The sequence below is a fragment of the Bacillus sp. AFS088145 genome (assembly GCF_002564465.1).
In the GTDB taxonomy this organism is placed as follows: Bacteria; Bacillota; Bacilli; order Bacillales; family Bacillaceae_G; genus Gottfriedia.
On sequence record NZ_NUUX01000013.1, the window covers coordinates 230,686 to 568,106 of the forward strand.

General features: G+C 32.8%; 333 protein-coding genes, 1 tRNA gene, 8 pseudogenes, 1 riboswitch and 1 other annotated feature (1 of these 344 running past the window's edge). Of the genes and pseudogenes, 99 read left to right on the forward strand and 243 right to left on the reverse strand.

Features of this window, described 5'->3' with window-relative positions:
- A protein-coding gene (locus COI44_RS09240; RefSeq protein ID WP_098427675.1) for a 3-ketoacyl-ACP reductase crosses the window boundary here: on the forward strand, positions 1–391 show its 3' portion. It extends 329 nt beyond the left edge of the window; only the last 391 of its 720 coding nucleotides appear in the window; the start codon falls outside the window, past its left edge; the stop codon is at positions 389–391.
- Positions 392–1,071: 680 nt separating this feature from the next.
- Here COI44_RS09240 and COI44_RS09250 read toward each other — a convergent pair.
- From COI44_RS09250 to COI44_RS09275, 6 genes are all read right to left on the reverse strand, one after another.
- Positions 1,072–1,434 carry a phage integrase SAM-like domain-containing protein gene (locus COI44_RS09250; protein WP_098427676.1) on the reverse strand — a complete coding sequence of 121 codons (363 nt, stop codon included), beginning with the start codon at positions 1,432–1,434 and terminating at the stop codon, positions 1,072–1,074.
- Between the two features lie 695 nt (positions 1,435–2,129).
- A complete protein-coding gene (locus COI44_RS09255; protein ID WP_098427677.1) occupies positions 2,130–2,501 on the reverse strand; it encodes a hypothetical protein in 372 nt (123 codons plus the stop codon).
- A gap of 15 nt (positions 2,502–2,516) precedes the next feature.
- Complete coding sequence (locus COI44_RS09260) at positions 2,517–3,035, reverse strand: acyl-CoA thioesterase (RefSeq protein ID WP_098427678.1); 519 nt, start codon at positions 3,033–3,035, stop codon at positions 2,517–2,519.
- Positions 3,036–3,286: 251 nt separating this feature from the next.
- Entirely contained in the window at positions 3,287–4,183 is an 897-nt protein-coding gene (cidR, locus tag COI44_RS09265; protein WP_098427679.1) for a cidABC operon transcriptional activator CidR, read from the reverse strand.
- A 157-nt stretch (positions 4,184–4,340) separates the two neighbouring features.
- On the reverse strand, positions 4,341–4,424 hold the full coding sequence (locus COI44_RS24835) for a DUF2750 domain-containing protein (RefSeq protein WP_218926921.1): 84 nt from the start codon (positions 4,422–4,424) through the stop codon (positions 4,341–4,343).
- Positions 4,425–4,857: 433 nt separating this feature from the next.
- Complete coding sequence (locus COI44_RS09275) at positions 4,858–6,120, reverse strand: benzoate/H(+) symporter BenE family transporter (protein WP_179887060.1); 1,263 nt, start codon at positions 6,118–6,120, stop codon at positions 4,858–4,860.
- Positions 6,121–6,242: 122 nt separating this feature from the next.
- Here COI44_RS09275 and COI44_RS09280 point away from each other — a divergent pair, with 122 nt between their 5' ends.
- Entirely contained in the window at positions 6,243–7,112 is an 870-nt protein-coding gene (locus COI44_RS09280; protein ID WP_098427681.1) for a LysR family transcriptional regulator, read from the forward strand.
- Between the two features lie 314 nt (positions 7,113–7,426).
- On the opposite strand, the gene COI44_RS09285 is transcribed toward COI44_RS09280, so the two are convergent.
- Entirely contained in the window at positions 7,427–7,759 is a 333-nt protein-coding gene (locus COI44_RS09285; RefSeq protein ID WP_098427682.1) for a metallophosphoesterase, read from the reverse strand.
- Positions 7,760–8,899: 1,140 nt separating this feature from the next.
- On the opposite strand from COI44_RS09285, the pseudogene COI44_RS09290 reads away from it, so the two are divergent.
- Positions 8,900–9,112, forward strand: a pseudogene (locus tag COI44_RS09290) (IS110 family transposase); the annotation flags it as partial.
- A gap of 668 nt (positions 9,113–9,780) precedes the next feature.
- Here COI44_RS09290 and COI44_RS09295 read toward each other — a convergent pair.
- From COI44_RS09295 to COI44_RS09410, 26 genes and pseudogenes are all read right to left on the reverse strand, one after another.
- The gene (locus COI44_RS09295; protein WP_098427683.1) at positions 9,781–10,980 is read right to left on the reverse strand and encodes a cytochrome P450; all 1,200 of its coding nucleotides are present in this window, start codon (positions 10,978–10,980) and stop codon (positions 9,781–9,783) included.
- A 92-nt stretch (positions 10,981–11,072) separates the two neighbouring features.
- Positions 11,073–11,293: pseudogene (locus COI44_RS09300) on the reverse strand (biotin synthase BioB); the annotation flags it as partial.
- Between the two features lie 71 nt (positions 11,294–11,364).
- Positions 11,365–12,537 (reverse strand): 8-amino-7-oxononanoate synthase, encoded by a 1,173-nt coding sequence (bioF, locus tag COI44_RS09305; RefSeq protein WP_098427684.1) that lies wholly within the window; start codon positions 12,535–12,537, stop codon positions 11,365–11,367.
- 25 nt (positions 12,538–12,562) lie between these two features.
- Positions 12,563–12,652, reverse strand: a pseudogene (locus tag COI44_RS24590) (hypothetical protein); the annotation flags it as partial.
- Positions 12,642–13,418 carry a 6-carboxyhexanoate--CoA ligase gene (gene bioW / locus COI44_RS09310; RefSeq protein ID WP_098427685.1) on the reverse strand — a complete coding sequence of 259 codons (777 nt, stop codon included), beginning with the start codon at positions 13,416–13,418 and terminating at the stop codon, positions 12,642–12,644. The pseudogene COI44_RS24590 and the gene bioW, both read right to left, overlap by 11 nt.
- A 644-nt stretch (positions 13,419–14,062) precedes the next feature.
- Entirely contained in the window at positions 14,063–14,257 is a 195-nt protein-coding gene (locus tag COI44_RS09315) for a hypothetical protein (protein WP_098427686.1), read from the reverse strand.
- A gap of 656 nt (positions 14,258–14,913) precedes the next feature.
- Positions 14,914–16,317, reverse strand: a complete 1,404-nt coding sequence (locus tag COI44_RS09320; protein WP_286163843.1) for an aldehyde dehydrogenase — start codon at positions 16,315–16,317, stop codon at positions 14,914–14,916.
- A gap of 90 nt (positions 16,318–16,407) precedes the next feature.
- Positions 16,408–16,797: a YidH family protein gene (locus COI44_RS09325; protein WP_098427687.1), complete on the reverse strand. Its 390-nt coding sequence runs from the start codon at positions 16,795–16,797 to the stop codon at positions 16,408–16,410.
- Between the two features lie 134 nt (positions 16,798–16,931).
- Complete coding sequence (locus COI44_RS09330; protein WP_098427688.1) at positions 16,932–18,203, reverse strand: MFS transporter; 1,272 nt, start codon at positions 18,201–18,203, stop codon at positions 16,932–16,934.
- A 228-nt stretch (positions 18,204–18,431) separates the two neighbouring features.
- A complete protein-coding gene (locus tag COI44_RS09335) occupies positions 18,432–19,949 on the reverse strand; it encodes an acyl-CoA carboxylase subunit beta (RefSeq protein ID WP_098427953.1) in 1,518 nt (505 codons plus the stop codon).
- A 97-nt stretch (positions 19,950–20,046) separates the two neighbouring features.
- Positions 20,047–20,340 (reverse strand): annotated as a pseudogene (locus tag COI44_RS09340) (cobalamin-dependent protein); the annotation flags it as partial.
- Positions 20,341–20,426: 86 nt separating this feature from the next.
- Positions 20,427–20,954 carry an acetyl-CoA carboxylase biotin carboxyl carrier protein gene (accB, locus tag COI44_RS09345; RefSeq protein WP_098427689.1) on the reverse strand — a complete coding sequence of 176 codons (528 nt, stop codon included), beginning with the start codon at positions 20,952–20,954 and terminating at the stop codon, positions 20,427–20,429.
- A 36-nt stretch (positions 20,955–20,990) separates the two neighbouring features.
- Positions 20,991–22,343 carry an acetyl-CoA carboxylase biotin carboxylase subunit gene (gene accC, locus COI44_RS09350; protein WP_098427690.1) on the reverse strand — a complete coding sequence of 451 codons (1,353 nt, stop codon included), beginning with the start codon at positions 22,341–22,343 and terminating at the stop codon, positions 20,991–20,993.
- The gene (locus COI44_RS09355) at positions 22,343–22,789 is read right to left on the reverse strand and encodes an acetyl-CoA carboxylase biotin carboxyl carrier protein (RefSeq protein ID WP_097976126.1); all 447 of its coding nucleotides are present in this window, start codon (positions 22,787–22,789) and stop codon (positions 22,343–22,345) included. Before COI44_RS09355 ends, accC begins: the two co-directional genes overlap by 1 nt.
- 67 nt (positions 22,790–22,856) lie before the next feature.
- On the reverse strand, positions 22,857–23,009 hold the full coding sequence (locus COI44_RS24095) for a hypothetical protein (RefSeq protein WP_176522528.1): 153 nt from the start codon (positions 23,007–23,009) through the stop codon (positions 22,857–22,859).
- Positions 23,010–23,248: 239 nt separating this feature from the next.
- The gene (locus COI44_RS09360) at positions 23,249–24,388 is read right to left on the reverse strand and encodes a CaiB/BaiF CoA transferase family protein (protein WP_098427691.1); all 1,140 of its coding nucleotides are present in this window, start codon (positions 24,386–24,388) and stop codon (positions 23,249–23,251) included.
- Between the two features lie 98 nt (positions 24,389–24,486).
- Positions 24,487–24,894: a MaoC/PaaZ C-terminal domain-containing protein gene (locus COI44_RS09365; protein WP_097976130.1), complete on the reverse strand. Its 408-nt coding sequence runs from the start codon at positions 24,892–24,894 to the stop codon at positions 24,487–24,489.
- 20 nt (positions 24,895–24,914) lie between these two features.
- Positions 24,915–25,370 carry an FAS1-like dehydratase domain-containing protein gene (locus COI44_RS09370; RefSeq protein WP_097976132.1) on the reverse strand — a complete coding sequence of 152 codons (456 nt, stop codon included), beginning with the start codon at positions 25,368–25,370 and terminating at the stop codon, positions 24,915–24,917.
- Between the two features lie 55 nt (positions 25,371–25,425).
- A complete protein-coding gene (locus COI44_RS09375) occupies positions 25,426–26,607 on the reverse strand; it encodes a lipid-transfer protein (protein ID WP_097976134.1) in 1,182 nt (393 codons plus the stop codon).
- Positions 26,608–26,762: 155 nt separating this feature from the next.
- The gene (locus COI44_RS09380) at positions 26,763–27,575 is read right to left on the reverse strand and encodes an SDR family NAD(P)-dependent oxidoreductase (protein WP_098427692.1); all 813 of its coding nucleotides are present in this window, start codon (positions 27,573–27,575) and stop codon (positions 26,763–26,765) included.
- A 186-nt stretch (positions 27,576–27,761) separates the two neighbouring features.
- Positions 27,762–27,947: a hypothetical protein gene (locus tag COI44_RS09385; RefSeq protein WP_098427693.1), complete on the reverse strand. Its 186-nt coding sequence runs from the start codon at positions 27,945–27,947 to the stop codon at positions 27,762–27,764.
- 159 nt (positions 27,948–28,106) lie between these two features.
- Positions 28,107–29,675 (reverse strand): long-chain-fatty-acid--CoA ligase, encoded by a 1,569-nt coding sequence (locus COI44_RS09390; RefSeq protein WP_098427694.1) that lies wholly within the window; start codon positions 29,673–29,675, stop codon positions 28,107–28,109.
- Between the two features lie 93 nt (positions 29,676–29,768).
- Entirely contained in the window at positions 29,769–30,947 is a 1,179-nt protein-coding gene (locus COI44_RS09395; protein ID WP_098427695.1) for an acyl-CoA dehydrogenase family protein, read from the reverse strand.
- 215 nt (positions 30,948–31,162) lie between these two features.
- Complete coding sequence (locus COI44_RS09400) at positions 31,163–31,717, reverse strand: adenine nucleotide alpha hydrolase family protein (RefSeq protein ID WP_179887061.1); 555 nt, start codon at positions 31,715–31,717, stop codon at positions 31,163–31,165.
- A 112-nt stretch (positions 31,718–31,829) separates the two neighbouring features.
- Positions 31,830–33,950 (reverse strand): arylsulfatase, encoded by a 2,121-nt coding sequence (locus COI44_RS09405; RefSeq protein WP_097976144.1) that lies wholly within the window; start codon positions 33,948–33,950, stop codon positions 31,830–31,832.
- 132 nt (positions 33,951–34,082) lie between these two features.
- Positions 34,083–35,066 (reverse strand): formylglycine-generating enzyme family protein, encoded by a 984-nt coding sequence (locus COI44_RS09410; protein WP_098427697.1) that lies wholly within the window; start codon positions 35,064–35,066, stop codon positions 34,083–34,085.
- Positions 35,067–35,199: 133 nt separating this feature from the next.
- On the opposite strand from COI44_RS09410, the gene COI44_RS09415 reads away from it, so the two are divergent.
- From COI44_RS09415 to COI44_RS09430, 4 genes are all read left to right on the forward strand, one after another.
- Positions 35,200–36,096 (forward strand): LysR family transcriptional regulator, encoded by an 897-nt coding sequence (locus COI44_RS09415; RefSeq protein WP_098427698.1) that lies wholly within the window; start codon positions 35,200–35,202, stop codon positions 36,094–36,096.
- A gap of 629 nt (positions 36,097–36,725) precedes the next feature.
- Positions 36,726–37,028, forward strand: coding sequence for a spore germination protein (locus COI44_RS09420; RefSeq protein ID WP_098427699.1), 303 nt, complete (start codon positions 36,726–36,728; stop codon positions 37,026–37,028).
- Positions 37,029–37,057: 29 nt separating this feature from the next.
- Positions 37,058–37,237, forward strand: a complete 180-nt coding sequence (locus COI44_RS09425) for a spore germination protein (protein WP_098427700.1) — start codon at positions 37,058–37,060, stop codon at positions 37,235–37,237.
- 646 nt (positions 37,238–37,883) lie between these two features.
- The gene (locus tag COI44_RS09430; RefSeq protein ID WP_098427701.1) at positions 37,884–38,303 is read left to right on the forward strand and encodes a site-specific integrase; all 420 of its coding nucleotides are present in this window, start codon (positions 37,884–37,886) and stop codon (positions 38,301–38,303) included.
- 133 nt (positions 38,304–38,436) lie between these two features.
- On the opposite strand, the gene COI44_RS09435 is transcribed toward COI44_RS09430, so the two are convergent.
- The 6 genes from COI44_RS09435 to COI44_RS09460 all read right to left on the reverse strand — a co-directional run bounded on the left by COI44_RS09435 (position 38,437) and on the right by COI44_RS09460 (position 43,502).
- A tRNA-Val gene (locus tag COI44_RS09435) sits at positions 38,437–38,509 on the reverse strand.
- Positions 38,510–38,641: 132 nt separating this feature from the next.
- On the reverse strand, positions 38,642–38,836 hold the full coding sequence (locus COI44_RS09440; RefSeq protein ID WP_098427702.1) for a hypothetical protein: 195 nt from the start codon (positions 38,834–38,836) through the stop codon (positions 38,642–38,644).
- Positions 38,837–39,118: 282 nt separating this feature from the next.
- The gene (locus tag COI44_RS09445) at positions 39,119–40,333 is read right to left on the reverse strand and encodes a DUF6944 family repetitive protein (protein WP_098427703.1); all 1,215 of its coding nucleotides are present in this window, start codon (positions 40,331–40,333) and stop codon (positions 39,119–39,121) included.
- Between the two features lie 100 nt (positions 40,334–40,433).
- Positions 40,434–41,090: a potassium channel family protein gene (locus COI44_RS09450; RefSeq protein ID WP_098427704.1), complete on the reverse strand. Its 657-nt coding sequence runs from the start codon at positions 41,088–41,090 to the stop codon at positions 40,434–40,436.
- A gap of 14 nt (positions 41,091–41,104) precedes the next feature.
- Positions 41,105–42,421 carry a TrkH family potassium uptake protein gene (locus COI44_RS09455; RefSeq protein WP_353616012.1) on the reverse strand — a complete coding sequence of 439 codons (1,317 nt, stop codon included), beginning with the start codon at positions 42,419–42,421 and terminating at the stop codon, positions 41,105–41,107.
- 166 nt (positions 42,422–42,587) lie between these two features.
- Positions 42,588–43,502 carry a DMT family transporter gene (locus COI44_RS09460; protein ID WP_098427706.1) on the reverse strand — a complete coding sequence of 305 codons (915 nt, stop codon included), beginning with the start codon at positions 43,500–43,502 and terminating at the stop codon, positions 42,588–42,590.
- A gap of 117 nt (positions 43,503–43,619) precedes the next feature.
- Here COI44_RS09460 and COI44_RS09465 point away from each other — a divergent pair, with 117 nt between their 5' ends.
- From COI44_RS09465 to COI44_RS09480, 4 genes are all read left to right on the forward strand, one after another.
- Positions 43,620–44,348, forward strand: coding sequence for an alpha/beta hydrolase (locus tag COI44_RS09465; RefSeq protein WP_098427707.1), 729 nt, complete (start codon positions 43,620–43,622; stop codon positions 44,346–44,348).
- A 113-nt stretch (positions 44,349–44,461) separates the two neighbouring features.
- Entirely contained in the window at positions 44,462–44,977 is a 516-nt protein-coding gene (locus tag COI44_RS09470) for a YjcG family protein (RefSeq protein ID WP_098427708.1), read from the forward strand.
- The gene (locus tag COI44_RS09475; RefSeq protein WP_098427709.1) at positions 44,974–45,405 is read left to right on the forward strand and encodes a GNAT family N-acetyltransferase; all 432 of its coding nucleotides are present in this window, start codon (positions 44,974–44,976) and stop codon (positions 45,403–45,405) included. Before COI44_RS09470 ends, COI44_RS09475 begins: the two co-directional genes overlap by 4 nt.
- Positions 45,406–45,616: 211 nt before the next feature.
- A complete protein-coding gene (locus tag COI44_RS09480) occupies positions 45,617–47,911 on the forward strand; it encodes an ATP-dependent helicase (RefSeq protein ID WP_179887063.1) in 2,295 nt (764 codons plus the stop codon).
- A gap of 69 nt (positions 47,912–47,980) precedes the next feature.
- Here COI44_RS09480 and COI44_RS09485 read toward each other — a convergent pair whose 3' ends face one another.
- Positions 47,981–48,178, reverse strand: coding sequence for a hypothetical protein (locus tag COI44_RS09485; protein WP_069033002.1), 198 nt, complete (start codon positions 48,176–48,178; stop codon positions 47,981–47,983).
- 68 nt (positions 48,179–48,246) lie between these two features.
- Positions 48,247–48,597: a DUF1360 domain-containing protein gene (locus COI44_RS09490; protein ID WP_098427711.1), complete on the reverse strand. Its 351-nt coding sequence runs from the start codon at positions 48,595–48,597 to the stop codon at positions 48,247–48,249.
- 289 nt (positions 48,598–48,886) lie between these two features.
- Between COI44_RS09490 and COI44_RS09495 the strand changes: the two genes are divergently transcribed.
- Positions 48,887–49,435, forward strand: a complete 549-nt coding sequence (locus COI44_RS09495) for a CotY/CotZ family spore coat protein (RefSeq protein ID WP_098427712.1) — start codon at positions 48,887–48,889, stop codon at positions 49,433–49,435.
- A 61-nt stretch (positions 49,436–49,496) separates the two neighbouring features.
- Here COI44_RS09495 and COI44_RS09500 read toward each other — a convergent pair whose 3' ends face one another.
- Positions 49,497–50,015 (reverse strand): CotO family spore coat protein, encoded by a 519-nt coding sequence (locus tag COI44_RS09500; protein ID WP_098427713.1) that lies wholly within the window; start codon positions 50,013–50,015, stop codon positions 49,497–49,499.
- Between the two features lie 242 nt (positions 50,016–50,257).
- On the opposite strand from COI44_RS09500, the gene COI44_RS09505 reads away from it, so the two are divergent.
- Together COI44_RS09505 and COI44_RS09510 are read left to right on the forward strand one after the other, a co-directional pair.
- Positions 50,258–50,731, forward strand: coding sequence for a spore coat protein (locus tag COI44_RS09505; RefSeq protein WP_098427714.1), 474 nt, complete (start codon positions 50,258–50,260; stop codon positions 50,729–50,731).
- Between the two features lie 373 nt (positions 50,732–51,104).
- The gene (locus COI44_RS09510) at positions 51,105–51,770 is read left to right on the forward strand and encodes a DUF2642 domain-containing protein (protein ID WP_098427715.1); all 666 of its coding nucleotides are present in this window, start codon (positions 51,105–51,107) and stop codon (positions 51,768–51,770) included.
- A 380-nt stretch (positions 51,771–52,150) separates the two neighbouring features.
- Here the strand turns inward: COI44_RS09510 and fabI are convergent, their stop codons facing one another.
- Positions 52,151–52,921 carry an enoyl-ACP reductase FabI gene (gene fabI / locus COI44_RS09515; RefSeq protein WP_098427716.1) on the reverse strand — a complete coding sequence of 257 codons (771 nt, stop codon included), beginning with the start codon at positions 52,919–52,921 and terminating at the stop codon, positions 52,151–52,153.
- A 379-nt stretch (positions 52,922–53,300) separates the two neighbouring features.
- Between fabI and COI44_RS09520 the strand changes: the two genes are divergently transcribed.
- Positions 53,301–54,464, forward strand: a complete 1,164-nt coding sequence (locus COI44_RS09520) for an FtsW/RodA/SpoVE family cell cycle protein (RefSeq protein WP_098427717.1) — start codon at positions 53,301–53,303, stop codon at positions 54,462–54,464.
- 166 nt (positions 54,465–54,630) lie between these two features.
- Complete coding sequence (gene prpE, locus COI44_RS09525) at positions 54,631–55,398, forward strand: bis(5'-nucleosyl)-tetraphosphatase PrpE (RefSeq protein ID WP_098427718.1); 768 nt, start codon at positions 54,631–54,633, stop codon at positions 55,396–55,398.
- 184 nt (positions 55,399–55,582) lie between these two features.
- On the opposite strand, the gene COI44_RS09530 is transcribed toward prpE, so the two are convergent.
- Genes COI44_RS09530 through COI44_RS09545 form a run of 4 tightly spaced genes read right to left on the reverse strand, consistent with a single transcriptional unit; the run spans position 55,583 to position 58,310 of the window.
- Positions 55,583–56,470, reverse strand: a complete 888-nt coding sequence (locus COI44_RS09530; RefSeq protein ID WP_098427954.1) for an RluA family pseudouridine synthase — start codon at positions 56,468–56,470, stop codon at positions 55,583–55,585.
- Positions 56,471–56,483: 13 nt separating this feature from the next.
- Positions 56,484–57,275 (reverse strand): NAD kinase, encoded by a 792-nt coding sequence (locus COI44_RS09535; RefSeq protein WP_097973651.1) that lies wholly within the window; start codon positions 57,273–57,275, stop codon positions 56,484–56,486.
- A gap of 15 nt (positions 57,276–57,290) precedes the next feature.
- The gene (yjbM, locus tag COI44_RS09540) at positions 57,291–57,914 is read right to left on the reverse strand and encodes a GTP diphosphokinase (protein ID WP_098427719.1); all 624 of its coding nucleotides are present in this window, start codon (positions 57,912–57,914) and stop codon (positions 57,291–57,293) included.
- Between the two features lie 15 nt (positions 57,915–57,929).
- Positions 57,930–58,310, reverse strand: coding sequence for a UPF0738 family protein (locus tag COI44_RS09545; RefSeq protein ID WP_098427720.1), 381 nt, complete (start codon positions 58,308–58,310; stop codon positions 57,930–57,932).
- 135 nt (positions 58,311–58,445) lie between these two features.
- Between COI44_RS09545 and COI44_RS09550 the strand changes: the two genes are divergently transcribed.
- On the forward strand, positions 58,446–59,036 hold the full coding sequence (locus tag COI44_RS09550; RefSeq protein WP_098427721.1) for a CYTH domain-containing protein: 591 nt from the start codon (positions 58,446–58,448) through the stop codon (positions 59,034–59,036).
- Positions 59,037–59,684: 648 nt separating this feature from the next.
- Positions 59,685–60,557, forward strand: coding sequence for a DsbA family protein (locus tag COI44_RS09555; RefSeq protein ID WP_098427722.1), 873 nt, complete (start codon positions 59,685–59,687; stop codon positions 60,555–60,557).
- 272 nt (positions 60,558–60,829) lie between these two features.
- Here COI44_RS09555 and pepF read toward each other — a convergent pair whose 3' ends face one another.
- The 4 genes from pepF to mecA form a co-directional block, all read right to left on the reverse strand.
- Entirely contained in the window at positions 60,830–62,650 is a 1,821-nt protein-coding gene (gene pepF, locus COI44_RS09560) for an oligoendopeptidase F (protein ID WP_098427723.1), read from the reverse strand.
- A 53-nt stretch (positions 62,651–62,703) separates the two neighbouring features.
- Positions 62,704–63,909: a competence protein CoiA gene (locus COI44_RS09565; protein WP_098427724.1), complete on the reverse strand. Its 1,206-nt coding sequence runs from the start codon at positions 63,907–63,909 to the stop codon at positions 62,704–62,706.
- Between the two features lie 176 nt (positions 63,910–64,085).
- The gene (gene cls, locus COI44_RS09570) at positions 64,086–65,633 is read right to left on the reverse strand and encodes a cardiolipin synthase (RefSeq protein ID WP_098427725.1); all 1,548 of its coding nucleotides are present in this window, start codon (positions 65,631–65,633) and stop codon (positions 64,086–64,088) included.
- Between the two features lie 50 nt (positions 65,634–65,683).
- Positions 65,684–66,355, reverse strand: coding sequence for an adaptor protein MecA (mecA, locus tag COI44_RS09575; protein WP_098427726.1), 672 nt, complete (start codon positions 66,353–66,355; stop codon positions 65,684–65,686).
- 319 nt (positions 66,356–66,674) lie between these two features.
- On the opposite strand from mecA, the gene COI44_RS09580 reads away from it, so the two are divergent.
- Positions 66,675–67,346: a TerC family protein gene (locus tag COI44_RS09580; RefSeq protein WP_098427955.1), complete on the forward strand. Its 672-nt coding sequence runs from the start codon at positions 66,675–66,677 to the stop codon at positions 67,344–67,346.
- 137 nt (positions 67,347–67,483) lie between these two features.
- Here the strand turns inward: COI44_RS09580 and spxA are convergent, their stop codons facing one another.
- The gene (spxA, locus tag COI44_RS09585) at positions 67,484–67,882 is read right to left on the reverse strand and encodes a transcriptional regulator SpxA (protein ID WP_056473638.1); all 399 of its coding nucleotides are present in this window, start codon (positions 67,880–67,882) and stop codon (positions 67,484–67,486) included.
- 528 nt (positions 67,883–68,410) lie between these two features.
- On the opposite strand from spxA, the gene COI44_RS09590 reads away from it, so the two are divergent.
- Positions 68,411–68,614 carry a hypothetical protein gene (locus COI44_RS09590; RefSeq protein WP_069032985.1) on the forward strand — a complete coding sequence of 68 codons (204 nt, stop codon included), beginning with the start codon at positions 68,411–68,413 and terminating at the stop codon, positions 68,612–68,614.
- Between the two features lie 525 nt (positions 68,615–69,139).
- Here COI44_RS09590 and COI44_RS09595 read toward each other — a convergent pair.
- From COI44_RS09595 to opp3b, 4 genes are read right to left on the reverse strand one after another with little or no spacing between them, the layout of a single operon-like run.
- Positions 69,140–70,075: an ABC transporter ATP-binding protein gene (locus COI44_RS09595; protein WP_098427727.1), complete on the reverse strand. Its 936-nt coding sequence runs from the start codon at positions 70,073–70,075 to the stop codon at positions 69,140–69,142.
- On the reverse strand, positions 70,065–71,114 hold the full coding sequence (locus COI44_RS09600; protein WP_098427728.1) for an ABC transporter ATP-binding protein: 1,050 nt from the start codon (positions 71,112–71,114) through the stop codon (positions 70,065–70,067). Before COI44_RS09600 ends, COI44_RS09595 begins: the two co-directional genes overlap by 11 nt.
- A 20-nt stretch (positions 71,115–71,134) precedes the next feature.
- Positions 71,135–72,157 (reverse strand): oligopeptide ABC transporter permease, encoded by a 1,023-nt coding sequence (gene opp3C, locus COI44_RS09605; protein ID WP_098427729.1) that lies wholly within the window; start codon positions 72,155–72,157, stop codon positions 71,135–71,137.
- A gap of 3 nt (positions 72,158–72,160) precedes the next feature.
- A complete protein-coding gene (opp3b, locus tag COI44_RS09610) occupies positions 72,161–73,087 on the reverse strand; it encodes an oligopeptide ABC transporter permease (protein ID WP_098427730.1) in 927 nt (308 codons plus the stop codon).
- Between the two features lie 845 nt (positions 73,088–73,932).
- Here opp3b and COI44_RS09615 point away from each other — a divergent pair.
- A complete protein-coding gene (locus COI44_RS09615) occupies positions 73,933–74,307 on the forward strand; it encodes a DUF3899 domain-containing protein (RefSeq protein ID WP_098427731.1) in 375 nt (124 codons plus the stop codon).
- Between the two features lie 58 nt (positions 74,308–74,365).
- Positions 74,366–74,594 (forward strand) — a binding site (T-box leader).
- A gap of 59 nt (positions 74,595–74,653) precedes the next feature.
- Positions 74,654–75,652 carry a tryptophan--tRNA ligase gene (gene trpS / locus COI44_RS09620; RefSeq protein WP_098427732.1) on the forward strand — a complete coding sequence of 333 codons (999 nt, stop codon included), beginning with the start codon at positions 74,654–74,656 and terminating at the stop codon, positions 75,650–75,652.
- 181 nt (positions 75,653–75,833) lie between these two features.
- On the opposite strand, the gene COI44_RS09625 is transcribed toward trpS, so the two are convergent.
- The 6 genes from COI44_RS09625 to COI44_RS09650 form a co-directional block, all read right to left on the reverse strand.
- The gene (locus COI44_RS09625; RefSeq protein ID WP_098427733.1) at positions 75,834–76,586 is read right to left on the reverse strand and encodes a YjbA family protein; all 753 of its coding nucleotides are present in this window, start codon (positions 76,584–76,586) and stop codon (positions 75,834–75,836) included.
- A 213-nt stretch (positions 76,587–76,799) separates the two neighbouring features.
- Positions 76,800–77,441 (reverse strand): DUF2268 domain-containing putative Zn-dependent protease, encoded by a 642-nt coding sequence (locus tag COI44_RS09630; RefSeq protein ID WP_179887064.1) that lies wholly within the window; start codon positions 77,439–77,441, stop codon positions 76,800–76,802.
- Positions 77,442–77,718: 277 nt separating this feature from the next.
- Positions 77,719–78,957 carry a beta-ketoacyl-ACP synthase II gene (gene fabF / locus COI44_RS09635; protein WP_098427735.1) on the reverse strand — a complete coding sequence of 413 codons (1,239 nt, stop codon included), beginning with the start codon at positions 78,955–78,957 and terminating at the stop codon, positions 77,719–77,721.
- Between the two features lie 25 nt (positions 78,958–78,982).
- The gene (locus COI44_RS09640; RefSeq protein ID WP_098233230.1) at positions 78,983–79,918 is read right to left on the reverse strand and encodes a beta-ketoacyl-ACP synthase III; all 936 of its coding nucleotides are present in this window, start codon (positions 79,916–79,918) and stop codon (positions 78,983–78,985) included.
- 257 nt (positions 79,919–80,175) lie between these two features.
- Complete coding sequence (locus COI44_RS09645) at positions 80,176–80,982, reverse strand: hypothetical protein (RefSeq protein WP_098427736.1); 807 nt, start codon at positions 80,980–80,982, stop codon at positions 80,176–80,178.
- A gap of 47 nt (positions 80,983–81,029) precedes the next feature.
- A complete protein-coding gene (locus tag COI44_RS09650) occupies positions 81,030–81,755 on the reverse strand; it encodes an alpha/beta fold hydrolase (RefSeq protein ID WP_098233228.1) in 726 nt (241 codons plus the stop codon).
- 165 nt (positions 81,756–81,920) lie between these two features.
- Between COI44_RS09650 and COI44_RS09655 the strand changes: the two genes are divergently transcribed.
- Positions 81,921–82,109 carry a YjzD family protein gene (locus COI44_RS09655; RefSeq protein WP_098427737.1) on the forward strand — a complete coding sequence of 63 codons (189 nt, stop codon included), beginning with the start codon at positions 81,921–81,923 and terminating at the stop codon, positions 82,107–82,109.
- Between the two features lie 230 nt (positions 82,110–82,339).
- Here the strand turns inward: COI44_RS09655 and COI44_RS09660 are convergent, their stop codons facing one another.
- The gene (locus COI44_RS09660) at positions 82,340–82,522 is read right to left on the reverse strand and encodes a YjzC family protein (RefSeq protein ID WP_056473610.1); all 183 of its coding nucleotides are present in this window, start codon (positions 82,520–82,522) and stop codon (positions 82,340–82,342) included.
- A 152-nt stretch (positions 82,523–82,674) separates the two neighbouring features.
- On the opposite strand from COI44_RS09660, the gene COI44_RS09665 reads away from it, so the two are divergent.
- Positions 82,675–83,490, forward strand: a complete 816-nt coding sequence (locus COI44_RS09665) for a Cof-type HAD-IIB family hydrolase (protein ID WP_098427738.1) — start codon at positions 82,675–82,677, stop codon at positions 83,488–83,490.
- 181 nt (positions 83,491–83,671) lie between these two features.
- The gene (locus tag COI44_RS24100) at positions 83,672–83,815 is read left to right on the forward strand and encodes a hypothetical protein (protein ID WP_179887066.1); all 144 of its coding nucleotides are present in this window, start codon (positions 83,672–83,674) and stop codon (positions 83,813–83,815) included.
- A gap of 82 nt (positions 83,816–83,897) precedes the next feature.
- On the opposite strand, the gene COI44_RS09670 is transcribed toward COI44_RS24100, so the two are convergent.
- Entirely contained in the window at positions 83,898–84,404 is a 507-nt protein-coding gene (locus COI44_RS09670; RefSeq protein ID WP_098427739.1) for a BsuPI-related putative proteinase inhibitor, read from the reverse strand.
- 223 nt (positions 84,405–84,627) lie between these two features.
- On the opposite strand from COI44_RS09670, the gene COI44_RS09675 reads away from it, so the two are divergent.
- The gene (locus tag COI44_RS09675; RefSeq protein WP_098427956.1) at positions 84,628–85,218 is read left to right on the forward strand and encodes a DUF421 domain-containing protein; all 591 of its coding nucleotides are present in this window, start codon (positions 84,628–84,630) and stop codon (positions 85,216–85,218) included.
- A gap of 48 nt (positions 85,219–85,266) precedes the next feature.
- Here COI44_RS09675 and COI44_RS09680 read toward each other — a convergent pair whose 3' ends face one another.
- Entirely contained in the window at positions 85,267–86,076 is an 810-nt protein-coding gene (locus COI44_RS09680; RefSeq protein ID WP_286163868.1) for a YitT family protein, read from the reverse strand.
- A 215-nt stretch (positions 86,077–86,291) separates the two neighbouring features.
- Between COI44_RS09680 and COI44_RS09685 the strand changes: the two genes are divergently transcribed.
- Positions 86,292–86,420 (forward strand): DUF3941 domain-containing protein, encoded by a 129-nt coding sequence (locus COI44_RS09685; RefSeq protein ID WP_082459548.1) that lies wholly within the window; start codon positions 86,292–86,294, stop codon positions 86,418–86,420.
- 612 nt (positions 86,421–87,032) lie between these two features.
- On the opposite strand, the gene COI44_RS09690 is transcribed toward COI44_RS09685, so the two are convergent.
- Entirely contained in the window at positions 87,033–87,884 is an 852-nt protein-coding gene (locus COI44_RS09690) for a YitT family protein (protein WP_286163848.1), read from the reverse strand.
- A 98-nt stretch (positions 87,885–87,982) separates the two neighbouring features.
- A complete protein-coding gene (locus tag COI44_RS09695; protein ID WP_098427740.1) occupies positions 87,983–88,858 on the reverse strand; it encodes a CvfB family protein in 876 nt (291 codons plus the stop codon).
- Between the two features lie 123 nt (positions 88,859–88,981).
- On the opposite strand from COI44_RS09695, the gene COI44_RS09700 reads away from it, so the two are divergent.
- The gene (locus COI44_RS09700) at positions 88,982–89,473 is read left to right on the forward strand and encodes a YajQ family cyclic di-GMP-binding protein (protein ID WP_097973692.1); all 492 of its coding nucleotides are present in this window, start codon (positions 88,982–88,984) and stop codon (positions 89,471–89,473) included.
- A 65-nt stretch (positions 89,474–89,538) separates the two neighbouring features.
- Here the strand turns inward: COI44_RS09700 and COI44_RS09705 are convergent, their stop codons facing one another.
- Both COI44_RS09705 and COI44_RS09710 read right to left on the reverse strand, forming a co-directional pair.
- A complete protein-coding gene (locus COI44_RS09705; protein WP_098427741.1) occupies positions 89,539–90,582 on the reverse strand; it encodes a LacI family DNA-binding transcriptional regulator in 1,044 nt (347 codons plus the stop codon).
- Positions 90,583–90,801: 219 nt separating this feature from the next.
- Positions 90,802–92,304, reverse strand: coding sequence for an alpha-amylase family glycosyl hydrolase (locus COI44_RS09710; RefSeq protein ID WP_098427742.1), 1,503 nt, complete (start codon positions 92,302–92,304; stop codon positions 90,802–90,804).
- Positions 92,305–92,511: 207 nt separating this feature from the next.
- Here COI44_RS09710 and COI44_RS09715 point away from each other — a divergent pair, with 207 nt between their 5' ends.
- The 3 genes from COI44_RS09715 to COI44_RS09725 all read left to right on the forward strand — a co-directional run bounded on the left by COI44_RS09715 (position 92,512) and on the right by COI44_RS09725 (position 96,269).
- On the forward strand, positions 92,512–94,284 hold the full coding sequence (locus COI44_RS09715) for a glycoside hydrolase family 13 protein (RefSeq protein ID WP_098427743.1): 1,773 nt from the start codon (positions 92,512–92,514) through the stop codon (positions 94,282–94,284).
- A gap of 383 nt (positions 94,285–94,667) precedes the next feature.
- Positions 94,668–95,894: an ammonium transporter gene (locus COI44_RS09720; RefSeq protein WP_098427958.1), complete on the forward strand. Its 1,227-nt coding sequence runs from the start codon at positions 94,668–94,670 to the stop codon at positions 95,892–95,894.
- A gap of 12 nt (positions 95,895–95,906) precedes the next feature.
- Entirely contained in the window at positions 95,907–96,269 is a 363-nt protein-coding gene (locus COI44_RS09725) for a P-II family nitrogen regulator (RefSeq protein ID WP_069032963.1), read from the forward strand.
- A 417-nt stretch (positions 96,270–96,686) separates the two neighbouring features.
- Here the strand turns inward: COI44_RS09725 and asnB are convergent, their stop codons facing one another.
- The gene (asnB, locus tag COI44_RS09730; RefSeq protein ID WP_098427744.1) at positions 96,687–98,534 is read right to left on the reverse strand and encodes an asparagine synthase (glutamine-hydrolyzing); all 1,848 of its coding nucleotides are present in this window, start codon (positions 98,532–98,534) and stop codon (positions 96,687–96,689) included.
- Positions 98,535–98,971: 437 nt separating this feature from the next.
- Here asnB and COI44_RS09735 point away from each other — a divergent pair, with 437 nt between their 5' ends.
- Complete coding sequence (locus tag COI44_RS09735) at positions 98,972–99,535, forward strand: DUF2777 family protein (protein WP_176526030.1); 564 nt, start codon at positions 98,972–98,974, stop codon at positions 99,533–99,535.
- Positions 99,536–99,575: 40 nt separating this feature from the next.
- Here the strand turns inward: COI44_RS09735 and COI44_RS09740 are convergent, their stop codons facing one another.
- A complete protein-coding gene (locus tag COI44_RS09740; RefSeq protein ID WP_098427745.1) occupies positions 99,576–99,950 on the reverse strand; it encodes a DUF1516 family protein in 375 nt (124 codons plus the stop codon).
- Positions 99,951–100,414: 464 nt separating this feature from the next.
- Here COI44_RS09740 and COI44_RS09745 point away from each other — a divergent pair, with 464 nt between their 5' ends.
- The 7 genes from COI44_RS09745 (at position 100,415) to COI44_RS09775 (ending at position 102,909) form a co-directional block, all read left to right on the forward strand.
- A complete protein-coding gene (locus COI44_RS09745) occupies positions 100,415–100,570 on the forward strand; it encodes an aspartyl-phosphate phosphatase Spo0E family protein (RefSeq protein WP_088012099.1) in 156 nt (51 codons plus the stop codon).
- A gap of 205 nt (positions 100,571–100,775) precedes the next feature.
- Entirely contained in the window at positions 100,776–100,997 is a 222-nt protein-coding gene (locus tag COI44_RS09750; RefSeq protein ID WP_098427746.1) for a spore germination protein, read from the forward strand.
- A gap of 13 nt (positions 100,998–101,010) precedes the next feature.
- Entirely contained in the window at positions 101,011–101,208 is a 198-nt protein-coding gene (locus tag COI44_RS09755; RefSeq protein ID WP_098427747.1) for a spore germination protein GerPB, read from the forward strand.
- Positions 101,209–101,245: 37 nt separating this feature from the next.
- Positions 101,246–101,857, forward strand: a complete 612-nt coding sequence (gene gerPC / locus COI44_RS09760; protein ID WP_098427748.1) for a spore germination protein GerPC — start codon at positions 101,246–101,248, stop codon at positions 101,855–101,857.
- The gene (locus COI44_RS09765) at positions 101,854–102,030 is read left to right on the forward strand and encodes a spore gernimation protein GerPD (protein WP_069032956.1); all 177 of its coding nucleotides are present in this window, start codon (positions 101,854–101,856) and stop codon (positions 102,028–102,030) included. The genes gerPC and COI44_RS09765 overlap by 4 nt, the downstream gene beginning before the upstream one ends.
- Positions 102,030–102,677, forward strand: a complete 648-nt coding sequence (locus COI44_RS09770; RefSeq protein ID WP_098427749.1) for a spore germination protein GerPE — start codon at positions 102,030–102,032, stop codon at positions 102,675–102,677. Before COI44_RS09765 ends, COI44_RS09770 begins: the two co-directional genes overlap by 1 nt.
- A 16-nt stretch (positions 102,678–102,693) precedes the next feature.
- Positions 102,694–102,909: a spore germination protein gene (locus COI44_RS09775; protein WP_098427750.1), complete on the forward strand. Its 216-nt coding sequence runs from the start codon at positions 102,694–102,696 to the stop codon at positions 102,907–102,909.
- 35 nt (positions 102,910–102,944) lie between these two features.
- On the opposite strand, the gene addA is transcribed toward COI44_RS09775, so the two are convergent.
- The 14 genes from addA to COI44_RS09850 form a co-directional block, all read right to left on the reverse strand.
- A complete protein-coding gene (addA, locus tag COI44_RS09780; RefSeq protein ID WP_098427751.1) occupies positions 102,945–106,691 on the reverse strand; it encodes a helicase-exonuclease AddAB subunit AddA in 3,747 nt (1,248 codons plus the stop codon).
- Positions 106,684–110,190, reverse strand: coding sequence for a helicase-exonuclease AddAB subunit AddB (gene addB, locus COI44_RS09785; RefSeq protein WP_098427752.1), 3,507 nt, complete (start codon positions 110,188–110,190; stop codon positions 106,684–106,686). Before addB ends, addA begins: the two co-directional genes overlap by 8 nt.
- A 96-nt stretch (positions 110,191–110,286) precedes the next feature.
- Positions 110,287–110,838, reverse strand: a complete 552-nt coding sequence (gene lepB, locus COI44_RS09790; protein WP_098427753.1) for a signal peptidase I — start codon at positions 110,836–110,838, stop codon at positions 110,287–110,289.
- A gap of 33 nt (positions 110,839–110,871) precedes the next feature.
- Positions 110,872–111,513: a TVP38/TMEM64 family protein gene (locus COI44_RS09795; protein ID WP_098427754.1), complete on the reverse strand. Its 642-nt coding sequence runs from the start codon at positions 111,511–111,513 to the stop codon at positions 110,872–110,874.
- A gap of 880 nt (positions 111,514–112,393) precedes the next feature.
- Positions 112,394–113,545, reverse strand: a complete 1,152-nt coding sequence (locus COI44_RS09800) for an SLC13 family permease (protein ID WP_098427755.1) — start codon at positions 113,543–113,545, stop codon at positions 112,394–112,396.
- A gap of 324 nt (positions 113,546–113,869) precedes the next feature.
- Positions 113,870–115,213, reverse strand: a complete 1,344-nt coding sequence (locus COI44_RS09805; protein ID WP_098427756.1) for an FAD-binding oxidoreductase — start codon at positions 115,211–115,213, stop codon at positions 113,870–113,872.
- Positions 115,214–115,778: 565 nt separating this feature from the next.
- A complete protein-coding gene (locus COI44_RS09815) occupies positions 115,779–116,354 on the reverse strand; it encodes a competence protein ComK (RefSeq protein ID WP_098427758.1) in 576 nt (191 codons plus the stop codon).
- A 290-nt stretch (positions 116,355–116,644) separates the two neighbouring features.
- Positions 116,645–117,934, reverse strand: a complete 1,290-nt coding sequence (gene aceA, locus COI44_RS09820) for an isocitrate lyase (RefSeq protein ID WP_098427759.1) — start codon at positions 117,932–117,934, stop codon at positions 116,645–116,647.
- 19 nt (positions 117,935–117,953) lie between these two features.
- Complete coding sequence (gene aceB / locus COI44_RS09825; RefSeq protein WP_098427760.1) at positions 117,954–119,540, reverse strand: malate synthase A; 1,587 nt, start codon at positions 119,538–119,540, stop codon at positions 117,954–117,956.
- A 162-nt stretch (positions 119,541–119,702) separates the two neighbouring features.
- Complete coding sequence (locus tag COI44_RS09830; RefSeq protein ID WP_098427761.1) at positions 119,703–120,077, reverse strand: hypothetical protein; 375 nt, start codon at positions 120,075–120,077, stop codon at positions 119,703–119,705.
- 439 nt (positions 120,078–120,516) lie between these two features.
- Positions 120,517–121,794 carry a M48 family metallopeptidase gene (locus tag COI44_RS09835; protein ID WP_098427762.1) on the reverse strand — a complete coding sequence of 426 codons (1,278 nt, stop codon included), beginning with the start codon at positions 121,792–121,794 and terminating at the stop codon, positions 120,517–120,519.
- Between the two features lie 687 nt (positions 121,795–122,481).
- Entirely contained in the window at positions 122,482–124,014 is a 1,533-nt protein-coding gene (locus tag COI44_RS09840) for a fatty acid--CoA ligase family protein (RefSeq protein WP_098427763.1), read from the reverse strand.
- Between the two features lie 148 nt (positions 124,015–124,162).
- The gene (gene lplA / locus COI44_RS09845) at positions 124,163–125,152 is read right to left on the reverse strand and encodes a lipoate--protein ligase (RefSeq protein ID WP_098427764.1); all 990 of its coding nucleotides are present in this window, start codon (positions 125,150–125,152) and stop codon (positions 124,163–124,165) included.
- A gap of 10 nt (positions 125,153–125,162) precedes the next feature.
- A complete protein-coding gene (locus COI44_RS09850; protein WP_098427765.1) occupies positions 125,163–125,897 on the reverse strand; it encodes an MBL fold metallo-hydrolase in 735 nt (244 codons plus the stop codon).
- Between the two features lie 192 nt (positions 125,898–126,089).
- On the opposite strand from COI44_RS09850, the gene yhfH reads away from it, so the two are divergent.
- The gene (gene yhfH, locus COI44_RS09855) at positions 126,090–126,209 is read left to right on the forward strand and encodes a protein YhfH (protein ID WP_407920504.1); all 120 of its coding nucleotides are present in this window, start codon (positions 126,090–126,092) and stop codon (positions 126,207–126,209) included.
- Positions 126,210–126,351: 142 nt separating this feature from the next.
- On the opposite strand, the gene hemY is transcribed toward yhfH, so the two are convergent.
- From hemY to COI44_RS09875, 4 genes are all read right to left on the reverse strand, one after another.
- Positions 126,352–127,773, reverse strand: coding sequence for a protoporphyrinogen oxidase (hemY, locus tag COI44_RS09860; RefSeq protein ID WP_098427766.1), 1,422 nt, complete (start codon positions 127,771–127,773; stop codon positions 126,352–126,354).
- A 27-nt stretch (positions 127,774–127,800) separates the two neighbouring features.
- On the reverse strand, positions 127,801–128,733 hold the full coding sequence (gene hemH, locus COI44_RS09865; RefSeq protein ID WP_098427767.1) for a ferrochelatase: 933 nt from the start codon (positions 128,731–128,733) through the stop codon (positions 127,801–127,803).
- Between the two features lie 23 nt (positions 128,734–128,756).
- Entirely contained in the window at positions 128,757–129,800 is a 1,044-nt protein-coding gene (gene hemE, locus COI44_RS09870; protein WP_098427768.1) for a uroporphyrinogen decarboxylase, read from the reverse strand.
- A gap of 404 nt (positions 129,801–130,204) precedes the next feature.
- Complete coding sequence (locus COI44_RS09875) at positions 130,205–132,340, reverse strand: transglycosylase domain-containing protein (RefSeq protein ID WP_098427769.1); 2,136 nt, start codon at positions 132,338–132,340, stop codon at positions 130,205–130,207.
- A gap of 197 nt (positions 132,341–132,537) precedes the next feature.
- On the opposite strand from COI44_RS09875, the gene COI44_RS09880 reads away from it, so the two are divergent.
- Positions 132,538–133,737, forward strand: a complete 1,200-nt coding sequence (locus COI44_RS09880) for a M20 family metallopeptidase (RefSeq protein ID WP_286163869.1) — start codon at positions 132,538–132,540, stop codon at positions 133,735–133,737.
- Between the two features lie 43 nt (positions 133,738–133,780).
- On the opposite strand, the gene COI44_RS09885 is transcribed toward COI44_RS09880, so the two are convergent.
- Genes COI44_RS09885 through COI44_RS09895 form a run of 3 tightly spaced genes read right to left on the reverse strand, consistent with a single transcriptional unit; the run spans position 133,781 to position 136,476 of the window.
- Positions 133,781–134,509 (reverse strand): EcsC family protein, encoded by a 729-nt coding sequence (locus COI44_RS09885; protein WP_098427771.1) that lies wholly within the window; start codon positions 134,507–134,509, stop codon positions 133,781–133,783.
- A 12-nt stretch (positions 134,510–134,521) separates the two neighbouring features.
- Positions 134,522–135,742, reverse strand: a complete 1,221-nt coding sequence (locus tag COI44_RS09890) for an ABC transporter permease (protein WP_098427772.1) — start codon at positions 135,740–135,742, stop codon at positions 134,522–134,524.
- Entirely contained in the window at positions 135,739–136,476 is a 738-nt protein-coding gene (locus COI44_RS09895; RefSeq protein WP_098427773.1) for an ABC transporter ATP-binding protein, read from the reverse strand. Before COI44_RS09895 ends, COI44_RS09890 begins: the two co-directional genes overlap by 4 nt.
- A gap of 1,875 nt (positions 136,477–138,351) precedes the next feature.
- Here COI44_RS09895 and COI44_RS09900 point away from each other — a divergent pair.
- The gene (locus COI44_RS09900) at positions 138,352–138,789 is read left to right on the forward strand and encodes an HIT family protein (protein ID WP_098427774.1); all 438 of its coding nucleotides are present in this window, start codon (positions 138,352–138,354) and stop codon (positions 138,787–138,789) included.
- 353 nt (positions 138,790–139,142) lie between these two features.
- Positions 139,143–139,703: an HTH-type transcriptional regulator Hpr gene (locus tag COI44_RS09905; protein ID WP_097973757.1), complete on the forward strand. Its 561-nt coding sequence runs from the start codon at positions 139,143–139,145 to the stop codon at positions 139,701–139,703.
- A gap of 281 nt (positions 139,704–139,984) precedes the next feature.
- Here COI44_RS09905 and COI44_RS09910 read toward each other — a convergent pair whose 3' ends face one another.
- Both COI44_RS09910 and COI44_RS09915 read right to left on the reverse strand, forming a co-directional pair.
- Entirely contained in the window at positions 139,985–140,074 is a 90-nt protein-coding gene (locus COI44_RS09910) for a YjcZ family sporulation protein (protein WP_097973758.1), read from the reverse strand.
- 98 nt (positions 140,075–140,172) lie between these two features.
- Positions 140,173–140,256: a YjcZ family sporulation protein gene (locus COI44_RS09915; RefSeq protein ID WP_098427775.1), complete on the reverse strand. Its 84-nt coding sequence runs from the start codon at positions 140,254–140,256 to the stop codon at positions 140,173–140,175.
- Positions 140,257–140,686: 430 nt separating this feature from the next.
- On the opposite strand from COI44_RS09915, the gene COI44_RS09920 reads away from it, so the two are divergent.
- A complete protein-coding gene (locus tag COI44_RS09920) occupies positions 140,687–141,508 on the forward strand; it encodes a peptidylprolyl isomerase (protein ID WP_098427776.1) in 822 nt (273 codons plus the stop codon).
- A 29-nt stretch (positions 141,509–141,537) separates the two neighbouring features.
- On the opposite strand, the gene COI44_RS09925 is transcribed toward COI44_RS09920, so the two are convergent.
- Together COI44_RS09925 and yhaM are read right to left on the reverse strand one after the other, a co-directional pair.
- On the reverse strand, positions 141,538–141,741 hold the full coding sequence (locus tag COI44_RS09925; protein WP_056472082.1) for a sporulation YhaL family protein: 204 nt from the start codon (positions 141,739–141,741) through the stop codon (positions 141,538–141,540).
- A 68-nt stretch (positions 141,742–141,809) separates the two neighbouring features.
- On the reverse strand, positions 141,810–142,748 hold the full coding sequence (gene yhaM / locus COI44_RS09930; protein ID WP_098427777.1) for a 3'-5' exoribonuclease YhaM: 939 nt from the start codon (positions 142,746–142,748) through the stop codon (positions 141,810–141,812).
- A gap of 339 nt (positions 142,749–143,087) precedes the next feature.
- On the opposite strand from yhaM, the gene COI44_RS09935 reads away from it, so the two are divergent.
- The gene (locus tag COI44_RS09935; RefSeq protein WP_098427778.1) at positions 143,088–143,273 is read left to right on the forward strand and encodes a YhzD family protein; all 186 of its coding nucleotides are present in this window, start codon (positions 143,088–143,090) and stop codon (positions 143,271–143,273) included.
- 189 nt (positions 143,274–143,462) lie between these two features.
- On the opposite strand, the gene COI44_RS09940 is transcribed toward COI44_RS09935, so the two are convergent.
- The 5 genes from COI44_RS09940 to COI44_RS09960 all read right to left on the reverse strand — a co-directional run bounded on the left by COI44_RS09940 (position 143,463) and on the right by COI44_RS09960 (position 148,275).
- A complete protein-coding gene (locus COI44_RS09940; protein ID WP_179887068.1) occupies positions 143,463–144,011 on the reverse strand; it encodes a DUF1510 family protein in 549 nt (182 codons plus the stop codon).
- Positions 144,012–144,366: 355 nt separating this feature from the next.
- Positions 144,367–145,155: an enoyl-CoA hydratase gene (locus COI44_RS09945; protein ID WP_098427780.1), complete on the reverse strand. Its 789-nt coding sequence runs from the start codon at positions 145,153–145,155 to the stop codon at positions 144,367–144,369.
- Between the two features lie 71 nt (positions 145,156–145,226).
- Positions 145,227–146,714 carry a coproporphyrinogen III oxidase gene (locus COI44_RS09950; RefSeq protein WP_098427781.1) on the reverse strand — a complete coding sequence of 496 codons (1,488 nt, stop codon included), beginning with the start codon at positions 146,712–146,714 and terminating at the stop codon, positions 145,227–145,229.
- Between the two features lie 124 nt (positions 146,715–146,838).
- Positions 146,839–147,708, reverse strand: a complete 870-nt coding sequence (locus COI44_RS09955) for a Cof-type HAD-IIB family hydrolase (RefSeq protein ID WP_098234676.1) — start codon at positions 147,706–147,708, stop codon at positions 146,839–146,841.
- Positions 147,709–147,918: 210 nt separating this feature from the next.
- Complete coding sequence (locus COI44_RS09960; protein ID WP_056472063.1) at positions 147,919–148,275, reverse strand: YlbF/YmcA family competence regulator; 357 nt, start codon at positions 148,273–148,275, stop codon at positions 147,919–147,921.
- Between the two features lie 173 nt (positions 148,276–148,448).
- Here COI44_RS09960 and COI44_RS09965 point away from each other — a divergent pair, with 173 nt between their 5' ends.
- The 6 genes from COI44_RS09965 to COI44_RS09990 all read left to right on the forward strand — a co-directional run bounded on the left by COI44_RS09965 (position 148,449) and on the right by COI44_RS09990 (position 155,557).
- On the forward strand, positions 148,449–149,543 hold the full coding sequence (locus COI44_RS09965) for a YheC/YheD family endospore coat-associated protein (RefSeq protein WP_098427782.1): 1,095 nt from the start codon (positions 148,449–148,451) through the stop codon (positions 149,541–149,543).
- A gap of 18 nt (positions 149,544–149,561) precedes the next feature.
- Positions 149,562–150,647 (forward strand): YheC/YheD family endospore coat-associated protein, encoded by a 1,086-nt coding sequence (locus COI44_RS09970; protein WP_098427783.1) that lies wholly within the window; start codon positions 149,562–149,564, stop codon positions 150,645–150,647.
- A complete protein-coding gene (locus tag COI44_RS09975; RefSeq protein ID WP_286163851.1) occupies positions 150,647–152,002 on the forward strand; it encodes a YheC/YheD family endospore coat-associated protein in 1,356 nt (451 codons plus the stop codon). The genes COI44_RS09970 and COI44_RS09975 overlap by 1 nt, the downstream gene beginning before the upstream one ends.
- Positions 151,999–153,174 (forward strand): YheC/YheD family protein, encoded by a 1,176-nt coding sequence (locus COI44_RS09980; RefSeq protein WP_098427784.1) that lies wholly within the window; start codon positions 151,999–152,001, stop codon positions 153,172–153,174. Before COI44_RS09975 ends, COI44_RS09980 begins: the two co-directional genes overlap by 4 nt.
- A gap of 230 nt (positions 153,175–153,404) precedes the next feature.
- Entirely contained in the window at positions 153,405–154,328 is a 924-nt protein-coding gene (locus COI44_RS09985; protein ID WP_179887069.1) for a PucR family transcriptional regulator, read from the forward strand.
- A 131-nt stretch (positions 154,329–154,459) separates the two neighbouring features.
- Positions 154,460–155,557, forward strand: a complete 1,098-nt coding sequence (locus tag COI44_RS09990) for an ABC transporter ATP-binding protein (RefSeq protein ID WP_098427786.1) — start codon at positions 154,460–154,462, stop codon at positions 155,555–155,557.
- A 54-nt stretch (positions 155,558–155,611) separates the two neighbouring features.
- On the opposite strand, the gene COI44_RS09995 is transcribed toward COI44_RS09990, so the two are convergent.
- The 8 genes from COI44_RS09995 to COI44_RS10030 all read right to left on the reverse strand — a co-directional run bounded on the left by COI44_RS09995 (position 155,612) and on the right by COI44_RS10030 (position 162,063).
- Entirely contained in the window at positions 155,612–155,863 is a 252-nt protein-coding gene (locus COI44_RS09995; protein WP_098427787.1) for a hypothetical protein, read from the reverse strand.
- 77 nt (positions 155,864–155,940) lie between these two features.
- Complete coding sequence (locus COI44_RS10000) at positions 155,941–156,150, reverse strand: alpha/beta-type small acid-soluble spore protein (RefSeq protein WP_025672148.1); 210 nt, start codon at positions 156,148–156,150, stop codon at positions 155,941–155,943.
- Between the two features lie 188 nt (positions 156,151–156,338).
- Positions 156,339–157,073, reverse strand: a complete 735-nt coding sequence (locus COI44_RS10005) for an amino acid ABC transporter ATP-binding protein (protein ID WP_098427788.1) — start codon at positions 157,071–157,073, stop codon at positions 156,339–156,341.
- A gap of 14 nt (positions 157,074–157,087) precedes the next feature.
- On the reverse strand, positions 157,088–157,783 hold the full coding sequence (locus COI44_RS10010; protein WP_098427789.1) for an amino acid ABC transporter permease: 696 nt from the start codon (positions 157,781–157,783) through the stop codon (positions 157,088–157,090).
- Entirely contained in the window at positions 157,770–158,567 is a 798-nt protein-coding gene (locus tag COI44_RS10015) for an amino acid ABC transporter substrate-binding protein (protein ID WP_483295479.1), read from the reverse strand. The genes COI44_RS10010 and COI44_RS10015 overlap by 14 nt, the downstream gene beginning before the upstream one ends.
- Before the next feature lie 314 nt (positions 158,568–158,881).
- A complete protein-coding gene (locus COI44_RS10020; protein ID WP_142329248.1) occupies positions 158,882–159,763 on the reverse strand; it encodes a hemolysin family protein in 882 nt (293 codons plus the stop codon).
- A gap of 403 nt (positions 159,764–160,166) precedes the next feature.
- Positions 160,167–161,483: a hemolysin family protein gene (locus COI44_RS10025; RefSeq protein WP_098427792.1), complete on the reverse strand. Its 1,317-nt coding sequence runs from the start codon at positions 161,481–161,483 to the stop codon at positions 160,167–160,169.
- A 163-nt stretch (positions 161,484–161,646) separates the two neighbouring features.
- On the reverse strand, positions 161,647–162,063 hold the full coding sequence (locus COI44_RS10030; protein WP_097973794.1) for a MerR family transcriptional regulator: 417 nt from the start codon (positions 162,061–162,063) through the stop codon (positions 161,647–161,649).
- Between the two features lie 253 nt (positions 162,064–162,316).
- On the opposite strand from COI44_RS10030, the gene COI44_RS24105 reads away from it, so the two are divergent.
- On the forward strand, positions 162,317–162,469 hold the full coding sequence (locus COI44_RS24105; protein ID WP_179887070.1) for a hypothetical protein: 153 nt from the start codon (positions 162,317–162,319) through the stop codon (positions 162,467–162,469).
- A 425-nt stretch (positions 162,470–162,894) separates the two neighbouring features.
- Here the strand turns inward: COI44_RS24105 and COI44_RS10035 are convergent, their stop codons facing one another.
- On the reverse strand, positions 162,895–163,779 hold the full coding sequence (locus COI44_RS10035) for an HD-GYP domain-containing protein (protein ID WP_098427794.1): 885 nt from the start codon (positions 163,777–163,779) through the stop codon (positions 162,895–162,897).
- Positions 163,780–164,046: 267 nt separating this feature from the next.
- Here COI44_RS10035 and serC point away from each other — a divergent pair, with 267 nt between their 5' ends.
- Positions 164,047–165,141 carry a 3-phosphoserine/phosphohydroxythreonine transaminase gene (serC, locus tag COI44_RS10040; RefSeq protein ID WP_098427795.1) on the forward strand — a complete coding sequence of 365 codons (1,095 nt, stop codon included), beginning with the start codon at positions 164,047–164,049 and terminating at the stop codon, positions 165,139–165,141.
- Positions 165,138–166,298, forward strand: a complete 1,161-nt coding sequence (locus tag COI44_RS10045) for a phosphoglycerate dehydrogenase (RefSeq protein WP_098427796.1) — start codon at positions 165,138–165,140, stop codon at positions 166,296–166,298. Before serC ends, COI44_RS10045 begins: the two co-directional genes overlap by 4 nt.
- A 95-nt stretch (positions 166,299–166,393) precedes the next feature.
- Here the strand turns inward: COI44_RS10045 and COI44_RS10050 are convergent, their stop codons facing one another.
- The 10 genes from COI44_RS10050 to COI44_RS10095 form a co-directional block, all read right to left on the reverse strand.
- Entirely contained in the window at positions 166,394–167,584 is a 1,191-nt protein-coding gene (locus tag COI44_RS10050) for an acetyl-CoA C-acetyltransferase (protein WP_098427797.1), read from the reverse strand.
- Positions 167,585–167,636: 52 nt separating this feature from the next.
- On the reverse strand, positions 167,637–169,055 hold the full coding sequence (locus COI44_RS10055) for a sigma-54 interaction domain-containing protein (protein ID WP_098427798.1): 1,419 nt from the start codon (positions 169,053–169,055) through the stop codon (positions 167,637–167,639).
- 85 nt (positions 169,056–169,140) lie between these two features.
- Positions 169,141–169,917, reverse strand: a complete 777-nt coding sequence (locus COI44_RS10060) for a 3-hydroxybutyrate dehydrogenase (protein WP_098427960.1) — start codon at positions 169,915–169,917, stop codon at positions 169,141–169,143.
- Positions 169,918–169,947: 30 nt separating this feature from the next.
- On the reverse strand, positions 169,948–170,604 hold the full coding sequence (locus tag COI44_RS10065) for a 3-oxoacid CoA-transferase subunit B (RefSeq protein WP_098427799.1): 657 nt from the start codon (positions 170,602–170,604) through the stop codon (positions 169,948–169,950).
- Positions 170,605–170,616: 12 nt separating this feature from the next.
- Complete coding sequence (locus COI44_RS10070) at positions 170,617–171,318, reverse strand: CoA transferase subunit A (protein ID WP_025568519.1); 702 nt, start codon at positions 171,316–171,318, stop codon at positions 170,617–170,619.
- Positions 171,319–171,360: 42 nt separating this feature from the next.
- Positions 171,361–172,791 carry a GntP family permease gene (locus tag COI44_RS10075; protein ID WP_098427800.1) on the reverse strand — a complete coding sequence of 477 codons (1,431 nt, stop codon included), beginning with the start codon at positions 172,789–172,791 and terminating at the stop codon, positions 171,361–171,363.
- A 370-nt stretch (positions 172,792–173,161) separates the two neighbouring features.
- Complete coding sequence (locus COI44_RS10080; RefSeq protein ID WP_098427801.1) at positions 173,162–174,037, reverse strand: NAD-dependent epimerase/dehydratase family protein; 876 nt, start codon at positions 174,035–174,037, stop codon at positions 173,162–173,164.
- A 169-nt stretch (positions 174,038–174,206) separates the two neighbouring features.
- Entirely contained in the window at positions 174,207–179,399 is a 5,193-nt protein-coding gene (locus COI44_RS10085) for a S8 family serine peptidase (protein WP_098427802.1), read from the reverse strand.
- A 383-nt stretch (positions 179,400–179,782) separates the two neighbouring features.
- The gene (locus COI44_RS10090; protein WP_179887071.1) at positions 179,783–180,541 is read right to left on the reverse strand and encodes a metallophosphoesterase; all 759 of its coding nucleotides are present in this window, start codon (positions 180,539–180,541) and stop codon (positions 179,783–179,785) included.
- Positions 180,542–180,614: 73 nt separating this feature from the next.
- The gene (locus COI44_RS10095) at positions 180,615–181,151 is read right to left on the reverse strand and encodes a maltose acetyltransferase domain-containing protein (RefSeq protein WP_098427961.1); all 537 of its coding nucleotides are present in this window, start codon (positions 181,149–181,151) and stop codon (positions 180,615–180,617) included.
- Positions 181,152–181,278: 127 nt separating this feature from the next.
- On the opposite strand from COI44_RS10095, the gene COI44_RS10100 reads away from it, so the two are divergent.
- Positions 181,279–181,902: a LysE family translocator gene (locus COI44_RS10100; protein ID WP_098427804.1), complete on the forward strand. Its 624-nt coding sequence runs from the start codon at positions 181,279–181,281 to the stop codon at positions 181,900–181,902.
- A 357-nt stretch (positions 181,903–182,259) separates the two neighbouring features.
- Here COI44_RS10100 and COI44_RS10105 read toward each other — a convergent pair whose 3' ends face one another.
- The 6 genes from COI44_RS10105 to COI44_RS10130 all read right to left on the reverse strand — a co-directional run bounded on the left by COI44_RS10105 (position 182,260) and on the right by COI44_RS10130 (position 188,819).
- Entirely contained in the window at positions 182,260–183,267 is a 1,008-nt protein-coding gene (locus COI44_RS10105; protein ID WP_098427805.1) for a PTS sugar transporter subunit IIC, read from the reverse strand.
- Positions 183,268–183,567: 300 nt separating this feature from the next.
- On the reverse strand, positions 183,568–184,959 hold the full coding sequence (argH, locus tag COI44_RS10110; RefSeq protein WP_098427806.1) for an argininosuccinate lyase: 1,392 nt from the start codon (positions 184,957–184,959) through the stop codon (positions 183,568–183,570).
- Positions 184,960–184,986: 27 nt separating this feature from the next.
- Positions 184,987–186,201, reverse strand: coding sequence for an argininosuccinate synthase (locus COI44_RS10115; RefSeq protein ID WP_098427807.1), 1,215 nt, complete (start codon positions 186,199–186,201; stop codon positions 184,987–184,989).
- Between the two features lie 48 nt (positions 186,202–186,249).
- Complete coding sequence (gene argF / locus COI44_RS10120; protein WP_098427808.1) at positions 186,250–187,287, reverse strand: ornithine carbamoyltransferase; 1,038 nt, start codon at positions 187,285–187,287, stop codon at positions 186,250–186,252.
- 252 nt (positions 187,288–187,539) lie between these two features.
- On the reverse strand, positions 187,540–187,983 hold the full coding sequence (locus tag COI44_RS10125; RefSeq protein ID WP_098427809.1) for a Dps family protein: 444 nt from the start codon (positions 187,981–187,983) through the stop codon (positions 187,540–187,542).
- A 62-nt stretch (positions 187,984–188,045) separates the two neighbouring features.
- Complete coding sequence (locus tag COI44_RS10130; RefSeq protein WP_098427810.1) at positions 188,046–188,819, reverse strand: nucleotidyltransferase domain-containing protein; 774 nt, start codon at positions 188,817–188,819, stop codon at positions 188,046–188,048.
- Positions 188,820–188,890: 71 nt separating this feature from the next.
- On the opposite strand from COI44_RS10130, the gene COI44_RS10135 reads away from it, so the two are divergent.
- Entirely contained in the window at positions 188,891–189,175 is a 285-nt protein-coding gene (locus COI44_RS10135) for a YciI family protein (protein WP_179887072.1), read from the forward strand.
- A gap of 62 nt (positions 189,176–189,237) precedes the next feature.
- Here the strand turns inward: COI44_RS10135 and COI44_RS10140 are convergent, their stop codons facing one another.
- The 4 genes from COI44_RS10140 to COI44_RS10155 form a co-directional block, all read right to left on the reverse strand.
- Positions 189,238–190,185 (reverse strand): aminoglycoside phosphotransferase family protein, encoded by a 948-nt coding sequence (locus tag COI44_RS10140; RefSeq protein WP_098427812.1) that lies wholly within the window; start codon positions 190,183–190,185, stop codon positions 189,238–189,240.
- 43 nt (positions 190,186–190,228) lie between these two features.
- The gene (locus COI44_RS10145; protein WP_098427813.1) at positions 190,229–191,491 is read right to left on the reverse strand and encodes an MFS transporter; all 1,263 of its coding nucleotides are present in this window, start codon (positions 191,489–191,491) and stop codon (positions 190,229–190,231) included.
- Positions 191,492–191,510: 19 nt separating this feature from the next.
- Positions 191,511–192,179 carry an HAD family hydrolase gene (locus COI44_RS10150; protein WP_098427814.1) on the reverse strand — a complete coding sequence of 223 codons (669 nt, stop codon included), beginning with the start codon at positions 192,177–192,179 and terminating at the stop codon, positions 191,511–191,513.
- 71 nt (positions 192,180–192,250) lie between these two features.
- On the reverse strand, positions 192,251–192,796 hold the full coding sequence (locus tag COI44_RS10155) for a GNAT family N-acetyltransferase (protein WP_098427815.1): 546 nt from the start codon (positions 192,794–192,796) through the stop codon (positions 192,251–192,253).
- A 338-nt stretch (positions 192,797–193,134) separates the two neighbouring features.
- Here COI44_RS10155 and COI44_RS10160 point away from each other — a divergent pair, with 338 nt between their 5' ends.
- On the forward strand, positions 193,135–193,746 hold the full coding sequence (locus COI44_RS10160; RefSeq protein WP_098427816.1) for a DedA family protein: 612 nt from the start codon (positions 193,135–193,137) through the stop codon (positions 193,744–193,746).
- A 239-nt stretch (positions 193,747–193,985) separates the two neighbouring features.
- Here COI44_RS10160 and COI44_RS10165 read toward each other — a convergent pair whose 3' ends face one another.
- Together COI44_RS10165 and COI44_RS10170 are read right to left on the reverse strand one after the other, a co-directional pair.
- On the reverse strand, positions 193,986–196,112 hold the full coding sequence (locus COI44_RS10165) for a heavy metal translocating P-type ATPase (RefSeq protein ID WP_098427817.1): 2,127 nt from the start codon (positions 196,110–196,112) through the stop codon (positions 193,986–193,988).
- A gap of 34 nt (positions 196,113–196,146) precedes the next feature.
- Complete coding sequence (locus COI44_RS10170) at positions 196,147–196,530, reverse strand: ArsR/SmtB family transcription factor (protein WP_098427818.1); 384 nt, start codon at positions 196,528–196,530, stop codon at positions 196,147–196,149.
- Positions 196,531–196,693: 163 nt separating this feature from the next.
- On the opposite strand from COI44_RS10170, the gene COI44_RS24110 reads away from it, so the two are divergent.
- Entirely contained in the window at positions 196,694–196,855 is a 162-nt protein-coding gene (locus COI44_RS24110; protein WP_179887073.1) for a hypothetical protein, read from the forward strand.
- Positions 196,856–196,931: 76 nt separating this feature from the next.
- On the opposite strand, the gene COI44_RS10175 is transcribed toward COI44_RS24110, so the two are convergent.
- From COI44_RS10175 to COI44_RS10190, 4 genes are all read right to left on the reverse strand, one after another.
- Positions 196,932–197,447, reverse strand: coding sequence for a PCYCGC motif-containing (lipo)protein (locus tag COI44_RS10175; protein ID WP_098427819.1), 516 nt, complete (start codon positions 197,445–197,447; stop codon positions 196,932–196,934).
- Positions 197,448–197,517: 70 nt separating this feature from the next.
- Positions 197,518–197,901, reverse strand: a complete 384-nt coding sequence (locus tag COI44_RS10180) for a hypothetical protein (protein WP_098427820.1) — start codon at positions 197,899–197,901, stop codon at positions 197,518–197,520.
- A 31-nt stretch (positions 197,902–197,932) separates the two neighbouring features.
- A complete protein-coding gene (locus COI44_RS10185) occupies positions 197,933–198,439 on the reverse strand; it encodes a GNAT family N-acetyltransferase (protein WP_179887074.1) in 507 nt (168 codons plus the stop codon).
- A gap of 109 nt (positions 198,440–198,548) precedes the next feature.
- Complete coding sequence (locus COI44_RS10190) at positions 198,549–199,256, reverse strand: DNA alkylation repair protein (protein ID WP_098427822.1); 708 nt, start codon at positions 199,254–199,256, stop codon at positions 198,549–198,551.
- 88 nt (positions 199,257–199,344) lie between these two features.
- Between COI44_RS10190 and COI44_RS10195 the strand changes: the two genes are divergently transcribed.
- A complete protein-coding gene (locus COI44_RS10195; RefSeq protein ID WP_179887075.1) occupies positions 199,345–200,130 on the forward strand; it encodes a carbonic anhydrase in 786 nt (261 codons plus the stop codon).
- Positions 200,131–200,297: 167 nt separating this feature from the next.
- Here the strand turns inward: COI44_RS10195 and COI44_RS10200 are convergent, their stop codons facing one another.
- On the reverse strand, positions 200,298–200,861 hold the full coding sequence (locus COI44_RS10200) for a beta-class carbonic anhydrase (RefSeq protein ID WP_098427824.1): 564 nt from the start codon (positions 200,859–200,861) through the stop codon (positions 200,298–200,300).
- A 282-nt stretch (positions 200,862–201,143) separates the two neighbouring features.
- On the opposite strand from COI44_RS10200, the gene COI44_RS10205 reads away from it, so the two are divergent.
- On the forward strand, positions 201,144–201,968 hold the full coding sequence (locus tag COI44_RS10205; RefSeq protein ID WP_098427825.1) for an aldo/keto reductase: 825 nt from the start codon (positions 201,144–201,146) through the stop codon (positions 201,966–201,968).
- Between the two features lie 156 nt (positions 201,969–202,124).
- Here the strand turns inward: COI44_RS10205 and COI44_RS10210 are convergent, their stop codons facing one another.
- The 8 genes from COI44_RS10210 to COI44_RS10245 all read right to left on the reverse strand — a co-directional run bounded on the left by COI44_RS10210 (position 202,125) and on the right by COI44_RS10245 (position 208,770).
- On the reverse strand, positions 202,125–202,766 hold the full coding sequence (locus COI44_RS10210) for an alanyl-tRNA editing protein (protein ID WP_098427826.1): 642 nt from the start codon (positions 202,764–202,766) through the stop codon (positions 202,125–202,127).
- 123 nt (positions 202,767–202,889) lie between these two features.
- Positions 202,890–203,351 (reverse strand): hypothetical protein, encoded by a 462-nt coding sequence (locus tag COI44_RS10215; protein ID WP_098427827.1) that lies wholly within the window; start codon positions 203,349–203,351, stop codon positions 202,890–202,892.
- Positions 203,352–203,550: 199 nt separating this feature from the next.
- A complete protein-coding gene (locus COI44_RS10220) occupies positions 203,551–204,939 on the reverse strand; it encodes a HAMP domain-containing sensor histidine kinase (protein ID WP_098427828.1) in 1,389 nt (462 codons plus the stop codon).
- A 14-nt stretch (positions 204,940–204,953) separates the two neighbouring features.
- Positions 204,954–205,622 carry a response regulator transcription factor gene (locus tag COI44_RS10225; protein WP_056471929.1) on the reverse strand — a complete coding sequence of 223 codons (669 nt, stop codon included), beginning with the start codon at positions 205,620–205,622 and terminating at the stop codon, positions 204,954–204,956.
- Positions 205,623–206,056: 434 nt separating this feature from the next.
- Positions 206,057–206,620: a Gmad2 immunoglobulin-like domain-containing protein gene (locus COI44_RS10230; protein ID WP_098427829.1), complete on the reverse strand. Its 564-nt coding sequence runs from the start codon at positions 206,618–206,620 to the stop codon at positions 206,057–206,059.
- A 137-nt stretch (positions 206,621–206,757) separates the two neighbouring features.
- Positions 206,758–207,669 (reverse strand): AEC family transporter, encoded by a 912-nt coding sequence (locus COI44_RS10235; protein WP_098427830.1) that lies wholly within the window; start codon positions 207,667–207,669, stop codon positions 206,758–206,760.
- Positions 207,670–207,711: 42 nt separating this feature from the next.
- A complete protein-coding gene (locus COI44_RS10240) occupies positions 207,712–208,056 on the reverse strand; it encodes an SHOCT domain-containing protein (protein WP_098427831.1) in 345 nt (114 codons plus the stop codon).
- A gap of 261 nt (positions 208,057–208,317) precedes the next feature.
- Positions 208,318–208,770, reverse strand: coding sequence for a VOC family protein (locus COI44_RS10245; protein ID WP_098427832.1), 453 nt, complete (start codon positions 208,768–208,770; stop codon positions 208,318–208,320).
- A gap of 161 nt (positions 208,771–208,931) precedes the next feature.
- Between COI44_RS10245 and COI44_RS10250 the strand changes: the two genes are divergently transcribed.
- Positions 208,932–209,480 (forward strand): GNAT family N-acetyltransferase, encoded by a 549-nt coding sequence (locus COI44_RS10250; RefSeq protein WP_098427833.1) that lies wholly within the window; start codon positions 208,932–208,934, stop codon positions 209,478–209,480.
- 92 nt (positions 209,481–209,572) lie between these two features.
- Here the strand turns inward: COI44_RS10250 and COI44_RS10255 are convergent, their stop codons facing one another.
- A complete protein-coding gene (locus COI44_RS10255; protein WP_098427834.1) occupies positions 209,573–211,111 on the reverse strand; it encodes an FAD-dependent oxidoreductase in 1,539 nt (512 codons plus the stop codon).
- A gap of 172 nt (positions 211,112–211,283) precedes the next feature.
- Between COI44_RS10255 and hpt the strand changes: the two genes are divergently transcribed.
- Positions 211,284–211,811 (forward strand): hypoxanthine phosphoribosyltransferase, encoded by a 528-nt coding sequence (gene hpt, locus COI44_RS10260; RefSeq protein WP_098427835.1) that lies wholly within the window; start codon positions 211,284–211,286, stop codon positions 211,809–211,811.
- A 225-nt stretch (positions 211,812–212,036) separates the two neighbouring features.
- Here hpt and COI44_RS10265 read toward each other — a convergent pair whose 3' ends face one another.
- Positions 212,037–212,453 (reverse strand): NUDIX hydrolase, encoded by a 417-nt coding sequence (locus tag COI44_RS10265; protein ID WP_098427836.1) that lies wholly within the window; start codon positions 212,451–212,453, stop codon positions 212,037–212,039.
- A gap of 139 nt (positions 212,454–212,592) precedes the next feature.
- Here COI44_RS10265 and COI44_RS10270 point away from each other — a divergent pair, with 139 nt between their 5' ends.
- The gene (locus COI44_RS10270; RefSeq protein WP_098427837.1) at positions 212,593–213,852 is read left to right on the forward strand and encodes a TolB-like translocation protein; all 1,260 of its coding nucleotides are present in this window, start codon (positions 212,593–212,595) and stop codon (positions 213,850–213,852) included.
- A 218-nt stretch (positions 213,853–214,070) separates the two neighbouring features.
- Here COI44_RS10270 and COI44_RS10275 read toward each other — a convergent pair whose 3' ends face one another.
- The 3 genes from COI44_RS10275 to COI44_RS10285 form a co-directional block, all read right to left on the reverse strand.
- Positions 214,071–214,820 carry a 2-phosphosulfolactate phosphatase gene (locus COI44_RS10275; protein ID WP_098427838.1) on the reverse strand — a complete coding sequence of 250 codons (750 nt, stop codon included), beginning with the start codon at positions 214,818–214,820 and terminating at the stop codon, positions 214,071–214,073.
- Between the two features lie 139 nt (positions 214,821–214,959).
- Complete coding sequence (locus tag COI44_RS10280; protein ID WP_098427839.1) at positions 214,960–215,481, reverse strand: hypothetical protein; 522 nt, start codon at positions 215,479–215,481, stop codon at positions 214,960–214,962.
- 29 nt (positions 215,482–215,510) lie between these two features.
- A complete protein-coding gene (locus tag COI44_RS10285) occupies positions 215,511–215,873 on the reverse strand; it encodes a VOC family protein (RefSeq protein WP_098427840.1) in 363 nt (120 codons plus the stop codon).
- 145 nt (positions 215,874–216,018) lie between these two features.
- Between COI44_RS10285 and COI44_RS10290 the strand changes: the two genes are divergently transcribed.
- A complete protein-coding gene (locus COI44_RS10290; RefSeq protein ID WP_098427841.1) occupies positions 216,019–216,507 on the forward strand; it encodes a GNAT family N-acetyltransferase in 489 nt (162 codons plus the stop codon).
- A gap of 52 nt (positions 216,508–216,559) precedes the next feature.
- Here the strand turns inward: COI44_RS10290 and COI44_RS10295 are convergent, their stop codons facing one another.
- The 3 genes and pseudogenes from COI44_RS10295 to COI44_RS10305 all read right to left on the reverse strand — a co-directional run bounded on the left by COI44_RS10295 (position 216,560) and on the right by COI44_RS10305 (position 218,587).
- On the reverse strand, positions 216,560–217,519 hold the full coding sequence (locus COI44_RS10295; protein WP_098427842.1) for an RtcB family protein: 960 nt from the start codon (positions 217,517–217,519) through the stop codon (positions 216,560–216,562).
- A 284-nt stretch (positions 217,520–217,803) separates the two neighbouring features.
- Positions 217,804–218,019 (reverse strand): annotated as a pseudogene (locus COI44_RS10300) (RtcB family protein); the annotation flags it as partial.
- Between the two features lie 115 nt (positions 218,020–218,134).
- A complete protein-coding gene (locus tag COI44_RS10305; protein ID WP_098427843.1) occupies positions 218,135–218,587 on the reverse strand; it encodes a GNAT family N-acetyltransferase in 453 nt (150 codons plus the stop codon).
- A gap of 266 nt (positions 218,588–218,853) precedes the next feature.
- Here COI44_RS10305 and COI44_RS10310 point away from each other — a divergent pair, with 266 nt between their 5' ends.
- The 6 genes from COI44_RS10310 (at position 218,854) to COI44_RS10330 (ending at position 224,233) form a co-directional block, all read left to right on the forward strand.
- Positions 218,854–219,405 (forward strand): cysteine hydrolase family protein, encoded by a 552-nt coding sequence (locus COI44_RS10310; protein WP_098427844.1) that lies wholly within the window; start codon positions 218,854–218,856, stop codon positions 219,403–219,405.
- Positions 219,402–220,871, forward strand: coding sequence for a nicotinate phosphoribosyltransferase (locus COI44_RS10315; RefSeq protein ID WP_098427845.1), 1,470 nt, complete (start codon positions 219,402–219,404; stop codon positions 220,869–220,871). The genes COI44_RS10310 and COI44_RS10315 overlap by 4 nt, the downstream gene beginning before the upstream one ends.
- Positions 220,864–221,493 (forward strand): nicotinate (nicotinamide) nucleotide adenylyltransferase, encoded by a 630-nt coding sequence (gene nadD / locus COI44_RS10320; protein WP_098427846.1) that lies wholly within the window; start codon positions 220,864–220,866, stop codon positions 221,491–221,493. The genes COI44_RS10315 and nadD overlap by 8 nt, the downstream gene beginning before the upstream one ends.
- The gene (gene nadE / locus COI44_RS10325) at positions 221,490–222,311 is read left to right on the forward strand and encodes an ammonia-dependent NAD(+) synthetase (protein WP_098427847.1); all 822 of its coding nucleotides are present in this window, start codon (positions 221,490–221,492) and stop codon (positions 222,309–222,311) included. Before nadD ends, nadE begins: the two co-directional genes overlap by 4 nt.
- 115 nt (positions 222,312–222,426) lie before the next feature.
- On the forward strand, positions 222,427–222,567 hold the full coding sequence (locus COI44_RS23875; RefSeq protein ID WP_170927396.1) for a lmo0937 family membrane protein: 141 nt from the start codon (positions 222,427–222,429) through the stop codon (positions 222,565–222,567).
- A gap of 157 nt (positions 222,568–222,724) precedes the next feature.
- The gene (locus COI44_RS10330; protein ID WP_098427848.1) at positions 222,725–224,233 is read left to right on the forward strand and encodes a flavin monoamine oxidase family protein; all 1,509 of its coding nucleotides are present in this window, start codon (positions 222,725–222,727) and stop codon (positions 224,231–224,233) included.
- Between the two features lie 145 nt (positions 224,234–224,378).
- Here COI44_RS10330 and COI44_RS10335 read toward each other — a convergent pair whose 3' ends face one another.
- The 8 genes and pseudogenes from COI44_RS10335 to COI44_RS10370 form a co-directional block, all read right to left on the reverse strand.
- Positions 224,379–224,792, reverse strand: a complete 414-nt coding sequence (locus COI44_RS10335) for a hypothetical protein (RefSeq protein ID WP_098427849.1) — start codon at positions 224,790–224,792, stop codon at positions 224,379–224,381.
- Positions 224,793–225,106: 314 nt separating this feature from the next.
- Entirely contained in the window at positions 225,107–225,361 is a 255-nt protein-coding gene (locus COI44_RS10340; RefSeq protein WP_098427962.1) for an excalibur calcium-binding domain-containing protein, read from the reverse strand.
- A 147-nt stretch (positions 225,362–225,508) separates the two neighbouring features.
- Positions 225,509–226,641: pseudogene (gene tnpB / locus COI44_RS10345) on the reverse strand (IS200/IS605 family element RNA-guided endonuclease TnpB).
- Between the two features lie 381 nt (positions 226,642–227,022).
- Positions 227,023–227,955 carry a DNA-3-methyladenine glycosylase family protein gene (locus tag COI44_RS10350; protein ID WP_098427850.1) on the reverse strand — a complete coding sequence of 311 codons (933 nt, stop codon included), beginning with the start codon at positions 227,953–227,955 and terminating at the stop codon, positions 227,023–227,025.
- Positions 227,956–227,977: 22 nt separating this feature from the next.
- A complete protein-coding gene (locus tag COI44_RS10355) occupies positions 227,978–228,952 on the reverse strand; it encodes a DMT family transporter (protein ID WP_098427851.1) in 975 nt (324 codons plus the stop codon).
- A gap of 21 nt (positions 228,953–228,973) precedes the next feature.
- Complete coding sequence (locus COI44_RS10360; protein ID WP_098427852.1) at positions 228,974–229,360, reverse strand: NUDIX hydrolase; 387 nt, start codon at positions 229,358–229,360, stop codon at positions 228,974–228,976.
- 95 nt (positions 229,361–229,455) lie between these two features.
- Complete coding sequence (locus COI44_RS10365) at positions 229,456–230,391, reverse strand: DUF1835 domain-containing protein (protein ID WP_098427853.1); 936 nt, start codon at positions 230,389–230,391, stop codon at positions 229,456–229,458.
- Between the two features lie 200 nt (positions 230,392–230,591).
- A complete protein-coding gene (locus tag COI44_RS10370; RefSeq protein WP_082459488.1) occupies positions 230,592–230,726 on the reverse strand; it encodes a YuzL family protein in 135 nt (44 codons plus the stop codon).
- A 103-nt stretch (positions 230,727–230,829) separates the two neighbouring features.
- On the opposite strand from COI44_RS10370, the gene COI44_RS10375 reads away from it, so the two are divergent.
- A complete protein-coding gene (locus COI44_RS10375; protein WP_098427854.1) occupies positions 230,830–231,072 on the forward strand; it encodes a YkuS family protein in 243 nt (80 codons plus the stop codon).
- A gap of 195 nt (positions 231,073–231,267) precedes the next feature.
- Here COI44_RS10375 and COI44_RS10380 read toward each other — a convergent pair whose 3' ends face one another.
- The 3 genes from COI44_RS10380 to COI44_RS10395 form a co-directional block, all read right to left on the reverse strand.
- Positions 231,268–231,792: a chromate transporter gene (locus tag COI44_RS10380; protein ID WP_098427855.1), complete on the reverse strand. Its 525-nt coding sequence runs from the start codon at positions 231,790–231,792 to the stop codon at positions 231,268–231,270.
- Complete coding sequence (locus COI44_RS10385) at positions 231,792–232,361, reverse strand: chromate transporter (protein ID WP_098427856.1); 570 nt, start codon at positions 232,359–232,361, stop codon at positions 231,792–231,794. The genes COI44_RS10380 and COI44_RS10385 overlap by 1 nt, the downstream gene beginning before the upstream one ends.
- 262 nt (positions 232,362–232,623) lie before the next feature.
- Entirely contained in the window at positions 232,624–232,968 is a 345-nt protein-coding gene (locus COI44_RS10395) for a 2Fe-2S iron-sulfur cluster-binding protein (protein ID WP_098427858.1), read from the reverse strand.
- Between the two features lie 184 nt (positions 232,969–233,152).
- On the opposite strand from COI44_RS10395, the gene COI44_RS10400 reads away from it, so the two are divergent.
- Entirely contained in the window at positions 233,153–233,959 is an 807-nt protein-coding gene (locus tag COI44_RS10400; protein WP_286163856.1) for an aspartate dehydrogenase, read from the forward strand.
- 147 nt (positions 233,960–234,106) lie between these two features.
- Here the strand turns inward: COI44_RS10400 and COI44_RS10405 are convergent, their stop codons facing one another.
- The 7 genes from COI44_RS10405 to COI44_RS10435 all read right to left on the reverse strand — a co-directional run bounded on the left by COI44_RS10405 (position 234,107) and on the right by COI44_RS10435 (position 240,770).
- Positions 234,107–234,775 (reverse strand): GntR family transcriptional regulator, encoded by a 669-nt coding sequence (locus COI44_RS10405; protein ID WP_098232970.1) that lies wholly within the window; start codon positions 234,773–234,775, stop codon positions 234,107–234,109.
- A 324-nt stretch (positions 234,776–235,099) separates the two neighbouring features.
- On the reverse strand, positions 235,100–235,579 hold the full coding sequence (locus COI44_RS10410; RefSeq protein ID WP_098427860.1) for a GlcG/HbpS family heme-binding protein: 480 nt from the start codon (positions 235,577–235,579) through the stop codon (positions 235,100–235,102).
- Positions 235,580–235,591: 12 nt separating this feature from the next.
- Positions 235,592–237,064: an aldehyde dehydrogenase family protein gene (locus COI44_RS10415; protein ID WP_098427861.1), complete on the reverse strand. Its 1,473-nt coding sequence runs from the start codon at positions 237,062–237,064 to the stop codon at positions 235,592–235,594.
- 58 nt (positions 237,065–237,122) lie between these two features.
- The gene (locus COI44_RS10420) at positions 237,123–237,851 is read right to left on the reverse strand and encodes an iron-containing redox enzyme family protein (RefSeq protein WP_056471818.1); all 729 of its coding nucleotides are present in this window, start codon (positions 237,849–237,851) and stop codon (positions 237,123–237,125) included.
- A gap of 221 nt (positions 237,852–238,072) precedes the next feature.
- Positions 238,073–239,527: a hypothetical protein gene (locus COI44_RS10425; protein WP_098427862.1), complete on the reverse strand. Its 1,455-nt coding sequence runs from the start codon at positions 239,525–239,527 to the stop codon at positions 238,073–238,075.
- A gap of 27 nt (positions 239,528–239,554) precedes the next feature.
- Complete coding sequence (locus tag COI44_RS10430) at positions 239,555–240,325, reverse strand: creatininase family protein (protein WP_098427863.1); 771 nt, start codon at positions 240,323–240,325, stop codon at positions 239,555–239,557.
- A gap of 112 nt (positions 240,326–240,437) precedes the next feature.
- Positions 240,438–240,770, reverse strand: coding sequence for a 2Fe-2S iron-sulfur cluster-binding protein (locus COI44_RS10435; RefSeq protein WP_098427864.1), 333 nt, complete (start codon positions 240,768–240,770; stop codon positions 240,438–240,440).
- Positions 240,771–241,050: 280 nt separating this feature from the next.
- Here COI44_RS10435 and COI44_RS10440 point away from each other — a divergent pair, with 280 nt between their 5' ends.
- Positions 241,051–241,386, forward strand: coding sequence for a hypothetical protein (locus tag COI44_RS10440; protein WP_088012221.1), 336 nt, complete (start codon positions 241,051–241,053; stop codon positions 241,384–241,386).
- Positions 241,387–241,475: 89 nt separating this feature from the next.
- Here the strand turns inward: COI44_RS10440 and COI44_RS10445 are convergent, their stop codons facing one another.
- The gene (locus COI44_RS10445) at positions 241,476–242,657 is read right to left on the reverse strand and encodes a hypothetical protein (RefSeq protein WP_286163857.1); all 1,182 of its coding nucleotides are present in this window, start codon (positions 242,655–242,657) and stop codon (positions 241,476–241,478) included.
- Between the two features lie 578 nt (positions 242,658–243,235).
- Between COI44_RS10445 and COI44_RS10450 the strand changes: the two genes are divergently transcribed.
- Complete coding sequence (locus tag COI44_RS10450; RefSeq protein ID WP_069033300.1) at positions 243,236–243,391, forward strand: DUF1540 domain-containing protein; 156 nt, start codon at positions 243,236–243,238, stop codon at positions 243,389–243,391.
- A gap of 150 nt (positions 243,392–243,541) precedes the next feature.
- Here the strand turns inward: COI44_RS10450 and COI44_RS10455 are convergent, their stop codons facing one another.
- The 5 genes from COI44_RS10455 to COI44_RS10470 all read right to left on the reverse strand — a co-directional run bounded on the left by COI44_RS10455 (position 243,542) and on the right by COI44_RS10470 (position 246,814).
- Positions 243,542–243,868, reverse strand: coding sequence for an antibiotic biosynthesis monooxygenase family protein (locus COI44_RS10455; protein ID WP_098427866.1), 327 nt, complete (start codon positions 243,866–243,868; stop codon positions 243,542–243,544).
- Positions 243,869–244,472: 604 nt separating this feature from the next.
- Complete coding sequence (locus tag COI44_RS24115; protein ID WP_179887076.1) at positions 244,473–244,613, reverse strand: hypothetical protein; 141 nt, start codon at positions 244,611–244,613, stop codon at positions 244,473–244,475.
- A gap of 115 nt (positions 244,614–244,728) precedes the next feature.
- Positions 244,729–245,892, reverse strand: a complete 1,164-nt coding sequence (locus COI44_RS10460) for an MFS transporter (RefSeq protein WP_098427867.1) — start codon at positions 245,890–245,892, stop codon at positions 244,729–244,731.
- Between the two features lie 125 nt (positions 245,893–246,017).
- Positions 246,018–246,389, reverse strand: coding sequence for an ArsR/SmtB family transcription factor (locus tag COI44_RS10465; RefSeq protein WP_098427868.1), 372 nt, complete (start codon positions 246,387–246,389; stop codon positions 246,018–246,020).
- A complete protein-coding gene (locus COI44_RS10470; protein WP_069033304.1) occupies positions 246,389–246,814 on the reverse strand; it encodes an SRPBCC family protein in 426 nt (141 codons plus the stop codon). The genes COI44_RS10465 and COI44_RS10470 overlap by 1 nt, the downstream gene beginning before the upstream one ends.
- A 412-nt stretch (positions 246,815–247,226) precedes the next feature.
- Here COI44_RS10470 and COI44_RS10475 point away from each other — a divergent pair, with 412 nt between their 5' ends.
- The gene (locus COI44_RS10475) at positions 247,227–249,326 is read left to right on the forward strand and encodes a TerD family protein (RefSeq protein ID WP_098427869.1); all 2,100 of its coding nucleotides are present in this window, start codon (positions 247,227–247,229) and stop codon (positions 249,324–249,326) included.
- 41 nt (positions 249,327–249,367) lie between these two features.
- Here the strand turns inward: COI44_RS10475 and COI44_RS10480 are convergent, their stop codons facing one another.
- The 6 genes from COI44_RS10480 to COI44_RS10505 all read right to left on the reverse strand — a co-directional run bounded on the left by COI44_RS10480 (position 249,368) and on the right by COI44_RS10505 (position 255,750).
- Complete coding sequence (locus COI44_RS10480; protein ID WP_098427870.1) at positions 249,368–249,841, reverse strand: GNAT family N-acetyltransferase; 474 nt, start codon at positions 249,839–249,841, stop codon at positions 249,368–249,370.
- 128 nt (positions 249,842–249,969) lie between these two features.
- Positions 249,970–250,260 (reverse strand): hypothetical protein, encoded by a 291-nt coding sequence (locus COI44_RS10485; protein WP_098427871.1) that lies wholly within the window; start codon positions 250,258–250,260, stop codon positions 249,970–249,972.
- A 693-nt stretch (positions 250,261–250,953) separates the two neighbouring features.
- Positions 250,954–252,150 (reverse strand): CapA family protein, encoded by a 1,197-nt coding sequence (locus tag COI44_RS10490; RefSeq protein WP_098427872.1) that lies wholly within the window; start codon positions 252,148–252,150, stop codon positions 250,954–250,956.
- A 330-nt stretch (positions 252,151–252,480) separates the two neighbouring features.
- Positions 252,481–253,518: a hypothetical protein gene (locus tag COI44_RS10495; protein WP_098427873.1), complete on the reverse strand. Its 1,038-nt coding sequence runs from the start codon at positions 253,516–253,518 to the stop codon at positions 252,481–252,483.
- Between the two features lie 88 nt (positions 253,519–253,606).
- Entirely contained in the window at positions 253,607–255,064 is a 1,458-nt protein-coding gene (locus tag COI44_RS10500) for a sensor histidine kinase (RefSeq protein ID WP_098427874.1), read from the reverse strand.
- Positions 255,061–255,750 (reverse strand): response regulator transcription factor, encoded by a 690-nt coding sequence (locus COI44_RS10505; protein WP_098427875.1) that lies wholly within the window; start codon positions 255,748–255,750, stop codon positions 255,061–255,063. The genes COI44_RS10500 and COI44_RS10505 overlap by 4 nt, the downstream gene beginning before the upstream one ends.
- A 535-nt stretch (positions 255,751–256,285) precedes the next feature.
- Here COI44_RS10505 and COI44_RS10510 point away from each other — a divergent pair.
- Positions 256,286–256,618 (forward strand): hypothetical protein, encoded by a 333-nt coding sequence (locus COI44_RS10510; RefSeq protein ID WP_098427876.1) that lies wholly within the window; start codon positions 256,286–256,288, stop codon positions 256,616–256,618.
- Positions 256,619–256,669: 51 nt separating this feature from the next.
- On the opposite strand, the gene COI44_RS10515 is transcribed toward COI44_RS10510, so the two are convergent.
- Positions 256,670–257,515 carry a class I SAM-dependent methyltransferase gene (locus COI44_RS10515; protein ID WP_098427877.1) on the reverse strand — a complete coding sequence of 282 codons (846 nt, stop codon included), beginning with the start codon at positions 257,513–257,515 and terminating at the stop codon, positions 256,670–256,672.
- Between the two features lie 68 nt (positions 257,516–257,583).
- Entirely contained in the window at positions 257,584–258,303 is a 720-nt protein-coding gene (locus COI44_RS10520; RefSeq protein ID WP_098427878.1) for a toast rack family protein, read from the reverse strand.
- A gap of 290 nt (positions 258,304–258,593) precedes the next feature.
- Here COI44_RS10520 and COI44_RS10525 point away from each other — a divergent pair, with 290 nt between their 5' ends.
- Positions 258,594–260,036 (forward strand): flavin monoamine oxidase family protein, encoded by a 1,443-nt coding sequence (locus COI44_RS10525; RefSeq protein WP_286163858.1) that lies wholly within the window; start codon positions 258,594–258,596, stop codon positions 260,034–260,036.
- Between the two features lie 171 nt (positions 260,037–260,207).
- On the opposite strand, the gene COI44_RS10530 is transcribed toward COI44_RS10525, so the two are convergent.
- Genes COI44_RS10530 through COI44_RS10545 form a run of 4 tightly spaced genes read right to left on the reverse strand, consistent with a single transcriptional unit; the run spans position 260,208 to position 262,878 of the window.
- Complete coding sequence (locus tag COI44_RS10530) at positions 260,208–260,711, reverse strand: GNAT family N-acetyltransferase (RefSeq protein WP_098427879.1); 504 nt, start codon at positions 260,709–260,711, stop codon at positions 260,208–260,210.
- Positions 260,712–260,734: 23 nt separating this feature from the next.
- The gene (locus COI44_RS10535) at positions 260,735–261,304 is read right to left on the reverse strand and encodes a nucleotidyltransferase domain-containing protein (protein WP_098427880.1); all 570 of its coding nucleotides are present in this window, start codon (positions 261,302–261,304) and stop codon (positions 260,735–260,737) included.
- 58 nt (positions 261,305–261,362) lie between these two features.
- Positions 261,363–261,626: a hypothetical protein gene (locus tag COI44_RS10540; RefSeq protein ID WP_098427881.1), complete on the reverse strand. Its 264-nt coding sequence runs from the start codon at positions 261,624–261,626 to the stop codon at positions 261,363–261,365.
- A 1-nt stretch (position 261,627) separates the two neighbouring features.
- Positions 261,628–262,878, reverse strand: coding sequence for a helix-turn-helix domain-containing protein (locus COI44_RS10545; protein ID WP_098427882.1), 1,251 nt, complete (start codon positions 262,876–262,878; stop codon positions 261,628–261,630).
- A 452-nt stretch (positions 262,879–263,330) separates the two neighbouring features.
- Between COI44_RS10545 and COI44_RS10550 the strand changes: the two genes are divergently transcribed.
- Positions 263,331–263,828 carry a hypothetical protein gene (locus COI44_RS10550; protein WP_098427883.1) on the forward strand — a complete coding sequence of 166 codons (498 nt, stop codon included), beginning with the start codon at positions 263,331–263,333 and terminating at the stop codon, positions 263,826–263,828.
- A 238-nt stretch (positions 263,829–264,066) separates the two neighbouring features.
- Here the strand turns inward: COI44_RS10550 and COI44_RS10555 are convergent, their stop codons facing one another.
- From COI44_RS10555 to COI44_RS10570, 4 genes are all read right to left on the reverse strand, one after another.
- Positions 264,067–264,528: a hypothetical protein gene (locus COI44_RS10555; protein ID WP_098427884.1), complete on the reverse strand. Its 462-nt coding sequence runs from the start codon at positions 264,526–264,528 to the stop codon at positions 264,067–264,069.
- A gap of 59 nt (positions 264,529–264,587) precedes the next feature.
- Positions 264,588–264,875, reverse strand: a complete 288-nt coding sequence (locus COI44_RS10560; RefSeq protein WP_098427885.1) for a hypothetical protein — start codon at positions 264,873–264,875, stop codon at positions 264,588–264,590.
- A 244-nt stretch (positions 264,876–265,119) separates the two neighbouring features.
- The gene (locus tag COI44_RS10565; protein WP_098427886.1) at positions 265,120–265,839 is read right to left on the reverse strand and encodes a YebC/PmpR family DNA-binding transcriptional regulator; all 720 of its coding nucleotides are present in this window, start codon (positions 265,837–265,839) and stop codon (positions 265,120–265,122) included.
- A 180-nt stretch (positions 265,840–266,019) separates the two neighbouring features.
- On the reverse strand, positions 266,020–266,472 hold the full coding sequence (locus COI44_RS10570) for a hypothetical protein (RefSeq protein ID WP_098427887.1): 453 nt from the start codon (positions 266,470–266,472) through the stop codon (positions 266,020–266,022).
- 219 nt (positions 266,473–266,691) lie between these two features.
- On the opposite strand from COI44_RS10570, the gene COI44_RS10575 reads away from it, so the two are divergent.
- The gene (locus COI44_RS10575; protein WP_098427888.1) at positions 266,692–267,213 is read left to right on the forward strand and encodes a cupin domain-containing protein; all 522 of its coding nucleotides are present in this window, start codon (positions 266,692–266,694) and stop codon (positions 267,211–267,213) included.
- Between the two features lie 146 nt (positions 267,214–267,359).
- Here COI44_RS10575 and COI44_RS10580 read toward each other — a convergent pair whose 3' ends face one another.
- Positions 267,360–267,887, reverse strand: coding sequence for an SH3 domain-containing protein (locus tag COI44_RS10580; RefSeq protein ID WP_286133922.1), 528 nt, complete (start codon positions 267,885–267,887; stop codon positions 267,360–267,362).
- Positions 267,888–268,093: 206 nt separating this feature from the next.
- On the opposite strand from COI44_RS10580, the pseudogene COI44_RS10585 reads away from it, so the two are divergent.
- Positions 268,094–269,647: pseudogene (locus tag COI44_RS10585) on the forward strand (catalase); the annotation flags it as partial.
- 191 nt (positions 269,648–269,838) lie between these two features.
- Positions 269,839–270,273: an SRPBCC domain-containing protein gene (locus COI44_RS10590; protein WP_098427890.1), complete on the forward strand. Its 435-nt coding sequence runs from the start codon at positions 269,839–269,841 to the stop codon at positions 270,271–270,273.
- A gap of 382 nt (positions 270,274–270,655) precedes the next feature.
- On the opposite strand, the gene COI44_RS24380 is transcribed toward COI44_RS10590, so the two are convergent.
- From COI44_RS24380 to COI44_RS10620, 7 genes are read right to left on the reverse strand one after another with little or no spacing between them, the layout of a single operon-like run.
- Positions 270,656–271,435, reverse strand: coding sequence for an aminotransferase class III-fold pyridoxal phosphate-dependent enzyme (locus COI44_RS24380; protein WP_218926916.1), 780 nt, complete (start codon positions 271,433–271,435; stop codon positions 270,656–270,658).
- Positions 271,377–271,880 carry an aminotransferase class III-fold pyridoxal phosphate-dependent enzyme gene (locus COI44_RS24385; RefSeq protein WP_218926917.1) on the reverse strand — a complete coding sequence of 168 codons (504 nt, stop codon included), beginning with the start codon at positions 271,878–271,880 and terminating at the stop codon, positions 271,377–271,379. Before COI44_RS24385 ends, COI44_RS24380 begins: the two co-directional genes overlap by 59 nt.
- 48 nt (positions 271,881–271,928) lie before the next feature.
- Positions 271,929–272,741: a phosphonoacetaldehyde hydrolase gene (gene phnX, locus COI44_RS10600; RefSeq protein WP_098427891.1), complete on the reverse strand. Its 813-nt coding sequence runs from the start codon at positions 272,739–272,741 to the stop codon at positions 271,929–271,931.
- Complete coding sequence (locus COI44_RS10605; protein ID WP_098427892.1) at positions 272,738–273,832, reverse strand: 2-aminoethylphosphonate--pyruvate transaminase; 1,095 nt, start codon at positions 273,830–273,832, stop codon at positions 272,738–272,740. Before COI44_RS10605 ends, phnX begins: the two co-directional genes overlap by 4 nt.
- A gap of 21 nt (positions 273,833–273,853) precedes the next feature.
- Positions 273,854–274,846 (reverse strand): extracellular solute-binding protein, encoded by a 993-nt coding sequence (locus COI44_RS10610; RefSeq protein ID WP_098427893.1) that lies wholly within the window; start codon positions 274,844–274,846, stop codon positions 273,854–273,856.
- A gap of 40 nt (positions 274,847–274,886) precedes the next feature.
- Positions 274,887–276,512: an ABC transporter permease subunit gene (locus COI44_RS10615; protein ID WP_098427894.1), complete on the reverse strand. Its 1,626-nt coding sequence runs from the start codon at positions 276,510–276,512 to the stop codon at positions 274,887–274,889.
- Positions 276,505–277,257 carry an ABC transporter ATP-binding protein gene (locus tag COI44_RS10620; protein WP_098427895.1) on the reverse strand — a complete coding sequence of 251 codons (753 nt, stop codon included), beginning with the start codon at positions 277,255–277,257 and terminating at the stop codon, positions 276,505–276,507. The genes COI44_RS10615 and COI44_RS10620 overlap by 8 nt, the downstream gene beginning before the upstream one ends.
- A gap of 217 nt (positions 277,258–277,474) precedes the next feature.
- Here COI44_RS10620 and COI44_RS10625 point away from each other — a divergent pair, with 217 nt between their 5' ends.
- Positions 277,475–278,236, forward strand: a complete 762-nt coding sequence (locus tag COI44_RS10625) for a DeoR/GlpR family DNA-binding transcription regulator (RefSeq protein ID WP_098427896.1) — start codon at positions 277,475–277,477, stop codon at positions 278,234–278,236.
- Positions 278,237–278,983: 747 nt separating this feature from the next.
- Here the strand turns inward: COI44_RS10625 and COI44_RS10630 are convergent.
- Together COI44_RS10630 and COI44_RS24120 are read right to left on the reverse strand one after the other, a co-directional pair.
- Positions 278,984–279,178: a hypothetical protein gene (locus COI44_RS10630; RefSeq protein ID WP_098427897.1), complete on the reverse strand. Its 195-nt coding sequence runs from the start codon at positions 279,176–279,178 to the stop codon at positions 278,984–278,986.
- A gap of 164 nt (positions 279,179–279,342) precedes the next feature.
- Positions 279,343–279,480, reverse strand: a complete 138-nt coding sequence (locus tag COI44_RS24120) for a hypothetical protein (RefSeq protein ID WP_179887077.1) — start codon at positions 279,478–279,480, stop codon at positions 279,343–279,345.
- 338 nt (positions 279,481–279,818) lie between these two features.
- Between COI44_RS24120 and COI44_RS10640 the strand changes: the two genes are divergently transcribed.
- Positions 279,819–280,061, forward strand: coding sequence for a DUF2584 family protein (locus COI44_RS10640; protein WP_098427899.1), 243 nt, complete (start codon positions 279,819–279,821; stop codon positions 280,059–280,061).
- Between the two features lie 94 nt (positions 280,062–280,155).
- Here COI44_RS10640 and COI44_RS10645 read toward each other — a convergent pair whose 3' ends face one another.
- The 4 genes from COI44_RS10645 to COI44_RS10660 form a co-directional block, all read right to left on the reverse strand.
- The gene (locus COI44_RS10645) at positions 280,156–281,142 is read right to left on the reverse strand and encodes an autotransporter-associated beta strand repeat-containing protein (RefSeq protein ID WP_286163872.1); all 987 of its coding nucleotides are present in this window, start codon (positions 281,140–281,142) and stop codon (positions 280,156–280,158) included.
- A 319-nt stretch (positions 281,143–281,461) separates the two neighbouring features.
- A complete protein-coding gene (locus tag COI44_RS10650; protein WP_098427901.1) occupies positions 281,462–282,055 on the reverse strand; it encodes a GDSL-type esterase/lipase family protein in 594 nt (197 codons plus the stop codon).
- Between the two features lie 5 nt (positions 282,056–282,060).
- A complete protein-coding gene (locus tag COI44_RS10655; RefSeq protein ID WP_098427902.1) occupies positions 282,061–283,536 on the reverse strand; it encodes a sodium:solute symporter family protein in 1,476 nt (491 codons plus the stop codon).
- A complete protein-coding gene (locus COI44_RS10660; RefSeq protein WP_056471680.1) occupies positions 283,533–283,721 on the reverse strand; it encodes a DUF3311 domain-containing protein in 189 nt (62 codons plus the stop codon). The genes COI44_RS10655 and COI44_RS10660 overlap by 4 nt, the downstream gene beginning before the upstream one ends.
- A 138-nt stretch (positions 283,722–283,859) precedes the next feature.
- Between COI44_RS10660 and COI44_RS10665 the strand changes: the two genes are divergently transcribed.
- On the forward strand, positions 283,860–285,221 hold the full coding sequence (locus COI44_RS10665) for a sigma-54 interaction domain-containing protein (protein WP_098427903.1): 1,362 nt from the start codon (positions 283,860–283,862) through the stop codon (positions 285,219–285,221).
- 75 nt (positions 285,222–285,296) lie between these two features.
- On the opposite strand, the gene COI44_RS10670 is transcribed toward COI44_RS10665, so the two are convergent.
- From COI44_RS10670 to COI44_RS10700, 7 genes are all read right to left on the reverse strand, one after another.
- Entirely contained in the window at positions 285,297–286,391 is a 1,095-nt protein-coding gene (locus tag COI44_RS10670) for a tartrate dehydrogenase (RefSeq protein WP_098427904.1), read from the reverse strand.
- An 18-nt stretch (positions 286,392–286,409) separates the two neighbouring features.
- Complete coding sequence (locus tag COI44_RS10675; RefSeq protein ID WP_098427905.1) at positions 286,410–287,858, reverse strand: aldehyde dehydrogenase family protein; 1,449 nt, start codon at positions 287,856–287,858, stop codon at positions 286,410–286,412.
- Positions 287,858–288,943 (reverse strand): aromatic ring-hydroxylating oxygenase subunit alpha, encoded by a 1,086-nt coding sequence (locus COI44_RS10680; RefSeq protein ID WP_098427906.1) that lies wholly within the window; start codon positions 288,941–288,943, stop codon positions 287,858–287,860. Before COI44_RS10680 ends, COI44_RS10675 begins: the two co-directional genes overlap by 1 nt.
- A gap of 393 nt (positions 288,944–289,336) precedes the next feature.
- A complete protein-coding gene (locus tag COI44_RS10685) occupies positions 289,337–289,882 on the reverse strand; it encodes a 2'-5' RNA ligase family protein (RefSeq protein ID WP_098427907.1) in 546 nt (181 codons plus the stop codon).
- Between the two features lie 21 nt (positions 289,883–289,903).
- Positions 289,904–290,404: a GNAT family N-acetyltransferase gene (locus COI44_RS10690; protein WP_098427908.1), complete on the reverse strand. Its 501-nt coding sequence runs from the start codon at positions 290,402–290,404 to the stop codon at positions 289,904–289,906.
- Positions 290,405–290,596: 192 nt separating this feature from the next.
- Entirely contained in the window at positions 290,597–290,899 is a 303-nt protein-coding gene (locus COI44_RS10695) for a hypothetical protein (protein WP_098427909.1), read from the reverse strand.
- A 182-nt stretch (positions 290,900–291,081) separates the two neighbouring features.
- Entirely contained in the window at positions 291,082–291,375 is a 294-nt protein-coding gene (locus COI44_RS10700) for a hypothetical protein (RefSeq protein WP_098427910.1), read from the reverse strand.
- Positions 291,376–291,810: 435 nt separating this feature from the next.
- Here COI44_RS10700 and COI44_RS10705 point away from each other — a divergent pair, with 435 nt between their 5' ends.
- Positions 291,811–293,106: a C40 family peptidase gene (locus COI44_RS10705; RefSeq protein WP_098427911.1), complete on the forward strand. Its 1,296-nt coding sequence runs from the start codon at positions 291,811–291,813 to the stop codon at positions 293,104–293,106.
- A 221-nt stretch (positions 293,107–293,327) separates the two neighbouring features.
- Here COI44_RS10705 and COI44_RS10710 read toward each other — a convergent pair whose 3' ends face one another.
- The 4 genes from COI44_RS10710 to COI44_RS10725 form a co-directional block, all read right to left on the reverse strand.
- The gene (locus COI44_RS10710) at positions 293,328–293,894 is read right to left on the reverse strand and encodes a 5' nucleotidase, NT5C type (RefSeq protein ID WP_098427912.1); all 567 of its coding nucleotides are present in this window, start codon (positions 293,892–293,894) and stop codon (positions 293,328–293,330) included.
- A gap of 15 nt (positions 293,895–293,909) precedes the next feature.
- Positions 293,910–295,007, reverse strand: coding sequence for a bifunctional diaminohydroxyphosphoribosylaminopyrimidine deaminase/5-amino-6-(5-phosphoribosylamino)uracil reductase RibD (ribD, locus tag COI44_RS10715; RefSeq protein ID WP_098427913.1), 1,098 nt, complete (start codon positions 295,005–295,007; stop codon positions 293,910–293,912).
- Positions 295,000–295,761, reverse strand: coding sequence for a GTP cyclohydrolase II (locus COI44_RS10720; RefSeq protein ID WP_098427914.1), 762 nt, complete (start codon positions 295,759–295,761; stop codon positions 295,000–295,002). The genes ribD and COI44_RS10720 overlap by 8 nt, the downstream gene beginning before the upstream one ends.
- 90 nt (positions 295,762–295,851) lie before the next feature.
- Entirely contained in the window at positions 295,852–296,946 is a 1,095-nt protein-coding gene (locus COI44_RS10725; RefSeq protein WP_098427915.1) for an FAD-dependent monooxygenase, read from the reverse strand.
- 177 nt (positions 296,947–297,123) lie between these two features.
- Here COI44_RS10725 and COI44_RS10730 point away from each other — a divergent pair, with 177 nt between their 5' ends.
- Positions 297,124–297,438: a winged helix-turn-helix transcriptional regulator gene (locus tag COI44_RS10730; protein ID WP_025671317.1), complete on the forward strand. Its 315-nt coding sequence runs from the start codon at positions 297,124–297,126 to the stop codon at positions 297,436–297,438.
- A gap of 204 nt (positions 297,439–297,642) precedes the next feature.
- On the opposite strand, the gene COI44_RS10735 is transcribed toward COI44_RS10730, so the two are convergent.
- From COI44_RS10735 to COI44_RS10745, 3 genes are all read right to left on the reverse strand, one after another.
- Positions 297,643–298,356, reverse strand: coding sequence for a dockerin type I domain-containing protein (locus COI44_RS10735; protein WP_098427916.1), 714 nt, complete (start codon positions 298,354–298,356; stop codon positions 297,643–297,645).
- 88 nt (positions 298,357–298,444) lie between these two features.
- A complete protein-coding gene (locus tag COI44_RS10740) occupies positions 298,445–299,488 on the reverse strand; it encodes a WxLIP family cell surface protein (protein ID WP_218926918.1) in 1,044 nt (347 codons plus the stop codon).
- A gap of 125 nt (positions 299,489–299,613) precedes the next feature.
- Positions 299,614–300,327, reverse strand: a complete 714-nt coding sequence (locus COI44_RS10745) for a WxL domain-containing protein (protein WP_098427917.1) — start codon at positions 300,325–300,327, stop codon at positions 299,614–299,616.
- A 255-nt stretch (positions 300,328–300,582) separates the two neighbouring features.
- Between COI44_RS10745 and COI44_RS10750 the strand changes: the two genes are divergently transcribed.
- Positions 300,583–302,040 carry a BglG family transcription antiterminator gene (locus COI44_RS10750; protein ID WP_098427918.1) on the forward strand — a complete coding sequence of 486 codons (1,458 nt, stop codon included), beginning with the start codon at positions 300,583–300,585 and terminating at the stop codon, positions 302,038–302,040.
- Between the two features lie 47 nt (positions 302,041–302,087).
- On the opposite strand, the gene COI44_RS10755 is transcribed toward COI44_RS10750, so the two are convergent.
- From COI44_RS10755 to COI44_RS10770, 4 genes are all read right to left on the reverse strand, one after another.
- Complete coding sequence (locus COI44_RS10755; protein WP_098427919.1) at positions 302,088–303,101, reverse strand: alpha/beta hydrolase; 1,014 nt, start codon at positions 303,099–303,101, stop codon at positions 302,088–302,090.
- 120 nt (positions 303,102–303,221) lie between these two features.
- Entirely contained in the window at positions 303,222–303,503 is a 282-nt protein-coding gene (locus COI44_RS10760; RefSeq protein WP_069032911.1) for a DUF3892 domain-containing protein, read from the reverse strand.
- A gap of 486 nt (positions 303,504–303,989) precedes the next feature.
- Positions 303,990–304,979 (reverse strand): DNA/RNA non-specific endonuclease, encoded by a 990-nt coding sequence (locus COI44_RS10765; protein ID WP_286163860.1) that lies wholly within the window; start codon positions 304,977–304,979, stop codon positions 303,990–303,992.
- Between the two features lie 208 nt (positions 304,980–305,187).
- Complete coding sequence (locus COI44_RS10770; RefSeq protein WP_098427920.1) at positions 305,188–307,167, reverse strand: acetoacetate--CoA ligase; 1,980 nt, start codon at positions 307,165–307,167, stop codon at positions 305,188–305,190.
- A gap of 371 nt (positions 307,168–307,538) precedes the next feature.
- A riboswitch (purine riboswitch) is annotated at positions 307,539–307,640 on the forward strand.
- A 267-nt stretch (positions 307,641–307,907) separates the two neighbouring features.
- Here COI44_RS10770 and COI44_RS10775 point away from each other — a divergent pair.
- The 6 genes from COI44_RS10775 (at position 307,908) to COI44_RS10800 (ending at position 313,377) form a co-directional block, all read left to right on the forward strand.
- Positions 307,908–309,140 carry an HD domain-containing protein gene (locus tag COI44_RS10775; protein ID WP_098427921.1) on the forward strand — a complete coding sequence of 411 codons (1,233 nt, stop codon included), beginning with the start codon at positions 307,908–307,910 and terminating at the stop codon, positions 309,138–309,140.
- Between the two features lie 14 nt (positions 309,141–309,154).
- Complete coding sequence (locus COI44_RS10780; protein WP_098427922.1) at positions 309,155–310,411, forward strand: cytochrome P450; 1,257 nt, start codon at positions 309,155–309,157, stop codon at positions 310,409–310,411.
- 73 nt (positions 310,412–310,484) lie between these two features.
- Positions 310,485–311,114: a dienelactone hydrolase family protein gene (locus tag COI44_RS10785; protein WP_098427923.1), complete on the forward strand. Its 630-nt coding sequence runs from the start codon at positions 310,485–310,487 to the stop codon at positions 311,112–311,114.
- Positions 311,111–312,307, forward strand: a complete 1,197-nt coding sequence (locus tag COI44_RS10790; protein ID WP_098427924.1) for an MFS transporter — start codon at positions 311,111–311,113, stop codon at positions 312,305–312,307. The genes COI44_RS10785 and COI44_RS10790 overlap by 4 nt, the downstream gene beginning before the upstream one ends.
- Positions 312,273–312,707, forward strand: a complete 435-nt coding sequence (locus COI44_RS10795) for a hypothetical protein (RefSeq protein ID WP_142329249.1) — start codon at positions 312,273–312,275, stop codon at positions 312,705–312,707. The genes COI44_RS10790 and COI44_RS10795 overlap by 35 nt, the downstream gene beginning before the upstream one ends.
- Before the next feature lie 205 nt (positions 312,708–312,912).
- Positions 312,913–313,377, forward strand: coding sequence for a hypothetical protein (locus COI44_RS10800; protein ID WP_098427926.1), 465 nt, complete (start codon positions 312,913–312,915; stop codon positions 313,375–313,377).
- A gap of 306 nt (positions 313,378–313,683) precedes the next feature.
- Here the strand turns inward: COI44_RS10800 and modA are convergent, their stop codons facing one another.
- A complete protein-coding gene (gene modA / locus COI44_RS10805; RefSeq protein WP_098427927.1) occupies positions 313,684–314,496 on the reverse strand; it encodes a molybdate ABC transporter substrate-binding protein in 813 nt (270 codons plus the stop codon).
- Between the two features lie 156 nt (positions 314,497–314,652).
- On the opposite strand from modA, the gene COI44_RS10810 reads away from it, so the two are divergent.
- Positions 314,653–315,588: a substrate-binding domain-containing protein gene (locus COI44_RS10810; RefSeq protein ID WP_098427928.1), complete on the forward strand. Its 936-nt coding sequence runs from the start codon at positions 314,653–314,655 to the stop codon at positions 315,586–315,588.
- A 114-nt stretch (positions 315,589–315,702) separates the two neighbouring features.
- Here COI44_RS10810 and COI44_RS10815 read toward each other — a convergent pair whose 3' ends face one another.
- The gene (locus COI44_RS10815) at positions 315,703–316,008 is read right to left on the reverse strand and encodes a LysR family transcriptional regulator (protein ID WP_098427929.1); all 306 of its coding nucleotides are present in this window, start codon (positions 316,006–316,008) and stop codon (positions 315,703–315,705) included.
- Between the two features lie 594 nt (positions 316,009–316,602).
- On the opposite strand from COI44_RS10815, the gene COI44_RS24125 reads away from it, so the two are divergent.
- Together COI44_RS24125 and COI44_RS10820 are read left to right on the forward strand one after the other, a co-directional pair.
- Complete coding sequence (locus COI44_RS24125; RefSeq protein ID WP_179887080.1) at positions 316,603–316,752, forward strand: hypothetical protein; 150 nt, start codon at positions 316,603–316,605, stop codon at positions 316,750–316,752.
- Positions 316,749–317,567 carry an SPFH domain-containing protein gene (locus COI44_RS10820; protein WP_098427930.1) on the forward strand — a complete coding sequence of 273 codons (819 nt, stop codon included), beginning with the start codon at positions 316,749–316,751 and terminating at the stop codon, positions 317,565–317,567. The genes COI44_RS24125 and COI44_RS10820 overlap by 4 nt, the downstream gene beginning before the upstream one ends.
- A gap of 485 nt (positions 317,568–318,052) precedes the next feature.
- Here COI44_RS10820 and COI44_RS10825 read toward each other — a convergent pair whose 3' ends face one another.
- From COI44_RS10825 to COI44_RS10875, 11 genes are all read right to left on the reverse strand, one after another.
- Positions 318,053–319,525: a sodium:solute symporter family protein gene (locus COI44_RS10825; RefSeq protein ID WP_098427931.1), complete on the reverse strand. Its 1,473-nt coding sequence runs from the start codon at positions 319,523–319,525 to the stop codon at positions 318,053–318,055.
- Position 319,526: 1 nt separating this feature from the next.
- The gene (locus COI44_RS10830) at positions 319,527–319,721 is read right to left on the reverse strand and encodes a DUF3311 domain-containing protein (RefSeq protein ID WP_098427932.1); all 195 of its coding nucleotides are present in this window, start codon (positions 319,719–319,721) and stop codon (positions 319,527–319,529) included.
- A gap of 112 nt (positions 319,722–319,833) precedes the next feature.
- Complete coding sequence (locus COI44_RS10835) at positions 319,834–321,009, reverse strand: M20 family metallopeptidase (protein WP_098427933.1); 1,176 nt, start codon at positions 321,007–321,009, stop codon at positions 319,834–319,836.
- Positions 321,010–321,023: 14 nt separating this feature from the next.
- Positions 321,024–322,253, reverse strand: coding sequence for a Zn-dependent hydrolase (locus COI44_RS10840; protein ID WP_098427934.1), 1,230 nt, complete (start codon positions 322,251–322,253; stop codon positions 321,024–321,026).
- Between the two features lie 125 nt (positions 322,254–322,378).
- Complete coding sequence (locus COI44_RS10845; protein WP_098427935.1) at positions 322,379–323,680, reverse strand: helix-turn-helix domain-containing protein; 1,302 nt, start codon at positions 323,678–323,680, stop codon at positions 322,379–322,381.
- Positions 323,681–323,691: 11 nt separating this feature from the next.
- Positions 323,692–324,525: a DMT family transporter gene (locus tag COI44_RS10850; RefSeq protein ID WP_098427936.1), complete on the reverse strand. Its 834-nt coding sequence runs from the start codon at positions 324,523–324,525 to the stop codon at positions 323,692–323,694.
- 27 nt (positions 324,526–324,552) lie between these two features.
- A complete protein-coding gene (locus COI44_RS10855; protein WP_218926919.1) occupies positions 324,553–325,854 on the reverse strand; it encodes an amidohydrolase in 1,302 nt (433 codons plus the stop codon).
- A gap of 278 nt (positions 325,855–326,132) precedes the next feature.
- Entirely contained in the window at positions 326,133–327,287 is a 1,155-nt protein-coding gene (locus COI44_RS10860; protein WP_483295392.1) for an ABC transporter permease, read from the reverse strand.
- On the reverse strand, positions 327,262–327,981 hold the full coding sequence (locus COI44_RS10865; RefSeq protein WP_098427938.1) for an ABC transporter ATP-binding protein: 720 nt from the start codon (positions 327,979–327,981) through the stop codon (positions 327,262–327,264). Before COI44_RS10865 ends, COI44_RS10860 begins: the two co-directional genes overlap by 26 nt.
- Complete coding sequence (locus tag COI44_RS10870) at positions 327,981–329,234, reverse strand: efflux RND transporter periplasmic adaptor subunit (protein ID WP_098427939.1); 1,254 nt, start codon at positions 329,232–329,234, stop codon at positions 327,981–327,983. Before COI44_RS10870 ends, COI44_RS10865 begins: the two co-directional genes overlap by 1 nt.
- A gap of 519 nt (positions 329,235–329,753) precedes the next feature.
- The gene (locus COI44_RS10875; RefSeq protein ID WP_098427940.1) at positions 329,754–331,163 is read right to left on the reverse strand and encodes a SpoVR family protein; all 1,410 of its coding nucleotides are present in this window, start codon (positions 331,161–331,163) and stop codon (positions 329,754–329,756) included.
- A gap of 165 nt (positions 331,164–331,328) precedes the next feature.
- Here COI44_RS10875 and COI44_RS10880 point away from each other — a divergent pair, with 165 nt between their 5' ends.
- The gene (locus COI44_RS10880; RefSeq protein WP_056474812.1) at positions 331,329–331,541 is read left to right on the forward strand and encodes a hypothetical protein; all 213 of its coding nucleotides are present in this window, start codon (positions 331,329–331,331) and stop codon (positions 331,539–331,541) included.
- A 310-nt stretch (positions 331,542–331,851) separates the two neighbouring features.
- Complete coding sequence (locus COI44_RS10885; protein ID WP_056474809.1) at positions 331,852–332,052, forward strand: cold-shock protein; 201 nt, start codon at positions 331,852–331,854, stop codon at positions 332,050–332,052.
- 350 nt (positions 332,053–332,402) lie between these two features.
- Here the strand turns inward: COI44_RS10885 and COI44_RS10890 are convergent.
- From COI44_RS10890 to COI44_RS24130, 5 genes and pseudogenes are all read right to left on the reverse strand, one after another.
- Positions 332,403–333,034 (reverse strand): annotated as a pseudogene (locus tag COI44_RS10890) (SpoVR family protein); the annotation flags it as partial.
- A 68-nt stretch (positions 333,035–333,102) separates the two neighbouring features.
- Positions 333,103–333,237 carry a hypothetical protein gene (locus COI44_RS24840; protein ID WP_353616013.1) on the reverse strand — a complete coding sequence of 45 codons (135 nt, stop codon included), beginning with the start codon at positions 333,235–333,237 and terminating at the stop codon, positions 333,103–333,105.
- Positions 333,238–333,404: 167 nt separating this feature from the next.
- Positions 333,405–333,902, reverse strand: coding sequence for a DinB family protein (locus COI44_RS10900; RefSeq protein ID WP_098427941.1), 498 nt, complete (start codon positions 333,900–333,902; stop codon positions 333,405–333,407).
- A 404-nt stretch (positions 333,903–334,306) separates the two neighbouring features.
- Positions 334,307–335,209: a DMT family transporter gene (locus COI44_RS10905; protein ID WP_098427942.1), complete on the reverse strand. Its 903-nt coding sequence runs from the start codon at positions 335,207–335,209 to the stop codon at positions 334,307–334,309.
- A gap of 169 nt (positions 335,210–335,378) precedes the next feature.
- The gene (locus COI44_RS24130) at positions 335,379–335,552 is read right to left on the reverse strand and encodes a hypothetical protein (RefSeq protein WP_176522477.1); all 174 of its coding nucleotides are present in this window, start codon (positions 335,550–335,552) and stop codon (positions 335,379–335,381) included.
- 527 nt (positions 335,553–336,079) lie between these two features.
- On the opposite strand from COI44_RS24130, the gene COI44_RS10915 reads away from it, so the two are divergent.
- Positions 336,080–337,297 carry an IS110 family RNA-guided transposase gene (locus tag COI44_RS10915; RefSeq protein WP_098427943.1) on the forward strand — a complete coding sequence of 406 codons (1,218 nt, stop codon included), beginning with the start codon at positions 336,080–336,082 and terminating at the stop codon, positions 337,295–337,297.
- The last annotated feature ends 124 nt before the right edge of the window (positions 337,298–337,421 follow it).

The following is a 337,421-nucleotide window of genomic DNA, read 5'->3' on the forward strand; positions in this document are numbered from 1 at the left end:
CATCCAAGTCAATTTAATGGGTGTGTATAATGTAACAAGAACAGTATTACCAGGAATGATCGAAAGAAAATCAGGAGATATCATCAATATCTCTTCATCTGCTGGCCAAAAAGGTGCTCCTGTTACAAGTGCTTACAGTGCTTCTAAATTCGCTGTTTTAGGGCTCTCAGAATCACTTATGCTAGAAGTAAGAAAACATAATGTTCGTGTTACTGCTTTAACACCAAGTACGGTCGTTACTGATTTAGCCATTGATACAAATCTTGTTAAAGGCAATGAAGAAAACGTTATGCACCCAGAAGACCTTGCAGAATTAGTCGTGGCTAGTTTAAAATTTAATCCAAGAGTTTTCATTAAAACAGCTGGATTATGGTCAACAAATCCATCATAAAACGAAGCAGACCCATGGGGTCTGCTTCTTTAGTTCGAACAAAATACTCTTATATGTATCAGTAATACAAGGACATTTCTTTATCTATATCAACAATTAACTGGTTAACTTCATTCTGTGCTAAGCGTACAAGCATTTGATCGTATAAAGTAATAATTTGCCCATCCTCTCCATGCTGATGTTTTTTTAAAATAATGATAAATAGTATTTAACTGGTATTCATTAAGGACCGACTCTGTTTCGAAATTCTTAACTTTCTGTAAGGAAAATTCATTGATAGTAGAATCAAATTCACCTGCAATAATGTTCCCTTTCACGAACATCTTCTCTCAAAGTCAGTATAGGATAGTTTTCCTACATAATATGTTAAATAAATCAATACTAAATAGAAGCAGCATAGTTCTGTTCACATGATTAATATCTGTCGGTGCAATCAATAAAGCTTCGGTTATACGAAACATGCCATCAACTAATAAATGTAATAACACATAATCACGAAAATGCTCGTACGATTTTTTCGAGTAATTTTTAACCACCTTCAATAAATTATCAATTTCATCTCATGAAAGAATATCAATCTCATGTGCATTTTGTTTAAAACCTTCAAATTTATTAAACGGATTCACTTTTATCCGTTCTTCCTTCAAACACCAATTAATGAATGTTTTTAGTCGTTTAATTCAACTTTGAATTGATGCATCTGCTAATCCTTTTGTTTTCGCATATTTTGGAACATATTTATTTCCATCGAATTTGACACACTCATGTTTTAGCCAATACACATAATCAGATATGAAATTGGTTGTAATGTTTGATAGATTAAATGTTCTGTCGCTTCTAGTAGCATGAAATGACTCAATACTATTGAATACAAAAATAAATTGATTCAATGATTGTGGTCTTAAATTCTGCTTTTTCTTTACCTCGAGAAATTTTTCAAATACCACTTTGGCAGTATCACTTTTCTTAACTTTTGTATCTTTTCGGATATGTGGCTGACGTTTGCCGACTTTTACTTTTTCATCGAATAATTTTAAAGACAACAAAAACACCTCGCTCATTCTAAAGTTTAGAAAGTACGGGGTGTTTCGGTCCGAACTTGATCGGAATTCTACATGCAATTTGTTCTGACAAATTATTGTGCCAACGCTGTTGTGGCAAGGTATGATCCCAACTGGACTTGAACCAGCGGACCCCTACCCTGTCAATTACAGCGTGTGAGGATTATACAGTATTACTGATTATTTTAGATCTATTAAGTCTATTATATCAAGGGTGCAATGTAATTTTATGCATTGAAAATCTGTTATTTCTATTGTTTCTAGTAAGTCTGTGCAATTTTTGTGCAATAAAAATGTAAATGATTAATCATGAGGCAGGGTGAATGTTTTCCATATTCCACTTGTATGGACTGCTCTTGACAATACGTGAGTTAATGGTGAGTTTAACGATAAGTTAAAGTAAAAAGTTGATATTTTTTATTCTAAAAAAAGACTGTCCAGTTTGATATTATCCCCTTATAGTAGACACTCAAAAAAGCCTATAAAGTCCTTTTTTAAACTTAAGATAGAAAAGAAGGTAAGTCAAAGATGCCTTAAATCGATTTTCATATTATTAAAGCAAGAAAAAAGAAGCAAAAATCATGAAAATGATTTCTACTTCATTAAATAGGAGAGATGCAAAATTTATTTTAAAATACAACATAATAGTTGTATTGTAAAAGCTTAGAAGTCTAAATTTATTTAATGCTGGAAGAACCTAATAATGATTCAGGTTTCATATCCAGTGCTAAAAGGCTAATTTTTGAGTAACCTGTATTTTTATTTTCAGAAAAAGTACGTTTCAATTCTTGGAAATCAGGATCATTTAATAAGTTTTTTAATTCTTTTTTATACAATTTTAGAACTGAATCTTCCACGAATTTTGGCGTATATTGACTAGGATCTTCATCCATAATTAAACATCCTAGAAAATGGTATTTAAATTGAAATGCACGAGTAAGATTAACCATATATAACAGTTTTTCAAAAAGGTTAGGGTATTCAAATTTTAATTTTTCAAGGGTTTCTTTAGTGGTTTTTAATTGATCTATACTAGATAAAGTAATCATTAATTGTTCCTCCTCTTATTTGTCCCAAGGTTTATCTAAAGAAATATACTCAGCTAATTCTTTACTTTTATGTCTTCTTAATTTACGCATTTCTGCTCTTTCTTTACCTGTTTTGTAGAGGAATTTTTCTTCTTCTGTCTCTGGAATAATACTTGGAACTTCAACCGGTCGTTTATTTTCATCTAAAGCTACAAAAGTCAGAAATGCAGTAGCAGCAATTATTCTCTCACCATTTATCATATCTTCTGCGATAACTTTACAAAAAATTTCCATTGAGCTTTTACCTGTATATGTTACAAACGATTCGACACAAACTGAGTCAGTTTGATGAATTGGGCACAAGAAATCGATATGGTCAGTAGAAGCAGTGACACATTCTTTAACACGAGAATGTCTACGGGCAGATAGAGTTGCCGCGTCATCAAGCTTTTTCATTAAAACTCCACCGAACAGAGTATTATAGTTATTTAAATCGCATGATAATACTTGTGCAGTATTAATAATACGACTTTCTTTCACTTTTTTTGCTTCCATTTTTTACTTCCTTTCATGTTTGGAATCTAAATGTAAAAATACCTTCCACATCATTAAAAGGTTGTTGTTCCATATACAAAGTTTACGTCTGGATGCAGTGGAAGTAAAATGGTTAGTTTTCATCAGTATTATAACTTTTATCTATGTAAATGCTTTCAATTATGCCGTTTATAAATAATTGAATAGTTAGAAAAAAAAAAAAAAACGGTTCAATTAAAATGAACCGTCTTTTTGAGTATGGGTCATATAAATTAGTTTTTTAAAATTCCTTTTTTGAGTTGTTCAATCGTGAACTTCAACCATTCTTTTGCAGCATAGGAGAAATACTGATTATTCCCCCAAATAATTCCTAAGTTCCAACTAATTGAAGGATTAGTTACTTTAACAGATTTAACATTTTCGTTTAAATTATGGCAAATACTTTCAGGCAAAAGTGAAATTCCAAGTTTGGAAGCCACCATTTCTTCAATAAAAGATTGCTGAGAACTTTCAGATATTATGTGTGGATTAAAACCTACGTTGTTACAAGAAAGTATAATTCGATCATTTAAAACAAAGTCCTTATTAAACAAGATAAAAGATTCATTAGCTAATTCTGATAATTCAACTTCATCTCTTATTGCTAATGGGTGTGATGGGTGAAGGATAAGCTTTAGGTCCTCTTCCATAAAAGAAAAATGGTCGAAAATGTCGTTTTTAGTAGGAAGAACAATGATACCAACATCAAGTAACTTGTTGCCTACATCTTCTTCTATTTTCTTTGAACCATCTTCTACTAATTGAAACGTAATCCCTGGATACTTTTCATGAAAATTCCCAACAATCTTTAGAAAAAAATGAGCATTAAAAATTGGTGGCAACCCAATACGAATATGTCCCTTTTTTAATCCTGTAAGATTGTCCAATTCCGTTTTTAAATTATTAAATGCTTTGTCAATTAATGTTGCTTGCTCTAATATAATTTGCCCTGCATCGGTCAATGTTAATTGCTTACTAGAGCGATCAATTAAAGCAACTCCTAACTCTGTCTCAAGGTTCTTAATCATTTTACTAATTGTCGGTTGAGTAATAAATAAATGGTCTGCCGCTCGGGAAAAACTATTAAATTTAGACACCTCAATAAAATATTGTAAATGTTTGATATCCAATTTTGTACACCTGCTTGTGGCTATATTTAGGTAATTTCTTTAACTCTATTTTAATTGATAAAAGTAAATCCTTTTTTAATAAAATGACCCTTTATACAATGATTGAAGGCCATGAAGCCAATGTTTCAACCATATAGCCAATTACTCATAAACACATCTAAAGGTATTGAGAGGGTTTGTTATAAGACCATTCATTAATTGCACATTGACGTGCATATGCTTCATCTGACCAAAATGGCATTACATCTGTGTCTTCATATTCATTTTACTCGCATACCTCCCAACCATTTTACTCTCAGAAACTCTTTCTATAAATTTTTCATATCTTCTTTTAGAATTTATTTTTAAATCAAATGACATTACCCTTCTCCTTACTAACTAGTACTTTAATAATATCATTAAATTATTCATATTGAGTTATACCCATAATAAAAAAATAGAGCCGAGAATTGCCCCCCAAGCGTAATAGTAGTATGAATTAGCGTCTTAGTGCTAAATGAATTTTCTTCACTTTACGAATATTTATGTACCATTTCCTTTTAAAAAAGCTATAACAAGAAAAACCAGCCAAAATACAATATCCTATACAAAGAAATAAATGACACCTAGACTGCACTATGTCTAGGTGTCATTTATTGTGTCATGAGATGTATCCGAGGTCTAAAGAAACGGTGTTAGGAAATTTTGTCCTTGCAAAGAGCTTCACTCAAGTTAGTTTCATTGTTTTGGTCACTTGATTCGGATTTATAAAAATCTTGTTTATCCAAGAATATGGTGGCCAAGGTACCCCCAACTAGACCCCAGAATGGCGCTCCTATATGGAGAATAGAGATCCCAGAGATTGTGATTATAAATGAAAAGAGGGCGCCTGATTTGAATGAACCAGAGAAACTCATTTTCAAAGAGTCAACCAGTACACTAATCATGGCGACGCCACCTAGTAATTGAATTAATGAGGCAGGTATGACATGTGGAATTTGCGAAGCTATTGGAGAGAATAGGGCTAATAGACAGGATAATACTCCTAATACAATAGCAGCGACATACCTATGTTCAAGTTTGCCTGAATCTTTATTAACAAGTAAGCCCGTCATGGGACCTGCAATACAGGCTGGGTGGCCCCCAAAAAAAGCATTTATAATGGTACCGATTCCGCTCCAATTGGTCATGGCATTGATCGGTGGTCGATAGCCATGGGTCTCTAACATAGCAATCCCTTGGGCATTTTGAATGGCAATAACCGTTAAGAGTAATGGAATGACAAGCTCCCCTACAACGGAAAAACTAAATGATGGGATGACAAAATGGGGAATGCCCATTTTTATATGGAGAGGCTGTACTGAAACGTTCGGCAAAAATTTAAGACAAAGAATTGCTGCAATGATCGCCCCTAATATAGGCGGAAACTTTTTTGAAAATCGTAAGAAAAAAGAAAGAGCAAGAAAGACAAGTAACGGGATTCCGTTGAGTAAAGGATTTTTTACAACCGAGCCGATCATTTCAGTTCCGAAAGGGAGTAAGACTCCTGACACCATCCCCATCATAACTGGCATAGGCAAAACCTTCATCAATTTTGTAACAAGGCCAGATAATCCTAAAAGAAAAATAAGGATCCCGGTTATAATATAGGCACCAACCACTTGGTTGAAAGAATAATGGGTTAAGCTTGAGCCGACAAGAATGGCTCCAGGTATTGAAAAGGCATAGCCTATGGGTTGCCCATAATATAAGGAGACCATGAGCGTTAGGAGTCCCCCCATTCCATAAATGGCGAAAATCCATGAGCTGGTTATGCTACCAGACAAATGACCTTTTGCAGCAGCTTGTAAAACAATTAATAATGGTCCTGCTGAACCAAAAAGCCAGGCCACAAATCCATTCGATATATTCCCAACCGATAAAAGCTTTGGAAATTGTATGGTATTTTTTTTGAACAACAAAGTCACACTCCTTCAACTTATGAATTACACTACATCTTAGTGTATACTTAATTTATCAATACTTAAAATATCTGTTTTATCTTTTTACTATATCATTTGGGTATGATGGAGGTTTCATCTTGGATATTCGACAGTTAAAATACTTTGTCACTATAGCAGAAGAAGGTAATATCACGACCGCTGCAAAGAAATTAAATATTGCTCAACCCCCTTTGAGCAGACAACTCAAACAAATGGAAGAAGAGCTAGGCGTCATTTTATTTGATCGAGATAACAAAAGTCTTAATTTAACCTTGGAGGGGGAAAGATTACTTCTTCGAGCAAAAGAACTTTTAATTAAGCTTGATGAAACAATGGTTGAAGTTCAAGAATTGAGGAAAGACGCCAGTGGGATTTTATCTGTTGGATCTAATCTTTATTGTGCATCTTTAATTCTTTCTAAGGTGGTAGATATTCGTGAGAAAAATCCTGGTCTTACTTTCAAAGTATGGGAAGGTGAAACGATTCATCTCATAAAAATGTTATCTAAACGTCAGATTGAGATTGCGATAACAAATAGTCCAATAACAGAAAAAAGTATCTCTCAAATGACATTGGAAAGTGACCCATATGTGCTTGTTTTGCCTGAAAACTGGACGTGGAGTGGATCAGAACAATGTAGGTTAGAGGAAATCATCGATTTGCCATTGATTCTTCTGCGACCAAACTATGGTTTAGGCGCGTATGGACAAATTGTCAATGAATTTCAACGGTTAGATTTAGAACCAAATATACTGTGCGAATGTCAGGATTTAATTATGTTACTTGGTCTCGTTTCATCGGGGTTTGGTGCAACGATCTTACCGCTCTCTTTATTATCCCTCCATTCATTGGGAGGATTGAGAGTCATTCAACTAAAGGATCAGACCTTAATATCTGAACCCAAAGTAATTTGGAGGAAGAATAGTTACTTATCAAAAGCAGCAAAAGAATTTTTAAAACTTTTTTAGACACCTAAATTATTTACTCAAAAGTAAAAGAATTCAACGTTGAAAAATGGCAAATAAAATGTAACAGGTATTAGTTTTGACTCTGGTAAAGTAGATCTTTAAATGAAAAATAAAATATATTCATGGTTTTATAACCTCATTTAGATTCGTTACGGAGAACCGTACCATAAGTAACTGAGGTATATTTGAAGTTGTCGTATGGGAAATAATAAATTATAAAACCCATAATGGAATCGAATAAATATTAAATAACCTTACGAAAATATTCTTTTATTTTCGCAAGGTCTTTTATTTTGATTTCTTAATATTTTAGATCAATGATTAGAAACGAGATTATTCGCACATCCCCCCTTAGCAGCAAATGGAAGTACCCTCTTCATTCCATCTTCTTCTCCACTATCAATAAATGAATTTACTTTTTCAGAATTCTTCAATATGTTAAGTAATCCGATTTCCTGCATTTCTTTATCGAGTTTACGATCAACATCGTGATTTCCAGGAACAAAGAAAAAATTATAACGAGACAATTCTAGCGCATCCAAGATTGGTTCAATTACTTCATCTTGAAAAGTATAAAACGCTAATTCAATGTCATTATTGAAACTTAATCCACCTTTATCTACTAAGTCTCCCGAAAATGCGATCATATCACTTTATTTGCTTTTACTAAATCTGCAATTAAAGGTTTAATTACGTAGTTTCTTAAATCCTCTAATTTATTTCCATCTATATGAAAGTCTGAAATATGTATAATTCTCATATGTCCACCACCTTTATAAAATATAAATGTTACAATATTGTAAATATTCCTAAAACTAATATATCATTTTTTTCATCATTTTCCTTCTAATTAAATATAAAGAAACTTATTTAGAAAATATGTACTATTAAATATCTGCATAAAAAAGTATTATGGTCATTTAAGTAAGAAAATGAAGGACAGATTCAATTAATTTATGAATCAGTTTATAGTTTTATTTATTTTCAATTTCCGGATATTTTTATCAAAAAATTATAATAACCTTAAAAAATAATAACCTTGTGAACAAAATGTGAACATTACTTAATTTTCAATTAAATAAAACCAAAAAATTAAACAAGAAAAAAGCCCAAACCGTTGATACTCTAAGGTTTGAGCTTACTCATTTGTATGATCCCAACTGGACTTGAACCAGCGACCCCTACCCTGTCAATTACAGAGTGCCGAAAGCATTCAGTATTATTGAATATTTTATGTCAAGAGAGTCCAGTAAATCAAGCAGTCGATGAAATTTTATTCATTGTTATTCTTTTATTCCTATTGTTTCTATTAAGTCTGTGCAATTTTTGTGTAATCGAAAATGTAATGGTTTATTGTGAGATAGGGTGCATTATAAAATTTGAAACTGAATAGCAACAAAATAAACAAATGTGTACTTGAAAAAATATAAATATCATGATCATATGCTTAGAATAAGGGAAGAGCTAGAAGTCCCAATAAAATAGACGCGACGAGCCTACATATGATAATTTCGTAAAAATAACTCAACATTAGCTTCACATTAATTTAGATTAATCGAATTGTTCACGATTACTTAGAACAAGACTAGCTGATTTCACTGGTCTATAATCTCTTACACCTCGCTTATGGTGTATAAAAAAATTAATATGATATTTTAAGAGAGTCAACGGACTTATTTTTCGTTTCTACTAGATTGAAGAGCAAACTGGAAAGAGTAAAAACAACTTATTAATTCATCTAATTCATTTTTAGCTTTCTCCAAAATTTCTTCATCTTTATATATCGATTCATGGCGGTTCGGTGTGCAATTCGTGATAATCGTAAGACCAAGACAAGAGACGAAATCGTCCCACGAAATAAACGAATGCGACAATTTTATGATAAAAAGCGTGAAGAAGGAAAACCATTTAGAGCAACAGTTATAGCTTGTGTAAACAAACTATTACATTGGATTTATGCCCTGTTAAAAAGCAAAACAACTTTCCAAGATCTGGCTTAAAATCTGAACCACTTACATTTACCATAATCCCCCATTTTTTTCAGTAAGTGGAAGATTATTTAGGATGTCAAAAATAGTATAACATGAGTCACATATTTTTTTATTGAAAAATTATTGACAAACTATTAGCTGGTTTAGTTCAACAAGAAATAGATTGTTATTTTAAGTATTTTTATCTTCAAACTTTAATAAAAATGGCTCATTTAGAGTTCTATTTTTATTTCTTTTAAATCTCCAACTAATTTCGGTGCTATTCCGTATGGAAAATTCTCTACAAATATATAAGGTAGATTCTTTGATCCCTAGTATTCAATTGCTGTATTATTCAGTCAAAAACATTTTTAATTTTCAATTAATTCTTTAATCCACCAACTGGATTGTTAATTAATACTATTTTACATCTATCCGCCCAGCTGCGTTCCTCTTGTGTTTCATCAGTTTTAATTATGAAACCGTCATTAACACACAGAGTTAAATTTGAAGTTACTAAAGCAGAATGTGAGGAGTCATATCTCCAGCATCTACTACTAAAACCTCTTTTTCTTTGTCTCCTCGGTGCATAAGAAAAAATTGTCTGACACTAACATCACCAATAGCTATATTCCTTCTGCATATACCCTTGTTTCCCATCTTTCAGAGGTCACCAAACCAATTATGTAAGTTCTTGCTCAGTCAAATATTATTCGGAGTTCTTTTAAGGACCTAAACCCAATAAGTCTTCGCCACTGCAACTCAGTAGAATCTAACAGATGAACTTCTTTCCAATTAAGGAGTGTTTTAATCGCAATTTGTGCTTCTAAACGTGCCAAGGAGGAACCTAAACAAAAATGAGTACCATATCCAAATGCTAGATGTTGACAAGGACTCCTGGTAATGTCGAATAGATGAGGATCATGAAATTTATGCGGATCACGATTGGCCGCTCCTATTAGGACATAAATCTGATCCCCTTTTTTTATAGATGCATTATCAATTTCAATATCTTCGGTAGCTACCCGAGCGATCATCTGTGTTGGACTCTCATAACGCAAACACTCTTCAACAGCTTGTTCAATTAAAACTGGGTTTTCCTTGAGCTCTATCATTTGATTCGGATGTTTTAATAAAGTAAAAACCGAATTGCTTATAAGATTAACTGTTGTCTCGTGGCCGGCAATAACAAGTAGAATGCAGGTTGCTAATAATTCCTCATCTGATAAACTGTCCCCTTGCTGATCTTCCATAGTTAACCTGCTGATAAGATCATCTTCAGGGCTATGTTTTCGTTTTTTAATCAATTCATTAAAATAATCTCTTAAGACTATTGTAATAGCATTCCCGCTTTCTAACGTCTTTCCTGAACGGGTAAAATCAATACTTTGAATTAAGACTTCCGCCCACTTTTTAAATTGATATATATCCTGTTGAGGTATCCCTATTATTCTCGCAATAATGAGACTTGCTAAAGGAAATGCTAAATCGGATACTATATCCAATGTTTTCTGATTTTGAAACTGTTGCAATAAATCGTATACCGTTTCTTCAATATAAGGACGAAGATGTTCCACCATCCTAGGTGTAAATACGTTACTAACTAGGAAACGCAGCCGCTTATGGTCTGATTGATTCTTAAAAAGCATCATGTCATTTTGAATGTTTTTTAAAAAATCATATTTTTTTGAGGTCGCTGGCAACGGGATGCGATTTTTAAATCGAGAATCTTTGAGAATGGTTATTGCTTCTTCATATCCTGTCACATACCAGCCTGGATACTTTAAAAGATTTCCCCGATAGATTGAATTCATGGATCGAAGATTCTCATAAAATGGATAAGGGTTTTGAAAAAACTCATTAGTAATAAAAGAAAATGCTTGGTATTCCGTTTTCATGTTAGCCTCCCTAAAAAGAATTACTATCAATTTTGATTGCTGCATAATTGAATAATCTATCAAACTTTTTAATTTTCTAATGCTAAACTGGCTTACATTTCTTCTACTGATTCCACTACAAATCCTAAGTCACGTAACATTTTGTAATCCTCATTTTCTTCTTGCCCAGCAGTTGTTAACTAATCGCCAACGAAGATAGAGTGGCTGCATATAGACCTAGTGGCTATAAGGAACGGAGTTTAACTTCGCGTCCTCCTGAAATTCGAATTTCTTTGGTTTGATTGATAGAGCGAAATAATGTTTTCTCTTTTAAAACCGATGCAAATCCGCTAAATATAGTCGTTTTGCCAACATTTGTATCAGTTCTTGTTACAAATAAACCGTTCATTTTATCATGTTTACCTCTTTTCCTATTCTGTAGAAACAATCCAACAGATAATTTATTTCTTCCGAGGAATGTTCGGAGGTGACAGTTAGCCTGATACGGCTTTCCCCAATTGGTACAGTTGGCGGACGAATCGCAGGAGCAAAAATTCCATTTTCCAGTAGCTTTTCTGCAAAAATTAGCGCCTCTTTGGCATCTCCTATAATTACTGGAATAATCGGTGTCAAATCTCCCTTCACGATATATCCCATTTCTATTAATCTAGCTTTTATTTTTTTTACATTGGAAAATAACAGCTGGCGTTTTGAATAACTTTCCTCAATTATTTCCAATGCGGCATAAGAAGCTGCACAGACTGCCGGCGGTAAAGCGGTTTGAAAAATAAAGGTTCTTGCATGGTTTATGAGAAAATCAATTAAAACTGGTGAACCAGCTACGAATCCGCCTTCGGTCCCAATAGCTTTACTTAAAGTTCCGATGACCACATCTGGATGGATTCCGAAATATTCACTCGTTCCTCTACCATTTTCCCCTAAAACACCTGTTGCGTGCGCATCATCAACAATGACGAAGGCATGATATTTTTTTGCAAGTGGAATGATCTGATCAAGAGGGGCAATTGTCCCATCCATACTAAAAACACCATCTGTTATGATAAAACGTCGCTGACAGGAAGAACTCCCTTTCAATTTTTCCTCAAGATCACTCATATCGATATGGTTATAAACAATAGTAGTCGCATTTGATAGACGGCATCCATCAATAATACTTGCATGGTTTAATTGATCACTTAAAATAATATCCCCTTTTTCTGGTATAGATGATAACACACCAACGTTTGCCAAATAACCACTTGAAAAAAGCAGAGCCTTTTCCGTTTGCTTAAAAGAGGCAAGTTTCTCCTCAAGCCTTTGATGCCAATCCGTATTGCCTGTCGTTAATCTTGATCCACTACTCCCTACTCCAAAATCATGAAGGTTCGTTTCTATGGCATGAACTAAGCTGGGATTATTCGACAGGCCTAAATAGTTATTAGATGAAAATACAATTTGCCTTTGACCACCAATCAACATATTAGAAAGTGGGGTCGAATTCATAGTTCGTAATATTCGATATAAACCAGACTCTTTTGTATTAACTATTCGTTTGTTTAGCCATTCATCAAGCTCCAACCTTTGTCACCTCATTTGTGACCACAATGATGGAAGGATTTTCGTCATAATCTTTCATTTGTGTGAACGGTAACCAAGTATGTTTTTTATTTTTATCAATTAACTCATGTTGCATTTTCTTCCTCCCATTGAACGATGATTGGCTTTTTTTCTAAGTAGTCTATGTATGATTGTAGATGGCTTGAACCATCCACAAAAAAGATTCGGCATCCGCGTTCATCACCATATTTTTTTAACATCGTAATTCTCTGATAGCCCAGCTTTTTACTTGCAACATAACCTGTTATGTATTCAGGATCATCTGACCAACATAATTCTGCGATAGTTGAGTGATGCCTATTCACCTTTGTTGCAAGAACAAGCGCCTCCTTCACTCTTTGACTTCGAGGTATTGTGTAGAAGTCAGCCCACTTTTCAAAATCCATGGTTCCCCAGTCCATTCTTGAAACCCGAACACCTTTTTCATTCAAATCATCAATTCGTTTTCCAGTTCGGATATCAAACAAGATTGCCCCTCTAAGATTCATATATTCATATATTTGTTGGTATGCTTTTTTAATGCTCTCTTTTGGAACACCTGCTTGTTCTAAAAGACTCTGAGCGATTATTTGTCCTTCTTCTACGGAGCCCACTTCATTTGTCTTAATATGTAATGGCCTCAATTTTGTGATAGGTTCATCAATTAATTCAAACTGAATCTGAAAAAAGTCCGGTTTGCCTCTTGAATGTGTTAAAGCTTTCTCTAATAGGACAATTACTGCATTTTTTAAATTGTCGTAAGTTGAAATTAGTTCGCCACCAGATATATGTTTACCACCATTTTCATGTGCCCCATTCTTGGAAGCTCTCATTCTAACACTAAATAAGTTTTCATCAATCATACACATTACTCTCCAAACCTTGGTATCGTTTAATAATCTTATAAATTTAATGCGGGGGTTTTTTATAAATCTTTCTTTTGTTATTTGCATCATGAGCAAACTATAGAACACTTTCTAATAGAGCTTTCGTAAAGCATAAAGATTCAATTTTTGATTATCATTTTTTGTTAACCAATTATTATTATATGGTTAACAAATGTAATGTTAAAATTACATACATAGTTTGTCAATAATATTATTTCAATCCTTTCTGAAAAATCATATTTCCTTTGATTACTTAAACAGCTATGCAATTTCAAAGCTGCCGTAAAATTGATAGATTAACAATACATTCCTTGAGATTATGAAAAAAGGAACGGATTTCTTAATTTAAAATACGTTCCTTTTTTATATTTCCTTATTCATAATGTTTTTAATATTTTACTTGTTCAATTATCTAGCTCAGTTCAATGCGCAGCATCCGGATCAATAGAATCAAGTTCATTTGCCCATTTAGCGATATTTGCTGCAGGATTGCTTCTGTCGGCAGGATAGTCCGTAATATGATACCAGTTTAGTACGTTTTTCGCCGCTTTCATGCTAGCATCAAACGATGCTCCGAAGATATATCCAAAGGCACTTAATCCTGATGGCTAGTCCTTTGTCTAAGCAATTCCATGAGCAGGGCTGGAGATGGCAGCTTTCGGACCGTCATATATATAATTTCCAATCCATCCTGAAGTCAAAAAACCGGGATTTGTATTCGTAATTCCTCGAACAAAAGCTGTATCATCTGCACTGTCTGGATCAAGCAGGTATTGGAAATAACCATTGAAATCCTTCTCACCCGTATTCTCCAATTCGAGCGTAAACTTTACCACCGGTGCTTTTGGAAGTGCGCGATACGTAACAGAAGTTTTAATAGAAGGATATATTTGTGCCTAATGGATCCTTTCACCGACAATGAATGATCCAAAACGTCCTTGCAACCGTGATGGAGAGTGGCTGTCATTATCGAATGTCGAAACGGTGGGCGATACCATCCATGCATCCGGACTCAGTATTTGTGCAATGAATATTATTCATTACAAAAAATGGAAGTAACTGAAAACAAAGAAAAAGCCCAAACCCTTAATACACCTAGGTTTGAGCCTTCTAATTCGTATGATCCCAACTGGACTTGAACCAGCGAACCCTACCCTGTCAATTACAGGATGAGCGGATTATTCAGTATTACTGAATATTTTAGGTCAATTACGTCCATTAAATCAAGGGGCAAATGTAATTTTATGCAATTATTGTCTGTTAATTACATTGATTCTAGTAAGTCTGTGCAATTTCTGTGCAATGAATTAGTAATTGGTTAATCAAGAGGTAGGGTGCTTTTTTTAATAAGAAAATATAAAAAAGCATGGAAATTATTATAATTCATGCTTTTTACATTTTCTTATTGGCTTTTTTGCTCAAATAATCACTACTAATATTTGAATAATAATCTTATACTAACGGCTTTTTTCTATTTAAATAGTTTTCGAATAACTTTTAGTGCTCCTTTAGTAATATGATATCTAACACTTAAGTCAAATTTAGTTGTTTGGTCTAGAACACTTTTGTCATGTGTGAAACATTTAAATGAATGGATTCCATGGTATGATCCATGTCCACTATGTCCAACTCCTCCGAATGGCAAATAAGGTGAAGTAATATGAATTAACGTATCATTTATACATCCCCCACCAAATGAGACACTATTTATAATTAGCTCTTTTACCGAACTATTTTCGGTAAAAAGATAAAGTGCTAATGGTTTAGGTTTATTGTTAATTTCACTTATTACTTCACGGATTGATTCAAACGATAATACTGGTAAAATAGGGCCGAAAATTTCTTCATTCATTACAGGATGATCGAATGATACATTTGTCAGGATGGTAGGTTCAAAGGCTAATGTATTTTCATCTGTTTTTCCTCCATGGTAGACTGTAGGGCCTTCTAATATTTTTTTCAATCTTGCGAAATGGCGATTATTAACTACATGTGTATATTCACTATAAGTTAGAGGATTTTTTGTATATAATCTTTCAACCTCTTCTTTTAAGGCTTCAAGAAATTTTTCTTCAATTGTTTTGTGCACGTAGATATAATCAGGTGCAATACATGTCTGACCGGCGTTTAAAAATTTCCCCCAAGCAATCCTACGAGCAGCACTCTTAATGTTCGCACTTGAATCGACAATGGTTGGACTCTTTCCACCAAGTTCAAGAGTCACAGGCGTTAAATGTTTACTTGCAGATTGCATAACAATTCTTCCAACCTGAACACTACCTGTAAAGAATATGTGGTCAAATCTCTCATTTAAAAGAGCTGTACTTTCTTCAACCCCACCTTCTATACAAGTAATATAATCACTTGAAAATGTCTCTCTTATTAATCTAGTAATAAGAGCAGACGAGTTTGGTGTAAGTTCTGAAGGCTTTACAACTGCTGTGTTCCCTCCAGCTATTGCACCAATAAGTGGTATAAAAGTTAATTGGAATGGATAATTCCACGGTGAAATGATTAAGTTTACACCATAAGCTTCATGATAAATTTTACCTTTACTTCCAAAGTGAGTTATTGGCGTTCGAACACTTGAAGGCTTCATCCACTTTTTTAAATGCTTCTTAACAAAAGAGATTTCGCTAAGTATTAATGCAATATCCCCGAAATAGCCTTCAAATACGCTCTTATTTAAATCCTTTTTAACTGCTTCTAAAATAAGTTTTTCATTTTCAGATATTACTTTGTATAGTTTATTTAATTGCGTCATTCGAAATTCATAAGATCTTGTTTTACCAGTTTGAAAATAAGCTTGCTGTGATGAAACGATTGAAGCATATCGTAATGAAATATCCAATGGATTTCCTACTAATTGTTCCAAATTATAACTCTCCTTTTATCGCATTGAAATATTTAAGACACTATGTTTTCAACACAATTTGATTCAAAGCCTTCATAAAGATTTAGAAGTTTAAAACAATCCCCAAACATCTAAATAATAAGCACCAAAAATAATAAAGATTAGAATTGTGGCCACCGATAAATAAACAACCAATATCCTTGAGTATTTAAACGTTTGATTATTAATATCATTTCCCTTGATAAAATAACTGATCGTTGAAATGATTAAAGCAAATATTCCAACAATTATTGAAGATAATCCTATTATCTTTGATAATGTATCTCCAAATTTTGCATTAGAAGCTAGAGTAGTAAAATGAAGATTAGTGATTAAAAAGCCTACTCCCAAAATTGTTATACTTGTTCTTACCCAAGCAAGATAAGTTCTTTCATTTGCTAAATGCTGTTGTATATATTTAGAATCAATTGTTTCTTTCTGCTTTTCTAACGCATTATTCATACTCATACCTCTGTATTTAAATCTTTCATCAAAGTAACCTTTCATACCCTGAACAATTTAAAATAGTAAACTAGTAAAAACAGCTTATTGTAATCCCTTTTAGAGATACCATGGATTCTTCTTTTCGACTTTCATTAAAGCTTCACTAGTTTATTACTATTGACTGTTGAAACTTGTTGATTTCGACGTCCGAAAAGGAATATTAACATCGCAGTAATTACCAGTGAAATTGCAATCCCATAAATTGCTATTTTATATCCACCTGCTGGATTTGCATTAGAATCTTGGATAAGTTTTCCAAAAATAATTGGCGTAATAATACCCGATGAAGTCATTATTCCAAAATAAGTTCCTGCCATAACTCCTCTTCGCTGTGGGAGTAAGCTAACTACTACAGCAGGATTTAGTGTGTTTACAGTGACAACTAGTGTATTTACTAAAGAAAGTACGATGATTATTGAACCCACTCCGCTCAAAAGTGGATAAAGTGAGTACAAAATCCCTGCTAGTAAAACACAAATGCCAGTAAATAGGGTCCGTGCCTTCCATAAGCTTTCTGTTTTTTTGTATAAACGATCTGAAATTACGGATAATACAATTGCTAAAATAGCTCCAATTAATCCAGAAATAGCAATAACTGTTGCTGACTGTTGTTCAGATAACCCCTTTACTTTTATTAGATACGAAGGATTAAAAGTAAGTCCAAAGACAATGAACGAATAGGCAATAAATGCAATTAAAGTTGTAAAAATAAAAATAGGAGATCGTAAAGCTTTCCAAATATCTTTCCGATTATTCCCTCTTTTGTTTTCCATCTCACTAACTTCTTCTTCAAACGAAACAGTTGGTTTCATTCTTCCTAACCAAAGCCAACAGATGAACCAGACAAAGCTAAAAATACCAGTAATAAAAAATGCTTGTCTCCAACCAAAATTTGATATTAGTAAAACGATTATAGGAGCTGTAACAGCTATCCCAACAACATTTCCAAAATTAATGATTGATATTGCAAATCCACGTGATTCTGGTTTAAACCATTTACTTATATGACTAATTGCGGTTGCAAGAAATGCGCTTTCTCCTGCACCTAATAAAACTCTACTCAATATAAGAAGAGGTAGACTTGATGCAAACAATGCCATAGATTGCGCGACTGTCCAAACAATTGCCATAATAGCCAGTGATTTTCCAGTACCAAAACGATCCGATAAAGAACCACCTATTATTCCAAATATTGAAAATAACCAAAAGAAACTGCTACCTACAATACCAAACTCGGTGGAGGTTAAGTTCAAATCCTTGGTAATATTTATTCCAGCTAAACCTACAATTGATTTATCAGCAAAATTAATAATAGCCATAATAAAAAGTGAAAATAAAATAATCCATTTCGCCCAACTTTTCATCCAAACTCCTGCCTCTCATCAAATCTATCTCTTCATTAAGATAAAAATTTAGCAAACTTACCCTTGGAAAAGACACCTGCACAATCCTTTTTTGTACCGAATTACAATATTTGGATAAGGATCAAATCCATCTAAAACCATGCTTACGAGTAAGTACCTTAAAGCCTTTTGTTTGTACATTCATCGTATTTTCTCCTATAAATTTTTATTTCTTTTAATCTATAACTCTTATAAAGGCATATTTCCGTGCTTTTTCTTTGGTCTTATTTCATCTTTTGTACTAAGCATTTCTAAAGTTTGTTTAAGGACTTTCCGTGTATCTCTAGGATCAATAATGTCATCAACCATACCATGTGAAGCAGCAACATAAGGATTTGCAAACATATCACGATATTCTGAAATCTTCTCCGATCTTGTAGACGTTGGATCACTACTTTGATTAATTTCTTTCGCAAATATAATATTAGCTGCACCCTCTGGTCCCATTACAGCAATCTCTGCATTTGGCCAAGCGTATACAACGTCTGCACCAATCGACTTCGAATTCATCGCTACATATGCTCCTCCATAAGCTTTTCGAAGAATAACTGTTATTTTTGGTACAGTAGCTTCCGAATAAGCATATAAAATTTTAGCTCCATGACGAATGATTCCACCGTGTTCTTGATTAACTCCAGGAAAAAATCCAGTAACATCTTCAAATGTAATGAGAGGTATATTAAAAGAATCACAGAATCGAATGAATCTTGATAGCTTATCAGAAGAGTTAATATCAAGACCTCCTGCCATAACCTTTGGTTGATTCGCGATTACTCCTACACTATTTCCAGCAATTCGCCCAAAACCAATAACGATATTTTTTGCGAAATTTGATTGTACTTCCATAAAATCGCCATGATCAAGCACTTGCTCTAAAACTTTACGAACATCATAAACTTTCGTTGTTTGAAGTGGCACTAAATCTATTAAAGCTTCACGCCAATCATCATGCTCAAAAAAAGGCACCCTTTCTGGTTTTTCATTACTATTTTGAGGTAAGAAACTAATTAATCTTCGTACTTGTTCAAGTATTTCTGGCTCTGATTCATCAGTAAAATGTGCACAACCACTAATGGCTGAATGAACTGTAGCACCTCCAAGATTTTCAGTCGAAATTTTTTCCCCTGTTATTGTTTCGATCACTTTAGGTCCAGTTATAAACATTTGACTTGTTTTTTCGACCATAAAAACAAAATCAGTAATCGCAGGTGAATAAACTGCACCGCCCGCACATGGTCCCATGATGACTGAAATTTGTGGGATTACTCCAGAATAAATAGAATTTCGATAAAAAATATGTCCATAACCGTCTAACGATACGACACCTTCTTGTATTCTAGCTCCTCCTGAATCATTTAACCCGATAATTGGAGCACCGACTTTTGCAGCTAAATCCATAATTTTTGCTATTTTAATAGCGTGCATTTCGCCTAAGGCTCCTCCAAAAACTGTAAAGTCCTGCGCAAAAACATAGATAAGCCGTCCATGGATTTTCCCGTAACCCGTCACAACCCCCTCACCAGGACTTTCAACTTTGTCCATACCAAAGTTTGTTGCTCGATGTTTAATAAATGGATTTAATTCAACAAATGTATCCTCATCTAAAAGTAAATTTATTCGCTCTCTTGCAGTTAATTTACCGCGGTTATGTTGAGAGCTTATTCGTTCATCTCCCCCGCCTAGTTCAATTTTCCTTTTTCGATCCATTAAATCATTTATTTTCTCATACGCAGTAGTCACTAATTATTCAACCCCTATTCTTGAAACGTTAGATGCTGGCTCAATTCGGTTAAAACTTGCTTTATTAATTCGCATCCTCAAGCCGTCGATTAATCTCTTCAATTACTTTTTGGGCAGCGACTGGAATCACTGTACCTGGTCCAAAGATGGCTGCAGCTCCGTTATTCAATAAAAACTCATAGTCCCCGGCAGGGATATCTCCTCCAACAATAATGACAATATCTTCATGACCTAATTTTCTTAACTCTTCCATTAATTGTGGAAGCAGCGTTTTATATCCCCCAGCTAAAGAACTCATTCCGATAACATGTACATCATTTTCCATAGCTTGAAGTGCAGTTTCCTCAGTTTTTGAAAAGTCACTAAACAACTAGATGTTATAATCTTTTTTATTTTCTGATAATTTAATTGACATCTCTTCCAATTTCACCTTTTTCCCTTCAACTATGAAGTTTGTTTCACTAAAAAGAGGGGTTGCCCAAATTCAACTAATTGACCATTTTTAACAAGTATTTCTACAATTTCACCTTTTATTTCTGCTTCGATTTCATTAAACAATTTCATTGCCTCTAATATACAAACAACAGTTGATTCATCAACTTGATCACCTTTATGAACATATGATGGTTCACCTTCAGCTGGTGCTGCATAAAACGTCCCTACCATCGGAGAAATGATTTTCGTATGGTTTTCTGAAGATACTTCGTTTGGCAAAACCTTTTTTTCAACACTTTCAACTTCACCTTTATGAAATTGTATAGTTGGTTTGTGGTCATTACTTCCTTCTCTTTCAGGTAGTACTTCTATTTTTGAATTGATAGATTGAGATGATAGACTACGATCATTCCCTAGAATTAAGCTATTATTTCTTTTTATAGATACCTTAGATTCACCATTCTCTATTTCTATATGTTGGATTGATGATTCATCAACAAGCTTGATGATTTCTCTAATTTCATGAATTTTATACATATTTCTCTCTCACTCCTCTTCTACTGATTTTCGGATTTATTTTGATAATAATTCTGGATTCGTTTCAAGGAATTTTGTGTTAAATTCGCCATTTACAAATAATTCATTCTCAAATAATCTTTGATGGAAAGGTACCGTAGTATGCACACCTGTTATAACCATCTCATCTAATGCTCTTTTCATTCGTTGAATTGCTTCATCTCGATCTTTTCCCCATACAATAATTTTCGCAACCATTGAATCATAAAATGGAGAAATTTCATAACCAGGATATACTGCACTGTCTACCCTTACGCCGTAACCTCCTGGTGGAAGATACATTTCAATTTTCCCTGCTGAAGGCATGAAATTCTTTGAAGGATTTTCGGCATTAATTCGGCATTCAATTGACCAGCCATTGATCGTTACATCACTTTGATCAAATGATAAAGAATATCCTGCTGCTACCATAATTTGTTCCTTTATTAGATCGATACCTGTAATCATTTCTGTGACAGGATGTTCTACCTGAATGCGAGTATTCATTTCCATAAAAAAGAATTGACCGTGTTTATCTAATAAAAACTCTACTGTTCCTACCCCATGGTATCGAACCGCTTTTGCTGCAGTAATAGCTGCATTTCCCATTTCTTGACGCAGGTCTTCTTTTAATGCAGGTGAAGGCGCTTCTTCTACTAATTTTTGATGACGCCTTTGAATCGAACAATCTCGTTCTCCTAAATAAACGACTTTTCCCATCTTATCCCCAATTATCTGGATTTCCACATGACGTGGTTCTTCAATATATTTTTCGATATATACATCAGAGTTTCCAAATGAAGTTTCAGCCTCATTTTGAGCTTGTTGGATCGCTTTGCTTAAATGACTACTATCTTCAACGACTCTCATTCCTTTGCCACCGCCTCCAGCACTTGCTTTTACAATGACCGGAAAACCAATTTCACTTGCAATTTTATGGGCTTCTTCAATATCATGTATAACTCCATCTGATCCAGGAACAGTTGGTACACTAGCGTCCTTCATCGTATCTCGAGCTACGGATTTAGCCCCCATTTTATTGATTGCTTCTGGATTAGGTCCAATAAACGTTAGATTACATGCGGAGCATATTTCCGCAAAATTTGCATTCTCAGCCAAAAAGCCGTATCCAGGGTGAATCGCATCTGCATTTGTTAGTAATGCGATACTTAATATATTTGTTATATTTAAGTAGCTCTCACTAGATGCAGTTGGGCCTATACAGTAGGCTTCATCGGCGATATGAACATGTAAAGCTTCACGGTCAGCATCAGAAAATACAGCAACAGTTGCAATCCCCATCTCTTTACAGGCTCTGATTACTCGTACAGCTATTTCTCCTCGATTAGCAATCAATATTTTTTTAAACATTACATATCCCCCTTTTTGCCAGAAATCTTAAATAGAGGTTGTCCATAATCAATTAGATCCCCAATATCATAAAGGACTTCAACAATTTCACCATTAATATCTGAATAGATATCATGAGATATATTCAGTCCACCAACTCTACATTGGGCTATCAATTTATTTTCATTTACTAGATCACCAACTTTAACATTCGGTTGAAATGTACCAATAAATTGCGATTGGATAATATGTAGCTCTGTACTTTCCACATCTTCTGTTACGAATACATTGGGTAATGAACTAGTGGGGTCAGTTTGTATTGGAAGTCTTTCCACTGGTTCACTATGTAAGTTTGACATTGAATCTTTTTTTATTAAAATTCTGTGATCCTTATTTTTTATCTCAAGTTCATTTAGTGTAGATTGATCAATTAATCTCAAAATTTCTCTAATTTCTAATATCTTCATATCTGAATGCACTCCAGTATAGATTTGGTTTTATCGTTTTAAATAGAAAGTAATGCTGAGAACAAGATTAAACAATTTCATTTTTTTCAAAGTCATCATCGTGCATTTTTAAATTTGGATCTTCTAATGCAAAATCAATAAAATCTTTAATATTCTCACCTGAATATAGTATGTTGATGTTCTGATTTTTTACCATTTCAATCACTCTTCTCAATATCATTAGATCACCCCACTTTTCACATTTTTTTTAGTGATAGGCCAGACGCTTTCTTGTAATATTTTTGGTTAGCCCGAAAACTTTTGTAATACTGAAATAAAGTTTTAAATTGTCGCTATATGTTATTAAGATTTTGTATGTTCACAACATGGTAAGAAGTTGGTTAGTTTAAAAAGAACTGTCCATTTATTTACACATGTTGAGTGAAAAATGGACAGTTTATTTTTTCCGAGAATAATTTTCTATTTTACTAGATTTAGATTATTAATTGTTTCCTTTGTATGAACACCTAGCGGAACTCCAACATGCTTATAAATAGGTGTAAAAACAGTTGATTTTATTGGGCAAGCAATCTGTTTCTGATACCCTCCATTCGGTCTTGGAACATCTACGATCATTTTTCGATCAATAATCTGTAGATGTTCACTTGCTTCTTTAACTGAAAGAACTGGTTCAACACAGGCATCTAAATCTTCAAAAATTGCCTTCCATTCGTTAAAAGTTTTTGTGAGAAAGGCGGCCCTTACTTCTTCCTTAAACGCAATGATATCCTCTGATTTCAAACTGAAACTTAGCTCAATCAAATCTTCTCTTTCAATTCCTTCACAAAGTAGTTTCCTAAATTGCGGTTCGATACTACCTACCGAAAAATAGCGACCATCATTCGTCTCATAGTAATCATAAAACATTCCGCCATTAAGTATCGTACTTTCTAATTTAGGAGTAATTCCACCCATTAAACAATCAGCACCAGCTAACGCATTTAATGCAAAGCTGCAATCTGTCATACTAATATCTAGCCATTGTCCTTCACCTGTTCGATTTCGATAAATAACAGCAGATAATATGCCAATAATACTGTGTAATGATCCTCCAGCAACATCTGCTATTTGTACCCCTGCAGGCGTTGGTCCTATATTTCGACGACCAGAATAGCTTGCAATCCCGGAAATGGATAAATAATTATTATCGTGCCCAGCACGATTTCGATAAGGACCTGTTTGTCCAAATCCGGTAATAGAACAGTATATTAATTTGGGATTAATCCTCTTTAATTCTTCATATCCCAAACCTAGTCGCTCCATTACACCTGGACGGAATTGCTCCATAACGATGTCATATTCTTCTATTAATTTTTTTACGGTTTCAATGGATTCTTCCTTTTTCAAATCCAAAGCAACTGACTTCTTAGAGCGATTTAAATAGCCATGTGCCACCGAATCATTACCGTCTCGAGGAAACCCTTCACGTACTAAATCTGGCCTCGTAGGTGATTCCACACGTAAAACCTCTGCGCCAAGGTCAGCCAGCATCATCGTCGCATATGGTCCGGGAAGTAAAGTGGAAAAATCCAATATTTTTAATCCATTTAATAGGCTCATATGTAGTCTCCTTTTCTTACACATTTGCTAAAAATGAGTGTTTTCTATGTAAAAAATACTGATTGACAATACAATCAGTATTTTATTAAATCTTGCTACTAATCTCTAGAAGGGAGCGTTGCTTCAAAAATACCAGAAACTTTTACCTCGCCTACTGAATTCGTCGCAAGTACTTCTCCTATTACCCTATTATTCTCTTTTTTTTCAATGATTTTTCCAAACACTTGAATTTCTTCACCAGGAAATGTCATTTTCCGAAAACGAACAGACACTTTATTCACATATTTTCTTGGAATCCAAGTTGTTATTCCTTGTGAAGTCATACCCATGACTAACATACCGTGGGCAATAATTCCAGTTCCTGCTTGCTTTCCTACTTCTTCAACAGTATGAAGTGGGTTAAAGTCCCCTGAAGCTCCTGCAAACTTTACTAATTGAACACGTGAAATCGGAGCTTTATTTACCGTTTCAAAAGTGTATCCTTCATATAGATCTTCAAAAAACATTTTCTTTACCTCCTTTGTATTTAATGTCGATGAACTAATTTAGCCCTTGAAATGGCAACTAGCTCTCCTCTTTGATTTTTAAATTGGTTTTCCATCGTTACAAAATCCATTCCACCTGAAGTTCCAATTTTAGTTTCTGCATGAACAACTTTACCTGTAACTGTTAGTTGGTCTCCCGCATATATTTCACCAAAATATTCATATTCTTGTTCACCATGTAAAATTTTTACTGGATTAAATTTTAATTTAGCAATTTGTTCTTCAAATCCAGCTTCATTCCCAAATGATTCGATTACCTGTAAATATGTAAGCGGTACAGGAATCCCGTCATATCCAGCATTTTGTGCCACATCTAAACTTCGGAAAATTGGATTATCATCCCCAATCGCATTGACCAATTCAAGGATCTTTCCTTTCTCCACCCCGAAGCTAAATGTACTTAAATCCATTCCTACTAATTCTTTAACCTTTGTCAAAATAATCACCTCATTTTATAAAATCTTCTTCAAATTACAATTACTTTATTTTGTTTTATGCTTTCTTATACATTGTTACGACTACAGCTCCCCCAAGCCCTAGGTTATGTTGCAATGCGACTCTAGCATTATCGACTTGCCTCTTATCTGCTTGACCACGTAATTGCCATACTAACTCCGTACTTTGTGCCAAACCTGTTGCTCCAAGTGGATGGCCTTTTGACATTAATCCTCCTGATGGATTTACGACATATTTACCACCATACGTATTATCACCGTTATTGATAAACGTTTCTGCTTCCCCTTCACCACAAAGCTTTAAACCTTCATAAGTAATGACTTCGTTTGGAGTAAAACAATCGTGTAATTCAACTACATCGACATCCCCAGGTCCAATTCCTGATTTTTCATATACCTCGTTAGCAGCTCTACGTGTCATATCAGCTCCAACGATTTGAAGTTCATCCTCAAATGATTTTAATGTGTCAGTAGCCATTGCTTGAGCGACGATTTCAACTGCATCTTGTTTCCCTTGCTTTCTAGCAAATTCTTCACTACAAACGATAACTGCGGCTGCTCCACAAGATGGAGGACAGGCCATAAATCTTGTTAAATAAGGTGGATGAATCACTGGTGAGTTCATTACTTCTTCAACCGTTAAAGGTGTATGAAACATTGAATACGGATTATTAATTGCATGATTTCTAGTCTTAACAGCAACTTTTGCAAAAATATCTGGATTTGCTCCATATTTTTGCACATATGCTGTTCCAGCTGCACCAAAAATTCTTGCTGGACCAGTATTTCCAACAGCACCAGGTTCTAATTCATCTAAACGTTCCAAAAATGTTTGTAACGGATTTGTACGGTCTCCCCATACATTTCCTAATGCGCCTGGCTTCATTTCTTCAAAACCAAAAGCAAGTGCACAGTCCACTACTCCAGAAGCAACTGCTTGACGAGCTAAAAATAATGCTGTTGATCCAGACGAGCAGTTATTATTTACATTAATGACTGGAATACCAGTCATACCTACTTTATAAAGAGCAGCTTGACCAGATGTACTATCTCCATAAACATAACTTGCAAATGCCTGTTTAATTTCTTTAAAATCAATCCCTGCATCCTTTATTGCTCCACTAATTGCCTTTGAAGCCATCAATTCATAAGGCTCTTGTTTTCCAGGCTTAACAAATTTGACCATATCTACGCCGATTACTTTTACGTTCTTACTCAATGTATATCCCCCTTTTTAGTCATTTGACATTCTATTCATTAATGAAAGACACAAATTGTGTACCTTTAAAATTTATTGTTAATTAGAAATATTCAGTCAAATAAACATAAACTAATTACTACTAATCTATTAGCTTGAATAACAATTAACTAAAATCAAGTATATAATCCACCGTTAACATGAACGAGTTGACCATTTACATAGTTTGATAGTGGTGATGCAAGGTAAAAAATAGCTTCTGCAGCTTCGCGAGCTGATCCAATACGTTTTTGTGGAATTGTTTGTATAAACATATTACGCACTTTATCTGGAATACCGACTGTTACTCCATCAACAACTTCCCCTTCTTCTTTTGGACGAGTAAGGCGTGTATCAATGAATCCATAAGCAACTGAGTTCGCATTAATATTAAATTGTCCCCATTCCTTTGCAACAGTTTTTGTTAGACCAATAATTCCTGCCTTTGCTGATGAATAATTTGCTTGTCCTACATTTCCAGTTGATGCAACTGAAGATACATTAACAATCTTTCGATGATTAATGATACCTTGTTCCATTTCCTTTTTAGCCACGTCTCTCATATATGGTGCTGCTGCGCGAATTAGACGAAATGGTGCAATCAAATGAATATCCAGCATCGCCTGGAATTGATCGTCAGTCATTTTATGAATTAATCCATCTGATGTATATCCAGCATTGTTCACTAATATATCCAATTTACCAAAATTATTAATAGCAGCAGCAACAATATTCGTTGCAAATTCTTTCGCTGTAATATCACCACAATAGACAGCTGCTTCTCCTCCATTTTCACGAATAATTGCTGCAACTTCTTCAGCTGGAGTTAGATCCTTATCTGAAACGACTACTTTTGCTCCTTGTTCAGCAAATAGTAACGCTACTTCTCGTCCAATTCCTCGACCTGAACCTGTAATAATTGCAACTTGGTTTTTTAAAAATTTACTCATGATTTTCCTCCTAAAAAATAATTATTAAAAATCTATTTCAACTTTTATGTGGTAAATGTGTTCTTACATCAATACAATTGTATTTGTCATATATTTATTTAATTAAACATCAAAATTCCTCTATAGAAATAGGATTCTTGTTATTTAAATGAAGAATCGTTCTTAAAGCTTCTTGATATTCCTTACTTAAATACGCTTCATCCATTGTTCTAATTCAGCTGTTGTTCGAGCGTTTAATGCTGGAAAAGAACCAATGACGCCTACTTTACAGCTTTCAATAACTGTTTCTGGATTTGATATTAGAAACATTGGTGATACGAAAACTGGGAAACTTAATTGTTCAAGAATGTATTTTGGTAATTTCTTTTTCATATGTTTCATCCCCAAAACTAATTTTTCTCTACCTAAAGTATTTGACATTCCATAGAGTTCAACATTTTTAAGAATAGAGCTAACGATCAATTTTAATTGTTTTTGTTTCCAGTACGTTTTCTATTTAAACAACCCTCATCTATGTTTTCAATTAATCAATTAGTTTACTTGTCTCGTAGTATCTTTCCAAAATTGCTCACGTAAATTACGTTTTAATATTTTTCCAGCCGCTGTTTTAGGGATTTCATCAGTAAATAATATTGATTTAGGTACTTTATAATTAGCTAAATAGTTTTTTGTAAACTGAATTAATTCGTTTTCTGTAATGCTACTTTTAGGTTCTTTGACAACTACTGCCAAAACAGCTTCGCCCCATCTCTCATCTGGAACACCAATTACAGACGCTTCGATTACATCTTGATGTTTATAAAGCACATTTTCTACTTCATTTGAATAGACATTTTCTCCGCCAGTAATAATCATGTCCTTTTTTCGATCGACGATATAAATATAATTATCTTCATCTATAGTTGCCATATCTCCAGAATGGTACCATCCATCTTTTAATGACTCTGTTGTTTCAACTGGTAGATTCCAATAACCCTTCATAATATTTTGACCACGAGCGATAATCTCGCCCGTTTCACCTGGTTTTACATCTACTCCATGTTCATCAACAACTCGTAAATCAACTCCAAAAACAACTCGACCAGCTGATTTGAGCCTTCTTTCACTCTGCTCAGTACCATCTGTTATATGATCTTCTGCAGTTAAATAAGTTAAACATGGTGAAGCTTCGGTCATTCCATATGCCTGTTCAAATTGTAATTTTGGAAAGGAGTGTTGAATTTTTTTCAATAGTTCAAAAGGCATTGGAGAAGCTCCATATAATATCTTCTTTAAAGATTTTAAATGCTCCCTATTAAAATCAGGATCATTTACTACCATATTTAGCATCGTTGGCACAAGTACACTATCCGTCACGTTATTTTTTTGGACCTTATCTATAAATAATTTAGGTGTAAACATTCTTAAAAAAGTATGAGTGCATCCTACCATTATTGCATTAATCATAAAGGTAGCATCTGCTAAGTGAAACATAGGGGCACTATGTAAATAGGTTGAAGTATGATCTAAACCGGTAAACTGAATAGTTTGGTAAAAATTACTAACCATATTACGATGAGTCAGCATAACCCCCTTTGAACGGCCTGTTGTACCACCTGTATAGAACAACCCTGCAACATTATTCTCATCAGTTACATCATATTCAAGTTCCGTATCTGGTTCATTTTTAATAATATTTTCATAGGAGAGCAATTCTGAATCCTTCATTTCCTCATCTGCCAAAATATATTGTTCGATTGAAGGAGTATTTATTTGTAAAAAAGGTACTACTTTTTCGAATTCTTTATGAATAAAGAGTAGTAAAGCTCCTGAATCATTTAAAGTAAATTTTAGTTCCTCTGGAGATAAACGATAATTTAATGGAACAATAATCGCTCCAATCGCAGTACAAGCATAGAATAGCTCTATGTATCGGAAATCATTGAGCATTAATACACCGACACGATCACCTTTTTTAACATTGTTCTTTTTTAACCAATTTTTTAATTTTGCTGTCCGATTTGCTAACTGTTTATACGTGAATTGATAATCATCATCTAAAATCGCAAGCTTATTTGGCCAAATGATTGAAGAACGTATTAGCGCTTTTGTAATAATCATTTATACTTCTCCTTTTATTTTATTTGTTAAATAAAAATGAACAGTAGTAATTTGATTCAAACAGTTTCAAAAAGATTTTAAATAATTTCTAACTTATAATCCCATGTTGTCGGCAATAATTACCTTCATTATTTCATTTGTCCCTGCAAATATAGGTAAAACTGCTACATCTCTATACCATCTAGCTATCTCATATTCTTCCATAAAACCATATCCTCCGTGCAATTGTAGACATTCAGAAGCTGCTTTCTTTGCTAATGCTGTCGTCCACCATTTTGCCATGGATACTTCAGTAACAACATTCTCTTTTGCAATATGTTTTACAATTAAATCATCTAGAAAAGTCTTTCCAATCGTAATTTCAGTTGCAAGCTCTGCAAGTTTAAATTGTGTATTTTGGAATGATCCAACTGGTTTGCCAAATACTTTACGTTCTTTTACATAGTCCATCGTAATATCTAGAATTCGTTTAGAACTGTATACAGCAGTTATCGAGCACATCAATCTTTCCTGCTGAAGTTTTTCCATTAAATAATAAAATCCTTTATTCTCTTCCCCTAGAAGATTTTCTACTGGAACTATGGCATCTTCGAAAATAAGTTCTGCGGTATCTTGAGAATGTAAACCAACCTTATTTAATTTTTTTCCTCTTTTAAATCCAGGGGTACCTTCCTCTACAACAATTAGACTAATCCCTTTATGACCAGGTACTGCCTTAGGGTCTGTCTTAACTGCTACAACAATAAGATTTGTTAATATCCCACTTGAAATGAATGTTTTTTCTCCATTAATCACAAAGTGATCACCTTTTCGTACAGCTGTTGTCTTAATAGCTGAAAGGTCTGAACCTGTACCTGGCTCTGTCATTGCAACTGAAGACATGTATTCGCCGGTAACAGCACCTGGTAACCATCGTTTCTTCTGCTCTTCATTCCCGTAACTTTGAATATATGGCATAACAATATCATTATGAAGACCTATTGCAGTTGAAGCCCCAAGTCCAATTTTAATCAACTCTTCAGCCATTACGATACTGTAGCCAAAATCCGCATTCAAGCCACCGTATTTTTCATCTACCCAAGGACATAAAAAACCATTTTCTCCTGCTTTTCTCCAAAATGATAGAGGTACAAGATGATTTTCTTCCCACAGATCTACAAAAGGGATTGCTTCTTTTTCTAAAAATTTCGCGAATGCTTGTCTAAAAATATGGTGCTCCTCATTCAAAAAACTTCTTGATGAATTCTTACTTTCTGATAATACTTTAGCCATAATGTCCCCTCCTAAAAAAAATTCCAAGCTATATTTAGCTATAAATCAAGAAGTATGCCAATTATAGAAACTATCAAATATTGAATTCTTCGTTGGAAACTTCTAAGAGTTGTCTTCCTTTTTTAACAAAATAAGTATTTCATGTCTCTAAATGATGTCTATTTTTTAATACACAAAAACTTCTAATTATATTTAGCTTAAAATAAAGAAAAATATTAAATTGTTAGTTGTAAATCCTTAATGTTGACGGCAAAATCAACAATTTCAACTGTTCCTCCTACTTCTTTAGGAGAAAAACTATCTTTATGCACAACTACTAATGGAATTCCACACTCAACTTTTTTTAACTCATGTAGAAGAGATAAAGTTGTAGATCTAGTAAAATATAAATCACCTTCACTAAAATTAATATCAGTCACATTTGTAACAAGCTCTACTTCTTTGTTCATTTCGATTTGTAACGCTAAATCTACCCCTATTACTGTATTAGGAACAAGAATTATATCTGGTTGAACAGAATCACAAACTTGTAGAAAAGCTTGTGTGTAGTTATTTACCTTATAGATGTTTAGCTTTTTATTCTTCAATAAATACAATTTATTAGCACCATGCTTTGCTAATAATTTTGCAAATTGAGGTAAGTTACGATCAAATCCAATTACATTCAATTCACAATAATCACTTATCTTTTTTGCGGCTGCTAAAACTTCTAAGGAAATTTTAAGTAATTTTTCAGTTTTTGTTTCAACTAAAATAAGAACTTTTCTCATTTTCATCCTCCTCTACTTCACTTGAATAAAGAATTTTAGTATTCCAATTAAATCTTTCATTTCAATTGAGTCAAGAAAGTATGGACTAGCTATCTTTTCCTTTTATTTCAACCTAATCATTTTGCAAAACAAAGTCGATTTTTTGAATTTTCCCTGTAAACGCGAAGTCTCCTATTTCTGCATAGTTTTTGCTTACAGGTAAATATGCATCTCTTCCAACAGTTAATCCATCCATTGAAATTATAAATGGTAAGGTCCTTGGCATATCAACCTCTCCAACATGGTGATCATCGATAAATAGGCTTCCTTTTCCTTGAAATTGACTTGTTTTCGAAAATTCAAAACGTACGGTTGATTTTCCAACCGGTATTTCTTGATTAGATTCAATGATATAGACAGTCTCCACATTATTATACTCATAGTATAAACGGTTATTTTGAATATACATTGTATATCCGCTGTATTGATTTCCGTGCGCAATCAATACACCCTTACTGTCTTTACTCGGACAATCTATCGGTACTGTAATTTTATAGGATCGATTAAGTATAGATGGCATTGCATGAGTATGGCCCATTTTTGGATAGTAAGTAAACTCTGTTCGATATCTTACTTTATCATCAGGAAAAACATAAGAAAATAATTCAACTGTTTTATCAATCATTGGGAGTGCATTATATTTTTCAGCTTCGCCAAACCAGATCTCCTTTAATTCATTCAGTTTCTCTGGAAACTTTTCAGCTAAATTATTTGTTTGAGAAAAATCTTCAATCGTGTTATACAATTCCCATCGATCATCTTCAAAAGGTGTTCCTTTCGTATGAAAAGAAGTCGCCTTCCAGCCGTCATGCCAAATCGCTCGCTGTGCTGCCATAAGGAAGTATTGAGTTTCACGGATCGTTTGAACTTTCTGATCATCAAATGTATACTGCATGCTCTTTCCATGCAACGGCATTTGTTTAACTCCTTTCATTTCTTTAGGTGCACTTATTCCAGCCAAGTCTAAAATTGTCGGAGTGATATCAATGACATGATGGAACTGATTACGAACAGTTCCAATATCCTTGATTCGATTTGGGAAATGATAAATCAATGGAACATGAATTCCTCCGTCAAATGTTGTTTGTTTATAGTACTTAAACGGTGTATTGCTTGCCTGAGCCCAGCCACGAGGATAGTTTGCCTGTGTATTTGGTCCACCAATTTCATCGATGTGATCGAACATTTTTTCAGCCGTCGGTGAAATTCCGCTATAAAAAGAATTTGGTTCCAAAAACCCATCAAATTCCCCCTCCTGACTAGCCCCATTATCAGATAGAAATACGATCATCGTATTGTCTAATTGTCCAATAGTTTCGAGAAACTCAATGAATCTACCTATCTGTTCATCTGTGTGAGTTAGGAATCCTGCATATGTTTCTTGAAATCTTTCGAAGAGACGTTTTTCTTCAGATCTAAGTTTATCCCATTCCTTCACACCAGGATTACGTTCCGCAAGCACTGTATCTTGTGGTACGATTCCTAATAATTTTTGACGTTCCAATCTTTCTTCTCGTATTTGATCCCATCCTTTTGAATATTTTCCTTTGTACATATCAATATAACTTTGTGAGACTTGATGAGGATAATGCTGCGCGCCAAATGCAAGATACATAAAGAATGGTTTTTCTGGGAAAATTGAAGCGTGATCAGAAAGAAATTGTATTCCATGATCAACAAGATCCTCAGAAAGATGATAGTCGGGCCTTTTTGGAGGCTCCACATTATGATTATCGTAAACTAAAGTAGGTGTATATTGATCTGCACAAGCATCTAAAAATCCGTAATACCGTTCAAAACCTTTTCCTAACGGCCAGTTATGAAAAGGACCAGCCGGTGTTTCTTCATATATTGGTGCTAAATGCCATTTTCCTACAGCATAGGTACTATAATCATTTTCCTTTAGAATTTCCGCTATTGTTCCTGCTGAAGAGCTAATTTTACCGCGGGAGTTAGGAACATCAGGACCTAAATCGAAATTTGCTAGAAGCCCCATACCTACAGAATGATGATTTCGTCCAGTCAATAAACTTGCTCTCGTCGGAGAACAAAGAGGCGTAACATGGAAATTATTATAACTCAATCCATTTTGTGCTAAACGATCAATATTAGGCGTCTTAATTTCCGAACCATAGCATCCAAGGTCAGAAAAACCCATATCATCAAGTACTATGTATACAATATTGTTTTTCATTTTTTATGGTCTCCTTTAAATGTAAAAATAATTAATCTGTTAATCTAGCTTTCATTAAGCATCTTAAATCTTGTCAATTACTTTCAATTGCATTTGTATTGAACACTCATTAAATGAAGTCAAAAAACACTATTAAAATTCCTTACGAGTGATTAATTTCGCATCCATAGCACAACGAAATCCCATATTTCCTGTAGAACTGTCAGGTGTATTGGAACTACGGGCAGCTACTCGATAACGATTACAGTAAGATTCGTGACAAAGATAAGAGCCTCCACGTATTACCTTTGATGTTCCGTTTGGTATACCTTTGGGATTTTCTTTTGTGTCATATACATGATAGGTTGGACTGAACCAATCAGAACACCATTCCCAGACATTTCCGGAAACATTATATAGGCCATAATTATTAGGTGGAAATGAACGAGCTGGGGCAGTTCCTTTATAACCATCTAATTCGTGATTTTCATTTGGGAATTTCCCCTGCCAAATATTTGCATAATGTTGACCATTCGGATGTAATTTGTCACCCCAAGCATATTTTTTCTGTACTAAACCTCCCCGAGCAGCAAATTCCCATTCTGCTTCGGTGGGAAGTCTTTTCCCAGCCCAGTTGCAATATGCTATAGCATCATTCCATGATACATGAACTACTGGATGATCATATCTATCTTCAAATGTTGAATCCGGTCCTTCAGGATGTCTCCAGTTCGCTCCATCAACAACTAGCCACCAAGGAGTTTGTTGAACAAATTGAGTAACCTTTTTTCGAGTTTCATATGACACTAGCGAATGAAAAACAAATGACCAGCCGTAAATTTCTGCCTCAGTATTGTAACCTGTATCAGATATAAATTCTTCAAACTGAGAATTAGTTACAGTACAAGCGTCTATGTAGAAAGGATTAACCTTTACTTTACGTACTGGTCCTTCACCATCTTCCTTGTACCCTTCAGGATCATTGGTTCCCATTAAAAATGCACCACCTGGAATGTAAATTGCATTTTTGTCGAAATCTTTATTACATCTTTTAACAACACTTGACCCTGAGTATTGAGACACATTTGATTTTTGTTTACTTGGAGAACAACATCCTGATTTTTTTTCTAATTCCATTCATATCACTCATTTTATATTTTAAATTTTCAAACATCTTTGAATTTAATATACTTTCTCTTTAAGTTAATTTAAAGTGTTAATTAGTGAAGCTTGGTTGAATTTTTTTCTACAAATCAAAAAGGAGGGCAAAATGAATCTATTACAAATGGAGTACTTAATTGAGGTTGCAAAAACAAAATCATTAATTAGAGCAGCTGAGAATCTTCATCTTTCCCGGTCAGCAATTAGTAAAGCCATAACCAATCTAGAAATGGAACTTCAAATAAAAATTTTTACTCGTTCAAGATTGGGTGTTGAGCTTACAGAAGATGGAAAGTTTATTGTAAGTAAAGCGCAGGAAATTATTCTTAAATTCAACGATATTTCCATTTTTGCATATCAGAAGCTTTATCCAGAAAAAGTCAATTTAACATTATCTGTCAGTCCTAACGCAATGTTAATTATCCCTAGTACGCTTGTTACATTTAAAAAAAACTATCCCAATAGCGAAGTAGAAGTTTTTGAAAAAAAACCTAATTCTATTTTGTCCGACATTAAAACGGATAAGATTGATTTCGGTATTACAATATTTACCGACGAAATGGTAGCTTCTAATCCCGAATTGGAATTTGAAACGATTCTCGAAGGTGGCACAGTAATATGTGCCAGTAAAAATTCTCCACTTGCCTATTTAGAAAAAGTACAAGTTGAGGACCTTGCTAATCAATCTTTGATTCTTACGGAGGATCCTATTTTGGCGGGGTATGCAAATGAACTTATTAACTATGTTCCTGAAATGAATATATTATTTACAACAAACAACGTGAATGTTATTTCTGAAGCACTATTAGAGGGATTGGGTATTATTATCACAATGAATTTATTTTTGAACAAAATAAGCAGTATTCAAAATGGTAGTATTATTACAATTCCATTTGTGTTTCCTCGTTCATTACGCTTTTGCGTTGGAATAGTTCGATTGAGAAGCAAAAAATTATCCGAACATAGTAAACAATTTATTAAAGCCTTTAAACAAAATCTCACTTAAATAAAAACTAGGTTTTCAATATTATTCATTCTTGTTACAATTTAATAATAATTTCGAAAAACAAACAATTTGTCTGGATAACATTGCTTCAACTGAACAATAGTAATTAAAAATAAGCAGCGCTCTAATTGAGTCGCTGCTTATTTCTATTTTAAAATACAATTTCTTTAAACACTACAGAGCTTGTTTTTTATAAGAAGCAAGATCATGCGTTGAAAATCCTATTAACTCTACTTATGTATATGAACATCCAACTTTCAATCTATTATTATTTTAAATCTAAAATTGTACATGCCTTCCTTGCCCAACAGTAAATTATTTCATTTCTTATTGAAAATATACTGCAAAATAGTGAAACAGGAGTTAATTGAAAGATCAACCTCCCACGAGTAATGTAACTAACGCATGAGTTAGCAATCCATGAACCACAGATTCTCCGCGTTGAATGGAAGTTTATTTCGTTCTTCCATATTAGTTCAATATGGAATCCTATCAAATGTTAATGGAAATATGTAATCCCTATTTTACATAAGTATAATCCCTTACCTTAATTGTGAATGTTTAAATCATCTTAGCACATACTAAATATTGGTAATTATTAACATTGAATGCTTAGAGGTGAATAGAATTTGAATAATGTACATGCTGATATTACAAATAGTTTTCATAAAAACATTGAAATAATTAAAGAACAATTACATCATACAGCGGAGTTAATTGTTCGAACGATTCGTATCGGTGAAACCGAGTCATTTGACGTAGCACTCCTCTACCTTGATGATCTCGTGAATGCTGATGTGATTCGGGACTTTATCATTACCCCGTTATTTTTATTTCAGAATATCAAAAAAAACGATTCCGGACCATTTATCGACAACTTAGCCTCAAGACATATTCGAGCTTCTTCAGTTGAAATTGTTTCATATTTTTAATCATAGGGAATTTCTTTGGTTTAACAGCGATGGGAATCGGATTCCTCTTGTTGATACTATATATGGCTCTCTTACGCTCGGTTGGTGTTCCGTACTTAGCGCCAATCATTCCGTTTCGACCGCAAGAGTTTAAAGATGTTTTTTATCGTGGAGACTTAAAGAAATTGATTAACAGTGAACACAAGTATCCACATGACGATAAAGAATAATTAATAGTTTTCAAAAAAAGGATCTTAATAAAAGATCCTTTTTGAACGGCTATTGAATTACACTATTTCGCACACGGAATTTAATATTTTTTAAGTTTAAATTCATAAATAATCCCCCTCATTTTGCCTCATAAGTTTAAAATTCCAAACGAACGTCACTACATAAACTGTACTTGCAGTTTAAAAAAATACATATCAAAAAAACACTAAAGTAAACCCCTTCTTTATATGCTGACGAGGTTAGTTGTCGGATTCGGAATTAAAGCATACTTTGATACGACTAGGATAATTTTCTAAATTTATATCTTATTCAACTATTTTTTGAGAAACGAAACATTATGTTTAAAATTGATCAAATTAATGTATTTTTTCATATCATTTCTATTTTCATAAATATAAATATGCTCGATCCAGATGCTATCTTTTATATTTTGAAAACATTTAATTGTACAAGGATAGTTATTATAAAAGCAACATTAATTGAATTCGATTTTTAGTAAATAGTTTAAATAAATTCGGTAATAAGTAAAGTTCAGGATATTTACTAGAATGCGACGCGGTGAAATTTCAGCTCTAAGATGGCGCAATGTAAGACCTTGTAAAAGGTGCAATTTATGTTGAAGAAAGCCTTGTACGATCGAAAAATATGGGACTTCATGTAAAAGAACTCAAAACGGATCATTCACTCCGTGAGATCTTTATACCAGAAAGTGTAATTACTTCATTAAAAAAGCATAAATCCTTTCAGTATCAGTTGAAGTCAAATATAAAAAACTTTAAAGATCTTGATTTAGTTGTTTGTGCAATGAACGGAAATTACTTGGAGCCTAGAAATTTAATTCGTAAATTTAAACAGCTCATTCGAAAAGCTAATGTGCCTGTTATTCCTTTTCATAATTTGCGCCACACTCATGCCACAATTTTAATGAGAATGGGTGAGAATCCTAAAATTGTGAGTGAGAGATTGGGTCACTCAAGAGTTGAAACAACACTTGGTATTTACTCACATTCAAATGAGGAAATGCAGAAAATTCAGCTAATCGATTTGATGAAAAATTTGGTTTAAATTAATATGTACGTGAAGTTTCTGTGCAGTTTTTGTGCAATGAATAATATTCATTACAAAAAATGGAAATAATTGAACACAAAGAAAAAGCCCAAACCCTTGATACACTTAGGTTTGAACTTCCTTAATTGTATGATCCCAACTGGACTTGAACCAGCGACCCCTACCCTGTCAAGGTAGTGCTCTCCCAGCTGAGCTATGGAATCGTAATATATGGAGAGACACTTCTCTCTAATTAAGTCTATTATACTGTTTTGTCTAACACTCTTCAACCAATATTTAACAAAAAAATTTTAATATAAGTCCACTAGAATGTAGTTTTCAATCTTGAAAAATGCTCATCTATTCGACTTTGCTTCTATTTCGTTAATTGTATGCATTAAATCTTTCCATCTTAAATCTTTGTCTCTTGGTACATTGCTTAAAAGAATACTACCAACCACAATTGTTAAGAACAAAAGTAAAACACCCACCCCAAACACAAATGTCTGAACTTTATAGTTTTTAACGATTTTAATCATTTTACTTTTCATAGGCCATCACTCCAAAAATTAAATATTAATATTCCTTAACCAAAAATGGTGAAGGTAACTCCCTTTACTATTAATATTTTCCTGTTTGCCTATTATGTAAACAAAAATTCTGAAATCGTTTACGGTTGAGTATTTTGTTGCCTTTGTAAAATGTGCAATCACCACTAAATAATATTAACACTCTTACTATTTCCACAAGATTATTTTAAACTCATTAAATGACATGCTTTTTTCTACAATCTATGTATCTAGAACTAACATCCACACTATATCTTATTTTTGTTAGCTCTTTTTCTTTATCTCTGTATATTCCGAAGTTTTGCTTTTCTCTTGATTTGATTCGATCTTATTTTCCACCGATTTTTTCTTTCTATTTCTTCTTCTAGGGTTTTTATTCACTTCTAGTGCCTTTTTCTCTTGCTCTTTTTGTTCAGCATTCGACTTAAATAACTCTTTTTGTTCAGAGTAAACGGATACGATTGAACCGCCAGCTTGAATCCAACTTCCACTATATTTTAATAGTAATGCTAATTCCTCGTATTCCTTCACTAATGGATTTGTTTCAGTTTCTTCGTCATATTGTTGGAGTACATCAAAAATCACCCCATCTGACAGATCACTAGGCAAGCCTTGTTCACTAGAAATTGATCCATCCTGTTGACTTGGAATCGGTTCGTCTTGTATTTCAATCGGTTCGTAATCTGGTATTCTACCAAAAAGATATTCTATTTCATTCAATATTTCTTCATTAGAAGATTCACTTGATAGTTCTGATATTTTTTCATTATGATGTTCAATTTCATTTGTAAGTTCAACGGTATCATCCTCTGGCAATCTTCCAGTATATTCTTGTACTTCATTGAAAATAATTCCATCTGAAAGGTCACTAGACTCCAGTACAGGCGCACTGCCATGAGATTCTTGAAGTACGTCAAATATGACTCCATCTGATAAATCGCTAGGTTGTTCTACTTGCCCAGTTTCTTCTAAATAGTCTTTTAAATCCTCTATTTCTAGCTCTACCAAACCAGCTAATACTTGTAATGTATTTCCAATCGCTTGTAAAAAGTTCCCCATAAAACCAGATACATCAAAATCCTCTGAACTAACTTCTTCTAGGGCTGCGATTAATCCTCCAAAAGCTTGTTGGGCATTCCCAGTCATATTTAACTTTATCGCTCGATCTGCATCTTTTTCTCCTTCTTCTTTTTCTTCCTCTGCTTCTGCAGCTAATAAACTAAATAATACAGTGACATTACCTGAAGCTTGGATAATTTCACCTGCATCTTCTATTACACTAGGTTCGCCTAAAAAAGCTTCTATTATATTACCAATCGCTTGAAAGGTATTTCCACCGAAATCTAGATGAAAACTTAAATCTTCCCAACTTTTTCGGTTTTCTCCTTTTAATCCTCTCATGGGTGTACTACTAATTGCTGAACTGAGTGTTCCGATTGCATTCACCCATGCCCCAATAACTTCCATAACTTGGCTCATTATAAAACACCAATCCTTGATTAGTCATTTAGGATTAGTATATTCAACTATAACGTTTAAACGTTCCAAATAGGTAATTGTGATTGAGCCCTAATTATATTTATCCAACTTTCTTCTTAAACAATTCTATTTTTGATTTTTCTCCTACTATAAAAATTAAATCCCCACTTTGAAAAACTACGTCTCCAATTTGCGATACCATTGGCTCACCGTCACGGATGATTAGAACAACCGTTATGCCATATTTCATTGAAAAACTCATTTCTCTTAATGTTTTGCCAACCAATTTCGCAGGGATGACCGTTTCAACACCTGCAACGTTCTTTGTAATTTCAATGTATTCGATTATGCCACTCATCGCTTCCATACGTGCTGCTTTATGTCCAGCTTCTTCTTCTGGATAGATTACTAAATCCGCTCCAATACTTTCTAAAATCCCACCAACTTCACGATTATTTGCTTTACAAATAATTCTTTTTACTTTTCTCTCTTTCAATCTATTCGTAATTAAGATAGAGGCTAAAGAATCCGTTCCAATCGCTACAAATACTGCATCAAATTGACTCACATTTAAGTCTTCAAGAATAGACTCTTCACGCAAATCACCAATTACTGCATATTCTGTGTACTCTTCTAATTGCTCTAATGTCTTTTTATCTTTATCACAAACAACAACTTCGTGACCTAATCGATCAAACTCTTTTACAATTCCTCGCCCAAAACGTCCGGCACCTATTACCAAATATTGCTTTGGCATTTATACTCTCCTCCTTACCCAACTGCTAAATCTTTTTCAACATATTTTAATTTCTGATTATCTACACGGAGTACGAAATAAATCAGTGTGAAGATCCCAATTCTTCCGATAAACATTAGTAAGATTAATATTATTTTTGACTCACTATGAATATTTGTTGTAATCCCTAAAGATAATCCGGTATTTGTTATTGCCGAAATGGCCTCTAGTAAAATTAAATCTAACTGAAACGGTTCAAAAATCGAAATCATGATCGTTGCAACGGTGATTAATATGATAAAGCTCATCGCAATAACAAATGCACGGTCAACAACCTCTTTCTTTACACTTGTTCTAAAAATAATTGTATCGTCCTGTGACTTAATGACTGAAAACATTTTTGCGGCTAAAACCGAAACTGTGGTTAACCGAATCCCGCCTGCTGCACTCGATGAAGCTCCACCGATATACATCAGCACTAAAAGGATTAAGATTGCAGGCAATGTTAGTTCTGCAATATCAAGAGGTGCATATCCACCATTTCGACTCGTCACTGATAAAAAAAATGAATTTGTTAGTTGATCAAAAAAATTTAAATGTTTAAACGCGTGGCCTCTTTCTAAAAGCCAAAATACAATTGTTCCAAGAATCATAAACGAAAAATGCAGTCGCATATTAATCCTTGTAAATAATGATTTTTTCTTGTTGTATTTATAGATGTACTCCATAATAGTCGGATATCCTAATCCACCGATAAAAATTAACGCGGCTGTTACAATTAAAACTAAATTATTTTTTTGAAATGAAATTAAACTATTCCCAAATAAATCAAAACCCGTGTTTGTAAAACTTGCAATTGAATGGAAAGCAGTAACTAATAATGTTTCTAATGCAGTATCATATTTCTCTCTAAATTGACTATAAAAAAAGAGTCCACCGATAAATTGAAAAAATAATGATGTATATAAAACTGACAAACTTAATCTTTTTATTGATTTAATGCTACTTTGATTTTGATCCTTTGATACGACTAGTAGATTCGAAATCGTAATTTGAATGCCGAGTATCATAAAACCATAACTAATAAATACAACAATTCCGATTGCCCCAATTTCCATTTGGATCATTAATAGTATTTTTCCCCACACATTAAAGGTTTCAACTAAGTTTACAGTTGTTAACCCAGTTACACTGATCGCACTCGTTGAAACAAATAAACTATCTATATAACTTATATTCGAAATTCGCGTAAATGGAAGATAGTATAAGAATGAAAATATAAATGTAATGATGATATAAGAAATAAATATGTAATGGAGAGGATTTTTGGCTTTTTTCTTCTTCTTTTTCATAGGTAGCTCTTTTTTCTCCTTTATTTTGCTGGATAAAAGTTTATGGAATATTTTTCTAATAGCTATTATCTATTCTACCTATTTTTAGTTAAAAAACAAAAAAACTTTCAAACCATAGGAAAGATTTGAAAGCCTTTTGAAATAATTTTTATATTAATTAGTTGATCTAAGCTGATGAAGAATTATCTGTTTTGACTTGAATTGATGTAACTTCTTTTTGTTGTTGATATAAGTACAAGAATACACTCACAATTACGATTGTGCCTCCAATTAGCTGAAATGATGATAACATTTCGTGAAGAAGGAAAACTGCTAAAATAGATGCACCAACTGGTTCCCCTAGTATACTCATTGATATTGTCGTAGCATTTACGTAATTTAATAAATAGTTATTTATGATATGTGCTAATGAAGGAATAATGGCAGATGCAATAAATATGATCCAATCTTTTGATTGGTAATCAAAGAAATTATCCATCGTTACAATATTATAGATTGTTAAAAATGCTGCTGAAAATGCGAATACCCAGAAACTATACACCCAATGAGATGTATTTTTTACGGTTGTTTGTCCAACCATTAAATAGAGTACTGCAGCAATTACACTTAAAAACGAAAGAATATCACCTTTAAACGCTGACATACTTAAGCCGATATCACCGAATCCTATTAGACATACACCAATAATCGCGATAACCATACATATTTTAGATTGCATAGACGTTCGCTCTTTAAATACAAAGAATCCAAGAATCATTGCTACTAATGGCTGAAGAGCTAATATAATAGTTGAGCTCGCCACTGAAGTGAAAACTAATGAACCATACCATAAAATAAAATGGACAGCTAACATTAATCCACCTAAAGCGAATGATTTATAATGCGATTTTTTTAAAGCTTTTAACTCATTTTTTCGCTTCAATACAAACGGTAGCATCCATATACATGTAAACCAGAGGCGATACATGCTTAAAACAGATGGAGAAGCTTTCGTCCATTTAGCTAATATAGCTGAAGTTGAAATCGCAATAATGGACAAAATTAATAAAGACATCATTGCATTAGGTTGTTTTTTACTCATGTTTCACCTCTTTTCGACTTATTTTTGTAAGCGTTTAATACATTTTACTTTTCTAAATTTTTTGTATGAAGTAACATCTAATTATATCATCCTAGGGAAAAGAAGAGGAGACATTTTATGATTCAAACAAATGGTACTAGAGAAGAACATACACTATATAGTGAACACATTAAAAAAGAAATTACATTTACAATATACTATTCAAGCATGTACACCCCGTTAATAAAACATCACTTATTAATTGCTCAAGATGGACAAGACTATTTTAATTTAGGAAAAGTTCATCGAGTCATTGAAAAATTAACAAAAGAAGGTTCAATTCAACCTACAATCATTGTAGGAATACCATATTCTTCACCAGAGGAGCGCTTTAAGCTATACCACCCTTCTCAAGTGGGACAAAAAAATTATATTCGTTTTTTAGCTGAAGAATTACTTCCATATTTAGATGATCATTTACCTTTACTTGGATTAGCCCATAGCAGAACATTAATCGGCGATTCATTAGGTGGTACTGTTTCATTACAAGCTGCATTTACCTATCCTAATACATTTGGACAAGTCATTATGCAATCCCCATTTGTGAACGATGATGTTCTAGAATTTTTAGAGAATACAAAATTAAATTCAATTCTTTCTATTGTTCAAACTGTTGGAAAACAAGAAGATAATGTTTTTACACCAAGTAAGCAATGGGTTAATTTTGTCAAAGGTGGACTACAATTAAAAGATATTTTATCTAACTTCCCTGTAGAATTACATTATGCAGAATATGAAGGGGACCATACTTGGACAAACTGGGAAAAGCAACTTGAAGAGGTATTAAAAATTAGTTTAGCAAAATAATTCGTGAAACTTAGCGATTTTCAAAAAATTTGGTATAATTAAAATTAGTTATTTTTCTTTCGTTAATTTTTTCAAATTAAAATATAAAGTATTGTAAACAGGAGGTAATTTTTATGAAATGTGGCGTTGTTATTTTCCCATCTAATTTAGTTCAAGATAAGGCTAATGAGTATAGAAAACGTTTTGATCCAGCTTATACGTTAATCTCTCCTCATGTAACAGTAAGAAGTGGATTCGAATTAAGTGAAGATCAACTTCCAAATATTATTTCACAATTAAATGAAATTGCGAGTCAAATTGAACCATTTGAATTGGAAATTAATAAGGTAAGTTCTTTTGCACCAGTTAATAATGTCATTTATTTAAAAGTTACACCTGTTGAAGCATTAAAAGAGCTTCATGAAAAAATGCACACTGGCACTTTCCCAGAAATAAAAGATTATGCATTCGTACCGCATATTACAATTGGTCAGCAATTACAAGATGCTGAATTTGCTGATATTCTAGGCCAGTTACGCATGATTCAATTTAGTTACAATGAAGTAGTAGATAACTTTAAATTAGTTTACCAATTAGAAAACGGTGCTTGGGAAGTGTATGAAACATTTAAATTAGGAGCAAAAAAATGAGCATTCGCACTATAGTAGCAGCAACAGACGCAAGTATACAAGACGCTCTTAAAGTACGAGTAGAAGTTTTTGTAGAGGAACAACAAATTTCAAGAGAATTAGAGTTTGATGGCCTTGACGAAGAATGTATACATTTTGTATCATACGACGGAGAACAACCGATTGCTGCAGGTCGACTTAGATTAATCGAATCGACTGGAAAAGTTCAGCGAATCTGCGTTTTAAGTAGCTATCGAGGAAAAAAAATTGGAAATGAAATTATGTACCTAATTCATAAAACTTCAAAGGAAAAAGGCTTAAATCAATTAGTCCTACATGCACAAGAATCCGCCATTCCTTTTTATGAAAAATTAGGTTATAAAATCTCTTCCGAAATATTTTTTGAAGCTGGCATTCCACATGCAGAAATGAAACTAAAATTAAATTAAACACACTTAAAACTATGATTCAATTGAATCATAGTTTTTTCATTGGGATTTAAAAAACTATACACAAGACTATGTAACAAACAACGGTCTTACTAAAGTATTTAGTTCGATACAGATGAAAAGATACTTTTTTCCCATTAAAATTAACTTTTCGTACACAAATCTTTTTGGTAACATAGATGAGTCTGCTTTAATTTTAAGGGGGAAAATAATGAAAATTGCAAACTATCAAAATCAATCAATCTATTTACCAGAATTCCCTCGATCAAGATATGAGGAAATATATCAAGCCAGTATTCGCGGGGAAGTTAAATGTGTTAATTGCCATCAAAACTTAAGTTTCACTTTAACTATTTATGATATTCCTCATTTTTATCATATAAACAAAGAACAAAATCTAGCATGTATGAATCATAACGTAGAGTTGGAGCAAGAAATTGTTGCTAGATTTGAAAATACTCATTCTACTACCGAAAATACTAACGATCGTATTATTAAACTACCTACTAAGCGATCGATCTCAACTACAGCTACAATTGAAAAAACAGATGAAAATCAATTTATTAACAGACTACCTTTTTACAATATCCCACCATATAAAAAAAATGAAAAAAAGACGGATGAATTTGTGATCAATCAAATTTCATTAGATTCACAACAATGGAACGCTGTTACACATATCGGTTCACCATTACTTGTACTTGCTGGAGCCGGAAGTGGTAAAACACGAGTCATTACAACTCGAGCAATGCATTTAATGAATAGCGGTATACTTCCTCATGAAATGATGCTCGTAACATTCACGTCAAAAGCATCTGCTGAAATGAAAGAAAGAATGAAAGGTCTAGGTTACCCTATTCAACAGATGGAAATTGGTACCTTTCATAGTATTTTCTATAAAATGCTTTTACGATATGATCGTGCAAAATGGGATTCAAGTCGATTAATTAAATCAGATTTTCAAAAGGAGATCATGTTAAAGCAAATTGGTCGACGACTTGAAATTGATGAAAAGTCATTTGCATACGACCAAGCTATTCAACAAATCGGCTTATGGAAGAACTCTTGTGTTTATCCTCATGAAATTAGAACAAAAGATGCCTGGGAAGAACAGGTCGCTTCTCTTTATGAAGGCTATGAATCATTAAAAAAGCAAAATGGGCAATTTGATTTTGACGATATGTTACTCGGTTGCTTTGAAATGTTAAATGAAAATAATGAATTACTTTTACATTATCAAAACCGATTTAAATGTTTATTAGTCGATGAGTTCCAAGATATTAATAAAATCCAATTCAATATTCTAAAAATCCTTTTTCAACATACAGAAAATATTACGGCTGTTGGTGATGATGACCAGTCAATTTACGCATTTAGAGGAAGTGACCCCAGGTTTATCTTAGACTTTAAAGAGCATTTCCAAGGATCTACAATTTATCATTTAAGTGAAAACTATCGTTCCACCCACGGGATAGTATCATTGGCAAACGAAGTCATTAAGCCTAATAAAAACCGTTTTGAAAAATCAATGCATGCTCAATATGACTACGATCAAGTACCTTCTTTCTTCTTTCCATACGATGAAGAAGAAGAAGCAACGATGATTATTAATGATATGAAAGAAAAAATTAATAACGGTGCAAATCCAGGACAATTTGCAATTTTATATCGCACTAATACTGCATCAAGGGCTGTTTTTGAGCGATTAATTGGAACAAGCCTACCATTTACAATCGATCAAGATGGCGACTCATTTTATGATCGACCTATTATTCGTAAAATGATCTCGTTCTTACTATTAATAGGAGATGAGGACCATCAAGCAGCATTGAAAGAAATATTACCTGTCTTTTTCTTAAAACAACAAGCATTTCAAGATGCAAAAATGAATAGTGTTTTGCAAAATCTATCTTTCTTAGAAGCATTCACCACTATTAAAAGTGCAGCACCATTTCAAATTAAAAAAATTGAAAACCTGATAAAGATTTTACGTTATTTAAAACACGCATCACCTTTAGAAGCAATTGAGCGAATTGAAGAAAGTCCAGCATTTATGGACTATATTAAAAAGCGTGGAAATGAGTCTAATAAAATCGAACGACCATCTGATGATTTGAGAGATTTAAAGGTTGTAAGCAAAAATTTCAAATCAATTAGAGAGTTTATTGAACACGCATTTCATATTTCTGCTAAATTTAAAGAATATAAGCAGAAAAAAAATCAGTCATCACAATGTAATATTTCGCTTTTAACAGCTCACCGTTCAAAGGGATTAGAGTATGATTATGTCTATATTCTAGGTGTTGTAGACGGAGGATTCCCTCATGATTATGCTTTAGAATCTTTAAAAAATGGTAACTTAGATCAACTAGAAGAAGAACGTCGCCTTCTTTATGTGGCATGTACAAGAGCTAGAAAGCTATTATACTTATCAATTCTTCAAAAAAGAAGAGGCAAAAAAGCTAATTCTTCAAGACTAATTCGACGCTTTATTAATAAGAAATGAGATTGAACTAACTAATTTTAAATATTGGACAAAAATAAAGGTGAGCAAATATGCTCACCTTTTTATAATTTATCGTCTAGTTGTTCTACTGCCACAGCCACAACCTGATTTTTTCACATAGCCGGCCGGAGCGCCTTGATAATATGGATTATAGTTCGCTTGATTCATTTGTTGCTGCATTTGTTGTTGTTGCATTTGATACTGCTGTTGTTGTTGGAGTTGTTGCCATTGAAAAGGAGTCATTTGACCCTGACCTTGATTATACATATCTTCCCTCCTAAATAAATCTATTCACATTAGTATATGAAAGGAATTTTCAATCGTTCTACCTAAAATTACGAATTCAGTCTATTCACAATCGTTTCTATTACGCCAGCTGCCCCTGCAATAGCTAACAAAATGATGATGAACTCTCCCACATGTGGAAAGAACACATATATTAATATTAAAAACGCTGTACACCAAATTCCGCTACACCAAGTACAACTTAATAACTCACCAAAAAAGTATTGGATTCCACTTCCTTTAATCTTTGTATAAGTAACAGGCATCCCATTCTCTTCAAGCGTTATTTCATCAATAAAAGGTCTTCTTAGAAAAGCTGTTATTTTATCGTGAACAACTAAACGAGTCAATCGAAAGCTTGCCAAAATTAAGATAAATAGCAACAACCAACTTATATCCATGTTAAGTATGGGGACAAGGGATATGGATGCAAGGGGTAAATAACCTCACTTCCTTACCCTACATTTATGCTCCTTTAATCCCTTCCAACCCTTCTCCTCCCCTTTTCTTTTTTACTCTCCCTATTCCCCTATTACAGATCTAAGCTCTTCTTTGTCTTTCCTGCTTTAACTGTACTATTTGCACCTAAGCCCATTTATCTAAAAAAGCAAAAATCTTCAGTAACCGTTTTTCGCCTGCTTAATATCATAGTAATGTAATATCCATCTAAAGTGATAAGGAGTGAAAATGATGAGTTGCAAAGACAACCACGACAAAAAAAGAAACCATTGTGTATGTGACGTTGTAAAATTCATAAACGATCTACAAGATTGCGCAACAAACACTTGCCCAACAGGTTGTGACGTTCCATTCTTAGGTGCTAACCCTAATGTACCACTTGCAAATACTCGCCCTTTCCTATTGTATTTAGCGAACGGTGAATTATTTAGAGTACCAGCGTTTAATCATAATAATATGATGCAAATGATGGCACAAAATCGTGATGGCAATGGCAATGACAATCAAAATAACAACAAAAACGGTCAAATGAACAATTGCCAAGATACAGTTGTTTTCCGTGTTGAAAGTGTAGATGAAGATTGTTGTGCAGTGTTAAGAGCATTAGTCCCTGTTAAAACTGGTGACGGCAAAGACAACAACAAAAATAACAACCAAAACACTTTCTGTGAACTAGTAGACGGTGACATGTTTGTTGCTTCAAACACTTGTGTAACTGTTGACTTAGATTGCTTCTGTGCAATCCAATGCTTACGTGACGTACACGTTACAAATCTGTAAGTTTAATGTAAACTAAAAAACTATGGGTGGTAGATCATGTATCTACCACCTTTTTAACGCCTTAAATACCTACCATTTGAATACTTACAATACTTTGAATATCCAATTGGACGTCATTAATTTTTGAAGAAACCTTAATTGAAACCTTCCCTTCGTTGTAACCCATAATATAGCCAATATATAAATCTTTATCTGTTCGAATTCGGCACTCAACTTTTGGAATATAATGAGGCTTATTTATCATAAATAATACTTTTTCTTCATTCGTCATAGCTTTAAATGGTTTTTTCATCCAAGTATTGTCTGCTTCGACTTGTTCTTCTTCTTCTTGTTGTTCTTCTTGTTCATCTAAATTCACAACATCTTCAAATTCTTCTAATTCATCTAGTTCTTCTAGTTCTTCTAGTTCTTCAACTTCTACGTATTTAGAAGCTACATATTCTTTGTCCTTTTGTTTTTGATCCTGATTATTTACTTTGACCACATATGAGTGTTGTACATTCAACTTGGCTTCTTGAAAATCTGGCTGCGCAATATATAATAATGGCTTTACACCCTCTTTAGACTCTTTTCGTGCCATTGTTGTTCCTCCCTCGTAAGTGTGCTCTCATAAATTATATGAACGGACAATATTTATCATGTTACTTTTTTCTCAATCAAGTAACCTACAAATTTAATGGAAATACGAAATAATTGCCTATCAACACTTGACTAATTTTATACATATTCATATAAATTGGACAAATATCCTAGTACAAACAATTGACAGGGCACATATAATTACATTGTAACCGCACAGAAAAAACAAGGAGCGATGAAAAAGTGAATAAAGAGTTATTCTCAGTATTCGTAGGTAAAGGAGTTAGAATTGGTCGAGGAGGTCATGAATCTAAAGAAGGTTTATTACTTGGTGCATATGGAACACATATTGCTCTTTTTACAGAGGCTGAAGGTGTAATTTACTACCCATATACTCATATTAAAAGCGTAACTTCATTTGCTAAAGGTAAATTATCTTATGATGAAATGTACAATACGATTGAATTATTACCAAATGAGAGTTTTGTAGACTTATTAAATTCTCAAGTTAGACAATGGGTAAAAATTAATCGCGGTGGCCACGACAAAGTTGAAGGCATTCTTCTTGATGCAAACCATGATTATGTAGAAATTTCTTTTAACGATGAACTAGTGTATCTTGCTACTTATCATGTAAAAAGTGTAAGTTTCGGAGAAAAATTTGAAGTTTACGAAAGAAGTAATACGACAAGCCAAACATTAAGAAGAAGAAAATAATGTTTAGAAAGGTCGTTTTATGAAATAAAACGACCCTTTTTTTATAAAACTTTGACCCTCGATGCCATTCTAATTATGTTAACCCATTATAAAGTAATTTGAAACTATACTTAATTTTGAGTGGTAATCTATAAATCATTGGAAGTATGCTGTTATGAACTAACTGATCCAACTATAAAATTTAATAATCTTTTTTCATTCATATAAGACAGGCACTATCTACCTTGCCAACCTTTAAATGAAATGATTGATTTTATTTAGACAAACTATCTTCCTAATCGATATGCCCATATTAATAAAAATTGAAAATCCTTTTTCAGAAATAAACATGTCTGAATAATAATGATTTATCTTTTTAAGAAAGGAGAAAATCATGGCAAGTTTCAAAAATTTTCTCAACAAACAAGTTACAATTGAAATATCCGGTAACAGTAATGTTGATGGAATCTTAATTGAAGTTGGAAATGATTTATTAGTTGTTTTCAATGGTGAAAATTTCCTTTATATTCCACTACTTCATATTCATAACCTTAGTGAAATTACACTCGAAGAATCCTTTGGTATGGTTCCTTCCCTCCAAGAATTAGAACACGAAAAAGATGAGTTATCTTTACGTAAAGTATTAACTGCTGCCAAAGGGATTTTTGTAGAAATTAGTCTATCAAATAATCGTTCTTTTCATGGCTTTATTACAACCATCATGAATAATTATTTTGTATTCTATTCACCGATTTATAAAATCATGTATATATCCCTCCAGCATTTAAAGTGGTTAACCCCTTATCTCACAGAAAAAACCCCTTATATGTTAAGTAATAATTTATTACCTGTTAATCCTTCTAATATCCCTCTAGCGCGCACGTTAGACGTTCAATTAAATAAGTTGATTGGTGAATTAGTCGTAATGAACAGTGGAGAAAATTACGAATATATAGGTAAGTTGAGTTCTATTGACTCAAATTTCATAGAGTTGACTACATCTAGAGGAGAAAGTAAATTAGTAGGTCTTCGTCACTTAAAATCAATTTTTATTCCGTAAGAATTAATAAAATTAAAATGCCACATTTACAATAAAAAAGTGCCTATTTATGATAAAAGAAGGCACTTTTTTTATTTGATATGTCAGGATGATTTCCCTAACAGAATGTTTACCCATATAAAGAAGAACGCTTATTTCCACTTAATTCTGTTTTCCCTATAGACCGTTTTATATTTTAATACTCTGTACTTACTCATGAACCTTTTGTGAGTTGTTTTTTTCATCTTCTCGCTGTTTTAATTACTCATGAACCCCTTATGATTATCTATTTTTCGTCTTCTGGCTGTTTTAATTACTCATGAACCTTATTTAAAGTATGTTTACTTAAAAACACGAAAAAAAAATAGAAGCCATTTAGACTTCTATTATTTTTACTCTTCTTATCCCATTATATGGTATCCTGAATCAACATGAATGTTTTCTCCAGTAATACCTCTTGCTAAGTCACTAAATAAGAATAAAGCAGAATCTCCTACTTCTTCTTGTGTTACGTTTCTACGTAACGGTGCTTTTTCTTCGATCTCTTTTAAGATTGTATTAAAGTCGCCTACTCCTTTTGCAGAAAGCGTACGGATTGGTCCTGCAGAGATTGAGTTAACGCGAATATTGTATCTCCCTAAATCGTTCGCTAAATAGCGTACAGAAGCTTCTAGAGCTGCTTTAGATACACCCATTAGGTTATAGTTTTGCATCACACGCTCCCCACCTAAGTAAGTTAGCGTAACAATGCTTCCGCCTTCAACCATTAATGGTTTTGCTTCACGAGCTACACCTACTAAAGAGTAAGCACTAATGTTTTGTGATAATAAGTACCCATCACGGCTTGTGTCTACAAAATCACCTTTTAGATCCTCTTTATTTGCAAAAGCGATACAGTGTGCTACACCATGAATTGTGCCAACTTGCTCTTTAATTGATGCAAAGCATTTTGCTAAATCTTCATCACTAGTTACATCACATTGAACTAAAAAATTGTTAGGATTTTCTAGTGAGTCAGCTAATTCACGAACACCTTTTTCTAATCTTTCATTTGCGTATGTAAAAATTAAATTTGCTCCCGCGCTATGTAATGATTGTGCAATACCCCAAGCGATACTACGGAAGTTTGCAACACCCATAACAACAAAAGTTTTTCCTTGCAATGAAATCATATCATTCATCTCCTTTATTATTAGTTATTAGTACTAGATACTAAAATAGTAGCACAAATACGATGAATTGAAAATAGTAAAGTTATATATAGCTTTATCCACATAAAGAAAACTCGTCGACTGACGAGCCTTTTAGGCGAAGTCAGAGGCGTAGTTGCACTTATACTTTATTCCTAGAATTGGCTAGCACGTCGTGTACTATTCTTAGCTGCCAATTTATATTTTAAAGTGAAAAATATAAATATAATAGTTTATTTAAAAAGAGTTTATAGTTTTGAATTCCTTTAAGGACGAAAATAAATTATAATGATGATTGTCGTACATTAAAAGTGCCTATTTAAAAGCATACTAATAAAACTTATTATAGAGAGGTGAGGACATGAAGGAAGACCGTACATCTCCCTTTCAAATTGATTTCAAATTACTTTTTATCCTTTTTTGTATTGCCGTTGTTAGTTATCTTGCAATTACTAGTGCAATGCCAAGCCTTCCTGCAAATCTAAGAAACATCAATTTCGCTGGACAACAAATTAAATGGTATATCATTGGACTTGTTGGTATTGCCTTTATTATGATTATTGATTTTGATCGATATAAAAATGTTATTTGGTATATGTATGGTTTTGGACTACTCCTACTACTTGGATTAGAACTGCATATTCCAGGTGCTAAAACCATCAAAGGTGCAACGGCATGGTACACATTACCTGGTATTGGTAACTTCCAACCATCTGAATTAATGAAAATTTTTATGATCATTATATTAGGAACGATTATTTCAAGACATAATGAAATGTACGCTGTCCGTGGAAAGAGAGAAGATATTTTACTTTTAGGTAAAATATTCGGTATTTCATTGCCTCCTCTACTACTGATTGCGAAAGAGCCAGACTTAGGAAATACAATGGTTATGTGTGCAATTATCGCAACAATGATTTTAATTTCTGGAATTCGTTGGCGCTATATTCTTGGACTAGTTGTATTAACGATTGGCCTTGGTGCTTTCATGGTTTATCTATACTTTTATCATTTTGAATTTTTCACATCACATGTGCTCGAGGAATACCAGTTAAATCGTTTTTACGGCTGGTTAGCACCGTATGAATACCCTTCTCAAGGTTATCAGCTTACTCAGGCATTAATGGCAGCTGGTTCTGGTTTACTTACAGGTAAAGGGTTCCATAACGGTGAAGCATACTTCCCTGAACCACATACAGATTTTATTTTCACAGTAATCTGCGAACAATACGGGTTCATAGGAGCAAGTGTAGTAATTTCATTATTCTTCTTATTAATTTATCGAATGATTCATATTGCTTTAGAAAGTAACGACAAATTTGGTAGCTATCTTTGTGCTGGTGTAGTCGGAATGTTTACTTTCCAGATTTTCCAAAATATTGGTATGACGATCGGTCTATTACCGATTACAGGGATTACTCTACCATTCGTTAGTTACGGAGGAAGTTCTCTAGCAACTAATCTTCTAGCAATTGGATTCATCCTTAATGTAAGATCTAGAACAAATAAGTATATGTTTGACTGATAGAGTAGAAATACAAAAAAAGGACAGGGGTAAAGATCTAATGAAGATCTTTACCCCTTCTTTTTTTATATTAGCAATCCACTTCTTGCAAAATTCTTTTACGCTGCTTTTTTGGGCATACTACGATTATTACTAGTTTAAATAACAGACTAAAAGGATTGATAGGATGAAATACGACATTATAGGCGATATTCATGGTTGTTATAATGAATTTGTTGAATTAACTAAAAAACTTGGTTATTCGTGGGAGAATAATATACCCGTTCACCCTGAAAATCGAAAGTTAGTTTTTGTTGGTGATTTAACGGATCGTGGACCTAATTCGCTTGCGGTTATAAAAGTAGTATATGAACTTGTGATGAAGCATAAGAAAGCACATTATTCACCAGGGAATCATTGTAATAAACTTTATCGTTATTTTCTTGGTCGCAATGTAAAAATTCAACATGGACTTGAAACAACAGTTGCTGAATTAGAATCAGTTAGTGGTAAAGAGAGGAGCCATTACCTGGCATCGTTTAAAAAACTTTATGAAGGCTCCCCACTTTATAATGTTTTAGACAATGGGAAATTAGTTGTTAGTCATGCTGGTATACGTGAGGACATGATTGGTAAACATTCAAATAATGTTAAAACATTCGTTTTATATGGAGATATTAATGGAGAAGTGCTCCCAAATGGGATGCCTGTAAGAAAAGATTGGGCTAAAGAGTATAAGGGTAGAGCATTAATTGTTTATGGTCATACTCCAATTAAGGAGCCAAGAGAATTAAATAATACAATTAATATTGATACTGGCGCTGTCTTTGGTGGTAAACTAACAGCATTTTCATATCCAGAACATCAATATACCCAAGTACAATCTTCAATGCCATACATTGAAGAAAAATTTAGTTTTTACGAAGAAAAAAATGAGCAGAGTTTAGGAAAATAGATACAAAAAAAGTAGGTTTCTGATCGGAACCTACTTTTTTGCTGATAATGTAAGCGCTCACTTATCAGCTTAATATATTAGTCTCTTCCATCCCCATGGAGAAACACTACATACTAAAAATAATCTATTATTCATATATTGTCAATAAATTATACAAAATTTAGACAAATTTATTACTTGACATTCACGATTCCAATAACCTCTCTAAATCAGCAGGTAAAGCGGTTTCAAAGTTTTTTTCCGTATGATCAATTGGATGAACAAATGACAATTGATAACTATGCAACGCCTGCCTTTTTAATCGATCAGTATTACCTCCATATAAGTCATCCCCGATTAATGGATGTCCAATCGAAGACATATGCACCCGGATTTGATGTGTTCGACCCGTTTCTAATTCTAATTCAACAACTGAGTAGTCCCTATTTACTAAAAGGACCTTATAATGTGTGATTGCTTCTTGTCCCTCTTCAGAAACAATTCTCTCGATAATACTATCACTTTTCCTAGCAATCTTTGCTCGTATTACACCTTCTGTATCATTCATTTGCCCATGAACAATTGCTAAATATTTTCTTTTTACATTTTTTAATTCATTTTTCGAAAACAAATAATGAATATAACGATTTTTGGCAACTAGCATTAAACCCGAAGTATCTTTGTCTAATCGAGTTACAATATGGATGGTCGATTGGAGCCCAATTGTTTGATAATAAAATAATAATCCATTTGCAAGGGTACCCTTAGGATGCTCCCTAGAAGGTATACTTGGTATTCCAAAAGGTTTATTGATGACTAATACAGCATCATCTTCATAAACAATTTCAAAAGGAATATCTTCAGCTATAAGATCCTCACTTGGTATCTCGATTGGAAAATAGATTTGTACAAGATCTAATTCTTTTAGCATCGTACGGACAGTTTTTTCTTCACCGTTAACTGTAATTTTTCCACCTTGAAATTTTATATCTGTGAGAGCACGTTTAGAGAGCTCCATTAATTTAAGAAACTCTCTAAGTAAAATTCCATTATGCTCTTTTTTTACTTCCCATGATAAACTAAATTGCTTCATATTCTCCACCATTTTATTTAACAAAAGAATCAACGACACGCTTCCAAAATGGAAAAGGTCTAAAACGTGCAAATCGTACTTTTTCATGAGCTACTCGACATTGAATCGATTTAACATCTTGGTGTACGATTGTTTTATGATCTAATGTAATTTGAAAATTTGCGTTTCTTACAGGTTTAAGTAAGCAAGTATGATGTTTAGGTAAAACAAGAGGTGAACCAATTGTACGAAAAACTCGATTATTAATTGAAGCCATCTCAGCAATTTGAATCGCTTCAATTGATGGATGAATAATTGCTCCACCAAGTGCTTTATTATACGCTGTACTACCTGAAGGTGTAGAAATACAAAGACCGTCACCTCTAAATGTCTCAAAATGCTGACCTTTTATTTCAACATCAATCACTAATGTACCTTCAAGACCTTTTATCGTACATTCATTTAAAGCTAATGTTTGCATTTCTTTTCTTCCATCCTTATAACGGATGATAACTTCCAATAAAGGATATTCAACTACTTGAAATGGAGTCTTAGCAATTGCAATAACAAGCTTTTCTACCTCACTTGGTACCCAATCAGCGTAAAACCCTAAATGCCCAGTATGAACCCCTACGAAAGATACTTTATCGAGAAGATGAGTGTAATTATGAAAAGCATGAAGTAAGGTTCCGTCACCACCTACAGATATAGCAATTTCAGGCTCTTCTTCATCAAATTTAAAATTAAAACTCTCTAAATAATCTCTCATTCGTTTCGTCAGTTCATTGGACTCTTGATCGCCCTTAGACATAATTACGAATTTCATTTTCTCGCCCTTTCCTTATTGGTCGTTTTTTTTCGAAAACTCTGCTTGCGCTTCTTGAATCTCTCCTCTAATAAGGGACATTTCTTCATCTAATAGAAACGCTGCTTCAGCCGCTCTTTGTAATCGTTCATGAATATTTTCAGGATATTTCCCTTTATACTTATAATTTAAAGAATGCTCTATTGTTGCCCAAAAATTCATTGCAAGAGTTCTTATTTGAATTTCAACTAAAACTTTTCGTTCACCTTCAATTGTTTGAACTGGATATTCAACAACTACATGATAAGAACGATACCCGCTATTCTTTTTATTTGTAATATAATCTCGCTCTTCGACAATTGTAAAATCTTTACGTTTACGAAGAAACTCCACTACATTTTTAATATCCTCTACAAATTGGCACATCATTCTAAGACCGGCAATATCCTGTAATTCAGTTTCTAAATTTGCTAAAGGAATTCCTTTTCTTATTGTCTTATTAACAATACTGTGAATAGGCTTAACTCTCCCAGTTACAAACTCAATTGGGGAATGCTGATTAGTTTCTTCAAACTGTTTTCTAATCCCTTTTAACTTTACTTTCAATTCACTTACTGCTTGTTCATAAGGTGCTAAAAAACTTTCCCATTGACCATTCATCCAATCACCACCAACTTACTTCTCTTCTAAAAATGCAATTTGAACTTGCTTAACAAATTCTTCTCCATAGTTAAAATTACCTTCAACATTTTGGATTAAATAAGTTAACTCTTCATTCCAATTATTTAGTGAAAGACTCTTTTCACCGACCTTTAAAAATACGTTTAAATTTTGATCATTTGCTTTTTTCAAGTCCGACCAATACTTGTAAGGCACTGTAACATATACAAATTCTTCATTTTCTTCTAATATATACAATAGTGAACCTTGGTCTGAGTCTGCAATCATTGTTCCTACTTCATGACACTGTTCTAAATTCATTTTTGTATCGTCTATTAACAGAAACAAACCATCTTCATTTATATTTATTCCATTTATTTCCAACATTTTTCTCATCACTAAAACCTCAACCTTTTTAATGTATGTAATTTATTTAAATTTGACCATTTCTATTGTAACATATCAAATAGAAAATAGACGAAGACAAGCACATTCAATAACAAAAATATTACTAAAAATAAGGAGCTAATTATGGCTAAAGAAATTGAAATTGAATTTAAGAACTTATTAACAAAAGAGGAATTTGAAAAGCTTAAATCATATTTCCAAGTTAGCGAGTCAAGTTTCCAATCACAAACTAATTATTATTTTGAGACACCTGATTTTACAATTAAAGAACATGGTGGAGCGTTAAGAATCCGAAAAAAGTCACTAACTTCATTTACATTAACTTTAAAAATAAAACAAGCAGTCGGACATTTAGAAATTAATCAAAATATTAGTGAAACTGAAGCATCAACTATGCTAAAAACATTCATTCTTCCAGATGGAGAAGTAAAAGATTATATCAACGAAGTAAAATTAAACTTAAATGCCCTAGAATTAATAGGTGATTTAACAACAAACAGAGCAGAATTTCCATATGAAAATGGACTCTTAGTTTTAGACCATAGTACATATTTAAACTACGAGGATTATGAGTTAGAATTCGAAGTTTCGGACGAGAACATTGGTAAACAGCAGTTTATCAATCTGTTAGAGAATCTTCAAATTCCTCAACGTAAAACATTAAATAAAATTAGACGTTTTTTTAATGTTAAACAAGGAAATCAAGCTAACTGACATATGAGCAAATAGTTACTTTCAAACGCCGGAGAAACCTAAAGGGTATATTTCGGCGTATTTTAGTATGTAGCCGATTTTATCAATCTATTTATTGAAAGATAGCAGATTTCACTCATCTTTTTAACCGATTAACTAAAGTTAAAGCTACTTTGCTAGTTTGCCATTTGAAAATAACTACTTTTGTCCAATTTTTTCGTCAACATGCCTTAACCGGTATGGGTTATTAATTTCTTTTATTTGCTATTCCTGGGGTTTTGATTGCAGTATTGTTATTTTTTTTTGCGATTCTCTAATTTTATTTGCAGTTCTGACAATTTTTTTTTTGAAAACGAATCCTCATTTATTTGCACAGATGATCTCCTTATTTGCAGTTCTCTAATCCATATTTGCAGACCAGACTTTTTCCTCGGTTCCGTTTCACAAATTTATAATGTGATCCGCTCAGACTTCTGGCCCCCCTTTTTACTTCCTTACTCAAATGAATTAAGGAAATATTAATAGATTAATGAAAAATAGTGCATCATATTTGAAATATTAACTATCCGTTGCTACAATACCATTAGAGATTAAACGTGTTATATCTTACAAATTAATTTTCAAGTCTGTTATAGTACGGACTTATGAATTGCATTAAGGGTGAAATATATGAATGACAAACAATATAAAAATGAATCAATCACGCTTCCCGAGCAGTATTGTACAAAAAAATCGATTGAATTGTATGTATTCATAGATCCACTTTGTAGAAATTGTTGGGATTTTAGTACAATTTTAAAAAAGTTTCACTTAGAATATGGCCAATATTTTTCATCTACTTATATTCCAGTTAATCGATATTACACAACTAAAAAACTATTAGAAAAACGACCTTCTCAGCTTGCATTCGTATGGGAGAAGACAGCTAGCAGATCGGATATCCTTTGCGACGATCACTTATGGATTGATAATAAAGAACTTTACCCATACTACTCTGCAATCGCATTAAAAGCAGCTGAGCTTCAAGGTAGAGTAGCTGGCGTTAACTACTTAAAGAAGTTACAAGAATATTATTTCTTGAAGGATTTAGACATTACAGATCAAGATGTTCTTATCGAATGTGCTAAAGATATAAATATTGATGTAAAAGAGTTTATGGAAGATTTACACAGTACCCACTCTATTAAAGCTTTGCAATGTGATATTAAAGTTACGAAAGAAATGCATGTAACTGAAATTCCAAGCGTTGTATTTTTTAATGAAAATATTGAAGAAGAAGGTTTGAAAGTTTCTGGTTTTGAAAGCTATCAGACTTATGTAAAAATATTAGAACTAATGACTAATACAAAGTTAGAAAAACGAGAACTACCTGATTTAGCTGAATTTATTAAATTCCAACCATTTGTTACGATTAAAGAATTATGTATGATTTACGAACAATCTACTCAATGTATGGAGCTAGAATTAAAAAAATTAATCCTACGTAGAAAAGTTAAGAAAATTGTTCAAAAAGATCAAATTTATTATCAGTATGTTGTGTAAGAAACAAAAAAAGACCTAGCTTCCGCTAGGTCTCTTTTTTGATGTAATATTTTACATCAAGGGGATGGGAGAAATTTTCACGTTCAACAAAGGGGTATTTGTGTTTGTGAAGTAATTCACACCCTTATAATACAATTTATTTTAGAGTTTGGCAACCATTTGAGAAAAATTTCACATTTTAGACACAAAATAATAGGTATAAAGATATAGAAAAAGTTAGGATAAAAACAAACACATATAGGTATGATGCTACATGTGTTTGTTTAAATAAGTTATTCGTTAAATAAAAGTTCTTCCATTTCGTTTAACATTTCTTCAAATACTTTCAATGCTTCTACGATTGGTTGTGAAGAAGTCATATCAACGCCAGCTTTTTTCAATACTTCAATTGGATAATCAGAGCTTCCTGCTTTTAAGAATCCTAAGTATCTTTCAACTGCTGGCTCGCCTTCTTCTAGAATTTGTTTTGAAAGTGCTGTTGCTGCACTGAAACCTGTTGCATATTGATAAACATAATAATTGTAATAGAAATGAGGAATTCTACTCCATTCTAAACCAATTAACTCGTCTATTACGATCTCGTCACCAAAATATTTTTGGTTAAGCTCGTAATATGTTTTCGTTAATAAATCTGGCGTTAATGCTTCACCGTTTTGAGCTAATACGTGAATCTGATGTTCAAACTCCGCAAACATTGTTTGACGGAATACAGTTCCTCTAAAAGTCTCTAAATAATGATTTAGTAAATAAAGTCTTTGCTTAGGATCTTCAGTATTTTTTAGTAAATAATCATTTAAAATCGCTTCATTACAAGTAGAAGCAACTTCAGCTACGAAGATTGAGTAATCTCCGTAAACATAAGGTTGATTTTTACGAGTATGATAACTATGCACTGAATGACCAAATTCATGTGCTAATGTAAATAAGTTATTTACATTGTCCTGCCAGTTCATTAGGATATATGGATTTGTACCATACGCACCAGAAGAGTATGCTCCGCTACGTTTTCCTTTGTTTTCTACAACATCTACCCAACGGCTTTCATATGCCTCTTTTAGAATTTCAACATATTCATCACCTAATGGTTTTAATGCTTTTAATAAAATTTCTTTTGCTTCTTCATACTTAACTTCCATTTTTACTTCTTCTACTAATGGAGTAAATAAGTCATACATATGAATTTCATCAAGCTTTAACGCTTTTTTACGAATAGCAATATAACGATGTAATAAATTTAAATTATCATTTACAGTAGAAACTAATTGATCATAAACAATTTCAGGAATTTCGTTATTACTTAATGCTGCATGACGGGCATTATCATATTTTCTAACTTTCGCTTTGAAATTATCTTTCTTTACAGCGCCACTTAAAGTACTTGCAAAAGTGTTTTTATACGCATCATACGTATGATAAACTGCTTCAAAAGCATCTTTTCGAACACGACGATTTGAGCTTTCTAAGTAGTGAATATAACGACCATGTGTGATTTCTACTTCTTCACCATTCTCGTCTTCAATCGTCGGAAATTTTAAATCCGCATTATTTAACATACCAAACGTATTACTAGAAGAAGATAACACTTCAGAAGCTTGTGCCATAATTTCCTCTTCAGCTGCTGAAAGAACATGTGGTTTTTGCTTTAAAATTTCTTCTAAAGAGTGCTCGTACAATTTCAGTTCATTATTTTCATCAATAAATTTTTTCAATGTATCTTCTGAAATTGTTAATAATTCAGGCACGAAGTATGACATTGCACTTCCAGCCTTAGTGTATAGATTTTTCGCACGATCATCTAAAGCTTGATATGTAGAATTTGTTGTATCTTGATCGTAACGCATATGAGAGTATGTATACAATTTCCCTAATAAAAACGAAATTTCATCCTGTTTTTTCAATGCATTTAAAAGTGTTTGAGATGACTCACCTAATTTACCTTTAAACTCTGAAAACGATGGGATTAATTCAAGTACTTTTTTATACTCTGCTTCCCATTTTGCATCCGTTTCATAAATATCTTCCAACTTCCAAGTTAATTCTTCTTGAACTTCACTTCTAGTCGGTAATTTTTTAACAGCTTTTTGTTCTAGCATGTCTGATCCCCCTAAAATTATTATTAGTATTAATAACATTCCGGTGTCTGATATTAATAATCATTTGAATCAGTTCTTGCATTAAACAACAAATCAAATGCTGTATTAGTGCTCAGACAGTCTTCATCCAATGCTTGTTGGAATGATGATGGAATAATAGCATTAGCTATCTTCATTATTTTACCATTTTTAATACGTTTTACGATTCTAATTTTTACTAAAAAGTCAATATACTTTTCTACACATTTCTCCAAATTATCAATTTCATTATCTTGAAATTGATTAACTCTCCATTTACCATTCTGTACTTCCATTTTTACAGACTGATTTATTTTATCTATAAAGATTAGTTGTCCCATTTCTACTTCATGAAAAAATTGAAAATATATTTGCCCCTGCCAAAATATACAATGTTCTTTAATTATGCAGTTACTTTCTAAAGGGACTCCAATTACTGCCGGAAAATAATTAATATTTGCATTGTATAAATACTGTTTAAAAACCATTAAATTACCTTTCGTATGCAAATGTTGATATAGTCTAAAATCCTTTTTTAAACGGTTCCATTTTGATACAAATACCTTTTTATCAATTCTATTTGGTGATAAAAATTCCTTAAGACTGAAATTATTTATTGGAAATACGTCCTTTTGACCAATATATTGGACTGGAGAAAATGCTATTAATGAGGAAAGCACTGTAAATGACTTTAATGTAGGATTATAGAAGAGAAGTGAAAAAACGTTAATTCTAACAAGTGAATAAATAGAAAGGGAATTAATGTAGAAAGATGACCATCTTTTTTGATTTAATAGTTTGTCATTTAGGATCCACAAAACTTTCATTCCACTATCTTTAAAAGAGTTTGTCCTTTTTTTCATAATATCTAAAGGAATAACTGAACATTGATATTCAACACATATTTGAAGAGTATTTAATCTAATAAATAAATCAGGTCTTTGATTTAATTCAGGTATATATTTTTCAACCTCAACATTTACATTAAATCTTTTAAAAAATTGATACAAAGCAAACTTCCCTTTATAATGGTCAATACTCTCTTTTTTCTCATTATCACATTCAGTCAAATCTATATGCGCAAAATGAGTTACCCTCTTAACTCCAATTTTGAGCCTCACTTGCTTTTTACAAATTGGGCAAAAGTATGGTCCGTTTTGCTTTAATCTTACTAAATCCTCCGTCGTTTTAACTTCAAATAAATTGATAGTATGCCTTTCTGTATTTAATGCTACGATCATGTTTATCCTACCTCCTTTCCAAATTTACTTCACTATCCATTTCGTATTTTCCTTCAAAAAAATTAAAAACGATTTTTCAAATAAAAAACCTACCAAATTAAATTTTCTATTTGGTAGGTGACTATATGAAATATTATAAAAATGTTCTATCAATGTTCTATCAATTAGATAGCTCATTATAAAAGTGGTGCCATTAATCTCGATAATGATTCAAATATCCTTTTGTATATTGGTCTCTTTTTAAAATCATTAAAAATAATTGCTTCAGAATCACGGATATCATTATTAAAATCATTAACTAACTGATTAATACTTTCTTCTAAATATAAAAATGCAGTGACCTCGAAGTTTAAACGAAAACTTCTCATATCCATATTTGCCGTTCCAACAGATGCGATTTCATCATCTACAATCAATATTTTACTGTGTAAGAATCCTTGTCTATATTCATAGATTTCGACACCAGCTTCTAATAACTCAGGAAAATATGAACGCGAGGCATAAAATACGATTTTCTTATCGGGACGATCAGGCATTAGAATTTTTACTTTGACCCCACCATTTGCTGCAACTTTAAGAGCAGTTAAAATATCTTCATCAGGAACAAAATATGGTGAAGCAATGTAGATACTTTTCCTTGCACTTGTAATCATCGCAAAAAACAACTCTTTTATCACTTCATGCTTTCGGTCTGGTCCACCAGAAACAAGTTGAATTGCTCCTTTGGATGAATAACTACTAGCATTAATGTCAAAGTACTCTTTGTCATCAATTAACTCATTCGTCATATAATACCAATCTTGCAAGAATATGAATTGTAGTGTTCGTACACCTTCTCCATTTAGGTATAGATGGGTATCTCGCCACTTTCCAAAATATTGGTCTTTCCCTAAATACTCATCTCCAATATTTAAGCCGCCAACAAATCCTACATTCGAATCTATGACGATAATTTTCCGATGGTTTCGGTAATTTATCGTATCGTTTAAAACTGGAATTTTAACTGGAGAAAATGGAAGTATTTCTACACCAGCTTTTCGTAAGTCTTTTACAAAATTTCTTGATAATTTCCAACTACCTACAGCGTCATAGAGAAATCGAACCTTTACACCATTTTGTGCCTTTTCAATTAGAATATCTTTTAGTTGATTCCCAATCTCATCATTTCTTACGATATAGAATTCGATATGAATATGGTGCATTGCTTTTTTTAGTTCCTCAATTATTTTTGGAAATGTTTCACTTCCGTTTGTAAGAACTTTTGTAAAAGTATTCATCGTGACTGGTGTATTACTCTGTTTAGCTGCGATATTTATTAGATACTCTAACTTTTGATTTTGTGCTATAAATTCTTTCACTTCTACATCTTCTGATCCACTAATTAAACCATTTGCATTTTGATCATTAATTGCCTTTTTTCGATAGACCATTTTCTTTTTGTAATTTTGTCCAAAAATTAAATAAAAAACAAAACCGAATAACGGGAAAATAGCTAAAAGTATAATCCATGTTAAAGTTCTAGCAGGATTTCTATTTTCTAGGAAAATAATAATCGATACACCTATAGCCGTTATCGAGAACATTATACTTATTAATCTAAAAATAGTAGATTTTTCAAAAAATGCAAAATTCATTAACCAAATGAATTTTATAGTTGGAGAAGCAAAATATAAAATGCATACAACAATTGATAAAAATATTAAAATCTTTAATCGAAATTGCATCAATATTCTCCTTTATAAAGAAAAGAAACCGATCCCTAAGGCATCGGCTATTACAGTAATGGAAAAATTGATTTAAAATGAGGTAAAGCTGTTTTTTCATAAATCAATTTTCCGTATTCCTCTAAAACATGTATAGTTACTTTTGAACGATGACCATATTCAAGTAACATTGATGATAAGTAATCGACTTGAACTTCATCAAGCAATTCTTCTTCAAATTTAACATAAAGATAGTAATAATCTTGGAAGGAATAAAGTGTAGTTTCAAATGATTCTTGATTAACAGCATGCGATAAAGAAATAATGTCTTCAAAATTTTTAAAGGATAGAATAAGTTCAGTTTCCTCTTCATCCATCGCTTCAAAAATATCGTCATCATCATCTTCATCTGAATCATCGTCATCATCTACAGAGATAAATGGAATTTCTAAATTCTTTTCTCCTTCACCTAAATTCACTTCTACTTTTTTGCCGTCTTTAGAAATCACAGCTTTTGTTACAACAACTTCTAACCCCTTGTCTAGTGCCTGTACCTGAATCCATAGGGGGCCACCAGCAATGAATTCCTCAGTCAAATGCGCTTCATCAATTAATTCCCAGAAAAGCTCTTCACTTCTTTCTCGATCTAACCATACTTCATCTTTAGAGAAACCTCTCTCCTCGATGTCTAAGTAGGATATGGAGAACTTAAACGTATTTTCATTAATTCTTTCTATTTCCATTTGTTTTCCCCCTCCTTTAATGAACAACAAGTAATTGCGTTAGACGAAATAGAATAAATAAAGTAAAAGAAATTTATGTTAAATATAAAATTCTGAAATAGTAAATTAGAAAAATAATCTTAAAAATTTAGCTTTAATAAGTAAATTTTTATCTATCTTACCATGAAAATTTATTAAATGCGAATAGTAACTACATTTATATTTTATGATACAATTTAAAATTTTGGAAATAAAATTCACCTATTTTTTAAAAATCATCATATACCTATTAATATTAGGACAATCATTTAAAGCTTTTAATAAGAGAGGTGAATTCATGATAGATCTTCATTATATATGGTCCTTTTTAATGATTGTAATTATAGACATTGTTTTAGGTGGAGATAATGCTATTGTCATTGCTTTAGCATGTAGAAAATTACCATACAAGCAACGTAACATAGCGATAATTTTCGGTAGTATTACCGCAATTGTTTTACGAATTATCCTAACTATAGGTGCAATTTACGTCCTTAAAGTCCCATTCTTGCATTTAATCGGCGGAATATTACTTTTGTACATAGCTTGCAAATTAATTATTCAGGAGGATGATAACCCTTCTATAAAGGAGAACTACACAGTTTTCCATGCAATTCGTACAATTGTGTTTGCTGATTTAGTTATGGGGATTGATAATGTATTAGCAATAGCTGGGGCATCAAACGGAAAGCCATCATTAGTCATTTTAGGTCTTTCCATCTCAATTCCAATTATTATTTGGGGAAGTAAAATCGTTTTATGGTTTTTAGAAAGATATCCAATATTGAGTTTTGTAGGGGCTTCGGTTCTTTCAATAACAGCTAGCAAAATGTTAATAGACGAGCCATTTATCAGTCAATATATAAACGGGCGGAACGATATGGAATTAATTGTTGGTTCATCTTGTATAATCTTCACTATTGTTATAGGTTATTATTTTAATAATATTCGGTACCGTAAGCGAACATCCTAATAGTTGTTAAAAAAAGCTGTAAAAAGTATGCATTTAACTTTTTACAGCTTTTTATATAATATGAATAAGTATTTGTTCAATATGATTGAGAATCTTAATCAAGAATTGTAATTTTTTTCACAATTCAAAACGTAGATTTACTCATTAACTAAACGTTGCGCTTCACGTAATTGATATGTGCGAACTGAACGCGGTAAAAATCTTCTAATTTCATCTTCATTATAACCAACTTGTAAACGTTTCTCATCAATAATAATCGGTCTTCTAAGTAAACCAGGATATTTCTGAATGATTTCATATAAGTCTTGTAAAGGAAGACTTTCTAAGTCTACATTTAATTCTTGGAAAATTTTTGATCTTGTTGATATAATTTCATCAGTACCACTTTCAGTCATACGTAAAATTTGTTTAATCTCATTAATTGATAATGGTTCTGAAAAAATATTTCTTTCTTTATAAGGAATATTATTATCTTCTAGCCACATTTTTGCTTTTCGACAAGACGTACAACTTGGTGAATTATACAAAATTACCATTTTGCTCTCCCCCTAACTACTCTTTTAAATAAAAGTAATATAGTTATGTGTATTAATTTATAAGAATTGGTTATTTATAATTAGTTTAATCTACCACCATATGTTCACATTATACAATATTGTGCAAAATAAATATATACAAATTTGTAAAAAAATTTAAAAAAACCTATACAAAAGGTGTACAATTTTCAGTAAATTTATAAGTAAAATATAGGCTAATTTCTTTATACATTTTTCGTATGTGAAAACTGCTTTTCACACCATAAACCTCACTATCCGTAAATGAAACCTGCTTCCTAGTTTCAATCCGAACTTGCAGTCTTTTACCTTCCCGCGGCATTTCCTAAAGTAGTCAACTACTCCTTTCGTTTCACACAACTTTAGTCCTAAAAGTTACAATACTAAAAGCCAGATTACTTTATAAAAAGCCCTAAAATAATTATTCGGAAAAAGCTTATTTATTCTTTCTATTTCCCAAAATTTTTAATACAATAATAGTAACGCTTACATTCCTAGGAGGCTAATCTTATGGCAGCTTACATAACTGATCTATTGATAGTTGCAGTGTTAGTAATTGGAATTACTGCACTTAATGGTGTGTTTACAAACGCGATTGGCGAAAAAATATTTGGTAGAAGTAAAAAAAGTCAATTTGTTGATATGTCTGACAGAATGTCTGCAAACTTCAAACAAGTTGGTGGCCAAGGCAAGTTCCGTAAAAAAACTTATTAAGAACAGTATTATAAGAAATTTTACGATTAAAAAAAGGGCAAATGCCCTTTCTTTTTTTTGCCTTGATAAGGTTTAGTGTATAACCAATGTAGAATGATTAAGGTCACTAGTTCGTCATACGGTACAGTACATTGAAATATTAAATTCAGGGGCTTTGAATTAAAATTCGGTTATCATTGTACACTCTGGATTAATTTTCTTCTAAGCTTGTCCTACCATTATTATACCTTGCCTTATCTACACTTATCATCATAAAACCTCCACCTTAATTTCCCCTTAACTTGTATGAATACTTAATGGTTAAGATAATTTCGGCTTCTGTTTTTTTACTTGCCACTTGAACTTTTTTTGATACTTACTCATAGACCTCTCATGAGGAAGCATTTTGCTTCTTTTGCTGTTTTACTTCCCCATGAACCTCTCATGGGGAACCTTTTGCCTTTCTCCTTACTCATGACCCCAGTAGCCTAATCTCTACTTAATCCAATAAAAAATCCTAGTGATAACCTCACTAGGATTGATTTATTATTTATACATTTGTTGATAATTCTTAAATTCTGCTTCTGAGCAAAGTACGAAATGTCCAGGACGAACTTCACGTAATTTTGGTTGTTCGTTTGAATAATCGTGTTGTTTTGGATCATAAACGATACGTTTACGATTGCGCTCATAATCAGGATCTGGAAGCGGAATTGCTGATAATAATGATTTTGTGTAAGGATGCATTGGGTAATCATATAATTCATTACTATCTGCAAGCTCAACAATTTTACCGTGGTACATTACAGCGATACGGTCACTAATGTACTTAACCATTGATAAGTCATGGGCGATAAATAGATATGTTAAACCTTTTTCCTTTTGAAGCTTTCTCATTAAGTTTACAACCTGAGCTTGAATTGACACGTCAAGAGCTGAGATTGGCTCATCGGCGATAATAAATTCTGGTTGAACAGCAAGTGCTCTAGCAATACCGATACGTTGACGTTGTCCACCTGAGAATTCATGTGGGAAACGGTTAGCGTGCTCTTTATTTAAACCAACTGTTTCAAGTAAGTCATAAACCATTTTCATGCGCTCTTCTTTGTTACGAGCTAAGCCATGAATATCAATACCTTCTGCAATGATATCTGCAACTTTCATACGCGGGTTTAATGAAGCGTATGGATCTTGGAAAATCATTTGCATACGACGGTTAAATTGCTTAAGTTCTTTACGACTTTTCTTTCCATGTACATCTTTACCATCGAAAATTACTTGTCCATCAGTCGCATCATATAATCGAATGATTGAACGTCCAGTTGTAGATTTACCAGAACCTGATTCACCTACTAAACCGAAAGTTTCTCCACGGAAAATGTCAAATGTAACATCGTCGATTGCTTTAACAGTTGTTTTACCTGTATTAAAGTATTGTTTTAAATTTTTAACTTCAACTAATTTTTCTGCTTTATTTGACATTTACTTCACCTTCCTTCATTCGTTGAATACGCTTCATAACGGCTTCAGGTGGGTCAACTTTTGGAGCATCCTCATGTAATAGCCATGTTGCAGCGTAGTGTGTATCAGACACCTTAAACATAGGAGGTTCCATTTCATAGTCAATTTTTAAAGCATTTGGATTACGTGGTGCAAACGCATCACCTTTTGGAGGATTTAATAGATCCGGTGGTGTACCAGGAATTGCTACTAATTCTGCTCCTTGTTCGTTATCTAAATCCGGCATTGAAGCTAAAAGTCCCCAAGTGTAAGGATGTTTTGGATTGTAGAAAATATCGTCTACAGTTCCCATTTCAACTACTCTACCTGCATACATAACTGCAACTTTATCTGCAACGTTCGCTACTACACCTAAATCATGTGTAATAAAGATAATTGCTGAATCAGTTTTTCTTTGAATTTCTTTCATTAACTCAAGAATCTGAGCTTGAATTGTAACGTCAAGAGCTGTTGTTGGCTCATCGGCGATTAATAATTTTGGATTACATGCTAACGCCATTGCAATAACAACACGTTGTCTCATACCGCCTGAGAATTGGTGTGGATATTGTTTAAAACGAGCTTCAGCATTTGGAATACCTACAAGATTTATTAATTCTATAGCAATTTTCTTTGCTTCAGTTTTACTCATTTTTTGATGCTTTATTAGACCTTCTGTTATTTGGTACCCAATCGTTAATACTGGATTTAAAGAAGTCATAGGATCTTGGAAAATCATTGAGATTTCTTTTCCACGAATATTTTGCATTTCTTTATCGCTTAATTTAGCTAAATCTTTTCCATCGAATAAGATTTCACCGCTTTTAATTTTACCTGGAGGATTTGGAATTAACCCCATTAATGCTTTAGAGGTAACTGATTTACCTGAACCAGATTCACCTACAATTGCTAATGTCTCACCTTTTTTAAGATCAAATGAAACTCCGCGTACTGCTTGAACTTCACCAGCATGAGTATAAAAGGAGACACACAGATCTTTTACTTCTAATATTTTACTCATAGTTCATTCTCCCTTCAAAATTACTTACTCATTTTTGGATCTAAAGCGTCGCGTAATCCGTCAGCAATTAAGTTGAAACTTAAAATTAATAAGCTGATTACAACCGCTGGAATAATCATCATATGAGGGAAAGTTTGTAATGATTTGAAGCCATCACTTACTAACGAACCTAATGATGCTTTTGGTGGTGCAATACCTAAACCAATGAAGCTTAAGAACGCTTCAGAGAAGATCGCACTTGGAATCGTGAACATCATCATTACGATGATTGGACCCATAATATTTGGAATTAAGTGTTTTGCAATTAATTGAGTATTTGTTGCACCTAAAGTTCTTGATGCTAATACGAATTCTTGATTTTTTAGTTTTAGCATTTGACCACGTACGATACGGGACATACCTACCCAACCTGTAATTACCATCGCTAATGCGATAGAAAGAATACCTGGGTTTTTAAATACTAAAATGAATAAGATTACTACGATTAGATATGGAACACCCATTAGGACTTCAGCAATACGTTGCATGATTGTATCTGTCCGACCACCAAAGAAGCCTGAAATACCACCGAAAGCTACACCAATTACCATATCAATTACTGCTGCTAATAAACCGATTAAGATTGATACTCGAGCACCAGCCCATGTTCTTGTGAAAAGGTCACGACCTAAATCATCTGTACCAAACCAATAGTTTTCTTTAATATTTTTGTTTTTATAAACATCATTCCCATATTGATCAATACCGTCAAATGGTAAGAATTTTACGTTTTCTAATACACCAATTTTTGGTGGTAATTTTGATCTTTTTAAGTCTTGGTCTTTATATGAGTGACCACTCATCATTGGACCAAACAATGTAAAGAATAATAAGATACCAAGGATAATAAATCCTAACATTGCACCTTTATTTTTTTTGAAACGTCTTCTTGCATCTTTCCAGAAAGAATCCGAAGGTCTTGAAATTTTATCTGCATTATTCAAATCTACGTTTGCAGGTTGGAATAAATCTGATGAAATTTTTTGAGCTGTGTTGTTGTTCATTATTTATTTACCTCCTGCTAAACGGATACGTGGATCAATTACACCGTATAAAATATCTACAAAGAAGATTACGATTAGTAATAATGCACTATAGAAAATTGTTGTGCCCATAATTACTGAGTAGTCATTTGTTACAATTGAGTTAACGAATTGAGAACCTAGTCCAGGTACAGCAAACATATTTTCAATAACTAATGTACCAGTCATTAAGTTTACAGCCATTGGACCTAAAATTGTAACTACTGGGATTAATGCATTTCGTAGTGCATGCTTAATGATTACGCCTACTTGAGAGATACCTTTTGCTTTTGCTGTTACGATATACTCTGAGTTCATAACTTCGATTAACTCAGTTCTTGAGAAACGAGCTACAGTTGCTGTTACGAATACTGACAATGCAATTGTCGGTAGAATCGTGTATTTAAAGCTTTCCCAATATGCTACCGGGAACCAATGTAATTTTACTGCTAAGTAGTACTGTAAGATTGCCCCGAAAACGAAAGACGGGATGGAAATACCTAGGACTGCTAGAACAGTAGAACCATAGTCAAAAATTGTATTATTTTTTAGTGCTGCTACGATACCGAAGATTAATCCGATAAATGTTCCTAATAATAGTGCTTGAGCACCTAATTGAGCTGATGGACCAATACGAGTTGAAATCATATCAGTTACTTTACGATTATCGTATTTATATGAATCTCCTAAATCACCTTTAGCAAGATTCTTCATGTAATTTGCATATTGTACAGGAACTGGCTTATCTAACCCATATTTCACAAAAATAATTTGTTTTTGTTCAGGTGTTAATTTCTCTGGGTTTTTTAATGGAGAACCTGGTAACAACTTCATTAAGAAAAATGTAACAGTACAAATCAAAAATAGTGTGACAAACATGTAAATAAATCTCTGTAGCACGTAACGTCCCACAACTGCACCCCCCTATTAATTTAAAAAATATTTTTTTTATTTTTTTTTATTTTTTGATAATTCTTTTGTAAAAATGAGAGCATTTGGATTTTTCCCTATTTGGATCTACTCCACATACTCTTTCGTACCAATTATAATTCTGTAATTTTTTTCGGTAATTTTTTCGATCGATTTAACTTCTTGTCCATATTATTCTCAAACATGGGATTAATCATTTAATCCTTTTTTTTCATTTGTTGTAAAATGGTGTAAATTTTTGCTTAAGCTTTTTTCCCCAACAATGTAAGCGTATTCGCAATGACGCTTTTGGTCAATATTTTTTTACCGGAAAATTCTAAATTATTATTCTAAACAGATTATTTCTTACAAATTTCTCCTTATTAATTGAGCTAGGATCCTTATAAAAAACAGCTTAATTAGATATTTATTCATAAATTTGGTAAAAAAATGAATGCTTTTTCAAAAATTCAAATTGCAATTTTAGTATAACAAATTTATCTATCGTAACATATCTCACAATCCATGATGTATACCCCCTAAGATGCTAATGCAATGTAGGCTAAAATACAGAAAGTTAATATACAATTCTGAATTTTTATAGTAGAATTTTCGATAAGTATCGATTTTTTTCTACAAATTTTATTATACATTTTTATTAGAGTTTTACAACAATTTTGACAAATAAAATTAAATAATTTGTTAAAATAAAGAGAATTGTCTTAAAAATGCTAACAATTTAAAAATATTTTGTAACGATTTGTTGAAACTGTTTACAATATTATTATAGTATAGCATTATTAAGTCTACAATATATAATTCTTTCCAATAGGAGGATCACAAATTAAATGTCGAAACACTATATTATTGTCGTATTATCTGCGATATTACTAGCAGCAATCATTTCTTTTATCCAAGGAACATTAAACTTTTTCCTTCATTTCACGAACACAATATTCTATATTGGACTAACATTATTTGTTTTTAGTGGTTTTTTATTTATCGTACAAAGTGGATTTTTTAATATCACTCGCTTTGGAATGCGTAAAGTATTCGGAACGAGAGACCAACAGATGGCAGAAATGACTGGTGATGAATCACTTACTGTTAAAAAGGATATGATCTATAGAAGATATAGATTTTCAATTACAAAACCATTACTTATGGCTTCAATCACTTTAGTGATCCTTTCTTTTTTATTCAGTTTTATCATTATTTACTAAATGATGTATCAACATCTTGAAAGTTGAATATAATTAAGATATTATCTATAGAAAGTATATATAAGCGATGAAGAAGAGTAGTACACAGATTTAGCATGTTAAGAGAGCTTGTGGATGGTGAAAACAAGTCATGCTCCCTGTCGAATGGACTTCTGAGCTTCGGACCGAACAGATAGTATAAGTAGGCTTCGACGTAACTCAAACGATAGATGAGAGCATGATTTCATGCATGAGTGATTCCTTATTTGGAATAACTAGAGTGGTACCGCGGTTTAATCGTCTCTATGTAATAGAGAGATTATGCCGCTTTTTTTATTTTATTTAGCTTTTTTAGGAGGATTTTAAGATGCAAACTATTTTTAGTGGAATTCAACCAACATCATCTGGAGGAATTACTTTAGGTAACTATTTAGGTGCGGTAAAACAATTCATTGAATTACAAAATGATTATAACTGTTATTTCTGTATTGTTGATCAACATGCAATAACAGTACCGCAAGACAGACTAGCTTTACGTAAAAACATTCAAAGTCTATCTGCAATCTATGTTGCTGCAGGTTTAGACCCAGAAAAATCAACTATTTTTATCCAATCTGAAGTACCTGCACACGCACAAGCAGGATGGATGATGCAATGTATATCGTATATCGGTGAATTAGAGCGTATGACACAGTTTAAAGATAAATCATCTGGTAAAGATGGTGTATCAGCAGCTTTATTAACATATCCACCTTTAATGGCCGCGGATATACTTTTATACGGTACTCACTTAGTTCCAGTTGGCGATGACCAAAAGCAACATTTAGAGCTTACTCGTGACTTAGCAGAGCGTTTTAATAAGAAATATAATGATATCTTTACGATTCCTGAAGTTAGAATTAGTAAAGACGCTGCTAGAATTATGAGTTTAGCTGATCCAACTAAAAAAATGAGTAAATCCGATGAAAATCAAAAAGCTACAATTTTTGTTTTAGATGAACCGAAAGTAATTGAAAAGAAAATTAAAAGTGCTGTAACTGACTCTGAAGGCATTGTTAAGTATGATAAAGAAAATAAGCCTGGTATTTCAAATTTATTAAGCATTTACTCAGCATTTACTGGTGAAACAATTCAAGAATTGGAAAATAAATATGCTGGTAAAAATTATGGAGAATTCAAGCAAGATACTGCAGATGTAGTAGTAAACGGTTTACGTCCATTACAAGAACGCTATAAAGAAATTATTTCATCGACTGAATTAGATGATATTTTAGATGCAGGAGCTGCAAAAGCTAATGCCGTTGCGAATAAAATGATTAAAAAAATGGAAAATGCTATGGGATTAGGTCGCAAGAGAAAAAAATAATTCTGTTTTTCGTAAAAATTAAAATAGTAATGGGTGTCTTAAAAGTCAAAGAACTTTAGAGACACCTTTTTCTTTACTATAAGGAAAAGACGAAATATCAAGAAATGACTAAAAGACCCACAAGGCACTTTATCACCTTGTGGGTCTTTTTCGTTTTGAGGCCATTTTAAATAACCTCTTTTTAGTTTACTTTTTGTTCGTGTTCCATTTCCCATAGTTTTTCAAAGAAAGGTTGACCTTTAACGATTCTTCCACATAATTGCTCATGTCGATCTGACCAACCACTCTTTATTTCGTCATATAATTGGGACCAAATGTCCTCAAATGACAAATCCTGAATATGTTGATACGATCTTGGATTCCACTCAGTGTACCAATATCGAATCTCCGAAGGATTTTTGGATGAATGGAGTTGATCTAGCGCCATAAATAATAACTGCTTTAGTTGTCTTTCTTTTCTAGTTAGTCCGCTCATAATAATTGGCGACGGTGACAGTATATGATGTTCTTTTGTTTCATCATTTACTAAATTTTGAAGACTATAGTGACTTTCTTCAATCTCGGCTGTCATATCATACACCATTTGTTCTTGCCTTGGTATAAGACGACTTTTTCGAATTGGAATATTATACCCAATTGTGTCAACCGCAATAATACCATTACCGTCAGTTACTACAAAGCAATAATCTAGCTGAATACGCTCATGATTCTTTCTTACATAAGACTTTTGAAACACTTCAGTTAATAGACCGGAAGGAAGCTCTAATAGTTCATTTTCAATATACTGATATAACTCTGGAGTAACTTTAATGACTGGAACTTGGTCTAATAATTCAACACTATCATCTTTTCTCCATTCAAAAAAATGACAGACATTGTAACCATTTTCTTCACCTTCAAACCAATTGACCCATACATCATGTAAATACAACATTTACTACCCCTCACTTCACAACTGTATGTAACTTTCAGTATGGTCAGTGATTCACTAATTTATTCCATTTTCCACTGAATTACAAAAAGTGTTTAACAAACTGAATGAAATATAGTCAATAAATCATTAAATATCATAGATTAAAGCTTCTCTGATACATTAATGCTAGCAATACATTATATACGCTCTGATATGCTCTGGAATCGTTTGCATTCAAATTGAAATATAATGTATTGCATTTTCCTTAATCTTTTTACTTGGCGTTCGTAAAAGGATATCAGTTGACCATTCTGTCTGCTCTGTACAACTTTTAACAATGTCATATCCAACACTGTAACCCAATAATTTTGGAATTCCGTTCCCACCATACAAGTATTTTGAAAAATTATCATCATTACTTGTTATCTCAAGTTTATCTATTAAATATTTTTTATAATATAATTCACATTGCTTGGAAGAATACTGATTTGTCCATGGTGCCTGAACTGCTTCTCCATATTTATCTAAAACTGCAGTTTCGGCTAAACCTTCTAAAATCATTGCATCAAGTAATGTGACCTTTTTGTTTTTATATAACTTTGTCAATCTTACAATATGATGATACTCATGTAATAATACTGCTTTATGTTGCAAAATTCCTTCTAAAGGGGACAAAAATAAACAAATACATTTTTTATGTGCGATTCCACCCCTTTGATAAGTCGTGTTTTTAAACATACTTCCCGTTCTATGACAAGGTAAAATAAATATAGGTAAGTCAGGTCCATTAAATTCTCTTTTTAACTTCTCAAACTCTTCAGAAAGGCTTTTCCATATACTTTTTTCATCTAGTTGTTTTAGATCATCTTTACTCAAGGTTGACAGCCTCGATAAACCGTGGGAAAGAAGATATTTATATAAACTCTCCTCATTATATTTCGGAAAATATGGTAAAAGTTTTTTCATTACCATTTGTTTATCTTCAATAAAATCAACCCATTTATAAGTTGGTATTATCCCAAGTTAATCACCTCATTTTACTATTAAAGTATGATAATTAACTAGTGAAAGTTACTTTTTTTACACTCTGATTCCTAATAAAAAAAAGCTTAGGTAAAGACCTAAGCTTTCGTGTCCAAACTACATTTTAAACTTATTTAGTGAATTCTTTAAATGCTAAAGTGACATTATGTCCACCAAATCCTAATGAATTAGAAATTGCTGCTTTTACATTAAATGGTCTAGCAACATTTGGTACATAATCTAAATCACATTCGCTATCAGTTTCTTGGTGATTAATCGTTGGAGCAATTACTTTATTATGGATTGTTAATGCTGTAATAATTGCTTCAATTCCACCAGCTGCTCCTAGCATATGACCAGTCATAGATTTTGTTGAACTAATTGGTACATTGTATGCATGTTCGCCAAATACTTCTTTAATTGCCATCGTTTCGAATTTATCATTTAATTCAGTACTTGTTCCATGTGCATTAATGTAATGAATATCTTCAACTGATAAACCAGCATCATCAAGTGCCATTCTCATTGCACGTGCGCCACCTTCTCCTCCTGGAGCTGGTGCTGTAATATGGTGTGCATCACCAGTTGTTCCGTATCCAACGATTTCAGCATAAATCTTTGCTCCACGAGCTAATGCGTGTTCTAATTCCTCAAGGAATACGATACCAGCACCTTCACCAATGATAAAGCCATCACGAGCATTATCAAATGGACGACAAGCTTTTTCTGGATCTGGATTTAATGATAATGCTCTTGCAGCACAGAACCCAGCAAGACCCATATCAGTAATTGGTGCTTCTGCACCACCAGTAATCATTGCAACTGCATCGCCACGTTGAATAATTTTGAAAGCATCACCAATCGAACTTGCACCAGAAGCACAAGCTGTAACTGTACAACCATTTGGACCTTTAGCACCTGTTAAAATAGATACTTGTCCAGATGCCATATCAGGGATTAGCATCGGAATAAAGAACGGGCTTACTCGACGTGCGCCTTTTGTTTGGAATGTATTAAACTGTTCTTCATATGTTTCCATACCACCGATACCAGAACCAATCCAAACACCAACTTTTGGCGCAATTTCTTCGTCAATCGTAAAGTTTGCATCTTCTATAGCCATTTTTGAAGCTGCAATCGCATAGTGAGTAAAACGGTCCATGCGTTTTACTTCTTTTTTATCAATATATTTTTCAGGATCAAAGTCTTTTACTTCTCCCGCAACTTTAACAGGGAAATTATCAGGATTTTTTCGAGTCAGAGCACCAATTCCACTCTTTCCATTCATTAAACTTTCCCATACTGTATTTATATCATTACCAATAGGTGATACTGCACCTAAACCTGTAATAACAACTCGTTTTTTCATTCCAAAAAATCCTCCTTCAATTAGATTATCTTCCGAATCGAAGTGCAATTGCACCCCAAGTTAATCCGCCGCCAAATCCAACTAATACTAATACATCGTCTTCTTTAACATTTCCTTTTTTATATTCTTCAACTAATGCAATTGGAATTGAAGATGAAGATGTATTACCATGACGATCAATAATTACACTCATTTTTTCTTTAGGTAGCTGTAATCTTTCTCTTGCAGCGTCCATTATACGAGTATTCGCTTGGTGTGGAATTAAGAAATCCACTTCTTCTTTCGTTAATCCTGCTAATTTTAATACAGATTCACAAGAATCTCCCATTTGACGAACTGCAAATTTAAACACTTCTCGTCCGTTCATTACTAAGTGATCCCCACCTTTATAAAGATGTTTACCACCAGTACCGTCCGCACCTAATTCATAAGAAAGAATCCCTCTGCCTTCACTTACTGGTCCGATAACGGCAGCACCTGCACCGTCACCAAATAAAACTGCCGTGTTTCGATCTTCCCAGTTAACAATTTTAGTTAACTTTTCAGCTCCGATTACAAGAATTCTACTGTATGTACCAGTATTAACAAACTGAGCTGCAGTAACAACACCATAAATAAATCCAGCACAAGCAGCACTAATATCCATTGCAGCAGCATTTTTAGCTCCAAGTTTTTCTTGAATTACACATGCAACTGATGGAAACGACTTATCTGGAGTAACAGTTCCAACTAAAATTAAATCAAGTTCTTCTGCTTTTACATTTGCATCTTTTAAAGCTTCTACCGCAGCTTCATATGCTAAATCAGAAGTGTCTTGTTCGTCACTAGCAATTCTTCTCTCTTTAATTCCAGTACGACTAACAATCCACTCATCTGAAGTATCCATCATTTGTTCTAAATCATAATTAGTTAACTTTTTTTCGGGTACGTATGAGCCAATACCTAAAATTCCAGCATTCATTAATATCCCCGCCTTACTTTATTATTTTTATGTCTTCTTATTATTACCTGGTACTAATTTTATGAAATAATATGTACTTTGTCTACATTTTTATCTTTTAAAATCTAGGCTATGTAAAAAAGTTTGTTCATTTCTTAAAAAGAATACCACTTTGGACGAACTTTAAATCCAAAACGAATTTTTAAACTAATGTATTCTACTACAAAAAAGGAAATAGTTCAAAATGAACCATTTCCCTATTTGAGTAATGTATTTCATTAGTAAAGATGAAAATGCTGTTGAATTTGCTGTTTTTGCTTTTGTATACCGTCCTCAAATGAAGTTGTATTAATAATAACAAAAGGAGTTGCATCTATATAGTTTCTCATTTGAGCGTACTTTATTCCGTCGATCATATTTTGTAATCCGGTGAAATTCCCGTCCTCTGGTAAGTACATACATTGTTTAGCTGTAATGATATATTTATGTTCTTTTAATTCCTTCTCAGAAATTATCCGAATTGCTTTACCTACATCTTCTACAAATAGAATTTCATTAGAACCGTATACATTCTTTATGGAAACATTTCTTTTTCCTAGGTCTTGAACAATCAATTCATGTACTAAGCCTGCGGATGGCTCCCAAGGTCCATATATAGATGGAATTTCAATGTAAGTAATATTGCAATCTATATTTTTACTCAATTCATTAACAGTTCTTTCTAAATCTGCTAATTCTTTTTTTGTAGATAATAAAAAGATTATATCCTTACTTTTGCCAATGATTTTGTTAAATAGTTTTTCTGTAAACTCTATACTATTTATTGAGCCTTTTAACTTTAGTTCGTCATAAAAATGAGAAATAAAAATAGTATCATATTGCTCATTCTCTAATAAAAATTGCTCTTCATCTAAAAAGACTACTCTTGCATTTCTTCCGATTGAAAAGATTTTTTCTTCACTTATTAAATTACTTTCATTTCCATTTTCCATCACAACGGCTGAAACATCATTATATTCCATTAGTTGGCAAACTAACTCATAACCCATAAATCCACTGGATCCAATGACAGCACACTTTTTCATTATTAACCTCCTTCTTTTGGGAAATTTATTCAAAAAAAATATAGAGACTATAAAACATCCTGATATTTTTTTAAAAACCTTATTAAGTTTTTTCCACAGTCAAATTTTTTCTCTTCTAATGAAATCAATATCGAAATCGGCAAATTATTTTTATGTCGTTCTTCTTCTAAAAGTCTAATATCGCTTTTCCATTTATAATGATTTCTTGTTGTGGTGTAAATTTTAATTGGTGAGATTGTTTCATAAAAAAAACATTCTCTATCTATAACCATATATATATCCGACGCTTTATATGCTTTTAAAATTTCATGAACTGTTCTTTTATAGAACAATTTATTTTCTCTTTCTAAATCTAATTCATTTTTTAAATTTAACGAAGGATTTAATAATGAAATACTTCTGACTTTTCCCTTTAAGAGGCCAAGTAATTTACAAACAACTAATGCACCAGTACCTTCCCCAATTATATGAATTGATGGATTCAAAGTTTCTTTTCTCATAACTGAATGATATAAGCTTTCTGCTAAATCGACAGCGTCATCAGAACCCCAGTTTTTTCCATATAAATTTGAAGTGAATACTGTGTACCCTTCTTCTGTTAATGTTGATAATAACTTTCTTTTATCAAAATGCTGCAATAAGGAACTATGTGCATTATCTACGTAATGAGTATTCCCACCGACATAGAGTACTCCGAAACCATTCGGTCTAATAGGTAGATGAATAACTGCATATTGATCCTCTTGTTTAAAAAATCTCTCAGTTACAGGCATTCCTATCACCTTATTATTAATGTAGTATTTTTGGGGAATTATAAAATGGGTGTTAAAAAAATTCTTAAGTTACTTTTTTTAATTAAAACTTTTTAATTATAACTTCAATTATCAAATTTCTAGGTATATAATATGATAAGAACTAACTAGATAGGAGTGATTAGAGTGCGTTTTATTATGACATTGTTCTGGAGCTTTGTTTTATGCCAAATGGGATCTTACGTTTTAAGTTCAATGACTGGCGGAGAGTATAATTTCACAACTGCTTCAATTATGGCTGTAATATTAACTTTAGCGATTTCAGTTCTTAGCGAAGCAATAATTCCTAATGAACCTGTTGCAAAACACCACTAAAATCTATATATAACATATGTTGTAGCACCCAAAAACGTTCAACTTGGTATATACATATGTCATCTATTATAGATTTAGATAATTTATAAAATACTAAAATTTTGATAAATACATTCAATATTTTGTATATTGTAAACGTATAAAAGAGCGCCCTCGATCAATTAATCGAAAGCGCTTTTTTTATACCTCTTTTAAGTTACTAATGTTGCTTACTCTTCTGCGATCCACAATTATTTAAATTTGGATTTATATGTCCATTTTCTGTTATGGTTCTGAGTATCTGGAAAAACTTCTCCTGCCTGAAGTTTAATTTGTTTTGGGCGAGTTACATTACTTCCTGTTTCTCCGATTTCCACGTATACCCCATTATTTGGTGCTTTGTCGCCTGGTCTAAATTGATGTGCTTGTCCCATAATCCATTCCTCCTTCTTTTTAGGTTCTTATTGTTCCTCTAAAAAGAAAGTTTTTTCTTTTAAAAAGATGGTATTATTAGTAATTATTGGCTTTTTATCCAATAATATTTTTTCTTAAAAAGATTAACATTAAAAAATAAAAGGTGATGAATATGAAAACAAAACACTTAATTGCACTAGATTTAGACGGCACCTTATTAACGGATGAAAAAACAATATCCGAACGTACTTTAAAAGTGATCCACCAGTTAAAGAATCAGGGTCACGAAGTATGCATTTCCACTGGTAGACCTTTTAGAGCTAGTAAAATGTATTATGACCAATTAAAACTTACAACTCCAATTGTAAACTTTAATGGGGCTTATGTTCATCACCCTCTAGATGATTCATGGGGAGTTTATCACGAATCATTACCTTTAGAAGTTGCAAAAGAGGTAATTAGTTCTTGTAGAGAGTATGAATTAAAAAATATGTATGCTGAAGTAATGGATGATGTATACGCGGATAAACACGAAGAGGAGATCCTCCCACTTTTTCACTACTTAAAAGAAGATATAATCCACGGAGATTTAGTTTTAAATCTTACTCAAGCTCCAACATGTCTTCTAATCGATAGTGAAGAGTCTCATGTTGCAAGTATTCGTCAGCACCTATCAAATGTCCACGCTGAAGTAATTGATCACCGTCGCTGGGCAGCACCTCATCATATAATCGAAATTGTTAAAGCAGGAATGAATAAGGCAATAGGTCTACAAAAAGTAGCATCTTTCTATAATATTCCTCGAAAAAACATTATAGCTTTTGGGGATGAAGACAATGATTTGGAAATGATTGAATATGCGGGTCATGGTGTTGCTATGGATAACGCAATTCATCAATTAAAGAATATTGCAAACCACACAACATTATCTAATCAAGATGATGGAATCGCAATTTTCCTAGAAGATTTTTTCAACTTAAAACAATAATTCTTCTTTGTCATTAATTTCAAAGATAACTAATAATAACCACTTATAACAATTTACGAAATGTACAATCTAATAAGGACTTCACCAAAGGGATTATCCACTTTTTGATTTTGATCAATTACTATTGGAAATTCTTAAGAAGTCAAAAACAAAAAGCTTTCCTATTTAGGAGGGAATCATAATGGGCAAAAGTAATAAGTCTAAGCGCTTTATTCAACAAAGTTCTGATTCTGTTACAAAGTACTCTGAAAAATTCCCTTACCACTTTACATTAGCTGAAGCAGAAGAGCGAAAAGCTAATAATAGTCAAAGCATTAATGCTTAACTTCAAGCATTAAAAACAAAAAACAACCATTGGAATACTCCTTTGGTTGTTTTTTTATTTCTTTCTTTATTTACTGAAGAAGTTACTGGTAAGAAACTGTTTGGGTAACTGGTTTAATTTCTCCATTAAGATTTTTCTCATTCACCTTTGATGCAACGATATTTGCAGTTATTTCATAATTACCATATGGAAGGTTTTTATTTACAAAACTAACTTTCTCTTCCCAAACTTGTGTTTTTCCGCCAGGTACCGCAACATTTGTAATGACTTGTGCATATACCATTTCTCGAGATGATTGATAAACCACTCGTCCTCTCTCATCTTTAATTGTAAAATCAACTGTTTGTGATGAAGGGAATGTAAAATTTGCAGGGATTTTATTATCATTACGTAATGAATATTTCATTTTTACAAGGCCGTTAGCTTCTGTAATTTCAAGTGTTGGTGAAAGCTTTTCAACGTCAATCTCATTGATTTGTCCTACAGTTTGATTTGTACTTGGTGTTGGTTTTATTTCCTTGTCACTCTTTGCACCACAACCAGAAAGAAGTAGTGAACAAGCTAGTAAGAGAATCGATCCCTTTTTCAAAATAATCTCCACCTTTTTAGTTTCCTTCCTAAATTATACCAAAAAGCTAAGAAATTACTTTAACAATTAAGTGAAATATTAGTGATAGTATTAGCTAGCATTGATGATTTAGTAACCAATGCATAAATCTTAAAATTAAAAGAAAAATTAATTAAGAATTTATCTAACTATTAATTGTCTACATATGTACTCCTTACCCATATATGAAAGGGGAATTAACATGATGCATACTATTTTCCATTCATTCATACTAATTTTAGCTGGCATTTTACTATTAAGAATAGCTGGAAGAAAATCAATTTCACAAATGACATTGCCCCAAACGATTGTTATGATTTCGATTGGTACAATTATCGTTACTCCAATTATTGAAAAAGGCTTAACTAAAACAATTGTTGCTGCCACAGTTTTTGTATTAACTCTACTTGCATTAGAATATTTGCAGATGAAGTCGAATACTCTTGAAAAATTTTTTACAGGAAAATCAAAAATTGTAGTAGAAAACGGCAAGTTAAATATTAAAAATTTAAAAAAGTTACGTTTAACGGTTGATCAATTAGAAATGCGCATTCGAAATGAAGGAATTAATAAATTTGATGATATTAAGTTTGCTACAATTGAACCAAATGGCTTATTAGGATTCGAATTAGCTGCGGATGCGAAACCATTAACAATTAGAGAGTTTAAAACACTAATGGAGTCTTACGGATTTCAACTTAATAATAATCATTTAAGCGAGAATACTCAAAGTTCTGCTTCAATTTTTAATGAAATAAAAGGAAAACAAAAACCCGAAAATCCTAAATTGAAATAAATCATAAAAAGACTAGCAAATTTAAACTTTTGGCTAGTCTTTATCTATTTAAATCTTTCTAAATTCCCCTAAAACATCAACAGTTTGTACCACATTCGTAAAAGCTTTAGGATCTACTCTTTTTATAATTCTTTCCAAATCATATAATTCATAACGAGATAAAACAATCATTAAAATATCTTTATCTTGTTTAGTAAATGCGCCAGTAGCATTCATTTGTGTAATTCCTCGGACAAGTTTCGCATGAATTTCTTTTCTAAGCTCTTCACCTTTTGTAGTGACAATCATTGCCGTTAGCTTAACATGACTTGTATGAACACTATCGATCACACGAGTAGTAACATATAAATTGATTAAAGTATAAAGAGCTTTTTCCATTCCATATAGCTGGCCAGCTGTAATGATAATAATTGCATTAAACAAAAAGAAATAGGTTCCAACCGGTTTCCCTTTTGATTTTGAAAGAACTAAGGCGATAATATCCAACCCACCTGTAGATCCACCGAATTTTAATGTCATTCCAATTCCGATCGCAGCAATTAAACCACCAAAAACTGCATTAAGAAGAATATCATCAGAAAAAATCGGTTTAATAGGTAAAATTTCCAAAAATAACGTCATTATTCCTACACTAAAGAAACTAAAATACGTAAAGGAACGTCCAACTTTTTTCCATGCTAAAACGATAACAGGAATATTTAATAACGCTAAAAGAATCCCCGTCGTTGCTGTAAACGGAGTGTAGTCAGTAATAATATTTGAAAGTAACTGAGCTAGACCTGCAAAACCACTTGAATATACATTAGCAGGGATTAAAAAACAATTCATTGCAAACGCATTTAAGAAACCACCAATCATTACTACAACCAGCTTAAATAAAAGCTCTTTATTTCTTTCCACCAACTCTGCTTCCTCCTCAAAAAAAATAAAACTTCTCTCTATAATAAAAAATCTACCTCTGTAGAACATCATAGTTGTTTAACAAAAGCTAAAATGTAAAAACGAACACACATACATAATTAAGGTGATAAAGGCAAACCTAACATTATCATTTCTTATAAAGGAGCTTAATTATGCCTACTAGTGATAATGACAAAAAAGCAAAAGATAATAACGCTGTAAGAGAAAAGAAAAATGCACAAGAAAGTAAAAATGCACAAGCTGGTAAGAAATCTTTTTCTAAAAGTGTCGATCATCTTTAATATTTTAAAAACGTTTAAATTGATTAAAAAACATGTAAAATTTCATCTAATAGTTTAAGTATATTTAAATCTTTCTGAAAGACAATAAGAACTTTCTAAACTTGAAAAAGCCTTATTATTAAGAATATTTAACCGATGTAAATATTTTTAAACAACCTCTAGAAACACTATTATATAAGTGTTTTTAGAGGTTTTAACAAATTTAAAATTTTGCCAAACAAAAGCCCACTACCCTCCACAAATTAGGTGAGGTTTTTGGGGAATTTTTTTTTGCATAATGATAGTGAACAGACACTTTTTAAAACAATACAAAATCTAAGCAAATGAAAAAAAGGACCATTTCCAGCATTACTGGAAAGGTCCTTTTACTTGGATTTTTATTGAATCATTTAAAAAAGCCTCTGCAACAACACATTAATAATATCAAGTTTTAATCAACATGTACTGTCCTTATTTGAAATGCAATATATCAAATAAGGACTTAACATTAACTAAATTTATTACCAGATCCCAAATCTACTCACCAACAACAAAAACTATTCCGCATTTCTTTTTGTAGTGCTTTAAATGCTGCTAATATTTAATCTCCAAAGCTCTTATCATCATTAATAACTAGAACTTCCTAAATTCTCCAAACACATCAATTGTTTGCACGATATTTGTAAACGCCTTTTCATCAACTGATTTAATGACTTTCGATAGATGATATAGCTCATAACGTGATAGCACCATCATTAAAATTTGTTTATCTTGATTCGTAAAGGCACCTTTTGCATTAATTGCAGTAATTCCTCGCACTAGCTTCGAATGGATTTCTTTACGTAACTCGTCACCTTTTGTTGTGACAATAAAGGCAGTTACTTTAATATGACTAGTATGAATTGCATCAATGAATCTAGAAGTTACGTATAGGTTAATTAGTGTATAAAGTGCTTTCTCCATTCCATAAATATAACCCGCCGTTAAAATAATTAACGCATTAAACAGGAAGAAGTATGTACCAACAGGTTTTCCTTTCGAACGTGATAATACTAGTGCAACAATATCTAATCCACCTGTTGAAGCACCAAACTTTAATGTATATCCAATTCCTACTGCAACAATTAATCCACCAAATACAGCGTTTAGTAAAATATCTTTTGAGAATAGAGGCGTTACTGGAATTACTTCTAAAAATAACGTCGTGATTCCAACGCTTAAAATCGTAAAATACGTAAAAGATGGGCCTATTTTTTTCCATGCTAAAATGATGACAGGAATATTTAATATCGCAAGTAAAATACCCGTAGAAGCCGAAAAAGGTGTAAAATCATTTAATAAATTAGTAAGTAACTGAGCTAAACCAGAAAAACCACTTGAATAAACACTGACAGGAATTAAAAAACAATTCATAGCAAATGCATTCATAAATGCACCGAATATTACTACAAGAACTTTTATTAACAATTCTTTTTTGTCATCCACCTACAAGCCTCCTATACATTCATAAGTTTAGTATGCCTGTAAATTGTAAAAAAATAGCAAAAAACCACTTCACCTAGTGAAATGGTTTCAAAACCTAATTATTGCTCTTTCTTCTCAAACAGTTCTTTTGCGTATGTCCAACCGTCTTCTTGATAGATTTTATTTTCTTTTAATAATCTACCCATCGCTCGTTTAAATGAAGCTTTACTAATATTAAATCTTACTTTAATATCCTCTGCGTCACTCTTATCCCAGTAAGGCATTGCCCCACCACGACTCATCATATATTCATAAATCTCATTTGCTTCTTGATCTAATCCTTCATGAACCCTTGGTAAAAGTGATACGTTAATACTACCATCATCTTTCACATCAATAATGCGTCCACTTACTCTTTCACCAATGCGAGGTTCAGTTTTTCTCTGTGATTCATGGATAAAACCTATGAATCGTTCATCAGTTAAAATATAAGACCCCACTCTTAAAGTACGATAAATGATTCCTGTAACATTTTTATTAAGCATACTAGGTTCAGCCGGCACAGAGAACTCTTTCATGACTGGTTCAGTAGCAATTTTAATTAGTAGTCTACCTTTGTTTGTTTGCTTTAACGTACAAAAAATTTCATCGCCTTCTTCAGGCCAAACTTCTTGAAGAGGCGGAAGGTCACCTTTTTCTAAAAGAATATCTTTTGATATGCCGATGTTTACAAAAACACCCACTCCATCAAGTTTATCGACTACTTTTGCAAATCCATAACCTTCTGTTGTAATGAACGGCATTTCCATCGTTGCAGAAAGTCTACCTTTAGAATCATGATATAAAAATACAGTTACTTCTTGATCTATTTCAATTTCTCCAGATGCTTCATTATTATGTAAAAAAACTTCTTCTTGATCTTGGACAAGCATATACCCAATATCCGTTTCTCGACTGCAAACTAAAGTTACAATCTCTCCTGCTTGTAAACTCATTTTTTGTTACATCCTCTCTTAACTTTCAAACTAAAAATTATTATATCATGCATAATGAAAGTTTGTTACTTCGTCTATCATACACTATAATACAAGTATTAACGAATTGGAGGGATTCTATCTATGTCAAAAGAAAGTTCATTTGATATTGTTTCAAAAGTAGACTTACCAGAAGTCTCTAATGCGATTCAACTTGCTACAAAAGAAATCGCAACTCGCTATGACTTTAAAGGAAGCAAAAGCTCAATCACTTTAGAAAAAGAAGAACTAGTTTTAGTTTCTGATGACGATTATAAGTTAGAGCAATTAAAAGACGTATTAATTAATAAATTAATTAAACGCAATGTTCCTATTAAAAATCTAGACTACAGTAAAGTTGAAGGTGCTTCAGGTGGTACTGTAAGACAAAGAGCTAAATTAGTTCAAGGTATAGATAAAGATAATGCAAAAAAGATCAATACAATCATTAAAAATAGTGGATTAAAAGTAAAATCACAAATTCAAGATGATCAAATCCGTGTAACTGCAAAAAGTAGAGATGATTTACAAGCAATTATCGCTGCTGTAAAAGGTGCAGATTTATCAGTTGATGTTCAATTTTTGAATTACCGATAAACTTATACATACTTAAAAAAGAGGATGAAATCAGTCATCCTCTTTTTTAACTTTTATAAATTTAATTAGCTACTAACTAAAGTTAATCTCTCATTTTTTACACATGTATCACGGATTACTATTTTATATGGTACGATAATACTTTTTTCAGTACCATCCGGTTCTTCAATTTTTGAAATAATATTTTTTGCTGCTTCATTGCCTAATTGATAAATATTAATATCTACAGATGTTAATGGTGGATTTGCTAATTCTGCAAAAATTGCATTATTAAAGCTAATAATTGAAATATTATTCGGGACTGAAATGTTATGTTCGCTTAATACACTTATAATTCCTAATGCTAATACATCATCAGTTACAACAATTGCAGTCGGAAGATCCTTTAGTTCTAGCAATTGATTTACTGCTTTTCTTCCACCGTCTCTCGTAAATGATGTAAATATAATTTCCTCTTCATTTACTGGAAGTCCGTTTAATTGCATTGTATCTTGGAAACCACGTAAACGGTTTTGAGTTACTAGAAGACTACTTTCTCCTCCAACAAACGCAATTTGGCGATGTCCATAATCAATTAAATAATTCGTAACATCTCTAGCAGCTGCATAATTATCGTTATCAATATATGTTATATCATCAATTGAATGATATGGCTTCCCTACTAAAACAAAAGGAAAATTATTTTCGTCCAAATAATCAATAATCTTATCATTTTCCTTAGAGTAAAGAAGAATAATTCCATCGACTCTTCTACCTCTAATTGTTTTAATCACAGTTTGTTCGACTTCATCCTCGTTGTTTCCTGTAATAAAATAAAGAGAGTAGTCTTTTTGATTCGAATACGCTGTCACACCCCTAATTACTTCTGCAAAAAAAGGATTATGAAATGATGTATCTAATGCTGGTGGTAAAACTAATCCAATTGATTTCGTAGATCGATTAGCCAATGACCTTGCATTTAAATTTGGATGATAATTTAATTCATCCATTACTTTTCTAACTTTTCTTTTTGTTTTTTCACTAATTCTTGGGTTGTTTGAGATAACTCGAGACACCGTTGAAGGCGCTACATTCGCTTTCTTCGCAACATCCTTAATTGTAATAGTCATTTTAATTCCCCTTATTTACGAATGAATGTAAACGTTATCAATTTTTCTTTAGATGTAGACTCTATTTAAAAGATTATTGATACAATCCACATCTTCCCTCACAAGTCGATGTCCCGTTTATTATACTGGAATCTAGTGGATTTAATCTTTTACTAATTTGCTTAGAATACTAAAAAGATAGCCATCTTTTCAAGTATTCTAAGCTCAACTAACTAGTATTTATTTCTCTTCATTATTACGTCTTCTTGCAAACCATAAAAAGATGATAAACGCCACAAAAATAGATGGAATTGCAATAATCACTCCAATGTTTAAACTAGTTTTAGGTGCAACTGCATAAACATTTGAAGATTCTCTTTTAAGGACTATATCAAATCCTTTATTATTTGGACGAACCAAATCATCAGCTAACATCCCTCTTAATTCATTCGATTTTTTAACGACATCAAAATCTAAATGAACCTTTTGATCAAGAGAAGTATTATTTATTGCAACGATCGTAGTTTCATCATTATAATGCCTCTTAATTAAAGTCATACCTTTAGAATCATCATAAAGCACTTCAAAATCCCCTTCAGAAAGAGACGGTAAAGTTCTTCTTAATTCAGTCAGTTTTTTAATATATTTTGAAAAATCTTCATCAGTACGGAAATCCATTCCTTTTCGATTATCAGGGATGTTTCCACCATTTAGTGCAATTTCTGTCCCGTAATACGTCAACGGAATCCCTGGTGTTGTAAATAAATATGCAAGTGCTAACTTTAATCTTGAAGGTGGATACTGCCCTTTTGATACAGCTATTGAAACAAAGCGGTTAGTCATTTCATCGTCTAAATAGTTAATCATTAATGTCGAGCCTAACTGCTTACTTAAATCCGCTTGTTGCTTCATTATGTCAGTTAATGATTGATTTTGTGAAGAAAATGTATTTGCTAAATCAGCTACTGAATCAACATTATAAATTCCATTAAAACCTAAATTTTTATATTTATTTAGATCTATATCACTTGAAGCATTTAAATCAGCAAATAAAATGAAATTTGGATTTTTCTTTTTTATCTCTTTGTTAAATGATTCCCAAAATGAAACAGGTACATTATTTACTTCTTGTAAATTATATCCGTCAAAATTAGCTTGATCCATCCAATACTTAGCTGTTTCGATTAAGTAATTGGCTACTTCATTGTTTTCTTGATTAAAGTCAGGTAATCCATTTATCCATTTCTTTTCTGAACTTGTACTATTTTCAGGATTAAACCAATTCGTTTTTTTAGCAAGTTCACTATTTGGCGAAGCATTATTTGTAACAAAATCAATATATACTTTTATATTACGTTTATGCGCTTCTTTAACTAACTTCTTAAGTTCTTTATTTGTTCCGAACCTTGGATCAATTTTTCTAAAATTAACGACTGAGAATCCATCATATGAATTTTCGTCATTCTCAAAAATAGGTGAAATAGAAATAGCATTATATCCAAAATCCTTAAGATAATCTAATTTTTGGGTAATACCATCTAAATCCCCACCCTGAGATTTATTTAAATCTTTCGGGTCTGTATTTTTATCATTCATAGGATTACCATCAAAAAAACGATCAACTAATATTCGATAAATCATTTCTTTTCTTAGATCAGTTGTATTTTTTTCTGCAAAACCTATACTTGGTAACGTACTAAAAAATAGTACAGACACTAGTATTAAAAAACCAAATCGCCTCATTTTTTCTCCCCCTGCAAGACACTCGCATGTACAAAAATTTCACTCTCTACATTATTTTGCAAAATATTACAATGAAATTCAAATGTTAAATTAAATTTCATAAAAATGGAAGCGATTGCACACACTATTTAATTATACTGTTACTAAATTAGATAGCAAGTTAATTCCTTACAGACATTAATAATACTAAAAATAAAGGGTGGGATCATGCAAATTGAATCAATATATCATCAGCCATATGATCAATATGCTTTTTCAATAGATGATAAAACCTATCGTTTAAGAATTCGAACAAAAAAAGGTGATTGTACAGAAATTATTTTTTATTTCGGAGATCCATTCAAATTTAATGATTCAGGTTGGCAAATTGAATCATCACTCTCCATGTATCTTGCATTTTCCACAGAACTATTTGACTACTGGGAAGTAAATGTAATCCCTCCAAATAAACGAATGAAATATCAATTTCTTTTAAAAAATGAGCAAGATTCTCTCTTTTATGGTGAGGGCGGATTTTCAAATAATTTTAACCCAAATGATCAGTCAAACTGTTTTACATTGCCATTTCTTCATAAAAATAATTTAATATCACCTCCTAGTTGGATTAATGATACGATTTGGTATCAAATTTTCCCAGATCGATTTGCTAGTGGAAATAACAAGAATAATCCTATCAATTCGACTCCGTGGGGTTCTACTCTACCAACGAGTTCAAGCTATTTTGGTGGTGATTTAGAAGGTGTTATTCAAAAAATAGATTATCTTAAAAATTTAGGAATATCCGGAATTTATTTAACTCCTATTTTTGAAGCAAATTCAAACCATAAATATAATACAATCAATTATTTTAGAATAGATCCTACTTTTGGAGATGAAAAAGTCTTAAAAACATTAATCGAAAAATGTCATGAAAATAACATTCGAGTAATGCTTGATGCAGTATTTAACCATACAAGTGCATCCTTCCCCCCATTTCAGGACGCATTGCAAAACGGAAGGATGTCCGCCTTTTTTGAGTGGTTTCACTTTTTTAAAGATGAACAAAACAATGTAGCTTATGAAACTTTTTCTTTTGTAAAGGAAATGCCAAAACTAAATACAGAACATAAAGAAGTACAGAATTTTTTATTAGAAATAGGTTCTTATTGGATAAAAGAATTTAATATAGATGGTTGGCGTTTAGATGTAGCAAACGAAATCGATCATTATTTTTGGAAACTATTTAATAAAAAAATGAAGGAACTAAAAAATGATTTGTTTATTGTAGGTGAGATTTGGCATCATGCAATGCCATGGCTAAGAGGTGATGAATTCGATTCTGTTATGAACTATCCTCTAATGAAATCACTTTTTGCTTATTTCGGTTACCAATCAATTTCAAAGATCCAATTTCAATATTCGATTAACGATTTAATAGCCCAATATCCATTACCTGTAATCAAAGCGCTCTTCAATGTATTAGGTTCACATGATACACCAAGAATACTGACACAATGTAATCAAAATGAAAAAAGAGTGATACTATTATATGTCTTTTTATTTACTTTCTTTGGAACTCCATGTATCTACTACGGAGATGAAATTGGTCTACAAGGTGGAAATGACCCCGAATGCCGAAGCTGTATGCTTTGGGACAAATCACAATATAATTTACGTATCTTTAATTCAATAAAAAAATTGATTTCGCTAAGAAAAAAATACTCAGTTTTAGAAAATGACGGTGAGTTTAATTGGGTACAAACTGACCAACCTGACATTGTTATGTATGAAAGGAAGAATAATCAATTTCATTTTTTTATCATCATTAGTAACTCAAGTGAAAAACAGTCAGTTAAAGTACCAATAAATTTAGGTAAGAAAAGAATTACAAATGTATGGAATGGCGAACAGTTTGCAACTGAATCTGATTCAATTGGTGTTGATCTACTAGAGACCGACTTTTTAATTTTACAAATAGAAGATACAGACTCATTTACGTGAGTCTGTATTTTTATGTTGGTAAAAACAACCTTGTCAAAAAAAATTTCAGTTTATTAATTTGTTTAATGGTCAATTAAAATACCAACTACTTCTAGAATTAGTTGGTATATCAAAACTACTCATACATAAGAAACATTTAAATCATCAATAGAGATACAGACTCATTTAATTTGGGTCTGTATTTTTATTCACTCATTTACGTTATGTTAGATTTTCTAACAAACCAGATATTTGTTAGCGTTTTCATTTTAATTTTATATATTTTTTTGGAATTTTTGTGAAATTATTATTGAATTTTGCATATATTCTGAATATGATAACTTATATAACATTTAATGTTATAAAAACTAACATTAAAGAAATGGGGAATGAAGATGAATGGTATTCAAGCTGCGGATAGTGTATTTCTTTTTATTTCAACTGTTTTAGTCATGATTATGACACCTGGTTTAGCACTTTTTTACGGCGGTATGGTTAAAAGTAAAAACGTATTAAGTACTACAATGCATAGCTATTCTGCTATGGCAATCGTATCAATCCAGTGGGTGTTAATTGGCTACTCTTTAGCATTCGGTCCAGATTTTAATCATTTGATTGGTAACTTTTCTTGGGCAGCATTAAAGGATGTTGGTTTTACTCCAAATGATAACTACAGCGCAACAGTCCCTCATAATCTTTTCATGATGTTCCAGCTAATGTTTGCAATTTTAACTCCTGCTCTTATATCAGGTGCCTTCGCTGAGCGCATGAAATTTTCAGCATTTCTATTATTTACTCTTCTATGGACAACATTTGTTTACGATCCATTAGCTCACTGGGTTTGGGGCGTGGATGGTTGGCTTCGTAATCTAGGTGCTTTAGACTTCGCTGGCGGAACAGTTGTCCATATTTCCTCCGGTGTCTCAGGTTTAGTTCTGGCTCTTCTTCTTGGCAAAAGACGAGATTTCGGATCTACATCACCTCATCATTTACCACTAACTGTATTAGGAGCTGGATTATTATGGTTTGGGTGGTTCGGATTTAATGTTGGTAGTGCCTTAACATTAAATGATGTGGCATTAACTGCATTCATTAATACAAATACTGCAGCTGCTGCAGCTTCAGTTGCTTGGGTTCTAGTGGAATGGTACGTAAATAAAAAACCTACTATTTTGGGTGGAGTTAGTGGTGCCGTAGCTGGATTAGTTGCAATTACACCTGCTTGCGGATTCGTCACACCTCTCTCATCAATTGTGATTGGATTTTCAGGTGGAGTCATATGCTTTTTAGCAGTAACATACTTAAAATACAAATTTGGATATGACGATGCTTTAGACGCATTCGGTTGTCACGGAATCGGTGGAACATGGGGAGCTATTGCAACAGGATTATTCGCCACAAAATCAGTAAATAGTGCTGGTGCAAACGGACTTTTTTACGGTGACATATCACTTCTTTGGAAACAACTACTCGCAATCGGAGCAACCTATCTTTTTGCAGGAGTAATCACCTTTTTAATTGTGAAAGTTATAGGCTTTTTCATCCGCATTCGAGTTGATCAAGAGGAAGAAAACCTCGGCCTTGACTTAAGCATACACGGAGAAAAAGCATATCACGACGCAAGTATATAAGGAGGGATAAATATGACTGCAAAATTAACGAAAATTGAAATCATTACTCGGCCAGATAAATTTGACGTTTTAAAAGATGCACTTTCAAAGGTGGGAATCACAGGAATGACCGTAACGAACGTTTTAGGATGCGGAATGCAATCAGGCTATACGGAAGTGTATCGAGGAAAAAAACGAACGATCAATTTACATGAAAAAATAAAAGTTGAAATAGTCGTATGTGATGTACCTGTTCAAGCTGTAATCGATGAAGCAAAAAGAGTGTTAAAAACAGGAAAACCTGGAGATGGAAAAATATTTGTGTACCCTATTGAAAACGCGATTAAAATCCGCACTGGGGAGGAAGGAAGAGACGCATTACAAAACGATTATTAAATTTTTAAAACCTAGTCATTTTATATGACTAGGTTTTTAGTTAGTTCACGGTTTTCATTTGAGTAAACGTAACTCCAATGATTTAGTAGATGTGTTTGGTGGCGTGAATTTATTGAATAATAAAGCTGTTTGATTCCAATCGGTTTCTTGCTGTATTCCATGGAAATCTTATAAAAACTAAAGGAAATTAATGCTTATTTGCAGTTACGGGCATTTTAATTACAATTATCAAGTTTTTAATTGCACTTTCTAACTTTTTATTTGCAGCTCTCCCCTTTTATTTGCACTTTCAAGCTTTTTATTTGCAGTTATCATGTTTTTAATTGCACTTTCCGACTTTTTATTTGCAGTTCCACCCTGATCTAGCTTCTTTATTTAAACATACAAAAAAGAGGTGAAAAAGATCACCCCTATAATTTAAGCTTTCACATTAATATTGAATTTTTTAAACCAAACATGAATTTGATATAAATGAGCTAGTAACTGAGGTCCAGACATTAATTGTCCGTACCATGGAACTTGAAATGCTTTTCCTTCACTTTCAACTAAACTATTTAATTGCTCTTTATCAAGAAACTCGTATAGAGCTGAGCTTTTATCTTTTAAAGCTTCTTTTAATTTTTGAACAACTAATTTTGTATATACGGGGTTATGCGTCTTTGGATATGGGCTTTTTTTGCGGTATAAGATATCATCTGGTAACAGACCTTCAAGAGACTTTCTTAAAATGCCTTTTTCACGGTTGCCATACATTTTAAGCTCCCACGGGATATTCCATACATATTCGACAAGTCTGTGGTCTGCAAAAGGAACACGAACTTCAAGGCTCGCTCCCATACTCATCCGATCTTTTCGATCTAATAATTGTGACATAAACCATTGACGATTTAAATAAAACAGTTGTCTTCTTTTAGCTTCTAATGGACTTTCCCCTTCAAGCATTGGCGTTTCTTTTACAGTCTCGTTGTATCGATCTTGAACGTACTGAGCTAGATTCAGTTTCTTACTCCATTCGTCTTTTAAAAGCTTTTGACGGAGCTCAGTTGATCTCATCCAAGGAAATGCTGGTCTGTTTAAATCATCTTCTCGGTGAAACCAAGGATACCCACCAAAAATTTCATCCGCACATTCTCCTGATAAACCTACTACAAAGTTCTGTTTAATTTTTTGACAAAACCATAATAATGAAGAATCGACATCCGCCATTCCTGGAAGATCACGACACTCAGTAGCCTCGTCTAAATATTGAACCAGTTCTTCGTTTGTAATGACACATCTTTGATGATTTGTATTAAATGTTGAAGACATTAACTCAATCCAAGGTGCATCTGAATTTGGTTGGAAAACACTTGAAGTAAAATATTTATCATTTTCCTCATAATCGATTGAATATGTGGTTAATTGTCCTTTTCCTTCTTTAGCGTAATGATTTGCAGCGATTGCTGTAATCGTACTAGAATCCACTCCACCTGATAAAAACGTGCATAAAGGCACATCGGAAACCAATTGTCTTACGATCGCATCTTCAACATAAAAACGTACTTTTTCAATCGTTTCATCAACTGAATCTGTGTGTATATCGCTTTTAACATCCCAATATTTCCATATTTTAAGTCCATTTCTTGAGAATGTCATAGCATGACCACCACGGAGTTCTTTAATTCCATCAAAAACACCATTTCCAGGCGTACGAGATGGACCAAGTCCAAATACTTCTGAGAGCCCTTCTTCAGTTAATTCAGCCTTTACCCCAGGGTTTGCTAAAATTGCCTTTACTTCTGAAGCGAATAATAATCTTTTATAGTCCTCTTTATAAAATAGAGGTTTAACACCTAAACGGTCTCTTGCAATAAATAGACTTTCCTTTTCTTCATCCCAGATTGCAAAAGCAAATATTCCATTAAATTTGTCTACACATGCTTCCTTCCACTCAATATAGCTTGTAAGTAGAACCTCTGTATCTGAATGCCCTTGAAATGTGTAGCCTCTTTTTAAAAGTTCTTTTCTAATATCCTCTGTATTATACAACTCACCATTGTAGCAAAGGGTATAAGTGAAGTTACCTTTCGTCTTACGCATCGGTTGTCTTCCACCTATTGGATCAACTACAACTAATCTTTTGTGGCCAAAACTACAATGATTCGAAGTCCAAATATTCGTATCATCTGGACCTCGTTTAGACAATGTTTCAGCCATTTTTTTTGTCACTGAATTTACATTGGATAAATCCTTTTGAAAATCTGCCCACCCAGTTATACCGCACATGTTTTTTTCTCCTTTCTGGGCTATTTCCCTATAAAACTAAAGTTAATTCTATATCGTATTATTGTTTTTAAAAATAGGTGCGTTAATCCTCAAAAAAAGTTTGTAACTTATCATTATTTGTCCATACGTTTTTTTAATTTTTGCATAGTTATAAAATAGTTAAGTTATGTCAATAAATGAAAAAAGTAGCAGCTTTATTAATAATGAAATAAACGCAGCTATTAAGATTTATAAATCCTAATACCGGTCGGAAAATAGAGTAAAATTTTTAATCCATTTAAACAATATTCGAGATTCAAAAAAAGGTTCGAACGAAAAAAAGATTCTAGTAGATACTTAATTTTATGATTCGATAAAATGTCCGAATCACTACTTTTTACTTGAACCTATGTAATTAAACAATGAACAGCAGAACGCTTGTAACTGGAGGTTACTTAATGCAATTTAAGCACCGATCACAATTATTTCAAAAGCAACCTCGCGCTTTTACTATTGGAGCAATTGAAGAAATAAATGATGAATGGGTCTTTTTCGATGATGAAACTGATGAGGCATTTTTACTTGAGGATCTTATCGATGAAGATTTTGAAGTTTCTATAAATGAAGAGTGGGTTCCTGCTTCTTTAAAAAATGGTAATTTTCTTATTCAGTATTCCAAAAAGAAAAAATTACAAAATGGCGATATCCTTCGTATTCAAAGAAAGCTTTTATATAGCTTCGATTCACTATTGAAAAATTTGACCGATGAATCATTTTATACTTTAGCGTACCTACTAAATACGCATAGTTTTTCACTATACGATTGCTTGTACTGTCACAACTTCCTTTCATTTCAGCCTGAAGGTTCACCTTCAGAAGGAGTAAATTTCATCGTATTTGATAATGGAGAACTTGTTTGTTCAGTATATCACCAATTTAGAATTTCATCTGAAGAACAAAACCACCGATTTGAACTTACGAAAGCAACAGGTAACCGCTACCTATTAACTCAACTTTCATAAATAAAAAAACTGTCACAAGAAATTTGTGACAGTTTTTTTATTAAGCAAAGAAGTGAAAACCTTGTGGTAATCTAAATCCTAAATATAATAAGGCTAAAATAAATACTGTAAAAATAGTTGCAGGAACAACCATTTTACGGTGTTTCTTAGAAGACACTGTGAAATATTCAAACACACCTAACATAAGAATACCAAGTGTCATTTTTACGTTATAAAGCATCATCATATTAGATGGCATATTTTCTTTATTTGAAATATGAATAAATAAATACAGTCCAGTTCCTAAAATAACGAAGTATAAAAGACGTAAAATCATATGGGCAACTTTCACATTCCAACCATTTTTGTATCCGTGCCCAACAATTAAAGCTAAAATAATAGCGATTACCCACGATGTAATATGTAAGTGAATCATTTCATTTCCTCCCAAATATATATTCTAAATAATCATAACATAAGAGATCCAATAAGGAAAAATGTAGAGGAGATGGAAATGGAAAAGATTTTAAAAAATTCACAAATTGTTCAAAATATAAGCTATGAATTTATACCTATTAACCGTTATGAAAAGCATGACTTAATGTTCATTTTTAAAAATCATAAATTATATTAATCTAGGATTGTAATCTACTGTCGAAAATAAATTCAATATCATCTAAAGCTCCTTACAATTCGACACTCCGTATAGTTTATCCTACAAAAACCTTTCAATTTCCACTATCCCAAGATGGAATGCAGATGAATATTGTAGTATTTTGTAAGTTTTACACTTCTTTTAGCGAATGTCTTCTCATATGAAAATGATTTTGTATAATAGCATTACATACATCGTGAGACCTAGACATAATTCCCTATTCTTGAACAAAGTTGGTGACTAAATTGCTGCTTCATGTTATAGAGAAAAAACGGGCCCGAATGGTATATTATGCGGGACGATATGGCTTTACGAACAAGAAAACAGTTTTATGTAGCCAGGAATTGGACAGGCTAATGAATATGATCTCGACCTTTACCTCTTCTAAAAGGAGAGCCTAATAGCTAGCTTGCGATTAGTTTATTCTAATTGCAGCTAGTATTTTTTTTGTAATAGAATAAGAAATCTCATCTCTTTTTATTTTCCCCTTCACCCTTTTCTTCCTATTAAAAATTAATACTTCTTAACAATACATAGTCTACAATCACGTTTTAGGTTAAATGGCCATATAATACATAATCATAAAAGAACAAAGGGTGTACAGTCATGCCTGCTTATGTTGGAGTAATAAATATCGTCAGTATCGGTAGTAGCGCTGTAGTTAACGTGGGTGATGCATATAATATCATACCTAAAAGTAATGCTCAAACGTATGCCGGTGCTGGTTCGTTTAATACAGGTGATAATGTAACAGTTTATAACAATAAAAGTATTTCGACCGTATATGATCAAGACCAAGTTGATCAACCAATGGTTGGCAACATGTAAAGGAGGATGTCGTTTGAATATATATATACATCAAACAATTATTATTAATCAGCTAAAAACCGGTGGGATCGTAAACTCATCTGTTTTTCAAATTGGAACAACAGGACATATAAATGCAAAAACGATAACGAATAATACTGGTGATTATTTAGAAGCAGCACCACCACTTACTGAACCAGGTCAAATCGTTCAAACTTCGCAAGCAACATAATTTTATTCCTGTAGCAAATTGAAAGCGAGGGAATTCTATGAATCAACTAGAATTAAGACAGACTCAAATTGAGCAATTACTATATGAGCAGTCCCAAATCATTGAACAATTAAAAGCTAAAGTAGTTCAGCTTGAGGCTACTGTTCTTGAACTTTCTCTAAGACCTGAGACAAAAATTGATAAAATTGAATATAAATTTGACCAATTAAAAGTAGAAAATTTAAATGGTACGTTAACAATAGGGTTGAATCCACTTCAAGCTCCTACATTTGATGATTTAACAGTGGAAAACCAACAAATTGATATTAAACCTGACAATAATATGAAAGCCTTGAAATCATATATAGAAGATCGAATTCACTTCCATTTAAAGGAAGAAGCATTAGAAACCATCCTCCAGTTAGAATCAGAGCTTAGAGTTGCTGTAGATGATTATTATCGTCAAATGATGATCGATGATATTCGAAATCAAATGGATATTAGGATTCCTTACTATATTGATTTATATAAAAATAAACCAAACTTCGCTGATAATCCACTCCGATACTCTGAAGAAGTCGTTTTACACATGTTAGGAGATATTCGAACTGCCTATAGTGCCTTTTTACAAAACTTACCACATAATATTGGAAAGGAGAATAAAGGATGAATTTAAATGTAACGAATTGCAATTTACAGGTAGACGAAATAAAATTTACAGCCATTTCTTCATCTTCATTATTTTTAGTTGGAGATGCTCATAATATTTCACTATCCTCTATCTTTGACACGCCACCAGAATCATTAATTATTGGACCATTTGTACCTTTATCTGTAAGTTAATGTTTAAAATAGATCCAAGATTTCGTTTAGCCGCTGTAGGAAGATATGATGTAAATACAGTACTATTTTCGAGCATTTTACAGTTTGGGGATGTATATTCAATGAATGCGGAGTCAAATGCTCTCGCGCTTCAAGAGGAAGGAAATGTGTTTGCAGATACAAACAGAGATATTTTTGAAATATATCCACTTTTTAAAATTATTCCAAAACATCTTCCATATGTTCCTAATGTAAATTTAAATCGAGTAAATCTTAATCCGACAATCCAAGTTGGTTCAATAAATTATAATGGTATAAGCTCAGCCAGCGCTTCCATTATCGGCTCAGTTCATGATGCCAAAATGTTAGCCCGAGTACATCAAATACGACATTTTATCACAACACCTACAATACATTACCAAACTCCAGGCCATCATGCTCAACCTACTTTTTCACAACTAATGCAGCCAATGATGACACAGACTATGCAACCCTATCATTCAGATGTACTTGTTCAACCAACATTCCAAGTTTCGCCAGTTGCAACGCCACATACTGTAGTTCCAGTAGCACCTGTAGTTCCAGTACACACCGTAGTACCAACCGTACCTACAGTACCTGTAGTTACACGAAAAAAAGAAACATCAGAAACAAAATCAACCGATTAAGAAAGGAGGTTATTTCATGCCAACATTTCTTGGTGCAATTGTCATCACAAGCAATGAAGGAAATATAAATACAGGAGATTTGAATAATATCTCACCAAAAACACAAACAAAATCATATTTCGGCTCAGGTTCAGGTAATACTGGGTTTCTACCCGCAACAATAAGCGGTGCAAGTGCAACTAATACTTTAGATGCTGATTTAGTAGATCAAAATGAAGTAGCGACTCTATAATACGCAAAAAAGCGATGCTGATGCATCGCTTTTTTCTATAATTCTACAATATGACCACCATCGAAAAAGTAAAGATATTTAGCTTTAACTAGTTTATCCATACCCGCTTCAATTGCCTTTGAATAAAGATCGAGTTGAACACCATATCTTCTAATTGCTTCTTGCTTCAAGGCATCGCTTGTTGCAAATGCTCCAGTTCGATCGGTTTTATAATCAATTAATATAACCTCGTCACCATCAATTAAAAGTAAATCAATGATCCCTTGGATTAATACAACTTCCTCTTCATCTTCATCTTCCCAATCTTTATAAATTTCATTTGTTGAAACACCATAACTAAATGGTACTTCGCGCAGATTTTGATTTGAGTTTGCCACTATTTGACCAAGTTGTGATTGACAGAATTCAAAAATCTCCAAGCTATTTACTGCTTTCCCTTGCTCTTGGGTAATTAATTCTTTTAAAACCATACTATCTATCTGATCAATGATGTCTTCATGAGATGAAACAAATTGATAATTTAGATTTTGCATAACAGCATGGGTAGCAGTTCCTTTTTCAGCTGGGTTCATTTTTTGTTCTGACATAAACTTCGGTCTTTCGAGTGGAAAATCTTTTGTTTTAGTCGCTGTAAAACTTTGATTATACGGGTCTTCCTCTTGCATTTTTCTTTTTAATTCTGTAACAGATTGTTTTGGTCGATATAGAGTTGATTGTCTATGTTGATATTGCCAGTTTAATTGATTCTCTAGTTTTTCATGAAGCTCATCATTGTTAATTTGAATCGGTTCTTTTGACTGGAAAGCTTGAAATACTTCGACTTTATTATTTTCTACTTCCTCAGCTTCCAATGATTGAATTGTAGAAGCATCTACAATTAAATAATTCCAGCGACATGGGTAAAACTGAATTTCATTTTCTGTATGCCACAAATCATCTTCGAGTCTAATTGCATTACTAGAATCGTGCCGAATGATCGAAGGACCAATCCAATCAAGATAACTTTTAGCACCACTAATAATGTTTAATGGCAGTAGCCATTCTTTATGGTTTTCAACTTCCTTCCAACTTTCAATCATTTTTTGTGCATCTTTTACTTTACCTACTAAAATAATCTTTTCTCTTGCACGAGTTAATGCAACATAAAGAATTCGTAACTCCTCGGAAATTAACTCTTCATGTTCCTTGCGCTTGATTGTTTCCTTCAAAAGAGTTGTATTAGTCGTACGATACGCAGGATGTACAAAATTCATACCTAAACCTAATTCCTTTTGTAAAATGAATTTTGCTCTTAAATCCTGCATATTAAATTGCTTAGATGTATTCACGACAAACACAACAGGAAACTCTAATCCCTTACTTTTATGGATTGTCATCATTTGGACGACATTTTCTTGATCACTTAAAATACGAACTTCATCTAGCTTTTCATCTCTTTCTTGCATACGATCTAAAAATCTTAAAAACTGAAATAGACTTCTATAATTTGATTCTTCTAATGCTTTTGCACGATCAAATATCGTAATTAAATTTGCTTGCCTTTGTTTACCACCTGGTAACCCTCCAACAAAGTCATAGTATGTAGATTCCTTTAATACCTTCCAAATAAAGATTGAAAGTGTCTCCCTTTTAACGAGTCGTTTCCATTCCTTTATTTGTGAAAAGAAATTTACTAATTTAATCGAAAGCTGTTTATGACGGTTTTCATAATTATTTAGATAATCTTGACATGCATCGTAAAACGATCCATTTTTATGATTAAGTCTAATCATCGTTAATTCCGGTTCCGAAAGCCCTACAATTGGAGAACGTAGGACAGATGCAAGTGGAATATCTTGAATGGTGTTATCGATTAGCTTTAATAAATTTAAAAAGACAGCCACTTCAATTGTTTGAAATAAGTCCTTTGATTTCTCTGCATAAAGCGGTATACCTAGCGCTTTGCATTCTTCTATATACAAATCTGCATTCGATAGTGAACGGCCTAAAATAGCAATATCATTATATTTTACTGGTCTCATTTCTCCAGTCTTTTCCGTTACTAAATATCCACTTTCAACTAAATCCTTTATCCTTCTTGCTACATACCTTGCCTCAATTTGTTCAAGCTTTTCTTCAACAAGATCATCATCTTCTTGTTCACTGTACTCAGGCTCATTTTCTTCTTCATCCGAATTCGTTAATAAGATTAATTCAGCAGCGCAATCTGAGTATTCAGGATAGCTCGCACCTAGCTTTAACATCGCATCTTCATCATACTCAATTCCACCAATTTCTCTTCCCATAATTTGTTGAAAAATAAAATTGGTTGCATCTAATACTTCCGCTCTACTTCTAAAGTTCTTAGATAAATCGATTCTCAAGCCAGTTCTTTCATTTTTCTCTTTTTCATATAAATTGTATTTATTTATAAATAGCTGTGGTTCTGCTAATCGAAAGCGATAGATTGACTGCTTAACATCTCCAACCATAAAAAGATTACCAGAAGCTCCTGTACCTTTTGTGATTAACCTTAAAATCGATTCTTGTACATAGTTCGTATCTTGGTATTCATCAACTAACACTTCGTTAAACTTTTCTTGATAAACTCTTGCAACTGATGAAGGTACTAATAAATCTTTTTCGTCTTTTTGCTTTAAAATTTCAAGTGCATAGTGTTCTAAATCATTGAAATCTAAAATTCCATTTTCTAATTTTGCTTCTTTAAATAACACGATGAAACGATTAACAAGTTCAAGTAACTTTTCAACTAAAGGCTTTAATTCACTTATTTGTTTTAATTGAATGTCAATACTTCGACTAAAATACTTATCTCTTATATCATCAATCTTCTTTTTAACATCTTTTCGGAAATGCGCTACTAATTCCTTTTTCTGTTGATCTCCCTCTGTCTTTTTAATAGTGGGCAATCGATTAAATACTATTTTTTGTAGACCAACATGTATTTCTTCCCATGATTTTTCTGAAGCATGGAATAAACATTCTAAATTACCATACTCCTCTTTAAACACTTCAGCATACTTGATTGGTCCATCAGGACTTTCTATTATTTCCAATGCTTGTTTATAAGTGTTTATACAAGCAAACATATCATCTTGAATAAATTTCTTAAGCTCTTGAATAAAAGGGATCTCATCAACAGGTTTACCGACTACATTATATTGATGAATGAATGCATTTAAAAACTCACTTGGGTTTGGGTTAGAAATTGCATGACGATATAGTTTTAATATTAATTTTGGTAAATCATTATCATCTCGATCACTAGTATATCGATCAACTAAATCAAAGAAGACTACATTAGATTCATCACTGTATTCTGACTCCATCAATTCTTCTAACACTTCATCCATCAGTAATTGAATCTCAATTTCTTCTGCAGTACGGAAGTTTGGATCTAATTCTACCATATAGTAATTTGATCGAATGACTTCAGTACAAAAAGAGTGAATAGTTGAGATTGAAGCTTTATTTAACAAAGAAGCTTGTTTCCTTAAATGATCAGATTCAGGATTATTTACAAGTTGTTTCTCTAATGCAATCCCGATTCTTTCTTTCATTTCCTGGGCACTTGCTTTTGTAAAAGTAACAACAAGTAATTCATCAACATTTATTGGATTTTCATCACGAATGATTTTTTGAATAATTCGTTCAACAAGAACAGCCGTCTTTCCAGAACCAGCAGCAGCTGCTACAAGAATATCTGACCCTTCGAAATCAATCGCTTTTTGCTGGTCGACTGTCCATGTTGTTTTACTTGCGTTATTTTCTTCTTTACTCATCTTTATTCACCACCTCGATCATTTTTTGTAATGCTTCGCTATCTTCTAAAGGAGGTAGAACACGATATTCATTTCCTTTTACATTCGCATCAAATTGACATACTGATTGGTATGAGCAATATGTACATGGTATTTTATCCTTTTGCTGATATGGATTTGCTTCTACAAAACCTTTGTATATTTGCTGACCAGCTTCAGTAAATTTTTGCTTTATATAATTCGTCATCATTGGGTATTGTTCAGGCTTTACCGTTTTTGAATATTTTGCCATGTACTCTCCGGTTTTTTTAAGCCTAATCGGTACAATTTTTGAAGAGCTTCCGTCTTGAATTAATGCTTCATCCATTAACGTATTGCTTTCACGATCTTCTAAAAGTAATCCATTCATTTTAAACTTTTTAAAGATCTCATCCTGAATTTCATCGAGTTCGATATTATTTTTAACTTTAACAATCGGATTTTGAACATGGAAATAAAGAATACCAGCAGGGTCCGCGTGTTTTCCAAGTAATGTTGTTGAATTTGCTACAGCTATATCTAAATATGTTAGTAACTGTAAAGCAAGTCCGTAGTAAACATCTGATAATTTTAATTCCTTTTTCGTTGATTTATAATCCAAAATTCGTAAGTAATCGCCTTTTTCACTTGTTGCTTTATCAATTCGGTCAATACGGCCATTTAATACCATTCTTCTCTTCCCATCAATCGGAAGTTCATAAGAATTTAACGGTTTACCCATACCAAATGGTACTTCTAAAGCAACAGGAACGAATTTACCTGCATGCTCTTGTTGACTTAAAATTGAGGATACTTTAGCAATAACATCCTTCATTTTTTTCTTTAAAAACATATATCGATTCGTACTTAACAAAATCTCACGTTGAAACTTTGGAGAGATTTCATCTACTACTTTTGCTGCTAATTCATCACATTCTGAATTCGTTAAACTACTCCAGCTTTTCCCGGTCTGTAAAAGATTCTCTCCAATAATTGTTAAAGCACTATGGAATAATTGCCCCATATCAAATGATTCAAACTTATAAATTTCACGTTCTTGTAGTTTTAAACCGTAACGTGCAAAATGGGCATATGCGCATTGATGGAAAAGCTCGATACGTGATACCGATCCACTCAATTCTTCCCCATATAATTCTGTACTTAAATCTTCTCCAAGATCTTTCGCGACATTGTTATACATTACACTACTTATTACTTTATACAGTTTATCTTTTGAATCAGAATTTTCTCGTAAGACATTATAAAGCGTCCACCATAAATCCATATTCGTTTCAGTTTCCCTAGTCGACCAAACTTGAAGCTGAGATACTAAATTCGTAAACGCTGTACCATAATTTGTAATAGCTGTTAACTGTTCTTCTACGGAACTAAATGTTAGGTCTCCACTTTCAAATCGTTGATGTATATTTGGAAAAATCGATTTTATCCTTTGAATGAGACTTGATGGGGCAAGACTTTTCCCATCATCACTTGCTAACGGATAACTAATGATTAACTCATGACTTGCTCGATTAATTCCAGTATAGATATTAAAATTTTCTACAAATAATTGGTGCTTACTTGTTGGTGCTACTTCTACACCAAATGATTGTAAAAACTCTCGGGCAGTATCGCCTAATAATCCGTCTTCATTAGCCTTCCTTGGAATAACCCCTTCATTTACACCAATGATATAAGCACACTTTACATTTTGTAATCTTGAATGATCAAAATTAGCTATGTTTACTTGATCTAATGATGCAGGAACATTCGCAAATTCAAGTGATTGAAAACCAGTTTGAAGAATCTCAAAAAATGTTTTACGTGACAGTTTTTCTTCTCCAATTAATTCAACGCATTCATCTAAAAGTTGAATAAACCCTTTCCAAACTTGCTCATGATCCTTACTTTCAATTAAATTTGATCGATTTTCAGCATCATCCTTTAAACGTTGAAGCTTCCTTGAAATATCTAGTGATTCAACAAATTCATACAATGCTACACACATTTCTCTCGCATTTTTTGCTTGCTTTAGATTGCTTTGAAATGTCAGAATTGGCTTTACTAATAAATCTCTTACTGAATTGATTAATGCCTCGAATTCTAACTCTTCATTTGTTATCCCTCTATCAATACCTTCAGTTGAGCGATACTTTCGATACTTCCATGGCTCTTCGATCGTCCACCTTTTTCCTTGCTTACCATACGCTATGCAATAATTCTCAAATAACTCGAGCTGTTCACGATTCTTATCACGATTACTTTCGAATGGATAAACCAATTCCGTTTTATACGCATTGAAAACTGATTCATATCGCCAATTTTTTTGAATGATATCAAAAGTAGCTTGTAAAAACGTAAATAATGGATGCGTTAGCATTGAACGCTTTTCTTCTATGAAAATGGGTATTTCGTACGCATGAAAAATAGTTGAGATCAAGTGTGAATAAGAATCTCCATTTCTTAAGAAAATGGCTATATCACGATAACGATATCCTTGATCTCGTACCTTATTAATAATATCTTTCGCAATCCCATTTACTTCGGCTCGACGATTAGATGCCGACATAATCTTAATTCCATCTGATTCAAACGAAGGCTTAACTGGTCTATTATCAAAATTCGTTTCGAAATACTTCAAATCATTCGATTGATTTCTAAAGTTATAATGACAAATAACAGGTTGCTCTATTGTTTGCTTTGTATTTAAAGCAATCTCTTTAATTTGTTGATATAGAAGCGCTGGTTTATAAAATAAATTTAATTCATGTGGTAAAAAATCATCATACGGCCGGTCGATTGTTAGAGAGAAATTTACCTCACTACAATATCTCATTAGCTCCTCAACTACATTTCGCTCTTGAGGTGCCAAGTCATAATATCCATCTATATAAATAATACTGTCTTTTATATAATCACTTTTAGGTAATTCTTGAATCAACAAATTTAAATAGTCTTCTGAATCAAGATACTTATCTTTCATATATGTATTAAAAGCCTCAAACACTATTTGAATATCATTTATCTTTTGTTGAATAAAGAGATGATCCTTTGATGAATCTTGCTCCATTTGTAAAATAACGGAAGATAATTCATCTGAAGAAACTTGAAAACCTTTAAACTCAGCAATAAGACCCGTTAGTTCCTTATAAAATCCTTGTCGATCAGCAACGTGATGAAAAACGTTCAGTTCTTCTTTCTTTTCTTCAATAATCTTTCGAAGAATCATAGAAATTCCAATTTCACCAATATGAATCCGACTGATTCCTCCTGTTTCTTGTAAAACCTTCCAAGCTAATCGAGTAAAACTAAAAACTTGGGAATTAATAATTGCCTTCTTTTCCTGCCTTTTAACTAATTCATATTCCATCTGAAAGGTCATTTGGTCAGGTACAATAAAGATGATATTTTTTGTTTCATTCTTTAATCTATTTGTTATTTCTTTTAAAATGTGATGCGTTTTTCCACTTCCTGCACGTCCTAATATAAATTGAAACGACATAAAAATCCCCTCCTTAATGTATTAGAATAATGGTTGTTGTTTAGTAAAAAAGTGTGTTTAAATGTCTACCTAATAAGAAAAGCCCCCATAAGGAGCTTATTTGTTAAAATTCGTATTCAAACTTGAAAGTGGCCAATAAAGTAGGTCGACCTTCCCTACAATTTTATCAATTTTTACAAATCCAAACAAACGACTGTCATAACTTTTTGGTCGATTGTCCCCTTCAACAAAAACATAGCCTGGTGGAACTTTCGTTTTACCTGTAACTTCATTTAAATTAAAATCAGGTGTAAAAGCTGTTCCTTTTAAAGAACTCTTGTAATCATTTAAATATGGTTCATTCCATTTTTTATTATTTACATAAAGCTGATCATTTTTATATTCAATTGAATCACCAGGTAATCCAATCACACGTTTAACATAATCTTCTTGCTTATTTGCATGAAATACAATTACGTCAAATCTGTTAATATCACCAATTTCATATCCAAATTTATTTATAACTAGTAAGTTTCCATCCTTTAAGGTTGGCATCATAGATTCTCCATCAACTACATATGTAGAAAATAAGAACGTTCTTACAATAAAAGCAATTGCAATCCCAATAATGATCGCTTTTCCCCAGTCAAATACTTCTTTTCTTAGCATAAAGTTGCTCTCTCCCTTTTGAGTAATAATGCTTTATTGCTCATCAGATGATCGAGGCGCACTCCTTTTCTCTGTTGTTTTTCCTTTGATGTCCATACGTTTCTCAATCACTTTTCCAACTATCCATAATACGAATATAAAAATTCCTATGTACAATGCTTTAATCGGTTTTTGAAACACTGAAGTTAAATCTTTCCCTAAATAACTAATCATCGCAATCATAGTAAACTTTCCAAGTACTAATGCAATTAGAAATTGCGATATTTTAATACGTGACAAACCGGCTACTATATTTATTAAAAAAGATGGTGAAAACGGAAATGCAAACATAATAAAAATTGGACCAAATCCCCTTTTTTCAATCCACCCTATTGATGATTCTACTTTCTTATGCTTACTTACAAATGAAAAAAATCGTTTCTGACCAAATTTTCTAACAACATAGAATAGTAAAATGGAACCTAAGCAAGAACCAATCCATGAATATAAAAAACCTAATAAAGGACCAAATGCTGCTGCATTAGCAAATACAAAAATGACCAAAGGTAAAACTGGACAAATTGCTTCAATAAAAGGGATTGATATTCCAACTAATGGACCATAGTCTTTGTATTGTTGAATGAGATGTAAAAAATGTTCTTCTGTAAAAAAAGCCTTTAAGTCAAAAACGTTCATTTAAATATGAATCTCTCCTTAAGCCGTATTTCTAAATAGATATCCTTACTGTTAACATTATCACATATAACTATTTATTCAATAATAATAAATGATTCTAACTAGTATTTTTTGTAATAATTTGACTGATTATCTTATAAATATTTTCTTACTAATTTTTTCCTAATGATGCTTAATGTAATTCTAATAAACTATCTTTGAATAAATAAAAAAACTACTTCACTGAATGGAAAAGTAGTTTCGTGTATAGACAAAGTCCTAATAACTTGATTTTCAGACTGAAATTGTCAATTAAATAAGTCATGTCTTGTTGATTTCCACTACGGGATACTCGCTTTTCGTGGGGAGAGAGGTGAGCCTCCTCGTACCTGCGGGGTCTCACCCTTCCTGCAATCTCCCATAGGAGTCGAGCATCCTTTCGTTCCAATCAATTCATCTAAAAAAGTAATTCCTTAAAAGATTTAGAAGAAGATTCAAAAATTGCAAATAAAAAGCACTACATAAAAAGCAGTAAAGCTGTAAATAAAGCCACGAATACTGAAGAAAAAAAAAACTAAAAATAGAGAAATAATATTAAAAATCAACAAACAAAAACAACTCTATACCTAGGAAGTATTAAAACTTCAATCCTAGAATCAACTACGAAAACGTTAAAGATAAATATAGATGAAAACAAAATCTATGTTAAATTATATTATTTTTCTTATTGGCTCTGTTAATTTAAAATGTTGATTTTTGAAATAAAAAAGAGGCTGTCAAATTAGACAGCCTATAGGAATTCTTATCTATATCGATTTTCTGCTTTACCTTTGTCTCTCCATTAATTCCAACTATCATTGTTTAAAATAGCTCCTACATTAGAAGCAATTAAATCTCTGTATTAAAAGAAATTTTGATATTTCATCGTAAAATAATAAACAATAGTTAAAAGAGCTAAAATCGAAAAGTTATAAAAGCTAAACCTTATAAGGTATATTTTACTTTTTTGTGGATCCCTCTTAATAAAAAGTTTAAATGAAATTACACTTGCGAGGGAAGCAACAATCGTACCAAGTCCACCTAAATTCACACCTACTAATAAAGGCTGCCAATTCGCGGAGAATTTTGATAAAAAGATCGCAGCTGGTACATTACTTATCAGTTGGCTTAAAAATATGGAACTGAAGAAGATTGATGTGGGACTTTTGAGATTTTCGCTGGCAAATGTGTGTACTACCTTTAATTCGGATATGTTTCCTATAAATATAAAAAAACATATAAAAGTAATAAGCAATAAATAATCAATTTTCTTCAATAATTTTATATCAAGTATACACGCGGTTCCAAATGCGATGATAAACGCTAGTTTGTAGTTTAAAACCCCTAGTATGGATGCAGATATGATGCCAAATAATATTCCCCATACTGTTGCCTTTTTTTTATTTTTTATAAGAATATATGGAAGTTCCATTTCCAATGTTTTACTTTTTAATCTTTGATTAAAAAAGAATAACAGAACAATTCCCAGAACCACTAATAGAAGAATTGTTGTGAAAAATTGGATAGGCCTTATACCGTAATAAGTAAATATGAAAAGATTTTGTGGATTTCCCATTGGAGTTAGGCTGCTTCCAATGTTAGCCGCAATTGTCTCTAGTATAATAGTATCTAACATAGAAGCTTGTATTATCTTACTAATTATAAGTGTTAATGGTACAAATGTTATTAATGCCACATCATTTGTTACAAGCATGGAACTAAAAAAGCATAATAAAATTAGGATTGCAGAAACACTTTTACTAGTATGACATTTACTCAGTATAGCAATGGCGAACTTATCCAATAGTTTAAGATCTTCCAGAGCCTTAACTACCAGCATAAGATTAAATAAACTGACTAATACTTTAAAATTTATATAATCTAGTTTTGGTGCATGGAACAAACAGCTTCCGATTGCTAACAAGAATGATATGGTAAATACAATGTCTTTTTTTAAAATTCCAAATTTCAATTTAAATTTTTTTTCGTTTTCCACATAAATATATTCTTTCATCAATCCCCCTCCAGTATTTTCTATTCTACTACACCCCCCTATTTCTTGCATTTAAAACCTGGATACACTTAAAAAATGCCATATTTCCCATTAAATTACAGGGAAAATGGCATTTTTCGTTATAGGGGTAATGATTTATTTTGACTTGATGGGTATGTGTCGTTGCCCCTTATTCAACTAAAGCATGCGTTGGTTGAATAAAATTACAATAAATACTCATTCTTATTTAATAATGGCATTTTCTAAAATCCTCTATTTCTTCATTCATTTCCCATTAATCTACACATTGCTTTAACTATAAAACTAGTTAATCTCCCCCTTTAGCTATGAAGAAGGTGGAATACTTTGTGGGAAATGAAAAATATTCTTAGGATCATATTTGGCTTTCACCCGGGTCAATTGATCGAAGTTGCTACCAAAGTATTCTCTGCGCCAGTTCTTTATTGAGAGGTCTATTGTATTGACGTAAACTCCTTTTGTATATGGGAGCATCGCCCTACGAAAAAGCTCGACCCAGCGAATACCTGTGGCAGCCCCTTCTGGTTTGCTCCATGTAGCAAACAATGACATGTTTGATAGTGCCTTACGGAAGAAATAGGCCGTAGCCTGATTCGGTATATCAGCAACTGCCCCGTTTAATCCATGGAATAAAACGGAGGTAGTAGTATTAGGAGGCTGTTCGTTGATGAAACGTTCGATGATATTTAGAGCCTTTTCTGGTAACAGGTCATATACATAGGGACCTACACTCTTGAAAGGTATCGGAGTCGATGGGTTACGTGCATATACCAGGGGTGCAACTTCAACCCAAGGCAATTCTTTTATGGTTACTTTCAACGGATAACCAGCTCCAAGTAACGGTTCCAACAGTCTTCGAAATTCTCTTAATGAACCAAGAAAGACCCCTTGCATTAATAGGCTGGGTTCCACTCCTTTAGACATAAATAGGGTAGTTGTAAGCCTATTGTCAGCATCAGGGAGTGTATAGTCCTGCCATACTCTGAGCACAGATTTTAGATCCTTCAACTCCCAGTTTATTTCAGCAAATCCGACTGTCTTAATTCGGTGTGTCCGAAAACGAAAAGAAGTACAGATGCCGAAATTCCCCCCACCTCCTCCACGAGATGCCCAAAACAGATCTGGATGTTCGTTAGCGTTTGCACGGATTACACTTCCATTTGCATCAACCATTTCAAGCTCGAGTAAGTGATCTTGTGTAAGCCCCCAAGTTCTGGACAGAATACTATGTCCACCGCCCAAAGTAAGACCTGCTATTGCTGGGGTAGCACATATACCTGTTGGTACCACCAATCCTTCAGATCCAAGTGTCTCGGTTAATGCAACGTTCTTCCAACCTGTTCCCAACGTAACAATCCCACTTCTGCGATCCACATCCAACTGTGTCATTTCGCTAACATCTATAACAATACCAGCATTTTCGACTGACAAAGCCTCGTAACTATGGCGTCCGGATCGCATACGGATTGGTACTTTCTTTTTTCTTGCCCAGCGTATAGCGTTTATTACGTCTTGAGTATTTTGAGCAAAGACAATTACCAAAGGAAACTTATTAAAAAAGGTGTTGAACTCATGACGGGCTGAATCGTATTGAGTATCCCCCGGTATCACAATACGTCCTGTAAGTTCAATTTTTTTATCATTGGTCATAGTTAATTTACTCCTCATTTCAAAATTCTGTTTTCAATTGTTCTTTAACGAAATATTCTTCAAATATAAATGATAATATGAAAACATATTTTGATTTATGTTTGTTTGTTTCTATATCAAAGAAGGTGTAATCACTACTTCACTAATTTCCTTTTTATACATAAAAATCAAATTAAAGTTGTTTATTCAATTATCTTTCTTGATTGTTGGGAAACGTCTATATGCAATTAATGTTTTTAATAGTTGATTACACAGAAAACGTTTTCATCGAAAAAATCATTTATTCTATCTATCAGACTTTCCTTTTGATTTTCATTGTCATTTAAATGATTATTATTAAAAAAACTACTTATAGTAAGAATTGCCTGTTTTTTGTATCTAGCAATAAAGTAAAGAGAAATAACAATTATAATCAGAACAATTAAAATTAATATTGCTATTGCACTCTTGTTCAAAATGTAAACAACCCCTTACTTGTCCCTTATTCTATAGATTTTTTCAAATAATGCCCATAAAAAAACTACTTTACTAAATGTTAAGTAGTCAAAATTTTAATCTTTCACATTTATTTTTCGTGTATTGATATTCCTTTTATATATGAAGTAATTTCGTTATCAGGGATTAATTTGTAAGTTTTTTGTTGGGTATTCTCAGGGTTGAGCCGATCTTCATAAATAGCCCTTAAATGTGCAGTTCGATATAATTGGTTTTCAAATGAACCACGAGATATTTCTAATGGAAGTTCAACACCATTGAAAAATTCAACAACTGATCGATTGTATTTACCGCCTCTGAAATTTGCAACATGATTGTAGGAGATCCAAGAACATTCTACTTTTAAAGAAGATGAAGTGGGGAAAAAGAAAATTTGATTCATTGAGCTGATCGCTATTGGTGGTTTGTGAGTGATGGAAATCATTTGTTTAGTTCCTTCACGCCTACCCCGGTAACTACTCCCAAAGTAAGCACAACTTCTTTCAATAATTTCAATCGGTTTCATTAAAACATAAAAACTATCATCTGTTTCATAAACCTTTGAAATTACAACTAAATCGACCGTAAATTCTGGAATGATTGCCATTGTCGACTTATTAATCTCGTACTCATTTAATACTTTAACTTGTCCTTTCACATGATTCATCCTTACAACTCCTTCTGTTATTAGAATTGAAATGTTAAATTTTGTTGGCTTCAAGACAGTCTCTTAAATAAATTGATTGCCAACAATTAAATTTAACAAGATCAGATAAAAAATTTTTAACATGAAGTATAGTAGCTACATTGATGTTAGAGAAATAATATCACAAATCTTTATTTGTAAAATCATTTTTTAAATACTTTAACAAAAGTGTCACTGTTTACTAAATTTTAGGATAATAGCCAATAGAAAAACCACCTTTCTCACAATTGAAAAAAGTGGTTTTTTACTAATTAGTTAGATGAAAATTGCTGTTCTTCAGTAGAGCCTTTAAGAGCTGTTGTTGAAGAAGTTCCTCCAGTAATTATTTGAGCTACTTGATCAAAATATCCTGTTCCAACTTCGCGTTGATGTCTTGTTGCAGTATAACCATATTGTTCACTTGCAAATTCGGCTTGTTGAAGTTCTGAATATGCTCCCATTCCACGATCTTTGTAATTTCTAGCTAATTCAAACATTCCAAAGTTTAATGAATGGAAACCAGCAAGGGTAACGAATTGGAATTTATAACCCATTGCTGCAATTTGTTGTTGGAATGTCTCGATTGTTTCGTCATCTAGTTTCTTCTTCCAGTTAAATGAAGGTGAGCAGTTATAAGCTAGTAATTTACCTGGGAATTTAGCATGAATAGCATCTGCAAAACGTTTTGCATCTTCTAGGTTTGGCTCTGATGTCTCACACCAAACTAAGTCTGCATACGGTGCATAAGCAAGACCACGAGCAATTGCTTGATCTAACCCCGCTTTCGTACGATAAAAACCTTCAGGTGTTCTTTCACCTGTAATAAATTGTTTGTCGACTGGATCAATATCACTAGTAATTAAATCTGCTGCATCTGCATCAGTTCGTGCAACAATAAGAGTAGGAACTCCCATTACATCCGCTGCTAAACGAGCAGAGATTAAGTTACGAACCGCCGTTTGTGTTGGTAATAATACTTTCCCACCTAAATGGCCACATTTTTTCTCCGAAGACAATTGATCTTCAAAATGTACACCTGCCGCTCCTGCTTCGATCATACTTTTCATTAGTTCAAATACATTTAATTGTCCACCGAAGCCAGCCTCTGCATCTGCCATAATCGGTGCGAAGTAGTCGATTTCTTCTCCACCTTCAACATATTGAATTTGATCTGCGCGTTGGAAAGCCTGATTAATTCGTTTTACAACTGCTGGTACAGAATTTGCCGGATATAAGCTTTGATCTGGGTACATTTGTCCAGAAAGATTCGCATCAGCAGCTACTTGCCAACCACTTAAATAAATAGCCTTCAAACCTGCTTTTACTTGTTGAATTGCTTGATTTCCAGTTAATGCTCCTAGTGCATTAACATAGTTTTCTTCATTTAAAAGCTTCCATAATTTTTCCGCGCCTTTTTTTGCCAATGTTTGTTCAATATCGATTGATCCTCTTAATTTAATTACATCTTCAGCAGTATATGTTCTAGTAATGCCATTCCATCTAGAATCAAGCTCCCAGCTTTCTTGTAATTCAGCAATACGCTTTTCACGATTTTTCGTCATATTCAATTCCTCCTAGTTTTTATAAAAAGTTATATCCTTTTAAAGTCAGAAAGTCAGCAAATTCATCGTTGCTAATTAACTCATCAAATAATCCAACTGCTTCATTAAATCGTTTTGCTTCAAACAGTTCTTTCCCAATTTCTAGTTGAAGCTTCATCATTTCTTCATTTTTTAATGAATCCACTAATTGTAAAGTAATGTTTGTACCATCCTCTAAAACACCTTTTTCATGACGCACCCATTGCCAAATTTGCGCGCGCGAAATTTCAGCAGTCGCAGCATCTTCCATTAAATTGTATAGCGGCACCGCACCTCGACCACTTATCCATGCTTCAATATATTGAATCGCAACTGTTATATTTGTTCTGAGACCTTGTTCAGTAATAACACCACTAGGAATCTCTAAAAGGTCCGCCTCAGTTACATTAACATCCTCACGTTTTCTATGAATCTGGTTTGGTGTAGGCATAAATCGATTAAACTGTTCAAGAGCAACAGCTACTAAACCAGGATGAGCTACCCAAGTTCCATCGTGTCCATCCTTTGCTTCACGCTCTTTATCTTTTCTTACCTTTTCAAACGCAACTTCATTTCGCTCTTTATCATCTTTAATTGGAATTTGAGCTGCCATTCCTCCAATTGCCGGAGCATTTCGACGATGACAAGTTTGAATAACTTTTTGAGAATATGAACGCATAAAAGGTACTTCCATCGTCACAACAGATCGATCAGGTAAAATAATTGATTTGTCGTATCGCATCATTTTTATAAAACTAAAAATATAATCCCATCTGCCGCAATTAAATCCTGCAGAATGATCCTTTAATTCATAAAGTATTTCATCCATTTCAAATGAAGCAGCAATTGTTTCGATTAATACAGTTGCTTTAATCGTTCCAACCGGTATATTCAATTCATTTTGAGCAAATAAAAAAACATCATTCCATAATCTTGCTTCCAAATAACTTTCCATTTTTGGTAAATAAAAATAAGGTCCTGAGCCATTTTTTATTGCTTGTTTTGCATTATGAAAGAAATAAAGTCCAAAATCTACTAAGCTACCTGACATATTTTCACCATTTACAGTGATATGTTTTTCTTCTAAATGCCAGCCCCTTGGTCGAACTAATAGTACAGCTGGCTTCTCTTTTAACTTATATGTTTTTCCATTTGAATGAAGTGAAATTGTTCGGTTCACAGCATCTTTTAAATTAACCTGACCCGAAATGATATTTTCCCATGTTGGAGAAGTAGCATCTTCAAAATCAGCCATGAAAACAAACGCATCAGAATTCAATGCATTGATAATCATTTTTCGATCAACTGGTCCTGTTATCTCTACTCTTCGATCTTGTAAATCCTCTGGAATAGGTGCTATTGTCCATTCACTTTCACGAATGTGTTTTGTTTCCTCTAAAAATTGGAGCTTTCCACCATTCTGTAAAAAACACATTCTTTCTTTTCTGTTTAATAACAGCTGTTGTCTACGCTGATCAAATTTCAGATGTAATTGCTCTAAAAAACTTAATGCTTCGGTCGTAAGAATGTCAGTTGAACCTTCTACATGATTACCTAGAACTTTGATTTTTGAAAGCTCAGTTGTCATATGATCCCTCCATTCAGTTATATAACAGATATCGTTTACTTATGTTATTATATAACAGTATATTCAGATTTGATATTAAATTCTGAAAATATTTCCGAAAGAATTTTCGACAGTTTTACTTTTTAAAGTGTGGAGGTTTATTTCAATTAAATAAAAAACACCCTATACGGATGTTTTTAGACCAGTATCCATCTTTTGCAAATGGAGGAACAGTAAAATACGAAAATCAGCATTTTCTTTATAAAACTTACCTTTAGAATTACTTAAAATTATATTTTTTTTCTTAATTACTTTATCATTTTTATAAAGTTCAACTTTGAATTGACCTTTGTAAAGTCTAGTCCGATCTAACGAGAAACTAGTTCCAGATGTATCTTGTTCTTCTGTCCATATTTTTTGGAACAGTACTTGATTTTTATCATTATTTATTACTAATTCTCTTATATTCTTGTTAACTTTCCCTAATTGCGTATCTTGGTAGTCCACTGATACCCCAATTATTTTATTTAGATCGAGAGGTCCCTCATATTTTTCCATTTTCTGAGATTCTGCGTTAATTACAACCTAAGTGAAAATCTTCAATTTGTGCTCCATTGTCTTTAATAAAGTTTAGTAAAAGTATACTAAAAGGAACACACGAAATAATTAGTATACATATAAAAAGTATTCTTCCTTCAATAAGATCACCTCAGTAAAAGTTGTTATAGAGAATTAGATTTAATTTTCGTTCCTCATTTTTTTTGAATAAAAAGTTATTTTTTCTAAATTTAACTACCGAAGCTAATTAAACTCAATAGAATAAATGTGAAACTTTCAACAGATTTTATAACTTTTGATAATATGACACATTTAAAGTTGTTGATCCTATGTACAATTAAGACATTTAAATGGCGTTTCCATAATACAAAAAAAAGCTTGTAGATATTGGTACAAAGCCAATCAATCTACAAGCTAAACATTCAACAAAGAATTTACTCTATTTATTATTGATTCTTTTTTCAGCTGCCTCTAAATACTTCATTCTTTCCAACATTGTCGGATGATCATATCTAAATAATTTCACTAAAAATGGTGGATTTACTTGAGACAAACTGTTTTTGGATAACTTTTGAAACGCTATAATTCCTGCCTCCGGATCATGTGTTAGTTTAACTGCATATAAATCCGCTCTTTTCTCGGCACTTCTTGAAAATGCATTTGATATCGGATCAGAAATAAAGCCTACAATTCCACTAATGATCAAAAATAAGGTTAGGATGACGGCCATTTTTTCGGTTGAATGACTGCTCCTATTCTTTGATCGTACATACTTCATTAATAAATGTATGATATACAGACCGACTAAACTACCTGCTAACATACCAAACATTGATTTATAGATGTCTTTATGGACGTAATGTGACATTTCATGAGCCATGATGAACATAATTTCATCTTCAGTCAGCCCTTTAAGAGTTGTATCCCATAATACAATCCTAGCGTTTTTACCTATTCCAGTAACATATGCATTATAAGTAGTTGTCTTAGTAGACATATTTACTTCATATACTCGATGTGCTGGAATATTTGCTTCTTTAGCAAGGGTAATAATTTTCTTTTCTAAATTTTTATCTTTTAATGGGTAAAAATCATTATATAAGGGATCTATTACTACAGGCTGAATAAATGTCAAGAAAATAGTAAAAGGAATACTTAATAGCCATGCAGTTAGCCACCATTTCTTTGGTTGTTTTTTGATTAATAAATACACAACATACATCACAAAAAACATCATGGCAAAATTTATCCAAAAACCAATCATTTCATCCTTCATCCACGCATTAAATGATTGAACAGACAATCCGTATTTCGTCGATAATTTAAATCGATAGAAATCAAATGGAAATGAAACGATATATGTAGCGACCGAGACAAAGAAGAAATATAAAAAGACTTGTATAAACTTAAATCTAGTCAACTTAGATAATGAGTCACCTAATCTTTCAATTGAGCCACTTAATAATAAAAGTGATAATACAATCCAATCAATTGGTAAGGTAATAAAGTAAAGAACATTTTTTAAAGTGCTATAGCTAGAACTTAGATTAGCTTCCTTATGATTCATGAATGTATGTGGATCAACAAATGTTCCTTTATATTTTGAAGGTAGGTCAGAAGTCGTAAAAACATAAAAATATAACAGGACTAAAATGATATAAACGAGATAGCCTAGACAAATGAATTTCGTTAATTTAGATTTAGTTGCTTTTTTCATAAAATCTCCCCCCATTCTATATTATCAACTTTGTCCAATTTTTTAGAACTTCAACCTGTTATATTTTTATTTACTTTTTTCTATTTTAAAGAGATTTTTAGGAAAATAAAGATACAACCTTTATCAAACGTAAAAAATTCCGTCCAACACTTTTAGAATAAAATGGGGAAGATCTTAAACAGTTTTTATAAATACCAGGAATTAGTAATCTATTTTAATGGAGAGAAATTAAAATGTGAGATGGGTATATCGGAGGTTATTTTTCATTTCTAGTATAAATTCAACTTTATTTTATAGATAATTAGCAGACTAGAATCATTTTTTTATTTAAATTTGAAAGAATTAGAATAGTTTTGCATGTTTTCCATTTGAAAGGACCAACTACTGTCCATTTTTTAGTGTGCAATACCTTAACTGGTATGGGTAATCATACATCTTATTTGCAGATTTGTTATTTTTATTTGCAGTTTTAATATTTTTAATTGCAGTTTTAATATTTTTAATTGCAGATTTACTATTTTTATTTGCAGTTTGCCTTTAATTGTAGCTTGTCCTCGTTTATTTGCACAGTTGTGTCTCTTATTTGCAGTGCTCAAGGACTTCTTTGCAGATCAGACTTTAACTACACTTTCAGTTTTTATATCCAAAATAAAAAAGGAGAGATCCCCTCTCCTCTATTACCACGATTTATAGTCTAACTGAATCTTTCAACGCTCTTCTAAGTATTTTTCCAGTTGCATTTTTTGGTAACTCCGGAATGAACTCTATTGATCTTGGTACTTTATATTTCGCTAAGTGCGCCTTGCAATATTCTGTCAAAGTCTCCACACTTAATGAAGGATTTTTTGAAACAACATAGGCTTTTACACTTTCTCCAAAATTATCGTCTGGTAATCCAATCACCGCACATTCAACAACGTCTGGATGATTATAAATTACCTCTTCTACCTCACGAGGGTATACATTATAGCCGCCAACAAGAATCAATTCTTTTTTCCGATCGACTATATAGAAATAACCATCTTCGTCAATTCTTGCTAGGTCACCAGTATATAACCAGCCATCACGTATCGTCATTGCTGTTTCTTCTGGCATATTATAATAGCCTTTCATTATATTTGGTCCGCGGACGATTAATTCACCTACTTCACCAACTGCTGCTTCTTCACCAAGAGCATTTACAACTTTATTTTCTACATTGCTAATATTTGTCCCAATAGATCCTGCTTTTCTCGGACGGTCTAATGGATTAAACGTCGTAACAGGTGAAGCTTCTGATAATCCATAACCTTCTGAAATAATAACTTTAAATTTTTTCTCAAAATTCTCTAAAAGTGCAACAGGCAATGAAGAACCACCTGAAATGCATAGACGAATTGACTCAAAGTCTTCTGTCTTTCCTTCTGGGAATTGATATAAGAAATTATACATTGTTGGCACACCAGCAAATACGGTTGCTTTGTATGTACGAATAATATCAAATATTTCTTTTGGGCTAAATTTAGGCACTAAAATAACAGTAGCTCCATACATTAAAGGTGCGTTTAAAGCTACAGTTAAACAAAATACATGGAAAGCAGGTAAAGTTGCAATTACCTTTTCTGTATTTGAAAAGCTTAAGAAGTGTCCTGCATCCATAGCATTCGAATAAAGGTTTTTATGCGTTAACATAGCTCCTTTTGGTTTTCCTGTGGTACCAGAAGTATATAAAATGACTGCTAAATCATCATCATGTAATTCAGGTCCTTTGAAATCTATATCTCCAAGTCCAACTACATTTGTAAACGATTTCAATTTATTGTTTTTAAATTCATAAGGATTTTCTTGTTTAGTTTCACAAATAATGAAGTGATCGATATTAGGAAGAATCGGTGAAGCTTTTTCTACAAGTGGAAGAAATAAGTCTAAGGTGATAACTGCTTTTGCGTCGCCGTTTGTTAATATGTATACTAATTCATCGGGTGCATATAAAGGATTAACCGGTATTACAGCCGCTCCAACCTTCAATGCACCATATAGCGCTATAATAAAATGAGGAGAATTACCAACAACTAGAGCTACTTTATCTCCTTTTTCAATCCCTAATTTTGAGAGGCCACTCGCAAATTTTGTAATATAAGTCTCTAGTGTTGAGTATGAAAATGTCTGCCCTTCAAAGATAATAGCAGAATGTTCAGGATGCCTCAAAGCTGATTGTGACAGTGTTTCAACTAAATTCAAGAAAAACTACCCCCTTTAAATATAAAAATTTAAAATATTCTAAATATATTATATTGCTAGAAAACAATTCTGACAAGTGAGAAAACTAGCACTTTTTAGACTTCTTCTTTTTTAACAAACAAAAAAAGAGTAGTTTCCTACTCTTTTTTTAAAATAATAAACTCATAAATTCTTCTTTCGTTACATTACCAAAATAATGGGTAAAATTAATTTCATTTAGCTTATTTTCAATCTCTTGTTGATCAAATTTACTACCAATCAGAAGCTGTTCTATATCAGATACATCCCCTACCCCAAAGAAGTCACCATAAATTTTAACATTCTCAATGATTCCTTTGTTTACATCTAAACGAAGATCAATTGAACCAGCAGAGAATCTTTTACTTTGTTGAATATTGCATTTAGGAGATTTTCCAAAATTCCAATCCCAATTTCGGTACCTCCTCTCAGCAAGTTCTTTAATATTTTTTATATCCTCATCTGTCCATTCATATCGTTCTATTCTTCCATGTTCTTTAAAAATAGATTGTAAAATTAAATCTTTAAACTCTAGGATTGTTAAATCGTCTTTTAAAAATTCCTTAATATTTGCAACTCTACTTCGGACTGATTTAATTCCTTTAGATTGAATTTTTTCTAGCTTTACGTTTAATGCATTTACAACTTCATCTATATCACTATCAAACAATAATGTACCGTGGCTAAACATTCTACCTTTAGTAGAAAATTGTGCATTACCCGAGATTTTTCTGCCTTCTGCTAATATATCATTTCTTCCACTAAGTTCAGCATTCACACCGAGTTCTTTTAACGCCTCGATTACTGGCTCAGTAAACTTTCTAAAATTATGAAAGCTGTCACCATCATCTTTTGTAATAAAACTAAAGTTAAGATTTCCTAAATCATGATATACCGCTCCACCGCCAGATAATCTACGAACTACATGGATATTATGATCATTTACATATGAAGCATTAATCTCCTCGGCAGTATTTTGATTTTTACCAATGATGATTGATGGTTCATTAATATAAAATAAAAAATATGTATTTTCAGGATCTAGATTTTTTAGCGCATATTCTTCCATTGCTAAATTTAATGTTGGATCCGTTATTCCCCTATTATCTAAAAAAAGCATATGTATCCTCCTATAATTTCGATTTCCATTCAAATCCTGTATAAGCTAAATGAACAAGTCCATTATAATACTTTTGGGCTTCACTTATTAAATCTTTTGTATTTTCACTATGAGGAAGATGTGATAATAATAATTCTTTTACATTCGCCTCATTTGCAATTGTTGCAGCATCTTTGCTGCTCATATGCCCCACTTTAGCTCCATCTTGATGTTCATACATATTACAGTCACTTATAAGTAAATCCGCGTTGGAAGAAAACGGTATGAACTCTTCCGTAAAGCTTGAATCCGCTGTATATACAACCGAATGATTTGCAGTTTCAATTCGCATCGCGAAACAATCAACCGGATGAAGAGTTTTAAGAAAACGTATTGTAAATGGACCTAGATCGAGAGCCTCATTTGGATTATATTCATATCCCTTTGTTGCTTCTTTATATGTTAATGAATTAAATTTTTCGTGATCAAAGTTATGTCCATAAATAGGTAAAGCAAACTTAAGCTTACCTGAGTTTACAAGTTGGAAGTATTGTAGCACTCCTATATCTGCAATATGATCATGATGATAATGTGAAAGGATTACAGCATTTAGGCAATTAGGATCTATGTAATATTGTAATGAAGCTAATGCACCAGAACCACAATCAACCAATAGATTAAAATTTTTTGATTTAAATAAATAACATGAAGTTGCTTCACCTTTACCTGGATAGCCGCCCCAATAACCAATAACGGTTACTTTCATAAAACAAACACACTCCTTTATACTTATTATTTCTATGAAAATTTAAATTTATAAGCTTGTCCTTACTGTTTAGTAAAAATAGGCGTTTAGATTATTTTTTAAAAATTGTACTAATACAGATTGACACAAAATAAGTTGTAGTAATACAATACTAATAAGTTAACTAAAGGAGAGGGTAACATGCTTGTAAAAATGTCCGAATTTTTGAAACTATTACCAAAGAAATTATGTAAACATTGTAATTCAACGATTGAAGAACAACATGATTGCTACAGTAACACTTGTTCAAATTGCTTAAAAGATAGTTTTTAACTGAAGTCTCTTTGGAACATCAATTTTCTTAACGAAATTATTAAACATATTATTAGTACAAAGACAGAATAAAAAGAGCAACCTAAAAGTATCAATCTACTTTTTTGGTTGCTCTATTCTTTACTAGTTGTTTTTAAAAGCCTTAATAATTTCGAACAGCTTGTTTTTCATGTGAGAACAAGTATTCAATTGTATCTGAAACTGCTTTTTCACCTTGATCTATGCAGTCTGGTAAGCCGGACCCATAAAACGAGCAACCGATTACCGATACACCAGGCATTTCTTTTTGTAAATATTGTTCCATATTTTTCGTACGCTCTTTATGATTAATCGTATATTGAGGCATAGCATCTTTCCATCTTGAAACTATATAAAACTCTGGTTTTTCAGTTATATCCATCGTTTTTCTTAAATCTTCTAAAACAATTTCAACAAGTTCTTCATCCGTTTTATCGACTATTTCCTTATTGTAAGGTCGTCCAACATAACAACGTAATAAAACTTTACCTTTTGGACATGCATGTGCCCATTTTTTATGAGTCCAAGTACACGCTGTTATATTATAGTCATTATTACGTGAAACAACAAAGCCTGTACCATTTATATCCTTCTTAATTGCATGCTCTGGAAATGCAAGTGCAACATTCGCAACAGATGTAGAAGGAACTTTTTTGAAAGGCTCAAATACAGGTTTATTATTAAATAGTTGTGGAATGAAACGATGAGGTACAGTAACGATAATTGAATCTGATTCTATCTTTTCATTATTACTAAGTAAAATCTCATATTTTTTTCCAATTTTATTTATATTAACTACTTGTACACCTTTTAAAACTTCCTCTTGATCTAACTCTTCTTCAATTCGTTCAACGATTGTTTGAAGACCAGTACTTACAGTCTGGAAAATTCCTTTTCTCGGACCTTTTGATTTCTTCACAGGCATCTCTTTTTTCATTCCTAGAACAATACTTTGATGTTTTTGTTCAATTTGGAAGAATTGAGGGAACGTTGCCATTAAACTCATTTGGTCAATGTCGCCTGAATAAATACCTGATAAAAGGGGTTCAATTAGATTCTCAACTACTTCATTACCAAGTCTTCTTCTAAAAAATTTACCTAATGACATATCCCCTTGGACATGTGTTTTTGGTAAAACAAAATCTAAACCTGCACGAATTTTTCCTGCTGGTGAAAATAGACCTGAAAAAATAAAAGGCTTGATTTGTGTAGGAATCCCCATGTTTGAACCTTCTGGCATACCATGTAATTTATTATGGGCTAATACATACGATTTTCCAGAAGAATTAAAAACGATTTGATCTTGGATACCTAAGTTTTCAGCTAATCGATATGCACTCTTTTTCCTTGCCAAAAATGAGTCAGGACCACGCTCAATAACAAACCCATCTTTTCTAATTGTTTGGATTTTTCCTCCAAGCCTTGATGAACCTTCAATTAATTGAATATCAATTGGAAGATTATTTTTTAATTTTTCTTGTTTTAAATAGTAGGCAGATGTCAATCCAGTAATACCGCCACCAATAATGACAACCTTCTTATTCACTTCTTTACCTCCTATTTCAAAACCATATTATTGTTCGTTTAATTTTCTTAATACAACCGTACTAAGCCCACTAATAAATAATGGATCCGTATTAGGCATCGGTGGACGAACATATGCTTTTTGAATTTCATCCGTTACGTGTTTGCATTCTATATCATTATCATACAGTACTTCTAAATGCTCACTTACAAATCCTAATGGTAAGTATACATAAGTTTCAAAATCATAGTTTTCATCTAACTCACGTGTTAAATCTTGTACATCAGGTCCAAGCCAAGGATCTGGTGTATTACCAGCACTTTGCCATCCTAGAAAATAATGACGAATATCAGATTGCTGAACGACTAACTCGGCAGTTTCCTTAAGTTGCTCTGGGTATGGATCTCCAAGGTTAAGAATTTTTTCAGGTAAACTATGCGCTGAAAAAATAAACGCCGTTTTCACACGTTGCTCTTCATTCATTGGCTCCAAAATTGCTTCCACTTCACGAACCCAATATTGAATAAATCGTTCTTCTTTATACCAATCATCTACATGGATAATTTTTGGTCCGTCAATTTTTTCTGAATGACCTGTAGCACGTTCGTTATATGACTTTACACTAAACGTAGAATAATGTGGTGCAAGTACGATACTAACTGCTTTTGTTATACCATCTTTTTTCATTTCATCTACTGCATCTTCAATGAATGGTTCAATATGCTTCAGTCCAATATACATTTTGAATTCTACTTTGTCTTGGATCTTATTTAAATCTTCTTCTAATGCTTTTGCTTGTTCAATTGTTATTTTTGCTAAAGGAGAGATTCCTCCAATTGCACGATATCGTTCAGTCAGTTCTTCCAGTGCCTCTTGTGAAGGCTTTCTACCTCTACGAATATCTGTATAATAACGCTCAATATCTGATTCTTTATATGGCGTGCCGTAAGCCATAACTAATAAACCGATTTTTTCTTTCATGTCATCACCATAGTCCTTTTATATTAAGCTTTAACCCTTGATGAATACTCATGGACAAAACTTGTTAATCGTTTAAGAGTATCAGGATTTACTTCAGGGAATACCCCATGACCTAAGTTGAAAATATGACCTGGATTTGCCATACCCTCATCTAATATTTCCTTTGCACGTTTCTCAATTTGTTCCCATGGTGCTAATAAAAACGCAGGATCTAAATTACCTTGAAGCGTTTTCGTAATCCCTAAAGAGCGAGCTTCAGAAATAGAAGTTCTCCAATCTAGACCAATTACATCTACAGGCAGTTCATTCCATTCATGAATTAAATGGCTTGCTCCAATTCCAAACATAGTTGTTGGAATATGGTCTGCTTTAAGTGCTGTAAAAATCTTTTCCATGCATGGTTTAATATAAATACGATAATCATTAGCATTCAATGCACCAACCCATGAATCAAATAATTGAATTGCACTTGCCCCTGCTTTAACTTGTGCCTTTACGTATTTGATTGTCATGTCTGCTAAATGATCCATTAAAGCAAACCATGCTTCTGGCTCTGCGTACATAAATGATTTTGTTTTATTATAGTTTCTAGAAGGTCTACCTTCGATCATATAGCTAGCAACTGTAAAAGGTGCACCTGCAAATCCAATTAATGGAACAGAAAGAACCTCTGTTGTTAATAATTTAATCGTCTCATAGATATAAGGTAGTTGCTCTTCTGGATGAATATCAGTTAACTTTTTTACATCTGCTAATGAACGAATAGGATTGCTGATTACCGGTCCTACCCCTGATTGAATTTCTACGTCTACTCCAATTGCAGGAAGTGGAGACATAATATCTTTATATAAAATAGCTGCATCAACATTATATTGGTCTACTGGTAGCGCTGTTACGTAAGCGCATAATTCAGGTTGATGAGTAATTTCAAATAATGAATATTTTTCTTTTATTTTTCGGTATTCTGGCTGAGAACGCCCTGCTTGTCTCATATACCAAACTGGTGTATGCGTTACTTCTTCTCCTCTGATCGCTTTAAGAAATGTATCGTTAAAATCTTTTTTCATCCTTCAAAGTCTCCCTTTCACTTTTCCAAACTCTACTATTAAATATACTGATTGAACCATTAATTGTATAGAAAACTCGAATTTTGACACATAATGTTCACTGATTTTACAATTTTTCTCAATTAATAGGCCTATTTTACTACCAGACTTTTTCCCATTAAAAATTATATCAAAATATGTCTGAAATATCGAACTAATAATCTTTATTTATTAATACTTTTTATAAAATAAAGGGGTTTTATAATTCTTTTTTTAATGTTCGGTTAATCGTTATCTCATCACTCAAACTTCTTAATCTCTTTACTATTCTTTTTTAAGAGATACAGTTTTTACAATCATAGATTTAATAGGAAATAAAAAACTCCCCTTCAAATCATTTGATAAGAAGGAGAGCCTTAAAATGTCTATTCCTTATTTCTTATGTTGGGTTTGACAAGTTTAGACCTGTCACCTTCTTCTTTTGTTTGAGGATTGTACGGTACTACATAATAAGAAGGGACATTAAATACATTTACAAAGGAATCCTTGTACTCATCTAAACCAGTAACAGTATCTATTAATTTCTCTTTTCCATTCTTCACTCGATAGATTCGATATTGCTGTCTGTGGTCAGTTGGTGCATTCCAATTAATGACGACAGTGAATAATCCAAATGGAGAGAATGATACTTTTGATTGAACATTAGAAATAGGCTCTAAATTTATCGGTGATTCTAGATCGTCTATATTTTTTGGTTTTTTAAATTTGGTAGATGGTTCTCTTCCTGCTTCACTTAAAATCTTTTTAAATAAAATGGTTGGATATGTACTACCATTTCTTAAAAAATGTTTTGAATCTGTTTTATCATATCCCATCCAAATTGCGCCTACAACATCTGGTGTATAGCCTACAAACCAAGCATCTTTGTTTCCATTTGTTTGGCCAGGTATATTTGTAGATCCCGTTTTACCAGCTAAATCGCCAGTAAAACTTCCTCTACTAGCTGTACCTTCATTTACAACACCTTTAAGCATTTTTGTCATATACCAAGAGGTTTGTGATGAAAACACTTTATATTCCTTAATTTTCGCTTCGCCAACTAATTCATTGTTCCGATCATAAATTGCATTAATAACAAAAGGCTCTAATGCATCTCCATCATGATCAAAGGCACTATATGCTTTTACTAGCTCTAATGGTGTTAAACCAATCTTTAGTCCTCCAAGCGCCATACTTAAACCTTGATCGGGGATATTCAAATCCATTTTTTCTAGATACTCTTTTGCATGATCAATTCCTATATCATTTAATAACCAAACTGCTGGTACATTTGCTGACTCTATCAATGCATTAAACATCGAAATCGTTTTCGTATAAACTCCATTATAATTTTTCGGTTTATAGTCTCCTAACGCACTTTGTTCATTTGGTAATAAAGAATACGGATTGTAGTTTCCCGTTTCAAGCGCTGGCGAATAGACAAGTAAAGGCTTCATTGTTGAACCAGGTTGTCTTTTCACGTTAATACGATTTAAACCTTGAAAATAGTAATTTCTGCCTCCAATAGCCGCCTCTACACCACCTGTTTCGGAGTTTATTAATACGAAGGCTCCTTCAGCATTTTGATCAGTTCCCGGAAAATAGTTTCCATTTTTGAAATATTTATAGGCCGTTAATTGTGTTTTTTTATGGATTGGAACGACAACTTTGTATCCACCATTTAACAGTTTGTCATAAGAAATGCCATATTTCTCTTTTGCTTCTTTTATAACCATATCAATATATGTAGCATATCCGTTTTCAAATTTTTGTTCCGTAATATGTAATACTGTTGGTTTGCTTTTGGCTTTCTGATATTCAGTTTCAGTTATATAATGCGTATCTAGCATTTTATAAAGAACAAGATTCCTACGTTCTAAAGATCGCTCCGGTTGTGTGACTGGATCATAATGTGATGGTGCTTTTAATAAGGCTGCTAACGAAGCACTTTCCTCAATAGTCAAATTTTTAACATCTTTCCCGAAATAATATTTCGCAGCCCCACCTATGCCATATACTCCGTGACCGAAATAAACCTGATTTAAATACATTTCTAGTATTTGATCTTTTGTATACTTTCTTTCTAGATTAATTGCTATAATTACTTCCTTTGTTTTTCTCATAAATGTTTTGTCGTTCGTCAAAAAAACATTCTTTGCAAGTTGTTGAGTAAGTGTACTCGCACCTTGTACTTTACTAAATGCTTTTATATCATTTACTATAGCCCGAAAGATTGATTGTGTATCAATTCCATGGTGCTTATAGAAACGTTCATCTTCAATTGAAACTACTGCTTGTTTAGTATAATTAGGTATATCATTAATTGAAACGATTTGATGATTTTCATTATATAGCTTCGAGATAAAATTCCCCTCTAAATCTACCATTTCCGATGATGAATGGACGACTAACTTATCTTCATCTATAACATAATTACCTAAGAAAACGATTAGTAAAAATCCAACAAAGCTAATTAACAGGACACTTAACAGTCCTATTGCTAAATATCCCCATTTTTTCAATTATTTCACCTTCATTTCTCTTACCATATAAGAAATAGTATATCCATTTATTCCCTTGAATAAGTCATTATTTCCTTTTTTTCGATGTATATTTCCTTGGAAATACATTTTTCGCCATTTCTTAACTGAAGATAATTTTGAAGGATATCAATTACATTTCTTGAATAGGTTATATAGATAGTAAGTAGGAGGGTGAAATAATGTCAGATTTATTTTCTTTATTAGATTCATATTATCCAGAAATGGTATCTACACGTAGATACTTACATGAAAATCCTGAGCTTTCATTTAAAGAATACGAGACAGCAAAATTCATTCAAAACTTTTATCAACAATTAAATATTCCATTCAAATCAAATGTCGGTGGAAATGGTGTTGTTGCTACAATTAATGGTCGTAACCCTGGAAAAACAATCGCTTTACGAGCTGATTTTGACGCTCTACCTATTCAAGATGAGAAAAATGTTCCTTATTCCTCAAAAGTACCTGGCGTTATGCATGCATGTGGTCATGATGGTCACACTGCTACACTATTATATTTAGCAAAGGCACTTCATGAGCAAAGAGATTTATGGGACGGTAAAGTTGTGTTCCTTCACCAACATGCAGAAGAATATGCACCAGGTGGAGCAATTTCTATGATTGCCGATGGCTGTTTAGACGGTGTTGATGAGGTTTATGGAACCCATTTGTGGGCAATTGAAGAATTAGGAACAATTGGTTATCGAAAAGGACCAATCATGGCAGCAGCTGATCGTTTTTCAATCACAATCCAAGGCCAAGGCGGTCACGGTGCGGAACCCCATCGAACAAAAGACAGTATTGTAATTGCCAGCCAACTTGTTATGGCACTTCAACAAGTTGTTAGTCGAGAAACAAATCCAATTGACACCGTAGTGTTATCGATTGGAAGTTTCGAGGCAAAAAATGCTTTTAATGTAATCGCCGATCGAGCAACTTTAATAGGGACGGTTCGTACGTTCAAAAAGGAAACACAGGAAAAAGTAAAAAAACAAATTGCTAGAATCATTAAAGGAATTTGTCTAGCAAATGATGTTACATACGAATATAAGTACGATGATGGATATCCTCCAGTAGTAAATCATGAAAAAGAAACTGATTTATTAGTTAATTTAGCCGAATCAATTGAAGAAGTTAATCAATTAAAAGAAATGGACCCTAAAATGGGCGGAGAAGATTTCGCATACTACTTACAAAAAATACCAGGAACATTCTTCTTCACAGGAGCTAAACCTCCTCACGTTACAGAAGCATACCCTCATCACCATCCAAAATTTGATTTTGACGAAAAAGCAATGCTAATTGCGGCAAAAACACTAGGGTCTGTGACATTAACTTCATTAAAACAATCACAAAAATTAGTTGAGCAAAAATAAAAAGAAGGAGAACTTTTTAGTTCTCCTTTTAGTATGTAACTCTTTAAATAAAGTCTTCCTTCTTCTTCATATACCTTAATCGATAAGCATTTTTAGCCGTTTCACCTAATTGTTCAAGAAGTTGATAATTTACATAAGCTCCAACCGGTGCCCCAATAATAGGGACTAATTGCAGAAGTTTTGCTAAATCGATATGATCTCGATATTCTAGTTGTAATTGCTCCCAATTGACTTGGGGATTTTCATCTACTTTATCTTCCCACTTTTCAATAACTTGAAAAACTTTTTTCCGATGGCTATCACTTGAAAAAGCAAGTTGAAAAATATACAGCATAAATTGTCTTTCAAGTTCATCTTTAGGTGAGTAACCATATATTTTTGCTGCCTCAACTAAAAACCTAATTTTTATCCCTAGCAATAACGGAAAATCGGCAAGACCGAGCAATATTCCACCCGCTCCTGTACCCGCACCTTCTACAGCTGAAATCTTTTTGTACTCATTTAACTTTTTATCTAAGATTAAATCTCTTTCTCTAAGTGTTAATGCTTCATACTCTTCGCCACTGCCATTAAAAACTGTAGACCCTCCCATAAATAAAACCATCATATTTTTAACGGTTTTTGTAAGCAGATCTTGGATTTGTTCTGGTAATAATGATTGAAGCTTTAACTGAACTTTTTTTGCAGAAGTTTGAAAAATATTTGAATCGGCCATTACTTTTTGTTTCCATCTAGATAGTTCGTACTCAATACGAAGTTCATAAGAATCCATTTTGTCCACCCTTTACAATTTTTGTGGCTGACTTAACCTTTTATGCACATAAAATTTAATTAACCACATTGAAAATAAAGTATACACAACGATTGCAATAATAAAGTTTAAAATTGACAAGCCCTTTATTAAACCAATAATACTAAAAACTAGACAACATATTATCAGTAGTATATACAAAAGTGTCGAAATAGATTTTTTATTTTCTTCATTTGTATAAGGATAAATTTTCCACAACAAATGATAATTATACTGTTTTAATATTGACATATTCTGTAGAGAAATTACGTAAAGAAATAAAATCCCCATCAATATTTCCCCAATTGTAGTTGGCACCAAGTAAACTACAAACCCACCTACGAAAAGTTGTCTTAAAAACATACTTAAATAGTTACCATTTCGGATAAATGTACGAACTAGTAAATAATTCGCAGCATTTCTCATTTTAATTTTATTTATGATTGGATCCGCCCATTTTCTTCGCTTAACTTGCTGTTGAATAGACGGCACATCGGTAAACATATTCGCAAATCGATAAAAAGTCGCTATTCTTGAAGTATCAAGTTTAACATTTCTTTCCCATTGTACTCTTTTATTTTTACTACCTATTTGAATAAATAATGCATAAACAGCTAAAATTACGATCATTATTACAAGGAAAAAACTGCTCCATTTACTTAATAAACCAAAAATAAATAGGAAAGTACCTAGCAACCTTAAACAATAATCAAAAGCTCGGTTTAAAACACCACTATTTGTAAGATGTAAGAATGAAACAAAAAGATTGTATCCTTTTAATAAGAAAATTATTGCCATAAAGACGATAAAACTAGTTGTTTGACCTAGTGAAAATTTCTTATAAATTGGATAAATCACACCTAACATCATTAACATTAAATAGACTTGAACGATGTACGTAATTAAAAAGGAGCGGATAAAGTAACTTTTCAGCTTTTTTTCTAAAGGTAGTAAATAATGTAAATCAGGTCCTTTAAAAAAAGTAGTTACTTGACCTGTTACAACAAGAAAACTAAAAAGAATAGCGATTAGTAAAATAGCCGGAAAGTCTGGAGATATTGTTTTTAGCATTTGTTGATAATAATATGCTGCTCCCCCAAAGCCAAAAACAATTACAAATTTTATATGATCATTAAAAATATAACGACCATATTTACTCATTTCTTTTATAAAGCTCCTAAACCGTGCTAACCATAATTCTTTTATCGTACTCATATTTCTTTTTCCTTCGTTGCAAAAATATAAATTTCATCTAATGAAGCATTTGGCATATTATATTGAGTTTGTAATTCATTTAATGTACCTTTTGCAATAATTACTCCTTCATGCAAAATAATAAATGAATCACAATAAATTTGAGCAGTCGATAAAATATGAGTAGACATTAAAATGCCTGCTCCTTTTTCTTTTTCATTGTTCAAAATCTCAAGTAAATCATTTATCGCGATTGGATCAAGTCCTAAAAATGGTTCATCTATTATGTATAATTGAGGTTGGACAATAAGGGCACAAATGATCATTACTTTTTGTTTCATCCCTTTAGAGAATGTCGAAGGAAAATATTTTCTTTTATCATATAATCTAAATGTTTTTAATAGCTCATCACTACGTTTTTTAAAATCCTTTTCAGGAATATTATATGCCAAGGCTGTAATTTCAAGATGTTCCTGTAAAGTTAATTCATCATAAATCATCGGTGTTTCAGGAACGTATGATATGCTAGCACGATATGCAGTTGGATCTTTATCAAATGATTCACCATTAATTACTATGTCACCTTTAGAAGGCTTCAAAAGTCCCAAAATATGTTTTATTGTCGTACTCTTACCGGCTCCATTTAACCCGATTAACCCAACAAGCTCATTCCTATTAATCGTAAATGTGACATCTTTAATGACAGGCTGTCTAGTGTATCCACCTGTGACATTTTTTACATGCAATAAAGTCATTCTTTACAAATCCTTTCAAATGTACTTTTCCTATAAATTATATTGTATCAAATAATAATCTTAACTGCCTTATTATCATATTTTATGGAATACTAAAAAAAAATCCTTCTTTTTTTGAATACTATTTTAGGTTAAGGGTATTATAATTCATGAAGGGAAAGCAACACACTGTCTTAGTTCAAAATTTGAAATGAGGTGTGTGTTAAAGGAAATTTAATTTGCGTTCAAACCTAAGTCAGATCAATGTTTAAGTGAAATGAGGTATCTCCAAAGATTAACATAGTTGTCATACACAGCAATGCAAAAATCTAAGGAGATGGTGCGCTTGAACATAATCTATAAAAACAAAGGTCATTAGTATACCAATTTGTAAATGAGGTGTCTCGAGCAGAACATATAATTTATTTATAGGTGTACCAATTTATTGAACATTAAAGCAAATGAGGTGTCTGTTAAAGACAATTTAACTTATTAACCTAAAATCTTTTCTAAAAATCTTTCCCCTTCATCAAGGAGCAACTATTGGTTGCTCCTTGTTTTATTTTGCTGAAAAAGATCCTTGTCAATTAATTATCAAATGTTCGTAAAAGGAGTATAGTGATGTTGATTTCCACTACAGCCTGCTCGCTTTCTAATGACTTCTTGCATTTCCCATGGAGTAGAATATTCTTTCGTTCCAATCAACTTATCATATAAAGATGTTTACCTTAAAGCTACTTCCTTCTATTATCTATACTTTTTTTATCCAATTAACCAATAATGAACTCATTTCTTACAATGATGTCTTCTTTTCAAAAATTTTCTTCTGCTTAAGAATATTTTCTTTACCGCAGGGCATCATAATTCTTGAAGGGAAAGCAACACACTTTCTAATTCAAAAATTTGAAATGAGGTGTGTGTTAAAGGTAATTTAATTTGCGTTCAAACCAGTGCAAGGTAACTGTTAAAGTGAAATGTCTCCCAAGATAAAGCATCGTTGTAAAAACAGCAGTGAAAACATCCAAGGAGATGGTTAGCTTGAACATTATCACTTAAAACAAAGGTTTTAGTATACCAATTTGTAAATGAGGTGTCTCGAGCAGAGCATATAAATTTATTTTAAGGTGTACCAATTTATTGAACTTTAAAGCAAATGAGGTGTCTGTTAAAGACAATTTATAATTACTCCAATAATCTTTCCCCTTCATCAAGAAGCAACATAGGTTGCTTCTTGTTTTATGTTGTTGAAAAGAGTCCTTCCCGCACTCCCTTTTAATCTTTTTTGATCCAAATTAACAATTATTAATTTTCTTAACTTCCACTTAAATCTCATTACTAAGTCTTTTTGTTTTCTTGCTTTCCTGATTTTTACTATTCTCTCTTTGCTTTCACTGTTTTTAAAAGTTTTTTCTTGTTTTGCATACTTTCTTTAATACGGGGCATCATAATTCTTGAAGGGAAAGCAACACACTTTCCAGTTCAAAATTTGAAATGAGGTGTGTGTTAAAGGTAATTTAATTTGCGTTCAAACCGATGCAAGGGTAGTTGTTGAAGTGAAATTTCTCCATAGATAAAACATCGTTGTATAAAACAGCAGTGAAAACATCCAAGGAGATGGTTAGCTTGAACATCATCACTTATAAACAAAGGTTTTAGTATACCAATTTGTAAATGAGGTGTCTCGACCAGAGCATATAAACTTCTTATAAGGTGTACCAATTTATTGAACATTAAAGCAAATGAGGTGTCTGTTAAAGACAATTTATAATTACTCCAAAATCTTTCCCCTTCATCAAGAAGCAACATAGGTTGCTTCTTGTTTTTTTCCTGACCCTATTTCCACTATAACCTACGCCTATGTTAAAATAAGGAAAAAAGTGAAAGGAAGTATAAAAAATGGCACATGACGCTAATTGTATTTTCTGTAAAATTGTTGAAGGTAGCATTCCGGCTTCAAAAGTATACGAGGATGATGATATTTTAGCTTTTTTAGATCTAAGTCAAGTAACAAAAGGACACACATTAGTCATTCCAAAGAATCATGTAGAAAACATATTCGAAATGAATGAAGAGACAGCTAGTACATACTTCCGAAAAGTACCTGACATTGCTAATGCAATGAAAGAAACTTTTAATGTCCAAGGTGTAAATATTTTAAATAATAGTGGTGAAGTTTCAGGTCAAACTGTATTTCATTATCATATGCATATTTTACCACGATACGGAAATAATGATGGCTTTGATGTAAAATGGCTTTCAAACCAAAATCAATACACAAATGAAACGCTACAAGAGATTGCAAAATCTATCGAAAATAACATTATTAAAAAATAATAAAATCATCCCATTTAAATACGAAAACAGGAGAGTGAATATCTCCTGTTTTTGTTTTTTTTATGTACATCCCATCTAATTTCTGCATTTTATACTATATTTTTATAGATTTATATTATATATTTACTATATTACCAATAATATTTTATCGACAATCACTCTATAGTTTCGTTAAAATTATTATATAAGCATAACTTCCACAACCCACAACACTTAATTATAATATAAAAATGTAGAATTTTATCAACTACTTTGTGAAAATTTTTAAAAATTCTAACTAAAAGTTCTTTATTTCTTCACATATTATTGGCATAATAATAAATAGATAGTTAAATAGAAAAGAAGGTGAATTGATGAAAACTGAACAAAAATTATACACAATGAAAGAAGCTTTGATTTTTAGTCAAAGAATTGCCCAAATTTCTAAAGCATTATGGAAGTCAGTTGAAAAGGACTGGCAACAATGGATTAAGCCCTATGATTTAAATATCAATGAACATCATATTTTAATGATCGCCTTCCACTTAAAGGGTGCGTCTATTTCTGAAATTGCTAAATTTGGTGTAATGCACGTATCAACTGCTTTTAACTTCTCTAAAAAGCTAGAAGAACGTGGTTTATTAGTGTTTTCTAAAAAAGTAGAAGATAAACGTAATACGTATATTGAATTAACAGAAAAAGGTAAAGATATGCTATTAGAGATCTTAGGTGAATTTGATCCAGAGACAAATTCAGTTTTTCAAGGTACTTTACCATTAAAAGAATTTTATGGTAAATTTCCAGAAAATATGGAAATTATGGCTATTTTACGTAATATTTATGGAAAAGATTTTATGGATATATTTGAAACAACGTTAGGTAACATAGATAAAGAATTCATTGAAGAAGATAATCGTTTAATTAAGAAACCTTAATATCTTCTTTAAAGTTACAATTTCAGTTTATATGTCCTTGAAATTGTACAAATAAATAGAAGCGGGGCAAGATTAATTAAATCCTTCCGCTTTTTATTTCGGCCACTTTTGTTCAAAATTTCACATAAATGCCTCTTTGAAACCCTCAGACTCATTTCCTTTTCATTTATTTCTAAATTTCAATTAACAAAGCATATGTACATCATTAACTAGTTTAATCTAGAATAAAAACTCAACCGGAGGTACAATACCTCCGGTTGAATATTTGTCTTATTTACAAATTAGATGCAAGCTGCTCCTACGATAATTAATAAGATGAACAATACAACGATTAACGCAAATCCTCCACCATGGAATCCTACGCCCATCATCCACACCTCCTTTTGCTACATATCTTATCTTATGCGTGTAGTAAAAAATGGTCTGGGCAAATGTATAAATAACCTTCATTTTTGAAGATTCATACTACTTATAAAAATGAACACCCAATAATGATTAGCAAAATAAACAGGATCACGATTAATATAAATTCATTCGATGCTTTCCCCTCCATTTTTCCACCCTCCTAACAGTAATCCATAATAATATATAGACGAATGCCTTAAATGATTGGGCGAATGTCACGATTGACAAGTTTTTAATTTGCAAGATAAGCATGATTTTTAGGCAAAGTTAGGAGTTAAAATAAAAAAATAGAAATCTGCATTCATTTATTACGCTACTCTCATAGTGCCTACATTTCATTTAAAATTAGTTCAAGTTTCCTTGAAATTAATTAGTTTTTAAATAAAAAGCATACCAAATTATTCTTTTTTTGGATAAACTTTGTCACATTGAAGAAAAATATGTTATATTAAGTGAAGTAATTTCCAGTAAAAGGTATGTCTAAATACAGGAAAAATTAAGATTTAAGCTCCATACTTTAATAAGTAAAATTTTTCTTTTTAAGAAATCATTTTAAATTTTTATTAGGAGATGTTTAAATGAAAAAGTTAATCGTATCTGCAGTTTTAGCTACCTCAGTATTCGGACTAGCAGCATGTGGATCTGCTGGTATTAGTAACGATGTTGTTGCTACATCTAATGCGGGAGATATCACATCTAAAGATTTATATAACAAGATGAAGGATACAGCAGGATTAGCAATGCTTAAGCAAATGGCTATTGAAGATTATTTAAAGAAAAACTACAAAGTTAGTGATAAAGATGTTGACGCTAAATTCAATGAGTATAAAACACAAAATGGTGACCAATTTAAAGCTTTCTTAGCTCAGTACGGATTTAAAGATGAAGCAGCATTTAAAGATCGTGTTAAAATCGATTTATTAACTGAAAAAGCTGCTGAAGCTTCAGTAACAAAAGCTGACCTTGCAAAATATAAACCAGAAATTAGAGCTAGTCATATCTTAGTAAAAGACGAAGCTACAGCTAAAAAAGTTGAAGATGAATTAGCTAAAGGTGCAGATTTTGCAGCAGAAGCAAAAAAATATTCTACTGACACTGGTTCAAAAGAAAAAGGTGGAGATTTAGGCTATTTCGGAGAAGGTGCTATGGTACCTGAATTTGAAGCAGCTGCTTATAAATTAAAAGTTGGAGAAATTAGCCAACCAGTTAAATCGCAATTTGGATACCATGTTATTAAATTAACTGGTAAAAAGACTGCTAACGAAAAAGATGCTCGCAAAAAAATTGCTGAGTCTAAGCTAAGCCAAGAAAACTTCCAAGCATTCTCTGATGAACTTCTTAAAAAAGCTAAATTTAAAGTAAAAGATAAAGACTTAGAAAGCCAAGAGAAAAAATCATAAAAAAAAACCTGCCTAATTGGCAGGTTTTTTTAATTAGATGAAATCTCAGAGTTAATTAGTAATTGCTCTCTTCGTTCTCTTTCTTCTTTAATTCTTTGTAAGTAAATTTCTCCCTCTTTTTCAATGAAAGCTTCATCTGCATCTCTTTCTTGTTTCGAAGTGTAAAGCACCATAAATCCACTTACAAAAATTCCTAAAATCACGATATACATCCAAAATGGTAATATTGGCATTGATTTTCCTCCTTAGTAGACAAGCATTTGCTTCATTATATGGCTAATAAAGAGGAAGTATGATTAATTTAAAATTTTGGTTTGTAAAAACTACGATTTTCTAATGGGAAAATTCGCTCTGTATATTCTCCTGGTTCAACTCTTTCAAGTGCGCGGTCTAACATATTCATTTTTGCATCAATATTATCAATATAATGTAAAATTTCCGCTTCTTTTATTAAAGGTAGTTTTGGACTACCGTACTCATACTTACCATGATGACTTAAAATAAGATGTTGTAGAACAGTAACCTCTTCTCCCTCAATCCCTAGTTCGATTGAGGCATTTCCAATTTCAATTGCCATAAGCGAGATATGGCCTAACAAATTACCTTCGACAGTATACTTTGTTGAAACTGGACCAGATAATTCTCTTACTTTTCCTAAATCATGTAGTATGATTCCAGCATATAGTAAATCCTTATTGATCGAAGGGTATAAATTCGCAATTGATTCACCTAATTTCAGCATACAAAAAACATGGTATGCTAAACCAGAAACAAATTCATGGTGATTCTTAGTTGCCGCTGGAAAATCAAGAAAATCCTCTTGATTTTTTAATACTAGATACTCAGTAATCTTTTTAAGTTTTTCATTGCTCATATTATTAATATATGAAGTAATTTTCTCATATAATTCTTCTTTAGAAACTGGTGCTCTTGCAAAAAAATCTTCCGGATTAACTTCGTCTGTATCTTTAGTTGGACGAATTTGGCGTAATTTAAGTTGAAGTTTTCCTCTATAATCGTGTAGCTCCCCTTCAACTTTTACAATAGTTCCTTCTACATACGATTCTTCTTGCTCTGTAGAAATATCCCAAAGCTTCGCCTCAATATCTCCACTTTGATCTTGTAAAGTTAAAGATAAGAATGTTTTTTGATTACTTGCTACACCTTTAGTAACAGCTTTGACAAATAAAAATGTTACAAAACGTTCGCCAACTTCATGATCATATACTTTTTTATCCATAAGTACCTCCATTTTGTATATGCTTACTTAAGCTCTGCTTAAGTAAATAGCTTAAAATATTTTGGAAAATCAATTTCACAAAATAAAAAAAAGGAAAATCAAATTATGTATTAGTCGTTTCACTTATCCTATTATACGTTAAAATAGATACTTAGCCCAACAATGTTCATACAAAAAATTAAGACATAATCTAACAATTCTTAAAATCTCTTATAACCTCCAAATGTCAAAATTTTAAATTTGCACTGAATTTTTTTATAATTCAAATTATAACTTTACACAGCTTTTCAATCTATGCCAAAATAGTAATATCGCAACTACTATAGGGAGGTCTATGACATGGCAACATATCGAATTACTGCTTTTGAAAAAAGTGGCGAATCAATAGTCGATGAACAATTTGAAGCTAATTCTGACTTAGAAGCAAAAAAGATTGGAACAGAAAAACTTACTACACTAGATGCACTTGATAAAACACACCGTTGCATTAGCCAAACTGGTAAACTTCTTTTATTTCATCCATAATTAAACAAGCTGCGAAAATTTATCGCAGCTTGTTTGTTTTTGATCTAAATTAGTGTTTAAAGGTACCAATCAAAGTTTCAACCTTTTCCAACTCCTGCTGGTTGGCTTGGAACTATCCTTTTAATAAAATAGCTGTCGAGAATTTCTCGACAGCCATAGAATTACCTTTAAGTGCATCCTATTTACATTCTATGAAGCAGGTTCAACTTTTGTAGCTTTATAGCCAGAGCCATCCCATATGAGGTATACTCGATACTTTTGCGAGCCTTTTGTCTTTGCTGATACAGTCCCGACTGATCCACCTGGGTTACTTTTGTCACTGCCTAAAAACCATACAGTCATATTGCTTGGATCTGTTCCAACAGCAGAAGAGATTGTCTGTAGCATTGCCTGCCAGTCTTGAGAATTTCTATTATAGCTTGTAACATGCTTCGTACCAGTTTGTGCACCCGTTTGTTCTGGTGTTTCTAGTGCCGTGCCATCTGAATCGTCATCATCAATTGTTTGAACCGTTGTTGATGTCTCTTTTACACCATTTTCATCATTCTTTTTACTGTCTTTGGCTGAGGCATAAGCACTTTTATTAGATCCTGCCTTATTATCTTTCGGCGAAAAAATGGAATACGAAACAAATGCTATTAGTATTAGTACGATTCCAATTGATCCAAATAAAATGAGTTTTGTTTTTTTTCTTTTCGCTCTTGACGTTGTACGTGAATTGCTTTGAATCTTTTTCAATCTAACCACTCTCCCAAAACTGAGAATGTCAACATTCTACCATGAGTGGAGAAAAACTTATAGTCTTGTATTTTAAAATTAACCATTTCGTAAAACAACTGTTAAGTTTTTTTCATTGTCAGACACAATTTAACTAACAAAGACTAGTGCATAATAGAATATAGACAATCTAATTTTTAATGATTTATTCTTTTATATATTAAAAACATAGGATTACAGCAAGAAAATAGTTTGTAATAAATATTATATTTACTATTTCAGGTTATTTAATTGTACTTTTGTTAATTTTATTTGTACATCTTTTCTTTTCTTCTAATCAAAAAAATCGACCGAATCCAGTCGATTTTCACGATCTTTATTTACCAGTAAAAACCGGCAGTCTCTTTTGTAAAAAGGCCTGTACACCTTCCTGATGATCGGCTGTTCTTCTCATTGCACTTTGTCCTTCTTTTTCAAATAAAAGTACATTTTTTAAGGACTCTAAGTTACCATTACTATAGATTTGTTTTGTTTGGATCATCGCACTTACTGGTTTTTGAAGAATAGACTTCACTCGTTCATTAATTTTTTGTTCAAAGTCCCCACTGATTACTTCATCAATTAAACCGATTTCTAGCGCTTGCGTTGCAGTTAGTTTTTTACCTTCCCAGATCAGTTGTTTAGCTTTTGTTTCACCTAGTCTTTTTTCTAAGAAATAATGTGCACCACCATCAGGAATTAAGCCAATTCCGATAAAATTCATTGCCAATACACCTGATTCGTGAGCAAAAACGAAGTCACTAGCAAGAGCAAAACTTAGTCCTATTCCAGCAGCTGGCCCATGAATCGCACTAATAACGATTTTAGGTAAAGTATATAATTTAACTGCTACATCTGTAATTAAATCCATTACTGGACCAAAAGCAGCCTCATCTGTATTACTTAGCATTGATTTTAAATCTCCACCTGAAGAGAAACCTTTGCCATTTCCACATAGAACGACTACATCAACGTCTGAGCTAGCAATTTCATCCAGTACATCTCGAAATTGTCTGAATGTATCTTCATTCATTGCATTCAATACTTCAGGTCGATTAAATACAACAGTGGCAACTCGTCCCTCTTTTCTTAATAAAACATGTTCTGCCGTGTTCGAAATAGACATAAAAAATCCCCCTTGTTTTCATGGTTAATTTAAACATTAAACATCGCAAGGGGAATTTCCTTTATTTTTCATTAATTTGATTGATTACTTTTCGAAAATAACTCATCTAAAATCTTAATTTTTGCATTTGTATAATGCTCATAACCTTCATTATATGATTTAGGATCTTTCGCATTAGCAAAACGAGTTATTTGACGAGTTTCTGGATTTACAAACTTACTAGATGCACCACAACCTAGACCAATAATTGTTTGTTCTTCTTCCATAATTAATATATTATACAAGCTTTCTTGACCATCAACAGAGTATCCAATGTTCTCAAGATTACCTAATATATTTTTTTGACGATATAAATAATATGGATGATAGTTATGATTTTTTGTCCATACCGTTGCTTCATCCATCATTTGCTGCACTTCATCTCGATCTGCAACTTTATATTTTTGTTTGTTTTGCGTCATTTCTGAGGCTCTTTTAAATGAAAGTGTATGAACAGTCAATGATTCAGGCATCAACTTTTCAGTTTCATCTAATGTATACTGAAATTCTTTTAAACCTTCTCCAGGTAAACCAATAATCAAATCCATATTTATATTATTCATACCCATTTCACGGGCTAAATGGTACTTTGTTATTGTTTCATCTACAGTGTGATGTCTACCAATTGCTTTTAAAGTTTCTTGAATATAGGATTGTGGATTTATACTAATTCGATCAATATTCCATTTATTTAAAACATCTAATTTTTCAGGGGTAATTGTATCAGGTCTACCAGCCTCTACCGTAATTTCACGAACCTGTTTCATATTTGGAAATGATTCGTGCATCTTAGCATACAGTAAGTCCATTTCTTCTGCTGTAATACTAGTAGGTGTCCCTCCGCCATAATAAATCGTAGTAATGTTAATTCCACGTTCCTTTAGAAATTCGCCGATTTTTTCCATTTCGTAATGTAATCCATATAAGAATGAATCGACTGCACCTTGTTTTCCTTGAATAGCATAAGCTGGGAATGTACAATAAGCACACTTAGTAGGGCAATAAGGGATACCAATATAAAGACTAACTTCATTTTGCAAGTTATATAAATCTGGTATTACTTTTAATTGACGATCGACGATTGATTGCATTAATTCAATTTTTTCGTCATGGATTAAATAGTCGTTTCGTAGCTCTTCATGCGCCATTTCCTTTGACATACCAGATTTAAGTTTTGAATGAAGGAGCTTAGTTGGTCGTATACCAGTTAAGATTCCCCACTTTTGCTGAATTCCAGTATGCTCTTGTAGTAATGATAAAAAGACAAAGTTAACTGCTTTCTTTTTAAATTTAAATGATTCTCGATCATCTTTACCATCTACATAGCTTGTATTTGCTTCGAAATTCGTACCTAACTTACCTAATACTTGTTTATTAATTTCATCTAGCACAAAACCTACTTCTATATCTGCATCTATTTTTTCTAACGATACATCACAGTCTTCAAAAAATAGTTGAGCTAATAGCTCTAACGGTCTTTGAAAACGAATATCCTCTAAGCCTTTAATATATATTTTCATTTTATTATCACCTTTTTAAGTTATCACTTAAGTATAAAATTAAAGAGTAACGAGGTCAATTATTTAAAATTCAATGAAAAAGCCTGGTTTTCGAAGAGGATTCTCTTGAAAGCCAGGCTATTATTTATTTTTCGATTTTTAAATGTGTTTTTAAGAATGGCAGTGGGAATTGTTTCCTGAAATGCTCCTTGATCATATATGGAACACCATTTTGATCATTCGACCTTGTAATCCAGTCTGCAACTTTTTTAATCTCTACAGGAGCATTTGACATAGCAACTCCTAAACCTGCATGCTCGATTAATGGTAAATCACTATAGTTATCTCCGATTACAACCATTTCGTGATAAGAAATTCCTAAATGTTCACCTAATCGTTTTAGTCCTGAATATTTTGAAATTCCTTTTCGGACGATTTCAATTTTGCGATCTTCATCACATAAGCAATCAAGATGTGGATACTTTGCATTCAGTTCTTTTTTCACTTTATTTTTCTCTACTTCATCTGAGAAATAACATTCAATTTTTAACGGTGATATTGAATTTTCCAGAATGCTATCTGAAAGTGATTCAACAAATTGGATTGGATAAAAGACAGGATCAGCATTTGATAAAACTGCTTTTGCCACTAAATTAGATTGTAATTTTTTTCGATTTCCAATTGAAAAATGTTCATGTGACAACCGAATATTACAATCATATTTTTCTAGTTTTTTAACGATGTCATAAGCTTCTTCCTCTTCAATTCTCTTTTCAAATAATGGTTCATCAAGCTTTGAAGAGATAAAGGCACCTGAGTGAGAGACCAAAAGGTTATTAACCTTAAGAGCTTTTGCGATTTTTTTTGTAGCTTGGAAATTCCTACTTGTATATAAGGTTACATAAATCCCTTTGTCTTGAACATATTCAACAGCTTCTTTCGATTCTTTTGAGAGTTTTCCATTGGATTGCAATAAAGTACCATCTATATTAATTGCAAGTAACTTATAAATCACTTAATCTCCCCCATTTCGCGAAGAAATACCTTACTAGAATATATGACATGCTTCATTTAATTAGAACAATGTAGGTTTCTTATTATATCCATTCGTATACTAAAAAAGACTCCATCAATGAAGTCTCTCCTATGTATAACAAGGATTTTAAGAAAGGCAGGAAAAAGAAAAAGAATTAAAAGATCCTCTTCTTATCCTGCCTTTTAAATATTAAAGTTCTAGTAAAGATTTATAAAATTCTTCTAATGGACTCATGACAATTTTATTTACATCTTGGATGACTAAATTTAGTCTTTGTTCCACTTGCATTAGGTTTGCAATTAAAGGGTTTTGAGACACTCTTGCAACAATTTCTTGTCCTTTAGCATTTTCTTCAGGTGTAACCGCTTCACCTTGATACATTTTTTGTTGCATCGCCTTTTGGAAATTTTGAAATTCCATAAATAATGGTTTTGCATTTGGATCAGCTAATACTTGTGAGTATAGTGATTGTAAGTTTTTAAATTCTGGTTGCTCCTTAAAAGCGTTTTGTAGTGAGTATGCAATATCATAAATATTTACAGACATGTTACTACCTCCTATAAACTTTTGTATCTCCACTATAGCAAACATTCTATTATATGTCAGTCTTTCTAAAACAAATCAAACTTTCTTCCCTAAAAATTTCCTAAAGACATTCACCAACTAGGCGAATATCACATAGTATACAACGACAATTATTTTGGAAAGGAGGAGAATCATTGCAATCTTTTCCTAAAAATCAAGAAACCCAATCTTTTGTTGTAGTAACTGATTCGATCAATGAGGAGTCATTAAATCCGCTCGGTTCAATAACGACACTTTGTGAGGAACTATCAGAGTTATGCGGAGACTCTGATATTGATTTCTATGTAACTACATTTAAAAAACTACTAACGAATGAATTAAAAGGATATAAGCGTTCAGAAAATGGCTGGACTTTAATGAATGTACCTGCCCCTTCAATCATTCATAATCGAATTCATTCGAGAAGGCTTGAACGAACGAAAGAGTTTAAATTACTTAATTCTTCGCTAACAAGTCTACAAATACCTTTTTTTAATGCTCGCTTCTTAAATAAGCTTGAAGTTTTTAAAGCTCTGATTGATACAGCCTATATAAAGCCATACGTTCCGTACACTGAGGAATGCTGCTCAGTCGAACAATTAGAGAATTTTATTCAAAAATATGAAACGGTTTTTATAAAACCAATTCACGGTAGCCAAGGGAGAAACATTTTTAAAGTTACAAAAGATAAAGATTTGTATCGCTTAAAAAATAGCCAAAATTCTGAAGTAGAAGTTGAATATAAATCAATTTCTCAATTATTTCATCCAATTAAACAGCAACTAAGTAAGCGGACATTTATCATCCAAGAAGGCTTATCTTTAATCAGTAAGGATGATCGACTTGTTGATTTTAGATTTTTATGTCATAAAAATAAATTTAATAAATGGGAAGTAACTTCAACTGTAGCAAGGATTGGTCACCCTACGCAGTTTGTAAGCAATTTGGCCCGAGGGGGAGACCTTCAAAAAATCGATGAATTTTTAAGTCAATATTTACCAAAGAAAGAGCGAATTCACTTTAAAAAGTTATTGATTGAATTAGCCATCGAATGCTGTAAATGTATAGACTCCTCCTTTGATGGATTATTCGTAGAGTTTGGTGTGGATCTCGCTATAGACAATCAATTTAACCCTTGGGTTATCGAAATTAATTCAAAGCCATCTAAGGATTTACAAGTTTCAGACCCAATTCAAAAAATTAGACCTTCAACAAAGGCTATTTTTTCTCTTGTTCAATCATATTTATAAGTACAAGGAGTGAAAAGAATGAGAATAGGTTATTTATCTCTTAAAGAAAGACAAGAAGGTGAATACGTTCAGCATATGGCGAAAGAAGCAAGTAAACTAGGTTATGAATTCGTTCAATTTACCCCTTTTAATATTCAACCAGCTTCAGAAGAAATTATGGGCTGGAAGTATATAGCAGAAACAGAACAATGGGAGAAAACAACATTTGAAATACCAAATTATATTTATGATCGTTGCTTTTATTCCCCAAGCATTAAAAGTAAACAGGCAAAGCCTATTGTTGACTGGCTAAAAAAACGTAAAGACATCACTTTTTTAGGATATGGACTGCCAGGAAAATGGGAAACTTATCAAGCAATAGCAACTGATGAAAGTTTAAATCCATATATCCCTAAAACAAAGAAACTATTACACTTAGCTGTATTTTTTGAAGAACTTAGAAAAACGCGTAAGCTCGTCATTAAACCGATCCATGGTTCTAGAGGAATCAATATTTATTTTATTACGTTAAGTGCCTATTCAATTAGTGTTTCAACACAAAAACAAAAGGAAGTAATTGAAACTGTTTACGAAACACGGGATGAATTTTTTGAGTGGCTACAACCGATTGTTGAATCAAAAGGATATGTTTATCAAAATTATCTAGACCTCCAAACAAAATCACGTGAAGCATTTGATTTAAGGATCCTTTTACAAAAAAATGAAAAAGGTGAGTGGCAAGCAGTTGGAAAAGGTGTTCGCATCGGTCAGCCTAATTCAATTGTTGCAAATTTAAGTGCAGGAAGTAATGCAGTTCCATTTGAAGAATGGATTACTCAATTTAATCAAAGAACTGCTTTAATATTACAGCAAGATATCGAGACAATTTGTAAACAATTACCAGTCACCCTTGAAAAGAATTTTCTTCCTTTATTTGAAATAGGTTTAGATTTAGGAATCGATTCAAATCAAGCCATCTGGATTTTAGATGTTAATTCAAAGCCTGGTAGAAAAGTTTTACTTCAAACCGACCCTTCTATCCAACAAAAACTTTACTCAGCACCAATTCAGTATTGTTTACATTTACAATCGAAATCTAAAAGTGAAAGAAGTGAAATTAAATAATGAATGAAGTTTATAAAATCGTTACTCATCGACAGAGTAAGAATCTAGTATGTATACCTGAAGAGCTTACTACTTCTAGAAATATTGAATATATTGCTTTTGGTCAAAAAAAATACCCTTGTCAACTAGTTACGATGAATACACTTCACAATATTATTTCGATATCAGAGCATTTAGTCGAAATGCTCTGTATACCTTTTGAAGGTTCTATTGAGCCAATTATTATCGGAAATACTTTACAGCTTGGACCACTAGTCGGAATTTTCACCGCCGGCTTTACTGAGTCACTACTTCGACCTATCGGTGATCGTAGCTTTATGTTTGCAAACTTAATTGCTGAAAATAATCATAAAAATAGCTTTATATTTGTATTTGGTACTCACGGAATCGATTGGGAATCTGAAACTATTCAAGGTTATTTCTTTACGAATAAAAGATGGACCAAAGAAGTTGTCCCTTTTCCTACGGTTATTTATAATCGGTTACCTAATCGAAAAGTTGAAGTTCATAAATCAATTAAACGCGTACGTCAAAAACTAGAAAAAGAATACAAAATCCCATGGTTTAATCCTGGATTCTTCAATAAATGGGACTTATATTTAAAATTAAAAAATGAAGATTCAGTTGCACACTATCTCCCGAAAACAGTAAAGTTCCATAATTTTGACACGATTGAAGAATTATTATCCCAATACCAATTTGTATATGTTAAACCTGAAAATGGAAGCCTCGGTTCAAAAGTCATTTTAATTCGTTACCACCGAGAAGAAGGAATTTATTATTGTAGATATCGTGATTTTGAAACAAATAAACTTCAAAAATTCTCATCACTCCAATCTTTAATTAATCATGTTTTTCGTAGCACCAAGTTATATGACTTCATTGTACAACAAGGTATTTCACTAATTCGTTACGAGCATCAGCCTGTCGATTTTCGAGTTCATACAAACAAGGATGCTCTAGGAAAGTGGCATGTAACGGTTATTGCCGCAAAAGTAGCAGGAAAAGGTAGCACAACTACTCACTTAAATAACGGTGGTCGAGTGAAAACGCTTGAAGAATTATTTGATCAGGAAAAAGCGAAAAGAATACATGATAAATTATCTACAGCAGCATTAAAAATTAGTGAATCTTTAGATCGTCAAGTAGATGGACATATCGGAGAAATTGGATTTGATATAGGTGTTGATAAGGATGAAAAAATTTGGCTTTTCGAAGCGAATTCTAAACCTGGAAGATCAATCTTTTCAAATCCTAGTTTCCAAGAAAATGACAAACAGATTAAAAAACTATTTTTGGAATATGCTACTCATCTTTCCAAAAAGGGTAATGAACTAGAGGTTTCAATGAAATGATCTCTGTTTTTTATCATCTTGATAAAAATACTTGGTCGCATGACCATAGTGGATCAAGATATTCCATAGGCCATAATCGACTTACTATATTACCATCCCACGACGATCGTTCAACTTCCATACAATTTCAGGTGAAAAAAAACGGAACACATTTAGGCCCTATTATCGGTATTTTAACAAACGAAGATCGGCTACCTTTTAGTGGAAATATTAAGACCTTTAAAAGAATTTGTAAAAAGGTATTAACTGATGGCGGTATACCTATAATATTAACCCCTACCGCCCTCTCTGGTAATTCAGTTCAATGTTATACGTTTTGTTTTAAAACAAAAAAATGGATTAAACTATTTTCCCCTTTACCAGACGTAATTTATAATCGCATCCCATCTGTACAGTACGAATCGAATGATGATTATAAAAATTTTCGAGTAAAAATATCAGAATTAAACATTCCTTTTTTTAACGAATCATATCTCTCAAAAATACAAACAACTACAATATTATCTTCAAACGACTTTTTAAAAAGTTATATACCAAAAACAATCGATTTAACTAGCGAAAAAGATTTATATTTCTATTTAAAAAAATGGAAATTTCTATATATAAAGAAACATATTTCTTCAAAAGGATTTGGTGTGTTTAAGCTCTCCTTGAAAAGTGACAAAGAAGTCATAATCCGTAATGCATTTCATGTAGAATTGGTGAAATCAATTAGTGATTGTTGGAAATTTCTATGTTCATTAAGCGAGGATTTTATTTGTCAACAAGGAATCGTGAGCGAATTACAAGATGGAAGAAAGTTTGATCTACGAATTCTTGCACATAAAAATGAAAATAATTATATTCTTTCCGGTATCGGTGTAAGAGTAGGAACATTTAATGCTATTACAACTCATGTACCTAGAGGTGGTACCATTATCACTATTGAAGAACTACCGATTGAATTAAATTTTTCTTTATTACAAGAAATAGTCAGACAAACAGGAATTGCATTAAATATGGACGATGCACACTTTTATGAATTCTCTATGGATATCGGAATTCAAAACAATCATTACTATATTTTTGAAATTAACTCTAAACCAATGGTCTTTGACGAGATTGCAATAAAAGAACAAGGTCTTGAAAACTTAATTCGACTATTTTATCAACTTTCGAATTTTAAACAGTAGTTAAAAGATTACTGTACCAATGAACAAAAAACTTGAGTCTCAGACTGATTGCAAGCGTTTGTTTTTCGAGGCGTGAAGGCTGGTGAGGAGCGGAGTTACCTTTGACGGTAATGAGCAGCGGAGTCAGTCGAAGCAACGAAGAAAGCGAACGTTTGTCAACAGTCTGAGCTTTTTTATTTTAAATATCAATGATAAACTAAAATCAAATAATGCATCGGAAGGTAATTTATATGATTGATAAAATTAAGACATTATTTGGGAGTGAGTCTGTTTCAGTCACGCCTGATGAAAGTACATATATGGATTATTCTTGGTTTTCTACTGAGAATCAAGAAATTTTCGGGATTAAAAAGATTTCAATTTCAGAAGAACAAAATAACCTACTGGAATGTCTTTTTACAAAATTAGAATCAGATGCAATTTTGATGCCATCTGTACAAAGCGAATGGTTTCAATATTTATTTTTTAGTAAAGGACATAATCCTTTCACTTTCGAAACCGAGGTTTCTCTCCCTACTTCAATTCGTTTTATTCATTTTTATAGCAATCAGTTATTCTCTAGTAAAACTGAGTTTGAAGAAGCAATCAATGCATTCTTTCATAAAGAAGTAATAGTGGTTTGGAATTCTGCTAAGGAAGGCGTCATTATTGAAAAAATAATCGATCAACCATTTAACAAAGAATTTTTAGAGCATATGCAAGAAATCATTGCAGCTGACCTGTATCATGATGTTACCTTTTTTGTAGGAAAACGCTACTCACCATTAGCTAATCTTAGCCTTTATTTTGATATTGAACAGCAATGTTTTAAAAAAGCACTATCCGTAAAAAGGCAAAAAAATATACTATGGTTTTCAAAAGAAATGCTTTATTATCTCCTTTCCTTTTTACCAGATAATTTACAAAAGGAATTGCCTAAATTATTTTTGAATGATATGAAAATTGATGATCCAATTCTTTCAACGGTAAAAATCTTTCTTCAACAAAATTTAAATGTAACTGCTACTTCAAAAAAAGCTTTTTTACATCGAAATACTGTTCAATATCGTCTTGATAAGTTTTCGGAACAAACTGGAATAGATTTAAAGCATTTTGAGGATGGACTAGTTATATTTTTAGCAATTCATCTACTTGAGATTGTGAATGAAAATTAATTAAAGCCTACTTTGTGCACCTTGTACAAAGTAGGCTATTTTTTTTGTGAACCTTTGCCATTGTTTATAAACGCTTAAATGTTTACAATTTAATCAATGAAACCGATTACAAATAGTTGGAGGTAATACTAATGGCAGAATTAAAATTAGATCACATTTATAAAATTTATGATAATAATGTAACAGCTGTAAAAGATTTTAATCTTCACATTGAAGACAAAGAATTTATCGTATTCGTTGGTCCTTCTGGATGTGGTAAATCAACAACACTTCGAATGATCGCTGGTTTAGAAGATATTTCAAAAGGTGACTTCTTTATTGACGGCAAGCGTGTAAATGATGTTCAACCAAAAGATCGTGACATCGCAATGGTATTCCAAAACTACGCACTTTACCCACATATGACCGTATATGATAACATGGCTTTCGGATTAAAATTACGTAAGTTTGACAAAGCAGAAATTGATCGTCGTGTAAAAGATGCTGCACGTATTTTAGGACTTGAGGAATATTTAAGTCGTAAACCAAAAGCTTTATCTGGTGGACAACGTCAACGTGTAGCTCTTGGTCGTGCTATTGTACGTGATGCAAAAGTATTCTTAATGGATGAGCCATTATCAAACTTAGATGCTAAATTACGTGTTGCAATGCGTTCTGAGATTTCAAAATTACATCAACGTCTTCAAACGACAACTATTTATGTAACACACGATCAAACAGAAGCAATGACAATGGCTACACGTTTAGTAGTAATGAAAGATGGTATTATTCAACAAGTAGGTACACCAAAGGAAGTTTATGATCGCCCTGAAAACGTATTCGTTGGTGGATTTATAGGTTCACCTGCAATGAACTTTGTTTCTGGTAAGGTGGAAGATGGTCACTTTAACTTAGGCAGCAAAAAAGTTGCTATACCTGAAGGAAAAATGAAAACATTACGCGATAATGGATATGTTGGAAAAGAAGTTATTTTAGGTATACGTCCTGAAGATTTACATGACGAACCAGTATTTATCGAGGCATCTCAAGGTACAGTTCTTGATTTAAAAATTGAAGTAGCTGAGCTTTTAGGAGCAGAATCAATGCTTTACACTAACTTTGAAGGAAATACATTAGTAGCAAGATTAGATGCACGTTCAACGTTTACACATGGTCAAATAATTAAATTAGCAGTAGATATGAACAAAGTTCATTTCTTTGATAAAGAAACTGAATCTCGTATTCGATAATTCAATCATGAATTAAACATAAAATAACGCGGTACCATTTTTATTGGTACTGCGTTATTTTAATTTCTCAATAATTTTAAGAAAACCTTCATTACAATCTGGACAATTAAACATATGAGTACAATACTGATTTGAATTATGCTCAGTTAATCCATCAGCTTTTGCTGAAATGTCATAATCTAAATATGGACTATATTTATCTTCGTAATCAACAGCTCTGCCTTTATCTTCACAATGATTTTCACAAATAGGACATTTTAGTTTATAATGCTCAATTCCATTGCACAGTGGACAAATACCATCCATAAAAAGCTCACTCCAAATTCATTTATTTCATTAAGAAAGGATGGAGATTAATCTCCATCCCTTATTAGCCATAGTTATTATTTTGTATAACCACCTAAGCTTTGTTCAGCCATTTGAACTAAACGTTTAGTGATCTCACCACCTACAGAACCGTTAGCACGAGCTGTAGTATCAGGACCTAAGTTTACTCCAAACTCAGAAGCGATTTCATACTTCATTGCATCTAATGCTGATTGAGCACCAGGTACTACTAAGTTGTTGCTGTTTCCGCTGTTGTTGTTTGCCATGTTGTCTCACCTCCTTAAGTAGTGTAATGATAGTATGACTCTAATCGATTAACATATGTATGTTTAGCTAATGTAAATTTTGGAAAAAACAATTTGTTTGATTTTCCGCGTTTTTCACATAAAAAAAGCACTAGATCAACATCTAGTACTAGTTTTCTACACTACTTTGTAAAATATTTTACTTAAAATTACTGTATTAATTGTAAAAATTGTTTCGTTCTTGCATGTTTAGGATGCTCTAAAACATCTCTAGGATGACCTTGTTCAACAATATAACCACCGTCCATAAAAATGACTTCATCCGCTACATCTCGAGCAAATTTCATTTCATGTGTAACGACAATCATTGTCATTCCCTCTTCTGCTAACTCCTTCATTACCTTTAGAACTTCTTGTACAAGCTCTGGATCTAATGCTGAAGTTGGTTCATCAAATAAAATGACTGTTGGTTCTAAGGCTAATGCTCTAGCAATCCCCACACGTTGTTGCTGACCACCTGAAAGTTGATGTGGTAATAAATTTATTTTCTCTTCTAATCCTACTTTAGTAAGTAAGTCAATTGCTTTCTTTTTTGCAACATCTTTTTTTATTTTTTGAACAGTTACTAAGCCTTCCATTACATTTTCTAACGCTGTTAAGTGAGGAAATAAATGATGTTGTTGAAACACCATACCTGTTTTACTTCTTAAAGAAATAATTTCTTTTTTACTAACTTTATTAGAGAAATCTAATGTCTGTTCATCAATTGTTATTTTTCCATCTGTCGGATGCTCTAAAACATTAATACATCTTAAAAATGTAGTTTTCCCAGAACCAGAAGGGCCGATAATAGCAGTAACAGTACCTTTTTCTACATTTAAGCTAACATCTTTTAATACTTCTAATTCCCCAAAACTTTTTTTAATCTTTTCTAGTTTTATCATATGTTCTTCCTCCATTACTTAGCAACATAGCGTTCAACTCGAGCTTCTAATCGACCTTGAATGACTGAAAGGAAGAAGCAAATTATCCAATAGATGAATGCAGCTTCTATATAAACAACTAAAAATTTATAGTTCGTAGCAGCTATTTCCTGGGCTGTTCTAAACATTTCAGTTACTAAAATTAATGAAGCCAAAGAAGTGTCCTTTACTAAACTAATAAAAGTATTTGATAATGGCGGTAATGAAACTCTCGCCGCTTGAGGAATAATAATTCGTTTTAATGTTTGATTATATGTCATACCGATCGAATAAGCAGCTTCCCATTGCCCCTTATCAATTGACTGGATTGATCCTCTAATAATTTCAGATGCGTAAGCACCCACACTTAATGAAAAACCAATAATAGCAGAAATATAAGGTGAAATCGTTACATGAATTGAAGGTAAACCATAAAAAATAATAAATAATTGTACTAAAAGAGGTGTCCCTCTAATGATTGAAACATAAAATTTGGCTACACCATTTAAGAATTTATTACCTGACAGACGGAAAAGTGCGGTAATAAATGCTAATACAATACCTACTACAAATGTAATAATTGTTAATGGAATAGTACCTATTAAAGCAGTTTTAACCATTGGAAGGAAAGAATCCTTCGCAATGGTTAAATTGTCACTCCACTCTGGGCTGAGTATATTATTTAAGTCCATCTTTACCGAACCATTTTTGTACTATTTCATCATACTTCCCGTCTTTTTTCATATCTGCAAGTGCTTTGTTCACTGCTTTTACTAATGAATCATCATCTTTACGGAACATAAATCCACTGTTAGAAGCATCATTTTCTAAAGCTGCAATTTTAACTTTATTGTCGCCAGTTTCATTTAAATAGTTTTGAATTGATAATTTATCGTTAATTGTAACATCAGCACGGCCAGTTTCAATTAATTGAATTGCTTGGCTAAAACCTTCTACCCCAACTAATTTAGCTCCATATTTCTTAGCTAAATCACCATAATTACTTGTTAAAGATTGAGCAGCATCTAAGCCCTTAATTCCATCAAATGAGTTAACTTTTGAATCAGATTTTACTACTAATGCACCTGATGAAGTGATATATGGATCAGAGAAATAGTATTTTTTCTCACGATCTGGTCTAATACCAACTTCATTAGCAATGATGTCAAAACGTTTTGCATCTAAACCTGCAAACATTGCATCCCATTGAGTTTCAAAATATTTTGGTTTTACTCCTAAACGTTTTGCAACTTCATTTGATAAATCAACATCATAACCTGTTAATTTACCAGATTTATCATGGAACGTGAAAGGTGCATATGTACCTTCAGTACCAATTTTTAACTCTCCGCTATCCTTCACTTGAGTTAATAAATCTTTTCCTTTTGCAGTTTCTTCTTTTTTATTTGTATTGCAGCCTGCCATAACACCTGTTGCTAAAAATAACGAACCTAATGTTAAACCAATTTTCTTAATATTCATTCTATAATCTCCCTTAACCTTATCGGAATTGTTTGTTTTGAATTGTGTGTCTTAAATATATTGCATGTATTAAAAAATTACAACAAAAAAATCTCATATATTTATTATTTTTCTTTTTGTCTATTTAATTCTATTTTTATGATTGAAAAAGAAAGACTGAAAAACCATCTTAGGATATAACAATTTACAAATAACCTAAAATTACCAAAACAAGAAAGTAAAAAACGTAGTCATAAGTAATTATTGTCATATTAATTTCTTTAAGATCCAAACTGCATCATCAACACAAACATAAAAAAACTCAGCTCCTAAGAACCGAGTTTACTTTGCAAATTTTGATGGTTTATTTTTACAATTACACTTTGTATTCTTCTATTTTGAACTTCTTTAATGATGAAGGTTAAATTTTTATATTGTAATAATTCTCCATTTTTAGGTATATGTTTAAAACTTTCGAATAACCATCCACCTAATGTTAAATACCTACTACTAGGTTTTTTTATGTTAAATCGATTAAAAAAACTCGATAAGTCAATTGCGGCTTGGAATTGGTACTCATTCTCATTTATTTGGAAAAAATCATCCTCTTGCTCGTCAAATTCATCTCTAATTTCGCCAACGAGCTCTTCTATTATGTCTTCAAGCGTGATGATACCGGAAGTTCCTCCAAATTCATCCATAACAATAGCTAGATGTGCATTCTGTTTTTGAAGAATTTTTAGCACTGTAGAAATTTTCATTGTTTCCATTACAAAAATCGGCTCTCTAATCAATTCATGAATATTAACTGTTTGTTTTTGGATTAGTTGGGTTAAAAATTCCCTTTCAGAAATTACACCAATTATATGATCAATATCCTGCTCATAAACTGGGATTCTAGAATACCGTTCTTGTAAAAATAAATTACATATATAGTCCACAGATTCATTTATATCAATCGCTACCACATTTGTTCGGGGTGTTAAAATGTCATTTACTTTTTTTTCTTTAAAAATGATTGTTCTTAAAAATAATTCATCTTCGTACAAGTTAAATTGTTCTTCGTCAACAACATCAAATAAATAATTATGAGTTAAAAGATATTTTTCTTTTGACTCTACATTTTTTCGATCATTAGATTCCTTTAAAAAAAGTCGGTTAATAAAGTTTAAAAAATTTTTTATACCATTACCCGAGGGAGCATCTGACAAGCACTTCACACCCCTATAACAAATTTTTAAATTATTAACTATCGACAATCCTTTACAAATATTTAATTTATATGTATTCAATAAAGGTAAAATTATGCAAAAAAAAGCCTCTTACTTTAGAAAAGTAGAGGGGGGAAAAATGAGGTATTGTACGAAACGATTAAAAAATAAGCTGATTGAAAAAGTTAATAATATAACTAGTAGAAGAAAGTAGAACTTCTGCTCAAATCAACCTTACATCCTTATTTTATAATAAAAGAAATTGAATTGGAGCTGTTAGTTGTTAACTTTTTGTGAATTATTGTACAAAGTAAAACACTATAGTGTTAGCGTACATTATTTTAAGATACAAAAAAAGAAGGTATAAAGAACTATGCCTTTATCCTTCTTTTTCATCTTATCTTTATGATTTTACTGCCTCAATAAACTCATTTTTTTTTATTTCAACTAATTTAACTTGATGTGAATCTAATTCAACAACTTTGAATTCAAAGTCCTCAAATATGACAGATTCACCTTGTTGGATGTCGTGATTTTGAGTTAAAATCCACCCACCAATAGTATCAACATCATCTTCTTCAACATATAGACCGAATAAATCATTAATTTCAGTAATTAATACTTTTCCGTCTACAATCTTATGTGATTCTGAAATATGTTGAACAGCTGGTTTTTCATCGTCATCATACTCGTCACGTATTTCCCCAACAATCTCCTCAAGAATATCTTCCATTGTTAATAATCCCGCTGTTCCACCATATTCATCATACAATATTGCTAGTGGAATACGTTTCTTTTGCATTAACAATAATAAATCATGGATGGCGATTGTTTCAATTACCTGAATAACTGGGCGAGTAAAGTTTGCGAAATCGTATGTTTTTTCAACTTTTCCATCAAGATAACGAATAAAAAAGTCTTTTACATTTACCATACCTAAAATATCATCTTTATCTTCCCCAAAAACTGGGTAACGTGTATATTTTTCATTTTTAATTATTTCAATTTGTTCTTCAACTGGGTCTTCTGCATATAAACCGATAATTTCAGTACGAGGGACCATAATTTCTTTTGCAAGTCGGTTATCGAATTCAAAAATATTATTTAAATATTTATATTCAGCCTGATTAATTTCTCCGCTTTCAAAGCTTTCTGATAAAATAATTCTCAATTCTTCCTCAGTATGAACTTCTTCTGATTCAGATGCTGGCTTAACTCCAAATAATCCTGTAAAAAATCTTGCAGAACTATTTAATGCCCAAATAAATGGATAAGCTATTTTATAGAATACAATAAGTGGAGTAGCAAGTATTAGTGTGATCGATTCAGCTTTTTGAATAGCAACCGTTTTAGGTGCTAGCTCACCAATTACAACGTGAATAAATGTCATAACTGAGAAAGCTAAAATAAACGAAATAGTTTTAGCAATTGTTCCGTTTAATCCAAGAAATTCTACGACTGGGTGTATAAGATGCTCAAATGTTGGCTCACCTAAAAAACCTAATCCTAAAGCTGTAACCGTAATACCTAATTGACAAGCTGATAAATATTCATCCAAACTCGTCGTAACCTTTTTAGCAGCTACTGCACCTCGCTTTTTTTCGGCTACTAGTTGATCAATTCTACTTGATCTAACTTTCACTATCGCAAATTCTGCTGCTACGAAAAAAGCTGTAAGTGCGATTAAAACTGCAATCAAAAACAAGTTAACTATGTCCAATGACGAACTCGAGTATATTACTCGAGTATTCACCTCCTGAGAATTTCAATCTACAAAAATATAAAATTATTATTTTACTTACTTAATAGATTACCATAATTTAGTAAAACATACTTATTTTATAGCTTTAATAAATTGTTAAGTTTTAAAATTAATTTTGTCATTATTTTACAAAATGTTTCAATGTTTCAAATAAAGGAAATGTATGATGTGACAATGAATCTACTAAAGCATTTTTTTCACAATCATTCATACCCGATATTACTGGTACTAATTGAGCTAATTTAGCTTCAAGCTCAATAATTTGATTTGATATTTGTTGAATTTGTTCAAATACACAATTTTTTTGATTATAATTAGTTTGCAATAAATCTTTTATCTCTTCTAAGGATATTCTCATTTTTTTACAATGTTCAATAAATCTGAGAGTCTCAATTGCCTCTGTGGAATAATATCGATAGTTTGATTCTGATCGTTTTGCTTCTAGTAACCCTAATTTTGTATAATAATCAATTGTTCTTTTTGAAACTTGAGCTATTTCAGCTAACTCACCAATGCGATACTCGATCCCAAGCGACAACCCCCCCATTTTAAATAGTATTACTATTATATAATTTAGAAAGTATACAGTCAAACGTTACAGTTCTACATAATTTTCGTTATATGTAAATTTCTGCTAACTCCTATAAAAGTCCTAGCTTCATATAAGTAATCCATATAATTATTGAAAATGAATGGAAGTGTAGTTTTGAAATTAAATGATAAAATTACTCAAAAAGTTTCATTTTTACAGTCAGCTTTTTCTATTTCGCAAGTAAAAAAGGGTTTTTCATTTGAAGAGAAATGGTCTTGAACACTTTTATGAAACAGGGTCAATTGTTCCTAAACCTGTAGATTTAGTAGAAATTCCAGAAGTAGGGGTGACCATACATGCTGTCGAGTCTGTAGATGGAATTGATGGTGAGGAATACTTGCATACGATGTAAGCAAATTTTTATAAAATTATTATTCCAATAAGAGGCATATTTGTTATTTCCATTTGAAGGTATCTACTAATGGACAATTCTAGCTTATAATCCCCTAACTGGTATGGGTAATTTATTATTTTATTTGCGATTCTTTGGATTTTAATTGCAGTTTTGCTAATTTTATTTGCGGTTTTCCAATTTTAATTGCAGTTTTCCTAATTTTAATTGTGATTCTCAAATTTTAATTGCAGTCCCCTGTTCTTATGTAGCTTGTCATCATTTATTTGCACATATGAACTCATTATTTGCCACTCTACAAGACTTAATTGCAGCCCAGTCTTTAATTCGTACGATTCCTTCCTAAAATTTTATTCAAATCTTAATTAACATACAAAAAAGAGGGTCTCCATAAATCTTTTGGAATACCCTCTATTTAAAATTTTTCATTCTCTAAAATCAAATAAACTAAGGAAAACATCCGTAATTTCAGGATCAAATTGGGTTCCTTTATTCTTTTCTATTTCCTTTAAGCAGTCTTCTAAGGACCTCCCCTTACGATATAATCGATTTGAGATCATCGCATCATAGCTATCGGCTATTGCTACTATTCTAGCAGTTAAAGGAATTTGATCACCCTTTAGTCCTTTTGGATATCCTTTACCATCGTATCGTTCATGATGGTATAAAACGATATCAAGGATGCCATTTTCATTAAAAATAGCAATATGCTTAATAATGTCATATCCAATTACCGGATGTTTTTTAATTGTAGTGTATTCATCATCAGTCAATTTCTCATGCTTCAGTAAAATATGCTCCGGAATTCCAATTTTACCTATATCATGTAATAGTCCTCCCTGATGGATGACTGCACATAGATTTTTAGATAATTTCATTTTCTTTGCAATTTTATAAGCAATATTGGCAACACATTCTGAGTGATGTGCAGTGTAGTTGTCCCTGGAATCTAACGCCTTTGAAAGAGCTAATATTAACTCGATCGATCCAGTTTTAACTCTTTGATAGTGTTTCATTAAACCGACTGATATGTAAGTGATTAAGTAATATGTAATTAGGTAGCTAATTATATGCCCAGCCTGGGGAACTAAATAGTATCTAGAAAGCACTATAATTGTAGAAACTAAAATGATAAACCAATTAGGACGGTTGTAAAAACCAAGACCAAATATTACTGTATCAAGCATGTAGAGAAAGTAAAAGCTATCACTTTTTTCAGAACAAATCAGATTAAATACTACACTAACCACAAAAGAAATGTAAAAAACATAACGAAAATAAACTGGATTGTTAAACCATATAGAAAACATTTAAACTCCCTTAAATACAATATAACCATTAAATTTTCCATTATCTTCTAAAGCTATGCATGTTATTTAACAATTAAAATATTAACCGACTTATATTTTAAAATTTACTAATTTAAATACTACAATCAATAATATTCCCTTTTCATTAGTTCGAAAATTAAAATTTTTTGTGAAATTTTTATGATTTTATTTCATCTTTTATTGACCAACGTATATCGGTGGTTTAAAGTAAGAATATTAAAAAATTAACAAGTGAGGATGATTATTATGGAACGCGTCTTTAATTTCTCCGCTGGTCCATCTGTCTTGCCTGTTCCAGTATTGGAAAAAGTACAAAAAGAACTTGTTTCTTACGGTACTTCTGGTATGTCAGTTATGGAAATGAGTCATCGTTCGGCTGAATTTGAAGGAATTATTAAGAAAAGTGAAAGCTTATTACGTGAACTTTTAGAAATTCCATCAAATTATAAAGTGTTATTTTTACAAGGTGGAGCATCAACTCAGTTTTCAATGATTCCATTTAACTTATTATGTAAGTATAAAAAAGCTGCTTATATTAATACAGGAACTTGGTCAAAGAAAGCAATCTCTGAGGCAAAAAAATATGGAGATGTTGATGTTATTGCTTCTTCTGCGGATGAAAATTTTTCATATATTCCTAATTTAGAAGATTTAGCCCTATTTGAACCTTACGATTATTTACATATTACAACGAATAACACGATTGAGGGGACAAAATACTCTACTTACCCTAAAACAAATTCTCCATTAGTTGCAGACTTTTCATCAAATATTCTTTCTGAACCAATTGATGTCTCACAATTCGGTTTAATTTACGCTGGAGCTCAAAAAAACATCGGTCCAGCAGGGTTAACAATTGTCATCATTAGAGATGATCTTATTGGAAGTGCAGATAAAAACTGCCCAACAATGCTCGACTACAAAACACATGTAGAAGCTTCTTCACTTTATAATACACCTCCTACCTTTAGCATTTATGTAGCGATGCTAGTTTTAGAATGGATTAAAGAATCAGGTGGTTTAAATAGTATTTATCAAACGAATCTTTTAAAAGCTCAATTATTATATGATTTTATCGATCAATCTGACTTGTTCTCTTCACCAGTTAAAAAAGAGAATAGATCACTTATGAATATTCCATTCACATCAACTTCTGATGAATTAAATAAACAATTTCTTGCTCAGGCAAATTCAGCTGGCTTGGTGAATCTTGAGGGTCATCGATCTGTTGGGGGAATGCGCGCTAGTATTTATAATGCGATGCCATTAGAAGGTGTTGAGAAATTAGTTCATTTTATGAGTCAATTTGAAAAGAAAATATTAGAGGAGATTGTAAGATGATAAAAATTCAAACATTAAATAATATTTCTGAGCACGGAATGAAAGAATTTCCTTTGGAAAACTATAAGATTAACAATGAATTAAATGAACCGGATGGAATTCTTTTAAGAAGCCATAGTATGCATGAAATGAGCATACCTAGCAGTGTTAAAGCAATCGCAAGAGCTGGTGCTGGTGTAAATAATATTCCAATTGATGAATGTACTTCAAGAGGTATTGTTGTATTTAATACGCCTGGTGCAAATGCAAATGCAGTTAAAGAACTAGTTCTGACAAGTTTATTCCTTTCTTCACGTCGAATTATTGAAGGAATTGAGTGGACTCGTTCTTTATTTGGTGAAGAAAATGTATCCAAAATTGTAGAAGCTGGTAAAAAAGAATTTGCAGGAGCAGAGATCGCAGGAAAGAAATTAGGTATTATTGGTTTAGGAGCAATTGGTGCACTCGTAGCAAATGATGCACTTGCCTTAGATATGGAAGTTTATGGGTATGATCCTTATATTTCAGTCGAAACTGCATGGCGATTATCTAGGAATGTGCAACGAATCGATAATTTGGAACAGATTTTTTCAACATGCGATTATATAACAATCCATGTGCCTTTAACACCTGAAACGAAAGGATTTGTGAATGAAAAACTTTTATCAGGAATGAAAAAGGGATCAAGATTACTTAATTTTTCACGCTCTGAATTAGTAGATGATGTTGCGCTTGAATATGCGCTGAATAACGGGACAGTAGGAGTTTATGTGACAGATTTCCCAAATGAAAAAGTGATTGGAATGAAGAATGTCATTCCAATACCTCATTTAGGAGCGTCAACAACTGAATCAGAAGAAAACTGTGCCCGAATGGCTGCTAAACAATTAAAAAATTATTTGGAGACAGGTAATATAAAGAACTCCGTTAATTTTCCAAATGTAGAATTACCTTATACAGGGAAAAAACGTATTACGATTGCACATAAAAACATTCCAAATATGGTCGGTCAAATTACAGGATTATTAGCAAAATATCAAGTAAATATTGCTGACATGCTTAACCGAAGTAAAGGTGCTTTTGCTTATACAATGATTGACCTTGATGAAACGATCAATGGTCCAGTTGAACAGTTGTTAAAAGATATTGAGGGTGTTATTTCAGTAAGAATTATCTAACACCTTCAGATTTTTTGGTTTTGTTTTTTGGGTTTTATCTACACAATGAAGCGGTAGGTCTCATAATAAGAGTCCTACCGCTTTTTACTTATTATTTATTCAAAACAATTTTCAATAATTGTTGCAACGCCTTCTCCGCCACCAATACATAGTGTTGCAAGACCGTACTGTGTCTCTCTTCTCTTCATTTCATGAATCAAGGTAACTAGTATTCTAGTGCCACTCGCACCAATTGGATGTCCAAGTGCAATCGAACCTCCATTTACATTGACAATATTTTCATCAAAACCGCATTCCTTCATGACAGAAAGCGATTGCACAGCAAATGCTTCGTTCGCTTCAATCAAGCCTATTTCACTTAATTCAATCGATGATTTTTCAAGTGCTTTTTTAGCTGCAAATGCTGCTCCAATTCCCATTATGCTCGGATCAACGCCTGCACTACTATTTGCATTAATTTTTACTAATGGTTTAATACCTAGTTCTCTTGCTTTACTTTCACTCATTAATACAACTGCTGCTGCGCCATCATTTATACCTGAGGCATTTGCTGCTGTAACTGTTCCATTTTTTTCAAAGGCTGGTCTTAGTGACGAAATTTTCTCTACTGTAGCACCAAATTTCGGATACTCATCATCTTTAAAAATGATTGGATCCTTTTTTCGTTGTGGAATTTCAATCGCAACAATTTCATCTTCATATTTACCAACCTTAATTGCATTCTCAGCTTTTTGTTGGCTATTTACTGCAAACTCATCTTGTTTTTCTCTAGAAACTTCATAACGCACTGCTAAGTTTTCAGCTGTGTTTCCCATGTGATAATCATTAAACGCACACCATAGTCCGTCTGCAACCATACTATCAACAATCTTTTGATCGCCCATTCTATATCCATCTCTTGCGCCTTTAAGTAAATAAGGAGCTTGACTCATATTTTCCATACCGCCAGCAACTATAATGTCAGCATCTCCTGCTATAATTGCTTGAGTCGCTAAATGGACTGATTTTAATCCAGAACCACAAACTTTATTTATTGTCATTGCTGAAACAGTATTTGGAAGTCCTGCCTTTAATGCTGATTGTCTAGCTGGATTTTGACCTAAACCAGCCTGAAGTACATTTCCCATTATGACTTCATCAACCTGACTTTCTTGAATACCGGCTCTATTAATCGCTTCTTTAATAACTTTAGCGCCTAATTCTACTGCACTTACATCTTTCAATGTCCCACTGAAACTTCCGATTGCAGTTCTAACAGCACTAACAATTACAACGTTCTCACTCATTTTATTTCCCCCTTTTTATTTCATCCTAATTAACCAAACTACATGAAATTCTTTAATTTTTTATGTTATAAGCTTTACATTTTTCATAAAAAGTTGACTTGCTTATTTCTAATAATTTAGCAGCTTCAATTTTATTACCTTGAGTTTCAATTAGAGCTCTCTTAATTGCTTCCTGTTCGGTCTCTTCAATCATTTCTTTTAACGATTTTAAGGAATTTTGATTGCTTAATTGAGAAGCATTTTTTTCGAATTCGACTGTATTTTTTTGATTGGTTGGATTTTCATATAAATAAAGAGGTAATTGCTTTGGTGTAATCACTTTACCATTTAGGACATTTATGCATCTCTCTAGTACGTTTTCTAGTTCTCGAATATTTCCTGGCCAATGATGTGACTTAAGAATTTGAAAAACTTCATTTGAAATTTGAATTCCGTTTCGATGAAATTTCCTTTCGAGTTTTTTTATTAATGAATCTGCTATGAGAGGTAAATCATTTATCCTTGATCTAAGTGGAGGAATGTCTATTTTAATTACATTTAAGCGGTAATACAGATCCTGGCGGAATTCTTTTAATACTACCATCTTCTCAAGATTTCGATGCGTAGCGGCAATGACTCTTACATCAATGGAAATAGGAGAACTTCCACCAACTCTTTCAATCTCTCTTTCTTGAAGTACTCGCAGTAATTTACTTTGCATATGCAAAGACATATCACCAATCTCATCTAAGAAAATCGTTCCTCGGTTCGCAATCTCAAATTTCCCTTTTTTCCCGCCTCTTTTTGCACCTGTAAAAGCACCTTCTTCATAACCAAAAAGCTCTGATTCTAGTAAATGCTCTGGAATTGAAGCACAATTTACTCGTACAAATGGAAAGTTCCTTCTTGGACTAGCATCGTGTATTGCATGTGCAAATAATTCTTTACCTGTACCAGATTCCCCAAAAAGTAAGATTGCAGATGAACTTGCAGATACTTGCTCTGCCAAATTTTTTGCAGCGTTAAAGACCGGCGTATCACCAATTATTTGATTGAATTTATATTTACTATTTAATTCTTTCTCAAATTTCCTTTTATAATAGTTTAATTCTTCTACTAGAGGTTCTACTTTTTTAGAATACTCAATCCAATCTTGCGCATTTCGGAACATTACCGTTCCGACAGCACCTACTAATTCTTCACCTATATACAGTGGATAACGATTTGCGACCATTTCTGTATTTTTTATTGGATGGATCTCCGCTACCTCTGCCTGACCGGTTTTAGCGACTATATGCATTCTAGAATTTTCAATAACATCTTCTACAGGCATACCAATCACTTCATCAGCAGAACGCCCAACAAACTCACAATACGATTCATTCATATACAAAACTTTTCCTTCACGGTTAACGACAACAATCCACTCAGTTGCAAGATTAATAATCTCGGAAATCCATTCAAAAGGAAGACTCTCTAACATACTATTCATACCATACCTCACTTAAAGTAGTAGGAACTAGAAAGGATAAGAGCAGGAATCTCCCCCTGCTCAAAACAACCCTTTCGCACTTATCCTACTGAACTGTATATCCTGCATCTATTACATTCGCTTGGCCTGTAACCCCACCAGTATATTCACTAGCAAGAAATACTGTATAATTTGCAATTTCTTTTACTGTAAGTAATCTTTTTTGAGGTACTAATGGATAAATTACTTCTTCAATTACACTTTCAATTGGTACATTTCTTGATTTTGCTAAGTCAGCCAACTGGTTTTGAACTAAAGGTGTATCCACATAGCCCGGGCAGATTGCATTGACTGTAATACCATCACTTGCCCCTTCTAATGCAGCAACCTTTGTTAAACCAATAACGCCATGCTTCGCAGAATTATAAGCAGCTTTACCAGCGAATCCTATTAACCCATTGATCGAAGCCATATTAATAATGCGACCATATTTTTGCTTTTTCATAATTGGAAATACATGTTTGATACTAATAAAAGGTGCAGTTAACATGACCTTAATAAGTAATTCAAATTTTTCAGTAGGGAAATCTTCAATTGATGAAACGTATTGTAACCCAGCATTGTTTATTAAAATATGTAATTCACCAAATTGATCGATTACTTTATGAAACGTGTCAACTACTTGTTCTTCATTTGTAACATCACATGCATAACCGATCGCATTAAACCCTAGCTCTTGTAATGAAGTAGCTGACTTTTGAACATTTTCCTCATTTAAGTCGGTTAAGACAACTGTTGCTCCTTGCTCTGCAAAGGTTTTAGCAATTTCAAAACCAATTCCACTACCGGCACCAGTTATCAGTGCAACCTTCTCAGAAAGCATTTGCTGCATTTGTTTGCCTCCTTTTAAAGATTAGTTCACGTTATTTAATAACTTCGGACTAATTGTAAATGTAGCCTCTGTTTTTTCAGTAATTTCTTGAATGGTTGCTCCACCAACGCATTCTACTAAAACCATTCCATTTTCTGTAAAATCAAATACTGCTAATTCAGTAATTAGCCTATGGACTACGCTTTTTCCAGTTAACGGTAAAGTACATGCTTTTTTAACTTTACTTTCACCATATTTATTTGCATGTTCCATGACAACGACAATTTTCTTAGCACCATTTACTAAGTCCATCGCACCGCCCATACCTTTTACCATTTTTCCTGGAATCATCCAGTTTGCCAGATCGCCAGTTTCAGAGACTTCCATACCACCTAAAATAGCTAAATCGATATGACCTCCTCTAATCATCGCAAAAGATTCAGCGCTATCAAAATATGAAGCTCCTCTAGCCGCAGTTACTGTTTCTTTACCTGCGTTGATTAAGTCAGCATCTATTTCAGTTTCTGATGGGTATGGTCCAATACCTAGCAAACCATTTTCAGATTGTAGCATTACTTCAATTCCTTCTGGAAGATAGTTTGCTAATAAAGTAGGTAGTCCAATTCCAAGGTTTACATACATACCATCTTGAATTTCTTTAACCGCAGTTTGAATAATTAATTGACGAATATCTTTCATGTTATTAGCCTCCTATACTCCTGTAGTCATTCTACGTTCAATTCGTTTTTCGTATGTTTCACCGTGGAATACGTGTTGTACATAAATGCTTGGCGTATGAATTGCATCAGCATCAAGTTCTCCAACTTCTACTACCTCTTCAACTTCTGCAATTGTAATTTTTCCAGCCATCGCTGCAAGTGGATTAAAGTTACGAGCAGTTTTTCTAAAAATTAGATTGCCTTGTTTATCAGCTTTCCACGCTTTTACAAATGCAAAGTCTCCTACGATCCCTTCTTCTAATAAATACGTTCTTCCATTAAATACTTTATGCTCTTTTCCTTCAGCGATTGGTGTACCTACACCTGTTGCTGTGTAGAATCCTGGGATTCCAGCACCGCCTGCACGAATACGTTCAGCTAAAGTACCTTGAGGAACTAGCTCTACTTCAAGTTCTCCACTTAAGAACTGCTTTTCAAAAATTTTATTTTCTCCAACATATGAAGAAACCATCTTTTTAATTTGTTTATTTGCTAATAAAAGACCAAGACCCCAATCGTCTACTCCACAGTTATTACTTACGATTGTTAAATCCTTTGTCCCTTTATCTCGTAATGCTAAAATCATTTTTTCAGGAATACCGCAAAGACCAAAGCCACCGACAATAATCGTAGCTCCATCATGAATTTGTGAAACAACCTCTTCAACTGAAGTAATTACCTTATTCTTGCCCATTATTTTGCTCCCTTCAAAAGTAAGATTAGTAGTTTAACATTCTTAAACAAGTCCTGTAAGTTTAAATACTGCAATGATTAAGAATACTGCAACTGTTTTAATGATTGTTATTGCAAAAATATCTTTATATGACTGGCGATGAGTTAATCCAGTTACAGCTAATAATGTGATGACTGCACCATTATGAGGCAAAGTATCCATACCACCTGATGCCATCGAAATAACACGATGCATTACTTCCGGCGGGATATTATATTTATTAATTGCCTCGATATACTTATCTGACATTGCACTGAGTGCAATACCCATACCACCTGATGCAGAACCTGTAATTCCTGCTAAAGTTGTAGTTGTCACAGCTCCATTTACTAATGGATCCGTAAATGTATGAGAGATTCCTTTACTTACCATTCCAAATCCAGGTAAAGCAGAGATTACTCCACCAAAACCATACTCAGCACCAGTATTCATAGAAGCAAGAAGTGCTCCACCAATGCTTGCATTTATACCTGTCTTTAGATTTGTACGCATATTCTTAAAGCCATAGATCAACGCTGAAAGGATCCCAATAACTAAAGCACATTCAACTGACCAAATACCAACAACTGCAGGAATTTGAACTACCCCAAAAGCTTCTAGTCCGATTGATTTAAAGTCAAATCCATTCGGATACCATTTAGGGAATGAAACAACAAAAAATTTATTTGAAAATCCAACTAATAATAGTGGAACAAATGCTAGAATCTGTTTTAAAACTGGTGTAGGAGTATTTGTTGTTAATGAAGGAACTTCTGTTTGAGTTTCATTTGCAGCAGCTAGTTCTTCATTAAATCCTAAATAACCTTCACCTGCTTTTTCTGCTTTTTTACGTCTTGATTCTAAGTACCAAAGACCAACTGCAAGTACAAAAACAGCAGCTAAAATACCTAGAAATGGTGCAGCATAAATATCTGTTTTAAAAAATGTAGTTGGAATAACATTTTGAATTTGTGGTGTACCTGGCAAGGCATCCATCGTAAATGTAAACGCACCAAGTGCGATTGTTCCAGGAATCAATCGTTTTGGAATATTCCCTTCTCGGAATAAGTTTGCAGCAAATGGATAAATAGCAAATACAACAACAAACAAGCTTACTCCACTATATGTTAAAATTGCCCCCATTAATACAATCGCTAAAATCGCTCTTTTTGCTCCAACTAATTGAATAATTGTTTTTGCGATTGATTCTGCAATTCCAGACATTTCAACGATCTTACCAAAAATTGCACCAAGTAAAAATACAGGGAAATATAGCTTAATGAAACCAACCATTTTTTCCATAAAAATATTACTAAAGAATGGAAGAATATAACTTGGCTCAGTTAAAAGTACTGCAAATAAAGCACAAATTGGTGCAAATAAAATAACAGAAAACCCACGATAAGCAACAAACATTAAAAGTCCTAATGCTAATAAAATAATTAAGATTTCCATAATAACCTCCTTGTTATCTTTACGTATTGGCACTTTTTGATAACGCTTTCATTCAAATTCATTTTTCAATTTGAACTCCACTATTTACTGTATTTAGCTCCTTTCACAGAATGTCCTTCTGCTTTTATATAAGCAAATAGTGTGCCAAGTTATTAATGGATCGTACTAAAACCGATTGTGTATATTTTTAGGACAGTGCCTTCACACAAAATATTTATTTTATAATTCTAATAATATTAAGTTAATTTATAATTTTCAATATTTTTAATGTGTTTTTTCCGAAATTCCGGAATTTCACTTCAATAAAATTCCGAAAACCTGGAAATTCCAGAAATTCGGAATTTTATTCTTTGAACATTTTATGAATTTTTTATAGTGAACTATAATGATGAATTAATTTTTTCATCCAATCATGTACTTCTAAAAATTGAAACCCTTCTTTTTTAGCTTTCTCATTACTCAATGATTGATCGCTATAAGCATCAAAAGGTGATTGATGTTCGACTGCACCATTAGAGTTAATAATAGCCTTTTTTCCCGTTTCCTTTTCACACATGTTTATTATTTCTTGAAATGTTATTTCACCATTAGCGCACGCATTAAAAGGACCACTTTTAATCAATTCATTTTCCCCTAACCAAAGTAAAAACTCTGCAGTTTCATCAGAATCGATAAAGGTCATCTCTTTGTTTAAATCAGATATGATTAATTCTTCATTTTTTGAAATTTTATTAATATGGAAGAGTAATCTCTTAGTATAATCATCCGGTCCTAATACGATTGGGAATCTAGCCGCATACACTGGGAAATTTGCTTCTTGATATAAAACAGCCTCACAAAGACGCTTTCCTTCCGCATAAGAATATTCATTATCATTGTTATACTTAATAGGATAATTGTAAGGATCGAAATCAGTTTCAACATGGTTTAATCCCGTTTCATAAACCGCTAAAGACGAAGTGAAAATATATCTTCCAACATGATTCGTTAATAGTTTAGAAATTTCCTTCGCTTCATTTGGAGTATAACAAATATTATCATAAACAAGGTCCCATTTTAGATTACTTAAACTAGCTAATGTTTCAGGATTTCGTCGGTCGATTATAAATCTACTTACTCGATCTCCGAAGTCATCCTCTGTTAGTCCTCTTGTTGCGATTGAAACATTATAGCCTTTATCGATTAATTTATGAACAAGTCGTTTTCCGAAAAATCTTGTCCCACCTAATACTAAAACCTTTTTCATTTTTTAACCTCCAAACAAAAAAATACCCAATATTAATAATTCGCCATAAAACTGCAAAATACCTTTTTTATATAGGAAACTTCTTTTACCAAGTTTGTTTTTCTAGTAGTCTATTTATGAGATTTGGACGAAAAAAGAGAGCCTCATTCACAGAGGCTCCCCGTTTTTATTATTTGTTTAAAATGACTGTTTCAGTTGCAGCACTCACATTTCCTGCAGCATCTTTTGCAGTTACAGAGATTACCAATCCAATGTAATCGCCATAGTTTTTATGAGGTATGTCTAAACTGAAGTTCCCATTTTGATCTGCTTGTACTTCAGTCACTACATTGTTGAATTTTATAGCAACCGTCGCATTTGCTTCTGTTTTACCTGTGATTTTTTGATCTTTTTTCGTAACTGTATTAATAATTGGTGCGTCTGGTGCTGTACGATCTAATACAACAATCGATGCTTGTTCACTTTGATTTCCAGATGCATCACTAGCACTAACTGTTAATACACTGTCTGCTTTTTGTGGTTTAATTTGAATACTATAGTTTCCGCTTGCATCCGTTTTTCCTGTACCTACTACAGTACTATTATTTTTCACAACAATATTGACATTCGTATTTGCTTTACCAGTAATCGTTGTATCATTATCATCAATTACGTCAATAGTTGGTGTTAATAGTAATGTTGTCATCTGAATAACGTTTGAATATCCACTGTTAAGTGTTCCATTCAATCCACCCATTACAACCAATCTAAAACGGTAGTACGTACTATCACTTAATCCTGTCACTTTCGCACTAGTTGAGCTAACTGTGATTGGTGTATCCAGTTTTGCATCTGTCCAAGTAGTTGGCCACGTGATACCATCATTGCTTGATTGCTGTTGAATTTTCAATCCACCCCAATTGCCGGCAGGATCTACAGCTAACCAATTAAGTGTAACTGAATTAGCTTTTTTCGAATCAACTTTGAACGTATTTACATTACTATAAACCTTAGCCTTATTGAAGATTTCTGTAGCATACAAGTCTTTACCGTCAACTTTCATAACTTCTTTTGGTAAAATCGTTGCTTCTGGATTTGTTTTACCGAAGTTAGTCGCGACAAACTGCATGTCGTTACTATCAACAATACCGTCTTTATTTAAATCTTCTATTGGGTAGTTTACACTATCTTGTTGACCCATTTTATCAGATACTCGCTTCGCATCAAGAACGTCAATCACACCGTCGCCGTTTATATCACCAGCTGCTCCGTACGGTTGAGCTCCTCCGATGTATTTATACACTCCAAGATCATCACCCCATGGCGATTTTTTACCAAGTGTGATAGACTGTATGCTCTTTAAGTGTCCTGGTCCTTCCACAATGAACTTGATTGGATCTTTTGAAAGTGGAATGCCTTTGATATCAATGTAGCCATAACTATCAATTGTACCTGGTATTTTCGTTCCGTCCGGTAGTTGTGCGTACCCTTTTGCGCCAATGCTATCCAACTTCGCTGTGAAGTTATTTTTAAGCCCTTGAAGTTTCACGTACGTTTGCACTTGTGAATGCGTCGGAACGATTTGGAATTGATTTAATCGGCTAAATGCTGTAATTTCTTTTGTTTCATCTGTGCCGTATTGTGTCATGCTAAATTTTGTCATGTCATCATCTGGTGTCAATTTCGAATACATAATATCCCACATGTCATCTGTCACTTTGAATGTCACATCTAAAAATGGACTATCGCCATTGAATCCTTTAAAGTCTGATCCACCTGTTAAATGTGCCCCAACATTGATGTCTGTCACGTGACCAGGGTAAACCTCATCTGCTGTTTTCACTGGTGTATCTACATTCACCTTTACACCGTTTTGGTCTGCCCACTTTTGGAATGCTGGGTTGACTGTTACGCCTTGTAGCTCAAGATAATTATGGTAGTATGCTGATTTAAAAGTACCTGACATCATATCTTTCACGTTGTTTAAGTTTAACGTCATCGTGATTGTATCGTTTAAGGTAACTTTTTGTTTGTCATACGTCGGCACCATATACGGTGATCCTTTTTTGATAAACCCGTACTCATGGAAATCATTGAGAAGCTCCACGTTATGTGCTGCATCCATTGGCATTAACGTAATTGTTGCTGGTCCATTTTCGATATCGGATTTTTCAATTCCGAATTTTGCATCGCCATTTGCTTCAACTGGGAAATCGCCTTCTGGTTCCCCGACACTATTGTGATAGTACCATAAAATATTTGCTGACTGCGTTAACCCAAGTGGAGCAAGTTTCGCTGTCCCTTCATCCGATAGGTTTGTGTGTACCCAGAATGCGTTGTACATGTTGCCATTTTGTTGTTCATCGGTAAAATCTTTGTCTTCTAACTCGTACACGCCAGGTGCATGGTCTTTATAGGTTAACGTCGGTAGCGTGTTGTCCACCACAAACAGTTGTGATTTTTCATACGTTTTTGCATACATGTTAGTCGTATCAGTTGTACGCATTTTTAACGTATATTGCCCTTCCGGTAATGCTGCTTTTGTGAACATATTTGTTTTTTCGAGTTTTGGATCTCCAATAAACGGATAGTATGTGCTTGGGTCAAAGCCTACAACATAATCAATATCGGTTTGAACACTACTCACATTTAATGGGGAATCCGTTGTTGCACCAACTGGATTTCCGTCTTTGTCATAAATCACAATCCAGAAATACTTCATTGGACTGTTGAATCGGAACTTTAGTTGACGACCTGGGTTTCCGTTGAAGTCCGAATAGATTACCGGTTGTCGAGTCGGGGCTGCCGGAACATCCATTAGTAAATTGCCAAGTCCTTTTTCTACCGAGCGAACAGCCAATGGCATGCGATACGTCTCACTTGGGTCGTCATGATTAACAATGTTCAAATAACCTTCGTATCGGCCATATTCCGCCGTATCTGGCAGATTCAAAGTTACTGTAAAGTTCGTTGTTTCACCTGCTTTTACTGTTAGTGATGGTGAACTAGTTGTCACCGTAATGCCGTTTTTAGTTGCGTCACTAACTGTTGCATTTGGTTTAATGAAAGTTGTAGAGATATCAAACGTTTTGTCAGAGTTTCCTCGATTTTTTACTTTCACTGTTCGATTACTCGTATTGACCGCACCGTCTTTTTTATACACTGCGCCAAACGTTAATGAACCTTTTTCGTAATTCAAGTTCACACTATTACCGTTACTATCAATGTTTGCAGTTGTGTCTTGTGCTTTAAAACTCACATCACGTTTTACTGCTTTCACTACATTGACTAAACCAGCACCTTGTTCGTATACAGAATAATTGCCGTCTAGATTTCCAGCAGTGTTTGTTAACGCTGCTTTCACATCAGCAGGTGTATAATCGGGATGGGCTTGTAAGATTAGTGCAGCAATACCTGCCACATGTGGCGACGCCATCGATGTACCTGAAATACGAGAATACGCGTTACTATAATCTACTTTATCTGGGCTATGAACGAAAAATGGATAAGTTGAGTATACCGATACACCTGGTGCAACAACATCTGGTTTAATGTCATATGTTGCAGCGACTGGTCCTCTTGAACTAAAACTTGCCAAGTGGTTCCCTTCTGTATTTGTTGTACTTACATTCGTAAAGGTGATTGTATTTGTGCCTTCTACACTACGTAAACGTTCACCGTCAGCTTTTGTCATACGGAATGTTGGTATAAAGCCATCATTACTTGCTAAGTAAGCATCAATGTCCCCATCAATATTATTACTCATAATTGCTGCAACTGCGCCTGCTTTCGCTGCGTTTGTAATTTTTTCAGCTAACGCGATTGTACCTCGTGTAATAAGTGCAACTTTTCCAGTTAAATCGATTGGATTGCCGTTCGCATCTTTAAAATCAGCTGCTTGTGCTAAACCAACATCCACGATTGGATACGATTTGTTCTCTAAATCTGCCACATGATCATTGTATCCTTTTCCAAGTAACTTGAAGTCAGTAAATGTTTCATTTCCAACTTTTGCTGACGCAATTGGAATACTAACTGGGAAATCACTTGCTCCAACTGTAATGGCAAGTGCTGATGCACCTGGTGTACCTAGTGTCCCTTCACCTGGACCAGAGTTTCCTGCTGAAATAACACATGTTACACCTGCAAGGGTTGCGTTATTAATTGCCACAGCTTCAGCTGATAACGGATTATTAACTGGTGCTCCAAGAGATAAGTTGATCACTTTCATACCATCTTTTATTGCTTTATCAATTCCACCTACAATCCCATCTGTATACCCTGTACCGTAAGGACCAAGTACACGATAGTCATACAAGTTCACGCCTGGTGCAACCCCTTGAGCTGGGAATTCTACATTATTTTTCGCTTGAGCAGCAATCGTACCTGATACGTGTGTTCCGTGGTACGTGTAATACGGTTCATCACTTTCAGGTTTGCCAGCTTTTATCCAATCATCGATTGTAGTTTCCATAGGATCGGCATCATTATCAACAAAATCCCAACCTTTAACTGTCGTTGGATCGATTTTGCTTGCATCTTCACCACTTTTTGCACGGTAGCCTTTATATACGTCTGTTAAATCTGGGTGATTGTAGTCAACTCCTGTATCGATAACTCCTACATTGATTCCTTTTCCAGTAGTGCCCTCTTTATGCAAATCTTCAATTCCTGGTAATGGAATATAATTTTCTGCTAAATTATTCCCACCTTGTTCACTTTCAGCAGCAGCTTTCAGTTCACTTGGGTCAAGCTTTACTAAGTCATCGTTTAATACACGATTTACTACACCAGAATCAAATAATTTTTCAACTAAGTTACCTGGTAGTGTCATTGCCACCCCGTTTAATGCATGTGTGTATTCACGCGTAATTTGAGCGGTTGCATCCCCAGATTGGTCGGATGTTTCGTTAGATACTTCGTTTGGTGAAACAGATAATGCAGATACTGCATTTACTGCATTCGTTTTACTTGCACTATTATTTAACCCTTTTATAAATGATTTGAATGTAGCGTGTGACGAGTTAACTGCGCTAGTTTCTGCGCTTAATGTCGTTTTTTCGCCCTCCACTGCTTTTTGCAGTACACTTATTTTTGCTGGCGCTTGTGCAAATTCGACAATAACCTTAACTGGTTTTGAGCTTGTCGTATCAATTTTTGGCGAAATCTTTACACCACTTTCTGGTGACACGTTCTTTAACGCGGCAATTTGCTCAGCTGTTAAGTCTGGTGTGCTTGTGTTTTGTGCCAGTGAACCCATGACCGTTTTTTCTGTGCTCGCATTTGGTGTAGCTGCTAGTACGTTAAATGGAATCATCGAGCCCACAACCAGCGCACTGATCGTTGTTTTAGCTAAACTCATTTTAAAGTTTCTTTTACTCACCTGTTCTCCCCCATTTTTTTATTTTTTTGACTTTTGACAATTCTCTTTCTTTTTTTTTATTTTATCGCTAGTAATCGACATCGTAAATTGGGGTAATTCATCAAATAAACTATAAAAAAAAGCAGATAATTGATCCTATTTATAGAACTTTTCATTAAAAAGCTTTATAAAACGTCATTTTCAGACAATTTTTATTTGGGCGAATTTTGCATTTTTTAATAAAAAAAAAGAAAAGATTAGAAATAATTACTAATAATTATTACAACCCTCTAATTTAACTAAATTTTCATATTTATTTGTCGTTCATATTTTTTTACAAAGAAAAATATGAAAAAAGTTCTAATAAAAAAAAGAAGATACGAATGTATCTCCTCCTAATGACTTTATATACTCTTAATAACAATATAATGCGTTTCCGGCCTAGCACTTAATCTAAGTGGTATAGTCGTAGTACCATATCCATTACTTATTATTTGAGTTATCCCCTTATACACATGCGTTTTACCTTTTTCATAAGGACCATATCCGAAAATCCTTATTTGGCCTCCATGTGTATGACCACTTAAAACAAGAGAAACTCCTTGTTCTTTCTTTAGTAACTTTAAGGCTCTTGGATTATGACTAACTAAAATCTTAAATACATTTTGTATAACATCTTGAAATGCAAGATCAAGATCCACCTTCCCAGTTTTCAAATCATCTACTCCAATCAGTGACCATTCTATTTGTAAATGATTAACCGTAACAGATGAATTTTTCAATACAACTACATTCCATTTTTTAAATATTTTCTCTATATCCTTCTTTTCGACTTCGATATCATTATTTCCCCAAACAAAGAAGACCTTTCCGAGACTACTTAGTTTTTGAATATTTTGTTCAATTCTTTTTAGAGGCACTCCTTTTTCTAAAAGATCACCACCAATTATGACAAGATCAACTTGATTAGACATTTTATTTATAATAGAAGAATTAATTTTTCTTCTATGAATATCTGAAATAAAAAATAGTCTAATTGGCTTTTCAAGTGGCGTATTTGAGAAAGAAAATTCATGTTTTCTTACTATATTTTGATGCGCCTCTATGAACATATAAACTAACAGTAAAAAACCTAGTAATATACAAATGAAAAAATAAATCATGTAGCCCTCCATTTCCAGCATTAAAAGAAATACCTACTCGCTTAAGCTTTTATAAAAAGGACTTTTGCTTCTCTTATTTAATATCCTTAATAATTCTCGCAGGATTACCTCCAACGACTACATTGTCAGGAACATCTTTTGTTACAACAGTACCAGATGCGATGACAACATTATGTCCAATCTTTACTCCTGGATTTATAATCGCTCTTCCACCAATCCAAACATTATCACCAATCGTAACTGGTTTACCAAATTCCGCTCCACTAGCCCTCACAACTGGATCAAGTGGATGTGTAGCGGTATAAATATGTACACCGGATGCCATAAAACAATTTATGCCAATATAAACCGGGCAAACATCCAAGATGACACAATCAAAGTTGGCATAAAAATTTTCACCTACATGAATATTGTATCCATAATCACATCTAAAGGTAGGTTCAATATTTATAGATTCACCCGTCGAACCAAATAATTGTTTTAATAGACTTTCTCTTTTACTGTTTTCGGTTTCTAGCGTTAAATTATATTCACGTGTCAAACGTCGAGCATTAATTCTTTCTTCAACTAATTGATCATCCCACGCCAAATACATCTCACCATTTATCATTTTTTCCTTCTCGCTCACATTAACCTCTCCTTTAAAATCATTTTTTACCTATCTTTACCGACTTTTCCTGTCTTTTTCATGTTAAAGTATTATAAAAATAAACAATAAATGGATAGGAGGTATTTCATTGGATTTAACGATTTACTTGTCATATATAGGTGTGTCCTTATTATTAATTATAGCACCTGGACCAGATAATATTTTTGTTATGGCTCAAAGTATCTCATATGGAAAAAAAGAAGGAATTGCAACTGCATGTGGTCTTTGTTCAGGAGTTACAATCCATACACTAGCTGCTTCAATCGGATTATCTGCCATCTTGTATAAATCAGATATCGCTTTTTCCATTTTAAAATACTTAGGTGCTTTTTATTTACTTTATTTAGCTTACCAAGCGTTCCGTTCAAGTAATGAAGTTGGCTCATTCACAAAACCAAAAAAACAAACATTACCAACCTTATATCGTCGTGGATTTTTAATGAATGTACTGAATCCAAAGGTTTCGTTATTCTTTCTAGCGTTTTTACCTCAATTTATAGAAAAAGACGGTATTTCAGTTCCTCTACAGCTGATCGTTTTAGGTTTAACTTTTATGGTATTAACTCTCCTTGCATTTTCAATTATAGCTGTTTTTGCAGGTAGCTTAGGTGAAAAACTGTTACAAAATGATAAATCATCTAAAATTATCAATCTAGCACAAGGCGCTATTTTTACAGGAATTGGATTGAAGTTATTTTTTATGGATCGATAAAAGTGTAATTTAATAAGTAGTCAATGAACAACAAAAATGAGTACTGTTAATAGTACTCATTTTCTTTTTTGGAGAAGTAACTGTTTCAAGGTTTTTTATTGTATTCGTTTTGTTTTAGTCGATTCACAATCAATGTATCGTTATCTTTTGAATTTAGTAGGTTTCACTCTAATTACTCATGATTAGGGAGCCCTTATTTGCAGTTTTCCCTATTATATTTGCAGTTTGGGATTTTTTAATTGCAGATGTGCCAGTCTTAATTGCTCTTTCTCAGTTTTATTTGCAGTTTTCGTATTATTAATTGCACATCATCAATCATTAACAACATCTTGATTCAGCAGAGATATTGTTCTATTTTTATAATATTTTCAACTCTCCAGCTTTAATCATATTCGCTTGTTTTAAGAATATGTACACAATATACGAAACGATTCCTGGGACTAATACATAGGTAACAATCATTGGTATAATAACTGCACTTCCATAAGAAGCTAATAAATTCATTGGTGCAACAAATGCACATAACCCTAACCCAGCGATTTCTTTTGGTGCTTCAATATGAAATAAAAAAGCTGATACTGGTCCTGCCACAGCACTTGCAACTATGGTCGGTATGAGTATCCTAATATTCCTTGTTACATTTGGTAGCTGTAATTTAGGGGTAATGATTAATAAACCAAGAATACTTCCTGGATCATTCTCCCTTGCTGAGATAACAGCTAAACCAACAAATTGTGCTGCACATCCTGCTAAGGCAGCCCCGCCAGCAAGTCCATCTAAATTCAATGCAATTGCTAATGCAGCTGAGGAAGCAGGAGAAACAATTAAAATCCCCCAAACGACTGCTAATACAATTGAAGCTATAATTGGTGAACCTTCTGTTGAACCTTTAATAAAATTCCCAACCGCTATTAAGAGTGGAGAAATCCATTTTGATAAATATAATCCAACTAAACCTGAAATTAAGATGGCAAATAAAGGCACTACCATTAAATCTAGTTTTGTTTTACCTTGAACAGCTTTTCCAATCAAGATTGCAACTAAAGCTGATAATAACGCTCCTACTGGTTCACCCATTTTAATGGTCATTGCCGTATCTACCATTAATAAAGCCCCGGAACCGATTATTGCAGCAGACATTGCAGAAAAAATGATTAATGTACTTGATCCTAATAAAACGGCTATACCTGCACCAATAGCTGGTGCCATTAATAACTTAGTTGATAATCCGATCGTCATTAAAGATTCAAAATGAAAAATTTTCCCAATACTCTCAAGCAAAGACCCGATACCGATCATTACAAAAACAGCATGTGCTATACCTTCTGATGCTCTAAATACCCTACTTTTTTCTTGCTTACTCATATCATACCTACCTTTTTATAGTAACTACTTCTAGTATTTGCATAATGAATAGAAAATTATTAATAATTAGAAGCACAAAAAAGCGTCCAAAGAAATTGGACGCTCAGACTGTTGACAAACGCTCGCTTTCTTCGTTGCTTCGCCTTTCTGCGGTGCTCATTACCGTCTAAGGTAACTCCGCTCCTCACCAGACTTCGCGCCTCGAAAGACAAACGCTTGCAATCAGTCTGAAACTCAAGTTTTTTGTATTTTGTCTACACACTAAGCGTCCAAAGAAATTGGACGCTTTCAATAGGGAAATTATACCATATTCGTTGTAACGCTGAAACACTCTTCCGCTTTCATTATTTGTTTCCAAACTTCATTTGTAGAAGTTCCACCTTCACTAATTCTTGCTTCCATAACCGTTTTTGGATTTAATGTATGATAAATATCTTCTTCAAACACTTCATTAATCATCTTAAATTCCTCAAGCTTTAATTCCCCAAGAAATTTATGATTTTCTATAGCATATAGAACCGTTTTTCCAACGATTTCATGAGCTTGTCGGAATGGTATTTTTTTTCGAACTAAGTAATCAGCAAGATCAGTAGCGTTTGAATAATCATTTTTAACTGCTTCATACATACGATTTTCGTTTACTTTCATCGTATCAATAATTCCCGAAAGTAATCGCAGTGCTCCTACAACAGTATAAACAGTATCAAACATACCTTCTTTATCTTCTTGCATGTCCTTGTTATATGCTAAAGGCAGTCCTTTTAAAACAGTTAATAATCCGATTAAGTTGCCATAAACTCTCCCTGTTTTACCTCGAAGTAATTCTGGAACATCTGGATTTTTTTTCTGTGGCATAATACTAGAGCCGGTACAAAAAGCATCGTCTAATTCAATAAACTGAAATTCTTGACTAGACCAAATGACAAATTCCTCTGATAGTCTAGAAATATGTGTCATAAGTAATGAAGAATCAGAAAGGAACTCCACGATAAAATCACGGTCGCTTACTGCATCTAAACTATTATGATAGATATCACTAAAACCAAGTAATTCAGCGGTACGTTGACGGTTAATTGGGAATGTTGTTCCAGCTAATGCACCTGCACCTAATGGTGAAATATCCACTCGTTTTAAACTATCTTTGAATCTGCTTTTGTCACGCTCAAGCATCCAAAAATACGCAAGTAAATGATGTGCAAATGATACAGGCTGAGCTCTTTGTAAGTGTGTATATCCAGGCATTATTGTATTTACATGCTTTTTTGCTTGCATAACGATTTTATTTTGAACTTCTTCAATTAAATCAATAATGGAGGACGTATTATTTTTTAAAAATAGATGCATATCCGTTGCAACTTGATCATTTCGACTACGACCTGTATGTAATTTTCCACCTACAGGACCGATTTCTTCAATTAACATACTTTCGATATTCATATGAATATCTTCATTTTCAATGCTAAATTGAACCTCATTTTTCTCAACTTTTTTTAATATAGTATTTAAACCTTCTATTATAAGTTCAGCTTCATTGATTTCAATTATGCCACATTCTCCAAGCATGGTTGCATGTGCGATACTACCCGCTATATCTTCTTTAGCCATTATTTGATCAAATTCAATTGATGCCGTAAATTCTTCTACTAATTGGTTTGTCTCCTTCGTAAAACGTCCACCCCAAAGTTTTGACATAACTGCCTCCTTCATCCACCCTATATTTTATTTACTTAAAACTGTATTTTTCTGTGTAACTTCGCTATATACCTTTGTTGGTAATCCCCATAGTTTAATAAAGCCTACCGCTGCATTATGATCAAATAAATCACCTTTTGAATAGGTTGCAAGCTCTTCATTATATAGACTAGTTTCCGATTTTCTACCGACTACTGTATGAGTGCCTTTAAATAATTTCACACGAACAATACCACTTACTGTTTCTTGTGTAGTATTTACAAACGCATCCAAAGCACCCATTAAAGGTGAATACCACAATCCATCGTAAAGCATTTTTGAAAATTGTTGTTCAATACTTACTTTAAAATTTGTTACCTCACGAGGTAATGTAAGGAACTCTAATTCTTTATGCGCATTGATTAAGATTAGCGCTGCTGGATTTTCATATACTTCACGTGATTTTATGCCTACTAATCTATTTTCAATATGGTCGATTCTTCCAACACCGTGCTTTCCACCAATACCGTTTAATTGTTCAATTAGTTGAACTAGCTCAATAGGCTGGCCATTCAAACTTACAGGTACACCTTTTGAAAATTCAATTTCAATATATTCAGGAACATCCGGAGTATTTTTAATGGCATTCGTCCAATCAAAAGCTTCTTCCGGTGCTTCATTCCACGGATTCTCTAATACACCTGCTTCACAAGCTCTTCCCCAAATATTCGCATCAATTGAAAATGGATTATCTAAATCGACCGGAATTGGAACACCATTTTCATGTGCGTACTCAATTTCCTCATCACGTGTCATGCCCCATTCACGAACAGGCGCCACTACTTTAAGATTCGGATTCAAGGCCATTACTGAAACTTCGAAACGAACTTGATCATTTCCTTTTCCAGTACAACCATGTGCAACTGCAACTGCACCTTCTTGCTTTGCTACATCGACTAATAGTTTTGCGATTAAAGGTCTTGATAGCGCAGATGATAGTGGATACTTTCCTTCATATAATGCATTCGCTTTTAGAGCCGGTACAATATAGTCTTTTGCAAATAAGTCCTTTACATTGATCATATATGACTTAATTGCTCCTAAATTTAACGCCTTTTGACGAACCGCTTCAACATCTTTCCCTTCACCTAGATCTAGGCAAAGTGCAATCACATCGTAGTTATATTTTTCTTGTAACCATTTAATACAAACTGAAGTATCTAAACCACCTGAATATGCTAAAACAATTTTTTCATTTCCCATGTTATTACCCCCGATTAGATTTTTTAAAAATATAATAGATTTTTAGAATTATAAATTACCCATTAATGCAACTAAGATTGCTTTTTGAGCGTGAAGTCGATTTTCAGCTTCATCAAATACTACCGAATGCTTACCATCAATTACCGAAGCTGTTACTTCTTCCCCTCTATGTGCAGGTAAGCAGTGCATGAATAAATAATCGTCTTTTGCATTTTCTAATAAATGATCATTTACTTGATACGGGCTAAAATCTTTTAAGCGAATTTCAGTCTCTTCCTCTTGCCCCATACTGGTCCAAACATCCGTTATCACAACATCAGCTCTACTTACACCATCTACAGGATTATTCACTACTTCAATAACACTTCCAGTTGTTTTTGCAACATGCTTCATCGATTGAAGTACAACTTTATTCGGTTCATACCCAACGGGACATGCAATTGTTAAATAAACACCAAGCTTAGCTGCACCTTCAATTAAAGAATGACAGATGTTATTATTTCCATCTCCTACATAAGCAATCTTCAAACCTTTTAATCTACCTTTATGCTCAAGAATCGTTAAGAAATCAGCCATGATTTGAGCAGGATGGTGCAGATTTGTTAAACCATTAATAACTGGAATTGACGAGTGCTCAGCAAACTCGGTCAACATCTCATGAGTATTTGCTCGAATCATGACCCCATCTACATAACGAGAAAATACTTTCGATGTATCATGAACAGTTTCGCCTCTACCAAGTTGTAAATCTTTACTACTCATAAAGATTGCATGACCACCTAATTGCATCATGGCAATTTCAAATGAAAGTCTCGTTCTAGTAGAATTCTTTTCAAAAATCATCCCTAGCACTTTATTTTTTAAATAAGGATGTGCCTCTCCCGCCTTTTGCATATTTTTCATCTCTAAAGATTTTTCAAGTAAGAATAATAATTCACTTGATGAAAACTCACTGATCGAAAGAAAATTTTTCCCTTTAAAATCCGACCATTTTACAGAGCTAAAATTCCCTTTTGTAACATTCCCTTTTGTCTTTTGAATATAACCATTTTTCTTTACATGGTTTTCTTTCAATACTTTACTCATAAATCCATCCCCTTTTTTTAGAAGTTCAGATTCTTATATAATGAATGATTATACACAAGTATAAATAATTATACAATCTGTTTTTTAGTTTTTTTTTGTAATTTTTCATGAGAAATTTCAACGCATCACCAAAACCCTTATAAACACTCGTTTTACACTAGAAAAAAAGATGAATAAAAGGGGTGAAATAAAAAAAGATGAACTAACCAATCATATGGAATGATAGGTTAATCCACCTTTTTTAATATTTATTCATTTACCAAGAAATGACTTTAACATCCAAAGCATCTTTTCAATTTCAGCAATCTTACCTAGAAATAAGTCCGCTGTTTCTTGATCATCACTTTCTTCTGCAATTGAGATTACATCACGCGATTCTTGTACAACTTTTTCATAGTCTTTAATGAGATCAGATACCATTTCTTCTGCAGAAAACGTATGATTACCTTCTTTAATCGTAGCCATTTCTAAGTATTCACGCAGTGTAGCAATTGGTTTTGCACCAATTGTTAAAATACGTTCTCCTAAATCGTCTACCATTACTTTTGCATCGTCATAATACAATTCAAATTTTTCATGTAGAGTAAAGAAATTCGGTCCTTTTACATACCAATGATAGTTATGTAATTTTACATATAACACATTCCAATTCGCAAGTTGTTGATTTAATAGACTTTCTAAATTTGCCAACTTCATTCACACTCCAATTTCTTTGTTAACATACAAAGAAATTTTTCCCAAAAAGTGTGTAGTCTATTCTATTTTTCCCATGAATGTTCAATTGTAGTTCGAAATAATTCGTTTAAGCTCTCTATATTCACCTTGTTTGATTCAGTAATCCACTTAACAAACTCTTCAAAAAACTGAATTTTATTTTCAATAAAATCATTTAATACTTTTTTTCTAGGCTCTAAATCTAATTCTTCACCTTGTTTTTTTCGGATTAATAATTTGTCTACTTCTTCTAAAAATTCCTTTTCTAACCCTTCCATCTCTAAAAGTTCTTCAAACAAAATTGGAGGAATTTCATTATATTTTTGGATCCATATACATGCTAAAATTGGTCTTAAAACATAAAAATACTTTTTAATCTTAACTTCTTCCCCTTGTAAATAATCACGGTAATTCCCTTTGGCCATATGGAGATAATGGTAAATACACGCCTTTTTAGAAAGAATTTCATTACCGATTTTTCTTAATTCTACTGAAATCGTTAAATCATCATGATAAACAATTGGAGACCTTAACCATTCTAATAAGGCCGGGTTTGATTTTGCAAAAAGATTAAGTGCCTTTTTTAAGTCCCACCCACTAAAGTCGAGTAAATCATTGATTGGATATTCAATTACATCACGTTTTTGGTCAATGCTTAAATACCAATCTTTGCGATGTACATAAACAAAACGCACATCATAATCACTGTCTTTAGATGGAAATCCCCACGCTCTACTACCGGACTCAACTGCAAATAGTATTTTTACATCATGTTCGGCTTCTATTTGTTTTAGTTTTTCTATAATGATTTCTTTCATATTGATCCCCCTTACAATTAGTGATTACATGCTATAGTATAATTAGTATAATCGATAGGATGTGGCTTTTAGTGGAAAACTTTATTTATGTTTTAAAACCAGTTCGAACAACTTTTTTACAAGATTCTACGGAAGAAGAACGAAATATTGTATCAGAGCATTTTCATTATCTACAAAACTTAAATAAAGAAAAGACAGTATCTTTAGCAGGAAGAACCGAACAAGCTGAATTTGGTATTGTCATCTTAAAAACAGAAAGCTTACAGCATGCAAAGGAATTCATGCAAAATGATCCGGCTGTTAAAAAGAATGTAATGACAGCTGAATTATATCCATTTTTAATTGCATTAAATTAAATACAAAAAGAGCATCGAAATTGACTACTTCAAGCCATTCGCGATGCTCTTTTTATTGTTAATTACTTAAAATTAAAAAATATATTTTCTAATTCTTTTAACGTTGTGGCTTTCTTAGCTACTTCAGACTTTTCTTGATAGAAACGAATATTACTAAAACGATGTAGTAATAAATAGATCATTAATTCATTTTGTAAGCTTTCGTTTAATTCGTTATTCGTATAGCCATAGCTCTCTAGAAAAATTTTATTTAGTCCTTCAAAAGGATAAAACATAAACGCTATTGGCCCAAGTAAATCATATTTTGAGTTTCCTACAAAGCAATCAGCAAAATCAATTAGACCAGTAAACCTCCACATGCCATCAACATTATTCATGATTAAATTAAATGGTGTGTATTCTCCAGTTAATAACACGATTTGTTCTTTTCCTTGCAATGTTTTATCTTCTACATAGCTTTTTAATTGGGTAAATAATTCATCATTCATTCCGTTGTTTTTATGATGATTCTCTACTTGCTCTAATTGATTCGTAATAAAATGCTTCCAATGATCATAATCATCCTGTTTTGTGGAGGTCGTTGCGTCATGGATTTCTCTTATTATTTTTCCTAAATCAAACGCGATTTGCTTTTTCTCCTCAAAAGTCAGTACATCAAAGACATCAATTAAAAGAGTCCCTTTTAGTTCACTCATTACTAAATAGCTCCAGCCTTCAAATTGACCAGTTGAAATTAATTTAGGAACATCTACGGATAGAGTTCTCCTGTTTAGAAACTCAAGAACCTGCTTCTCTTTTACGAACTCGCCATTCACATAAGAAGGATATAATTTAACTACAATTTCACCATCTATACTAAAAACAATATTTCCACCGTACGAAAATCGAGTAAGCTTCTCATAATCTATCTTTTCTAACTCACAAATTTTACGAATCTTACCTTCCCAAAAACAATTTTTTTCGCGCATTATTTTATATTTATCTTTTGTTATTTTATAAAGATAGGTCATCACTTTACCTCAATTATTAAATTATTATTTTATTAATTTTCTTCTAAGCAGAAAGATTTTGATTTAATACCGCTCTTTTTTTAATATTAAGTACAAATAAAGTTGCGACTAAACAAAAGATACCTGCTGCAATAAAGATTGATTGGTAGGCATTTAACCAAGAATAAACTAAACCTCCACCATATGCTGCTGCTCCAGCACCTAATTGATGAGCAGTATAAATCCATCCATAGATTACCCCTACCTTCTCTTTACCAAAATGATCCGTCGCTAGTTTAATAGTTGGCGGAACTGTAGCAATCCAATCCATCCCATAGAAAATGGCAAAAGCACTTAAATAAATAATTGAATTAGTAGATAAAGCAAAAGGTAGAATAAGTAATGATAAGCCTCTTAAACCATAATACCAAAATAACAACCAACGATTATCAAAACGATCAGAAATATAGCCGGATAAAGTCGTTCCGATAATATTAAATATTCCCATGAATGCTAAAATACTAGCAGCAGTCACCTCTTTATATCCATAATCGATACAAAGTGAGATAAAATGAGTACCGATCAAACCACTAGTAGAAAAGCCACAAACGAAGAAACTTCCCGCTAATAACCAAAAAACTTTCGATTTAGCACCTAATTTTAACCCATCAAAAGCTGCCTTCACTGGATTAATATTGTTCGCTTGCTTTTTATTACTTTTTTCAGCCCCTAAAGGTAAAACCCCAACATCTGCTGGATCATTCTTCATAAAAATCCAAAGTAATACATAAATGAAAACACCAAATGAAAATATGGTTAAAACGGCATTTCTCCATGAATAATTTTCAACAATATATGCCATAAGCGGCAAGAAAACAAGTTGACCGGCTGCTGAACTAGAGGTTAAAAGACCTAGTGCTAAACCACGCTTTTTTTCAAACCATGTTGTTGCAACATAAGCATTTAAAACCGTCAAAAATGCCCCTGCACTTAATCCAATAATGATTCCCCAAATGATAAATAAATGCCAAATTTTCGACATAATCGTTGTTAGTAAAATAGCCGTTAATAATGTTCCCATACCTATTAGCAATACTTTTCTAACACTAAACTTTTGATATAATCCAGCAATAAATGGACCAGAGAATCCAACAAGAGTTATACAAATCGCAAACGCACCAGAAATTGATGCTCTACTCCAACCGAATTCCTTTTCAAAAGGAATCATCATCACTCCAGACATCGTATTTGTTACTGCAGCAATAATGACAGATAAGAAAGTAACAACTAAAATAATCCAAGCATAATGTATTTTTCCTCTCTTCAATTAAACTCCTCCTTCATAATTAGACCATTATCTTTCTCTCATTTAATAACATTTTTTTAAGTTGATCTACATTATTAACAATTGCATTCGCTCCTGCATCAGTTAATTCTAATTCACTTCCATATCCGTAAGTTACTCCAATCGAGTCAATTTTAGCGGTTTTTGCACCAATTATATCGTGAAATCGATCCCCAACCATAACCGAATCTCCCTTAGAAAGATCATTATTCTTTTCAAATATATACTCAATTATCTCGCCTTTATCGATTCTTGTGCCGTCTAGTTCACTTCCAACAATTTGAATAAAAAACTCATCGAGTTGGAAATGGCTCAATATCTCCCTTGCGAAAATAGTAGGTTTTGAAGTTGCTACATATAATCTTTTTTTCTCTTTTTTCAATTCCCTTAAAAGTTCACGTATCCCAACATATACATTATTTTCAATCATACCACCCTGTGAAAAGTATTCGCGATAAAAACGAACTGCGTTTACTAATTCTTTTTCACTAAATTGACAAACTTCAAAAAATGATCGCTGAATCGGGGGTCCAATAAATTTTAAAAGCTCTGATTCTAATGGAATAGCTTTATTCATATTCTGTAATGCATACTTTACCGAGTTCAAAATCCCTACCTTTGGATCCGTCAATGTACCATCTAAATCGAACAAGATTGTATTATAAGTCATTATTTTCTTCCTCCATCATTATTCCTCCACAAAAAAGCGTTAGCATTTTTAGCTAACGCAAATTGATTCTTTTAAATTTTCCATTCTTTTTTCAACATACTATAAACAGCTATATCATAATACTTTTCTCTAATTTGCTGTGCTTCTCTTTGGACACCTTCTTGTTTAAAATTTAAACGTTCTGGAATTGCCCTACTCTTCCCATTTTCAACAGCTGCTCTAATCACAACTCGATTAAGATTAAGCTCATCATAGCAATATGAAACTAAACCTTCTACAGCACGAGTCATTATTCCTTTACCTTGTACATGTTCACTTAACCAATAGCCGATTTCAGTTGTTTGATTCGACCAGTCTATATAATGTAATCCTAACATACCTACTAGTTCATTTTTATAAAAAATACCCGCTTCAAAACCATTATTATCTGCAAATTTTTGTAGCCACATAGGTATAATCGATTTTTGATAATCCTCAATTAATGGAATATTTTCAGCCCAAATCAACCATTCTTTTAAGGAGTTTTGATTTTCCTTCAGTGCCTCTACTAATGTTACTGCATATTTTGGTGTTAATAAATTGATTGATAAATCCTCACTTATTTGAACCTTAAACATGTCCATCCTCCTTTTTTTACTAAGACATTGTTCCTAATTAGCTAATTACATTTCTTTAGATTTAGGAGAAGTATTTTAACCAAATCTAATTTCTGCTTTTATATTAATCTACTTAAATTCTCTATTAACCGTTCTAAATCCTTTGATTTTCAAAAAAATCCCCCTAAAATGATAATCCATTGCTCAAAAGACATAAAATCTACATTTTATTAGTTGTTTATTTGGAACAAGTTTTACAATCACTTGCCTAATTACTAGTTACATAGTATATTTTTTCACAAGGAATATTAAAAACTTCTAATTATTTCTTAAAAAAAAATCAAACTTGAGGTATTTTCATGCAAAACTGGATTATTGAAACAATGGATACATTTGGCTATTTAGGTATCTTTTTATTAATTGCATTAGAAAACATATTTCCTCCAATTCCTTCCGAAGTAATTTTAACGTTTGGTGGGTTTATGACTACAGAATCTTCACTATCTAAATTAGGCGTTATTTTCTTTTCCACTTTAGGTTCAATAATCGGAGCAATCATACTTTTTTGGATTGGTACTTTACTAGATATAAAAACGTTAGAAAAAATCGTAGAACGCTGGGGGCATTTTTTACGTTTAACTAAAAAGGATGTCCATAAAGCGGACGAATGGTTTTCAAAATACGGTGTTTGGACTGTCTTTTTCTGTAGACTAATTCCATTAATACGTAGTTTAATTTCTATACCAGCTGGAATGGCACGAATGAATTTTTGGATCTTTTTGTTATTTACAACTTTAGGCTCATTAATATGGAATACAATTTTAGTTTTAGTTGGTGCATCGGTCGGTGCATCCTGGGAAAAGATTGTTGAGTATATGGATTTGTATTCAAGTATTATTTATGGAATATTAGCGATTGGACTGGTTGTTTTTATCTTCCTTTTTATCAAAAAAAGAAAACGCTCTGCTTAAATAAGAAGAAAAAAACTCAGACTAATTTCGTTTAGTCTGAGTCAGTGTGTAGACAAATTTCTAAAAATCTGATTATCAGACTGATTGCAAGCGCTTGTCTTTCGAGGCGCGAAGCATGGTGAGGAGCGGAGTTACCTTTTTACGGTAATGAGCACCGCAGACAGGCGAAGCAACGAAGAAAACGAGCGTTTGTCAACAGTCTGACTCAGACTAATTTCGTTTAGTCTGAGTTTTTATATTTATTTATGTCTAAGAACTCTCATCGAATTCAATACTGCCAAAACAGTAACTCCAACATCTGAAATGACTGCTTCCCACATTGTAGCTATTCCGATTACACCTAGTAATAAGAAAAATCCTTTCACTGCTAAAGCAAAAAATATGTTTTGCCATACAATTTGTCTTGTACGTTTAGCGATTTTAATTGCATCTACAATTTTTGAAGGTTCATCTGACATTAATACAACATCAGCAGCTTCGATTGCTGCATCGGAACCAATTCCTCCCATTGCAATACCTATATCTGCTTGTGCTAAAACTGGTGCATCATTAATACCGTCGCCAACAAATGCAATTTTTTCTTTCGATGATTTTATCTTTTCAATTAATTCAAGCTTTTCTACTTTTTGATGTGGAAGCAGCTCTGAATAAATATCATCTATACCTAATTCTTTACCAATACTTTTCGCAACTGAGTTAGAATCACCGGTTAACATGACAGTTTTTTTAATGCCAACTTTTTTAAGTTCAAGTATCGCTTTTTTTGCATCATCTTTTAGTTGATCTGCAATGACAATTGATCCTATAAAATGATTATTTTTTGCTAAATAAACTGTTGTGCCTACTTCTCTAGTTGGTTCATATAAAATTGAATGACTTTCCATTAGTCTTGAATTCCCTACTAACAGAGCATCTCCATTAATCGTAACCCTAATTCCATGTCCCGCAATTTCAGTATAGTTAGATAGCTTTGCTTCAACAATATCTTTACCATACTTTTGACGAATTGATAATGCGATTGGGTGAGTAGAATAAAACTCTCCATAAGCCGCTAATTCCAATAAATCCTCTTTCGAATGACCACGTGTAGGCATAATCGAACTTACTTGGAACTGCCCTTTCGTCAACGTTCCAGTTTTATCAAACACAATATATTTCAAATCATTTAATGCTTCTAAATAATTACTTCCTTTTACTAATACTCCCGATTTCGAAGCTGCTCCGATTCCTCCAAAAAATCCTAAAGGAATTGAAACAACTAGAGCACAAGGACATGAAATAACTAGGAAAATTAATGCTCGATATATCCAATCATAAAGTGTTTCACCTGGAATAATAATCGGTGGAATGATTGTAATAATGGCTGCTGTGATCACAACTATGGGTGTATAAACCTTTGCAAATTTTGTAATAAAATTTTCAGTAGGAGCCTTTTTATTAGTTGCATTTTGAACAAGTTCTAATATTTTTGATACTGTCGATTCATTAAATTCCTTCGTGACTTCAATTTCGAGTAAACCTTGAACATTTATAAATCCACTTAATACTTCATCGCCCTCAAATATTTCTCTTGGTAATGACTCACCTGTTAATGCAGATGTATCAACACTTGAAAATCCACTTCTTACAATTCCATCTAACGGGACCCTTTCCCCAGGTTTAACGATGATTATTTCACCAATTTGAATCTTTTCAGGAGATACTTGTTCAGTTTTGTCACCATTTTTTAAATTAGCATAATCAGGACGTATATCCATTAATTTCGAAATCGAATTCCGTGAACGATTTACTGCAATACTTTGGAACAATTCACCTAGCTGATAAAATAGCATTACCGCAACAGCTTCAGGATACTCACCAATAATAAATGCACCAATAGTAGCTACTCCCATTAAAAAATTCTCATCAAATACTTGCCCTCTAAAAATATTTCGAATAGCTTTTAAAACAACGTCAGCACCCGCTATTAAATAGGCAGCTATAAAAATAATCAATTGATAGAGCATAGGTACATTAAGTAATTGAGCTAAAATTAATAAAGCAGTACCGCTTCCTAATTTAACAATAAGTTTTTTTGTTTCAGCATTCATACCCTGTTGCTTCTCTTGCCCAAGTTTTGAATCCATTTTTGAAACAGGATTAATATGCGGTTCTAATACACGGATCTTATCTTTAGCGCTCTCGATAACTGATTCTTTTTGTTCCTCGCTCGTCGTAATTGTCATCGTTAATGTTGCAAAATTTACCGAACATGCATCAACGCCTTCAAGTGTGGAAACTCCTTTTTCAATTTTCATTGCACAATTAGCGCAATCAAGACCTTCTAATTTTAATTCACTATTTACTTGCCTTTGCCCCCTACTCATCAAACTCAACTCCTCTCTTTAAGAAAAACCTATATTAATCCTCTAAAATATGTTCTAGTGCTTGATTGAAAATTTGCGTAACATGATCATCTGCTAATGAATAATAAACTACTTTACCTTCTTTACGATTTTTTACTAAATGCGCCTGTTTTAATACACGTAACTGATGTGATATAGATGATTGCGTCATTTCTAATAAATAAGCTAGGTCACATACACACATCTCAGATTGACTAAGTGCATGTAAAATTCTCGTTCTCGTCTTATCTCCAAGAACTTTAAAAAGTTCTGCTACTCCTGTCAATGTTTCAATATTTAACATGCTTTCTTTTACTGAAAGGATTATATCCTCATGCATAACCGTTTGTGGACAAGATTCTTCACAAACTTCGTCAACTTTCTTCTTTTCTTCAATCATAAACTGTCCTCCTATGAATACATGAACAACCATTCATATGTTTTCTATATGTATATTATATGAGTGATTGTTCATATGTGTCAAAATATTATTTGTAAAATTTAAAGGAATATTACATATGATAAAGAAATGATTAGTAATGCATACAAAAGGAGAAAATTTAATGACTCTAATCGGATATCTTTTTTGGGGAATTTGCTTAGTAGCCGTAATATTTACCTTTTTAATTGGAAAAAAATTAGGAACAACTCCTCCTTATAAAACAGATCATCAAGCATTATTTGAAGAAATTACGAAGATTGATCGAGCTTTAGTGCAGGAATAAACAATAAAAATAAAAAAGTCAGACAGTTACCGTAATTTCTCAGTAACTGTCTGACTTTTAATTTTGTCCTATATCCTTATCCCTGTTCTTTTGGCATTGGTGTATTTGTCGGCTTGGCATATCCTTCTTTGTATTTATTATCAATGACTTTTCGAATTTCTAAAGGCGTTTTTCCTTCTCGCTGTAATTTCGCTGATTCAACTGCAATTTCCATACAGTTGACACATGAAGTTGCATGGCTATCCCACACGATTGAACCATCTTCTTTTACTTCATGAATAAAGCAATCTAAATTACTTTTATGACCTACACTTTCACCACAACCACAATAACATGGAATATTTTTAAGTAATTCAGCATGCTGTGCTGCCACCATATAAATCTGTTGAATCTGTTGTTCTTTATCGCCTAAAAACTTCGGCAAAGTTTCTTGATTGATTGTTTGTTCTCTAATATCACTTGTCTGAATATGTTCGGCATGATTTTCGTGTTTCTTCGTATTATTTGTCTCAGCTTGTTGATTACTGCATCCTGTAAATAAAATGGAAATCGTTAAAGCTGAAAGAACATTATGAATTGTTTTTCGTTTCATCCATTTCCTCCAATAAATACACGTTAATCTTATTTTAATAATTATCGGAGTGGAAAACAAATTCTTTTAACTATGAATAAATAACTGAATCAATCAACATTTGCATTAAACTTGTAAATAGAAAGAAAAACCTAATCAAAAAACCAGCCCATGCAAAACGTCTATATTTTTCCCAACGTTCCTGATTATCATGACGTTTACAAATCCACATTAAAATCCAAAATCCAAGCGGTAAAATGGGTATTTCAATTCGATATTGATTAATAAAATTCAAATTAATACTAAAGACAAATAAACCAATCAGTATTGCAATAATAGCCTTCCATACTTCTGGTTTCAAATCATTTGTTCTATAGATCCAAAATAGTAAAATGCCAAGAGTAATATAATTTACTAGCGTAATAATGATACTAGAAACAAAATGATAATCATCAAAATGGATATTAACGTCCATTAGATTCTCCTTTTAGATAATTTGATGGTTTCTAATAATTATGACGGTCTTTACGATAATATTTAGTTAATTCACTATTTTCATCATCAATGGATTCTAAAATTAAATTAAATCCCTTTTTCTCAAGGATCTTTACTGAATAGATGTTTTTTGCTTCAACGGTAGCTACTATAAAATTTAACTTTCTGATTCCAAAACAATAATCTTCTATTAAACTAGCAATTTCAGAACCAAAACCTTTTCCCCATTCTTCTTCAGCTAATCGATAGCCTATTTCAAACTCATCCGCTTCATTTTTTATGATCGCGCATGTTCCAATCAATTGATTAGTCTCATTTTTACAAACAGCTATTACTTCAAAATCAGCGTTTTTCTCCTTATACATTTGAAGAATCTTATTTAATTCATTTTCAGTTTCTTCTAGTGTTTTAGGACGATTTGTTATGTATCGCATTACATTCGCATTAGATTGAAGTTTGTCTAAATGATTCAGGTCGTCCATTTTAATCTTTCTTAAATATAGTCTATTTGAGTTCATAATCATGGTATCTCCCGTTTCCATTGTGTAAACAAAGTCCGATTTTCAGACTGATTGCAAGCGCTTGTCAACAGTCTGAGTCACCTATTAAAATAGGTGACTTATCAAATTAACAAATACATGTTTTTTTCTTTACTCCAAGCTTCCCCCTAGCTTCGACCTTTTCAATATAATCCGTCGCTAGAGGTACCTTACAAGCCGTATCTCCTACGTCCACGTGGACTTTACCAATCTTTTGACCAACCATCATTGCCTCAACCGTAAGACTTGGAACAAAACTACCTACTGAAATTACAAACCCATTCATTGTATAACGAACTCTATTTTTTGAAGTATGTATATGATTTTCTATATAATGAAGTAATTTACGAATTTCTTCCTTATCTATCTCTTCATCTGGTGTAATTGATAAATAATGACTATATGTACTCCATCCACAATTTTCAATTAATTCATCCTCTGACTTCAACCATTCTCTAGCTAATTCGATTGCATACTGGCTTTCTGCTGCAACAGCACCTACAATACTTTCAGCAATCATATACCAGTGAGCTTCTTTCGCCCAATTTTGAAGCTGTTCTTTTGTCATTAATTTTGGATTAATTGATAAACCAGCTAAATACATCGCATCTGAATTTCCTGTATGAAAAAGTGATAACGCTAATTCCTGATCCTTTTTAACATATTTAACAAGCTTTTTCATATCACCAATTTTAACTCCAAAGAATGGTTCTTTGGCACCATGACGCAAAAAAGTTTTTTTCGTTTGCTCAGTTCCCATTTCCTCTAATGATTTCATAACTTCTTCTAATGACATCATCTTCTCCCCCTTAATAAAGGTTTGTTCCGTAACATCGTTGTCTAAAATGTATCCTATCATACATATCAAGGAAGGAAAGTATATAATGAACTATTTTTTTCTATTCATCATACTATTCAGTTTTACGATTTCAGCCTGTTCAAATAATCAGATCGTGCATGAAGTTCATCATAATAAATCAACAGTTGCAACTGCAAGAAATGAAGACTGGTCTTACACAGGTAAAACTGGACCTAATTATTGGAGTTCGATCAATAAAAAATATGCCCTATGTTCAAATGGGAAACGGCAATCTCCAGTTAATATTGATCAAGCAATAAAAAAATCACTACCTTTAGGTATAAACTATCATAATGATCTTTTTAAAATAGAAAGGTCACAGTACACGGTAAAATTCATTCCGGTTAATCACTCCAACTCAATTAATTTAAATGGAACAAACTATACATTACTACAATTTCATTTCCATACTCCAAGTGAGCATACAATAAATGGGAAACAAAGTGATATGGAGATTCATTTTATAAATGAAAATAAAAATAAATCGATTATTACCATCGGGATACTTGTTGATAGTGGGAGATTAAATAAAGAATTCAAAAAAATTCTTAATACAAATCTTATGGATGAGGATTTTGATGGAAAGGTTGTTAAAATAAATTTGCAGTCCTTTATTCCGTATACTAGTAAAAAATTTTCATACACTGGCTCTTTTACAACTCCTCCATGTACTGAAGGGATTAAATGGATTATATTTAACAAACCAATACAATTTTCCGAAGAACAAATCCATTCTTATCAAAATTATTTCGAACCAAATAGCCGCCCCGTTCAGCCATTAAATGGTAGAGATCTATTTGAATCTTGGTAAAGATAACGGGGTCATGAGGAACTATATATGCCCGAATTCATATATTACTTCTTCATAACATCCTGTAGTTGAAATAAACATCATAATTCCTATTTAGCTACCATCTTCTTTTTCAACAACAAAAAAAAGTTATCCTACTTAAAGGATAACTTTTTTTGTATAAATCATTATTCAGCAGTTTTTTCATCTCGATGAACTACTTCTAATTTTCCTGTATGAGGGTCAATTACTAAACCATGAATTTCAACCTCTTTTGGAACAAGTGGGTGGTTTTTAATAATTGAAACACTGTGGTTAACACTGTCGTATACATTTGTAAAGCCAGTTAACCATTTGTCTAAATCTAGACCTGAAAAACCTAAAATTTCTAGGTTTTCTTCCTTAATTCCTCGTTCAACCATTTTTTCTTTCATACGTGTAGGATTTGTATTACCCATTCCACACTCATGGTGACCGATTACTAAAACTTCTTTAGCTCCAAGTTCATAGATTGAGACTAGAATACTTCTCATAACTGAACCAAACGGATGGGCAATAACTGCTCCAGCTGTTTTAATCATTTTCACGTCACCGTTTCTAATATCAAGAGCCTTTGGTAAAAGCTCAACTAGACGTGTATCCATACAAGTAACAACTACAACCTCTTTATTCGGAAACTTTGAAGCTATGTATTGCTCATATTCCTTATTCTCAACAAACTTCTTATTAAAATCTAAAATTTGATCTAACATAAATTCCCCTCCAAACAAAAATAAAGAGCATTTTTCCTATACCTATATTGAAGGAAAAGCTCAAAATATACAACCATTTTGCACTCTTTTATAGTATTATTCTAAAATTTTGTTTTCATTTATACCGTTTTATTTTTATTTTTTAGTTTGGTAAATACACTGTCAGACAATTAACCAATCGAATGCATTATTTGTAAATTCCCATTAATTTCTATCATTTTTTTTTATTTTTAAAGTTTATATTGTACACTAGACTTAGTCTTTAATCAGGAGGGAATTAAAATGAATTTTGAACATTCTATTGCATTACATAATGGAGTTAAAATGCCTCAATTAGGTTTAGGTGTGTGGCGTGTGTCACCAGAAGATGGTGTAGATGCAGTCCGAACAGCTATCGAAGTAGGTTATCGTCATATTGATACTGCAGCTGTCTATCAAAACGAAGAGCAAGTAGGTGAAGCAATTCGCCAATCTGGTGTTTCCCGTGATGAACTTTTTATTACAACAAAAGTTTGGAATGCTGATCAAGGCTATGATTCAACTTTAAAAGCTCATGAAGAAAGTCTTAAAAAATTAGGCTTGGACTATGTTGATCTTTATTTAATTCACTGGCCAGTAAAAGAAAAATATTTAGATACATATAAAGCATTAGAAAGACTTTACGATGAAAAGCTTGTGCCAGCAATTGGTGTTTCAAATTTTCATGTCCATCACTTGGAAGATATTGCAGCTCATCGCAATATTAAACCAATGGTCGATCAAGTCGAATTGCACCCAATGTTTCAACAAAATGAATTACATGAATATTGCCATAAAAACGGCATTGCATTAGAAGCTTGGAGCCCATTAATGCAAGGTGGCGAAGCTTTAACAAATCCTGTTATAAAAGAGATTGCGGATCAATACGGTAAAACAACTGCCCAAGTCATCATCCGTTGGCACTTACAACGTAATGTTATCGTTATTCCTAAATCGATCACACCTTCACGAATTCAAGAAAACTTTGAAGTATTCAACTTCGGGCTTTCTTCAAATGATATGCAACAAATTGCTACTCTTGATGCAAATAAACGTGTAGGTCCAGACCCTGATAATTTTGATTTCTAATAGGTAGGTTTTGACTTAGAGAATTTTTAATAATGAAGATAGAATATGGCTACCATTCTTTTGAAAGGTAGCCATTTTTTTCCCTTAGACTCTTATGGTACGAACTTAAAATTCATTTTTCGTTCTTCTAGATCTGCAATTAATATATTTATATAATCAATTTAAATAAATCTCTATCCGTTCTTTCCCTCCACCTATATTGTTTCGTTTTAACTTTATTCCTTTAATTTCTCCTGTTCGTTTAATATGTGTCCCACCGCACGAAACTTTACCAAAGCCTTCAATTTCCCAATATCTTCTTTGACTTTTGGGGTCTTCAAACTCACTATAAATTTCCAAATCTGCATCAATCAACTCTTTTGCTTTTGACTCTATAAGTGGGAATGTTTCTGAGATTTTTCCATCCCAATAAAAATCAATTCTAGCTTTATCACTAGTAATATTCGCACCAATTTTTTCAGGATTATGATAGTTTTGATACATCAGCTCTAAGATAATTTCTGCAGCAAAATGTAGCTTCATAATTCGATATCGTTTCTCCCAATCGATTTCAATCACTACTTCTTGTCCTTTTTGAAGGTCATGATTTTCTGGTAAAGTGTAGATAATATCTAATCCGTCCTTCTTAGCTTCAATTACCTCGTAATTACCAATTCTCCCTGAGTCTGATTGTTGCCCACCGGAAAAAGCATAAATAATGGTTTCATTTAAAGTAACATTCCTGCCATCTACTTCTGTAACAATTGAAGTGGCTTTTGTAAGATAAGGATCTTCCCAAAATAGTTTTTTTAATCCCATTACATTACTCCTTATTGATTTTTAGTTTTGAATTTTGTTTCCGTTAGTTGATTTCCCTTTTATAGTTAGTAAAAAAAGGAACAATTTCTATAAATTGTCCCTCTTCTAATTAATCCATATAATTTACTTTGTTACAGCTTCACTACCTTTTACTAACTCAATACGTACTTTTTTCAGCCCATCTTTTTCATCAACATATGTACTTAAATTCCAATTTGCTGCAAGAGTATATTTAATTAGATTAATTGCTTCTTCAGATAAATAAATTCCTTGAATTGCAGTCCCCATATCTTCATAATCTTTTTCAACTTCAATGCCAAATTTATATCTTAATAAAGTCATGAGTGAGCCTTTAGTTAGAAATTTGATTTGATAGCCATCATTAACAATTTTATTAAAATTCTCTTCATTACTTTTGTACAGATTTATTAATGTTTCCCAGTCAGGAAAACCATTACCATATTGTTTTAAAAACTCGAAATTCTCTTCTTTCACAGCGTTTATTAACTGAATGTTTTCTACACCAGCACTACGTAAACTTTCAATCATAATTGCATTATTTATAGCAATACTAACAAAGCTCATCTTTGATCTCCCTCCGAATTATAAGAATTTTCTTTTTATTAAACTTTATCATAAAATACCGTACTAAACTATTAAATTGATGAGATTTACACGAAGACGATGAGGATAGGGAATGCTTTGTGAATACGAAAAAAATCACAAGATCCTGTAACAGATCTTGTGATTTTAATTCTTGGGGAATTTAGATACTCCATCTTATCTAAATTGTGTTTAATGTGATGAAAGCAGTTGTGCCTTCTCCATTCTCACTTGTAATTTGTAGATTGCCACCATAGTTTTCAATTAGGTCTTTTGCTATTGATAAGCCTAAACCATTACCGCCGTTAGCTCGACTTCTCGCTTTATCAGCTCGATAAAATCGGTCAAATATATGATTGATATCTTCTTCTTTTATACCGATTCCGTTGTCTTTCACTTTAATTTCGATCTTGTTTGCAACTTGAGCTGTAGTTATATCGATAATGGTGTGTTCTTTACTGTATTTAACTGCATTATCAAACAGAATAATTAATATTTGCATTAAATGTTCTCTTGCAATATTTGCTTTATCGACAATTTGATTTGGAGTATGGAAGTGAATTTCCAAATCTTCATGTAATAGCTGATAATTGCTTATGATCTCATTTAATACTTCATTAATATTTGTTGGAGCAAACTGTTCAATCTTTTCGCTATTTTTTTCTAGCTTCGTTAACTGCAGAAGCTCATTCGTTAAAATAATCATTCTATTTGTTTCATTAATACAAGTATTTAATGAGTTTTCTAAAACAGTTTCGTCTTTTTTCCCCCAGCGATTAACTAGTGATAAGTGACCATGAATGATTGCTAAAGGTGTTCTTAATTCATGAGAAGCATCTTCAACAAATCGCTTTTGTCTTGTAATTGAAGCCTCTAACTCATCCATCATTTTGTTAAAGAGTAGACCGAGTTCAGATAGCTCATCTTTTGTTTCTCCTACAAAAACTCGCTCTTTTAATTGATTATTTTTTATTTTAATCATTGTTTGGTTTAAATTTTTAATAGGATTTAATATTTTTTTAGATAAGAAATAACCGCTTAAAATACTTAAGATTAACGAAATGGTAGTTCCTAGAATAAGAATCATAAATGATTCTTTAATTAATTTCGAAAAGATTTCTACATTCATTGCAACTTCTAATACACCGTCAAAATTCTTATAATGTAATGACTGACTCTTAATGATAATTTCTTGATTGTTTAATCTATATTTTTGAATTTTCCCAAAAGCATTTTTATTAATATGAATTTTAGGCATTTTTCTAGAAACTGTAAAAATTACTTTTCCATCGTTATCTAATAATCGGATCATTTCATTATTTTGTATAATTTTTTCAAAATACACTTTATTTTCTACTAAAGAACTAGCATTTGGTTTCTTAGTTTTATACTCTTCATCTAAATAAGCTGCCGTTTCATTTAATCTTTTTTCAATTCGATTTTGCTGCTGTTTCATTACAGACATTTGAATCAATGCAGATTGAATAAAATTACATAATGTAAATATGAAAAACATAAGCACAGCGATTGTAATTGTTATTTTCCATCTAATCGAAAGCTTATTTAACAAGGTTAGATTCACCTCTACATCCTCATTACATACCCAGTACCCCTTACAGTGTGAATATAGGTATTATTTTTATCATCTAGTTTTGTTCTTAAGTAGCTAATATAAACATCCACTACGTTTGTTTCAATTGTAGAGCCATAGCCCCATACAGTTTCTAATAAAATTTCTCTAGTTAAAACACGATTTACATTGCTCATTAATAAATACAATAAATCAAATTCTTTTTTAGTTAAATCAATGATCGCTTCATCTTTTTTAACAACTCGAGCTGCAGAATCTAATGATAAATCTTTAAACTTTAAGCAGTGTAAATTTGTTGAACGATCGATTCGTCTAAAGATTGCTCGCATATGGGCTAAAAGTTCTTCAATAACAAATGGTTTTGAAATATAATCATCTGCACCACTATCTAAACCAGAAATTCGATCAAAAACACTATCTCTAGCTGTAATCATAATAATTGGTGTGTCTTTATGCGCTCTAATTCGTCTACAAACTTCAATACCACTTAAATTAGGAAGCATTAAATCAAGCAAGATTAAGTCAAATTCTTGGTCGATCGCTAGGTTTAAACCGTCTCTACCATCATTTGAAATATGAACTTCATTTCCTTCATACTCTAATTCTAATCGTATAAAATTTGCTAATTCTTTCTCATCTTCTATAATTAATATTTTTTTCATATATTTTATCCCTCATTTTTTTTATAATAACATCTATAAAATTATTATTTGTATTGTATAAGGATATCTGTTTAAGATGAAAATGGCTTTACGAATATTTTAAAATTCAATTAGAGTTTTATTAGAATTTTTTAATATTTTAACTCAATAACCTCGATATTACTACCTATTGTGTACATTTTCTAATAATTTCACTTAAAAACGATTAAAATTTATTTAAGAATATGTTTGATGCTTTCCAAAAGATTAGGTAAAAACTTTTTTATTACCACTTAATTTATGTAATTTTTAAAGTTAATTTCTTAAGATTTCAAAAAAAAATGGCTTTAGCATTTGCTAAAGTCATTTTCATACTAAAAAAATTATTTGTCAATGAAGTAAGTCGAATCAAGTTGATTCATGCTATTAAAATCAATTTTCCTAATCTTCCCTACTTATTTATAATTAGGAAACTGAATCGGAATATTTAGTATATCTTCTGGTTGGCCGTCTTTTGCACTTGCTACATAAAGTGTAAGTACCCCATTTGGACTAGTTGGCTGATTATAATCAATTACTAATTTAAAGTTCCCCCATTCTGGAGCACCCATATCAGCCATTGTATGACCTTCCGCTAATACATTATGACCATCTTCTATGCGATAAAGAAATGTTGCTTCAAAAACACTAGCTTTCCCTTCAACAATTAACACATTTTTACCTGTTGAGTCATTTACGACTGAAGTGACTTTAAATGCATCGTTTTCAACTGGTGTAAATACTTTAAATGGTGGCTTAGTATCACTTTTTTTGGGCGGATTATTAGTTCCTTTATCTGGTGAATTTCCTTTATCAGTATTTTTGTCTGTATCTGGTGTATTGCCCTTATCAGAGGTTTTCCCCTTATCAACTTGTGATGACTGATCATCTTTCTTGCCATTACCGTAGTCACTTGACTGACAGCTTGTTAAACAGAATAAGCTCAAAATTATAAGTCCAATAAATAAAAGTCTTTTCATTCTATTAATCACCCCTAAATTAATTTATTGCTGCAGATTAAATATTGTTCTGAAACCAACTATTTATTTTTACTAAAAAATGAAATGCTTTTTTTCCAAGGTGGACTTCTAAGTATAGGAATGAATTTTTAAACACATTAAAAGAACGTACTAGCAAGTTGTATTACAATTGGTAAAGTTAGACTACTTAATATAGTTGAGGTAATAACAGTTTGTGCTGCAAAATTTGCATGCGGACCTTTGAATGATAGTAATGCACTGTTTCTTGAACTTGGAAAGGCACTACCTATAAAGAGAGCTTTTGCAATTACGCCTTCAAAGCCGAAAATTTTTATAAGTGCAAATGCAATGATCGGACCACCAATCAATCTTAAGAAGTTACTAATCGCTAAATTGTTCCAGCTAATTTCTTTCCCCGATTCAGCTAATTGAGCTCCAAGTGTAATTAACGCAAATGGGGCAAATGATTCAGTAATAGGATTTAAAATGGAAACCAATTCATGATTTAATTTCACATGAGATATTTGAAGAATAAAGCCAAGTACTACACTATAAATGATTGGTAGCTTTAGCATTTTCATAATTGCTTCTTTCATTTGAACTGAAGCCTCTGCATTATATACCCCAACAGTAAATGTCATTATATTTTGAAACAAAACGATTAAAACTCCAATACTCAATGCAAAAGGATCATTTTTAAAAACTAACGCATTTACTGGCAATCCAAGATTTCCGGAATTATTTAATGCGATGCTATTAGCAAATGTACCTTGCATAGATTTTTCAATTCCTCTCCACCTACATATTACTGTTGAAATTAGAGACATGGCGACAAATTGAATAACCAAGTAAAATAAAACACCACCTGCAACTTTCCCAGATAACGGACTATCATATATTTTCATAAATACTGCTACTGGAAGAAATAAATAAACTAAGAGGGTTGTTAAAGTACGTAAGTGAAGTTTAAACAGACGATTAAACAAATAGCCTAATATAACATAAAAAAATAGAGGTAGCATAACTTCTAGTAGTAATTTTATTACCATTTCTTTTCCTTCTTTCAGATGATCAACCACTTTTTATTTTATCTACATATCTCGGTTGAAAATTTTTTCTTTTTGTTTCTGAAATTCACTATCTGTGATCACCCCGTCATTTTTTAATTTATTTAATTTACTAAGTTTCACTTCAAAGTCCTCTTTCTCTCTTGTAATATACTTTTCAACATTAACTTCATAATTGGATACACCACGATCACTAAAGACGTTGTATCCATTGATTATCGCAATCATTAGCGCAATTGCGGTCCATAACAACCCGAACAAACCAGCTTTTGGTATTACAATTGTAAAACCTAGGACAATAAAAATAATGCCAATCAATAAACCTAAAAATGACTGCCCTTTACTTGGTTTAACTCGAATCTTTCTCAAATTCCCACCTCTTTTCATTTTAAAATTAATTTCTGAATGAAATAGAAGCTTTGATGGTTAAATTTGATAAAATATTATTTTGCTTTCGAAATACTATATTCGACAAATTATGTTTAAATACCTATTGCAAAAATAAAAAACCACCAAATTAAGTGATTTTTTAAATTTTTATATTAACTTATTTACACTATTTTAGATTCAATCTGATAGGTTTGTATAAAATGATTTCACACCATTTTTTCAAACAAATCAAAAGAGTTATTATGAATATTTTACTTTCCATTCACTTAAATAGAGAACTTCATTTGTTTCTATAGGTTCCCCATCAAGTAGCGTTATAAATTCTAAACTATTTCCATCAGGATCTCGGAAATAAACACTCGCTGCTGGCATCCAAGTATGTACTACAGGTTCAATTGGATTTAATCCAAAAAAGTTTTCAGTTGGTTTTATCCCTCTCTCTTTTAGCCATTCAATACTATTCTCTAGTTCATGTAGACTTACTCCAAAAGCGAAGTGACCTTTGTGATGAAATTCCTTTCCTTTCTCTACTTCCCATAGACCGAGCATTTGTTTGTCCTCACCGATAAAAAAGAAAGCTACTCTTCTTTTTTCAATTTTATGAGCAAGCTTAATACCTAGTTTTTCGTAAAACATAATGGATTCTTCTAAATTTTTCACTTCTAAATGAGTTTCATATATACTTTTAATCATCGTTTTTCCCCTTTCATTAGATGAAAGTAATATCATAAGTATTTATATTTTAGCATTATGCTGTTTATTTTTAAAAAATTCTGAATTTAAAACTCATCGTGAATGCCTCCCAGATGATATGATTTATTTAACTTTAATTCAAAATGTAAGGAGGTTAGTACGTGATCTTCCAATCAAATAAGCTTACTATTCGTCAATTAAAAGAAAGTGATGTTCCCCTTCTAGCCAAATGGCTTTCGAATCCTAAAGTTCTTAAATATTATGAAGGTCGGGATCATCCATTCAACGCTGAAAAGGTTAAAAGTATTTATTTTACTAAAGATCCCTCTATTAAAATGTGTATTGTAGTTTATGAAAATATTGAGATAGGCTATATACAGTTTTATAAATTAGACAATGAAACAAAAATTGAATATGGATATGAAAATACAAGTGAAGTAATTTACGGAATGGATCAATTTATTGGTGAAATTGATTTTTGGAATCGTGGAATTGGAAGTTTCCTTGTCTCATCGATGGTGAATTACTTAGTTAATAATCAAAACGCAAAAAAAGTAGTAGTAGATCCACAAACATGGAATGGACGCGCGATTAAATGCTATGAAAAATGTGGATTTAAAAAAATTCGATTACTTCCGAAACATGAGTTACATGAAGGCGAGTATAGAGATTGTTATGTGATGGAATATGATTATGACTTCGCTCCTTGAAAGAAAAGTGCTTGAAAACAATCAGATATCATTTTTTTAAACTTAGTCTACAAATTAAGGGATCTCTCACATTTTTGAGAAATCCCTCATGTTTATTGAACAAAAACTTGTTTTAAAGGTTGATCGGCTGGACCTTCTAATACGTCACCATAAATTGAAAATCTTGAGCCGTGGCAAGGACAATCCCATGATTTGTCACCATTATTCCACTCGACCTCACACCCTAAATGTGTACAAGTTGTGTCTACACAATGAACTTTACCATTTACATCTTTATATGCTCCAACTCTTTTCCCATCTAGTGTTACAACTGAGCCCTCATCATTGTATAACTCTTCTATTTTTCTAGAAACAGGTTCTAATTTTCCTTCAATTAAATGTTTAGCTACATCTAGGTTTTGCATTAAGAAATGCTTAATACTAGGGTCTGCTTGAAATCTCGAAGGAGTGAACACATCAGCATCAACAGCTTCTTTTTCTAAAATTAAATTACTTATTAACTGGGCAGAGACTGTTCCACTTGTCATACCCCATTTACGGAAACCAGTGGCAACGTAAATGTTTTCATGTTTTGATGATAATCTACCAATATAAGGCATTTTATCTAAAGTGATTAAATCTTGGGTAGACCATCTGAATAATACATCTTCTATTCCAAAGGTTTCTTCGCCAAAAAGTTTTAAATTTTCATAAAAACTCATTGTACGAGTTTCTACACCAGTTTTATGACTTTCTCCACCAATTAGTACTAGTTCTTCATTGTTATATTTAAATGATCTTAGAGACCTTTTCGGATTTTCCGCACTTATGTACATACCTCCTGGATATGCTGTTTTTATTTTTGCAGCTAAGGCATATGAACGATCAGCATGTAATTTCGTAAAAAACAATTGATTACCATCGTAAAAAGGAAAATGGGATGCACTAACTACATGCTTACATTTAATTTTCCTTCCACTTTGAGTGACTACGACTGGACTGTTACCTGTTTCAACGTCAATAACTACAGTTTCTTCATAAACCTTTAATCCGTTTTCAATTGAAGCTTTTAATAAATGAATCAAGTATTTTAGCGGGTGAAACTGAGCTTGATCCCTCATTGTAATCGAATATTTTGTATCAAAAGGTAATAATGTTTTTACTGCTCCAAATGAGTCAATTCCTAACTTTTCATAAGCTTTCAATTCATTTTCTAGATTTCTTACATAATCATCTGAAGTCGTATAAATCGTTGCATCTTGGGTCTCATAATTACATTCTATTTGGTTATCATTCGTATATTTTTTAATAAAATCCATTGCATTTTTAGTAGAATGATAAAAGATTTTTGTCTTTTCTAATCCAAAATGTTGAATTAGCTCATCGTAAATTAAATCATGCTGTGCTGTTACTTTTGCAGTCGTGTGGCCAGTTGTTCCATTAATTATTTTATTCGCTTCTAGTAAAGCCACCTTCATACCCGCTTGCGTTAAAAAATATGCGGTTGAAATTCCCGTAATTCCAGCACCAACGATTACCGCATCAAACTCTTCGTCATCATTAAACGGTTCAAAAGTAGGAATATTTAGTCCACTTCTCCATATTGGCTTTGAGTGCTTGGGCAAGCCATTATAATCAATCTTTTCATTCATCTTTGAATACCTCCATTTATGTTATGTGGTTATTATTACCAAATTGATGGATGTTCATTAAACTAACTTTTCAATACTACTAATTAGTAAATATTGTTAAAATGGAGATAATGATGAATGCTCATCTAACAAAGCAAATAATAGTTAATAATTAGTAAAGAGGGTAATTTATATGGCTTATAGAATTAAAGACACTTTAATTTCTGAAACGGATTTAAAAAATAGAGTAAAAGCACTTGCCGAACAAATTGAACATGACTTTAATAACGAACCACTAATCCTTGTAGTTGTTTTAAAAGGATCATTTGTATTTGCAGCTGATCTAGTTCGTGAAATAAAAAGTAATATTAATGTAGACTTTATTTCTGTTTCCAGCTATAGTAATCAAACTGAATCTACTGGAAAAGTAAGACTGTTAAAAGATTTAGATGAGAATATCACAGATAAAAACGTGGTCGTAATTGAAGATATCATTGATAGTGGTCTAACATTGCACTTTTTACGTGACCATCTTCAAATGCATAAGCCAAAATCAATTAAAATTTGTACTTTATTAGATAAACCTGAAAGAAGAAAAATCGATCTACCAGTTGATTATGTAGGCTTTGTCATTCCAGATGAGTTTATCGTTGGCTATGGAATTGATTATGCACAGCAGTATCGAAATCTACCATATATCGCAACTGTAGAAGAATATTAATATAAACAAAAACATGCCGTTTGATGTATTTATCAAACGGCGTACACAAAGTACAAAAAACTAGGGTTTCAGACTGATTGCAAGCGCTTGTCTTTCGAGGCGCGAAGTCTGGTGAGGAGCGAAGTTACCTTGGACGGTAATGAGCACCGCAGACAGGCGAAGCAACGAAGAAAGCGAGCATTTGTCAACAGTCTGGCCGTTTGATTTTTTATCAAACGGCTTTTTTTATTTCTTGTTAACTTTTTTATGAATTAAGTCGATTAATAAGTTTCGATCCTCTGGAAAACTAAGTTCGATTTCAAGAATTTCATCTGAAGATTTCCAAGCAATATCATATATTAGTTGATCAGGGTCTTGAATTTTAACATTACCACCAATAATTCTAACTTCAAAATAATGTACTTCTACTTGAAAACCATACGAAATCCCTTCTTTAATAAACAATTGCTTAATTACTTCTACTTCATATCCTGTTTCTTCGAGTACCTCTCTTTTACAACACTCTTCAATCGATTCATTTTGTTCTAAACCGCCTGATGGAGTAGCCCAAAGCTTTTGTTCATCAGGCCTGCCTTGAAGAACCATTAAAACCTGCCCTTTAGGATTTATACAAATACCAGTTGCCCCAATCCATTTCTCCATGAAAAGCCACCTCTTTTAGTTACTTTATATAATCTAGCTATTCGATCATTTAATGTTTTATCCTGTTGAAAATGGTTCTTTTGATATTTATATAATTTCTTGGGAAAAATAACTCAAAATTAGTAAACGGGGTGAATTTATGAATCGCAAATTACTACTCATTTTCTTGGTCGTTGTTTGTTTAATTTTTCCGAACTTTAGTTACGCCGAAACTACTGCTAACCCATTAAAAATTGCGTTTGTTCGCGATGGATTCGTTTGGATAAAAATAAATAATAAAGAGGAAAAAATAACAAAAGCAAAAGGGGTTTATTCGAATCAGCCTGAGTGGTCTTTTGATGGGAACTATTTAATGTATCAAAAAGAAATACCTACTGGTCCTACAGCATCATATCCTACTCGCTCAGAAATATGGATTTATAATATGAAAACCAAAAAAGAACGAAGAATCATTTCCGATGGTGAGAATCCAAAATGGTCCCCTACTAAAAATATTATTGCTTTTCTAGATAGTGGTGTGCTGAACGTTTCTGATTTTAATAATTTTTATAATATTGCACTAGGTGTGGATGATTATAATTGGATTCCGAACGGTAAGGGCTTTATAGCTTCATCAGCCGCAGCGCTAAATCCGGACGGCTGGACAAATCCAGTTTTATATAAAATCACTTTACCAGATGATTTAAAAAATATTACTAGCACAACAAACAGTGTAAAACAATTTTTTGTTGTTCCTAAAACCTTAACAAAAGGAAATACTTCCATTCCGTCCATAAATGCATCAACATTTCAATTTTCGCCTGATCAAAAATGGATTTCTTTTATTGTTAGCCCAACAGCTTCTTGGTCTATGGATAGCGATATGCTTTGTATCATTTCTTCAGATGGAAAGGTTTTTGAAGTTCAAGATGAAATTATTTTACATTTAGATAATCCAAAATGGGCTCAAACTAAAAATATATTAGGATACATTGCAGGTGGCGGCAGATTGGTTTTCGGATATAAAAACAAAAAGATGAATATTACTGAAATGCCAGCATTTACATCTACAAATTTAACACCACCACATTATGCTGAATTAGGATTTACATGGTGTGATGATACATCGATTGTTGTTTCAAGAGTAAAAGAAAGTGAGTGGTCAAATGATGAAAAGAAACGACCAAAACCATCATTAAATGTGATTAATCTTTCTACTCATAAACAATTAAAAATAACTAATCCACCAACTGGAAAGGGGGATTATAACCCAGTCTACTCTAAGTCTTCCAATAAAGTAACTTGGACCAGAAAAGGCGAATTAGATGTTGTCGGTAATGTATGGATCGCCAATTTGGATGGTAGTAAACCTAAAATTTTATTAAAAAATGTTAGTTCATATTCTATTTTTGAGCGGTAAAAAGGATGTTTTAATTCATCCTATCAGTGTATAGACAAAGATCTAAAAACTTGATTTTCAGACTGATTGCAAGCGCTTGTCTTTCGAGGCGCGAAGCTTGGTGAGGAGCGGAGTTACCTTAAACGGTAATGAGCACCGCTCAACAGGCGAAGCAACGAAGAAAGCGAGCGTTTGTCAACAGTCTGAAAGGATGAATTTAGTTTCATCCTTTTTCCATTTCAAGACCCATTAACGAAGCAATCATTTTGTAAAACTGGTACCACTTTAAATTGGTTTAATTGACTACAGTGCGTAACATCATCTTCAAAGCCCTTCATTCTCAGCTCTCTTCCACTGCCACATTCCCAAATCAATTCTTTAATTTTATGTTTCGAGTGAAGAAACGCACCAATACAGACTTCCGCTTCAGGTGATTTTGTTCCTTCTAACTCTGCTAAAATTGCGCCTGCTCCTAAATAATCTTCAATAGAAGGTCGTAGTGCATCCTCATTTTCATTTAAATCATTCCAAACCTCACCGCACGGAATGACTGTTATATTGACATTTTTTTCTTTTTTAAGGCGATTTGCCAAACTTGCAACCGAAGACGCATTAAGTAAAGAACCAATCAATAACGCTGGCACTTTTGAAGCGATCCATGAACAAAATGCCCCATTTAGAGAACATAAAACAAATTTATTATTGGTATGCCGTTCATTAAATGAGACCGGCGAAAGTGTTGCCTTCCCTAAAACTGTCGCTTCATTTCGTCCTAAAATATACTCCGCTCCAATCTTTTTAGCATAAGCTTTCCCATCTAAATTTGGTGGATATGGATAGACGATGGCGTTTTGAAATACTGCTGAAACAACAGTCGATGAAAAACTAAGAACATCAACAATAATCGTAATATCCCCGCGTTCTGCTGCTTCTCTAGCTCCCCTTTTTCCCCACTCTAAACGGCATTCATAATTAGATTGATCGAACATATTCTCATCCCCTTTATTAATTTTTTTAAATCGTCATACATAGAAAAAGCAATACTCTTTAAAAGTATTGCATCAGTGTGTAGACAAAGTATAAGATTTTCAGATTGATTGCAAATGTTTGGTGGGCAGTCTGAAACGGTTAACGATATGTAACTTCTGTATACCCTAAACTATTTTTAGTTGCCTTCATCGGCTTATTGGGATAATAGAACACTAAATCTTTATAATTCATCTTATATTTACTAGTTTTAAAGTACTTGTTAAGATAAACCGTTCTCATTTTTTCACCATCTACATAGATTGCTTTTCCTTTAGGGCGATCCTTATCAAATCCATAAATTAGTTGGTCATTTAAAAAATGCATTCCCTTGCCATCTCCGGCATACAAATGCTCTGCACCTGAAATTGAAGCAAAATTCATATTTAAAAACGATAATGTTTTAAATATATATATACTATGCGGTATATCAGTAATACAAAGAATGTATGGACTATTCGGGATCTTAACTAAGTTGTAATCCACTTTTTTTAATTCTGGTAAATCCTTATGAATAGCGAAACTAACTGCTTTTTCTTTTGAATTAAAATTTATTGATATATAAGTAAATATGCTCACTAATGCTACAAAAATTAGCACATATGTAATAACCTTTTTACTCATGTTATAACTTCCTTTTTTAGACATTTATTTTATTCAGGAAAAGAGCATACACCTAAACGATTTCCTTCTAAATCTTTAAATTCAAACCATTTAAACGTTCCATCTTCATTCAATTGCTCTAATTCTACATCATTTTCTTTTAAATGATTATAAGCTTGTTCAATATTTGGAGTATAAAAATTAAAACTCATATGTGTATTAGGATTTTCTACTTGATTTGCTTTTCTCACTAACGTTAATGGTGTTTCCCCAATATTTAATGCCGCATATCCATTCATCGGATCATTCCATCTAACCGTAAAACCCAATACCGAGCAATACCAATCTACCGCTTTCTCAAAATCAGTTACTTGCAGAAAAACTGTATCAATTCTTTTAAAATGCTCTGACATAGTTAAGTCCTCCCCTTTTACTACTTACTATTTATTCAACACTTGTAAACTATTTCCTTTTATATTTCATGCTAAAAATAAAGGGATTTCACTATATATAGTCAATTATTTATAAATATTAAAACTAGACAATGGAGGAGAAATTTTGATTAAAATTGTTAAAGTAAAAAAAGAAGAGGAATCAAAATTACACAATTTAATGCAATTTTATATTTATGAATTTACTAAATATCTTCCTGAAATTAAACTCGGGGAGAACGGTTCTTATCATAAGTTTAATTTGGAAAAATGCTGGCAGGATCTAGATTATCACGCTTTTTTTGTATTGTATAATGAAGAACTGATCGGATTCGCTATAATTGAGGCTTCATTAGAATCAACTTCAAATTGTATAGAAGAGTTTTTTATAATTAAAAAATATAAAGGGCATGGTTTTGGTAAGAAAGTTGCAATTGAACTTTTCAAACTGTTTCCTGGAAAATGGAGTATCTCACAAATTGAAAAAAATGAACCTGCCAAAGCTTTTTGGAGAAATGTAATTAATTATTATACAAAAGGGAACTTTACTGAAAGGGTTGATGAGAATAAAAAGACAATCCAAGAGTTTGATACGTATGAAATTATAGAAAATTAATTTAAAACAAAGCCACAATATAGGTGGCTTTTGTTTTGTTATATAGATCGATTTAATTTGCTTTGAAATTATAAAGTGGTTTAATGACTTTAATAACTTCGATTGCATCTTTAGTATTTTCAATGATTTCTTTCATTTCCTTATAAGCCATTGGACTTTCGTCAAGTGTACTCTCTAAAACTGAAGTACTCCAAACATCCTTCATTGTTTCTTTAAACTCATCAAGTGAAAGAGTTGCTTTTGCTTTGGAACGACTAAGAATTCGACCTGCACCATGAGGGGCCGAATAGTTCCAATCTGGATTTCCTTTTCCGATTGCAATCAAACTACCATCTCGCATGTTGATCGGAATTAATACTTTCTCACCTTTTTGGGCGGAAATCGCTCCTTTACGAAGAATCATGTTTTCGATATCAATATAATTATGAACAGTCGTAAATTGTTCAACAACTGTTAAATCCATATTCTTTACGATTTCATCCATCATTGCCTTCCGATTCCATAAAGCATATTCTTGGGCAATTGCCATATCATGCATATATCGATCAAACCAAACTCCTTCCAAATAAGCTAAATCCTTTGGAATATATTGTGAAGGAAGATTTTTTAATGCCGCTTCAATTTCTTTTTCACGGCCTTCATCCCTTAATTGCTGAATGACTTTTGAACGATTTTCTGACTGGCTTTTTAATAATTCATACGCCTTTTTCTGATAAAATTCCGCTACAACTTTACCTAAATTTCGGCTTCCAGAGTGAATCACAAAATAAATAGTTCCGTCTTCATCAGCATTACACTCAATAAAATGATTTCCTCCACCAAGTGAACCTAAGCTAAGCTTTGTTCTTGTTTCATTTAATTCTTTAAAACAGTACAGCTGTGAAAAATCAATTTTCTTCACAAATTCATGCTTATTATTTCGAATTGAAAACCCTGATGGAACATGTTTACGAATGACAGCATCTAGTTTTTGAAAATCGATTTCTTTTTGTGAAACTGTTATTGTTTCCATTCCACAACCTATATCGTACTTTAACCTCTAATTTCTTAGAGAGTGGACTATACCTTCTCTACAATCATCGGAGTATGCAGCTCCTTATGTAGGCTCGCCGTGTTAATTTTCCCATCCGACATTAGGAAATAGAATAATTCTGCACAATCGTCTGCTAACAACGTGCAAGTCTCTGAACCATTTGACTATGTCACCATAGCCTCTGGCTGCTGATTGCCCTCGACTATATTTTACGTTAGGGTTTCCAGCAATTGAGCGAGTTTTTTAACGTTGAAGCCGTTTTAGTTAACCCCAACGAGATTTGGAACAATTTTATCTTGAATTGTCATTGTCGTTCCAATTGTACATCCCTTACCTGCATGAGTATCAGGCATAATTCTAATTTTAGAACTTTTCACGAACTCTTGATTACATAGTTCAATAATTTGCCCAATTGCTCCTTGTTCCACATTATCTGTAAATATTTTAGCTTCATTAAATGAGCCTTTAACTGTAAGCATCATGTTCTCCTTCAAGTTAGTTTTATTTTAAGGTATAACTTTATTAACCTATTTCAAAGCATTTGATGATAGTTCTAGATTTTCATTAATTTTATTAGCTACAATTATTTGACGATCACTTTAGATTTTCTAAATTTAATGAATACGAAAGAAATTCTTTATCAACTTGATAGCCATTTTTTTCATACAATGCTTGTGCCGATTTATTATCAATCGCAGTTTGTAAATCTAATGCTTTTGCTTTCGATTCGATTGCAAATTTCTTTGCCGCATTTAACAACAATTGTGCTACTCCTTTTTGCCTTGAAGTTTCGGTTACATATAAGTCATTTAAAATCCATAACTTTTTCATTGATACCGAAGAAAATGAAGGATATAACTGAGTAAATCCCATATATTGCTCTTCTTCTTTTACGAGAAAAATAACAGAATCTTTGTTATGGATTCGTTCGGTTATAAAATCAATCGCTCCGTTTAAATTACTTTCTTGTTTATAAAACATTCTGTACTGATCAAATAAATTTGCTACTTCTGTAATATGCTCTGATTTTGCACGAACTACTTCCATCATGTCACCTCTTCTAACTAATAATTAATCTATTAGTTAGTTCGGTACATTTCATTAATTTCCTCTAATCGCTACAAAGGATACAAAACCTACGAAAAATAGTAATTTTTAATGGTAAAGTTAATAATATAAACATGATTTAATAAATTTCCAAAATTTAGGTTTTCATCTGAATTAACTTATAATAAGATTGAAGATGAAAAACTAATTTAATTTTTTCTATTATGTGAAGGAATTAACATTCTTACACTTGGGGTGATTAATCAATGGATAAAAAAGCGCTCATTATTATTGATTATACGAACGACTTTGTAGCAGATGCTGGTTCATTAACTTGTGGTAAACCGGCACAGGAAATTGAGCAAAGTATTCTTAAACTAACTAAAAGTTTCATCGAAAATCAAGATTATGTTGTATTTGCAGTAGATGTCCATGATGAGAACGATCCGTTTCATCCCGAAACAAAATTATTTCCACCTCATAATATTAGACATACTAAAGGAAGAGATTTATATGGTGGATTAATGGATTTATACAATTCATCGAAAGGCAATTCAACTATTCAATGGCTCGATAAAACTCGTTACTCCGCTTTTGCAGGAACAGAACTTGAGATAAAACTAAATGAAAGAGGCATAAACGAACTTCATTTAATAGGAGTTTGCACTGATATTTGTGTATTACATACCGCAGTCGATGCTTATAATAAGGGTTATAAAATAGTCGTTCACCAGCAGGCTGTTGCAAGCTTTAATGCAGCTGGGCATGAATGGGCATTAAGTCATTTCAAAAATACTTTAGGGGCGGAAATAAGATGAATTACAACTTTCAAGATGATAGCTTTGCACTTCATACAGACCTTTATCAAATTAATATGGCGGAAACTTATTGGGGAGACAATATTCACAATAAAAATGCTATTTTTGAACTTTATTTTCGTAAACTCCCATTTGGAAATGGATATGCAATCTTTGCAGGTTTAGAAAAAATAATTAGTTATCTACAGAACTTTAAATTTAGTAGTTCAGATCTTGCCTATTTAAAAGAAGAACTAGGATATAAAGATGAATTTATTCAATTTCTGTCTAATGTAAAATTCACAGGATCAATTAGAGCAATACAAGAAGGTGAATTAGTTTTTGGCAATGAACCAATTTTAAGAGTTGAGGCCCCTCTTTTAGAGGCGCAATTAATTGAAACTGCCTTATTAAACATTGTCAATTATCAAACATTAATTGCTACTAAAGCATCACGAATTAAACATATCGTTGGTAATGATACATTAATGGAATTTGGAACGAGACGTGCTCAAGAATTTGATGCTGCCATTTGGGGAGCAAGAGCCGCTTATATTGGTGGATTCCATGCGACTAGTAATGTTCGTGCTGGTAAATTATTTAATATTCCTGTTTCAGGTACTCATGCTCATGCGCTCGTGCAAGCATATCGGGATGAATACATAGCTTTCAAAAAATATGCAGATCTTCATTACAATTGTACATTCCTAGTTGATACATACGATACACTTAAAAGTGGAGTGCCTAATGCGATTAAAGTCGCAAAAGAACTAGGTGATAAAATTAACTTTGCAGCAATCCGACTAGATAGTGGTGACCTAGCCTATTTATCGAAAGAAGCTAGAAAAATGCTCGATGAAGCTGGGTTCGTAAATACTAAAATTGTTGCATCGAATGATTTAGATGAATATACAATTTTAAATTTAAAATCGCAAGGAGCCAAAATTGATTCTTGGGGAATCGGAACAAAGCTTATTACAGCATATGATCAACCGGCTCTTGGAGCTGTTTATAAATTAGTGAGTATTGAAGATGAAAATGGGAAAATGATTGATACAATAAAAATTTCTCAAAACCCAGAAAAAGTTACAACACCTGGACTAAAGAAATTGTATCGAATTATTAATACAGTTAACCATCACGCTGAGGCTGATTATATTGCCCTTGAAGATGAAGATCCAAGGTCTGAGGAAAAAATAAAGTTATTCCATCCAATCCATCCATATATCAGTAAGTTTGTAACTAATTTTGAAGCTAGAGAACTTCATCACCAAATCTTTACTAAAGGTGAATTAGTCTACAAAGTGCCTGCAATTAAAGACATTCAGGATTTTGCTGAAAACAACTTAAGTGTACTTTGGGAAGAATACAAACGTGCATTAAACCCTGAAGAATATCCAGTAGACTTAAGTCAAAAATGTTGGGATAACAAAATGGAAAAAATAGCAGAAGCTAGAAAGAAAACAGAGGAAATGAAAAATGGCTAAAATTGGGATTTATGGCAGTTCGTTTGATCCGATTACAAACGTTCATTTATGGACTGCGAGTACGATCGCTCATCGTTGTCAATTAGACAAAGTTATCTTTTTACCATGCTCTTCAAAAAGAAGAGATAAACAATTACATAATACTGATGAACATCGTTGGAATATGTTAAAATTGGCAATTCAAAACAACTCAAAGTTTATTGCAGATGATTATGAAATGAGTAAAGAAGCTTGGGAAGTTTTCACTTACTATACAATGAACCATTTTAAAGCGGAATATAGTGAAGATGAAGTTTATTTCATAATGGGAGCTGATCTCCTAGAAGATATAGCAGAAGGAAAATGGAAATACGGAGATCAATTAGTTTCCGAAAATAAATTCATTGTAATGGCACGTGATGGAATTGATATGCTAAAGACCATCTCTCGTTCTCCCTTATTAAGAAATAATGATAATGGTTCAAGATTTCATCTAATTGATAAAGGATTAGCGATGGAAATTAGTTCAACATATATCCGAGAAGAGTTTGCTAAAGGCGGCGAGCCAAGATATTTATTACCTGAGGATTGCTACGCTTATATTAAAAAATACAATCTGTATCAAAAGGAGAATGAAGATTGAACAGTTTACAAAAAGAGATCGTCGAAGAAATGAAAGTAAAGCCAGTTATCGATCCTAAAGAGGAAGTAAGAATTAGTGTTGATTTCCTAAAAACCTATCTAAAAAAACATCCATTTTTAAATGGTTTTGTATTAGGTATTTCAGGTGGTCAAGATTCAACTTTAACTGGTAAACTTGCACAAATAGCTATAGATGAATTAAATAGTGAGCAATCAGAAAAAAATTATCTATTTATCGCAATTCGATTACCATATGGCGTTCAAATGGACGAAGAGGACTGCCAGGAAGCGTTAAAGTTTATTCAACCAACTAAGACCTACACAGTGAATATTAAAGCTGCTGTAGATGCTAGTGTTAAAACATTAAAAGATATTGGCGTTGACCTTACTGATTTTGCAAAAGGGAATGAAAAAGCACGTGAAAGAATGAAAGCTCAATATAGCATTGCTGCTATGAATGGGTGTGTTGTCTTAGGCACCGACCATTCCGCTGAGGCTGTTACTGGCTTTTATACTAAATATGGCGATGGTGGATCAGACCTTTGTCCGATTTTCCGTCTAAATAAACGACAAGGAAAGATGCTACTAAAAGAATTAAATTGCCCACCTAAGCTATATGAAAAAGTTCCGACTGCTGACCTTGAAGAAGATCGCCCACAATTAGCAGATGAAGTCGCTCTTGGAGTTACATATGATGACATCGATGATTATTTAGAAGGTAAAGAAATTAATAGTGACTCTCAAGCAAAAATCGAATCATGGTTTAATAAATCTAGACATAAGAGACAAATGCCATACACTGTTTTCGATAAATTTTAATTCATGAAAGCTACCGAATTTGGTAGCTTTTTCACTTTTGTGCTCAATAAATGGATATGAAAGTTAAAATTGGAGAAGGTAATAATACAGTCATTAAGAAAGGAATGTTCATATTATGTGGATTTTATTTTTTATTCTTTTAATCTTATGGGTATTAGGCTATTTTACTTTCCATATCGCAGGCGGACTAATTCATATTCTATTAATTATCGCAATTATTGTATTTATCGTTAACCTATTTAGACGTAAAAAGTAGCAATTCTTTATATACTTTTTCTACAAACAGAGGGCTTGATTTTTCAAGCTCTTTTTCTTATGCCATTTCTATTCCTAATCCTACTTTTAACCTCTTCTATATTCCTCTATTTTTGAATAAACTTCTATGAATGTCATAAATATAAAGGAGCGAAATTATGCCAGTTAGTATGGAGCCTCCTATATCAATGGAACAAATGCTTCAAACAATTCGTACAGGACTACCAAAAACACTTGAGCCTAAAAATATTATTATTGTTGGTGCTGGGATATCAGGTTTAGTAGCAGCTTCACTTTTAAAAGGAGCGGGACATGAAGTAACAATTCTCGAAGGAAATAATCGAATTGGTGGTCGTATTTTTACTAATCGTAATTTTTATGCAGGACAGTATATGGAAAATGGTGCAATGAGATTACCATCTATTCACTTGCTTGTATTAGAGTATATTAAGAAATTTAACCTTCCGTTAGAAGAATTCATTAATAGCACTCCAAACGATATTATATACGTAAACAATGTAAGAACCATTCAAAAACTTTATGAAGAAAATCCAGACATTCTTAACTTCCCTACTTCACCATCTGAAAAAGGCAAAACAGCTGAATATTTGGCTCAATACGCCATGCAACCTGTAACTGACTTCATTAAAAAGAATCCAAAAAAGAATTGGGAAATCGTTATTAAATTACTTGATCGTTATTCGATGGAATATTATTTAAAATATAATCCATATGGTAAAACTTTATCAGTTGGAGCCATTGATATGATTAAAGTTATGCTTGGGATGGAAGGCTTTCCTGAGCTTTCATTCACTGCCTTACTTCGAGAAGTAATGATTCTATTTACTCCTGGACTAAAGTTTTATGAAATAAAAGGTGGAAACGATCACTTACCTTATTCATTCCTACCTGAATTACAAGAAAATATTATTTACCATCAAAAAATGAAAAAAATTGAGCAACATGACTCTTCAGTTACGATTCATACAGAAGATACACAAACTTCGCAGGCATATTCGGTAACTGGAGACTTAGCCATCATTACTATTCCTTTTTCATTACTAAACTTCGTTGAAATCCTTCCACGCGATTTATTTTCTTATAACAAATATAAAGCAATTCGACAATTACATTATGTTCCTTCGACTAAAATTGGATTACAATTTAAAACTAGATTTTGGGAGAAAGCGGGTTTTATTGGAGGAAAAATGATTTCTGATCTACCTGTTCGTTATTCCTATTTCCCAAGCCAATCCGTTGGTTCAGAAGGCCCAGGTGTCATATTAGCAAGCTATACATGGGAAGATAACGCATCAATTTGGGATAGCTTAACTGAAAAAGAACAAATAGAGAATGCGCTAGAAGATTTATCCAAAATTTACGGTAAAGAAATATATAATGAGTTTATTACTGGTAATACATTTAGTTGGTCAGAAAATCCTTTTTCAGGTGGAGCTTTTGCTATTTTCAAACCTGACCAGCAAACTGAGATTGCCCCATATATATCAACCCCAGAAGGACTAATTCATTTTGCTGGTGATCACACTTCTACAGCCCCAGGTTGGATTCAAGGCGCAATCGAATCCGGAATAAGGGTGGCTTATGAGGTTAACGATTTACCTAAATCAACAGCAAATGAGAAGTTTGAAATACATGATCAAGGTTAAGTACTAGAGTTAGTGGATTTCGGAGCTTAAATACAAGCAATAGCTCACAAAATGCTTTGACCCAATTAATTGAAGCCCTGATACCACGGAATTCAAGAAAAACATAAAACCCACAAGGAACATCTTGTGGGTTTTCATCATGATTTTATCCAATTTTTAAATAACCTACTGAAGGAACGAAAGAGTATCCTTGATTAATAACCAAATCTGTAATTTCTGTCGTTTCAGCCTCTCTGACTTGATGAAACAATTTATATTTTATTGATTTTACTTTTTTTCCTCTTAAAACATTATTTAAATAAATTAACTCAATTTCTAAAAAAGGTATTCTGTACTTTAAATTATTCGTGATTCTATTTGTGATTAGTTCATTAAACTCAATATCGGCATTAGTAACTGAATTTTTTTTCATATCATCTACTAATTTATTCTGTTTATCAGTAAACTCACTAATAATATATTCGATTTCCACTTTTGATAGGGAACGAGTTTCTTTTAATGGCAATGTAACTTGATTTGTTTTTTCTTTACTAAATAATCGTTTAAAAAATTTAATCATAGTCCCGTCCTCTTCAATTTTTCTTATTTATATTTTGTCATGATTAAACAAGATTGTAAAAATAATTTTTTAGGCACTAATACTATTCTATTATTAAACCGAAATTCCTTTGTAGAATTGCCTCTCTTTTAAAATATTTAGAACAAAATTTAATAATTCCAAGAGTCAGGGATTGAATTCGAACATAAAAGACTTAATCAGATAAAAAACACCTAGTATTAGGTGTTTCACGTGTAGACAAAGTTCTAATAACTTGAGTTTCAGACTGATTGCAAGCGCTTGTCAACAGTCTGAAACACCTAGTTTTAGGTGTTTCACTCCGTTTCACATGCATAATTATCATGATCACGATCCATTTGTGCTTGGTAAGCTTTATTCCCTTTTGGTACTCCATTTGGATAGACTTTTCTTAAGTCTGCGCAGTTTTTAAAATACTGTTTATTATTGTTAGACGAATTATTCGTTTTTGTATGATTGGTTTTATTTTTGCTCCATAAACCAACCCTCTGCTGCTGCGCAGTTGCTTGTAAGCTTCTTAGATCTGATTCATAGGCATAATTACCATGTATCTTGAACTACTCACCACTTAACACCTTTACTGGTTGTTTGAAGTGGGAGATTCTTGGGAACAGAGCATACTTGCTAGTATATTTCTTTGCCAGCAGAGGTTTCTCTTGTTTGCCAAGCTATCCCCATTCCTACGGTTCTATGTTTATTTACGCCAAAGCCATTGCTCGTAAGCCTTCAGCTAGAATATTTTTACTGGCATTTATGTCTCGATCGTGATGTTGATGGCAAATAGGTCAGGTCCATTCCCTAATTTCAAGAGGTTTCTTACCACCTTGATGCCCACAATCGGAACATATTTGACTGGAAGGAAACCATTTACTCACTTTCATGATTGTTTTACCGTACCATGTAGCTTTGTATTCTAATTTCGTTACAAAAGCAGACCATGATACATCAGAGATCGATTTGGCTAGTTTGTGATTACGTAGCATTCCTTTCGTATTCAAGGTTTCGATACAGATTAGATCGTGGTTTTTGATGATTTCTGTACTCAACTTGTTAAGGAAATCGTCACGCTGATTCAATACTCTTTCGTGTAATCTAGCGACTTTTCGTTTTTGTTTCTGATAGTTTTTTGCATCAAGAAGGTTAATCCCATTCTTTTTAGCATGAAACGCACGTCTTGAAAGTTTTCGCTGTTCACGTTTTAGTTTCTGTTCCATTTTGGCAGTAAATTTATTGTTGTCAATTTTGCTTCCGTCAGAAAAAATGGCAAAATCAGTGATGCCTAAGTCGATACCAATTGATGATTCAGCTTTCTCCAGTGGTAGTACGTCTACTTCTGCAAGAATGGATACAAAGTATTTACCACTTGGAGTTCGTCTAACGGTCGCATTTAAAACACGACCATGTACTTCGCGACTTTTAGCAAAGCGAAAAGACCAAGTTTAGGTAGTTTCAATTTGTTTCCGACAACGGCAATATTTCCATTCGTTTCTTTTGTTGTTTAGGATTGAACTTGATTCTTTTTAGACTTAAAGCGTGGTGCGTTATTCTGCATGTTGAAGAATCGTGAATAAGAATCGCTAAGGCTTTTCAGTGAGGATTGAAGAGCAATGCTGTCAACTTCTTTTAGCCATATTAACTCTTTTTTCAACTGTGTTAATTCAGCAGAACAAGAATTGTATGTTAATCCTTTGCCAGTTTCTTTGTATGCGTCGTTCCATTGACCTAAAAAGCGATTGAATATAAAACGACTACATCCGATTGTTTTAACAATTAGGGTTTCCTGTTCTTTAGTTGGATAGATACGGAATTTATATGCTTTATTGACTAGCATTGGTTTTCACCTCACTTCATTACATCTAACACAAGATGGTAATATATTAAGAATACTGTTTATCGCTATCTAAATTCATTGAAACCTCAGCCCTTTTCTTACTTAAGTCTGAATAGATCATTGAAATATGAAACGGGCAACAAAAAAAGCCTTTAGGCATACGCCTAACCGACATTCAACGACTACCTATTACTGGTGGTGTTATCACACCTTCACGTAATTGAGGAAGGAGTCTTCTTTCGGAAAATGATAAAATAAGTCTTTTCATGCTGTTCCCCCAATTATTCTTGTTACTACATTATTTTAACAATAAAAACCAATTATGTATCGAAATATAGGGGGATATTTCAATTTTAAAGGACTTTGCTTTGTATTACCTATTTAGGAATATAATGATCTCCATAAATAAAACGTTACGTAAGCTTCCCAGCCCTTCCATTTTGTAGCTATTTTCTTAATTTCATCAATTGAAGGTTTTTTCTCTAATGATAGTTGATTTTTTAATGCATTATGTATTCCTACATCGGCAATTGGAAATGCAGATTTCTCTTGTAAACATTTCATCAAAACGTAATCAGCCGTCCAGTTCCCAACTCCTCGAATTTCTAATAGCTTCTTTACCTTTTTCTCGTATGAATCTAAACGAGTTAGAGATTCTTTTGAAATGAGTCCATCTGTCATTAATTTTGCAATCCCAATCACGTATTCAGCTTTTCGTGTAGTAAATTTCATACTAGTTAAATCGGAAACTTCAAGTTTGGATATTATTTCTGGAGTTGGAAATAGCCAAAATATTTCATCCCGCCATCTAAAGCTTTCTCCATATTTTTCAACAAAGCTTCTTTTTAAAGAAAACGCAAATGACAGATTGATTTGTTGACCCATAATTGCCCATGTAAATGCTTCAAATAAATCCGGAATTCCAATTACGCGAAGTCCAAAATGCTGATTAATTAGCAATTGTAGCATTTGATTATCTTTACTTAATTGATAGAACTCGGTTAGGTCTCTGCCTAAATCAAATAAATCCCATATAAATACTGCTGAAGCTACTTTTATTTCTTCACATGTATTTTGGTCTGGAAATTCAATTAATAATTCGTTATGATCACTACTTACTTTTATTAAAATTAATCTATTTTTTATTTTTATAAGTTTTAAAAAATATTCCCCTTTAACTTGATGAAGTACCTCATTTTTAGATCGTGCTAGAAATACTAAGCATTCTTTAAAACTGAAATCTTTTGGTGTTAAGATAGATATCGAATTCTTATTTTTATCTATTACAAGTGATTCATTGAATTCTTTATACATACTCATCACCTCTTTCAACAATTCATAAATTAACAGTTTCCTTATCTTGCTGTACGGACTTTTTCCTCTGTGATAGATAGCTATGTAAGATCATTCCGATCATGATAATAATCATGCCAATCCAAGAAATAATTGCTGGAGATGCCGATGATAAAAAGAGCATTTCACCAATTACTGTGAATAATACTTCCATGGATTGGGTTGCTTCTACTGCCCCTAATTTCTGCATATTTCCCCTTACTAAATCAGTTGCTTGAAAAAATAATACAGTAGCAATTACACCTGATGAAATCGCTACAATTAACGATTGTGATACTTGGTTTTGACTTGGTAGCCCTTGAGTATATAAACCATAGATTGATAGGATGATCCAAAACGGTAAGCTTGCTAAAGTCATTCCTAAAACGCGTTGATATACATCCAGCTTTCCATCACATAATTCCATCATTTTCCGATTGCCAAGTGGGTATGCAAATGATGCAATAATAACTGGTAAAATACCTGTTAAAACTGTTGAAATAGCAATCTTTGTAGCTAACTCCACTTGCATTAATAAAATACCAAATATGATTAATAAAGACATTCCTAATCCCTTAAACGGAATCTTCCCGCGTACTTTCCGAGTTCCATTTGATGTTTGAATTGAAATGTAGAAAAATGGTGCTAAAAGTGACCCAGATAAAATTGTGATTTGCCATGAACTAGCTATTAGCCATCCTGGTGAATAAACTGCTGCGAGAGAAATTGGTGCATAAAATAAACCGAATCCAATTGTTGACCATATAATCCAACTTTTTAATTTCCCTTTCATTTCTTTTAATAGATCATACAAATTTCTTCTAGAGATTACGATGATCAATAAAAAAGGTACCATAAAAAAGTATCTTAAGGATGCGCTCCAAATCCAACTTCCACCAGATAATTCCATCGAGCGGTTTAAAATAAATGTAATTGAAAAGAAAAATGCCGCTAATACTCCTAATAATATTGGGCGCATATTACCACCTCTATAACGATTTCAATTATCTTTTACGATAAAATGATTTTCGGTTGAAACTTCCTTTAATTTTTTCCGTAAAAATTCAGGGTATAATTCAATTTCTTCAAGATTCTCTATCCTTACCCATTTAAAAATTAATCGATTACCTTCCTTACCATAAAATGATTCATTCATTGAATTAGTAAGCTTGTTCTCTGATTTTATTTTATAATAAAGACCAACTTCGTGAATATCATTTCCTTTATAAGAAAAGAAATTTTCTACCGTCCACATTATCTGATTAATTTCTATTTCTAATCCTAATTCTTCATTGAACTCCCTTTTTAAGCTTAAATGTGACTCTTCATTGAATTTTATTCTACCACCAGGTAATGACCAAATTTTTTCATTTGCTAGTCTGTGAATTAAGACATGCCATTTTCAATCCAAATACCTGCTACCCTTAAATTAAATACTTTGTTCTCTGATTTAAATACAACATCCATTAACAATACCTGACCTTACAGGTTATTATTAGAGGCTTTTTCAACTAAATGAACCCCTCCAATCCACCAGTCTATTCCAATTAAATTCATTCGATTTGCTTTTCCCGTTAGTACGGCTAATCCCCATTTAGTTAATTCAATTTTTGCTTTTGGGTTATGGTGTTTATAACTTGGTAATTCACTGTCACTACTTATTAAAGGGTAATTACCTTTCATTAATTCATTTAAAAGTGCTGCGAAATATAAATCGCTTAATCCATCATTTGTTCTTTGTCTTACGAGTTTATTAAATAGTTCTGCAAAAGAGTTAATACCTTCATTGATCATTGATAATGCTAAAAACTCTACTTCATTTAATCCATTCTGTTGAGACGGAAAATATGTCAAATGACTTAATAAAGCTTGTTTTAAAAACGGAAGCGCATGACATTTATGAATAAATTCATTAAGTTCAGCTAGATTATTTGAACAATAAGCTTTCCATCCAGCACATGCTTCTTCTATTTGTTCGTTTGTAACTTCTTGTTTAGTTGGAAGTAATTCAATTAATTGTTCTGAAGATAATTGACCTAATCCGTGAAATGGTTCAATTCCTTCATATTCATTTATACTAACCATCGAAATTTTTTGAAATCCAAGTGCCGATAATTCCGATAATAAATAAAGTATTGTCACCTGATCGTATCGATCATGTTCGAACCATAGAACAACTTCCTCAGAACAAGATAGTTCATTTAATATTTGAAATTGGCTTTGGCAATTTTCAATAAAAAAACTCGAAGGAATTTGTAGCTTTTGTTCAAAAAATTCTGCTCTTCTTTTATATGTTTCTTCTAATGTCCAATCTTGACTAAGTGGTCCAAAATCATACATTTCTCGCCATACAACAATATTATCATTTAATGTCTTAATTTTTCCTCCAACCACATCACCATTTACAATATGATTCATCTATTCATCTACTTTCTCCATTGGTTTAATTAAAAAGAAAATACAGTTCTTAATTCTTCTTAGCAATCGTAGATTCCTCTTACATCTATTATTATTTTTTATCAAAACAAAAACCACCTATATAAATAGGTGGCGAGACATGTTCTTAGCTTTGAATGTCATTGGCAAATTCCTACCATTTGAATTTAGACCAATAGTGTTTATTTAATCTCTCTTTTTTGTTTTTTTCTACTAGAAGACATCTCAACACCAGTTTCAGATGTTGTAGTCCCTTGACCTTGTACATTTGGTGATCCTAAGCCCACTCTAGATGGATCTTTTTTAGTTTTTCCCATTTTAAACACCTCCATCTTTACTTTTTCTAAACGTAAACTTCTTTATTCAAAGAATATTTTTCCTGTAAATTGCAAATCTTATATTTCTGAGGAGGTGTTTTTTATGGCTAGAATCGGAGTAGAACAATCTTTAACAAATGTTCAAGAAGCATTACGTTCAGCGGGACACGATGTTGTTGAATTAAAACAAGAATCAGATGCAAATGGTTGCGATTGCTGCGTAGTAACAGGACTTGATTCAAATGTAATGGGAATGCAAAATGTAGCTACACAAGGATCAGTAATCGAGGCAAGTGGCTTAACAGCTGATGAAGTTTGTCAACAAGTTGAAAGTAAATTACAATAACGAATTACAAACTAAAGTTAGATTAAAATTCTAAAGAAAATTCGCCGATTGGCGAATTTTAAGCGAAGACAGAGACGCAGTTGCACTTTTACATAGTTCCAAAAATATGTTACTACGCCTTTAGTCCCCTTCGTTGCTAGAAAATTTATACTTTCTAATGTGCAAAAAAGGGTAAGCAATTACCCTTTTTTCAAATTATAAATTTAATCCACCGTATAGCAAAGCTCCCATTACAATAAAAGCCGGATGTAGCTTTACTTTCTCCATTAATATGTAACTGATTACTCCTAAAAATAAAAACTGTCCAATACCAATTTGAAAATATGAATCATGAAATGAATTATAAGCCATAACGCCAAGTAAAACTGCGATTGTTGGCTTGACGTAAAGAGTCATTCGCTTAACTTGAATCGAATGACGATATTTATACAAAATTCCCATTAAGGTCAGCATGAGGATTAATGACGGTGCAACTGTAGCGAATACAGCCAAAAATGAACCTAGTATACCACCTTCATGGTATCCGATATACCCTGCCATTTTCGTAGCAATCGGTCCTGGAAGAGAGTTCCCCATAGCAAGAGCCTCATTAAATTCTTGATGTGTAAGCCAACCTCTTGTGACGACTTCTTTTTGAATAAGCGGAATGGTCGCAGGGCCTCCTCCATACCCTAAAATATTAGCAACAAAAAACGCCCAGAAAATGTTCCAATATACCATTATGCAGACAGTCCTTTTGATTTTTTACCTTCAACTGATTTGGTTGGCTTAACGATCGCAAATAAGAGTAGCCCTCCAATTATAAACCCTGGATGTATATGAAAATATTGCATTAAAACAATCCCTACTAAAATATGTCCGATTGTAAAGGGCCATTTTAATCCCTTAACGGAAGCTTCTATAAATTGCCAAGTTAGTACACCAAGCATGACTCCAACTACTGGTACAATCGCTTTAGTCATTCCTTGTACCCATTTTAAATCTTTAAATGTTACTAGAGTGGTCAATAAAACAACCATTAAAATAATCGTCGGCAAGATCGTTGCAACTATTGCATTGATCATCCCAATTTTACCGCCTACTTTGAACCCAATGTATCCTGCCATTTTTGTATTAATCGGTCCCGGCAGTGTGTTTCCAATTGCGAGCACATCTCCGAATTCTTCATCAGTCATCCATTTAAAGCGTTCAACCACTTCTTTATGTACTAAAGGAATGGTCGATGGTCCACCTCCATATCCAAGCATACTGCTCCTAAAAAAGGCGATAAAGATGTTTAACTGTTTCATAAAATCCATCCCTTTAGTTTATCTTTCTTTTAGTTTGCAATAAGACAAGAGCACTTCACACAATTGCCGCATTGTTTTTTCTTAACTGGATTAGGTTGATTGACTATGGTCATTAAAAGCGAGGTCTCCACATTACAAAACGAACATGTCTGACCAGTTTGAGCTTTTTGAATTTGAGGCATTTCTACTAACTTTAAGGCTTCTTTCATATGTTTGTCGCATACTAACAACATATTTTTCACTCCCGCTCTTAAAATTGGATTTATGGTGTAGATGTCACTTTCTTTTTCGGATGATCTAATTTACGTTTCTTTACTTCATCTGTTACTTCTTCGTTCCATGAAATCGTTACATCATCATCAGTGATGAAAGCTTGGCAACCTAAACGGAACCCTTTACTTAACCATTCTTCACCAAGTTTTCGACGCTCCTGCACTTTTATATGATCAACTGTACCCTTTTCAATTTTACAAACGCAGGATCCACAAACGCCTCCACCACATCGATTTGGCAGTTCTCCATCAAATCGAAGAGACATACGTAAAATATTGGAGTTTTCTGGTACTTCTAATACTTTTCCACTAGTAGCAAAATTCAGTTTCGGCATAATTCAAATCCTCCTCTTTATCTCTTTGGTATACAATATACCATATTTATAATTTTCTGACAATATAAAAATTACATATATTAAGCTATTTTTCTTAATTTATATTACTCTATTTGTTTTTATATACCGGTCTGATATAATATTTTGTATACCAAATGCGTCTTAATTTTCAAAAAGCGAGGGGATGAATGTGCTTACTATTGGATTAATTGGATATGGAGCAATCGGACAAGATATCGTCAAATATATTAACGAAGGCAAGGCTGGGGATGTATTATTAAAAGCGGTTCTCATACGGAGAAAGGATCAATCCGAATCACATATAAGCGATTTATTTTACGACAATGAAGATGCTTTTTTCGGATTGGGATTGGATATTATTATTGAAGCTGCAGGTCATGAAGCTGTCTATAAGTATGGGAAAAGGACGCTGACTGCTAGTAGTGACTTTATCATCTCTTCTGTAGGTGCACTAGCAGATGATACATTATTAGCAGAACTTGTAACTACTGCAAAGCTTACTAACAGCAAGATCATCATCCCTTCTGCTGCGATTGCTGGATTAGATCGTGTAGCTGCTTCTATACTTCAGGGTGTTGATGAAGTAAAACTTGTAACGAGAAAGCCACCAAGTGCTTGGCGAGGAACAATTGCAGAGGAAAAGGTAGATTTAGATACCGTTAAAGAGCCAATTTGCATTTATAATGGTGTTGCTAGAGAATCTTCTAAGCTTTTTCCAGAAAGCACAAATGTTTCAGCAACCTTGAGTCTTGCTGGAATCGGATTTGATAAAACAAAAGTTCAAGTTTATGTAGATCCAAGCATAACCAGTAATACACATCAAATTTTTGTAAAGGGTTTTTTTGGTGAAATGGAAGTAAAGGTGCAAAATATTCCTTCTTCTACTAATCCAAAGACGGGGTATATTGTAGCAATGAGTATTTGTAATACTTTAAAAAATAGAACGGCCTCGATTGTTATTGGGATCTAGTATTTTCTCTTTATAATTTGTGAATTACGATTCTAAAATAAACTAAAATAAAAAGCCCCCTTAGTCTAGACGATCTATCAGTCTAACTAATAGGGGCTTTTATTTTTTCCATACAAGGAAAGAGACGATAACTTCCACAAACTATTTTTATGTCGTTTTTTCTTTTCTTTTTTCTATGTAGTTCATGTACGCACGTCTAGAATTTTCGATATGAATTTTCGTTAAATACTCCGACATTTCTATTTCCTTATTTCGTACTGCTTTCATGATTTCAATATGTTCCCTCAATGATTCCTTACGTCTTCCAGGCGTTTCGTACCCCATATTAGCAGACATATGGATATAATCTGTTAAGCCGGATAAAATTTCAAATAGCTTTGGACTTCTCGCTGCCTTATATAGTAGGAGATTCATTTCAATATGCTCGTTCTCAAAGGTTTCGTCTGAGTGTTCCTCAATATAAAGAAGCTCCTCTATTTTCTGATCAAACTCTTTTTGAATTTCGTCCGTCATTTTTTTAGCAGCCAATTTTGCTGCTAACACTTCTAGTGAAGATAAAATCGTAAACACTTCCATAATGTCTTCATCAGAAATATTTGAAACAATGACACCTTTACGCGGAACCGTTTTTACAAACCCTTGTGATTCTAAGCGGAATAAAGCTTCTCTAATAGGTGTACGACTAATGTTTAGCTTAACAGCAAGCTCCCGTTCAATTAAGCGATCACCTGGCTTATAATGCCCCTCTAAAATCAATTCTTTTAAATATCTATACGCATGTTCCCGGATTGAAAGAAAATTAGTTTCCATCTCCATTCCATTCACCTGCCTCCCATTTCTTGCCTATTTTAAAATAGTGTATCATCATTTTATTAAAAGTAAATCGATATTTCTATTATAGTATCTTTTAAATGAGTAAGCGAGTACATAGATGGAAACAAATACCATTCATACTCACACACAAACGTTTGCTATTTAGTCCTTTTATCTCTTAAACCTAAATTTTGATAAGTAGAACTTCTTATAGCTAACTACTTTTATTATCTACAAAAATGAACTTTAATCCCAGTTATATTCTATGTGAATGTTTGTACACCAAAAAAGGCGATGTAGGAACAACACCTAACCGCCTCCAAAGTATTATTTTTTAATGTCCGCATCAGTAACAACTTCATAACCGTCATTGGAAAGGAACTCTTGCAATGCTTGTAAAGCAGCTGTTCCTACCGCTGTATCCTGCTCTCCATTTCCACCGCTGATTCCAACGCCACCAATGACTTCTCCATTTACTACAATTGGAAAACCACCGACAAAGATTGCAAATTTTCCATTTAGCATATGTTGAATTCCAAATGCTTCATTTCCCGGAAGGGCTGGTCCGTTTGGTTCTGTATTAAATAAATGAGTCGAGCGTTTATGCCCCGCTGCCGTATATGCTTTAGCAATAGCAATTTCAGGACCAGTAATACGAGCACCGTTCATTCGTTCAAGTGCAATGACATATCCTCCGTCATCTACAATTGCAATCGTCTCTGGAACGTTAATATCCTGTGATTTTTTCTTAGCAGCTTCAATCATTACTTTTGCTTCATCTAGTTCTAATTTTAATATTTTTTTCATTTAAAACCCTCCTCAGTAACCGATATAGACTGTTTTTATTTGTGTAAAGAATTCAAGTCCAACTCTGCCTGACTCGCGGAATGTAGAAGTACTAGAGCGTTTTACTCCACCAAATGGTGCATTCATCAAATTACCTGTCGTCGTGCGATTTACTTTAACTGTCCCTGCTTGAACATCCTTAGTAAATTGATGAGCGAGTTTCAAATTATTAGTAACAATTGATGCAGATAATCCATATTCAACATCGTTAGCAATTAAAACGGCTTCTTCATAACTTTCTACTTCAATTACTGCAACAACCGGGCCGAAAATCTCTTCTTTAGCAATGCGCATATCGGGCTTTACATTCGTAAAGATCGCCGGTTCAATATAGTAGCCGTTTTCGTAATGTCCATATGCAAGCTGTTGGCCTCCATATTCAAGAGTAGCCCCTTCTTCTTTACCAATTCCTATATACTTCAGCACGTTTTTTAACTGCTTTTCATTTGCTAGAGGTCCAATAATAACACTATCGTCAAAGCCGTCACCAATTTTTAAAGCACTTGTTTTTTCTACTAATTTCTGCACAAATTGTTCTTTTACTTCCTTCATAACAATTACACGACTAGTACCTGTACATGCTTGACCAGTAAGGTGAAAGCCTCCATTCACGGTTAGGTTAACTGCCAAGTCTACATCTGCGTCATCCATTACAATTAGAGGATTTTTTCCACCAAGCTCCATTTGTGTTCTTGTAGTAAAGGATGTGTTTTTATGAATATGTTCCCCGGCGCTAGTAGACCCAGTGAAAGTAACTCCTCGTATAGCAGGATGTTTAACTAAAATATCCCCGATATCGGACGAACTTCCTGTTACAAAATTGATGACCCCTTTTGGTATACCAGCTTCATGAAGCGCCTCAACGAGTCGAAATGCAATTAAAGGTGCATCAGATGAAGGCTTGAAGACAACTGTATTTCCAGTAATTAATGCCGGTGCAATCTTTCTTGATGGTATGGAGATTGGGAAATTCCATGGTGTAATGACTGAAATTACACCAAGAGGCTCCCTTTCTGTTGTGACTCTCATATTTGGATCATCGTTCGGGAATGTTTCCCCAGTAAAGCTTTGTCCTTCAATTGCATAATAACGAAGCGTTTCCGCTGAGCGAAGCACCTCCTGTTTGGCCGCGCTTATTACTTTTCCTTCTTCTCGTGTCAATTCTTCTGCTAGTTGTTCCACTCTCTGTTCAAGTATTGCTGCCGCCTTATTTAAAATGGCAGCACGTTTAGAAGGTGGAGTTTGTGCCCATGCAGGAAAAGCCTGGTGAGCTGCATCAATTGCTTGAATTACGTCTTGTTCTGTCGATGCTTGAAATGTGCCGACAATATCTTGCTTATTAGAAGGGTTTACGCTTTGGAACGTTTTATTATTTACTGACTCGACCCAACTTCCAGATATGTAATTTTTATAAGTTTCTAGTTTAGTAGTTAGCAAATTTATCATCCTTTCTGAACAAGATGGCAGTTCCCTAGACGGAAACTGCCATTTTATTTTCTAATTATTATGCTTGTACTAGAGCACCTAAATCCTTTTCAAGATATTCTCTCCATAAGCCATCCATATACATGCGACGCATTTTTGCACCAGTACGAACAACTTCTAAGCAACGTTGTTGTAACTCAGGAGTATCAGCATGATCAAGTACAATTTTATATCCACGCTCTCCGTGAATTTCATCTGATACGATGTGTAAATCGAAGAATTCAATTTCCTCATCGGTAAAGTTGTACTTCTCACGTAATGCTGGAGTTTGCTTACGATAAATGTCTGGAACTTGAGATTCAAGTCCTACAACTAATGCTGCAGTTGCTACTACGAAGTTTTCACGTGCTGCTACTGCAAAACACCAGCTTTGTAAACCTAGCGTTGTTGGAGCCATATTGTTAGGATCTAATACGCGCTCACGAGTTGTTCCACAAGCTTCAGCAAATCGGATTAATAAATCTGTATGGCGATCGCCAGCGATTTCTTCTTCGTACATATTTTGTAATGTGAAATCTTTTGCATCTTCATATTTTGGTAAGTTTGGAGTGTTATGGTAGATATAAGCTAAGTAATCTGCAAAAGGTCCAACATAATGGTAATGATTTTCAGCCCAGCGAGCGAAGTGACTACGCTCTAATTTTCCTTCAGCCCATGCTACAGTAAAAGGTGCTTTTTGGCTGTGGTTCCCTTTAATCGCTTCTTCTAACTCCTTACGAAACTCATCTTTAGATAATAATCTAGTCATCCAAAACTCCTCCTCCAATATGTTTATGTAGTTTAATAGTTTAGTTAAACAATCGAAGTATACCAAATCACTTAAAACACCTATAAAAACTACTAAATACGAGGTATTTATTTGTATTTTGTATTTGGTATACCAACTAATCTTATAGTAACCCATTGTTTTTTGTTTGTAAATACATTTTTATTAAATTTTCTAACTCTTCTAAATTTTAAAGAAGTGCTCTACCATATAACGAGAGCGACAATGGTAGAGACTATTAAGCCTGTAGCAACAGGAAGTAAGTTTTTCCTAGCTAACTCTAAAACATTTACTCCACAAAAACTAGCAACCGCTACCAATGAGGACCACGCAATTAACGTACCTCCACCTGTCCACACAGATCCCATTTGACCAATTGCTCCTAGCGTTCCAGGCTCCATACCAACCCCAGGTGCCAATGCTCCTGATAAAGCTCCCACTAGCGGTAATCCAGAAAACCCTGAACCTTCTAACCCAGTAATCGCTCCAGTAATTAATAGACCAAACGCCGTTAAAACCGAATTATGTGGAATGATCGATTGACCAGCCTGAACTAAATCAACTAAGAATGCTGGCTTTGCTACATTTTCTCCTAAGGAAAAAATAGTACCACTAAAGTCCGAACTGCCTAAGAAGAAGAATGCTGCAATCGGAATAACTGGTCCCATTGCACGAAATGCAAATACGAATCCTTCTGTAATATGCTCACTAATTTTATCAAGAGCTTGTAAACGACGGAACGCTACACATGTAACTACTAACAACATAGTCGCAACACCACCGATAAATGCTGCACCGTCTCCTCCTTCAAAACCACTCATTTTACCATTACCGATTTTCGTTGAAAACATAAATATGATAACTGCTAGTAGCGATAGTGGGACTAAGACAGCAAAGATTTTCCCCCATTTTTCACGTTCTTTATCATCCATAGTAGCTTCTGTTGCAGCAGCTATTTCATTTGCGGAAGAGTTTTTGTTTACAAGTGACTGTAAATTTTGCAATGAAGCTTCACTTTCTGATTTACCGATTGATTTGCGTTGAGTAAAGTACGTAATCGTGATTGCAACTCCCCCTGTAATTAAAGAGAGAATCATGACCTTACCTGACACAGCTGATGTTTGAATACCTGCTGATTTTGCAGTAAGCATTGGAGCGATCTGCATAATATAATCTGAAGATAATGCCATACCTTGTCCTGCAATAGAAACAACCATGGCACAAGCAATTGGCGATAAACCAGCACGAATAGCCGCAGGTACTAATAACGTACAAATAAGCGGAACGGCAGGAGTAGGCCAGAAGAATAAAGAAATGACGTATGTGATGACTAATAGGACGGCAAAAGCAATATGTCCGTTTTTCATTACCTTTTGCATCGGAGCAATCATTCTTTCATCTGCACCAGTATCTTTTAAGGAATGTAATAATGCCACCATAAAAGTGATGATTAAAAAGATGGTAAATAGCTCTTTTGCTGCTACAAGATTTGCGTTGAATAACGCTTGAAATCCACCAACAATTGATCCTTTATAAGCAACAGAAACAAGAAAGGTTCCAATGATGGTAGGCAATACAACCCCTTTTCGAAACAGCATAGTCACAATTACAACAAGTGTCATGATACCATAAAGCCAGTGAGCAACAGTTAAATCCATAAACCCCACCCTCTCATTTATAGGTACTTACAACTTACATTCTTCTTCTAGATGTAATAACTTTTGGAGTTCGTTTGAAAGGTTTTCGAGTGCTTCACCTACAATCTTTTCCCCTATTTCGAAACTTGCTTTCGTTGCATCTCCAATGCAACCATTAGTCGTCATCTCTTCGTATCGATAAAACCCTTGAATAGCTTTACCAGGTCGTAGCTGCTTCCATCTACCTTCGTTTTGGATGCTTCCTTTAGTAATTTTATTAGGCCTAATTAAGTGAGGAGCCAAGTAAAGTGCTTCTGACACTTCTCGTTCACAGCTGTGACCGAACAATGGCGAGTGAATAGATTCTGAGATTGAAAGTTTGGCAGATGCAGTCGTTTTAGCATAATAGATTTCTGAACCTAGCTCTTCTGACAACATGGTGCAAGCAACATTTAAAGTTGATTGATTGCCACCGTGAGAGTTTAATAATAAAAATTTTTGAATACCATGATGTTTAAGAGATACGATCATATCTTTTAAAATTGCTATAAGCGTAGTCGGTTGCAATGAAATGGTTCCTGGAAAGTTTAAATGATGGTGCGAGACTCCCATATTGACAGTAGGCGTTACAATTACATGAGGATACATTTTTTCAGCTAATTTTTCAGCCATTTTCTCAGCTAGTACAGCATCACAGCTTTCAACCATGTGAGGGCCATGCTGTTCGTGTGCACCAATTGGTATTATTGCTAGTTTTACAGTATGTAGTGCATCCTTTACTTCTTCCCACGTCATCTCAGTTAATAAATATGATTTCATATTTTCACCCCCTTTCATAGTTGTATCCGCTTACAAAACCTTCAACTTTCGTCCTATGAATTCAACCTTTAAATTATAGAGGTATTTTGTATACCTAGATGATGCAAAAAAATTACTGTGCATTTACTGACTTTGCAACTTTCGGTATTGGGGCGTTTATATTTTCTTGTGAAATGACAATATCATCTTTGATTGTTAACTGACAGCATAATCGAATGCCTTCCTCAACCTTTTCACCTAGCATTTTCTGCTCTTTCCAGTTTGGCGGATCAAGCTTTTCTGCTCCTTCTAGCACTCTACATGCACATTTTGTACATTTACCCATCCCGCATCCGTATTTTAGTTTTTGGAATTGACGGATGCCTGCCAACACTACTAAATTCGCGTGATCACGCACTTCTTGCTCAATAATTTCTCCTTCTACATGCAAGCGTACTTTTGGCATATGTATCCCTCCAATATAATTTTCTTAAAATTTAAAAAATTTAATCTGATTATAATTCGAATTTTTTAGAAAGTAAATACTATTATTTATTTGGAAATCTTTAACATTAAGTATTTTGTCTATTCAAAAAAATTTTAATTATAACCGTTCATCGTTTTTATTAAAAATTCAGAAAATTATATTGATTAATATTTTTTTCTGTATTACACTATGAATAGAAATTTGGTATACAAAATACCTTATGCTCAATACTACATAATTAGATGAGGAGTGTGCAAAGATGGGTAAGTATATTGTTTTGACGAATAAAGACACGTTTCAAACTATTGTAGATAACGAGGGATTAAAGGCAATCGAAACATACCACTTCTACTTTTTTAACGAACTAAAAGCTAAATATACAATTGCCGAAGTGTTAGACGACAATATTAAAATTAAACTTTACGAAAAGTATGAAGGAAAAGAATACGTGAATGATATTCGCGTAAAGTTCTTTGAGACATTTGAAACGATTGAAGCAGCACAAGAAGAGCTATACGAAATAGTAAAAGCTCAAGGAAACAGCGAGGACTCTCAGCATTCAAAATTAGTGAAGTCGGACGTACTAACTGTATAGATTACATAGAAATAGCACTGTTTCAGTGCTATTTCTTAATTTTACAAATAAAAAAAGACAACTATCATAATGTTGTCCCTTCGATTCCTCTATATAAGCCACTCTAAACCAAACAAATAAAACATAACAATTAGTAAATAACTAATTGTATATGGAATATTCCAATTCGATACTTTAAAAGAACTCTCTTTAACGATGCTCGACATTAAACCGATCGTTGCATTATATGGACCTACTAAAAACGCAGAAATGGCTCCGGCAAGTAATGACACCGTTAAAATATACGGTGAAATACCTAAGCTTTGTGGATCAAGCGCTTCAGCCATTAGCGTCAAGGTTACTGCTGGATGTAATCCTGAAAACGCAAATGCTAACGGAATGAATGGTAATAGAATTAAAAATACCTCTGGTCCTACAATATCTTTAAAATGGGTGACTGCTATATTTACTGATTCACTTATATTCGTACCTTTTACAACGGAAATAAAAAACCCCGCTGACAAAAAGATAAAAAATTGGTCTTTCATTTTAAAGGAATAGGAATGAAAATATTCCTTTAAACAATGTAAAAATGCTTTTTGTTGCTTAATGAGAACAGACCAACCAAGAGCAAACGGAATTACTAGAATTGATACGATAATAACAAAAGAATACGAAAAAAGATGTTCAGCAAATGAAATGATGAGATTGAATAGAATAATAGCTATGAAAATATGAAAAACTCTTCTTTGAGGGACCACACCTTCAAGTGAAGCAGCAGTTTCATCTTTTACTAAATCATTTCTAAGTCCTTTTGTAGCACTTTTCCGTGAATTCCTTGACGCCAATACCCAATCTAACACAATCCCCAATATACTTAACGGTAATACATATGGCAAAATAGATACCCATCTTACCCCAGTTACGCCAATTACAATACCTACGATTGGTGTAATTGGAGCCCATAGTAGAGGCATCGCAAATCCATGTGTAATAGCTCGACTCATAAAACGATCTTCTTTTTTTATAGAAAAAAGACTTAAGGATGGTTGAATAGAATAGTAAGTCATTGGTAGAGTTGCCAAATTCATAAACATACTTAAAAAGTAAGATATTCCTGATGTCATTATGTACAACTGACCAGATGTGTTTACTTTCTTTTGTATGATCGTTTGTATGCCTTTTGCATATCCTCCCAATCTAACCGGAAAACCTAATATTGGAATTACTGCAAACATAGTAAGCAAATCCAGCATTGGACCGAATGAAAGGATATATTCTTTTATACTCATATTACTTCTCCAAAGAAGAATCAATCCTATAAGTAAAAAAATACTCCCTATTGTTCTAACGAGCGATTTAACTGTAAACATCGTATAAAGAACAATAAAGGCACATAAAGAAGAAATAAAAAATTGTAAATCCCAATGGAACAAAGAGGAAAATAAATATAAAAAAATTACTAATCCAAACACATACTTCAACATTGTATCACCATCCTCTCTTTAACTTTGGTATACCAAAAGATATTAATCAGTATATTTTACAAGGAATTATACCATAAATAACTAGTTTTGGTATACAATTTTATCCTTTTCTATTTTCCATTGAAGAAATAGGTATAAGTTATAGGTAAATACATGTTGAGCTTTTACTTTAATAAAGTTATTTCTATATTATATTCAAATTCCATTTTGTTAACCAAGTTAAAGGAGTGCACAATTTTAAAAACCTTACCGCATTTCGATAAGGTTTTTAAATTGCCTTTTTAGTGTTTTTCACTTGAATTAATTTACATTAAAAAAAGAGAGAATGGATGTATCAATCCCCTTATTAATGTAAATGATAAAATTAAGGGAGGTGTCTTATAATGGCAAAAGATGTACTTTGCGAAGTTGATAACTGTAAATTTTGGGCTTCTGGAAACAAATGTAGTGCGGATTCCATTTATGTTGTGAGCCATAAAGGGAAACAAGCTAAAAACAATGCTGAAACAGATTGTAAAACATTTGAAGCTGGAATGTAATTGTCTTAAGGGTAACCTAATTAGAAGGTTGCCCTTTCTTATTTATAGTATTGATAATAACTATCATTTTCATTCAAATTTATTCCAATTTTTTTATATTATTTACATCTCAATCTTGGATCTGTTTCAATTATAAGCATTATTTAATGACTACATATCAAAAAAATTATCCCTTTCAACTTTACACACTCTTAATGCGAAGGATTCATACCAGTCTTTTTTCCCACGTTCTTGAGCAACTTTGTGAGCTGCGTGCTCTTTCCATATCTTAATCGCATCCAATGACTCCCAATATGAAACTGTTATCCCCATCTCATGATCACGAGCACTTTCAACTCCTAAGAACCCTTCTTGACTCGATGCAAGTTCAACCATTTTTTCAGACATCTTACTATACCCATTATCTCCATCCGTTCTTTTTGAACAAAAAATTACAGCATAATATGGAGGATTTGGCGTTTTTGCAAATGAACTCATTTTTATCCCTCCTTCTTCTATTAATCATATTTGATGAAAGAGTTAAATAACATAGTCAAATAAAAAAAGTGTAAATAAAAAAGCGATACTCAAGGTATCGCTTTCAGAGTGTTGAAATATAAAATGGTCAATAGGGTAAACGGACATTAAATGAACATTTCATCTATTTAATGACGAAATTATCATTTTTTGGATGATCTATTAATGGTTTTAAAGGTTAAATATTTGAGCAATTTCATGATTCCAATAATACTAGTAATGATTTTTTTTAGAAGTTAAAAATAATATGAGCTAATTTATAGAAAAACAAATTCAATTGATTAGTTTAATTAATGTTCCATTTGAATTGACCTACAAAGTGATTAAACTGTTAGGATACTCTAAGTAAAGGATATTTGATTAGATTTTTATTGCAGACTTTTTTTGATTGAATAAAGTTGATTGGAACTAAAGGGGTGCTCGACTCCTANNATGGAAAGCGAGCATCCTGTAGTGGAAATCAACAACACTCTACTCCTTTTACGAAAATTTGATAATTTAATTGACATGGTTGTTTTTCAACAGCGTGAAAGCGATACTCAAGGTATCGCTTTCATGTGAAATATTACTCAAAAATATAAGGATTACCGCTTAAGTTACTTCTCATTTCTTCTGTTATTACTTGAATATCCTCTTGTTGAGAGTATTGTTCAAATACTTCATTATTAATTCCACTACCATCATAATGCGCTGGTTTATTTTCCATTAAAATCACCTTCTAATTAATATTAGTTTTATGTCGCAAAACTTCATTATTAGAATAACCAATTCTGAAAAATAAATTATAAAAACGATGCAAAAAAACGCATCGTTTCATTTTTTTATATTAATTTAGTCTCATTCACTTTATTTGTTAGAACAAAAGAATAAATCGCAGAAAGTAAAGCAAAAATAACAATAATTCCTCCTACTAATGCGTTCATTGTTACAGCATACTGAGTAATTAGGATCCCACCTAAACTTGAACCTAAAGCAATGCCCGTATGAGAAAAAGAGTTATTTAATCCAACTTGAATATCAGCCGAATCTTTAGCTATCCTAGCTAGACTATCTTGAACTGCTGGACTAATTGACCAAGATACAGTTCCCCAAAGAACAACTATAATAAATAAACTAATAATTGAACTAGGTGCGAATGTTAAAGTTAAAATAGAAAGAGCTAATAACCCTAAATTAAACACTAATGTTTTACTTCCACCAAATTTATCAGTAGACCAACCACCTAGCCATCCACCTAAAATTCCTGCCATACCAAAAACTAGTAAAACAATACTGATCATGTTAGTAGATAATCCCATCGTTTTCATTAAGTATGGTGTAAAGTAAGTATAAATTGTAAAATGCCCTGTTAATTGTAAAAAAGAAATTAGTTGAATCGATAAAATACGTTTATTTTTAAGTGTTGCTACTTGCTTAATCAATGGGATTGTAGGCTGACCTTTAACTTTCGGTAAGAATTTATAAATCCCTAACATAGCCAATAAGCTTAATAAACCGACTAAAACAAATGTCATTCTCCAACCGAAGTTTTCTCCAATTACTGTACCCAATGGGACACCAAAAACAAGAGATGAACTAATCCCCATAAAAATAACGCCAATTGCTCTACCTCTAATTTCAGGCGAAACGATGTTTGTTGCAGTCGTTATTGAAACAACAATTACAACCGAGCAACTTGCTGCAAGTATAATACGTGCGATTAATAATACAGCGAAATTCGGACTAATGATGGAAAGAATATTACCAAAGAAAAATACTGCTAATGCGGTTAATAGTAATTTTTTACGTTCTATTTTTGAAGTCATCGCTATAAAAATAGGAGCCCCAAAAGCAAATACTACTGAAAAAATTGAAACTAGTTGACCAACCGCACCAACTGAAACATGTAAATCCCCTGCAATCATTGACAGTAAACCAGTAATAATAAATTCAACGGTTCCTGCGACAAATGTTGCAATAGCTAAAATATATATACTTTTATGCATTGCTTAACTCCCCAAGTATGATCCTATTCATTCATAATAATTTTTTGCCACATTAGTTTATTATATAGATATAACTAAAAATGTCTATGCAAAAAAAACGAACCCCCTTTAGATTCGTTTTGAAATTACTCTTCATTATTGTCTATATTTGATTTAACTAGTTTTATACTTTGATCTTCTTTATTTTCAACTAGATGTTGTAAGATGGATAATTTATTTGCCCAAAATTGCTCGTAATATGATAACCATTGTTTAATCTCTAAAAATGCTTCTGGCTGTAGTCTGTATCTTCTTTCTCTGCCTACTTTTCTTCCACTAATTAATTCAGCTTCTGAAAGGATATGGAGATGTTTTGCAATTGCTGTTCGACTCATTGGAAAATTACTTGATATCTCTGAAATCGGCAATTCATTATTAGCTAATAATTTAAGTACTTCTCTTCTAGTAGGATCGGCTATCGCTTGAAATACGTCATATTTTTGTGCAGAACTGGACACTAGTTTTCAACAACCTTTTTAAGCTTCTGAACAATACCAGCCCAACCGCCATTCATATTGTCGCGTACTATACCACTTTTTTGGTTTGGTTTTGGAAGAATTTCATCAGCAGTTTTCCATCCACTATGGATTAACGTAAATTCAGTTTGATCCCCTAAATCTTTTAAATTAAATGATACGACCCATCCATCAACATCCCAAGTAAACGATACTCGATTTGGTTCATCAATTTCTAAAACTTTACAAGGTGATGGACCGAATGGACCTTGCAAATGAAACTCGTGACCTACCACTGGTTTAAAGTCATTTGGCATGAACCATGCAGATATACCTTCCGAAGTTGATACGACCTCCCAGACTTTTTGAATAGGTGCATTATATATAAGAGTTTGTTTAATATCTTCAACTTGATTTTGTACGCCCATTTCAATCCTTCTTTCTAGTTAATATAAAACCTTTTGGTTATATTTAAAATTATATACAACCATTTGGTTTTATGTCAATCTAATTTTACGTACTTATATTTTCCTTAAGTTATTAAATTATTATAAATCGAAAAACCGCCATACATTACGAATTTCCTTAAACAACAAGAATATGTTATCTGTTGCAAAACGCTTTCATACATACTAAACTAATATAACAGGCTATGACTCAGCTTCCTTCTACACTCACTGTTAGAATTTATCTAGCGGGTCTCTTTCCTGTATTCCTTATCAGAATTGATAAGGTTACGAGGCTATATTGAATCTTCCTTCTACTAGGTTTGTACTCTAAGTACTTTTTCTAGATTCAATAATTTCCTCGTTTTTTTATTATAAAATTTGGAGGCTATACATGAATCAAACAAACATCCTTTTCCGAAGAAAAAATTCCCTCTATATCGAAAAACAAGAAAACAACCTCCCAAAACCATTACTTGCAACAGCCTTGAAGCAACTTGAAGCGTTCGGTTATACTTTTTCACTTGAGCTTATTGAAATTTTACAAACATGGAACGATCAAGAATTTATTGCTTGGTTTATAGATTTAAAAGAAACCATTACTAATGAAATAGGCTATGATGTTGACCACATTCCTTTTTACAAAAACTTTCCTAATGACGTAATGAAAATTGATGAAGCGGAATTATATATCAATAGCTTATTTTATTATATATTTGCTGTTCAGCCTCTAACCCTAATTCAAAAACGACCACCACTTAGACATAAAAAAAATCTAAAAATAATTAATCTTGCAAAACAAGATGATCTAAGTCAAATTATTAAAAGATTAATTGATAGTACTGGTTCTTTTAAACCCCAAGACATTGAGGATATTCAATTTGTACTCTTAGCTCAAAATAAACCACTAAACTTATTACCAGAACTATTCTTATCAAAAGAAAAAATGGTTATAGTCCTAAAACTATTGTATCAATCTAAAAAAATAAGCGAAAATGAAATCGCAAATTATTTAAAAACGGCAACAGATATTTTACGCTTTTGTGTTGCATTAAGTGATGGCGATCCTTCTTTAAGCATGAATACTAAATTTAAATCATTTAGTAGAAAAGAGCGTAAATTAGTACTTTCATTATTAAATGAAATCCCTCATGCAATTGACGAAATGGTTAAAAGACGAAACGTATGGATAAGAATTGGAGAAAAACTACATCCTGGTGAATATTCGAAGCGTTTTCCTCATGCTGGAAATTTATTCAGTATACTTAGAAACGAAAAACAAGTAAGTACATACCAAAGTAAAATTACTAAATACTTAAGTGAAAAGAATCTCTCTCAATTAACAAGTGAATTAATAAAACGTCCTGGAGAGTTTGCTAGAAAACTAGATTTTGTTTTGCGTTCATTTACTGAAAAAAATGACCAACAATATATTGTTTCACAGTTTTCAATCGTTTGTAAGGATGTATCAACTCCGGTTCTATTGAGTTTATGGAATCATTTTAATAAACGTAATGATGAGAGAAGAATTCGCACCTTTTTTCCTAAAGGAAATATTGCGAAACTCTATGCAATTGAAAATAAAATAACAAAACTTAGTGAAGTTATAATCGATGCTGTTTTAAATGTTGTTAAAAAAACTTTGTACGTACGTTTTTCTGTTAAAGAATCCCTTGGCAAAGTATGGATTGATGAATCCTATCGTAACTTTACGTTACCTAATGGATTGCGCTCGGCAAGTAAATCACTTAGAACAATACCTCGAGGTTCCAATATTCCGATTGGTGAAGGAGATATTATTAGATTCTTTCTTTATTGGAAAGAAGGAGATGTAAACGGAGTACATACAGGAAATGTCGATATTGATTTAAGTGCAGTATTTTACGATGATAATTTTAATTATATAAGTGATATCTCTTACTATGAGCTAAAAAATAAACAGCTTAAATGTTATCACAGTGGTGATTTCACAAGTGCTCCTAAAGGGGCTAGTGAGTTCATAGACTGCCATATTCCTACTCTTAAAAATAATGGGATTCGTTATGTTGTATTAAGTGTAAATAGTTTTTCAGATCATTCATTTTGTAATTTACCTAGTTGTTTTGCTGGATGGATGCTAAGAGACGATTTCAAGTCTGGCAAGGTCTTTGAGCCTAGTACTGTAATGGATCGCTTCGATCTAGCAAATGATCAAAAAATAAGTATTCCACTAATTTTTGACACTTTTGAACAGAAAGTTATTTGGTGCGATTTAGGTTTACAAGACAATATTGAATACTATAATAACGCAAAAAGTAATTCGAATAGTTTAGCCATACTAACAGAAGCTATGACTGAAAAGAATAGTATTTCTCTTTATGAACTATTAGCATTACATGCAGTTGCCCGTGGTGAGCTTGTAACAAATAAAGATGAAGCAGATACAGTGTTTACATTCAATGAAGAAGTTACGCCATATCGTTATGATTTAATAGTAAGTGAGTTTATGAGCTAAAATTTTATCCCCCAGACAATTTAATAAAGTCTGGGGGATATTTAGTTTCCTCTTACCATCGTTATAAATTCAGCACGCTCAGTACAAAAATCATTTTCCTCTTTAAATCCAAAATTTTCATAAAGCCGAATCGCTCTTTTATTAAACTTAGCAACTGTTAATCTAAATGTGGAAAGATTAGTCATCCCTTGAATTTCCCCAAGAATATATTTGAAAAATTCACTCCCAAATCCTTTCCCCGTTAAATCTGGTCTAACTCCTAATCCGATATCAACCATCCTTTTTTCATAAACACCAAACTCGTTCCCTTTTGGTACTTGAGCTGACTGACCAATACAATAAAAGCCAATTAAGTTCTCATCTTGGTCAATAACTGCTAAGTATTGATTATTTACTAGTTCATCTAATCCTTCTTGACTTAATTCATTATTATAAAAATCGTAAGGTGGAGCATAGCTCCAATTAAGAATTTCTGTAGCGTAAGACTCTGTCATATTACTAATGTATAATTCCATGATTTCTCCTCATTTTTTCTACTTGTTAAAACTGCAAAAATAAAAAGCATTACTCATTTAAAATAGAGTAATGCTAGATTTAAATTAAGGTCTATCTAAACTTAAGAACCTGATCGAGCATAATAAAATTACGAAACTACCCTATTTCTAACAAAAAAGAATACTCCGATATTAATTAATAAAATTCCAAAAAATGCTGCTAATAATAACTGAACACCTAAAATTACACTTGCGTTATCACTAGCGTTAAGGATCCACCAAATACTCGCAATGCCTAAGATGAATAGGTTAACATTAAATGCAATCGACATTGTAGCTAATACATTGTGTGTTTTATTTTGCATTTTAACTTCTACCCACACAGATAAAATCAAGGATACGAAAATAATACTAAGGAATTCAATAAACTGTAGATTCATTTCTTATTCCTCCTAAATTTTATTTGGCAATCAACTTACTATTAGGTTATTCTTTTGATTCGTTATAAAAGAAGAAATTCCTTCCAAAAAATAGCATTATCCTTTTAAATAAGGACTTTTACCTATAACTTTTGGTATAAAAATTCCATCTTTTATTAAAAAAGCAACCCTTTAATGGATTGCTTTCACGTTGTTGAAAAACAACCTTTTTATTAAATTACCAAATTTTCGTAAAGGAGTAGGGTGATGTTGATTTCCACTACGGGGTGCTCGCTTTCCATGGGGCGAGATTCTTTAGCCTCCTCAGCAAGCCTGCGGGGTCTTTAGCCTTCCCGCTTATCCCATAGGAGNNCCCCTCCGTTCCAATCAACTATTTGAACAAAAAAAAGGTTACACTAAAAACCTAATTTGATATCCTTTACTTAGAGTATCAAAATACTTGTTAATCAGTTTGTAATTCAATTAATTTCGAACATCGACTTATTATTTAAACTTACTAAAAATTAACTTTTAAATATTTTTAACTTCTCAAGAATAAACAATTACTAGAGTTTGTTGATATTAAAACCGCTCAAACATATTATCATTTAAAATCATTATTAGTTCATAAAAAAATGAATTATATTATCAATAGACGTTGGCCATTTTATATTTCAAATCGCAAAAAGCAACCCTTTAAAGGATTGCTCTCTCTTATTTTTCATATTGAGTCCAACTAGATCCATGAATCTTATTTGAAACATCTATTATTTTTTTCTTAACTCTTTGTTCTTCAGGGCCTTTTAAAAATAATGGTTGGTAATTGTTTCGGCTAGATACTGAAGAAATTGAAAATGGTACAACTTTAATTTCCTTTTGATTTGTGAGTATTCCATTATTTAGATGAAAAGTTTGTTGGAAAACAAATGTATCTTTATCTTTTGGATTTTTATTTCCTCCGAACATAAAATTCCCTAAACTATATACGATAAATTTCCCTTTATACTCTTCGATTCCTTGAACAACATGTGGGTGATGGCCAACTATTAAATCCGCTCCATGGTCAATTGCATAATGAGCTAAATTCTTTTGTGTACTATTCGGTACATAATCTCGCTCGATTCCCCAATGGAAATGGATTAGAATAATTTTCACACCACTTTTTCTTAAATTTTGTATATCATTATTAATTTTAATCCTTAAGTCAGGTGAATCATTCCAGCCTTCATAACCTAGTGCAGCAACTTTAACACCATTAATCGTTGTTACATATTGGTCGTTATAGCCAAAATAACCTATTTTTTCTTTTTTCAAATTGTTAATCGTATCTTCAAAACCTTTTTGCATATAATCATGACTATGGTTATTAGCTAAATTGACCGCTTCAATACCACTTAAAGTTAATATTTTGGCATAAGAAGGATTCCCTTTAAAGCGAAATGTTTTAGTCGCTCTTATTTTTGCATTTGTTAACGTCGTTTCTAAATTAACAGTAGATAAATCATCTTGTTTAAAGATATTATTTAGCCCTTTTGTAAAATAAGCTAATCCATTTTTATTTGCTTCTGCTGGAAAAGAATTAATATATTGAAAATCCTCATCTGATCCAAGTGTAAAATCGCCAGCTGCACTAATTTTTATAGTCGTTTCTATGTTTTCTGGTTTTTTTGTCGTATTGTTATTTTCTGGCTTTTGAACCGGTGGCTTTTGAACTGGCTTTTTATTCGATTTTGGTTCATCTACTACTTTATTTTCAGTGTCATTTTTTACCAAATTGCTTTCTTCATAAACTTTCTTATAAACAAAATAACTAAATCCTGATATACAGCCAAATAGAACTAATATCATAATCCAAATAAATATTTTTTTACTATTTCTTTTTTCAGTATTTTTATCCTTCCGACTCCTCATATGTATTTATATCTCCTTTTTATATCTTTGCTAGAAATATATTTTCGATTATTAGTTAAATAAAAAAATTCTATTTCTTTTAGTACGGATACATGTACCTCCCCTACTACATTTAGACAAAGATTTAACATAAAATCGATCAAAATATTGATAAAGAAAACTCGTCGACTGACGAGCCTAAGCAAAGGCAGAGGCGTAGTTGCACTTTATTCCTAAAACTGGTTAACACGTCGAGTAAAGACTCCTCGCTGGCAATTTATACTTTCTTAAAGTGAAAAAAGAGAAAGTGAGCTTTTCTCTCACTTTCTATAGAAGAAACTATTTCGTTTCTTAATTTTTCAACGTTAATACATATGCCACAAATTCATTTAGATTATCTTTTAACATCACTTTAGAAACCAATATTTTTTTACCGGATGGACTCCAAGTAATTGGCCCAGCAATCTCGTCTAAATCAGTCGATAATTGTGTTATCTTTCTAGATTTGACATCAATCACGAATAATCCTCTTTCTCCCTTATCTTCCGAAATGACGGAAAAAGCTAATGTTTTGGAGTTTGGCGACCAACCTGCACCGAAAATTTGAGTTCCAGTAGCTAAAGATACGGTTTTTCTTCCATTGTCATCGGTAATAAACAACTCTCTTTTGGTTGCTGCAATTTTTCTAACAATAGCGAATTGCTTTTGATTTGGAGATGGAATAACCCATTCAACTTTTTGCTCGTTGTATTTTTTTCTTATTAAATTAACTTTATCAGAGTTAGCATCAATCTTTTTTACTTGACCATTTTGATCAGCCGAATACATTTGCTGAAAGATTGTTGAATAAATGATTGTATGATTGTCGATCCAACGTCCTTCTGTCGCAAATGCATAAATGGTATCCGGCTCTGACACTTTAACCTTCCCAGTTCCGTCAGAATTTATAATAAAACCTGTACCAGAATTTCCATCCTCTGTTTGTTTATAGAAAATATGCTTTTTATCAGGTGAAATAACGGCACCTACTTGATCATGCTCCTCGCTTGCTAATACTTTTGATTTGTTTGTGTTTAGATCATATGAGAATAAATTTATGTGATAAGTATAATCACCATTATCTGTCATTACTGATTTTGGTAATTTTGTATTGTTTTGTTCAGTTAAAATTGTATGATCATCCAACCAATCCGTCCCACGAATACCCTCAAAACGATCTATTTTCTCAAGGGCTAACTCGTTTGTTACAACCTCTTCATTTCCTGTTAATACGGTAATTTTTTTATGTTTTTTTTCAATTACTATATCTTCATTTTGACTTTGACACCCAGATATTAATAGTATTGTACTAACTAGAAAAAATACTTTAATTATGTACTTTTTAAACATCACATCACCTTCCCACATTCTTACAAATTTTATGATACGTTTAGAATGTTTCTATTATTAACATATCATGTTTCCAATTTGTAAACTTTTACTTAGCTAACGGAAATGTAATGATGAAATTTGATCCGCTACCTTCTTTCGATTCAACATGAATCGTACCATTTTGCTTTTCAATTAAATCCTTTGTTAAAGCAAGCCCTAAACCCGATCCTCCAGATTGACGAGAGCGATCTTTATTTACGGTAAAAAATGGTTCAAATATTTTATCTACTAATTCCGACGAAATACCGATACCCGTATCTGATATATTAATAACTAAACTGTTATTTTCAATCCTATTCGAAACGTTTATCTCACCATTTGTTTTATTATATTTAATAGCGTTATCTAATAAATTCATAATGATTAATGTAAAGCTTTCTTTATCAATAAGAATCTTTGCATGTTCAAAATTTGTACGGATCGATAAACCAAACTTAGTCATTTTCCCTTTCATTCTTAAACAGATATCTTCTAAAAGGGAATATACATCAACTTTTTCTTTTACAATTTCAAAGTCATATTTCTCAAGTTCTGCAAGCTTTAATATTTTTTCGACCATATCGTAAAGACGAAGTGATTCTTTCCCTATATTACTAATTGCTTCTTCTAATAATTTTGGATCATCCGAATACATGTCTAATAAATCAATATAAGCTCTAATTACAGTCAGTGGGGTTTTAAACTCATGTGTAATCGAGCCAATAAACTGCTTTTGTTGTTTTTCTAAAACTTTAAGCTTTTCAACAGCTAATTGCAGATTTTCCTTTTCTTGTTGAATGCCTTTTATATTTTTTTGAATTTCATTACTCATGTAGAAAATTGCTTGGCTTAAATAACCCAATTCATCTTTTCGACTTAAAATAGAACGGTCTGGATAGTTTCCTAATTGAATTTCCTCCGTTACTTTTCTAAGTTTTAAAATACTCATAACAAGTGAATTAAAAAAGAAATATCCTATAATAAAACTAAGAATAGTAGTGACTAAACCTATTTTAATAAACAGTTTAATTGTATTATCATAAAACTTCTGATTATTAAATAATGAATAATCGAACTGAACAACTCCAATTTGATTATTAGCATTATAAATTGGTGCAAAATAAGATAAAGTTTCACCGCTCTCCTGATATGCAATCTTACCTTTTAACGCATAACTTAAGGTATCTCCTACATCTCTTGTAGATTCTAAAGGAAGAGAATCTCCTACAACTTTTCCAGACATATTAAAAATTGTGACATGAAGACTACTAATAATCCCAATCTGTCTAGCAATTTCCCGACCATATCGCTTGAAAAAATCTTGAGAGTTTTCTGATGTTTGACTTAAATAAACTTGCTTTACATATACATTTGCTAATTTACTTTGCCTAGCAAGTGTTTCTTCAGTTTGTTTTTGCTGGTTTTGTTTAATACCTTGTAAGACTAATATACTTAATACAATGACAGTTCCGATTAATAGCATGGCTAAAAATAAGCTCGACTTAACTTTAATACTCAGTTTCATTTATTTTCACTAGATATCTTATATCCGACTCCAAAAACAGTTTGAATCAAGTGTTGATAGGAATTACCTAGCTTTTTACGTAAACGTTGTATATGAATATCGACAGTTCTCGTTCCACCGATATACTCCATTCCCCACACTAAATCTAATAATTCATCTCTGCTAAAAATTCGATCCATATTTGAAATTAATAAAACAAGAAGGTCGAACTCTTTAGGGGTTAATTCTATATTTGTTCCATCAACTGTCACTTTTCTCTGAGCAGGGATTACTTGTAGCTTGTTAATTGAAATGCTCTTTTTTTCTTCAGTTGTTGATTGTTTTTTTAATCTTCGAAGTAAAGATCTAGTTCTAGCAAGTAATTCCCTAATATCAAACGGTTTTGTTATATAATCGTCTGCTCCAAACTCTAACCCTAAAACTCGATCAATAATATCATCCTTAGCTGTAAGTAAAATAATGCCAAGTCCTTCTTTATTTCCTATTTGTTTACATAGATCCAAACCGTTCATTACAGGCATCATAATATCCGATATTAAAATATCTGGATTAAAACTTGGAATCTTATCTAATGCTTCTTTTCCATTAAATGCGTTTTCTACGATAAATCCTTCTCTACGAAATGCGTAAGTTAATGGATCTACAATACTTTTTTCATCATCTACAATTAATACTTTTCCTTGCAATTACCTCACCTAAATTCATTATTTATGTTTTTATTTTTATTTACTTAAACTTTATTTTTTGGCTTATTAATATTTTCCTTAGGAAAAATTATAGATGGCTCGGTACTGAATTACTAAACGTTTTTACTATAAATGCAAAAAATTTACAACTTGGAAACATCTTGTTCTTTTTTAACATAATCAGGATGCTATACTTTTCCTATGAATTGTTCTTTAATAAGTAGTTATATAAGGTTGAGTGGACAAATAAGACATAGTGCGAAAACCAAGCCCGTCACCCTTCCACTCGTAAAATAACTAAGGTAACGAAAGAACCTCCATTCGTTGGACATCTACCGCTGGAACTGTGGGAAGTAACGCTCGTGGAGATGAAAGGTTGCTTTCGTCACGTAATCGAGAAGCCCCCACTTCAAGCGTTACCTAAGCGGTGGGAGTGGTTCACTTCTTTGTTCTTATCATTAATTAGTTTGGACAATATTCTAGTCCTTTATCTGAAATCATACAATTAGTAATGAGTACAAATTGGAGGGATTCCATGGAAAGTTACCATATTCGAAATATGCAAGATAAATGTAATAAATATAAACTATGCCATGTAGTATTTCAAACTTCTGAGAGAGCTTTATTAGAAGGGGTTTTATTAGATAACAATTCGAGTAGCGCAGACTTACTCGTCCCAGAGGAACTCGCCGCACCCGAATCGCGTTATTTTGAAGTAAGACAAAGTGGAGGCGAAACTTTTCGCCCTAGATACCGAGTCTATAAAAAGGTCACTGTACCACTTTCTTCAGTTGCAGCAATCTATTTGTATCCGCATTACTACCCAAGTTATCAATATATTTATCAAAGAAATTATCATCCTCAATAGTAAAAAAAGCATCTAGAATATAGATGCTTTTTCATTTTAGATTTTGAAGTTTTATTCCGCTAAAAATGCAAATATCGATAAAGGTTTGATTTCATTAGAAGTAATAGACTCTTCTAGCATTTTTACTTCTGATCGAATTAGTCCATTTAATTTACTAGGCATATTCTCAATATTATTGAGTTCAATATCGATATCTCCCAAAGTCTTATTAATCTCCCATCTAGCATCATGTAATTTTGGCGAGAATATAGATGTTTCATTTTTTACGTTCCATCCTGAAACTTCACATATATTTTTAATATCATTTGGCGTAAAAAGGGTGCGAATGTTTGATTCACTATTTTGTTTTAATGACTCATACTGAGCTTGAATTAAAATAGATAATAAATGTGGGTATTGCTCAATTGAGCTAATTCTTGTATCCCATTCGGCAAAGCATAATTTTTTGCCCAATTTTTTAATCTTTTTTAAGACATCAATAAATTCTTCATGTGATTTTAAGTACCACGAACAGTGAGACATAACAATATAATCAAACTCATTTTCATGGAAATCAACAGTTGGTGATAATATGTCAATTTCAAAATCCATCTTTAATTGTTTACCTAAATGCGATTGTAATAGGAAGTCTGCTGAATCTCCTAATGAAATTGGACTTCCGTATGTTCGTGGGCCAATATCGATTCCATGAACTAATCCATTTTCCCCGACAATATATGCTAAAACGGCAGTCGTATCGCCTTGGCCACAGCCTATTTCTAATACTTTACTTCCTTTTTCTATATTCCAAAACTCAACTAATTTAAAACGATGTTCTGTTTGAATTCTTTGTATATCAGACATCCCCTTACCTGATGCCATACAATCGATAACTGATTCAACTGCATCTTTTAGCATTAAATCCCTCCTTAGAGATAAAAATTTTTATGAAACTATTTTTCTATTACTTTCAATTTGATTTTATATTAATCTAATTTAAAGTTTACCTCTCCTACACCTAAATCCATATTTATTGTTAATTTAACATCAGCGTTTTCGTACGCTTCATTAACATAAACACCATTTCCTTTCGAAATTAAATCGGCTACATTTGCCTTTCCAATCCCCTTACTTAAATTGATCTTTACCCCCACATCAGAAGGTAACACGATGGTCGTTTTCCCAACCCCTGTTTCAATATTTGCTTCGAAGCTTTTATGCCAGCTTCCACCTAAATTAACATTAAGCTCTCCGACACCAGCTTCTATCTCTAATTCGTTTAAATTCAGTCCACGTAAATCAAGATTTGTTTTTGATGCGCCAGTATTAACATCTAAATCAATCGGAAGTTTATTTGAGAGCTTCAAATTCCATTCATTCTTTAATTTACCAATTTTCACTTTTGAAAAATGCTTTTTAGATTGGTTAATTCTTACTTCTCCCGAGGAATCTTTAAGCTTATATGATACATCTGGATTCAAATATTTATTGTTATATTCAATTGTTCCGTCTACCCAATTTTTTGTACCTTTTGAAACGTTCATGACTCCAGCACCTAGATCTAAACTAACATCCAATTTTTTAGCTTGATCTTTATGAATAGAAACAGTTTCTTCTTTTACCTTTTCATTGTTAAAAATAGCACAACTAGTAAGTACGAATACCGAGGTAATGATTAATAAAGCAGACATAATAATTTTTTTCATTTTTTAACCTCCAATTAAAAACTTCTAATAATCACATTTTATGGAAATTAAAAAATCTAGATAACATCCTGCAGTATCAATCCGTCTACGACCAAAGTATGAAAGTAACTAAAGTACGAGATATCCATTAATAATTATTAGATTTTTTGACAGCATTCTCCTTTAATTGTTTATAAAAAGATGAATAATTCCAACTGAAACTAGCTATTCCTTCATATTCAAATCAATTTACATACGTTTTCTTGAATGCGAATAAAATGTTATGAAGGAATTGTAAAGGAGGAGAATATATGACAAGTTCTCCACTAACAACTGATCAAATGATTTCAATCATTCAAAACGGCCTTAGAAAAACTGAATCCTCAAAAAAAGTAATGATCGTAGGCGCTGGAATGGCTGGTTTGACGGCAGCTTCATTATTAAAGGATGCAGGACACCATGTCACAATTATTGAGGCAAATGCTCGAATTGGAGGTCGTGCTTATACTTTGCGTGCACCGTTTAGTGATGGGTTATATTTAAATGCTGGTCCATTACGAATCCCAAATGTCCATCATTTAACTTTAGAGTATATTAGAAAATTCAATTTACCAGTAAATGAATTTATTAATGAAACACCAAACGATATCATTTATGCAAATGGAATAAAAACGAATCAAGCTAACTATAAAAGCAATCCCGACATATTAAATTATCCAGTAGCACCAAACGAAAAAGGAAAAACTTCAGATGTGTTAATGGATCAAGCATTGCAGCCATTTATCAATTTTATTAATCAAAATCCATTAACTAATTGGGAGATAGTCGAAAAAAGGTACGGTAATATTTCATTTGGTTCTTTTTTAAATTCATACTTTTCAGTTGGCGCTGTTGATATGATTGGGGTGCTCCTTGATTTTGAAGCATTTATGGGAATGTCCTTTTTAGAAGTATTAAGGGAACAGGTCGTTTTTAAATCAGCAACGAAATTTTATGAAATAACAGGAGGAATGGATCTATTACCAAAAGCGTTTCTTCCTCAATTAAAGGATAATATACTATTAAATCAGAAACTGACTAAAATTATTCAAAATGGTAATTCCCTAACAATCCAAATATCTGACAATAAAACCTCAAACCAATACATTAAGAACGCAGATCTTGCCATCATAGCTATACCATTTTCACTATTAAGATTTGTGGAAATTGAACCATTCCATTCGATTTCTTATTACAAGCGAAAAGCAATTCGCGAAATAAACTACCTGTCTGCAACAAAAATTGGAATTGAGTTTAAAAGTAGATTTTGGGAAAAATATGGTCAATTCGGTGGTATGTCTACAACCGATTTACCTACCAGACTTTCACTCTATCCTAGTACTGGAATTGGCACCTCAGGTCCAGCTGTTGTCAATGCAAGCTATACGTGGGCAGATGAGGCGCTAACATTAAGTGCCTTAACTGAAGAAGAACGTATTCAATATGCTTTACGGGACTTGTCTAAAATTTGGGGGAACCAAGTTTATTCTGAATTTGTAACTGGAACATCCTTTAGCTGGAGTCAAAATCCATTTTCTGTTGGTGCCTTTACATTTTTTGAACCGGGGCAAGAGGAAGAACTGAATTCTTATATTTCTTCTCCTGAAGGCAGATTGCACTTTGCAGGTGAGCATACTTCTCGTTCTCACGCTTGGATTCAAGGTGCTATTGAGTCTGGGATACGGGCTGCTAATGAGGTTAATAGAATATACTAAACTACTTAAAAGTAAAAAAGACCGGGTAATCACTGCCCGGTCCGATTTTTTTCTACAAATATTTTTCATTTTTACTTTACTCATTTAATAAACTTGCTCATATCATACGTTTTTTTCAAGTCTGTTTAACTTTCCAACTCGAAACCTGATGTTTTGCAATTACAACAATTATTATTGAATCGGACCATCTGGCCTAAATCGACACATCATAATTTCATCAACAAAGCGGCCATTAGCTTTTATATTCCCTCTTTTCACTCCTTCAACTTTAAACCCAAACTTTTCATATAACGCTTGTGCCTTAGGATTTGTCTCCAATACTCCTAGCTCTACTCTCTCTATCATTAACCAATGATCTGCTAAATCTAATACTTTCGTAAGCAAAGCTTTTCCAATTCCTTTATTATGATGATTTCCATCAGTTGCGATAAATAAATCTCCTACATGAGACCTGCGACCTGTCCTTTGCACTAAACCAACTAACCCTACTACATCTCCATTACATTCTGCGACATATTCAAATTCGTTTGCTTGTAAGTTTCTAATTCTATTTTCCATCACGTCTACTCGCATACTAGGTAGAAATATCATATATGGAAAAACATTTTCCTGGGTGCATATACGATGAAGTGCCTTAGCATCATTTATTTCTACTGGTCTAATCAATACTTCCAACTATACTCACTCCTACAACTTTTTTAGATTAAATCTTCAAGCCATTCATGATTAGATTGATGGATCAAGATAGCATCACGTAACCATGCTTTTTGTGAAAGGTTTAAATAATCTTTCACGTTTTTAAAGTCCTGATGATCCTTTTCTCTTGTATTTTTAACCTTATATAAAAGCACTATTTCTGGATTCAAATAAGGAATCCCTTCATTTGTAACACGATAAAATGAGTCAAGCTTACAAGTAATTGTTTCATCTCTTCTAAACTTCCAATCATTTAACTCGATTTCATTTAATAATACTTCTAATTCATCTTTCGTCTTATCATGTTTGCCATGTATTTCATGAATAGGAAGTTCTAAATATTCATTCTCCCAGGTTGATAATTCTCCTTTAATGACTTTATTAAACATCCAATTATGTAAATATTCTTTAAGATATAGTTGATCCTTACGCGCAATGGCGATTTCAATATCATGGTGATTTCTCGTTTGTTTTTCTAAGAAAAGGTCAATTGCCCATCCACCAGCTATATACCATCCTTTATTAAAACCCTTCATTCGTTTATTTATTTTATAACATTGTTCAAAAGACATTTACCTACCTCCTAATTAAAAAAGTACCACACAAAATGTATGATACTTATTAATGGATTTATTTAGTTCTAATAAATAATAATTTTTCTACCTTAGGATGAATTGGCTCATCTGCATAAGAACGATTTGATCGATCATATGGTTTACACCCTTCATCTGTAGACTCGCTTTGAACAATACCATCCGAATAAAGTTGTGTTCCTGAATTATCTGAAACAATTGAGGTCTCCGAACCATCAGAAACTAATTTAGGACCGTAATTAATAGATAGTACAGTGAACAAACACAATATTGTTATAATGTTGGATAGTCTTTTCATCATGTTATTTCCTACTTTCGATAATTTTTAATAGAGTACTATTGTATTCTTTATATAACATGTTTTGTTTTTCTAACGATTCGTGTTTTTCATAGTAATCTGTAACAACATCATAGTATTTGATTAATTTTTCATGATCATTGGTTTGAACCCATAATGGCAAGCCAACTTCACGTAAATATGTAACTAAATTTGCTTCGTCCTTTTTTGCCTCTAGTAATAAAACCTTCATTCGAATATAAGATGCACTATTTTTATCCTTTATTTTGGAGAGATTCTTACATAACAACTTAGTAGCCGTCTCGTAATCATTCATGATCATCATATTATTCGCTATATTTGAAATGACTAAAAAATACTCTTCAGTATCCTCCTGTATATTAGATAAATAGTCTTGATAATACTTTATTGCTTTTTTATGTTGATGAGAATGATAGTATAAATAGCCTAAATTATGTAAAGCACTCATATGTATTGTTTTATCACTTAATATAACAGAAGAATCTAGTATTTCAATTAGAAATTGCTCGGCTCGATCTAAAAACTTGCTCTTAATTAATTGAAGTGAAAGTAACATTTTTGCATCAAGGATCCGTTTAATATTATTATTTTGTAGAAAAATAGGAATTGCTTTATTGCAAAAATACATAGATAAGGAAGTCTGATTAATAAAGCTATATACTAAAGCTCTATAGAAGCAATATTCCTGGAAATCGATCTCGAGGTTTGGCGTAATTTCTTGTACTTCATCCATTACTAGAAGAGAGTCATTATATCTTTTTTCTTTTATGTAATATATTGATAGTGTAAACAAATATTTTATCGTTTCATATTGGGAAAATTTCTTCTTTTTTGCCTCAAGTTGTTTCCATTTTTTCTTTGCCATTTTGAGATCTTCTATAAAAATATAATATCTCCAAATTGTAATACAAAAATCATTTGATATATTAGTATAATTTATACTTTCCTCTTTACCTATCAGTTCTTCAAACAGTATTTTACTAGAATCATAGTCAGCTCGTTCTATTGAATTCCATAATCGTTTAAGTTGACCAGTCACTTCATCTATACTATCACTTTCATCTATTTCAACTCTCATCTTTTTTAAAAGCAATTCAATCGTTTCTATACCAGCCTCTTTTGTACCGTTTTCAATTTTACTTAAATGCGAAACAGAGCATATTCCTTCGCATAATTTCTCCTGGGTCCATCCTAATTTTTTTCGATGATGAAAGATCATCATGCCATAATCCATAATAAAATCTCCTGTTCGCCTTTATTTAAAATAGATATTTATATGACTAGAAACTATTAATTTCTTATATTAATATTTTTAATTTTCTCTTAATAATTAAATTTTATTAGATTTTCCGAAACATTAATATACTTTTTCGATTTTTTTCAGACAAATTATATTCAAAAAATTTTCCCAATACAAAAAAGTCAAACAGAATGGTATGATTTTAGTACAAGCAATTAAACGATACTAACGGCTAATAACTTCATTAGTATTTTTTAAATGCACCCCCATTTAATAACCAGTTTTAAAGCAAGATGTAATCATTACATCTTGCGATTTTTTTGATTAAAGCTATTTTTATTTCTATAAATAATTTAAATATAGTTTTTAGTTTTCAAGCCACCAAGAACTTTAATAAATTTAAGCTAGTAATCTTCCAAATTAATTTATATTCGTAGAGGTCCCATATGACAAAAAAACCACTCACATTATATTTGGTAATTTTTGGAATAACCATCATTATTATATTAACATTAAAACTATCTATTGAAAAAGAAAAACAGAAGAGATTGGACGATGAAGCGTCTACAGAATTAATAATTGAACAAAATGTTCAAAATTCTGTAAGAAACTACATTACAGCTTTAAAGTGGAATGATGTTGAGATTTATAACTCTCTTGTAGTAGATTCATTAAAAATCAGCAATCACTCTTACTACTTTACTAAGATAATGTCTAACGTAATTGATGCAAAATTCATCGGTGATAATTTATCTGTCATTCATTTAAATAAGAAAGATCATAATACTACGGTAAGTATAAAATACGAAATAGCATTTGTTGACGGGATAAAGCCTGAAGGAAAATATAAAAACGGTAGAAATATATGTAATGTAACAATGGATCTTGTTAAAATAAAAAATAAATGGATCATTTCAAGTATTTATGATTTAAAAGTTATCTAAATAAAAATACGTTCTCAATAAAGACCGTGAAAATGAAGAAAATCCACTAGGTAAAAATTTTCCTTGTGGTTTTTTTATGTATTCAATTTTTTTCCTGCCTTAATCTATGCATTTTCGCAAAGAAACTTTATACAAAAAAGGAGGTCTCAAAAGTACTCTGACTTTGAGATCTCCTTTATAAGTCATCTGTAGTTTCTTTCCTTCCAAAACAATAAGCCTAATTACATAACATAAATGATTAAATTGTATCTAAATCTTTCAGCACCATATCTTTACTTTCTTCAAACTTTATATCTTTTACATATTCATACGCTTTAGTTTTAGCAGCTAAGCTTTCTGGAGTCTGATTTAGTTTTGCATAAGCTCTTGATAAAGCCTCATATGCATATGCAATGTAAAACGGCTCTACCTCTGCTTCTAAACTAATCTTGACACATTTTTCTGCATAATCTAAAGCCGTTTCACCTTTCCCTATAACAGCATATACTCGTGATAATTGCCAATAACCAATTGATATATTTCTTGGTGTATGGCTCTCTACTTTTGTCCAATGCCAAAAAGAGCTATGACATAAATGAACCATTTCTTCTGTTTCACTTTGAGATCTATTTTCTAATTCAAGTAGATCCCACACTTTATTAAAACATGAAGCAGCAAGCTCCCTATGAGTGAAGCTATTTTGTTTAATCGTCTCTTCCATAATTTTCTCCTCCATTAATACAATCAAGAATATGTATTACCTCAAATCTAGGTATAATTTTATTCACATACCGAGTTTGAGTCAGCATCACAGCTAACTTTGGTTTCAAAGCCTGTTGAGCTATTTTTAATTTGAATAACTGCATTTCTTCGTAGCTCTTCTAACTTCAATCCTTTTTCCCCAACCGATTGTTCATAATAATTTATTTCTAGTTCTTGTCGCTCATCAGCATTAGCATTAAAGCTCATTAAAATACCTACTGGAGTTGCTAAAACTAACAAAAATACACCAATTCTAAGAGCCGCGTACTTAAATGCTTTGTACCCGTTTTTTATTATTTTATCCATATGTATAGATCCCCTCAAATTGAATATAATATTCGAAATTCTTTAGCAATTATTAACTAACAATACTATTCTCTGTACTATTCATATTTTCCTGTTTTCCACTTATGGATCATAAAAATTCTATGAGCAATCCGGACAAAATGGTTAATTTAAAGTAACAAAAAACGCCTCCATACAGATGAAAATTAATTCATCTATATGAACGCGTTTATCTTAATTCATTATATTTATTGTTGCTAAACTTCTATTCACCTAAATCTACATTGTGGTAAACACGTTGAACATCTTCTATATCTTCAAGAACGTCTAACATTTTTTCGAACTTTGCAAGACCATCTTCTGGAAGAGTGATGTCACTTTGCGCTAACATTGTTAATTCAGCTACTGTAAACTCCGTAATACCTACGTTTTTAAACGCTTCTTGTATTGCATAGAATTGGTCTTGATCAGCATAAACAATAACAGCGTCTTCTTCTTCTAAAATATCGCGAACATCAACATCTGCTTCCATTAAGATTTCAAGAACTTCATCAGAAGTTTTACCTTCAAGTCCAATTACAGCCGTTGCATCGAACATATATGATACTGAACCTGTTACACCAAGGTTACCACCGTTTTTACTAAATGCAGCACGAACCTCTGCAGCTGTACGGTTTACATTATTAGTAAGTGCATCAACAATTACCATTGATCCATTTGGTCCGAAACCTTCGTAGCGAAGTTCATCAAAGCTTTCTTCAGAACCGCCTTTTGCTTTTTCAATCGCACGATCAACAATATGTTTCGGTACACTATAGGTTTTCGCACGCTCTAGTACAACTTTTAAAGCTTGGTTTGATTCTGGATCCGGCTCCCCTTGCTTCGCTGCTACATATATTTCACGTCCAAACTTTGCATAAATACGACTAGTATTTGCATCTTTTGAAGCTTTCTTCTCTTTAATATTATTCCATTTACGACCCATCTTGTTCCACTCTCTTTCAACTTTAAATCTACGTTTAATTTACTATGTATTTGACTTTCGCCAAACATTTACCATTTAATATTATACCTCATTTATACTTTTTTTCGAAATTAATCGTTACTAAAAATTAGTGGAAATAAAAAAACATTACTTCTAATTTTTGAAGTAATGCCTTTATCTTTATATAACCTTTACTTTTATCAAATAAGTAAAATAATTATTCCCCTTCCAAATACCTTTAACTTCATATATTCTTTCCCCTTTTTTAGCTCCAAGTTGGAATGAGTAACTCCCGTAATTATCTAAATTATGGTCATAAATATATGATTTTTTTGTCCCAGTGTACTCCAATATTTCAACATTTTCGGGTTGTTCCGAAAAATAAATCTTTAAAAGATCACCTTCGAAAGCTGGAATAGCTACTTCTTCTTTAATATTTTTAAATGTAGCATTTTTTGATTTATCTTTATCTAATAATTTCCCCCAAGAATAATTTGCTATTTTATAAGGAATTGTTTTATCTGCTAGCACAAATTTAACTTCCGGTTTTTCATCTTTAGACAAAATTGTTTGGTTAATAATAATCGAAATCGTAAAAATTGCCACTAAATATAAGATCCCTTTTTTAAACATCGAACTTTTCGCTCCATATTTTTTCATTTAATAATTTTAATGTAATCTATTTTTATTAAATTGTATATTGGGAAAATTCTGCACTTTCTTTAAAAATGTTCCATCAATTAATTTATAATACTCGCCTTTTTAAAATGAGATAATTTACAACATATTTTTCATAGAAATAACAAAAATTAAGGTAATATATTGGGAGTAGTAATAGAAAGGATTGATTAAATGTATAACAATAATCCAGAATATTGGATTTCTAAACTCGGACTAGTAGCACATCCAGAAGGGGGATATTACAAATCTACCTATCAATCAAAAGAGCAAATATCGGACCGTGAATTAACGGTAAATTATGGTGATCATAGATTGCTTTACACTAGTATCTATTTTTTACTACAATCACATGATATTTCTCATTTTCACAGATTAAAGTCTGATGAATTATGGTATTTCCATGCAGGCAGTTCATTAACGGTTCATGTTATACATGAGAATGGTCAATACGAAGAAATAAAATTAGGACTTAATTTAGAAAATGGAGAAGTTCCTCAATATTTAGTACCTAAAAATTCGATTTTCGGTTCATCAGTTATGGAAGAAAATACTTTTTCATTAGTAGGCTGTATGGTTTCACCTGGATTTGATTTTAAGGACTTTGAATTATTTACTCAAGAGCAATTACATAATAAATACCCTGAACATAAAGAGATTATTAATAAGTTAGCTTATAAGGTACTTCCTTTTTAGGTCAAAATAAAGAAAGTGAGCTTGCTTTGCTCACTTTCTTTTTTGGGGGAATAGGTTAATGAAACAACTAACTCAGAGTTAAGGTAATCTTTTTTTTATCGTATTTCACTGGAATTCCTTTTATTATTAGTTCTAGCAATTTGTCGTTACTTCATATTTAAATAACTAGTACTCACAAATCCTTTTTTACCATTGTAAGAAACGATTGCCCAATTATAATCGATTTGAGTTTTCCCTTCAGTTTGATAGCCAAGGAAGCTGACTTTTGCCCCTTTAGGAATTACCGTAAGAATTTTATTTTTTGTACTAGGACCGCTTCGTAAATTTAAATTAGCTTTTGTTGTAACAGTAGTCGGTACTTTTTGTAAGTATTTGGTACTTACATAAGCTATACCATTTTTAGTAGTTGTTGTTTTAATTTGCGCCCAGCTAGCATTATAGTATTTTACAATCTCAATTTGATCTTTCTTTCTTAAAGTGTCTACTACTTTTGAACTTGTATTTGGAGCACTTCTGACGTTTAATACACTTGCAGTTACTTCATATACACTAATCGGAGCATTTAAAACCGCTGCACTAGCATGTGTCGGCACGGCTGTTACACCATTTGAAACTAATAATGCGCCAGATAAGGCCATAGTTGATACAAAAGCTTTTAATAATTTTTTCTTCATTTTAAATTCCTCCTCTCACTTTACTTCTTAATAATATTGAATCAATGTTTCAAAATTGGTCATGAGATGTATCTAAATTGTAAACTTTTCAATTGTACTGATCCGATACATCTAACAGGAAAAATTTGCATATCGTTCCAAATTTATGGACACTCTAAATTTTGTATTTGTATGAATGGAGGAAAATTATGGATAACCAACCGAATAATGAGGAAATATTGACGAATCGGCAAGGCCATCCAGTAACAGATAATCAAAACATAAGAACCGTTGGTAATCGGGGACCAACAACTTTAGAAAACTATGACTTTCTTGAAAAAATCTCACATTTTGATCGTGAACGAATTCCAGAACGTGTTGTGCATGCTCGTGGAGCCGGTGCACAGGGATATTTCGAAGCCTATGGAAAAGTAGGCGTTCACGCAATTTCTAAATATACTAGAGCAAAATTATTTCAAGAGAAGGGGAAAAAAACACCTGTGTATGTTCGATTTTCCACAGTTGTAGGTGGTGGACATTCTCCTGAAACTTTACGTGATCCACGTGGTTTCGCTACAAAGTTTTATACTGAAGATGGAAATTGGGATTTAGTCGGTAATAATTTAAAAATCTTTTTTATTCGTGATCCTTTAAAATTTCCAGATATGGTTCACTCATTTAAACCAGATCCAGTAACAAACCTTCCTGATCCTGAAAGAATGTTTGACTTTCTTCATCTAACACCAGAATCCACTCATATGGTTACATTTCTCTTTTCACCATGGGGAATTCCAGCTAACTATCGACAAATGCAAGGGTCCGGTGTTAATACATATAAGTGGGTAAACAAAGATGGCGAGGCAGTTCTTATTAAATACCACTGGGAACCGCTAAAACAAGAAATAAAAAATTTATCACAACGCGAAGCAGATGAAATCCAATCTACAAATTATAATCATGCAACTCAAGACCTTTACGAAGCTATTGAGAAAGGTGATTATCCAGAATGGGAATTATGTGTACAAATCATGAGTGATGATGAGCATCCGGAGCTTGATTTTGATCCACTTGATCCTACAAAACTATGGGATCCAGAAAAGTTTCCTTTTTTACCAGTTGGAAAAATGGTATTAAATAAAAATCCAGAAAACTATTTTGCAGAAGTCGAACAAATTGCATTTGGGACAGGCGTTCTAGTTGACGGATTGGATTTTTCAGATGATAAATTACTTCAAGGTCGTACTTTTTCGTACTCAGATACACAACGATATCGAGTTGGAACAAATTACTTACAACTACCAGTTAATTCACCAAAAAATCATGTAGCAACAAATCAACGTGATGGACAAATGGAATATAAAGTTGACGCTGCGCCAGGTCAAAACCCACATGTGAACTATGAACCTTCATCACTAGGTGGTTTAAAAGAAGCGCCAAAGAATGGAAAAGATCATGAACCTTCTTACAATAATAAGTTAGTACGACAAAAAATTGACCGACCTAACGACTTTATCCAAGCTGGCAATACTTACCGTGCTTTCGACGAAACTGAAAAAAGTGAACTAATTTCAAATTTAGTAGATGCACTAAAAGTTTGTAAGCCTCATATCCAAGAAACGATGGTTGGTTATTTTACAAAAGCTGATGAAGAATACGGACGCAGAGTGCGCGAAGGTTTAGAAAAAGCGAATAGTAATCGAACTGAACACACTAGCACCGAAGCAGCTGATGTCGCGTCTGACAAAGGCAAAAACATGGGTCATGAATCGGATCGGTATTAAAATTATCAATTGGGATAGGCAGATGCCTATCCTTTTTAGCGTAATAGTTTATTATTGATTAGTTAAAATTAAAAGAATATTATCTGAATATTACGACTCAATATTCACATTTAAAAGATAAAAGTTTAAAATAAGTTTGTAAGGACAATGTTGATACATATGAAACTAATTGAGAGTGGGCTGATACTTAAATGAATAATGTGACTAAGTTTAATATTTTCAAACCAGCAAAAGACATATTTGAGGCATTTGTTGATCCAACTAAAATAGGTAACTTTTGGTTTTCTTCTAGCTCTGAACGATGGGAAGAAGGAAAAGTCATTACCTTAAAATACGATCTTTACAATGCAGAAGGTAAAATTAAAATCATCGAAGTTGAGGCAAATAAGAAGATTGTGTTTGCTTGGGGACCTACAGAAGAAGGAAATATCGTAACGATTACATTAAATGAACAAGATCAAAATAACACAATTATTGAAGTGGTGGAAGAAGGCTTTAGTGAAAGCAACCCAGAATATGTTCATCATTTAATCGATAATAAAGAAGGCTGGGTATTTATGCTTAGCTGTTTAAAATGTTATTTAGAATTTGGTGTAACTAAGTTAAGAGGCGGATTAGTGAAATAATTTTAAAATAATACGATAGTCCATGGGGTTTGGCCCATAAGTTAGGTTAACTGGCTCATGGGTGCCCTCATTTTAATTATAAATAGAATGTATCATGGTTCGGAATTCTGTAGCCATATCTTAGAGGGGGGGTATCTCTGGGGTACTTACCATTTGTAGTTGAACTAATTGATTTTTTCATAGATCATTTGCTGATTTTTATTCGGTTTAGTTACTTATTTGCAGCACCAGAAATTATTTGCGATTCTCAGATTTTATTTGTCGCTGCCCATTTTGTTCCATCAAAAAAAGTATAGCTAATCTCATATGCTGAATATTAGCTACACTTATAAGAATTAACTAGATCTCTTCAAGCCTTCTTCAAGAAGTTCCACAGCAAACTCTAACTCATTTTTTTAACAATTAAAGGAGGATGCCATGTTATGCAATTGCCTCCCGAAAGCTTAAAAGAAAACCCATTATTTAAACAAAAATAAAGAATTTTTTCAGCTAATTCATCATTCTTTTCCTTTGTTTCACGAGACTTGACTAGGTCAATAGAAATTAATAATCCGGCAACTCGAATATCGCCAATCTTCTCATACTGATCATACAGTTCAACTAGCTTTGTTTTTACAAATTCGGATTGCACTCGGCAATTCTCTTCCAATTTGTAGTCATCTATATACTCTATCGTTGAACAAATCGCTGCACAACCGAGTGTTGGTTTCTCATGTGTATAATGCCCAAGCGATATTTCTTCGGCGACATCGTATTTTGTATGAGTTAGTACAGCCGCTTGAGGTATTACCGCTCCACCTAGCCCTTTTCCTAGAACTAGAATATCTGGCTCAATCTCAAAGTTTTGATGAACATAAAATGTACCACTTCTCATTAAGGCTGTCGGAACTTCATCAAATATTAATAGAATGCCATGTCGATCGCATTTTTCTCTTAGTCTCTTAAAATAAGAATTTGGTGGGATATGTGTATCAGTTGCCCCAATTGGTTCTAATAGAAATGCACCAATTTCTCCTTCATGCTCAATCATATATTCGATATGCTCTAAGCAAAAATTCGCTACTTCTTCATGCGAATCACTTTTTAATAGATTACGATATCCATTAAAAGGAATTGCTTTTAAAGTACCAGGCATAAGTGCCCATATCCTTTTTAAAGACATATTCTCCTCCAACTGAAATTGCATCTAAACCAGCTCCATGGAATGATTCCCACATTGAGATGACTTTATGACGCCCAGTTGCCTTTCGCACAATTTTAAGGGCTAATCCGACAGCTGCACTTCCAGATGGAGTAAATAGAACCTTGTAATCTTTTGAAGTTGTTTTATTTACTAATGCATTAGCTGCCTTAATGACAATCTCAGATGTAAACCTTCTTGGAATAAATGGGAGTTCATCAACTTGTCTTTTGATTGCATCAACCACATATGGATTATTATATCCAACTTGATGTGAACTATTTCCATGAAATTCTAAATATTTGTTCCCATTAGCATCGACTATTCCATTAAGACAAGGCGTAGACATTGATTGTCTTACAAAAACCCTCTCATCCTCTTGAATGACATCTCTACTAATTTGATTTAATTGATCCATCCATTCCATGCGAAGAGGGCCCTGAGTTAATATCGCCTTCTCTTTTCAAATGAGTATTTAACATGTTACTTTCTTACCATCTACAATTAAATCATTAATTCTTTCAATTAACATAGGTAATTCACTCATTGATTTAATTGTGAAATCTGCACCATTTTGTCTAAATGATTGTTCAGTTTTTGAAATGATTGCTTCTTTCTCACTATCTGTTAAACTACTAAACTCTTCTAAACTAAGTCCCATTTCTGAACTTCCGATAATGACGCCGACAGACCAAACACCTGCATTAATTCCTTCTTTAATATCCGAAATCGTATCGCCTACTTTCACGACTTTCCATGGGGCTGTTAACTTTAATGCTTCCATGTTACGGTAAATCATATACGGATAAGGTCTACCAAATGAATTTGTTTCGTCAGGTGTAATATAGAAGTCTGTATAGTAGCCTTTCGTCTCAGCATTCGGAACGACTACATCCATCATTTTATTAGTGTAACCTGTCGTTGAACCTATTTTAAGACCTTTATTCCTTAATTCCTGCACTACTTCGATGACTCCAGGAATCGGATTTGCATAGTCAGATAGTGAAGCCATTAGAGCTGGCTCAAAGTTTGCGTAAAGTATATTCACATCTTGTTCATTGAATGGTCTCTCATATTTTTCGATCCAAAGCTTAGAAATTCTAGGCATTGAAAGCATTTCACGAATATGATCGATTTTTAACATTCCCATTGGTGCTCGAGCTTCTTCCATTGTTACTTCAATTCCAGCCTTTTTAAAACTATCGATAAACACATTTACTGGCGCAAAACATCCGAAGTCAACTGTTGTACCAGCCCAATCTAAAATAATTCCTTCAACTTTGTTCATTTTGTCACCACTCCCATATATTCTTCGATAATATTGCATAAACCTTGGATGTCTTCTTCATAAATTTCTCCAATATTTCCTACACGGAAAGTATCAGCATCTGTTAGCTTACCAGGATAGATTACATATCCTTTTTCCTTTATGAAATAATAGAAGTTTTCAAAGCTAAACTGTTCACTTGGAAATAAGAAAGTTGTGATAATTGGCGATTGGTTTTCCTCAGTTATATAAGCATGAATTCCAACTTCTTTCAGTCTCATTCTTAACAAGCGGTTATTATTTTGATAACGTGCAAATCTAGCTGAAATGCCACCTTCTTCAATTAATTCATCAATCGCTTTTGAAAATGCTGCAACAACATGCGTTGGAGAAGTGAATCTCCATTTTCCCTCCTTGTCCATTTCCTTCCATTGATCGAATAAATCTAAAGATAAACTTCGAGCAATTCCCTCACATTGAACAAGCTGATCTAGCTTTGCAATAACAAATCCAAATCCTGGTACACCTTGAATACATTTATTCGCACTACTAATTAAGTAATCAATCCCCAGTTTTTGCACATCAATTTCGATCCCACCAAAGCTACTCATCGCATCGATAATTAACGTTTTATTATATTCTTTTGAAAGTTCGGCTACCATTTCTATTGGGTTTAATATACCAGTTGTTGTTTCGCAATGAACCATCACGATGTGAGTAATCGCTTGATCTTTTTCAATAATATCTCTTAACTCTTCTTCTTTAGGAAGCTCTTCATATGCAATGCTATATTGGATGAAATTGAGTCCAATATATTTAGCCATTTTCACAATACGTTCGCCATATGCTCCATTCGTTACAATCAATACTTTGTCATTCCTTGAGGTTGTTGAACTAATAACTGATTCAACTGCAAATGTTCCGCTACCTTGCATTAAAACAACTGTATAATCTTTTTCTGATGCATTTGCTAGCTCTAGAAGTTGAGTTCTAATTTTTTGTGTAATGTCTTTATAATCTTGATCCCAAGTACATCGGTCAAAGAGCATTTCTTCTTTGACCGTACTTGTAGTAGTTAATGGACCTGGTGTTAATAATTTATAGTTTTTCATGGCTTTTCATCCCCTTAGAAATTATTTTGCAGCATTAAAGAACTGTTGGTGCTCTTCTAATAATTTAACTGTTAATGGTTGACTAAATTTCATAGAATGAGCTGGTTTATGTTCGTCGCTAACAGTTTCTCCTTTGTATAAAGCAACTGGGTAATTTTTGATTAAATCTTTACGAGCATCTTTAATAATTACTTCCGCCATTTTCATTGCTAATTCATTTGATTTCTTATCTTTTTTAACAACTGCAACTGATTCAGTTAATGAGAAGTTTCCTTCTGTTGGATCTACATAGTCAATTGGTAACCCTGATTTTTTATCTAATACTGCTTGGTGACGTAATCCAATACCCGCTGCAACCTCGCCAGCTTCTACTTTCTTAATTGGACCTGAACCTGAGCTCTCTAAATGTGGACCACAGTTTGCGATTAAATCATGTAAAATGGTTTTACCTTCTACTTCTCCATACTGAGTAATAATTGCTTGAATTAATAACCAGCCAGTTGAAGAATCCATGATATTTGGAATTGATACTAAACCTTTAAATTCTGGTTTTGCTAAATCTTTAATTGAAGTTGGCATTGGTAAGCCTTTTTCTTTCATTACTTTTGTATTTACAAAGATTGATCCTGTGTTAGCTAAAATTGGTGTATAGAATGAAGGATATTTCTCTAATGAATTAGTTTTAAACGTTAAGTCTTCAAACATATTATGTTTTTCTTGGGCACTATCTAAGAAATATGAACTCATAGTTACTAAATTCGCTTCGATTTTATCGCCTTCTGCCATAAGTTTTCCACCTAATTCCGAAGTACCAAATGTTTGAAACACATATTTGCCTTCATAACCTGCTTTCTTTAATGCACTTTCCATTGATGTAATGGCTTCTTCATCGCCATTCGTATAAATAACAACTTTACCTGAGGCATTTGTTTTTGAACTATTACATGCAGTTAATGAAAAAACTAAACATAATGCGAATAATGACAACATGATTCCTTTAAATTTCTTAAACATAAAATAACCCCACTTATTTTTATTTTTTATAAATTATTGATTATCCCTTAATAACACTTTTTCTCTGGAAATAGTCACAGATGAATTTAACAATTAAATTCGTGAAAAAGATTAATAGAGATAATACAAATATTTCATCGTATTTTTGGAAGTGCTGAAGCTCTTTAATTTTGCTTGCAACTAATGAGGTTTCAGCTGTTATTAAGAAAATGATCCCACTCACCGTTACCATTGAATTAATAAAATAGTAGCTAATCATTTCAAAAACTGTTGATTTAGAGTTTGGTAAAACAACTCGGTAAATTGTTTTAAACCATGAATCCCCCATTAATTCTCCAGTAGTTTCCCAACCAGGATTCATTTTAGAAAGTGAGTTTTTTGCTAATAAATAAGGTGTAGTAAAGAAATGAACGATGTTGCAAAGAATGATAATGGCAAATGTTCCTTTCAAACTACTATTATTGAAAAATAGTAAATACGATAAACCTAAGACCATACCTGGAACAGTGTTTGTGAGCATCGAAATTAAATCAATGACTAGCTTAGATTTATTTTTTATAGCTGTTCGAACATTTAATAGTGCCGAGCTATATGCAAAAAGAGTTCCTAGTATTGCTGTTACCACTGAAACATATAAAGAATTTTTATAAACTCCTATTAAATCACTAGACTGAAAGGCATCTACGAAATGTTGTAGCGTAAAGGTTAATTTAAATGGATAACTAATAAAAAATGGAATGATGAACATTACTGCAAATACTGACAGGATTCCAACTAAAATGATTGTAGAAATGATCCCGATACAAATATCTCTTACTTTATTGGAAATCATTTCAACGTTTGTAAATTTATCATAATGAAAATTGAATTTTTCAAGATAGTTTAGTAATAAAACGCCAAATACAGCAGGAACTAGCATTAATACTGCAATAACTGCCCCATTATTAAAATTAGGAATTGATCCAAGCATAACTTGATATAACTGGGTAGCTACAACGTAATATGTACCACCCACCGAAGCTGGAATACCGTAATCTGTAAAGCTTAATATAAAAGAAAGAACAAAAGCTCCACCAAGCGTTCCAAGTAATGGGCGAATAATTGTATTTTTGAAGCTTCTAAATGGACCGTCACCCATCAATTCAGAAACAACCATAAATTTTTTATCAATATATTTAAAAGAATTATTAATTAATAGGAATGCAGCTGGTAATGTATAAATTACATATCCAATTAGCAATCCATTAAACCCATAAATTTCAAATAAGCTTTTTCCTAATAGTTTTGTTATTAAACCTTGTTGACCAAAGGAATAAATTATCGCAAATCCATAAGTAATCGTCGGAAGTAACATTGGTATGAGAATAACGATTTTCATAAATCCTTTTAAAGGTTGAATCAATTTCGTGCAGTTAATTGAATATGCCAGAATAAAAGCTAATATCGTGCTGACACAAGCAGTAATAGTAGAGATCTTTATACTATTCCAGACTGCTTGTACTAGGGTTTTATCTGACAGTATTGTAATATAATTAGTAATTCCAAAACCATGATCCGTTTCAAATGATCGATAAAATAATATGATTAATGGTAGTAATAGAAATGAAACAAATAATAGTAGTATTGCTAAGTAAATAACTCGCATTTCCGGTTTAACTTTATGCATATTTCTCACCAAACAAGTTGTAAATATTATGTCTCTTAATTTGAAGCTGTTTTAATATAAACTCTTCAACAAATCGATTAGTTGGTTGGTTTATGATTTCACTTGGCGTACCAAATTGCGAAATTTTACCTTCATTTATAATTAAAATTTTATCTGATAAAGTTAAAGCTTCTTCTGGATCATGTGTAACGATAATCGTCGTAAGTTTAAATTCTCGTGCGATTGATTTAATTCGTTCTTTAATTGATTCCTTTATGACACCATCTAGTGCACTTAAAGGTTCATCTAATAATAAAATTTTTGGCTTCGTTACTAATGTTCTAGCAAGGGCAACCCTTTGTTTCTGACCTCCAGATAGCTCTCCTATTTTCTTATTTAAATGAGGCTTTAATTCTAAGAAGTCAATATATTCCTGTAATTCTTGATCCGATACAAGCCCTTTCTTATTCCTTAATCCATAAACAATGTTTTCATAAGAATTCAAGTTAGGAAAAAGTGCATAATCTTGGAAAACGATATTGAATCCTCTATTTTTCATTGGTGTTTTTGTAATATCTACATCATTGAATATTATTTGACCTTGATCCATTTGCGTTAGACCTAGAATTAGATTTAATAAAGTTGTTTTTCCACTTCCACTTGGACCTAGTAATGAGACGATTTCTCCAGTTTTAATTTCAAGATTTATATCTGTTAATACGACTTTTTTATCAAACTGTTTGCTAACGTTTTGTAGTTTCAGCAAACCGTTCACCCCCTTAAGTACAACCTTAGTATAAAATTCATATGTAAATTCAATTAGCCTTTTTAGTAAATAATATGTAAATTGTCAGTAACTTTCGCATAAATTATGCACATATTTACATTAAATTAACCAAACATTTGCATTACTACTATTGAAAATCTGCATTCTTTTCATTAAACTGTAAGCAAATATAATTAAATACTGAATGGGTGAGGTTATGTTTCCACTTGAAAGACAAAATAAAATTATCGATTTATTAAAATCAAATAATGTTTTAAAAATAACTGAGCTAACTGAAGCACTAAATATATCTACTGATACTTTACGAAGAGATTTAAATCTACTTGAAAAACAAGGCAAAATAGAGAAAATATATGGCGGTGCGAAAATAGCTGAATCGAAGTTCTTTGAATCATCAATGGAAGAAAGAATGGTAAGCCACTTAGAGGAAAAAGAAAAGATTGCCAGGAAATGCGCTGAACACATTGAAGATGGAGATTGTATTTATTTAGATAGTGGCTCTACTACACTACAAATTGCGAAATATATTAAAGATAAAAAGAATTTAACCGTCGTTACGAATTCGATTCCAATCATCAATGAGTTAATGAATAGTTCGATTGAATTGATCATAATCGGCGGTAAAATTAGACGAAATGAACAATCGGTCGTAACGTACGATTACTTATTTAATTTTAATGAATTAAATATTCTAAAGACGTTTATATGCGCGAGTGGAATTACAATTGAAAAAGGAATTTCCGATTATAATTTAGAAGAGGCAATTACAAGGAAGAAAATAATTGAGTTATCTAACCTTAATTATGTAGCAGCTGACAGCACAAAATTCGGTAAGAACGTCACTGTTCATATAGCATCGCTTGAAAAAATTGATTATATCATTACGGATTCTCATATTAATAAAAGTTTTATTTCTAAATTTAATAAGACAAATACAAATCTGGTAATTGCCGAATAAATAAAGGCAGGAGGGTCCATTTAATGGGACCCTCCTATTTTCATTTAAGAGATGAGTAGTGTTGAATAATATCAGGGCTGCAAATAGTCGGAGAAAAGTGCAAATAAAGGTTCTGTCTATGCAATTAAATAGTTAAGTGCAATTAAATTCCGAGAATCCGCAATTAAAATTAACAAAACTGCAATTAAATTCCAAGGAACCGCAATTATAATAAAAAATTCCCCATACCAGTAAGGGTGTTATCCCCTAAAACTTATAGAACTTAGGTACTTTCTAAAATAGAAAACTGCCAATTTGCTCTAAATCTTTCTATATCGAATAAAAAATTGATAGAACCTGCTAATTATCTATAAATGTATCGATAAAATCAATTAAAAATGATTAACACCGCTAAGATACCCCACCGCAACAAATATTAACAACGTTCAGATCCTAAAACTGTTCAAATAAAAAAAAGGACTTCCATATGTCACCCTCTACGACTGATGGAACCCCCATATTTTATGCTTTTCCTACCCTTATCAACAAACTCTCTTAGAATTTTTCTCAAAAAACCTAGTTTCATATTGTCCAGCTACGATATAATTTTCATTTTCATTGTAGATTCTCCAGCCATGACTTTTTACGTAATCGCATGGAACAATTAATTGATTTTCTAAGTATATCCTTGAAACGGTGCTATAGCCTGAGTCATTTTGACTGGAGGTTGTATACACAATTCCATCAAAAAGGGTTCAATAAAACACTTTATCTTCGCTGATTCGCCCCCCTTACATAAAGGATAATAATCGCAAAGATAATCATGCCACAAACAATAAAAGGCATTAAGCCTGAACTGTAAACCATATATATTCGAATATGACGTATTGCATTTACTACTATAAAAAGCACCATGCATATCCATAAAATTACAATAAGAGCCGCATTCTTATTTCTTCGCATAAACATCAGCCCCTTCCAATAAAGCAACTACAAAAAATACTGTTTGTTTTATTATATAGTCGAATTAGCGAATCAATGACCATACGTTTTTGAGTATATGTAAAAGTTTAAAAAATTAAAAGGATAGCTAGGTTATTATAACCAGAGCTATCCTTTGGCATCCATTATTGATAAATCGAAAAATCTATAATATCTGCATATGGCACATCATTTTTAATCTTATTTTCTAAATCAATAAGTGTATATTTATGCCAATCCTCTAATCGATTCAAATCCCATTTTTGGACAAATAAATGGTGCAAAAATATTTCTCTCAATTTAAGAAAGATCGGGATTTGTTTTACTATGTCTTTGCATAATAAGTTTTCTAGTTTATATCCTTTAAAAAAATACGTCATAAAAGTCTCAATAAACTGATCATTCTTTTGGTTAAAAGAGTTCTGTTGCCAATATGCATGATAAAAAGCTGTAGCAAAACTTGATTACTAAGCTTCCTTTTCATTGAGAGTCCCTACTATCTTATAAAATTTTATACAATCCCATTTTTGTGTTCAGAACAAAAATATATTAAGATATTTTTAAGTGTTTAATCTTTTCTATATAAAATATTCTATCTATTCAATTTAAGGAGTTTTCAAAAATGAGTATGCCTTTTGAATTTAATTGGTTAATTGTAACAAATGAGAACGCAATCCGACATGAGAACAATCTATTCACTTTAGAACTTAACGGGTACCATTTATTTCCTATTGATACACCAATCAATGTCTCCAGACGAGATGATGAAAAGCCGTTTGGTATCGCAATTATACAGAAAATCGAATGGAGAAATAAGAATACTTATATGGATTATGAACTAAAAGCAATTGATACAGTTAATTAAAATGATACCATGACTTTTATTAGAACCTAAAAGGACTGTCAAAATGAGACAGTCCTTCTTAGTTTGCTTGCTTTCAAATGCTCTACTTTGTACTTTATTTTGTTGTTTGCTTGTTAGGTTTAATAATCTTTAAGAGAAGTTGATCATTTTTATAAATAGTCATAGTTTTGTAGCCTGAAGGCAATCCTTTTACAACCACTTCATCAAACTTGCTTCCACTCGCTAAATGATAATATTTAGCAATAACAGCGCCATCCGTTGGAATATAACCATTTGTTAAATTGATCGTTAAAGTTCCATCCAAATTAGCTCTACCTGAAATATTTAATATATCACTTTGGCTATCCATATTTAAGTTGGTCAAACTATTTTGTATTTGATTAAAGTTCCCTTCAATTTCCAATCCGCCTTTAGCATTTACGTTAATTGTTCCACCATAATTTCTTACATTCCCAGTTCCAAAAGCATATTCATTATCAGCTTCTAGCGTACCACCTAAAATTAAAGTTCCACCAGTGTAAGTATTATTGCCTTGTAAATCAAGCTGACCAGTTCCTTCTTTTGTAAGCGAACCTACACCAGTAATGTCATTTTTCCATTCGTCTTGCTTTTCAAATCCTCCATGAGATGCATCCATATCCACAGTTACATTTTGATTAAAAGCACCATAACCATTTACTGCTGAAAACAGATCAAGTCGTCCCCAACCTTCTGAATCATCTAGTAAAGGATAGCCTGATTGAATACCTGTTGAGTAAAGTACCCAGCGACGTTGTGTCTCATCAAGATAAGGAAAACGTGTTTTTAATAGTACTTCTGCACCCTTTGGTACTACCATAGGTTTTGTTTTATCACCTGTTTGAGAAAATCCATAAGTCAATCTATTAATATAATTTTCTCTACTTTTTTTATAGTCACTATATAAATCGCTTGATGTTGCATTAGCTGGTGTCATTAGAATTGATTGTGCCTGTTGATATGCATTTGCTTCAATATTAGCATTAGCGGGATCATTCAAAGTTGCAGCAGCTAATGCGGTTGCCGTCATACGTCCACCCATAACAGCTAATGGTGAGTGCATTCCCGACAAAATGCGCGTGTTTCCAAGATCGCTATAAATTGAATTTATTTTTTAATTGGTAGAATCATCGTTTAATGTGTTAACAGTTTAATATTCAAGTCGGCGGAAAACCCTCTTCACTACAATGTATATAAGATTCCTTATAACCACACATGAGAAGGGGTGGTTTACTCTGCGGTTGAAAAATGTCTTTTGACCTAAAATGTCCTCCTTGTGATGGGGCATTTTTTAATACCAGGCTGGAAGCTCTTTGAAGCCCTTTTTTCCAAAATTAAAAACGGATAGCTTTTCTTTGCTATCCGTTCATTTGAATCTTTTACTACTCGTTACTTAACCCTATAATCGTTTGATATGCTTGTTTGGCTAATGCACTATGTCCAAGTTCGTTTGGATGTACTCCATCAGTGCCTTCAAAAAACTTAGATTTTAGATTCTGATGATGTTGAAATGGAATTCGAAAATCAATAAGTTTAAATTGATTTACTTTTACCATTTGCTCGATTCGATTAGCTAACTCTTGTGCCTTCAGCACGAATGTTTCATAACCAGAAAACGGTTCCCACACTTCTTCATGATTGATATGATCTATGTGAATTGGTGGATGGATTGCTACAATAGGTTGAATTCCATTGTGAATTGCTTGTTTTACCATCGAATAGATATTTGAAAGTATATATTTTATTTCAACATCCCACCATAAATCATTCCCACCTGCACAAATAATAACATGTGATGGATTGTTTAATACGACATCATGGTAGAATCGTGATAGCATACCAGTACTTGTATCACCTGAGATTCCTTTATTAATAATCTCGACTGATAATTCGTTTTGAAGAATAGTTGGCCATGCATCAACTTTTGATATTCCTAAACCTTCTGTAAGACTATCACCTATACATACTATTTTCATCTTTCTCACCATTGTTCCTTTATAGCTTTTTGACCTACTCTTGGTCTTATTTTTACTAAATAAACAATTCCACTAACTCCAAACATAAAGACGATATTAATCGTAAATGCAATAAATCCTGAATCTAAATCTTTTAAAAATTGAGGTGCATGTGGGAATAATGTCCCAAATGTTGTATTTTTTATTGTTACGTATGCAACTGCAGTAAGTCCAGATAGTATTCCTGCTACTGCTCCAATTTTTGTAACCGGATTACGTTTTAAGAACGTAACAATTAATGCAGGGAACAGCTGTAAGACAAAGCTATATGCCATCAATAAAAGAGAAAGCATTGTCTTACCACCATAGAACGTAAAGAATAATGCTATTAAAGCGATGATCGGAACTAAGATTCTTGTAAGTCCAGCTAATTTCGCTTCACTTGTATCTGGTTTTATTACTTTATAAATATTTTTAGAAAGTAATGTTGAAGCCGTTAATAATAACAATGAACTAGGAACTAACGCTGCAAGTAGACCAGCTGAACCAATTACACCAATAAACCAAGGTGGAAGTGTCGCTTTAGCAATTTCGAATAAAACTAAATCAGTTCGTCCACCTGGAATATGTGGCATTTGTAAAAGTGCAGTAAAACCAATAAAAAGAATAAAAACCATCAGAATTTGATAAAGAGGTATTAGTGCTGCATTTTTACGTAATGTTTTTGAATCTTTTGATGATAAACTCGCACCGAAAACATGTGGCCACATATATTGACCGAGCGCAATAATTAAACAAACTGACACATACCAAGAAATACTATAACCAGACTTAGGTAGTAATAAGAAACCAGGCTTAGCTGCATCTAACGTTCTAAACATCGGTTCTACTCCGCCGTAATAATGTAAAGGTAAATAGATCCCTAAAAACAAGATCGTTATGAGCATCAAAATATCTTTTAATATAGCAGTGAATGCTGAACCATGAATTCCTGAGATATAAACAAAGATCGTCACAACAATTACACCAATCCATACTGCTAAATTTGGAGAAATAGCACCGTATGAAGCCTCAGATACAATAATTTTTATACCATTTAATTGAAGTACCATATATGGAATAATGGAAACTACTCCAACTATTGCAACTATCAGTCCTAAAGATTTACTATTATATTTTTTAACAAAGAAATCTGGTTGAGTTAATAAATTATGTTTTTTCGCATAACGCCAAATATGAGGTAAGATCCAAAATGGAATAATATAAGTAACAGCACAGAAAATATAGATTACTGGGCCTCCCATTGAATATGATGCACTACTAGCACCTAGGAAAATAAACGTTGTAAACATTTCACCAGCCATTAGGACAAACATAATAATACTACCAAAATTTCGATCACCTACTACCCATGATTCCAATTTCATTTCTCTTCCTCTTTGGGCACGTATACCTAAAAAAAGTGCTAACAGAAACGTAATTCCAATTAATAGAATGCTCATTGATTTTCCTCCTGCTTCTCTAAAATTGCATTACTAATAAAAAGGCAGACAGATGTGATGACTAACCAACTCGCTGACCAAAATACAATAAACGGTAATCCTAATATGTAAGGCTCTACCCGATTCACAATAGTTAATGATCCTATGAAAGCAAAGATAGTTAAAAAAATTGCAAAATATTTCATTCTATTTCCCCCTTACCTTTTAATAAGTTGATTTTTTAAAAAATTCTGTTAATATTTTGTAGACTTATGTTAAACTCGTTTTATAAAATGGTAAAATATTAGCCTCTTATTGTAAGCGCTTAAAAAGGAGCATACATTATGAACAGTTATTCTAATCTTTCAGAAATACTAGAATTCGATAAAGAAGTGTTGTTAAACATTTTAAACTATTCTTCTGATGAAATTTATATTTTAAACAGAGATCTTGAAATCATTTATGTTAATAAAATGTGTGAACAACATTATGGTTTACGTCAAAACGAAATCATAGGAAAACATAATGATATTTTTTTGGAAAAAGGGTATTGGACCCCATCAATCATTCCAATTGTTTTAGAGAAAAATAATACCGTCACAATTAACCAAACCACACATACTGGTAAAGAATTAGTCACAACTGCCATTCCAATATTCAATCCGATCAATAAAAAATTGGATTTCATTTTCATTACATCTCGCGAAAAAAACTATATATCTATTATTCATAATAACATTCATGAAATGGTTGATTCGAGAGAACAATTTAATTCAAATGGATTTTTAACAATTGATGATGAAATGACGACTATCATTGATTTTTGTAAAAAGGTTGCTCCCGTTGATACAAATATTTTAATTCAAGGTGAATCTGGAACTGGAAAAGGTGTATTAGCGAAATATATTCATGATTTAAGTAACCGGAAAAACGGTCCTTTTCTTGCCATTAATTGTGCTGCTATCCCAGAAGACCTATTGGAATCTGAGCTATTCGGGTATGCTACTGGTGCATTCACAGGTGCCTTAAAGAATGGAAAAATCGGCTTACTCGAAACTGCAAATGAAGGAACAATTTTTTTAGACGAAATCGGAGAAATTTCCTTAAAATTTCAAGCGAAACTACTCCAAGTATTACAAGATCGTAGCTTTTTTTCAGTAGGAGGCAGAGAATTAAAAAAGGTCGACGTTCGTATTATTACAGCGACGAACCGTAATCTCCTAGAAATGGTAAAATCAAAGCAGTTTAGAGAAGATTTATTTTACCGATTAAATGTAATTGATATTCAAATTCCGCCACTTAGAAACAGAAAACAAGATATTCCCTTATTAGCTAATCATTTCTTAACTAAGTTCAATCATAAATACAAAGTTGACCGGTCGTTTTCACCAAGTGTAAAAAATACTTTTGAAGCTTTTCAATGGCCAGGTAATATTAGGCAACTTGAAAATATCATTGAGAGACTTGTTATAACTAGCGAATCGGTCATCCGATTATCTGACTTGCCATCACAATTAATTCCTAATGATTGTACAATCACAATCCAAGAGGAAAATTCATTAGAAAATATTTTAGAAGAAACTGAAAAAAAAATGATTATCGAATCTTACAAGATTCATAAAAGCTCTCGAAAAGTTGCAAAGGATCTCGGATTAAGTCAAACAAAAGCGAACAAATTAATCCAAAAATATTGTAAAAACGAGTAGATTTACAAAGCCTAAATTAAAAGGGAGATACTTCTGTAGTATTTCCCTTTTAATATTAGAAACCAATACGCCTAATTAATTTTTTTGAGTCTGAAAAACATTCATTTTTGAAGCAACTATTTCAACGATACGGTCTCCAACTTCTGATGTAGATGATAATCCACCTAAATCAGGCGTTAAGAATTGCTTTTCAATTAATAATTCTTCAATTGCAGTAAGAATTACCTTACCATACTGCTCATACCCTAAATAATCGAGCAATTGGCTAGCTGACCAAATTGCTGCAAGTGGATTCGATAACTGTTTTCCAGATATATCGGGTGCTGAACCATGAATCGGTTCAAACATTGATGGATATTCTCTCTTTGGATTTATGTTTGCTCCAGCTGCAAGACCTAAGCCTCCTGCGATGGCCGCACCTAAATCAGTTAAAATATCACCAAATAAATTAGAAGTCACTACTACCTCAAATCGTTTCGGATCTTTAATCATAAGCATAGCAGCTGCATCAACAAGATAAGAGTATGTTTTTACCGAAGGATACTCTTTACTCACTTCTTCAAATATTTGATCCCAAAAAACCATTGAGTAATTTAAGGCATTACCTTTGCTAATACTTGTTAATGTTTTCCCTTGTTTAAGGGCTACTTCAAAAGCATATCGTATGATTCGCTCCGTACCTTTTCGAGAAAAGACACTATTTTGTAAAACCACTTCATGTTCTTTTCCTTTATAAAGCCAATCACCAGCTCCTGCATATTCCCCCTCTGTATTCTCTCGGATAAATAACATATTAATATCTTCGGTTTTCATATTACTTAGAGGGCACGGTGCCCCTTTTAATAGAGTAACAGGACGTATATTTACATATTGATCAAAGCTTTTTCGAATTTTTAATAGCAAGTCCCACAATGAGATATGATCAGGTACACCAGGAAATCCGACAGCTCCTAAATAAATTGCTTCAAACTCTTTTAATCTTTCAATTCCATCATCATCTATCATTTTTCCGTATCGTGCATAGTATTCACAACCCCAAGGAAAAGACGTAAATTCGAATTCAAATGAATCAACGAGACTAGCTATTTTATTTAATACTTTCACGCCTTCATTAATCACTTCCGGTCCAATTCCATCCCCTGGAATAACTGCTATTTTATGTGTTTTCATACTCTATCTCCTACCTTACTAAATTCTGTTTTGATTCCAGACAATTAGCTTCAACTCTGTCATTTCTTCAACTGCAAACTTTATACCTTCTCTTCCAGTACCACTTTCCTTTACACCACCATATGGCATATTATCAACTCTAAATGTTGGGATATCATTAATGATGACTGCACCTACATGAAGTTCATTTGATGCGAATAATGCATTCGATACACTTTCCGTATAAATTCCAGCCTGTAATCCATAGCGTGAATTATTTACTTTAGAGATAGCTTCCTGAATCGATTTCACTTTGTTAATCGTTACAATTGGAGCGAAAACTTCCTGACAAGAAACTTTTAATCTAGATGTACAATCAGCAATTATTGTAGGCTCTAATATATTCCCTTGGGTTTTACCACCTGCAAGAATAGTTGCATTGCTTTGTTTTGCCTCTTCAATCCAGTTTAACGTTCGATCTAATTCGTCAGGTGAAATTAATGAAGATAGATAGGTTTCTTGGTCAAATGGATTACCAAGTTTTAATTTCTTAGTTGCCTCTACGAATCTGTAAGTAAACTCATCATAAATCTCTTCATGAACAAAAATTCTCTGCAATGAGATACAGACTTGACCTTGATTTGAAAAAGCACCCATTATACAGCGATCAATAATTTCATCGACATTAATATTTTTATCAATAATGACGGCAGCGTTTGATCCAAGTTCAAGCGTTGTTTTCTTAAGCTTTGCTTTACTTCTAATATTAATCCCAACACTAGTACTGCCGGTAAATGTAATCATGTTTACTCGGTCATCTTCTACAATCGTGTCGCCAACCGTGCGACCTGGACCCGTTACAACATTCAATACACCGTCTGGTAAGCCAGCTTGCTTGAATAGCTTAGCAATAAAAAGTGCTGAAAGTGGCGTTTGAGATGCTGGTTTTAAAACAACTGTATTTCCCGACGCAATAGCTGGCCCAACTTTATGAGCTACTAGATTCATAGGAAAATTAAACGGAGTAATTGCTCCAATTACACCAATAGGATTTCTTACTGTATATCCTACTCTTCCTATACCACCAGAAGCAGCATCGAATGGAATTGTTTCTCCATGGATTCGCTTTGCTTCCTCCGCTGCAAATTTATATGTTTCTATTGTTCTTGTTACTTCTCCCCTTGAAAACATTATTGGTTTCGCAGTTTCCTCTGTAATTATTTCAGCAGCTTCATTAAAATTTTCTTTTAATAACTGAACGACATTTTCAAGAATTTGTGCCCTCTCAAATGCTGGCACTCTAGCAAACTCATCTTTTGATTGATATGCTGCTTCAATTGCCAGTTCTGTTTGTTCTTTAGTTGCAACAGCAATCTCTGATATTACTTCTCTAGTGTAAGGAGAATACAAGTTTGAATACTCTTTTGTTTCTACTTCTTCTCCATTAATAAATAAATATTTTTTTATCGGACTTATTTTGTTTATCATCATTCTTCCTCCAGTGCCCTTAAGACAGACTCATGGAACTGAACAATTGCTTTCTCTGAAGATGAATAAAAGCCTTTATTAAATGCTCGTGAACGGAATCCAACTTGTTCTAATTCAACTAGCTCAACATCTTCATTTCGTACTACTTCAGCAAATTCAACTAAGTCTTTTTCTTCTTGTGTTAAATTTTCATCTCTAAAGTAGTATGTGTAGATTCCAAGAGTTGTCTCATGATCGATAGGGACCATTTGGATCGTAGCAATATTTCCTGGGCCTGGATAAATAGTCATCATTAAATTTGGCCATAACCAATAGAACGTGCCACCTTGCATTTCTACTTCATTAAAATCTAATGAACCCATTTTCTTATTCGCTTTCACAACCGATCCTTGAACAGAATAATTCTGACATGTAATAATTTGATAGTCCTTCATATCTAAAGTAGCAACAAAGCTTGGGTGAGCTACATGACAGTGATCACATTCTAAATAATTATCAATAAATGCTTTCCAGTTCGCTTTAATAATTCTAGATTTACTGCTCGTTCTTTTTAATTCACTTAAAAAAGGAAATTTACTTAGCTTTTCAAAAAAGTCACCGTATGTTTCAATTAATGACGTAGCCTGATCATCTAAATTAACGAAAATAAATGACTCAGCAATTTCCATCCTTACAGAACGTAAACAAGCATTTGATACACAAGCTAGATCTTCTCCTCTAAAATTAGGAGCTTTATTTAATTTACCATCTAAATGGAAAGTCCATCCATGGTAAGCGCATTGTAGAATTTTTTTATTTCCACTTTCATTTTTCTCTAGCTTAGTTGCTCTATGTGGACAAACATTATAAAAAGCTTGAATAACCTCATTCTTATCGCGTGTTACAAGAATCGGTTCACCAGCTACTTCAGCTGTAAAGAAATCCCCTACATTTTCTAATTGACTAATATGTCCAACTAACTGCCAAGACTTTGAAAAGATCTTTTCTTTCTCTTGCTCTAAAACCTTTGGATCAGTGTATAAATCATAAGTTAGTACTCTTTCGAAAATTTCATTCGTTGCATTTTGTACTTTGTTAAAAGTCATTTGTTTTAACCCCTCTCATTTCCCTATTATCGACCCCTGTATCTTTTATTTTGCAATATCCATGCCAAAATTAAAAAATACCTATAAATCAACATTTACTGATTCAAAACGACTCAAGCTAATAAAATAAGTGAACTGAAAACAATTCGATTGAGTTGTTTCTAGTTCACTTATCACTCACTCGTCGAGCAATCTTATGATCTAACATTTCAAATTGCTCTTAGAAAGGTGGTAATTTAATTTTCGTTCTACGTTTCCATCATCCAAAGATATCAATCAAATTGCGATTTTCAAGGCTGTCGTATCCTCTCCATTAACTTAACATAGAGTACCAATACTAAGGTTAATAGAGCAAAAAATAAAAAACTCGTTATTTCTCACGAGTTTTTCAGCTTATCTTATTGGGTTCAAAGACTTTGAATAAATAATAGGTGCATCATTTTTACTAACCATCTCAATAATACCAATTTCCTGTATTTTTCCTACAATCGTATCATTTCGATATAAACAATAATTATACGCTTCTACTAGTTTATCCGGTAACAATCTATTAGCTAAAGTACAATGTGGTACCCACTTTTCAGGTAGATAGATAGAATTTGGATTATCATTAAAATGTTTAAACTGAATATGAAAATTCTCATGAAACTCAATCAAATTTTTAGTAACATTTGGTGAAAAATACAATATACCAGTATTAAAAAACGATCCAATTGAATTAAAACTAATATCTATTTCCGGCTTATTTTCATAAAAATCATCTAAATGTTCAATAAACCTTAGCTTATCTAAGCTATGATAACTTGCTAAAGTAATGTGGGGTTTACGATTTACTACTTCATCAGCATAGAAAGAAATCGATTTTTCTCTTAACTCTGTCCAAATATCTTTAATGATTTGTTCGGTTTTTGCATCAAATATCGCTACAACTCCGTACATCAATCTTCCCTCTTTCTAAACTTATATTAGATCCATATGCATAATAAAGAGCTCACCTTTTCTCCCCATTACTCTCTTTCCTTTATCAATAAATCCGCTTTTTAAATACACATGCTGTGCAGCAGTATTTTTATGATTCACACCCAAAATAATTTCATCTCGTTCAGGGAAATTCGCTTTTACAAAAGAAGGCAATAAATTTAAAGATTGTTTCGCAATCCCTTTTCCTTGAAAATTTGAATCAACAGAATAAACCCTTAATAGAATTGCATTTTTATTATCACTATAATGTCTAACTCCATCCCAACCATGCAAAACAAAAAACCCTGCAACATCATTGTTACTCAAAATTAAAATTGCATGACGATCAGCCTCTAATACACATTTTTCTATATTCTCTATAGGTAAACCAGTAAATTTTAGATGCTCATCAGCTAGAAAATAGTTTTTTAATTGATCATCATATTGATCATTATAAAATTGTAAAGAAATAGTATTTCTCGGTAATAAAGAATTAGACATGAATATATCCTCCAATAAAAATAGAATCATAAGAATAGTACAACAATTATAAGCGTATTTCTACAGTGTTTTTTTACTAGATCCTTACAATTCTTAATCAACTATTTTGAAATCATTGAGGATTAAATACTGATATGTAGTCAAACCACTTCTTTAGTGGTTTTTCCTTGATAGTTTTCTTAAATAAAAAACCTATATTTGCTCAAATGGTTCGGGATAATTTTGCTGAAAATAAGATAATAAATCGCTTTTTTTAAGAAGAAGATTCAAACAAATTTGCTGGCTGATCGCAGATTTAAATACAAGTTTATTGCAAAACTGACACTTTTCCTTTTCAATAAATGCATGTTTAATAGACAAAGGGAAAATCGTCTTTTGTTTTCCAGCTAATAATATGTAGCTTTGATGATTAACAGAAAAGCTTATTTTATAACCGTCGTATCCTCCAAGCTTACTAATTACCACGTTTTGAATATCTAAATCTTGAATCACCATGTGTAATAGCACCTCCGTTTTCAACAAAATATATGACGAAATGCTATTTTTATGTCTCATTATCGTTAAATATTTTCATAAAAAAATAAAAACTACCCAAAAAGTAGTTTTTTATCACGATTTCTTTATTAATTTATTATTTTACTTTGGTCGACGATTGTCAAAAGCTATTTTATATCTGATTAAAATTGTTCAGAATAATGTTCTTGGAAATAAGCTAATAATTCTTTTCTTCTATTAAATAATGTTGGACAAACTTGTTGACTAAATTTTGATGGAAAAACTAGTTTATTGCATAGCTGACATGTTCCTTTTTCATGAAAAGTGTGAATTAGAGACAAAGGAAATAATATATTTGTTTTACCAACTAAAAGTACATACTGCTGTTGATTAATCGTAAATCTAACTTTATAGCCTTTATAATCCGTATGTTTTGCAATTTGTACATTTTCAATTTCAAGTTCAAGCTTTTTCACTTTGACTTGCACCTCCAATAAAGGGTAGGATTAAGATTTTAATAGACTTTTTTACGCTTGTATTTCCTGACAACTTGTATAATCTATAATATTAGTTTACTTAACAAAACTTTCATAAAGCAATAATCTTATCTTTATTTTACTGAAATAAAAAAACCTATTTCAGTTTTTTCACTTTGTTGAATAATGAGAGTTTCATATTTTTCTTTGTTTTTTTTTAGTAAATTTTGAACTAAATTTACTTTTCCGGAAAAATTTGACACTAAATAAGTGAAGATTCCTATGATCTTATGTTAGAATTTAAACTAGATGTGATCTCACATTTTAAATAATTTAATTACCAAGTTCATGTAATCTAAGATTTGCCCTTACTGTCAAAAGAGGTAAGGGATTTTTCTTTGTTATTTCTGTTATTGGTTAGAGGGAAGGTTAGTAATGAAATCAAAATCAGCAAGTACCTTAATTAAGTTAAATTTGAAAGGAGAAAGAAATAAAAAGCGAGCATTAAACTCAATGGCATTAGTTGGCCTTGCATCAACATTAACAATTCAAATTCCGTATAATACTACTGCAGCTGCAGCCTCGATTGATTCCAAGAAAACTCTGCAATCTAGTAAACTTTATTCAAATAATAATATTAGTACATATAGATCCACCGGTAATGGTGTCCGCGTAAGATCTGGAGCTGGTACCTCTTATCAGATTTTAGGTAGTGTTAATAAAAATCAAAAACTAGATGTCATTTCATTGTCTAATGGTTGGTATAAGATAAAATTTAATGGGTCAACAGGATATATTAGTGCATCCTATGTTGGAAAAGTTACCGAATCGACTAATAGTAATAATAATCAAGTGGTCAGTTCGGGTAACTACATTTCTACTGGTAATGGTGTCCGCATAAGATCAGGCGCTGGAACTTCTTATCAGATTTTAGATAGTGTTAATAAAAATCAAAGACTAGATGTAATCTCAGTTTCTAATGGATGGTATAAGGTAAAATTTAATGGGGTAATAGGGTATATTAGCGCATCCTATGTTGGAAAAGTTACCGAATCGAATAATAGTAATAATAATCAAGTGGTCAGTTCTGGAAACTATATTTCTACTATTAATGGTTTACGCGTAAGATCTGGGGCTGGAACTTCTTATCAGATTTTAGGTAGTGTTAATAAAAATCAAAAACTAGATGTCATCTCATTATCTAATGGTTGGTATAAGGTAAAATATAATGGGGTTATAGGTTATATTGGTGCATCTTATGTTGAAAAAGAGACAGGTTCAAATACGACAGATTCAAACAAAGTTGATTCAAGTCAGTCAGATACAAATAAAGTTGATTCAAATAACTCTCAATCATTTGATGTACAATCTTTAATCGCCTTATCTAAAAAGTATTCAGGTGTACCTTATATTTGGGGTGGGGAAACTCCATCAGGTTTTGACTGTAGTGGATTTATTTCCTATGTATTCAAAGAATCTGGATTGTCACTTCCTAGAACAAATGTTGCAGGATATTGGTATAATAGTTCAAATTTAAAAACCGTAGATGACTTTCAACCTGGAGATTTAATCTTCTTCCAAAACACTTATACTTATGGACCGTCCCACATGGGGATAGTGATTAATAATAATGAGTTTATCCATGCAAGTAGCAGTTCAGGAGTAACTATTTCTAACATAAACAATTCATATTGGAACCAACATTTTTTAGGATTTAAAAGATTTAAATAAATTCTTCAAATATCTTACTAAAGAACACCTATCATGGGTGTTTTTTTAGCTTGTCGACATAAAACATAATCTAACAAAATCATAGCGGGTTCATGAGTAACTATTATTGCTAAATGTTGATTCTTACTTACTCATGGCGGGTTCCTTACGAAAGCTTGGTTAATAATTGACCTACTCATTTATCACTACACAAAAAAACACCTATCAAAGGTGTTTTTTTACTAATTACTCTCAATGATTTCTTTTAATTCAGACCAGCAGGTAATACGTGGGATGTCCAACCCTCGATTATATGATGTATCTTTCACATATGCTTTTAAAGGTAATTCTGAGAGTGTGTTCAATATTTCTGGTTTATCATCAAAATAGTAATCTAAAGCTAATTCTTTTATAATATGAATTTTTTCAGAATCTTTCATTCCACAATAAAACCGATCTGGATGAACTGGAAAGCCATTTTTTATTAGCCATTCTTTTGTGCGTTCACCATATTCTTTATATCTAGCTGTCACATAGTAAATTTCGTGTCCCTGCTTTTCTAATTCTTGTAATGTTTCAACTGCATATGGAAATGGAGGACATGTAGAAAAGTATGTCTCTTCTAGATTACTCTTCCACATTTTGCTTCCTTCTTCTGCCGTTAAGCCAAAAGGTTCATGAATTTCAACTGTTTTTAATTCATTGTATGTTTCTATAGGGATATTTTTATTTAATTTTTTATTATAAATGTGAAAAGCATGCTGTCTTAAATCAATTAAAGTATCGTCTATATCGAATCCGAATTTCATTCTAAAAGTCCTTCCTCATGAAGTAGTATATTTTGGATAGCCTATGAATTTATAATCAGGACCAATTTTCGTTAATTCGATTTCTTCAAGTTCAATCGCTTGTCCCATTTTATCAAGCCCAGTACCTTCTAAAAATGTAGGTGCATTTTTTCCACCTATTAATTTAGGAGCTAAATAGACAATCACTTTATCAACTAAATTTTGATTCATAAAGGAAGCATTCACTTCTCCACCACCTTCTACTAATAAAGAAGAGATTGAATGTTCACCTAAAATTTTTAGCATTTCGTTTAAATCAACTCGACTTTGATCGCTCGTAACAAATACTTTAACACCTAAGTTTTCTAATTCACTTCTTTTTTGTTCAGAGTGTTTTTGACTTGTAAATATCCATGTTTCAGCTTGCTGATCGGTTACTACTTTTGATTCTAAAGGAATTTTTAAAGTTGAATCTAGAATTACTCGTACTGGATTACGTCCGTTTGGAATTCTAGTTGTTAATTCTGGATTATCTTTTAATACTGTGTTCACTCCAACTAATATCGCACTAATTTCATTTCTTAATTGATGGACATCATTTCGAGCTTCCGCTGAAGTGATCCATTTACTATCAGAAGAATGGGTAGCAATCTTCCCATCTAATGTAGATGCTGATTTCATTACAACAAAAGGAATGTTTTTAACAATATATTTGTTAAATACTTCATTCATTTTGATTGATTGCTCTTCACAAACACCGATGATTACTTCAATTCCTGCATCTTGAAGAATTTTTACTCCTCTTCCTGCAACTAAAGGATTTGGGTCAAGTGTAGCAACAACAACTTTTTTCAAACCTGCACGTACAATTGCTTCTGCACAAGGACCAGTTCGTCCATGATGAGAGCATGGCTCAAGCGTTACATAAATTGTTCCACCTTCAGCTTTATCGCCCGCCATTCTAAGCGCATTAATTTCAGCATGAGGTTCACCGGCCTTTAGGTGAGCACCAATCCCAACAATTCGATTATCATTTACGATTACAGATCCTACTAATGGGTTGGGGTCGGTTTGCCCTTTCGTAGCCATTGCATTTTGAATAGCTAAATTCATATAAAATTCATGATTACTCACTTGTACGTCCTCCTTTAAAATGACCAGAACGAACAATTTTAGTCTCTAAATACTTTTCGTTATACTTTGATTTGTCTCCCCATAATTGAATTCTTCCAGATACATTAGCTCCAGATTTTTGAAGAGCATCCAATTTTCTTGGGTTGTTTGTAATTAAAGTAACCGGTTTTGAGCGAAGCGTTTTTAATACTCGAATAGCATCTTCGTAGTTTCGTGCATCATCTACAAAACCAAGCTCTTCATTTGCCTCAACAGTATCATATCCTTGCTCTTGGAGAACATATGCCATAGCTTTACTAAATAAACCGATTCCTCTTCCTTCATGATTTGCTAAATAAAATAATGCCCCTGATTCATTTGAAGAAATCATTTTCATTGCTTCTTTTAATTGGAATCCACAATCACAACGTTTACTTCCGAAAATATCACCCGTATGACAAATACTATGCATTCGAATTAGAGCATCCTCTGAATTTTCAAAGTCACCATAAACTAATACGCTTGATTGTTGCATTTCTGCTAAATTAGATGAAGCTAATTTACTAACAATTTTTTCAGTGTTATATGATCCGTCACTACAAAAATCTCCTTCGATATCCTCGCAGCGTAGCCAACAATACCATTGAAAAAGGACTGTTTCTCCATCTAAATTTACTGGTAGTTTAATTGGTCCAACTAAATAAATTGATTTATCGTTATTTTTAATTACATTAATTTTCTCTTTTAATAAAGAAACTACTTTTTCGTTGATCATGAGGCTTCCTCCTGTTTACTTACACTATTTCATATTGATATATTATATTTGTTAATTTTTACTTGTCCATTTTTAAACTTTAAAGCTTTCTTAAATAGTCAAATCAAAGTGATGTTTGAAAGTACTTTCCTGTGTTAGTTGTTGCTTTTGTAAGCTTTCAACTTCTCCTCGTCTAGCATATTCAAATTTCTTTAACACTATTGTACTAGTATCTTTGTTTCGAATAGCATCTTGTATGATTTCTGCTAAAATATCTGCATCTTTCATCGCAATATTTACACCTAGAGCAGCAGTAGGACTCATCGTGTGTGCCGCATCACCCATTATAATTAAGCCGTCTTTTACCCATGTTTTACTACGGCTACTTTGAACATTTAATAAAACAAAATCGTTCCAAGATTTTATATTTTCTTGAACAGTTTCGGTCAGTTCTGGAAATGCTTCGATTAGCTGATTTACAAAAGGATTAAAAGATTTACTTCTTAAGTTCGGAAAAGAACCTTCATCTATATTCCATCCAATTTGAATAAACCCTCCTGCTTGAGTAAACAAAGCCAATTGTTGTTTATTAATCAATGTTAATCTAACTGTCGGATCCCAACTTGCTGGTCTAGGTACTTTAGCCCAGAGTAGGTCGTATCCATGTTTTATTATATCCGTGTGTATATTTGCTAATTTACGGATCGTTGAAAATCGACCGTCGGCACCAATTATAACCGAGCTATTAATTGTTATTTTAGTACCATTCATTATTGCTTTAACACCAATATATCGACCATTTTGATCTTCTATTAATTCAGACACACGTGTCCCCATCAAAAGCTTGAAGTTTTGATATTTATTTGCTTCTTTTAAAATAACATTTAATAAATGATTTTGTGGAACATGAATACCAACATGTTTTGAACCTTGCGATGGAATAATACTTTTTATTATTTTATTATGATTCCAATATTCAACACGATCCATAAGCAGTAGTCCGTATTCTTTTACTTTTTCATAAAGATGATGTTTTTTTAATATTTGTTCACCATCAGAATTTAGATGTTCCCCCCTAAATTCTTTATCAATTCCGCTATGTCGTTCCACAAGAACTGTCGAAATATTATTTTTTGCAAGCAAATATGCTAATAGTGCACCACCTGGTCCTGCACCAACAATACATACATCTGTATTCATATTCATGTTGTTTTGCCACCTATTTATAGACATTTATTATTTTTCTAAAAAAATTATTTAGTTACTTTATGTAAGTAAGTTTAATTTAGTAATAAACTTACGTCAAGTAATAAATTTATGTATGGTAATCTTGTTATTAATACAAATTTAGTTATAATATGGATATAGGTGAGGTGGTTTTAAATGGATTTTTCTTTATTATGCCCTCGGTTTGAAAAAAGCGTAGAGTTAATTAGTAAACGCTGGGCAATTCTTATAATTTTTCAACTTCTTTCTGGATCACAACGATTTTGTACAATCGAATCAACTTTGCCAATTAGCGGGCGCGTTCTTTCAGAAAGACTAAAGGATTTAGAACAAGCAGGTATTGTAAAACGAGATGTTTATCCAGAAACTCCGGTTCGAATAGAATATTCTTTGACAGAAAAAGGACTGGCTTTAGAACCAGTTATTAAGGAATTAATGAAATGGTCGCAAGATTGGACAACAATCGATTAAATGGTTTTTGTTTTTTGCTTCGCCTTTTAATTATTTTTTAGAATTCAAATAAAAATAAAGGAGGTGTCTCATCGGTTGGTATTCGAACTATGAGACATCCCTTTTTTATTACAGTAAAAAGGCTGCCTCAAAAGTGCTATGACTAATGAGACAACCCTTATTAATAGTTAAATAAATTTCTTACTTTACTCAAAACTTGCTCGTTTATTGAATTCCTAATTCACTCTTAATCGTATCAATTGTCTTACCTTTTGATTTCTTAACTGCTTTTGGAGCATTATCTACAGCTGGGTTTTGCATTAAGTAGTTCTTCTCAACAAATGCAAAGTCTTTCGCATCAACCGTTCCATCAAAATTGATATCAGCCGAGCGTTTGTTTGTTCCCCAATATGTTTCAATTGCTAGAGCATCATTAATATCAATTACATTGTCTTTATTGATATCTCCAGCAGTTGCATCATCAACAGTTTCTGTACCAATTCTCTTAAAAATACCGTACATATTACCGTCCATTGTGTTGTATACTCTGTCAAATTTACCATATGTTGTAAAGTGTCCTGGAATATCTGTGATAACTGTGAATTGATCCTTTGTAATCGGTAATCCAGTAATATAAAATTGTTCAATCCCATCCATTGTACCTGTATAAGATTTTCCATTGCTATCAACAATCGTTACATTTGCTCCAATTTTCGTATAATCCACTTTTTTCAATGTTCCATCTGCATTTTCGAAGCTTTCAGGATGAATATAACTAATTACACTAGAGAAATATGATAATACTGCGATTGGTGCAATATAAGTAAATGGTTTTGTAACTGTATTATCTACACTTGTAAACGTTGAAGTTACTGTTCTAAAACTAGAAGTAGAAATAACATCCTTTCCTTCTGGAATTTTAAACGATACGTCAACCATTGGAAGATCACCTGATACATCTTTTGAACCATTAAATGTATGAGCCTTTTTTGTTTTACCAATATACTATTTATATTCAATTCAAAAATCATTCTTGATTATTCGTTCGGTCTTTTCCCTTCTTTCTTTTTAGGAAAACAATTAACCAAATGATCCCTATTAAAAGTAATAATCCGCCTCCGATATAAAACCAGTAATGATTATTATTTATTTCAACTGCTTTATTATTCAATTCTTTTGCTTCTTTTCCAATCGTAAATAACTCATCCCATTCCCATACTTGAGTTCCGATGATCGCTTTCATCTTTAATCGGTAAGTTCCGGGTTCAATTGGATTATTATTTAAATCGATTGCGTAATCAAAATTTGAATTAGGGGCCATGCTCATCTCAGTTTTTTTCGAACTATATAAAACTTTATTAGAACCTTTTTTAAAGATTTGCGCATCTATACTCATATCCTTCGCAATGGAGGATTCGCTGTTTTGGATTGTCGCAGCAATTGCTGTACGATAATTTACTAATTTAGGTTTAATGTCAAGTAAATGTAGATCCGGCTCGACTTCCTTAGTGTTTTCCGATAATTTTATTCCAACCACATATGCGTATTCATTTTTTATATTAATGCTGCTCTCACTTTTTGAACTTTTTTCAGATTCATCCACCTTTTTCTTAAAGTGGGCTGCACCTAAAATAACTCCATCATATTCATCTTTCGGCATTGTAATCGAAAAAGACACTACCTTTGATTTACCTGGAGGAATAACAACTTCTTTTTGAGGTTCTTTTATTAAACTAGTTAATGGATACTTTAAAGATTTATCTGCATCTTTACTATTCGATTTAGAGTAATCAATTAGTCCATTATCATTAGTCGTTGCAAAAGTAATATTCCCTTGAATTGTTTCTTCTTTGTTACTATTATTAAAGACCTCGATTTTAAGATCCTGTTTTTGTCCTGGAGACATTTTCAAATCAAAATATGATTTCAGATGATCAATTTGATTTGATGGAATGATTGCTTTTACTGAAAAATCGATATTATTCTCTGCTTTTACAGATAGAGGGATGAACGATAAAGTTAACAGAATAGCAGAAAAAATTAGCATTAATTTTTGACGTATATGATCCATTTTTATATTCCCCCTTAGAATAGAGACTTTATATCATTTTCACTATAAGTTTAATAAAGTTTCATCTAATAGGTTCAAAATAATATAAAGTCCATTCCATTAATTGTTATTTTCCAAATTACTAACTATAAACCCGGAGCATCCGTTAATGTCCACGTAATAGTTGCCTCATGATTACCAATCGTTGCTGAGCCTGCCGGTATCGTCAAAGTGACATTATCATTTAATGCCCCATCATTCACTTCTGGATTTGGCCCAAGCCAACGAGTTACCCATGTACCAAAACCATTACCTGGTGATGCGGAAACAACAGGTGATGATGTACTTCCGTCTGTATTTAAAGCAATTGTTTCAGTTGCTACCGGAGACCCACTTGTACTTAATGAAATAACGGAACCATTTTTAAATGTAATGATTGCACCAGGTAGTGAATCCGCTGTTCCATTTGTAAATTTACTTGCTTTAGCAGTTACTGACCAACCTTCCCCTGTACCACGGCGATCTGACACTTGAATAAATGGCTTTTTAGATTTAGCCGAATAGACTTCTGTTTTATTTGAAATCTCATTTACTCCGAAGTCAACTGAAGAAACATAATCTAATGTTAATGAGCCAGCATTTCCTGTTGGCGGATCTGTTGGATTAGTAGGCCCTGATGGTTCTAATGGTTCAATTGGATTTGTAGGATCAACAGGTGTAACTGGACCCGTTCCAGCAACAAATGTTATGGATGATTTTGAATTCCCTACAGATGATACTTCCGCAAAAGTTGAGTGAGCAGCTCCAACTAATGATGACATCCCTATTACACTAACAAGCGCGACTTTTGTAAATTTCATTTCACTTTACTCCTTAAAAATTATTTTTTGTTTCAACGATGTCATTATATCGTTGTAGTAAAGTGATTCCCATGATGTTTTTTACCTTTGATTTAGGTAAAAATAATATCTCGTCTTCAATAAAATTTCACATTTAACTCTAAGAATCGCATTAAAAAGTGTTTTTCAATAGATGAAATAAACTTTCACTGAATTAAGACGGAACATTAAAAGCAATAATAGTAATAAATTGGACAAAATTTATGGAGATTTTGAATGGATAAATCAACTAAGCGGAAATTACAAATAATAAATATTTTAAGTAAAGAAGATAAGTGGTTTAAAACAGAAGAATTAGCAAATGAGTTACTTTGTACTGAAAAAACAATTCGAAATGATTTACAGGCAATTAACACACACCTACCTGAGGGATGGCAAATTGAAACAATAAAAGGAAAAGGAATTTATATTAATAAACCGATTTCTTCATCGATTAATGAAATTCGATCACTTTACGTAAAAAATTCACTGAGTTTTCAAGCTATAATGCTAATACAATTTACTCCAATTAAAAGTATTGCAGAATTAGCAAACGCGCTTTTTATACAGCAACCTGCTGTCTATTCAATACTTGATCGAGTTGAGGAATTAATGGAGGCCTACCATTTAACTTTAAAACGTGGCCCGCTCGAAATCGTAGGAAGAGAATTTGAAATTAGGCTATTGTGTGGTGATATCCTAGATGCTTTATGCGCTCATTCAGATCAAGAATGGCCACTTGAAGCATACTCTTTTCAAGATATAAAAAAAATTGTACTAGACACTACTAAAAAGTTTAGATTATTCCTATATCCTTCTACTACAAATAAGTACGTCTATTTACTTGTTACGATGTTATATAGAATCGATAAAAAAATGCAACTTGAATTAACTGATGAATCGATAAACAAAATTTTAAAATCAAATTATTTTAAAATTGCTAATGAAATTTGTAATCATTTAGAACATCAATATAAACATCATATTTCTAAGAATGAACGAATTGCGTTTTCATTATTAATATCAACTCTTCCATATTATAGTTTTGACAACATGGAAAAAAACGAATTTCTTTATTTATTTCAAAATCAAAAAACAAGGTATTATAAGGAACTCTATCATTTAGTTAAACTATTGAAGAAAAAAACAGGTATATCGTTAGATGAGGACGAGGAGTTTCTTTATACATTACATGACCAATTCCAAAGATACTCGTTCATTTTATATTCAATCGATAAAAAAGAACCGTCCTATTCAATGGACCGCTATGTTAAAAATCAGTATTCAGACCTATATAAAAAGGTATCAAAAGCCTTACAAATCTGGACGAAAAAATATTCATACCCTGAAATTACTAGAGATAAAATTGCGAAAGTTGCATTAAATGTTCAAGCTTCTAAAATTAATTTCTCATCATCAAGGAAGAAGGTTTTATTATTAACAAGTAATGGTCCAGGAGTTCATCGTTATATTGAAACGAAATTGGTTACTGCTTTTGGTCATAAAATTGAATTTATTCTTCCTAAATTAGGTGAGTTTGAATCAACAATTATAAATGAACTAAACATTGAATTTATTATTTCTGATTTCTTGCTTGAAGGCGAAATCATTCACCCAGTCATTACAATTGATCCTGTTCTTACGCAAAGAGATATTGATCAAATATCAAATTACTTAAATTCAAACTCGACATAAAAAAGTAAGGCAAAATAACAAAATAAGCCTTACTTTTTGTATTTTGACTATCTATTTTCCAAATGTTGTTTAATAAACTGTGCAATCTCAGCGTTCGCTTGCTTACTAATTCTAGAAGCCCTGTCCATTAACTGAAAATCATGAAACATTCCTCTCCAAACTTTACATGTAACCTCTACACCATTAGCATTTGCTTTTGCCGCATAAGCTAAAATATCATCGATTAACTCTTCCCTTGCGCCAGCATGGATCAGCATTGGAGGTAAACCTTTTAAATCACCATAAAGTGGTGAGATTAAAGGATTTTTCCGATTATTATTACCTACGTATGTATCAACAATATTGATATCATTTCCATGATAACTTGCATGAATACTATCAAAATCTGAAGTGTATAATTGACTTTCTTTCGTTAAGTCAGTCGCTGGAGAGATCCCTACAACAGCTGTTGGATAGGTTCCATTTGAAGATTTTATTTTATTTAACAAAGCAAATGCTAAATTACCACCAGCACTATCACCAACGATAACAACTTTAGAATTGGGACCATAATTTTTTCCTAAATATTTATAAACTTTTTCAACATCAGTTAAAGCTGCTGGATATGGATTTTCAGGTGAAAGTCTATACTGTATCGTTAGTACCCTATAACCTGTCTCTCTAGCTAAGATTGTTCCTAAATTCCTTGAAAAACCTAACCCACCTCTGGACCAACCTCCGCCGTGTACATAAAAAACAATCTTATCTTCTGAAGATCCATTTGGAATTAACCATTCCACTTTTGTTCCTTCAATATTATCCCCCTTAATTTTAATATTCGAAGGAGTTGGGACTATTTGTTTTTCAATTTCGATTCGTTTTTGCTCTAATGTTGCCGTTCTTCCTTCTTTTGCTTTTTTTATATTTAATGCTCTAAGAGCTTCCGAGACTTTGTCGGGTTTCTCATTTTGATAGATAAGGGAAGAATTACTTTCACTTTTCACAGTATTTTTTGAAGCAACTAAATAATTTCCGATTAACAAACAAGTCACTAGTGAAAGAAATAAAAAAGTTTTTTTCAAATTAGCTCCCTACTTTACTGGTATTTTTTGTATTCTACTATTAAATTTTCCATTTTCTCATGAATTACTCGGAAATAAAAAAGGTGCACAGAACTTGTGCACCTTTTTAGCGTATAGACATTAAAAAGTAGGTAAATTACTTAAATTATTTGTAGGATCACCATCAGGATAAGAACGAAGTGTTTTATGTGGATTATCTCCACGAGTTAGACCTGTGTTTACATCTTCAATTTGTTCAAGTTCTGCCATCGCAATGGCTTGCTCAATCCCGACTATTTCACCATTTTGAAATTTTACATCTGTAATATCACCATCACCATTTTTTCGAACTGCGACGATATGTAATTTATTTGGATCATCTTGATGTTCAGGATGTCCGATACCACGATTTTGAAACGACATACCAATACACCTCCATCTAATAAGACACAAAAATAGTATGGCGTGATGAAAATATATTTATCCTTCCAAATTATTACAGACTTAAACTTGTTAAACATTTCACAAATTGTTCACAGACAAATTTGCACAAACAATATACGATATATGTAATCATTAATCAAACAACTTTCGAAAGAAGGGAAAAATATGACTACCGTTTTAAGAATGACAAGAGAAGGTAGATTAATTCACAAAATTGGTGATGGTTATTACCGATATACAAAATTAAACAAAGACGAACTAAAAACATTAAATAATTAATGCAACCATGAAAAATATAAATTGCTTAAAAACCATTTACCCCTTTAATTAAAAGCTTACATAATTAAGCCTACTTAAAGGGGGATAGTTTTAATGAGGATACTATGTTTTTTGATACATTCTTTGATTAATCATTTTTTTATGCAAATGGCATAATAGAATTTATAACGATTATTATTGAAACATTTATTCGCCTACTAAGCCATCACCATCTCGATCATCCATATATTTATAGAGCCATGAATCGCGCGTAATTGGCATTTTAAAGCCAGCAGCTTTGGCTTCAGCGATCGTAACACTTCCGTTATGATTGGTATCCACTTTACTTACATCTTCATTACTATTTTTCGTTTTGTTTGCAGGTAAATTGTTTGTTTTCGGTGGCATACTGCTCGCATTTGTCGTTTTCCCTAAATTTTTGTTCACTTCATCTGGGTTTACATTGTCAAATTCATCTGTAATGGATCTGCCCTGAATTTTGTATGTGAATTTATAATGGTTAGGAATTTGCGTGTGAGTATTTGGATATTGAATCACTGCTACGAAATCTGTACAACCTCCTGCATCTCGAATCCCTTTTTCCATATAAGCTTGATCGCCGTGCCTATTGAGATTGCTGTTCTGAGGTGTAATGTTATATGCGTTTGATACTCCACCAAGCGAGTCTGCAATCACATGCCCTTTATCCAAGATCGGACTCTCTGTACCAGGAACATTTGCTTCATCAGCGTAATATCTACCTGATGATAATACATGATCAGTATTCGAATTTTGAAGTGTTATCTTTTTCGCCTCTACACGTATTAGCTGACCGTATTCATTTGTATACGCCCAATATTCCCGTTTTCCAAATCCGACATCTACTTTGACATTCGATTGTCTATGTCCTGACATATCCCCACCGTCTACGACAATCAAGGTATATTTGCTGTAATCAAATCCGCCTGTTGCCTTTGAGGTGCTAGATGCAGGAACACTTTTGTTGGGTTCACTAGTACTCGTTGGTTTTACTTTGTCATCGGCAGATGTACTCTTATTGGTTTCAACAGTCTTAGAAGCCGTGCTCGTTGGGGATTCCACTTTATTTGACGAAGTCTGTTCAGTGATTTTTCCGCAACCCACAGATACTGATAGTAAAATCACAGTAAATAAAATCGAAAATATTCTTTTGTTCACACTTTTGCACACCTTTCTCATTTTTCTACGCTAGAAAAATCATATTTAAACGATAACATATTTTAATCTTTTGTTGGAAACTATCTATCGTTGGAATTGAATCTTTATGCAACTATCCTGCTAGTTTGAATAAGAAAATCAATAATCTACTTTTCACAGAGCCTAAAAAAACGCTATCTCATAATGAAAATAACGTTTTTGACTGATTTCAACTTTGTTCATTTAAAACCTGTGCTAACTCGGTAAAAAACTTTAATGACTCTGGATTAGCCATCGAACCTTGATTGACAACTTTTTCAAGAGAAAACCCTAATAATATTTTACGTATTGGAACTTCTAATTTTTTTCCACTTAATGTTTTTGGAATTTGCTCAACTTCATAAATTTCATTTGGGACAAAACGTGGTGAAACTTTCTGCTTAATTTCTACTTTTATTTTTTCCTTTAATTCATTTGTCAAAACAACCCCATGTTTAAGTACAACAAATAATGGCATAAATGACTGTCGGCCTAATAGTTCTAAATCGATTACTAAACCTTCCATTATCTCATCAAGTGACTCAACAACTCGATAAATTTCGCTTGTACCTAGACGCACTCCATGTCTATTAATTGTTGAATCTGATCTCCCATAAATGACACAACTACCCTTTTCATCAATTTTAATCCAATCTCCATGTCTCCAAATACCTGGATAAACTTCAAAATAACTTTCAAGATAGCGCTCATTATTCGAATCACCCCAGAAATAAAGCGGCATGGACGGCATAGGAGAAGTAATCACTAGTTCCCCTACCTCATTAATTACTGATTTTCCCTCATCATCAAATGATTGTACATGAGCCCCTAATGAACGAGCTTGAATCTCTCCAGCATAAACAGGAAGAATCGGTGAACCTCCAACAAATGCTGTGCAAACATCAGTACCTCCACTAGTTGAAACAAGCCAGATGTCATCTCTTATATTTTCATATACCCAGGAAAATCCTTCGACTGATAGTGGGGATCCCGTTGAACAAATAGACTTTAATTTAGAAAAACTATGTCTATCTTTTAGCTTTATTGCCTGCTTCTCACACACGCTTAAGAATCCTGCACTTGTACCAAAGAATGTTACACCTACTTCTTCTGCAAGGTCCCATAAAACATGTAGACTAGGAAAAGAAGGGCTTCCATCAAACAATAATATCCTACTGCCAGATAACAATCCTCCAACTAATTGATTCCACATCATCCAGCCAGTAGTCGTAAACCAAAAAATGACATCATCTTGATTTATTCCTTGTTCAACTACTAATGTCTTAAGTTGCTCAACTAATATTCCACCTTGACTTTGTACAATTGGTTTAGGCAAACCTGTTGTCCCCGATGAAAATAGAATCCATAGTGGATGATCAAAAGGAACACTTTCAAAAGTAAGTTCACTGCTTCCCACTAATAATTCATTCCAGTAAACTGTTTCGTTTTCCATTTTGTATTCATCAAAATTCACATATGGCACTAAAATTGTCTTCTTTAAAGTAGGTAATTCAGACTGTAGCTCTTCAACGCTTGATAACCTATTTTGAACTTTTCCATTATAAGAATAACCATCCACCGCAAATAAAATAGTCGGTTCGATTTGTTTAAATCGGTCAATTACACTACTCGTTCCAAAATCTGGTGAACAGCTAGACCAGATTGCTCCAATGCTTGCACAAGCTAAAAAGGCAATGATTGTTTCAGGGATATTTGGCATATATGCTACAACTCGATCCCCAGATTTAACCCCTAATTCTCTTAAAGAATTTGCGACCAAGCCTGTCTTTTCCTTAAGCTCATTCCAACTTATTTCTGTTTTTGGAGTAATTTCTGATTGAAAAATTAATGCAGATTGGTCTCCCTTATCATTTCTAAATACATGTTCTGCATAATTAATTTTAGAGCCAGTAAACCATTTTGCGCCTGGCATTTTTTGCTCTTCAAGAACATGATCGTATGGTGCATGGGAAATTACATTACAATATTTCCAAATACTTTCCCAAAAGGATTCTAATTCATCCACAGACCATTTCCATAACTCACTTTGTGTATTGAAAAATAGATTTTTCTCATTTTCGAGCCAGTTCATAAAATGGCTAACTCCAGCATTTTCAATTTGCTGCCTAGTTGGTTCCCATAATAAAGCACCTTCAGTAATCGCTTTCATTATTACTCCTCCTAAATTAGCAATCTATTTATTTTAAGGACATAGTAACTGCGCATAACTCAAACCTTTTGATGAAAACTCAAAATAATCTTTCCATTATGTATTAGCTAAATATTTTTCTAAAAATACTTAATATTTAAAAATTAACTATTATACTATTACACACTAAATTTACTGTCAATATCGAAAATGAATCATTGTTCATCTAAAAGCACATTTTTAAATTGAGCTATCATATAGCATTCTAGTTAAATTAACCCAAAAAACTTCATACTATATCCTCATAGAGACACTGTTGATATTTGATTTGATTAAATGTAATATATTAATTGATAATCCTGCAGGTTATTATTACCAACTTTACCATTAATTACCAAAATTGTATTATAGCTCGTATATCCCCAGAAATATGGTCTGGGAGTCTCTACCTAATTCCCGTTAAGAATTAGACTACGAGGTAATTTTTACTTTATTATTAAAAAAAGCTGAATTTAATAAAGGATAACTATGTCATTTTGAATAGATACTTTTAAATACTCTATTAATCTTAGACTATTTAAAAATACACTTTCTTTACCTATTTGAAGGACTTTATATACCTTTAAAATTTCAACTTTTTTGCGAACCAAGATAAAGTAGGACTTATCTCTTAAGTGGAGAATACGTCCTACTTTATCTTGGTTTTTTTATGTCACTTAAATGTTTTCGTAAATTAATGTTTATAGAAGGGGTTTATTGATATGTATAAGGCCATGTATCATACTTTTGACCACCTAAGATTAACTAACAAGCAAACGCAAGAAGCTAATGTTGCGTTCTTACATGACTTTAATGCAGTTTTAGAATCCCCCCATTTAAAAAAATTAGCAAAAAAAACACAGTTAATTCCCAACTCAGAGCAATGCCATAATCGTTTGTCCCATACTATTGACGTATGCCATGTTTCAGGCTTAATCGTGGAACATCTTAACAATTATTTTCAAGAGAATAACATTGCACCCATAAATAAAGATTTAGTAAAGGCTATTAGTCTAGCTCATGATATTGGTCACCCACCATTTGGACATACCGGTGAACGAGCGCTAGATGAAATGATGAAAAAAATGGGTGGATTTGAATCGAATGCACAGAGCGTTAAAATTTTAGTTAATAGTTCGGATGATTTTAAATACAGAACCCTTATAGCCTTAATGAAATACAAAACCAAAATTCCTTTAATTAGAGAAGAATATAACGGTTTAATCAAAGGCTATTACGGGTATATGACAGACTATTTAGAACCTTTATTTTTGACATATCAAGAAAATGTCATTGAGCAATCAATCGTAGACAGAGCAGATACGTTATCTTATGCCCTATCAGATCTAAAAGATTTAATACTATTTTATGGAGAAAATAGATTTGCTCAATTACTTAATAGATATTTTACCGAAGGCGTGATGCTAGAGGAGTCAATGCTTTTTTTCCCTGAAATTAGTAGATCGGAATTACTTTATTTCATTCCAAAGATTATGGAAGACATTAAAAATAATATACTTGGGGAAATCTTTCAAAATTACGGTAAGTTCAAATCGGAACCACTACAATCTATTATCCATGATTTTATAGATACAATAGTGATCAAGATAAACTATGCACAACCAATGTATAGTAAATTGAATCTTCCAATAGAAAATGAATTAAAACTTTTTCTATTAAATCAAATTACAAAGAAATGTTTCTTAGAAAGAAAAGTTAATAGAGAAATAGATAAAAAGATTACTCATAATATACAGCTCACCTACGATTATCTTTTTAACTTAAATAGTGAGGATTCTTTGTTGAAATTAGATAAGGAAATCTTACAGCAATTGAACAATATCTCTAATGTTATTGAGCGTTCACGTTTTGTATGTGACGTAATATGTCATTTAAGTGATATTGAGATTGGAAATTTTGTAAGAAAATCCAATAAAAAAATAATTGTAGTATAACAGGAGGAAATAACATGAGTATAAATGTAAAACAATCTGTCGAGCAGTTTAGTTTAAATAGTAAAGAGTATTATGAAAACAGATACGAACTATATGAAAGATTACGAAATGATGCACCTGTTTTTTGGCATGAAGAAATGCAATCTTGGTTTATAACTAGGTATGAGGATGTGTCCAAGAATTTACTAGGAGATAAATTTATTTCAAGTAATGTAATTCCGAACAAAATGAGTAATCTCGCTGAAGGAGAAGATCAACATTTTAAAGATATAATCGATATCATTAAGACTTGGATGGTCTATAACGATCGACCAGTTCATTCACAATTAAAAGGTTATATGAACAGAGCCTTTTTAGTAAATGAAATCGATCTTATTGCTCCTGAAATTCAGAAAATTGTTTCTACAATCGTTGATAAAGTACTTGAAAAAAACATAAGTTCATTTGACTTTGTAAAAGAGATCGCACACCCTATTCCTGCGATGGTACTTTGTAAAATGTTAGGAATTCCTGGTGAAGAAGTTGATAGATTCATTAAGTGGTCTGATGATATCGCATTATTTATGCAAGATTTCGTTGTATCTCATGTTCCTAGTAAAGAAATTAGTGAACAAGTTAGAGGAAGTGTAAGAGAAATTTGGACATACCTTTCAGATGCAATTGCGGAAAGACGAAAAGAAAAGAAAAATGATTTATTAAGTAGGTTAATCTCTGAGACTCCTGGTGAAGATGGTGAACTTACTGATGATCAATTAATTGCTCAAACAATGCACTTAATTTTCGGTGGACATAAAATTCCTCAATTTGTGTTAAGTAATACATTACATCTTCTATTTAAGAATCAAGATATTCTAGAAATGCTTAAAAAAGATATGTCCCTTCTTCCAAAAGTATTAGATGAAACAATGAGACTAGAGGGGCCAATCCAATATATTGTTAGACATGCTTCAAATGATATCGAATTACACGGACAGCAAATCAAGAAAAATGATTCTGTTTATTTCTTCTTAGCTTCTGCTGGCCGAGACGAGCGAGTATTTGCAAATCCTGACAAAATGGATATAAGTAGAACAGGTTTCCGTCATGTAGCTTTTGGTGGAGGTTATCATACTTGTATAGCAGCTGCTTTTGCTCGTGTAGAGATCATGGAAATTCTTAAGGAAGTAATAACTCGTTTTCCAACAATCGATTCATTATATGATTTAGAAAATCCAAAGTGGACTGCAAACCCTACTTTCACTGGAATGATCCAGATGCAAGTAAAAATCTAGTATTACTAGGGTATTTGATAGGAATAGAACAAAATTCTATTCCTATTTTTTCTAATTTAGAGGTGATTAAAAATTGAATAATTGCGAGTTTCATAATACCACCATCTTAGTAGTTCACGAAATTTATGGTATTAACAAACATATAAAAGATATTTGCGACAGTTTAAATACGATAGGATTTACAGTTGTATGTCCAAATTTATTAGGTAATAATGAGAACTATTGCTATCAAGATGAAAACAAAGCTTATAAGCATTTTGTTCATGAGATTGGGTTTGAGTTAGCCACTAATAAAATTATTACTCTTGCAAAAGAACTTCGAACTAAGTGTGCTAATTTGTATATTTTGGGTTTTAGTGTAGGTGCAACGATTGCATGGCTATGCAGTAAATATGACGGGTTATTTGATGGCGTAATTGGATTTTATGGTTCGAGGATTAGGGACTATTTAGAGGTTAGTGCAAAATGTGAGACCTTACTAATTTTCCCAACGAAAGAAAATTCATTTGCCCCCGAAATTGTCATTAATGAATTGAAAACAAAAGATAGGATTCAAATCATTAAAATAGAAGGAAGTCATGGTTTTACCGATCAATCAACTTCTAATTATGATCAGTATGCTACTGAATATTGTTTTCAAAAAATGCGTGATTTTATTATGAAACAAAATAAAAATTTATCCGAAACAGGAGGAATCAAATGACCGATCAAAGATGGATGTCTTTACAGTTTTTTGGGTTTTTCTTCACTTTCGGAATCTTCGTGCCTTATTGGTCTGCTTGGCTAACAACAAGTAAAGGTTTTACAGCTGATGAAGCTGGACTAATCATTGCTTTAGGTTTAATAACAAGGTCAATAACAACCTTTTTTATTTTTCCATTTATAAGTAGATACCTCAATTTAGCAAGATTAAATCAAGTAGTTTCATTAACTTCTGTTACGCTATTAATCATATTAATCCCGTTTAATAGTTTAATTGCAGTGGCTTTTATTACAGTTTTACTAAGCCTTGTTTATCCAATGCCTTTAGCTATGTATGAAGCTATGGCATCTATCCTTATTAGGGAAAGCAAAATAGAGTATGGAAAGAGTAGGTCATATGGTTCGATTGGCTATATTATTTCTCTATTATTAACTGGAATACTCATATCTTTAAAAAGTGAAAATGTAGTAATTTACTTTTTGATAATTGGGTGTGTTCTACTTTCTTTATTAACATCCATTAACGCTCCTTTACCTTTAAAAGCAAAAATAACATCAAAGAAAGTTCCATTGTTTAAGTTGTTTAAATCAAAAGCATTTTTAATGGTATTAGCGATTTGCATCACCCTTCAAGCTGCACATGCAGCATATTATAGTTATGCTGTTCTTTTTTTGAAAAATATTGGGGTAAAAACAAGTTTTACAGGATTCATCTTAATCATTGCAGTAATTTCAGAAATTGCTTTCTTCTATATATCAGACTCTCTATTTAAAAGACGATCTGTTCCAGTTTTATTACTGTTTAGTGTAAGTGCTTCAATATTAAGATGGGTATTGATCTTTTCTTTTAACAGCATTTCAGTTTTTGTATTGTCGCAATTTTTACATTCGATTACTTTTGGGCTTACTCAATATGCCTTTGTGAAATACTTAGATGAAAACATTGAAAATAAGTACTTCCCCTTTGCTCATGGAATTTATGCAGCTCTAGGTTTAAGTTTAGGTAGCGGTATTTTAACATTAGTAAGTGGTTACCTCTACTCTATATCTCCATCTTTTGCTTTTTTAGGTATGGCATTAGTCTGTATCCCCTGTTTAGGATTGTGTTACTTTTTGAAATTAACATTAGGGGATCAAAATAACTTAACAGGAGAGATAAGTGAAAATGTTACTAGTAAAAGAAAAAGTGTATAGTACTAACAAGTCTGTAAAATCTGATGAAACTATTCATACTGAAGTATTTCAAATGAATGAAGAAAAAGTGATTAAGTTGAAATTTTTGAGTTCAAATTCTCCTAGAAATCAAGGTGTCGGATTTATTTCAGAAAATGGAATATCAATCAACGATGCCCCAAAACAAAAAACAGTCATTATATGGAGAAGTGAAATTCAACAATCAGAACTGATCTTAAAATGCTCTAGTGGCTTTTTAAATATTTTTAATGTTTGGGAAGAAGAACGAATGGTGGGATTCCATGATTTTCAGTCTGGTATGAGAATCAAAAAGGAGAATGATGTCATGTTCTACAGTTGTAATGATGCTTTTGCGAATGGTGATTTTACCTCTCTAGTATTCTCTCTTCAAATATTATAAAGCTAAATAGATTAAAAAATTCCATTGTCTATCCGATTAAAACTAACAAAAAAGCAGAGTTGAATTTCTCAACTCTGCTTTTCACTAAAAATCTTTTCCGTAATCCAAATCATCTTTCCCTGTCTATTTTTGGAAAGAATAGGAAAAACTAAATTAAGATTCGATATAGTAAACTTTTGTTCAATCTAGAAAGTAGGTATTAAACATGACTGAAGATTTTTTTGCTAATTATGAAAAATTTGTTGTTCCACCTTTATATCAATATACAGGTGAGAAACGAAAATTTAATCCTAAAGACTATGCATCTTACTACATCTTAACAGTCTCATTATATGACTCTCTTTTATCAAATTGGAACGATGCGGCTAAATATAAAATAGACGTCCGAAACTGTATAGATCACGTATTAAATGATTTTAATGAAAAAAAAGGTGGTAAATATCATCTTCAATTACTTGAATTTGAAAGTGATAAATCCTATTTTGTCATTGCCTTATCTATAAAAAATAAAATTGAAAAAGAAAAAATCAATGGAATTATTTCAAAGTATATTGAACAACTTGTATCAAACTCTTTTTATATTGGACAGAGCTGGTACTGGCTAATTGGTCAAAAAGGGAAAAGAGACCGAAAACTCTTCAATATATCAATAAAGGAATACATGCACTAGCCTATATTATTCCGTATTATATTTTTCTTTTATTTAAAAAAAAGATTTGATTGATATACATTTATCTAACCAATTCCCATTCTATCGATTAAAATTAGTATCCTCCTCTCTTAAATTTCCCCTTCTAAACAAGCTTTAACAAAGCTATCTAATCGTTCTTTATATAGAACTTACGAATTTTTGTATTTTAAAGATGTTCTAATCAACTGTATCGAATACTTCATAAGCTTCTTCAATATTTCCACTAAAAAAAAAGAACCAATCAACTAATCGGCTCATTTCTAAAACTTATGTCAGCTAATGTAATTAATTTAGCCCCTTAAACCCATACTTCTCTAATATCTTCATAGACTCATCATTTTGAAGATATTCATAGAATTTTTTAGCTTCTTTAGGTTGCTTGCTATTCTTTATTACACCTAACGGATAAATAATTGGATCATGTGTATTTTCAGCTGCTGTTACTACAATTTTAACTTTTGTCGATGTCAGCGCATCTGTTTTATATACAATCCCTGCGTCCACATTATTTGTTTCTACATAAGAAAGTACTTGTCTAACATCCTTACCATAAACTACTTTGCCTTCAATTGCTTTCCATACATTTAAATTTTCCAATGTTTCTTTACCATATTGTCCTGCTGGTACCGCTTCTGGGGTACCCATTGAAATTTTATCTGCTTTCGTAAGATCTTCAAAAGAATTAATTTCTTTTTTTGTATCTTTTGGTACAACTAATACCAGTTCATTCCCAACTACATCTTTACCTTGGCTCTTATCAATTAAACCATCTTGTATTAAATTATTAAATTTGTCCTCTGCAGCCGAGAAGAAAAGATCCACCGGTGCTCCTTGAGAAATTTGTTGTTGTAATGCTCCCGATGCTCCAAAGTTAAAGTTTATTTTCACATTAGGATTTGCTTTTTCAAAGTTTGCTTTAATATCATTTAGTGCATCCTGTAAACTAGCTGCTGCTGAGATCGTCAACTCCACATTCTTTTGAACTGCTTCTTGTTTCTTGCCTGCAGACTTAGTAGCTTGTTCATTTGTTGAACAACCAGATATTGCTAGTCCTAATATCATCGTTATCGATAAAAATAAAGAATAAAGTTTTTTCATTATTCATCTGCCTTCCTTTTTAAAATATAACTAGTTATATCTAATTATATTTAGTTATAACTAAACAAGAAATAGAATTTTAAAATTTTCACTAAATTTACTAGGAATATGCTTTTTAAAAGGCATTGAGTTAAAATAGAAAATGGAGGGATGTAAATGTCGTTGGAACTTTCCTATACAATCGAAGAAGTGTCACAGTTTTTAAAAGTATCGAAATTAACCATTTATGACCTGGTCAAAAAAGGTGAATTACCTGTATTCCGTGTAGGAAGACAGATGAGAATAGCAGCAAATGACTTGGACAATTACATAAAAAACAATAAAACAAATCAAAACACCACATTGCCTGCCTCTGTTTTTGAACCTCGCAGAAGCGATCCAAAAGAATCAAATCATGTTGTTATTAGTGGCCAAGATTTAGTTTTAGATATACTCGGTAAACAGATTGAGAAAAACTCAACCTATAAATCTTTAAGATCTTTTACTGGAAGCTTAAACAGCCTTATTTCTATGTATAATGGAGAATGTGACATCGTTAGCCTCCACCTTTTTGACGGAGATACTGGAGAGTATAATCTGCCCTATCTAAAAAAAATTTTAGTGGGACACCCATTTATTTTATTCAATCTGCTATCTAGGAAAGCAGGTTTATACGTTAAAAAGGCTAATCCTTTAAATCTTACCTCTTGGAAAGATTTAGAGCGCGAAGATATAAAGATTGTAAATAGAGAGAAAGGTTCGGGTGCGCGAATACTTCTCGATGAACAGCTCAGGATCAACGAAATTTCTTCTAAAAAGATTAATGGATATGAACATGAAGAGAGCAATCATTTAAGCGTGGCCTCCGCTGTTTCTACTGGGGTAGCAGATGTTGGAGTTGGAATTGAAAAAGCTGCTAAAATTGTAGGAATTGATTTTATTCCACTCATAACAGAACAATATGACCTTGTTATATTAAAAACCCCTGCAAATGAACGACTGATCAGAATTATCACAGAAATTTTATCTTCAAATCAGTTTCAATCAGAGGTTGATTCTTTAGGAGATTATGATACCTCCAGAACAGGGAAAATTATATATGAGACAAATTAAAAGAAGGCTACTGAATTTGTAGCCTTCTTTTTTGCCGTTTATTTGAAAAGTAAGAGTTATTCTAAAAAGACCAAATCAAGTATGATTCGGTCCTATATTTAAAACTATAAAGAGTTAAAACATACTTACATCATACATTGTATTAACAGAAGATTTTTTATGTAAGGATTTAATTTCCTCTTCAATTTCACGACAATTCCTTACGATTTCCTTTATATATGAAATAATTTGTAAACATTCAAATGAAGGCACCACTTTAGACTCGTCGTCACACTCAATTAGCGTTATACCGAATTCAACTTCTAAACTAATGATTGATTCTTTCATATCAGCTTCATTAATAAAAAATTTCTGTCCTGCAATCGTAAAGGAACCACTCTCTAAAACCCCACAAAGATGACTTAATTGTTCAATATTCATATAACTTCCTCCATACTCTAAGATGTTCCTTTTCCTGATCTAGTTTAATTATATTAAGTGTTGATGTGATTTTAATTTTGAAAAAAAGTATCAATATTGTTTTTTCTGATTAAATAATGATTTTTCACTGAATTATTCGTTTGTAACTGCGTATGTAATCTCCTTCCTAAAAACCAACTGACCAAATTCAAATGATTCCAACTCAATAAAAGAAAAATTCTACAATTAAAATTGATTTCCCTTTGATTTAAACTTGGGTTATTTTTGCCTTGATTTTATTGAATTTCCCAGTTTGATACCGCTAATTTAAGAAGAAATCTATGTTAAATAGGCCAATATTCTATTACTCAAATAGAAAAACCACCTATAATTGGTGGTTTTCTTAGGGATTCTCTATTCTTGCAATCTTTTTAACTATAAATATCCATTTGGGGGAATTGGGTTAAAAGCTATTATTTTTTCCAATGAAGCTGGATAACGCACTATATTTCTAAGCAAAATTTAATTATTAATACAGCTTAAATCAAACTATAATTGCATATAAGAAATGGTAGAAAGATCGTCAATCTAATTTGCACATTCGGGGGAATAACAATGGTTTTCTTTTATCAATTCGGAATTTTAGTTGTTATTATTGGAATCGTTCTCTTCTTACTGTTTTATAAGGTCTTTATAAAAATAGGTAGATTATTTAATAATCATATTAAAAACATTAAAAAAGAAATCGGGAGAGATGAAGAGTGAACGGTGGATTAAGAAGTCTGATTGCAGGCGGAGTTATTATAATTGGAGGTATTATTTACACAATTGGTGGTATGTCGCATATTAGTGTTGGTAGTATCGGTATTGAAAAACATATGAGTGGAGAAATTACTGAAGTCCCCCAAGGTTTTCATTGGACCGGTTGGGGAGTTTCAGTACAAGAATATCCAACATATACACAATCATTAGTTTTATCAAGTGACAAACACGAAGGTGGTAATTCTAATCAAGAATGGTCTGTAGGTACTGGAGATCAGCAAGAACTACCTGTTAATACAAACTTAACATGGAAAATTTCAACTAAAAACGTAGCTAATCTTTATCAATCCGTAGGTGGAAAAGATATTAGTTACATCAAAAATAACATCGTCAAACCTACAATGAAAAATGTTGTGAACAAAATTACTCACAAATATAGCTGGAACGACATTAAAGGTTCAAAACAAGCTGATATTACTGAAGAAATCAATCTTGCACTAGATAAGGAACTCGCAAAACAAGGTATTGAAGTTGGAACTTTTGGATTTATACACGTAGGATCTCCTGCAGGTATGGCACAGACACAAGCACAATTGGCAACTTCTGAATTGAATGTAAAGAAGGCATTAGCTGACCAAGAAAAAGCAAAAATTGAAAACCAAACAAAAATCCTAAATGCGGAAGCAGATGCTAAAGCAAATAAAATTTTATCAGACTCACTTACTCCAGAATTATTAAAGAAAATGGAAATGGATGCAAGACAAAAATGGGGTTGGGTTACTGTTCAAGGTGGGACACCTCTAGTTCAAGCGAAATAAACAAAGAACAAACTAAAAGCTTTCTCCAAAGTGGTCACATTAATTTATAATTTTATTTCTCCCAAAACTTTTTAAAAATAGAATAAAAAAGAAACAATCCTCTCCGCAAATTAAAACTCTTACTATATTTATAGGAAGAGTTTTTATTAATTTTAAGATTCAATAAGAACTAATCTATAAGTTTCTAAAATTTGACATAAAAATGATGAATGAAAACTATACAAGTATGATATTCTCTAGGTGTAATAAAAACAATTGGGAACGGAGCTAAATATTGTAAGTTGTAATATTTAATTCGATTGCTAGACTTAATGTAAAACCTATAAATAGCTAGTCCTATAATTATTCCAATTGTATTTAGCAAGTTCCAGTTACTTTAAAAGTTTTGAAGATTTCTAATATATAAACCTCTTAGATCTTTAAGAATGCCTACACAAAAAATAGGGGCAAAGCAATCAACCCCTTTGTTACAGAGTAATTCTTATTTATGCTACAATTTCATTTTTGCTTTGAACCGCTATGTTTTTAGTAAATAAGCTAACAACGACTAAAAATACAAGATTTACAACTAAGCCAATAACACCTATATTCAAATCTTTAATATATTGAGGAAGTGCTGGGAATAATGATCCAATTGTTGTATTACTTATAGTGACATAAGTAACTGTTGCAACTCCAGTAAAAATACCAGCGAATGCACCTTGTTTCGTTACAAAGTTCTTTTTCATTAAACTAAAGACAAGTGTTGGGAACAATTGAGTGACTAGACTGTATCCCATTAATAGCAGAGTTACTAATGTAGTTCCACCATTAAATGTAAAATAAACTGCGAATAAAGCAACCACAGGCACAAGGTATTTAGCTAAAACTGCAACCTGCTTTTCTGTAGCAGATGGTACAAACACTTTATAAATATTTTTTGATATTAAAGTAGCAGATGCCATTAGAATCATCGAGCCTGGCACGATTGCAGTCAATACCCCTGCTCCACCAATGATTCCAACAAACCATGGGTTAAAAGATTGTTTACTTAATTTTAATAAGGACAGATCGGCATCTGGACCTTGTAGTCCAGGAACTTGAAGAATTGCTGCAAATCCAACGAAAAACACAAATAACAACACAAGTTGATATAAAGGCATGATAATCGCATTTTTACGAAATACGTTTTCACTTTTGGCTGAATAAATTGAGCCAAAAGTGTGCGGCCACATATAAAATCCTAAGGCTGTTAGAAGAACCGTAGAATTAAACCAAGATACACTTAATCCCTCTTTTGGGAGACTTAAAAAACCTGGTTTAGCTTTATCAACTGCTTCAAACATCGCTTGGAATCCACCATAATAATGAATAGGTAGATAGATTCCTAGAAATAGAACAACACCAAGAATCATAATGTCCTTTAACGCTGCAGTCCATGCAGATCCATGGATACCAGATATCATTACATAAATAGTCACTGAAATAGCACCGATCCAAATCGCAAAAGTTGGTGAAATCATTCCATAAGAAGCCTCTGAAACGATGCTTCCTAATCCTTTTAATTGTAGAACTAAGTAGGGAATTACAGCAGATACACCAACAATTGAAACTAAAACGCCAAGTGCTTTACTTTTGTATTTACTTGCGAAAAAGTCCGGTTGAGACATTAAATTATTTTCTTTAGCATATTTCCATATTTTTGGAAGCAACCAATAAGACATAATATAAGCAAGTGCACCATAAGCAGTGATGTAGTAGGTAGGACCTCCTTTTCCATAAGCCCAGCCACTTCCACCTAGGAAAGTAAAGGTTGTATAGATTTCACCAGCCATTAAGAGAAAGACGAAAATCGTACCAAATCCTCTTCCTCCGACACTCCATTGCTCAAGATTCATGTCTTTTCCTTTCCTAGCTTGTACCCCTAGAAAAATCGATACTGCAAGAAAAAGAAAAATGATAATTAATGCACTATTCATCTTATCTGTCCCCCTTATTCGCAGTATCTAATTTAAAGATAATCCACATAACTGGTGTTGATAAAACAGTCCAAAGTACAACCCAAAAAAGGAGAAAAGGCATTCCTAATACAAATGGCTCAACGTGGTTTGCCCAAGATGAAAAGCCCAGAATAGCAATAAATGGAATAAGTGCTAATAAATGATAGATTTTCAAAAATTGTTCCCCACTTTCAATTTAAATTTTATATTAGTTTGAATATTTAGAAAATAAATATTTAGATTAAGTAGATCCTTGTAAAATAAGGGTCTACTTATCCATAAGACTATTAATCTAAAAGCTTAAATGTGGCATGAACAAATAATTTTACACCAATTTCCAAAGCGTCCTCGTCAATAGTAAAACGAGCATGATGATGTGGATAAGTAATATCTTTTTCTTTGTTTCCTGCTCCCACATAGAAGAAAGTTCCTGGAGCTTTTTGTTGGAAAGCAGAGAAATCTTCACCGCCCATGTTTGGTTTCATAAGGTCGAGAGTCTTTTCATCAAACACTTCTAGAATCGTTTCTTCAATAGCCTTCGTAATCTGCTCATCGTTGATAACAGGACGATATCCAAACTCATAATCAAATTTGTATTTTGCCCCATGAGCCTCAGTTATACCTTTTATAACACGTTCCATAAGTTCAGGAACCGATTTCCTAAGGTTGGCGTTGAAACTACGAACGGTTCCACAGATTTCAACTGAACCTGGGATTACATTATGAGTTGTCCCTCCAATAAACTTAGTAACAGAAACTACTAGATTATCAAGCGGATCAGTATTTCGAGAAACGATATGTTGAAGATTCGTTACAACTTGGGAAGCTATCGCAATTGAATCGATCGTGTCATGAGGAAGTGCTGCATGTCCACCCTTACCTTCAACAGTAATATAGAATGTATCTGGAGCAGCCATCATCGGCCCATAAGCTACACCTACTGTACCTAGTTTCATAGGAGCCCAAAGATGAGCACCAATTACCATATCAACTCCATCCATTACTCCTGCTTGTACCATTTCCTCTGCACCACCAGGAAACAACTCTTCGGCATGTTGAAACAAAAAGCGAACTTCACCTTTGATTTTATCTTTTAAACTAGTAAGAATTTTTGCTGTGCCTAGAAGCATTGCTGTATGACCATCGTGCCCACAAGCATGCATTACCCCTGGATTTGTAGAAGCAAATTCAAAAGTATTTTCTTCATCAATCGGTAAAGCATCCATATCTGCACGAATTGCTAGCACCTTGCCAGGCTGAGAACCAATCAGACGAGCCATAACACTTGTCTTTGTTGGACGAGATATCTCTAAATTCCCAAAAGTTTGAAGTGTATCATACACATATTGAGCTGTTTTTTCCTCATGAAAAGATAACTCCGGATACTGATGGAAATGCCTTCTCCACTTAATCACCTCTTCTTTTGTTTGCTCTACTAAACTATCTAATGATATTGTTTGCATGATTGTATCTCCCTCTATTCATTATTAGATAACTGAAGTACAGTATGATAAAGTACATTAGCACCGTCTGTACAATCTTCCTTTGAACTCCATTCAGCAGGATTATGGCTTATTCCATCTTTTGAACGGATAAAAAGCATCCCTATAGGACATAGACTTGTAAGCTGCATACAATCGTGCCCAGCTCCACTTGGGAGCAAAAATGGTTCTACACCAATCGTTTCACAAGCTAATTTTGCAATATCTTGAATTTCATTAGAGCATAGTGAAGGTGCAATACGTTGCAAAACTTCAACTTGCAATCCTACACTACGTTGTTCACATATAATTTTGGCTCCTTCTAATATTCGGTTTTCTACCTCATCACGAATTGCTTCATTTACATCACGCAGATCCAAGGTGAATTCAACCTTCCCAGGAATTATATTGATTCCTCCAGGAAACAGCTGCAATTGACCAACTGTTCCAACTGTTGAACCTGTCTTACCTGATTCAGATTCAATTAATTGTACAATCTGAGAAGCAACAACTAAGGCATCATTCCGGTCGTTCATTGGAGTTGTCCCCGCATGCCCTGCTTTACCTTCGATTGTGAATTTAAGCCACAACGGGCCAGCGATTCCTGTAACAATACCAACCGATAAATTATCGTTTTCAAGTACCTTACCTTGTTCAATATGTAATTCTATATAGGATTTTACTGATCCAATACTTCTGACTGACTGATCAATTAATAATGGGTCATAACCTGCCTCGCTCATCGCTTGAGCTACAGTAATTCCTTGTTGATCCTGATTTTGGAGTTCTTCCAAAGTGAGTGTTCCAGCAATTCCTCGACTCCCAATCATTCCAAAGCTAAATCTTGCTCCTTCTTCATCTGTAAATACAATCACTTCAATTGGATGCACTGTTGTTATTCCCTGCTCATTCATCGTCTGGAGTATTTCAATCCCCGAGAGAACGCCAAGTGGTCCATCAAAGTTTCCGCCGTCATATACAGAATCTATGTGTGAGCCTACTAGTACAGCAGATGCGTTTGAATTCGTTCCTTCTTTACGTCCAATAAGATTTCCAACGGTATCTTCGTAAACTTTTAATCCTGCTTCAACCATGTAGGAAGTAACTAATTCTTTAGCTTTTCTCTCATTTTCAGTAAAGGACAAACGAGTAATTCCACCAGACTCTTGTTTTCCTATGGACCCGAGCTCCATAAGGCGATTCCACAATCTATCCTGATTAATCATTTTTCCTCCAGTTACAAATTAGTATTTTAGGTCTATTTATGGTTATGACCATAACTATATCACTAATCATTTATTTTGTTAAGTAATAATATTCAGAATATTAAATTTTTCTTTTCCGCCTAGTATCAAAGGCTTATTTTATAGATGTTTCTAGGCCTTCCACGCGAATAAGGTGTTTCCTCTCCAATCACCTGAGCAATTCCTTGTTCCTCTAACCCTTTTAATATTCTTCGTGCGCTTCTCGGCATGATTTGCATATACTGTGCCAGCTCGTGAGCTCCAATTTCACTCTTTCCTATTTTTTTAAGAATAGATTCCAGCTTGCTAAGTGTCGAAATGCTTAAAGATGTTTGTTCACTTATTTTTTGTAGTTCTTTTGAGACATAAGAATATGTAATTTGTTCCTCTCTTCCCAATGGACCCGCTATCGTTTGATTATCAAGAGCTACCATCCAACTTCCTTTTCCATACTCTCTAGCATGAAATAAAGCTCTACCAGCATGAATTTCTGCTTCGTAAGCCGTTTTACCGATTCCAATTCCACAAGTAATGACTTCTTTCTTTAATTCTTCGAGATCTTCCAAATTCGGAATTAAAGAAAATTCATTCGTTATATCCTGTAAAAGCCCTCGGGTTGTAAAAATGACATATCGACCAGGACCAGCAGATTTTAGTGATCCTTGAACTTTATTCGCGTACACAAGAAGCTTCTCTGCCATTTTAATTTCTATTTTGTAAATTTCATCAGTTGAAAATGTATCCTTTGCCAGTCCAAAATAAGAGTCTATCTCTATCATTTGAACTGCAATTTGACTTTCTTTAAAATGTAACATCTCATAAGTTCGAAGTGCTAAATTTAGTACAGACTCAATAGCTGACTTTGCAGGAAGTACACGATAAACAGGAACACCCATTTTCTCAAGTTCGATATGTGCCGACCTGAGACATGTAACTGCTGCTTTCGTTTTCCCACTTTTCCATAAATCATAGTGGTATCCTGCAAGTACGTTTGCATCAACTTCTCCTTCATAATATTTCAAAAATAAATGATCGGCTTTAATCTCTGCTTCATCTAAAATACTTTTAAGTTCATCATAATGGAAGTTATCAAAGCTGATTTGCTCCATTGCAATCTGGTTACGATAGAATATTTGTAACAAAGTTTTATAGAGACTCGGTCCGGTGTGGGGCGTAAAAAACATGGGTTTTGAAATTCCACCCCAGCTTTTTGCTATGGCATAAGGGACCTTTCCTGAAAAAAGCCAAATATCAAAATCATTTGCAATAGGACTTAAAAGATCTGGTATTTCCTCTTCTCTCCAATAGATGATAGGGGTACATTCAAATTCAGGGTATTCCTTTATTACAGATTGAATAACGTCAATCGAATCATCAGATCCTAGTAAACCTAAACGGATTTTTTTCATCGTTTCCTCCACTACTCTAAAATAAATAAAATTCCTAAAATGGTAATGCAGCAGGCTATCAACTTAGCTGCTGTAATTTTTTCTTTATAATAAATTCTTGCTAAAAACAATGCAAATATTGGTGAGGTATAGGCTAAAGCAACAACTAGAGTCCCATTTGCAATCTTTAAGGCTGCAAACAATGCGATCCATTGAGTAATCGCAAGCACCCCACGAATCGAAAGGTGCATATTCAGTTTAGGATACCAAATTTTTGGACGATGTATTAAATAGATTATTAGGGCAATTCCACTCGCTCTGAAAAAATAAAGTGTAGGGGCGTTTATCCATTGATGAACGAGCAATTGTTGTGTAGGAACCATGCTGAGTCCAGCAGAAACTGCAGCTGCAACCCCTAATAAATTCCCTGGTTTTTTTATTTCTACTAATGGAGATAACATGTTTCTACCTCTGACGTTCAGAAAATATACACCAAGCACAATAAGCAAGACCGGAATTAAAATATGTATATCGAATCCGTGCAATATGCTATTTGGAATAAACGTGAATAATGGTGTCAACGCAGTATACACTGCTAGTTGTGATACTTCTATTCGTCCTAGCGCTAAGAAAAATGATACATTAGACAATGCATCTAAAATAATCACAATGATTAATAAACCTATTGAAGCTGGAGTAACAGAAAAGGAATAATACCAAGGCATTACGCAGCCTAACAAAATAGTGACCACTAGAAAAGATGTTACAATAAAACTATTATTATCCTTCATTTGCATTGTTATTTTTTTTGCATACAATGCATTTACTGCATTCAAAAAAGAACTAATTAATGCAAGAAAAAACATACTCTTTTCCCCTCTCTCTCTATTTCATTATCTGGCTAAATGTACAAGTAAGTTTCCATATACTTCCACTGCATACGCAATTGTTTTTTCATTAAAGTCGAATGCACAATTATGATGGCCAGCAGCCAATTCAGTTCCAAACAATAGATAAGTAGCCATTCCACCATTTTTTTGAACCTCTTTCATCATATAGGTTACATCTTCTGAAGCAAGAAAAGGCTGAGAAATAACAATTTCACTGGTTTGCTTAACTTTTGATCCTATACCATATACAAGATTCGCAAGATCAGAGTCACAGTCTGCTATAATCGAACGTCCTACTACTTCGGTATGTTCCTTAATCCCATACAACTGAGCAACAGATTGTATTATCCGCATTGATTCATTCTTCATATATTGATCAACCTCATTGGTCGTTCCTCTTGTTTCAAATTTTAGCTTAGCATGTGCTGGAATAATGTTTCGACCTTCTCCACCTTGAATAACTCCAACATTTATTCTTGAATCCCCTAATCCATGCCGTGAGATGGCATACAATTGCAATGTAATAGTAGATGCCGCAAGTAATGCATTTCTACCTTCATGTGGTGCTAATGCTGCATGGGCCTGCACACCTTCGAGTTCTAAGTCAAACTTGGTTGACGCGAAAAAATCTGTTACGCTACAGACAAGTTGGTTCTGTTTTGTTGCCGTTACACCAATATGACCACTAAAGAAATAATTAACATCTTCTAAGACCCCCGAATCAACCATCGCTCTCGCACCACGCGCACCTTCTTCTGCAGGTTGAAATATGAGTTTAATTTTTCCCGAAAGCTTCTCTTTCATTTTTAAAATCAATTGTGCCATTCCTAACCCAATTGCAATATGGCCATCATGTCCACAAGCATGCATATAACCTTCTACTTTCGAATGAAAACCTCGATTCCATGGAACATGATTTAATCCTTTATCCTCAGATATTTCCAATGCATCGATATCAAATCGAAAGGCTAGTGTTGGACCAATTCGCCCTGTATCCCAGATGCCTACTACACCAGTTAACCCGTCTTCCATTTTCTCAATCCAATACGAATTTGCCCCAAACGACAATGCCCGCTCTTTTGCTTCTTGTATCGTTTTTTCATCTGGGACACCCATTCTCGATTCAGGTACAATGATTTCCCTTCCTACTTTCAATTCAAATCCTAATTCAGATAAGAAATCTGCTATGAGAGATGAAGTTCGGAATTCTGTCCATCCTATCTCAGGAAAACAGTGGATTTCACGCCTACTATTGATTAAACTTCTTTTCATATTATCAACCAATTCTGAGATTAATTCTTCCACGTCGTTTACCTCCTAATCGAATTATTAAATTAAACAACAAGCCAAAAATACTCACCTTTCACTTTTCTCATTATTTACGGTTGAATTCAGGTTACGACCATAATTATAGACTATTCTGACATTTTTGAATAGAAACCTAAAATACTTTTTATTAGATAATCAACTTAATAAGGTTGCTTACTTTAGAAGTTAATCGATCGTAGAGAAATACTTTCTTTATTTACAAAAAAAAGGTGCCCCTTAAAAGTTTTACTTTTGGGACAACCTCTTTATTCATACTATTCATATCGAAGAGCTTGAATTGGGTCAAGCTTAGACGCTTTATTTGCTGGAAAAACACCAAATACGATTCCAACTAATAATGAGAATACAAATGATAACAGCATAACCGGTACAGAATATGCAATTGCTGTTCCTGTTGTTATAGTGAATATCTTTGCACTTATAACGCCTATTACAACGCCTATTATTCCTCCAAGTGAACTTAATACCATTGATTCAATAAGGAATTGAAGAAGAATACTTCCACGCTTTGCTCCAATTGCTTTTCGTATACCGATTTCTTTTGTACGTTCTGAAACCGATACAAGCATAATATTCATAATACCGATACCACCAACAATAAGTGAGATCGCAGCACTTCCGCCTAGCATTAATGTCATCGTTTTATTAACAGATGAAGCAGTTTCCATTAAATCCTCTGGACTAGAAACGCTATAGCTATCTTCATCACCAATAATCGTAAACATCTTTTGTTCGATTCTACGTAATGTAAAATTAATCATATTTTCGTTTTCTACTTTTACATAGACAGATCCAATTGAAGTAGTAGATGCCAAGCGCTGAGCCGTGCTAAGCGGAACAAAAATCGTACTGTCTCCACTTGAACCTAATGAACTACCAACTGATTGAAGTACCCCAACAACTCTAAATGATGTTCCATTCACTTTAACGTATTGACCAACTGGATTTCCAAAACCGAATAATGTTCGTGCTGTGCTTGAACCAAGTACTGCTATTTTTGAGTGATTATCATTATCTAAGTCTGCGATAAATCGCCCTGATTGCAGCTCCAAATCACGAACTTTTAAATAAGGTGAAGTTGTTCCTGTCACAGACACTTGTGCGTTCGTTTGTCCGTTTTTTACAGTTACTCTTCCAGAAACAGTCGGAGCAATTGCTTCTACACCACTAACATCCTTAAGTTGATTGGCATCATCTTCTTTAAATGTTACATCTGAGCCAGTAACACTTACTGTTAATACATTTGTACCTAAGCTTCCTATTTGATCTTGCACTTCTTTCGTTGATCCTTGACCAATCGCTACCATCACAATAACGGAGGATACACCAATAATAATACCTAGCATCGTTAGGAACGCTCTTACTTTATTTCCCTTAATGCTTTTAAGCGCCATTCTCAGTGTCTGCAAACCATTCTCCTCCATTCTCATACAACTGGCCATCGTGAATTCGTACAACACGATTTGCTTGTTTTGCTACTTCTAAATCATGTGTAATTAGAATAATCGTATGCCCTTGCTCATTTAACAAATTCATAATCTCCAAAATTTCCTTACTTGTTTTACTATCAAGAGCACCCGTCGGTTCATCTGCCAGTAAAATAGGAGGGCTTCCAGCAAGGGCACGCGCAATTGCGACACGCTGTTGCTGCCCCCCTGATAATTGTGTAGGTAAATGATTTGCTCGATCTACTAATCCTACTTTTTTTAAGGCCGAAAGAGCAATTTCTCTTCGTTCAGCTGTTTTCATCCCTCTATAAATGAGAGGAAGTTCGACATTTTCTACTGCAGTTAACTTTTGGATAAGATTGAAATTTTGAAAAATAAATCCAATTTTTTCATTCCGTATAGTCGCTAATTGGAAGCTCTTCATTTGCCCTACATCTTCATTATCAATCAAATATCTCCCAGAATCGGGTCGGTCCAAGCATCCAATCATGTTCATAAATGTTGACTTTCCTGAACCTGATGGGCCGATAACTGATATAAAATCCCCCTTTTGGATATCAAGAGATACACTCTGAAGAGCCATTACCGTTTCTCCGCCAAGTTCGTACATTTTCGTCATGTTTTTTATTTGAATAATCGGCTCAAAGTTAGTCATTATTTACCTCCTTGTCCGCCACCTGTTTGATTTCTACCTCCGAAGTTTCCGCTACGTTCGAATCCACCACCGGAGAATCCGCCGCCAGAGAATCCACCACCTTGGAATCCTCCACCTTGCATCATAAATCCACCAGAATTACTTCTAGATTGAACGCTCGGAATTTCAATAGACTCTCCTTCACTTAATCCACTTGTAATTTCTACATTCGTATCATTTGAAATACCAGTTTTTACCGTAACTTTCTTTGTAGATTCTCCAGAATCATCTGTAGATGTAGGAACTAGTACATATTTTTCATTTCCATTTTTATACACTGCTTCTAATGGAACATATAGCGCATCTGCTTTACTTTGTATTAAAATACTTGCTTCTGTTGACATACCAATTTTCAAACCTTTTGGATTTTTAATTTTTACAGTTACATCAAATGTTGAAACGCCATTTGTCGATGTGCCTTCATTTGCTACTTTCGTTACAATCCCATCGAATGTTTCACCTTCAAAAGCACTTGCTGTTATTTTTACTGACTGTCCAACTTTTACCTTAGTGATATCTAATTCATCTACATTGATTGTTGTTTCCAAAGAACTGTAATTTGTTATATGCGCTACTGTCGCAGAACTTTGTATCGAATCTCCACTATTAACAGCAAGACTTGTAATTGTTCCCGCAACTGGTGCCTGTAAAATACTACCATCTGTAAATTTCACAAGTGCTGCACCTGCTTTTACAACTGAGCCTTCCTTCACATTTACATTATCGGCTACTAAACTACTACCTCCAGTATTACCAGTACTAGAATTATTTGAGGAACTGCCACTATCTTCTCTTGTAATCGGTAATGTAACTCCATCTTCATCTTCCATACGCATTAATACTTTACCTTGCGATGCTCCGCTACCGCTACTTACATAAACCTTTGTTATTTCTCCATCTTTTGGAGCCGTAACAACATCACCATTTTTAAATGTCACAAGTGTGTCACCTTTATCTACTGATTCTCCAGATGAAACACTCACACTATCCACAACAAGAATTGTATTTGCCGCAGTAACATCTTCGTCAGTATTTGTAGTTACCGAACCCGATCCAGTAACAGCTACTTCTAACTTTCCTTTTTGTGCCGTAATTGTTTGTGCTGTAGCCATCACATTTTGGGCTTGATTTGCTTGACTCTTACTATATATGAACCAACCACTTCCTCCTCCAACAGCAACAACAATAACTGAAATAATAATCCACTTTTTCAATTTTCTTTTCTCCTCTCCATTATTGAGATTGATATGAATATATACCCGATTATTCTTGACGAGATCCATTCGATTCTGGAATTTTACATATCCTTAGAAACTTTCTATCTTGTAACCATTTTAAGAAAACCAGGGTTTGTCTTTCATTTATACAGCAAACTTACTCTACTATTGATCGTTTGGATTAGAGCTTGTTTTATTTGTTTTTTTACTCCTTCCAATCTCATTTGTTACGCTTATTTTGGATTGTGTACCTTAAATTTCCCTTAAAAAGAATCAATGATTTTTAATAGGGGGAGAACTTGAGTCAAAAAAAATCCCCTTCAATCTTTATGAAGGGGGGCTTATCAATATTTAGTTCATAAATTTCTACAAAAAATAAGAGGTGATTATCTGCATTCAGCCCATTCGTCCTCATCCTCTCAAATATAATAGCGATTGTTCTTATTTAAGAGTTTTTATTTAGAAATATAGGAGTTGGATTCGCTACCATTAAGAAAACCACCTAAAAAGGTGGCCTCAAATATACTTCTGATGAATATTCTTCCCATCATAACTAAACAACACAGACTTATTCTCAATAATCGTTTCTAAATGAACTCCCCTACCCCATAACTGATGAATATAAGGCATTACTTTCTCTACATACTTCACATCAAGTTCCGTATGTTCATAGGAATGCTTCAAATATAGCTCCCCATTTTTTAAGTAATCGCCATCTTGAACAACGATATATGGGAATCCGCCATTTACCCTACTAACAACAAGTTGATCTCTTACATTTTCCCATGCCTTATCAGTGACTTTATACTCCTTACCTTGTCGCTGGAATAAATATATATCTTCTCGCATTACGAGTTCCTTAGTTAAGTAGTTACGGATGAATGAACTATCGGACTCTAATTCTCGTACCTCAAAAATTTTTTCAGTTCCAGAACCAGCTTTCACCCCATATTGTTTCATTTCTTCAGATGGATTGTTATATCTTTCTTCAATATCCTCAAACATTTTTAGTCCAAAATAGTAAGGGTTTATACTTGTCTTCGAGGGCTGTAGTACACTTGCATTCAGTTTTGCAAATTCAATTGATTCACCTGATGTCAAATCTAACTCTCTCATAATACGTTGATGCCAAAGACTAGCCCATCCCTCATTCATAATTTTTGTTTCGAGCTGTGGCCAAAAATAAACCATTTCCTCTCGTAACATTGTTAAAATGTCTCGTTGCCACTCTTCTAATTCGCGACTAAAGTGTTGAATAAATAGTAAAAGATCCTTTTCAGGTTGTGGTGGGAATTTCTTTTTTCGAGGTTTTACAGGGGCAATGTTTTCTTTTTTATTATCTAAATTCCATAAATCATCATATGGTCCTACTCGAGGAACGGGGGGGATCATATCATCTTCTAATTGCCACGATAATCTATTTCTTACAATTGAAGGGTCAATATGTTCTTGAATAGCTATAACCGCATTCAAAAATTCTTCTACTAGCCTTTTTCCATATTTTTGTTCATATTGATTAATTCTTTCAGCAGTTGCAGTCATGCTTTCGACCATATCTCGTTTTGTATTACTAAATCGCACATTATTTTTAAAGAAATCACTATGAGCGAGTACATGGGCAACGATCAATTTATTTTGTACGAGGCTATTGGTATCAAGTAAAAATGCATAACATGGATTAGAATTAATCACTAATTCATAAATCTTACTTAATCCTAGATCATATTGTAACTTCATCTTATAAAATTTTTTTCCAAAGCTCCAATGAGAATATCTAGTCGGCATTCCGTACGCACCAAACGTGTAAATAATATCGGATGGGCATATTTCATACCTCATCGGAAAATAATCAAGTCCAAATCCTTTAGCAATTTCAGTAATTTCGTCTATTGCATACTCTAATTCAAGAAAATTATTTGAGTTCATTATTATTCCCCCTACTATGTGTATTGACAATGTATGAGATTTTTTGACGTTATATACTATGGAGATTAAATTAATAATCCTACAAAAAATTTGTAATATAATTGAATTTACAGGACAAAACCTCTTTTGTGTCGAATTAATCTAATTTAGAAGGGGGATGGGAAAATGAGTAAAGAGAATCTATTAAAGAACCTTCGACTTGCAACAAGAGGAAATTTCTTTTTAATCAACATTAAAAATTCATTGGAAAATGATACAAAAATGATTGAAAAACTAGCTAAGGAACTAGAACTAGATGGATTAATCAAACTAAAAGAGTGCACACAATTAGAAGATTCACTCTTTTTAAGCGGAATACTTAAATATGCATCCAATTAAATTGGATGCTTTTTCGTTGTTGAACAAATTGAATATTAAATAGATACAAATGATTCAAAAAAAGGACCTCTTTCTTTTTATAAAAGTAAAGTACTTTTTAAAATGTCGATCTTAGGACATGGCAAATACTAAAGAAGACGGATTCAAATAATTATTTAAAAGAAAGCGGCTTAAGTAATAGAAAGTTTAGTATTGGTCATGTAAAATATGTTAAGTCGTTTATATTTAATTAGGTGAATTTGATTATCTTTATTTTAAATGTTATTATTGGAATATTAATGTGTGTAAATCGCACTAGGAGGAAACAAAAATGGAACATGGTAAAGTAAAATGGTTTAATGCAGAAAAAGGGTTTGGATTTATTGAGCGTGAAAATGGTGATGATGTATTCGTTCACTTCTCAGCAATTCAAACTGACGGATTCAAATCATTAGATGAAGGTCAAGCAGTAACTTTTGAAGTAGGACAAGGGCAACGCGGACCACAAGCAACTAATGTTAAAAAAGCATAGTTAACTCAAAGAAGTCGGATTCTATCAAGTAGAATCTGACTTCTTTGAGTTAACTTAAAATATAAAAAACCCTTATTCATAAATAGAATAAGGGTAAAATTTAACGTGGAACTTGGTAAAGAAAATGGTTTAATGTATTATAGCCCAAATAAAATGAATATACAAATATCCACTAAATATCTTTTAAAGAAGTTAGTTTGTTTAAAATGGATTAAGCTTTCTTAACTATGATGTAGTAATAAAATGTACCTTATGCAACTATCCTGCATTTAGTTGCATAAGGTACACTTCCAAAAAAAAGAATTTTATACTTTCTAATCCATTAAGAAAACCATCTTAAAAAGGTGGCTTTAAATATACTTCCGATGAATATTCTTCCCATCATAACTAAACAAAACAGACTTATTCTCAATATTCGTCTCTAAATGAACCCCTCTACCCCACAACTGATGAATATAAGGCATCACCTTCTCAACATACTTCTCATCAAGTTCCATCTGTTCATAGGAATGCTTCAAATAAAGTTCACCATTTTTTAAGTAATCGCCCTCTTGAATAACGATATAAGGAAATCCGCCATTTACTCGACTAACTACTAGTTGATCACGTACATTTTCCCATGCCTTATCTGTAACTTTATATTCCTTACCTTGTCGCTGGAATAGATACATATCTTCACGCATGACAAGGTCTTTCGTTAAGTAGTTTCGTATAAATGAACTATCAGACTCTAACTCTCGTACTTCAAACATTTTCTCTCGACCGCTGCCAGGCTTAACACCTAACTCTCTCATTTCCTTTGTTGGATGATTATATCTCTCTTCAATATCTTCAAACATTCTTAGTCCTAAATAATACGGATTAATGCTTGTTTCGATGGCTGAACTACTCCTGCATTAAGCTTTGCGTATTCGATCGCTTCATTTGAATCAAGATTTAGATCACGCATGATGCGGATGTGCCAATAACTTGCCCAGCCTTGTTTCTCTCAACGATCTTCTTTTTGATATTCCTCACCAAGAATTTTCAATTCTGTTTCAATATCAATTTTTATTTATTTTTCACCGTTTCTTGCATAGATCGAATCAAGTCGAGGTAATCCGTTGAAGTTGCATGATCTACATTCACAATGAAACCTGCATGCTTCTTTGATACTTCTGCTACCACCCCGACTACTTTAATCATAAGACCATAAAAAAAATTGGACAACTAGTAATTTAACTAGTTGTCCTTATAATACGAACACTTGCGTTAGTCATAATGAACGAATGAAATGCCCCCCAATTGTTGACTCAACTAACCTTTATAGTGAATTTCAATTGGCTTCCATGAATTCCCTATTGATCCAACGTTTAGGCAGGATATCCTCCGGTTGGTGGTGGCCAAGCACTAAATAATCTGCGTATTAGTACGATTTCACCTAAATGATAGGAGTTGTGAGATGCAATATTGCGTAGTACACCACCTGGGGATTCGCCTGGCCATTTCTCTAATGATTTGTCCAATTGTACAGTTTGGGCAATCGTACATGCCTGTTCTATCCCTTGAAGAAAATGCTGAATAATCTGTTTCCACTCTTCCTCATTACTAGGTCCTTCTTCAACAGGCCAGCTTTCTTTCACATCGGAAGGTAATTCAGGCCTCTCTTCTTGTGCGAATAATAAGAGGAATTCTTGCCAGTATGTCATGTGTTTGACTAATTGATAAATAGTATAAGGTAGCTCCTCTATTTTTTTTCCAGCAAGATCCATGTCTATATCCAACAAAGCATTCTTGATAGGAAGATGACCACGTTCTCCTCTTAATGATTTTACTAATGTGTCACTAAATGCTTTATTTGACTGCTCCATATTACCGACTCCCAACATTTTTATTTCTATTTTACTAAATTTATTGTTCTATCCCTTTCTATTATCTAAATATTTAATAGAAAAAATCACTGTTAACATTAATCAAATCGAATGTTCCATCTGAACCATATGATGATAAAGACCCAATTTTTTACTAATTACAGTACTTTTTCATATCTTTTTTTAATTATATTGTTTAGAGTAAACTCTAAGTCAATAGGTTATGGGAGGATTGCTTTTTAATAGTAGAAAACGTAAGAACCCAAACAAACATTCTACAAATAATTAAAAAGATATGAATTAAAAATGAATACTAAGATTAATAAATCTTTTATTCAACAAACGCATGCGATAGTTTAATATGCTCTGACTTTGGTAAACGACAAACGAGATTGAACAGGGTACTAATTTTGTTCAATCTCGTTTTTTAATGGGACAACTTGTTCCTTTGCAAATCTACGAGCTGCTACCACGCATAGTACAACGACGATATTAACAGCCACAAGTAACCAACCAACTTTCTCGTGCAGAATCAGAGAGGCAAGCAATAGTCCAAAGAATGGTTGGAGAAGTTGCAGCTGTCCAACTGCCGCAATACCGCCCTGTGCTAGACCTCGATACCAGAACACAAATCCAATGAGCATACTGAATAAGGATACATAAGCCAGACTTAAGATAGCAGGACGGCCGATGTCCTCCCACGATTCCGGAGTAAAATAGAACGTAAGTGGAAGCATAAGAGGCAGCGACAGTACGAGAGCCCAAGATATCACCTGCCAGTTCCCCAGCCGATGTGAAAGTCGAGCACCTTCTGCATAACCTAGACCACATACAATGATTGAAGCCAACATGAAAGCGTCACCGATTGGTGATGATTCCCCACCATGGATTAGGGCAAATCCTGTCACCAAGAAGCTGCCTATAGCTGAAAAGATCCAAAAGGCTGGTCGGTGGCGTTCACCACCCCGAAGTACGCCAAAAATTGCCGTCGAAAGGGGAAGTAATCCAATGAAGATAATAGCATGCGCGGACGTGACATACTGAAGGGCCAAGGCTGTCAGTAGAGGGAAACCAATCACAACACCAAACGCCACTACAAATAGTGGAACAATGTCACTTCTGACAGGTCGTTTCTGCCGGAAGATTAGTAGGAGAGCTCCTGCCAATACACCTGCTATCGCGGCGCGACAGACTGTTAAGAACAACGGATTGAATTCAGCCACAGCCAAGCGCGTCGCAGGTAGCGAGCCACTAAAGATGAGTACTCCTAGGAAACCATTAATCCAACCTTTTGTTGATTTATTCATTGCAATCACTCCAAATCATTAATAGTACTCTAATTAAGGTGACAATCGAATTAAAAAGTAAATTCTACTTTTATTCCACGCTCTCTAATTCCCATAATATGTTAATTATGACACTTAAATGATATTTCATTCAATAAGTCACAGCCAAGTTTGGGGCTCTAATCGTTTATTACGTCATGCACCAACATAAAGGATCAGTTCCACCACAATGAGGGCAACACCCTCCTGTATAAGTAATTCTAATTTGATCTGAATGAAGTACATAATAATCAGTAATAGGTTCGACGCCAGGGATCACTATCCCACCTGGAATCTCCGGTAATTTGACCTCCCGCACTGTCATGTCTGACCACTTGCCGACCCAGGAACAAATACTGCACTTTAATATCTCTTCCGAAAAGTTAGGAGCATTTTGGATGACAATAATACATTCTCTACTATTTGTATTACAATTAGGACAATCGTGTACTTTCACGAATCTCCACCTCTCATCAAATTTAAAACTTTTCAAGTATCTTCTTTTTACTATTCTTCTTAACAGACAATTAGTCCTTTTTAATAAAATAGAGGATAATCAAATGATTACCCTCTAAATATTGTACAACTAACGCGCCAGTTAGTCATACATGCAGCGCTCGCGCTGCACCACAGCGAATGAAAAAGAATTAAAAACGTCAATACTGCTTCTATGGCTGGGTGAGGAAGGTCGAGCAACTATGGTGCCATTAGAGCCCAACAGTTAGTCTGACTCCAACGATCACGGTGCATCACAGACTGTCGCTCCCTTGCGGGAAGCACTCATGGTAGATTAATCCTATTCTGATTATTGCACCAGCCTCTATTTTTAAAGCCAGAGGAAGGATGAATTCAATGGAAGTTATCATTGAACGAGTTTGCGGAATGGATGTTCATAAGGACAACATTACCGCATGTATTATGACACCTGAAGGAAAGGAGATTCAAACGTTTTCTACGAAGACGATTTTTTTAATTAAACTGATGGATTGGATAAGGTCACATGGATGTACTCATGTCGCTATGGAAAGTACAGGGGTGTATTGGAAACCTATTGTTAATCTGATTGAAGCTGAAGAATTAGAGTTTTTTGTCGTCAATGCGCAACATATGAAAGCTGTTCCTGGACAAAAAACGGACGTAAAAGATGCTGAATGGATCGCTCAACTTCTCCGCCATGGCTTATTGACAGCTAGCTACGTTCCAGATCGAAATCAACGAGAGTTAAGAGAATTGGTTCGATATCGTCGAAGTATTATTGAAGAACGCTCTCGACAACTTAATAGAATACAAAAAGTACTGGAAGGTGCAAATATAAAACTAGGCTCTGTTGTTTCAGATATTATGGGTGTTTCAGCTAAAGAAATGCTTAACGCCATTGCAGATGGCGAAGAAGATCCTACGAAACTAGCAAGTATGGCTCGTCGCTCATTGAAACGCAAAAAGGATGAACTTGAGCTTGCGTTAAGAGGTTATGTTAATCCTCATCAACGTATGATGCTGAAAACAATATTAACTCACATTGATTTTCTAACTGATCAAATTGAAAAACTCGATTTGGAAGTAACCCAAAGAGTAAGCTCTTATCAAGAAGACATAGAACGACTGGACTCGATACCTGATATCGCTACACGTATGGCTGAACAGATACTAGCCGAAATTGGAACTGATGTAGAGAATCAGTTTGGAAGTGCACCTCGATTATGTTCCTGGGCAGCAATAGTTCCTGGACATAATGAAAGTGCTGGTAAAAGAAAATCAACTAAATCCAAAAAAGGCAATAAGTATTTGAAATCAGCCTTAACTGAAGCCGCACATTCAGTTGGTGCATCCAAGAACTACCTTGGTGCTATGTATCGAAGAACAGCTGCACGCAAAGGTAGGAAAAGAGCAGGAATAGTAGTAGCCCATGCCATGTTAAGAATCGCCTATTATCTTCTGACTAGAAAAGAAATGTACAGAGATTTAGGAGAAGATTACTATGACAAACAAAAAGAAGTATCAATAGTTCGTCATTCCGTAAGAAGACTAGAAAAATTAGGGTATTCTGTTTCGATCGAAGAAGTCTCTTAATCCATCAACCACTAATATATTTTTTTACTGTTGGACGCTTTTTAAAAATAAACTAAAGACGTCTTCTTTAGTTATGCACTTTTTTAACTGAATACCGTAAGGTTTTTTCATGGTAGACATCCAT

Bases quoted from the DNA above. Each gene is read 5' to 3' on its own strand.
- COI44_RS09255 (WP_098427677.1), bottom strand. From the start codon at position 2,501: ATGATTACTTTATCTAGTATAGATCAATTAAAAACCACTAAAGAAACC.
- COI44_RS09260 (WP_098427678.1), bottom strand. From the start codon at position 3,035: ATGGAAGCAAAAAAAGTGAAAGAAAGTCGTATTATTAATACTGCACAA.
- COI44_RS24835 (WP_218926921.1), bottom strand. From the start codon at position 4,424: ATGCCATTTTGGTCAGATGAAGCATATGCACGTCAATGTGCAATTAAT.
- COI44_RS09285 (WP_098427682.1), bottom strand. From the start codon at position 7,759: ATGATCGCATTTTCGGGAGACTTAGTAGATAAAGGTGGATTAAGTTTC.
- COI44_RS09295 (WP_098427683.1), bottom strand. From the start codon at position 10,980: ATGAAAACGGAATACCAAGCATTTTCTTTTATTACTAATGAGTTTTTT.
- bioW (WP_098427685.1), bottom strand. From the start codon at position 13,418: ATGATTGATGAAAACTTATTTAGTGTTAGAATGAGAGCTTCCAAGAAT.
- COI44_RS09325 (WP_098427687.1), bottom strand. From the start codon at position 16,797: ATGAATAATGCGTTAGAAAAGCAGAAAGAAACAATTGATTCTAAATAT.
- COI44_RS09330 (WP_098427688.1), bottom strand. From the start codon at position 18,203: ATGAAAAGTTGGGCGAAATGGATTATTTTATTTTCACTTTTTATTATG.
- COI44_RS09335 (WP_098427953.1), bottom strand. From the start codon at position 19,949: ATGGATCGAAAAAGGAAAATTGAACTAGGCGGGGGAGATGAACGAATA.
- accB (WP_098427689.1), bottom strand. From the start codon at position 20,954: ATGTATAAAATTCATGAAATTAGAGAAATCATCAAGCTTGTTGATGAA.
- accC (WP_098427690.1), bottom strand. From the start codon at position 22,343: ATGTTTAAAAAAATATTGATTGCTAATCGAGGAGAAATAGCTGTACGA.
- COI44_RS09355 (WP_097976126.1), bottom strand. From the start codon at position 22,789: ATGAAGATATTAGAAATTAGAGAAATTTTGAGATTAATTGATCAATCT.
- COI44_RS24095 (WP_176522528.1), bottom strand. From the start codon at position 23,009: ATGATATTGAGAAGAGTGATTGAAATGGTAAAAAATCAGAACATCAAC.
- COI44_RS09360 (WP_098427691.1), bottom strand. From the start codon at position 24,388: ATGAGCCTATTAAATGGATTAAAAATATTGGATTTTTCCACTTTACTT.
- COI44_RS09365 (WP_097976130.1), bottom strand. From the start codon at position 24,894: ATGTTTTTTGAAGATCTATATGAAGGATACACTTTTGAAACGGTAAAT.
- COI44_RS09380 (WP_098427692.1), bottom strand. From the start codon at position 27,575: ATGAGTAAATTTTTAAAAAACCAAGTTGCAATTATTACAGGTTCAGGT.
- COI44_RS09385 (WP_098427693.1), bottom strand. From the start codon at position 27,947: ATGAAAAAGAAATTACCAAAATACATTCTTGAACAATTAAGTTTCCCA.
- COI44_RS09390 (WP_098427694.1), bottom strand. From the start codon at position 29,675: ATGATTATTACAAAAGCGCTAATACGTTCTTCAATCATTTGGCCAAAT.
- COI44_RS09395 (WP_098427695.1), bottom strand. From the start codon at position 30,947: ATGGCTAAAGTATTATCAGAAAGTAAGAATTCATCAAGAAGTTTTTTG.
- COI44_RS09400 (WP_179887061.1), bottom strand. From the start codon at position 31,717: ATGAGAAAAGTTCTTATTTTAGTTGAAACAAAAACTGAAAAATTACTT.
- COI44_RS09405 (WP_097976144.1), bottom strand. From the start codon at position 33,950: ATGAAAAACAATATTGTATACATAGTACTTGATGATATGGGTTTTTCT.
- COI44_RS09410 (WP_098427697.1), bottom strand. From the start codon at position 35,066: ATGGAATTAGAAAAAAAATCAGGATGTTGTTCTCCAAGTAAACAAAAA.
- COI44_RS09415 (WP_098427698.1), top strand. From the start codon at position 35,200: ATGAATCTATTACAAATGGAGTACTTAATTGAGGTTGCAAAAACAAAA.
- COI44_RS09425 (WP_098427700.1), top strand. From the start codon at position 37,058: ATGGGAATCGGATTCCTCTTGTTGATACTATATATGGCTCTCTTACGC.
- COI44_RS09430 (WP_098427701.1), top strand. From the start codon at position 37,884: ATGGGACTTCATGTAAAAGAACTCAAAACGGATCATTCACTCCGTGAG.
- COI44_RS09440 (WP_098427702.1), bottom strand. From the start codon at position 38,836: ATGAAAAGTAAAATGATTAAAATCGTTAAAAACTATAAAGTTCAGACA.
- COI44_RS09445 (WP_098427703.1), bottom strand. From the start codon at position 40,333: ATGAGCCAAGTTATGGAAGTTATTGGGGCATGGGTGAATGCAATCGGA.
- COI44_RS09450 (WP_098427704.1), bottom strand. From the start codon at position 41,090: ATGCCAAAGCAATATTTGGTAATAGGTGCCGGACGTTTTGGGCGAGGA.
- COI44_RS09455 (WP_353616012.1), bottom strand. From the start codon at position 42,421: ATGAAAAAGAAGAAGAAAAAAGCCAAAAATCCTCTCCATTACATATTT.
- COI44_RS09460 (WP_098427706.1), bottom strand. From the start codon at position 43,502: ATGAGTAAAAAACAACCTAATGCAATGATGTCTTTATTAATTTTGTCC.
- COI44_RS09465 (WP_098427707.1), top strand. From the start codon at position 43,620: ATGATTCAAACAAATGGTACTAGAGAAGAACATACACTATATAGTGAA.
- COI44_RS09470 (WP_098427708.1), top strand. From the start codon at position 44,462: ATGAAATGTGGCGTTGTTATTTTCCCATCTAATTTAGTTCAAGATAAG.
- COI44_RS09475 (WP_098427709.1), top strand. From the start codon at position 44,974: ATGAGCATTCGCACTATAGTAGCAGCAACAGACGCAAGTATACAAGAC.
- COI44_RS09480 (WP_179887063.1), top strand. From the start codon at position 45,617: ATGAAAATTGCAAACTATCAAAATCAATCAATCTATTTACCAGAATTC.
- COI44_RS09485 (WP_069033002.1), bottom strand. From the start codon at position 48,178: ATGTATAATCAAGGTCAGGGTCAAATGACTCCTTTTCAATGGCAACAA.
- COI44_RS09490 (WP_098427711.1), bottom strand. From the start codon at position 48,597: ATGGATATAAGTTGGTTGTTGCTATTTATCTTAATTTTGGCAAGCTTT.
- COI44_RS09495 (WP_098427712.1), top strand. From the start codon at position 48,887: ATGAGTTGCAAAGACAACCACGACAAAAAAAGAAACCATTGTGTATGT.
- COI44_RS09500 (WP_098427713.1), bottom strand. From the start codon at position 50,015: ATGGCACGAAAAGAGTCTAAAGAGGGTGTAAAGCCATTATTATATATT.
- COI44_RS09510 (WP_098427715.1), top strand. From the start codon at position 51,105: ATGGCAAGTTTCAAAAATTTTCTCAACAAACAAGTTACAATTGAAATA.
- fabI (WP_098427716.1), bottom strand. From the start codon at position 52,921: ATGATTTCATTGCAAGGAAAAACTTTTGTTGTTATGGGTGTTGCAAAC.
- COI44_RS09520 (WP_098427717.1), top strand. From the start codon at position 53,301: ATGAAGGAAGACCGTACATCTCCCTTTCAAATTGATTTCAAATTACTT.
- prpE (WP_098427718.1), top strand. From the start codon at position 54,631: ATGAAATACGACATTATAGGCGATATTCATGGTTGTTATAATGAATTT.
- COI44_RS09530 (WP_098427954.1), bottom strand. From the start codon at position 56,470: ATGAAGCAATTTAGTTTATCATGGGAAGTAAAAAAAGAGCATAATGGA.
- COI44_RS09535 (WP_097973651.1), bottom strand. From the start codon at position 57,275: ATGAAATTCGTAATTATGTCTAAGGGCGATCAAGAGTCCAATGAACTG.
- yjbM (WP_098427719.1), bottom strand. From the start codon at position 57,914: ATGAATGGTCAATGGGAAAGTTTTTTAGCACCTTATGAACAAGCAGTA.
- COI44_RS09545 (WP_098427720.1), bottom strand. From the start codon at position 58,310: ATGAGAAAAATGTTGGAAATAAATGGAATAAATATAAATGAAGATGGT.
- COI44_RS09550 (WP_098427721.1), top strand. From the start codon at position 58,446: ATGGCTAAAGAAATTGAAATTGAATTTAAGAACTTATTAACAAAAGAG.
- COI44_RS09555 (WP_098427722.1), top strand. From the start codon at position 59,685: ATGAATGACAAACAATATAAAAATGAATCAATCACGCTTCCCGAGCAG.
- pepF (WP_098427723.1), bottom strand. From the start codon at position 62,650: ATGCTAGAACAAAAAGCTGTTAAAAAATTACCGACTAGAAGTGAAGTT.
- COI44_RS09565 (WP_098427724.1), bottom strand. From the start codon at position 63,909: ATGATCGTAGCATTAAATACAGAAAGGCATACTATCAATTTATTTGAA.
- cls (WP_098427725.1), bottom strand. From the start codon at position 65,633: ATGCAATTTCGATTAAAGATTTTAATATTTTTATCAATTGTTGTATGC.
- mecA (WP_098427726.1), bottom strand. From the start codon at position 66,355: ATGGAAATAGAAAGAATTAATGAAAATACGTTTAAGTTCTCCATATCC.
- spxA (WP_056473638.1), bottom strand. From the start codon at position 67,882: ATGGTAATTTTGTATAATTCACCAAGTTGTACGTCTTGTCGAAAAGCA.
- COI44_RS09590 (WP_069032985.1), top strand. From the start codon at position 68,411: ATGGCAGCTTACATAACTGATCTATTGATAGTTGCAGTGTTAGTAATT.
- COI44_RS09595 (WP_098427727.1), bottom strand. From the start codon at position 70,075: ATGTCAAATAAAGCAGAAAAATTAGTTGAAGTTAAAAATTTAAAACAA.
- COI44_RS09600 (WP_098427728.1), bottom strand. From the start codon at position 71,114: ATGAGTAAAATATTAGAAGTAAAAGATCTGTGTGTCTCCTTTTATACT.
- opp3C (WP_098427729.1), bottom strand. From the start codon at position 72,157: ATGAACAACAACACAGCTCAAAAAATTTCATCAGATTTATTCCAACCT.
- COI44_RS09615 (WP_098427731.1), top strand. From the start codon at position 73,933: ATGTCGAAACACTATATTATTGTCGTATTATCTGCGATATTACTAGCA.
- trpS (WP_098427732.1), top strand. From the start codon at position 74,654: ATGCAAACTATTTTTAGTGGAATTCAACCAACATCATCTGGAGGAATT.
- COI44_RS09625 (WP_098427733.1), bottom strand. From the start codon at position 76,586: ATGTTGTATTTACATGATGTATGGGTCAATTGGTTTGAAGGTGAAGAA.
- fabF (WP_098427735.1), bottom strand. From the start codon at position 78,957: ATGAAAAAACGAGTTGTTATTACAGGTTTAGGTGCAGTATCACCTATT.
- COI44_RS09640 (WP_098233230.1), bottom strand. From the start codon at position 79,918: ATGAATGCTGGAATTTTAGGTATTGGCTCATACGTACCCGAAAAAAAG.
- COI44_RS09645 (WP_098427736.1), bottom strand. From the start codon at position 80,982: ATGAAAAAGTGTGCTGTCATTGGATCCAGTGGATTTATGGGTTATGAG.
- COI44_RS09650 (WP_098233228.1), bottom strand. From the start codon at position 81,755: ATGCCTGTAACTGAGAGATTTTTTAAACAAGAGGATCAATATGCAGTT.
- COI44_RS09660 (WP_056473610.1), bottom strand. From the start codon at position 82,522: ATGGGACAAGCACATCAATTTAGACCAGGCGACAAAGCACCAAATAAT.
- COI44_RS09665 (WP_098427738.1), top strand. From the start codon at position 82,675: ATGAAAACAAAACACTTAATTGCACTAGATTTAGACGGCACCTTATTA.
- COI44_RS24100 (WP_179887066.1), top strand. From the start codon at position 83,672: ATGGGCAAAAGTAATAAGTCTAAGCGCTTTATTCAACAAAGTTCTGAT.
- COI44_RS09675 (WP_098427956.1), top strand. From the start codon at position 84,628: ATGCATACTATTTTCCATTCATTCATACTAATTTTAGCTGGCATTTTA.
- COI44_RS09680 (WP_286163868.1), bottom strand. From the start codon at position 86,076: ATGATTGGTGGTTTCTTAAATGCGTTTGCAATGAATTGTTTTTTAATC.
- COI44_RS09685 (WP_082459548.1), top strand. From the start codon at position 86,292: ATGCCTACTAGTGATAATGACAAAAAAGCAAAAGATAATAACGCTGTA.
- COI44_RS09695 (WP_098427740.1), bottom strand. From the start codon at position 88,858: ATGAGTTTACAAGCAGGAGAGATTGTAACTTTAGTTTGCAGTCGAGAA.
- COI44_RS09700 (WP_097973692.1), top strand. From the start codon at position 88,982: ATGTCAAAAGAAAGTTCATTTGATATTGTTTCAAAAGTAGACTTACCA.
- COI44_RS09705 (WP_098427741.1), bottom strand. From the start codon at position 90,582: ATGACTATTACAATTAAGGATGTTGCGAAGAAAGCGAATGTAGCGCCT.
- COI44_RS09710 (WP_098427742.1), bottom strand. From the start codon at position 92,304: ATGAGGCGATTTGGTTTTTTAATACTAGTGTCTGTACTATTTTTTAGT.
- COI44_RS09715 (WP_098427743.1), top strand. From the start codon at position 92,512: ATGCAAATTGAATCAATATATCATCAGCCATATGATCAATATGCTTTT.
- COI44_RS09725 (WP_069032963.1), top strand. From the start codon at position 95,907: ATGACTGCAAAATTAACGAAAATTGAAATCATTACTCGGCCAGATAAA.
- asnB (WP_098427744.1), bottom strand. From the start codon at position 98,534: ATGTGCGGTATAACTGGGTGGGCAGATTTTCAAAAGGATTTATCCAAT.
- COI44_RS09735 (WP_176526030.1), top strand. From the start codon at position 98,972: ATGCAATTTAAGCACCGATCACAATTATTTCAAAAGCAACCTCGCGCT.
- COI44_RS09740 (WP_098427745.1), bottom strand. From the start codon at position 99,950: ATGATTCACTTACATATTACATCGTGGGTAATCGCTATTATTTTAGCT.
- COI44_RS09750 (WP_098427746.1), top strand. From the start codon at position 100,776: ATGCCTGCTTATGTTGGAGTAATAAATATCGTCAGTATCGGTAGTAGC.
- gerPC (WP_098427748.1), top strand. From the start codon at position 101,246: ATGAATCAACTAGAATTAAGACAGACTCAAATTGAGCAATTACTATAT.
- COI44_RS09765 (WP_069032956.1), top strand. From the start codon at position 101,854: ATGAATTTAAATGTAACGAATTGCAATTTACAGGTAGACGAAATAAAA.
- COI44_RS09770 (WP_098427749.1), top strand. From the start codon at position 102,030: ATGTTTAAAATAGATCCAAGATTTCGTTTAGCCGCTGTAGGAAGATAT.
- COI44_RS09775 (WP_098427750.1), top strand. From the start codon at position 102,694: ATGCCAACATTTCTTGGTGCAATTGTCATCACAAGCAATGAAGGAAAT.
- addA (WP_098427751.1), bottom strand. From the start codon at position 106,691: ATGAGTAAAGAAGAAAATAACGCAAGTAAAACAACATGGACAGTCGAC.
- addB (WP_098427752.1), bottom strand. From the start codon at position 110,190: ATGTCGTTTCAATTTATATTAGGACGTGCAGGAAGTGGAAAAACGCAT.
- lepB (WP_098427753.1), bottom strand. From the start codon at position 110,838: ATGCTAAGAAAAGAAGTATTTGACTGGGGAAAAGCGATCATTATTGGG.
- COI44_RS09795 (WP_098427754.1), bottom strand. From the start codon at position 111,513: ATGAACGTTTTTGACTTAAAGGCTTTTTTTACAGAAGAACATTTTTTA.
- COI44_RS09800 (WP_098427755.1), bottom strand. From the start codon at position 113,545: ATGAAAGAATATATTTATGTGGAAAACGAAAAAAAATTTAAATTGAAA.
- COI44_RS09805 (WP_098427756.1), bottom strand. From the start codon at position 115,213: ATGACCAATGATAAAAAAATTGAACTTACAGGACGTATTGTGATACCG.
- COI44_RS09815 (WP_098427758.1), bottom strand. From the start codon at position 116,354: ATGAATCATGTGAAAGGACAAGTTAAAGTATTAAATGAGTACGAGATT.
- aceA (WP_098427759.1), bottom strand. From the start codon at position 117,934: ATGACGAAAAATCGTGAAAAGCGTATTGCTGAATTACAAGAAAGCTGG.
- aceB (WP_098427760.1), bottom strand. From the start codon at position 119,540: ATGACAACTGAGCTTTCAAAAATCAAAGTTCTAGGTAATCATGTAGAA.
- COI44_RS09830 (WP_098427761.1), bottom strand. From the start codon at position 120,077: ATGGAAAAATATGAGGGACCTCTCGATCTAAATAAAATAATTGGGGTA.
- COI44_RS09835 (WP_098427762.1), bottom strand. From the start codon at position 121,794: ATGAAAAAAGCAACTAAATCTAAATTAACGAAATTCATTTGTCTAGGC.
- lplA (WP_098427764.1), bottom strand. From the start codon at position 125,152: ATGCTTTTTTTAGATAATAGGGGAATAACGGATCCAACATTAAATTTA.
- COI44_RS09850 (WP_098427765.1), bottom strand. From the start codon at position 125,897: ATGAAAGTAACCGTTATTGGTTATTGGGGCGGCTATCCAGGTAAAGGT.
- yhfH (WP_407920504.1), top strand. From the start codon at position 126,090: ATGTCCGAATTTTTGAAACTATTACCAAAGAAATTATGTAAACATTGT.
- hemH (WP_098427767.1), bottom strand. From the start codon at position 128,733: ATGAAAGAAAAAATCGGTTTATTAGTTATGGCTTACGGCACGCCATAT.
- hemE (WP_098427768.1), bottom strand. From the start codon at position 129,800: ATGAAAAAAGATTTTAACGATACATTTCTTAAAGCGATCAGAGGAGAA.
- COI44_RS09885 (WP_098427771.1), bottom strand. From the start codon at position 134,509: ATGGATTCTTATGAACTTCGTATTGAGTACGAACTATCTAGATGGAAA.
- COI44_RS09890 (WP_098427772.1), bottom strand. From the start codon at position 135,742: ATGAGTACGATAAAAGAATTATGGTTAGCACGGTTTAGGAGCTTTATA.
- COI44_RS09895 (WP_098427773.1), bottom strand. From the start codon at position 136,476: ATGACTTTATTGCATGTAAAAAATGTCACAGGTGGATACACTAGACAG.
- COI44_RS09900 (WP_098427774.1), top strand. From the start codon at position 138,352: ATGGCACATGACGCTAATTGTATTTTCTGTAAAATTGTTGAAGGTAGC.
- COI44_RS09905 (WP_097973757.1), top strand. From the start codon at position 139,143: ATGAAAACTGAACAAAAATTATACACAATGAAAGAAGCTTTGATTTTT.
- COI44_RS09910 (WP_097973758.1), bottom strand. From the start codon at position 140,074: ATGATGGGCGTAGGATTCCATGGTGGAGGATTTGCGTTAATCGTTGTA.
- COI44_RS09915 (WP_098427775.1), bottom strand. From the start codon at position 140,256: ATGGAGGGGAAAGCATCGAATGAATTTATATTAATCGTGATCCTGTTT.
- COI44_RS09920 (WP_098427776.1), top strand. From the start codon at position 140,687: ATGAAAAAGTTAATCGTATCTGCAGTTTTAGCTACCTCAGTATTCGGA.
- COI44_RS09925 (WP_056472082.1), bottom strand. From the start codon at position 141,741: ATGCCAATATTACCATTTTGGATGTATATCGTGATTTTAGGAATTTTT.
- yhaM (WP_098427777.1), bottom strand. From the start codon at position 142,748: ATGGATAAAAAAGTATATGATCATGAAGTTGGCGAACGTTTTGTAACA.
- COI44_RS09935 (WP_098427778.1), top strand. From the start codon at position 143,088: ATGGCAACATATCGAATTACTGCTTTTGAAAAAAGTGGCGAATCAATA.
- COI44_RS09945 (WP_098427780.1), bottom strand. From the start codon at position 145,155: ATGTCTATTTCGAACACGGCAGAACATGTTTTATTAAGAAAAGAGGGA.
- COI44_RS09950 (WP_098427781.1), bottom strand. From the start codon at position 146,714: ATGAAAATATATATTAAAGGCTTAGAGGATATTCGTTTTCAAAGACCG.
- COI44_RS09960 (WP_056472063.1), bottom strand. From the start codon at position 148,275: ATGTCTGTAAATATTTATGATATTGCATACTCACTACAAAACGCTTTT.
- COI44_RS09970 (WP_098427783.1), top strand. From the start codon at position 149,562: ATGAGAATAGGTTATTTATCTCTTAAAGAAAGACAAGAAGGTGAATAC.
- COI44_RS09975 (WP_286163851.1), top strand. From the start codon at position 150,647: ATGAATGAAGTTTATAAAATCGTTACTCATCGACAGAGTAAGAATCTA.
- COI44_RS09980 (WP_098427784.1), top strand. From the start codon at position 151,999: ATGATCTCTGTTTTTTATCATCTTGATAAAAATACTTGGTCGCATGAC.
- COI44_RS09985 (WP_179887069.1), top strand. From the start codon at position 153,405: ATGATTGATAAAATTAAGACATTATTTGGGAGTGAGTCTGTTTCAGTC.
- COI44_RS09990 (WP_098427786.1), top strand. From the start codon at position 154,460: ATGGCAGAATTAAAATTAGATCACATTTATAAAATTTATGATAATAAT.
- COI44_RS09995 (WP_098427787.1), bottom strand. From the start codon at position 155,863: ATGGATGGTATTTGTCCACTGTGCAATGGAATTGAGCATTATAAACTA.
- COI44_RS10000 (WP_025672148.1), bottom strand. From the start codon at position 156,150: ATGGCAAACAACAACAGCGGAAACAGCAACAACTTAGTAGTACCTGGT.
- COI44_RS10005 (WP_098427788.1), bottom strand. From the start codon at position 157,073: ATGATAAAACTAGAAAAGATTAAAAAAAGTTTTGGGGAATTAGAAGTA.
- COI44_RS10010 (WP_098427789.1), bottom strand. From the start codon at position 157,783: ATGGACTTAAATAATATACTCAGCCCAGAGTGGAGTGACAATTTAACC.
- COI44_RS10035 (WP_098427794.1), bottom strand. From the start codon at position 163,779: ATGTTTTCTATATGGTTTAACAATCCAGTTTATTTTCGTTATGTTTTT.
- serC (WP_098427795.1), top strand. From the start codon at position 164,047: ATGGAACGCGTCTTTAATTTCTCCGCTGGTCCATCTGTCTTGCCTGTT.
- COI44_RS10045 (WP_098427796.1), top strand. From the start codon at position 165,138: ATGATAAAAATTCAAACATTAAATAATATTTCTGAGCACGGAATGAAA.
- COI44_RS10050 (WP_098427797.1), bottom strand. From the start codon at position 167,584: ATGAGTGAGAACGTTGTAATTGTTAGTGCTGTTAGAACTGCAATCGGA.
- COI44_RS10055 (WP_098427798.1), bottom strand. From the start codon at position 169,055: ATGAATAGTATGTTAGAGAGTCTTCCTTTTGAATGGATTTCCGAGATT.
- COI44_RS10060 (WP_098427960.1), bottom strand. From the start codon at position 169,917: ATGCTTTCTGAGAAGGTTGCACTGATAACTGGTGCCGGTAGTGGAATT.
- COI44_RS10065 (WP_098427799.1), bottom strand. From the start codon at position 170,604: ATGAAAGATATTCGTCAATTAATTATTCAAACTGCGGTTAAAGAAATT.
- COI44_RS10070 (WP_025568519.1), bottom strand. From the start codon at position 171,318: ATGGGCAAGAATAAGGTAATTACTTCAGTTGAAGAGGTTGTTTCACAA.
- COI44_RS10075 (WP_098427800.1), bottom strand. From the start codon at position 172,791: ATGGAAATCTTAATTATTTTATTAGCATTAGGACTTTTAATGTTTGTT.
- COI44_RS10080 (WP_098427801.1), bottom strand. From the start codon at position 174,037: ATGAAAAAGGTTTTAGTATTAGGTGGGACAAGATTTTTCGGAAAACGA.
- COI44_RS10090 (WP_179887071.1), bottom strand. From the start codon at position 180,541: ATGATTTATTTTTTCATTTGTATATTACTAGGTTTTTTACTGTTAGTT.
- COI44_RS10095 (WP_098427961.1), bottom strand. From the start codon at position 181,151: ATGATAAATGGTGAGATGTATTTGGCGTGGGATGATCAATTAGTTGAA.
- COI44_RS10105 (WP_098427805.1), bottom strand. From the start codon at position 183,267: ATGAGTAAGCAAGAAAAAAGTAGGGTATTTAGAGCATCAGAAGGTATA.
- argH (WP_098427806.1), bottom strand. From the start codon at position 184,959: ATGTCAAAACTTTGGGGTGGACGTTTTACGAAGGAGACAAACCAATTA.
- COI44_RS10115 (WP_098427807.1), bottom strand. From the start codon at position 186,201: ATGGGAAATGAAAAAATTGTTTTAGCATATTCAGGTGGTTTAGATACT.
- argF (WP_098427808.1), bottom strand. From the start codon at position 187,287: ATGAGTAAAGTATTGAAAGAAAACCATGTAAAGAAAAATGGTTATATT.
- COI44_RS10125 (WP_098427809.1), bottom strand. From the start codon at position 187,983: ATGAAGTTGGCAAATTTAGAAAGTCTATTAAATCAACAACTTGCGAAT.
- COI44_RS10130 (WP_098427810.1), bottom strand. From the start codon at position 188,819: ATGAAAGAAATCATTATAGAAAAACTAAAACAAATAGAAGCCGAACAT.
- COI44_RS10140 (WP_098427812.1), bottom strand. From the start codon at position 190,185: ATGACCTATCTTTATAAAATAACAAAAGATAAATATAAAATAATGCGC.
- COI44_RS10150 (WP_098427814.1), bottom strand. From the start codon at position 192,179: ATGACTTATAATACAATCTTGTTCGATTTAGATGGTACATTGACGGAT.
- COI44_RS10155 (WP_098427815.1), bottom strand. From the start codon at position 192,796: ATGTTTAAGGTTCAAATAAGTGAGGATTTATCAATCAATTTATTAACA.
- COI44_RS10160 (WP_098427816.1), top strand. From the start codon at position 193,135: ATGCAAAACTGGATTATTGAAACAATGGATACATTTGGCTATTTAGGT.
- COI44_RS10165 (WP_098427817.1), bottom strand. From the start codon at position 196,112: ATGAGTAGGGGGCAAAGGCAAGTAAATAGTGAATTAAAATTAGAAGGT.
- COI44_RS10170 (WP_098427818.1), bottom strand. From the start codon at position 196,530: ATGATTGAAGAAAAGAAGAAAGTTGACGAAGTTTGTGAAGAATCTTGT.
- COI44_RS24110 (WP_179887073.1), top strand. From the start codon at position 196,694: ATGACTCTAATCGGATATCTTTTTTGGGGAATTTGCTTAGTAGCCGTA.
- COI44_RS10175 (WP_098427819.1), bottom strand. From the start codon at position 197,447: ATGAAACGAAAAACAATTCATAATGTTCTTTCAGCTTTAACGATTTCC.
- COI44_RS10180 (WP_098427820.1), bottom strand. From the start codon at position 197,901: ATGGACGTTAATATCCATTTTGATGATTATCATTTTGTTTCTAGTATC.
- COI44_RS10185 (WP_179887074.1), bottom strand. From the start codon at position 198,439: ATGAACTCAAATAGACTATATTTAAGAAAGATTAAAATGGACGACCTG.
- COI44_RS10190 (WP_098427822.1), bottom strand. From the start codon at position 199,256: ATGTCATTAGAAGAAGTTATGAAATCATTAGAGGAAATGGGAACTGAG.
- COI44_RS10195 (WP_179887075.1), top strand. From the start codon at position 199,345: ATGAACTATTTTTTTCTATTCATCATACTATTCAGTTTTACGATTTCA.
- COI44_RS10200 (WP_098427824.1), bottom strand. From the start codon at position 200,861: ATGTTAGATCAAATTTTAGATTTTAATAAGAAGTTTGTTGAGAATAAG.
- COI44_RS10205 (WP_098427825.1), top strand. From the start codon at position 201,144: ATGAATTTTGAACATTCTATTGCATTACATAATGGAGTTAAAATGCCT.
- COI44_RS10210 (WP_098427826.1), bottom strand. From the start codon at position 202,766: ATGGGATTAAAAAAACTATTTTGGGAAGATCCTTATCTTACAAAAGCC.
- COI44_RS10215 (WP_098427827.1), bottom strand. From the start codon at position 203,351: ATGAGCTTTGTTAGTATTGCTATAAATAATGCAATTATGATTGAAAGT.
- COI44_RS10225 (WP_056471929.1), bottom strand. From the start codon at position 205,622: ATGAAAAAAATATTAATTATAGAAGATGAGAAAGAATTAGCAAATTTT.
- COI44_RS10230 (WP_098427829.1), bottom strand. From the start codon at position 206,620: ATGAAAAGACTTTTATTTATTGGACTTATAATTTTGAGCTTATTCTGT.
- COI44_RS10235 (WP_098427830.1), bottom strand. From the start codon at position 207,669: ATGGTAATAAAATTACTACTAGAAGTTATGCTACCTCTATTTTTTTAT.
- COI44_RS10245 (WP_098427832.1), bottom strand. From the start codon at position 208,770: ATGATTAAAAGTATATATGAAACTCATTTAGAAGTGAAAAATTTAGAA.
- COI44_RS10255 (WP_098427834.1), bottom strand. From the start codon at position 211,111: ATGAATGAAAAGATTGATTATAATGGCTTGCCCAAGCACTCAAAGCCA.
- hpt (WP_098427835.1), top strand. From the start codon at position 211,284: ATGGCTTATAGAATTAAAGACACTTTAATTTCTGAAACGGATTTAAAA.
- COI44_RS10265 (WP_098427836.1), bottom strand. From the start codon at position 212,453: ATGGAGAAATGGATTGGGGCAACTGGTATTTGTATAAATCCTAAAGGG.
- COI44_RS10270 (WP_098427837.1), top strand. From the start codon at position 212,593: ATGAATCGCAAATTACTACTCATTTTCTTGGTCGTTGTTTGTTTAATT.
- COI44_RS10275 (WP_098427838.1), bottom strand. From the start codon at position 214,820: ATGTTCGATCAATCTAATTATGAATGCCGTTTAGAGTGGGGAAAAAGG.
- COI44_RS10280 (WP_098427839.1), bottom strand. From the start codon at position 215,481: ATGAGTAAAAAGGTTATTACATATGTGCTAATTTTTGTAGCATTAGTG.
- COI44_RS10285 (WP_098427840.1), bottom strand. From the start codon at position 215,873: ATGTCAGAGCATTTTAAAAGAATTGATACAGTTTTTCTGCAAGTAACT.
- COI44_RS10295 (WP_098427842.1), bottom strand. From the start codon at position 217,519: ATGGAAACAATAACAGTTTCACAAAAAGAAATCGATTTTCAAAAACTA.
- COI44_RS10305 (WP_098427843.1), bottom strand. From the start codon at position 218,587: ATGGAAGTAGTTCGTGCAAAATCAGAGCATATTACAGAAGTAGCAAAT.
- COI44_RS10310 (WP_098427844.1), top strand. From the start codon at position 218,854: ATGGATAAAAAAGCGCTCATTATTATTGATTATACGAACGACTTTGTA.
- COI44_RS10315 (WP_098427845.1), top strand. From the start codon at position 219,402: ATGAATTACAACTTTCAAGATGATAGCTTTGCACTTCATACAGACCTT.
- nadD (WP_098427846.1), top strand. From the start codon at position 220,864: ATGGCTAAAATTGGGATTTATGGCAGTTCGTTTGATCCGATTACAAAC.
- COI44_RS23875 (WP_170927396.1), top strand. From the start codon at position 222,427: ATGTGGATTTTATTTTTTATTCTTTTAATCTTATGGGTATTAGGCTAT.
- COI44_RS10330 (WP_098427848.1), top strand. From the start codon at position 222,725: ATGCCAGTTAGTATGGAGCCTCCTATATCAATGGAACAAATGCTTCAA.
- COI44_RS10335 (WP_098427849.1), bottom strand. From the start codon at position 224,792: ATGATTAAATTTTTTAAACGATTATTTAGTAAAGAAAAAACAAATCAA.
- COI44_RS10350 (WP_098427850.1), bottom strand. From the start codon at position 227,955: ATGTATAAAGAATTCAATGAATCACTTGTAATAGATAAAAATAAGAAT.
- COI44_RS10355 (WP_098427851.1), bottom strand. From the start codon at position 228,952: ATGCGCCCAATATTATTAGGAGTATTAGCGGCATTTTTCTTTTCAATT.
- COI44_RS10365 (WP_098427853.1), bottom strand. From the start codon at position 230,391: ATGAATCATATTGTAAATGGTGATGTGGTTGGAGGAAAAATTAAGACA.
- COI44_RS10370 (WP_082459488.1), bottom strand. From the start codon at position 230,726: ATGGGAAAAACTAAAAAAGATCCATCTAGAGTGGGCTTAGGATCACCA.
- COI44_RS10375 (WP_098427854.1), top strand. From the start codon at position 230,830: ATGGCTAGAATCGGAGTAGAACAATCTTTAACAAATGTTCAAGAAGCA.
- COI44_RS10380 (WP_098427855.1), bottom strand. From the start codon at position 231,792: ATGGTATATTGGAACATTTTCTGGGCGTTTTTTGTTGCTAATATTTTA.
- COI44_RS10385 (WP_098427856.1), bottom strand. From the start codon at position 232,361: ATGAAACAGTTAAACATCTTTATCGCCTTTTTTAGGAGCAGTATGCTT.
- COI44_RS10395 (WP_098427858.1), bottom strand. From the start codon at position 232,968: ATGCCGAAACTGAATTTTGCTACTAGTGGAAAAGTATTAGAAGTACCA.
- COI44_RS10400 (WP_286163856.1), top strand. From the start codon at position 233,153: ATGAATGTGCTTACTATTGGATTAATTGGATATGGAGCAATCGGACAA.
- COI44_RS10405 (WP_098232970.1), bottom strand. From the start codon at position 234,775: ATGGAGATGGAAACTAATTTTCTTTCAATCCGGGAACATGCGTATAGA.
- COI44_RS10410 (WP_098427860.1), bottom strand. From the start codon at position 235,579: ATGAAAAAAATATTAAAATTAGAACTAGATGAAGCAAAAGTAATGATT.
- COI44_RS10415 (WP_098427861.1), bottom strand. From the start codon at position 237,064: ATGATAAATTTGCTAACTACTAAACTAGAAACTTATAAAAATTACATA.
- COI44_RS10420 (WP_056471818.1), bottom strand. From the start codon at position 237,851: ATGACTAGATTATTATCTAAAGATGAGTTTCGTAAGGAGTTAGAAGAA.
- COI44_RS10425 (WP_098427862.1), bottom strand. From the start codon at position 239,527: ATGGATTTAACTGTTGCTCACTGGCTTTATGGTATCATGACACTTGTT.
- COI44_RS10430 (WP_098427863.1), bottom strand. From the start codon at position 240,325: ATGAAATCATATTTATTAACTGAGATGACGTGGGAAGAAGTAAAGGAT.
- COI44_RS10435 (WP_098427864.1), bottom strand. From the start codon at position 240,770: ATGCCAAAAGTACGCTTGCATGTAGAAGGAGAAATTATTGAGCAAGAA.
- COI44_RS10440 (WP_088012221.1), top strand. From the start codon at position 241,051: ATGGGTAAGTATATTGTTTTGACGAATAAAGACACGTTTCAAACTATT.
- COI44_RS10445 (WP_286163857.1), bottom strand. From the start codon at position 242,657: ATGAGTATAAAAGAATATATCCTTTCATTCGGTCCAATGCTGGATTTG.
- COI44_RS10450 (WP_069033300.1), top strand. From the start codon at position 243,236: ATGGCAAAAGATGTACTTTGCGAAGTTGATAACTGTAAATTTTGGGCT.
- COI44_RS10455 (WP_098427866.1), bottom strand. From the start codon at position 243,868: ATGAGTTCATTTGCAAAAACGCCAAATCCTCCATATTATGCTGTAATT.
- COI44_RS24115 (WP_179887076.1), bottom strand. From the start codon at position 244,613: ATGGAAAATAAACCAGCGCATTATGATGGTAGTGGAATTAATAATGAA.
- COI44_RS10460 (WP_098427867.1), bottom strand. From the start codon at position 245,892: ATGCATAAAAGTATATATATTTTAGCTATTGCAACATTTGTCGCAGGA.
- COI44_RS10470 (WP_069033304.1), bottom strand. From the start codon at position 246,814: ATGGGCGTACAAAATCAAGTTGAAGATATTAAACAAACTCTTATATAT.
- COI44_RS10475 (WP_098427869.1), top strand. From the start codon at position 247,227: ATGAATCAAACAAACATCCTTTTCCGAAGAAAAAATTCCCTCTATATC.
- COI44_RS10480 (WP_098427870.1), bottom strand. From the start codon at position 249,841: ATGGAATTATACATTAGTAATATGACAGAGTCTTACGCTACAGAAATT.
- COI44_RS10485 (WP_098427871.1), bottom strand. From the start codon at position 250,260: ATGAATCTACAGTTTATTGAATTCCTTAGTATTATTTTCGTATCCTTG.
- COI44_RS10490 (WP_098427872.1), bottom strand. From the start codon at position 252,150: ATGAGGAGTCGGAAGGATAAAAATACTGAAAAAAGAAATAGTAAAAAA.
- COI44_RS10495 (WP_098427873.1), bottom strand. From the start codon at position 253,518: ATGTTTAAAAAGTACATAATTAAAGTATTTTTTCTAGTTAGTACAATA.
- COI44_RS10500 (WP_098427874.1), bottom strand. From the start codon at position 255,064: ATGAAACTGAGTATTAAAGTTAAGTCGAGCTTATTTTTAGCCATGCTA.
- COI44_RS10510 (WP_098427876.1), top strand. From the start codon at position 256,286: ATGGAAAGTTACCATATTCGAAATATGCAAGATAAATGTAATAAATAT.
- COI44_RS10515 (WP_098427877.1), bottom strand. From the start codon at position 257,515: ATGCTAAAAGATGCAGTTGAATCAGTTATCGATTGTATGGCATCAGGT.
- COI44_RS10520 (WP_098427878.1), bottom strand. From the start codon at position 258,303: ATGAAAAAAATTATTATGTCTGCTTTATTAATCATTACCTCGGTATTC.
- COI44_RS10525 (WP_286163858.1), top strand. From the start codon at position 258,594: ATGACAAGTTCTCCACTAACAACTGATCAAATGATTTCAATCATTCAA.
- COI44_RS10535 (WP_098427880.1), bottom strand. From the start codon at position 261,304: ATGTCTTTTGAACAATGTTATAAAATAAATAAACGAATGAAGGGTTTT.
- COI44_RS10540 (WP_098427881.1), bottom strand. From the start codon at position 261,626: ATGATGAAAAGACTATCCAACATTATAACAATATTGTGTTTGTTCACT.
- COI44_RS10545 (WP_098427882.1), bottom strand. From the start codon at position 262,878: ATGGATTATGGCATGATGATCTTTCATCATCGAAAAAAATTAGGATGG.
- COI44_RS10550 (WP_098427883.1), top strand. From the start codon at position 263,331: ATGACAAAAAAACCACTCACATTATATTTGGTAATTTTTGGAATAACC.
- COI44_RS10555 (WP_098427884.1), bottom strand. From the start codon at position 264,528: ATGGAAGAGACGATTAAACAAAATAGCTTCACTCATAGGGAGCTTGCT.
- COI44_RS10560 (WP_098427885.1), bottom strand. From the start codon at position 264,875: ATGGATAAAATAATAAAAAACGGGTACAAAGCATTTAAGTACGCGGCT.
- COI44_RS10565 (WP_098427886.1), bottom strand. From the start codon at position 265,839: ATGGGTCGTAAATGGAATAATATTAAAGAGAAGAAAGCTTCAAAAGAT.
- COI44_RS10570 (WP_098427887.1), bottom strand. From the start codon at position 266,472: ATGTTTAAAAAAGGGATCTTATATTTAGTGGCAATTTTTACGATTTCG.
- COI44_RS10575 (WP_098427888.1), top strand. From the start codon at position 266,692: ATGTATAACAATAATCCAGAATATTGGATTTCTAAACTCGGACTAGTA.
- COI44_RS10580 (WP_286133922.1), bottom strand. From the start codon at position 267,887: ATGAAGAAAAAATTATTAAAAGCTTTTGTATCAACTATGGCCTTATCT.
- COI44_RS10590 (WP_098427890.1), top strand. From the start codon at position 269,839: ATGAATAATGTGACTAAGTTTAATATTTTCAAACCAGCAAAAGACATA.
- COI44_RS24380 (WP_218926916.1), bottom strand. From the start codon at position 271,435: ATGTCTTTAAAAAGGATATGGGCACTTATGCCTGGTACTTTAAAAGCA.
- COI44_RS24385 (WP_218926917.1), bottom strand. From the start codon at position 271,880: ATGGAATGGATGGATCAATTAAATCAAATTAGTAGAGATGTCATTCAA.
- phnX (WP_098427891.1), bottom strand. From the start codon at position 272,741: ATGAACAAAGTTGAAGGAATTATTTTAGATTGGGCTGGTACAACAGTT.
- COI44_RS10605 (WP_098427892.1), bottom strand. From the start codon at position 273,832: ATGAAAAACTATAAATTATTAACACCAGGTCCATTAACTACTACAAGT.
- COI44_RS10610 (WP_098427893.1), bottom strand. From the start codon at position 274,846: ATGTTTAAGAAATTTAAAGGAATCATGTTGTCATTATTCGCATTATGT.
- COI44_RS10615 (WP_098427894.1), bottom strand. From the start codon at position 276,512: ATGCATAAAGTTAAACCGGAAATGCGAGTTATTTACTTAGCAATACTA.
- COI44_RS10625 (WP_098427896.1), top strand. From the start codon at position 277,475: ATGTTTCCACTTGAAAGACAAAATAAAATTATCGATTTATTAAAATCA.
- COI44_RS10630 (WP_098427897.1), bottom strand. From the start codon at position 279,178: ATGCGAAGAAATAAGAATGCGGCTCTTATTGTAATTTTATGGATATGC.
- COI44_RS10640 (WP_098427899.1), top strand. From the start codon at position 279,819: ATGAGTATGCCTTTTGAATTTAATTGGTTAATTGTAACAAATGAGAAC.
- COI44_RS10645 (WP_286163872.1), bottom strand. From the start codon at position 281,142: ATGCACTCACCATTAGCTGTTATGGGTGGACGTATGACGGCAACCGCA.
- COI44_RS10650 (WP_098427901.1), bottom strand. From the start codon at position 282,055: ATGAAAATAGTATGTATAGGTGATAGTCTTACAGAAGGTTTAGGAATA.
- COI44_RS10655 (WP_098427902.1), bottom strand. From the start codon at position 283,536: ATGAGCATTCTATTAATTGGAATTACGTTTCTGTTAGCACTTTTTTTA.
- COI44_RS10660 (WP_056471680.1), bottom strand. From the start codon at position 283,721: ATGAAATATTTTGCAATTTTTTTAACTATCTTTGCTTTCATAGGATCA.
- COI44_RS10665 (WP_098427903.1), top strand. From the start codon at position 283,860: ATGAACAGTTATTCTAATCTTTCAGAAATACTAGAATTCGATAAAGAA.
- COI44_RS10670 (WP_098427904.1), bottom strand. From the start codon at position 286,391: ATGAAAACACATAAAATAGCAGTTATTCCAGGGGATGGAATTGGACCG.
- COI44_RS10675 (WP_098427905.1), bottom strand. From the start codon at position 287,858: ATGATAAACAAAATAAGTCCGATAAAAAAATATTTATTTATTAATGGA.
- COI44_RS10680 (WP_098427906.1), bottom strand. From the start codon at position 288,943: ATGACTTTTAACAAAGTACAAAATGCAACGAATGAAATTTTCGAAAGA.
- COI44_RS10685 (WP_098427907.1), bottom strand. From the start codon at position 289,882: ATGTACGGAGTTGTAGCGATATTTGATGCAAAAACCGAACAAATCATT.
- COI44_RS10690 (WP_098427908.1), bottom strand. From the start codon at position 290,404: ATGTCTAATTCTTTATTACCGAGAAATACTATTTCTTTACAATTTTAT.
- COI44_RS10695 (WP_098427909.1), bottom strand. From the start codon at position 290,899: ATGGTGATTCAAGATTTAGATATTCAAAACGTGGTAATTAGTAAGCTT.
- COI44_RS10705 (WP_098427911.1), top strand. From the start codon at position 291,811: ATGAAATCAAAATCAGCAAGTACCTTAATTAAGTTAAATTTGAAAGGA.
- COI44_RS10710 (WP_098427912.1), bottom strand. From the start codon at position 293,894: ATGAAATTCGGATTCGATATAGACGATACTTTAATTGATTTAAGACAG.
- COI44_RS10720 (WP_098427914.1), bottom strand. From the start codon at position 295,761: ATGATCAACGAAAAAGTAGTTTCTTTATTAAAAGAGAAAATTAATGTA.
- COI44_RS10725 (WP_098427915.1), bottom strand. From the start codon at position 296,946: ATGAATATGAATACAGATGTATGTATTGTTGGTGCAGGACCAGGTGGT.
- COI44_RS10730 (WP_025671317.1), top strand. From the start codon at position 297,124: ATGGATTTTTCTTTATTATGCCCTCGGTTTGAAAAAAGCGTAGAGTTA.
- COI44_RS10735 (WP_098427916.1), bottom strand. From the start codon at position 298,356: ATGGTTGACGTATCGTTTAAAATTCCAGAAGGAAAGGATGTTATTTCT.
- COI44_RS10740 (WP_218926918.1), bottom strand. From the start codon at position 299,488: ATGGATCATATACGTCAAAAATTAATGCTAATTTTTTCTGCTATTCTG.
- COI44_RS10745 (WP_098427917.1), bottom strand. From the start codon at position 300,327: ATGAAATTTACAAAAGTCGCGCTTGTTAGTGTAATAGGGATGTCATCA.
- COI44_RS10750 (WP_098427918.1), top strand. From the start codon at position 300,583: ATGGATAAATCAACTAAGCGGAAATTACAAATAATAAATATTTTAAGT.
- COI44_RS10760 (WP_069032911.1), bottom strand. From the start codon at position 303,503: ATGTCGTTTCAAAATCGTGGTATCGGACATCCTGAACATCAAGATGAT.
- COI44_RS10770 (WP_098427920.1), bottom strand. From the start codon at position 307,167: ATGAAAGCGATTACTGAAGGTGCTTTATTATGGGAACCAACTAGGCAG.
- COI44_RS10775 (WP_098427921.1), top strand. From the start codon at position 307,908: ATGTATAAGGCCATGTATCATACTTTTGACCACCTAAGATTAACTAAC.
- COI44_RS10780 (WP_098427922.1), top strand. From the start codon at position 309,155: ATGAGTATAAATGTAAAACAATCTGTCGAGCAGTTTAGTTTAAATAGT.
- COI44_RS10790 (WP_098427924.1), top strand. From the start codon at position 311,111: ATGACCGATCAAAGATGGATGTCTTTACAGTTTTTTGGGTTTTTCTTC.
- COI44_RS10800 (WP_098427926.1), top strand. From the start codon at position 312,913: ATGACTGAAGATTTTTTTGCTAATTATGAAAAATTTGTTGTTCCACCT.
- modA (WP_098427927.1), bottom strand. From the start codon at position 314,496: ATGAAAAAACTTTATTCTTTATTTTTATCGATAACGATGATATTAGGA.
- COI44_RS10810 (WP_098427928.1), top strand. From the start codon at position 314,653: ATGTCGTTGGAACTTTCCTATACAATCGAAGAAGTGTCACAGTTTTTA.
- COI44_RS10815 (WP_098427929.1), bottom strand. From the start codon at position 316,008: ATGAATATTGAACAATTAAGTCATCTTTGTGGGGTTTTAGAGAGTGGT.
- COI44_RS24125 (WP_179887080.1), top strand. From the start codon at position 316,603: ATGGTTTTCTTTTATCAATTCGGAATTTTAGTTGTTATTATTGGAATC.
- COI44_RS10825 (WP_098427931.1), bottom strand. From the start codon at position 319,525: ATGAATAGTGCATTAATTATCATTTTTCTTTTTCTTGCAGTATCGATT.
- COI44_RS10835 (WP_098427933.1), bottom strand. From the start codon at position 321,009: ATGCAAACAATATCATTAGATAGTTTAGTAGAGCAAACAAAAGAAGAG.
- COI44_RS10840 (WP_098427934.1), bottom strand. From the start codon at position 322,253: ATGATTAATCAGGATAGATTGTGGAATCGCCTTATGGAGCTCGGGTCC.
- COI44_RS10845 (WP_098427935.1), bottom strand. From the start codon at position 323,680: ATGAAAAAAATCCGTTTAGGTTTACTAGGATCTGATGATTCGATTGAC.
- COI44_RS10850 (WP_098427936.1), bottom strand. From the start codon at position 324,525: ATGTTTTTTCTTGCATTAATTAGTTCTTTTTTGAATGCAGTAAATGCA.
- COI44_RS10865 (WP_098427938.1), bottom strand. From the start codon at position 327,981: ATGACTAACTTTGAGCCGATTATTCAAATAAAAAACATGACGAAAATG.
- COI44_RS10875 (WP_098427940.1), bottom strand. From the start codon at position 331,163: ATGAACTCAAATAATTTTCTTGAATTAGAGTATGCAATAGACGAAATT.
- COI44_RS10880 (WP_056474812.1), top strand. From the start codon at position 331,329: ATGAGTAAAGAGAATCTATTAAAGAACCTTCGACTTGCAACAAGAGGA.
- COI44_RS10885 (WP_056474809.1), top strand. From the start codon at position 331,852: ATGGAACATGGTAAAGTAAAATGGTTTAATGCAGAAAAAGGGTTTGGA.
- COI44_RS24840 (WP_353616013.1), bottom strand. From the start codon at position 333,237: ATGATTAAAGTAGTCGGGGTGGTAGCAGAAGTATCAAAGAAGCATGCA.
- COI44_RS10900 (WP_098427941.1), bottom strand. From the start codon at position 333,902: ATGGAGCAGTCAAATAAAGCATTTAGTGACACATTAGTAAAATCATTA.
- COI44_RS10905 (WP_098427942.1), bottom strand. From the start codon at position 335,209: ATGAATAAATCAACAAAAGGTTGGATTAATGGTTTCCTAGGAGTACTC.
- COI44_RS24130 (WP_176522477.1), bottom strand. From the start codon at position 335,552: ATGACAGTGCGGGAGGTCAAATTACCGGAGATTCCAGGTGGGATAGTG.
- COI44_RS10915 (WP_098427943.1), top strand. From the start codon at position 336,080: ATGGAAGTTATCATTGAACGAGTTTGCGGAATGGATGTTCATAAGGAC.